This window comes from Serratia sp. (in: enterobacteria) (genome assembly GCF_052400455.1).
Classification (GTDB): Bacteria; Pseudomonadota; Gammaproteobacteria; order Enterobacterales; family Enterobacteriaceae; genus Serratia; species Serratia ureilytica.
In genome coordinates, this window is record NZ_CP185812.1 from 2842036 (window position 1) to 3293965 (window position 451930).

General features: G+C 58.8%; 437 protein-coding genes, 2 tRNA genes, 14 pseudogenes and 2 riboswitches (1 of these 455 cut by a window edge). Of the genes and pseudogenes, 195 read left to right on the plus strand and 258 right to left on the minus strand.

What is annotated here, in order from left to right:
* Positions 1-294: 294 nt before the first annotated feature.
* Both ACORQT_RS13750 and zwf read right to left on the minus strand, forming a co-directional pair.
* Positions 295-936 (minus strand): bifunctional 4-hydroxy-2-oxoglutarate aldolase/2-dehydro-3-deoxy-phosphogluconate aldolase, encoded by a 642-nt coding sequence (locus ACORQT_RS13750; RefSeq protein WP_164057245.1) that lies wholly within the window; start codon positions 934-936, stop codon positions 295-297.
* Positions 937-1090: 154 nt separating this feature from the next.
* Positions 1091-2566 carry a glucose-6-phosphate dehydrogenase gene (zwf, locus tag ACORQT_RS13755; RefSeq protein WP_033643346.1) on the minus strand — a complete coding sequence of 492 codons (1476 nt, stop codon included), beginning with the start codon at positions 2564-2566 and terminating at the stop codon, positions 1091-1093.
* Between the two features lie 447 nt (positions 2567-3013).
* On the opposite strand from zwf, the gene ACORQT_RS13760 reads away from it, so the two are divergent.
* The 3 genes from ACORQT_RS13760 to ACORQT_RS13770 all read left to right on the plus strand — a co-directional run bounded on the left by ACORQT_RS13760 (position 3014) and on the right by ACORQT_RS13770 (position 6485).
* Positions 3014-3886, plus strand: a complete 873-nt coding sequence (locus ACORQT_RS13760; protein ID WP_042784735.1) for a MurR/RpiR family transcriptional regulator — start codon at positions 3014-3016, stop codon at positions 3884-3886.
* Positions 3887-4076: 190 nt separating this feature from the next.
* Positions 4077-5519: a pyruvate kinase gene (pyk, locus tag ACORQT_RS13765; RefSeq protein ID WP_019452801.1), complete on the plus strand. Its 1443-nt coding sequence runs from the start codon at positions 4077-4079 to the stop codon at positions 5517-5519.
* Positions 5520-5603: 84 nt separating this feature from the next.
* The gene (locus ACORQT_RS13770) at positions 5604-6485 is read left to right on the plus strand and encodes a leucine-rich repeat domain-containing protein (RefSeq protein WP_042784736.1); all 882 of its coding nucleotides are present in this window, start codon (positions 5604-5606) and stop codon (positions 6483-6485) included.
* A 49-nt stretch (positions 6486-6534) separates the two neighbouring features.
* Here the strand turns inward: ACORQT_RS13770 and lpxM are convergent, their stop codons facing one another.
* The 3 genes from lpxM to znuA form a co-directional block, all read right to left on the minus strand.
* Positions 6535-7503 (minus strand): lauroyl-Kdo(2)-lipid IV(A) myristoyltransferase, encoded by a 969-nt coding sequence (gene lpxM, locus ACORQT_RS13775; RefSeq protein WP_042785718.1) that lies wholly within the window; start codon positions 7501-7503, stop codon positions 6535-6537.
* A 150-nt stretch (positions 7504-7653) separates the two neighbouring features.
* A complete protein-coding gene (gene mepM / locus ACORQT_RS13780; protein ID WP_033643350.1) occupies positions 7654-8976 on the minus strand; it encodes a murein DD-endopeptidase MepM in 1323 nt (440 codons plus the stop codon).
* A gap of 20 nt (positions 8977-8996) precedes the next feature.
* Positions 8997-9941 carry a zinc ABC transporter substrate-binding protein ZnuA gene (znuA, locus tag ACORQT_RS13785; RefSeq protein WP_033644289.1) on the minus strand — a complete coding sequence of 315 codons (945 nt, stop codon included), beginning with the start codon at positions 9939-9941 and terminating at the stop codon, positions 8997-8999.
* Between the two features lie 78 nt (positions 9942-10019).
* On the opposite strand from znuA, the gene znuC reads away from it, so the two are divergent.
* Both znuC and znuB read left to right on the plus strand, forming a co-directional pair.
* Complete coding sequence (znuC, locus tag ACORQT_RS13790; protein WP_004932357.1) at positions 10020-10778, plus strand: zinc ABC transporter ATP-binding protein ZnuC; 759 nt, start codon at positions 10020-10022, stop codon at positions 10776-10778.
* On the plus strand, positions 10775-11560 hold the full coding sequence (gene znuB / locus ACORQT_RS13795) for a zinc ABC transporter permease subunit ZnuB (protein ID WP_033643351.1): 786 nt from the start codon (positions 10775-10777) through the stop codon (positions 11558-11560). Before znuC ends, znuB begins: the two co-directional genes overlap by 4 nt.
* 61 nt (positions 11561-11621) lie before the next feature.
* On the opposite strand, the gene ruvB is transcribed toward znuB, so the two are convergent.
* The 7 genes from ruvB to ACORQT_RS13830 form a co-directional block, all read right to left on the minus strand.
* Positions 11622-12626, minus strand: coding sequence for a Holliday junction branch migration DNA helicase RuvB (gene ruvB / locus ACORQT_RS13800; RefSeq protein ID WP_444859181.1), 1005 nt, complete (start codon positions 12624-12626; stop codon positions 11622-11624).
* Between the two features lie 19 nt (positions 12627-12645).
* The gene (gene ruvA / locus ACORQT_RS13805) at positions 12646-13257 is read right to left on the minus strand and encodes a Holliday junction branch migration protein RuvA (protein ID WP_033643353.1); all 612 of its coding nucleotides are present in this window, start codon (positions 13255-13257) and stop codon (positions 12646-12648) included.
* A gap of 112 nt (positions 13258-13369) precedes the next feature.
* The gene (ruvC, locus tag ACORQT_RS13810; RefSeq protein ID WP_004932367.1) at positions 13370-13891 is read right to left on the minus strand and encodes a crossover junction endodeoxyribonuclease RuvC; all 522 of its coding nucleotides are present in this window, start codon (positions 13889-13891) and stop codon (positions 13370-13372) included.
* Between the two features lie 57 nt (positions 13892-13948).
* The gene (locus ACORQT_RS13815) at positions 13949-14692 is read right to left on the minus strand and encodes a YebC/PmpR family DNA-binding transcriptional regulator (protein WP_004932370.1); all 744 of its coding nucleotides are present in this window, start codon (positions 14690-14692) and stop codon (positions 13949-13951) included.
* A gap of 19 nt (positions 14693-14711) precedes the next feature.
* Positions 14712-15158 carry a dihydroneopterin triphosphate diphosphatase gene (gene nudB, locus ACORQT_RS13820; protein WP_042784738.1) on the minus strand — a complete coding sequence of 149 codons (447 nt, stop codon included), beginning with the start codon at positions 15156-15158 and terminating at the stop codon, positions 14712-14714.
* On the minus strand, positions 15158-16942 hold the full coding sequence (gene aspS, locus ACORQT_RS13825; protein ID WP_033643354.1) for an aspartate--tRNA ligase: 1785 nt from the start codon (positions 16940-16942) through the stop codon (positions 15158-15160). The genes nudB and aspS overlap by 1 nt, the downstream gene beginning before the upstream one ends.
* 74 nt (positions 16943-17016) lie before the next feature.
* Entirely contained in the window at positions 17017-17247 is a 231-nt protein-coding gene (locus ACORQT_RS13830; RefSeq protein WP_320204121.1) for an FmdB family zinc ribbon protein, read from the minus strand.
* 215 nt (positions 17248-17462) lie between these two features.
* Between ACORQT_RS13830 and ACORQT_RS13835 the strand changes: the two genes are divergently transcribed.
* The 5 genes from ACORQT_RS13835 to cmoB all read left to right on the plus strand — a co-directional run bounded on the left by ACORQT_RS13835 (position 17463) and on the right by cmoB (position 21221).
* A complete protein-coding gene (locus ACORQT_RS13835) occupies positions 17463-18041 on the plus strand; it encodes a hydrolase (protein ID WP_033643355.1) in 579 nt (192 codons plus the stop codon).
* Between the two features lie 52 nt (positions 18042-18093).
* Complete coding sequence (locus tag ACORQT_RS13840; protein ID WP_096242837.1) at positions 18094-18909, plus strand: DUF72 domain-containing protein; 816 nt, start codon at positions 18094-18096, stop codon at positions 18907-18909.
* Between the two features lie 102 nt (positions 18910-19011).
* Entirely contained in the window at positions 19012-19407 is a 396-nt protein-coding gene (locus ACORQT_RS13845; protein WP_004932387.1) for an MAPEG family protein, read from the plus strand.
* Between the two features lie 102 nt (positions 19408-19509).
* Complete coding sequence (gene cmoA, locus ACORQT_RS13850; RefSeq protein WP_042784741.1) at positions 19510-20253, plus strand: carboxy-S-adenosyl-L-methionine synthase CmoA; 744 nt, start codon at positions 19510-19512, stop codon at positions 20251-20253.
* Positions 20250-21221, plus strand: coding sequence for a tRNA 5-methoxyuridine(34)/uridine 5-oxyacetic acid(34) synthase CmoB (gene cmoB / locus ACORQT_RS13855; RefSeq protein ID WP_072627505.1), 972 nt, complete (start codon positions 20250-20252; stop codon positions 21219-21221). The genes cmoA and cmoB overlap by 4 nt, the downstream gene beginning before the upstream one ends.
* Before the next feature lie 36 nt (positions 21222-21257).
* Here the strand turns inward: cmoB and ACORQT_RS13860 are convergent, their stop codons facing one another.
* The 3 genes from ACORQT_RS13860 to cutC all read right to left on the minus strand — a co-directional run bounded on the left by ACORQT_RS13860 (position 21258) and on the right by cutC (position 24692).
* Positions 21258-23102, minus strand: coding sequence for an FKBP-type peptidyl-prolyl cis-trans isomerase N-terminal domain-containing protein (locus ACORQT_RS13860; protein ID WP_444859182.1), 1845 nt, complete (start codon positions 23100-23102; stop codon positions 21258-21260).
* Positions 23099-23503 (minus strand): hypothetical protein, encoded by a 405-nt coding sequence (locus ACORQT_RS13865; RefSeq protein ID WP_164057247.1) that lies wholly within the window; start codon positions 23501-23503, stop codon positions 23099-23101. Before ACORQT_RS13865 ends, ACORQT_RS13860 begins: the two co-directional genes overlap by 4 nt.
* Before the next feature lie 430 nt (positions 23504-23933).
* Positions 23934-24692, minus strand: a complete 759-nt coding sequence (cutC, locus tag ACORQT_RS13870; protein WP_033643362.1) for a copper homeostasis protein CutC — start codon at positions 24690-24692, stop codon at positions 23934-23936.
* A gap of 101 nt (positions 24693-24793) precedes the next feature.
* On the opposite strand from cutC, the gene ACORQT_RS13875 reads away from it, so the two are divergent.
* On the plus strand, positions 24794-25942 hold the full coding sequence (locus ACORQT_RS13875; protein WP_164057241.1) for a MalY/PatB family protein: 1149 nt from the start codon (positions 24794-24796) through the stop codon (positions 25940-25942).
* Here ACORQT_RS13875 and ACORQT_RS13880 read toward each other — a convergent pair.
* Positions 25939-26506, minus strand: a pseudogene (locus ACORQT_RS13880) (VOC family protein). The gene ACORQT_RS13875 and the pseudogene ACORQT_RS13880 sit on opposite strands and share 4 nt — an antisense overlap.
* Positions 26507-26981: 475 nt before the next feature.
* Positions 26982-27140 (minus strand): hypothetical protein, encoded by a 159-nt coding sequence (locus ACORQT_RS13885; protein ID WP_154219869.1) that lies wholly within the window; start codon positions 27138-27140, stop codon positions 26982-26984.
* A gap of 200 nt (positions 27141-27340) precedes the next feature.
* Here ACORQT_RS13885 and argS point away from each other — a divergent pair, with 200 nt between their 5' ends.
* A complete protein-coding gene (gene argS, locus ACORQT_RS13890; protein ID WP_147880048.1) occupies positions 27341-29071 on the plus strand; it encodes an arginine--tRNA ligase in 1731 nt (576 codons plus the stop codon).
* A gap of 65 nt (positions 29072-29136) precedes the next feature.
* Here the strand turns inward: argS and murJ are convergent.
* The 4 genes and pseudogenes from murJ to rimJ all read right to left on the minus strand — a co-directional run bounded on the left by murJ (position 29137) and on the right by rimJ (position 32931).
* Positions 29137-30673 (minus strand): annotated as a pseudogene (murJ, locus tag ACORQT_RS13895) (murein biosynthesis integral membrane protein MurJ).
* A 106-nt stretch (positions 30674-30779) separates the two neighbouring features.
* Complete coding sequence (locus ACORQT_RS13900; protein WP_163965483.1) at positions 30780-31700, minus strand: Gfo/Idh/MocA family protein; 921 nt, start codon at positions 31698-31700, stop codon at positions 30780-30782.
* A complete protein-coding gene (locus ACORQT_RS13905) occupies positions 31693-32337 on the minus strand; it encodes a YceH family protein (RefSeq protein ID WP_042784746.1) in 645 nt (214 codons plus the stop codon). Before ACORQT_RS13905 ends, ACORQT_RS13900 begins: the two co-directional genes overlap by 8 nt.
* Positions 32338-32346: 9 nt before the next feature.
* Complete coding sequence (gene rimJ, locus ACORQT_RS13910; RefSeq protein WP_033644290.1) at positions 32347-32931, minus strand: ribosomal protein S5-alanine N-acetyltransferase; 585 nt, start codon at positions 32929-32931, stop codon at positions 32347-32349.
* 346 nt (positions 32932-33277) lie between these two features.
* On the opposite strand from rimJ, the gene mdtH reads away from it, so the two are divergent.
* The 5 genes from mdtH to ACORQT_RS13935 all read left to right on the plus strand — a co-directional run bounded on the left by mdtH (position 33278) and on the right by ACORQT_RS13935 (position 37971).
* The gene (mdtH, locus tag ACORQT_RS13915; protein WP_033643370.1) at positions 33278-34483 is read left to right on the plus strand and encodes a multidrug efflux MFS transporter MdtH; all 1206 of its coding nucleotides are present in this window, start codon (positions 33278-33280) and stop codon (positions 34481-34483) included.
* Between the two features lie 73 nt (positions 34484-34556).
* The gene (locus ACORQT_RS13920) at positions 34557-34805 is read left to right on the plus strand and encodes a hypothetical protein (RefSeq protein WP_033643371.1); all 249 of its coding nucleotides are present in this window, start codon (positions 34557-34559) and stop codon (positions 34803-34805) included.
* A 127-nt stretch (positions 34806-34932) separates the two neighbouring features.
* Positions 34933-35580: a glutaredoxin 2 gene (gene grxB / locus ACORQT_RS13925; RefSeq protein WP_033650938.1), complete on the plus strand. Its 648-nt coding sequence runs from the start codon at positions 34933-34935 to the stop codon at positions 35578-35580.
* Positions 35581-35614: 34 nt separating this feature from the next.
* Positions 35615-37255 carry an ABC1 kinase family protein gene (locus ACORQT_RS13930; protein WP_108680919.1) on the plus strand — a complete coding sequence of 547 codons (1641 nt, stop codon included), beginning with the start codon at positions 35615-35617 and terminating at the stop codon, positions 37253-37255.
* Positions 37256-37407: 152 nt separating this feature from the next.
* Entirely contained in the window at positions 37408-37971 is a 564-nt protein-coding gene (locus ACORQT_RS13935; RefSeq protein ID WP_016927416.1) for a lipoprotein, read from the plus strand.
* 57 nt (positions 37972-38028) lie between these two features.
* Here the strand turns inward: ACORQT_RS13935 and yebF are convergent, their stop codons facing one another.
* The 5 genes from yebF to cspE (ACORQT_RS13960) all read right to left on the minus strand — a co-directional run bounded on the left by yebF (position 38029) and on the right by cspE (ACORQT_RS13960) (position 40958).
* Positions 38029-38388, minus strand: coding sequence for a protein YebF (gene yebF, locus ACORQT_RS13940; protein ID WP_004927560.1), 360 nt, complete (start codon positions 38386-38388; stop codon positions 38029-38031).
* A gap of 70 nt (positions 38389-38458) precedes the next feature.
* Positions 38459-38767: a N(4)-acetylcytidine aminohydrolase gene (gene yqfB, locus ACORQT_RS13945; protein ID WP_004927562.1), complete on the minus strand. Its 309-nt coding sequence runs from the start codon at positions 38765-38767 to the stop codon at positions 38459-38461.
* 39 nt (positions 38768-38806) lie between these two features.
* Positions 38807-39130, minus strand: coding sequence for a YebG family protein (locus tag ACORQT_RS13950; protein WP_033643375.1), 324 nt, complete (start codon positions 39128-39130; stop codon positions 38807-38809).
* Positions 39131-39218: 88 nt separating this feature from the next.
* Positions 39219-40601 carry an ATP-dependent RNA helicase DbpA gene (gene dbpA, locus ACORQT_RS13955; protein WP_033643376.1) on the minus strand — a complete coding sequence of 461 codons (1383 nt, stop codon included), beginning with the start codon at positions 40599-40601 and terminating at the stop codon, positions 39219-39221.
* A 147-nt stretch (positions 40602-40748) separates the two neighbouring features.
* Positions 40749-40958 (minus strand): transcription antiterminator/RNA stability regulator CspE, encoded by a 210-nt coding sequence (cspE, locus tag ACORQT_RS13960; RefSeq protein ID WP_004927572.1) that lies wholly within the window; start codon positions 40956-40958, stop codon positions 40749-40751.
* Between the two features lie 246 nt (positions 40959-41204).
* Here cspE (ACORQT_RS13960) and purT point away from each other — a divergent pair, with 246 nt between their 5' ends.
* The gene (purT, locus tag ACORQT_RS13965; protein WP_164057337.1) at positions 41205-42383 is read left to right on the plus strand and encodes a formate-dependent phosphoribosylglycinamide formyltransferase; all 1179 of its coding nucleotides are present in this window, start codon (positions 41205-41207) and stop codon (positions 42381-42383) included.
* A 34-nt stretch (positions 42384-42417) separates the two neighbouring features.
* On the opposite strand, the gene ACORQT_RS13970 is transcribed toward purT, so the two are convergent.
* Together ACORQT_RS13970 and ACORQT_RS13975 are read right to left on the minus strand one after the other, a co-directional pair.
* The gene (locus ACORQT_RS13970) at positions 42418-42657 is read right to left on the minus strand and encodes a YoaH family protein (protein WP_033643378.1); all 240 of its coding nucleotides are present in this window, start codon (positions 42655-42657) and stop codon (positions 42418-42420) included.
* Between the two features lie 70 nt (positions 42658-42727).
* Positions 42728-43729, minus strand: coding sequence for a glycosyltransferase (locus ACORQT_RS13975; protein WP_444859183.1), 1002 nt, complete (start codon positions 43727-43729; stop codon positions 42728-42730).
* Positions 43730-44254: 525 nt separating this feature from the next.
* Between ACORQT_RS13975 and pabB the strand changes: the two genes are divergently transcribed.
* The 4 genes from pabB (at position 44255) to ACORQT_RS13995 (ending at position 49868) form a co-directional block, all read left to right on the plus strand.
* Complete coding sequence (gene pabB / locus ACORQT_RS13980) at positions 44255-45628, plus strand: aminodeoxychorismate synthase component 1 (protein WP_042785722.1); 1374 nt, start codon at positions 44255-44257, stop codon at positions 45626-45628.
* The gene (locus tag ACORQT_RS13985; RefSeq protein ID WP_042784755.1) at positions 45625-46203 is read left to right on the plus strand and encodes a CoA pyrophosphatase; all 579 of its coding nucleotides are present in this window, start codon (positions 45625-45627) and stop codon (positions 46201-46203) included. Before pabB ends, ACORQT_RS13985 begins: the two co-directional genes overlap by 4 nt.
* 446 nt (positions 46204-46649) lie before the next feature.
* Positions 46650-48014, plus strand: a complete 1365-nt coding sequence (gene sdaA / locus ACORQT_RS13990) for an L-serine ammonia-lyase (RefSeq protein WP_025159820.1) — start codon at positions 46650-46652, stop codon at positions 48012-48014.
* Between the two features lie 267 nt (positions 48015-48281).
* Positions 48282-49868, plus strand: coding sequence for an EAL domain-containing protein (locus ACORQT_RS13995; protein ID WP_033643382.1), 1587 nt, complete (start codon positions 48282-48284; stop codon positions 49866-49868).
* Between the two features lie 16 nt (positions 49869-49884).
* On the opposite strand, the gene ACORQT_RS14000 is transcribed toward ACORQT_RS13995, so the two are convergent.
* The gene (locus ACORQT_RS14000) at positions 49885-51429 is read right to left on the minus strand and encodes a TerC family protein (RefSeq protein ID WP_033643383.1); all 1545 of its coding nucleotides are present in this window, start codon (positions 51427-51429) and stop codon (positions 49885-49887) included.
* A 562-nt stretch (positions 51430-51991) separates the two neighbouring features.
* Between ACORQT_RS14000 and manX the strand changes: the two genes are divergently transcribed.
* The 5 genes from manX to mntP all read left to right on the plus strand — a co-directional run bounded on the left by manX (position 51992) and on the right by mntP (position 56163).
* Complete coding sequence (gene manX / locus ACORQT_RS14005) at positions 51992-52951, plus strand: PTS mannose transporter subunit IIAB (protein ID WP_042784756.1); 960 nt, start codon at positions 51992-51994, stop codon at positions 52949-52951.
* A 56-nt stretch (positions 52952-53007) separates the two neighbouring features.
* On the plus strand, positions 53008-53808 hold the full coding sequence (locus ACORQT_RS14010) for a PTS mannose/fructose/sorbose transporter subunit IIC (protein WP_033634888.1): 801 nt from the start codon (positions 53008-53010) through the stop codon (positions 53806-53808).
* A 15-nt stretch (positions 53809-53823) separates the two neighbouring features.
* Positions 53824-54666, plus strand: a complete 843-nt coding sequence (locus ACORQT_RS14015) for a PTS mannose transporter subunit IID (protein ID WP_033634889.1) — start codon at positions 53824-53826, stop codon at positions 54664-54666.
* 56 nt (positions 54667-54722) lie between these two features.
* The gene (locus ACORQT_RS14020; protein ID WP_033643385.1) at positions 54723-55181 is read left to right on the plus strand and encodes a DUF986 family protein; all 459 of its coding nucleotides are present in this window, start codon (positions 54723-54725) and stop codon (positions 55179-55181) included.
* A gap of 218 nt (positions 55182-55399) precedes the next feature.
* Positions 55400-55582: riboswitch (yybP-ykoY riboswitch) on the plus strand.
* Between the two features lie 11 nt (positions 55583-55593).
* Positions 55594-56163 (plus strand): manganese efflux pump MntP, encoded by a 570-nt coding sequence (gene mntP / locus ACORQT_RS14025; protein WP_025159822.1) that lies wholly within the window; start codon positions 55594-55596, stop codon positions 56161-56163.
* Positions 56164-56224: 61 nt separating this feature from the next.
* On the opposite strand, the gene rlmA is transcribed toward mntP, so the two are convergent.
* A complete protein-coding gene (rlmA, locus tag ACORQT_RS14030) occupies positions 56225-57043 on the minus strand; it encodes a 23S rRNA (guanine(745)-N(1))-methyltransferase (RefSeq protein WP_033643386.1) in 819 nt (272 codons plus the stop codon).
* A 161-nt stretch (positions 57044-57204) separates the two neighbouring features.
* Between rlmA and pgeF the strand changes: the two genes are divergently transcribed.
* Positions 57205-57921, plus strand: a complete 717-nt coding sequence (gene pgeF / locus ACORQT_RS14035) for a peptidoglycan editing factor PgeF (protein WP_033650929.1) — start codon at positions 57205-57207, stop codon at positions 57919-57921.
* A gap of 52 nt (positions 57922-57973) precedes the next feature.
* Here pgeF and cspE (ACORQT_RS14040) read toward each other — a convergent pair whose 3' ends face one another.
* From cspE (ACORQT_RS14040) to ACORQT_RS14050, 3 genes are all read right to left on the minus strand, one after another.
* Positions 57974-58183 (minus strand): transcription antiterminator/RNA stability regulator CspE, encoded by a 210-nt coding sequence (cspE, locus tag ACORQT_RS14040; protein WP_002221949.1) that lies wholly within the window; start codon positions 58181-58183, stop codon positions 57974-57976.
* A gap of 41 nt (positions 58184-58224) precedes the next feature.
* Positions 58225-58341: a DUF2627 domain-containing protein gene (locus tag ACORQT_RS14045; RefSeq protein ID WP_002211058.1), complete on the minus strand. Its 117-nt coding sequence runs from the start codon at positions 58339-58341 to the stop codon at positions 58225-58227.
* Positions 58342-59023: 682 nt separating this feature from the next.
* Positions 59024-60058 carry an MBL fold metallo-hydrolase gene (locus ACORQT_RS14050; RefSeq protein ID WP_444859184.1) on the minus strand — a complete coding sequence of 345 codons (1035 nt, stop codon included), beginning with the start codon at positions 60056-60058 and terminating at the stop codon, positions 59024-59026.
* Between the two features lie 221 nt (positions 60059-60279).
* On the opposite strand from ACORQT_RS14050, the gene ACORQT_RS14055 reads away from it, so the two are divergent.
* Complete coding sequence (locus ACORQT_RS14055) at positions 60280-60570, plus strand: hypothetical protein (RefSeq protein WP_033643389.1); 291 nt, start codon at positions 60280-60282, stop codon at positions 60568-60570.
* 40 nt (positions 60571-60610) lie between these two features.
* Here ACORQT_RS14055 and ACORQT_RS14060 read toward each other — a convergent pair whose 3' ends face one another.
* From ACORQT_RS14060 to ACORQT_RS14070, 3 genes are all read right to left on the minus strand, one after another.
* A complete protein-coding gene (locus tag ACORQT_RS14060; RefSeq protein WP_164057340.1) occupies positions 60611-61972 on the minus strand; it encodes an amino acid permease in 1362 nt (453 codons plus the stop codon).
* 175 nt (positions 61973-62147) lie between these two features.
* On the minus strand, positions 62148-62384 hold the full coding sequence (locus ACORQT_RS14065; RefSeq protein ID WP_025303167.1) for a DUF4060 family protein: 237 nt from the start codon (positions 62382-62384) through the stop codon (positions 62148-62150).
* Positions 62385-62459: 75 nt separating this feature from the next.
* The gene (locus ACORQT_RS14070; RefSeq protein ID WP_033643391.1) at positions 62460-62762 is read right to left on the minus strand and encodes a phage protein NinX family protein; all 303 of its coding nucleotides are present in this window, start codon (positions 62760-62762) and stop codon (positions 62460-62462) included.
* A gap of 169 nt (positions 62763-62931) precedes the next feature.
* Between ACORQT_RS14070 and fos the strand changes: the two genes are divergently transcribed.
* Positions 62932-63339, plus strand: coding sequence for a fosfomycin resistance glutathione transferase (gene fos, locus ACORQT_RS14075; protein ID WP_042784759.1), 408 nt, complete (start codon positions 62932-62934; stop codon positions 63337-63339).
* Positions 63340-63377: 38 nt separating this feature from the next.
* Here the strand turns inward: fos and ACORQT_RS14080 are convergent, their stop codons facing one another.
* Together ACORQT_RS14080 and ACORQT_RS14085 are read right to left on the minus strand one after the other, a co-directional pair.
* Complete coding sequence (locus ACORQT_RS14080; protein ID WP_033643394.1) at positions 63378-63653, minus strand: YebO family protein; 276 nt, start codon at positions 63651-63653, stop codon at positions 63378-63380.
* 81 nt (positions 63654-63734) lie between these two features.
* Positions 63735-63893 carry a PhoP/PhoQ regulator MgrB gene (locus ACORQT_RS14085; RefSeq protein WP_004927688.1) on the minus strand — a complete coding sequence of 53 codons (159 nt, stop codon included), beginning with the start codon at positions 63891-63893 and terminating at the stop codon, positions 63735-63737.
* A gap of 161 nt (positions 63894-64054) precedes the next feature.
* Here ACORQT_RS14085 and ACORQT_RS14090 point away from each other — a divergent pair, with 161 nt between their 5' ends.
* Complete coding sequence (locus ACORQT_RS14090; protein ID WP_033643398.1) at positions 64055-64288, plus strand: YobH family protein; 234 nt, start codon at positions 64055-64057, stop codon at positions 64286-64288.
* A gap of 40 nt (positions 64289-64328) precedes the next feature.
* Here the strand turns inward: ACORQT_RS14090 and ACORQT_RS14095 are convergent, their stop codons facing one another.
* The gene (locus ACORQT_RS14095) at positions 64329-64568 is read right to left on the minus strand and encodes a DUF2766 family protein (protein WP_033643399.1); all 240 of its coding nucleotides are present in this window, start codon (positions 64566-64568) and stop codon (positions 64329-64331) included.
* Positions 64569-64756: 188 nt separating this feature from the next.
* On the opposite strand from ACORQT_RS14095, the gene ACORQT_RS14100 reads away from it, so the two are divergent.
* Together ACORQT_RS14100 and ACORQT_RS14105 are read left to right on the plus strand one after the other, a co-directional pair.
* Entirely contained in the window at positions 64757-64969 is a 213-nt protein-coding gene (locus ACORQT_RS14100; RefSeq protein ID WP_004927694.1) for a YccJ family protein, read from the plus strand.
* Between the two features lie 444 nt (positions 64970-65413).
* The gene (locus ACORQT_RS14105; protein ID WP_004927697.1) at positions 65414-65800 is read left to right on the plus strand and encodes a helix-turn-helix domain-containing protein; all 387 of its coding nucleotides are present in this window, start codon (positions 65414-65416) and stop codon (positions 65798-65800) included.
* Between the two features lie 25 nt (positions 65801-65825).
* Here ACORQT_RS14105 and ACORQT_RS14110 read toward each other — a convergent pair whose 3' ends face one another.
* From ACORQT_RS14110 to lysM, 5 genes are all read right to left on the minus strand, one after another.
* Entirely contained in the window at positions 65826-66179 is a 354-nt protein-coding gene (locus tag ACORQT_RS14110; protein WP_046687262.1) for a DUF1304 domain-containing protein, read from the minus strand.
* Positions 66180-66606: 427 nt separating this feature from the next.
* Positions 66607-67548 (minus strand): pirin family protein, encoded by a 942-nt coding sequence (locus ACORQT_RS14115; protein WP_164057364.1) that lies wholly within the window; start codon positions 67546-67548, stop codon positions 66607-66609.
* Between the two features lie 106 nt (positions 67549-67654).
* Positions 67655-67819, minus strand: coding sequence for a hypothetical protein (locus ACORQT_RS14120; protein WP_162837199.1), 165 nt, complete (start codon positions 67817-67819; stop codon positions 67655-67657).
* 23 nt (positions 67820-67842) lie between these two features.
* Positions 67843-67998 (minus strand): hypothetical protein, encoded by a 156-nt coding sequence (locus ACORQT_RS14125; protein ID WP_162882310.1) that lies wholly within the window; start codon positions 67996-67998, stop codon positions 67843-67845.
* Between the two features lie 262 nt (positions 67999-68260).
* A complete protein-coding gene (gene lysM, locus ACORQT_RS14130) occupies positions 68261-68707 on the minus strand; it encodes a peptidoglycan-binding protein LysM (RefSeq protein WP_015378169.1) in 447 nt (148 codons plus the stop codon).
* 226 nt (positions 68708-68933) lie between these two features.
* Between lysM and ACORQT_RS14135 the strand changes: the two genes are divergently transcribed.
* Positions 68934-69125, plus strand: a complete 192-nt coding sequence (locus ACORQT_RS14135; protein ID WP_004934567.1) for a YebW family protein — start codon at positions 68934-68936, stop codon at positions 69123-69125.
* A 121-nt stretch (positions 69126-69246) separates the two neighbouring features.
* Positions 69247-69471: a biofilm development regulator YmgB/AriR family protein gene (locus ACORQT_RS14140; protein ID WP_033643403.1), complete on the plus strand. Its 225-nt coding sequence runs from the start codon at positions 69247-69249 to the stop codon at positions 69469-69471.
* 82 nt (positions 69472-69553) lie between these two features.
* Here ACORQT_RS14140 and ompC read toward each other — a convergent pair whose 3' ends face one another.
* The 6 genes from ompC to ACORQT_RS14170 all read right to left on the minus strand — a co-directional run bounded on the left by ompC (position 69554) and on the right by ACORQT_RS14170 (position 77365).
* Positions 69554-70636: a porin OmpC gene (gene ompC / locus ACORQT_RS14145; RefSeq protein WP_033650925.1), complete on the minus strand. Its 1083-nt coding sequence runs from the start codon at positions 70634-70636 to the stop codon at positions 69554-69556.
* A gap of 568 nt (positions 70637-71204) precedes the next feature.
* Positions 71205-72188, minus strand: coding sequence for a succinylglutamate desuccinylase (gene astE, locus ACORQT_RS14150; protein ID WP_042784763.1), 984 nt, complete (start codon positions 72186-72188; stop codon positions 71205-71207).
* Between the two features lie 10 nt (positions 72189-72198).
* Complete coding sequence (gene astB / locus ACORQT_RS14155; protein WP_033643406.1) at positions 72199-73539, minus strand: N-succinylarginine dihydrolase; 1341 nt, start codon at positions 73537-73539, stop codon at positions 72199-72201.
* Between the two features lie 52 nt (positions 73540-73591).
* Positions 73592-75064, minus strand: coding sequence for a succinylglutamate-semialdehyde dehydrogenase (gene astD / locus ACORQT_RS14160; RefSeq protein WP_089192614.1), 1473 nt, complete (start codon positions 75062-75064; stop codon positions 73592-73594).
* Entirely contained in the window at positions 75064-76098 is a 1035-nt protein-coding gene (astA, locus tag ACORQT_RS14165) for an arginine N-succinyltransferase (RefSeq protein ID WP_004934585.1), read from the minus strand. The genes astD and astA overlap by 1 nt, the downstream gene beginning before the upstream one ends.
* A 52-nt stretch (positions 76099-76150) precedes the next feature.
* A complete protein-coding gene (locus ACORQT_RS14170; protein WP_042784764.1) occupies positions 76151-77365 on the minus strand; it encodes an aspartate aminotransferase family protein in 1215 nt (404 codons plus the stop codon).
* Between the two features lie 675 nt (positions 77366-78040).
* Between ACORQT_RS14170 and ACORQT_RS14175 the strand changes: the two genes are divergently transcribed.
* Complete coding sequence (locus ACORQT_RS14175) at positions 78041-79015, plus strand: alpha/beta hydrolase (RefSeq protein ID WP_033643407.1); 975 nt, start codon at positions 78041-78043, stop codon at positions 79013-79015.
* Positions 79016-79017: 2 nt separating this feature from the next.
* Here ACORQT_RS14175 and ACORQT_RS14180 read toward each other — a convergent pair whose 3' ends face one another.
* The 6 genes from ACORQT_RS14180 to ACORQT_RS14205 all read right to left on the minus strand — a co-directional run bounded on the left by ACORQT_RS14180 (position 79018) and on the right by ACORQT_RS14205 (position 86180).
* Positions 79018-79986 (minus strand): ABC transporter ATP-binding protein, encoded by a 969-nt coding sequence (locus ACORQT_RS14180; protein ID WP_164057341.1) that lies wholly within the window; start codon positions 79984-79986, stop codon positions 79018-79020.
* Positions 79976-80962 (minus strand): ABC transporter ATP-binding protein, encoded by a 987-nt coding sequence (locus tag ACORQT_RS14185; RefSeq protein WP_042784765.1) that lies wholly within the window; start codon positions 80960-80962, stop codon positions 79976-79978. Before ACORQT_RS14185 ends, ACORQT_RS14180 begins: the two co-directional genes overlap by 11 nt.
* The gene (opp4C, locus tag ACORQT_RS14190; protein ID WP_042784767.1) at positions 80959-81909 is read right to left on the minus strand and encodes an oligopeptide ABC transporter permease; all 951 of its coding nucleotides are present in this window, start codon (positions 81907-81909) and stop codon (positions 80959-80961) included. Before opp4C ends, ACORQT_RS14185 begins: the two co-directional genes overlap by 4 nt.
* A gap of 4 nt (positions 81910-81913) precedes the next feature.
* Positions 81914-82870, minus strand: coding sequence for an ABC transporter permease (locus ACORQT_RS14195; protein WP_004934604.1), 957 nt, complete (start codon positions 82868-82870; stop codon positions 81914-81916).
* Between the two features lie 48 nt (positions 82871-82918).
* Positions 82919-84607, minus strand: a complete 1689-nt coding sequence (locus ACORQT_RS14200; RefSeq protein ID WP_042784769.1) for an ABC transporter substrate-binding protein — start codon at positions 84605-84607, stop codon at positions 82919-82921.
* A 154-nt stretch (positions 84608-84761) separates the two neighbouring features.
* Positions 84762-86180, minus strand: coding sequence for an aminotransferase-like domain-containing protein (locus ACORQT_RS14205; protein ID WP_042784770.1), 1419 nt, complete (start codon positions 86178-86180; stop codon positions 84762-84764).
* Between the two features lie 144 nt (positions 86181-86324).
* On the opposite strand from ACORQT_RS14205, the gene ACORQT_RS14210 reads away from it, so the two are divergent.
* Genes ACORQT_RS14210 through ACORQT_RS14220 form a run of 3 tightly spaced genes read left to right on the plus strand, consistent with a single transcriptional unit; the run spans position 86325 to position 88902 of the window.
* Positions 86325-87725 carry a cytochrome ubiquinol oxidase subunit I gene (locus tag ACORQT_RS14210; protein WP_042784772.1) on the plus strand — a complete coding sequence of 467 codons (1401 nt, stop codon included), beginning with the start codon at positions 86325-86327 and terminating at the stop codon, positions 87723-87725.
* Positions 87726-87727: 2 nt separating this feature from the next.
* A complete protein-coding gene (gene cydB / locus ACORQT_RS14215) occupies positions 87728-88735 on the plus strand; it encodes a cytochrome d ubiquinol oxidase subunit II (RefSeq protein ID WP_033650915.1) in 1008 nt (335 codons plus the stop codon).
* A gap of 14 nt (positions 88736-88749) precedes the next feature.
* Positions 88750-88902: a DUF2474 domain-containing protein gene (locus tag ACORQT_RS14220; protein ID WP_071845133.1), complete on the plus strand. Its 153-nt coding sequence runs from the start codon at positions 88750-88752 to the stop codon at positions 88900-88902.
* A 9-nt stretch (positions 88903-88911) separates the two neighbouring features.
* Here ACORQT_RS14220 and ACORQT_RS14225 read toward each other — a convergent pair whose 3' ends face one another.
* The 29 genes and pseudogenes from ACORQT_RS14225 to ACORQT_RS14365 all read right to left on the minus strand — a co-directional run bounded on the left by ACORQT_RS14225 (position 88912) and on the right by ACORQT_RS14365 (position 122381).
* Positions 88912-89178, minus strand: coding sequence for a hypothetical protein (locus ACORQT_RS14225; protein WP_164057343.1), 267 nt, complete (start codon positions 89176-89178; stop codon positions 88912-88914).
* On the minus strand, positions 89175-89399 hold the full coding sequence (locus ACORQT_RS14230) for a hypothetical protein (protein ID WP_025303190.1): 225 nt from the start codon (positions 89397-89399) through the stop codon (positions 89175-89177). Before ACORQT_RS14230 ends, ACORQT_RS14225 begins: the two co-directional genes overlap by 4 nt.
* Positions 89400-89505: 106 nt before the next feature.
* A complete protein-coding gene (locus ACORQT_RS14235; RefSeq protein WP_147838047.1) occupies positions 89506-90591 on the minus strand; it encodes an acyl-CoA desaturase in 1086 nt (361 codons plus the stop codon).
* Positions 90588-91670: a fatty acid desaturase family protein gene (locus tag ACORQT_RS14240; RefSeq protein WP_033650911.1), complete on the minus strand. Its 1083-nt coding sequence runs from the start codon at positions 91668-91670 to the stop codon at positions 90588-90590. The genes ACORQT_RS14235 and ACORQT_RS14240 overlap by 4 nt, the downstream gene beginning before the upstream one ends.
* Positions 91663-92796 (minus strand): sterol desaturase family protein, encoded by a 1134-nt coding sequence (locus ACORQT_RS14245; RefSeq protein WP_042784774.1) that lies wholly within the window; start codon positions 92794-92796, stop codon positions 91663-91665. The genes ACORQT_RS14240 and ACORQT_RS14245 overlap by 8 nt, the downstream gene beginning before the upstream one ends.
* Entirely contained in the window at positions 92793-93410 is a 618-nt protein-coding gene (locus ACORQT_RS14250) for a phosphatase PAP2 family protein (protein ID WP_033650909.1), read from the minus strand. Before ACORQT_RS14250 ends, ACORQT_RS14245 begins: the two co-directional genes overlap by 4 nt.
* Complete coding sequence (locus ACORQT_RS14255; RefSeq protein WP_042784776.1) at positions 93407-94693, minus strand: F390 synthetase-related protein; 1287 nt, start codon at positions 94691-94693, stop codon at positions 93407-93409. Before ACORQT_RS14255 ends, ACORQT_RS14250 begins: the two co-directional genes overlap by 4 nt.
* Entirely contained in the window at positions 94690-95496 is an 807-nt protein-coding gene (locus tag ACORQT_RS14260) for an MBL fold metallo-hydrolase (protein WP_033643422.1), read from the minus strand. Before ACORQT_RS14260 ends, ACORQT_RS14255 begins: the two co-directional genes overlap by 4 nt.
* Positions 95489-96505, minus strand: a complete 1017-nt coding sequence (locus tag ACORQT_RS14265) for an NAD-dependent epimerase/dehydratase family protein (RefSeq protein ID WP_164057344.1) — start codon at positions 96503-96505, stop codon at positions 95489-95491. The genes ACORQT_RS14260 and ACORQT_RS14265 overlap by 8 nt, the downstream gene beginning before the upstream one ends.
* The gene (locus ACORQT_RS14270) at positions 96502-97509 is read right to left on the minus strand and encodes a 3-oxoacyl-[acyl-carrier-protein] synthase III C-terminal domain-containing protein (RefSeq protein ID WP_444859185.1); all 1008 of its coding nucleotides are present in this window, start codon (positions 97507-97509) and stop codon (positions 96502-96504) included. Before ACORQT_RS14270 ends, ACORQT_RS14265 begins: the two co-directional genes overlap by 4 nt.
* A gap of 273 nt (positions 97510-97782) precedes the next feature.
* Positions 97783-98460 carry a respiratory nitrate reductase subunit gamma gene (gene narI / locus ACORQT_RS14275; protein WP_033643426.1) on the minus strand — a complete coding sequence of 226 codons (678 nt, stop codon included), beginning with the start codon at positions 98458-98460 and terminating at the stop codon, positions 97783-97785.
* A 2-nt stretch (positions 98461-98462) separates the two neighbouring features.
* Positions 98463-99185 carry a nitrate reductase molybdenum cofactor assembly chaperone gene (gene narJ, locus ACORQT_RS14280; protein WP_033650904.1) on the minus strand — a complete coding sequence of 241 codons (723 nt, stop codon included), beginning with the start codon at positions 99183-99185 and terminating at the stop codon, positions 98463-98465.
* Positions 99182-100726, minus strand: coding sequence for a nitrate reductase subunit beta (gene narH, locus ACORQT_RS14285; RefSeq protein ID WP_164057345.1), 1545 nt, complete (start codon positions 100724-100726; stop codon positions 99182-99184). Before narH ends, narJ begins: the two co-directional genes overlap by 4 nt.
* The gene (locus tag ACORQT_RS14290) at positions 100723-104484 is read right to left on the minus strand and encodes a nitrate reductase subunit alpha (protein ID WP_164057346.1); all 3762 of its coding nucleotides are present in this window, start codon (positions 104482-104484) and stop codon (positions 100723-100725) included. Before ACORQT_RS14290 ends, narH begins: the two co-directional genes overlap by 4 nt.
* A gap of 279 nt (positions 104485-104763) precedes the next feature.
* Positions 104764-105666, minus strand: a complete 903-nt coding sequence (locus ACORQT_RS14295; RefSeq protein ID WP_108680953.1) for a glycosyltransferase family 2 protein — start codon at positions 105664-105666, stop codon at positions 104764-104766.
* A 45-nt stretch (positions 105667-105711) separates the two neighbouring features.
* Complete coding sequence (locus ACORQT_RS14300; protein ID WP_228287360.1) at positions 105712-105924, minus strand: hypothetical protein; 213 nt, start codon at positions 105922-105924, stop codon at positions 105712-105714.
* Positions 105903-106697, minus strand: a complete 795-nt coding sequence (locus ACORQT_RS14305; protein ID WP_444859186.1) for a glycosyltransferase family 2 protein — start codon at positions 106695-106697, stop codon at positions 105903-105905. The genes ACORQT_RS14300 and ACORQT_RS14305 overlap by 22 nt, the downstream gene beginning before the upstream one ends.
* Positions 106698-106709: 12 nt before the next feature.
* A complete protein-coding gene (locus tag ACORQT_RS14310) occupies positions 106710-108593 on the minus strand; it encodes a carbohydrate-binding protein CenC (protein ID WP_060660600.1) in 1884 nt (627 codons plus the stop codon).
* Positions 108590-109333 carry a glycosyltransferase family 2 protein gene (locus ACORQT_RS14315; protein WP_033643433.1) on the minus strand — a complete coding sequence of 248 codons (744 nt, stop codon included), beginning with the start codon at positions 109331-109333 and terminating at the stop codon, positions 108590-108592. The genes ACORQT_RS14310 and ACORQT_RS14315 overlap by 4 nt, the downstream gene beginning before the upstream one ends.
* Positions 109334-109343: 10 nt before the next feature.
* Positions 109344-110399 carry a glycosyltransferase family 4 protein gene (locus ACORQT_RS14320; protein WP_072627462.1) on the minus strand — a complete coding sequence of 352 codons (1056 nt, stop codon included), beginning with the start codon at positions 110397-110399 and terminating at the stop codon, positions 109344-109346.
* Position 110400: 1 nt separating this feature from the next.
* Entirely contained in the window at positions 110401-111306 is a 906-nt protein-coding gene (locus ACORQT_RS14325; RefSeq protein ID WP_033643435.1) for a glycosyltransferase family 2 protein, read from the minus strand.
* 134 nt (positions 111307-111440) lie between these two features.
* Positions 111441-112289, minus strand: a complete 849-nt coding sequence (locus tag ACORQT_RS14330) for an ATP-grasp fold amidoligase family protein (RefSeq protein ID WP_033643436.1) — start codon at positions 112287-112289, stop codon at positions 111441-111443.
* Complete coding sequence (locus tag ACORQT_RS14335; protein WP_033643437.1) at positions 112279-113568, minus strand: flippase; 1290 nt, start codon at positions 113566-113568, stop codon at positions 112279-112281. The genes ACORQT_RS14330 and ACORQT_RS14335 overlap by 11 nt, the downstream gene beginning before the upstream one ends.
* A 4-nt stretch (positions 113569-113572) precedes the next feature.
* Positions 113573-115744 (minus strand): polysaccharide biosynthesis tyrosine autokinase, encoded by a 2172-nt coding sequence (locus ACORQT_RS14340; RefSeq protein WP_108680961.1) that lies wholly within the window; start codon positions 115742-115744, stop codon positions 113573-113575.
* 27 nt (positions 115745-115771) lie between these two features.
* Positions 115772-116905: a polysaccharide export protein gene (locus ACORQT_RS14345; protein WP_033650895.1), complete on the minus strand. Its 1134-nt coding sequence runs from the start codon at positions 116903-116905 to the stop codon at positions 115772-115774.
* Positions 116906-116950: 45 nt separating this feature from the next.
* Positions 116951-118000: a UDP-N-acetylglucosamine--undecaprenyl-phosphate N-acetylglucosaminephosphotransferase gene (gene wecA, locus ACORQT_RS14350; protein WP_444859187.1), complete on the minus strand. Its 1050-nt coding sequence runs from the start codon at positions 117998-118000 to the stop codon at positions 116951-116953.
* A 173-nt stretch (positions 118001-118173) separates the two neighbouring features.
* Positions 118174-119136, minus strand: coding sequence for an NAD-dependent epimerase/dehydratase family protein (locus tag ACORQT_RS14355; RefSeq protein WP_033643442.1), 963 nt, complete (start codon positions 119134-119136; stop codon positions 118174-118176).
* Positions 119137-119314: 178 nt separating this feature from the next.
* The gene (locus ACORQT_RS14360; protein WP_033650894.1) at positions 119315-120214 is read right to left on the minus strand and encodes a transcriptional regulator; all 900 of its coding nucleotides are present in this window, start codon (positions 120212-120214) and stop codon (positions 119315-119317) included.
* 771 nt (positions 120215-120985) lie between these two features.
* A pseudogene (locus ACORQT_RS14365) lies at positions 120986-122381 on the minus strand (NarK family nitrate/nitrite MFS transporter).
* 351 nt (positions 122382-122732) lie between these two features.
* Between ACORQT_RS14365 and narX the strand changes: the two are divergent.
* The gene (narX, locus tag ACORQT_RS14370) at positions 122733-124517 is read left to right on the plus strand and encodes a nitrate/nitrite two-component system sensor histidine kinase NarX (protein WP_033643445.1); all 1785 of its coding nucleotides are present in this window, start codon (positions 122733-122735) and stop codon (positions 124515-124517) included.
* A gap of 10 nt (positions 124518-124527) precedes the next feature.
* Entirely contained in the window at positions 124528-125178 is a 651-nt protein-coding gene (gene narL, locus ACORQT_RS14375) for a two-component system response regulator NarL (RefSeq protein WP_033643446.1), read from the plus strand.
* On the opposite strand, the gene ACORQT_RS14380 is transcribed toward narL, so the two are convergent.
* Positions 125175-126686, minus strand: coding sequence for a YchO/YchP family invasin (locus tag ACORQT_RS14380; protein WP_444859188.1), 1512 nt, complete (start codon positions 126684-126686; stop codon positions 125175-125177). The two genes, narL and ACORQT_RS14380, sit on opposite strands and share 4 nt — an antisense overlap.
* A gap of 433 nt (positions 126687-127119) precedes the next feature.
* Here ACORQT_RS14380 and ACORQT_RS14385 point away from each other — a divergent pair, with 433 nt between their 5' ends.
* A complete protein-coding gene (locus tag ACORQT_RS14385) occupies positions 127120-127788 on the plus strand; it encodes a prepilin peptidase (protein WP_444859189.1) in 669 nt (222 codons plus the stop codon).
* On the opposite strand, the gene ACORQT_RS14390 is transcribed toward ACORQT_RS14385, so the two are convergent.
* From ACORQT_RS14390 to chaB, 10 genes are all read right to left on the minus strand, one after another.
* Positions 127785-129392 carry a hypothetical protein gene (locus ACORQT_RS14390; RefSeq protein ID WP_444859190.1) on the minus strand — a complete coding sequence of 536 codons (1608 nt, stop codon included), beginning with the start codon at positions 129390-129392 and terminating at the stop codon, positions 127785-127787. The two genes, ACORQT_RS14385 and ACORQT_RS14390, sit on opposite strands and share 4 nt — an antisense overlap.
* A 231-nt stretch (positions 129393-129623) precedes the next feature.
* Positions 129624-131198 (minus strand): ABC transporter substrate-binding protein, encoded by a 1575-nt coding sequence (locus ACORQT_RS14395; protein ID WP_444859191.1) that lies wholly within the window; start codon positions 131196-131198, stop codon positions 129624-129626.
* Between the two features lie 132 nt (positions 131199-131330).
* On the minus strand, positions 131331-132002 hold the full coding sequence (locus ACORQT_RS14400; protein WP_042784794.1) for an ABC transporter ATP-binding protein: 672 nt from the start codon (positions 132000-132002) through the stop codon (positions 131331-131333).
* Positions 131999-132841: an ABC transporter ATP-binding protein gene (locus ACORQT_RS14405; protein ID WP_042784795.1), complete on the minus strand. Its 843-nt coding sequence runs from the start codon at positions 132839-132841 to the stop codon at positions 131999-132001. The genes ACORQT_RS14400 and ACORQT_RS14405 overlap by 4 nt, the downstream gene beginning before the upstream one ends.
* Positions 132831-133700: an ABC transporter permease gene (locus ACORQT_RS14410; protein WP_046687287.1), complete on the minus strand. Its 870-nt coding sequence runs from the start codon at positions 133698-133700 to the stop codon at positions 132831-132833. Before ACORQT_RS14410 ends, ACORQT_RS14405 begins: the two co-directional genes overlap by 11 nt.
* On the minus strand, positions 133697-134752 hold the full coding sequence (locus ACORQT_RS14415) for an ABC transporter permease (RefSeq protein ID WP_033643453.1): 1056 nt from the start codon (positions 134750-134752) through the stop codon (positions 133697-133699). Before ACORQT_RS14415 ends, ACORQT_RS14410 begins: the two co-directional genes overlap by 4 nt.
* Positions 134752-136320 (minus strand): ABC transporter substrate-binding protein, encoded by a 1569-nt coding sequence (locus tag ACORQT_RS14420; RefSeq protein WP_033643454.1) that lies wholly within the window; start codon positions 136318-136320, stop codon positions 134752-134754. Before ACORQT_RS14420 ends, ACORQT_RS14415 begins: the two co-directional genes overlap by 1 nt.
* Positions 136321-136495: 175 nt before the next feature.
* On the minus strand, positions 136496-137449 hold the full coding sequence (gene cbl / locus ACORQT_RS14425; RefSeq protein ID WP_033634950.1) for an HTH-type transcriptional regulator Cbl: 954 nt from the start codon (positions 137447-137449) through the stop codon (positions 136496-136498).
* A 302-nt stretch (positions 137450-137751) separates the two neighbouring features.
* Positions 137752-138447 carry a gamma-glutamylcyclotransferase gene (locus tag ACORQT_RS14430; RefSeq protein WP_033643457.1) on the minus strand — a complete coding sequence of 232 codons (696 nt, stop codon included), beginning with the start codon at positions 138445-138447 and terminating at the stop codon, positions 137752-137754.
* A gap of 250 nt (positions 138448-138697) precedes the next feature.
* Positions 138698-138925 carry a putative cation transport regulator ChaB gene (chaB, locus tag ACORQT_RS14435; RefSeq protein ID WP_033643458.1) on the minus strand — a complete coding sequence of 76 codons (228 nt, stop codon included), beginning with the start codon at positions 138923-138925 and terminating at the stop codon, positions 138698-138700.
* A 130-nt stretch (positions 138926-139055) separates the two neighbouring features.
* On the opposite strand from chaB, the pseudogene ACORQT_RS14440 reads away from it, so the two are divergent.
* Positions 139056-139875, plus strand: a pseudogene (locus ACORQT_RS14440) (siderophore-interacting protein).
* Positions 139876-140167: 292 nt separating this feature from the next.
* Positions 140168-141271, plus strand: coding sequence for a sodium-potassium/proton antiporter ChaA (gene chaA / locus ACORQT_RS14445; protein ID WP_164057352.1), 1104 nt, complete (start codon positions 140168-140170; stop codon positions 141269-141271).
* A gap of 35 nt (positions 141272-141306) precedes the next feature.
* Here the strand turns inward: chaA and lpxO are convergent, their stop codons facing one another.
* The 5 genes from lpxO to efeU form a co-directional block, all read right to left on the minus strand.
* Positions 141307-142209, minus strand: coding sequence for a lipid A hydroxylase LpxO (gene lpxO, locus ACORQT_RS14450; protein ID WP_025303230.1), 903 nt, complete (start codon positions 142207-142209; stop codon positions 141307-141309).
* A gap of 235 nt (positions 142210-142444) precedes the next feature.
* The gene (gene phoH, locus ACORQT_RS14455) at positions 142445-143233 is read right to left on the minus strand and encodes a phosphate starvation-inducible protein PhoH (protein ID WP_015378226.1); all 789 of its coding nucleotides are present in this window, start codon (positions 143231-143233) and stop codon (positions 142445-142447) included.
* Between the two features lie 718 nt (positions 143234-143951).
* Positions 143952-145250 carry an iron uptake transporter deferrochelatase/peroxidase subunit gene (efeB, locus tag ACORQT_RS14460; protein ID WP_042784800.1) on the minus strand — a complete coding sequence of 433 codons (1299 nt, stop codon included), beginning with the start codon at positions 145248-145250 and terminating at the stop codon, positions 143952-143954.
* 11 nt (positions 145251-145261) lie between these two features.
* Positions 145262-146398: an iron uptake system protein EfeO gene (gene efeO / locus ACORQT_RS14465; RefSeq protein ID WP_164057353.1), complete on the minus strand. Its 1137-nt coding sequence runs from the start codon at positions 146396-146398 to the stop codon at positions 145262-145264.
* A gap of 20 nt (positions 146399-146418) precedes the next feature.
* On the minus strand, positions 146419-147264 hold the full coding sequence (gene efeU, locus ACORQT_RS14470) for an iron uptake transporter permease EfeU (RefSeq protein ID WP_164057354.1): 846 nt from the start codon (positions 147262-147264) through the stop codon (positions 146419-146421).
* A 401-nt stretch (positions 147265-147665) separates the two neighbouring features.
* On the opposite strand from efeU, the gene ACORQT_RS14475 reads away from it, so the two are divergent.
* Positions 147666-148628, plus strand: a complete 963-nt coding sequence (locus ACORQT_RS14475) for a glycosyltransferase family 2 protein (RefSeq protein ID WP_049866685.1) — start codon at positions 147666-147668, stop codon at positions 148626-148628.
* Between the two features lie 59 nt (positions 148629-148687).
* On the opposite strand, the gene putP is transcribed toward ACORQT_RS14475, so the two are convergent.
* On the minus strand, positions 148688-150172 hold the full coding sequence (gene putP / locus ACORQT_RS14480) for a sodium/proline symporter PutP (RefSeq protein WP_164057355.1): 1485 nt from the start codon (positions 150170-150172) through the stop codon (positions 148688-148690).
* 571 nt (positions 150173-150743) lie between these two features.
* On the opposite strand from putP, the gene putA reads away from it, so the two are divergent.
* Positions 150744-154715: a trifunctional transcriptional regulator/proline dehydrogenase/L-glutamate gamma-semialdehyde dehydrogenase gene (gene putA, locus ACORQT_RS14485; protein ID WP_046896608.1), complete on the plus strand. Its 3972-nt coding sequence runs from the start codon at positions 150744-150746 to the stop codon at positions 154713-154715.
* A 312-nt stretch (positions 154716-155027) separates the two neighbouring features.
* On the opposite strand, the gene tcyN is transcribed toward putA, so the two are convergent.
* From tcyN to ACORQT_RS14520, 7 genes are all read right to left on the minus strand, one after another.
* Entirely contained in the window at positions 155028-155780 is a 753-nt protein-coding gene (gene tcyN / locus ACORQT_RS14490; protein ID WP_033643496.1) for an L-cystine ABC transporter ATP-binding protein TcyN, read from the minus strand.
* A gap of 3 nt (positions 155781-155783) precedes the next feature.
* Positions 155784-156446: a cystine ABC transporter permease gene (tcyL, locus tag ACORQT_RS14495; RefSeq protein ID WP_033643498.1), complete on the minus strand. Its 663-nt coding sequence runs from the start codon at positions 156444-156446 to the stop codon at positions 155784-155786.
* Positions 156446-157246 (minus strand): cystine ABC transporter substrate-binding protein, encoded by an 801-nt coding sequence (gene tcyJ, locus ACORQT_RS14500; protein ID WP_033650878.1) that lies wholly within the window; start codon positions 157244-157246, stop codon positions 156446-156448. The genes tcyL and tcyJ overlap by 1 nt, the downstream gene beginning before the upstream one ends.
* Before the next feature lie 115 nt (positions 157247-157361).
* Complete coding sequence (locus ACORQT_RS14505; protein ID WP_033643500.1) at positions 157362-158354, minus strand: D-cysteine desulfhydrase; 993 nt, start codon at positions 158352-158354, stop codon at positions 157362-157364.
* A 124-nt stretch (positions 158355-158478) separates the two neighbouring features.
* Positions 158479-158988 carry a flagella biosynthesis regulatory protein FliZ gene (gene fliZ, locus ACORQT_RS14510; protein ID WP_033643501.1) on the minus strand — a complete coding sequence of 170 codons (510 nt, stop codon included), beginning with the start codon at positions 158986-158988 and terminating at the stop codon, positions 158479-158481.
* Positions 158989-159044: 56 nt separating this feature from the next.
* Complete coding sequence (locus tag ACORQT_RS14515; protein ID WP_004934752.1) at positions 159045-159767, minus strand: RNA polymerase sigma factor FliA; 723 nt, start codon at positions 159765-159767, stop codon at positions 159045-159047.
* A gap of 182 nt (positions 159768-159949) precedes the next feature.
* Positions 159950-161017 carry a flagellin FliC gene (locus ACORQT_RS14520; protein WP_042784804.1) on the minus strand — a complete coding sequence of 356 codons (1068 nt, stop codon included), beginning with the start codon at positions 161015-161017 and terminating at the stop codon, positions 159950-159952.
* Between the two features lie 281 nt (positions 161018-161298).
* Between ACORQT_RS14520 and fliD the strand changes: the two genes are divergently transcribed.
* The 5 genes from fliD (at position 161299) to ACORQT_RS14545 (ending at position 166650) form a co-directional block, all read left to right on the plus strand.
* Positions 161299-162699: a flagellar filament capping protein FliD gene (gene fliD / locus ACORQT_RS14525; protein ID WP_042784806.1), complete on the plus strand. Its 1401-nt coding sequence runs from the start codon at positions 161299-161301 to the stop codon at positions 162697-162699.
* 26 nt (positions 162700-162725) lie between these two features.
* The gene (gene fliS, locus ACORQT_RS14530) at positions 162726-163136 is read left to right on the plus strand and encodes a flagellar export chaperone FliS (RefSeq protein WP_004934758.1); all 411 of its coding nucleotides are present in this window, start codon (positions 162726-162728) and stop codon (positions 163134-163136) included.
* A complete protein-coding gene (fliT, locus tag ACORQT_RS14535; protein ID WP_033643504.1) occupies positions 163136-163504 on the plus strand; it encodes a flagella biosynthesis regulatory protein FliT in 369 nt (122 codons plus the stop codon). The genes fliS and fliT overlap by 1 nt, the downstream gene beginning before the upstream one ends.
* A 308-nt stretch (positions 163505-163812) precedes the next feature.
* Positions 163813-164643: a helix-turn-helix transcriptional regulator gene (locus ACORQT_RS14540; protein ID WP_033650875.1), complete on the plus strand. Its 831-nt coding sequence runs from the start codon at positions 163813-163815 to the stop codon at positions 164641-164643.
* A 717-nt stretch (positions 164644-165360) separates the two neighbouring features.
* A complete protein-coding gene (locus tag ACORQT_RS14545; protein ID WP_042784808.1) occupies positions 165361-166650 on the plus strand; it encodes a hypothetical protein in 1290 nt (429 codons plus the stop codon).
* 45 nt (positions 166651-166695) lie between these two features.
* On the opposite strand, the gene ACORQT_RS14550 is transcribed toward ACORQT_RS14545, so the two are convergent.
* Positions 166696-167619: a LysR family transcriptional regulator gene (locus ACORQT_RS14550; RefSeq protein WP_042784809.1), complete on the minus strand. Its 924-nt coding sequence runs from the start codon at positions 167617-167619 to the stop codon at positions 166696-166698.
* Between the two features lie 129 nt (positions 167620-167748).
* Between ACORQT_RS14550 and ACORQT_RS14555 the strand changes: the two genes are divergently transcribed.
* Positions 167749-168348, plus strand: a complete 600-nt coding sequence (locus ACORQT_RS14555; RefSeq protein ID WP_042784811.1) for an FMN-dependent NADH-azoreductase — start codon at positions 167749-167751, stop codon at positions 168346-168348.
* A 168-nt stretch (positions 168349-168516) separates the two neighbouring features.
* Here ACORQT_RS14555 and ACORQT_RS14560 read toward each other — a convergent pair whose 3' ends face one another.
* Together ACORQT_RS14560 and ACORQT_RS14565 are read right to left on the minus strand one after the other, a co-directional pair.
* A complete protein-coding gene (locus tag ACORQT_RS14560) occupies positions 168517-168717 on the minus strand; it encodes a hypothetical protein (RefSeq protein ID WP_042784812.1) in 201 nt (66 codons plus the stop codon).
* A gap of 366 nt (positions 168718-169083) precedes the next feature.
* Positions 169084-171438, minus strand: a complete 2355-nt coding sequence (locus ACORQT_RS14565) for a phage head-binding domain-containing protein (RefSeq protein WP_444859192.1) — start codon at positions 171436-171438, stop codon at positions 169084-169086.
* Positions 171439-171855: 417 nt separating this feature from the next.
* Here ACORQT_RS14565 and ACORQT_RS14570 point away from each other — a divergent pair, with 417 nt between their 5' ends.
* Positions 171856-172107 (plus strand): Arc family DNA-binding protein, encoded by a 252-nt coding sequence (locus ACORQT_RS14570; protein ID WP_444859430.1) that lies wholly within the window; start codon positions 171856-171858, stop codon positions 172105-172107.
* A 2-nt stretch (positions 172108-172109) separates the two neighbouring features.
* Entirely contained in the window at positions 172110-172604 is a 495-nt protein-coding gene (locus tag ACORQT_RS14575) for a superinfection exclusion protein A (protein WP_444859193.1), read from the plus strand.
* Between the two features lie 22 nt (positions 172605-172626).
* On the opposite strand, the gene ACORQT_RS14580 is transcribed toward ACORQT_RS14575, so the two are convergent.
* The 35 genes from ACORQT_RS14580 to ACORQT_RS14750 form a co-directional block, all read right to left on the minus strand.
* Positions 172627-175101, minus strand: coding sequence for a lytic transglycosylase domain-containing protein (locus ACORQT_RS14580; protein ID WP_444859194.1), 2475 nt, complete (start codon positions 175099-175101; stop codon positions 172627-172629).
* A complete protein-coding gene (locus tag ACORQT_RS14585) occupies positions 175101-176450 on the minus strand; it encodes a phage DNA ejection protein (protein ID WP_444859195.1) in 1350 nt (449 codons plus the stop codon). Before ACORQT_RS14585 ends, ACORQT_RS14580 begins: the two co-directional genes overlap by 1 nt.
* On the minus strand, positions 176450-177103 hold the full coding sequence (locus ACORQT_RS14590; protein WP_444859431.1) for a DNA transfer protein: 654 nt from the start codon (positions 177101-177103) through the stop codon (positions 176450-176452). Before ACORQT_RS14590 ends, ACORQT_RS14585 begins: the two co-directional genes overlap by 1 nt.
* Positions 177104-177158: 55 nt before the next feature.
* The gene (locus tag ACORQT_RS14595) at positions 177159-177617 is read right to left on the minus strand and encodes a DUF2824 family protein (protein ID WP_444859196.1); all 459 of its coding nucleotides are present in this window, start codon (positions 177615-177617) and stop codon (positions 177159-177161) included.
* Positions 177617-178528, minus strand: coding sequence for a phage tail protein (locus ACORQT_RS14600; RefSeq protein ID WP_444859432.1), 912 nt, complete (start codon positions 178526-178528; stop codon positions 177617-177619). The genes ACORQT_RS14595 and ACORQT_RS14600 overlap by 1 nt, the downstream gene beginning before the upstream one ends.
* Positions 178528-179955: a packaged DNA stabilization protein gene (locus ACORQT_RS14605; protein WP_444859197.1), complete on the minus strand. Its 1428-nt coding sequence runs from the start codon at positions 179953-179955 to the stop codon at positions 178528-178530. Before ACORQT_RS14605 ends, ACORQT_RS14600 begins: the two co-directional genes overlap by 1 nt.
* 7 nt (positions 179956-179962) lie before the next feature.
* Complete coding sequence (locus ACORQT_RS14610) at positions 179963-180445, minus strand: packaged DNA stabilization gp4 family protein (protein WP_004940081.1); 483 nt, start codon at positions 180443-180445, stop codon at positions 179963-179965.
* Entirely contained in the window at positions 180420-180605 is a 186-nt protein-coding gene (locus tag ACORQT_RS14615; protein ID WP_444859198.1) for a hypothetical protein, read from the minus strand. The genes ACORQT_RS14610 and ACORQT_RS14615 overlap by 26 nt, the downstream gene beginning before the upstream one ends.
* Positions 180606-180607: 2 nt before the next feature.
* Complete coding sequence (locus tag ACORQT_RS14620; protein ID WP_444859199.1) at positions 180608-180838, minus strand: hypothetical protein; 231 nt, start codon at positions 180836-180838, stop codon at positions 180608-180610.
* Between the two features lie 38 nt (positions 180839-180876).
* The gene (locus tag ACORQT_RS14625) at positions 180877-182151 is read right to left on the minus strand and encodes a P22 phage major capsid protein family protein (RefSeq protein WP_444859200.1); all 1275 of its coding nucleotides are present in this window, start codon (positions 182149-182151) and stop codon (positions 180877-180879) included.
* 11 nt (positions 182152-182162) lie between these two features.
* Positions 182163-183050, minus strand: coding sequence for a phage capsid protein (locus tag ACORQT_RS14630; protein ID WP_444859201.1), 888 nt, complete (start codon positions 183048-183050; stop codon positions 182163-182165).
* A 13-nt stretch (positions 183051-183063) separates the two neighbouring features.
* Positions 183064-185190, minus strand: coding sequence for a portal protein (locus ACORQT_RS14635; protein ID WP_444859202.1), 2127 nt, complete (start codon positions 185188-185190; stop codon positions 183064-183066).
* A gap of 2 nt (positions 185191-185192) precedes the next feature.
* Positions 185193-186668: a PBSX family phage terminase large subunit gene (locus tag ACORQT_RS14640; RefSeq protein ID WP_444859203.1), complete on the minus strand. Its 1476-nt coding sequence runs from the start codon at positions 186666-186668 to the stop codon at positions 185193-185195.
* Positions 186665-187108, minus strand: a complete 444-nt coding sequence (locus tag ACORQT_RS14645) for a hypothetical protein (protein ID WP_060451870.1) — start codon at positions 187106-187108, stop codon at positions 186665-186667. The genes ACORQT_RS14640 and ACORQT_RS14645 overlap by 4 nt, the downstream gene beginning before the upstream one ends.
* A gap of 2 nt (positions 187109-187110) precedes the next feature.
* On the minus strand, positions 187111-187443 hold the full coding sequence (locus ACORQT_RS14650; protein WP_060441910.1) for a DUF1737 domain-containing protein: 333 nt from the start codon (positions 187441-187443) through the stop codon (positions 187111-187113).
* Complete coding sequence (locus ACORQT_RS14655; RefSeq protein WP_004940098.1) at positions 187443-187592, minus strand: hypothetical protein; 150 nt, start codon at positions 187590-187592, stop codon at positions 187443-187445. Before ACORQT_RS14655 ends, ACORQT_RS14650 begins: the two co-directional genes overlap by 1 nt.
* Before the next feature lie 10 nt (positions 187593-187602).
* Complete coding sequence (locus ACORQT_RS14660; RefSeq protein WP_060441909.1) at positions 187603-187833, minus strand: DUF2560 family protein; 231 nt, start codon at positions 187831-187833, stop codon at positions 187603-187605.
* Between the two features lie 429 nt (positions 187834-188262).
* Positions 188263-188709, minus strand: coding sequence for a lysis protein (locus tag ACORQT_RS14665; RefSeq protein WP_444859204.1), 447 nt, complete (start codon positions 188707-188709; stop codon positions 188263-188265).
* Positions 188706-189140, minus strand: coding sequence for a lysozyme (locus tag ACORQT_RS14670; protein ID WP_342183304.1), 435 nt, complete (start codon positions 189138-189140; stop codon positions 188706-188708). Before ACORQT_RS14670 ends, ACORQT_RS14665 begins: the two co-directional genes overlap by 4 nt.
* Positions 189124-189456: a phage holin, lambda family gene (locus ACORQT_RS14675; protein WP_042784830.1), complete on the minus strand. Its 333-nt coding sequence runs from the start codon at positions 189454-189456 to the stop codon at positions 189124-189126. The genes ACORQT_RS14670 and ACORQT_RS14675 overlap by 17 nt, the downstream gene beginning before the upstream one ends.
* A gap of 742 nt (positions 189457-190198) precedes the next feature.
* Positions 190199-190690, minus strand: coding sequence for an antiterminator Q family protein (locus ACORQT_RS14680; protein WP_444859205.1), 492 nt, complete (start codon positions 190688-190690; stop codon positions 190199-190201).
* Complete coding sequence (locus ACORQT_RS14685; protein WP_444859206.1) at positions 190681-190845, minus strand: hypothetical protein; 165 nt, start codon at positions 190843-190845, stop codon at positions 190681-190683. Before ACORQT_RS14685 ends, ACORQT_RS14680 begins: the two co-directional genes overlap by 10 nt.
* Positions 190845-191072: a hypothetical protein gene (locus ACORQT_RS14690; protein ID WP_444859207.1), complete on the minus strand. Its 228-nt coding sequence runs from the start codon at positions 191070-191072 to the stop codon at positions 190845-190847. The genes ACORQT_RS14685 and ACORQT_RS14690 overlap by 1 nt, the downstream gene beginning before the upstream one ends.
* A complete protein-coding gene (locus ACORQT_RS14695; protein WP_444859208.1) occupies positions 191069-191650 on the minus strand; it encodes a recombination protein NinG in 582 nt (193 codons plus the stop codon). Before ACORQT_RS14695 ends, ACORQT_RS14690 begins: the two co-directional genes overlap by 4 nt.
* The gene (locus ACORQT_RS14700) at positions 191643-191822 is read right to left on the minus strand and encodes a hypothetical protein (protein ID WP_444859209.1); all 180 of its coding nucleotides are present in this window, start codon (positions 191820-191822) and stop codon (positions 191643-191645) included. The genes ACORQT_RS14695 and ACORQT_RS14700 overlap by 8 nt, the downstream gene beginning before the upstream one ends.
* Before the next feature lie 169 nt (positions 191823-191991).
* On the minus strand, positions 191992-192357 hold the full coding sequence (locus tag ACORQT_RS14705; protein ID WP_444859210.1) for a phage protein NinX family protein: 366 nt from the start codon (positions 192355-192357) through the stop codon (positions 191992-191994).
* The gene (locus tag ACORQT_RS14710; protein ID WP_444859211.1) at positions 192354-192524 is read right to left on the minus strand and encodes a NinE family protein; all 171 of its coding nucleotides are present in this window, start codon (positions 192522-192524) and stop codon (positions 192354-192356) included. The genes ACORQT_RS14705 and ACORQT_RS14710 overlap by 4 nt, the downstream gene beginning before the upstream one ends.
* Positions 192521-192958, minus strand: coding sequence for a recombination protein NinB (locus ACORQT_RS14715; RefSeq protein WP_444859212.1), 438 nt, complete (start codon positions 192956-192958; stop codon positions 192521-192523). Before ACORQT_RS14715 ends, ACORQT_RS14710 begins: the two co-directional genes overlap by 4 nt.
* Before the next feature lie 9 nt (positions 192959-192967).
* Positions 192968-193165: a hypothetical protein gene (locus tag ACORQT_RS14720; protein WP_444859213.1), complete on the minus strand. Its 198-nt coding sequence runs from the start codon at positions 193163-193165 to the stop codon at positions 192968-192970.
* A complete protein-coding gene (locus tag ACORQT_RS14725; protein WP_444859214.1) occupies positions 193162-193404 on the minus strand; it encodes a hypothetical protein in 243 nt (80 codons plus the stop codon). Before ACORQT_RS14725 ends, ACORQT_RS14720 begins: the two co-directional genes overlap by 4 nt.
* A 23-nt stretch (positions 193405-193427) precedes the next feature.
* Positions 193428-194834, minus strand: a complete 1407-nt coding sequence (locus tag ACORQT_RS14730; protein WP_444859215.1) for a DnaB-like helicase C-terminal domain-containing protein — start codon at positions 194832-194834, stop codon at positions 193428-193430.
* Positions 194821-195720, minus strand: coding sequence for a DNA replication protein (locus ACORQT_RS14735; protein ID WP_444859216.1), 900 nt, complete (start codon positions 195718-195720; stop codon positions 194821-194823). Before ACORQT_RS14735 ends, ACORQT_RS14730 begins: the two co-directional genes overlap by 14 nt.
* Positions 195707-195871: a hypothetical protein gene (locus ACORQT_RS14740; protein WP_165877134.1), complete on the minus strand. Its 165-nt coding sequence runs from the start codon at positions 195869-195871 to the stop codon at positions 195707-195709. Before ACORQT_RS14740 ends, ACORQT_RS14735 begins: the two co-directional genes overlap by 14 nt.
* Positions 195872-195905: 34 nt before the next feature.
* Positions 195906-196184 carry a CII family transcriptional regulator gene (locus tag ACORQT_RS14745; protein ID WP_444859217.1) on the minus strand — a complete coding sequence of 93 codons (279 nt, stop codon included), beginning with the start codon at positions 196182-196184 and terminating at the stop codon, positions 195906-195908.
* A 136-nt stretch (positions 196185-196320) separates the two neighbouring features.
* Positions 196321-196551: a Cro/Cl family transcriptional regulator gene (locus ACORQT_RS14750; protein ID WP_274756370.1), complete on the minus strand. Its 231-nt coding sequence runs from the start codon at positions 196549-196551 to the stop codon at positions 196321-196323.
* A 79-nt stretch (positions 196552-196630) separates the two neighbouring features.
* Here ACORQT_RS14750 and ACORQT_RS14755 point away from each other — a divergent pair, with 79 nt between their 5' ends.
* The 26 genes from ACORQT_RS14755 to ACORQT_RS14880 all read left to right on the plus strand — a co-directional run bounded on the left by ACORQT_RS14755 (position 196631) and on the right by ACORQT_RS14880 (position 207862).
* Entirely contained in the window at positions 196631-197338 is a 708-nt protein-coding gene (locus tag ACORQT_RS14755) for a LexA family transcriptional regulator (RefSeq protein WP_285198526.1), read from the plus strand.
* A 248-nt stretch (positions 197339-197586) separates the two neighbouring features.
* On the plus strand, positions 197587-198084 hold the full coding sequence (locus ACORQT_RS14760) for an HNH endonuclease (protein WP_444859218.1): 498 nt from the start codon (positions 197587-197589) through the stop codon (positions 198082-198084).
* A gap of 81 nt (positions 198085-198165) precedes the next feature.
* Positions 198166-198567 (plus strand): hypothetical protein, encoded by a 402-nt coding sequence (locus tag ACORQT_RS14765; RefSeq protein WP_444859219.1) that lies wholly within the window; start codon positions 198166-198168, stop codon positions 198565-198567.
* A 102-nt stretch (positions 198568-198669) separates the two neighbouring features.
* Entirely contained in the window at positions 198670-198831 is a 162-nt protein-coding gene (locus ACORQT_RS14770) for a hypothetical protein (RefSeq protein WP_346420503.1), read from the plus strand.
* A 98-nt stretch (positions 198832-198929) separates the two neighbouring features.
* Positions 198930-199898 (plus strand): hypothetical protein, encoded by a 969-nt coding sequence (locus ACORQT_RS14775; protein WP_444859220.1) that lies wholly within the window; start codon positions 198930-198932, stop codon positions 199896-199898.
* Positions 199899-199922: 24 nt separating this feature from the next.
* Entirely contained in the window at positions 199923-200063 is a 141-nt protein-coding gene (locus ACORQT_RS14780; RefSeq protein WP_442995574.1) for a protease FtsH-inhibitory lysogeny factor CIII, read from the plus strand.
* Between the two features lie 109 nt (positions 200064-200172).
* Complete coding sequence (locus ACORQT_RS14785) at positions 200173-200373, plus strand: hypothetical protein (protein ID WP_042784842.1); 201 nt, start codon at positions 200173-200175, stop codon at positions 200371-200373.
* A 173-nt stretch (positions 200374-200546) separates the two neighbouring features.
* Positions 200547-201419, plus strand: a complete 873-nt coding sequence (locus ACORQT_RS14790; protein WP_444859221.1) for an ATP-binding protein — start codon at positions 200547-200549, stop codon at positions 201417-201419.
* Positions 201419-201874, plus strand: a complete 456-nt coding sequence (gene ssb, locus ACORQT_RS14795; RefSeq protein WP_193160286.1) for a single-stranded DNA-binding protein — start codon at positions 201419-201421, stop codon at positions 201872-201874. The genes ACORQT_RS14790 and ssb overlap by 1 nt, the downstream gene beginning before the upstream one ends.
* Positions 201875-201902: 28 nt before the next feature.
* Positions 201903-202235 (plus strand): hypothetical protein, encoded by a 333-nt coding sequence (locus tag ACORQT_RS14800; RefSeq protein ID WP_444859222.1) that lies wholly within the window; start codon positions 201903-201905, stop codon positions 202233-202235.
* A gap of 184 nt (positions 202236-202419) precedes the next feature.
* Positions 202420-202599, plus strand: a complete 180-nt coding sequence (locus ACORQT_RS14805; protein WP_444859223.1) for a hypothetical protein — start codon at positions 202420-202422, stop codon at positions 202597-202599.
* Positions 202600-202661: 62 nt separating this feature from the next.
* Positions 202662-202907 (plus strand): hypothetical protein, encoded by a 246-nt coding sequence (locus ACORQT_RS14810; protein WP_444859224.1) that lies wholly within the window; start codon positions 202662-202664, stop codon positions 202905-202907.
* Positions 202904-203200: a hypothetical protein gene (locus ACORQT_RS14815; protein ID WP_444859225.1), complete on the plus strand. Its 297-nt coding sequence runs from the start codon at positions 202904-202906 to the stop codon at positions 203198-203200. Before ACORQT_RS14810 ends, ACORQT_RS14815 begins: the two co-directional genes overlap by 4 nt.
* Before the next feature lie 43 nt (positions 203201-203243).
* Complete coding sequence (locus ACORQT_RS14820) at positions 203244-203375, plus strand: hypothetical protein (protein WP_444859226.1); 132 nt, start codon at positions 203244-203246, stop codon at positions 203373-203375.
* A complete protein-coding gene (locus ACORQT_RS14825) occupies positions 203372-203854 on the plus strand; it encodes a hypothetical protein (RefSeq protein ID WP_444859227.1) in 483 nt (160 codons plus the stop codon). The genes ACORQT_RS14820 and ACORQT_RS14825 overlap by 4 nt, the downstream gene beginning before the upstream one ends.
* A gap of 2 nt (positions 203855-203856) precedes the next feature.
* Positions 203857-204132 carry a hypothetical protein gene (locus ACORQT_RS14830; protein ID WP_104874754.1) on the plus strand — a complete coding sequence of 92 codons (276 nt, stop codon included), beginning with the start codon at positions 203857-203859 and terminating at the stop codon, positions 204130-204132.
* Positions 204129-204350, plus strand: coding sequence for a DUF7301 family protein (locus ACORQT_RS14835; RefSeq protein WP_444859228.1), 222 nt, complete (start codon positions 204129-204131; stop codon positions 204348-204350). The genes ACORQT_RS14830 and ACORQT_RS14835 overlap by 4 nt, the downstream gene beginning before the upstream one ends.
* Positions 204334-204735, plus strand: coding sequence for a hypothetical protein (locus ACORQT_RS14840; protein WP_444859229.1), 402 nt, complete (start codon positions 204334-204336; stop codon positions 204733-204735). The genes ACORQT_RS14835 and ACORQT_RS14840 overlap by 17 nt, the downstream gene beginning before the upstream one ends.
* Before the next feature lie 57 nt (positions 204736-204792).
* On the plus strand, positions 204793-205053 hold the full coding sequence (locus ACORQT_RS14845; protein ID WP_060429108.1) for a hypothetical protein: 261 nt from the start codon (positions 204793-204795) through the stop codon (positions 205051-205053).
* A gap of 9 nt (positions 205054-205062) precedes the next feature.
* A complete protein-coding gene (locus ACORQT_RS14850; RefSeq protein ID WP_004940165.1) occupies positions 205063-205317 on the plus strand; it encodes a DNA polymerase III subunit theta in 255 nt (84 codons plus the stop codon).
* A gap of 21 nt (positions 205318-205338) precedes the next feature.
* On the plus strand, positions 205339-205602 hold the full coding sequence (locus ACORQT_RS14855; protein ID WP_444859230.1) for a hypothetical protein: 264 nt from the start codon (positions 205339-205341) through the stop codon (positions 205600-205602).
* A 68-nt stretch (positions 205603-205670) separates the two neighbouring features.
* Positions 205671-205892, plus strand: a complete 222-nt coding sequence (locus ACORQT_RS14860) for a hypothetical protein (RefSeq protein WP_004940166.1) — start codon at positions 205671-205673, stop codon at positions 205890-205892.
* Positions 205885-206094 carry a hypothetical protein gene (locus ACORQT_RS14865; protein ID WP_060429112.1) on the plus strand — a complete coding sequence of 70 codons (210 nt, stop codon included), beginning with the start codon at positions 205885-205887 and terminating at the stop codon, positions 206092-206094. Before ACORQT_RS14860 ends, ACORQT_RS14865 begins: the two co-directional genes overlap by 8 nt.
* The gene (locus tag ACORQT_RS14870) at positions 206091-206282 is read left to right on the plus strand and encodes a hypothetical protein (protein WP_193160293.1); all 192 of its coding nucleotides are present in this window, start codon (positions 206091-206093) and stop codon (positions 206280-206282) included. The genes ACORQT_RS14865 and ACORQT_RS14870 overlap by 4 nt, the downstream gene beginning before the upstream one ends.
* Positions 206283-206298: 16 nt before the next feature.
* Positions 206299-206547, plus strand: coding sequence for an excisionase family protein (locus tag ACORQT_RS14875; RefSeq protein WP_071883560.1), 249 nt, complete (start codon positions 206299-206301; stop codon positions 206545-206547).
* Positions 206548-206578: 31 nt separating this feature from the next.
* Positions 206579-207862, plus strand: coding sequence for a tyrosine-type recombinase/integrase (locus ACORQT_RS14880; RefSeq protein WP_444859231.1), 1284 nt, complete (start codon positions 206579-206581; stop codon positions 207860-207862).
* Between the two features lie 32 nt (positions 207863-207894).
* On the opposite strand, the gene fliE is transcribed toward ACORQT_RS14880, so the two are convergent.
* The gene (fliE, locus tag ACORQT_RS14885) at positions 207895-208209 is read right to left on the minus strand and encodes a flagellar hook-basal body complex protein FliE (RefSeq protein ID WP_033643509.1); all 315 of its coding nucleotides are present in this window, start codon (positions 208207-208209) and stop codon (positions 207895-207897) included.
* 315 nt (positions 208210-208524) lie between these two features.
* On the opposite strand from fliE, the gene fliF reads away from it, so the two are divergent.
* The 14 genes from fliF (at position 208525) to sra (ending at position 219757) form a co-directional block, all read left to right on the plus strand.
* A complete protein-coding gene (fliF, locus tag ACORQT_RS14890; RefSeq protein WP_033650870.1) occupies positions 208525-210219 on the plus strand; it encodes a flagellar basal-body MS-ring/collar protein FliF in 1695 nt (564 codons plus the stop codon).
* Entirely contained in the window at positions 210216-211208 is a 993-nt protein-coding gene (gene fliG / locus ACORQT_RS14895; protein ID WP_004934775.1) for a flagellar motor switch protein FliG, read from the plus strand. Before fliF ends, fliG begins: the two co-directional genes overlap by 4 nt.
* Entirely contained in the window at positions 211201-211905 is a 705-nt protein-coding gene (gene fliH / locus ACORQT_RS14900) for a flagellar assembly protein FliH (protein ID WP_033643511.1), read from the plus strand. Before fliG ends, fliH begins: the two co-directional genes overlap by 8 nt.
* Complete coding sequence (gene fliI, locus ACORQT_RS14905) at positions 211905-213266, plus strand: flagellar protein export ATPase FliI (protein ID WP_004934781.1); 1362 nt, start codon at positions 211905-211907, stop codon at positions 213264-213266. Before fliH ends, fliI begins: the two co-directional genes overlap by 1 nt.
* Before the next feature lie 20 nt (positions 213267-213286).
* Positions 213287-213733 (plus strand): flagellar export protein FliJ, encoded by a 447-nt coding sequence (gene fliJ / locus ACORQT_RS14910; RefSeq protein WP_033643513.1) that lies wholly within the window; start codon positions 213287-213289, stop codon positions 213731-213733.
* On the plus strand, positions 213730-214959 hold the full coding sequence (locus ACORQT_RS14915; RefSeq protein ID WP_089191933.1) for a flagellar hook-length control protein FliK: 1230 nt from the start codon (positions 213730-213732) through the stop codon (positions 214957-214959). Before fliJ ends, ACORQT_RS14915 begins: the two co-directional genes overlap by 4 nt.
* A gap of 165 nt (positions 214960-215124) precedes the next feature.
* Complete coding sequence (gene fliL / locus ACORQT_RS14920) at positions 215125-215610, plus strand: flagellar basal body-associated protein FliL (RefSeq protein ID WP_033643515.1); 486 nt, start codon at positions 215125-215127, stop codon at positions 215608-215610.
* 5 nt (positions 215611-215615) lie between these two features.
* On the plus strand, positions 215616-216620 hold the full coding sequence (gene fliM, locus ACORQT_RS14925; protein ID WP_004934798.1) for a flagellar motor switch protein FliM: 1005 nt from the start codon (positions 215616-215618) through the stop codon (positions 216618-216620).
* Positions 216613-217029: a flagellar motor switch protein FliN gene (gene fliN / locus ACORQT_RS14930; RefSeq protein ID WP_004934799.1), complete on the plus strand. Its 417-nt coding sequence runs from the start codon at positions 216613-216615 to the stop codon at positions 217027-217029. The genes fliM and fliN overlap by 8 nt, the downstream gene beginning before the upstream one ends.
* Positions 217029-217433, plus strand: a complete 405-nt coding sequence (gene fliO, locus ACORQT_RS14935; protein WP_033650868.1) for a flagellar biosynthetic protein FliO — start codon at positions 217029-217031, stop codon at positions 217431-217433. The genes fliN and fliO overlap by 1 nt, the downstream gene beginning before the upstream one ends.
* Positions 217430-218191, plus strand: coding sequence for a flagellar type III secretion system pore protein FliP (fliP, locus tag ACORQT_RS14940; protein ID WP_033632755.1), 762 nt, complete (start codon positions 217430-217432; stop codon positions 218189-218191). Before fliO ends, fliP begins: the two co-directional genes overlap by 4 nt.
* Positions 218192-218212: 21 nt before the next feature.
* On the plus strand, positions 218213-218482 hold the full coding sequence (gene fliQ, locus ACORQT_RS14945) for a flagellar biosynthesis protein FliQ (protein ID WP_004934803.1): 270 nt from the start codon (positions 218213-218215) through the stop codon (positions 218480-218482).
* Between the two features lie 2 nt (positions 218483-218484).
* Positions 218485-219267 carry a flagellar biosynthetic protein FliR gene (fliR, locus tag ACORQT_RS14950; protein WP_164057358.1) on the plus strand — a complete coding sequence of 261 codons (783 nt, stop codon included), beginning with the start codon at positions 218485-218487 and terminating at the stop codon, positions 219265-219267.
* Between the two features lie 355 nt (positions 219268-219622).
* On the plus strand, positions 219623-219757 hold the full coding sequence (gene sra, locus ACORQT_RS14955) for a stationary-phase-induced ribosome-associated protein (RefSeq protein ID WP_004934807.1): 135 nt from the start codon (positions 219623-219625) through the stop codon (positions 219755-219757).
* Positions 219758-220028: 271 nt separating this feature from the next.
* Here the strand turns inward: sra and flgL are convergent, their stop codons facing one another.
* From flgL to flgB, 11 genes and pseudogenes are all read right to left on the minus strand, one after another.
* Entirely contained in the window at positions 220029-220988 is a 960-nt protein-coding gene (gene flgL / locus ACORQT_RS14960) for a flagellar hook-associated protein FlgL (protein WP_033643518.1), read from the minus strand.
* Between the two features lie 59 nt (positions 220989-221047).
* Entirely contained in the window at positions 221048-222697 is a 1650-nt protein-coding gene (gene flgK, locus ACORQT_RS14965; protein WP_033643519.1) for a flagellar hook-associated protein FlgK, read from the minus strand.
* Positions 222698-222903: 206 nt separating this feature from the next.
* Positions 222904-223848 carry a flagellar assembly peptidoglycan hydrolase FlgJ gene (gene flgJ / locus ACORQT_RS14970; protein ID WP_033643520.1) on the minus strand — a complete coding sequence of 315 codons (945 nt, stop codon included), beginning with the start codon at positions 223846-223848 and terminating at the stop codon, positions 222904-222906.
* Entirely contained in the window at positions 223848-224948 is a 1101-nt protein-coding gene (locus ACORQT_RS14975) for a flagellar basal body P-ring protein FlgI (protein WP_004934816.1), read from the minus strand. The genes flgJ and ACORQT_RS14975 overlap by 1 nt, the downstream gene beginning before the upstream one ends.
* A 10-nt stretch (positions 224949-224958) precedes the next feature.
* Positions 224959-225661 (minus strand): annotated as a pseudogene (flgH, locus tag ACORQT_RS14980) (flagellar basal body L-ring protein FlgH).
* Positions 225662-225744: 83 nt separating this feature from the next.
* On the minus strand, positions 225745-226527 hold the full coding sequence (gene flgG, locus ACORQT_RS14985; protein WP_004934819.1) for a flagellar basal-body rod protein FlgG: 783 nt from the start codon (positions 226525-226527) through the stop codon (positions 225745-225747).
* Between the two features lie 18 nt (positions 226528-226545).
* A complete protein-coding gene (locus ACORQT_RS14990) occupies positions 226546-227301 on the minus strand; it encodes a flagellar basal body rod protein FlgF (RefSeq protein ID WP_033643521.1) in 756 nt (251 codons plus the stop codon).
* Positions 227302-227313: 12 nt separating this feature from the next.
* Positions 227314-228537: a flagellar hook protein FlgE gene (gene flgE, locus ACORQT_RS14995; RefSeq protein WP_033643522.1), complete on the minus strand. Its 1224-nt coding sequence runs from the start codon at positions 228535-228537 to the stop codon at positions 227314-227316.
* A gap of 54 nt (positions 228538-228591) precedes the next feature.
* Positions 228592-229269, minus strand: a complete 678-nt coding sequence (gene flgD, locus ACORQT_RS15000) for a flagellar hook assembly protein FlgD (protein WP_046896594.1) — start codon at positions 229267-229269, stop codon at positions 228592-228594.
* A 12-nt stretch (positions 229270-229281) separates the two neighbouring features.
* Positions 229282-229686, minus strand: a complete 405-nt coding sequence (gene flgC / locus ACORQT_RS15005; RefSeq protein WP_004934826.1) for a flagellar basal body rod protein FlgC — start codon at positions 229684-229686, stop codon at positions 229282-229284.
* A gap of 5 nt (positions 229687-229691) precedes the next feature.
* Entirely contained in the window at positions 229692-230105 is a 414-nt protein-coding gene (gene flgB / locus ACORQT_RS15010; protein WP_033643526.1) for a flagellar basal body rod protein FlgB, read from the minus strand.
* 160 nt (positions 230106-230265) lie between these two features.
* Between flgB and flgA the strand changes: the two genes are divergently transcribed.
* From flgA to ACORQT_RS15035, 5 genes and pseudogenes are all read left to right on the plus strand, one after another.
* Complete coding sequence (flgA, locus tag ACORQT_RS15015; protein WP_089191935.1) at positions 230266-230919, plus strand: flagellar basal body P-ring formation chaperone FlgA; 654 nt, start codon at positions 230266-230268, stop codon at positions 230917-230919.
* Between the two features lie 129 nt (positions 230920-231048).
* On the plus strand, positions 231049-231360 hold the full coding sequence (gene flgM / locus ACORQT_RS15020) for a flagellar biosynthesis anti-sigma factor FlgM (protein WP_004934832.1): 312 nt from the start codon (positions 231049-231051) through the stop codon (positions 231358-231360).
* A gap of 40 nt (positions 231361-231400) precedes the next feature.
* Positions 231401-231836: pseudogene (locus tag ACORQT_RS15025) on the plus strand (flagella synthesis protein FlgN).
* A 230-nt stretch (positions 231837-232066) separates the two neighbouring features.
* Positions 232067-232441 (plus strand): type II toxin-antitoxin system RelE/ParE family toxin, encoded by a 375-nt coding sequence (locus tag ACORQT_RS15030; protein WP_033650862.1) that lies wholly within the window; start codon positions 232067-232069, stop codon positions 232439-232441.
* The gene (locus ACORQT_RS15035; protein ID WP_015378258.1) at positions 232434-232736 is read left to right on the plus strand and encodes a helix-turn-helix domain-containing protein; all 303 of its coding nucleotides are present in this window, start codon (positions 232434-232436) and stop codon (positions 232734-232736) included. The genes ACORQT_RS15030 and ACORQT_RS15035 overlap by 8 nt, the downstream gene beginning before the upstream one ends.
* Before the next feature lie 2 nt (positions 232737-232738).
* Here ACORQT_RS15035 and ACORQT_RS15040 read toward each other — a convergent pair whose 3' ends face one another.
* The 16 genes and pseudogenes from ACORQT_RS15040 to ACORQT_RS15115 form a co-directional block, all read right to left on the minus strand.
* Entirely contained in the window at positions 232739-233143 is a 405-nt protein-coding gene (locus tag ACORQT_RS15040; RefSeq protein WP_033643530.1) for a flagellar protein FlhE, read from the minus strand.
* Positions 233143-235221 carry a flagellar biosynthesis protein FlhA gene (flhA, locus tag ACORQT_RS15045; RefSeq protein WP_033643531.1) on the minus strand — a complete coding sequence of 693 codons (2079 nt, stop codon included), beginning with the start codon at positions 235219-235221 and terminating at the stop codon, positions 233143-233145. The genes ACORQT_RS15040 and flhA overlap by 1 nt, the downstream gene beginning before the upstream one ends.
* Before the next feature lie 66 nt (positions 235222-235287).
* Positions 235288-236364 (minus strand): annotated as a pseudogene (gene flhB / locus ACORQT_RS15050) (flagellar biosynthesis protein FlhB); the annotation flags it as partial.
* A gap of 165 nt (positions 236365-236529) precedes the next feature.
* Entirely contained in the window at positions 236530-237174 is a 645-nt protein-coding gene (gene cheZ, locus ACORQT_RS15055) for a protein phosphatase CheZ (RefSeq protein WP_004934858.1), read from the minus strand.
* A gap of 10 nt (positions 237175-237184) precedes the next feature.
* Positions 237185-237574: a chemotaxis response regulator CheY gene (gene cheY / locus ACORQT_RS15060; RefSeq protein ID WP_004934862.1), complete on the minus strand. Its 390-nt coding sequence runs from the start codon at positions 237572-237574 to the stop codon at positions 237185-237187.
* A gap of 102 nt (positions 237575-237676) precedes the next feature.
* Positions 237677-238726 carry a protein-glutamate methylesterase/protein-glutamine glutaminase gene (locus ACORQT_RS15065; RefSeq protein ID WP_033643532.1) on the minus strand — a complete coding sequence of 350 codons (1050 nt, stop codon included), beginning with the start codon at positions 238724-238726 and terminating at the stop codon, positions 237677-237679.
* On the minus strand, positions 238726-239598 hold the full coding sequence (gene cheR / locus ACORQT_RS15070; RefSeq protein ID WP_025159837.1) for a protein-glutamate O-methyltransferase CheR: 873 nt from the start codon (positions 239596-239598) through the stop codon (positions 238726-238728). Before cheR ends, ACORQT_RS15065 begins: the two co-directional genes overlap by 1 nt.
* Positions 239599-239635: 37 nt before the next feature.
* The gene (locus tag ACORQT_RS15075; RefSeq protein WP_033643533.1) at positions 239636-241252 is read right to left on the minus strand and encodes a methyl-accepting chemotaxis protein; all 1617 of its coding nucleotides are present in this window, start codon (positions 241250-241252) and stop codon (positions 239636-239638) included.
* A gap of 75 nt (positions 241253-241327) precedes the next feature.
* Positions 241328-242998 carry a methyl-accepting chemotaxis protein gene (tsr, locus tag ACORQT_RS15080; RefSeq protein WP_164057359.1) on the minus strand — a complete coding sequence of 557 codons (1671 nt, stop codon included), beginning with the start codon at positions 242996-242998 and terminating at the stop codon, positions 241328-241330.
* Between the two features lie 195 nt (positions 242999-243193).
* On the minus strand, positions 243194-243694 hold the full coding sequence (gene cheW, locus ACORQT_RS15085) for a chemotaxis protein CheW (protein ID WP_025303271.1): 501 nt from the start codon (positions 243692-243694) through the stop codon (positions 243194-243196).
* A 32-nt stretch (positions 243695-243726) separates the two neighbouring features.
* Positions 243727-245742 (minus strand): chemotaxis protein CheA, encoded by a 2016-nt coding sequence (gene cheA / locus ACORQT_RS15090; protein WP_164057360.1) that lies wholly within the window; start codon positions 245740-245742, stop codon positions 243727-243729.
* Complete coding sequence (gene motB, locus ACORQT_RS15095; protein ID WP_033643536.1) at positions 245739-246803, minus strand: flagellar motor protein MotB; 1065 nt, start codon at positions 246801-246803, stop codon at positions 245739-245741. The genes cheA and motB overlap by 4 nt, the downstream gene beginning before the upstream one ends.
* Complete coding sequence (motA, locus tag ACORQT_RS15100; protein WP_015378266.1) at positions 246800-247690, minus strand: flagellar motor stator protein MotA; 891 nt, start codon at positions 247688-247690, stop codon at positions 246800-246802. Before motA ends, motB begins: the two co-directional genes overlap by 4 nt.
* Positions 247691-247835: 145 nt before the next feature.
* The gene (gene flhC / locus ACORQT_RS15105) at positions 247836-248420 is read right to left on the minus strand and encodes a flagellar transcriptional regulator FlhC (protein WP_016927281.1); all 585 of its coding nucleotides are present in this window, start codon (positions 248418-248420) and stop codon (positions 247836-247838) included.
* Complete coding sequence (flhD, locus tag ACORQT_RS15110; RefSeq protein WP_033643537.1) at positions 248420-248770, minus strand: flagellar transcriptional regulator FlhD; 351 nt, start codon at positions 248768-248770, stop codon at positions 248420-248422. Before flhD ends, flhC begins: the two co-directional genes overlap by 1 nt.
* An 829-nt stretch (positions 248771-249599) precedes the next feature.
* Positions 249600-249848 carry a hypothetical protein gene (locus ACORQT_RS15115; RefSeq protein WP_164057361.1) on the minus strand — a complete coding sequence of 83 codons (249 nt, stop codon included), beginning with the start codon at positions 249846-249848 and terminating at the stop codon, positions 249600-249602.
* Between the two features lie 279 nt (positions 249849-250127).
* On the opposite strand from ACORQT_RS15115, the gene ydgT reads away from it, so the two are divergent.
* The 3 genes from ydgT (at position 250128) to ACORQT_RS15130 (ending at position 252077) form a co-directional block, all read left to right on the plus strand.
* Positions 250128-250343 (plus strand): transcription modulator YdgT, encoded by a 216-nt coding sequence (ydgT, locus tag ACORQT_RS15120; protein WP_004934895.1) that lies wholly within the window; start codon positions 250128-250130, stop codon positions 250341-250343.
* A gap of 197 nt (positions 250344-250540) precedes the next feature.
* Positions 250541-250960, plus strand: a complete 420-nt coding sequence (gene uspC / locus ACORQT_RS15125) for a universal stress protein UspC (RefSeq protein ID WP_033650858.1) — start codon at positions 250541-250543, stop codon at positions 250958-250960.
* Between the two features lie 85 nt (positions 250961-251045).
* Positions 251046-252077: an NADP-dependent oxidoreductase gene (locus tag ACORQT_RS15130; RefSeq protein WP_164057362.1), complete on the plus strand. Its 1032-nt coding sequence runs from the start codon at positions 251046-251048 to the stop codon at positions 252075-252077.
* 35 nt (positions 252078-252112) lie between these two features.
* Here the strand turns inward: ACORQT_RS15130 and pcp are convergent, their stop codons facing one another.
* The gene (gene pcp, locus ACORQT_RS15135) at positions 252113-252760 is read right to left on the minus strand and encodes a pyroglutamyl-peptidase I (protein ID WP_069100035.1); all 648 of its coding nucleotides are present in this window, start codon (positions 252758-252760) and stop codon (positions 252113-252115) included.
* Positions 252761-252857: 97 nt separating this feature from the next.
* On the opposite strand from pcp, the gene ACORQT_RS15140 reads away from it, so the two are divergent.
* From ACORQT_RS15140 to ACORQT_RS15300, 33 genes and pseudogenes are all read left to right on the plus strand, one after another.
* Positions 252858-253790, plus strand: coding sequence for a LysR family transcriptional regulator (locus ACORQT_RS15140; RefSeq protein WP_033643541.1), 933 nt, complete (start codon positions 252858-252860; stop codon positions 253788-253790).
* Between the two features lie 513 nt (positions 253791-254303).
* Positions 254304-256676, plus strand: coding sequence for a type VI secretion system Vgr family protein (locus tag ACORQT_RS15145; protein WP_232091367.1), 2373 nt, complete (start codon positions 254304-254306; stop codon positions 256674-256676).
* A 13-nt stretch (positions 256677-256689) separates the two neighbouring features.
* Complete coding sequence (locus tag ACORQT_RS15150) at positions 256690-257175, plus strand: hypothetical protein (RefSeq protein ID WP_033650855.1); 486 nt, start codon at positions 256690-256692, stop codon at positions 257173-257175.
* A gap of 197 nt (positions 257176-257372) precedes the next feature.
* Positions 257373-259904 carry a DUF2169 family type VI secretion system accessory protein gene (locus ACORQT_RS15155; RefSeq protein ID WP_042784879.1) on the plus strand — a complete coding sequence of 844 codons (2532 nt, stop codon included), beginning with the start codon at positions 257373-257375 and terminating at the stop codon, positions 259902-259904.
* A complete protein-coding gene (locus ACORQT_RS15160; RefSeq protein WP_033650853.1) occupies positions 259901-260968 on the plus strand; it encodes a pentapeptide repeat-containing protein in 1068 nt (355 codons plus the stop codon). Before ACORQT_RS15155 ends, ACORQT_RS15160 begins: the two co-directional genes overlap by 4 nt.
* Positions 260969-260998: 30 nt before the next feature.
* A complete protein-coding gene (locus ACORQT_RS15165) occupies positions 260999-261634 on the plus strand; it encodes a DUF3540 domain-containing protein (RefSeq protein ID WP_033650852.1) in 636 nt (211 codons plus the stop codon).
* A gap of 17 nt (positions 261635-261651) precedes the next feature.
* Positions 261652-262044: a DUF4150 domain-containing protein gene (locus ACORQT_RS15170; protein WP_033643549.1), complete on the plus strand. Its 393-nt coding sequence runs from the start codon at positions 261652-261654 to the stop codon at positions 262042-262044.
* Between the two features lie 48 nt (positions 262045-262092).
* Positions 262093-262593, plus strand: coding sequence for a type VI secretion system accessory protein TagV (tagV, locus tag ACORQT_RS15175; RefSeq protein ID WP_033643550.1), 501 nt, complete (start codon positions 262093-262095; stop codon positions 262591-262593).
* Between the two features lie 29 nt (positions 262594-262622).
* A complete protein-coding gene (gene tssJ / locus ACORQT_RS15180; RefSeq protein WP_033643551.1) occupies positions 262623-263153 on the plus strand; it encodes a type VI secretion system lipoprotein TssJ in 531 nt (176 codons plus the stop codon).
* A gap of 40 nt (positions 263154-263193) precedes the next feature.
* Positions 263194-264540 (plus strand): type VI secretion system baseplate subunit TssK, encoded by a 1347-nt coding sequence (gene tssK / locus ACORQT_RS15185; RefSeq protein ID WP_042785741.1) that lies wholly within the window; start codon positions 263194-263196, stop codon positions 264538-264540.
* Positions 264541-264561: 21 nt separating this feature from the next.
* Entirely contained in the window at positions 264562-265764 is a 1203-nt protein-coding gene (locus ACORQT_RS15190; protein ID WP_049272050.1) for a DotU family type VI secretion system protein, read from the plus strand.
* Positions 265764-269399 (plus strand): type VI secretion system membrane subunit TssM, encoded by a 3636-nt coding sequence (gene tssM / locus ACORQT_RS15195; RefSeq protein ID WP_033643552.1) that lies wholly within the window; start codon positions 265764-265766, stop codon positions 269397-269399. Before ACORQT_RS15190 ends, tssM (ACORQT_RS15195) begins: the two co-directional genes overlap by 1 nt.
* 18 nt (positions 269400-269417) lie before the next feature.
* Complete coding sequence (gene tagF, locus ACORQT_RS15200) at positions 269418-270137, plus strand: type VI secretion system-associated protein TagF (RefSeq protein ID WP_033643553.1); 720 nt, start codon at positions 269418-269420, stop codon at positions 270135-270137.
* A 23-nt stretch (positions 270138-270160) separates the two neighbouring features.
* Positions 270161-271192 (plus strand): type VI secretion system protein TssA, encoded by a 1032-nt coding sequence (gene tssA, locus ACORQT_RS15205; RefSeq protein ID WP_042784881.1) that lies wholly within the window; start codon positions 270161-270163, stop codon positions 271190-271192.
* 122 nt (positions 271193-271314) lie between these two features.
* Entirely contained in the window at positions 271315-271851 is a 537-nt protein-coding gene (tssB, locus tag ACORQT_RS15210; RefSeq protein WP_015378282.1) for a type VI secretion system contractile sheath small subunit, read from the plus strand.
* Between the two features lie 3 nt (positions 271852-271854).
* Positions 271855-273360, plus strand: a complete 1506-nt coding sequence (gene tssC / locus ACORQT_RS15215) for a type VI secretion system contractile sheath large subunit (protein ID WP_004934958.1) — start codon at positions 271855-271857, stop codon at positions 273358-273360.
* 304 nt (positions 273361-273664) lie between these two features.
* Positions 273665-274147 (plus strand): Hcp family type VI secretion system effector, encoded by a 483-nt coding sequence (locus ACORQT_RS15220; protein WP_004934962.1) that lies wholly within the window; start codon positions 273665-273667, stop codon positions 274145-274147.
* 67 nt (positions 274148-274214) lie between these two features.
* Positions 274215-275045, plus strand: coding sequence for a pesticin C-terminus-like muramidase (locus ACORQT_RS15225; RefSeq protein WP_227818391.1), 831 nt, complete (start codon positions 274215-274217; stop codon positions 275043-275045).
* A gap of 13 nt (positions 275046-275058) precedes the next feature.
* A complete protein-coding gene (locus ACORQT_RS15230) occupies positions 275059-275853 on the plus strand; it encodes a lysozyme inhibitor LprI family protein (RefSeq protein WP_042784884.1) in 795 nt (264 codons plus the stop codon).
* A gap of 16 nt (positions 275854-275869) precedes the next feature.
* Positions 275870-276205 carry a T6SS amidase immunity protein Tai4 family protein gene (locus ACORQT_RS15235; protein ID WP_042784886.1) on the plus strand — a complete coding sequence of 112 codons (336 nt, stop codon included), beginning with the start codon at positions 275870-275872 and terminating at the stop codon, positions 276203-276205.
* A gap of 69 nt (positions 276206-276274) precedes the next feature.
* Entirely contained in the window at positions 276275-276610 is a 336-nt protein-coding gene (locus ACORQT_RS15240; RefSeq protein WP_227711491.1) for a T6SS amidase immunity protein Tai4 family protein, read from the plus strand.
* 191 nt (positions 276611-276801) lie between these two features.
* On the plus strand, positions 276802-277164 hold the full coding sequence (locus ACORQT_RS15245) for a hypothetical protein (RefSeq protein WP_042784887.1): 363 nt from the start codon (positions 276802-276804) through the stop codon (positions 277162-277164).
* Positions 277165-277334: 170 nt separating this feature from the next.
* Positions 277335-279061, plus strand: a pseudogene (gene tagH / locus ACORQT_RS15250) (type VI secretion system-associated FHA domain protein TagH).
* The gene (locus tag ACORQT_RS15255; RefSeq protein ID WP_033643559.1) at positions 279061-279834 is read left to right on the plus strand and encodes a PP2C family protein-serine/threonine phosphatase; all 774 of its coding nucleotides are present in this window, start codon (positions 279061-279063) and stop codon (positions 279832-279834) included. The pseudogene tagH and the gene ACORQT_RS15255 overlap by 1 nt, the downstream one beginning before the upstream one ends.
* Positions 279835-279863: 29 nt before the next feature.
* Positions 279864-280850 (plus strand): hypothetical protein, encoded by a 987-nt coding sequence (locus tag ACORQT_RS15260; RefSeq protein ID WP_042784890.1) that lies wholly within the window; start codon positions 279864-279866, stop codon positions 280848-280850.
* 15 nt (positions 280851-280865) lie between these two features.
* A complete protein-coding gene (locus tag ACORQT_RS15265) occupies positions 280866-281687 on the plus strand; it encodes a type VI secretion system accessory protein TagJ (protein ID WP_033643561.1) in 822 nt (273 codons plus the stop codon).
* A gap of 99 nt (positions 281688-281786) precedes the next feature.
* Entirely contained in the window at positions 281787-282263 is a 477-nt protein-coding gene (locus ACORQT_RS15270) for a type VI secretion system baseplate subunit TssE (RefSeq protein ID WP_228287358.1), read from the plus strand.
* A 4-nt stretch (positions 282264-282267) separates the two neighbouring features.
* Positions 282268-284154 carry a type VI secretion system baseplate subunit TssF gene (gene tssF, locus ACORQT_RS15275; protein WP_033643563.1) on the plus strand — a complete coding sequence of 629 codons (1887 nt, stop codon included), beginning with the start codon at positions 282268-282270 and terminating at the stop codon, positions 284152-284154.
* Positions 284151-285221 carry a type VI secretion system baseplate subunit TssG gene (tssG, locus tag ACORQT_RS15280; protein WP_021505743.1) on the plus strand — a complete coding sequence of 357 codons (1071 nt, stop codon included), beginning with the start codon at positions 284151-284153 and terminating at the stop codon, positions 285219-285221. Before tssF (ACORQT_RS15275) ends, tssG (ACORQT_RS15280) begins: the two co-directional genes overlap by 4 nt.
* Before the next feature lie 56 nt (positions 285222-285277).
* Positions 285278-287932 (plus strand): type VI secretion system ATPase TssH, encoded by a 2655-nt coding sequence (gene tssH / locus ACORQT_RS15285; RefSeq protein WP_444859232.1) that lies wholly within the window; start codon positions 285278-285280, stop codon positions 287930-287932.
* Positions 287933-287981: 49 nt separating this feature from the next.
* Positions 287982-289427 (plus strand): serine/threonine protein kinase, encoded by a 1446-nt coding sequence (locus tag ACORQT_RS15290; RefSeq protein WP_042784894.1) that lies wholly within the window; start codon positions 287982-287984, stop codon positions 289425-289427.
* 141 nt (positions 289428-289568) lie between these two features.
* A complete protein-coding gene (locus tag ACORQT_RS15295; RefSeq protein ID WP_033643566.1) occupies positions 289569-292154 on the plus strand; it encodes a type VI secretion system Vgr family protein in 2586 nt (861 codons plus the stop codon).
* Between the two features lie 3 nt (positions 292155-292157).
* The gene (locus tag ACORQT_RS15300) at positions 292158-292910 is read left to right on the plus strand and encodes a hypothetical protein (RefSeq protein ID WP_072627417.1); all 753 of its coding nucleotides are present in this window, start codon (positions 292158-292160) and stop codon (positions 292908-292910) included.
* Positions 292911-293128: 218 nt separating this feature from the next.
* Here the strand turns inward: ACORQT_RS15300 and sbmC are convergent, their stop codons facing one another.
* Positions 293129-293596, minus strand: coding sequence for a DNA gyrase inhibitor SbmC (sbmC, locus tag ACORQT_RS15305; protein WP_047025433.1), 468 nt, complete (start codon positions 293594-293596; stop codon positions 293129-293131).
* Positions 293597-293619: 23 nt separating this feature from the next.
* A complete protein-coding gene (gene kynA, locus ACORQT_RS15310) occupies positions 293620-294462 on the minus strand; it encodes a tryptophan 2,3-dioxygenase (protein WP_072627416.1) in 843 nt (280 codons plus the stop codon).
* Between the two features lie 294 nt (positions 294463-294756).
* On the opposite strand from kynA, the gene ACORQT_RS15315 reads away from it, so the two are divergent.
* From ACORQT_RS15315 to ACORQT_RS15330, 4 genes are all read left to right on the plus strand, one after another.
* On the plus strand, positions 294757-295794 hold the full coding sequence (locus ACORQT_RS15315; RefSeq protein WP_033643570.1) for a LacI family DNA-binding transcriptional regulator: 1038 nt from the start codon (positions 294757-294759) through the stop codon (positions 295792-295794).
* Between the two features lie 269 nt (positions 295795-296063).
* On the plus strand, positions 296064-297299 hold the full coding sequence (locus ACORQT_RS15320; protein WP_232092545.1) for an MFS transporter: 1236 nt from the start codon (positions 296064-296066) through the stop codon (positions 297297-297299).
* Between the two features lie 21 nt (positions 297300-297320).
* Entirely contained in the window at positions 297321-298085 is a 765-nt protein-coding gene (locus tag ACORQT_RS15325; protein WP_042784898.1) for an SDR family NAD(P)-dependent oxidoreductase, read from the plus strand.
* Between the two features lie 45 nt (positions 298086-298130).
* Positions 298131-298547, plus strand: a complete 417-nt coding sequence (locus tag ACORQT_RS15330; RefSeq protein ID WP_033643572.1) for an RbsD/FucU domain-containing protein — start codon at positions 298131-298133, stop codon at positions 298545-298547.
* Between the two features lie 52 nt (positions 298548-298599).
* Here ACORQT_RS15330 and ACORQT_RS15335 read toward each other — a convergent pair whose 3' ends face one another.
* The gene (locus tag ACORQT_RS15335; protein WP_187048161.1) at positions 298600-299955 is read right to left on the minus strand and encodes a colicin-like pore-forming protein; all 1356 of its coding nucleotides are present in this window, start codon (positions 299953-299955) and stop codon (positions 298600-298602) included.
* A 305-nt stretch (positions 299956-300260) separates the two neighbouring features.
* Here ACORQT_RS15335 and ACORQT_RS15340 point away from each other — a divergent pair, with 305 nt between their 5' ends.
* Positions 300261-301340 (plus strand): transketolase-like TK C-terminal-containing protein, encoded by a 1080-nt coding sequence (locus ACORQT_RS15340; RefSeq protein ID WP_089191954.1) that lies wholly within the window; start codon positions 300261-300263, stop codon positions 301338-301340.
* Here the strand turns inward: ACORQT_RS15340 and ACORQT_RS15345 are convergent, their stop codons facing one another.
* On the minus strand, positions 301341-301778 hold the full coding sequence (locus tag ACORQT_RS15345) for a MarR family winged helix-turn-helix transcriptional regulator (protein WP_089192617.1): 438 nt from the start codon (positions 301776-301778) through the stop codon (positions 301341-301343). It abuts the gene before it with no gap.
* Between the two features lie 154 nt (positions 301779-301932).
* On the opposite strand from ACORQT_RS15345, the gene aceE reads away from it, so the two are divergent.
* A complete protein-coding gene (gene aceE / locus ACORQT_RS15350; protein WP_089191955.1) occupies positions 301933-304608 on the plus strand; it encodes a pyruvate dehydrogenase (acetyl-transferring), homodimeric type in 2676 nt (891 codons plus the stop codon).
* 27 nt (positions 304609-304635) lie between these two features.
* Here the strand turns inward: aceE and umuC are convergent, their stop codons facing one another.
* The 7 genes and pseudogenes from umuC to ACORQT_RS15385 form a co-directional block, all read right to left on the minus strand.
* Complete coding sequence (gene umuC / locus ACORQT_RS15355; RefSeq protein WP_042784903.1) at positions 304636-305952, minus strand: translesion error-prone DNA polymerase V subunit UmuC; 1317 nt, start codon at positions 305950-305952, stop codon at positions 304636-304638.
* 2 nt (positions 305953-305954) lie between these two features.
* Positions 305955-306389, minus strand: a complete 435-nt coding sequence (gene umuD, locus ACORQT_RS15360) for a translesion error-prone DNA polymerase V autoproteolytic subunit (RefSeq protein WP_072627412.1) — start codon at positions 306387-306389, stop codon at positions 305955-305957.
* A gap of 188 nt (positions 306390-306577) precedes the next feature.
* Positions 306578-306757: pseudogene (locus tag ACORQT_RS15365) on the minus strand (SOS response-associated peptidase family protein); the annotation flags it as partial.
* A gap of 313 nt (positions 306758-307070) precedes the next feature.
* Entirely contained in the window at positions 307071-307442 is a 372-nt protein-coding gene (locus tag ACORQT_RS15370; protein ID WP_126502249.1) for a hypothetical protein, read from the minus strand.
* A gap of 75 nt (positions 307443-307517) precedes the next feature.
* Positions 307518-307730: pseudogene (locus ACORQT_RS15375) on the minus strand (resolvase); the annotation flags it as partial.
* A gap of 74 nt (positions 307731-307804) precedes the next feature.
* The gene (locus tag ACORQT_RS15380) at positions 307805-308092 is read right to left on the minus strand and encodes a hypothetical protein (RefSeq protein WP_072627410.1); all 288 of its coding nucleotides are present in this window, start codon (positions 308090-308092) and stop codon (positions 307805-307807) included.
* A gap of 14 nt (positions 308093-308106) precedes the next feature.
* Positions 308107-308298: pseudogene (locus ACORQT_RS15385) on the minus strand (DNA polymerase V); the annotation flags it as partial.
* A gap of 295 nt (positions 308299-308593) precedes the next feature.
* Here ACORQT_RS15385 and fdhD point away from each other — a divergent pair.
* From fdhD to ACORQT_RS15400, 3 genes are read left to right on the plus strand one after another with little or no spacing between them, the layout of a single operon-like run.
* Positions 308594-309436 (plus strand): formate dehydrogenase accessory sulfurtransferase FdhD, encoded by an 843-nt coding sequence (gene fdhD, locus ACORQT_RS15390; protein ID WP_042784906.1) that lies wholly within the window; start codon positions 308594-308596, stop codon positions 309434-309436.
* A 58-nt stretch (positions 309437-309494) separates the two neighbouring features.
* Complete coding sequence (locus ACORQT_RS15395) at positions 309495-310412, plus strand: bestrophin family protein (protein WP_033643582.1); 918 nt, start codon at positions 309495-309497, stop codon at positions 310410-310412.
* A 34-nt stretch (positions 310413-310446) separates the two neighbouring features.
* Positions 310447-311409: a Dyp-type peroxidase gene (locus tag ACORQT_RS15400; RefSeq protein WP_033643584.1), complete on the plus strand. Its 963-nt coding sequence runs from the start codon at positions 310447-310449 to the stop codon at positions 311407-311409.
* A gap of 26 nt (positions 311410-311435) precedes the next feature.
* On the opposite strand, the gene arsC is transcribed toward ACORQT_RS15400, so the two are convergent.
* From arsC to ACORQT_RS15415, 3 genes are all read right to left on the minus strand, one after another.
* On the minus strand, positions 311436-311867 hold the full coding sequence (gene arsC, locus ACORQT_RS15405) for a glutaredoxin-dependent arsenate reductase (protein WP_072627407.1): 432 nt from the start codon (positions 311865-311867) through the stop codon (positions 311436-311438).
* Between the two features lie 14 nt (positions 311868-311881).
* Positions 311882-313171, minus strand: coding sequence for an arsenic transporter (locus tag ACORQT_RS15410; protein WP_072627406.1), 1290 nt, complete (start codon positions 313169-313171; stop codon positions 311882-311884).
* Between the two features lie 69 nt (positions 313172-313240).
* Complete coding sequence (locus ACORQT_RS15415; RefSeq protein WP_033650826.1) at positions 313241-313567, minus strand: metalloregulator ArsR/SmtB family transcription factor; 327 nt, start codon at positions 313565-313567, stop codon at positions 313241-313243.
* A gap of 150 nt (positions 313568-313717) precedes the next feature.
* On the opposite strand from ACORQT_RS15415, the gene ACORQT_RS15420 reads away from it, so the two are divergent.
* The 4 genes from ACORQT_RS15420 to ACORQT_RS15435 all read left to right on the plus strand — a co-directional run bounded on the left by ACORQT_RS15420 (position 313718) and on the right by ACORQT_RS15435 (position 316688).
* The gene (locus ACORQT_RS15420; protein ID WP_342173660.1) at positions 313718-314827 is read left to right on the plus strand and encodes a YbdK family carboxylate-amine ligase; all 1110 of its coding nucleotides are present in this window, start codon (positions 313718-313720) and stop codon (positions 314825-314827) included.
* Positions 314828-314922: 95 nt separating this feature from the next.
* Entirely contained in the window at positions 314923-315102 is a 180-nt protein-coding gene (locus tag ACORQT_RS15425) for a hypothetical protein (protein WP_004935085.1), read from the plus strand.
* A gap of 213 nt (positions 315103-315315) precedes the next feature.
* Entirely contained in the window at positions 315316-315912 is a 597-nt protein-coding gene (locus tag ACORQT_RS15430; protein ID WP_046687361.1) for a hypothetical protein, read from the plus strand.
* A gap of 2 nt (positions 315913-315914) precedes the next feature.
* The gene (locus ACORQT_RS15435; protein WP_072627404.1) at positions 315915-316688 is read left to right on the plus strand and encodes a DUF3307 domain-containing protein; all 774 of its coding nucleotides are present in this window, start codon (positions 315915-315917) and stop codon (positions 316686-316688) included.
* Positions 316689-316736: 48 nt separating this feature from the next.
* On the opposite strand, the gene mgtA is transcribed toward ACORQT_RS15435, so the two are convergent.
* Both mgtA and ACORQT_RS15445 read right to left on the minus strand, forming a co-directional pair.
* Positions 316737-319436: a magnesium-translocating P-type ATPase gene (gene mgtA, locus ACORQT_RS15440; protein WP_033643589.1), complete on the minus strand. Its 2700-nt coding sequence runs from the start codon at positions 319434-319436 to the stop codon at positions 316737-316739.
* 243 nt (positions 319437-319679) lie between these two features.
* Positions 319680-320378 (minus strand): MgtC family protein, encoded by a 699-nt coding sequence (locus ACORQT_RS15445; RefSeq protein WP_025303346.1) that lies wholly within the window; start codon positions 320376-320378, stop codon positions 319680-319682.
* 501 nt (positions 320379-320879) lie between these two features.
* On the opposite strand from ACORQT_RS15445, the gene ACORQT_RS15450 reads away from it, so the two are divergent.
* Together ACORQT_RS15450 and ACORQT_RS15455 are read left to right on the plus strand one after the other, a co-directional pair.
* Entirely contained in the window at positions 320880-323060 is a 2181-nt protein-coding gene (locus ACORQT_RS15450; RefSeq protein ID WP_072627403.1) for a glycoside hydrolase, read from the plus strand.
* Positions 323061-323121: 61 nt separating this feature from the next.
* The gene (locus tag ACORQT_RS15455; protein WP_033643591.1) at positions 323122-324507 is read left to right on the plus strand and encodes a CoA transferase; all 1386 of its coding nucleotides are present in this window, start codon (positions 323122-323124) and stop codon (positions 324505-324507) included.
* Here ACORQT_RS15455 and ACORQT_RS15460 read toward each other — a convergent pair.
* Complete coding sequence (locus ACORQT_RS15460) at positions 324504-325379, minus strand: LysR substrate-binding domain-containing protein (protein ID WP_047025420.1); 876 nt, start codon at positions 325377-325379, stop codon at positions 324504-324506. The two genes, ACORQT_RS15455 and ACORQT_RS15460, sit on opposite strands and share 4 nt — an antisense overlap.
* Before the next feature lie 101 nt (positions 325380-325480).
* Between ACORQT_RS15460 and ACORQT_RS15465 the strand changes: the two genes are divergently transcribed.
* Positions 325481-326896: a pyridoxal phosphate-dependent decarboxylase family protein gene (locus ACORQT_RS15465; RefSeq protein ID WP_147838094.1), complete on the plus strand. Its 1416-nt coding sequence runs from the start codon at positions 325481-325483 to the stop codon at positions 326894-326896.
* Positions 326897-326908: 12 nt separating this feature from the next.
* Here ACORQT_RS15465 and ACORQT_RS15470 read toward each other — a convergent pair whose 3' ends face one another.
* Positions 326909-327550 (minus strand): GNAT family N-acetyltransferase, encoded by a 642-nt coding sequence (locus ACORQT_RS15470; RefSeq protein WP_033643593.1) that lies wholly within the window; start codon positions 327548-327550, stop codon positions 326909-326911.
* Between the two features lie 794 nt (positions 327551-328344).
* Between ACORQT_RS15470 and rcsA the strand changes: the two genes are divergently transcribed.
* Entirely contained in the window at positions 328345-328974 is a 630-nt protein-coding gene (gene rcsA, locus ACORQT_RS15475) for a transcriptional regulator RcsA (RefSeq protein ID WP_019453510.1), read from the plus strand.
* Between the two features lie 217 nt (positions 328975-329191).
* Here rcsA and dsrB read toward each other — a convergent pair whose 3' ends face one another.
* Both dsrB and cspE (ACORQT_RS15485) read right to left on the minus strand, forming a co-directional pair.
* Positions 329192-329392: a protein DsrB gene (dsrB, locus tag ACORQT_RS15480; protein WP_033643594.1), complete on the minus strand. Its 201-nt coding sequence runs from the start codon at positions 329390-329392 to the stop codon at positions 329192-329194.
* Positions 329393-329712: 320 nt separating this feature from the next.
* Positions 329713-329925 carry a transcription antiterminator/RNA stability regulator CspE gene (gene cspE, locus ACORQT_RS15485; RefSeq protein ID WP_004935122.1) on the minus strand — a complete coding sequence of 71 codons (213 nt, stop codon included), beginning with the start codon at positions 329923-329925 and terminating at the stop codon, positions 329713-329715.
* 375 nt (positions 329926-330300) lie between these two features.
* On the opposite strand from cspE (ACORQT_RS15485), the gene ACORQT_RS15490 reads away from it, so the two are divergent.
* From ACORQT_RS15490 to ACORQT_RS15500, 3 genes are all read left to right on the plus strand, one after another.
* A complete protein-coding gene (locus ACORQT_RS15490; RefSeq protein ID WP_116286298.1) occupies positions 330301-330678 on the plus strand; it encodes a hypothetical protein in 378 nt (125 codons plus the stop codon).
* 509 nt (positions 330679-331187) lie between these two features.
* Positions 331188-331397, plus strand: coding sequence for a hypothetical protein (locus ACORQT_RS15495; RefSeq protein WP_004935132.1), 210 nt, complete (start codon positions 331188-331190; stop codon positions 331395-331397).
* A gap of 156 nt (positions 331398-331553) precedes the next feature.
* Positions 331554-332561 carry an NAD(P)H-quinone oxidoreductase gene (locus ACORQT_RS15500; protein ID WP_033643596.1) on the plus strand — a complete coding sequence of 336 codons (1008 nt, stop codon included), beginning with the start codon at positions 331554-331556 and terminating at the stop codon, positions 332559-332561.
* 43 nt (positions 332562-332604) lie between these two features.
* On the opposite strand, the gene ACORQT_RS15505 is transcribed toward ACORQT_RS15500, so the two are convergent.
* Positions 332605-333657 carry an SDR family oxidoreductase gene (locus ACORQT_RS15505; protein WP_046687367.1) on the minus strand — a complete coding sequence of 351 codons (1053 nt, stop codon included), beginning with the start codon at positions 333655-333657 and terminating at the stop codon, positions 332605-332607.
* 110 nt (positions 333658-333767) lie between these two features.
* Between ACORQT_RS15505 and ACORQT_RS15510 the strand changes: the two genes are divergently transcribed.
* Positions 333768-334700, plus strand: coding sequence for a LysR family transcriptional regulator (locus ACORQT_RS15510; RefSeq protein ID WP_147838096.1), 933 nt, complete (start codon positions 333768-333770; stop codon positions 334698-334700).
* A 3-nt stretch (positions 334701-334703) separates the two neighbouring features.
* Here the strand turns inward: ACORQT_RS15510 and ACORQT_RS15515 are convergent, their stop codons facing one another.
* From ACORQT_RS15515 to ACORQT_RS15525, 3 genes are all read right to left on the minus strand, one after another.
* Positions 334704-335093: a YidB family protein gene (locus ACORQT_RS15515; protein ID WP_019453502.1), complete on the minus strand. Its 390-nt coding sequence runs from the start codon at positions 335091-335093 to the stop codon at positions 334704-334706.
* Positions 335094-335188: 95 nt separating this feature from the next.
* Positions 335189-335437 carry a GlsB/YeaQ/YmgE family stress response membrane protein gene (locus tag ACORQT_RS15520; protein WP_004935146.1) on the minus strand — a complete coding sequence of 83 codons (249 nt, stop codon included), beginning with the start codon at positions 335435-335437 and terminating at the stop codon, positions 335189-335191.
* Between the two features lie 11 nt (positions 335438-335448).
* Complete coding sequence (locus ACORQT_RS15525; RefSeq protein ID WP_033643599.1) at positions 335449-335649, minus strand: glycine zipper domain-containing protein; 201 nt, start codon at positions 335647-335649, stop codon at positions 335449-335451.
* A gap of 628 nt (positions 335650-336277) precedes the next feature.
* Between ACORQT_RS15525 and ACORQT_RS15530 the strand changes: the two genes are divergently transcribed.
* Both ACORQT_RS15530 and yjdN read left to right on the plus strand, forming a co-directional pair.
* Positions 336278-337198 carry a Kdo(2)-lipid IV(A) acyltransferase gene (locus ACORQT_RS15530; RefSeq protein ID WP_033650814.1) on the plus strand — a complete coding sequence of 307 codons (921 nt, stop codon included), beginning with the start codon at positions 336278-336280 and terminating at the stop codon, positions 337196-337198.
* A gap of 176 nt (positions 337199-337374) precedes the next feature.
* Positions 337375-337794: a VOC family metalloprotein YjdN gene (yjdN, locus tag ACORQT_RS15535; protein ID WP_046687369.1), complete on the plus strand. Its 420-nt coding sequence runs from the start codon at positions 337375-337377 to the stop codon at positions 337792-337794.
* Positions 337795-337809: 15 nt separating this feature from the next.
* On the opposite strand, the gene ACORQT_RS15540 is transcribed toward yjdN, so the two are convergent.
* Positions 337810-338004, minus strand: a complete 195-nt coding sequence (locus ACORQT_RS15540) for a hypothetical protein (protein WP_089191962.1) — start codon at positions 338002-338004, stop codon at positions 337810-337812.
* 160 nt (positions 338005-338164) lie between these two features.
* Here ACORQT_RS15540 and ACORQT_RS15545 point away from each other — a divergent pair, with 160 nt between their 5' ends.
* Together ACORQT_RS15545 and ACORQT_RS15550 are read left to right on the plus strand one after the other, a co-directional pair.
* Positions 338165-339718, plus strand: a complete 1554-nt coding sequence (locus ACORQT_RS15545; protein WP_060660554.1) for a sensor domain-containing diguanylate cyclase — start codon at positions 338165-338167, stop codon at positions 339716-339718.
* Between the two features lie 494 nt (positions 339719-340212).
* The gene (locus ACORQT_RS15550; protein ID WP_047025418.1) at positions 340213-341106 is read left to right on the plus strand and encodes a Kdo hydroxylase family protein; all 894 of its coding nucleotides are present in this window, start codon (positions 340213-340215) and stop codon (positions 341104-341106) included.
* A gap of 43 nt (positions 341107-341149) precedes the next feature.
* Here the strand turns inward: ACORQT_RS15550 and paaZ are convergent, their stop codons facing one another.
* On the minus strand, positions 341150-343216 hold the full coding sequence (gene paaZ, locus ACORQT_RS15555; RefSeq protein ID WP_164057878.1) for a phenylacetic acid degradation bifunctional protein PaaZ: 2067 nt from the start codon (positions 343214-343216) through the stop codon (positions 341150-341152).
* Positions 343217-343533: 317 nt separating this feature from the next.
* Between paaZ and paaA the strand changes: the two genes are divergently transcribed.
* From paaA to paaY, 13 genes are all read left to right on the plus strand, one after another.
* On the plus strand, positions 343534-344472 hold the full coding sequence (gene paaA, locus ACORQT_RS15560; RefSeq protein ID WP_204317267.1) for a 1,2-phenylacetyl-CoA epoxidase subunit PaaA: 939 nt from the start codon (positions 343534-343536) through the stop codon (positions 344470-344472).
* A 21-nt stretch (positions 344473-344493) separates the two neighbouring features.
* Positions 344494-344781 carry a 1,2-phenylacetyl-CoA epoxidase subunit PaaB gene (gene paaB, locus ACORQT_RS15565; RefSeq protein ID WP_004935173.1) on the plus strand — a complete coding sequence of 96 codons (288 nt, stop codon included), beginning with the start codon at positions 344494-344496 and terminating at the stop codon, positions 344779-344781.
* An 8-nt stretch (positions 344782-344789) separates the two neighbouring features.
* Positions 344790-345548, plus strand: coding sequence for a 1,2-phenylacetyl-CoA epoxidase subunit PaaC (gene paaC, locus ACORQT_RS15570; protein ID WP_164057880.1), 759 nt, complete (start codon positions 344790-344792; stop codon positions 345546-345548).
* Positions 345549-345557: 9 nt separating this feature from the next.
* Positions 345558-346055: a 1,2-phenylacetyl-CoA epoxidase subunit PaaD gene (gene paaD / locus ACORQT_RS15575; RefSeq protein WP_096242364.1), complete on the plus strand. Its 498-nt coding sequence runs from the start codon at positions 345558-345560 to the stop codon at positions 346053-346055.
* A 13-nt stretch (positions 346056-346068) separates the two neighbouring features.
* Positions 346069-347127 carry a 1,2-phenylacetyl-CoA epoxidase subunit PaaE gene (gene paaE, locus ACORQT_RS15580; RefSeq protein WP_147838098.1) on the plus strand — a complete coding sequence of 353 codons (1059 nt, stop codon included), beginning with the start codon at positions 346069-346071 and terminating at the stop codon, positions 347125-347127.
* An 8-nt stretch (positions 347128-347135) separates the two neighbouring features.
* Complete coding sequence (paaF, locus tag ACORQT_RS15585) at positions 347136-347909, plus strand: 2,3-dehydroadipyl-CoA hydratase PaaF (protein WP_164057881.1); 774 nt, start codon at positions 347136-347138, stop codon at positions 347907-347909.
* Between the two features lie 3 nt (positions 347910-347912).
* Complete coding sequence (gene paaG / locus ACORQT_RS15590) at positions 347913-348704, plus strand: 2-(1,2-epoxy-1,2-dihydrophenyl)acetyl-CoA isomerase PaaG (protein ID WP_033643612.1); 792 nt, start codon at positions 347913-347915, stop codon at positions 348702-348704.
* A 2-nt stretch (positions 348705-348706) separates the two neighbouring features.
* Positions 348707-350239, plus strand: a complete 1533-nt coding sequence (locus ACORQT_RS15595; RefSeq protein ID WP_164057882.1) for a 3-hydroxyacyl-CoA dehydrogenase — start codon at positions 348707-348709, stop codon at positions 350237-350239.
* Positions 350236-350676, plus strand: a complete 441-nt coding sequence (gene paaI, locus ACORQT_RS15600; protein WP_033643614.1) for a hydroxyphenylacetyl-CoA thioesterase PaaI — start codon at positions 350236-350238, stop codon at positions 350674-350676. The genes ACORQT_RS15595 and paaI overlap by 4 nt, the downstream gene beginning before the upstream one ends.
* A complete protein-coding gene (pcaF, locus tag ACORQT_RS15605; protein WP_147838101.1) occupies positions 350673-351878 on the plus strand; it encodes a 3-oxoadipyl-CoA thiolase in 1206 nt (401 codons plus the stop codon). The genes paaI and pcaF (ACORQT_RS15605) overlap by 4 nt, the downstream gene beginning before the upstream one ends.
* Before the next feature lie 15 nt (positions 351879-351893).
* Complete coding sequence (gene paaK, locus ACORQT_RS15610; protein ID WP_016927188.1) at positions 351894-353201, plus strand: phenylacetate--CoA ligase PaaK; 1308 nt, start codon at positions 351894-351896, stop codon at positions 353199-353201.
* Between the two features lie 78 nt (positions 353202-353279).
* Entirely contained in the window at positions 353280-354218 is a 939-nt protein-coding gene (gene paaX, locus ACORQT_RS15615) for a phenylacetic acid degradation operon negative regulatory protein PaaX (protein WP_042784929.1), read from the plus strand.
* Positions 354219-354230: 12 nt separating this feature from the next.
* The gene (gene paaY / locus ACORQT_RS15620; protein ID WP_033643617.1) at positions 354231-354827 is read left to right on the plus strand and encodes a phenylacetic acid degradation protein PaaY; all 597 of its coding nucleotides are present in this window, start codon (positions 354231-354233) and stop codon (positions 354825-354827) included.
* 36 nt (positions 354828-354863) lie between these two features.
* On the opposite strand, the gene ACORQT_RS15625 is transcribed toward paaY, so the two are convergent.
* From ACORQT_RS15625 to ACORQT_RS15645, 5 genes and pseudogenes are all read right to left on the minus strand, one after another.
* Complete coding sequence (locus ACORQT_RS15625) at positions 354864-356261, minus strand: amino acid permease (protein WP_042784930.1); 1398 nt, start codon at positions 356259-356261, stop codon at positions 354864-354866.
* A gap of 20 nt (positions 356262-356281) precedes the next feature.
* Positions 356282-357470, minus strand: a pseudogene (locus ACORQT_RS15630) (amino acid aminotransferase).
* A 58-nt stretch (positions 357471-357528) separates the two neighbouring features.
* Positions 357529-357900, minus strand: coding sequence for a RidA family protein (locus ACORQT_RS15635; RefSeq protein WP_033643621.1), 372 nt, complete (start codon positions 357898-357900; stop codon positions 357529-357531).
* A 1-nt stretch (position 357901) separates the two neighbouring features.
* Positions 357902-358699, minus strand: a complete 798-nt coding sequence (locus tag ACORQT_RS15640; RefSeq protein WP_042784932.1) for an alpha/beta hydrolase — start codon at positions 358697-358699, stop codon at positions 357902-357904.
* A gap of 147 nt (positions 358700-358846) precedes the next feature.
* A complete protein-coding gene (locus ACORQT_RS15645; RefSeq protein ID WP_164057883.1) occupies positions 358847-359758 on the minus strand; it encodes a LysR family transcriptional regulator in 912 nt (303 codons plus the stop codon).
* A gap of 98 nt (positions 359759-359856) precedes the next feature.
* Between ACORQT_RS15645 and ACORQT_RS15650 the strand changes: the two genes are divergently transcribed.
* On the plus strand, positions 359857-360474 hold the full coding sequence (locus tag ACORQT_RS15650; protein WP_046687379.1) for a glutathione S-transferase family protein: 618 nt from the start codon (positions 359857-359859) through the stop codon (positions 360472-360474).
* A gap of 4 nt (positions 360475-360478) precedes the next feature.
* Positions 360479-361393 carry a pyridoxamine 5'-phosphate oxidase family protein gene (locus ACORQT_RS15655; protein ID WP_164057884.1) on the plus strand — a complete coding sequence of 305 codons (915 nt, stop codon included), beginning with the start codon at positions 360479-360481 and terminating at the stop codon, positions 361391-361393.
* A gap of 42 nt (positions 361394-361435) precedes the next feature.
* Here ACORQT_RS15655 and ACORQT_RS15660 read toward each other — a convergent pair whose 3' ends face one another.
* Complete coding sequence (locus ACORQT_RS15660) at positions 361436-361651, minus strand: glycogen synthase (protein WP_042784935.1); 216 nt, start codon at positions 361649-361651, stop codon at positions 361436-361438.
* Positions 361652-361862: 211 nt separating this feature from the next.
* On the opposite strand from ACORQT_RS15660, the gene gabD reads away from it, so the two are divergent.
* The 3 genes from gabD (at position 361863) to ACORQT_RS15675 (ending at position 364242) form a co-directional block, all read left to right on the plus strand.
* Positions 361863-363338, plus strand: coding sequence for an NADP-dependent succinate-semialdehyde dehydrogenase (gene gabD, locus ACORQT_RS15665; RefSeq protein ID WP_164057885.1), 1476 nt, complete (start codon positions 361863-361865; stop codon positions 363336-363338).
* A 99-nt stretch (positions 363339-363437) separates the two neighbouring features.
* A complete protein-coding gene (locus ACORQT_RS15670) occupies positions 363438-363851 on the plus strand; it encodes a GyrI-like domain-containing protein (protein ID WP_042784937.1) in 414 nt (137 codons plus the stop codon).
* Between the two features lie 22 nt (positions 363852-363873).
* Complete coding sequence (locus ACORQT_RS15675) at positions 363874-364242, plus strand: glyoxalase superfamily protein (RefSeq protein WP_164057887.1); 369 nt, start codon at positions 363874-363876, stop codon at positions 364240-364242.
* Between the two features lie 6 nt (positions 364243-364248).
* Here ACORQT_RS15675 and ACORQT_RS15680 read toward each other — a convergent pair whose 3' ends face one another.
* Positions 364249-364644, minus strand: coding sequence for a (R)-mandelonitrile lyase (locus ACORQT_RS15680; protein WP_025303382.1), 396 nt, complete (start codon positions 364642-364644; stop codon positions 364249-364251).
* A 173-nt stretch (positions 364645-364817) separates the two neighbouring features.
* Here ACORQT_RS15680 and ACORQT_RS15685 point away from each other — a divergent pair, with 173 nt between their 5' ends.
* A complete protein-coding gene (locus ACORQT_RS15685; RefSeq protein ID WP_042785744.1) occupies positions 364818-365711 on the plus strand; it encodes a LysR family transcriptional regulator in 894 nt (297 codons plus the stop codon).
* On the opposite strand, the gene ACORQT_RS15690 is transcribed toward ACORQT_RS15685, so the two are convergent.
* Positions 365708-366697 carry an aldo/keto reductase gene (locus ACORQT_RS15690; RefSeq protein ID WP_042784938.1) on the minus strand — a complete coding sequence of 330 codons (990 nt, stop codon included), beginning with the start codon at positions 366695-366697 and terminating at the stop codon, positions 365708-365710. The genes ACORQT_RS15685 and ACORQT_RS15690 overlap by 4 nt on opposite strands.
* Before the next feature lie 130 nt (positions 366698-366827).
* Entirely contained in the window at positions 366828-376844 is a 10017-nt protein-coding gene (locus ACORQT_RS15695; protein ID WP_444859233.1) for an amino acid adenylation domain-containing protein, read from the minus strand.
* Positions 376845-377370: 526 nt separating this feature from the next.
* Here ACORQT_RS15695 and pqqU point away from each other — a divergent pair.
* The 4 genes from pqqU to ACORQT_RS15715 all read left to right on the plus strand — a co-directional run bounded on the left by pqqU (position 377371) and on the right by ACORQT_RS15715 (position 382608).
* Entirely contained in the window at positions 377371-379500 is a 2130-nt protein-coding gene (pqqU, locus tag ACORQT_RS15700) for a TonB-dependent receptor PqqU (protein WP_424540249.1), read from the plus strand.
* 147 nt (positions 379501-379647) lie between these two features.
* Positions 379648-382020, plus strand: a complete 2373-nt coding sequence (locus ACORQT_RS15705) for a glucose/quinate/shikimate family membrane-bound PQQ-dependent dehydrogenase (protein WP_033650791.1) — start codon at positions 379648-379650, stop codon at positions 382018-382020.
* Between the two features lie 226 nt (positions 382021-382246).
* Positions 382247-382432, plus strand: coding sequence for a hypothetical protein (locus ACORQT_RS15710; RefSeq protein ID WP_033643635.1), 186 nt, complete (start codon positions 382247-382249; stop codon positions 382430-382432).
* Positions 382429-382608, plus strand: a complete 180-nt coding sequence (locus ACORQT_RS15715) for a hypothetical protein (protein ID WP_015378373.1) — start codon at positions 382429-382431, stop codon at positions 382606-382608. The genes ACORQT_RS15710 and ACORQT_RS15715 overlap by 4 nt, the downstream gene beginning before the upstream one ends.
* Here the strand turns inward: ACORQT_RS15715 and ACORQT_RS15720 are convergent.
* The 18 genes and pseudogenes from ACORQT_RS15720 to ACORQT_RS15805 all read right to left on the minus strand — a co-directional run bounded on the left by ACORQT_RS15720 (position 382583) and on the right by ACORQT_RS15805 (position 406134).
* The gene (locus ACORQT_RS15720; RefSeq protein WP_444859234.1) at positions 382583-384070 is read right to left on the minus strand and encodes an EmmdR/YeeO family multidrug/toxin efflux MATE transporter; all 1488 of its coding nucleotides are present in this window, start codon (positions 384068-384070) and stop codon (positions 382583-382585) included. The genes ACORQT_RS15715 and ACORQT_RS15720 overlap by 26 nt on opposite strands.
* A 114-nt stretch (positions 384071-384184) precedes the next feature.
* Positions 384185-384583, minus strand: coding sequence for a type II secretion system pilot lipoprotein GspS (gene gspS / locus ACORQT_RS15725; protein WP_033650789.1), 399 nt, complete (start codon positions 384581-384583; stop codon positions 384185-384187).
* Positions 384584-384669: 86 nt separating this feature from the next.
* Positions 384670-384870, minus strand: coding sequence for a hypothetical protein (locus ACORQT_RS15730; RefSeq protein ID WP_015378375.1), 201 nt, complete (start codon positions 384868-384870; stop codon positions 384670-384672).
* 115 nt (positions 384871-384985) lie between these two features.
* Positions 384986-387121, minus strand: a complete 2136-nt coding sequence (locus ACORQT_RS15735; protein WP_164057820.1) for a peptidase domain-containing ABC transporter — start codon at positions 387119-387121, stop codon at positions 384986-384988.
* A complete protein-coding gene (locus ACORQT_RS15740) occupies positions 387108-388403 on the minus strand; it encodes an HlyD family secretion protein (RefSeq protein ID WP_164057819.1) in 1296 nt (431 codons plus the stop codon). Before ACORQT_RS15740 ends, ACORQT_RS15735 begins: the two co-directional genes overlap by 14 nt.
* Before the next feature lie 73 nt (positions 388404-388476).
* Positions 388477-388836, minus strand: coding sequence for a hypothetical protein (locus ACORQT_RS15745; RefSeq protein WP_004935280.1), 360 nt, complete (start codon positions 388834-388836; stop codon positions 388477-388479).
* 137 nt (positions 388837-388973) lie between these two features.
* Complete coding sequence (locus ACORQT_RS15750) at positions 388974-389915, minus strand: fimbrial protein (protein WP_033643645.1); 942 nt, start codon at positions 389913-389915, stop codon at positions 388974-388976.
* A 42-nt stretch (positions 389916-389957) separates the two neighbouring features.
* Positions 389958-392534 carry a fimbria/pilus outer membrane usher protein gene (locus ACORQT_RS15755; RefSeq protein WP_164057818.1) on the minus strand — a complete coding sequence of 859 codons (2577 nt, stop codon included), beginning with the start codon at positions 392532-392534 and terminating at the stop codon, positions 389958-389960.
* A 54-nt stretch (positions 392535-392588) separates the two neighbouring features.
* Positions 392589-393271 (minus strand): annotated as a pseudogene (locus ACORQT_RS15760) (fimbrial biogenesis chaperone).
* 56 nt (positions 393272-393327) lie between these two features.
* Positions 393328-393846, minus strand: coding sequence for a fimbrial protein (locus tag ACORQT_RS15765; protein ID WP_085058769.1), 519 nt, complete (start codon positions 393844-393846; stop codon positions 393328-393330).
* 660 nt (positions 393847-394506) lie between these two features.
* Positions 394507-396015, minus strand: coding sequence for a PhoPQ-activated protein PqaA family protein (locus ACORQT_RS15770; RefSeq protein ID WP_164057817.1), 1509 nt, complete (start codon positions 396013-396015; stop codon positions 394507-394509).
* A 70-nt stretch (positions 396016-396085) separates the two neighbouring features.
* Positions 396086-396484 (minus strand): hypothetical protein, encoded by a 399-nt coding sequence (locus ACORQT_RS15775; protein ID WP_042784953.1) that lies wholly within the window; start codon positions 396482-396484, stop codon positions 396086-396088.
* Positions 396485-396568: 84 nt separating this feature from the next.
* Positions 396569-396802 (minus strand): hypothetical protein, encoded by a 234-nt coding sequence (locus tag ACORQT_RS15780; RefSeq protein ID WP_004935304.1) that lies wholly within the window; start codon positions 396800-396802, stop codon positions 396569-396571.
* 131 nt (positions 396803-396933) lie between these two features.
* A complete protein-coding gene (locus ACORQT_RS15785; RefSeq protein ID WP_033643650.1) occupies positions 396934-397761 on the minus strand; it encodes a Cof-type HAD-IIB family hydrolase in 828 nt (275 codons plus the stop codon).
* A 1-nt stretch (position 397762) separates the two neighbouring features.
* Complete coding sequence (locus tag ACORQT_RS15790) at positions 397763-403549, minus strand: amino acid adenylation domain-containing protein (RefSeq protein WP_444859235.1); 5787 nt, start codon at positions 403547-403549, stop codon at positions 397763-397765.
* Between the two features lie 34 nt (positions 403550-403583).
* A complete protein-coding gene (locus ACORQT_RS15795) occupies positions 403584-404453 on the minus strand; it encodes a hypothetical protein (RefSeq protein ID WP_033650782.1) in 870 nt (289 codons plus the stop codon).
* A gap of 108 nt (positions 404454-404561) precedes the next feature.
* The gene (locus tag ACORQT_RS15800) at positions 404562-405137 is read right to left on the minus strand and encodes a helix-turn-helix transcriptional regulator (protein ID WP_004935315.1); all 576 of its coding nucleotides are present in this window, start codon (positions 405135-405137) and stop codon (positions 404562-404564) included.
* Between the two features lie 706 nt (positions 405138-405843).
* A complete protein-coding gene (locus tag ACORQT_RS15805) occupies positions 405844-406134 on the minus strand; it encodes a hypothetical protein (protein ID WP_004935318.1) in 291 nt (96 codons plus the stop codon).
* Between the two features lie 245 nt (positions 406135-406379).
* Here ACORQT_RS15805 and ACORQT_RS15810 point away from each other — a divergent pair, with 245 nt between their 5' ends.
* The gene (locus ACORQT_RS15810; RefSeq protein ID WP_004935320.1) at positions 406380-406607 is read left to right on the plus strand and encodes a hypothetical protein; all 228 of its coding nucleotides are present in this window, start codon (positions 406380-406382) and stop codon (positions 406605-406607) included.
* Positions 406608-406872: 265 nt separating this feature from the next.
* Here ACORQT_RS15810 and ACORQT_RS15815 read toward each other — a convergent pair whose 3' ends face one another.
* The 19 genes from ACORQT_RS15815 to ACORQT_RS15905 all read right to left on the minus strand — a co-directional run bounded on the left by ACORQT_RS15815 (position 406873) and on the right by ACORQT_RS15905 (position 430669).
* A complete protein-coding gene (locus ACORQT_RS15815; protein WP_033632662.1) occupies positions 406873-407226 on the minus strand; it encodes a DUF6277 family protein in 354 nt (117 codons plus the stop codon).
* Positions 407227-407251: 25 nt separating this feature from the next.
* Positions 407252-407827 carry a type VI secretion IcmF C-terminal domain-containing protein gene (locus ACORQT_RS15820; protein WP_444859433.1) on the minus strand — a complete coding sequence of 192 codons (576 nt, stop codon included), beginning with the start codon at positions 407825-407827 and terminating at the stop codon, positions 407252-407254.
* Positions 407787-410732, minus strand: a complete 2946-nt coding sequence (gene tssM / locus ACORQT_RS15825; RefSeq protein ID WP_444859236.1) for a type VI secretion system membrane subunit TssM — start codon at positions 410730-410732, stop codon at positions 407787-407789. The genes ACORQT_RS15820 and tssM (ACORQT_RS15825) overlap by 41 nt, the downstream gene beginning before the upstream one ends.
* A gap of 35 nt (positions 410733-410767) precedes the next feature.
* The gene (icmH, locus tag ACORQT_RS15830) at positions 410768-412279 is read right to left on the minus strand and encodes a type IVB secretion system protein IcmH/DotU (RefSeq protein WP_033643654.1); all 1512 of its coding nucleotides are present in this window, start codon (positions 412277-412279) and stop codon (positions 410768-410770) included.
* Complete coding sequence (gene tssK, locus ACORQT_RS15835; protein WP_021505816.1) at positions 412276-413634, minus strand: type VI secretion system baseplate subunit TssK; 1359 nt, start codon at positions 413632-413634, stop codon at positions 412276-412278. Before tssK (ACORQT_RS15835) ends, icmH begins: the two co-directional genes overlap by 4 nt.
* Before the next feature lies 1 nt (position 413635).
* The gene (locus tag ACORQT_RS15840; RefSeq protein WP_033643655.1) at positions 413636-414142 is read right to left on the minus strand and encodes a type VI secretion lipoprotein TssJ; all 507 of its coding nucleotides are present in this window, start codon (positions 414140-414142) and stop codon (positions 413636-413638) included.
* 9 nt (positions 414143-414151) lie between these two features.
* Positions 414152-414517 (minus strand): PAAR-like domain-containing protein, encoded by a 366-nt coding sequence (locus ACORQT_RS15845; protein WP_033643656.1) that lies wholly within the window; start codon positions 414515-414517, stop codon positions 414152-414154.
* A 6-nt stretch (positions 414518-414523) separates the two neighbouring features.
* Entirely contained in the window at positions 414524-415138 is a 615-nt protein-coding gene (locus tag ACORQT_RS15850) for a DUF3540 domain-containing protein (RefSeq protein ID WP_033643657.1), read from the minus strand.
* On the minus strand, positions 415131-416285 hold the full coding sequence (locus tag ACORQT_RS15855; RefSeq protein ID WP_228287357.1) for a pentapeptide repeat-containing protein: 1155 nt from the start codon (positions 416283-416285) through the stop codon (positions 415131-415133). Before ACORQT_RS15855 ends, ACORQT_RS15850 begins: the two co-directional genes overlap by 8 nt.
* On the minus strand, positions 416275-418500 hold the full coding sequence (locus tag ACORQT_RS15860; protein WP_197801413.1) for a DUF2169 family type VI secretion system accessory protein: 2226 nt from the start codon (positions 418498-418500) through the stop codon (positions 416275-416277). The genes ACORQT_RS15855 and ACORQT_RS15860 overlap by 11 nt, the downstream gene beginning before the upstream one ends.
* A gap of 12 nt (positions 418501-418512) precedes the next feature.
* Positions 418513-420774: a type VI secretion system tip protein VgrG gene (vgrG, locus tag ACORQT_RS15865; protein WP_444859237.1), complete on the minus strand. Its 2262-nt coding sequence runs from the start codon at positions 420772-420774 to the stop codon at positions 418513-418515.
* A gap of 64 nt (positions 420775-420838) precedes the next feature.
* Positions 420839-423424 carry a type VI secretion system ATPase TssH gene (gene tssH / locus ACORQT_RS15870; RefSeq protein WP_033643660.1) on the minus strand — a complete coding sequence of 862 codons (2586 nt, stop codon included), beginning with the start codon at positions 423422-423424 and terminating at the stop codon, positions 420839-420841.
* A 16-nt stretch (positions 423425-423440) separates the two neighbouring features.
* A complete protein-coding gene (gene tssG, locus ACORQT_RS15875; RefSeq protein WP_046687388.1) occupies positions 423441-424469 on the minus strand; it encodes a type VI secretion system baseplate subunit TssG in 1029 nt (342 codons plus the stop codon).
* The gene (tssF, locus tag ACORQT_RS15880) at positions 424462-426303 is read right to left on the minus strand and encodes a type VI secretion system baseplate subunit TssF (RefSeq protein WP_164057813.1); all 1842 of its coding nucleotides are present in this window, start codon (positions 426301-426303) and stop codon (positions 424462-424464) included. Before tssF (ACORQT_RS15880) ends, tssG (ACORQT_RS15875) begins: the two co-directional genes overlap by 8 nt.
* Before the next feature lie 11 nt (positions 426304-426314).
* A complete protein-coding gene (locus ACORQT_RS15885) occupies positions 426315-426761 on the minus strand; it encodes a type VI secretion system baseplate subunit TssE (protein ID WP_015378391.1) in 447 nt (148 codons plus the stop codon).
* Between the two features lie 81 nt (positions 426762-426842).
* Positions 426843-427367 (minus strand): Hcp family type VI secretion system effector, encoded by a 525-nt coding sequence (locus ACORQT_RS15890; protein WP_004935369.1) that lies wholly within the window; start codon positions 427365-427367, stop codon positions 426843-426845.
* A gap of 231 nt (positions 427368-427598) precedes the next feature.
* Complete coding sequence (gene tssC / locus ACORQT_RS15895; protein WP_033643662.1) at positions 427599-429125, minus strand: type VI secretion system contractile sheath large subunit; 1527 nt, start codon at positions 429123-429125, stop codon at positions 427599-427601.
* The gene (gene tssB, locus ACORQT_RS15900) at positions 429122-429679 is read right to left on the minus strand and encodes a type VI secretion system contractile sheath small subunit (RefSeq protein ID WP_033643663.1); all 558 of its coding nucleotides are present in this window, start codon (positions 429677-429679) and stop codon (positions 429122-429124) included. The genes tssC (ACORQT_RS15895) and tssB (ACORQT_RS15900) overlap by 4 nt, the downstream gene beginning before the upstream one ends.
* A gap of 24 nt (positions 429680-429703) precedes the next feature.
* Positions 429704-430669 (minus strand): type VI secretion system protein TssA, encoded by a 966-nt coding sequence (locus ACORQT_RS15905; RefSeq protein ID WP_033643664.1) that lies wholly within the window; start codon positions 430667-430669, stop codon positions 429704-429706.
* A 1610-nt stretch (positions 430670-432279) separates the two neighbouring features.
* Here ACORQT_RS15905 and ACORQT_RS15910 point away from each other — a divergent pair.
* On the plus strand, positions 432280-432714 hold the full coding sequence (locus tag ACORQT_RS15910; protein WP_342184600.1) for a DoxX family protein: 435 nt from the start codon (positions 432280-432282) through the stop codon (positions 432712-432714).
* Positions 432715-432772: 58 nt separating this feature from the next.
* Here ACORQT_RS15910 and ACORQT_RS15915 read toward each other — a convergent pair whose 3' ends face one another.
* Together ACORQT_RS15915 and ACORQT_RS15920 are read right to left on the minus strand one after the other, a co-directional pair.
* The gene (locus tag ACORQT_RS15915) at positions 432773-433405 is read right to left on the minus strand and encodes a helix-turn-helix domain-containing protein (RefSeq protein ID WP_164057581.1); all 633 of its coding nucleotides are present in this window, start codon (positions 433403-433405) and stop codon (positions 432773-432775) included.
* A 125-nt stretch (positions 433406-433530) separates the two neighbouring features.
* The gene (locus ACORQT_RS15920; protein ID WP_033643667.1) at positions 433531-434343 is read right to left on the minus strand and encodes an IclR family transcriptional regulator domain-containing protein; all 813 of its coding nucleotides are present in this window, start codon (positions 434341-434343) and stop codon (positions 433531-433533) included.
* 188 nt (positions 434344-434531) lie between these two features.
* Here ACORQT_RS15920 and ACORQT_RS15925 point away from each other — a divergent pair, with 188 nt between their 5' ends.
* The 5 genes from ACORQT_RS15925 to pcaDC are packed head-to-tail and all read left to right on the plus strand — an operon-like array spanning position 434532 to position 439597.
* Positions 434532-435221: a 3-oxoacid CoA-transferase subunit A gene (locus ACORQT_RS15925; RefSeq protein ID WP_164057582.1), complete on the plus strand. Its 690-nt coding sequence runs from the start codon at positions 434532-434534 to the stop codon at positions 435219-435221.
* Positions 435222-435232: 11 nt separating this feature from the next.
* The gene (locus tag ACORQT_RS15930) at positions 435233-435886 is read left to right on the plus strand and encodes a 3-oxoacid CoA-transferase subunit B (RefSeq protein WP_033647889.1); all 654 of its coding nucleotides are present in this window, start codon (positions 435233-435235) and stop codon (positions 435884-435886) included.
* 10 nt (positions 435887-435896) lie between these two features.
* The gene (pcaF, locus tag ACORQT_RS15935) at positions 435897-437099 is read left to right on the plus strand and encodes a 3-oxoadipyl-CoA thiolase (protein ID WP_099782187.1); all 1203 of its coding nucleotides are present in this window, start codon (positions 435897-435899) and stop codon (positions 437097-437099) included.
* 3 nt (positions 437100-437102) lie between these two features.
* Positions 437103-438452 (plus strand): 3-carboxy-cis,cis-muconate cycloisomerase, encoded by a 1350-nt coding sequence (locus ACORQT_RS15940; protein ID WP_197801415.1) that lies wholly within the window; start codon positions 437103-437105, stop codon positions 438450-438452.
* Positions 438443-439597 carry a bifunctional 3-oxoadipate enol-lactonase/4-carboxymuconolactone decarboxylase PcaDC gene (gene pcaDC / locus ACORQT_RS15945; protein ID WP_164057605.1) on the plus strand — a complete coding sequence of 385 codons (1155 nt, stop codon included), beginning with the start codon at positions 438443-438445 and terminating at the stop codon, positions 439595-439597. Before ACORQT_RS15940 ends, pcaDC begins: the two co-directional genes overlap by 10 nt.
* A gap of 9 nt (positions 439598-439606) precedes the next feature.
* Here pcaDC and ACORQT_RS15950 read toward each other — a convergent pair whose 3' ends face one another.
* The 3 genes from ACORQT_RS15950 to pcaH are packed head-to-tail and all read right to left on the minus strand — an operon-like array spanning position 439607 to position 441956.
* Complete coding sequence (locus ACORQT_RS15950) at positions 439607-440539, minus strand: LysR substrate-binding domain-containing protein (RefSeq protein ID WP_046687393.1); 933 nt, start codon at positions 440537-440539, stop codon at positions 439607-439609.
* 59 nt (positions 440540-440598) lie between these two features.
* On the minus strand, positions 440599-441219 hold the full coding sequence (gene pcaG / locus ACORQT_RS15955; RefSeq protein ID WP_016927159.1) for a protocatechuate 3,4-dioxygenase subunit alpha: 621 nt from the start codon (positions 441217-441219) through the stop codon (positions 440599-440601).
* The gene (pcaH, locus tag ACORQT_RS15960; protein WP_016927158.1) at positions 441219-441956 is read right to left on the minus strand and encodes a protocatechuate 3,4-dioxygenase subunit beta; all 738 of its coding nucleotides are present in this window, start codon (positions 441954-441956) and stop codon (positions 441219-441221) included. The genes pcaG and pcaH overlap by 1 nt, the downstream gene beginning before the upstream one ends.
* A gap of 229 nt (positions 441957-442185) precedes the next feature.
* On the opposite strand from pcaH, the gene ACORQT_RS15965 reads away from it, so the two are divergent.
* Both ACORQT_RS15965 and ACORQT_RS15970 read left to right on the plus strand, forming a co-directional pair.
* Entirely contained in the window at positions 442186-444081 is a 1896-nt protein-coding gene (locus ACORQT_RS15965; RefSeq protein WP_108681398.1) for a bifunctional sugar phosphate isomerase/epimerase/4-hydroxyphenylpyruvate dioxygenase family protein, read from the plus strand.
* 256 nt (positions 444082-444337) lie between these two features.
* Positions 444338-445712 (plus strand): annotated as a pseudogene (locus tag ACORQT_RS15970) (MFS transporter).
* Between the two features lie 112 nt (positions 445713-445824).
* Here the strand turns inward: ACORQT_RS15970 and ACORQT_RS15975 are convergent.
* Positions 445825-445914: transfer RNA gene (locus ACORQT_RS15975), tRNA-Ser, on the minus strand.
* Between the two features lie 92 nt (positions 445915-446006).
* Here ACORQT_RS15975 and mtfA point away from each other — a divergent pair.
* Complete coding sequence (mtfA, locus tag ACORQT_RS15980; RefSeq protein ID WP_033643675.1) at positions 446007-446807, plus strand: DgsA anti-repressor MtfA; 801 nt, start codon at positions 446007-446009, stop codon at positions 446805-446807.
* A gap of 99 nt (positions 446808-446906) precedes the next feature.
* Positions 446907-446982 (plus strand) — tRNA-Asn (locus ACORQT_RS15985).
* 54 nt (positions 446983-447036) lie between these two features.
* Here ACORQT_RS15985 and gap read toward each other — a convergent pair.
* From gap to ACORQT_RS16005, 4 genes are all read right to left on the minus strand, one after another.
* Positions 447037-448047, minus strand: coding sequence for a type I glyceraldehyde-3-phosphate dehydrogenase (gene gap / locus ACORQT_RS15990; RefSeq protein WP_046896470.1), 1011 nt, complete (start codon positions 448045-448047; stop codon positions 447037-447039).
* 77 nt (positions 448048-448124) lie between these two features.
* Positions 448125-449099: a GlxA family transcriptional regulator gene (locus ACORQT_RS15995; protein ID WP_033651909.1), complete on the minus strand. Its 975-nt coding sequence runs from the start codon at positions 449097-449099 to the stop codon at positions 448125-448127.
* Positions 449100-449224: 125 nt separating this feature from the next.
* Positions 449225-449959, minus strand: coding sequence for an SDR family NAD(P)-dependent oxidoreductase (locus ACORQT_RS16000; protein ID WP_142075730.1), 735 nt, complete (start codon positions 449957-449959; stop codon positions 449225-449227).
* Between the two features lie 12 nt (positions 449960-449971).
* The gene (locus tag ACORQT_RS16005; RefSeq protein WP_042784962.1) at positions 449972-450994 is read right to left on the minus strand and encodes an LLM class flavin-dependent oxidoreductase; all 1023 of its coding nucleotides are present in this window, start codon (positions 450992-450994) and stop codon (positions 449972-449974) included.
* Positions 450995-451143: 149 nt separating this feature from the next.
* A riboswitch (TPP riboswitch) is annotated at positions 451144-451246 on the plus strand.
* A gap of 62 nt (positions 451247-451308) precedes the next feature.
* Here ACORQT_RS16005 and ACORQT_RS16010 point away from each other — a divergent pair.
* Positions 451309-451930, plus strand: the 5' portion of a protein-coding gene (locus ACORQT_RS16010; protein WP_099782194.1) for a TenA family protein. The gene runs 62 nt beyond the window's last position; 622 of the gene's 684 nt are visible here — the first part of the coding sequence; the start codon lies at positions 451309-451311; the stop codon falls past the right edge of the window.

Here is a 451930-nt window from a genome sequence, read left to right on the forward strand (position 1 = left end):
CACGTAGAGGTTCTGAGGGTAGTTCCGTTAATAGTCATCATAATAATTCTCTATTATCAGCCGCACACCGTGCGATTTGCCCAATATCCTCATAAAAGTAAAATTTTCAACTGAGATATTTTTACCACAGCCCAAATAAGAAAGCAAACTGCCGTTTTCATAAAAAAGCAGAAAAAAACGGGTTAAAAATAAGAAAGTTAATCGCGATAAAAATTAAAAAAGGCCCAACGGAGCGTTGAGCCTTGCGATATCCGCGGGTGAGCAAATAAGCGCCACCCCCAGGCCTGGCGCGGGTTACAACGCGGCGCCGTTGACGGCGCTGCGCGCCAGTTCAGTGATGCGCGCGTAGTCGCCGCTTTCGAGCGCATCGGCCGGCACCAGCCAGGAGCCGCCGATGCACAGCACGCTTTTTAGCGCCAGATAATCGCGGTAATTGTTCGGCGTAATGCCGCCGGTCGGGCAAAAGCGCACCTGCGGGAACGGGCCACCGATCGCCTGCAGCGCCTTCACGCCGCCGTTGGCTTCCGCCGGGAAGAATTTGAATTCGCGCAGGCCGTAATCCATGCCCTGCATCAGTTCAGATACGGTGCTGATGCCCGGGATCAACGGGATTGACCCCGCCGTCGCCGCCTGCAGCAAAGCGTCGGTCAGCCCCGGGCTGATGGCGAACTGCGCCCCGGCCTCGGTCACCTCCCGCAGCTGCTGTGGATTGATCACCGTACCGGCGCCGATGATCGCCTCCGGCACCTCTTTGGCGATAGCGCGGATAGCTTCCAGCGCACAGGCGGTGCGCAGCGTCACCTCCAGTACCCGCACGCCGCCGGCAACCAATGCTTTCGCCAGCGGCACCGCCTGTTCCAGCGTGTTGATCACGATAACAGGCACCACCGGCCCCGCCGTCAGGATCTGTTCAGCGCTGGTTTTCCAGTTTTTCATCATTCTTTCTCCATTACTCGCGGTTAACAATGGCACGCCCCTGCCACAGGGCTCCGCGCAAACGCGCGAACGTCCGGCCGTACCGTAAGTGATGTGGCCCACGCGCAGATCGCAGGCAAAAAAAAGCCGGCAGACGGGCTGCCGGCATTGCGCATTACTCGAACTCGTTCCAGGAACGGCCGTCGCGGGTGATCATCGCCACCGAGGCCACCGGCCCCCAGGTGCCCGCCTGATAAGGCTTAGGCGCTTCGTTGTCGGCTTTCCACGCGTCCATGATGGAGTCGACCCACTTCCAGGCCTCTTCCACTTCGTCACGGCGCACGAACAGCGCCTGAATACCGCGCATGGTCTCCAGCAGCAGGCGCTCGTAGGCGTCCGCCACGTGCTCCTGGTTGAAGGTTTCCGAGAAACTCAGATCCAGCTTGGTAGTCTGCAGGCGGTGCTTGTGATCCAGCCCCGGCACCTTATTCAACACCTGAATTTCGATGCCTTCGTCCGGTTGCAAACGAATGGTCAGCTTGTTTTGCGGCAGCTGCTGATAAGAGTCGCTGAACAGGTTAAGCGGCGGATTCTTGAAGTACACCACCACTTCCGAGCATTTGGTCGGCAGACGTTTACCGGTACGCAGATAGAACGGCACCCCGGCCCACTGCCAGTTGTCGATGTCCACGCGGATGGAAACGAAGGTCTCGGTGCTGCTGCTCTTGTTCGCCCCTTCTTCTTCCAGATACCCCGGCACTTTCTTGCCCTGAACGAAACCGGCGGTGTACTGACCGCGCACGGTGGTTTCCCGTACATTGGTCTGATCGATGCGGCGCAGCGAACGCAGCACCTTCACCTTCTCGTCGCGGATGCGGTCGGTGGTCAGATCCGCCGGCGGCGACATGGCGATCATGGTCAGGATCTGCAGCAGGTGGTTCTGGATCATGTCGCGCATTTGGCCGGCCTGATCGAAGTAGCCCCAGCGCCCTTCGATGCCCACCTCTTCCGCCACGGTGATCTGCACCGAATCGATGGTGCGGTTGTCCCAGTTGGACGCGAACAGCGAGTTGGCGAAACGCAGCGCCAACAGGTTCAACACCGTCTCTTTGCCGAGGTAGTGGTCGATGCGGTAAACCTGGGACTCGTTGAAGAACTCCGCCACCTGATCGTTGATCACGCGGGAGGACGCCAGATCGGTGCCCAACGGTTTCTCCATCACCACGCGCGCCGGCTCATGGTTCAGCTTGGCTTCGCCCAACCCTTTGCAGATGGCGCCGAAGGTGCTTGGCGGCATAGCGAAGTAGTTGATGGTGGTGCGGTGCTTCTGATCCAGCATTTTACCCAGTTTGGTAAAGTTCTTGCTGTCGTTGACGTCCAGGTTGCAGAAGTCCAGGCGCGCGCTCAGCGTGGCCCAGAGTTCGTCATCCAGCTTTTCCTTCATGAAGGTGCCAAGCGCTTCCTTGACCACTTCGGTATAGGCTTTTTTATCCCACTCCGCGCGGCCGACGCCGATGATCCGCGTATCCGGGTGGATGTGTCCGGCTTTCTCTAACTGGTACAGGGAAGGCAGCAGCTTACGGCGCGCCAAATCACCTTTCGCGCCGAAAATAACCAGGTCACACGCCTGGGCTGTAGAGGTTACCGCCATGTTCATCTCCTCGTTGCAGGATATTTGTAATTTTCTTACATTACTAATGTACTCTGTTTGACTACGGCCAGCAAACCCGGCGCAGAAGCAGAAAAAAGACGTAAAGATCTCAGTGGTAGCGCCACTGCGCGCCGACGCCCTCACAGGCGGGCAAAAATGTAATTTTTCGTCTTTTTTGACGCTCTGTTACCATTATGAAAGTTAGACACAGGTCATATTCTGGTGAAAAAAGCCTGCATACGCCCTGTCGAGACTGCCAACGGTTACCAGCACGTAGTATATTTTCACTAAACCGGCATTGATTTCTCCTTTGTTTGCAATCGACATACCCTATCGATTTCAGGTTACAGCCGCTCGTTTGGCGTCTGCTTGCACGGCGAACACGGGCGAAATTCGGCGCTGTTGCTTGAAAGCCACAGGGATAAAACCATGAGTGACTCTCGTTATATGAATACGCTGGACAAAATCCAGAGCCATCTGGAGCTCCTGAGCAAATCTGAAAGGAAAGTCGCCGAGGTGATCCTGGCCTCCCCGCAGACCGCCATTCACTCCAGCATCGCCACGCTGGCGCGCATGGCCGACGTCAGCGAACCCACCGTCAACCGTTTTTGCCGTCGCCTTGATACCAAAGGCTTTCCCGACTTCAAACTGCATCTCGCCCAAAGCCTGGCTAACGGCACGCCCTACGTGAACCGCAACGTCGAGGAAGATGACAGCGTCGATTCCTACACCAGCAAGATCTTCGAATCGGTGATGGCCAGCCTGGATACAGTAAAGGCAAATTTGGATATTGCCGCAATCAATCGTGCGGTTGACCTGCTCACCCAGGCAAAAAAGATCTCTTTCTTCGGTCTGGGCGCCTCCGCCGCCGTGGCCCACGACGCGATGAACAAATTTTTCCGCTTCAATATTCCGGTGGTCTACTTCGATGACATCGTCATGCAGCGCATGAGCTGCATGAACTCCGGCGAGGGCGACGTGGTGGTGTTGATCTCTCACACCGGCCGCACCAAGAACCTGGTGGAAATGGCCCACCTGGCGCGAGAAAACGACGCCACGGTACTGGCTATCACCTCGCGCGACACCCCGCTCGCCCAGTCGGCGACCCTCGCGTTGCTGCTCGACGTGCCTGAAGACACCGACGTTTACATGCCGATGGTGTCGCGGATCGCGCAATTAACGCTCATTGACGTGCTCGCCACCGGATTTACCTTGCGCAGAGGGGCTAAATTCAGAGATAACTTGAAGCGGGTCAAAGAAGCGCTCAAAGAATCGCGCTTTGATAAAGGCGTAGTCATTCCCAACAGTTTTGACTCGTAACCCGACGAAGAAAAAAGTCGCCGTTCAACAGACATTTGAATGGCGACATCAGAGGCTGTACCCTGTTAATACGCTCATGCGGGTAACCCGGGTGAAATATCAGTGTTGTAAAATTACATTTCACGCCTGGTTTCGTTATCCGACGTTATCGCAACGCCAATATTTGCTTCACCAGTCAACGGAGTAATACATGTCCAGACGGCTCAGAAGAACCAAAATCGTTACCACCCTGGGTCCGGCTACAGACCGCGACAATAATCTGGAAAAGATCATTGCCGCCGGCGCCAACGTAGTTCGGCTTAACTTCTCCCACGGCAGCCCGGAAGATCACCAGGCTCGCGCAGACAAAGTTCGCGAAATCGCTGCCAAACTGGGACGTCACGTCGCTATCCTCGGCGATCTGCAAGGGCCGAAAATCCGCGTTTCCACCTTCAAGGAAGGCAAAATCTTCCTCAACGTGGGCGATAAATTCCTGCTGGACGCCAACCTGTCAAAAGGCGAAGGCGATAAAGAAAAAGTCGGTATCGACTATAAAGGCCTGCCTGCCGACGTCGTGCCGGGCGACGTCTTGCTGCTCGACGACGGCCGCGTTCAGCTGAAAGTGCTCGAAGTTCAGGGCATGAAAGTGTTTACCGAAGTGACCGTTGGCGGCCCGTTGTCCAACAACAAGGGCATCAACAAACTCGGCGGCGGCCTGTCGGCCGAAGCGCTGACCGAAAAAGACAAGGCGGACATCGTCACCGCCGCCAAGATCGGCGTCGACTACCTGGCGGTCTCCTTCCCGCGCACCGGTGAAGACCTGAACTATGCTCGCCGCCTGGCGCGCGACGCAGGCTGCAACGCCAAGATCGTGTCCAAGGTTGAGCGCGCCGAAGCGGTCTGCAGCGACGAAGCGATGGACGACATCATTCTGGCCTCCGACGTGGTGATGGTCGCCCGTGGCGATCTGGGCGTCGAAATCGGCGATCCGGAACTGGTCGGGATCCAGAAGAAACTGATCCGCCGCGCCCGTACTCTGAACCGCGCGGTGATCACCGCGACTCAGATGATGGAGTCGATGATCACCAACCCGATGCCGACCCGCGCCGAAGTCATGGACGTGGCCAACGCCGTGCTGGACGGCACCGACGCCGTCATGCTGTCGGCGGAAACCGCTGCCGGCCAATACCCGGCGGAAACCGTGGCGGCGATGGCGCGCGTTTGTCTGGGCGCCGAGAAGATCCCGAGCATCAACGTTTCCAAACACCGTCTGGACGTGCAGTTCGACAATATCGAAGAGGCGATCGCCATGTCTTCGATGTATGCGGCCAACCACCTGAAAGGCGTCACCGCGCTGATCGCCATGACCGAGTCCGGCCGCACCGCGCTGATGATGTCACGCATCAGCTCCGGCCTGCCGATCTTCGCCATGTCGCGGCATGAGCACACGCTTAACCTGACCGCACTGTATCGCGGCGTGACGCCGGTGTATTTCGACAGCCACAAAGACGGCGTCATCGCCGCCAACGAAGCCGTCAATCGCCTGCGCGACAAAGGCTTCCTGGTCTCCGGCGATCTGGTGATCGTCACCCAGGGCGACGTGATGGAAACCGTCGGCACCACCAATACCAGCCGCATCCTGCGCGTCGAGTAATTCACGCCGCAGACGAAATGCCGGCCGGCTCACCTAGGCCGGCATTTTTTTTGCTCTGACACTGCCATGACGACGGAGAACGCCATGCTCCACCAGCACAATCCCGCCTCGACCTGTGATGAGCTCGAGCTCGACGGACGCGGCCTGACGCAGCTCGACGAATCGCTGTTTGCCGGCCACGCGCTGCGCAAGGTCAGCCTGTACGACAATCGGCTGACGGTCTTCCCTACTTCCCTATTCCGGCATCGCAACCTGCAGGTGCTGAATATCTCTTGCAATCAGCTCGAGCATCTGCCGTCGGAGATTGGTCAGTTGCAACAGCTCGAGATGTTCGATTTTGGTCACAACCGCGCGAGCGAACTGCCTGAAACATTGGGGCGACTGCACCGGCTGAAATACCTCTACCTGAGCGATAACGGCTTTAGCGACCTGCCGCGTGCGCTGGCGCAACTGCAGCAGTTGGTTTACCTCAACGCGACCGATAACCAGCTGACCGCCTTGCCGCAGGCAATACCGAGGCTGGCGGCGTTGCAGGAGCTGCGTTTATACAACAATCGTATCCGCAGCCTGCCCGGCGAAATCGGGCAACTGCGCGCGCTGCGCGAGTTGCATATCATGAAAAATGCCCTGACCACGCTGCCGGCGGAAATGGCTCTGCTCGGCGAGCTTGAAATACTCGATGCGGCCAACAATGCCATCACCGAACTGCCGGCAGCCTTCTGCCGCCTGCCGCGATTGAGCGAGCTGAACCTGCGTTTTAATCAGCTGACGCGCCTGCCGGAAAATATCGGTGAGCTCACGGCGCTGAGAAGTCTGGATCTGCGCGCCAACCGCCTGAGCGGTCTGCCGGAAAGCCTCGGTGAACTGAGCCGGCTGCGCAAGCTGGATCTGCGCTGGAATGATTTCACCCACACGCCCAACGTCATTGAGATCCTGCGGGCGCGCGGCTGTATGGTGCACATATGAAGTGACGCCGGCCAGGGTGTGGCCCGACCGGCGTTAGCGGTAGATAGGATTAACGATACAGATCGTCGCGCGAGTAGGGTTCAATCTCCCCTTCCTTGCGCGTCTTCAACAGTTTGAGGATCCAGGTGTACTGCTCAGGGTTCGGGCCCACCAGATTCTCCACCTCTTCGTTCATGCGGCGGGCAATGCGCGGATCGTCCGCTTCGGCCAGATCGTCCATCGGCTCGCGAATATAAATATCCAGCATGCTGGTTTTGCCGTCGTACACCGGGAACAACGGCACGATCGCCGCACGACACACTTTCATCAACCGCCCGACCGCCGGCAACGTCGCCTTATAGGTGGCGAAGAAGTCGACAAACTCACTGTGCTCAGCGCCGTGATCCTGATCGGGCAGATAGTAACCCCAATATCCCTGGCGAACCGAACTGATAAACGGTTTGATGCCGTCATTGCGCGCGTGCATGCGGCCGCCGAATTTACGACGCACGGCATTCCACAGGTAGTCGATCAGCTGATTGCGCTGATTGTGGAACATCGCCGCCATCGGTTGACCGCGCGCGGCCATCAACATCGCCGGCACATCCACCGCCCAGCCATGTGGCACCAGGAAAATCACGTTGCGCCCTTCCGCGCGGATCTTGTCCAACACCTCTTCACCGTGCCAACGCACGCGCTTGAGCACTTTTTCCGGTTTGGTGCAGGCCAGTTCCGCCATCAGCACCATCGACTGCGGCGCACAGGCGAACATCTGGTCGATAATGTGCTCACGCTCGCTTTCCGGCAGTTCCGGCAAGCAATACAGCAGGTTGATGCGGGCACGACGACGCGCCCCTTTCGCCAGCTTGCCGGCCAGTGTGCCGATCGCCCCCAGCACCGGATCGCGCAGGCGCGCAGGCACCAGAGAAACGCCGGCCATCAGGCCGGTTCCCAGCCACACGCCCCAGTAGCGCGGGTATAAAAAGGCTTTTTGAAACTGCGGGATGAACTCTACGTTCGATTTCTTCTCGTTTTGCATGCACATGCTCTTCGCTTAGCAATTCGGCTAATCATAATTGCCATCACCAATTTTGCAATTAACAACCGCGAACCGCCCAGATAAAACAGCATCGGCCCGCAATCAGGCCGATGAAATTAACGGCGCCGGAGCGCCGGAATAAGGGGGACGTTAATCCAGTTGCAGCTGAGGAACCACTTCCTTCACCTGCGCCAGATAATCGCTGCGGTCTTTGCCGCTCAGGCCTTCGGAACGCGGCAGCTTGGCCGTCAGCGGGTTCACCGCCTGTTGACCGGTCCACAGTTCAAAGTGCAGGTGCGGCCCGGTGGAACGGCCGGTGTTGCCGGAGAGCGCTATGCGATCGCCACGCTTCACCTTCTGGCCCGGTTTCACCAGCAGCTTTTTCAGGTGCATGTAGCGCGTGGTGTATTGGCGGCCGTGGCGGATCGCCACATAGTTGCCGGCTGCGCCGCTGCGCTTGGCGATCACCACCTCGCCGTCGCCGACCGCCAGCACCGGCGTGCCGACCGGCATGGCAAAATCGACGCCTTTGTGCGGCGCCACGCGGCCGGTCACCGGGTTCACCCGGCGCGGGTTGAAGTTGGAGGAGATGCGGAACTGTTTCATGGTTGGGAAACGCATGAAGCCGCGCGCCAGGCCAGAGCCCTGGCGATCGTAGAACTTGCCGTCCTCGGCGCGGATCGCATAGTAATCTTTGCCGCCCGTGCGCAGACGCACGCCCAACAGTTGGCTTTGCGATTTCTTGCCGTCGAAATGTTCGCGCGACATCAGCACGGAGAACTGGTCGCCCTTGCGCAGTTTGCGGAAATCGAGCTGCCATTGCAGCGCCTTGATCACCGCATTGATTTCGTTACGGCTCAACCCGGCGTCGCCTGCGCTGCTGACGAAGCTGCCGTTAACGCGGCCGCTGATCACGTTGTTGCGCCATTCGCCCTGCTGCGCCTCTTTCGACTCTTTGAAGCTGTTGCCGACGCGATCATAGGTGCGGGTTTCGCGACGAGAAACCTCCCAGGTCAACTGCTGCAGATCGCCCGCTTCGTTCACGGTCCACGACAGCTGTTGGCCGATCTTCAGGTTGCGCAGATCGCGGTTTTGCGAAGCCAGCAGCGTGACATCCGACATATCGATGCCGTACTGCGTCAGAATGCTGCCGAGGGTATCGCCGGTGGAAACCACATATTCATGCACGCCATCATCGCCGGCATCCTTCTGGTCCAGCTCATCCTGCGGGATTTCGTCATCGGGGGTGGGTTGGTCGGCATCTATCGGTTCACTGGCTTCGGGGAGCAATGACCGCAACTGGCTGGATTCTAACTCGACGCTCTTGGCGATGGGATTGTGTTCTGGGTGGTAAACAAAAGGCCGCCAAACAGCGACGGCCAATGTGACGACTGTCAGCGACCCCAGCATGACGCGGTGGGGCCGTGGCAGGTTGTTATACGCCAGAGCGATAGTTCGGACTATCTGCTGCACTCGATATTATCCTCATAAGCTTACTTCAGGCAGCTCACGTACTGGCTTGACAGCTGTGTCAGGAATTTCCCGTAGCTGTCCTTCCCCAGCGCGATGCCGATGCCCAGCGGGTCCAGCGTTCCGGAACGCACAGTGGTACCCTTGGCGACGGCATTGATTACGGCCGGCCTGAATTGTGGCTCAGCAAAAACGCATACCGCTTTCTGCTCAACCAACTGTGTTCGAATTTGGTGTAGGCGCTGTGCTCCAGGCTGAATTTCGGGATTGACGGTAAAATGGCCCAGCGGACTCAAACCGTAGTGTTTCTCAAAGTAGCCGTAAGCATCATGAAAAACAAAATAACCCTTACCTTGCACAGGCGTAAGCATGTTACCAACATTTTTGTCAGTTTGCGTCAGCAGATTCTCGAACTGGCGCAGGTTTGCGTCTAATTTGTCCTTATTTTGCGGCATAAGTTCCAACAATCTGTCGTGAATCGCGATCGCGGTCACTTTTGCCACCTCCGGCGACAGCCAAACGTGCATATTGTACTCGCCGTGATGATGCCCATGATCGTCATCAGCATGATTATGCGCCTCGCCTGCATGATCATGATCGTCGTCATCTTCGCCTTTCATCAGCAGCGGCTTCACCGCGGGCAGTTCGCTGATGGCGAGTTTGCGGGTTGCCGAGATAGGCACCAGCGCCTTGGTCAGGAACGCTTCCATGTCCGGTCCGACCCACAGCACCAGGTCGGCAGAACGCAAACGCTGAATATCGGAAGGCCGCAGCGCGAAGTCGTGCGGCGAAGCGCCATCCGGCAGCAGCACCTCGGTCGGCGTCACGCCGTCGGCGATAGCCGAAGCGATAAAGCCCAGCGGACGAATCGTCGTCACCACCGCCGCGGAAGCGCTGCTCAGCGGGCCGGCCATCACGAGTGCGCTGGCCAGCAGCGTGCGCTGCAGCCATTTATTTTTCTGTGCCATCATCAGTAATCCCATCGTTTTCATCAACAAGGCGTGATATTATAACATTCGCTTCGTTCTGCAACCTGTAATCTCGAGATGTCTACACTGATAACGCTAAAAAATATCTCCGTCGCCTTCGGCAGCCGCAAGGTGCTGTCGAATATTTCCCTCAGCCTGCAGCCCGGCCGTATTCTCACCCTGCTGGGCCCGAACGGCGCGGGTAAATCCACGCTGGTGCGCGTAGTGCTGGGATTGGTAAAACCGACCGCCGGCACGCTGGAGCGTGAGCCCGATCTGCGCATCGGCTACGTGCCGCAAAAGCTGCACCTCGACGCTACCCTGCCATTGACCGTCAGCCGCTTTATGCGCCTGAAGCCGGGCGTAAAGAAAGCCGACATTCTGCCGGCGCTCAAACGCGTGCACGCCGCCCACCTGCTCGACCAGCCCATGCAAAAGCTCTCCGGCGGCGAAAACCAGCGCGTGCTGCTGGCGCGAGCGCTGCTGAATAAACCGCAGTTGCTGGTGCTGGACGAACCCACGCAAGGGGTGGACGTCAATGGCCAACTGGCGCTGTACGATCTGATCGATCAGCTGCGCAAGGAGCTGGGGTGCGCCGTGCTGATGGTCTCGCACGATCTGCATCTGGTGATGGCGAAAACCGACGAGGTGTTGTGCCTCAATCAGCACATCTGCTGCTCCGGGGCGCCGGAGGTGGTCTCGATGCATCCCGAATTCATCGCCATGTTCGGCAACCGCGGCGCAGAGCAGCTGGCGGTGTATCGCCACCATCACAACCACCGTCACGACCTGCAGGGAAGAATTGTCTTGAAGAAAACCGGGAGCCGCGAAGCATGATCGAATTGTTACTTCCCGGCTGGCTGGCCGGGGTGTTGTTGGCCGGCGCCGCCGGGCCGCTGGGCTCCTTCGTGGTCTGGCGCCGCATGTCCTACTTCGGCGATACCCTGGCGCACGCCTCGCTGCTCGGCGTCGCCTTCGGTCTGCTGCTGGACATCAATCCTTTCTATGCGGTGATCGCCATTACGCTGCTGCTGGCCCTGGCCCTGGTGTGGCTGGAGCGCCGCCCGCAGCTCTCGGTGGATACGCTGCTCGGCATTCTGGCCCACAGCGCGCTGTCGCTGGGGCTGGTGGTGGTGGCGCTGATGTCCAACGTGCGGGTCGATCTGATGGCCTATCTGTTCGGCGATCTGCTGTCGGTCACGCTGAGCGACATCGTGATGATCGCCGGCGGCGTCGCCGTGGTGCTATTGGTGTTGTGGTGGCAATGGCGCGATCTGCTGTCGATGACCATCAGCCCTGAGCTGGCGCACGTCGACGGCGTCAATCTGGCGCGGGCGCGCACCGTGCTGATGCTGGTCACTGCCTTGACCATCGGTCTGGCGATGAAATTCGTCGGCGCGCTGATCATCACCTCGCTGCTGATCATCCCGGCGGCCACCGCTCGCCGCTTCGCGCGCACGCCGGAGCAGATGGCGGGCATCGCGGTGCTGCTCGGGATGGTGGCGGTTACCGGTGGCCTGACCTTCTCGGCGTTTTACGATACGCCTGCCGGCCCTTCGGTGGTGCTCTGCGCCGCCGTGCTGTTCACGCTGAGCCTGTTTAAAAAACAGCAGGCTTGATTAAAACCGGGATATGACAAGGGCCGCATCTGCGGCCCTTTCTTATTGGCGGATTAAAAACTTACGCTTCGCGTTCGAGGCCGAAATGCCGGTAGGCGTGCTGCGTCGCCAGACGGCCGCGCGGCGTGCGCTGGATAAAGCCCTGCTGGATCAGGAACGGTTCGATCACGTCTTCGATGGTCTCGCGCTCTTCGCCGATCGACGCCGCCAGGTTATCCAACCCGACCGGGCCGCCGGTAAACTTGTCGATAATCGCCAACAGCAGTTTGCGATCCATATAGTCGAAGCCTTCGGCATCGACGTTAAGCATATCGAGCGCCTGCGCCGCCACCGCGCCGCTGATCACGCCGTTGGCGCGCACTTCGGCGAAGTCGCGCACCCGGCGCAACAGACGGTTGGCGATACGCGGCGTGCCGCGCGCGCGGCGGGCTACCTCATGGGCGCCCTCGTCGGACAGCTCCAGCCCCAGGCAGCCGGCGCTGCGCGAGACGATGTGCTGCAGATCCGCCACCTGATAAAACTCCAGCCGCTGGACAATGCCGAAGCGATCGCGCAGCGGTGAGGTCAGCGAACCGGCGCGGGTGGTTGCACCCACCAAGGTAAACGGCGGCAGATCGAGCTTAATCGAACGCGCCGCCGGCCCTTCGCCGATCATGATATCCAGCTGATAGTCTTCCATCGCCGGATACAGCACCTCTTCCACCACCGGTGACAGGCGGTGAATCTCATCGATGAACAACACGTCATGCGGTTCAAGGTTGGTCAGCATCGCCGCCAGATCGCCCGCCTTCTCCAGCACCGGGCCGGAGGTGGTACGCAAATTCACGCCCATTTCGTTGGCCACGATGTTGGCCAGGGTGGTTTTCCCCAGCCCCGGCGGACCGAAGATCAGCAGGTGGTCGAGCGCGTCGCCGCGCTGCTTGGCCGCCTGGATGAAAATCTCCATCTGCTCGCGCACGTGCGGCTGGCCCACATATTCGGTCAGCAGCTTGGGACGAATGGCGCGATCGAGGACTTCTTCCTCGTTGAGCGGTTCGGCGGAGATCAGGCGATCGGCTTCAATCATTATCTACCTCTTAGCGGCCTTACAAAGCAGCGCGCAACGCGTCGCGGATCAGGGTCTCGCAGTCGGCACCCGGTTTGGCAATTTTGCTGACCATGCGGCTGGCTTCCTGCGGCTTATAGCCCAGCGCCACCAATGCCGAGACCGCTTCGGCCTCCGCATCCGCCTCAGGCGCTTTCTCAGCGGCGGACGGCAAGCTGATCTCGCTGCTGTTGAACAGATCGCCGTTGAGCCCTTTGAAGCGGTCTTTCATCTCTACCACCAGGCGTTCGGCGGTTTTCTTGCCCACGCCCGGCAGCTTGACCAGCGCGGTGATCTCTTCACGCTCCACCGCGCTGACGAACTGCTGCGCGGACATGCCGGACAGGATCGCGAGCGCCAGTTTCGGCCCGACGCCGTTGACCTTGATCAGCTCGCGGAACAGCGCGCGCTCTTGCTTATCGTTGAAACCATACAGCAGCTGCGCGTCTTCGCGCACCACGAAGTGGGTAAACACGATGGCCTCTTGCCCCAGTTCCGGCAGCTCGTAAAAGCAGGTCATCGGCATGTGCACTTCATAGCCCACGCCGTTCGCCTCCAATAACACTAGCGGCGGCTGCTTTTCCAGAATATTTCCTCTGAGACGACCTATCATTTACCCTCCTGCAGAATGACCGGGCATGGCGCCCTGCCATGCCGTTGCTGGTAAAGCTTATAACATAAAAAAGGCTGGATGAATATCCAGCCTGAGCAATCATCGCTTCGCGTCAGCGCAAACGCCCGCGCGCCAGGTTAAGCCGCCCTTCGCTCATCCGCAGCACGTTCTGGCTGAGGTGGCAGTGGGTGATGGCGATAGCCAGGGCGTCGGCGGCGTCCGCCTGCGGGTTGGCCGAGAGTTTGAGCAGCGAGCGCACCATGTGCTGCACCTGCGCCTTTTCGGCTGCGCCGGTGCCGACCACGGTTTGTTTGACCTGCCGCGCCGCATACTCGAACACTTCCAGATTCTGATTCACCGCCGCGACGATCGCGACGCCGCGCGCCTGGCCGAGCTTGAGCGCCGAATCCGGGTTCTTGGCCATAAACACCTGTTCGATGGCGAAGAAGTCGGGCTGAAACTGGGTGATGATCTCGCTGACGCCGGCGTAAATCAGCTTCAGCCGCGTCGGCATGTCGTCCACCACCGTGCGGATGCAGCCGCTGGCGATATAGCTCAACTGGCGCCCCTGCTGGCGGATAAGGCCATAGCCGGTGACGCGTGAGCCGGGATCGATACCGAGTATGATCGCCATATCTACATCCACCTTGCATGCACGGCGCCGCCTGATGGCGGCGCCCGTTTTACCGGATTACAGCGTCGCCGCCACTTCGTCGGAGATCTCACCGTTATGGTAAACTTCCTGCACGTCGTCGCAGTCTTCCAGCATATCGATCAGGCGCAGCAGCTTAGGCGCCGTTTCCGCGTCCATGTCGGCCTTGGTCGATGGGATCATCGACACTTCCGCCGCTTCGGCTTCGAAGCCTGCCGCGGTCAGCGCGTCTTTCACCGCGCCCAGGCTTTCCCAGGCGGTGAACACGTCGATGGCGCCATCGTCATAGGTCACGATGTCTTCCGCACCGGCTTCCAGCGCCGCTTCCATCACGCTGTCTTCATCCAGGCCCGGTGCGTAAGTGATTACGCCCTTCTTGGTGAACAGGTAGGCAACGGAACCGTCGGTACCCAGGTTGCCGCCGCATTTGGTGAAGGCGTGACGCACTTCCGCCACGGTGCGGTTACGGTTGTCACTCAGGCATTCAATCATGACGGCGGTGCCGCCAGGGCCGTAGCCTTCGTAGATGATGGTTTCCATGTTGGTATCATCATCGCCGCCCACGCCACGCGCGATCGCCCGGTTCATGGTGTCGCGCGTCATGTTGTTCGACAGCGCCTTGTCCATCGCCGCGCGCAGACGCGGGTTGGAATCCGGATCGCCGCCGCCCAGCTTCGCGGCAGTGACCAGCTCACGAATAATCTTGGTGAAAATTTTACCGCGCTTGGCGTCCTGCGCCGCTTTACGGTGCTTTGTGTTGGCCCACTTACTATGACCTGCCATAAAAAATCTCCGAAAAAAACTACTGGACTGAATTGATCACGAACTCTTCAATCGCCTGCTGATTGCTCCACGACTTGGTCAACTTCACGGCCTCGGCCGCCTCAAGCCATTGGTAAGCGTGATGCTCGGTAATCACCGGATCGCGCTCCTCGGGCAACGCCAGACAGAACCAGTGCTCTTTATTGCGCGTGGTTCCCGGCGCATAGCGATGTCGCAAATGGACAAAGAGTTCAAACTCCACGCAGCGTTGGCAATCGAACAACGGCAGGTGCTCTGCTTCGATATCGATGCCGACTTCTTCCATGACTTCACGCCGCGCGGCATGCGGTGGCGACTCATCCTGCTCCAGACTGCCGGTGACCGACTGCCAGAACTCGATATCGTCGCGCCGCTGTAACATCAGCACCCGACCACTGGATTTCGCGTAAATCACTACCAGGATAGATTCAGGGCGCTTATAACTCATCACTCGCTCTCTTGTTCCGCACCGGCTTTCTTTACCACGCTGATCGCCAGCTCCTGCAGCGACGCCGGGTTGGCGAAGCTCGGGGCGTCGGTCATCAGACAGGCCGCCGCGGTGGTTTTCGGGAAGGCAATCACGTCGCGGATATTGTCGGTGCCGGTCAGCAGCATCACCAGACGGTCCAGGCCGAAGGCCAGGCCGGCGTGCGGCGGCGTGCCGTACTTCAGCGCGTCCAGCAGGAAGCCGAACTTCTCGCGCTGTTCGTGTTCGTCGATGCCCAGAATGCTGAATACCGTCTGCTGCATTTCGCTGCGGTGAATACGCACCGAACCGCCGCCCACTTCGTAACCGTTGATGACCATGTCATAAGCGTTGGCGATAGCGTTGACCGGCGCTGCGGCCAGCTCTTCCGGGCTCATGTCGCGCGGCGAGGTGAACGGGTGGTGCATCGCCGCCAGGCCGCCCTCTTCGTCTTCTTCGAACATCGGGAAGTCGACCACCCACAGCGGCGCCCAGCTGTCGAGTTGGGTCAGCCCCAGATCGCGCCCCAGCTTCAGGCGCAGCGCGCCCATCGCATCGGTGACAATCTTGAAGCTGTCTGCGCCGAAGAACAGGATGTCACCGGTCTGCGCGTCGGTACGCGCCAGGACAGCTTCCAGCACTTCCGCGCTGAGGAATTTGGCGATCGGGCTCTGCACGCCTTCCATGCCGGCGGCGCGGTCGTTGACCTTCAGCCAGGCCAGGCCTTTCGCGCCGTAGATGTTGACGAAAGCGCCGTACTCGTCGATCTGCTTGCGGGTCAGCTGTGCGCCGCCCGGTACGCGGATCGCCGCCACGCGGCCTTTGGCGTCGTTGGCCGGGCCGGAGAACACTTTGAACTCGACGTCCTTGACCAGGTCAGCCACGTCCACCAGCTCCAGCGGGTTACGCAGGTCCGGCTTATCGGAACCAAAGCGACGCATCGCTTCGGCGAAGGTCATGACCGGGAAATCGCCCAGATCCACACCCTTCACGTCCAGCCACAGTTCACGCGCCAGTTTCTCCATCACTTCACGCACCTGGTCGGCGGTCATGAAGGAGGTTTCGACGTCGATCTGGGTAAATTCAGGCTGACGGTCCGCACGCAGGTCTTCGTCACGGAAGCATTTGACGATCTGATAGTAACGATCGAAGCCGGACATCATCAGCAGCTGTTTAAACAGCTGCGGAGACTGCGGCAACGCGTAGAATTTGCCCTTGTGCACGCGGCTCGGCACCAGGTAATCGCGGGCGCCTTCCGGCGTCGCTTTGGTCAGCATCGGCGTTTCGATGTCGAGGAAGCCGTGGCTGTCCATGAAGCGGCGCACGAAGCTGGTGATTTTGGCGCGGGTCTTCAGACGCTCGGCCATTTCCGGGCGGCGCAGATCCAGGTAGCGGTATTTCAGGCGCGCTTCTTCGCTGTTGACCTGGTTGGAGTCCAGCGGCAGCGGCTCGGAGCGGTTGATGATCTCGAGCGCGTGGGCAAACACTTCCACTTCGCCGGTGGCCATATCTTTATTGATCTGGCTGTCCGGACGCGCACGCACGGTGCCGACGATCTGGATGCAGAACTCATTGCGCAGGTCGTAGGCCTTGTCGAACGCCACTTTCTCGTCCGGATCGAAGAACACCTGCACGATGCCTTCGCGGTCGCGCATATCAATAAAGATCAGGCCGCCGAGATCGCGACGACGATTGACCCAACCACACAGAGTGACTTCCTGGCCCACGTGGGACAGATTCAACTGCCCGCAATATTCAGTACGCATACGCTATCCTTTTACACAGCCGATGCCGCGCCGGGCTACTGCGCCCCTGTCGCGCGGCTGTTATCTGATAAATTCTACTTGTTACCCGGTTTAAAATCCGTCGCATACCAGCCGGTGCCCTTAAGCTGGAAACCGGAAGATGAAATCAACTTGGTCAACGCGGGCTGCCCACACGCCGGGCAGTCTGCCAGCGGCGCATCGGAAAATTTTTGCAATTTCTCTAACCGATGGTTGCAAGCACCACATGCATATTCATAAATCGGCATAGGTCGTTGGATTAAAGAGTGTTGAAAAAAGGGAGTCATTATAAAGGAAATTCATCCGCCCGATAAGTGCGAACACAGCATTGTTACTGCACTAAATGGCGCGTTTTTGTTCGAATCAACACATCGGTTAACAAATTTCCCATTAACCTGCGACAGTTTTTTCACGTAGCCTGATTCTCCCCCGGTTTTGCGCCGAACGCAGCTCGCCCGACGCGCCGAACAGTTTTTATCCACTTCGCAACGAGATGAAATCCATGCTGAAACTTGACGCTCAAACCACCGCTCTGGTGCTGATCGATTTGCAAAACGGCATTCTGCCCTACGCCGGCGGCCCGCACGGCGCCGACCAGGTGGTGGCGAACGCCGCCCTGCTGGCCGCGCGTTTTCGCATGCTGGGCGCGCCGGTGCTGTTGGTGCGAGTCGGTTGGTCAGACTCCTTCGCCGAGGCGCTGAAACAACCGGTGGATAAACCGGCTCCCGCGCCCGCCGGCGGTTTGCCGGCCACCTGGTGGGAGTTCCCCGCGCCGCTGGCGGTCTGCGACAGCGATATTCTGATCACCAAGCGCCAATGGGGCGCCTTCTACGGCACCGATCTGGACTTGCAGCTGCGCCGTCGCGGCATCAAATCCGTAGTCTTGGGCGGCATATCCACCAATATCGGCGTGGAATCCACCGCCCGCGCCGCCTGGGAACACGGCTATGAGCTGGTGATCGCCGAAGACGTCTGCAGCGCGCAGAACGCGGAAATGCACCGTTTCGCGTTCGAACACATCTTCCCGCGTTTGGCGCGGGTGCGCGACACCGGCGAAATTCTTGCCGCGCTCGACCGGTAACGTTAAGTTGTAGCCTGATAAGCCAAGCACAAGTAAAGGAAGACAAGCCGTGATCTACATCGGACTGCCACAGTGGCAACATGCAGCCTGGAACCGTATCGGGCTGCGCGACTTGGCGGATTACAGCCGCTACTTCAACTGTGTGGAGGGCAACACCACCTTCTATGCGCTGCCGAAGCTGGAAATCGTGCAGCGCTGGCGCGACATGACCGGCGACGATTTTCGCTTTTGCTTCAAATTCCCGTCGGACATCAGCCATAAGGCCGCCCTGCGCAACTGCGCCGCCGAGCTGCAGGCGTTTTACCACTGCCTGAGCCCGGTGCATCAACGCATCGGGCAATTGTGGCTGCAGTTGCCAGCCGCCTTCGGCCCCGATGAGCTGCCGCGCATGTGGCAGTTCTTCGAAAGCCTGCCGCAGGAGTTCACTTACGGCGTCGAAGTGCGTCATCCGGCATTTTTCGCCAAAGGCGAGGAAGAGCGCGCGTTGAATCAGGGGCTGCATCAGCGCGGCATCAATCGGGTGATCCTCGACAGCCGCCCGGTGCATCACGCCGCCCCTAATACCGCCGCCGTGCGCGATGCCCAGCAGAAAAAACCGAAGCTGCCGGTGCACGCGTTAGTCACCGCCGACCAACCGCTGGTGCGCTTTATCGGCGGCGACCAATTGGCCGACAACCTGCGCTGGTTCGAAGCCTGGCAGCAAAAACTGCCGCTGTGGCAGCAACAGCATCAACCGTATCTGTTTATTCATACGCCGGACAACGGCGATTCACCCCAGCAAGCGCAAAAAATTTGGCAGCAGCTTCGCCGGGCGATCCCCGATTTGCCTGCGCCGCCGGACTGGCCAGAGCAAGATGCACTGTTTTGACCTATTAATCTGACCAATAACATCAAATATTTCCCCGCGACAGTGAATACAATGACGGCTATGATGCTGGCTGCCAGTTTTGGTTAGGGAACGGAGTTAAAAATGGTAAGCGCGCTTTATGTGGTGCTCGGCGCATTGTTGTTGATCAAACTCTCTTATGACGTTGTCAGATTAAGGATGCAGTACCGCGTAGCCTACGGCGACGGCGGTTTTTACGAATTGCAGACCGCCATCCGCGTGCATGGCAACGCCGTTGAATACATTCCTATCGCTGCTGTATTGCTGGTGATTATGGAAATGAACGGCGCGGAAATATGGATGATCCACCTTTGCGGCCTGATGCTGATGGCCGGGCGACTGGTGCATTACTACGGTTTGCGCAACCGCGAGGTTCGCTGGCGTCGTTCGGGCATGGCCGCGACCTACATCTCTTTGTTGTTGATGGTTCTGGCAAATATCTTCTATCTGCCCTGGGATCTGATTTTCAGCCTGCATTGATCCCGTTTTATCATCAGGCGGCCGCGCCGCCTGCTTCCGCTCCGCTTTTTTACGCTTTTCTGTTAGACTACGCAGCTTCGAATTCTGAACTGATTTGCCGCTATGCCAAACCGCGATACTCTTTTCTCAGCCCCCATCGCCAAACTGGGCGACTGGACCTTCGACGAACGCGTCGCCGAAGTGTTTCCCGACATGATCCAACGCTCCGTTCCCGGCTATTCCAACATCATCTCGATGATCGGCATGCTGGCCGAACGTTTTGTGCAACCCGACAGCCGGGTGTATGACCTGGGCTGCTCGCTGGGCGCGGCGACGCTGTCGATGCGGCGGAATATCAGGGTGCCCGACTGCACTATCGTTGCCGTCGACAATTCGCCGGCGATGGTGGAACGTTGCCGCCGCCATATCGACGCCTTCCGCGCCGACACGCCGGTAGACGTCATCGAAGCCGATATTCGCGACATCGACATCGAAGACGCCTCGATGGTGGTGCTGAACTTTACGCTGCAGTTCCTCGAACCTGCCGATCGCCTGCGCCTGCTGGAAAAAATTTATCGTGGCCTGCGCCCGGGCGGCGCACTGGTGCTGTCGGAAAAGTTCAGCTTTGAAGACGCCGAAGTCGGCGAGCTGCTGTTCAACATGCACCACGATTTCAAGCGCGCCAACGGGTACAGCGAGCTGGAGATCAGCCAAAAACGCAGCATGCTGGAAAACGTGATGCTGACCGACTCGGTGGAAGCGCACAAGGCGCGTCTGCAACAGGCCGGATTCGAGCATGCCGAAGTGTGGTTCCAGTGCTTCAACTTCGGTTCATTGATCGCTCTGAAAGCGGGGGATGCGCAATGATCGAGTTTGGTGACTTCTATCAGCGCATTGCCAAGAGCCCCCTCAGCCACTGGCTGGATACGCTGCCCGCTCAGCTGAGCGCCTGGCAGCGAGAATCGCTGCACGGCAAATTCAAGCAGTGGTTCAACTCGGTAGAGCATTTGCCGACGCTGACTCCCACCCGTCTCGATCTGCTGCACGGCGTGCGCGCCGAGATGGAGCCGGGGCTGTCGCCGGGCCAGCTTGAAGGCATCGAGAAAATGCTGCGCACCCTGATGCCGTGGCGCAAAGGGCCCTTCTCGCTGTATGGCATCGATATCGATACCGAATGGCATTCCGATTGGAAATGGGATCGCGTACTGCCGCACATTTCTCCGCTGGCCGGCCGCACCATTCTCGACGTCGGCTGTGGCAGCGGCTATCACCTGTGGCGCATGATTGGCGCCGGCGCACACTTCGCCGTGGGTATCGATCCGATGCAGCTGTTCCTGTGCCAGTTTGAAGCCGTGCGCAAACTGTTGGGCGGCGATCAGCGCGCCCATCTGCTGCCACTCGGCATCGAGCAGTTGCCGGATCTGGCGGCGTTCGACACCGTGTTCTCGATGGGGGTGCTGTATCATCGCCGCTCGCCGCTCGATCATCTCCATCAGCTGAAAAATCAGCTGGTGGCTGAAGGTGAGCTGGTGCTGGAAACGCTGGTGGTGGAAGGCGACCGTCACCAGGTGCTGGTGCCGGGCGATCGTTATGCGCAGATGCGCAACGTGTATTTCATCCCTTCCGCCGAAGCGCTGAAATGCTGGCTGGAGAAGTGCGGCTTTGTCGACGTGAAGATCGCCGATATGTGCGTCACCAGCCTCGAAGAGCAGCGACGCACTGACTGGATGACCAGCGAATCGTTGGCCGAATTCCTCGATCCGAACGATCGCAGCAAAACGGTCGAAGGCTATCCGGCGCCGCTGCGCGCCGTGCTGACCGCCAAAAAGCCCTAGCGCACGCTAATCGGGCCGGCCTGCGCCGGCCCGCCTTCACCCGTTACTGACATCGACAATCCGCAGTTCATAAACCATCGTCGCGTTTGGCGGGATCTGCGGCGCATAGCCAGTTTCACCGTACGCCAACGCCGGCGGCACCACCATCGTCAGCGAGCCGTGATTTTTCAGATGGCCGATAGCCTCGCGGAACAACGGCGGATAGGCGGAGAGCGGCTGGGACATCACCTTCCCACTGCGATCCATATCCTGAATCACGCGACCGTCGGTTAAACTTTCTTTCACCACGATATCCACCCGCGCGTTTTCCGTAATGGCCTCATCACCCGCATAATCGATGCGATACCAGAAACCGGAAGGCGACTTCTGCGTGCCCTTCTTCTTTTGGAACTCGGCGACGAAGGCCTCACCTTTGCTGGTCTGCGTCTTCGCCGCCTGGTTTCTGGCGTCGTTCACCGCTTTTTCCGACTCCGCCAGTGCGCTGGTCAACTGCGCATCGCTCAACTGGTAATGGCCGTTGAAGGTATCGATCACGCCCGCCAGCAGCGCGGTTTTGTCGGGCGTGATACCCCAATTTTTACGTTCCGCCAGCATTGTTTGAATATCGCGTCCCAAAGCGACACCGGCGGCATAGCTCTGTTGCTCCGGCTTTTTCTTCAGCGCTTGCCTATCCGGCAGCCATTTGGCCCGCGATCTCAGCCCGTCCAGTTCCTCACGCAAGGCTTGCTGCGCCTGATGCGCGGCCGCCAGCTCCGTCGCCGTTTTATTTGCCTGTTGCGCCGCTTTATCCCGTTGCTGCGCAGCCTGCGCGCTTTCCGCCGTCAGCGCCGCCAGACGCTGTTCCAGCGCCTTAGCCTGCTCGGTTTGCGTCTTGTTTTTTTCCTGCAGCTGCGCCAGCTGCTGCTGAAGTTCACCCGCCGCTTTGGCGGCCTCGGCCTTTTGCTGCTCCAGCGCCATCTTCAGTTTTTTCTCTTGCTGCTCGGCCTGCTGGCGTTGGTCATCACGCTCTTTTTGCAGCGCTGCCAACTGCTGCTGAAGTTCGCCCGCCGTTTTGGCGGCCTCGGCCTTTTGCTGCTCGAGCGCCATCTTCAGGTTTTTCTCTTGCTGCCCACCCTGCTGGCGTTGGCTTTCCTGCTCTTTTTGCAACTGCGTCAGCTGCTGTTGCAGTGCCCCTAGCGCCTTGGCGGCTTCGGCCTTCTGCTGTTCCAGTTCAGCGGCGGCCGCTTTTCGGTCCTGTTCATAACGCTGGCGCGCTTTATCGTTGGCAGCCTGCGCCGCCGCCAGTTTCTCCTGCCAAACCTGTTGCTGCGCGTTATCAGACTGTTTTGGCAACGCCGCCAACCGTTGCTCCAGCGATGCGATGCGTCGATCCCGCTCCTCGGTTTGCTGCTTTTGCCGCGCTAACGCCGCTTGCGCCTCGGTGATTTGCGCCTGAGCCTTACGCTCCTGCGGCGTCAGGTTCAGCGCCTGTCGCACGCCGCTGGCAAAGTCGCTCAACGCGCTCAGATCGGGCGCCGGAGCCGGTTTATCGGCAACCGCCAGGGAAGACGCGACGCGCAACGCGGTCAGCTCCTGCTGCAGTGATTGAATAGCGGCTTGCTGTTGTTCCAGTCGAGTCTCTTTCTCACGCAGCGCCTTTTGCAACTGCGTCAGTTGCTTTCTCTGCGCAGCCGTTTCACGAAGTTGAACCGGCCGGGACGCCGGCTTTTGGATTTCCCGGGGCGGGGTAACCGCGGCGTCAGCCGCCGGTGCATCCTGTTGCTGGTAGCGCTCGGCAAACTGCAATAACGCCGGCACATCGTCATCCGCAGCGGCCACCGCCGGCGCAAACGCCAACGGTATCATCAGGCTCAGTAACGCCTTTCTCGCACGCGGGGTCATTGGGTGCGCTCTCCACGCTCAGCCAGACCGGTCATCATGGCAGAACTGATGTCTGCGCACAGACGGCTGGTGCGATAACGATACAGGGCGTCAACGGTTTCCTGCGTCCCCGTGTTGACCCGCTGACGCACCCCGGCATACTGCGCGGCGCCGCCCATCAAAGCATCGAATTCGCGTTTGAATTTTTGGTATTTTTCGTTATCCATGCCGCGCATGGCATCCAGCTCGCGCTGGCACTGCTGCATGCGTTCGGCCTCACGTTGCCGTTTGTCTTGCTCCGCAATTTCTTCTGCGCTGGGGGGCTTATTTAAGGTAGAAACAGGCCGCTTGGTGGTCTGGCAGCCGGTCAGGGCCAAGGTCAGCAAAAGCGCAGCGGTCAAACAGTGTGCCGTTCGGGTCATTATCGTTATCTCCTTGTAAAGTCCGCCGTCGACGTGCTCTGTGGCTGCGCCGACGGCTCTCCTCATTGGTGCTGTGATGTTCCGGCCATAAAAACCGGCGGTGATCAGGTATAAAATGCAGACGCGGTGATGAACGGCAGAGCGCAAATCATTCACCACGCCAATACATACCAAAAAATCATTTAATATTATGATATTTAAAGGATTTTAACTCACAAACTTATCAGCAGGGCATGACGAGCGCAAGAGAAGAGATGGCGCCTGACCGAGCGAGCAACAGTGCAGGAATGGGCGCAGTGTCTTAACAAGGCATAAAAAAAGCCCCGGCAAAACGCCGGGGTCTGGTACTTGCGTGATCACCGAAGGCCAGTGACACGCAAAGGGGTCTTACGGCCCGGAAACCGGTTATCAAACGCGGTTAGCTGCGTGTTTATGCGCTTTGCGCCAAGGGGTCAACCAAGGCCAGCGCGTTTTTCATCGCCTCCACCATTTCGCCATCCACGCAATAATGGCTAAATTCGTCAAACTCGTTATCGGAACACATGGTGACCCCCGCCTTGCGATAACGCATGGTCGATGGCACCAGATGGCCGGAAGAGCTGTGCAATTCATGCAGGCCGATATCGACAAACTTGTGCAAATTGCTCAGACGCACGCCGGCGCCCGCCATGATCACCGGGCCCTGGCTGGCCTGACGCAAATCACGCAACAGCGGCAGGCCCAGTTCGGCGCTCTGCTGTTGACCGGAAGTCAGAATGCGCGCCACGCCCAGGTCGGTTAGTTGCTCCAGCGCCACCATCGGGTTTTGACACATGTCGAATGCGCGATGGAACGTGACGGCCATCCCCTCGCACAACGTCATTACCTCGCGCATCCGCGGCAGATCGATATGCCCTTCTTCGTCCAGCATGCCGACGACCACGCCGGGGAATCCCAACTCGCGGATCTGGCGGATATCCTGCTTGATCACCTCGAAATCCACCGCGCCATAACAGAAATCGCCACCGCGAGGGCGTACGATCGGATGAACCGGAATCGAAACCCGTTCCCGCGCCAAACGCAGCGTGCCATAACTCGGCGTCAATCCGCCCTCGCTCTGGCTGGCGCATAACTCGATACGATCGGCGCCCGCCCGTTCGGCCGTTAGCGCGCAGTCGACGCTAAAGCAACAAACTTCCAGTTTTATCATTGTCACCCCCAGATAACGGCCAACATACGGCGGCAATTGTTCATTTCTTCATTTCTCACGTAGGCTCATGCTTAGGCATAAACCGGCTCAGGGTTGTAACTATGGCATTCAATTTTGATCAATGGGTAGACCGCAGTCACAGTGACAGCGTTAAGTGGGATAAATATCGCGACAGCGACATCATTCCGCTGTGGGTCGCCGACAGCGACTTCGCCTCCCCGCCGGCGGTCATCGACGCCTTGCAGCGGCGCGTGGCGCACGGCGTGTTCGGCTACACGCACCCATCCCCCGATCTTCTTGAGGTTTTTACCCGCCGCATGGTAGAGCGCTACCGCTGGCACATCAAGCCTGAATGGATCCTTTTCCTGCCCGGCCTGGTGTGCGGCTTGAACCTGTGCGTGCGCGCCTTCACCGAAGACCATCAGAGCACGCTCGCGCCCAGCCCCATTTATCCGCCATTTCGCAAAGCGGCCAAATTCGCCGGGCGCAAGCACCTCTCGGTACCGCTGGCGGCAACAGGCCAACGTTGGGTGCTGGATTTTTCCGCGCTGCATGGGCAGCTCAGCGGCAATGAGAAGCTCCTGCTGCTGTGCAACCCGCAAAATCCCGGAGGCACCGTTTATCGTCGAGAAGAGCTGTCGCAGCACCATCAGTTCGCCCGCGAGCACGATTTAATCGTCTGTTCGGATGAAATCCACTGCGAATTGCTGCTTGAACCCGGCGCACGGCATATTCCTTTCGCCACCCTGAGCGAAGACGCGGCCCAGCGCAGCGTAACGCTGATGTCGCCGTCAAAGGCGTTTAATCTCGCCGGGCTGGGCGCCTCGATGGCGATCGTCCCTAATGAGGCGCTGCGACAAAAGCTGAAACGTGCGCGCAGCGGCATCGTGCCGGAGGTCAATCTGCTGGCGCTGGTCGCCGCCCAAGCGGCCTATCAATACGGGCAACCCTGGCTGGACGAGCAGTTGATTTATCTGCGCGCCAATCGCGATCGGGTGACAGAGCGCATCAACGCCATGCCGGGATTGAGGTTGTTGCCGATTGAAGCCACCTATTTGGCCTGGATCGACTGCGGCGCATTGCCGGTAGACAATCCGCATCAGTTCTTCGAGCGTGCGGGCGTTGGATTAAGCGCCGGTTTGGATTTTGGCGATCGGCGCTTTGTACGACTGAACTTCGGTTGCCGGCGGGCTCTGCTCGATGAAGCGCTCGATCGCATGGCGCGGGCCTGCGCCACGCTGTTCGACTAGTCTTGCTCGCTGGCGACAATGTCCCGAATGGAGTAAGGATGAAACTTGATCGTGACCGTTCCATCGGTGATGGCCAGCGTCGGGTTCGGCAACCGCTCGCCCTCGCCTTTTGGCGAGCTTTGCTTCCAGTTTGATCCCCGGCGCCAGCAACGCTTCATCAGCGAGATGGCTCAACGCGCGGGCGTGCAACGTCTGCGGATCGCCGCTCAGCACTAGCTCGACATGTTCCCACCCTTCATGCGGATACCGTTTCTCCCCGGGATACGGCAGCTCGACGCAATCTATCCGCCACGGCCCCACGGCCAGCGGCTGCTGTAAATCAAACAGACAGATAGGCCGCCCGTTGATCATCGATTCGGACAACAGTGTCCCGCACTGCATCAATCCCTGGCGCCAGCGTTCGGCGGTAGCGTTCTGGTGACAGCGCAAGGAAATGTGATCGGCGGTAAACGAGGACAGGTCAAGCTGCAATCTGGCGGCGAATTGTTGCAACGCCTGCTCGAAACGCGGCAGGTCGAGCCTCAGATCGTCAAGCTCGGCAATGGCCTGCAAGGGATTGGTCATAGAAACCTCAAAACAACGAGCGCAAAGTTAAACGCCGTAATTTACACGGTGGCGACGGCGCTCGCCAGAGTGGCGAGATTTTTCAGCGGCAGTACAGCATAATTTTCGGTTCTGGATGGAGGACGAAAAACCCAGCGCTTATTAAGATGGCAGCTTATTAATTCGGCAATTAAATAAAAAATAGGATTTTTCGCAATCCATTATATCATTTCCTTATGACAGTAAAATTTAAGTTATTTTGCACAAAACCCTCCGCCACCTGCGGGCCAAATCGATTGATTTTTTGCGCTTAATCAAACCTCGCCCACTTATATAAGTCACACAAAACCACAAGCTTAACCAATTGTAAACAAAGAGAATGCCGCACAAAAAATGATGAAAAAGTAAGGATTATCTTAATTTAATGCCGGGCAATTGATTCACCCACTCAACTCGGCTACTTTGGGGGAAATTTAAATTAGAGATGATCATTATGTTATTGCTGACGATATCCTTGGTGTTGATAATTATCGCCGTATACGCCATCTACCGTCATTTTAAATCTCGCAGCACCAATACGCTGGATTCCGGTCGCCGCAATAAAAAACGCTAGCCCCTCATTTTTTCCACCGTATATCTTCTCTCGGTTGTCCATCTTTTATCCCCACGGCAATAACGCGCGCCTCCGCAACTGTTTCATCGCTGCGGTCGCGCCAACTGCTGACGGGCTCCCTCAGATCGGTTACAATTGCAGGCTGTTTTGTGGAGGTCGCCGCCGCCCGCGCGCCGTTGGCCACCACCGTTGAATCCCTCGGGGGCTGGTTTCGGCCCCTCGTTCGTCATTAAGGTAACCCGGTGAATATTCAGGTTCTTCTTTCAGATAAAGTCAGCCAGGCGCTGATCGCAGCTGGCGCGCCAGCCGATTGCGAAGCGCAGGTCCGCCCATCCGCCAAGGCGCAGTTTGGTGATTACCAGGCCAACGGCGTGATGTCAGTCGCCAAAAAGCTGAGCATGCCGCCCCGTCAGCTGGCGGAAAAAGTGGTGCAACTGCTGGATCTCGGCGACGTCGCCAGTAAAGTGGAAATCGCCGGCCCCGGCTTTATCAATATCTTCCTGAACAGCGACTGGGTCGCCCGCCAGGCCGACCAGGTGCTGAACGCACCGAAATTGGGCATTGCGCCGGTTGAACCGCAAACCATCGTTATCGACTATTCCGCGCCGAACGTGGCGAAAGAAATGCACGTCGGCCACCTGCGCTCCACCATCATCGGCGACGCCGCAGCGCGTACTCAGGAGTTTCTGGGCCATAAAGTGATCCGCGCCAACCACGTCGGCGACTGGGGCACCCAGTTCGGCATGCTGATTGCCTACCTGGAAAAAATGCAGAATGAAAACGCCAGCGATATGGGCTTGTCCGATCTCGAGCAGTTCTACCGCGAAGCCAAGAAGCATTACGATGAAGACGCCGAGTTCGCCGAGCGCGCACGCGCTTACGTCGTGAAGCTGCAGGGCGGCGATCAATACTGCCTGAAAATGTGGCGCAAGCTGGTCGACATCACCATGGCGCAAAACCAGCTGACCTATAACCGCCTGAACGTCACGCTGACCGAAGACGACGTGATGGGCGAAAGCCTGTATAACGCGATGCTGCCGGGCATCGTCGCCGATCTGAAAGCCAAAGGGCTGGCGGTGGAAAGCGAAGGCGCCACCGTGGTGTTCCTCGACGAATACCAGAACAAGGACGGCGACCCGATGGGCGTCATCATCCAGAAAAAGGATGGCGGCTACCTCTACACCACCACCGATATCGCCTGCGCCAAGTATCGCTACGAGACCCTGGGCGCCAATCGCGTGCTGTATTACATCGATTCCCGCCAGCATCAGCACCTGATGCAGGCCTGGACCATCGTGCGCAAAGCCGGTTATGTGCCGGAGTCCGTCTCGCTGGAACATCACATGTTCGGCATGATGCTGGGCAAAGACGGCAAGCCGTTCAAAACCCGCTCAGGCGGCACCGTGAAGCTCTCCGATCTGCTGGATGAAGCCATCGAACGCGCCGAACAGTTGATCGCCGGCAAAAACCCGGACATGCCGGAAGACGAAATGAAGACCATCGCTCGCGTGGTCGGTATCGGCGCGGTGAAATACGCCGATCTGTCGAAAAGCCGCACCACCGACTATGTTTTCGACTGGGATAACATGCTGGCCTTCGAAGGCAATACCGCGCCTTATATGCAATACGCCTATACCCGTGTGGCATCGGTATTCAAACGCGCCGGGATCGACGAAAGCAGCCTGACGCTGCCGCTGACCCTGACCGAAGAGCGTGAAATTGCGCTGGCCACTCGCCTGCTGCAGTTCGAAGAGGTGCTCACCGCCGTCGCGCGTGAAGGCACGCCGCACGTCATGTGCAGCTACCTGTACGATCTGGCCGGCTTGTTCTCCGGCTTCTACGAGCACTGCCAGATCCTGAACGCCGACAGCGAAGAAGCCCGTCAGAGCCGCCTGAAGCTGGCGCTGCTGACCGCCAAAACGCTGAAAACCGGCCTGGATACGCTGGGCATCGAAACCGTCGAGCGCATGTAAACCGCGCCGCGCAGAAAAGCAAAAAAGGTCGCCGTGGCGACCTTTTTTTTACGCTTTCACTCGGCTCAGACGACCCGGCGCGCGAAATCACGCGGGCGGAAACCCAACCCGGCCAGCACGCCGAAGTAGGCTACCACACCGGCCACCACCACCGCCGCCAAGCGCAGCAAACGCTCCAGCATGTTGCCCTGATCCCAGGCCGGCATCAGCCACATCAAGCCAATCAGCACGGCCGACATCACCAGCACGGCAATCACCAGCTTGGTGAGGAACAGCGCCCAACCCGGCTGTGGCTGGAAGATTTTCTGCTTGCGCAGCTGCCAATACAGCAGCGCGGCGTTCAGGCAGGCCGCCAAACCGATCGACAGCGCCAGGCCGGCATGCTTCAGCGGACCGATAAACGCCAGGTTCATCACCTGCGTCATGATCAGCGTAATGATGGCGATCTTGACCGGGGTTTTGATGTCCTGACGCGAATAAAAGCCCGGCGCCAGCACCTTAACCACGATCAGCCCCATCAGCCCCACCGAGTAAGCCACCAGCGCGCGTTGCGTCATCGCCGCGTCAAAGGCGCTGAACTTGCCGTACTGGAACAGCGAGACGGTCAACGGTTTGGCCAAAATACCCAGCGCGATGGCGCTCGGCAGCGCCAGCAGAAAGCACAGGCGCAGCCCCCAATCCATCAGGCGCGAATACTCGTCGTGGTTGCCGCTCGAGAAGCTTTTGGCCAGCGACGGCAGCAGGATGGTGCCCAATGCCACGCCCAGCACGCCGGAAGGAAACTCCATCAGGCGGTCGGCATAGTACATCCAGGACACCGAGCCGGACACCAGGAACGATGCGAAGATCGTGTTGATGATCAGCGAGATTTGGCTGACCGACACCCCAAGGATCGCCGGCCCCATCTGGCGCATCACCCGCCAGACCCCGGCGTCGCCCAATTTGATGCGCGGCAGCACCAGCATGCCGATCTTGCGCAGGTGCGGCAGCTGATAGCCCAGTTGCAGCACGCCGCCGACCACCACCGCCCACGCCAGCGCCAGCACCGGCGGGTGGAAATACGGCGCGGCGAACAGCGCGAAGCCGATCATGCTGACGTTAAGCAGCGTTGGCGCAAAGGCCGGGATCGAGAAACGGTTCCAGGTATTGAGGATCGCCCCCCACCAGCGAGGCCAGCGAAATCAATAGAATATAGGGGAAGGTAATGCGCAGCAGCGCCGACGTCAGCGCAAACTTGTCGGGCGTATCGGTAAAGCCCGGCGCAGTGATATAGATCACCCAGGGCGCGGCCAGCATCCCCAGCACCGTCACCACCGCCAGCACCAACGTCAACAGCCCGGAGACATAGGCGATAAAGGTGCGCGTCGCTTCCTCGCCCTGCTGGCTCTTATATTCCGCCAGGATCGGCACGAAAGCCTGCGAAAATGCGCCTTCGGCAAAGATACGACGCAGCAGGTTAGGAAGTTTGAACGCCACGAAGAAGGCGTCCGTTGCCATGCCGGCCCCGAACACGCGCGCGACGATCGCATCGCGGGCAAAGCCCAACACCCGCGAAAACATCGTCATCGAGCTGACGGCAGCCAAGGATTTGAGTAGGTTCATGTGGTTGTCTGATAGGTACCGTAAATATCAACGCCTGCAACAGCAGGCGTCAGTGAAACAATCGGCTCAGTTTACGCATCCGGAAAAGAATAGCTACCGCCATATGTTACATAGAGTTATCGCGTAACAAACGCTCGACCACCCGCTGCGCAACCAGCGCCTGCTCGCCGCCGGTTTCCGGCGCGCTCTGATTGGCGACGGCGCAGAGGAAATGCCGCACCGCCCCGTCGAAACCGCGTTGCACCAGCGTGCTTTGCCAACCCGGCACCGGCTGTTCCAACTCGCCCTGCGCATCTTCGCGCAGCCAGTGGCGCATATCGGTCAACTGATACAGCGCGCCGTCTGTCACCGCCTGCACGCTTTCGCGCTGGCTGCCGCCGCGGCGATGCATACTGGTCGTCACCAGCGTATCGCCACAGGCGAAGTGGTGCTCGGCGTACAGCATTTCGCCTGCAGCGTTGGCGCGCACGCTGCCGCTCAGCAGTTGCTCGCCTCCGCCCGCCAGCCACAGGGCGGTGTCCACCACGTGCAGATAGTCATCCAGCAGGGTAAAGCGCAGATCGTGAGGGCCGACGCTGTCCGCCCGATGTTTATCCATGCGAATGGAGGCGGGCTGATTCATTTGCTGCTTGAGTTGGCGGTAAAGCGGCGCGAAACGGCGGTTGAACCCCACCATCAGCGTTTTGCCCCGCCGCTCGGCCAGCTCAAGCAACTGCTCGCCCTGCTCCAGCGTTTCCGCCAGCGGCTTATCGACGTAAACATGTACGCCACGGTTAAGCAGCTCGCCAATGACCGAAAAATGGCTGGCGGTGCTGCTGTGGACAAAGACCGCATCGCACTGTTCGGCCAAGCTGTCCAGCCGAGGGAAACAGGCCATGCGGTAGCTGTCGCACAGCGGCTGCGCTTTCTGTTGATTAGGCGAGAAGCCGCCCACCAGCGTCCAGTCCGCCGCCTGACTGAGGATCGGCAGGTAGGCCTTCTGCGCGATGCTGCCCAGCCCCACCACGCCCACGCGCAATTTAGTCATGCGTTTCCCTCGCCAACAGTTGCTGCACCTGCCGTTTCAGCTCCGCCACGTCGTTTTCCAACGCGCTGACCCTGGCGCTCAATTCACCGTCGATCTCCGACTCGAGCGCCGGCGGCGCCTCATCGATTGGCCCGCTGAACAGATGCATGAAGCGGCTTTCGCGCTTGCCCGGCTCGCGCGCCAGGCGCACTACGAACGGGCCGTCTTCGCGCGTGGTCAACTGCTGCAGCACCTGTTCGACCTCGCTGACATCGCTGAACTCGTGCATTCGGTTGGTGCGCGTGCGCAGCTCGCCCGGCGTTTGCGCGCCGCGCAGCAGTAAGGTGGCGATCACCGCCAGTTCGGCGGGAGAGAGCTTAAGCTGGCCAAACTCGGAATTGCAAAATCGCTGCTCGTATTTCACGACCCGATTGCCGAACCCGCTGAGGGTGCGCAGGAAATGTTTGCGCAGCAACAGATCGAGGAGTTGCTGCACCTCGCTTTCGCTCAGATCCATCACCGGCTCGCGGTTGGTCTTTTGGTTACACGCCAGGGTAATGGCGTTAAGCGAAAGCGGGTATTGGTCCGGCGTCGTCACCTGTTTTTCCAACAGGCAGCCGATGACCCGGGCCTCTTTGGCGTTCAATTCATATTTCATCGTTTGGCCTCAACGTGGGGGTAGCCACTCTTTATTGGTGTATGCCGTCAAAACGTGGTCTTGCCACTTGCCGTCGATCAGCAGGTAATCTTTGGCGTAACCTTCGCGTTCGAATCCCAGACGCGTCAGCAATGCGCCGCTGCGCTGGTTATGCGGCATATAGTTGGCCATGATGCGGTGCATGCGCTGTTGGCGCAGCATATAGCGGATGGCGGACTGCAAGGCTTCGAACATCAACCCCTGCCCCTGCCATTTCTCCCCCAGCGAATAACCGAGGAAACAGGCGTGAAACGAACCGCGCAACACGTTGCTGAAGTTCGCCACGCCGCGGACTTCCTGCTCTTCCGGATCGAGCAGGATAAAATAGTAGGCGCTGCCCTGCTTTTGCATTTCAGCGATCATCCCCAGGCGCGCCTGCCAGCCGGACGGATAACAATGGCTTTCATCGCGCACCGGCTCCCAGGGTTTGAGAAAGGTCCGGTTCTCGGCATAATAGTCCGCCAGACGATAGGCGTCCCGTTCATGCACTAAACGGACCACCATCCGGTCGGTAGTAAGACGTACTTTTGGCGATGCAGAGCGGTAGCCGAACATCATTTCCCCCGCGGTCAAAACGGTTCGATAAGAAGTATTTATTAGGAAGCGTCGAGGATAATTATCCGACGCCGATCTGAGGCCATGACTTTATGTTGCCAATAGCGCCTCAGAACCGCGCTCCCTTGCATTCAATATAACCGTAGGCCGCCCCCGAGGTAAAATACCGGCCGCTCAGTAAATCGCCGAATACGCGTTTTACGGCGTTTTTCCGCCAATTTTGCAGTTCAGGTAACACCTTGACGATAAAAAAATATTATCTACTCCGCCCCTGTCGCCGTCCGCCAATTGGGTAGAGAATGGTGGGGTTGCCTTCCCCCTCTCTCTTAATTGCTCATGGTGATGCATGTCTCTGGTGTCGCAAGCGCGCAGCTTGGGTAAATATTTTCTGTTGCTCGACAACCTGCTGGTGGTTTTAGGCTTCTTTGTCGTGTTCCCGCTTATTTCGATCCGCTTCGTCGATCAGCTGGGATGGGCCGCGCTGATCGTCGGCATCGCGCTGGGTTTGCGTCAGTTGCTGCAACAAGGGCTCGGCATCTTTGGCGGCGCGGTCGCCGATCGCTTTGGCGCCAAGCCGATGATCGTCACCGGCATGCTGCTGCGCGCCGCCGGTTTCGCCACCATGGCGATGGCCGATGCGCCGTGGATCCTGTGGTTCTCCTGCGCGCTGTCGGCCCTCGGCGGCACGCTGTTCGATCCGCCGCGCACCGCTTTGGTGATCAAACTGACCCGTCCGCACGAACGCGGCCGCTTTTTCTCGCTGTTGATGATGCAGGACAGCGCCGGCGCGGTAGTCGGCGCGCTGATCGGCAGTTGGCTGCTGCAATACGATTTCCACTTTGTCTGCTGGGTCGGGGCGGCGATCTTCGTGCTGGCCGCAGGCTGGAACGCCTGGTTACTGCCGGCTTATCGCATCTCCACCGTGCGCGTACCGATGAAAGAAGGCATGTTGCGGGTCGTGCGCGATCGCCGCTTCCTCACCTATGTCCTGACGCTGACCGGCTACTATATGCTGGCGGTACAGGTGATGCTGATGCTGCCGATCGTGGTCAATGAAATTGCCGGCTCACCGGCGGCGGTGAAATGGATGTACGCGATCGAAGCGGCGCTGTCGCTGTCGCTGCTCTATCCGCTGGCGCGTTGGGGTGAAAAACATTTTCGGCTTGAACAACGCCTGATGGCGGGCCTGCTGCTGATGACGCTCAGCCTGCTGCCGATCGGCCTTGCCAGCAGCCTGCAAGGCGTGTTCACGCTGATCTGCTGTTTCTATCTGGGTTCGATCATCGCCGAGCCGGCGCGCGAAACGCTCAGCGCGTCGCTGGCCGATCCGCGGGCGCGCGGCAGCTACATGGGTTTCAGCCGCCTCGGGTTGGCGTTGGGCGGTGCGTTGGGATATACCGGCGGCGGTTGGATGTACGATACCGGGCGGATGATGAACATGCCGGAGCTGCCCTGGCTGCTGCTCGGCGCCGTCGGCTTCGCCACGCTGCTGGCGCTGTACTGGCAATTCAGCCCGCGGCGCAACGCGTCGGTGATACTGCGCGGCGGCTAACGCCATAGAAATCCGGCCGAATCGGCAACAGCTGCTATCCTGTTAGTAAAAACACCCACAGGAGCCCGTCGGCATGAGCGAAGAAGCCAAATTACCGCAACTACTCGAACATATGATACTGAACTTGCGCATGATTTATGCGCGCTCCACCCTGGTGGAAAAGGCGCTGGCGCATATCCTCGCCAGCGACGCCGGCCTGAAAAACGATATTATCAAACAGCTGCAGGTCGTCACCGCCGCAAACGAACGCGATCAGATCGATTTGGAACAAGCCCGCATTCACCTGATCGATGTGCTCAACTCGGTACCGGTCAAGAAATAGCACTCCTCGCCCGCGCCTGTTGCGCGGGCAATATCGCAATAACGCACCATCCAACACACGCGTTTCAAGACAGCCTCGATAAGCTGTGGTAACTATTGCTGTTAAAACCTGACAACCCGGAGCAAGCATGAAACTGTTCATTTACGATCATTGCCCATTCTGCGTTAAAGCCCGCATGATTTTCGGCCTGAAACATCTGCCGATTCGCCTGGTCACGTTGCTCAACGACGATGAGACGACCCCGTTCAATCTGATTGGCAAAAAAATGGTGCCGATCCTGATCAAAGACGACGGCGAAGCAATGCCGGAAAGCCTGGATATCGTGCGCTATGTCGATGGCTTGGACGGCAAACCGGTGCTGACCGGCCGCACCAACCCGGCCATCGCCGAGTGGTTGCGCCGGGTCGACAGTTATGCGGCCAAATTGCTGTTGCCGCGTATTGCGCATGCCGATTTCGAAGAATTTGCCACCGACAGCGCCCGCCGTTACTTTATCGATAAAAAGCAGGCGTCAATCGGTGATTTCGCCGAGCATCTCGCCAACAGCGCCGATCTGATCGCCGAACTGGAGGCCGACCTGCAAACGCTGTCACCGCTGATCGTCTCCGCCGACGCCGTGAACGGCGAGCTTTCTGAGGACGATATTCATCTGTTCCCGCTGCTGCGCTCATTGTCGATCGTCGCCGGGGTTGCCCTGCCGGACAACGTGGAAGCCTACCGCAACCGCATGGCGCAGCGCAGCGAAGTGCCGTTGCTGCTGGATATGGAACAATAACGTTCGACAGTCACAAAAAGGATATGGCGTACTGATGCTGAAAATGGTGCTCGCCACCGCTCGCGATCGGGCGCGGCTGAAGGAAATTACTTCCGTTCTGATTCGTTATGGTTTGCAAGACGTTCTGCGCCTGCTGGGCCTGGGGGCGTTGCTGCATGGCGCCCGCGGTGAGCCCGCACGGCAGAGCGCGCAGCCCCTCCCTCAGCGGCTGCGCGAAGCGCTCGAGGCGCTCGGCCCAACCTTCGTCAAATTCGGCCAGATCCTGGCCACGCGTTCTGACCTGCTGGATCCGGCCTGGACCGACGAACTGGATCGTCTGCACAGCCAGGCGGCGGTGTTGCCATGGGAAATGCTGGCGCCGCAGATCGTTGCCGATCTCGGCGATGATCCCGAGCAGCTGTTTGCCGAATTCGATCGCACACCGCTGGCCGCGGCGTCGATGGCGCAAATTTACCGCGCGCGCCTGCACAGCGGCGAACAGGTAGTGGTGAAAGTGCTGCGCCCCGGCCTGGCAAAAACCATTCACGCCGATCTGCGGCTGCTGGCCTCGCTGGCGGAAACCGTGGAGCAGCAGAGTCAGGCGCTGGCGCGCTATCGACCACGGCAGATGGTCAGAGCGCTGGCGACGGCGCTCAATCATGAACTGGATTTGACCCATGAAGGGCATAACTGCGATCGCGTCGCCGGCATGTTTGCGCGTGAACCCGACGTGGTCGTGCCGAAAATCTATTGGCAATGGTCTTCCCCGCGTCTGTTAGTGCAGGAATACTTGCCCGGCACCGCGCCGGAGAACCCCCGGCAGTTGGCGGAAGCGGGATTTGACGGCCCGCTGCTGGCGCGGCGCGGCGCCCGCGCCTTTATGAGCATGGTGCTGGAGCACCGGCTGTATCACGCCGATCCGCACCCCGGCAACGTGATGGCGCTGAGCGGCGATCGCGTCGGCTTCATCGACTTCGGCATGGTGGGTCAGTTGTCCGAACGGCGGCGCAACCAGTTGCTCCTGCTGCTGCAGGCCATCGCCGATCGTCAGTCCGAAGGCATCGTCAACACGCTGATCGCCTGGTCGGACAGCGAACCGCTGGATCTGATGGACCTGGAGCTGGCGGCGCAAAACTTTCTCGACAAGCAGGCCGCCGCCACCCTGACGCTCGGCAAAGCCCTCACTGACCTGTTGGTGATGGCGCGTGAGCACCAGCTGGCGCTGCCGCCGGATCTGGTGCTGCTGTTCAAGGCCTTAATCACCGCCGACGGCGTGCTGCACCGGCTGGATCCGGCCTTTGACATCGTCGCCACGCTCAAACCGATGCTGCAACAAACGGTGCTGCAACGTTATGCCCCAGACGCCGTGCGCCAACGGCTCTTGACCCTGGGCGGGGAAGCGCTCGACGCCGGAGAGGAGCTGCCGCAAACCCTGCGGCTGTTGGTGCGCCGCCTGAAACGCGGGCAGCTCAATGCCGATATTAACGTCAAGAACCTCGGTCAGTTGAGCAAAGCGCTGGAGCGCAGCGCCGTTACCCTGGCCATCGCCATCGTCACCGCCGCTTTTGCCCTGGGGCTGGCGCCTTATCTGATGCATTCGTCGCTGCGGCTGTGGGGCATTCCGCTGTTCCCGCTGTTGGGAGGCGCAGCCTGCCTGGCCGGCGTGATCCTCTTGGCGCTGCGATTAAGGCGCTGACGCTTTCGGCGTTATCCGATAGGTCTCGCCCTGTTTTACGCGCACTATTCCCGCCATACCGCCGCCTGCCGTTTTCACGCGCAGGCGGAGCGTTTATAATGATTAATCAATTATCTGCAGCACTTTTCGCCAGCAGTCGCAATGAGGCATTAATGAAGAAGATCCTGATGGGCGCAGCCGCCCTGCTGTTCGCCGGCGTATTGGCCGGTTGCAATCAACTGACCCAGTACACCCTGAGTGAGCAGGAAGTGAATGACTACCTGCAGAAACATAACGACTATCAGAAGCAAATCGGCGTGCCCGGCCTGCTGGACGCCAACATCGTGCTGACTCAGTTGCAAAGCCAGATCGGCCGCAGCGAACCGGGTAAAGTCACCCTTTCCGGCGACGCCAAGGTCAACATCACGTCGATTCTCGGCCCGCAGACCGCTGATCTGAAGCTGACGCTGAAGGCGCAGCCGGTTTATGACCGGGCGCAGGGCGCCATTTTCCTGAAGGACATGGAGCTGACCGATTACAGCGTGCAGCCGGAAAAAATGCAGACGGTGATGAAAGCGCTGACGCCGTATCTGAACCAGTCGCTGAAATCCTACTTCGACCAAAAGCCGGCTTATGTGCTGAATCCTGACAACAGCAAAACCGAAGCGCTGGCGAAAAAACTGGCGAAAGGGTTGGAAGTGAAACCGGGTGAATTGGTGATTCCGTTCAGCGACTGACGCCGCCTGAGAACATCAAGCCCGCCGCTCGGCGGGCTTTTTACTGCCGGGAAAGCGTTACTGTGGGGCGCTGTAGGCGATTTCGCCGGTGTTGCAGTTGAGCGTCACGTTGTAGGTTTTATCTGCCTTGGTGCCACGCACCGTCAACGGCACCTGCCATACCTGATCCTTGCCGCTGATGGCATCCGGGCTAACCCAGGCAATCGGCGTTGCGGTACCCAGCAGCTTTTTGTCCGACTCCCAGCGCGTAATGCGGTTCTGCAAGAAGTCGCGCTTGACCTGGGCGGCGATATCCGCCGGCTGCAGGCCCGCACACTGCCCCACCTTGGCGGCGCGCTGTTCGTGATCCTGCGCCCACACCGCCGTCGATGCTCCCATCATGGCCAACAAGGCGATAGCCAAACCCGTTTTTTTCATATGTCCTCCCGTTGTGATTAGCGCTATCCGGGCGCCCATCCCTGGCTCACAACAGGGCTTCGGCAAAGGGTTACCGTTTGACGAACTCAATGACAAACAGCGCATCCAGGCCCGGATAGATTTCCTTGATCACCTGCTTCAGTTCGCCGAGCGACATGTTCTCCTGCTGTGCGTGGCGTTCGGTCAGCGCATCCAGGCGCACCGGCGTTACCGACAGCACTTCGATAAAGCAGAAAAATACGCCGTCCTCATTGCGGCTGACGCGCAATACCTCGCCCGGTTCAAAATGCGATTCACTGGCATCCCGAATGGTGATGGTTTTACGCCCGGCCAGAATGTCTTGCTCAAAGCGGCTGAAGAAAGTTATTTCACGGCTCATTTTAGATCCTTTTTCATCACAACACCGCAACATAAGTCATTATGCCGCCTGCTTTTCTGACGCAGATCCCTCTTTTGGGGTAGAGGCCGCTTTTTTCGCTTTGCTTTCCGCCGGTTTCTTGAGGGTTTCCGCCGGCGATGCGCCGCGCAGAATCAGGCCCAGCGCATCCTTGTTTTCCGCCAGGAAGAAGCTCAGCCCTTCGCGCTGTTCGTCATCCAGGTTCAGCGGCGCCTGCTGCAGCCACTCCCCAAGGTTGTCCGCCAGATCCAGCATTTTGTCGTAGGCGTCGGCTTCTTTCTTGCTCGCGAAAGTCATTTTTTCCTCACCGTTTCTCACCACCACATATTTAACTTCAACCGCCATGCGTGCGTCCTCAAATACTCAAATTACTGTTATTATATACAGTATAAATAGATCGTGGCGGGAAGGCAAACCGCCGCCCGCCCTTGGCTTATTTCAGCAGCCGCACCTTGCAGCTTTTGCCTTTGATTTTGCCCTGCTGCAACTGTTGCAGCGCCTTGCGCGCGCTGGCTTTGCGGATCGCGACATAGGCATGCACCGGGAACATATCGATCTTGCCCACTTCCGCCGCCGTCAGCCCGGCATCACCGGTCAGCGCCCCGAGAATATCGCCGGGACGGATCTTCGCCTTGCGGCCGCCGTCGATGCACAGCGTCACCATTTCCGCCTCCAGCGAGCCGTTGGCCGCCCCGCTCAGCTCGGACACCGGCGACCAGTCAACGCTCATCTGCAGATAGTCTTCAATCGCGTGCGCACGCGCCATTTCCTGTGGCGTGCACAGGCTGATCGCCAACCCGCTCATGCCGGCGCGGCCGGTACGGCCAATACGGTGCACATGCACTTCGGGATCGAACGCCAGCTCGTAGTTGACCACCAGCTCCAGCTCTTTAATATCCAGCCCGCGTGCGGCGACGTCGGTCGCCACCAGTACCCGGCAACTGCGGTTGGCGAAACGCACCAACACCTGGTCGCGGTCGCGCTGTTCCAGATCGCCATGCAGCGCCAGCGCGCTGATGCCGCGGGCCTCCAGGGCCTCAAGCACCGTCTGACAGTCGCGTTTGGTATTGCAGAACACCACGCAGGACGCGGGTTGATGATAGCGAATGGCCGACACCAGCAGCGCTGGGCGCTGATCGCGCGTGGTCTCATAAAAGCGTTGTTCGATGGAGGTCTGCGCTTCGCCATCGTCCACCTCGACGCTCAGCGGCTGGCGTTGAACGCGCGCGCTGATGCGCTCGATGCCTGCCGGGTACGTGGCGGAAAACAGCAGCGTCTGACGTTGCGGCGGCGTATAGCTGATCACATCGTCGATGTCGTCGGCGAACCCCATGTCCAGCATGCGATCGGCCTCATCCAGCACCAGCACCTTCAGCTCGTCCAGCTGCAGCGTTTTCTTGCGCAGGTGTTCCTGGATACGGCCCGGCGTCCCCACCACGATGTGCGGCGCATGCACCAGCGAATCGAGCTGCGGCCCCATCGGCTGGCCGCCGCACAGCGTCAGGATCTTGATGTTTTGCGTAAAACGCGCCAGGCGACGCAGCTCTTTGCTCACCTGATCGGCCAGCTCGCGGGTGGGACAAAGCACCAGCGCCTGCGTGGCGACCTGACCGACGACGATACTGTTCAGCAGACCAATGCCGAAGGCCGCCGTTTTACCGCTGCCGGTTTTCGCCTTGGCGCGCACGTCCCGCCCTTGCAGGATGGCGGGCAATGCGGCGGCCTGTACCGGCGTCATTTCGGCGTACCCCAGTTCGTTGAGGTTGGCCAACTGTTCGGCTGGCAGCGGCAGGGAAGAAAAAGAAACTGTGCTCACGGCGATAACTCTTATATGACGAATGGAATGGCGGCGCGCCCGCAGGTAAGCGCCGAATCAGCGGTAAATGATAACAGAGATGGGCGGCGTTACGGGGTGCGGGCATAAAAAAACCCGCCGGCGGCGGGTTTCTTGGCAACGCAGTCGTTAAATCGCAACGACGTTGGCTGCGGCTGGGCCACGTTGGCTGTCCTGGATGGAGAACTCAACCTGCTGGCCTTCAGCCAGGGTCTTGAAACCATCGCTGACGATAGCGGAGAAATGAACGAAAACGTCTTTAGAGCCGTCGGCAGGGGTGATAAAGCCGAAACCTTTGCTTTCGTTGAACCATTTAACGTGACCAGTGATCTTGCTCATTTGTGTTTCCTTTACTTGATAAACCTGCCTTGACGGCACGAGACGCGAAAACCTCTCGATAAGTAGGCCTTCTTTCGCCGTCGGTTATTAACGCACAATCGCTCATACAGGGCAAATATTTCTGTTTGTTATAAAAACAGCCAGTTAGCAACAAAACCGGCGCGGCGGCTGCGCGCGCAATCGTTTTCGTATATACTGCCCGCCGATCATCAATCCGCTTACTTTCACCGATCCAGGTACGAAACTATGTTAACGATTGGAACCGCCCTGCGCCTTTCCGCCACCCGCGTCATGTTGCTCGGCTCAGGCGAGCTGGGTAAAGAAGTCGCCATTGAATGCCAGCGCCTCGGTCTGGAGGTGATCGCCGTCGATCGCTACGCCGATGCGCCGGCCATGCATGTGGCGCACCGCAGCCACGTCATCAATATGCTGGACGGTGACGCGTTGAAAGCCGTCATCGAACACGAGCGGCCGGACTATATCGTTCCCGAAATCGAAGCGATCGCCACCGCCATGCTGGTCGAGCTTGAACGCCAGGGCCACCGCGTAGTGCCCTGCGCCGAAGCCACACGCCTGACCATGAACCGTGAAGGCATCCGTCGTCTGGCGGCGGAAGAGCTCGGTCTTCCCACCTCCAGCTACCGCTTTGCCGACAGTGAAATCGCCTTCCGCCAGGCGGTTGAGCATATCGGCTACCCGTGCATCGTCAAACCGGTGATGAGCTCTTCCGGCAAAGGCCAGAGCCTGATCCGCACGCCCGAACAGCTGCAAAGCGCCTGGGATTACGCCCAACAGGGCGGCCGTGCCGGCGGTGGCCGGGTGATCGTCGAAGGGCTGGTAAGATTTGATTTTGAAATTACGCTGCTGACCATCAACGCCGTGGATGGCGTGCATTTCTGTGAGCCGATCGGGCACCGTCAGGAGGATGGGGATTACCGCGAATCCTGGCAGCCGCAACGCATGTCGGCTACGGCGCTGAGCCGGGCCCAGGCTATCGCCGAGAAAGTGGTGAAGGCCCTGGGGGGCTTCGGGCTGTTCGGCGTGGAGCTGTTCGTTTGTGGCGACGACGTGATCTTCAGCGAAGTGTCGCCACGCCCGCACGATACCGGCATGGTCACGTTGATTTCACAGGATCTGTCTGAGTTCGCCCTGCACGTGCGCGCGTTTCTCGGTTTGCCGATCGGCGCTATCCGCCAGTTCGGCCCTTCCGCTTCAGCGGTGATCCTGCCACAGCTCACCAGCACCGATGTGCGCTTCAGCGGATTGGAAAACGCGCTGCGCGGGCACAACCAGCTGCGTCTGTTCGGCAAGCCGGAAATCGCCGGCCAGCGCCGCCTGGGTGTAGCGCTGGCAACGGCGGACACCACGGAACTCGCGGTGGAGCTGGCGAAACAGGCCGCCGCCGCCGTGGCGGTCAACCGCTAAAACTGACGGGGCCGCTTGCGCGGCCCCGATAACATCAATAGTCTTCGTCTTCTTCAGCATCGTCATCCCGCGACGCCTCCGGCGCGGCATCCTGCTGTTCGTCTTCGTCATCGAACAGCACCGCGACATGAGCGCCCTGATGCTTCTCACGAATTTCCTGCGCAACGCGAGCAATGGCCTCACCGCTGCTCATGCCCTGTTCCATCAGCTGATGGATGCGATCCGCCGCTTCCTGCTGCTCCGCGTGGCTCAGTAATGGCATACCTGCATGCATGTGTCGTTCTCTCCGGCAAAAGGGAGAAGGAGTATACGCGCTAACGCGGCGGATCCCAACGTCTTGTGCCTCAGGCCGGCTGTGAACAGCCGTTATCGTTGCGCCACTGCTTTAAACGGTGCCGCCACAGCATGACATGCCACCCCTGCTTCACGCCGCGCGCATTGGCGAGCATCGCTCTGTCGATGCCACGTTGGTAAAACTCTTCGGTAATCTGATTCTGAGCGGCCGGATCCGGCTCACGGCGAATGCTGTGGCAAATCCCCAGCGCTTCGCGGGTGATCTGCCAATGGAACGCCGGCCGAATGGCGATGGTGCTCGCATAACGCAGGTTGAGCCGCTCCAGCATTTCGACGATTTTCATATAGTGGCGCTGATAATCCACGTTAGCCTTGCCGGTGCGACGGCGATTGCTGATCGACTTGTCGTGCACCCGTTGGCGGTACAGCGGCGTGCTTAAATATTTGACCCGCTTGGCATTAAACATGACCTCCGTCGTCCAGGGAATATCCTGGTGATGTAAGCCCGGTTCAAAATAGAGCCGATGCTGGCGGATAAAATCGAGACGATATATCGCCAACCACACAACGTGAATAAACTTTCGCGATTTCAACGCGCGTTCGAACCATTGAACGCCAGTGATAACATCAGTGGTGCGTAAACGCTCCTGAGGAAAAATCGGCTGCAATTCGTCCTCGCTGGCAAAATAGCGTTCGCCATTGCATTGCATCACGCCTAATTGGTGCCGTTCGGCCTGCTCCAGCAGCGTGGAATACATTTCCGGTGCCAGCAGATCGTCAGCGTCGGGAAACGCCACGTATTTTCCTCGGGCAACGGCGAGCCCGGCATTACGCGCATTGGAAACGCCGGCGTTCGCCTGATCGATAACCCGAATATGCGGATGCGCCGCCGCATAGCGGTGGGCGACCTCCCCCGAACCGTCGGTGGAACCATCGTTAACGATGATCACCTCCAACCGCTGTTCTCGTTGAGCAAGCAACGAAGCCAGGAAAGGTTCTAACAGTTCTCCCGCATTGTGCATCGGGACGATGACGCTCAGCATTAACGACATAGGCAGCTCTTCAATAATAATGTAACAAAATGATAATTTTATTTTTTTGAAAAATAGAAATCGCTTCAGCGCCCGAGCGAAATATGACGCAAACATTCACATTTCCGCCGCGAGCTAAATAAGATTCATCTTGTTTGTCTTTTCATGCTTTCTACAAGAAAAGCGTTCCACAACAAGGAATAACTTTCACAAGACGGCCACCTTAAAAAACACAGGCAAAACCGTTTCGCATCGCCCACTTAATAACAGCGAGCAACAATAAAAGTGTGAAATTAACGAGTTGTCTTTATATTTCTCGGGTCTTGCGCCCTCGGTGAAAAATGCTTCCAGTTATTTTGACGTTAAATTTTTAACATATCGAAGTATAAACAATGGCGCAAAAAATGCCTTATTTCAGGTTTATTGAACTGCCGTTTATGTGAGGTGTGCTGCATGTCTCGTATGGCAAAACATGCATGCCATGGCCGTCTATGGCACACTAGCCGCCAGATATTGCCGTCTTCACAGCCAGGTTTATTGACGTTCATGAGCGTAACCGCCCCAAACATAAAGTCTTTGCCCTACCATCGCAGCGCCCTGATGACGCTTTTTGCCCCGCTTTCATCGCAGCCTTGGGCGATGCTGCTGCACTCGGGCTTTGCCGACCATTCGCACAACCGCTTCGATATTCTGGTCGCGCAGCCGCGCATTACTCTCACGACTCATGGCGCCACCACAGAAATCACAAGTGACGACGTAACAATACGGTCGCAACAAGATCCGTTTGAGTTGTTGCAACAGCAGATGGTGGCGCAAGGTTGGCAACCGGCCTTTAATCCGGATCTGCCGTTTCAGGGCGGCGCCCTGGGGCTGTTCGGCTACGATCTTGGGCGGCGGGTGGAAAGCTTGCCGCAGTTGGCCGAAGCCGACCTCACCTTGCCGGACATGGCGGTGGGCATTTATGACTGGGCGCTGATCGCCGACCACCGGCTGCAAACGCTGACGCTGCTCAGCTATGGCGACGTGGAACAGCGCTGGCGCTGGCTCAATAGCCAAACCGCGCCTGCGGCACGCCCTTTCACGCTGCTGAGCGACTGGCGCGCCAATATGAGCCGGCAGCAGTACGGCGAGAAGTTCCAACGCATTCAGCACTACCTGCGCAGCGGCGACTGTTACCAAATCAATCTGGCGCAGCGATTCTCCGCAGACTATCAGGGAGATGAATGGCAGGCGTTTTGCCGATTGAGCGCAAGCAACCGCGCGCCGTTCTCCGCGTTCTTGCGTCTGCCGCACAACAGCGTGTTGAGCGTTTCTCCCGAGCGCTTCCTGTGGCTGGAGCAGCAGCGCATCCAAACCCGCCCGATCAAGGGCACGCTGCCGCGGCTGGCGGACGCGGAACAAGACACCGCACAGGCTCGACGTTTGGCCGGTTCGCCCAAAGATCGCGCTGAAAATCTGATGATTGTCGATCTGCTGCGCAACGATATCGGCCGCGTCGCCCAGCCCGGCAGCGTGCGCGTGCCGGAGCTGTTCGTCGTGGAGCCGTTCCCGGCGGTGCACCACCTGGTGAGCACCATCACCGCAACCCTGCCGGACACCGCCTCGGCGACCGAACTGCTGCGCGCCTGCTTCCCCGGCGGCTCGATCACCGGCGCGCCCAAGGTGCGGGCGATGGAAATCATCGAAGAACTGGAGCCGCAGCGTCGCAACGCCTATTGCGGCAGCATCGGTTACCTGAGCGCCTGCGGCACCATGGACACCAACATCACTATTCGCACGCTCGTCACCGAAAACGGCCGCATCCATTGCTCCGCCGGTGGCGGCATCGTGGCGGACAGCCAGGAACAGGCGGAATATCAGGAGACCTTCGACAAGGTTGGCCGCATTCTGCCGCAGCTCGGGGAGTGCGCCCAGTCGTGATCCCACCAAATGCACCGGCTTCACTGCACGCCTTTATCAGCCGTTTCCAACTGCAGCTGCCGCAGGCGGCGCAGATCTCGCACAATGTGCGCCCGGCCGCAGTGCTGATCCCGATCGTCTGTCGCGCCGAGCCGACGCTGCTGTTGACCCGCCGCGCCGACTCGCTGCGCAAACATGCCGGCCAGGTGGCCTTCCCCGGCGGTAAAACCGACGATGAAGACGGGTCGGCGATCGTGACGGCGCTGCGAGAAGCGCAGGAAGAAGTGGCGATACCGCCGCAGGCGGTTACTATACTCGGCCAAATGGCGCCGCTCGACAGCAGCACCGGATTTCAGGTCACGCCTATCGTCGGCCTGGTCTCGCCGGACGTGCAGTTCCGCGCCAACGAAGGCGAAGTGGCTGACGTGTTTGAAATGCCTTTGCGGGAGGCGCTGACCCTGTCGCGTTACTACCCGCTGGACATTCATCGCGCCGGCCATACGCACCGGATTTACCTTTCCTGGTACCACAGCCAGTTTATCTGGGGGCTGACCGCCGCCATCATTCGCCGCCTGGCGCAGCAAGTCAGTATTTAGCCGGCATTGCGTGATCTGACTCGCAATCTGGCACGGTTGCCGGCCTCCGCTGCGGGTAAAGCGATCGAAATCACTTCATTTGATCGCTTTTTCAACTACCGTTCCGGTTGAATGGTTTTAAAAAAACTGTAAACCCTCTCTTAAACCTTACGAAATACCTGTAAAATACCACCGTCCGAGATAAACCACTGTAGAAACAGGGATTAAGCCGGCGGCGTTCAGCAAGGAAAGCTGGCGCGATTACCGTTAATGGAGCTTGGGCGAAAGCGGATGCCCCGCACAAGGGTTCGCCCCGGGTAATCAGTAAAAAAAGCGACACCACGGATTATTTAATTTCATGCGAAAAAGGCAGCCGAACCCGCACGGCCCTTTTACAATATCGCTGTTCCCTGCGCGGTTCTTAACCGCCGCAGCCATAACAATACGTCTCTTTAAGGAGTTTTAGCGTGATTAGCGTTTTCGACATGTTTAAGATCGGCATCGGCCCGTCCAGCTCTCATACGGTTGGACCGATGAAAGCCGGCAAACAGTTTGTCGACGATCTGGTAAATAAAGGCCTGATGCCTTCTATCACGCGTGTTGCCGTAGACGTTTACGGCTCACTCTCATTGACCGGCAAAGGTCACCATACCGATATCGCTATCATTCTCGGCCTGGCCGGCAACATGCCGGACACCGTCGATATCGATAGCATCCCGGGTTTTATTCGCGATGTAGAACAACGTCAACGCCTGATGCTGGCCAACGGCCTGCATGAAGTCGATTTCCCGCGCGACGGCGGCATGGTCTTCCGCAGCGACAACCTGCCGCTGCACGAAAACGGCATGCAGGTCCACGCCTTCGCCGGCGATAAAGAAGTGTATAGCAAGACCTATTACTCTATCGGCGGCGGCTTCATCGTCGATGAAGAGAACTTCGGCAAGGCCGCCGAGCAAGAACTGCAAATGCCTTATCCGTTCAATTCCGCGCGCGAAATGCTCGACCACTGTCGCGAGACCGGGCTGTCGCTGTCCGGCATGGTGATGCAGAACGAACTGGCGCTGCACAGCAAGCAAGAGATCGACACCTACTTCGGTAACGTCTGGCAAACCATGCGCGCCTGCATCGATCGCGGTCTGAACACCGAAGGCGTGCTGCCGGGCCCGCTGCGCGTGCCGCGCCGTGCCTCCGCGCTGCGCCGCATGCTGGTGGCGTCGGACAAGCTGTCCAACGATCCGATGAACGTGATCGACTGGGTCAACATGTTCGCGCTGGCGGTTAACGAAGAAAACGCCGCCGGCGGCCGCGTCGTCACCGCGCCGACCAACGGCGCCTGCGGCATCGTGCCTGCCGTGCTGGCTTACTACGATCACTTCATCGAGTCCGTCAGCCCGGACATCTATATCCGCTACTTTATGGCGGCGGGCGCCATCGGCGCGCTGTACAAGATGAACGCCTCCATTTCCGGCGCCGAAGTCGGCTGTCAGGGTGAAGTCGGCGTTGCCTGCTCCATGGCGGCGGCCGGCCTGGCCGAACTGCTGGGCGGCAGCCCTGAGCAGGTATGCGTGGCGGCGGAAATCGGCATGGAACACAACCTGGGTCTGACCTGCGATCCGGTCGCCGGCCAGGTGCAGGTGCCGTGCATTGAGCGCAACGCCATCGCCTCGGTCAAGGCGATCAATGCCGCCCGCATGGCCCTGCGCCGCACCAGCGAACCGCGCGTTTCGCTGGATAAGGTGATCGAGACCATGTATGAAACCGGCAAAGACATGAACGCCAAGTATCGAGAAACATCACGCGGCGGCCTGGCTATCAAGGTGCAATGCGACTGACCGACAACCCCGCCACCCGGCGGGGTTTTTTATGGGTAATCAATTCATTGAGCGTTTTTGTGACAATGTCACCAGAAAAAATCCTGCATTTTTCTCATCGATCCGGCGGTTAGCCTGCAAATTGACCTTCTGTTTTGCCAAATCGAAATAATTTACTGAGTTACCATCAATCTTGTATAACCTCAGGCTAGAATTAGCCGAGCGCAACTTAAGGATCTATGGCCTGACCGTGACTCGGAGCTGGATTACCGAACAAGGATTTACCGGATGTTGATGACCCACCTCGCCGCGTCCCAATATCGTTACTACCGTTGGCTGCTGGCCGGAGCGGTGGGCGCGGCTATTCTGTTGGTATCGCTGTATACCCGTTACTATCAAGAGGTCAAAAGCATCGAGCAGAGCCAGCAAACGTTGGCCACCCGCACCGTCGGCAAGATTGACCAGCTGCTGTCCCCCGCACAGCTGCAGGCGGAACGCAGTATGGACATGCTGGAACAACCCTGCGAGAACGTCTCATCGACCCTACGCTTTCGCGCCGCGCAAAATCAGGCGCTGCGCGCCATGCTGCTGGTAAAAAATGGCGTCATCTACTGCTCCAGCCTGTTTGGCGCCCGTCATTATCAGTTGGCCGCCGTGCTGCCGATTTTCGTCAACAGCAACGTCAAGCTGGCGCTGCGCCCTTCGTTGGCGGTGAGCAAAGGACTGCCCACGTTGGTGATGTGGACACCCTCCCCCGGCGATAGAACCAGCGGCGTTCTGCACGTCTTCAATATCGAGCTGTTATCGAACTTTTTACTCGAACCGCAGGAGCCTTATGTTCAGCGAATGGTGCTGAACGTAGCCGACAGCAGCCTGGAATACGGACGCCGTGAAATCCTGCGCCGCGACACCCTGACCAACGATCTGCGTTACACCGCCGGTTCCGAGCGGTACCCGTTCTCGATTTCGCTGTTCGGCCCGCAGGTCGGCATGCTGGCGTTTTCCGCACTGCCGCGCCATATTCCTCTGGCGCTGTTGATCAGCCTGCTGGCGGCCTATGTGGTCTACCTGCTCACCGCTAACCGTATGAGCCTGTCTTATCACATCGGCCATGCCATTACCCACCGGGAGTTCCGCGTTTACTGCCAACCGATCATTCACAGCGATACCGGCCGCTGCGCCGGCGTCGAGATGCTGCTGCGTTGGAAAAAGAAACGGCAGGGGTGGATCTCGCCCGACGTGTTTATCCCGCTGGCCGAGCAGCATGAGCTGATCATTCCGCTGACCCGCTATCTGATGAACACCGTGACGGAAAATCTGCAGCTATTCCCGCCGCGGCCGTCGTTCTACATCAGCATCAACGTCGCGGCCGAGCATTTTAAAACGCTCAACATCATCGACGATATCCGCCAGATTTGGCTGCCGGCGCACCCAATGCCGTCACTGATGCTGGAGCTGACCGAGCGCACCGCGCTGTCGGCCATCCAGCATGACCAGATCCGGACGCTGAAAGACATGGGTATCATGCTGGCCATCGACGATTTCGGCACCGGCCACAGTTCGCTGAGCTACCTGAAAAACCTCAGCCCGGACGTGTTGAAGATTGACCGCGGGTTTACCGCGGCCATCGGCACCGACGCGGTAAACGCAACGGTGACCGACACCATCATTACGCTGGCGCAGCGGCTGAAGCTGAAGTTGGTGGCTGAAGGGGTAGAAACGGCGGAACAGGCTGACTACCTGCGCTCACGCGAGGTCAATGCCCTGCAGGGGTATTATTTCGCCAAACCGATGCCGATCCACGTTTTCCCGCTATGGTTGCAACAGTACGAATCGCGCGTCAGGCATGCGCAAGAGGATCCGCCGGAGGCCTGAGCCTCCGGCGAACGGGTTACGACTGCGTCGGCTCGTCAAAGACGACGCGGGTGACACGCACCAGTTCGATGCGGTATTCGGAGACGTCGACGATATCGAAACGCAGGTGGTTCAGCTCGATAGTATCCCCCACCACTGGCATCTGGCCGTAGTGGGCCAACAGCAGCCCCGCCAGGGTGGCGTAGTCCGCGGTTGGGCTCACCAGGTCATCGCAGGCCAGCGCCTGTTCCAGCGAGTGCAGGTCGGTCCCGCCCTTCACCAGCCAGCCGTCGCCTTCCGCCACAATGTCCGGGGTTTCATCTTCGTCCGGGAATTCACCGGCAATCGCTTCCAGCACGTCCAGCGGCGTCACCAGCCCTTGCACGACGCCGAACTCGTTGGTGACCACCACCAGACGCCCTTTGGCGCGACGCAGCACCGCCAACAGCTTGATGACGTCCATGGTTTCCGGCACCACGATCGGCGGCGTGCGGGCGGCGAACTCGGCGATATCTTCACCCTGCTCCAGCGCCACCAGCAGATCCTTGGCGCGCACCACGCCAACAATCTCATCCACCGAATCGCGGCACACCGGGAACAGGCTGTGCGGCGTGTCCAGCAGCTGTTCGCGTACCTCTTCGCGGGAGCGCTCGCAATCGACCCAGGAAATCTCGGTGCGCGGCGTCATCACGCTGCGCAATGAGCGCGAGGCCAGCGTCAGCACGCCGCTGATCATATAACGCTCTTCCTCCGCAAAGGTTTCATCCCGCGGCAAGGCGACCGCATCGTCCGTCTGCTGCGCGCGCTGCTGCCCCATCAGGCGCATGATCGCTTCCGCGGTGCGCTCGCGCATCGGGCGACGCGCCTGATGCTTGATGAAGTTGCGACGCGCGATCTGGTTGAACAATTCAATCAGGATCGAGAAGCCGATCGCGGCGTACAGATAACCTTTAGGAATATGCAAGCCGAAGCCTTCGGCGATCAGGCTCAGGCCGATCATCAACAGGAAGCTCAGGCACAGCACCACAATGGTCGGATGCGCGTTAACGAAGTTAGTCAACGGTTTGGACGCCAACAGCATCACCGCCATCGCGATCACCACCGCCGCCATCATCACCGGCAGATCGTTCACCATGCCCACGGCGGTAATCACCGCATCGAGCGAGAACACCGCGTCGAGGATGACGATCTGCACCACCACCGCCCAGAACTTGGCGTAACCGCGGTTGGCGCCGTCCTGGTGCGTCTGCCCTTCCAGCCGTTCATGCAGCTCCATGGTGGCTTTGAACAACAGGAACACCCCGCCGAACAGCAGGATAAGATCGCGGCCCGAGAAGCTGAAATCGCCGACGCTGAACAGCGGCGTGGTCAGCGTCACCATCCAGGAGATCACCGACAACAGGCCCAAACGCATCAGCAATGCCAGCGACAGGCCGATGATGCGCGCTTTATCACGCTGCTTCGGCGGCAGCTTGTCGGCCAAAATGGCAATGAACACCAGGTTGTCGATGCCCAGCACGATTTCCAGCACCACCAGCGTAAGCAACCCCGCCCAAATAGAGGGGTCCATTAAAAATTCCATATCAGACTCCAGAGAAAAGTGGGAACGAGCGCAGGAGGCTCAGACGTGACGATGCCGCCGCTGCATGGGCGCAGTCGACAATAGCAAGGTGACGGGATGGGATTACCGGGTGGTGGCCGAGCGGCCGAACAGCATATGTAACGCCAGCAGGTGGCGGGTGAAACCTGGAAAAACAGTAACTTCGGTGACAGTCCATAGGGAGGGCTGAGGCCCTTCACTCCTTAGTGATGAAAGAGGAAATTACTGTATCAGGATTTTTCTGGCGGACAAAGCGGCTTTTTCAACGGCGGTTTAAGGTTGCGCCCTGTCATCTCGCCCACGACCGCTAAGATTTATCCGAGCATTCAATAGCGGAGCAGCGTCACAAAAAATATTTTTTCACTCACTAAAATAAATGACGCGTTCGTGAAGTATCGCGCACAGGCATTTGAAACTGCGTGAGAAATGTTAGGCGTGCGTTTCTTTTTTTCTACCATAATGTATCTGAACCGCGGAAGTGACTGCCAAGACGGCACGGAAGAACGATACACACCGTGCCTGGAGTTCAACGAGGAGGTAGCGAGTGGCAATAGCTATTATCATCGGCACACACGGGGCTGCAGCGGAACAACTGCTGAAAACGGCGGAGATGCTATTGGGCGAGCAGGACAACGTCGCCTTTATAGACTTCGTTCCCGGTGAGAATGCCGAAACGTTAATCGTCAAGTACAACGAAAAAATCAGTGGATTGGATACCAGCGGCGGCGTGCTGTTCCTGGTGGATACCTGGGGCGGCAGCCCGTTCAACGCCGCCAGCCGCATTGCGGTCGATAAAGACAACTATGAGGTCGTCACCGGGGTCAACATTCCGATGCTGGTGGAAACCTTCATGGCGCGGGACGATAACCCCGCTTTCGATGAACTGGTGGCGCTGGCGTTGGAAACCGGCCGTGAAGGCGTGAAAGCGCTGAAAAAACCGCAGGAAGAACCCGCAAAACCCGCAGCACCCGCCCCGAAAGCCGCTGCTCCTCAGGCGCCGTTGGGGCCGAACGATCACATGAAAATCGGCCTGGCGCGTATCGACGATCGCTTAATCCACGGCCAGGTCGCCACCCGCTGGACCAAAGAGACCAACGTCAGCCGCATCATCGTCGTCAGCGATGAGGTTGCCGCCGACCATGTGCGCAAAACCTTGTTGACCCAGGTTGCCCCGCCGGGCGTCACCGCTCACGTGGTGGACGTGGCGAAGGCCATCCGCGTCTGGAACAACCCGAAATACGCCAACGATCGCGTGATGCTGTTATTCACCAACCCGACCGACGTTTGGCGTCTGGTGGAAGGCGGCGTGGAGATTACATCCGTCAATATCGGCGGCATGGCGTTCCGTCAGGGGAAAACCCAGGTGAATAACGCCGTTTCCGTCGATGAAAAAGATATCGAAGCGTTTAAGAAGCTGAACGACCGCGGTATCGAGCTGGAGGTGCGTAAGGTCTCGTCCGACAGCCGGCTAAAAATGATGGACCTGATTAACAAACTCAATTAGTGGCGCCAGCCGCTGATTATTTTACTCAGAGCTTTTTTGGTCATAGGAGAAGTGCAATGGAGATCACCACTCTTCAGATTGTGCTGATATTTATCGTTGCCTGTATCGCCGGGATGGGTTCCGTCCTCGACGAATTCCAGTTCCACCGCCCGCTGGTCGCCTGTACCCTGATCGGCTTCATCCTCGGCGACATGAAAACCGGCATCATCATCGGCGGTACGCTGGAAATGATCGCCCTCGGCTGGATGAACATCGGTGCGGCGGTCGCGCCGGATGCCGCCCTGGCGTCCATCATCTCGACCATACTGGTCATCGCCGGTGGGCAGAGCGTCGGCGCCGGTATCGCGCTGGCCATTCCGCTGGCGGCGGCCGGCCAGGTGCTGACCATCATCGTGCGCACCCTCACCGTGGCCTTCCAGCACGCGGCGGACAGCGCGGCGGAGCGCGGCAGCCTGCGCGCCATCACCTGGATCCATATCGGCGCCCTGCTGCTGCAGGCGATGCGTATCGCCATCCCTGCGGTCATCGTCGCCATCTCGGTCGGCACCGCCGGGGTACACGCCCTGCTCAACTCGATCCCGGAAGTGGTCACCAGCGGCCTGAACATCGCCGGCGGCATGATCGTCGTGGTCGGTTACGCAATGGTGATTAACATGATGCGCGCCGGCTACCTGATGCCGTTCTTCTATCTCGGTTTCGTTACCGCCGCCTTCACCAACTTTAACCTGGTGGCGCTCGGCGTCATCGGCGTGGTGATGGCCGTGCTGTATATCCAGCTCAGCCCGAAATACAACAAATCTCAGGTTGTCCAGGCCGGCCCGGCTAACGCGAACGATCTCGATAACGAACTCGACTAGGAATAGGTGAGAGAAATGGTTGATACAACTGCTCAAAAGAAACTCACGCCGGCCGACATTCGCGGCGTATTCCTGCGCTCTAACCTGTTCCAGGGGTCATGGAACTTCGAACGCATGCAGGCGCTGGGTTTTTGCTTCTCGATGGTGCCGGTGATCCGTCGCCTGTATCCGGAAAACAATGACGATCGCAAACAGGCGATCAAACGCCACCTCGAGTTCTTCAACACGCACCCTTACGTGGCGGCGCCGGTGCTCGGCGTGACCATGGCGATGGAAGAGCAACGCGCCAACGGCGCGCCGATCGACGACGGCGCGATCAACGGCATCAAGGTCGGTTTGATGGGGCCGTTGGCAGGCGTCGGTGACCCGATCTTCTGGGGCACCGTGCGGCCGGTGTTCGCCGCGCTCGGCGCCGGCATCGCCATGAGCGGCAGCCTGCTCGGGCCGATCCTGTTCTTCGTGCTGTTCAACCTGGTGCGCCTGCTGACCCGTTACTACGGCGTGGCCTACGGTTACCGTAAAGGGGTGGATATCGTCAACGACATGGGCGGCGGTTTCCTGCAAAAACTGACGGAAGGAGCGTCCATTCTCGGCCTGTTTGTGATGGGGGCGCTGGTCAACAAGTGGACGCACGTGAATATCCCGCTGGTGGTGTCCAAGATAACCGACCAGACCGGGCATACCAACGTCACCACGGTGCAGACTATCCTCGACCAGCTGATGCCGGGCCTGGTGCCGCTGCTGCTGACCTTCGCCTGCATGTGGCTGCTGCGCAAGAAAGTCAACGCGCTGTGGATCATTATCGGCTTCTTCGTCATCGGTATCTTTGGCTATTGGATTGGCCTGCTGGGCCTGTAATCGTTCGGAACGGCCGGGGGGCAACCCCCGGCTTTTTTATGTGTGGAGCGCAAGAGATGTCACTGACCGACGCCGTACTGATGCTGTTCATCGCCCTGCTGTTGCTGTATTCGCTGTATGACGAATTCGGCATGGATCTGCTGAAAGGCAAAACGCGGCTCAAAGTGCCGCTCAAACGCCGCAACCGGCTCGACAGCCTGATTTTCGTCGGCCTGATCGCCATTCTGATTTACCGCAACGTCACCACCAACGGCGCGGCATTAACCACTTACCTGCTTATTTCTTTGGCGCTGCTCGCCATCTATATCGCTTATATTCGCTCACCCAAGATGGTGTTTAAAGCGCACGGTTTTTTCTTCGCCAATGTGTTTGTCGAATATAACCGCATTAAAGCCATGAATTTATCGGAAGATGGCATTCTGGCCATCGACCTGGAACAGCGCCGGCTGTTGGTTCAGGTAACTCACCTGGACGACCTGGAGAAGATTTATCACTTTTTCGTTGATAATCAATAAATAAAAATAAATCCATTCCGTTATCGCTCAAACCCCGCGCTGCTTGTGGACAATTAATCGGCAGCGCCATTTCTTTTCTGACTATTATTTCCGCAACATTGTTACCCCCAGCTACATTATATTCCCCCATGAACTCAGATTAATGAAAACGAGTCTCAATTAAGAGCCAATATTGCCAAAGAATAAGGTTGTCGATGGCTGAAATAATATGGTATGGTTGCGCCGTCATTGGGGAGTAGCCGGTTTCTGGAGAATAAAAACCAGAAACGCCCGTATCAACATACTCGTTTCGCCGTATGAAACGTGGTGCGGGCAGCCAGGTAAGGTTGGCGAGACCATAGACACGTAACTCCGTCGTTTGGTTGGGGGTGGGTTACGTGTATATGGAGCCACCCGGCCGAGGCTATTTCACATGAACCTTTCAGCAACGCTTATTCTCGCTTTCGGCATGTCCATGGATGCTTTCGCCGCTTCAATCGGCAAAGGCGCCAGCCTGCATCAACCCCGTTTTCGCGAAGCGATCCGCACCGGCCTGATCTTCGGCGTGGTGGAAGCGATCACCCCGCTCATCGGTTGGGCCATCGGCCTGTTCGCCAGCCAATACATCATGGAATGGGACCACTGGGTCGCCTTCTCGCTGCTATTCATTCTCGGCATGCGCATGATCGTCGAAGGGGTGCGCAACAGGCCCGACGAAGAAGAGAAGGTCAAACGCCATGGTTTCTGGTTATTGGTCGCCACCGCCATCGCCACCAGCCTCGACGCCATGGCGATCGGCGTCGGCCTGGCCTTCCTGCAGGTGAATATCGTGCACACCGCGATGGCCATCGGCTGCGCCACCATGATCATGGCGACGCTGGGCATGATGATCGGCCGCTTTATCGGCCCGCTGCTCGGCAAACGCGCCGAGATCCTCGGCGGCGTGGTGCTGATAGGTATTGGCGTCAACATCCTGCTGGAACACCTCGGCTACCTGGCCTGAGGCGACCGAACTGCAAAAAAACCTGCCGCGGCAGGTTTTTTTGTTTCTGGACGCGCGCCTTTTAAGCGCGACGTCGGTACAGCGCCAGGACGAAATCCGTCTCGCACACAAACTCCCCGCCTTCGGCCAACCGCTGTTGCACCTCCGGCGTGGCGCGCCAGGCGAACGGCGTCATCTGCAGCAGGTTGGCGGCCTGCGCGCCCGGCAAGGTCATCGTATAGGCCAGCGCCTCTTTGCGCTCGCAGTCGAACCCATCGAACTGTTCGTCCTGTTCGGCATGCAGCTGCACCTGCTGGTACACCCGCTCTTTCAGCTGGTACAGATGACGCGGGCCCGGCGAAACCGTCACTACCACGCCGCCCGGCTTCACCACCCGCGCCAGCTCCTGCGCCTTGCAAGGGGCGTAGATGCGCAAGACCGCATCCAAGGCCCCGTCGGCGAACGGCAAACGGTGGCTGGAGGCGACGCAGAACGAGACCGCCGGATAACGTTTGGCGGCATAACGGATCGCCACCTTCGCGACGTCCAGCCCATAGACCGCCATATTGCGCCCCTGGGCCAGCCGTGAGGCCACGGCGGCGGTGTAATACCCTTCCCCACAGCCTATGTCCAATAACGCGCCAGCATCGGCCGCCAGCGCCACATCCAGCCACTCGGCCACCTGCGCTTGCAGCGGCTGATAATACCCACCGTCGAGAAACGCGCGCCGCGCCTGCATCATTTCCGCGCTGTCTCCCGGCTGTTTCGATCGCTTGTGCTGTACCGGCAGCAGATTGACGTAGCCCTCTTTGGCCTGATCGAACTGATGATTGCTGTCGCAACGCCATTGTTGAGACGAAAAATGCAGCGGCTGATGACACAGGGGACATTGATAAGACATGAATGGGCTTCCAGAGAGACAGGGCGCGGCTAGTCTAAAGAAGGCGCCGGTTTGATGCAAGGCGCATCCCCGCTCGCTTTCATCGCCAACAACACCTGGCCAAGCGGGGAAAAAGCTGGCTACACTGAGAGTCTGTTTTCTCACGCAGGTGAAAATAATTTATGAGCGATCGTTCCGCGCTGCTCGATGCGGTGCCCCACATTCAGCACGGCTTCGGCAGCAAACTCGCGCTGCTGCCGGGGCATCTGCTGCCCTACAGCGCCACATTGCCGGAAAAGAAGCAGGTGCATGGCACCCGCATCGTCGATGTGCTGCAACCGGCGCAGGCGTGCGGTGAGGCCGATGGCTTCTACACGCGCCAGCCCGGCATTCTGCTCAGCGTGCTGACGGCGGATTGCCTGCCGGTGCTGTTCAGCCGTCGTGACGGCGGCGCCATCGCGGCGGTGCACGCCGGCTGGCGCGGGTTGCTGGACGGTATTCTGGAACAGATGGCGGCCCGCATTCGCCAGGACGGCGACACCGCCGATTGGGTGGCCTCCATCGGCCCCGCCGCCGGCCCGTGCTGTTACGAAGTTGACGAAGCACTGGTGGAAAACTTTAAACAGCGTCTGCCGCTGCCCGCTACGCTGATCAGCCCGCACTATCGGCATCTGGATCTGGCCGCGATCGCCGAATACAAGCTGACGACGCTCGGCTTCGCCGCCGTTGACCGCTCAGGCAGTTGCACTATCTGCACACCGGACGTCGATCCGCAGCGGCCGCAGCGCTTCAAATACACCAGCTATCGCCGCAACAGCCATCGGCGCGCGCAGGATCCGACGCATCCGGGCATTAAAGGCCGCAACCAGTACGCCGGCATCGTCATCGTCGCCGAATGACGGAAACGAAAAAGCCCGCGCGAAGGCGGGCTTTTTGTACAGCTGACGCTGATTAGATAGCAGTAACGTTTACTGCAGATGGGCCTTTCTGGCCATCTTGGATTTCGAACTCAACGTTCTGGCCTTCAGCCAGGGTTTTGAAGCCGTTACCCTGGATTGCAGAGAAGTGTACGAACACGTCTTTGCTGCCGTCAGCCGGGGTGATGAAACCGAAACCTTTAGACTCGTTGAACCACTTAACTTGACCTTTGATCTTTGCCATCTTGAGTATTTCCTTTGGATTGTTTAAACCGCCCGTAGGCGTTACATAGACAAACTAGAGTCGTTACTGCTTGAGGCACTAAGATAAGGATCGGCAGAGAAGCGGTATTCAACGCTAACGTCTTTACTCAGAACTTCTTTACTGAAAATGCCACACATATACAGAACTGTACCTCGTTTTACCCAGATGCGTTATCACATACTCTGTATGCGATGGCAAGCCATTTTTAATCACTGAACGACATGTCGCACATATTTGAAACGGTCGAGAGCCACATTTGCTTAAATAGGCCAAAAGATGTTGAAGCATCGGCTATTTTCTGCTTGCCAAAATCACTGCGCCAGACCCCGCATTCTGCTGGCGTTTTAACAAAACTTTCATCGTATTGACGCCTATCTGTCTCGTCATTTCCGCTTTTTTGCCGCTTATAGCGTTAAAAAATTTGAATCTTTATGGAATTTGATATGCAACATTTGAATATCGATGAACGGGGGCCAATTTATTCATCGCTCCTCCGACCATTTACCGCCGGAAAGCCCATTCATCATCGGCTTTCAGCCCTGCCGCCAAACGGCGCGGGCGAGCACGGCGAACGGGCCAGCGGTGACGCATCCGCCCTGCACAACGGATGCATAAACATGCAAAGCGCCGACACCTCTCCCGCTTGCCGGTGGGTTCATCATAAATAATCCGAATATCATTAACCTCAATAGCCGGAATAGTCTTATCAATAACGAAAGTTCAACGTTGAATTAAATCCTGAAAACAAGGGGGTTATTTGAATCACCACCCGCGCTTATCAATTCGGCTAATTACAGCCGCGCTTTCAAACCGTTGGTTTTATTCATCCCGCAGCGCCGCCGGGTGATGAGGTAACGCAGACGGTGAGTCCTGCAACGCGATGCGCTCACCAATCTTCAGCGGATGGAATTGATGCTGCTCCAGCCCCGCTTCGCTCAACGCCAGGTTCAACTGCTGCGGCGGCTCGTCCAGCGATTCATCCGCCAATTCGAACACCCCCCAATGAATGGGAATGGCGCGCGGCTGATTCAGTTGACGGTACAGCGTCACCGACTGCTGCGGATCCATATGCTGTTCCTGCATAAACCAGCGCGGCGCATAGGCGCCGATGGGCAGCGCCGCCACATCGAACGGCCCCAACCGCTGACCGATCTCCGCCAACCGTTCCGAATAGCCGCTGTCGCCGGAAAAATAAAACCGCAGCGCCGGATGGTGGATCATCCAGCCGCACCACAGCGAGCGATTGCGATCCCACAGCGTGCGCATGCTCCAGTGCCGCGCCGGCGTGGCGTAGACCGTCAGCTCGCCCAACGGCAGACTCTGCCACCAGTCCAGCTCATGCACCTTCAGCCGATAACGGCGGAACCAGCGCTTCAAGCCGAGCGGCACGATGAACTCGGTCTGAGGGAAACGCCGCGCCAATTGCCGCACCGTGCGCCTGTCAAGGTGATCATAATGGTTATGGGAGATCAGCACCGCATCCACCGCCGGCAGTTGCTCCACCGTCAGCGGCGGCGGCGTTCTGCGCTTCGGGCCGTAAAAGCTCAGCGGCGATGCGCGTTGGGACAACACCGGATCGATCAGGATATAGCGCCCGCTCAACCGCAGCAGCATCGAGGCATGCCCCAACCACCAGACGCTGTCGCCACTGCCGCTGAGATCGGCCGGCTGCCACCAGCGTTCGGTAAATTGCGCGTAGCCCTGCTGCGGCGGCTTGGGCAACCCCTGGCGCTTGCGCTCATCTTGCCAACGTTGAAGATCCCCCTCCTGACGCCGCGAAGGTTCCGGGTTGCGAAATCCCTCCGGCGTGTGATGCGCCTTGGCCGCGTCGTAATAACGGTTGATTCTTTTCATCCAGCGTCTTCTCCCGACCCTCAGCGCCCTGCACGGGCATGACTTTCAGTGTAACAAACCCGATGAAGCTCGCACTTCGTCAGCCGTGCGCTGCATTGAGGGAGCTTTTGCCGTATGCTGTTGTCTCACTTCGGTGAGACAGCCAGGGCCGCCAAGAGCCCGTTAAGACTCTCTTAAGAACTTTGTGATTGACTTGTAGGGCATACAGAAAAGGAGAAGTTATGAGTCGTTCGACATCCCGCAAATCAGGCGCAGGCCTGGGGCGCCGTATTCGCAGCGCGCTGCTGGCGCAGAAGCAATACTGGAAAATGTATTTCGCCATGAAGCTGCGCCGCGTGCGCGTGCCTGCACCGCTGGTGCTGCTTGGCGGTTCGCTGCTCGGGTTCTTCATGCTGACCCTGCTGATGCTCAGCGTGGTGACCATCGACGTCATCAGCACCCTGCTGCTGCTGTGCCGGAAACTGCTGGGACGGGGTGACGGTGAGGGGCGCGCCTTTATGCCGCGCAGCTGACGAGAAGAGCGCGGAGGCGCAATACGCCTCCGCGCGCAGATTAACGCTTGGCGCCTTTGCGGCGCGTCAGCATGAACCCGCCCCACAGCACTGCAACCCACACCGGCATCAACAGCACCGAAATGCGGATCCCTTCGCTGAAATACATAATCACTAAAATCAGGCCGAGGAACGCCAGGCACAGATAGTTGCCGAACGGATACCACAGCGCCTTAAAGCTCGGAATAACGCCCTGACGGTTCTTCGCCGCACGGAATCTCAGGTGCGCCAGGCAGATCATCACCCAGTTGATCACCAGGGTGGACACCACCAGCGCCATCAGCAGCTCAAACGCCTTGCCGGGCATCAGATAGTTGATCAACACGCCGATCGAGGTAATCAGCGCCGACAGTGCGATGGACAGCACCGGCACGCCGCGCTTGTTGACGCGCGTCAGCGCTTTCGGCGCATTGCCCTGGCTGGCCAGCCCGAACAACATGCGGCTGTTGGCGTAAACGCCGCTGTTGTAGACCGACAATGCGGCGGTCAGCACCACCACGTTGAGCACCGTCGCCACCAGATTGCTGTTCAGCGCATGGAAGATCAGCACGAACGGGCTGCCGCCCTCCACCACTTGCCCCCACGGATAAAGCGAGAGCAGTACGGTCAGCGAACCGATATAGAAAATCAGAATGCGGTACACCACCTGATTGGTCGCTTTAGGAATGCTGCGACGCGGATCGGCGGCTTCCGCCGCGGTGATGCCCACCATCTCCAGCCCGCCGAACGAGAACATGATCACCGCCATCGCCATCACCAGCCCCGAGAAGCCGTGCGGCATAAAGCCGCCCTGCTGCCACAGGTTGGTGATGCTGGCCTGCGGCCCGCCGTTGCCGCTGGCCAACAGCCAGGCGCCAAACACGATCATGCCGACAATCGCCACCACCTTGATGATGGCGAACCAAAACTCGGTTTCGCCGTACAGGCGCACGTTCACCAGGTTGATCAGATTGATCAACACAAAGAACAGCGCGGCGGACGCCCAGGTGGGGATCTCTGGCCACCAGTACTGAATGTAGATGCCGACGGCGGTCAATTCCGCCATGCCGACCAGAATGAACATCGCCCAGTAGTTCCAGCCGGAAAGGAAACCGGCGAAATCACCCCAATATTTATAGGCAAAGTGACTGAAAGATCCGGCGACCGGCTCCTCCACCACCATTTCGCCCAGCTGGCGCATGATCAAAAACGCGATAAAACCGCCGATGGCGTAGCCCAACAGCACGGCGGGGCCGGCCATTTTAATGGTTTGCGCAATGCCGAGAAATAAACCGGTGCCGATGGCGCCCCCGAGGGCAATAAGCTGTATGTGTCTGTTTTTTAATCCGCGTTTTAGCGGGGTATCCTGATGCTGACCGCCCATCTTATCCTCATATGGCGTACCTCCTTGCCGTTATCGGCCAAGATTTCACCAATCAATAAATGTATCTGCGGGCGGCTTTTTAACACTTAACCACGTGAGCATCAAGGAGTAGCGCCCCGAGACGGCAGACCGGAGCGCGATTTTTTAACCGAGGGAGAGCGGGTAACGACGGCGTTCAGCCAGGCATACCGCACAGTTTGGTCAGGTTGCGCGCGCCGATCATCAGCGTGGCGACATAAGATTGGCGACGCGTAACCACTTCCACCGCCACGCGATCGTTTTGATATTTTATCAGATAGGTCGAGGGCCAGCCCTGACGGCGCTGGCCGAAGCTTTCGGCATGACGATCGATCGCCGCATGGGCAATCACCAGATGAGACAAGTTTTTATCACCTTTGATAATGCGCTTCATAAACAGCCTCCGCCAACGACAGCTCTGTTATTAGAAAAAGGAGAAACTCTTACCAATCACCGGTATTTTTGCGAATCAGTTAGCCTGTCGGCTCATCAGAAAACAGATCATCGCCGCGCGCAGCGGGCTGGCGCTGTCGGCCTGCCATTCACCGCCCTGGGTGCTCATGCGCGCCTGCCACTGTGGGCTGTCGCTGTGGTTGTCGGGGTTCAGACTGATTTTGTTGGCGCAAATGATCGGCCAGGCGTCGGAGGGATTCTTGCAGTAATCTTTACCTTTCACGCCGCCGTAGGGATACCACTTGTCCGGGTTCTCCCCGGTCAGCAGCGCAATGCTGCGGTTCACTTCGGCATCGCTTTCTTCGTACCATTTAATCATCGGCTTTATCCATCTTTTGTAAGGTTCGCGCTACATTACGATGTCTGTAAGACAGTTTTATGACAGCGTCGCCGGTTTTCACATTATCTGCACTAATGTTTCGCCCCCTTTAACTTTTCTCCCCTTCTGCGTACACTTTTCGTCTGTTTAGCGCCCAGGAAACGCACGCATGTTGACCGGTCTCAACCATCTGACGCTCGCCGTCAGCGATCTCGATCGCAGCTTCGATTTTTACCGCCATCTGTTGGGGTTCACCCCTCACGCCCGCTGGCAAGGCGGCGCCTATCTGTCGTTGGGGGCGTTGTGGCTGTGCCTGTCATTGGATGAGGCGCGCACGCAACCACGGGCGCGTGATTACACCCATTACGCCTTCAGCGTCGCGCCGGAACACATTGAACGGGTCAGCGAGCGGCTGCGCCACAGCGGCGCAGAAGAGTGGAAAAGCAATCGCAGCGAGGGCGAGTCGCTCTATTTTCTCGATCCTGATGGGCATCAGTTGGAGATCCATGCCGGCGATCTGGCCAGCCGCCTGGCGGCATGCCGGGAAAAACCGTATCAGGGCATGGTATTTTACTGAAGCGCCCCGGCGGCGCAGCGCCGGCCGGAGCAGGGTGTTCAACGTTCGGGGATAAAACCTTTAAAATCCAGCGCGGGGCTGAGATCGTCGTCATCAGCATCGCCGCCGTCGGCGCGAGCGCTGTGCGCCAAACGCTTCAACAGCGCCGTTTGTTGACGTTGCTGCTCGGCAATTTCCTGCAGCAGGCGAATCTGCTCATTGGCGCGCACGCTGGCGCGGTTCACCAGGAACCAAACCCAGAGCCCCACCAGCAACGCCACGGCGGCGAGAGCCAACGACAACAGGCCGTTCTGGCCAAAACCTAAATCGTACATGGACAACCCTATCTACTGCGAAATTCAGGCCGCCATCTTAACACTCGCGGCGGCCGGGCGAACATCCCTGCCAAAAATTGCTTACCAGGGTACGAAGCGCGTCACCGAACAGATGCCCAGCGCAAAATTTCCACCATCGTCGCAATAGCTGTCCAGCGCCAACAGGTAGAAAAACAGGCAGGCAGCGACGGCCGTCATTATCACGAGGATTTTTTTTCGCAACAAATTTAGCAGCCTCATTGTTATCAGGATGGTCTATCGCGCATGTTATCACAGCAAAGTTAAACGAAGTTTAACTTGTCGTTTAGATTTCTGGCTATCGCCCGGTTTTCAGACTGTTACCCTTGCCCTCGCGCTGGCGCCGTGGCTAGATGAACCCTCAGGGATAACGAGGAAACGCAATGAGCAGACTGATTAAGTGGGTACTGGTATTGGCGGTCATTTACGGCGGCTTTTTGATTTCGGGCTACGGCGTGCTGATCGGCAGCAACAAGAACGTCGGCGGATTGGGATTGCAGTGCAAATACCTGACGGCGCGCAACGTGGCGATCGCCCAGTACGTCAATGGCGACAACGGTTTCATCGGCGTGACCGACTGCCCGCTGTTCAAGAAAATCGAAACGGTGGTGGATTAACCGCCACCGCCCGACGCCGTCGCTCTGCGGCGGCTCCGCCTCAATCGCGGGTAAACTTCAACTCGATCAGCGCAATCGCCTTGTCAATCGCTCTGCGGGTCACCGGATCGGCGCCGGCGGGATGCGTGGAGAAATCGATGCTTTTGAGCTGGCCCGCCATCTTGTCGCGCACTTCGGTCGGCGCAATCACGTCGATAACGTCCAGAATCTGTTTAATGACCAGTTGGCAAGCGACCAGATCGGAAGCCAATTCCTGCTCGTTGCTCAGCATGTCAGACATAATAACTTTCCCTCTTGATTCAAACGCCGCACAGAATAGCATGCCGCCAGCGCCATTGCCCGCCCTCCCCGCCTTTTTCCCCATTCTGCGCACCGCCGGGCAAAAGCCCGCGGCAGATTAGCCTATACTTGCAGCATGACGGTGATAAAAACATCCGTAACCTAAGCCACAACCAACAGGAGATAGTTATGGCGAATCACAATGTGAAATCCTGGGCAACAGTGCGTGAAACTTCGGTGGAAATTGCCGAAGCTATTTTTGAACTGGCAGGGAACGATGAAGTGTTGGCGCAGAAGATCTGGGAAGAAGGCAGCGATGAAGCGCTGGAAAAGGCTTTTGCCAAAACCACCGCAGACCAGCTTTATTGGGGAGAGGAAACCGTCGAGCGTAAAAACGTTTAAGCCGCCAGGCAACAAAAAGCCCGGGTTTCTGGCCCAGGCTTTCCCGATTAGCGCTCACCCCGCTCAGCGGCGTGCATCTCTGCTTGCTCTCACGGTTCTTCACCTCCCACACCTTCCGCATTTTTCATGCTCATCACCGGCGTCGCCATAAAAGCGCCGACGCCCACGATTACAACCAGAGTAATAATCACTGTCATTAACATGCGATCACCCCATCAACGTTGAGTTGTTACGGCTGACTCTGTTTTGGCGGTTCTTGCTGCGGTCTGCTCCGCGTCACCCACCGCGGCGGCGACAGTCTCAGATTAGCCGTTTTTCCTTTCGGCTGACAAGCGGCGGTTCAACGGTTTTTCCGAATCATGCCCCGTCATCGGCGGCGTTTTTTGTCCGCGGCGGCAAGTTGTGTATACTTCACCGCTATGTAGATCTCACACTGACGCACTGATGATACAAGAACACCATCTCTCATTGGTCTGCGCCCTCAGCAAATGGGTCGAAACTCACCTCGGACGAGTGATCCATCTCGAAGAGCTGGCCGAGTACTCCGGCTACTCGCTGTGGCACATGCAGAAGCTGTTCAAAGAAGCGACAGGGATTTCGCTGGGCAAATACATTCGTGAACGCCGTCTGGCCGGCGCGGTCTATCAACTGCGCAGCAGTGAAGCGTCGATTTTCGATATCGCCCTGGACTTTGGCTTCGGCTCACAGTCCCACTTCACCTACATGTTCAGAAAGCGTTTTAATATCACGCCTTACGATTTCCGCCAGGATCTGAGCGTCGATCTGCACATCGATCCGCCGCTGCACGTCATTCACCAAAAATCCGCCTGATTTTCGCCCGCCGTCAACCGGCGGGTTAACGCGCGCCCCAGACCGCCAGCAGCGCGATCGCGGCCGGCAACGCCTGCACCCACAGGATCTTGCGGCTGGCGGTCAGCCCGCCGAACACGCCGGCCGCCAGCACGCAGCCGAGAAAGAACAGCTGCAGCGCCACATCTTCACGCCAATAGCCCCATACCAAGCCCAGCGCCAGAAAACCGTTATACAGCCCCTGGTTGGCGGCCAAGACCCGCGTGGCTGCGGCGAACTCCGCCGTCGTCCCGAATGCTCGCCTGCCGATCGGCGCGCGCCACAGGAACATTTCCAATACCAGGATATAAAGGTGGAGCGCCGCGATAAGCAGCAGAACAATGTCGGCAATGAGCTTCATGATTATCCAAATAGCGAAATGGGGATGCCGTCAAGTATAAGTGATGAGTGAATATCGCTCACCATCCAAGATAAAAAAACCCGCCGAAGCGGGTTTATGCAGGAGTCATTTTTTGAGGTTAGTGTAATACGGCAACCAACAATGCCGCGACAGAGACCCAAAACAGCGCCGTGGCAACCACGACATGGGACAGTCTTGCACGATAAAGAACTTGGCTCATAATGACCTCACTGACATCAGACTAACGGGAGACAACCTGACTTCCTGAGGATTATCCTAATCTTCTTCCGTTTATCATTATATGCGTCAGATCACTATTTCGTTGAGAAACTTTATATTGTCGTGAAGCTGGAGCCGCGATCACATTTATTGCGCGTTATTAGAGCGAAATAAGTCGAATAATCTCGGCGATTATATCCTAACGCTATCAAACACCGCTCCACGGCAGGCGTGGCGCGGCCATGCGCTCACCGGAATAACCGCTGACCGCCGGAAAACGATCCGTTTCCTGCTCCCACTCGCGCTGAGCCTGAATAATTTCCGCTTTGGTATGGCCAACGAAGTTCCACCAGATAAGGATCTCTTCATTTAACGGCGCTCCACCGATTAATAATCCCCGGCTGCCCTTCTCTGCATTTAACTCAATAGAGTTATTACCCATGCCTAAATAGGCGAATGCGTCAGGTGAAAATGTTTCACCATTAAGTTCAAATGCACCAATCAGGGGCAAAAAGCCGATTTCATAATCATCGCGCAGCGGCAATTGCGCCGTCGCCGCCTCTAGCCATTCCATATCAATGGCGATTAATGGCGAAAGAGTAAACACCGGTGAACGATAAGCGCCAAATTCCCCGACCAGCAAACGGTGATTCACGCCGTTATTCCGCCACTGCGGCAAATCGGGATAATGATCGAATCGCGGCGCCATGTCGGCATATTCGGCCGGCAACGCAATCCACAATTGTGCGGCGTGCAGTCGTCGGTCCTCGCCCACCGACTGTTCCGTATGCGCGATGCCGTGCCCTGCGGTCATCAGATTGACCTGCCCCGGACGGATCAACTGTTCGCTGCCGAGGCTATCGCGGTGCAGCACCTCACCCTCGATCATCCAGGTAAAGGTTTGCAGACCGGTGTGCGGATGCGGCCCTACGTCCATGCCGGGCGCGGTGCCGTTGAATACCGTCGGACCGGCGTGATCGAGAAAACACCAGGCGCCGACGGTGCGCCGCTCCCGGGTTGGCAACGCGCGGTTGATAGGAATGCCGCCCACTTCAGCATTGCGCACTGCAATGCGCTGGATCTGGCGCGCGCCGTCAACGACAGGGCACTCGCGTGAGGGTGAAAAACGCGCAGGACGTGACTGACTCATCGCAAAGACCTCCTGAATGGCGCCGATTCGCCAAGGATAATCGCCCCAGCTTAGCACAGGACAACGCCCCCTGGAGAGCGACGACGCTCAGCCGCGCTCACGCGGATTAAGGTGTTTTGATGTAGCAGCTTTTAATATCGATATCGTCGTGGGCATGCCTGAGATCGGAGAAATAAGTCACTCCGAAGAGAATCGACACGACCAGCAGTACAGAAACCAACAGGCCGATAATCGCCAACAGTTTGGTTTCATCGTGGAGATTGGGCTCCATTTTCTCTCCCCTAGTTAATGACGTCAGGTCAGCCACAACGTGACCGCCAACGTAAAAATGATCAGTGAGCAGGACGCAATCGCCAAAACGACGATCGCAAATTGCGCATCACCCAAGGTTTCTCTGTAGTTTTTATCCGTCAAGGCGTTACGCTGCTGTTTCACTAAATCGGCTTTCACTCGTTCAACTGCTGCATTGCTGTTTGATGGGGCAAGACACCCCCTCAGAATGGGGGAGCGAAATCCCCCTTCGGCTGCTCAGTCCGCAACCGGGCCATGACGCTACCAACTTTCCCCCCCAGGGTCAACACCGCCGCCGCGGGCCGGCGAGCGCAGGCACACGGTATGTGTAACTTTTATTTAGAGGGAAGGGAAATAAGAGATGCTTATAGCGGAAGCAAAAAAAGCCCGGCACATCGCCGGGCCAGGGGAGACAGAGGCGTTATTGCGGGATACGCAGCACCTGTCCCGGATAGATCTTGTCCGGGCTCGACAGCATCGGCTTGTTGGCTTCGAAAATTTTATTGTAGAGATTGGCGTTACCGTACATCTCTTTGGAGATTGCGCTCAGCGTATCGCCCTTCTTCACGGTATAGAAGCGGCTCTCGGCGTCGGATTGCGCTACCGCCACCTTGTCTTCCACACCGCTGATGCCCGCTACGTTGCCGATAGCCACCAGAATCTTCTCTTTCAGCTCCTGGCTGACGGCATCGCCGGTCACCACCGCTTTCCCATCGACCACCTGCACATTGACTTTGTCGGTGCCCGGCAGGCCGCTCTTATCGAGATGCTCCTTGAGTTTGGCGCTTTGATCTTCGGCGGAGGCATTGCCGGTGACTGTGTCCCACAGTTTTTCGCCCGCTTCTTTGACAAAGTTAAACAAGCCCATATTCACTCCTTTTGATGGTTGCACTAATGCGTTGATGTAAGGCTTGTTAAGCTTAGCATCGTCAAAAGGATCTGCCATCCGCTCTCGCCCCCAGAAACGGCTGGAGAATTCCGAAAGTGCCGTCTGCGGCGCCTCGTTGGCGTTTTATCGCGCAATGATGCTGAAAAATCGCGCTTTTTTACCTACACTGTTGCAGACAAGGCGGCTCGACGAAGGAGGCTGCAAGATGTACGCATTGGTGATGTTTGTCTGTTATCTGGATGGCGGCTGCAGTGAAATGGTGGTAGACATATTGCGCGACGAACCGCAATGCCTGGTGGCGATGAAGGAACAGAACCTGCGTCACGCCGGCTGTTATCCCATGGAAGAATTTATTGACGGCTTCTGGTTGCCGGCCAGCGAATACTCGGATTTTTGATCCCCTCCCCGCCTGATGCTGAGGAATTTCTGATTTCATCGGAAACTGCATCTTCCTCCGAGGCACAAGGCCGCTGTTTTGTTAAATTGCGGCTCCCGAAGAAGAAAGACAGAGAAAGGTCATGTCAGCATCGGCTCATTCCAACGAGCAATATGAAATTCTGCTGCGCAACGTCAGCCTGGCGTTAGGCGACGCAGTGTTGCAGTTAATCAAAAACCATAAAAAGGTATCCGGCGGCAATATTCTTTCGCAGCTGGTGACAGAGATAGAGCGAGAGCAGGATCAGCAGCGGTTTGCCGCGCTGCGTTCGGCCATCGAGCTGGTGGGGTTGGCGCCAAAAGGCTGAGCGCGCGATACAAACGAAGGCAGGGCTTGCGCCCTGCCTGATTACCGATCCCGACACAGGATGAGGGTAATGGAATTGCAGCTTAGAAGCGGTAGGTCAGGTTGACGGCAACGATGTCGTCAGTGCTCAGCTTCAGTTTGTTGTCGTCGTTCAACTGGTTGATCTTGTAGTCGACGTAGGTGTACATGTTTTTGTTGAAGTAGTAAGTCGCGCCCACTTCCACGTATTTCACCAGATCGACGTCGCCAATCCCTTCAATATCCTTGCCTTTTGACTGCACGTAGGCCAGAGACGGACGCAGACCGTTTTCGAACTGGTACTGGGCCACCACTTCGAAGTTCTGCGTTTTGTTGGCGAAGCCGGAGACGCCATTGCCGCTGATCGGCGTCATGTTGCGGGTATCGGCATACATGGCTGCCAGATAGACCTGGTTGGCGTCATATTTGATTGCGGTGGTCCAGGCAGTGGCCTTGTCGCCTTTACCGTACTGCAACGCTTTCTGAGCGCTGGTACGGTTGGAATCGGAGAACGCCGCCGCAACGCCGATGCCGGTGCCGCCGATGTCCTGATAGTCCAGAGACATGCCGTAACCGTCGCCGTTTTGCTTGGTCACGCTGCGGCCGTCACCGTCGTTTTTACCCTGGTACTGCAACGCCAGATTCAGGCCTTCCACCAAACCGAAGAAGTCACGGTTGCGGTAGGTCGCCAGGCCGTTGGAGCGCGCGGTCATGTAGTTGTCGGTGTAGCTGTAGGAGTCGCCGCCGAATTCCGGCAGCATGTCGGTATAAGCTTCGGCGTCGTACACCACGCCGTAGTTACGGCCGTAGTCGAACGAGCCATAGTTGGCGAACTTCAGGCCGGCGAAGCCCAGACGGGTTTTGGTGCCGGTGGTGCCCTGCGCTTCATCGTGGTTGGCCTGAACGTTGTATTCCCACTGGCCGTAACCGGTCAGCTGATCGTTGATCTGGGTTTCGCCTTTAAAGCCCAGACGAACATACGTTTTATCTCCGTCTTCACTTTTATCTTTACTGAAAACGTGTTTGGCCGAAACGCGGCCGTACAGGTCGAGTTTATTGCCATCTTTATTGTAGATTTCAGCCGCGTTGGCGAAGGAGGTGACCGCCCCGAGGGCGACAGCTAAGGCTAATACACTGCGTTTCATCATTTATTTTCCTAGATATTATAATTAAAACCCTGCCCGTCACGCCCAATTTATAATTTGGGCTGTGATTTTATCTTTTGGTATTTTATGAGCTCCCCTAATGCTGGGGTGATGTGACATTAGCATCATGAATCAAAACTTAAAATCAAAAAGTTCATGAAACAACGAGGAGAAAGCATGTTTATTTGTAACCATATATTTCAAAAAAGAGAATGCATAACCCATTGAATATAAGAAATTTTTACCACATAACTTATAACCAAAACGGTGCAACGCACCAATTTAGTGCATTTTGGTTTCGTTTTGCGTGCTTTCTGCGCGATTCAAAAGTAACAACAAGATTAGCATGGTTATTAAAAACGTTACTTATTTCACATTTTTATCTTAACAAAGTCACCAGGCAATTAAGGCTTTCCGATAACGGCTGAACACGGCCTTTATTCATTCACGTAAAGAAATCCCTATGGGACGAATAAAATTCGATTTATGGCCATTTAAATAGCGGGAAATAGCAGATTAAAATAATGAAAGGAATAAACGGCAGCGCGCTGACGGCGCCGCCGAGGATAAATCAATACAACGTAGAACGGGAAACTTCGCTCAACAGCATGCCGGCGCGCAGGCCCAGCGCCACAGTGGGGTTAGGAAACAGTATCCACGCGCCCTCTTCGCCAACGCGATACTCCTCCTGCGGCTGCTCGCACAGCAACATCCCCGGTTTCAACTCAGTGAAGTTGGCGGTGTCATCATCCAGATGCAGCTTGAAATCCTCGCTGTGTTTGATCAACGAGTGCATCACACGGAATACCCGGATCGCCTCGCCCGCGCGCTCCGGCAACGGCCCCTCGCTGACCGCCGCCCGCAGAGCGCGATCGATGGCGGCGAACTGCTGCAGATCGTTGCTGCCGAACGGCCGCGCCTTGCCCAGCTCGAGCGTACAGCTCGCCGCATTGAGATGCTCGCTGGAATAGTGGCTGAAAGTCCCGCCCGGCGCACTGTGTACCACCAGCGCATCCAGATCGGCGGCATCCAGCAGCTTTAGCATCGGTTCGCTGTACGGGCGCTTCTGGAAGGGCAAAATGCCAAAGCGCGGCAAATGCGACTCGCGAATGGCGGTGTGCAGATCGTAATGGAAACGCGCCGCCTGTTCGCCATCAAAAAAAGCGGCGAGCGTGCGCTCCAACTGCTGGGCGCGCGCGGTTTCCCCGCTGGCGGCGAAGTTGCGGTAGCGGCCGCCGAACATGCGGTTCATGTCGCTGTGCAGATAGCGCTTGCCCGCCCGCATCGCCGCCGGGTTGCCCAGCACCACCAACAGCCGCACCGCCAGCGGCAAGCGGCCGCTCAACAGATCGCCGATTAACTGATTGAGCAGTTCAATCGGCGCGGTTTCGTTGCCGTGTACGCCCGCCGACACCACCAACGCCTGGCGATAACGCTGCCGCGGCGTGAGCTCCAACACCCCTTCCCCCAGCCAACGCCAGCGCAGCTGCGGCGTTTCGCCCTGCCATTCGGCGGGTTCTTTCCCCTCCAGCGTCAGGGGCAGTAGATCGATCATGCAGCCTCCCTTATCGTTGGAACGGATAGATGGACCCGAGACCGAGGATCGACGTCAGCGAATCCAACGCCTCGCGCCCTTCGCGCAGCAGCAGCGGATCGGCCAGGTCATCCTGCGTCAGGCGATCGCGGTAATGACGATCCACCCATTCGTTCAGCGTCGCGAACAGCCGATCGTTCATCATGACGCGTGGATTCACCGCCCGCAGCTCTTGATCGTTGAGCGCCACCCGCAGCCTCAGGCAGGCCGGGCCGCCGCCGTTGCGCATGCTTTCGCGCAGATCGAACACGCGGATTTCATCAATCGGGCCGCCGCTGCCGACCATCTCGTTCAGATAACGCCACACGCCGGCATGCTGGCGCGACTCTTCCGGCACCACGATCATCATCTTGCCGTTCGGCTTGGTGAGAATTTGGCTGTTGAACAGATAAGTCGCCACCGCGTCCGCCACCGAGACGCGCTCCGTCGGCACTTCGATCGCCACCAGTTCGCTGTCCAGCGTCGCCATCTTGCGGCGCACTTCATCCAGCGCCTGTTGCTGGCGGTAAAACGCCTGCTGGTGGTGGAACAGCACGTTCTGGTTGCTGACCGCAATCACGTCGTTATGGAACACGCCCTGGTCGATCACCGCCGGATTTTGCTGCACGAAGACCGTATGCTGCTCGTCCAATTGGTGCAGCCGAGCGATCGCCTCACCGGCTTCGCGCGTCTGGCGCGCAGGATAACGCGCCGGCGCCGTTTCGCCGCCAAACTCCTGGCGACCGTAAACGAACACCTGCACGCTGCGCCTGGCATAATCGCCGCCCAGCCGGTTATGGTTGGCCGCCCCTTCGTCCCCGAACAACGCCACCTGCGGCAGCGCTTCATGGTGGGCGAAATGCCGGTCGTCGTTAAACATCGCCCGCAAAACGTCGGTGGTCGTTTCCGCTTCAATGGCGCGGTGGAATTTATTGTTCAGGTTGGCGGCGGTGAAATGCACCTTGCCGTCTGCACTGTCCGCCGAGGGGGACACCGTGGCCGCATTGGCGGTCCACATGCAGGACGCCGAACTGAGCGCCGACAGCAAACGCGGCGATTGACGCATCGCCTGCGCCAGCACCGCCTCATCGCTGCCGCTGAAACCCAGGCGACGCAACATCGGCAAATGCGGCCGCTCCTGCGGCGGCAATACCCCTTGCTGGAAACCGAGATCGGCCAGCGCCTTCATTTTCAGCAGCCCCTGCTTCGCCGCCAGCTGCGGGTTCGATACGCTGTTTTGATGCTGCGTAGAGGCCTCGTTACCGAACGACAGCCCGGCATAGTGGTGCGTTGGCCCCACCAAACCGTCGAAATTGACTTCATATCCTGACATGGCTATCCCCTGGGGATGGCCTGCGGCGACGCCATGACGCCGCCGCAGACGATTAACGGAACGACAAGCCCGGCGAGAGCGTCGCCGGCAGCGACAGGCTTTCGCTTTCCAGCGACGCCATCGGCCAGGCGCAATAGTCCGCCGCATAGAAGGCGCTTGGGCGATGGTTGCCGGAAGCCCCCACGCCGCCGAACGGCGCCGCGCTGGACGCCCCGGTCAACGGCTTGTTCCAGTTGACGATGCCGGCGCGCGCTTCCAGCAGCAGCCTCTCGAACAGCTCACGCTGCGGCGAGACCAATCCCACCGACAGGCCGTAGCGCGTTTGGTTGGCGAGCCGCAGGGCCTCGTCGAAATCGCGGTAACGCACGATCGTGGTCAACGGCCCGAAGTACTCTTCGTCCGGCACACCGGCCACGCCGGTCAGCTCGATGATGCCCGGGCTGAGCAGCGAACTGCCCGGCTCCAGCAGACGCATGGCCAGCAGCGATTTACCGCCCAGCGCCAGCAAGCGCTGCTGCGCTTTCAGCATGTTTTCCGCCGCGGCCGCCGACACTACGCCGCCCATGAACGGCTGCGGTTCGGCATCCCAACGGCCGACGCGCAGCTCGCCCGCCACCTGAACCAAACGCGCGATAAAGGCGTCGCCTTCCGCCCCCTGCTTAACCAAAATGCGGCGTGAACAGGTGCAGCGTTGGCCGGCGGAGATAAACGCCGACTGGATAGCCAGGTTGACCGCCGCGTCGCGATCCTCGAAACCATCGACGATCAGCGCGTTGTTGCCGCCCATCTCCAGCGCCAGGATCTTCTCCGGCTGCCCCGCCAATTGGCGATGCAGGTGGTAACCGGTGCCGGCGCTGCCGGTGAACAACAGGCCGTCGATATCCGCACTGGCGGCCAGCGCCTCGCCGGTTTCCCGGCCACCCTGCACCAGATTGATCACCCCGTCCGGCAGACCGGCCTTCAGCCACAGCTTCAGGGTCTCCTCGGCGGTCAGCGGCGTCAGCTCGCTCGGCTTGAACACCACGCAGTTTCCGGCCAGCAGCGCCGGCACGATATGGCCGTTCGGCAGATGGCCGGGGAAGTTGTAAGGCCCGAACACCGCCAGCACGCCGTGCGGGCGATGGCGCAGCACCGAAGCGCCGTCGGCCATCGCCGTCTGGCTAAAGCCGGTGCGCGCCTGATAGGCCTGCAGTGAAATGCCCACCTTGCCGATCATCGCCTGAATTTCGGTCAGGGTTTCCCAGCGCGGTTTGCCGGTCTCGCGGCTGATGGTTTCCGCCAGCGACTGTTTATGTTCTTCCAGCAAAGCGGCGAAGCGTTTCACCAGCTGTTCACGCTGCTCGAACGGCGTACGCGCCCAGCCGGGGAATGCGGCGCGCGCGGCTTCGCAGGCGGCGGCGACGTCATCGGCGTCGGCGGCGTTGGCGCGCCACAGCGGCTGATTGCCGACCGGATCGGCCTTGCCGAACCCCGCGCCGCGGCCCTGCCGCCAGACGCCGTTAATCAACAGTGCAGGATGGGACATCATGCTTTCTCCTGTGCAATAAGGGGGAGTACCCGCACCGGGCTGCCCTGCTCGACGCCGAGCGCCGCAGCGGTGGCGGCGTTGATATGCAGGCGGTCGTCATACAGATCGGCATTGACCAACAGTGCGCGGTAATTCTGATAGTTGTCGTTGGCGACCAGATGGACCGGCGCATCGGCGCGCATCGGCGTGTCATCCAGCACCACTTTGACCAGGCGGCTCTGCTTCACCGCACGGATGTGGTCGATTTCGGCTTCCAGCGTCGGGCCACCGTCGAAGATATCGACGTAGCCCTGATAACTCAGGCCTTCCGCCTCCAGCAGGCGGCGCGCCGGCAGGGTTTGCGGGTGCACTTCACCGATCACCTTCTGCGCGTCTTCGGCCAGGAAATCGACATACAGCGGATGTTTCGGCATCAGTTCGGCGATAAACGCTTTTTGTCCGGTGCCGCTCAGGTAGTCCGCCTTGGCGAACTCGATGGAGAAGAAACGGTGGCCGACGCTCTCCCAGAACGGCGAACGGCCGTTTTCATCGGAGAAACCGCGCATCTCGGCGATCAGACGGCGGGAGAAGCGTTCACGGAACGCGGCGATAAACAGGAAACGCACCTTCGACAGCAGCTTGCCGTTCTCGCCGTGACGATAGTCCGGATCGAGGAACAGCGTGCACAGTTCCGAATGCCCGGTATGGTCGTTGCTGAGGAACAGCGTCGGCACCGATTTATAGACGTTCAGCTGTTTGGAAGCGTGCACCTGCGTGCCGACGCGGAAGCTGTACCAGGGTTCCGCCAGGCCGACGGCCACTTCGATCGCGCAGACCCCCACCGCCTGCCGGCGCTCGCTGTCTTCCAACACGAACAAATAACACTGGTCACTTTGCGGAAGTTCGCCTTGCCAGGTTTTTAACGCCCGCTCAATGCGTGCCGACAGGGTATCTTCATTTTGCGGCAGCGACGTGAGACCGATACCGGATTTGCCGGCAAGCGTCAGCAAATCCGCCAAATCGCGGCGCTCTATAGGGCGAATAATCATCATAATGCGAACCTCTTCTGAATCAGGCTGCGCCGATGAAGGCGCAGCCCGCTGATTAGCTGCAAATGCGCGCCACGGCGCGCGCGAATCGCGCCAGCCCCTCTTTCACATCCTGCTCAGGGATGATCAGCGACGGCGTGAAACGCACCACGTCCGGGCCGGCGATCAGCGCGATAACGCCTTCTTCGTTGGCCAGTTGGGTGATCTGCTTCGCTTTGCCGGCATAGTCTTTCTTCAGTTGGCAGCCGATCAGCAAACCGCCGCCGCGAATCTCGGCGAAGATCGGATACTGACGGTTGATGTCGTTCAACCCGTCGATGAACCACTGGTGGCGCTGCGTGACGCCTTCCAGCACTTCCGGGGTATTGATGATGGAGAACACTTCCCCCGCCACCGCCGTCGCCAGCGGGTTGCCGCCGTAAGTGGTGCCGTGAGTGCCGACGCCCAGCGTTTTCGCCAGCGCATCGGTGGTCAGCATGGCGCCGATCGGGAAGCCACCGCCCAGCGCTTTCGCGGTGGTCAGCACGTCCGGCACCACGCCGTACTGCATATAGGCATACAGGTGGCCGGTGCGGCCGACGCCGGTCTGCACTTCGTCGAAGATCAGCAGCGCGTTATGGCGATCGCACAGTTCACGCAGCCCCTGCAGGAAACTGGCTTCCGCCGGCAGCACGCCGCCTTCGCCCTGGATAGGCTCGACGATCACCGCGCAGGTGCGATCGTTGATAAGCTCGGCCGCTGCGGCCAGATCGTTATACGGCGTATGGGTGATACCGCCCGGCAGCGGCGCAAAGTCCTGCGAATATTTTGGCTGGCCGCCGGCGGACACGGTAAACAGCGTACGGCCGTGGAACGCGTTGTTGAACGCCACAATCTGATCTTTACCGGCGCCGTGCTGGTCGTGCGCATGTTTGCGCGCCAGTTTCAGCGCCGCTTCGTTGGCTTCTGCGCCCGAGTTACAGAAAAACACCTTGTCGGCGAACGTGGCGTCGATCAGTTTTTTGGCCAGGCGCAGCACCGGTTCGTTGGTATAGCCATTGCCCAGATGCCACAGTTTGCCCGCCTGCTCCACCAGCGCCGCCTTGACCGCCGGGTGCGCATGGCCCAACGCGTTAACCGCGATGCCGCCGGCGAAATCGATGTAAGACTTACCCTGTTGATCCCACACCTGCGATCCTTCACCCCGCACCAGAATAAAATCGGCAGGGGCATAAACCGGGACCATCCAGTCATCGAAAGACTGGCGGGTAACTGCGATTGGCTGTTCCATAGTGACCTCATAATCTCAGCAAAGGCTGAATTTTGACTGTAAGGACCGCGCAAGCCCGGCTAGGCCGCCACAATGCAAAAAAACCGCTGTTCAAAACCGACTTTCCCGGCGGAGAAAATGCTGTCTCTCACCGCTGATTTAGAAACAAATCTGTTACATAAAATCGGTTTTTCACTATTTATGGCGCTTATCCGGTCCCTGAGCGGGGAGTAAATGTTAACGAGCAGTTAAAATACATGTCGTTTGATAAAGAGTGTAGAGCAGCTATCGTGCCAAAACGGGATTTTTGCCGGATTTTGCTATTTTTTACGTTAAAACAACGGCTTATAATGCATATTTATTCATTTTATATGCATTTGCAATGCATAATTTAAAAAATAAGGCCTAAAATCATCATTGCTCGCGAAATCCTATTCAATTGCGAAAAACTTCAGGATTTCTGATCGCGCTCGCAAAAATAATTTCATCCGATTTGCTCGCCATCACACTTTTTGCCCCAACCCGGTGCAGCGCTGCGCCAGGATCGGGCAATGCGGCGACGAAACGCCTATTCCATCGGCAGCACCCCGGAAAACGAACCGCGCCGATCGCCGCCGGCCGTGGCTCCCGCTTTATGCGCCAACGACTACACTGTGATTCTGACCGCACTTTTTCTTCTGCGCACAAGGAGTCACCATGCCCAAACGAACCGTCGATCTCAGCCGGCCTCTCCTCCAGCACGACATCCGCGCGTTTCTCGAGACGCTGAATGCCGCCGGCGGTAAACCTATGGAACAAATGAAGCCCAAAGAGGCGCGCAGAGTTTTGGAAGCGGCGCAGCGCAGCGTAGACGTGCCGCTGCGCGAGGTGGAGATCAGCGAGAAAACCATTCACGTAGAGGGCCAGGATATTCTGCTGCAGCTGGTGCGGCCGGCCAGGGTCAAGGAGACATTGCCGGTATTCATGTTCTTTCACGGCGGCGGCTGGGTGCTGGGCGATTTTCCCACCCATGAACGGCTGGTGCGCGATCTGGTTTACAGCTCCGGCGCGGCGGCGGTGTTCGTCAACTACCCCCGCTCACCGGAAGCGCACTATCCGCAGGCGATCAATCTGGCTTACGCCGCCACGGAATGGGTGGCCGAATATGGCGAAAAAATCAACGTCGACGGTTCACGGCTGGCGGTGGTCGGCAACAGCGTCGGCGGCAATATGGCGGCGGTGGTCAGCCTGATGGCCAAAGAGAAAGGCCTACCGGCATTGCGTTGCCAGATCCTGCTGTGGCCCGTTACGCACGCCCATTTTGATACCGATTCCTATCATCAGTTCGCCGAAGGCCATTTCCTGACCCGCAATATGATGAAGTGGTTTTGGGACAGCTATGCGCCCGATAAGGCGCAGCGCAAAGACATCTACGCCTCGCCGCTCAACGCTACGCCGGAACAGCTGCGGGGCTTGCCGCCGGCGCTGGTGCAGACCGCCGAACTGGACGTGCTGCGCGATGAGGGCGAAGCCTACGCGCGTCTGCTCGACGCCGCCGGCGTCGAGGTCACCTCCACCCGCTACAACGGGCTAATCCACGACTACGGCCTGTTGAACCCGCTCGCCCACGTCCCGGCGGTGCATTCGGCGATCCACCAGGCCGGGCGCGCGTTGAAACACTACCTGTCCTGACGCTAACAGACCAGGTGGCAAGCCACCTGATGACCGGGCGCCACGCTGCGCAGCTGCGGCGCCTGTTCGCGGCACTGCGCCGTGGCCAGCGGGCAGCGGGGATGGAAACGGCAGCCGCGCGGCGGGTTGGCGGGGTTCGGCGGCTCGCCGCCGGCCACCCACGCCGGCGCGCGTTGCGCATCCAGCGTCGGCACCGCCGCCAACAAGGCCTGCGTGTAGGGATGCAGCGGTTGGCGGAACAGCGAATCGCGATCGGCGCTCTCAACGATCTGCCCCAGATACATCACCGCCACATCCTGGCACAGATGCTCCACCACGCCGAGATCGTGCGAGATAAACAGCAGCGTCACCCCCTGCCGCTCCTGTAAATCGGAAAACAGATTGATGATCTGCGCCTGAATCGACACGTCGAGCGCCGATATTGGCTCATCGGCGACGATAAATTCCGGTTGCAGGATCAACGCGCGCGCAATGCCGATACGCTGCCGCTGGCCGCCGGAAAACTCATGCGGAAACCGCCCATAATGCTGTGAGGACAACCCGCAGATCGCCAGGGTATCGAGCACCCGTTCGCGCAGTTCCGCCTTGCTCGCCAGGCCGTGTTGCAACAGCGCTTCCCCAATGGCGTCGCCCACGCGCAGACGCGGATTCAGCGAGCTGTAAGGATCCTGAAACACCAGCTGCATTTTCGGCCGCAGGGCGCGCAACGCGTCCTTGCTCAGGCCGTCCAACGCCTGCCCTTTGAACAGCACCTCGCCGGCGGTTTTGTCGTGCAGGCCGAGCAGCGTGCGGCCAACGGTGGTTTTGCCGCTGCCGGACTCACCCACCAGCCCGAAAACGCGGCCCTTGCGAATGCTGAAGCTGACGTCGTCCACCGCCTTCAGTTGGCCGGTGGTGCGCCCGAACAGCCCGTCGCGCAGCGGAAAATATTTCTTTAACCCCTTTACCTCCACCAAAGGTTCAGTCGACATACGGATGCCCTCCGGCATTGAGAAAACAGGCGGACTGACGCTGACGGGAGCCGTACAGCGGCGGAATGCCGTCGCGGCAGCGAGCGGAGGCCTGCGCGCAGCGCTCGGCGAAAGCGCAATGCTCCGGCAGCCGCGCCAGATCCGGCACCTGACCGGGAATGGAGTACAAGCGGCGTCGCCGCTGCCCCGGCACCGGCCGCGAAGCGATCAGCCCCTGCGTATAGGGATGCCTCGGCTCGTCCAGCACTTCCCGGGTCGTTCCCTGCTCGACGACGCGCCCGGCGTACATCACCGCCAGCCGATCGGCCATCTGGGCGATCACCCCGAGATCGTGGGTGATCAAGATCATCGCCATGTTGTGTCGCCGGCTCTGCTCGCGCAGCAACGCCAGGATCTGCGCCTGCACCGTAACGTCGAGCGCCGTAGTCGGTTCGTCGGCGATCAGCAGCGCCGGCCGGCACCCGATCGCCATGGCGATCATCACGCGCTGCAGCATGCCGCCGGAAAGCTGATGCGGATAGCAGCGCATCAGCGCCTCCGCGCGCGCCAACCCCACTTCCGTCAAGAGTTGAATCGCCTGGCGCCAGGCCGCTTTCGGCGACAGGGTCAGGTGGCGAATCAGCGGCTCCACCAGCTGTTCGCCAAGGGTCAACACCGGATTCAGCGCGCTCATCGGCTCTTGAAAGATCATCGCCAGCCGGTTGCCGCGCAAATCGGCCATCTTGGGTGCCCGCAGCGACAGCAGGTTTTGCCCTTCAAAGCGAATCTCACCGCCGTCTATCTGCGCCAGCGGCTGCGGCAACAGCCCCATCAGCGCCATGGCGGTCACGCTTTTGCCGCAGCCCGATTCGCCGACGATCCCCAGCGTTTGCCCTGCCTGCAGTTCAAGACTGACCTGCTGCACCGCCCGCACCGGCCCCTGCTCGCCATGAAACGACACCGACAGCCGGTCGAACGCCACCAGCGGTTGACTCATCGTTTTACCCCGCTCATTTTCGGATCGAGCGCGTCCCGCAGGCCGTCGCCCAAGATGTTGATCGCCACCACGGTGACGAAGATCGCCAGCCCCGGCGGCATCCACAGCCAGGGGCGGCGCTGAAAGTCGATCAGGCTATTGGCGGCGTCCATCATGTTGCCCCACGACGGCGTCGGCGGCACCACGCCCAGCCCAAGGTAGCTCAACGCCGACTCGCTGAGGATGGCATTGGCCACCGCCATGGTGGCGACCACCACCAAAATCGGCACGGTATTGGGCAATAGATGGCCGAAGAGGCGCCGCCGAGTGGAGAGCCCCAGCACTTCGGTGGCCAACATGAAATCCCGCTCGCGCAGCGACAGGATCTGGCCGCGCACCAGCCGCGCCAGCGACGGCCAGCCCAGCAGGCTCAGCATGATCATCACCATGTAGATACGGTAGTCCGGCGACACGTCGAGTTCGGTCAGCATCGCCCCCATGATGATCAGCAGCGGCAGGCCGGGAATGGTCATCAACAGATCGGCGAAGCGCATGATCAACCGATCCGCCACGCCCCCCAGATAACCGGCGAACGCCCCCAGCACATAACCCAGCGTCACCGACAGCAGCATCGACACCAGGCCGATGGTCAGCGATATTCGCCCTGCCAGCAGCAGCCGGGTGCAAATATCGCGGCCGAGAAAGTCGGTGCCCAACCAATGCGCGCCGCTCGGCGCCTGATTGATGTTCAGCACATCGCCGGCGTCGTCAGGCCACGGCGACAGCGACGGCCCAATCAGGCACAGCAGCGCCAACAGCACCAGCAGCGCCAGCGAGATCATCGCCGGTCGGTGGCGGCGCAGACGGCGCCAGGCCTGCGCGGCGGGCGGCGGAGACAGCTGCGCCAGCGCCGGCAACTGCGCCTCGCGCCAGCGGCGACGGCGCCCGAAAAACAGCGTTACCCACATCGTGTTACCTCAAGCGAATGCGTGGATCGGCGTAGGCGTACAGAATGTCCGCCAGCAGATTGCCGAGAATGGTCAGCGCCGCCAGAAACAGCGTGAACCCCATCAATACCGGATAATCGCGCGCCGCCAGCGAATCGATATGGATATGCCCGGCGCCCGGCCAGTTGAAGATTTTTTCGGTGATCAGCGCGCCGGAGAACAATCCCGGCAGCTCGAACCCCAGCAGGGTAATGATCGGCAACAGCGCATTGCGCAGCGCGTGTTTGAGGATCACCGTTTTCTCCCTGAGCCCTTTGGCGCGCGCGGTGCGGATATAGTCCATGCGGATCACCTCCAGCATGCTGGCGCGAAAATAGCGCGTCAGGCTGCCGGCCTGCAGCATCACCAGCGCCAGCACCGGCAACAGCAGGTGCGCCGCCACCTCCAGCGCCCAGGCCAGCCCGCTCGCTTCGCTGCCGGTGCGCAACATGCCGCCCGCCGGCAACCAGTGCAGATCGACGGCGAACCATTTGATCAGCAACAGGCAAAGGAAAAACGTCGGAAACGACATGGCGGCGAACACCGCCACGGTGATCAGATGATCGAACAGCGAATAGGGTTTCATCGCCGAGATCACTCCCACCGCCAGCGCGATGCCCCAATACAGCACCATCGCCACCGCCGCCAGCAGGAACGAGTTCCAGATGTATTGATTCAGCAGCGTGCTGACCGGGATCTGATACTGCAGCGAGAAGCCGAGATCGCCCTGCAACAGCCGGCCAAGCCAATGAAGGTAACGGCTGAACAAGGGCTGATCCAACCCATACAGCGCCCGCAGCTCGGCGGCGCGTTGCGCGGTCAGGTTGATATTGCCGTCGATAAAGTCGCCGGGCGCCAGGGCGAAGATGCAAAAAATCAGCAATGAAGCCAGCAACAGCATCGGGATAGTCTGCAACAAACGGCGCAGGATAAAATTTCTCATCGCGAATTCCATCGCCGCCGCCCGGAATGGCGCGGCGGCATCGGGGCGTTACGGCGCCGGTTTGACGTTCGGCAGGCTGCCGACCAGTCCGTTGTAGATATCCGGTTTAAAGCCGGTGACGCGCGCGCTGCTGGCGCTCAAGATTTCGCGGTTGCCGAGCAGGATCACCGGCGGATCGTCCGCCAGCACCTGATACAGCTGATGGTACAGCGGCTTACGCTGCGCGATATCCAGCGTGGCATTGGCTTTGGCGATCAGCGCGTCCACCTGCGGGTTGTGGTAGCCGGTCTCGCTCTCGCGGCTGATGAAGTCGCGTACGCCGTCGTGCGGATCGTTCAGCGTGCTGGTGCTGAGAGACGCCAGGTCGTAATTGCCCGCCTTGCGCTGCGCCAGCAGCGCGTTGAAATCCAATACCTGCGGTTTCAGCACCACGCCGAGCCGGCGGTAGTTATCCTTGGCGATCGGCACCAGCGCGTCGTTGATCAGCTTTTTGGTCACCAGTAGCGTCAGCTCCAGCTTTTTACCGTCTTTCTGCCGGATGCCGTCAGCGCCCACCTGCCAGCCTGCCTCGTCCAACAGCTTTTTGGCCTTATCGAGATCGTAAGCGTAAGGATTGATGCCGTTGGCGTCGTAAGCCCAGGAGATCGGCGAAATCGGCTGGTTGGCGACCTTGCCGTACCCTTGGTACACCACGGCGATCAGTTTTTGCCGATCGAGGCCGTAGATCAGCGCCTGACGCACCCGCTTGTCCTGCAGCGCCGGGCGTCTGAGGTTGAAATCAACCCGGCTGTAATCGCTCGAGCTGTAAAGGTTGATATTGGCGAAACCGAGCAGCTTGAGCTGTTCGATATCGTCCGGCTTGGCGGTAAAGGCGTCGTAGTCGGTCTCACCGGTCTGGAACAGCTGGAAGTTGGTGGCCGGGTTGGTGACGCGATAGATAAAGCGCGCCATCGGCGGCGGGCCGAGGTAGAAGTTCGGGTTGGCGTGGAAGCGGATTTCCTGCCCCGGCACGTACTTGTCGTAAATGTAGGGGCCGTTGCCGAGCGGCTTGCCGTTCAAGGCGCGCACGCCGTCGAGCTTGCCGCGCTGATAGTCTTTGCCGTAGTAAGCCCGCGACAATACCGGCCCGCCAATCAGTTGCAACGTGGTCGCGCCCGGTTGGGTGGTGACGATCTGAATGGTGCGATCGTCGATCACCTTCAGCCCGCTGATGCCGGCCGCGGTGCCGTTTTTATACTCGGCGCCGCCCTGAATGTGCGCCGGCGTGATATCGGTATCGCCGTCATAGGCCGGGTCATGCAGCAGCGTCAGGGTAAAGGCGATATCGTCGGCCTTCAGCGGCGAGCCGTCGCTGTAGACCAGATTCGGCCGCAGCTTGATGGTGTAGGTCAGATTATCGGGGCTGACCTGCCAGGACTCCGCCAGGCGCCCTTCCGGTTTGCCCTGGCTGTCCAGGCCGATCAGCCGGCTGAAGATCACGTCGGTCACGTTCTCGTCCCAGCCGTTGGTGAACAGATACGGATTGAAAATCCCCTGCGGCTCCGAGATGCCCGCCACGACGGTATCTTTGCGCAGTTTGGCGGCGGCCGGCACCCGAGCGGCGTCGCTGGCCGGCGTAATGCCTTCGGCCAGCGTTTCCGCCTGCGCGCCGGCGCTCAGCCCCAGCGCGCAGACCAACGCCAGCGGCGTCAGCCGATAGCGCAACAGTTTGTTTAGCTTATTTTTTATTCCACTCACCCACTGCCCCTCGTCTACCCGTTGATAAAAATGTGACAAAATTTATCGCAGAGTAATGGGCGGCCGGAGGGCTGTCTAACAACGAAACCGGCATTCCATTACCGAAAAAAGCATTATGAATTTTTCTGGGGCGAAGCGGCGGGAAAAACGCGATTCAGCCGGCCGCCGCCAGCCCCCGGATAAGTTTAGCTAAGGTTTTTATCGCCTCTTCAAAGCGGTCATTCCATTCAAATGAGGCGTTGAGACGGAAGCAGTGGTTGAAATGGTCGCCGGTGGTGAACATGCGCCCCGGCGCGATGCTGATGCCCCGTGCGAGTGCGCGCCGGTACAGCTCCATCGACGACAGCGCCGGGTCGAGTTCCAGCCACAGGAAATACCCGCCGTCGGGCTGACTGACTTTCACCGTCGGCGGAAAATGGTGGGCGATCGCCTGACGCATTGCGCTTTGGCGCTGGGCCAGCAGGCGGCGCAGCCGCCGCAGATGGGTGTCGTAGCCGCCGTGCAGCAGATAATCCGCCAGCGCCATCTGGGTCGGCACGCTGGTGGAAACGGTGCTCATCAGCTGCAAACGCTGGATCTGTTGCGCATAACGCCCCGCCGCCACCCAGCCGACGCGAAAGCCCGGCGCCAGACATTTGGAAAATGACGAGCAGTGCAGGATCTGGCCGCCGCTGTCGAGCGCCTTCGCCGGCAACGGCCGTTCGGCGCTGAAGTACAGCTCGCCGTAGACATCGTCTTCGATCAGCGAGATCTGCCGTTCGCGCAGCAGCGCCACCAGACGCTGCTTGTTGGCCTCCGGCAGGGTGGCGCCCTGCGGGTTCTGGAAGTGGGTCATCAGCCAGCAGGCTTTGATCGGATACTGCTCCACCGCCTGCTGCAACGCGTCCAGATCGATACCGTCCTGCGGATGCGTGGCGATCGCCACCGCCTTCAGCCGCAGCCGTTCCAGCGCCTGCAGCGCGCCGTAAAACGCCGGCGACTCGATCGCCACATAGTCGCCCGGTTGGGTCACCGCCTGCAGGCTGAGGCTGAGCGACTCCATCGCCCCGGCGGTGATAACGATCTCGTCCGGCGCGACCTGCATGCCGCTCAGCGCATAGCGTTGGGCAATGTGCCGTCGCAGCGCGTCGTTGCCCGGCGGCAGGTTGACCAGCGAACTGTGCGGCGTGAACTTGCGCGCTACGCTGCTCAGCGCCCGCGCCAGCTTCGGCTGGGCGAACAGCGTGGCGTCGGGAAACGCCGAACCGAAAGGGACGATGTCCGGATCCTTGCAGGCCTGCAGCACATCGAAAATAAAGGCGTTGATGTCCACCTGTTCGCTCAGCAGCAGTTTCTCGCCGCGCGAAGGCTGCGGCAGCGGCTGCGGGCGCGCCGCCACATAGTAGCCCGACTGCGGCCGGGCGACGATCCACCCCTGGCTCTCCAGCAGTTGATAAGACTGCACCACCGTCATCAGGCTCAATCCGGCGCGTTTGCCGCTCTCGCGCAGCGAAGGCAGCTTGTCGCCCGCCCGCCACACCCGGTTCTGGATCTGTTCTCTAATCTGCTGCGCAAGCTGCTCGTATCGGGTCATAACCATTAACTGTTATATGAAAAAGTAAAATAACTGTCACTATTATAGGCACTGTACTCCGTGCTTAACTTAACGCCAAGCATTTCACATAAAAATGACAGCTATACTCAAGAGGTTAATTTATGTTCAACCCTAGGAGGCGCCATGCTGGGTCTTGATGCACTGGAACTTGCCAGAATACAGTTCGCCTTCACCGTGTCTTTCCATATCATTTTCCCCGCCATCACCATCGGTTTAGCCAGCTATCTGGCGGTGCTGGAAGGATTATGGTTGAAAACGCACAATGAAGCCTATCGTGAGCTTTATCACTTCTGGTCAAAGATTTTCGCCGTTAACTTCGGCATGGGCGTGGTATCCGGGCTGGTGATGGCTTACCAGTTCGGCACCAACTGGAGCTTCTTCTCCGAGTTCGCCGGCAGCATTACCGGGCCGCTGCTGACTTATGAAGTGCTGACCGCCTTCTTCCTCGAAGCCGGTTTCCTCGGCGTGATGCTGTTCGGCTGGAACCGCGTCGGCCCCGGCCTGCACTTCTTCGCCACCTGCATGGTGGCGCTCGGCACGCTGATCTCCACCTTCTGGATCCTGGCCTCCAACAGCTGGATGCAGACCCCGCAGGGGCATGAGATCATCAATGGCCAGGTGGTGCCGGTCGACTGGCTGAAGGTCATCTTCAACCCGTCCTTCCCGTACCGCCTGCTGCACATGTCCACCGCCGCCTTCCTCTCCTCGGCGTTCTTCGTCGGCGCGTCCGCCGCCTGGCATCTGCTGCGCGGCCGCGACACGCCGGCGATGCGCAAGATGCTGTCGATGGCGATGTGGATGGCGCTGATCGTCGCGCCGGTGCAGGCGCTGATCGGCGATGCGCACGGCCTGAATACGCTGAAACATCAGCCGGCGAAGATCGCCGCCATCGAAGGCCACTGGGAAAACCCGCTGGGCGAAGCCACGCCGCTGATCCTGGTCGGTTGGCCGGACATGCAGCGTGAAGAGACCCGCTTCAAGCTGGAAGTGCCCTACCTCGGCAGCCTGATCCTGACGCACAGCCTGACCGAGCAGGTGCCGGCGCTCAAATCGTTCCCGCCGGAAGATCGCCCCAACTCCACCGTGGTGTTCTGGTCGTTCCGCATCATGGTCGGGCTGGGCATGCTGATGATCCTGGCCGGGGTGTGGAGCCTGTGGCTGCGCTGGCGCGGCGGGCTCTATCAGTCGCGTCCGTTCCTGTATTTCATCCTGTGGATGGGCCCTTCCGGGCTGCTGGCGCTGCTGGCGGGCTGGTTCACCACCGAGATAGGCCGCCAGCCGTGGGTGGTGTACGGCCTGCTGCGCACCAAGGATGCGGTGTCCGCGCACGGCGATCTGCACATGAGCATCAGCCTGCTGGCGTTCATCATCGTCTACTGCTCGGTGTTCGGCGTGGGCTACTCCTACATGATGCGCCTGATCCGCAAAGGGCCGCAGCCGCATGAACACCAAGAAGACAATACCGAGGGCCGCCCGGCGCGTCCGCTGTCCGCGGTCAACGACACTCTGGACGACAGGAGCTGAACATGGGTATCGATCTTCCGCTGATTTGGTTTGTCATCATCGTGTTCAGCACCATGATGTACGTGGTGATGGACGGTTTCGATTTGGGCATCGGCATTCTGTTTCCGTGGGTGAAGGCGAGCGGCGACCGCGATCTGATGATGAACACCGTCGCCCCGGTGTGGGACGGCAATGAGACCTGGCTGGTGCTGGGCGGCGCGGCGCTGTTCGGCGCCTTCCCGCTGGCCTACTCGGTGATCCTCGACGCGCTGGCGATCCCGCTGACGCTGATGCTGATCGGGCTGATTTTCCGCGGCGTGGCCTTCGAGTTTCGCTTCAAGGCGACGCCGGAGAAGCGCCATATCTGGGATAAAGCGTTCATCTGGGGCTCTCTCTTCGCCACCTTCAGCCAGGGTGTGGTGGTGGGCGCCGTGATCAACGGCTTCCCGGTAGAAGGCCGCACCTACGCCGGCGGCGCACTGGACTGGCTGACGCCGTTCGCGCTGTTCTGCGGGCTGGGGCTGGTGGTGACCTACGCCCTGCTCGGCTGTACCTGGCTGGTGATGAAAACCGCCGGTGACCTGCAGGCGCGCATGTATCACCTGGCGACGCCGCTGCTGGCGATCCTGCTGCTGGTGCTGGCTGCGGTCAGCATCTGGACGCCGATCGCGCATCCCGAAATCGCCGCGCGCTGGTTTACGCTGCCGAACCTGTTCTGGCTGCTGCCGGTGCCGGTACTGGTGCTGCTCAGCGCCTGGGGGATCCGGCATGGGGTGAAACGCGGCGCGCACTACTCGCCGTTCATGCTGACGCTGCTGCTGGTGTTCCTCGGCCTGAGCGGGCTTGGCATCAGCATCTGGCCGCACCTGATCCCGCCGGCCATCAGCCTGTGGGACGCCGCCGCGCCGCCGCAGAGCCTCGGCTTTATGCTGGTCGGCGCGCTGTTCATCATCCCAATCATTCTGGTCTACACCTTCTGGAGCTACTACGTGTTCCGCGGCAAGATCAGCCATGAACACGGCTATCACTGAGGAAGGAGGACGCTATGCAAGATAAAACGGCAGCCGCCGCTCCGGCGCCCTGGTGGAAACGCATCGGTTGGCTGGTGATCATCTGGAGCGCCAGCGTGCTGGGGCTGTTCGCGGTTGCCTCGCTGTTCCGCCTGCTGATGACCGCGGCGGGCATGAAGTCGCATTGACGTGACGCCTTATCTGGATGCGCTGTTGGGAAAGTAAAAAGAGACCACCAGCGTGACCAGCGGCAAGGCGCCGATCTTCACCAGCTCAAACACCTGATTCAGCGCTTCGTTTTTCTCCCAATACGCGTGGGCGGCGAATACGCCCACGCTGACCGCGAATATCCCGCACAGCACCTGGCACGCCAGGCGCAGCCGCTCCATTTCGTCGAAGACCAAGACCTGCTCCAGATAAACCTGGCTGGCCTCATCGCGCAGATTACGGCTTTCGATGTTCATGGGAAGATCTCCACGACCCGCCCCACCGCTTCAAGCTGTTCACCCTTCTCCCGTACAATGCCAAGAGAAGTACCATCCTGTTTCATCCAGTACTTATCGGCAAGGGTAATCAGTGCAAACGCCATTTTGATTACCTCGGTTTTTTCCATCCCGTGACGCCGGGCGATATCGTTCAGATCATCATCAATTTTGTTCGATAACCGAATCGGCAAGCTGCGCATAGTCCACCTCCTGTGGCCGTTGATTCACAGAGGGAAAGTCTACTGGAAGGGCAAATATCGTTCAATTAGTGAACTGCGTAACGCCTCGCACAATTCGCATGCAACGCTAGTGCGGCTTGCGGCCCATCGCGCTGAGGAAGCGTTGCTGCAGACGCAACAGCTCCTCCAGCTCCAGCAGGCGGTAGTCGATGCCGAAGCGCGGCGCCACCTCGCCGATGATGCGGCTGAGCGCCGGGTAATGGCGGTGGCTCCAGTGCGGAAACAGATGATGCGTCAAATGCAGGTTCGCCCCGCCCAGCCAATAACCCAGCCAGCGCGGCCGAGTCTGCCAGTCGAACGTGGTGGCGAACACATGGTGATACCAACCGTGCGGCATCGCGCCCTGCGCCGGCGCCTGATAAAAGTTGGCCTTGGCCCAGTGGGTGCCGATGATCAACATCACGAACAGCAATGAAGAAAGCATCTGGCTCAGCAAATAGACCAGCAGAATTTGCCCGATGCCGATAGCCGGCGGCAACAGCCAACATGGGATCGCCAGCGCCAGCAGCAGGTGCGCCGCCTTCCCGGCCAGAAACCCGCTCCAGCCGCGTACGCCCTGCTGCGCCATGCGCGCCGCCACGCGGGTGCGGCCCGCCCTGTCCAACCAATCGAACAGCCAGATGTAGTACGGAAAAGTCAGCGCCGCCACCAACGGCCAATAGTAACGCTGCGCGCGCATAAAGGGTCGCCAGCGCTGGAACGGCGTTTGCCGCAGCACGCCATTGGCGTCGATATCGGGGTCGTAATGTTCGATATTGTTATGGGCATGGTGAAACAGCACGTGGCGCACGCGCCAGCAGTCGGGATCCAGCCCCAGCGGCACGCTCACCAGTGCGTTCAGCCAGCGGTTGGCCCAGGGGTGGCGGAAAAACGCGTTGTGCGAGGCGTCGTGCACCACGTTCACCGTCAGGAACATGCCGATAAAGATAAAGCCGAAATAACAAGCGAAAAACGCCCAACCGTTTTGCTGCTGCAGGCTCAACCCGTAACACAGGCCGCACAGCGCCAGCAGCAGCGCAACCTTCGCCAGCATGCCGCCGTCGGCGAAGCGGTGATCGCCGTTGGCCGCCAGATAATGCTGTGCAGCCTGCATCAGCGCGCGGTGCAACCCATTGTCGTCGCGCCGATAGGCTAACGGACGCAGCGGTTTCATGGCTGTCCCATCCGGCGTAAGAAGCGCTGTTGTTGCGCCAGCAGTTCACGATAGCCAATGCAGCGGTACGCCATGCCGTGCCGCTGCGCGACCTCCGCCACCGCGGCGGCCAGGGCCGGATAGTGGCGATGATTCCAGCCGGGAAACAGGTGATGGGTCAGGTGATAGTTTAGCCCGCCGGTCAGATGCTCCAGCCAGCGCGGTTCGGGCTGCCAGTCGCAGGCGGTGGCGAAATTGTGCCGATACCAGCCTTGCGGCATGCTGTCGCCCGTCGGCGCCGGGTAAAACTCGGCCTGCGCCCAATGGGTGCCCAGCAGCAAGAACACCACCAGCAGCGAGGCGCACATCTGGCTGAGCGCGTAAGCCAGCAACACCCAGCCCCAGCCGATGCCGTGCAAGTGGCCCACGACCAGCGGCGCCACCAGCACCAGCGCCAGATGCGCGAGCTTGCACAGCACGAACAGCGCCCAACCGCCGCGCCCCGCCAGCACGCGTTTTTCCCGCAGCGGCGTTTTATCGAGCCGATCGGACCAATCGAAAATCCAGGCGATATAGGGCAGCGAGAGCGCGGCGATCAGCGGCCAGTACAGATGCTGATAGCGCATATGGGGCCGCCAGCGCTGGAACGGTGTCTGGCGGAAAAAGCCGTTCTCTTCGGTATCCAGATCGTAATGTTCGACGTTGGCGTAAACGTGGTGGTAATCCACATGCCGCGTGCGCCAGTAGTCCGGATCGACGCCCAGCGGCAGCGTCACCAACCGCCCCACCAGCCGATTGGCCCAGGGCGCACGCAGGAAAGCGTTATGCGAAGCATCGTGGTTTACGTTGACATTGAGCAGCATGCCCATGGTCACGAACAGGAAATAGCAGAGGAAAAACGCCCAGGGCTGATGCTGCAGCAGGCTCAGCGCGTAAAACCCGACGCACAACGCCAGCAACAGCGCGGCCTTGGCCAATCGCGCGGCATCGGCATAGCGATGATCGCCCGCCAGACAGGCGTGTGCCGCGCGCTTAAGATCGCGGTGGAAGGCCTGTTCGCCATCGGCGGGAAAACGCAGCGGCGGCAATGATTCAGCCATGCGGTTCCTCCACGGCGGCCGGTGCGGCTACTCTTCCCCAGCCCAACGCGACGCACAGGGCATGCAACGCCACGGCGGCCATGGCGATATGCCAATAGCGCTGCGGCCAACCGAGATAGCCGATAAACAGCAGCGGCATGCCCAGCGCGATCAGCAGCCAGACGGCGCTCGCCCACCGCCGCCCTTCCGTCATGCCGCCCAGCGCCACCGATCCCAACGCCAGCAGCGCCAACAGCGCCATTTGCGGCCAGCTGATGTCGCTATAGCCGTAACCGTATTGGTAGACGTAACCGACCACCAGCGAGAACAACAGCATGGCGCCGCTGAAAACGCTGAGCGCCGAACGGCGGTCGCGTGGCCGGCCCGGCGCCGGGCGCCATGCCAGGCGCAAATAGCGCAGGAACGGCAGATTGCTCGCCCAGAATGGGTTGGCGGACGGCCTGTCGCCGCCGACGCCATAGCTGAACGGCGTGCTCGGCAATGCCGGGCAAAAGGTGCCGAACAGCTTGTCCCAGAAGATAAAGCTGCCGCCGAAGTTCTTATTGGAATACGCCATGTCCTTGACGTGATGCACCCGGTGATGCGCCGGCGTGACCAGGATTTTTTCCAGCACGCCGAGCTTCGGCGTCAGCGCATTGTGGTTAAACAGCTGAATGCTGTAATGAAAAATAGAGACCGCAACGAACACCGACAGCGGCACCCCCGCCAGCGCCAGCAGCAAAAAGAACGGGATCGACGTCAGCGACGAATACCAGGAGTTGCGCACCCCCAGCGACAGATTAAAGTGCTCGCCCTGATGGTGCACCACGTGCACCGCCCACAGCAGGCGGAAACGATGGTGCAGACGGTGCAGCCAGTAGAAACCGAAGTCCCACGCCAGCAGGGCGAACAGCCACATCAGCAGCGGCGGCCAGGCATCCAGCAGCCCCAGGCTGAAATGCGCGGCCACGTAGCCGTAGCAGGTGATCTCCAACCCGCGGAACAGCCACAGCATGATATGGCCGGAATTCAGGTTGAACACCAGATCGTGCCAGTTGACCGGCTCGCGACGCCCCCACTGCAGCGCCACCGCCTCGGCCACCACGATGAACAGCATGAACACTATCGGCAATGCCAGATCGCTCATCCCATTTCTCCTTTAACGACGCGCCTGCGCAGGGTTTTCATGCGCAGGGCCAGCCAGCCGGCGAACAGCGCCAGCAGCGCGCCGCCGGCCAAATCGACAAACAAATGCCGACGCAGTTGCAGAATCGAGAACGCGATCGCCACGCCCCACAGCATCCACAGCGCCGTGCGCACTTTGCGCTCGCCGTCGCTCAGCGCCCACACCGCCAGCACCGTCAGCGCCATATGCAACGAAGGCAGGCAGTTTTGCGGCGAGTCCACCCGGGTTAACGCCGCCAGCAGTTGCGCGCTGATCCCGACGCCATCGTTCTGCGGATAGGCCATGGTGGTCGGCCACAGCAGATAAACCGCCCCGGCGCCCAGCGCGGTCAGCTGCATCGCCAGCGTCAGCCATTTGATCCGCGGCAGCGGCGCCAGCAGATAGCCCGCCGGGACGATGAGGAAGAACGACAGATAGAGCCAGATGGCCGTGGGGCTGAACGGGATCGCCCGATCAAGCGCCGACGGCGGCAACAGGGTTCCCGCACCCTGCAGGCGATCAGTCAGGCTATACACCACGCCGACCGTGCCCCATCCCAGCAGCATGTGCCATAGCCTGAACAGTGCGCTTTTCATGCCTCCTCCGCCCGGCGCACGATGCGCCGCCGCTTGCGATCGAACTGCGGCAGCACCGCTTGCGCCGTCAACCGCCATTCGAGGCGATCGGTGGCGATGCCCTGACGAGCGAACAGCGCCATCAGCTGCGCCTTACAGTGCGCCAACGCCGCCGGGCTACAATCGGCAATCAGCTCCAACCGCCGTTCGCCATGCTGGATCAGGCGGTAATCGCTGGTCAGCGGCAACGCATTGGCGATCGTTCGGCTACAGGCATCGGCGAACACCGCCTGCGGTTGCCGCTGCGCATCGGGCAGCATCAGCTGATCGTCGCGCCGCCCCTCGATACGGGCTATCGCCCGCGTCGGTTGCCCGCATGGGCAGGGTTCCTTGCGCAGCACCAATACATCGTCCAGCCGATAGCGCACGATCGGCTGCGTACTGCGGGTAAAGTCGGTGATCAGCGGCGTGAAGCGCAGTTCGTCGATCCACTGCGGCTCGATATGCAAAAACTCCTCGTTCAGGTGCAAGGTGCCGTGCGCGCAGGTGGCGGCGAGGAACCCCTCGGTAGCCTGATACACTTCGCCGACCGCCGGAAACACCTGCAGCAGCAGGCGGCGATCCTGTTCTTCAAGCACCTCGGCGACCGAGATCACTTTTTTGACCGACAGCGTCACCTGCCCGGCCAGCACCGCCAACGCCAATGCGCGCAGCACCTGCGCCGGGGCCACGATGATGCTGGGCGCCTGCCGTTCCAATGCCGGCAAATGGCCGCTGAACGGCGCGAGCAAATCGTAAAACGCCAGGCTCAGCCAACGGTTGTTCACGCTGTGATAGAGATTATTGTCCGCGCGCAGAAACAGCGCGACGCGCTCGCCCGCCGACAGCCCGTCCGGCAGCATTTTCGCCAACATGCCGCCGGCCCACACCTGCTGTTCCCGCGGGCTGACGACAAACACGCCGCGCTGCCCGGAAGTGCCGGACGACAATCCGACGCTGTAGCGCCCGATCTTCGGCGTGAAATCGCGATCCGCCTCGCTGCGCTGCGCGCAGGCCAGCACCGCATCGCGCCGCAGCCCGGCGGTGTTCATGCGGTCGAACTGCGCCATCATCAGCGCCTTGTCCATCTGCGGCCATTCGGCGAACGGCCGGCGGCTGAAGCCTTGAAAATAGGGACTCTTGCTCAGCACCCGGTGGGCAAACCCCTCAAGCTGTCGGGCCTGATGCGCCTCCAGCGCCGCACGATCGCCAAAGCGCAGGCGCCTGGCGCGGAAATAGTGCCAAAGGGTCATGAAGGGGATCACAGGTCCCCCTCGTGGCACAGCAAAATGTTGACCTGACCGCCCGCCCACAGCTGGTTGAGCCGCTCCAGGGTGCGGGTGTAAGCCGCCGCGTCGTCCATCACCAGATTGGCCAGGCGCGAAGGCCCGCGCAGCGTCTGGTAGCTCTGCGGCGACCAGGCGGCGTCGCTGGCCAGCAGCGTCCAGCCGGCGTCGGTGAGAATAAAGGCGCCGATATGGCCGGCCGCATGCCCCGGCAACGGCACCAGCACGATCTGCCCTTCACTGCCCGGCAGCGCGTAACCGCGATCGAACGGCGCCAACAGCGCGGGCAACGCCACCGCAGGAAAAGACTCCATAAACTGCAGACGGCTCTCGAAATCCGCCGGGATCAGGCCGGGAATAAAGGCGCGCTTCAGCGCCGCGAAACCGCGCAGCCCACGGGTTTGCTGCCAACCCTCGCCGGAGCAAATAAAGTCGAGTTGGCTGAAATCCTGCAGCCCGGCGATGTGATCGGCGTGAAAATGCGAGACGATCAGCGCCTGAATATCCCCCTCGGCGTAACCGGCTTCGCGCAGCTGATGCGCCAACGACTCGGCCGGATCGAAATAGACCGGCGTCATGCGGCGGTAAAGGCTGAACAGCCCCGACTGTGTGTGCTGCTGAAAATAACGCGCGTAGCCGGTATCCCACAGCCAGCGGCGCTCCCCCACCTCCAGCAGATAGGCGCGCGCCGGGAATTTGCACACCCGGAATCCGGCGCCGCGCAGCGCCATGCAGCCGATATGCGTGCAATAGCCCACTTCAAACACGGTGACCTTAGCCATGCTGTCCGCCTCCTTGCCGCCGCAGCCACTCGCCGGTCAGACGAATGCCCTCTTCCATCGAATAACGCGGCCGGTAACCCAGCTCTTCGATCGCACGGGTCTGGCTCAGCGTCATGTCAAAATGCACCGCCGCCACGCTGTAGCGCGTCAACAGCGGTTCCTTGCCGCTCAGCGCCGCCCACAGCTCCATGCCGCCGGCCAGCGTATGCAGCAGCGGATAGGACACAGCCTGCAGCCGGTAACTCAGCCCCAGTTCCTGACACAGCAACGCATCCAGCATCTCCGCCAGCCGCTGCGGTTGGTGGTTGGTGATGTTGTACACGGCGCCGGACGGCAATCCGCGCTGCCGGCTGGCCAGATCCATCGCGTGCACCACGTTGGGGGCGAAGGTCAGATCCAGCAGCGCTTGTCCGCCGCCGGGCAATCGCAATACCCCGCGGTCGCGTTCGAGCTGGTGCAACAGCCGCGGCACGATCACCCGATCGTGCGGGCCAAACAGGCCGCGCGGCCGCAGCATAATGTAGGTGGTTTGCGGATAGATCTTCGCCTGCGCCAACAGGCGCTGCTCGGCCGCATACTTGCTGGCGGCATAGTGATTGGCGAAGCGCCGCGCCCGGTAACCTTCGTCAAGGTCGTAATGCGGCTGAAAATCGAAGTAGATTGCCGGCGTGGAGATATGCACGAAGCGCCGCACGCCGCAGCGCCCGGCCGCCTCCGCCAGCTTCTCCGTCGCCGCGGCGTTGATGCGGTGAAACTCCGCTTTGCCGCCCCAGGGCGAAGACTTGGCCGCGCAGTGCCAGACCCACTCGCAGTCGGTCACCAGCTCCCGACACTGCTGCGGCGTGGCCTGCGCCAGATCGAGCGCGCAAAACTCGGCGCCCAGCTGACGCAGCGTTGCGCCGGCCCGTTCATCGCGGCCGGTGGCGCGCACCTGATGTCCGGCCTCCAGCAACCACTGCGCCGCGTTGCGTCCCAGCCCGCTGGTCGCCCCGGTGACCAGCACCCTCATGGCAGCAACACCATGCCGGCCAGCGCCAGCCCGGCGGCGGTGCCGATCAGCATCACCGGCTGACCGGGATTGAAGCGCCCGGTGGTCACGGCGGCATGCAGCGCCGTCGGGATAGACGCCGCCACCTGATTACCATGATGGCGGTAGATATCGACCAGCGCCTCGCTGGAGACGTGCAGCCGTTTGCGCATATGTTCGAGCGACAGATGGCTGGCCTGATGCGGCACCACGGTGGCGATCTGCGCCAGGGTCAGGCCGCTGGCGCTCAACAGCCGATCGAGATAACCCTCAATCAGCGCCGAGGCCTGGCGGAACAGCGGCTTGCCCTGCATAAGAAACAGGAAGTCTTGCTCACACATGCCGGCGCGCGGGTTGCGACGCGTGCCGCCGGCGCGGATCTCGCACAGTTCGCTGCCGGCGGGGTAGGTTTCCACCAGGCTGGCGAGGATGCCGCTGGCGCCGTCGCCGCGCTCCACAATGGCGCAGGCCGCGCCGTCGCCGAAGATCAGCGACGACTCTTCGTGCTGCCAGTCGATGCCGCGTGAAGCGAGATCCGCCGAGACGATGGCGATGCGTCGATACGTCCCGGCGTTCAGCAGCCCTGCCGCCACCTGCAGCGCAGAGATAAAGCTGACGCAGCTGCTGTTGATGTCGAAGCCCGGCGTGCCCGGCGCCAGCCCCGCCACCTTGAGAATGTGCGCGGCGGTGCACGGCAGCGCCTGCACCGAAATCGCCGAGGCAGAGATCAGCAGATCGATCGAGTCTGCCGGCATGGCGCGGCGAGCCAGCGCATCTTGCAGCGCGGCAGCGGCAAGTTCGGCCTGGCTGGCATCGTCGGCGGCGTGATAGCGGTAAACGATGCCCGAGCGTTTTTCAACGTAGCCGGCCGGTTTCCCCAGCCGAGCGTCGAGCGCAGAGGACGCCACGCGGTTAGGCGGCAACGCGGCCCCGGTGGCGATGATTTTCAGAGGCAGCAGCTCGGGTGAGCGTAATTGTGTGGTCATTATTGTTATTGATTAACCTGACTATCCATAAAGCGATTCTCCCGTACGGCGCGCAGGCCACACGGATCATCCCCGGTTTTTATGTCCCAAAATGCCTTTCATCAAGGCGGTATCTCTTGTTATCGGCTACCACAGGCCGACGTCCGTCGGCGGAAGCATAAACGTAACATAACTGAGATAGTGAGTTTACGACAAGGCGACGAGAATGGGCAGACGGCGGGGGAATTATCGGAATAGCGCCGCCGCTGGCGATCGGCGGCGGCGGGGTCAGGCTCAGCGGCGGTTGCGCACCAGCTGGTAACGGCGGGTCAGGTACTCTACCGGCGCACTCCAGATATGCACCAGGCGGCAGAACGGGAACAGCACGAACAGCGTCATGCCCAGCACCATATGCAGCTTGAAGATCAGCGCCACGCCTTCCAGGTGCGCAGAAGCGCCGGCGTGGAAGGTCACGACCGCCTGCGCCCAGGCCACCAGCTTCATCATTTCGCTGCCGTCCATATGCTGGGCGGAGAACGGAATGGTCAGCAACCCCAGGCACACCTGCACCACCAGCAATGTCAGGATCAGGATGTCGGCGACGCTGCTGGTGGCGCGCACCCGCGGGTTGGTCAACCGGCGCTTCAGCAGCAGCGCGCCGCCGATCAGCGTCATCAGGCCGCAGGCGCCGCCGGCGATCATCGCCAGCTTCTGCTTCACGTCGATCGGCAGGAAGGCCTCATACATCCAGTGCGGCGTCAGCATGCCGAGGAAGTGGCCCGCGAAGATGCCGATAATGCCGATGTGGAACAGGTTGGACGCCAGCCGCATGCCCTTTTTATCCAGCATCTGGCTGGAGCCGGCGCGCCAGCTGTACTGCCCGTAGTCGTAGCGCAGCCAGCTGCCGATCAGGAACACCGCGCCGGCCAGATAAGGGTAGATGTCGAAGAAGAACTGATTCAAAAATTGCATAATTAGCGTCCTTTGGTTCCGGTTAACGCATCCGTCAGGTCCAGATACTGTGGCGCCACCGCGCCGGCGAAGCGCCGCTGGTGCGCCGTCTGCTGGGCGGAGGCGCAGCCCTGCTCGCCGAGAAATTTGACCTGCTCCTCTTCCCATACCGCATCCAGCGCCTGCGGCGTATCGTCGCGCGCCTCTTGCGCCACCTGCGTCTTCAGCGCCTGCGCCTGCGCATCGCTGCCGGACAGCGCCAACAGCAGATCGAACAGCACCGCGTACGGGCTTTCGCGCTGCTGCAAGCGCGCGCCCAGCAGCGCCAGGATCGGCGCAATGTCCTGCAGCCCTTCCCGCGCCTGTGCCGCGCTGCGGCTGGCCAAATACTCCAGGTACAGCGGCAGGAAATCAGGCAGCTCGCGGCTGTCGATCTCCAGCCCGGCGGCGCGGTACTGCGCCATCAGGTCAACCATCGCCTGGCCGCGATCGCGCGACTCGCCGTGCACGTGCTCAAACAGCAGCAGCGAGGTGGCGCGGCCGCGATCGAACAGCTCGCAATAGTCGGCCTGCGCGTCCAGCAACGGGCGCGCGCACAGCCGGCGGATAAACAGAATCAGCAGCGCGCTGTGGTGCAGATCCAGCTCGCTGGCCGGTTCCAGCGCTTCAATCAGCGCCTGCTGATGGTCAAACAGCGCCTGCTCCGGGTAATCCAGCAGGCGGGCGATCACTTTCAGGCTGATCATGAGGCATCCTCCGACCGCGCGGTTTTCGCGGTCACGTCGATGGCGTCGATACGACGGCTGTTGAACAGATTGAACTTGCCGTCGCTGCCGTGGCAGCCGTCGCCGAAGCTGAAACCGCAGCCTTTGCTTTCGGGGAAGGCTTCACGCGCCAGCTCGCGGTGGCTCGACGGCACCACGAAGCGATCTTCATAGTTGGCGATCGCCAGGTAGCGATACATCTCCTGCGCCTGCGCTTCGCTCAGACCGACCTGCTCCAGCGCGCTGATGTCCACCACGCCGTCGACGGTTTCCGCCCGTTTGTAGTGGCGCATCGCCAGCATGCGTTTCAGCGCCAGCAGCACCGGCTCGGTATCGCCGGCGGTCAGCAGGTTCGCCAGATACTGCACCGGAATGCGCAGGCTCTCGACGTCCGGCAATACGCCGCTGTGCGCCAGCTCGCCGGCGTCGGCGGCCGACTGAATCGGCGACAACGGCGGCACGTACCACACCATCGGCAGCGTGCGGTATTCCGGATGCAGCGGCAGCGCCAGTTTCCAGTCCATCGCCATTTTGTACACCGGCGACTGCTGAGCGGCTTCAATGACGCCCTGCGGCACGCCGTCCGCCAGCGCCTGAGCAATCACCTTCGGGTCATGCGGATCGAGGAAGATATCGAGCTGGCTCTGGTACAGATCCTTGTCGTTTTCCACCGCCGCCGCCTGTTCGATGCGATCGGCGTCGTACAGCAGCACGCCGAGGTAGCGGATGCGGCCGACGCAGGTTTCCGAACAGACCGTCGGCTGCCCGGCTTCGATGCGCGGGTAGCAGAAGATGCACTTCTCGGACTTGCCGCTCTTCCAGTTGAAGTAGATTTTCTTGTACGGGCAACCGGTCAGACACATGCGCCAACCGCGACACTTGTCCTGATCGATCAGCACGATGCCGTCTTCGCCGCGCTTGTAGATCGCCCCGCTCGGGCAGGTGGCGACGCAGGCCGGGTTGAGGCAGTGCTCGCACAGGCGCGGCAAATACATCATGAAGGTGTTTTCGAACTGGCCGTACATCGCCTTCTGCAGGTTGTCGAAGTTCTTGTCCTGCGAACGTTTTTCGAACTCTCCGCCGAGGATCTCTTCCCAGTTCGGGCCGTTTTCGATCTTGTTCATGCGCCGGCCGGTGATCACCGAGCGCGGGCGCGCCACCGGCTGGTGTTTGCCCTGTTTGGCGGTGTGCAGGTGCTGGTAGTCGTAATCGAACGGCTCGTAGTAGTCATCCAGCGCCGGCACGTCCGGGTTGGCGAAGATTTTCGCCAGCACGCCGACGCGGTTGCCCATGCGCGGCTCCAGCTTGCCGTTGATTTTACGGATCCAGCCGCCCTTCCACTTCTCCTGATCTTCCCAGGCGTGCGGATACCCGACGCCGGGCTTGCTTTCCACGTTGTTGAACCAGGCGTATTCCATCCCCTCGCGGCTGGTCCAGACGTTCTTGCAGGTGACCGAACAGGTGTGGCAACCGATGCACTTGTCCAGATTCAGCACCATGCCGACTTGCGAACGAATTTTCATTTGTTGTTCTCCTGCTGACTGCCCTGCGCGTAGTCGTTGCCTTCATCGTCCAACCAATCAATACGGTTCATTTTGCGCACCACCACGAACTCGTCGCGGTTGGAGCCGACGGTGCCGTAGTAGTTGAAGCCGTAGGCCAGCTGCGCATAGCCGCCGATCATGTGGGTCGGTTTCGGGCAAGCGCGGGTCACCGAGTTATGGATGCCGCCGCGTTGGCGAGTGATCTCCGAGCCGGGCAGATTCACGATGCGCTCCTGCGCGTGGTACATCATGGTCATCCCCGCCGGGATACGCTGGCTGACCACCGCGCGCGCCGTCAGCGCGCCGTTGGCGTTGAAGGCCTCGATCCAGTCGTTGTCCGCGATGCCCAGATCTTTGGCGTCGTCTTCGCTCAGCCAGACGATCGGGCCGCCGCGCGACAGCGTCAGCATCAGCAGGTTGTCGCTGTAGGTGGAGTGGATGCCCCACTTCTGGTGCGGCGTCAGGAAGTTCAGCGCCTTCTCCTTGTTGCCGTTCGGTTTGCTGTTGAGCAGCGGCTGCGCGGCGCGGGTGTCGATCGGCGGCCTATACGCCAGCAGGCTTTCGCCGAAGGCGCGCATCCACTCGTGATCCTGATACAGCTGCTGACGGCCGCTGAGGGTGCGCCACGGGATCAGCTCATGCACGTTGGTGTAGCAGGCGTTATAGGAGACGTGCTCGTCTTCCAGGCCGGACCAGGTTGGGCTGGAGATGATTTTGCGCGGCTGCGCCTGAATGTCGCGGAAGCGAATTTTCTCGTCTTCCTTGTTCAGCGCCAGATGCCGGTGATCGCGTCCGGTGACGTTGCTCAGCGCTTCCCAGGCTTTCACCGCCACCTGGCCGTTGGTTTCCGGCGCCAGCGACAGGATCACTTCCGCCGCGTCTATCGCGCTCTCGATCTTCGGCCGCCCCGCCGCCGGGCCGTCGGCCTTGACGTAGTTAAGCTGCTTGAGGAAATCGACCTCGGTCTGGGTGTTCCAGTTGATGCCCTTGCCGCCGTTGCCCAGTTTGTCCATCAACGGCCCCAAGGCGGTAAAACGCTCGTAGGTGGCCGGATAATCGCGCTCCACCGCGATGATGTGCGGCGCGGTTTTGCCGGGGATCAGTTCGCACTCGCCTTTCTTCCAGTCCTGCACGCCGTAAGGCTGCGCCAGCTCGGCGGCGGAGTCGTGCTGAATAGGCAAGGTCACCACGTCGGTTTCCTGGCCCAGATGGCCGACGCACACCTCGGAGAAGGCTTTGGCGATGCCCTTGTAGATTTCCCAGTCGCTCTTCGAATCCCAGGCCGGATCGACCGCCGCCGACAGCGGATGAATGAACGGGTGCATGTCGGAGGTGTTCATGTCGTCTTTTTCGTACCAGGTGGCGGTCGGCAGCACCACGTCGGAATACAGGCAGGTGCTCGACATGCGGAAATCGAGCGTCACCACCAGATCCAGTTTGCCTTCGCCGCCCTGCTCGCGCCATTCCACTTCCTGCGGCTTCACGCCGCCCTGCTGGCCGAGATCTTTCCCCTGGATGCCGTTCTCGGTGCCCAACAGGTATTTGAGCATGTATTCATGGCCCTTGCCGGAAGAACCCAGCAGGTTGGAGCGCCAGACGAACAGGTTGCGCGGGAAGTTCTGCGGATTGTCCGGCTGCTCGGCGGCAAAGCCCAGCGCGCCGCTCTTCAGGCTGTCGACGGTGAACTCAACCGGCGACTGGCCGGCGGCACGGGCCTGCTCCGCCAGGCGCAGCGGGTTAGCGCCCAGCTGCGGCGCCGACGGCAGCCAGCCCATGCGCTCCGCGCGCACGTTGAAGTCGATCAGGCTGCCGCCGAAGCGCGATTTGTCCGCCAGCGGCGACAGCAGCTCATCGGCGCCGACGGTTTCATAGCGCCATTGGCTGGAATGGTTGTAGAAGAACGAGGTGCTGTTCATATGGCGCGGCGGGCGCTGCCAGTCAAGGCCGAACGCCAGCGGCAGCCAGCCGGTTTGCGGCCGCAGTTTTTCCTGGCCGACGTAGTGCGCCCAGCCGCCGCCGCTCTGGCCGACGCAACCGCAGAAGATCAGCATATTGATCAGGCCGCGGTAGGTCATGTCCATGTGATACCAGTGGTTGACGCCGGCGCCGACAATGATCATCGAACGGCCGTGGGTCTTCTCGGCGTTTTCCGCGAACTCGCGGGCAATGCGGATGATGTTGTGACGCGACACGCCGGTGATCTGCTCGGCCCAGGCCGGGCTGTAAGCCTTGACCTCGTCATAGTCGGCGGCGCAGTTGGCGTCGCCCAGCCCGCGCTCCAGGCCGTAGTTGGCAAGCAGCAGGTCATACACGCTGGTCACCAGCGCTTCGCTGCCGTCCGCCAGCCGCAGGCGTTTCACCGGCAGCTTGTGCAGCAGGATTTCGTCCAGCGCCACGCTGTTGAAATGCTCGCTGTCGGCGCCGCCGAAGTACGGGAAGCCCACCTCGGCAACGTCGTCATGCATGCCCAGCAGACTGAGCTGCAGCTCGACTTCCTGTTGCGACTTGCCTTCGCGCTGCTCCAGGTTCCACTTGCCCTTCTCGCCCCAGCGGAAACCGATGGAGCCCTGCGGCGCCACCAGCTCGCCGCTGCGGCTGTCGATAGCGACGGTTTTCCACTCGGGATTGTTTTCCTGGCCCAGTCCGTCCACCAGATCGGCGGCGCGCAGCAGGCGGCCGGCGGCGTAGTGGCCGCCTTCACGCGGCTCCAGCAGCACCAGCATCGACATGTCGGTATAGCGGCGCACGTAGTCGCGGAAGTAGCCGACTTCGCGATCGAGATGGAACTCTTTCAGCATCACATGGCCCATCGCCAGCGCCATCGCGCTGTCGGTGCCCTGCTTCGGATTCAGCCAGTGGTCGCACAGCTTGGCGACTTCGGCGTAGTCCGGCGTCACCGCCACGGTTTTGGTACCCTTGTAGCGCACTTCGGTAAAGAAGTGGGCGTCCGGGGTGCGCGTCTGCGGCACGTTGGAGCCCCAGGCGATGATGTAGGAGGAGTTGTACCAGTCGGCGGACTCCGGCACGTCGGTCTGCTCGCCCCAGGTCATCGGCGAAGCCGGCGGCAAATCGCAATACCAGTCGTAGAAGCTCAGGCAGGCGCCGCCGATCAGCGACAGGTAACGGGCGCCGGCGGCGTAGGACACCATCGACATCGCCGGGATCGGCGAGAAGCCGATAATGCGGTCAGGGCCGAAGGTTTTGGCGGTATAGACGTTGGCGGCGGCGATCAGTTCATTGACCTCTTGCCAGCTGGAGCGGACGAAACCGCCGCGGCCGCGCGCCACCTTGTAGCTTTTGGCTTTTTCCGCATCGCCGACGATCGATCCCCAGGCCTCGACCGGATCGCTGTGCTGCGCTTTCGCCTCGCGCCACAGTTTGAGCAGCCGCTTGCGCATCAGCGGGTATTTCAGCCGGTTGGCGCTGTACAGGTACCAGGAGTAGCTGGCGCCGCGCGGGCAGCCGCGCGGTTCATGGTTGGGCAGATCGGGGCGGGTGCGCGGATAGTCGGTTTGCTGGGTTTCCCAGGTCACCAGACCATTCTTCACGTAGATCTTCCAACTGCAGGAACCGGTGCAGTTCACGCCGTGGGTGGAACGCACCACTTTGTCATGCTGCCAACGGCTGCGGTAGCCGTCTTCCCAGTCGCGATTGGTGTTCAAGGTCTGGCCGTGATCGCCAGAAAAAGGCTCCGCCAACTGCTTGAAATAGCGGAAACGGTCTAAAAATTTGCTCATCCGGAATGCTCCTGAAGGCTCTTGTCGTTATAAGAAGACATGCTCAATCTGCCGCCAGCCTACTGACGGCCAACCGGCGGCAAATTGATTGCGATCAAGAGAAAGCGGCGGGCGACGCGTGCGCCGGGCGGGAAATACCACCAAAGTATAGGGGTGAGAAATAGGATTAATTGATTGAATTAAAACGAATAAATCAGAATCTCAAGATGAAGGTGAACGGGCGGGAGGCAAGACGGGGTATTTGGGGGTAGGACGCGGGGGAAAACCCCGCGTCGGGTTTCAAAAAGGGACGCCGCGGAAGAAGACGTTGCGCAGAATGTTCTTCATGTAAACGCCGGCCATCACTCCGCTGTTGACGTAGATGATGCCCTTCATACCGTGCAGCACGCCGCCGAGACGGCTTCGGCTGTCGGTGATGATGCGCGACATGATGCAGGTGTGGCGCAGCCGCATCACCTTGCGCGCCCGCGGCGAAATCTGCGGCATCAACCGGCGCTCGAACTGCATTTTGTTGTGATAGCCGATGATGCCTTTCGGGCTGGAGGTAATACGCTCACCGTCGTGATCGTTATGCACCGCCAGGCGCTCGTGCAACGTGCCGATGCGCATGCCCGCCGCCAGCAGGCGATAAATGAAGATATGATCCTGATAACGCGGGGTATTGAAGAACCCGCGCACCGCGATCGCCGCCTCGCGGCGCAGCATGATCATCGGCGTGTAAGCGACGCCGGCCAGCATGAAGTCCTCCAGGCCGTCGCAGCGGGCGCGGTAATAGCGCTCGGCGCTGATTTGGCCGTCCTGCAGAATATCCATATCGCACAGGCTGACGGGGTAATCGCCGCGCTGCATAAAGGCCAGCTGACGGGCGATCTTCTCCGGATGGTAATAATCGTCGTCGTCCAGAAAAGTGAGGTATTCCCCGGTGGCGCGCAGGATGCCGCTGTTGCGCGCCCGCGCCCCGCCGCCGTTGCGCGCGCGCGGGCAATAGACGACCTGCCCGGCGGCAATATAGCCGGCCAGCCGTTCGCGGGTGGCCTGGCGCTGCGGATGGTCCGGCGGATTATCGTCTACCACCACGATCTCCACCGGCTGATGGGTTTGCGCCAGGACGCTGTCGATGGCGCGCGCCAGCAGTTCGCTGCGGCCATAGGTCGGAATAATGACGCTGACTTTGATACTCATAATGGGCTTCCACACGGGTTTATCGTCGTTCGGGCACGGTCAGATTCACCCGAAACGGTTGTAGAGACTGGCCATCAGGTAGTAGACCAGCGGACTGCGGTAGAACAGGCGGTTCTTGCGGCTCAGCATTTGCCGCTCCTCCGCCCGCAGCCGGGCATAGCGCCGTTTCAGCTCGGCGGTTTCCCGCAGCGCGTCACGCAGGCCGAAGAAGTCCAGCCCGACCAGCAGACGCGCCTTCAGCGTGGTGACGAACAGCACCGAGTGGAATCCCTTCCCCCCTCGCGGCGGCGCCCGCTGTCAGCGCGCTCGATGGCATAATCGAGATCGTCCAAATCCCGCCGCTTCGGCGCGCGCGTGATGCCGTTGGGGTTAGCGCGGTATCCTACCAACGGCGTGTCGCACACCACGATGCGGTTCGCTTTCAGATACAGCTGCGGGATCAGCTGGATATCCTCGAAGTTGCGCCCCGCCGGAAACGCGGCGTCGTTGAACAGCGAACGGTGATAAATCCGCGCCCAGGCGTACCACAGGCTGCGGTTAAAACTGTCCGCCAACAGCGCCATATGCGGCTCGCGCTCCTGTGGCGCGGCGTTGCCGGGCACGATCGCCATCAGGCCATCCGGTTCTATCTGGCCGTTTTTCAGCCGCGAGAAGCGCTGGGCGTTGAACGCCACGATCTCCACCTGCGGGTTATCCGCCAGCAGGCGCCCCAAAATGCTGAAATAGCCCGGCAGCAGCACGTCGTCGGAGTCCAGAAAACCGAGATATTCGCCTTCGGCATGGGCGATCCCGGCGTTGCGCGCGGCGCTCAACCCCTGGTTATCCTGGCGCAGGATGCTGACCTGCGTTTTCAACGCCGGATAACGGCACAGCACCTCTTGCGCGACGGCGATGGAGCCGTCCGGGCTGCCGTCATCGACGAGGATCACTTCCGCCCAGTCGGGCAATTGACTCAGCACCGAGTCTAGGCACGCTTCGATGTAGGCTTCCACCTTATACACCGGGACGATCAGGCTTAGCGTGATAGTCATGAACGGGTATCCTTATTGATTGCTAGTGTCTCGTTGCACCCACAGCGCGCTGCTGCCCACCGCGGGCAATTTGGCGTCGATCTGCGGCTGCCCCTGCCAGCGCCAGCCGGGCGGCAGGTCAAAACGGGCGGCCATCGGCCGATAGTACGGGTTGGCGATCAGCACCAGGCCGCGCTCGCCGTCGATAAACAGCCGCGCCGGTACGGCGGTGTTGTTGCCGGACAGCGTCGCGCTTTCGCCCGAGAGCAGGTACGGCGTGAAGCTGTCGATCTGTTGCGCCACGCGGGCAACCCCTTGCCAGATACCGTCGAATTCCTGTTGGTTGAAATCGCCGCTGCGGCGCTTGTAGAACAGGTCGGTATAGGAGTAGAACAGCAGCCCTTTGACGCCGCCGATCAGCCCCAGCCAGGCCTGGTTGCGGATCTCCGCTTCGCTCGGCTGGCGCGGCTTGCGGTGCGGCTCATAGGCGGCGTGATCCATGATCTGCATCACCAGCCAGGCGCCCTTCGCCTGGCGCGCCACCTGTACCGTCAGGCGCGAGTATTCCAGCGTGCGCGTCATATCGGCATCGCGTCCGACCGGATAAGGATCGCTGGCCAACACGTCGGAACTGTTGAAATAGGCGTTGAGCGCGCCGGTCTGATTTAGCGCCTGAAAGGTCAGATGGTCAGGGTCTTGTTGCTTCACCTGCAGATGCATCTGCTCTATCTGCGGCGCGTACTTCGGCGCCAGCTCATCGTTGATGTACCAGGCGAGCAGGTTCGGCTGAGTTTTAAACTTCTCCACATAAGACGCCGTCAACTGCGGGTAGCTCAGGCGCGTTTTCGGCGCAGAGTCGAGGCCGGGGTAGAAATCCTTCAGCGAGAAAATCACCTGCAGCCCGTACTGCTGCGTTTTGCGAAAATAGGCGTACGGGTCGCGCCCTGCGCCGTAGTTGTAATTCAGCACGGTGTTGAAACCGGCGTCGCGGATGCGCGCCAGATGCTCATCGGTCGCCATGTTGCCGTACATGTAGATGCCCAGCGGAAAGAAGCGCTTGCCCTGCCGCAGCGTATAGCCCTGCTCGTCCAACGCCACTTTCGGCGGCGCCTCGCCGATGCTGACCGGCATTTCGCTGCTCCGGCTGTGCTTCGACGCCACGTCCGTCACCTGCTGCTGCAGGCGGTACTCGCCGGCGGCCAGGTTGGCCGGCAGCGAGAACTCTACGCGCTGACGCTCGGCGACATGGTAGCGGCGGCTCTCCTGCCGCACGGCGGTGCGTTGGCTATCGAGCAGCGTACTTTCCACCTGCACTTCCTGAGGCTGCTGCACTTCGATCAGGCTGGAGGCCGATTGCCCGCCGGCGCGCATCTGATACAACGCCGGCGCCGTCGGCTGGCTGCAAACGTAGGCATCGTCGAACCAGGCGTTGCCGGTCGTGCCCTTGCGCATATACAGCCCCAGTACGGTGGTGGTGGCCTCTGCCGGTACGGTGAAGCTGCCCTCCACCGGCTGCCAACCGCTGCTGCCCAGCAGGCCTTGCGGGTAGCTGCCGGCCAGGTGGCGCCCCTTGGCGTCATAGCTTTCGACGTACACCCCGGCGCCCGGCTGATCGCCTTTGCCGCGCAGGTTATCGCCGCGCACCCACACACCGAACGCGATCGTCTGGCCTGCTTTCACCTGCAGCGTTTGCAGCATCTGGTGATACTCCGCCGGGTCAGGATTGCTGTAGTACAGGCTGGCGCGGCCGCTGCGGCCGCCGGAGATCACCTTGGCCGGCGGCAGCGACCAGCCCGTCTGTCCCTGCTCAAAGCCGGGGTTGGTCAGCAGATTGGTCTCGCAGCCCGCCGCCCCGGCCTGAGCCGCCAGCCCGCATCCGATCAGCACGCAGGCTGCGTTCAAGATTTTGCTGGTCATTGTCTTTTCATCACCGCGCTGTACAGGTAGGAGAAGAACAGATAGCAGGATTTTTGATAAGAGAGCCCCAGATGACGACGGTAGATCTGCCACTGCCAGTCCGCCGCGCGGATCTTGTTGCCGGACAGCGAATTGGCGGACAGCCGGTAAAACGCCAGCGGCTCCGGAATGCAGTACGCCAGGCGATTGCGCGCGCGCTCCAGAATAGACAGCCACATCACGTAGTCTTCGTGCCCGACCTTGCGCTGGTAGACCTTGCCGACCCGGCGCTGGTTGTACATGCCGGTCAGGTTGCCGATCCAGTTGCTTTTCAACATGTCGCGGTAGGCGATGATCTCCCCGGCGCCGCGGTAATTTTTCACCTGCGCCAGGTCATTCTCGAAGGTGTAATAGTGCGAGCAGACCACGTCGTAACGCTGGGTTTTAAGGATGCCGACCTGGCGGGCCAGCTTATTCGGGTGCCAAACATCGTCGCTGTCGCAAAACGCGATGTAGTCGCCGCGCGCCGCCTCGATGGCGATGTTGCGCGTTTCGGCCACCCCCTGATTGGCGTTGTTGCGGATGTAGGTCAGCCGATCGTGAATGAACGGCTTGACCACCTCAGCGGTGTTGTCGGTGGAGGCGTCGTCAATCACATACAGGTGATAGTCCTGATAAGTTTGATTCAATACGCCAAGGATCGACTCGCGGATAAAACCGGCGGCGTTATAAGCCGGCATAATGACGGACACTTTTTCCATGATGATTACCTCAGACGATAAGCTCTTGCCACTGGGGGTAAATACGTTCAGGCACAAACCGCTGCGCCTTTTCCAACGCACGGTGGGAGAAGCGGCGACGCAGTTCGCCGTCGCCGATCAGCGCCAGGACGCGCTGACTGAAGGTGTCGACGTCGCCGTCCGCCACCAGATAACCGTTCTCGCGATCGTCGATCAGCTCCGCCGGGCCGGTCAGACAGTCGAAAGCCACCAGCGGCAGGCCAAAGCTCATGGCTTCGATCAGCACCATCGGCAGGCCTTCGTAGCGAGAGGTCATCAGCAACAGGCTCGCCTGCCGGTAATGCCCGGCGATATCGGCGGTGGCCGGCAGCAGCTGCACCCGATCGTCGAGCCCGTAATCGGCGATCTGCCGTTGCAACGCCGCCCGATCCGGGCCATCGCCGACGATGTGCAGCCGCCACTCCGGCGCCTGCTGCGCCACCTGCCGCCAGGCGGCGATCAGCCGGTCGAAGCCTTTCTGGTGGCACAGTCGGCCGACCGCCAGCGCCACCGGCTGTTGCTGTTCCGGGTGCGGCGCCCGCAGCGGAAACGGCGACACGTTCTCAATCACCCGACATTTGCGGGCGGGCACCCAGCGGCCGATATTCGCCAGATCTTTTTGCGTCAGCAGCACGGTGCGATCGCCCAGCCGGTAGATCAGCACCTTCAGCCACTTCATCGGCCACGGATACTGGTGGAAACTGACATGTTCACTCAGCACCAACCGGCTGCCGGGACACAACAGCCGCAGGTAAGGCACCATGATCACCGAGAGTTTCCCCATCGAGACGGTGATGATGGCGTCATAGCGGCCGCGGCGTAAGAACAGCGCCAGGCGCCACGGCCAGAGCAGCGTCTTGCCGCGCATGAAGCGCAGCGTCACCGCCGGCTCCAGCGGATAGAACGCCCGATCCCCGCAGATGGATATCAGTTCGACCTGGTGGCCGAAGCGGGTGGTCAGCGCATTGGCCAGGCTGCTGGCCACCCGTTCGGTGCCGCCTTTGCCGCCGATGTCTTCGATTACAATTGCGATTTTCCGCGGTTGCATGTCACCTCCGTAATCCCTCGCGGGCCGTGCGCAGCAGCCTCCCCCCCAATGGAAACAGTCCCAGCCTGGCCAGACAGTCGCCATACAGCTTGATCGCCTTGAATTTGCCGCTCAGGGTGTGGCGCTCCATGCGCGATGAGTAGTAGTTGAAAGCCTGCAGATCTTCGCTGTACAGCGAAGCCAGCAGGTGTTTACAGGCAAAGCCGCTGATGTAACGGCCGCTGGCCTGCAGATAGGTATCGATAAAGCGTTCGCTGGCGTCGATGTTCAATCGGCAGCGGTTCAGATCCTCGTCGCCGCAGCGGATGAACACCCCACCGCCCTGATCGTGAACCACCCGGGCGCCCAGGTTGGTGGCGTTGACCAAAAACCCCCAGTCCTGGTAACGGGCCAAAAACTCCGGAAATAAAAACCGCCGGTCTTGTTTCTTGCGCACGCTGATGGTCGAGGTGCGAATATCCCCCATCTCGATAAATAAGAAATCTTCCCCGGCCACGCCCTCTTGATAATTAAACACGTAGCTGCGCACATTCTTGTCGTTGACCGTGGTGTAATTGCCGAACACGATATCGATCCGCGTGTCCTCATGCCGTCTCAAGCGCCGGATGATATAATTGGTGCCAAACATATCTTCCGGTTCCAGAAAAAAAACCACCTCAGAACGCGCCAGGCGAAAACCGATATTGCAGGCGACGGCGATATTGCCGCGCACCCGGCTTTCATGCAGTCTGGCGCGATGATTCGCCGCCAACAGTCCGTGTATCTTTTCCGACTCACCGGCTTCCGATGAATAATCGACCACGATAATTTCATAATCAAAACCGGCGCAATAATGGGTCATGCGCGCCAGCGTGGCGGCGAGATGGTTTGAATTATTAAAAGCGGGAATAACAATTGATAAGTCCATTTAATACCTCAAAAGCTATTATCAACTGGCGAGTGCAGCCTGATGCCAGAGAAAAAGTTTGTTATCGCAGCATATCCCTGCCCGGTTATCCCCCCGCCTCGGGTCGAGTACGCGCAGCCAACGGCCTGTTTCAGCTACGTATGAAAATACCCTCCCCATTCTTGTTCAATCGTTTCTGGCATCAGCCGTTGTAATCCGGCCCCCGGGGTGAAAGTCAGCTCGCCAAAATAAATGCGATCCTGCACCTGATAAAAATCGACGCGTACGTACGAGAATTGTTCCGCCACCTGGCGCGCCAGCCGCAGCATCTCCTTTAGCCCGCTGGGGCGCGACATCGGCACGTCGCTGTTCGGCACGCCCATGCGGATCTCGGTGCGGTTCCAGTCCGCATCAAAGAAATCGCGGCGATGATCGATAAAGCGCTGATAATCGATCTGAATAAAGAAGCGCACCTCACCGTCAAGATTAAAACAGTGGATCTTGATGTCGTTCGGTATTTGCCCTTCGTCGATCAGCATTCTTTCCACCATGATGCAAGGTGGAATATCTTTATAATGCCGCTCGCGATAAACCTGATAAAAACTTTGCCGCAGCCAACTGTTGGTCAACACCCGCAGTTCGTTATAACCGGTTTGGCTTTTATCAAATACCAGCTTGTTATATCCGCTGCCATGGTTGGCTTTAATCACAAACGACTCGGGCAGCTGCTGATACATCTCTTCCGTAAATTCGTTGCCGTGCGCGTAAAGATCGATCAAATACTCTTTACCCCATAGCTGTTCGATATACTCTCTCACCCGATATTTATCGGATAGCTGCGTATATATCGCCAGTGGATAAACTTTCCTACGCATCAGTTTTTCGCTGTACCCCACCGGATGGGCCAGATGCGGCACCTTGCGGAAAAACATTGCGTATTTTAACTGATGATATATTGCATCGGGCATACGTCGGTATAACCCTTTCACCAGATTATTTAACATATATTTCTCGTACCTTCCCTATTAATTGCGGAAAACACCGATAGCAAGTCACCTGCAAACGCGTAATTTTTCCTCCTCTGAAAAAGCTGTTGAGCACAAAGAATGAAATAAACTCCGTGATCAACGTCGATATCGCCGCGCCCATGATCCCGTAGCGCGGGATCAGGATGAAATTCATCACCACGTTGGCCAACGCCGCCAGCGGCATTTTGATGGCGATGAATCGATAGCCGCTGAACAGCACGATGGCGCGGTAAGACACCGTTCCCATCACCGAGAACAGCGACGTCACCGAGCACAGCGCCAAAATGGTCGCCGTTTGCCGGTAACTTTCGCCGAACATCAGCGCGACTATCTGCTGCGGAAACAGCGACAGCACCGCTATCACTGGCATCGAAAGCACCAGCACCATCAGATACAGCTGGCGAATGCGCGCCTCTTGTTCCTGCTCCGAACCGGCGTTCGCCACGCCTGGCATCATCGACATGATCAGCGCGATGGGCACGAATACCCACCCCTGGCTCAGCGTGATGGCGGCGCTGTAAAGCCCGACGCTGTGTTCTCCCAAATAGTTGCCCAGCATGATCTGATCGATGCGCGTATAAATGACGATCGACAGGCTGGAGATCGCCAGCGGCAAGCCGACGCTGAACAGGTAGCGGCCGTAGCGCCGTTTGTGTCTGCCGCTGATCGCCGGCATCTGCGCCTGCTCGCGACGGAACAGCACCCAGCGCACCGCATAAGGCAGCAGGCTGCTCAGCACATAGGGCAGCGCAAACCACACCAGCGGCAATTGCGCGTACACCAGGCCGAGCCGCATCACGATCGACAGCAACAGCGCGACGTTGTTGATCAACGTGTTCAACTTCGACTTCAGCAGCGCGTCGTAATAGATTTTGTAGACGTCCTGCACGGAGAAATACGCGCTGATCAACATCAGCAGCATCATGATTTGGTTGGTGCGATCCTGCGTCAACAGCGTCCAGGCCATCAGCGGCAGCGCGATCAGCGCAAACAGCTGGCGGCGGATGCGCATCGAAGCCAGCATCAGCCGCATGCCGCTCCGGCGCCGTTTGGCGACGCGGTTGAACAGCACCGCGTCCGCCCCCAGCTGCACCAGCGGCACGGCGATGGCGATCACCGACAGCAAGTAGTTAATCAAACCGTATTGCGCCGGCCCGAGATAGCGCGCGACGTACACCGAAACGAAAATCCCCGACAGACTCAGCGATACCCGCTCCAGCATTAACCACAAAGAGTTCATCAGCATCGCTTTCATGCGCTTACGGCACCTTTTCTTCCTGATGGCTCGGATAGGCGAAGGCGTAGTAACCCGCATCGGCGGCGGATTTTTTCACCATGCCGTTGAGGATCACGCCTTTGATCGCCACGCCATTCTGTTCGAAACGGCGCATGCTGGTTTCGATCTGCTTGACGGTGTTCACTTCAAAACGCACCACCAGCAGCGAGGTGCCGGCGTGATGACCGACGATCGCCGCATCCGTCACCGCCAGAATCGGTGGCGTATCGATCAGCACCAGATCGTAGTGTTGCCCGGCCCAGCGCAGGAAGTCGGCGAAGCGGCGATGCATCAGCAGTTCGGATGGATTCGGCGGCACCTGGCCGCGCGGCACGAAGTCCAGGTTGGCGATGGCGGTTTTCCGCACCGCCTGTTCCGCCATCACGTCGCCCACCAGCATGTCGGACAAACCGCGATGTCCATCCTCGGCCAGCCAGCGATGCAGGAAGCCTTTGCGCATATCCGCGTCGATCAGCAACACCCGCTGCCCGGCCTGCGCCACTACCACCGCCAGGTTGGTGCTGGTGAAGCTCTTGCCGCTTTCCGGGCTGGCGCCGGAGACCATCAGAATATTGTTTTTGGCTTCCAGCATGGCGAAATGCAGGCTGGTACGCAGGCTGCGGATTGCCTCCACCGACAGATCCGTCGGCTCGGCCACCGCCAGGATCGGCAGGCGCCGGCCGCCGGATTTGGGCAACAGATGACGCTGCTCGCGGTTGCGCTTCACCTGCCACGGCGACAGCGGCACGGTGGCGTAGACGTTGATGCCCCGCTTCTCCAGCGTATCGATATCATTGATGCCGCGGTGGAAGGCCGCGCGCAACAGCACCACCGCGGCGGCGCCCCCGGCGCCCAGCAGCAGCGCCAACAACACGATCAGCATCTTTTGCGGCTGGATCGGCCGAATGGCAGTTTCCGCTTCATCGATGATGCGCACGTTGCCTACCGTGCCGGCCTTGCTGATGCTCAGCTCCTGCTGCTTGTTCATCAGCTGCATGTAAACCTGCTGATCCACCTGCACGTCTCGGGTGAGACGCAGGATCTCCTGCTGCATTTTCGGCAGCGTCTGCACCTGTTTGCCCAGCCGCGCCTTTTCCGCTTCCAGCGTGGCGCGCTTTTCCAGCAGCGCCCGGTAAGCCGGGTGCGCGCGGGTATAGAGCTTGGAGATCTCCGCTTCCTTGAAGGTCAGTTCATTGAGCTGCGCTTCGAGCTGCACCTGCGTGTCCAACACCGATTTGGCTTCCAGCGACAGATCCACCGAGTCGTTTTGCTGACGGAACTGATTGAGCTGGGTTTCGGCGTTGTTGAGCGAGGTTTGCGTTTGCGGCAGTTGCTCTTGCAGGAACGCCAGCATTCGCTGCGCCTCTTCCGTTTTGCGATCCACGTTCTGCTGCAGGTAGTTGTCGGTGATGTTCTTCAGCACCGCCTCGGCGCGCTGCGGATCTTCACTCGGCAGCGTAAAGGTCATGATGCCGCTGTCTTTACCGCCCGGCACTACGTCAAGATTTTTGCGCAGATCGTCCACCGCTTTCTGGCGCGCGACTTTGACCACCGTGAAGCTGGCGCCCGGCGCCGCGTCCAGCGCCGAGACGGCCATGTTCCATCCGCCCTGCGCCACCGGCTGCCCGACCGCGCCGCTGAACAGTTTGGCGCCGTCATGGCTCAGCTCGTAATGCTGCCCATCGCGCACCGTCAGCGTCAGCGCTTCGCCCTCCATTTCCGGCGGCGTCGTCAACGTGGTGATGTCCAGCACCGGCGCCTTTTCGCCGCTCAGTCGGGCAAAACCTTTACCGAATACCGGGAAATAGTCCGGCTCGACGCGCACCGTCAGGCCAAGGGCATCCACCGTTTTGCCGAGCACGTAGCGCGACTTGGCCAGCGTCACTTCATCCTGCGTCGCCGAATTCTGCCCCATCGAGCTGTCCAGCGTTTCGCGCAGCAGCGAGTCGCCGGACAACTGTTTCTCCACCTGCACCACCGCCGTGGCCTGATACACCGGGGTCGCCAACAGGGCATAGGCGACGCCCAGCGCGCCGGCCACGCCGGTTACGACGGCGATCCGCCAGCGGTTATCCCAAAGCGGCCCTACCAGACGCTCCCACTCCAGCTTTTCATCTTGTTCGGCCACCATCACGGACAGCGCATTGTTCTTCATTTTCTGTTCCTTATTCATCCTGCGGATTTACCAGTTGCGCACGCGCAAGGTAGCCTCGCTGAGATCGTTAAAGCTGCTGATGGTCGGCACCAGCTGGCTGATCAAACGATTCCAGCGCGCGACCGGCGCCGCAGTGACGTACACGACGTCGTAAGGTTGCAGCTGAAATTCAGCGCCCATCGCCAGCGCGCTGGCGTCGGAAAGGTCGAACTGATACAGCGTCGCCAGCCGCTGCGGCGTTTTGCCGCCGCTCGGCCGGATCACGAATACCCCGGTCGCATCCGCGACCGTCTGGCTGATCCCTTCGGAAGAGCCGAGGGCCTCGGTCAACGTCATGCCGCTGCGATCCATCTTCAGCGTCGCTTGCTTGCCCACTTCGCCCATCACGAACACTTTCAGTTCGTCATTGCGCGGGACGTAAAGGATGTCACCCGGCTGCAGCAACGCGTTCTGACTGATGTCGCCGCGCTGCATCAGCGCCTGCAGCGAGATGGCCCGATCCTTGCCCTGATGGGTCAGCACCACGTTGCGCCAGTCGGCGTTCTCCGTCAGGCCGCCGGCGGCGTTGATCGCATCCAGGATGGTCAGCGGCACGTTGGTGATCGCCTGCTGGCCGGAGGTTTTCACCTCACCGGTCACATAAGCCTTCTGCGAACGGAAAGCGGCGATGCTGACATCCACCTGCGGGCTTTCCACATACTGCGCCAGACGGCCGGCGATCAGGCTGCGCACTTCGGTGACGGTTTTGCCCACCACCGCCACTCGCCCGATATAGGGATAAAAAATCGTGCCATCGGCATGGACCCAGTTACCGGTGTCGCTGGCGCTGCGGTACTGCCCGGCCGGCGTAGTCAGCTCAGGGTGATCCCAGACGGTGACGTTCAACACGTCGCCGACGCCGATACGGTATTGATAGTTCTGCAGCCGCTGATCCAGCGCCGGGTTCGGCCGGGCGACCGGTTCTACGCGCCGCATTTTCTGCAGCAACATCGGCGACATGCGGTAGACCTGCACCTGGTTATTCAAATCAAAACCGTCGTCTTGCTGCACGACGACGGCTTTTCCGCTGGTAGGTAAATGTGAGCCGGGAATCACCGTACACCCGCTCAACAGCGCGGAGGTAAAGGCCAACGGCATCAAAAGAGGCAAATGAAAATTCATGGAAGTACCGTGATAAACGGGCTGCCGCCGCAGCCCGTGAGGGGATTAACGGCCGACGGTCGGATTATCGCTGAACACCGTCGCCTGACGCGGCTCGCGCAACAGGGCGAAATAGCCGCAAAAACAGAGCAGAAACGCCACCAGCATCAGACTCTCTTGCAGTTTCAGCACTTCGCTGCAGATGCCGATGCTGGCCAGCGTCACCGCCAGCATGGTGCTCATCGCCAGCGCCTGGCGCGCATTCAGTCCGCAACGCATCAGAATATGGTGCAAATGATCGCGCCCCGCTTTGAATGGGCTTTGGCGGCGCAGCAGGCGGCGCACCATCACCGTCACCATGTCCATCAGAGGAATGGCGATCAGCCACAGCGCGGTCACCGGGCGCATCACCGCCTGCGGTCCCTGGGTCGCCAGCAACACCAGCCACAGCACGCTGAAGCCGATCACCATGCTGCCGGCGTCCCCCATAAAGATCTTGCTGCGCGCACCGAACAGACTCAGGTTGAACAGCAGATAAGCCGCCAGAGCGGCGATCAGGCCCAGACACCACAGCGCCAGGTCTTCCCGGCCGCCCAGCCCGAACACGATGGCCAGCGCGACGAAGGTGACGCAGGACAAAGCGCCCAACTGCCCATCGATGCCATCCACCATGTTGTAGGCATTGATCGCTCCCCATACCGCCAGCGGCGTGAGCAGCAACGCGCCATAGCCGAGCATCACTTCCTGATGCCCCCAGACATAACCCAGCGAGGAGAGTTGCATCCCTGCCGCCAGCATCATCGCCAGCGCGATCCCTCCCTGCACCATGACGCGCGGCGCCACGGGCAGATCAAAGCGGTCATCCAGCACGCCCAACACCACCAGCGCCGTTATGCACAGCAGGTAGATCGTGCTTTCGGGCAGCCAGGCGGGTTGCCACAGCGTCATCAGCATCAGCGTCAGGTACACGGCGATGCCGCCGACCAGCGGAATGTGCCCCAGATGTTGCTTGCGCGCATTGGGCTTATCCACTAACCCCACCACCAAGGCGGCGCGGCGGGCAATAAGCACCCACGCCACCGCCAGCACAAATATCACGCTCAGTTGATATAACATCGTTCCTCCAGCGAATAAGCACGCTACCGCCCTTGAGTTACAGCTCCCAATGCGCTATTAACAAAAACAAAATTGATCCGGCCAGGATATAAGTCAGCATGCGCTAATCCTGAAAATGCAGATTTATCCGCTTGTCAGCGAAAATATCGAAATAACGTCAGCGTGCGATTAAGTTATCTATCAGAAAACTCATGTTTAATGGTTCTTTCGATTGCCGAATCAAGTTCGACCGGCGCAACGAAATTATTCTGCACATTGCTTTTAAATTGCGTTCTGGCACAGAATTTCTGCACTCTGACGCGACTGATTGGAAATTTCTTGCGACTTATTTTACTCACGACATCCAATGCGGTTGCGCCGCATATTCCCAAGGCGTAAGGAATGCGAATCGTCTTATTTTCCCTGCCCAATGAAGAGGAAATAACGTCGACCAGCTGATTCATCGTAAAGTCCGGTTTATCGACATAGTTACTGACCTGATAACTGGACTGCTGATCCAACGCATGCTCCAGCCGTGCAGCAATATTCTCGACGTAAGCCATCGATTTCATATTATTGCCGCTGCCAATCATCACGAAACGGCCGCTGGCGATCTGGCGGAACAGGTTATACACGTTGCCGCGGTTGCCTTCGCCGAACACCACCGTCGGACGGATGATGGTCAATTTATTTGCGGCGTCTGCCTTGCGCCAGGCCTCATAAACATATTCCGCCTCGAGCTTGGACTTGCCGTAATGGTTGAAAGGTTCGAAACGCCCTTCTTCGCCGGTTTCCTGCTTGACGAACCCGTAAACGGCGACCGAGGAGGTGAAAATGATTTGGCGGATATTCAATGCAGAGGCGGTCATGCAGACATGACGTGCGCCTTCGACATTGACCTGATAATAGAGCGAAATGGGATCGACATTGTCCTGATGCTCCGCCGCCAGATTAATGATGGCGTCACAGCCCGCCAGCGGTTCTTGCAAAGTCTGAGGTTGAGTCACATCGCCATACTGATAAAGGGATGGAAAATGTGCACTGGGTTGCTTATCGACGATGACCAATGTCAGATCATCGCGCTTACTGAGACGTTTCGCCAGGCGTGTTCCGATAAAACCGGAACCCCCGATAATAGCTACTTTACGCTTATCCATAATTTGTCACTCAGCAGGTTCTCATTATTCCCGTCACCCGATTGGGACAGGCGCTAATACGCGTTAGGTAATGAGTTCCAGACTGGACAAATCGAACCTGGCTTTCAAATAACAAATTATGAAATAAAAGATTTCATCAAATGTAAAATTATCGCTATAGATAAAACCTCATTCAGCGCTAATTTTTAACATCGTAAGCAACTTGATATTGCAAGGTTTTATTCGGCAATATGAGATTAATCCGACCTTTACCGGTGGAGGAAGAGGTCTCATATTTTACCGGCAATTTCAGCTGGCCTTGTTTAGGATCGACACATTCGATGGTGGCCTGATCCATGTTCTCTCCCTGGTACAGACAGAACAGCGTTTGCGGGCTGTTGGTATGGGGATTATTCAGCGTCAGCGTCAACACCACGCGCGTGTTGTTCTGAATATCATTGATCACCGGCGGACGGGTTTGGTTGCCCAGGACATATGAAAAATGTGAAATAACCAGTAACGAGGCAAACACCGTCAGGTATTTCACCACGCGACTGGCAGGCACGCTGAAAAAGCGGCGCACGGATAGCGACTTCTTTTCATGCGCCGGATCTTGAGAGGAATCCATCGCCGCAACAGGCGCAGAAACGAGGGTCGATTTACGCGGCTTAACTATTTTCTCGTCGTTGGCTACAGGCGATTCATTTTCACTTTCAGAAAGTTCCGCTTGAATATCAACGTCAATATCATCGTTACCGTTTAATATATCATCATCGGCGTAGTCTTCATCTTCAGATATAAAGTGAAAAGCCGCTTGATTTTCCACCTTGTAACCCAAGCGTGGAATGGTTCTGATAAGCGTGTGTTCCGAATCGCTAATTTTCTGACGAATGGATTTAATTGTTTGATTTATCGTTGAATCTGAACAATAGGTTCCTTTCCAGATATTTTCTATAATTTCCGTTCGGGTAACCAGCTCGGGGGATCTGGCGACAAGCAGCGAAAGAATTTGATACTCCTTCCAACGCAGACGGAATTTCTCCCCGGCAGGAGTCAGAACATCGAGATTCCTAATCTTTATTCTTTTATCAAGATTCACTTTTAATTTCCTTAGCGTGCCTGTCCTGCACACTTTGTATAGAAATATCAAAAAATGTTCAAGAAATTAAATGTAAACTCAACAGGTTGCATTCATCGGATATTGGCTTTTATAAAAATTTTCTGATTTCATTTTTTACATTAAGCCTGATTCAGGATGTTCCGTTTATCCAAACGACTCTATTTCCCTGTTGGCAACATGGATTTCTTTCCTGGCTACCGTAAAATTCAAACTAGCACCTCTTTGATTTAGAAAGAAAAAACTAACGGCGTTGCTTGATTGTTAATCGAATGAAATTGTGAAATTTCATTCTTCGCCCTGAATTCATTCTGTTTTTCCACCTAATCTGAACGTCAGATAGACTACAAAAAGACGGAAAAAACAGAATGAGAGTTATCTGATTTAACTCCGGCGTTCATTCCATCCAACGGGCGCAGCATCTAAGACAAAACCCTATTGCTGATTTTATAATACGCACATCAATTAGGTATTCTCCTAAGCAATTTCATTTAAACGCAGGAAAAAGCATTAATTGTTTAATAGTAAGAACACGCTCAACAAAACGAAAAAACCGCGTGAATAATATAAACCTTTTGTGAGAAAGGATTCATACATTGAGAGATATAACTATAAAAAAAGAAAAAAACGGCAAGCGGGGGTGAGAATTTTACCTAAAGGCAGAAAATTTCACTGAGGAGGAGAAGAGAGAAGTTTCGGTATGAACGAAATATCCCTCCCCTGTCGGGAGGGATAGAGAAAGTCGTTTGACACTCAGGCTTTTTTCTTGCGGCCATACACCGCCCAGGTGATCACGACGCACAAAATGTAAAATACCAGGAACACTTTCATCGCGCCCGCAGGTGAACCGGTCAGCGCCAGTGAGGTGCCAAAGGCCTGCGGAATGAAGAAGCCGCCGGCGGCGCCAATCGCCGAGATAAAGCCCAATGCGGCGGCGGAATCGGTTACTGCCTCACGCTGCGCGCTTTCATCGCTGCCGCCGGCCGCTTTAACGCGATCGACGGTGATTTTGCGGAAAATAACGGCGATCATTTGGAAAGTCGATCCGCTGCCCAACCCCGCAGTGAGGAACAGCACCATAAAGATGCCGTAGAAGGCGATGAACGACCCGCCCTCGCCCGCACTCGGCAAGGTCAGGAACAACAGCGCGGCAAAAACGGCCATGACCACAAAGTTGATCAACGTCACCCGCACACCGCCGAAACGGTCAGACAACGCGCCGCCGACCGGCCGCGCCAGCGCCCCCAGGAACGGCCCGAAAAACGCGTAATGCAAGATCACCACGTCGGGGAACTGCGTCTTCGACAGCATGGCGAAGCCGGCGGAGAAACCGATGAAAGAGCCAAAGGTCGCGAGATACAGCAGACTCAGCATCCACAGATGCCCACGCTTGAGCACCGGCAGTTGCTGACGCAGCGATGCCTTGGCCGCCGCCAGATCGTTCATGCCGAACCAGGCCGCCAACGTGCCGACCAGCAGGAACGGCACCCAGATCCAGGCGGCGTTTTCCAGCCACAGCTGGCCCCCCCTCCACCTGGTTTTGCGCCGTGCCGCCAAACAGGCCGAACAGGCTGAAGGAAATCGCCAGCGGCGCGACCAGCTGCATGACGCTGACGCCCAGATTGCCCAACCCGCCGTTGAGCCCCAACGCCCCGCCCTGACGCGCTTTCGGGAAGAAGAAGCTGATGTTGGCCATGCTGGAAGCAAAGTTGGCGCCGGCGAAACCGCACAGCAGGGAAATAATGACGAACACGCTGTACGGCGTACTGCTGTCCTGCACCGCAAACCCGAGCCACAGGCAGGGCACCAGCAGGAAGCAGGTGCTGATGGCGGTCCAGCGACGGCCGCCAAACAGCGGGATCACGAAGGAATACGGTACGCGCAAAATGGCGCCCGAGACCGACGGCAGCGCCGTCAGGAGAAACAGCTGGTCGGTGGTAAAATTGAAGCCGACCTTGTTCAGGTTGACCGCGACGGCGCTGAACAGCATCCAGACGCAGAAGGCCAGCAGCAGACAGGGAATGGAAATCCACAGGTTGCGGGTGGCGATGCGCTGGCCACGCTGCTGCCAAAAAGCGCTGTCTTCAGGGCGCCAGTCCTGAATCAGCGCACCGGTTTTCTTTGATGAAGGCGTTGCAAGTTGCGACATAAAAACCTCAGACACGGGGGATCATTCCGCACACCCTAGGGGGCGGCCCCGGCGGCAAAGTTGATGTATATCAACCCGCATGCAAGTAGTTGGCGGCGGAAATGGCGCCTTCATCCCCTTAGGGGTACGCCCTAACCAAAAATTAAATTCATTTAAATCAATAAACTAATCACTATCACTTTCGTTTTCTTGCCGTCTCGACGCGCCCCTGGAAACTAATGGGTACTTCATTCGAGGTATGGGGTTATGCGCAGGGATAATCAAAAATACGGCTGAATCGTGACTTGTTTAGCCCCATCGCCGCCTTCGCCCCTGAGCTTCAGCGGCGCCAAACGCCAGGAATCCGCACTTATGAAACGCCTGTTGGCCCCGCTTTCGATCGTGAATCAGGTCGCCCTGCTGATGTTGCTGTCGGGCATGCTGGGCGTGGCCGGCATGGGGATTTCCGCCTGGATGTCGCAAAGCATTCAGGGCAACGCGCACGCCATCAACAAGGCCGGCTCGCTGCGCATGCAAAGCTACCGGCTGCTGGCGCAGGTGCCGCTGGATGAACGGCACGAAGCGCTGATCCGGGAACTGGAGCGCGACGAAAACAGCCCCGACCTGCAGCGTTCGGTGGAGCAGGAAGGGTTGACGCAGCCTTTCAACGCCCTGCGCGACTATTGGCAACAGACGCTGCAACCTCGCCTGCGCAGCGCGCAGCAGCCGGCCGACGCCGCGCCCCAGGTCGCGCACTTCGTGCGGTTGTTGGATAAGCTGGTGTCGGATATCGACAGGCAAACCGAACGCCGCCTGCTGATGGTGACGCTGGTGCAGGCCGGCTTTATTGCGCTGACGCTACTGCTGTTGATCGGCACCACCTGCTACCTGCGGCGCCGGTTGCTGCATCCCTGGCGGCAACTGGTGGAGATGGCCCTGGCGGTAGGCCGCGGTGATTTTAGCCGCCGCTTTGCGCAGCGCGGCCATCAGGATGAAATGGCGTCGCTCGGCGGCGCGTTGAACACCATGTCCGACGAGCTGTCGGCCACCTACAGCGGGCTGGAGCAGCGCGTGGCCGAGAAGACCGCCGACCTGCAGCAGAAAAATCAGGTGCTGAGCTTCCTCTATCGCGCCAGCCGCCAGCTGCACGCCAGCGAGCCGCTGTGCAGTCGCCTGACGCCGCTGCTCAACCAATTGCAAACCCTGACGCCGCTGCGCGCCATTCAGGTGCGGCTGTATGAAAACGACAGCCGGGAACCGCTGCTGCAGCTGAGCGGCAACCAACCGCTAAGGCCGGAGCATTGCCATAACCCGGTGTGCAGCGCCTGCCTGAACGACAGCGACCGCCAGTATCCCAACAATCCGTCGCTGAGCTGGAGCCTGAGCGACAAGCTCGGCGACTACGGCGTGATCGTGGCGCAACATGCGCCGCAGCAACCGCTGAACGATGAACATCGCCAACTGATCAATACCCTGGTGGAACAGCTGACCAGCGTGCTGGCCATCGAACGTCAGGTCGACCACCAGCAGCAGTTGATGCTGATGGAGGAGCGGGCGGCGATCGCCCGCGAGCTGCACGACTCCATCGCCCAATCGCTCTCCTGCCTGAAAATGCAGATCGCCTGTCTGCAGATGCAGGGGGAAACGCTCTCTGCCGCCAGCCAGGCGCTGGTGCAACAGATGCGTGAAGAGCTGAACGGCGCCTATCGCCAACTGCGCGAACTGCTGACCACCTTCCGTCTGCAGTTGACCGAACCGGGTCTGCTGGCGGCGCTGCAATCGACGGTCGCGGAGTTCAACCCCAAACTGGGCCTGACCATCAGCCTCGATTATCAGCTGGGGCCGCGCACGGTGCCGGCCTATCAGGCCATACACCTGCTGCAGATCGCCCGCGAGGCGCTCAGCAACATCCTTAAGCATGCCGCCGCCAGCGAGGTAAGCATTCAGGTCATCAATAAACGCGGCGAAGTGACCCTGAGCGTATGCGACAACGGACGCGGCCTGCCGGCCGAGACCTCTCGCCCCGACCATTACGGCTTGATCATCATGCGCGATCGCGCCAAGAGCCTGCACGGCCGCTGCGACATTTTACCGCGCAGCGGCGGCGGCACCGAGGTGCGGGTCAGCTTCACGCCGGATAACCACGCCATCGACTAACGGAGACACCATGACGACAGAAACCGCCGCCACCATCTTACTGATCGACGACCACCCCATGCTGCGCAACGGCGTAAAACAGCTGATCGGCATGGACGCTCGCCTGCAGGTCATCGCCGAGGCCAGCAACGGTGAACAAGGGGTCGCGCTGGCGGAGCAGCACGATCCGGATCTGATCCTGCTCGACCTGAACATGCCCGGCATCAACGGGCTGGAAACGCTGGATCGCCTGCGCCAGACCGACCTGTCGGGGCGCATCGTGGTGTTCAGCGTATCCAACCATGAAGACGACGTCGTCAGCGCGCTCAAGCGCGGCGCCGACGGCTATCTGCTGAAAGACATGGAGCCGGAGGATCTGCTGAAGGCGCTGCATCAGGCGGCGGCCGGGCAGATGGTGCTCAGCGAAACGCTGACGCCGATCCTCGCCGCCAGCCTGCGGGAAAACCGCCCAAGCGCCGAGCGCGATATTCAGCAACTGACGCCGCGCGAACGGGATATCCTGAAGCTGATCGCCCAGGGGCTGCCGAACAAGCTGATCGCCCGCCGCCTCACCATCACGGAAAGCACCGTCAAGGTACACGTCAAACACCTGCTGAAAAAGATGAAGCTGAAATCCCGCGTCGAGGCCGCCGTGTGGGTGTTGCAGGGTAAAAACGGTTAATCGTCGCCGTACAGCGGCCCGGTTTGCGCCGGGATCGGCGGCGGCGTCAGGGTTTGGATCGGCGGCTGATCCGCTTCATCACCGGCGGTCGCCGTCAGCGGCGGCGCCACTTTCAGTTCTATCCAGTTGGACGTCACGCGCTGCTGTTTGTCGTCCTCCAGCGTGACCGACAGCCGATAGCTGTTGGCGGCGCCCGGGGCGTCATCCCACGGCGGCACGATCGTCGTCCAGCCCTGCGGGTCGTTGGCATTGTGCGGCGGTGTCAGGCTCAGCGCCTGCGTATCCCCCTGCCAGCTGACGCGAGAAATCCCGTGCAACGCCTTGATTTCCAGCACCAGCGGCACGGTTTCCCCCGCCTGCAGGCTCCACGGCGGCGTGGCCAGGAACACCTGCAGCGTCTTGCGCTGGCGGAACTCCAGCACCGGCACGTTTTTACGTTCGACAGGATCGTAGCGGCTGCCGCGCAGCGACTCGGCCTGCGCCACATACTCCGGCGAAATCTGCTTGACCAGCGGCACCCCGAGCCGGTAGCTCAGCGCCAATTCCACCTGATCCTGGCTCTGCCCGCCCGCACCAATCTTATGCAACGCCTTCATCGTCACCAGCGGTACCGGGGTATAGTTGAGCCCCAGCTGCATCGCGCGCGGATCGTTCTGTTTCTTGCCGCTGCCGAACAGATCGACATTCTCGCCCAGGTACTGTTCATAGCTGAGCGAACCGCCGATTTGGCGATAGAACGGCAAATAGCCCTGCGTCGTGATGTCGTAACCGCGCGCCGGACGGCTGAAAAATACCCCATCGCCGGGCTGTTGCGACAGCGCCGACAGCGGATAGTAATAGTTGGTGGAGAAACGCAGGTAGTCCCCCCAGGCTTCCGCCCCCACGCTGCCGCGATTGCGCTGCCGGGCGAAATCGCTGTCGAGCGCCGTGTTGTAACCCAGCAGCCAGTCACCGGCGATCCAGCGTTGCCCCAGCGCGACATTGCCGAGCGCCCCGGTGCTTTGCTGCAGCCAGCCGATTTGGCTGTAGGTCAACAACCCATCGACGTCGTACAACGGGCTGAAGAGCTGGCCGTTGCTGCCGGTAAAATCGCCCTCGCCGCTCATCTTCAGCGACAGCCGGGCGGTTCCCAACGGAGACAGCAGTTCTTGCGCCTGTTGCTGCAGCGCGCCAGTCGCCTGCCCCAGCAAATAATCTTCAGCGCGGCTGCGCATCTGCTGACGTGAAACGTTGTTCAGATCTTTTTCGCCGAGCTGTTTGGCCATTTCGGCCCACTGCTTCTCGCGCGCGGCGTCGTCGGGCGCACCGCCCAGTTCGGGCAAGTTCGCCGCCGGATCTGCGCCGGCCTGTTCGGAAGAGATAACGCTGTCCGGCGCCGGTGGGGATTCGGCGCACGCGGGCGCCGCGCCGGCCAGCCACACCAGCGGCCCGGCCAGCCACGCCGTCTGGCGTCGGTGCCAGAATCGTTTTTTAGTCTTGATGAGTACTGCCTGAATGACGTCTTTCATGACACCGTTGGCTTCCCTCCTTCCTGGAGCACGCCAACCCACTGCTTTGCCGCCGCCATTCCCGCGACAGCGCTGAAAAACCTCACGCCCCCCAGCCCGGCGGGGGCGCCTATGTCCTCATAGCCTAACGGCTTGACGAGCAGAAACAATAGGATAAACCCCAATCGCTCCCCAGTGACATCGTCACTTGTACCCTTTACCGATCCATTCCGGCCGCCAGGTGAATTCACCGCATTTTAGCGCCGATTTTGCCGATAAAAAGCACAGTACCCCGTGGCTGCGCGCCACCGCGCAGGGCATTGTACACCCCTGCAATACGCAGCGTGGCGATGCGAACGCCTGCGCATTCCTCACAACCGACCGCGTTTTCCCCTGATGAAATACGCATTTTGCCGTTATTTTAGCCGTCTGTTCTACGACTGGCGGAGTCCGGATGTTGCTTTCTTTACTGTGGCACGCGCTGTTTTTCACCGCGCTGCTGTCGGCGGGCCTGATCGCCTTCGCGCTCATCACGTGGCTGGAACGCGTGGAGGGCGTCAACGGTCGCCCACAGAGGTTGCGCCTTCAGGGGCCGCTGCTGACGGCACTGGGGCTGGCGTTGGCGACGCTGCCCCTGAGCCTGGCTGCAGCGCCTCGATGGGGGTTAGTGCCGGCCGCGGCGCTCCTGATCGCCCTGGCCTGGCTGGACTGGCGCCATCGGTGGCTGCCGGATCGACTGACTCAGCCGCTGCTGTGGGGCGGGCTACTGTGCAACCTTGACGCTCGCTGGGCGCCGCTGGAAGACGCCGTGCTGGGTGCCGTCGCCGGTTACGGCGCGTTATGGCTGCTCAATGCGCTCTACCGGCTGACGCGGCGGCGCAACGGCATCGGCCAGGGCGATTTCAAACTGCTGGCGGCGCTGGGCGCCTGGCTTGGCTGGACGATGTTGCCGCTGCTGGTCTTTCTGGCGGCGGCGTTCGGATTGGGCGTCGCGTTGGCGCGTGGCCTGCACAACCGCCGAGCCTGGCGAACGCCGCAACCTTTCGGTATCGGGTTAGCGGCGGCCGGCTGGCTGTTGCTCTTGATGGACGCCGGCCAGAACGCGCCGGCGTTATTCGGTTAGTTCTTCAGTGTCTCGATCAGCCGATTGAGCAATCCGGCCACTTCCGCCGTGCTGGCTGTTGTCGGATTGGCCAGTGGCTGGATCACCGCGAGCCTGGTCGTGGATAACACCTCATCGCTGCGGATTTCCAACGCATCGGAGGGCGTGCTCAATGAAACGCCGTCCGGCCGCCAGTAACTGCCGCGCGTAGTCTGCACCTGATAACTGCCAAAGCCGAAATCTTTCTCGACGCGGTAATATATTTCGCAGCTCAACGGCCCGGTGCGCCGCAACATAAAGGCGCCTTTCGCGCTATAGCTGCCTTTATTGACGACAAAGGCGGTCGCCTGCGAAGACAGATCGAACGTGATATATAAATCGCACGCCAGCACCTTGGTGCTTACGCCCTGTTGAAGAGTAATGCGCGTTGTAGGTTGCCGATCCGGCGCGGTCAGGGTGCCTAAAAAAGTCCACGATTGCTGTTTCGAGATATTGCGCGGCAAATGGTTGCTGGTGGCGGAAGGGGCAATTCCCCGCTCGCCCAGACTGTACATCGCTTCGACCCCGCTTAAAAACGATGTCACATCGACGGTGCTTTTGCCGGCCACCGGGACGCCGCCGTTGTATACGTTACTGAAGGTTACCTCGGTATTGTTGCTGCAGGCGGCGATCGCCGCCGGGAAAGGCGTCTGAGAACCGCTGTAAAGAGTCAACTGACCGATATCCCAACGAGATTCGTTGATGAATCGGCACAACACGCCCCCGCTCTCCACATTCTGCGCGTCCTGGATATTGATATTGCCTATCGTGCCCTGGGCAAAGTTGGTGGACAACACGCTGACATTGGCGGCGCGCTGCGTATTGCGGTTCTCGCAACCCAACGAATTGATCGTGCCGTTAAAATCTTTGAAAGAGTAGATATCGCCGATGCAGTCATCCGCAGCCAACGAGCCGATAGTAGAGTAAAACCCTGAAATTCTGAACGCAGTCCCCTTGGCGCGAGCGGCGTAGAGGCCGTCTATAAAATTGGTGGTGCCGGACTTGTCCATCCACAGCACCCCATCGCCCGGGCGATTGGCGTTTGCCTCCATCTGCACGTTCACCAGCCAGTTAATGAACATGTCGCCCGAGACAAACAGCGAATAACCGCCGACCTTGGTGTAGATGTCGCGAATATCAAACTTCGTCATGTTGCGATCGCTGAACCACACGCCGTGGGTGTCATCTACGCCGGTATCATCCCGCAGCGTCAAGCCGTGCAGCGTCAGATTGGCGAAGCCTTTCACCACGATCACCGCTTTCTTCGTTTCGCCCTGTTCGTTGGTGTAACTGCTGTCCGCAGTCTTGACAATTTTGGTCGCCCGCCCCAATCCGACCACCCGCAAACCGATGCCGCCGTAGATGTCCGTTGTCGTCTGAATGAGTACGTGTCCAGCGACCGTATACACCCGCTTCCCCAGGGACAGCGTACCGCCAGCTTGCAGCGCCGCCGCCGCCGCTTTGTTGATCGCCGGCCCCCAGTTGCTTCCGTCGCTGTCCTGATAAAACTGTTCCGGCGTAACAACCTCACCGGCGGCGAGCAAGCTTGCTGCGCGCGCTCCTGAAGCGTTTTCGTTATTGTCCATAATATCTCCTGACGTGATGTGTCCGCATCATTGCGGACGACCGCGGTGAAAGGCGTAAACAACGCCGCCTTTCAGTGCCAATCTATCACCGTCATATGAGCGCGTTATGAAATTTCATTTTATTTCACCCTGACACAACATCTCGCGATTCGAGGTGGCAACAGCAAGCGATTTCACTCGCTGTTGGCCTTTGGTGCGACAGAAAGCTCGGCCAGGCGCGCGGCGTTGCCGCTACTTGCTGACCCGATCCAAATACAGCATGCTGTTGGCGATATCCACCCGGGCATCTTCAACATTGTCCCGTAATGCCACCAGCGTTTGCCCCTGCAGCGCCAGCACATAAGGCGAACTGGCCTGCAGTTCCCGTTGCAGCGCGGCGTAACGTGCGCTGCGCGCTGCGCTGTCGCCTTCCGCAGCCGCCGCACGCGTTTCCGCGCTGATGGCGGGAATGCTCCACTGGGTGCGCCAGGCCAGGGTCTTCGGCCCGCCCGGCACATTGTAGGCAAAGGCGCTGGCGTTGGTGTTCGGATCCAGATAGTCGGCGCCCCAATAGGTGAAGATCGCCTGGAAATCGCGGCCGCGCATCTTGCCCCACAGATCGCTCTCCACCACCGGATGAATGTCCAGCCGCAGCCCAGCCTGCGCAAAGCTGGCCTGCAGCGCCTGCGCGATGTCGGTATACGGCGGTTGGTTGATGACGATCAGGCTGATGCTTGTGCCCTCGGCGATGCCGGCATCGCGCAGGATCTGTTTGGCCTTGTCCACATCGAGCTTAAACGGCCGCTCGTCGAGCGCACCGTCCAAGCCCTGCGGCAAGAAGGCCTGATGCACGCGATATTGCCCTTTCAGCAACCGTTCGGCGATGCTCTGATAGTCCACCAGCCAGCGCGCCGCCTGCCACAGCGCCGGATTGCCCAGCGCCGGGTTGTCTTTGCTGCCGGTATTGAAACCGAGGTAATACACCTTGGGCGCATCGGCCTGCTCAATGCGCACGCCCGGCGCTTTGCGCAGCGAGTCGAACTGGTCAGCTCCCAGATCGTAGGCCACGTCGGCATCCCCCTTCAGCAACAGTAAACGGCGGGTGCCGGCATCGCTGACGTTCTTGAATAACACCGTTTTCAGCCGGGCCGGTGACGGCGCGTAATCGTTGCGGCCAAACAGCAGCGCCTCATGCGGCACATAGTTATTCACCCGATACGGGCCGCCGCCGGCCGAATGGTTGCGCAGCCAGGCGTTCCCGAAGTCCCCCTGCTGCGCGTGTTCGCTCAACAGCTTCTCATCCACGATCGAAGCCACGTTCGCCGTCAGCAGCCGCAGCGCCAGCTCGCTGCCGATGTTGGCCGACCAACTGAGCTGCACCTGGTTATCCCCGATCTTCTTCAGCTGCTGCTCGACGTTATCCGGCGTCCAGCCAAACTCAGCGAGAATAAAGGACGGCGCCTTGTTCAGCTTCACCGCACGCACCAGAGAGTAAATCACGTCCTCGGGACGCAGCGGATTGCCGGAAGCGAAACGTTGTTGCGGCTTCAGGGTAAAGATCAGGCTGCGCCCATCGGCGCCCGCTTGCCAACGGGCGGCGGCGTCCGGCGCCAACTTTTGCGGCGCACCGCGATCCGGCGCCACCAGGCGCTGATAGAGATTGACCAGATTGGCCGAGCTGACGGTTTCAAAGCTCTCCGCCGGATCGAGGCTGATGATGCCCTCCAGCGAACTGACCACCACCAAGGTATCCGGCGGGGTGGCGGCCTGCGCGCCGAAAGCGGTCGCCAGCGCGCCATACAATAAGGTTGGGATTAACCGTTTCATCGATACACTCTCCACAATCACGCGGTTGCGTTGTTTTTCGAGTGTAGGGGGTAAGAATTAACAGAAGAACGACGATAAATTGCTTTATTTATTACCAAGATGGATATGCCCGCCGCATTGACGGGCATTGGCTCAGGCAAGGAGACGGCCGTGCGCCATCGCCACCGAGCGATCGCACATATGGTCGATCACATCCGCATCGTGACTGACCAGCACCAGGGTCAGATCGCCAGCCTGTTTCAGCTCGTTGAGCAGGTTGAGGATCTCCGCCTGCACCGACATGTCCAATGCCGAGGTCGGCTCATCCAGCAGCAGCAGCTTCGGCCGCAACAGCAAGGCGCGCACGATCGCCACGCGCTGCCGTTGGCCGCCCGACAGCTGATGCGGATAGCGATCCAGCAGGCGCGGATCCAATCCTACCTGGCGAAAGCCCGCGCTGATTTTGCGTTCGATGTCGCTTTCTTGCAGCAGTTTGAGCGGTTCCGACAACGTGCGCAACAGCCGGTGCTTGGGGTGAAGCGAAGCATAAGGATCCTGAAACACCATCTGCACTTCACGCCGCAGTTCGCCGGTGAACGCCTGCCCCGGCTGCAGCCGCCGCCCGAGCAGTTCAAAACCGCCGCGCCAGCTGTCGTTCAGCCCGGCCAACACCCACAGCAGCGAGGACTTGCCGCAGCCGGAAGGCCCCACCAGGCCGAAGCACTCGCCCGGTTCGATACGCAGGTTAACGTCGTGCACCACGGTGCGCTGTTCATAGCCCTGACGATGGCTGACGCTGAGGTTCTCCAGTGCAATCACGCTCATTTCAATGCCTCCAGCAGCGCGCGATCCAGCACCGGCAGCGGCTTGCCGCGCGTCTCGCGGCTCGGCCGACACGCCCACAGCGTGCGAGTATAAGGGTGCGTGGCCTGCGCCAGCTCTGCTGCCGGCAGCTGATCCAACAGCTCGCCTTTGTACATCACCAGTACCCGCTCGCAGTGGTGTGCCACCTGCTGCAGATCGTGGCTGATCAGGATCAGCCCCATATTGCGTTGCGCCACCAGATTTTCTATCAGCTGCAGCACCTGATCGCGCATCTGGTGATCCAGCGCCGAGGTGGGTTCGTCGGCAATCAGCAGCTGCGGATCGTTGATCAGGGCGATGGCCAGCATCACCCGCTGCCCCATCCCGCCTGAGAGCTGATGCGGATAGCGGCGACACAGCGCCGCCGGATCGGGCAAGCCCACCGCCGCCAGCATCTCCAGCACTTTTTCACGCCGCTCGGCGCGGCTCAGCTTGGCATGCAACACCAGCGGCTCCTCCACCTGACGGCCGATCGGCTGATTGGGATTCAACGCATGCTTGGGATCTTGCATCACCATCGCCACCCGGTCGCCGCGCAGTCGGCTCCACTGGCGCTCGCTCAGGCGCGTCAAGTCTTCGTCGCCCAGCGTCAGGCGCTGCGCCCGCAGCTGCAACGGCGGCGGCAATAGCCCCATCAGCGCACGCGCGGTCAACGATTTGCCGGAGCCGGACTCACCGACCAGCGCCAGCCGCTCCCGCCCCATGCTGAACGAAATATTCTTCACCAGCGCCGCCGGCTGCGGCCCCGGCACGCCGATCGCCAAACGTTCAACGGTCAATAAGGTGTTATCAGTGCCCATGACGAGGATCCATTTTATCGCGCAGGCCATCGCCCAGCAGGTTAAAGGCCAGGCTGGCGAACAGGATCGCCCCGCCCGGTGCGGCGGCGACCCACCATTGATCGAAAATCACTTTACTGCCTTCGGCCACCATCGAGCCCCATTCGGCGGTCGGCGGCGCGACGCCCATGCCGAGGAACCCCAGACCGGCGGCGGACAGGATGATGCCGCCCAGGCTCAGCGCCGCGCGCACCACCGCGCTGGGCAGGCATAAAGGTAAAATGTGGCCGACCATCAGCCGCAGCCCGTTGATGCCCTGCATGCGCGCCGCTGCCAGATAATCGCTGCGGCGCAGCGCCAGCGTTTCGGCCCGCGCCTGGCGGGCAAAGGCCGGCCAGCTGGTCAGTGCCAGCGCCAGCGCGCCGTTCATCAGCCCCGGCCCCATCACCGCCACGAACGCCAGCGCGATCACCAGGCTCGGCAACGACAGGAAAATATCGGTCAGACGCATCAAGATGCGTTCTGCCCAGCCGCCGAGATAACCGGCGCAGATGCCCACCAGCAGACCGATAGGGATGGTCAGCACCAGAATCAGCGACACCAGAATCAGCGTCGGCCGCGCGCCGTAAATCACGCGGGAGAGCAAGTCGCGGCCGAAACCGTCGGTGCCCAACCAATGCGTGGCGGAAGGCGGCAGCAGCCGCAGCTCGATATGCTGCAAATTGGGATCGAAAGGCGCCAGCCACGGAGCCAGCAGCGCGGTGACGATCAGGATCGCCACCAGCGCCGCGCCGAGCGTCAGCGTGGTCAGCCGCTGACCGGTGCGATAGCCGACGGCCGGCTCGCTTTGCGGTTCGTGTTCAGAGAGATATTGGCTCATCGGGTTCGCGGATCCACTAGATAGGTCAAGGCATCGGCCAGAGTATTCAACAGCACGAAACAGGTGCCGATCAGCAGCGTGGCGCCGAGGATCGCCGGGGTGTCGGCGGCAAACAGCGCCGAGGTCAGATAGCGCCCGACGCCGGGCCAGGCGAACACCGTTTCGGTCAATACCGCGCCCTCCAGCAGGCTGGCATAGGAGAGAGACAGTACGGTGATCAACGTCCCCAGCACGTTGGGAAACACGTGGCGCAGCAGAATGCGCAGGCGGCCGGCGCCTTTGGAGCGCGCCAGCGTCACGTATTCCTTGTTGCACTCTTCCAGCATCGCCGCGCGCAGCAGCCGGGTGATGCCCGCCATCGACAGCAGCGCCAGCGCCACGACCGGCAGCCACAGGTGGCTGATGGCGTTGTAGAACATCTCGCGATCGCCGGACAGCCAGCTGTCAATCAACACGAAACCAGTACGCGGCTCCATGCTGTACAAGTAAATGTCATCCAGGCGCCCCGGCCCCGCCGACCAGTGCAGCGTGGCGTAGAACAGCAGCAGCCCCAGCAGGCTCAACCAGAAAATCGGCACCGAATAACCCACCAGCGACAGCAACCGCGCCGCATTATCCAGCCAGCTCCCCGGTTTGAGCACCGCCAGAAACGCCAGCGTAATGCCGCCTAACGCGCCGAGAATAATGGCGCAGGTGGCCAGTTCCACCGTTGCCGGGAAGGTACGCAACAGATCGCTCAGCACCGGCTGGGCGGTAATGCGCGAAATGCCCAGATCGCCGTGCGCCAGGTGCACCAGATAGCGCCAAAATTGCACCGGCAGCGGCTGATCCAGCCCCAGGTCATGACGCACCTGCGCATAGGTGGCTTCGCTGGCGTGATCGCCCGCCACCTGCAGCGCCGGATCGATCGGCGCCAGGTGCGACAGCATAAAGGTGAACAGCAGCAGGCCGAGCAGCGTTAACGCCAGCGACAGCGCGCCGCCGAGCAGCCGCCCGCCCCAGCGCCAATACCGCCGGGCTAGCCCGGCGGAGGCGGAGAGTTCAGCGGCCATTACTTGCTGACCTTGCTGTAGAACACCATGTCAGGGTTGATGCCCTGCACATAGCCCTTGAGGTTGTCACGCACCGCGATCAGGCTGCGCGCCTGCAGGCCGATAACAAACGGCGAGCTTTGCTGCACCTGTTTTTGCAGTTGCTGATAGTCGGCCACCCGTTTGGCGGTGTCGTTTTCCGCAGTGGCGGCCAGCGTCAACTTGCTCAGCGCCGGGATCTGCCAGTTGGCTCGCCAGGCCAGCGTCTTGCTGCCGTCCTCCGGGTTGTAGGCAAAGGCAGCCGCGTTGGTGTTGGGATCGAAGTAATCCGGCCCCCAGGAGGTCAGCGTCGCATCGTAGTTAAGCGCTTTCACCTTGGTGGAGACCTGCGAGCTGATGCCCGGCACCAGTTCGACCTTCACGCCGCCCTGAGCAAAACTGGCCTGCAGCGCCTGAGCGATATCCAGGTACGGCGGCTGGTTGTTGACGTCCAGACGGAAACTGACGTTGCTCAGCCCCGCTTTGGCCAGTATTTCTTTGGCTTTCTGCGGATTGAAGCTGTATGGCTGCTCCTTGAGCGCGCCCAGATAACCGTCCGGCAGGAATGCCTGATGGCTCTGGAACTGCCCTTTCAGCAGATCGTCGGCGATGCCTTGGTAATCGAACAGCCAGCGCGCCGCCTCCCAAAACGCCGGGTTGCCGAGCGCCGGCGACGCCTTGGCGTTGAACTGCAGGAAATAAAGCGAGGCGTAAGGAATGGCCAACGGTTTGACGCCCGGCTTGCCCTTCAGGGCCGCCATCTGGTCCGCCCCCAGGTTGCGCGCGATGTCGGCATCGCCCTGCTCAATCAGCAAACGGCGCGCGGCCGGATCGGGCACGTTTTTGATCAGGATGGTTTTCAACGTCGGCGCCCCTTCCGGCGAGCCGGGGTTCGCGTCCAACACCACCACTTCGTGCGGCACATAGGTGCGGATTTTGTAAGGGCCGCTGCCGGCGGAGTGGCTGTTCAACCATTGGTGCCCCAGATCGTCGCCCTGCTGGTGCGCCAGCGCCTCTTTGGCGTCGACGATCGAGGATACCGGCGCCGACAGCAGGCTGAGCACGAAGGCCGGGCTGACGTTTTCATCCCAGCTGATTTTTACCGTATGGTCATCCACCTTGGTCAGGTGTTGATCCACGTTCTTCGCGTTCCAGCCCAGCTGCGTCAGGATAAACGACGGTTCGAGATTGAGTTTCACCACCCGTGAAAGCGAAAAGATCACGTCCTCCGGCCGCAGCGGGTTGCCGCTGGCGAATTTGGCGTCCGGGCGCAGGCTGAAGGTCAGGCTGCGGTTATCGGCGCCGGCCTGCCAACGGCTGGCCAGGGTCGGTTTGAGATCGACGGGATTGTGCGGATCGGACTGGATCAGACGTTGATACAGGCTGTTGAACGACTGCACCGTGGTTAACTCAAATCCCTGAGCCGGGTCAAAGCTGACCACGTCATCGATAGACTGCGCGATCACCAACGTGTTGGCCGGCGTCGCCGCCTGTACGTCAACGCTGGCCGCCACGGCCAAAAACAGCAAAGAAGGAACGAGCGCTTTCATCTGAAACTCTCCAAGCGGATGGAATTTATAATAATTTCGCGAGTGTATGCGAGCGCGATCGGCAGCTGAAGGTACTTAAATCACTATAGATATTCTTTTTATGTATATAGATGGGGTTTTGATTATTAGGCGGGCAATGCAGAATGCGCGGCAGGAATTGCCTGCCGCTTATCGGTTAAATCTGGTAATCAATCACCGCGTCCAGCTGCGACGAGAAGACCTTGTCTTTTATTTCGGTCAGCGACAGCGTCGGGTTGCACAGTTGGATAAAGCGCCAGGCATAGTTGCGCTGCAGCTGGCTGCGTTTCAGGCCCAGCCATACCGTATTAGGCTCAAACAAATGCTCGGCGTTGAGACTGACCAACCCGCGATCGCGCTCTTTTTCATACGACATGTCCGCCAGCACGCCCACGCCTAACCCCAGCTCGACGTAGGTTTTAATCACGTCGGAGTCCTGCGCGCTGAGCGCGATGTCCGGGGTCAGGCCCGCCGCTTTGAACGCCGCATCCAGCTTCGCGCGCCCGGTAATGCCCTGGCGGTAAGTGATCAGCGGCAAGGTGCTGAGCATCTCCAGCGTCACCTGCGGCTGACGCGTCAACTCGTGCCCTTCCGGCACCAGGATGGTGTGATGCCAGCGGTAGTAAGGGAACGCCGCCAACGATTCGTCACTCATCAGCCGTTCGCTGGCGATGCCGATATCGGCTTCTCCGGCGGCCAACATCGAGACGATCTCCTCAGGGCTGCCCTGATTGAGCACCACCCGCACCCGCGGATAAAGCGCGCGAAACTCTTTGATCACCCCCGGCAGACTGTAACGCGCCTGAGTGTGCGTCGTTGCGATATGCAGCTGCCCCGAGTCGTTGCTGCTGAAAACGTCCGCCAGGCGACGGATGTTGTTGGCGTCGTTGAGAATGCGCTCCGCCACCACCAGCAGCTCTTTGCCGGGTTCGGTCATGCCCAGCAGCCGTTTGCCGCGGCGAATGAATATTTCAATGCCCAGCTCTTCTTCCAGCTCGCGAATATGCCGACTGACGCCGGACTGCGAGGTAAATAACGTATTGGCGACCTCAGTCAGGTTGTAGTTGCAGCGTGCCGATTCACGAATAATTTTTAATTGTTGAAAGTTCATCCCCGTCTCCCTGTTTCTTCCAGTAGCGTTAGCCATATTGATACGGAGTCCGACGAGTCTGAACAAATAAGAAATAACCTTTACTTATGCAATTTAATACTAAGTCGATCATTCTGCTTCGCAGGTGGGGTGGGAAACTGACAAAAAACAGCTAATGACTTTAAAAATAACGGGATAGATAACCACAATAAAAACATGCCTTCAATCGCTGCGCAAATTAAAGTTATTAAATATAGGCATTAGATATAAAAAAAGGGCTCAGCATGCTGAAGCCCCTCACCGTTCGCATTCCCGCAGCAGCCTCAGGCGGTGGCCTCGCTGCCGATGCCGCCGGTGCGGTTCTGCTGCAGCCACTGCTGTACACAGCGCACCAGATCGCCGATGCAATCATCCTGCATGCCGTGGTGCTTCAACTCGTTATCCAGTGCAAACAGATATTGCGCGTTGGTGCCCAGCGGGCCGCTGGCGCTGGCGATCAATGGCGCAATCACCTGGTAGCTGGTGTCTTCTTCAAACAGCGGATGCTGCGGGTTCATCACGAACACCAACGCAGTAACCTTCTCGCCGCCATCCAACTGCAGCTCGCACCAGGTGGGCACGTAGCAATCGGTCACCATTTCGCGCTTCCAAAGCAGCTCCAACTCTTCACGCAACTTGCTTTCCGGCAAACGAAACGCCAGGCCCGTGGTGTGGCCGCCGGCTTTTAACGCCAGCATGCGCCCCGGCTGATGCAGCGTGCCGCGCCCGGCGGTCAAGCGCATGCAGAACGCCCGGTGCCAGCCCTGCAGCGTGGCCGGCCGCACTTCTTCCGATTCGAAAACCGGGTTCCACATCAGCGAACCGTAACCGAATATCCATACGGGGCTGTGATCCGGCCGGCGCGATAAGGTGCAATCCAACGAGGCTGCACGCTGTTCAGGCGTCAGCAACAACGACTCCTCAATAGCGCCGAATGCAGTTTTGCAATCCGCTTTTTGCAGAAAATCTCGCGTTAACACTGATATTACCTCCCGGGAATACGATTTCTCGCCTTCCCTCGCCACTGCTGAACCTTTGATGTTTTATTTTCGGCTGCGGATTTTTATTAATTCAATCACCGCGCCTTATAAGAATGACCTTATTCTTTTCCTGACGTGCAATCAAGTTACAAAGCGGCGTTAAAGTGAAAAAGTATTTGTACTGAGCAGCAATAATATTAATTGCCGGGTTCCACACAATGTCTGCGCGATTTTACTGCGTGATAATTCGTTACTTTTTATGCCAGCGTTCGTCGTCGCCCTTGCGATAGCTTTGCTTGACCGCCGCCCAGGCCACCTTATGCGCCGTCTCTTCCCGGCTGTCGTCACCGCGCCGCTCATCGGGATCCCGGTATTGTTGCCAGGCGCTGTTGAACGCTTCTTTATAGATCGCCTGCGCATGTTCCGGCAGCACATGCTTAACGTTGTCCGGCAAGTCGTTCGTGCTGTGGTAGGGCATATGGCCTCCCCTTTCAGGATGAGTGAACCTTAAGCCTAGCCCACATGCGGTTTCGTCTCAATTAGCAAACAATTCTCATTATCAAACGACATGTTATACTCACCGCCAAACGAACTATAAGGAGAATCCCGTGACTACCGAAGCCCCTCGCTCACGCGCCCCCTACCTGATCGCCGTCAGCCGCGTACAGGACATTACGCCGCACCTGCGCCGCATTACCTTTACCGCTCCCGATCTGCGTTACTACCCGGCCAATGCCGCCGCTGCACACATCAAAGTCTTTTTTGCCGCTCGCCGGCCAGACGCAGCCGGACCTGCCGACGCTAACCGAAAACGGCCCGCGTTGGGCTGCGGACGCCGTGCGCCCGATTGTGCGCACCTATTCCATCCGCGCCGTGCGCCCGGAACTGGCGGAAGTGGACATCGAGTTCGCCATTCATGATCATCAGGGCCCGGCGGTGGACTTTGCACGCCAGGCGAAAGCCGGTGATAAAATCGGCATCAGCAACCCGGGCGGCCCCAAGCCGATGCTGCCGGCCGCCGACTTCTACTGCCTGGCGGGCGATCCTTCCTCACTGCCTGCGCTGGCAGCACTGCTGGAAAACCTGCCGCCACACAGTGCCGGACGCGCTTTCGTCCGCGTCGACAGCAACGCTGACGTCATTGACCTGAAGAAACCCGCCGACGTTGAGGTCAATTGGGTCGTCGGCGGCACGGAGAAGACCGACGAGTTGGTCGCTCGGTTCCGCGCGCAGTCCCTGCCGCAGGGCGAAAGCCACTTCTGGCTCGCCGGTGAAGATCGCCTGGTGGTAGAGCTGCGCCGCTACCTGCGTCGCGAACGTCAATGCGATCGTAATCGTCTTTATGCCGTACCTTACTGGCGTGAGGGGCTAAATGAAGAGGGTTACCACAATAAACGGCATGAAATCATGGACAACATTGACGACTGACGGTCTCATTTTCCTTGATTAACCACGAGCTAAACAAGTAAACACGACTTTTCTCAAATCTAACGCTAAAAATTGGCGTTATTGCGTAAAAGTAAGTAAATAAAACCGCACCCCGTGCGGTTTTTTTGCTACCCTGATCACATAAGCAAGCAATTGCTTTCTCAGATAAAACAACATCACACCGGCGCCGCGGGTGTATCCTAATATAAAATACCTACTGGAAACGCAACGTTGCCGTATCACGGCGACCGGCGCTGACGGGCTACGCTGTTTGAGAAGGAGTGCCACCCTCATGAAGTCGCAACACGATCCTGGCCGATCCACCAAATCTCGCCACACCGAATACTCGCTGATCTTCCCTATCGCCGCGCTGATGGTGTTAAATCTATGGGGCAGCACCGATAACTTTCCGCTGATCGTCGGCATCAATATTCTCGCGCTGGTGGGGATCCTCAGCAGCGCCTTCAGCGTGGTGCGCCACGCCGACGTGCTGGCTCACCGATTGGGCGAACCCTACGGCTCGCTGATCCTCAGTTTGTCCGTCGTGATCCTCGAAGTCAGCCTGATTTCCGCGCTGATGGCCACCGGCGACGCCGCGCCGGCGCTGATGCGCGACACGCTGTACTCCATCATCATGATCGTTTCCGCCGGCCTGGTCGGCTTTGCGCTGCTGCTCGGCGGGCGCAAGTTCGCCACCCAGTACGTCAACCTGGGCGGCATCAAACAGTATCTGATGGCGATTTTCCCGCTGGCGGTGATCGTGCTGGTGTTCCCGAGCGCGCTGCCAGGCGGCAACTTCAGCACCGGGCAAGCGCTGCTGGTGGCGTTGATCTCCGCCGCCATGTATGGCGTGTTCCTGGTGATCCAGACCAAAACCCACCAGAGCCTGTTCGTGTACGAGCATGAAGACGACGATGGCGACCCGCACCACGGCAAACCCTCTTCGCACAGCAGCGCCTGGCACGCCGCCTGGCTCATCGTGCACCTGATCGCGGTTATCGCCGTCACCAAGTTCAACGCCAATCCGCTGGAAGGCCTGCTGACCAAGATGAATGCACCGGCGCAGTTCACCGGTTTCCTGGTGGCGCTGTTGATCCTGTCGCCGGAAGGCCTGGGCGCGCTGCGCGCCGTGTTGAACAATCAGGTGCAACGCGCCATGAACCTGTTCTTCGGTTCGGTGCTGGCGACCATCTCCCTGACGGTGCCGGCGGTGACCATCATCGCTACCCTGACCGGGCAGACGCTGATCTTCGGCCTGCAAACGCCGCATATCGTGGTGATGTTGACGGTGTTGCTGCTGTGCCAGCTGTCGTTCTCGACCGGCCGCACCAACGTGCTGAACGGCACCGCCCACCTGGCGTTGTTCGCCGCCTACATGATGACTATCTTCGCCTGATCAAAAAGGGGCGCACTCTGTGCGCCCTGCCTTCGTTATACCGAGAAGAATATCGCCGCGGCGATCCCCCCGAACAAAATCCACTTGATGATGTAATAACCGGTGCGGTTCCAGGCCTTCAGGCGTTTCCCCACCCGGCGTATCGCATAGATATATTTGAACATCTTGTTGACGCCGCCGGTGCGATCGCCCTCTTCATTCGGCGCCGTGGCGGCGCTCATCAGGTTGCGCCCCAGCCAGTGATTCACCGCCTGCGCCCAGCGGTAGCGCATCGGCCGTTCGATGTCGCAGAACAGGATCAGACGATTCTGCCCGCTCTGGTTTTCCGCGTAGTGCAGATAGGTTTCATCGAACATCACCCCTTCACCGTCGCGCCAGCTGTAGCGCTCACCGTCCACCTCAATGAAGCAGCGGTCATCGTTGGGGGTAATCAACCCCAGGTGATAACGCAGCGAACCGGCGTAAGGATCGCGGTGGCGCGGCAAACGGCTGCCGTCCGGCAGTTCGGCGAACATCGCCGCTTTGACCGAAGGCAGGCTGCGCAGCAGTTCCGTGGTCTGCGGGCACAGGGTCATGGCGGAAGGATGGCTGTCTTCATACCATTTCAGATAAAAGCGTTTCCAACCGGTCTTGAAGAACGAGTTGAAACCGGCATCGTTGAATTGATCGGATGCCTTGATCTGCTGGATCTCCATCAGCTTCTGTCCTTCGTCGCGGATGGTTTCCCAGTTCTCCCGCAGTACCGCCAGCTCAGGGAACTGCTCCGGCTTCAGGTACGGCGTAGTCGGCACACGAGAAAACAGATACATGAAGACGTTCAGCGGTGCGGTAAAAGTGGAATGGTCAGACAGCTGCCGCCAAACGTTATAGCGCACCCGTCCGCGGTAATGCACATAGACGACGCATAAAATAAGCAAAATCAGAATGATATATTTCATGTTTGAATCGCAGCAAGGAACCCACACTCAATGCGCCGCGCGGCGCACACCCCAGAAAATGTCCTTTTGGCGGCGCAGGCAAACTGCGCGCCAATCTGGAACCCATTAATCATTAACGCTAACTCAACGAAAATCTATACAGAAAACCACAATAATTTACACAAAGGTTAAACGAAAGGGGAAATGGGGGGCGATAAAAAAGGCCGCCGAGGCGGCCTTTCCATTAGCGGATAGGTTAACTGTAAGCGTTGAGCGTGCGCTGGCACAAAGCGGAACGCACGCAGTCCTGTTTTTCAAAGCGGATAACGCCGATCATCTCGTCCTCTTCGAAGCGCTCCAGGGCATCGCTGAGACCGGATTTCACGCCGCGCGGCAGGTCGCACTGGGTCACGTCGCCGTTAACGATAACCGTCACGTTTTCCCCCAGGCGGGTCAGGAACATTTTCATCTGGCTGGCGGTCACGTTCTGGGCTTCATCCAGGATAACGACCGCATTTTCGAAGGTGCGTCCGCGCATATAAGCGAACGGCGCAATCTCTACCTTGCCGATTTCCGGGCGCAGGCAGTACTGCATAAAGGAAGATCCTAAACGACGTACCAGAATGTCATACACCGGGCGGAAATAAGGGGCGAACTTCTCGGAGATATCCCCCGGCAAGAAACCGAGGTCTTCATCCGCCTGCAAAACAGGACGGGTAACGATAATCCGATCCACCTCTTTATGGATCAGCGCCTCCGCCGCCTTGGCGGCGCTGATAAATGTTTTGCCACAGCCGGCTTCGCCGGTGGCGAAGATCAGCTGCTTATTCTCTATGGCTGATAAGTAATGACCCTGAGCTTCGGTTCTAGCCTCGATGGGTGAGCTATCGCGCTTGTCTCGCGCCATGCCGATAGACTCGACTCCCCCCATTTGCACCAGCGAGGTCACAGACTCTTCTTCCAGCTGGCGATGACTACGAGCGTCACGACGAATAACGCGTTTCGCTTCACGACGTGCTTTGATCACTGCTTTCTGTCTACCCATAGTGGCACCTTACAGTTTGTTTCACCTACCGCAACGGCCAGGCCGTGCGATTATGTTTCACACACGTATTAGGTTTTGGCCTCCTCCGAGCCAATAAGAGCCAAGGGACAATGTGAATTGACGGCAACGTTTAAGCGCCGTTGCTTCACGGGACAACGCGGACTGCATCAATAAACGTGGAGTAAAAAGTGGTGAGATTCGGTAGCGATAAGAGTGCGGAGTTGCCGGTAAAAGAGAGTCGGAGAGAGAACCCTCGTTACAACGAGAAATCAGGGGAGATGTGTTATTTTTTCTTTCCAGCCCAACCAAGGACTTTACCATTAGCGATCCCCGCAGTGATATTTACAGCTTCAAGCTGTGCACCGTGTGAAAACTACCGCCAGATGATTACAGTATAATGACATTCAATCCTGTCGCGTTACTAAAATGTAAAAAAATTTTATATGTTTGGTTTTTAGTTATCGCTAAAACACTATATCACGCGCGACACGTCATTCCATAAAAATTTTTAACATATAAATTTCAACGAATTACAATTAAAAACCGCGAATGACACTTTGGTTTCTTGATTAAATTTTGCACAACCAAAAGTCGGCGTGCCCTTCAGATTTTTTAATCCGCAGGCGACGGATTGAATTGAACTCCGTCGCTTAATGTCCCGCACAATAGGCAAGTCAACGTAAAACGAGGCAGGCGAGCCCGCCTCGTCATTGCGGGTTCAGGCCTTGAGCAAACCGCTGGCCAAATAATCGCCGCGTTCTTTCACGCCCGGCAGCACGAAGAAATACCCGCCGCCAATCGGCTTGATGTATTCCTCCAGCGCTTCGCCGTTCAGCCTTTTTTGCACCGTCAGGAAACCTTTCTCAAGGTCGGCCTGATAGCAGACGAACAGCAGCCCCATTTCCAGCTGGCCGGCATTGGATACCCCCAGCGAATAGCTGTAGCCGCGTCGCAGCATCAGATTGCTTTGGCTTTCCGGCGTGCGTGGGTTAGCCAAGCGAATGTGCGCGTCCATCGGGATCACCTTGCCGTCGGGATCGTTCGCGTAGTTCGGCTCGTCATGTTCATGCTTCATGCCCAGCGGCGCGCCGCTGTGCTTCTCGCGGCCGAAAATGGTTTCCTGCTCCTGCAGCGGCGTGCGATCCCAAAACTCGACGCGGAAACGAATAATACGCGCCGCCTGATAGCTGCCGCCCGCCGTCCACGCCGGTTCACCGACGCTGTCGCCGACCCACACCACCTTATCCATCAGCGGCTTGTCGTCGGTTTTCGGGTTAGCGGTGCCGTCTTTGAACCCCAACAGGTTGATCGGCGTCTCTTTGCCTTTGCTGCGCGCCGCGTGCGCGGAGATGAACCCTTCCCGCTTCCAGCGCACGCTGAGCAGATCCGGCGAATGCTTAATGATGTCGCGCAGCGCGTGGAGAGCGGTTTCGTTGGTGTTGGCGCAGATCTGCAGCAGCAGGTCGCCGTGGCAAAGCGCGGCGTCCAGTGCATCGTTGGGGAAGCGCGTCATCTTCTGCAACCGCAGCGGTTTGTGCGCCTGCAGACCAAAACGTTCATCAAACAGCGATGCGCCGACCGAGACGGTGATGGTCAGGTTGTCCGGGTAAATCTCCGGCCCCATGATGCCGGAATCGAGCGGCGGCAGCTTGGCGTCCACCTCCGGCGCCTTGCCGCCGTGGGTCAGGAAGGCGATGCGATCGGTCAGCAGCCGGAACAGGCGCTCCAGATCCGCTTTGCTGGTCGCCAGCACATCGAACGCCACCAGCATCATCGCCGCCTGTTGCGGCGTCAGCACGCCGGCCTGATGGCGGCCATAAAACGGCTGTTTCTGCCAGCGCTCATCCTGCGGCGTCGCCAACGGCTCCGCCGCGTTACCCGCTGCCTGCGCCAGGCGGCTGCCGCCCAACGCCAGCGCGCCCAGCCCCAGCCCTTGCAGCAAACGGCGCCGCGAAGGCGACGCCGCTCCCTGAGAGTGCGGATGCGGCCCGTTATTCGGGCCTGCCTTGTTGCTCATAACCGTATGCCTCAGTCCAGACCCAATACGCCGCGCAGTTGGGAAAGATCTTCCGCCAACGTGGTGATCGGCCCTTTCAACGCATTGCGATCGGCATCGGTCAGCTTCTCATAGGACTCATAGCCGTCTTTGGTTTGGTACTTCGCCAAGATGGTGTCCACGGTTTTGAAGTTGGCGTCGATCTTGTCCAGCAGCGGCTTATTGGCCTTGACCAGCAAAGGACGCAGCAGGTTGACTATCTTCTGCGCGCCGTCGACGTTGGCCTGGAAATCCCACAAATCGGTGCGGCTGTAGCGGTCTTCTTCACCGCTGATTTTGCTGGCCGCCACCTCTTCGATCAGCCCGGCTGCGCCGCCCACCACTTTGCTCGGCGGGAAGGTCAGTTCACTCACGCGCTTTTGCAGTTCTACGGTATCGTGGTACAGGCGATCGGCGTAGGCGCCCATGTCTTTGGTTGAGTTGTCGGCAAACAGCGCCTTCTCCAGACGGTGGAAGCCGGTGAAGTTCGGATCCGCCGATTTCTTCTCGTAGTCGTCTTCGCGGGCGTCGATGCTGCCGTCCAGATCGGAGAACAGCTCGGCGATCGGCTCGATGCGCTCATAGTGCTGGCGGGTCGGCGCATACAGCTTGCGCGCTTGTTCCACGTTGCCGGCCTTCACCGCGTCGGTAAACAGCTTGGTTTGTTTCACCAACCCATCGACTTCTTTGGTGACGTAAACCTTGTATTCGGCAATCGGGCCGACCAGGTCCAGCGCGTTCGGCTTGCCGTCGGTGGCGCCGTTGGCCGCTGCGGTGACAGTCAGTTTGCCTTTCGGATTGCTGAGCAGCCCGCAGGTCATGTCATATTCGCCCGCCTCCAGCGTGGCGGTCATTTTCTGGGTAAAGCCCGGCGCGATGTTCTCGCGCTCTTCCACCACCATCACCCCTTTCAGGATTTCCCATTCGACGTTTTTCTGGCTGGTATTGTGCACCACAAACTGCGTTTTGCCGGCCGGCACCGTCAGCTGCATCGGTTCGCACTGCTTGTCGTTGACCGTGACCTTGACCTGCGGCACCTCCGCCGCCAAGGCGTCGATGCTCAGCGCAAACGCCGGGATAGACAGTAATGCTGCGTGCAACGCCTTGCGGCGAAATAACGGAGTAGACATACGAGATTCCCTATTAAACATTAATGATTGATTTTACGTTGCGCCGGGGCCGCTGCCGGCGCCGCGCGCTGCGGCAGAAAGAAGAAAATCAGCGCCGGGATCAAATACAGGAAGTAGACCGCCACTTCGCTGACCGTCGGCGCTTCCTGATAACCGAGGATGCCTTCCAGCAGGGTACCGAACAGCGAATGGGTCGACAGTGCACTGCTGAAATCGAAGGCGATGTCCTGAAAGTGGTTCCACAGACCGGCTTCGTGGAAGGCGCGGATCGCCCCGGCGGCCAGCCCGGCGGCGACGAACAGAATGAACAGGCTGGTCCATTTGAAGAATTTGGCCAGATGCAGCTTCACCCCGCCCCAGTAAATCATCATGCCCAGCACAATGGCGGCGACCAGGCCGAGCACCGCACCGATCGGCGCTGCGGCGCCCACGTCTTGCTGAAACGCCGCCAGCAGGAAGAACACCGACTCCAACCCTTCGCGCGCCACGGCGAAGAACACCATCGCCACCAGCGCCCACCCCTGCCCTTTACCGGCGCTGAGCGCCTGATCGATCGCCCCTTCCAGATGTACCTTGACCGACCTGGACACTTTGCGCATCCAGAACACCATATAGGTGAGGATCAGCACCGCCACCACCGCCACGATGCCTTCGAACAGCTCCTGCTGTTTCTGCGGGAACTCGCCGGTGGTCTCATTGATGAAGATGCCGAGCGCCAGACACAGCGCCGCCGCGACAATCACGCCGATCCACACCGCGCCCAGCCATTGGCTGCGCTGCGTGCGTTTCAGGTAGCTGGCGATCAGGCTGACGATCAGCGCGGCCTCCAGACCCTCACGGAACATGATAAGAAAGGGAACGAACATAACTAATCACCCCTGAAAAGACCGCGGCGGCAGAGAAAACCGGCTCGCAATGAGCCGCGGCGAGTATGTAAAGAAACGTAAAATACAACGAGAGTGATTATCATTCTGCCAAAAAGAAATACAAGAGGCGCAAGCGTGATTTTTTCTAATCAAATGTCGCCAGGTGTTACAAGGCGGAGAGCGCAGAACGTTCATGAAGAGCCATGATATACTGCAGTGAGTGAAATACCCCGCCCTGACACGGTAAACCTGAGGGATATGCCGGCTCTGTTCCTTATGAGCAACACAGAAACGGTGTGGCAGCAAACTTATCATGATCGACATGGAAACGATTTAATCCTGCCGTCAGAACCTGGTTAACCGGCATGAGGCGAGCCTGCAGCGAGTAAAATGGAGTGAAAATGAAGATATCCGCCATCGTTCCGGCATTTAACACGGAAAAATACATTGGTGAATGCGTTAGATCCTTACTGCAAAACGATCATGAGAAAATTGAAATCATCTTGATCAACGATGGTTCAACCGACAAAACCGGCACGATACTGGATAGCTTCGATGTACCATGCATTAAAGTGATCCATACCGAAAACCAAGGCCAATCGGCGGCCCGAAACACGGGGCTTGCCGCTGCATCAGGTGATTATGTGATCTTTGTGGATAGCGATGACAAGCTCGCCGACAATGCCTTGGATCGTTTGACTGACATATTAAAGGATACCCAAAGTGACGTCGTCTTCTTTGAGTCTTCCGTCTTCTTCGACGATGAAAAACTGGCTGAGAGATTCAACCCAAAGTATGAAAGAAACGGTTTATTGAGTAATTTCACCTGCTCCGGTACGCATTTTTTTCAGCAAGCTGTTAATCTCGGCAATTACATCGTCAGTCCTTGCCTTTACATATCCAGCAGAAAAGCTTTAAAAAACATCCAGTTCAAAAATGGCATCGTACATGAAGACAACATATTCACTACGCGCCTTCTGCTTGAAAATGATATTACCGTTCATTGTGTCAATGAAAAATTCTATTTACGCCGCGTGCGGCATGGCTCAGTAATGACGCAAAAGAAAGGCGATGAACATATCAACGGCTACTATAACTGTATCATCGAACTGATTAATCATCCTCCAGCCAATGCCAATCAGGTGCAGGACGAATACAATAAGTTCATTTGTCATATGGTCGATTGTTTCAAGTACACCAATAGCGACATTATCGCCGACCTGAAGGGTGAACTCATCAAACACAATGACATTGTGTCTGGTGAGGTAGCGGGATTGAAACGAGAAATCGATGAGCTGCGCAACTCGACATCCTGGAAGATGACCTCACCATTAAGACGCATGGTGACTTTCTTTAAAGGGTAATGCCTGCGGCTTGGTCAAAAAAAGGGGCGCCGTGGGCGCCCCTCGTTATTTATCGTCAGTTATACCGTTTTGTACTCGGCTTCCGCCTGATCGAAACGTTCGGTCATGGTGGAAGACGGCTGGCGGCCCATCAGGCTCACCACCACGATGGCCAGACAGCCCAGGATGAAGCCCGGGATGATTTCGTACAGGCCCAGCCATTCGTACTGTTTCCAGACGATCACCGTCACCGCGCCGACCAACATGCCGGCCAGCGCGCCGTTGCGGGTCATGCGCGACCACATCACCGAGATCAGCACTACCGGGCCGAAGGCGGCGCCGAAACCGGCCCAGGCGTAGCTCACCAGGCCCAGCACACGGTTCTCCGGGTTGGCCGCCAGCGCGATGGCGACCAACGCCACCACCAGCACCATGACGCGGCCGACCCACACCAGTTCACGCTGGCTGGCGCCTTTGCGCAGGAACGCTTTGTACAGGTCTTCGGTGATTGCGCTGGAACAGACCAGCAGCTGGCAGCTCAGGGTACTCATAACCGCCGCCAAAATCGCCGACAGCAGCACGCCCGCCACCCATGGGTTGAACAGCAGCATCGCCAGTTCGATGAACACGCGCTCGCCGTTTTGCGACACGTTGCCGGCCTGATCCGGGTTATTGGCAAAGTAAGCGATACCGAAGAAACCGACGGCGATGGTGCCGGCCAGGCACAGGATCATCCAGGTCATGCTGATGCGGCGCGCGCTGCGGATGGTGCGGTGAGAATCCGCCGCCATGAAACGCGCCAGGATGTGCGGCTGGCCGAAGTAGCCCAGGCCCCAACCCAGCAGCGACAGGATGGCGACGAAGTTCAGCCCCTTCAGCATGTCGAGGTTGGCCGGGTTCCGCGCCTGGATCACCAGCATCGAGGTATCGATGCCGCCGACGGCGAAGATCACGATCACCGGGGTCAGGATCAGCGCGAAAATCATCAGGCTGGCCTGCACGGTGTCGGTCCAGCTCACCGCCAGGAAACCGCCGATGAAGGTATACAGGATGGTCGCCGCGGCGCCGGCCCACAGGGCGGTTTCGTAGCTCATGCCGAAGGTGCTTTCGAACAGACGCGCGCCGGCCACGATGCCGGAGGCGCAGTAAATGGTGAAGAACACCAGGATGACGATGGCCGAGATCACCCGCAGCAGCTTGCTGTTGTCTTCAAAACGGCTGGTGAAATAATCCGGCAGCGTCAGGGCATTGTTGTTGGCTTCGGTATGCACGCGCAGCCTTCCTGCCACCAGCTTCCAGTTCAGGTAAGCGCCGATGGTCAGGCCGATGGCGATCCAGCTTTCGGAGATGCCGGAGAGGAAGATGGCGCCCGGCAGGCCCATCAGCAGCCAGCCGCTCATGTCGGAAGCGCCGGCGGACAGCGCGGTCACCACGCTGCCCAGACTGCGGCCGCCGAGAATATAGTCATCAAAGTTATTGGTTGCCCGGTAGGCAAGCAGGCCGATCAGCACCATCCCGAAAATGTATACCAGGAAGGTCACCAGCATAGGTGTGCTCATTGTCATTTAATTCTCCACTTTCATTATTATTCGCGTTTCGCTCCGGCCAAGCCGGCGCCGGTAAACCCACGCGCAATGCATTTCACTGGCCGCCGCGCCGGAACGTGGCGCAGCCTGCGAGCAAGTGCAGGTAAAATAGTTTCTGCCCGTAATTGTTGACCGTCGGTTATCCTAGATGAGCCTTTCATCAACCAACAAGATATTTAACAACAAAGTTACACAAAGTTTACCCTGCGTCACATTTACCGGGCTCAAAGGTTGCACTCACGACAAGCAAAATGAGTTGCACCCTGCCATTACCCTTATATACCGCAAGGTAAAGCGCCTGCGGCATCATTAACCCCGCCGCGTTCGCTCAATAACGCAACATTCGTGCCAACTGCCCGTGTTAAAAAATCGATGAAACTCACACTTCGCTCATCCGCCTGATTTAACAAGGTTGCACAAAGTTGCAACATGCAGGATATTGTCTGCATTCTTGACACCACACATCTCACGAACCTATCCCAACAGGCTTTCCGGCCTGCTGTTTGTCTAGCCTGATGGGATAGGTTCTAAACACAGGAGTTGGACAGGCATGGGCACTACCACAATGGGCGTGAAACTCGACGAGGCAACACGCGACCGGATCAAGAGCGCCGCGCAGCGCATCGATCGCACGCCGCACTGGCTCATCAAGCAGGCCATCTTTAATTACCTCGAGCGTCTCGAGAGCGGTACCGATATTCCTGAAATTCCAGCGCTGGCCGCAGCGGGCCAGCCTGAAGCGGACGACATTATGCCGCAAGCGCAGGAAGAGTCACACCAGCCATTCCTCGATTTCGCCGAACAAATTCTGCCGCAGTCGGTGACCCGCGCCGCCATCACCGCCGCGTATCGCCGCCCGGAGACCGAAGCGGTGCCGATGTTGCTCGAACAGGCGCGATTACCCGCCGATCTTGCACAGGCCACTCACAAAATGGCCTACGGCATCGCCGAGAAGTTGCGTAACCAAAAAAGTGCAAACGGCCGCGCCGGCATGGTGCAAGGCCTGCTGCAAGAGTTCTCCCTCTCCTCGCAGGAAGGCGTGGCGCTGATGTGCCTGGCGGAAGCGCTGCTGCGCATTCCGGACAAACCGACCCGCGATGCCCTGATCCGCGACAAGATCAGCAACGGCAACTGGCACTCGCACCTGGGGCGCAGCCCGTCGCTGTTCGTCAACGCCGCCACCTGGGGCCTGCTGTTCACCGGCAAGCTGGTGTCGACCCATAACGAAGCCAATCTGTCCCGCTCGCTGAACCGCATTATCAGCAAGAGTGGCGAGCCGCTGATCCGCAAAGGCGTGGACATGGCGATGCGCCTGATGGGCGAACAGTTCGTGACCGGCGAAACCATCGCCGAAGCGCTGGCCAACGCGCGCAAGCTGGAAGAAAAAGGCTTCCGCTACTCCTACGACATGCTGGGGGAAGCCGCCCTGACCGAAGCCGACGCCCAGGCCTACCTGGTTTCCTATCAGCAGGCTATCCACGCCATCGGCAAAGCCTCCAACGGCCGCGGCATCTATGAAGGCCCCGGCATCTCCATCAAGCTGTCCGCCCTGCACCCGCGCTACAGCCGCGCGCAGTACGAACGCGTGATGGAAGAGCTTTACCCGCGCCTGCTGTCGCTGACCCTGCAGGCACGCCAGTACGATATCGGCATCAATATCGACGCCGAAGAGGCCGACCGTCTGGAGATCTCGCTCGATCTGCTCGAGAAGCTGTGCTTCGAACCGCAGTTGGCCGGCTGGAACGGCATCGGCTTCGTGATTCAGGCCTACCAGAAACGCTGCCCATTCGCCATCGACGCAGTGATCGACATGGCGCAACGCAGCCGCCGTCGCCTGATGATCCGTCTGGTGAAAGGCGCCTACTGGGACAGCGAAATCAAACGCGCCCAGATGGACGGCCTGGAAGGCTACCCGGTTTACACCCGCAAGGTGTACACCGACGTTTCCTATCTGGCCTGCGCCCGCAAGCTGCTGTCGGTGCCGAACCTGATCTATCCGCAGTTCGCGACCCACAACGCCCATACGCTGAGCGCCATTTATCACCTGGCGGGCAACAACTACTACCCTGGCCAGTATGAGTTCCAGTGCCTGCACGGCATGGGTGAACCGCTGTACGAACAGGTGGTGGGCAAAGTGGCCGACGGCAAACTGAACCGCCCTTGCCGCATCTACGCGCCGGTCGGCACCCATGAAACGCTGCTGGCTTATCTGGTGCGCCGCCTGCTGGAAAACGGCGCCAATACCTCGTTCGTCAACCGCATCGCCGACGCCACCCTGCCGCTCGACGAGCTGGTGGCCGATCCGGTCAGCGCCGTGGAAGCGCTGGCGGCCAGCGAAGGTCAAATTGGCCTGCCGCATCCGCGCATCCCGCTGCCGCGCGAGCTGTACGGCGAGAAGCGCACCAACTCCAGCGGTCTGGATCTGTCCAACGAACAGCGTCTGGCTTCGCTGTCCAGCGCCCTGCTCACCAGCGCCAGCCATCCATGGCGCGCGGAACCGATCATCGACGCCGAGTTGGATCAGGGCGTCGAACAGCCGGTGATCAACCCGGCCGAGCCGGGCGATGTGGTCGGCTACGTGCGTGAAGCCACCGAAGGCGAAGTCAGCCGCGCGCTCGACGCCGCCGCGGCCGCCGGCCCAATCTGGTTCGCCACACCGCCGACGGAGCGCGCCGCGATCCTCGAACGTGCCGCCGAGCTGATGGAAAGCCAACTGCAAAGCCTGCTGGGCATTCTGGTGCGCGAAGCGGGTAAAACCTTCAACAACGCCATCGCCGAAGTGCGTGAAGCGGTCGATTTCCTGCACTACTACGCCGGCCAGGTGCGCGACGATTTCGCCAACGACAGCCACCGCCCGCTGGGCCCGGTGGTCTGTATCAGCCCGTGGAACTTCCCGCTGGCGATCTTCACCGGCCAAATCGCCGCCGCGCTGGCGGCGGGCAACAGCGTGCTGGCCAAACCGGCTGAGCAAACGCCGCTGGTGGCCGCGCAGGCGGTGCGTATCCTGCTGGAAGCCGGCATTCCGCAAGGCGTGCTGCAGCTGCTGCCGGGCCAGGGTGAAACCGTCGGCTCAACGCTGGTTAACGACGCCCGCGTCCGCGGCGTGATGTTTACCGGCTCCACCGACGTCGCCGGCATTCTGCAGCGCAGCATCGCCGGCCGTCTGGATCCGCAAGGCCGTCCGACGCCGCTGATCGCCGAAACCGGCGGCCTGAACGCCATGATCGTCGACTCCTCCGCCCTGACCGAACAGGTGGTGACCGACGTGGTGGCCTCCGCCTTCGACAGCGCCGGGCAGCGTTGCTCCGCGCTGCGTATCCTGTGCATTCAGGAAGACGTGGCCGAGCACACGCTGCAAATGCTGCGCGGCGCGATGGCCGAATGCCGCATGGGCAACCCGGAACGCCTGTCCACCGACGTGGGCCCGGTGATCGACGCCGAAGCCAAAACCGGCATCGAACGCCACATCCAGGCAATGCGCGCCAAAGGCCGCAAGGTGTACCAGGCCGCCAAAGGCAGCGCGCAGGATGAGAAAGAGTGGGCGCGCGGCACCTTCATCAAGCCGACGCTGATCGAGCTCGACAGCTTCGACGAGCTGCAGAAAGAGATCTTCGGCCCGGTGCTGCACGTGGTGCGCTTCCAGCGCAACAATCTGGACGCGCTGGTCGATCAGATCAACGCCGCCGGTTATGGCCTGACGTTGGGCATTCACACCCGTATCGATGAAACCATCGCCCGGGTGACCGAACGCGCCAAGGTCGGCAACCTGTACGTCAACCGCAACATGGTCGGCGCAGTGGTCGGCGTGCAGCCGTTCGGCGGCGAAGGCCTGTCGGGCACCGGCCCGAAAGCCGGCGGCCCGCTGTACCTGTACCGTCTGCTGGCCAACCGTCCGGACGACGCGCTGCAACGTACGCTGCACCGCCAGGACGAAGAGCGCCCGATGGAAGCCACCGCGCGGCCGCAGCTGCTGGGCGCGCTGCAATCGCTGGAGAAGTGGGCGGTCACCAGCCAACAAGGCGAACTGGCGGCATTGGCGCAACGTTATGCGGAACTGGGCCAAGGCGGCACCGTACGTCCGCTGCCGGGCCCGACCGGCGAGCGCAACACCTATGCCCTGCTGCCGCGTGAACGCGTGCTGTGCCTGGCGGATAACGAAACCGACGCGCTGATCCAGCTGGCCGCCGTGCTGGCGGTTGGCAGCTGCGCGCTGTGGCCGGAAGCGGAACTGCAACGCAATCTGTTCCGCCGCTTGCCGAACGATGTGCAGGCGCGCATCGCCTTCAGCAAAGACTGGCAGCAGGACAAGGTCGAGTTCGACGCCGCCATCTACCACGGCGATGCCGACCAGCTGCGCACCCTGTGCGAGCAGATCGCCCAGCGCGGCGGCGCCATCGTCTCGGTGCAGGGCTTCGCCCACGGTGAAACCAACATCCTGTTGGAACGCCTGCTGATCGAACGTTCCCTGAGCGTCAACACCGCCGCTGCCGGCGGTAACGCCAGCCTGATGACCATCGGTTAACGCATCCTCAAGGCTGCACGCGTTGCAGCCTGATAGGCTTACCGCTAGGCAAACCCTGCACTCGTGCAGGGTTTTTTATTGTCCGCAGGCCGATCGGCCGTTAGCGTCTTGTTATCCTTACAGGGTGGGGCGTCGCTCATGGACGATGGATTACTCTGCTTGAAAGCCGCGTCAGAGCGCTACGAAACGCATTGGCTTTCGGGTTCGGTAATATCCGGGATACGGCAGCCGCAGCGGATTTCTCGCCGCCGCCGCGCGAAACGAATGGTTGAAAGCGGAGTGAATGCGGTCGGGGGAAACGCCCCCGCCGCCTTATTGATTCCGGAACTTGTCGAGGAATTGCTGGGTGCGCTGATGCTGCGGATTGGCGAACAGCGCTTTCGCCGGGCCCTGTTCGACGATGCGGCCGTGATCCATAAAGATAACCCGATCGGCCACGTCGCGAGCGAAGCTCATCTCATGGGTGACGATCACCATGGTGCGTTTCTCTTCCGCCAGTGAGCGCATGGTATTGAGCACTTCCCCCACCAGCTCGGGATCGAGCGCCGACGTCGGCTCGTCGAACAAAATCACCTCCGGCTGCATCGCCAGCGCGCGCGCGATAGCCACCCGCTGCTGCTGCCCGCCGGACAGCCGACGCGGATAAGCCGCCTCTTTGCCGCTCAGGCCCACTTTGGCCAGCAACGCGCGAGCGCGCTGTTCGGCGCTGGCTTTCGCCTCGCCTTTAACGATAACCGGCCCTTCAATGATGTTTTCCAGCACCGAACGGTGCGGAAACAGGTTGAAGTTCTGGAACACGAAACCGACCTGCTGACGCAGCGCGCGCACCTGATTTTTCTGTTTGCTCAGCGGCTTGCTGCCGTCGATCCGGATATCGCCGACGCGGATGGTGCCGGAATCCGGTTCCTCCAGCAGGTTGATGCAGCGCAACAAGGTGGTTTTCCCGGAACCGCTCGGCCCGATGATCGCCACCACTTCGCCGGCGTCAACCGCCAGATCGATCCCATGCAGCACCGTCTGACCCTTGAACTGCTTGGTCAATTGCTTAACTTCAATGGCACTCATGCGCTACTCCTGATCCTGGCGATTAACGTGGGCTTCCAGACGGTTTTGCAGTGCGGAAAGCAGGGTCGCCATCACCCAGTAAATCAGCGATGCCGCCAGGTACATGGTGAACACTTCCAGCGTGCGCGAGGTGATGAGCTGCGCCTGGCGGAACAGTTCCGGCACCTGAATGGTGGCGGCCAGCGAGGTGTCTTTCACCAGGCCGATAAAACTGTTGCCCAGCGGCGGCAAGGCGGTGCGCGCCGCCTGCGGCAAGATCACCCGGCGCAGAGTTTGCCAACGGGTCATGCCGATGCTGGCGGCGGCTTCCCACTGCCCTTTATCGATCGACGAAATCGCCGCGCGCAGCGTTTCTGAGGTGTAAGCGGCGGTATTGAGCGACAGGCCAATCAGCGCCGCCGGGAAAGGATCGAATTCAACGCCGAACTGCGGCAGACCATAGTAGATCATAAACAGCTGGGCGATCAGCGGCGTGCCGCGGAACAGCGATACGTAAATGCGCGACAGCCACGACAGCGGCCAAAGCGGCGAAAGGCGCATCAGCGCCAGCAGAAAACCAAGCAACAGGCCGAACGCCATGCCGCCCAGGCTAAGCTGGAGCGTCAGTATGGCGCCTTTCAATAAAAATGGCGCTGAATCCAGCGCCAGTTGAATACTTTCGTGCATTATTTAGTTACGTCCGCGCCAAACCATTTCTCGGAGATCTTCGCCAGCGTGCCGTCTTTTTGCATCTCGGCGATCGCCTGGTCAATCGCGGCCAGCAGCTCTGGGTTATTCTTGCGCAGCGCCACGCCGGACTCCTGGCGGGAGAATGCCGGGCCGGCCACCGCCAGCGTATCGCCGGTTTTCTTCACCAGATCCAGCGCCGCCAGACGGTCCACCAGAATGGCGTTGATACGGCCGACGCGCAGATCCTGATACTTGGTCGGATCATCGTCGTAAGTGCGCACGTCTACACCTTGCACGTTCGCACGCAGCCATTGCTCATAGTTGGTGCCCAGGCCAACGCCGACCTTCTTGCCCTTCAGGTCTTCCGGCTTGGTGATCGTGCCTTCGTTGCCCTTTTTCACCAGCGCCTGAATGCCGGAAACGGTGTAAGGGGTGGAGAAGTCATATTTCTTCTTGCGCTCATCGGAGATTGTCACCTGGTTGATCACCACGTCGATGCGTTTTGACTCCAGCGACGCCAGCATGCCGTCCCACTTGGTCGGGTTCAGCTTGGCTTTCACGCCCAGATGTTGCGCCAGCGCGTTGGCGAAATCCACTTCGAAACCGGTCAATTTGCCGTCTTCACCCTGGAAGCTGAACGGCGGATAGGTGCCTTCCAGCCCAACGATCAGCGTGCCGCGCTGTTTCACCTGCTGCAGCAGGTTATCGGCGGCGTAGGTTTGCGTCGTCACACCGGCGGCCAACGCAATACCCACCACGCCCAACAACCATTGACGACGAACTTTCGCAAACATCATAAACACCCCTGTGTGTTATTTATCTTTTTTGATATCAGCACTTTAACAGTGCGACCGCCCGCATAAAGGAATATAACTTTATAAATATAGTTCAAAATGGAATAACAAGCGGCATTTACACCTGCGGATGGTAGGCGAACAGCGCCGGCGCACCGCCGGTGTGAACGAACAGGATGGGCCCTTCGTCGCGGAAACGCCGCTGGGCGATGCCGTCGATCAAACCGGCCATCGCTTTGCCGGTATATACCGGATCCAGCAATACCCCTTCTTGCTGCGCCAGCAGCTGCACCGCCGCCATGCCTTCTTCATTCGGCATGCCGTACTGCGGCGCGAAGTAATCGTCCCACAGCGCGATCGGCGCCAGTTCGTCGATATTCAGTGAACAGGCCAGGGCTTTCTGGATTTGTTCCACCTTCGGCAACTGATCGATCACGGTGCGCGAGACCGTCACGCCGATCAACTCGGTTTCGGGCAGCAGCTGTTGCAGCCCCACCGCCAGCCCGGCGTGGGTGCCTGCGCTGCCGGACGCCACCACCACCGAACTGAACGCCACGTTGCTGCGTTGGCTCTGTTCGGCGATTTCCAATGCGCACTGCACGTATCCCAGCGCGCCCAGCGCATTGGAGCCGCCCACCGGCACCACGTAAGGCCGGAAGCCCTGCGCCTCGAGGCGCGTCGCCAGCTCCGCCAGCTGCTGCTGCGGATCGTGCAGCGCTTCGCACATCACCACTTCGGCGTTGAACAAGCCGAGCAACAGGCGGTTGCCGTTGGTCAGGTAGTTTTCCGCGCGGGTATCGATAGGGTTTTCCAGCAGCGCGACACAGTGCAGGCCCAGTTTCGCCGCCACCGCCGCCGTCTGGCGCACGTGATTGGATTGAATGGCGCCGGCGGTAACCAGCGTATCGGCGCCTTGCCTCAGCGCATCGGCAGCCAGAAACTCAAGCTTTCTCAGCTTGTTGCCGCCCAGGGCCATAGGGGTGACATCGTCACGTTTAAGGTAGATTTCACGGCCGAGATAATCGGAGAGACGGGACAGCTTTTCCAGCGGCGTGGCGACGCCAACCAGATCCAGACGCGGAAATTGCGCCAGTTGTTGTTGCAGGTTCACTACTTCCCCCCAGGGAATCGAGTATCAACATCTGATAACCGATAGATTTAGCAGATGTGAACTGAATAATCATCCTTTATCACGGGGGGATCCGCAGACCCCGGCCCAGCGGCCGGGGAAAATCTCAGTAGCTGCGCTGCCAGGCGAGATACTGATCGTATTTGCGCAGCGCAATGCGGTAGTTGTTGTGCGCTGCGGTAGGCAGATCGTCGATAATGCGCTGATGGCTGGCGCAGTTGGCGAACTTGTCCGCCGGGTAATTACGCGCCACCAGCATTTCGTCCAGCCGGCGCAGCCGCACCACGTACTCGCGAATGGTGCTGTGGCTCATCTCGGTCTGTTCGAACAGATACTGCTTGAACGCCATGATGTCGAAATAGCTCGGGTGGCTGTTGCAGGAAATCTCGCTGCAAAAGCGGCACAGTGCGGTCAGCTCATGCTGCACGTTTTGCCAGACCGCATCGTCGATCGGCTGATCCATGCGCGCGATGGCTTCTTTATTGATTATCTTGCCGCGAAACACCAGCGCCATGCGGTCCAACAATTTACCGCACTGGGAGCAATGGGTCTGGCTGTGCTTGTAATCTTTCAGGTAACGGCTAAGCGGCCGTTTCTTCAACAGTATTCCTGGCATAAGGGGCAGTCCGATTGTCGCATGAGTCATCGAGTTGAGGGGGCGGCAGCCCGCCGTCAGGTATCGTTCGCCAGCCGCGCACGCAGCCGTTTGATCGCCTGACTGTGCAGTTGACTGACGCGGGATTCCCCGACGTCCAGCACGGCGCCGATCTCTTTGAGATTCAACTCTTCCTGGTAATACAGCGTCAGCACCATTTTTTCGCGCTCCGGCAACGCCTCGATGGCGTCGATCACTCGCTGGCGCAGGCTACCTTCCAACAGGTGATGCAGCGGGTTGGCCTCTTCATGCCCTTCCAGCATCGGTTCCGCGTTTTCGCCATGCTCCTCGCGCCATTCGTCGTAAGAGAAAAGCTGGCTGTTATTGGTGTCCAACAGAATTTGACGGTACTCATCCAGCGAGATATTCAGCGTCTGCGCCACTTCCGTCTCGCTCGCCGGCCGGCCATAACGCTGTTCCAGTTGCCGCATCACCTGCGCGACCTCGCGCGCGTGGCGCCGCACGCTGCGCGGCACCCAGTCGCGGCTGCGCAGCTCGTCGAGCATCGCGCCGCGAATGCGCTGCACCGCATAGGTGGTAAAGGCGGTTCCCTGTAGGGCGTCATAACGCTCAACGGCGTTCAATAACCCGATTCCCCCGGCCTGCAGCAAGTCGTCAAGCTCCACGCTGGCGGGCAACCTGACCTGCAGGCGCAGCGCCTCGTGGCGCACTAATGGGACGTAGCGCAGCCAGAGAGAATTTTTGTCCATCACGCCTTCGGCGGTATACAGATCGCTCACTATGTCTTAAACCTGCGGATAAGAGAGTCAGCGCTATTATGCGTAGGGGGCGAAATGCCAATCGGCTGAACAGTCGCACAAAACGGGCTTTATTTGCGCCATGTAATAACCGCGCGGTGCGCGAGCATAAAAAAACCCCGCCGAAGCGGGGTTTCTTTGCGACAGTTAATCGGGAGAGACGATTAACGCAGCAGGGACAGAACGTTCTGAGTTGACTGGTTAGCCTGTGCCAGAACAGAGGTGCCAGCCTGTTGCAGGATATTGGCACGGCTCATGTTGGACACTTCGGTCGCGTAGTCAGCATCCTGAATACGGGACTGAGAAGCGGACAGGTTGTTCACGGTGCTGTTCAGGTTGTTGATAACAGAATCGAAACGGTTCTGTACCGCACCCAGGGAAGAACGCAGGCCGTCAACCTGTGCCAGCGCTTTGTCCAGGGTAGCCAGTGGATCTTTAACGTCAGTAACGTCAGTACCCTTGGTTACAACGCCTTTGTCGTCGATTTTCGCAGTGGCGTAGGTTTTTGCGCCAGTCGCTGCATCAGTAGTCTGAATGTAGTAACCTTCTTTACCGTCTTTGTCTTTACCGGAAACCAGAGTCGCTTTCTCTAAAGCGCCACCAGCTTTGGAAGATTCAGCCAGGTCGAAAGCAACATCTTTACCGGTGTCATCTTTAACCATGGCTTTATCGGCAACTGCAGAGCCAATTTTGGTGCCTTTTTCAGTTACATCGAAACCAGTCAGACCCAGTTTGCCAGAATCGATCTTCTGCAGGTCGATATCGATGGTTTCACCGTCGTTAGCGCCAACCTGAATGGTCAGTTTCTGATCGCTGCTCAGCACTTTCACGCCGTTGAAGTCAGTCTGCTCGGAGATACGGTTGATTTCCGACATGCGCTGAGTGATTTCGTCCTGGATGGATTTCAGGTCGCTGGTGGAGTTAGAACCGTTCTGCGCCTGTACGGTCAGACGACGGATGTTCTGCAGGTTGTCGTTAACTTCGTTCAGTGCGCCTTCAGTGGTCTGCGCCAGAGAGATACCGTCGTTGGCGTTACGGGAAGCCTGAGTCAGGCCTTTGATGTTAGCGGTGAAACGGTTGGAGATCGCCTGACCCGCAGCATCGTCTTTCGCGCTGTTGATACGCAGACCGGAAGACAGACGCTCAATCGCAGTGCCCAGAGAAGACTGAGATTTGTTCAGGTTGTTCTGCGCCATCAGAGACAGGCTGTTAGTGTTGATTACTTGTGCCATTGTTTGCTTTCCTTACGAGTCAGTTGCGTTCTTCGCAACACAGTTAAAAGGTTCGGGCTTGTTTGCCCACGGCGTCAACCACCGTCCCCTCAGGTATCGGCCCTCCCCTAACAACCTTTAGAATTTTTTTAATTTTTTTTGCGTCCGCCGCAATGGCGGAAATAACGCGGTTTTTCCCTCTTCTATTGCGCCATCGGTTTTTTGTTTTTTTCGGTAAACTTTTTCATCACTGGGCCGATAACGCGTAAAGCGAATAAAGTCATAATCAAGGAGAATTACCCATGGCAACGATCAGTTCATTAGGTCTCGGCTCAGGACTCGACCTCAATGGCCTGCTGGACAAGCTGACCAAAGCGGAACAACAGCGCCTGACCCCTTACACCACCAAACAATCCAGCTATAAAGCCCAGTTGACCGGTTACGGCACGCTGAAGGGCGCGTTGGAAAAATTCGACAACCTCAGCAAAGAGATGGCGAAAGAGGACTTCTTCAAGGCCACCACCGCCACCGAACACGACGCCTTCAAGATCACCACCAACGCCAAGGCGGTGCCGGGCAACTATGTGGTGGAAGTGAAGAACCTGGCGCAGGCGCAAACCCTGACCACTCAGGCGAAAGTCAGCGACCAGGGCGCCAAGTTAGGCACCGAAGGCGCCACCGACCGTTCCCTGACCATCACCGCCGGCAACCCGCCGAAAGCCACCAAAATCCCGCTGAGCGACGATCAAACCTCGCTGGTTGAGATGCGCGACGCCATCAACGGCGCCAAGGCCGGCGTCACCGCCAGCATCATGCGCGTCGGCGACAACGACTACCAGCTGGCGATCAGCTCTTCCACCACCGGCGAAAACAACAAGATCTCCCTCCAGGTCGACAATGACGACAAACTGGGCGATATCCTGAACTACAACGCCACCCGCGGCACCACCACCGCCATGAAGCAGACGGTCGCGCCGCAGGACGCGGAGCTGATGGTGAACGGCACGGCCATCAAACGCAGCACCAACTCGATCAGCGATGCCCTGCAGGGCGTCACCATCGATCTGAAAACCAAAACCAAAACCGATGAACCGCAACACCTGGTGATCAGCACCAACACCGCCGGCACCACCGACAAGATCAAAGAGTGGGTCGACAGCTATAACTCGCTGCTGGACACCTTCAACTCGCTGTCCAAGTTCACCCCGGTGAAAACCGGCGAAGCGCCAAACCCAACCAACGGCCCGCTGCTGGGCGACAACACCCTGCGCGGCATTCAGTCGTCGATCAAAAGCGCGCTGAGCGCCGCCCAGGACAACCCGGAGTTGAAAGGCCTGGGCAACCTCGGCATTTCCACCAACACCAAAACCGGCAAGTTGGAAATCGACAGCGCCAAGCTGAAGAAAGCGATGGATGAGAAGCCGGATCAGGTCAGCAACTTCTTCGTCGGTAACGGCAAAGACACCGGCATGGCCACCGAGATCCACAACGAGATCCAGAACTACATCAAATCCGGCGGCATCATCGAGAACTCGACCAAAAGCATCAACACTAACCTCGATCGCCTGAACAGCCAGATCACCACGGTCACGGCCAGCATTCAAAACACCATCGATCGTTATAAACAACAGTTCGTTCAGCTGGATACCATGATGTCGAAAATGAACGGCACCAGTAACTATTTGGCTCAACAGTTCAAGTAACCCTTTAACAAGGCAAAGAAAACAGCATGTATAACCGTAGCGGCACTCAGGCCTATGCACAGGTCAGTCTGGAAAGCGGCGCCATGAGCGCCAGCCCGCACCAGTTAATCGTGATGTTGTTCGACGGGGCGCTCAGCGCCCTGCTTCGCGCACGCATCCTGATGAACCAGGGCGATATCGCCGGCAAAGGCATGGCGCTCTCCAAAGCCATCAACATCATCGACAACGGCCTGAAAAGCGGCCTCGATCCTCAGCAGGGCGGCGAGATCGCCGAAAACCTGGCGGCGTTATACGACTATATGAAGCGTCGCCTGATGCAGGCCAATCTGCACAACGACGAAGCGGCGATTGCCGAGGTGGTCAAACTGCTGGAAAACATCGCCGACGCCTGGCGCCAGATCGGCCCCAACTACCAACCTTCGCAGGACGCCGTGTAATGGAACGTCAACAGCAGCTGTTAGCCGCTTATCAACAAATTTACACCCTGAGCAGCCAGATGATCGCGCTGGCGCAAACCGGGCGCTGGGAAGAGCTCGTCGAGCTTGAATTCGCCTACGTGACGGCGGTGGAAAAAACCGCCGCCTTTACCGGGCAAGCCGGCCCGTCCATGGCGTTGCAGGAGATGTTGCGCAATAAGCTGCAACAGATCCTCGACAACGAAACCGAGCTCAAACGTCTGTTGCAGCAACGGATGGATGAGCTGAAAACGCTTATTGAACAGTCAACGCGCCAAAACGTGGTCAACAACACCTACGGCCAGTTTCATGACCGCGCGCTGCTGCTGGGAGAGCCACAGGTCCGATAAGATCGACAATACTGACGAAAATGGATTAAATAGCACTATGCGCTATTACCCTCGGGTTACGTTAGGATATTAATCTATGGCATTTGAATTATTCAGTTTATGGGTAATTGGTAAAATGCGCACTTCGAGCCTGGCTCTCACTTTAATGGATAAACATCATCCCGACACGGACGTTTTCTGTTCATCAGGAAATTGATTTTTGATAGATAAAACTCGCCGCTGTGTTTCACGGCCCATGGAAAAATGTTGCTCCAGCGCGGATCAAAGCGTAAAGATATTCCCAGATAATGGCTGCGAAATGAATATCGATGGAACGTACAATTAATCTCTGTCCTGGAATTGGCGCCTCAGCGCACATCATTCAGTATACTGAATTATTATTCCCTTCAGTCTATTTTGAGCAACCACATCTGTATCTGATACAACAAGGCCATAAGCGCGTACGCTGGCAACAACACGAAGTGGTCGCTCATCCCGGCGAGCTGTTGATTATCGACGGCGGGCAAACGGTGGACATTATTAACGGCCCGTCCGAAGACGGCGTATTCAGTTGCCAACTGCTGACCTGCGATCCCCTGTTGCTCACCGTCCAACCTCCGGCCGAGGAAACGCCGGCGGCGATGCCGTTCGATGCCGTCCTGGCGCTGCGCAATCTGCCCTGCGCCCTAAAGCACAGTTTTGAAACCACCGGCCTGGCGCTGACGCTGCGGCAACGCTTTCCCACCATCATCGTGCGGCACAAAATGCTGGAAATTCTGCTGTGGCTGGCCCAATTCGGCATTCGCTTTATTCACAACGAAGCCAAGGATCTGACGCAGCGGGTGCGTCGCTGCCTGGCGACCGATCCGCACAGCATTTGGACGGCGGCCAAAGTCGCGGAGAGCCTGTCGATGAGTGAAGTGATGTTGCGCCGCAAACTGTCGATGGAAAACACCGCGTTGCGCAACCTGATGATCGACGTCCGGATGAGCAGCGCGCTGGCCCTGCTGCAATCGACCGACTGGCCGATTTCCGCCATCGCGCAGCATGTGGGTTATGAAAGCGCGTCGCGTTTCGCCGAACGTTTTCGCAAACGCTTCGGTTTCGCGCCTACCGCCATTCGCGGCCACCAAAGGATTATGGAACCGGCCATCGAATAGACTTATGGGGCCGGTTAATCAATTATTGTCTCACCCAGATCAACCAGGAGAGGCAGGGGGGAACGGGAGAGTCTGTATAATTCCTTCTCACCGATAAATTCCCCCTCAGCGTCCCGACAGCGACGCGGGCACCTTTCCAGGATGTTCGGTTCCGCCGGAGCCTACTTATTGATGCCCCCAAACCACTGCTCAATTTACCATCACATTATTAAGGAATTTCTTATTTTAACGAGCCCCTAAAATGCGCCTGCTATACTGCCACTTCATACAAATGGGCAACATAAAAGCGAACCTAAAATGCGACGAAAAAGCACCTTCATCGAAAAATTAAAGTCTGTGGCAGAAACATTGATTCTCACAACATGCCTTATGTGGCTTCTTTATGAATCATTACAATGGTCACTTGCTCTTGGCGAACTTTAATTAGAAAATCTAATCAATCACTCATCAGTACTCTTTCTGCGCTCACATCATCAGAACACGCCTCCCTATTTCATGGTCTTTCTGGCGAGCCCCATCGGCCAAAATCATTAGCGAACCTATCCAATCATTCGCAGACTACTTAACATACTCTATAACCCTATGAATATGTTGTTATTAATGATGGATTTTTCCAGCCTGGTGAAGTAAGATATCGCGCGCCTCCCTGCTTTTTATAACTAATTAAATCTTAAGCCAGGTGATGGTACACAGGATAAGTAATTTAGGGAATATAATGTGAACATATTAAGTTTTGTTTGGCTGGCTCTTGCTTTCGCCACTTTTTTCCTACACCACAGAACTATTTTTGCCCTGCTGATACTGGCTTCAATATTTCAATCAAGCGCTATTATCAATACAGGGAATAATAGCCTGCCTGTATTTTATTTCATTGAACTAGTGTTGATTATAAGGTTTATTTTCACCTCCAAGGACAGTGAGTCCGTGTTGAACATCAAGCACAGGGTCTTTATTCAATCCTTGGCGTTGATTATACTATTTTGGTTCACTACTTATGCCTTCACCCATCTATTTGAGGGAATGAGAGTCTACTCCTCTGCTTATAGCTTTGAAGCTAACTATGCAAATAAAGGCTTCTCGCTTATATGGGGGAACAACAATGTTAAACAACTGGCGCTGATTACTCTAAACCTATTGACGTTGTATGTTATTTATGTAAAACGCCATGAAATAACGGCAGAGTATGCACTAAGAGTCATCATTTTCACTACGCTGGTCTTCTCCGCTTACTGCTTAGTCTGGCTTCTGGCCAGACCGGTCGCGCATGCTATACAGGTTATAATGTATAATAGTATGCATAATGCCAATGCTATTTTCGACTCCAGACTGAGCGGCACCTTTGGTGAGCCTTCATTCGCCGGTATTTTCATCGGCGCAACGATAGTCCCTCTCTTGATGGCCAAGGGATTCCGATTGAAACTGCTCTCTATCTTAATGATGCTTTTCCTGATTAAAAATGGCTCTACATCAGGTTATTTCACCCTACTTACATCACTGTGTGGCACATTCATTTTCAGCCCGCGTTTCAATCTGGTAAAGAAAGTTCTATTTTCAATTTCACTCATCATTGTTTCAAAGCTCACTTTTATTTTATTCCTGGATAAAATAACAGCGTATGCAGATAAAAAAGCGCAAACGGTCTCTAACCTCGTCCGTTCTGCCTCCAACTACAATGCTCTTGAAATTATGTACAATACATTTGGGCTGGGAGCTGGCATCGGCAGCGTGCGAATCTCATCTCTCGCGCTTTCTCTCATTGCTAACTTTGGGGTAATAGGGTCGTTCCTATTAGTCGGTTTTATCATATCCAAGATTATTCGCTCCCAAAGAAACATTATCGGCAGCGAGGCCCATTCAGTGCTTAAATTCATGCTTTTCTCGGCATTTTTAGGCTCTTGTGCTGCCAACCCCGACTACTCTTGCGGGTTCATCTGGGTGCTCATATTCTGTTGTTTATTAACGGGGAAAACACAGCCTGCGGCGCTGAGTTCGCCGCACAGCAAGTAAATCCAACGTCCGCCTGTCGTTAATGTTTGCCGATACATGCAAATTTCAGGTTATCGCGGTTCGCGTCAGCCTGATCGGCAGCTCAGCCACCAGTTTGTCCACCGCCAGCCGCACCTTGAGCGGCTGGTAAGGCATATAGGGCCACACCACGTTGACCGGGAAACTAAGGTTGGACTCACCGCGCATGATCTCCACCAACGTCCCCGCCATCAGCCGCTCGCGCACCAGCCACTCCGGCAGCCAGGCAATGCCGGCGCCGGCGCCGGCGGATATCGCATCGACGATCCCCTGCATATCATCCATCATCATCTTGGCCGGGGGGCTGAACGATTGCAGCTCACCGTTTTCGCCACGCAGCTGCCACGGCAGCACGGCGCCGGCGTGCAGATACCCCACCGCCTGATGCCGGCTTAACGCTTCCACCGTGCTCGGCTCGCCGCAGCGCCGCACGTAGTCGGGCGACGCGCACAGGAGCATGCCGTGTTCGCCCAAACGTCGGGCAACCAAACTGCCGCTGTCCGCCAGTTCGCCGATGCGCACCGCCAGATCGAATCCCTCATCGACGAGATCGATCCTGCGGTCGCTGAATGAGATTTCCAGCGTCAGTAACGGATGCTCATTCGCCAGCGCCGTCAACAAGGGCGCAATGCACAGGTGGCCGAACAGCACCGGCACCGAGACTCTGAGCCGGCCGCTGACCTGCATCTTGCCGCTGTCGAGCTGGTTTTCCGCCGCCTGAACGTTCGCCAATGCCTGTCGACAGTGTTCATAGTACAGCGCGCCTTCGTCCGTCAGGCTCAGGCTGCGCGTCGTGCGCATAAACAGCATTACGCCCAGCCGCGCCTCCAGACGCGACACGATTTTGCTGACCGCAGAACGCGTCAGATGCAGTTTCTCTGCGGCGGCGGCGAAACTGCCGCCTTCCGCTACGGCAACAAAGGCCGGCAGCGCACTCAGATCGCTTTTCATCTTAATGTTGCCAATATGGAATCAATTAGGTGAAAACCTATCACCACTGGTGAACATTAAGCAATGATAATCTGCAGTCATTCCGGAGTCCCCGGTGAAAACCACAGATTACCGTCAGAGGACAGCAGCATGAAAAAAATACTGGCTCTCAAATCCAGCATTATGGGAAATGACTCGCAGACCAATAACCTGATTGACCGCTATCTGGCGGCGCGCAAAGCGAAAGGATACAACGATCGGATCGTCGAACACGATCTGACGGCGCTGGATCTGCCGGTGTTGGACGGCGAGCTGTTCAGCGCGCTGCGTGGTGCGGAAAATGTCAGCCCGCGCGCCAAAGCCACGGTGGCGCTCTCCGATCAACTGATTGCCGAACTGAAAGAGAGCGACCTGTTGCTGATCGGGGCGCCGATGTACAACCTCAACGTGCCGACTCAGCTGAAAAACTGGTTCGATCTGGTGGCCCGCGCCCGGATGACCTTCAACTATACCGCCACCTACCCGGTGGGGCTGGTGGAAGGCGTCAATGCGGTGGTCTTCAGTTCACGCGGCGGCATGCACGCCGGGCATCCGACCGACGCCGTAACGCCCTACCTGCGCTCAGTGCTGGGGCTGATGGGGATCGGCGACGTGCAATTCATCTATGCCGAAGGGCTGGACATGAAACCGCACGGCCGCGACCAGGGGCTGGCAAGCGCCCACCAGCGCATCGTGGCGTTAGCGGGCTGAGGCAAACGCACGGCAGCATTGATTTGTTATAACATAACAAATATGATGTTCGCGTTGACGCACCTCGAACGTGCGTCGGCGCTCCTACATCACATAAATGTTTTATCGCACCTTCAGCCAGCTATTTCGATAGCTGGCTTTTTTTGTCCATCGACTGGCGTCACGGCTTCAGTATTGCCGGGCGGCGCGTTTCAATTCACGCTCGCCGGGCGACTGTGTCTTCACCGACAGCGGCGCGACAAACGCCTTCCACTCTTTGCCGGCATCCTGATGAGGCGCCATTTTTTGCGCCGATGAATAATCATCATTCTGGCCGGCGCATCCAGACAACGCCATCATGGCCAGAGCAAGGCACAGCAATTTACACATTATCCTATCCCTCCTATAACCATCGCCATAGGCTAACAGCGCCGAGCCAAATTTCACTGAAAAATGGACGGTACGTTCATCACACCGGCATATTCATGATATGAGGAGATGATAACAGGAAGCTAGTTGATGTAAGTAATTTCTAGGTATTTAGCAATGCATTGCCGCAAACCGATTCACAGCATTAGGGTGCTCTGAGTTGCTTTGCGGTAATTTTTTGCCCCATGCATGCCCCATGCTGAATGATTTATAAAAGCCATGTCAGCAGAAGTGATGTGAAAACATCCTTGTCCCAGATCTGTCCAACCTTAGAGCCACAACCTCACGGTCATTTAGATAACCGTTCGGTTGTGGTTACCACATCAATCACACCCCTGAAATCGTCACCATTGCAGTGCTATTCGCAGAGCACATGATTGTTGGGCGCTTACCTGCTCCAGATGGCCATGCAACAGTCACAGTCTCAGAACCGGCCTGCTGGCTGATTATGTTTAGAGTGCCATCAAAAGCCACCATGCGCTTTGTTAGGGCGACGATCAGCGCAGAGTTAGCAGTCCGAACATGAACGATGATCGCCCCAACATCTGAAGCCCATAGATATCTTGGCACTTCAGTTGCAACGCCAGGGGTGACAGTCATAGTTCCTGAGTTCTGATTAATCTGCTGAGCTTGCAGCTGAACTTCTGGCGCGCCATGCCAGTAGGTTAATGGGTTATCAGCCGTCATGTTGAAGTCTGACAGAACAAGCAGGCCGCCGGTCGCTGATGGTGCTGCTGCCACGACATCCCAGATAACCCGGTTGGTGCTGGCAGGGATAGAAATCCTCGCCAGATACTCATTGCCAAAACGCTCCCACTTGGCTGGACCTGTTGAAGGGAACACAATTGGGCTGCCGAAATCAGCCAGGTATGCGGTCGCTGATACGCCTACAGAATCCCCTACAGACGACGCATACACCCAAATTGAGCAAGCGCCTGTAAACGATGTGAATACGCGCTGAGATATGCCAACGCCATTTGAAGATGCCGGATTGGTAGAAGTAACAACGTTCCTGTTGATAGTGATGTTACTACCTGCAGCAGCATATCCATACGGAATCAGCGTGGCCGGGTCTACAGATGCCAGCCATACGTTACTTAGGCGGTTTTTTGGCTTGTTATCAAAGATGATTGTTCTTGTGCCGACTGTCGCAGAGCCTTCAATCAGGTTGCTTTGCGCATCGTTATTGAACTCCATGTTAGGCATCGCCAGGACAATGAAGTTATTCAGCCAAACCCTGCAGCCTGATGCCGTGCCAAAGTTAAACCACCGAGCAGGAAGTGGGCCCACTGCAGTTACTGGACTGGTATCTGCATCTATCTGGAATTTCCAACCGTCGAACTGATACCCAGAAACCTGAGTTGCAAGTGGGTTTGTCAGCATGACGCCACCACCTTCAGAGCAGTAACGTGAGATAAACGTACCGTTGTTTACGCCCCAGGTAAGACCGCTATTGATGTCGCTTTTCAGTAATGTTCCGCATTTGTCAACCAACCAGTTGCTGCCATTAACCGTACAAAGCCGCGCCGTGCCGTTCTGGTTATTGATGACCACCTTGTTCTTGCCGAATACGTGAGTGTCATTAATAAACATCCCATCATGTTCGGTGAAATGGAATGCACAACTTGTGGGGATCATCGCTGCGGCATTAATAAACGACCAAGCAGGACGCGTTACGTTAGGGTTAATGTGAACATTGCTAAACCGGCCTACGTCAGCAGAACGATGAACGCGGTAATCGATGTTAATCGCATAGCCATAAACGTTTTCAACGAATGGGCATTCCCCTTGCAAGTACGCCCAGTTGTAAGCTCCGGCATAGCGCATATTAACCAACGCCATAGAGCGATAATTGCTTCGGATAAAATATCCATACTGGATAAAATCAGCAGCAGTAGCCACGGACTGAGGCTGGTTGTAAATAACGCTGAAGCCTGCAAACACGTTATTAGCTGTGGCTGTAAAACAGTCAACGCCCGGGGGCAAGTCAATAATCAGCGTTGAGTCGTAAGCGTAATCTTGCGGCCATACTTGTTCGGTTTGCGGCCCCTGCGTCATGCCTTCATGATTACCAACAATGCTTACACCTGATGGCAGTGTGAAGCCAGTTGAGCCTGAAATCTTGTATTTACCATGAAGTTTCAGAACTTTGAATTTTGCATCTGAAGTGGCAAGAAAAGCCAATGCCCTGGTCATAGCATCATAGCTATTGTTAACGCCTGTTGGGTCGCCTCCAAACATGTCCAGCGAATACCCAAGCTCTGCCTGCACTGTTGAGTAGTTGAAGGTGGTTCCTTCAGGATAACCAATGCCGATTTTACCAGCGCCACCAGGGCCAGCAAATTCACCAGGATTGTATTTTAGAACGTTAGGGAAGTAGAACTGCTTAACGCCATAAGCATCATAGATAGCCATGCTGTGCGTCGTTGTCGTTGTAAACTTGGCTATCTGACCGTTGTACACCGGTAGACCAGCCTGCCCTATCATCATTGGCTGGGCTACAGGTACAGATGTCCCATCCTCATTTTCCAGATATGCCTGAATCTGATTCTCGGGAATGGTCGGATCGGTATCAATCTTACCAATATAAATCCGTCCATTTGCCGCAGCTTTAAATGCTCTAGCCAGCGTGAACAGCTGAGTAGGCATGCTTACTACTACGCTAGGGGTGGTTTCAGCCATTCTTTTCTCCAGGCGTGAGGAATCCCCACAGGTCACGCCTGCGGTGGTTTTTAGGTATAAAAAAAGCCCGACTAAGTTAGCCGGGCCCTGGTGTTGGATGCTGTTACATGTAGTGAATTATTAGAATGATCATTACCCAGAATGCTAAGCAAAATGCTACGACTGCAAGCCAGGCGTTACGGCGATTCCATCTCATTTTTTCCACCTTTTGTACTGCTATGCACGACACTACTAATCGGTGGGTAAATCATCAAATTGGAACTACAGATCAATAACTTGATATTGATCGGCGACAACGATCGATGCGTTTAACTAGGTGAAATTACATAACTTTTCCGATAATGAGTCCACGGTGGACTTATTGTGAGCGAGTCAACTGCAATCTATGATGCCAACTTTTGGTTGAGGATTGCATTTATGGCTAGAAATGACCCACACTTCAATTTCAGAATGCCCTTAGAAGTAAGGGAAAAATTAAAGTCTAGAGCTTCATTTAATGGCAGGTCTATGAATGCTGAACTTTTGCGCATCGTAGAGGATGCACTTGCTACCACAAGGGCTCCATCTGGATATCAGGATGATGCCGAGATATTAGCTTCTAAGCAGGCTGAAAAAGTAAAAAACATGGTATTTGAAACACTAAAGGTTATCTACAGCAAGGAAAAATGACTATGCATGACTCTGTGATTTACTCAATTCATGTAATATTAACATTAATCATTGGGATAGCTATTCAGATTGCATGGATGAAATTTTCATCACACTTAGAAGAAAAAAGGATGAATGATAGAATAGAAGAAGTTTCAATGGCTATAGGTAAAAGCGCTAGAAACACAGAGAACAATGAAGAGTCACTATCCTACCTAAGAAACAAGTTCTCGCAAGCAAAGTTCGAAAACAGAATTACTGATGCAATTGGAGCTTTGATTAAAGCAATTCATTTACCAATAAGCATAATGATTACCATTTGGTATTTTTTAATGATTGCGGGTAAGGTTTTTGGATTTATGCCTATGGAGGCCCTGGCTCTGTGGATTCCAATGATACTTCAGTTAGCGCTTAGCATAGCGGTTCTTGTTGTATCTGTATTTACAAAAATCTTATTTGGCAGATACCCAGGAGAGGCTAGAGGATTTAACAAAGAGCTTGCTAAAATCTTAATCTGACGCCCTCCATGGCATTAGCTCATTACTCTCCATTCATTCCGCTCAGAGATGCCACGATTCCTGAGCGGGCTAGCCTCTCAAATTCCTCGCTTCCTACTGCATCTCTAATCGCCTTCACGGCCACCTTATTAGCCATGAATCTGCGTTCTGCTTCAGCGACTGCTTGAGGTGTTGCTCCAGATTTAACGGCCTTGGTTGCTTCCTGAATAGCCTTTTCAATCGCGTATCGTCCACTCCTTGTTTTAGATATCTTGGCCACTGTGCTCTTGATTACTGCACCTGCAGTAGCGCCTACCGTAGCGCCTATAACTCCTCCCCCAGTGGCACCTACAACAGCGCCAGCAGTTGAGTTGCCAGTCGCATCAAGAACAGTTTGAGCTATCTTTGGCAGGCCTGAATCTAGAGCCTTAAATACCTCTGTAGTAATACCGGTTTTTTCAACGTACTGCTGAGGCTTGATCGCTGCTCTTGCCAGGGTTCCATATGCATCAGCAATTCGACCTAAATCTTTAGAATATCGATTGATGGCATTAACGTTCTGAGGGGTTAGCAGCGTCGCGATATGGTTAATCCCTGCCGCATCAGCCTTCCCTCCCCTCACTCCATGTGAGATTGCGTCTTGCAGGATTGAAGATATCGCAGGGACTCGCTCGGCCTCTGGAAGTGCTGAAATGATCGAGTGAAACCCTGATGGACCATTTAGGCCTTTAGTCGATGATGACTGCAGAGCCTTAACTCCATTAGTTACCAGAACGTCATTCGCCAGCCCGCGCCCAAAGATTGATTCTGCATTTTCTTGCGCCGTCAATCTCGCCTTAGAAAGGTCATTGGCGCGCGTCCAATCATCAATAAACCCTCCCTGCTCTGCCATGTTACGCATATCATCAGTGATCGCCCTGCGCACCTCTCCAGCTCGACGAGCTGCGTTAGCCTCTCCGCTGCGGATGTATTTCTGCTCTGCGTCAGCAAACTTCGCCCGCCAAGCTTTCATCCCATCAAACGTTACCCCGCCGCGATTTGCCCCCAAGAGTTGCTTCATTTCAGGGCTAAGCGGAACGCCAGCAGACCGCTCTCCTTGGATAACGGCATTGGCGTTGCTTAGTGGCATCTTCTGATTGGGCATTGTCGCCCTTACATCATCCCACGCGGCACGCTCAGCATTTTTCATCTCATCAAGGTTCCCCATGATTCGCTGCTTTATGGATGAGCTTTTTTCTGATGCGGTACCTGCCGCAGCGCCGAGATCATCAAGGTTTTGGTTAAACTTAGAGGCAATCTCGTTAAATGCAGCCTGATGCGCATCCTGAGCAACACCTGGGGTCGATGCTAGAGCACCCTCTGCCTGAGCAACTCCACGGCTTCCTGAGCGCATTCCTGGCGTCAAGGTGTTGATATCCACTCCAGCGGTTTCTGCTGCTCTTGCGATGTCGTCTGTGACATTAGCCGCCTGACTGGCAAGCACGTCACGCCCTGCAGCTGTCCTTGCGAGATTGGAGACGTCATTCGCTGTCTCAATTGCCGATGGGGTTGCAGCGGCTGATTGCGTGGCGCCGGTTCTAGCACCAGACATAGCTCTGATACCGCGCAATGCTGCAGGCGCTCCAAGTAATGCAGCATTCAGTAGCATTTCCTTTGATGCATTAGCCGCAAAATCACCCTGTTCATTACCCGCGTTAGCAATAGATCCAATCATTGCGCCAGCTACTGGGCCTACACCTGGCGTTAGGTAGTTACCGATGGCTTCGCCAGCCTGTGCGTAAGGGTCTGTTGGGCGACTTACCGGCCTGTAAACCGGATCAAGAACATCGCCGGCGCCAACTGCTCTGCTACCAGCGTTTACGAGGTTTGCCCCACCCTGTAGGATGTCGAACGGGATGTTCGCCAAACCCCTAGCTGCCTGCTCAATATTCTGCGATGCAGTTGGCGCAGGAGCTTGCTGCGCCCATGGTTGCGCTGATTGCTGAGCCAACTGAGCGAGCTCATCATCAGAGCCTGGAGCTACTTGCTGAGTCCACTGGGCAAAGCGAGGATCATTGACGTAATTGACCGTCTCGGTTGGAACCTGAGTCTTCTCACCACGCAGATATTTTTGGACATTTCCTGGCCCCCAATTATACGCAGCCAGAGCTGCAGATACGTTGCCATCGTGAGCGTCGATCATCTGCTTTAAATAGCGCGCCCCAGCCTCCACCTGCATAGCAGGATTGCGCTTCAACTCTTCTGGGTCATAACCCATCCCGCGAGCGGTGTTAGGCATTACCTGCGTAAGGCCGATAGCACCCTTGCCGCTCATCGCATTAGCATTGCCACTGCTTTCCTTGCTGATTACCGCTCCGAGCAATCCCGCTGGGATTCCGAAGCGCTGTTCAGCATCAGAAACAACATCGCCACCTTGTTGCGGTGGCGATTGCTGCGGCTGCTGGTATTTAGTCCATGGCCCATCGGAAGGAGATTCGGCCGGTGCTGCGTTCTGATACTTTTCCCATGGGCCTGCCATTAGTCTTTTCTCCAGCTATTAGGATTGCTTGGGTCGCCGCCAAGGAAGGTATATCCACCTTCGCTCATGCCAGCGCGCGGAGCTGATCCACTCCCGCTCTGCGAATTATTGAAGGCGTCGATTTTCTGCTGATAGGTATCAACTACCGGCTGTTGCTTCTGCAGGTATGAAGTCTGACGCTGCAGAACACGCTGCCAGTTATCAATTGCCGAACGCGCCGCCTTTGGTGACATGTTTTGGTTTATGGCGAGGAACGCTCGAGCTGCAGCTTGCCCCTCTGAATCTGAAACTGGACCAGTCCCTTTCATGCCAATTACGCCCATCAATCGGGCTTGTCCTTGCATCTGTTCGATCTTCGCCCATGCGTCGGCTGACTGCGTCCCAGGAATTCGCGAATTAACCGTTCCACCGAACCCGAACACGCCATCAAATACATCGGGCGGAATGGCCTTGACTTGATTCACGGTGTCATACATCCCAGCCACGTTATTGACGTTGCTTTGGTGAGCCCCGACATAGTCCTGCATCTTCTGCACCGACGCTTGTTGCGTGGCAAGGGATTTATCGCTGTTCTCACCCGCTTTCAGGCTGAGCTCTAGGCGCTTGTTGGCGTTATCCGCCTGGTTCTTTTGAGCCGTAAGATTTAGCTGCTGCTGCCCCTGCTCAAGCTGGCCTTGCTGATAAGCTGCTTGCTGCTGCAGTCGCTGCTGGCCAAGGTTGAGATTTGCCTGTGCGATCTGTCCGGTTTGCTGAAGCTTGGCGTTGTTTCCGACGATATCGAAATACTTATCGCCCTGTGCAGCAAGGCCAAGCGTGTCAAAGAGCTGTGCAGCTCCCTGCGGGTTCTGCATTCCCATCTGCGCCAACACATTCGGATTAGCACCAATGCGCGACAAATCACCAGCATTCTTCTGGAGGTACTGGCCATAGGTTTCTGGTCCTTGAGATAATGCCAGTCGCAATCCTGCTGCCTGATTTGTCATGTCGCTTTTCTGCTGTTCATTAAGCCCGGCAACAGCTTGTTGCGCTTGGGTGACGAATGCAGGGTTGGCTGCGGCGAAATCGCGAAGTGATGACACGTCTCCAGTTTTCCATGCGTCGGCGTGCGCTTGATTGAAAGCATTCTGAGCTTCTTGCTGTTGCTGCTGGTTGTAAATATCAGCGACGCCAGCCAGCCCGCGCAGACCGGTAAGAGCAACGTTGTTCGCGCCGGAGCGAGCGATATCATTGTTATCGCGGATCAGGCCTAACGTGGCATTGATATCGCTAGCCTGTGGGGCATTGGCATTCATGCCGCCAATCCCCGCAAGCAGGCCACCAGAGTTACCAGCCTGTTGCCATGTAGCCATTAGAACAACCCTCCAAGCAGGCCCAGGCCACCGCCGATAGCTGCGCCTAATCCAGTACCCAACCCAGGAACGATGCTGCCAAGAGCCGCGCCAGACATAGCGCCACCTGTCAGGCCACCGATCCCCTGCTGGAATCCTGATGGGCGGTTAGCGTTAGCAGCGGCCAGCGATGCGCCTTGCATCGAGAGCTGTCCGGCGTTGTTTGCGAAGTTAGCTCCGGCATTTGCCTGACCCTGCAGCGCGCCAAGGCCAATGTTTGCCAGGTTCTGATAGTTGTTCATCTGGCCTGAAAGCCAGTTTTGCCCCAGCGTAGGAGCGATTGTCGCTAATCCGTTGCTGGTAGCGGTACTGCCAAGGCCGCCGGTTGCCTCAGCTGATGCCAGTTGCTGGTATCGCGCCTGATTAGCTAGGTCTTTGTATTGGCCGGAGTTGTAATAATCGTTCAGCGCTGATTGCTGTCCGCCGAGTGTGGAGAGGTTTTGCAGTTGGCCGATGTATTGTTGAGCCAGTGGAGTGAATGGAGCCAGGTTGCCCATGATGCGCTCGAACTGCTGGTTTTGCAGGTCAGCAGCGTATTTCGTTGCATCCGCTGCAGCGCCAGCGCCGTTATTGCCGCCACCTTTGCCACCTTTGCGCATGCGGCTTTCTTTCATCCGCTTGGAGTTTCCGCAGCGGCTGTTTTCAAAAACATCAAACATAGCGTGATTCCTATTTGGAGTGCTGTTCCAGGAACTCCGTCAGCTCTTCGCGAGTAGCGGAATAGAAAGTGACGTCATCAACGCCTTTGAAGTATTTCTTGATGGTGCCGACACGCTTGAGGCCAAGCATCGTGCAGTAAATCTGACCATGCCTGAATTTGTGCGCGGCGAATGATGTAACGCATTGCACGTTAAAATTCGCCAGGATGAATCGCCAGAAGGCCAAACCGATTTTCTGGCTGAATCCTCGCACCTCTTTCAGATACATCGCGTGACAGTCGAAAGTCAGTGGCTGGATTTCGTGGAAGTAGATGATTCCACCGAACTGGCCATGTACATGCACCTCGAAATAACGATGTCCGGGTTGATAATCGAATCCGTCGCCATTGTTACTGCCCGCGATGATGTCTGGATGATTTCCTACGGCTTCAATCAGGTCGATGTTTCGTGTTGGTTTGAACTCAATCATCAGTTAATCAACCCATGTGCTCTGGCCATATCCTCTAGCGCCTTGACTCGCTGACATGCCGCTTTAAGCGCATCTGCTAAAGCTTGCACCTCTGACTGCGAATATGAAGCACCAATGGTGTATGACTGATCTGCGTTGAACGACCCTTTGTTTGCCGTTCCGGTTGCAGCCGTCCATCCTGTTTGCTGATTCCCGACAACCTGAATTCCTGCCACTTTGTACGAAACTGCATTCACGCTGCCGCCAACTTGAAGCTTGTCAGTGGTCGGTGTCGCTACATTACCTACAAGGAACGAACCGCCAGAGGCCTGCACCGATTGGCTCGTTGAGACAGCCTTGGATACATAGTTGGTTTCGATGGTGGAAACCTTTCCCTGCAGCGTTGTGATATTGCCTTCTGCAGTGGTAACTCGCGTTGTCAATGAGGCGACATTGGTTTGCAGTGACGTGATATTGCTCTCGGCCGTAACCATGCGAACGGTCAGGCCTGCAATATCCGTTGTGTTCTGGGTTATGCGAGTTTCGTGGTTAGCAAGTTCGGCCTCATTGGCTGAAATCCTTGCCTCATGATTGGCAAGTTCTGCCTCTGCAGCCGTTAACCTGGCCTCATGATCCGCAAGGGTAGTTTCAGCCGCAGATATCCTTTGCTCATGGTTGATGAGCGTTTGCTCTGCTGCCTCTATCCTTGTTTCGTGGTCTGCCAGCACCAAATCCTGCTCATCGTTCCTCTTCTGGGCATCCCATGCCCCTTGCCCAGCCTCGTTTGCCTTCCCCGCCACGTTGCCCAGGTCAGTTCCCTGCTGAATAACGTAAAGCAGGTAAGGCTGGGAGAAGATATTGCGAGGAAGGAGCGTAGCATCGATGCGTGTAGCCTGGATGATTACCGGTTCTTTCAATCCATCATCAGCCATCATTCTATCCTCAACGAACAGTCAGACAGTGTTACCGGCGAGCGGGTAATCACGCGCACCTTGAAGCCGATATTTTTTCTGACGCGACCAATACGACGCCAGATGGCCCGTTTGTCGTAGATAAATGGTGCGTTGTAATCTACCATCTGCTCACGGCCATAGTTTGAGCCATCAACCGTTGCCGAGATGAATAGGCGCTCAGCCCACTGAGACACGCCAGTTGCAGACTCGAGCTCAAAGTCGAACACCCTGGCGTTATCGGCCTTAAACATCGGCGTGAACAACAGATGTTCAGCCTGCTTGTCGTATTGAGCAGATGAGTCGAATTTAAGCGCGCCCGTGACGGCCTCTAACTTGTCGCCTACCGTTACCTGATTACCTTCGAACACATAATCGATAGAGCGGTGAACGTCATCGAATAGACCGGTTTTCAGGATGCACCATTGCGGGCCGCCCTGGCTGGCGGTAGCGTCATAGCACAGGACGTGGCGAGGAAGATGGGCAATCAGCAGCTCATGGCTATCAAACCGAATTGACTCAAGCACGCTCGTGGACAGCTCTTCAGCCGTATAGCTACGCAGTACTTTCTCCACTGTTGCGGTGGCAATCTGCGAAGCTTGCCCATTGCTGATCATGTAGATGGATGGCGCGCCAGTAGATTGATGGCTAATGAAGGCGAACGAATCCATGAACTCAGTTTTGCAGTAAGTGCCTGCAATGCCCTTCTGCACCATCAAGGATGGCTGCGCGACGTATATCGCGGAAGATGTATCAGTTGCTCCGGTAAGCGAGAAGTACTCGATAGTGCTACTGCCGAACATCACTACGAAATCACGCCAGATACCGCAGCCGATAATCCCATCCGGCTGACTCTCTGCAGTGTAAAACGGACGGAATCTATCTGGGTGTGACTCATCCTCAAGGTCGGTTACGCCGAATGTCTGAGTTCCATCTTTAACCCACACATATCTACCGCGAGACCTGCAGATATCCCTAACCTCGCCGATGTCATATTGAGGGAACGCAGTACCCCCAACATCAGGCGGCCAGTTTTGGAGTGTTTTAATTGACCCATCGTATCTATAAAGGGTCATCGTTCCGTTTGATGCCACCGCTTGGCTTGTTGCGCTATGCGCCATGCTTACCCGATCGCCACCAGAAACATCATTACGCTCTTCATTGCCGCGATATATTTTCGTTCCCGCCACACGATAGACGACATTCTCTACAGTGTTGTATTCAGCACCGCGAGACACTCCAGAAACGTCTGAGCGCTTCGCTACGCCTGGAAAGGAGCGCAGATACCCTGATGCATTCAGAACTTCCTTTGGCGTCGCTAGCATGTTCACAGGCAGTAAATCGACGTAATCAGCATTGCGGTAGTCTTTGCCAAGGCCTTTGGCTAATGGCAGCTTTTGGATTGGCATGTGTCACCTACTGATTTGGAATATCGCCGTCAATCGGGGGAAGATCGCCTGGGTAATATCTGTCGATGGTAAACACGTCGTATTTGTTGCCTTGCCCAAGCGGGAAATCTCCGCGTCGGCGCATTGACGGGACAACGAGCGTATCAGTCAGCAGCGCGTCATATGAACGCTGAGCATTAGTTAGAACTTGAGGCGATGGCTCAACGCCATAATCAGATAGCATACGGAGGATTAGCTGATAGCCAACTGCATGCTTATATTTGCGCGGCAGTCCAGAGTCATCGTCTGGTAACGGCTCCTCGCCATCCGCCGCGAACAAATAACCAACATTACCGGGATTGATCATCCACTCTGCCATCATGTCTTCTAGGTCATGAATGGCATCCTCGACAGATTGAGGCTCTACATCAGTTAGAGTTGCGTTTGAAGCTACTGCGGGTTTTCTGAGAGCGAATAAGACGATCTCACCCTTTGTCAGAGTCGTTGCCATTGTCAGCCGCCTTGCGCCCACGTTTAACAACCGGCTTGATGTCGTCAACGGAAGCCACAAAGCCGAGCTTTTCGTAAATTGGGAAATCTTTCTCTGCGATTACAGCCTGAACATGGCCAGCTTCGTTATCAGCAGCTATAAAGATGCTCATGCGATCCATATTTAGCTCCACATGTAGTCTCGGTTGATTACCTCAAGTACGCTGCCTTCATCGTTCACCAGCCACGCATTCTGATATTTGTAAATCGTGACGGCATCGTTGTTGAATCTTACCTTTGCCACAATTTCGCTAGTGTCAAACTCGCCATCCTGAATCGTGGTAATTGATACCACCGACTTGATCGGGTAATACTCGGCAGTTACGCATTGTTTTTGGCTAATTTTCAAAAACATGTACACCTCAAAAATAAAGGGGCCGAAGCCCCTCTTGATTACGGATTGCCGAAGAACTGGCCGCCCATGTGTGGGTTGAAGCACACGTAAGCTGGCAGCAGGTCGAAACGCATTTTCTGCACGTTGGCGTCGCCGTCCGAGTATTTGTGCACGCGGATAGAGAAGCCTTCGTAAGTTGCGACTGCAGAGTCGATGCTGTTCAGTTTTGGCAGAGGAATGGTGCCCAGGCCGCAGAAGAACTTGTTGTAGAACAGGTTCGGCTTCATGGTCTGGCTTGCAGTGCCGATTACTGTCGCCGCGTCGCCTGCGGCAACCTGACGGCTTACTGCGTTGTACTGTGAGTTTGTGGCGTCATAAATCGGCACGCCTGACAGCGTAACCGTAACCGCGCCGCCAGCGGTGGAGTTTGCATCTGCCAGAACGGTCGCAGTGAAACTGATAGGTGCAGAGCCGTTATACAGGACCTGCTTGCTATGCTGCTGAAGCCAGTAGGTGTTGGTAAACTTAATCTGGTCGCCAGCTTTCAGGAAGCCAGTTACAGATGCGGTTGCGCCGGTCAGTGTTACCTGGAACTGATAGGTATCTTTCACCGCGTTATAGGTCACGGTCGGAGCGGTTTGCACTGTCAGCGTGCCACCGAATGCACCTTGCGTGCGGGATGCAAGGCCGTTAGACATCAGTGCGCGAATTCCGCCGAAGTTAGTGGAGATCTGCGCGTTTTCCCAGGCCGTACGAACCAATTGGTCGGCAGCGTGCAGACCAGATTGCGCGTCGGCCAGGCGCTGGGCAGACCACGGATCCATTACCGCATAGTTCTCACCCTCAACCACGCCCAAATCCTTCAGGAATGATGCGGTTTGAGCCACGTCAGACCATTTGTTGATCGGCGTGTTGGGGCTACCCAGAGCCAGTGCGCCGTTGTTCATCATGAACTTGGCCAGCTCAGTCTCCAGGTCTGTTACGATGCGCTGACGAACCGGAGCCAGGATTTCTTCCAGCTGGTTCAGCTTGATAGCTTCTTCCAGTTGCTGATACTCAACGGCAACGGTGATGTAGTTGCCGACGCGGCCAGTTGCTTTGCCGGAGATCAGGTTGTTCTTCGATTGACCGGAGATGTCACCGGTAGGAGTGCGCAGCGATGAGAACTGATGAGGACGTTTGAAGCTTACGCTATCGCCGGTATTGGAGTTGATTTCTCCAGCCAGCAATTGACGGTCTACGGTTTTTGCCAATACCAGGTCGGACATGAAACCAGGCAGGAATTTTTTCAGGACGATTTGACTGACGTTACTGTTTAAATCATTGGTAGCCATTTAGCTGTTCCTTATTCGATTTTAGCGCCGGGGCAGAGTTTGTTGAAATCATCTTGTTTCGCATCAGCGCCGCCACCACGAACCTCCGGCTCTGGCTTGATGGCTTTCTTAGGCTTCGGTGCCAACTTCACTTGCTGGCTAATCTGGCCTAAGAGGAATGCTGCGCGAATTGGGTCTGTCTCAGCGGCTACACGCTGGCGTAGTTGTTGGTTCTTGCCCAGTGCATAAGCAACGAGCTCTGAACCTTCGTCGGCGGCATGAATCAGGATTTCCTGTTGGATAACCGGAATCTCCTGACGAACGATATCTTCCATCTCGCGATAGTCTTTCACCGGAAGCTTTGATGCTCGCTCCTGATGCTTCGTAAGGCGTTCTGTTAGTCGTTGCTGTAATTCCTGCTGCTGACGTTGCTGCTGTTGTTTAACCTGCTCAGCACGGCCCTTCTTCTCATGCCAATCAGTCATCGCCTGCTCAAACGCTGCTTCGTCGTACTCGCACGACTCCAGAGTCGGCTTTGGAGGAATTACGTCTGATTGTGGTTGCTGCGCTTCTGCTGGCTTGGATTGAATCTGCTCAAGCTGGCGGCGTAGCTCCCGGTTTTCTTTCTGTGTTTCTTTGAAGCCCTTGCGAAGCTCTTTCACCCATTGAGGAGCTGGCTGCCCATCAATGTGATCGTCTTCTTCAGGGTTGAGGCTAATTTCTTCATCACCGATTTGCAGTGAGTAATCCTCTGGCTGCTCTTCGGGCTGTTCACTTTCGGCCTTTTTCTCTTTCTGCTCGGGTTCTTCCTGTGATTTATCCTCAGGATTTTCCTTTGCTTCAGTGATTACTTCTTCGGCTTCTTCCTGTTTTTCAGACAGGTTAATAACCTGACCGTCGATGATCAGTTCGCTTTCCATTGATTACTCCTGGTTAACTCGGCATTGAGTCTGCCGGTGACTGTGGTGATGTGGGGATTTGTTCTTGCTGGGATTTAAGAAGGTCGTTCAGGAGCTGAATTGCATCCATAACCCCTTTCTTGTTGATGTTCTGTGCTTGGGAAAGTTTGTAGACAACGTTAGCCTGACTTTCCTGAGCATCCTGCTGGGCTGTGAACGCTTTAATGACGGTTTCACGCGTCGCGTTATCAGCCTTCTTGTTCTCTGCCTCGGCCGCAACCATCTGAGCCTGTGCCAGAACCATTTCAGGGTTAGGCTGGCTCTGCGCTGCCATCTGCGCCTGCTGGACGATCTGCTGCTCTTCCTGGTTTCGCGGCTTAGCGATACCAGAGGTCAGAAGCTGCTTGCGGTTGAACTCTTTGAAGTCTTCCAGCCCTTCTCCGTCCAGGTTATCCATGATGATTCCTTGGATAGCTGGTCGAAGCGGATCGGTTGGCAACATAGAGTTAAGGACGTTGGTCAGAACAGATACCGTAGCGTCGCGCCTTGCCGTATAGCTTGGGCCGACATCAACGGTGACGTCATAGCGTCCCGTAGATAGATCGTTCAGCGCAACCACTCGGCCAGTCTGGCGGTCAACGACCTGCGCATTCATCAGAGCAATGTCATCGGTGCCGTCTTCGTTAACCACGCGAACTTCACGCTCTGAGCCGTAAACCTCTCGCGCCATAGACAGCCAGACTTCACCGGCACGCTTCAGGCTCTTCGCCATGTTGTCCAGGTAGATGAACGATGCCATGTCGGCGCGGTTCATCAGGTTGTTAACAGTTTCCTGGGCTACGTTGCTCGGCATCTGCTGCATTGCCTGGCTTCCGCCGGTCACTTCCTGAATGTCAGCGCTGGTCTGCTGCAGTAGCGTTGCCAATGCCTGGTTCATCACTGCTGGTTGCGTATAACCTGCTGGAGTGGCTGGAGCGATAACATTTCCAGCCTTATCTTCTAGCTCTCGAAGAACCAGGAATGCCGGACGCTTCTTATTCCTTGCTTCCCAGTGCTTCTCAAGCCCCCTAATCTGCTTCATGCCAACGATCGGAATAGAGCCGGGGTCTTGCGCTGCCGTATCAGCCAGCATTGAAACCTGGAGGTTATACAGGCGCTGCGGATCCATAGCCTTGGCAATGTGTCCCTCGACGCGCTCAATGTCGTCGATAAACCAACGCTTGCCATATACCGGGATAAGCGGGATGTGCTCACCAGGTATGCGGCGCGGCTTCTCAAGGAAGTTCTGGCCGTCAACCACTGACACATAGACGCGACGACGCTTCACGGATCGGCGCGCAACCTCTACGAATCCAGCCTCAGCAAGCTCATCCTCGATATCTTCGATTTGGTCGCTATCGTAGGTGGCGATTTCTCCAGTCAGCGGCTGCTGGTAGCTAATGACATCAACCGATTCCTTGCGCACCTCGTAATACTTGGCGATGTAAACCACTTCTGGCTGAAACCAGTCATAGTTCCATAGCGACGCCGTAGAAATATCGAGTGATGCAGGCGGAGTCTTGCCGTATTCAGCCTCGTACTTCTCAGGCGAGAGCGAGTACATGCAGAACGCCCAAAGAGCATCTGACTTGTCGTATTTCTTCGCGTCAGGGTCAAACCATACTGAGCGAGATGGGTCATATATCGGCTCAATGGCAATGCGCTGGCGATCGTCCATAGGGTCGTATTCATTGACCAGCATCGATGTCAGGCGGAAGCAGCCAAAGCCGCCGGTAGCTGCATCATCAAATGCGTTATCGCACGCCTCACCGCCATCAGTCTCTTCGTAGTCAGCGCGGAACAGGCCATTCAATTTATTTGCCAGCTCTTCGCTTGCTTCGCGATCGCCAGGACGAAACTTCACAGTGATGCGGTTGTTCCGATACTCGGCAATGATGCGGTTAAGCTCAGTGGCCACCTTGTTGATTTCGAACTTCGGGTATTTCTCGAACTGGTCGTCAAGCTTGGTTCCCGCTGCTGTTGCTCCTTCCCATTGACCGCCAGGGACACGAGCGAATCGCGTAGCTTCGATGCACTTCTCGCGCACGTCTTGCTGCGGCGTATAGGCGCGGTCAAACCTGAGCATGACGCGCTCATGTTTTTTCTCTAATGTCTCTGCCATGTTTACCAACCGGAGGATGAGGGAACGTAGATTTCCGTTTCTTCTGGCGCCATCGCCGGACAATGCATGCACATCATCAGGGCATCGGCCAGGTTAGGTGACGGGATGCCGAGCTTTTGCTTCATGTCTACCTTCGTCATAAGCTCAAGCTTTCCGTTGCCATTGAATTTGCGCTGTATCTGCGTGAGTTCAGCGAATGCCTTTTCAAGCATCTTCTCGCCGATAGCTTCCTTGTCGAAGCTGAGCATGCTGTCAGGGTCTGCGTAATCACCGTGAACAACGGCGCGGTACGTCAGATAGAGCCTGTCAGCCAGGGTGTAGTAAAACTGTGCGCGCTTATTTCGGAATACATCGCCGATGGTGCGAATGTTGTCGCCCTGAACCACTTCATCAGCCCACGCCCCTGATTGATACGGAGCATCTTCATCGAATGGGGACTCGCTACCTTTGAACATGGTTGCGGTGATCTTCTTGCCAGCGAATGAGTCAGTAACTTGACGACGCAGGCCAGCGCCGAGGCCATCACCATCCCAGAGGAAGTGATCTGCATTGTCATTAATAGCCAAATCTGCAGCCCAGTCCGCGCCTTCGTTGATATCCATATGGATACCTTCCTGAATGCGCTTAACGACTGAACCATGCCGCATCGCATATCCCTTAGCGTCTGGACCTGTATCTGATGGGTCATGCGCAACAATCACCGCGCCTTTTGCTTTCCATCCGAGTTTGATATGCGCGTCAGTTGCAGCCTCTAACCATTCAAACTTGATAATTGCCATGTCTGACGCACCCACGGGCTCACCAAGGTACACATGCCGGTAAAGCTCATGGTTAGCCTTCTTCATAATCTCCATATCCCTGCGTAGAGTTTCCGGGAACCATGGATTGGCGGTGTAGTTGATCTGCTTAACGATGCAGTAGCGATTACCGTTTTCGTCATAGTCTGGGTAGATGCGATTGGTAACAAATCGCTGATGGGTATCACTGAGCCTGTTTTTCGGGTTGTATGCCACCCATATCTCTGACTCAACTATCCGCCCATACTCAGCGCTGTAATACTCTTTACGTACCGTTGGGATAAGTGTTTCCCATGAGTCCTTGGACACGTTCTCGGCTTCCTCAACAAGCGCGGCATCGAAGTTTGCGTAACCCTTGATGTTTTCCACGTTTAGCCGAAGGAAGTCGAAGCTGATACGCCCACCGCTATTGGCGAATATTTCAGTCTTATTAACCGTCACCAGTGAGTGCAAGTTGCGGCGATTAATCTCTTCAACGATTTCCGCATAGCATGATTCCTTAATGGACTTCATGTACTCGCGAAAACAGATAAGCTTCCATCCGTGATAGATGACGTTATTGAGGAGGATTGTTATAAACGTTCGCGTCTTGGCGGAACCTCGGCCGCCATGAGCAACTTTAAATCTGGCTGGCTGCAGGTATTCCTCAAACGCTTCAGGAATGCTGCATTGATCTGTCATTGCGTCTCGCTTTTCACCACGTTATACACCGGTGCTTTTGGCGTCATGGAGCCGTCATCGGATGTATGGTTAACATCCTGCTTCTCTCTCCACTTATCTTTCTGGCGGTTCTTAAGCCAGAAGATCATCGCCGTGACATCGCCAGGTACATGCTTCTCTGCATCTACCTCCTTAAACCCGTCAGCGGTTTTCTCTTCTCGCTTTTCTTTTGCTGTATATCCAATTGCTCTATTGAACAGGGTGCTTGCCACTTCCCCATCAGCTACAGCCTTTCCCTTTTTTATGGACTCTAAAAACTCAGGATGTTCGAGCTTCCAGTTGTTGATCGTTGCCTCGCTAACCTCGAAGAAGCTAGCAAGTTCTGCGTCGGTATAGCCCAGCAAGCACAATTTGCGAGCCTGCTCGGCATACGCCTCTTGATACTTTGTTGGGCGAGCCATAATTACGCCTTAGTGAATGCCTGAGCGTACTCAACCATACGGCCAGGGGTTAACTGGATAACGCTCATGTCACCCAGAGGCAGGAAGCCAGCGGCGATCTTCGCGTTGCACTTAATGGTGAAGTCTGCGCGGTCAGAGCTAACCACGATGTCGTAGTCAGTTGCTGTAGTACCGCCTGCAGCGACAACCTGGAAATATTCGGTCTTGGTGGGGGTGGCATGAACTCCAACCAGACCGCCCTGCGGGAAGCGCGATGCAGCGATATGCGACTTAACCACTGGAATCAGGTTTGCCACCGAGCCGGCGGTTGCTGTCTGCATGGATGTGATTGCCATTACTTAGCCCCTTTCTTTGGTTTCTTCTTACCTTTACCAGCTTTGCTCATAGCAATGGCGATAGCCTGGTCTTGTGGCTTGCCTGCTTTAACCTCAGTAGCGATGTTCTCGCTGATGACCTTTTTCGACTTACCTTTCTTCAGTGGCATAGCTTTCTCCTTAACCGAACAAGCCTAGCGCTTCTTCTGCCATCTTGATGGCCTTGTCCACTCGACCGACAACACCAGGTTCTGTTTGCACGCGCGTATAGGCATCTTTGAACAGCTCGTACTTGAGCTTGTTGCCGCCGATGAAGGTAATTGCCTTCTCACCTGCAGCGGTATCGCTCTGAACCAGTTTGAACACTTCGAGGTTCATTGCCTGCTCTTCGGTCATTTCTGTAATTGCCATGATTGGCTCCAGTTGTTTGGTAAAAGCCATTACGAAGAAGCTTGCTTAGCTTCTCGGTGATGACATCTTGGTTTAATAAACCCTGACTATAGGCGAACAGAAGTGACAGCTTTCTAATTACCAACACAATAGAACATAAGCAATGAACTTGATTATCTACACTAAGTAGCAACTAAACGTACTAACGGGCTAAGGAGGCCTCATGAACCATTCACCAGAGTTTTATCAAGCAGCAGCGGCATTTTTCGTGCTACTAACACCTTTAACGCGAGCCATCTTCCATTTCATCCAACACCATTTCCCCATTCAGAAATAACCGCAGCATCAGCCACACCTCGCGGAGTTGCCTCGCCACTTCCGTCTTTCCGGCTGCCAAGACGTGATCACCTCCTGCTAGGTAACACAGTCTTATTCCTAGTCGGGTGGAATTCATTTCGCCAAGCAAACCTGATTGATGTAATCCTGCAATCCGGCGATCTGCTTATTGGCTATTTCGATTCGCTCTCTGAGGGTGAAATAATCCCGTTGAGCGGAGTAAGTAAGTCTGGGGCTGGCTGCATCATCCACGCCGGAGGGTTTGGCGGGTAGGCATGAGGCTGAGACGCGCAGCTTGCGAGCACCAGTGGCAACATCACGCTGCAAATCAATAATCTTGCTTTTCGCATCTTCAAGCTCCCGCGTTCTCTGCAGATCGATATCAGCTACTGCTTTCTGTGTTTTGTTCTGCCACTCGAGCTGGCCAGATAGCTGCTGCTTTTCTTTCTGCAGTGCTTCTTTGTCATGGCGTAGTGCCTGGTTGCTAATGGCGAAGTATGCCAGGAGCACAAGCACTAATGCGATAATGACAGTTTGCCAATGTTTAAGCGGCCAAGTCATGAAAGAAACAGCGCGCGTTCCCGCTGCCTGCGAGGAAGAAGAATGTCCGGATCGTTGCCTGCTCGTTTCCATGCCAGGAACTGATCTGCAGCACCGGCATAATCTCCAGCCTTAAGCTTACGTAGCAGTGTCGAACCGTTGAATGCTGATGCGCCGATGTTGAACACCAGACTGCAAAGAGCGTCGTATTGATTCTGGTTCAGCGTGACATTCGCCGAGTTGATAGCTCTCTCAGTCCATTGCAGGTCAAAGCGTAGCAAGTCGGATGATTTCTCTTTCGAGATAGTCATACCCATTGCAACAGGTTTGCCATCAACTAGACCAGTATGACCGACGCCGATCGTGGGGATCCCGCGTGTATCTTTGTAAGCTGAGAGCTTTTCACCCTCTTGGCGCTTCAGGAAGTCGATACCGTTATTGCTGATTTTCATCACTAGCACCTACTCGCTTGCTGATAGCGCTGATGGCGATATTGCGGAGCTTTTCGACACCGATGAAGCCAACCATGCCACCAATGAAAGGAGACATACTTACCGGCAATCCGAACACGTCCAGAGCACTGGAGATGCAAAGAGAAAGGGCGCCACATAGGACGCCCTCAATCCAGCGATTCTTTCGCTCCACACCATCGTAAATTAATCGGCCATAGCAAATTAACCCGGCCATCATTGAGCCAAGAATTTGCGGCCATGCGTTTTTAAGGCCGTTCAGAACGTCGACCCAGAATCCTGCATCGCGTTCATTCATTTGACGATCCTGCATACTCTAGCCCCTACACTCTCCCCGCCGAGCGAGTCAACGAATGCACGGTCGTTATCACAGAGAACGCGGAGAGCGCCGATTTGAGCACCCCATGCATCCTTCTTCCACAGTTCAACAGTGGAGATAACTTCATCATCGGTCTTTGCGCTTGCGAGGCCATATGAAACGACAGATCGCGGGTACGCGTAGGCCGCCGAGTTAATCCTCGAATTAACCTCTGCAGCGAGATAAGAAAGGAGAATTAAGCCCAGCAACCAAGGAGACGAACTCACGAAACCAGCCCGGACGAGCTCAGGTAATTTGAGCATTGTGGGTTCCTTACATTGCTATGCTGTAGTCAAAGGTTCAGCCCGCAGCCGTAGACGATCAGCTACTAAGAGGATGCCATGGAGTGTGTCGCTGTTGGCTGGGGCTGAAATGCAAAAAGCCCCGCACTAAGGCGAGGCTAAAATGTTGTGTGGTGCCGGAAGTCGCCGTTCTGCTGTCCCCATACACGCCAGCTTAAGGGTTACGATGTTGCCGATTCTACCGGACTGTCATCTTGTTCTTCACCACAACGGAAAGAGCACTCGGATGCGTGACCATCACTCCAAATATTCTGGGACTATTTGGCGCTGAATGCTCTTACCTGTTGCGATCAAAAAAGCCGCCGCAGCAACTTAAGAGTCACTAACGGCAGCTTATGTCACTATTATGGGTAAATAGGTAAAACAAAGTCAAGCATTATCTATGCGACATGCTTAATTTTCTCTACACGTTTGCGACTGTTGAACGCATTTAACATCGGAGCATAGAGCATAAACAAGCTTGCTTTGAGGATTTCAGCCACTTCTTTCCGGCATGTTTCCTCTGACGGCTTGCGCCACCCTTCCCCTAATCGACCACGGTTAATCTTGCGGGGCTTTGCAGTCGCGTGGTAGTAAGATGCAATGGCTCGCTTGGATGAACCATGAGCGTAGTAGCTGAGCAGGATGCCAAAGGCTTTCTTGTCGATAAACATAACGGAATCTACGACCTGAGAAATCAACATTCCGTCATCGTCATTGCACATCGGCCTGCTTGGATTCTTGCTTGGATCTACGCTTTCCATGAACTTGGCGATCATGTTGCTCATGCGCCTCTCGAGTCGGCCGGAGTAAACCCATGCCCCCCACAGCTCAAGCCAGCCATTAACCCACTGGTGCTGCTCATCTGATAGCGATAGCTGCTTTACCGGCATATCTTCCCCCAGGTTTTTGCTGATTTGATGCTTTGAATATTTTGCTTTGAGGTGTGAAACTGCTCTGCGATGGTTTTGGTGCTGATGCCGATACCGATGAGCGTTCTGATCAATATGACATCATCCAGGCTCAGGGATGATCGTTGCCTTGCCATCAGGCTGCCTCCCTGACAAGCTGGCAGTCATTTAGGTATTGGCCGCCAAAGCTATAGAGAATCCCCTCGCGAATTCCTTCAAGCGTCACATATGGGAAATGCCGCAAGAAAAATTCAGCCGCCCTATCAGCTTCACTCAAAAGTTCCGATGCGTGATTTGGTCGAATCACGTAAATCACATCCTGAAAGATTGCTGCTGTTTCACATGGGTATTGAATGCTGGTCATGCCGCCTCCTGGAGTTTTTTCAGTTCCCGCAATTTCGCTCTGTAACGCGCTCTAATCACGTCTAGCTCTTCGCGGGTGTATCGGTGTGGGTTGTTGTCGTTTTCAAGCGCCATGACTCGCTCAGTGCCGATTTTCGTGATGAGATTGATTCGGTATTGAGTGATTGCACCGGAATGATGGACGTTGCAGGATGCGCACTGCAGATGGCAGTTATCTTCGTTGAACCGGAGCTGACCGGCCGCCGCTGTCGTTCTGAAGTGACCCGCGTGATATTCCGTTGCCGTTGTACTGCCGCAGCTAATGCAGCCGCTTCCTTCATCCCTGGCTCGTATGTAGTCGTTGAAGGCTCGCTGGGTCATGGCTATCCAATGACTCAACGGCTTCGCGTCAGCCTTGCGCTTGTTCCACTCACGGCGTGCAGATGCCTCAGATTGCTTTTGCTTGCGCTCTGATTGCTGCTTTGCGTGTTGGATTGCACATGGAGTGCTACAGACGATTTGAAGGGAGTTTCGAGGAGTGAACTTTGTGGAGCATATTCTGCATTTCTTCGGCTTCGGCGGCTTGATGCCTTTAGCCATCATCATCCTCCGCGTTTCCGATAACCTCATCAGCCTGACGGTCAATCTCGTCGTTGCATTGCTGGCAGATGTAGCATTCATCCTCGGCCAACTCTGACAGGCAGCTGCAGCAGATATCTGTGCCGTACTTCTTCGGCACGTTCATAATTTCCGTGATGGTAATGGCGTTCATCGCACGCACCTCATCAGCAGAAACAGAACAGCATTACCCGGCCATGCGAGGCTGAGTAGCAGCATCTTTGTGGTAGATAGTGTTGGCTCGTATTTGCAGAAGAACTCGAAGCTGCGGCCAGCGATGAAGCAGTAAGCGCAGGCGGCGATGATTGCGATTGTGATTAGGATTAGCATTTTTCTGCATCCTTCATCATGAGGAAAACAATCATGGCGGCGCGTAGTGGGTTATCATCTACATGCTTAATGCCTTTTAGCATTCCACCGCTCAAATCCCACGCGTAAGTGTTTGATGATTTGCTCGGTACAACGCCTATTTCATTGGCAACAATAATCGGCCATGCGTCTGCCGGGTTGTTGCAGTAATCAGCGCATAGGATAGAAACTATTTCCCCATCACCTATGTCGCAAAATACTGTAACCGCCGGCCGACTTGGCACGTCGCGCTGCACAATCAATGAAGGCTTGTCTTTGTACAGTTGCTCAGCAACTGCTTTGTTAATCTCAAAATCATTTATCTTGCTGTAATCAGTCATGGCTTTCTCCGGGCGCGACGACGCAGCCACATGCTATCGGCTAATGTCGCGGTGTAATTGAATGTCGAGGCTAATTCTGGATTGGTACGTGGCTTTCTGGTCTTGCGGTGGTCAGTCTTGAATATCAGGTTATCAATTATGATTTGCGTTGGACTTCGCTGGGTCATGCGGCTCTGTCTCCATATCGATTAGCCCACTCGATAGCTAGCCGGGATTCATCGCTGAACTTGACGCCCTGTTCAGCACCAAACGCGTTTATCAGCTCGATTAGGTCGCGCATCTCGCCAACAGTCATCTTGCTTGTTGATTGCCCCAGAACGACGAATCCGCCGTCTATGCCAGGAACCGTCTCTTGCTTCTTCAGCGCAGCAGTGAAAACACACTTCCAGCTCTCAGAACTCATCTTTCGCCCATACCAAACGACCTGCTCGCTGATGTCGCGCAGGGTTGCCCAGAGCTTTGCGTTCTGGTCTAGGCTTCTAGTTGGCTCTTGGATGGTTACTGCGAGGGGTTTGTCTGGATTTAGTGGGAGACTGTCGATGAAGTTTTTCAGGTTCTGGCGTATGTTTTGGCTTCGTAGGTAGAAGACCTGCTTGCTCATTTAATCCCCTTAGTGCAATTGCTCATCCAGTGATAGTGAAATACGCATCAACGCATCTTCCCACTCATGGAGGTGCTCGCCTTTTCCGTTAGCGCACATAAAGCCGCGCACATAGCTCAGGCAATAATTCACCGGGCACTCCCCAATGCCATTAAGTTCAGATAGGGCTTCTGTGAATTTCTCGTCTATTTGCTGCTTTTTGCTCATCTCTCCTCCCCTTTGATTGATAGGCCGGTAGAGAGGAGGGATTCCCTTACCTTGTATCCATCAAGCAGCTCAAAGTCTTCCATTTCCGGTAGCTCAACCACGATGCTTGCTCGACTGGCCTGCCATGCTAGCCATGACGCATGGTATATGGTCTCTTTTTGGCTTTTTGGTTGTGAGTAAAAACACATAGCCATTTTGTTATTCCACCACTGTTCAAACTCTTCGCGTAGCTTATCCATGGTTATCTCCTTTGCTTGGCAGGTCAGAAACCGCCCTTCTGTTTTGATGGTCGGGATTCAGTTTCAGATGCACGCATTTTTGCTTGAACCTGATCGCAGTCGTAAATCGCGCCGTGACGTTGCTCGACGAAGACAACGCCGCTTTGCCCGTGCCGGTTGAGGCGCAATAGCAATTCCGTATCTTGCTGATTGGCGTTTTCGTCGTAAGCACCCTCTCGATAAATCCCCAGCCAATAATCGCAATCCTGCTCGATTTGCCCGGTGTCGCGGGAGTCACTTGGGAGCGGCCGTTTGTTGGTTCGCTTCTCAAGGTCGCGGTTAAGCTGGGTAAGCAGAACGACAACGCAGTTCAGCTCTTTGGCGAGGTTCTTTAGCCCTTTGGTGATCATGCCGTAGGCTAAGTCATTACGCTCCGCCTTCTCGGCTTTCATCAGCGTCAGGTAGTCAACGAGAACCATCCCTACGCTACCGCGCTCACGCTTAATCCTGCGGCTCTCTGCGACGATATGAGCCAGAGATAGCCCTGGGGTGTCATCGATGTAGAGATTGCCGCTCTGAGCGATTTGCAGCCCCTTTGCTGACGCCATTGCGAATCGGGTGTCGTCGTATCCGTCGAGATAGAAGTTTGACGAACTCACTCCCGATGCCTGGGAAAGCGAACGCTCGACGAGCTGCTCCTGTGGCATTTCAAGGCTAAAGGCGATCGCCGGTTTGTTCTCTTCCAGTGCGCAATGCAAGGCCATTTTCATGTAGAGCGTGGTCTTGCCCATCTTTGGCCGTGCGCCGACAACGAACAGCGAACCATTCACCAAGCCTTTCGGAGCCAGCAATTCATCCAGCGATGGAATGCCAGTTGAGATTCCAACGGCTGACGGATCACTGCTCAGGCGCTTTTCGACAATGCTAACCCATGATTCGAAAGCCTCTGCAAATGGCACCGCGCCACGCACAGATCCAGAGCGAGATTTGTCTGCGGTGTGCATCGCTAGCGCTTGCATGTGCTCCAGCTTCTCGGCAGTGGTCATCGCTGATGGCTGATAGAACACCTCAAGCATCTTGTTGGCCTGCTCGATAGCGAAACGCTCCATAGCGCAGTCCTTCACGCGATTGGCGTATGCCAGAATGTTCGCGGCGCTTGGCGTGTTCTTGGACAGCTCAGCCAGATAGGCGAACCCGCCAACTCGGTCAATCTCTCCAGTGGACTCCATGCGCTCAGCAACGGTGATAAGGTCGATAACGCTGCTCTTGGAGTTCATCTCACGCGCGGTGCGGTAAATCACCGAGTGAGCCGGGCTGTAAAACATTTCAGGTGCCAGGAAAGAAAAAACGCGCTGAACTCGGTCGCTCTGCGCGTCTAGTAGGATTGAGCCAAGCACTGATTGCTCTGACTCGATGCTGCTCGGTGGCAGCCGGTAATCAGCGGTCGTCATGATCGCCCTCACGAACTTTGAGATAAACATTGTCGTTCAGCAGGAAGTCAAATCCCTTCTTGTGCCAAACAGTCCCGCTCTGTTGGTTCTGACGCTCTTCGAACATCCAGCGGCAGTTGTCGCGAACGTAGCCCAGGTATTTCCGCCAGTCTTCCATCGTGAACCCATGGCCATCCAACTGACGAGTAACCACCCCGGCTTTCCGCCAGAAGGTTTTAATCGAGCTGCGACGTTTCTCGGTTAGTGCTCTGACAGATTTCGCTTCTGGCAGGATTTCGTGGTAGGCGTCGATGACGTCTTGACATGAGATTGCAGGTTTTTGCTTTTCTGATTTTTCGCTGGCTGATGCACTCTCATTAGGTTTACCTAATGAGTTATTATTTATATTGTTGTTTATGGACAATCGTTGGACATCCGTTGGACAATCATCGCTGAGAGCCGCATTTTCACTGGTGTTTGCGTTGGACAATCGTTGGACATCCGTTGGACAATTTTGAGCCTGAAAATCGTCGTATTTTAGGATGGTAATCAGACTAAATTTCCTTCCCATAGCCTCGATTTTTAACATCCCTTTTGACTCGAAACTGCGGAGCAAGCTCTTAACTTTGTTGTCTGGAATGAACGTCTCGGCCACCAGGGTTGGACGCCCAGTAATCAGCTGTCCTCTTCCGACCATCATTTCCCCAACATCGGTTTTCACAACCGCTGGCGAGTAGTTGGCTTTCAGTATCAGGTGAAGCCATAGGTGTACTGCCTGAGAGTCCTTGTACAGCTTGCTATCCATGAATTGACGATGAATCAAGGCAAACCCCTTACCGGCTGCCTCCGGTGTCTCTACGTGGCGCTCCTGCTGCCTGTAGTCGGATAATTTTCTAACGACGCCCATTCTTCTTCACCCCTGCCAGTGCAATCCGATATTCACCAATGAACCGAGCAGCAAAGCTCCGGTTATTGGCGGCTGCAACAACGATTCCTTCAGGTGAATCAGGATGCCGTCGTTCCTCTTCTGTCTTGTAAATTCGGCGATTTTTTGCCATAATTTCCTCCAGTGGTTTTCTCCAAACATCACTATCACGCCTCGAAAGCTGCAACTTCCGGGGCGTTTTCTTTTGGTGACAGATATCCAGCCAGGCGCTTAGCCAACTCCGCCATTTCTTCGTCTTCCATACCCCAATCCAGAACGGCCAGTAACATCGCCATGCGAGGGATAAGAGACTCTTTCCAGCGTGTGATTTGAGATGGGTTAACACCTACTGCAGCTGCAATACTTGTGACGCCTTTCAGCGCTATCTTGTTGAGCAATGAGCTTTCAATGCGACGGGCGTCATTGCGTGTTTTTGCAGTGTCCATACGTAATACTTCCTTTGTGGTTTAAATAGTTAATGCATAAATAATTGTTTTATCGTGCACCATTGACAGTCATCCATTGACCACGCCGGGCACCCGACCATATACCGGGCCGTTCGGTACTAAAAGTACATTTTATTTACATGACTAATTGCTGCTTACCGATACGGCGAATCTGTGCTGCTGAATACTTGCCGCCTGATGCTTTGGCGATCTTATCCGCGTACTCGGTTTCTCCTGTAAACTCGGTACGCGGCAGAGAACCACGCTCTATCCATTTGTAAATGGCCTTGGGCGTAAGTCCGCAAACCTCAGCCACAACAGATACACGAACGGATTTAATGACGTGTCCAAACGTGATTTCGTTCATTTGCATCTCCAGTGGTGAACTTATAGTTCATATTATGACGGAACTGATAGTACAGTCAAGCACAGATATAGTTGAACTTATGGTTCAACTAAATGAGCGCGAAAAATTCTCGCAAAGGCTTGCGCTAGCCTGTGACAAAGCGGGATTACCACAACATGGCAGGCAGGCTGATCTCGCTGCCAGAATGAAGCTTACGCCCAAGGCTGTGAGCAAGTGGTTTAATGGGGAGTCGCTTCCACGAAAGGATAAGATGGAGTTGCTCGCTTCAGTACTTGGAACTACTGCTGCTTACCTGCATGGGTATGCATCAGAGGATGGAATTACACCAAACCATGCCAATAAGGTATCAGACTCTTACAGAGTCGATGTATTAGACGTTCAAGCTAGTGCCGGTCCAGGGATTATGATTTACAACGAGTTCGTTGAGAGGGTAAGGGCCATAGAGTATACGACTGAGCATGCCAGAACTCTGTTCAATGGTAGGCCACAGAATAATATAAAGGTCATTACCGTTAGTGGTGACAGCATGGAAGGAACGATCAATCCCGGTGATGAGATCTTCGTTGATGTGTCTGTTAACCATTTTGATGCTGATGGAATTTATGTTTTCGTTTACGGCAAAACCCTTCATGTAAAGCGGCTTCAAATGCAGAAAGATAGATTAGTTGTCATATCTGACAACCCAGTCTACGAGAGGTGGCATATCGAAGAAGCTGATGAAGACCAGCTTCATGTCGTAGCTAAAGTACTGCTCCGTCAATCGATAGATTATCGTCGGTTTGGATAAAAATAAATTACCTTAAAGTTCATTATGTTATGACATGATGGGCTTTTTTTACCTGAAATATGTACTTTTGGTACTTTACATCAATGAACTTTCAGTACATTATGAATCCATCGAAGCGAAACACGCAGAGATCAGTCGAACGGCGCGACAGTAAACCATGCGTCGGGAGCGCGGCGGGTTCAGGATGAACGGCAATGCTGCTCACAAGCCAAAGCATTCTAAATATCCCTTATTGAGAGGTATTCAGAATGCAATACAGCAACAAGTATGCAGAAATGGCGAAATCTGGATTGGTCATCTACGAACCAACGACAGGAAAATTCTTTACTAAGGATGCAAAGGAAAGGCGGACAAAGGTAGATCACAAAGGATATCTGCGGTTCGGTGTAAACGGATATGGAATGGTTATTGCGCACAGGGCTGCATGGGCTATTCATTACGGAGAAATCCCTAAGCAGCACATTGACCATATTGATGGAGATAAGACAAACAATCGGATAGATAACCTTCGATTGTGTACGCATAACCAGAACCAGCATAACCAAGGAATTAGGAAAAACAATAAAAGCGGATTCAAAGGCGTCAGCTGGATGAAGTCGTTAAGAAAATGGCAGGCTCAGATTTGCTGCAATAGCAAAGTAAAACACCTTGGGTTTTATGATGAAAAAGAAGATGCAGCCAGAGCATATGACAAGGCAGCAATCGAAATCCATGGAGAGTTTGCATGGACGAACTTCAGAGAATAGCAATTCAAATAAACAACCAAAAATATATATCCCACTCAATTACGCCGAGGTAAGCATGAGCTTCAGAGGAAAGGTTTGGTTTTGGATGTTGGCTTCATGCGCCCTCTTCTGGTGTGGCGTGGTTATTGGATTGATGGAGAGAACGTGATGAGTGGATTTAAAGGAACGCCAGGGCCGTGGGAATTGATGAAAGATGATGATGAGCTGAAAGTAATTCAGGCTGGATCGCTAGAGAAAGGGTTTGGGTGGAAATCATATTGCAATGTCTGTGAGAACGTTTCAGGAGATGCTAACGCAAAGCTTATCGCCGCCGCGCCTGAGCTTCTTGAGGCGCTTCAGGAAACGGTTAAAGATTTGGTCGCATACCAAGTAAAAGCACGGAATGCAGCAAGGATAAATAACCGCTGGGAAGGTGTTTCAGAAGCAGTTCAGGCATCTATATATAAAGCAAGAGAAGCAATCAACAAAGCATTAGGTAGCTGACCATCCCAAAGCTCATTTCACAGTGGGCTTGATGATGTTTAGAGAAGCCTCGACACCCTTTAGGCCGCCATTGTGCGGTCATTTTTTTTAACTGGAGAAAGTATGGAAAAACAAAATCAGACCTTCGAAGAAGTTGCTCGCCCACTGATTAAGTGGCTTGCAGAAAACGTCCACCCTCACCATTCGGTTATTGTTACCAGCACTCATGCTGAGTTGTTACAGGGTGAGCAAGCGGTATCTACTAACGAATACCTGAAAGATTAACTAACAGCCGCCTAAGTGCGGCTTTTTTACTCCCATCGCTAAGCCAATTTACGAGTTGGTTCAGCAATGAATACCTATCAATCAACAGGAGTGATGCCGTGAGTGAGTCAACCGATTTAACCGTTATCGAAATTAAGCCGGAACAAGCTCCGGCTCTGTACATCCCAAATGGCCTCGATGCTTATCTTGAGCATATCAAGGCAAGCGTAAATGAAGCGCCAGACCTAAGCACTAAGAAGGGCCGTGATCGCGTTGCTTCTCTGGCTGCCCAGGTAAGCCGCAGCAAGACTGCTGTAGAAAAACCTGGCCGTGAGTATCTTAAGCGCCTAAAAGAGGCTGTAAAGCCTGCTGAGCAAGAAATTAAGCGGTTCGTTGATGCATGCGACGCACTTCGCGATGAGACCCGACGCCCATTAACTGAATGGGAAAATGAGCAAGAGCGGATCAAGCAGGAAGAGGAAGCCAAGAGCGCAGCTGAAGAGCTAGCAAAGCAAGTTGAATCAGATCACGAAATCGCCCTACTGCTTAATGAGAAATACGATCGTGAAGCAGCCGAGGCGAAAGCAGAAGCTGAGCGCCAGCGCGTCGCCCGTGAGGAAGAGTTAAAGCGCCAAGCAGCAGAACAAGCCCGTATCGAAGCGGAGCAAAAAGCAAAAGCCGAACTTGAAGCTGCAGCGCGGCGTGAAGCTGAAGCACAAGCAGCAAAGGAACGCGCAGAGCGCGAAGCCAAAGAGGCAGCGGAGCTAGCTGAGCGCCAGCGAATTGAGGCGCAACAGAAAGCTGAGCGTGACAAGCAGGAAGCCATTGCAGCGGAGCAGCGCAAAGCACAGGAAGCCGCTGATAAGCTGAAGCGAGAAACTGAAGCGAAAGAAGCAGCTCGGCTGGCAGAAGAGAAGCGTATTGCTGATGAAGCCGCGAAACGAGCCGCAGATATCGAGCATCGAAAAACAGTAAATAACAAAGCTTTGGCAGATTTAATCGCTGCTGGCATACCTGAAGACTGCGCCAAGAAATGTATTACCGCTATCGCTAAAGGCGAAGTGTCAGCCATCCGTATCACCTACTAATCAAAACACTTTCAGGAGTCACCCATGATTTTCGCAATCGCGGGAGGCGCTCGCATGGGTGCCTTCCAGTTACATGAATCCCTGCTCGAAATCATCACCCGCCGGATGCGCTGCATTGGCCGGTGGTTGAAAGACACTCTTAATCAACGAGGAGACCCGCTATGAACAACGCATTCACCACCGCGCAATTCACTGCTAGAGCGGCTATCCGACTGCATAGCCCTGCTTTATGGTCAATGGCTATGGTTCAGCTTAAACAAGCCTGGAGGTCGAAATGAAGATGACATTCGTATGCACCGAGTATCACGCCAAGGCCGGACAACGACAGGGTGAGGTTCGCATTGAGGCGGACGGCGTCGCTTTGTTCGGCCATGTCGATGAGAAGCAGATCATGCCTCAGCTCGATATCAAAGCTGTGTTCGAGTGGCTTGCAGAGAATGGATATACGGTCACAGAAAATAAGGCAGTGGCATGAGCAGCGTAGTGCTTGATAGCGATGAGAAATTTATCTCTCACATGACGTCAGAACTGGAGAGACAGCTTACCGAATCACAGGCGCAGACTGACACTCGCTGGAACGGTTCGGAGCGTCAAAGCCCATCCGTTACTTGGGATGAATTCGCAGGAAACTTTAGCTAAGAGGCAATTATGAAATTTGAAAAAGCCATGAGAAAGAAAGCCAAGCTACGGCTGGCACTTACCGGGCCAAGTGGTTCAGGGAAGACATATAGCGCGCTTCTTGTTGCCAAAGGGATTGGCGGAAAGATTGCCGTGCTCGATACCGAGAAAGGAAGCGCTTCACTCTACTCTGACGTTGCTGATTTTGACGTGCTTGAGCTGGAGCCGCCTTTTGCGCCAGAGCGCTTCATAGAGGCGATTAACGCAGCCGAGCAAGCTGGATATGACACGCTGGTTCTCGACAGTATCACGCATGAATGGAGTGGTGTGGGTGGATGCCTGGAACTGGTAGACACAATCGCCAAAGCGAAGTTTCGCGGAAACTCCTGGTCAGCATGGAGTGAGATAAACCCACGCCATCGCCTCTTCCTTGATGCAATTCTGCGCTCGCCAATGCACATCATCGCCACCATGCGCAGCAAGACTGAAACGGCTCAGGTAGAAGAGAATGGCCGGAAGAAGGTCGCGAAGCTTGGCATGAAGTCAGAACAGCGAGATGGGGTCGAATACGAATTCACAACCGTCCTAGATATAGGTCATGAAACGCATCATGCGATCGCCAGTAAGGACAGGACGAAGCTATTCAGCAATTCAGACCCAGTGGTTCTAGGCGAGCAGACAGGAAAGCAGCTTCTTAGCTGGCTTGAGTCAGGCGCGAACCCGGCGGAAGAGTCACTGAAGGCATTCACTCAAGCCGCAGCGAAAGCTGGAAATATTGATGAGCTGAAGGCTTTATTTGAAGAGGCATGGCGCACGCTGCGCGGGACAGAATATCAGGCGAAAGCCAAAGAAATATATGACATCCGCAAGGCGGAAATTGATCAGAATAGTGAGGCAGCATAATGGCAAGTCGTGGCGTTAACAAAATGATTTTACTTGGCAACCTCGGTAAAGATCCAGAGGTTCGCTACACGCAAAATGGCGGCGCTATCGCCAACCTGACAATTGCCACCTCTGAATCGTGGCGTGATAAACAATCTGGCGAGCAAAAGGAAAAGACTGAATGGCACCGCGTGGTGCTGTTCGGAAAGCTGGCTGAAGTTGCCGGTGAGTATCTTCGAAAAGGCTCGCAGGTTTATATCGAAGGCAAACTGACAACTCGCAAGTGGGAAGATCAGGCTGGCGTTGAGCGATATACGACAGAGATTCATGTCAATGTCGGCGGCGTGATGCAAATGATTGGCAGCAAGCAAGAAGCATCGCAATCCGGAAATCAGCAGTCACCACCTAAGCAGCAAAATAAACCTCAACAGTCGAATGAGCCACCTATGGAATTCGACGACGATATTCCCTTCTAGGCAACCACAAAGCCGCAGGTAACCAATCATGAAAGAACAATACGCGGAAATAGTCGCGGGATGCCTTGCGGCTTTTGACAGCCTAAAGCGTGGAGAAACTCACGAACGCGCCAATAAGATGATGTCCAAGACAGCCGCGAAAAACGCGGCTTTTTTATTGCCTGAGCGTCGGTCTGCCAGTGAGAAAACGAAGATGGATAAAAACACCAAACCCATATCGGTAGTTCGCATCGTCGGAAGCTGCTGGGAGTTTCCAGATGGACAGAGAATTCCTGATTTTCTTAAGGCTGACAAAAAGGCCAAGCAACTCGGAATGGTGCTTGAGCGCCGGCAGAAATGGCGCTTTAGCGAAACTGAATAGGATGCATCATGTTCGGACTATTTCTTCTCATCTGCACAAGTGGCGCGGATATCTGCAGCTATCAATCTGCTGGATATATCTACCCGGATTACCAGAACTGTACTGCTGACATCGCCGCGCAAAACCTCCCCTCTTCTTACGAATGCCTGTCAGTTGATGCTGTGGTGCGGGCTAAGGATGACCTATGAATACATACGAAATGGAAGGATTCTTGCGCGGACAGTGCGTTCCTCGCGACTTGCTTGTTAACGAAAGTAATGCCGCATATCTGGTTAGAAAACTGAGTGAGATTGCATCCGTCAAGGCTGAGCGCGATGCGCTGGCAGATCGAGTTAATGCGCTGGCGTGGAGAATGCGGCGCTGAAGAGCGCCATAACCGGGAAAGCCTATATCGACTTCGTGATATCCAATGGATGGAACCCAGGAATGAAAACCATCAACGGCAAGTTTGCCGGCTTTATGGATGCAGAGATCGATTTCGGGTGCATGGCATATGACCATGCCAAGAAGTTGATCGATGCGGTCGAGGCCCCAGTCACTGACGCAGCACTTGCAGCTATCCAGGCGCAGGGAGTGGAGAAGTTTGCTGATCACATGCAAGGGGGAGAGAAATATTCTCGCATTGCTGAGTATGCAAGGGAATTCGCCAACGAGCTGCGGGAGGCCAAATGAAAGAGCGCCCAGTGATGCCAGCGAATGAACTGAAGCTTCAGAGCGGTAGAACCTATCGTGGAAAGCGCCCACGCAACGCGATGGGTTTGGTTAACGACAGAACGATCCTGCATATCGGCGCCACCACCGTGCAATACGACAGCCCATCAGTTTCGTTCGGCCGACATTACCCGTCAGTAAGCCGTGAGAAGTTTCTGGCGTGGGCTGAGCGGGATGTGACTGAAGAGTTGCCGCCGGGCGAGTTCGCTACATGGCCTATTGGCAGCGCTAGGGAGGTGGAACGTGAGGCATGACAACGTCAAACCATGTCCGTTTTGCGGTGCCAGAGCAGTAACCGTGAAAGAGATATCAGGGCACTACCGAGCAAAATGCGGCGGATGTGAGGCAGCAACCGCATTCATGGATAGCGAACAGGCCGCCATTGAACGATGGAATCAGCGGGCCGAAGCCCAGGAGAAAGCATTATGAGCACTGAGAAGCTGAGCGAACTGAGCAAGCCGGTGATGTACTCCATCACATGCAATGGCGTCGTTGAGGAAATTGGTGGCGATTCGCAGGGGTTTGTGCGCGAAGAGGTTCAGGCAGAGTTGGATAGCTGGGAAAATGGGAGCGTTGGAATCCCTGACGGTTACTCAGTATCCGCCCTCTACTCGCAAGAGTACGTCTCCGCCCTGCTGGCAGAGCTGAAATTAGAAAAGCAGAACAATGCTGGCGTTGCGGGGATGGTAGAGGATTACGAAGCCAAGCTGGAAGCGAAGGATAAGCGCATCGCCGAGCTGGAAGCCAAGCTGGCTACGCCGGTGCAGCTACAAAATTGTGACTTCGAGTCAGTAGCCATCATGGCCCATTGGTGCACTGATGAGCAGCTGAAAGCATGGGTGAAGGGCGTTGAGCATGCCAAAAAGCAAATCCGCGCTGCTGGGTTCAAAGTCGAGGGGGATGAGTAGCCATGCCAACACATTCCGAACTGGTCAGCTTCACGCGGGACAGGAAAGAGCGAACCACGACCAGCATCTACCACACTGAACAGCATTCACTAAATGCTCAGACGGTAGTAGAGCAGAATCTGGTTATCAAGGGCGGAGGCATGTTCCGGCGATACACCGCCGACATGCGTTTTGATGACTTCCCTGCATGCGGTTCTGAGCGTGAAGCGGCCCTGAAACTTGCCGATTGGATGCAGCGTCTTGGCGCTGCCATTGAAGACCACTGGAGCCAGCCATGACTACAGCAAGCGAACTTACCAGCCGCGACATTTTGGAGTGGGACAATCTGCAAAAGCGTTACTGGAATGCTTCCTCTCTGCCGCGCGCTGAGCGTTTCAAGCATAACCCAAAGCGCAAACAGTACCGGCGAGACAGGGTTTTAATCAGGATTTTGAAACTTAACATCGATGCGACACGTAACCGAATTGCACGGGGGATGCATGACACTAACGACTGAGCAGTTGAGAGCGCGCGCTAAGTTCTGGCGCGAAAAGGCAGTAGAGGCGAAGTGGGAATCCGTGAGCATCGCTCAGGACATGCTGCAGAACGCCGACGCATTTGACGAACTGGCGGCTAACCGGGAGGCGCAGCCGGTGATTGTAGTTGGCGATGATGGTGGCGACGCACTGGCATATCGCCGACTCATTCAATCTTTTGCGCCTGGCACGAAGCTCTATACCGCCCCGCCAGCGCCGGCAGTGCCGGAGGGCTTCAAGCTGATGCCCATCGAAATCACCGACGAAATAGCAGAGGCAATCGCTATGGAAGCTCGTTGCTGTGGCGGGATTGCTCTGTGCATCTATGAAGCTGCGCTGGCAGCAGCGCCGGAGGGTGGGAATTGACTCACAGGCAACCATAATTATACTGTATGTATGAACAGTATTTTTATGGTGTGAGTTATGACTACGAAAAATGACAGCGGCTATCAGGTCGTTTACCGCGGCGAGACGCTGGAGCATCCCAAAGAAGGCGGCTGGGTGTTCTTCCAGCGCCTAAAGGAGTACGGCGGCGGGTACTGGCTGGGACGCACCTATCACGACCGCTTCGTTCTGGAGTATGATCGGCCAACTTCACTACATGACGGCATCAAATTTATCCTCGAGATGCGCGCTGCAGAGCTAAACTTTGCAACGTTCGATGATGACTTTGAGCTGATATAGGATTGGGCGATGTCATACAACATAGCGGATAAATCACCGGAAGAGCGCGAAAAGGTTAACGTGGATTTGGCTGCTTCAGGCGTAGCGTACAAAGAGCGAATGAATATGCCGATTGTGCCTGCGCAAGTTGAAGAAGAGCAGCCTGAGCATCTGCGCGAATACTTCCGTGAACGATTGCAGCATTATCGTGGCCAGAGCCACAAATTCCCAGGGCCGAATGACCCGCGCTATCAGCAGATGGCAGAGGCTAACGGCAAGAAGTGAACACTACAAGGAGATAGTAAAATGGCTCAAATACTACTTTTGGGATATGGATTTGATGGGTGTGTCATTGAGCATCAGTACCCAGTTGAGAAGGTATTTGTAAATTCTGATACTAAATTTGTTAAATACGGTGCTGTTAAACCAGAATTTCCTAGTGGAGTTAATAGGTTCTATGTGTGTGAGCAAAAAATAGGTGAAGACACCTTTGTTTATGCTGTAAATAGAACAGTTAATCCAGGAGAGGTAAACGAGTTTATCCATAGGTTCAGGCCTGAACCAATCTAAAGAAAATATTATAAACCTCGCATATGCGGGGTTTTTTATTATCTGAACCTTCAGTAAGAGACACATCCATGGATACTATCAGCGTCAGGATTCCCCGCGCCTATTTCACTGACGGGCGCGTTAGCACGGATGCATTGCAGCAGAAACTTCATCAAGCACTATGGGAGCGCACCGGCGTTATGCCCGCTCCTGTTCGAGTATTCCTGCATGAAGGGCAAGCAATCATGGCATCCGGCTGTGGCGCTGATGATGTCGAGAGCATTTTAGGATTAGGAGTTAAACATGGCTGACATCATCGACAACGCACAAGAGCAAGAAGAGCTGATTATCCTCGCCGCATTATCCAACCGCCCTAAACCGTCAATGGTATTTACTGGTCGCTGTTATTGGTGCGGTGAAACCATCAGCAAAGGTAATTTCTGCCTAGGCGATAGCTGTGCAGAAGACTACGAACGCCGGATAAAAGCAGACAGGCAACGAGGTGTCGCATGAGAACAAAACAAAGCGCCCTACTCATCTTTGATGGCCGCATGATCACCATCTATCTCGGCGCGGCTGATGATGAAGAGTATGCAGGCAAGATGGCGATTCTCGAGCAGATCGTTAAGCCTGGTGTAAAGCTCGTCGCCGAGCAGTCATCTCACGAATATAACACCCCTGCCAATATCACCATTCAATAATATTTCAGGAATAACCATGAGCGAAGTAATCAATCTGATGCCAAACAAATGGGTGTCTGAATCAGTTCTTATGGCTGTTACCGGACTGAAACATAACACTATAAAAACAGCAAGAGAAACCTCATGGATGGAGGGCAAGGAGTATCGGCACGTCGCACCAGACAGCCAGCCACGCGACAACAGCCCATGCTTCTATAACAGAGAAGAAGTAGATCGCTGGATAGAGAGGCAGCCTCCGGCGACCAAGAGACGTAAATCTGCTTAAATAGCCATCCGACAACAGAAAGGAGAATTCTATGGCTGCATATCCAACTGGCGTAGAGAACCACGGAGGGTTCTTGCGCATTTGGTTCATGTATAAAGGCGAGCGAGTTAGGGAGGCGCTTGGGGTTCCTGACACGGCAAAAAATAGGAGGATAGCGGGTGATCTAAGAGCGGCGATTTGTTACGACATAAAGACGGGGCGATTTGACTATGCAGATAGGTTCCCTAACTCGCGTAACCTGGCGAAGTTTGGGATAGAAAGGAATGAAATAACCTTAAATCAGCTTGCTGAAAAGTGGCTATCTATTAAGGAGATGGAATTAGCTACAAGCACAAAGGGTAAGTATGAGTCGAAGATAGCCAATACTCTGCCATTCATCGGTGTCAACAGGCTGGCATCATCAGTCAGGCAAGAAGATATCTTGGTCGCCAGGAAAGAGATGCTTACCGGATTTCAAGCTATTGGGCATGGGCATAAGAGTGCCAAGAGAGGCCGGTCGGTGTCGACAGTTAATGGCTATATCGGTTGCCTTGTATCAATGTTCCGCTTTGCACTTGCCAATGGATATGTTTCTTCTGATCCAACCGCTAACATTTCACCGTTAACAAAGTCGAAGCCGCTACCTGACCCGCTTTCACGCGAAGAATTTCTGCGCATAATGGATGCGATAAAGATTCGCCAGACTCGCAACCTTTGGTCAGTAGCTGTATACACTGGGCTTCGCCATGGCGAACTATGCGCGCTCAGCTGGGAGGATATAGATCTTCATGTAGGAAGTATCACCGTTCGCAGAAACCTCATAAAGAATGGTCAGTTCAAGCTTCCTAAGACGGCAGCAGGAACAGATCGCGTTGTTCAACTTGTTCAGCCAGCAATCGACGCTCTACGCGATCAGGCTGAACTAACTCGGCTTGGAAGAGCACATGACATCACCGTTTCCCTTCGCGAATACGGTAAAACGGTCAGCCACAAATGCACGTTTGTTTTTAACCCAAGCATGACAGCAACAAATGGCAGGAGCGGGCATCATTATTCAGAAGGAACAATCGGAAAAAGCTGGGACTCTGCATTACGTCGAGCTGGTATCAGGCATAGAAAGGCCTACCAATCACGGCACTCTTACGCTTGTTGGTCGCTATCTGCTGGCGCAAACCCAAACTTCATTGCCCAGCAAATGGGGCATGCATCCGCACAGATGGTTTACCAGGTTTATGGTTCATGGATGGCTGAAAACAACCATGACCAAATCAACCTATTGAACCAGAAATTAACGGAGTTTGCCCCATCAGTGCCCCACGCTGCCATTAACGAGTGACATTCTTCTTTTAAATCAACGAACTTAATCAATCACACCGGCATATTCATGATGTCCTGGTAGGCCGCCACCAGCTTGTTGCGCACCTGGACGCCCAGTTGCAAAGACACCGACGATTTCTGCAGATCGACCATCACATCATTCAGGCTGATGCCCGGCACGCCCAGCTCAAAGTCCTGCGCCTGTTTGCGCGCCGTCTGCTGGGTGTCGCTGATCTTGCCGAGCGCCGCGGTCAGTTCGCTGGCGAAGCTGACGCCCTGCGGCGCCGCATTTTGCCCCATCTTGCCGGCCTGAACCGCCATGGTCTGCATCTGCTGCAGTACCCCTTCAATGCCCTGAATCGCCATCTGGTCCTCAATCCTCTCGTCTCGCCGGGTGACGTTTTCACCCTGTACTTCTCCAATGATGCACACCCTAGCACAGCGTTTTCGGACCTAAAGCGGTTAATTAACTGCAAAAAACCCGGCTTATCGGGCAATCGGAATTGTCTGATAAGGCGAATAATGGCCTGCCCAGAAATGGGAGCGCCGCTATTTAGAAGATATGTGTATCAGGGAGTCTGTTTTGTCACACAACGCTAACCATACCGTTCATCAGCCTGGCAGGGAGCTGCTCAGCGGCCCGTACGGGATCGTGAGCGCCATTGAAGGACGAGACCTAAAATGAGTGCTTCGATAACCGCCGGCGAAAGCCGCGACAACGGCCTGCAGGCCATCTGGAACCGTCTGCGCGCCAACCCGAAAATTCCGTTGCTGGTCGCCGCTTCCGCCGCGATCGCGATCGTCGTCGCACTGCTGTTGTGGGTGAAAAGCCCCGACTACCGCGTGCTGTACAGCAATCTGAACGACCGCGACGGTGGCGCCATCGTCACCCAGCTGACGCAGATGAATATCCCTTATCGCTTCGCCGAGAATGGCGCAGCGCTGCTGATCCCGGCGGAAAAGGTGCATGAAACCCGTTTGCGCCTCGCGCAGCAGGGGCTGCCGAAAGGCGGCGCCGTCGGCTTCGAACTGTTGGATCAGGAAAAATTCGGCATCAGCCAGTTCAGCGAGCAGATTAACTATCAGCGCGCCCTCGAGGGCGAGCTGTCGCGCACTATCGAGTCGCTGGGGCCGGTGCAAAACGCCCGCGTTCACCTGGCGCTGCCTAAACCTTCGCTGTTCGTGCGCGAACAAAAATCCCCTTCCGCCTCGGTAACGCTGACCCTGCAACCCGGCCGTGCGCTGGACGACGGCCAGATCAACGCCATCGTTTATATGGTGTCGAGCAGCGTCGCCGGTCTGCCGCCGGGCAACGTGACCGTGGTCGATCAGGCCGGCCGCCTGCTGACCCAGTCCGACGGCACCGGGCGCGATCTCAATGCTTCGCAGCTGAAATACGCCAACGAAGTCGAAAACGGCTTCCAGCGCCGCATCGAAGCGATCCTCGCCCCGGTGGTCGGCAGCGCCAACGTGCGTGCGCAGGTCACGGCGCAGATCGACTTCGCCACGCGCGAACAAACCGATGAACAGTACCAACCTAACCAACAGCCGGATAAAGCCGCCATCCGCTCACAGCAAACCAGCCTGAGCGAGCAGATCGGCGGGCCGCAGGTCGGCGGTGTGCCGGGCGCACTGTCCAACCAACCGAGCGCTCCGCCTACGGCGCCGATTGAAACCGCCAAGCCGGCGGCGGGCAATAACGCCAACGCCACCGCGCAAAACGCCGCGACCACCCGCAGCGCGGCGGCCAGCGGCGTGCCGCAAAATACCCGTCGCGACGCGACCACCAACTACGAGCTCGATCGCACTATCCGCCATACCCAGCAAAAAGCCGGCACCGTGCAGCGTCTGTCGGTCGCCGTGGTGGTCAACTACCTCGGCGCGGATAAAGACGGCAAACCGCAGCCGATGAGCAAAGAACAGCTGGCGCAGATCGAAGCGCTGGTGCGTGAAGCGATGGGCTACTCCAGTAGCCGTGGCGATACCCTGAACGTGGTCAACACGCCGTTTACCGACGCTCAGGTGACCGGTGGCGAACTGCCGTTCTGGCAAAGCCAGTCGTTTATCGATCGCCTGATCGACGCGGGCCGCTATCTGCTGGTGCTGCTGGTTGCCTGGCTGCTGTGGCGCAAACTGGTGCGGCCGCAGCTGCAACAGCGCCAGGCGGCGCAACAGGCCGCCATCGCCGCCGCCAACGCGCCTGCCGCCAAAGCGGTCGATAGCAGCAAACCGAGCAACGAGGAGCTGGCGCAGCGTCGTAAATCGCAGCAGCGCGTCAGCGCAGAAGTCCAGAGCCAGCGGATCCGCGATCTGGCTGACAAAGACCCGCGCGTGGTCGCTCTGGTAATCCGCCAATGGATGAGTAACGAGATATGAGCCTGACCGGAACCGACAAAAGCGCCATCTTGCTGATGACGCTGGGTGAAGATCGCGCGGCGGAGGTGTTCAAGCACCTCTCCTCGCGCGAAGTACAGCTGCTGAGCGGCACCATGGCCGGCATGAGCCAGGTGTCGCACAAACAGCTCGGCGAAATACTGACCGAGTTTGAAGACGACGCCGAGCAATACGCGGCGCTGAGCGTCAACGCCAGCGACTATCTGCGTTCGGTGCTGGTCAAGGCGCTGGGCGAAGAGCGCGCCGCCAGCCTGTTGGAAGACATTCTCGAATCGCGCGAGACCACCACCGGCATGGAAACGCTCAACTTTATGGAGCCGCAGAGCGCCGCCGACCTGATCCGCGACGAACACCCGCAGATCATCGCCACCATTCTGGTGCACCTCAAACGCGGCCAGGCGGCGGATATTCTGGCCCTGTTCGACGAACGCCTGCGCAACGACGTGATGCTGCGTATCGCCACCTTCGGCGGCGTGCAGCCGGCGGCGTTGGCGGAGCTGACCGAGGTGCTGAACAACCTGCTCGACGGTCAGAACCTCAAACGCAGCAAAATGGGCGGGGTGCGCACCGCCGCCGAGATCATCAACCTGATGAAAACCCAGCAGGAAGAAGCGGTCATCGACGCGATGCGCGAATACGACGGCGAGCTGGCGCAGAAGATCATCGACGAGATGTTCCTGTTCGAAAACCTGGTGGAAGTCGACGATCGCAGCATCCAGCGCCTGCTGCAAGAAGTGGAAGGCGAGTCGCTGCTGATCGCGCTGAAAGGCGCCGAACAGCCGCTGCGCGAGAAGTTCCTCAAGAACATGTCGCAACGCGCCGCCGACATCCTGCGCGACGATCTGGCCAACCGTGGCCCGGTGCGCATGTCGCAGGTGGAGAACGAGCAGAAAGCCATCCTGTTGGTGGTGAGACGCCTGGCGGAAACCGGCGAAATGATCATCGGCGGCGGCGAGGACACCTATGTCTGATCGCATTAACACCCTGCCCTGGCAGCCCTGGTCGCTCAACGATTTGGGCGAACAGAAACCGGCGTTCGAACTGCCGCCGCTGCCGGATCTCGAACACAGCGATCCGTCGCCGGACGCGCAGGCCGAATTGCAACAGCAGTTGGCGACGCTGCGGCTGCAGGCCGAGCAACAGGGCCAGCAATTGGGCTATGCCGACGGCCAGCAAAAAGGCTATGAGGCCGGCTTTCAGTCCGGTCTGGAAGAAGGCCGTCAGCAAGGGCTGCTGGAAGCGCAGCAGCAGCAACAGCCGCTGACCGCCCACTGGCAGCAGTTGGTCACCGAATTCCAGCACACGTTGGACGCGCTCGACAGCGTGATCGCTTCCCGGTTGATGCAGCTGGCGTTGACCGCCGCCAAACAGGTGCTGGGCCAGCCGCCGGTGTGCGACGGCACCGCCCTGCTCGCGCAAATCCAACAGCTGATCCAGCAGGAGCCGATGTTCAACGGCAAACCGCAGCTGCGGGTCCACCCGGACGACTACCCCCGCGTCGAGCAGCAACTGGGGGTTACCCTCAGCCTGCACGGCTGGCGCCTGCTGGCGGACGGCGAACTGCACCCGGGCGGCTGCAAGGTCAGCGCCGAAGAAGGCGATCTCGACGCCAGCCTGGCGACGCGCTGGCATGAACTGTGTCGCCTGGCGGCACCGGGAGAAGTCTGATGACCGCGCGTCTCGGCCGCTGGCTGAGCTCTCTGGATACGTTGGAAAAACGTATCGCCCGCGCGCCGACGGTGCGCCGCTACGGCCGCCTGACCCGCGCCACCGGGCTGGTGCTGGAGGCCACCGGGCTGCAGCTGCCGCTCGGGGCGACCTGCCTCATCGAACGGCACGACGCCGGTGAAGTGCAGGAAGTGGAAAGCGAAGTGGTCGGCTTCAACGGCCAGCGGCTGTTCCTGATGCCGCTGGAAGAAGTGGAAGGCATCGTGCCGGGCGCGCGGGTTTACGCCCGCATCGCGCCGGAAGGCCAAAGCGCCGGCAAGCAGTTGCCGCTCGGCCCGGCGCTGCTGGGGCGCGTGCTGGACGGCAGCGCCAAACCGCTCGACGGTCTGCCGTCGCCGGAAACCGGTTACCGCGCGCCGCTGATCACCGCGCCGTTCAACCCGTTGCAGCGCACGCCGATCGAGCAGGTGCTGGACGTGGGAGTGCGCACCATCAACGGTCTGCTGACCGTCGGTCGCGGCCAGCGCATGGGCCTGTTCGCCGGTTCCGGCGTCGGCAAGAGCGTGCTGCTCGGCATGATGGCCCGTTATACCCAGGCGGATGTGATCGTCGTTGGCCTGATCGGCGAGCGTGGCCGCGAGGTCAAAGACTTTATCGAGAACATTCTCGGCGCCGAAGGCCGGGCGCGCTCGGTGGTGATCGCCGCGCCGGCGGACGTGTCGCCGCTGCTGCGCATGCAGGGGGCGGCCTACGCCACCCGCATCGCCGAGGATTTCCGCGATCGCGGGCAGCACGTGTTGCTGATCATGGATTCCCTCACCCGCTACGCCATGGCGCAGCGTGAGATAGCCCTGGCTATCGGCGAACCGCCGGCGACCAAAGGTTATCCGCCTTCGGTCTTCGCCAAGCTGCCTGCGCTGGTGGAACGCGCAGGCAACGGCATCAGCGGCGGCGGTTCCATCACCGCCTTCTACACCGTGTTGACCGAGGGGGACGATCAGCAAGACCCGATCGCCGACTCGGCGCGCGCCATCCTCGATGGCCACGTGGTGCTGTCCCGACGCCTGGCGGAGGCCGGCCACTACCCGGCTATCGACATCGAAGCGTCAATCAGCCGCGCCATGACGTCGCTGATCGACGAGGAGCATTATCGCCGGGTTCGCACCTTCAAACAGATGCTGGCCAGCTATCAGCGCAACCGCGATCTGATCAGCGTCGGCGCCTACGCGGCCGGCAGCGATCCGTTGCTGGACAAAGCGATGACGCTGTACCCGCAGATGGAGGCGTACCTGCAACAGGGCATCTTTGAACGCAGCGGCTATGATGAAGCCTGTCAACAGCTGCAGCAGTTGATTGTTTAACGTCACAGAGGCGCAGAGCGATGAAATCACAGTCACCCCTGATTACCCTGCGCGATCTGGCGCAGGACGCGGTGGAACAAGCCGCGCAACAGCTGGGCCAGGTTCGGCAGGCGCAGCAGGCGGCGGAGCAACAGCTGTCAATGCTGCTCAACTATCAGGACGAATACCGCCAGAAGCTGAATCATACGCTCTGCGACGGCATGGACAGCTCACGCTGGCAAAACTACCAGCAGTTTATCGGCACGCTGGAACAGGCCATCGACCAGCACCGCCAGCAGCTGCTGCAGTGGGGGCAGAAAGTGGATCATGCGGTGAAGCAATGGCAAGACAAACAACAGCGGTTGAACGCTTTCGAGACCCTGCATACCCGCGCCTTAAATGCGGAGCAGCAGCAGGAGAATAAACGGGATCAAAAACTGATGGATGAGTTCGCTCAACGCAGTGCACAAAGGAATATCAACCCATGAATCTGAACGCCCTGCCCGGCCTGGCCTTACCCGGCGATGCCGGCGGCCTGGCCGAACTGACGTCGGCGCTGGATGAGAGTCAACTGTCGACGGCATTCGCCCAGCTGCTCGGCGCGCGTTTCGCGCCCGCCGCCGATGGCAAACAGCCGCCGGTCGCGCTGAGCGCGGACGATGAACGCGCCCCGGCCCTGAGCCGCAACCAGCTCAATCAACTGCTGGCCGCCTTCGGCGAGCGCGGCGGCCTGCTGCAGAACCCGGCAATCTCAGCCGATGCGCTTTCATCTGAACGCCCCGAGGCCGATGCGCCCGTCGCCGGCGATAAACCGGCGCAGCCGCCGATCGCCGCGGCCAAAGAGCTGGATGCCGCGACGCTGCAGGCGCTGTACGCCATGCTGCCGGCCGCGATCGTCGCCCAGACTCAACCGGCCGACGGCCAGCGGCCGCTGCCGGTGGAAAACGCTGACGATGCGACTGCGCTGCAGCCCGGCAACGGCCTGCTGAACATCGCGGCGGCCGGTGATAACACCGCCGCGCGCTCGTCGGCGTCAGCCGCCACGACGGTGACAAACGCTAAAAACCCTGCCCCGGACGGCGATAGCGCCACGGCGGCGCTCCCGCAGCCGACCAGCGGCGAGCGCGCCAGTGCCGCTCAACCGCTGCCGGCGAGCGATACGCAGCAGCCGACGACGCTCAATCACGCCGTCGCCCTGGCCGCCGCCAGCCCCACGCAAACGGCCGCCCCGGCCGGCGCGCTGGTGACGGCGCCGCCCGCGCCGCAGTTAAACGCGCAGCTGGGCAGCCCGGAATGGCAGCAGGCGTTGAACCAACAGGTGCTGATGTTCCACCGCAACGGCCAGCAAAGCGCCGAGCTGCGCCTGCACCCGCAGGAGCTGGGCGCCTTGCAGATCACGTTGAAACTGGACGATCAGCAGGCGCAATTACACATTGCCTCCGCCCACGGTCAGGTGCGCGCGGCGGTGGAAGCGGCGATGCCGCAGCTGCGTCACGCGCTGGCCGAGAGCGGCATCAACCTGGGACAGAGCAGCGTGGGCGGCGAGTCCACCCCGCAATGGCAACAGGCGCAGCAGCAGGCTTCCAATGGCCAGGGGCGTTCCAGCTATGCTGAACACGCTGGCGGCGAGGCTGCGGCCGCCGACGGCGTCAGCGCGCCGGTGGCGTTGCAGCGCATGGCCAGCGCGGTCAACGGCGTCGATATTTTCGCCTGAGCCGCCGCAAACGCCCAAGCTGGCACCCATTTGCGCGTCTATTCAGGCTATTGCACGCCGCGATAGACGCGATAATACCTTTACATGTCATGCGTGCGGCTTTGCCGCGCGCTATGCCCGCCGCCACGCAGGCCGCGGGTGGAACAACAGGAATTAGATTTGGCTATGTCTCAGAACTCCCTTCCGGCAGCACCGAAACGCCCCCTTCTGGTCATCCTGCTGGTATTGATCAGCGTCGTCGCCTGTGGCGCCGCGGGCTACAGCTGGTGGCTGCTGCAACAGCATAAAAACGGCGCCGAACCGGCCGCCGTCAAACAGCAACCGCCGGCCGCGCCGGTGTTCATGCCGCTCGACACCTTTACCGTCAACCTGGTGACGCCGGACAACAACCCGGATCGCGTGCTGTATATTGGCCTCACGCTGCGCCTGCCGGACGAAAGTACCCGCCGTCAGCTGAACGATTTTCTGCCGGAGGTGCGCAGCCGCTTGCTGATGCTGCTTTCCCGTCAGGAAGCGAGTCAGTTGGCCAATGAACAAGGGAAGCAACAGCTGGTGGCGCAGATAAAGGACGTGCTCAGCCCGCCGCTGGTTAAGGGACAACCGAAGCAGGTGGTCAGCGACGTGCTGTTCACCGCCTTCATACTGCGGTAATCACTATGGGCGATAGCATTCTTTCACAGGCAGAGATCGACGCCTTGCTCAACGGCGACAGCGCGGGTGATGAACCCGAAGCGGTGGTCGGCAAAGAGAGCGAGGTCAAGCCTTACGATCCGAACACCCAGCGCCGCGTGGTGCGCGAGCGACTGCACGCGCTGGAAATCATCAACGAACGTTTTGCCCGGCAGTTCCGCATGGGGTTGTTCAACCTGCTGCGCCGCAGCCCGGACATTACCGTCGGCCCGATCAAAATCCAGCCGTATCACGAGTTCGCCCGCAACCTGCCGGTGCCGACCAACCTGAACCTGGTGCATCTGAATCCGCTGCGCGGCACTGCCCTGTTCGTGTTCGCGCCGAGCCTGGTGTTCATCGCCGTCGATAACCTGTTCGGCGGCGACGGCCGCTTCCCGACCAAGGTCGAAGGCCGCGAGTTCACCCCGACCGAACAGCGGGTGATCAAGCGCATGCTGCGCCTGGCGCTGGACGCCTACGGCGACGCCTGGAGCGCCATCTACAAGATCGACGTGGAGTACGTGCGCGCCGAAATGCAGGTGAAGTTCACCAACATCACCACCTCGCCGAACGACATCGTGGTCACCACGCCGTTCCAGGTGGAGATCGGCGCGCTGACCGGCGAGTTCAACATCTGCATTCCATTCGCGATGATCGAACCGCTGCGCGAACTGTTGACCAACCCGCCGCTGGAAAATTCGCGGCAGGAAGACAGCCACTGGCGCGAAACGCTGGTGAAGCAGGTGCAGCACTCCGAACTGGAGCTGATCGCCAACTTCGTCGATATCCCGATGCGGCTGTCGAAAGTCCTGAAGCTGCAACCGGGCGATGTATTACCGATAGACAAGCCGGAACGCCTGATCGCCCATGTGGACGGCGTACCGGTTCTGACCAGCCAATACGGCACGTTAAACGGGCAATACGCCCTGCGTGTTGAACATTTGATTAACCCTATTTTGAATGCTCTGAGTGAGGAACAGCCCAATGAGTGATCCTAAGCAACCGTCTGGCGAAGGAAAGGAATCCGTAGACGATCTGTGGGCTGATGCGTTTAACGAGCAGCAGTCTTCAGAGAAATCCGGCGCGAGCACCGAAGGGGTGTTCAAGTCGCTGGAAGCTCAGGATGCGCTCGGCAGCCTGCAGGATATCGACCTGATCCTGGATATTCCGGTCAAGCTGACCGTGGAACTGGGGCGCACCAAGATGACCATTAAAGAGCTGCTGCGCCTGTCGCAAGGCTCGGTGGTGGCGCTGGACGGCCTGGCCGGCGAACCGCTGGATATCCTGATCAACGGTTACCTGATCGCGCAAGGTGAAGTGGTGGTGGTGGCCGACAAGTTCGGCGTGCGCATCACCGACATCATCACCCCATCCGAACGCATGCGTCGACTGAGCCGCTGATGACCGCCGCGGCGCCCGTTACCGTCCAAAGCACCCAACCGCCCGCCGCGCCGGCCCTGCCGGCCGGTTCGGTGTTGATGCAGGTCAGCAGCGCACTCGGCGGCATTCTGCTGCTGATCCTGCTGGCCGGTTGGCTGTTCCGTCGGCTGGGTTTCGCCCCGCAGGCGCGCAACAACAAACTGCTTAACCTGCGCGCCAGTTGCCAGGTCGGGCAGCGCGAGCGCGTGGTGGTGGTGGAAGTCGATGACACCTTGTTGGTATTGGGCGTCACCGCCCAGCAGATCACCCCGCTGCACACCCTGCCCGCTCCGCCGAAAGACGCAGGCGAGGCCGACGCGGCGACACCGGCGGACTTCCGCCAACTGATGCAAAAAGTTCTGAAACGCCCGGAAAAATCGGCATGACCTCGACTCTTCATACCCTCGTCCGCCGCCCGGCGGTTTGGCTCCCTGCCGCCCTGCTGTTCATCAGCCCGGCGGCTTTCGCGCAACTGCCGGGGCTGATCAGCCAGCCGCTGGCCAACGGCGGCCAGAGCTGGTCGCTGCCGGTGCAGACGCTGGTGCTGTTGACCTCGCTGACCTTCCTGCCGGCCATGCTGCTGATGATGACCAGCTTCACCCGCATCATCATCGTGCTCGGCCTGCTGCGCAACGCGCTGGGCACGCCGTCGGCGCCGCCGAACCAGGTGATGCTGGGGCTGGCGCTGTTCCTGACCTTCTTCATCATGTCGCCGGTGTTCGACAAGGTTTATCAGGATGCCTATCTGCCGTTCAGCCAGGACAAAATCGGGCTGGAAGTCGCGCTGGATAAAGGCGCGCAGCCGCTGCGCGAATTCATGCTGCGGCAAACGCGCGAAACCGATCTCGCGCTGTACGCCAGACTGGCCAATCAGCCGCCGCTGGCCGGCCCGGAAGCGGTGCCGATGCGCATCCTGCTGCCCGCCTACGTCACCAGCGAACTGAAAACCGCCTTCCAGATCGGCTTTACGGTGTTCATTCCGTTCCTGATTATCGATCTGGTGGTCGCCAGCGTGCTGATGGCGCTGGGGATGATGATGGTGCCGCCCGCCACCATCTCGCTGCCGTTCAAGCTGATGCTGTTCGTGCTGGTCGATGGCTGGCAGCTGCTGCTCGGCTCGCTGGCGCAGAGCTTCTATTCGTAACCCCTGACCGGAGAAAGCGAGATGACACCTGAATCGGTTATGGCGCTCGGCACCGAGGCGATGAAAGTCGCGCTGGCGCTGGCCGCCCCGCTGCTGCTGGCGGCGCTGATCAGCGGCCTGGTCGTCAGCCTGCTGCAGGCCGCCACCCAGATCAACGAAATGACGCTGTCGTTCATCCCTAAAATTCTGGCGGTGGTGGCCACCATCATCATCGCCGGTCCCTGGATGTTGAATCTGTTGCTGGACTACATGCGCACCCTGTTCAGCAACCTGCCTACCCTGATCGGCTGACCGTGCTCACCTTCGACAGCGCCCAGCTCACCGTCTGGCTCAGCCACTACTTTTGGCCGCTGCTGCGCATTCTGGCGCTGATAAGCACCGCGCCGATATTCAGCGAAAAGCAAATCAGCAAAAAGGTCAAAATCGGCCTTGGCGGGCTGATCGTCATCCTGATTGCGCCGACGCTGCCCGCCAGCAATATTCCCATCTTCTCCGCCGCCGGCCTGTGGCTGGCGATTCAGCAGATTCTGATCGGCGTGGCGCTCGGATTGACCATGCAGTTCGCCTTCGCGGCGGTGCGCCTGGCGGGGGAAGTGATCGGCATGCAGATGGGACTGTCGTTCGCCACTTTCTTCGATCCCAGCGGCGGCCCGAACATGCCGGTGCTGGCGCGCCTGCTCAACCTGCTGGCGATGTTGCTGTTCCTCAGCTTTGACGGCCATCTATGGCTGATTTCGCTGCTGACGGACAGCTTCCATACCCTGCCGATCCAAACGCAGCCGCTGAACGGCAACGGCTTCCTGGTGTTGACTCAGGTCGGCTCACTGATCTTCATCAACGGCATGATGCTGGCATTGCCGCTGATCTGCCTGCTGTTGACGCTCAACATGGCGCTCGGCCTACTCAACCGCATGACGCCACAGCTGTCGGTCTTCGTGATCGGTTTCCCGGTCACCATGACCTTCGGCATCATGACGCTGGGCATGATGATGCCGATGTTGGCGCCGTTCTGTGAGCACCTGTTCGGTGAAATCTTCGATCGACTGGCGGCGGTGATCGGCGGCATGACCTTCTGAGCCCCTGCGGCCTCTTCCTTTCCCCCTCTTCCGCCTGAGACAAAATGGCAATAAAAACGCTTTCTTGGGACAAAAGCCTGAGAAACGTCTTTTATCCGGATTAAGGTCCAAATGTCTCCGGCAGCTTGAATAAATAAAACCCCGACCTAAAATAGACCCGGTAGAAAAAATATCGCCCGCACCCCGTCAGTCGCCCGCGGCGATAATATAAACTTATTGGTTAGAGAAAAATAAAATAACGCAGCCGCGCAGAGTTAAATGCGCGGCAGATAACTTACACCCTGAATAAATGCGTCCGGCAGCCTGCCGGCTGCAGGGCGCAGCATCGACCTTTGCTAACTACAGGAGCGAGATCATGATTAAAGCGAAAAGCAACCGCAAAGCACGCCGATTATTCGGCATGGCCCACTGGAAAAGCAACAAATTTAAAGTTGCCATCAGCGAAACGGCCGCCGGTGAAAAATGGAAAGTGGTGAAGAAAAAGAAATAGCACCGATATTTATCGTCAGGGAAATAATATCCATCGTGATTTTTCCACCGCTGATTTCAATAATGTCATCGCGCATTAAACAGGGGTGACAATCGTATTATTTCTTCCCTGATGAAAAAAGGCGCGTCACTCAGTCAGTAGTGGGAGAACGAGCGACGCGCCAAACGAGTGCGCCCGGTTTCAAGAAGCCTCCCTCCCCGCGGGGCGGAGAAGGCGTTTTCTAAGCGCACTAAAGGGAAACCCGTCGCGGTCAGGCAACGGGGTATTGCTCTTAACGATTCATCTGGAACAACGACATGCCCTGCATATCGCTGAAGGTTTTGTACGACGCCTGCAGCGCCGCCTGCTGCATGAAGTAGGACGAGATAGACTCGGCCAGGTCGGCATCCGTCAGCGCGCTCATCTGGATCTGATTGGTCATGTCACGCTCTTTACCGATGCTGTCCAACTGATCCATCTCCTGCAGCTGGCTGCCCAGCTCGGCGCGCACGCTCAGCACGTTGTTGTAGGAGTTGTCCAGACCGCGGTTGGCTTTCGCCAGCGCATCGTTCACCTGCTGCTTGGTGGCCTCGTCGGCGCCCTGCAGCGGGGTTTTCAGCGCGTTCAGCGCAATATCGATGCTCTCGAATACGTTGCTGACCGGCGCGCTGCCGTCCGGCTCGGGCTTCGGGTTGCTGGTCAACGACATGAACACCGCGTTGCCGGTATGGCCGATGGTCATGGTGCGGTTGGCGTCCACTTTCTGCTCAACCGTCTTGTCGCCGCCCTGGTAACTGACGGTGCCGCCGTTGTCGACGAACGGCGCCTTGTCGTTCACATACCCGCCGAACATATAGCGGCCATTGCCGTCGGTGCTGTTGGCCTGGTTCAGCAGCTGATCTTTCAACCCCTGCAGCTGGGTGGCCAGCGACTGGCGATCGTTATCGCTTTCGGTGCCGCCGGCGTTGACGATCAACGCCTTCATGTCCGCGATGGTGGAGGTCGCGCCGGCCAATACCGTTTCTTCCATCGACACGTTCTGACGGGCGAAGGTGCGCGCCAGCGTGTATTGACTGTTTTCCGCCTGCGACTGCGACAGCATCACCGCGCGCGACGCCGCCAACGGATCGTCGGACGGGTTGATCACTCGCTTGCCGGAGGAAAGCTGCTCGGCGGCCTTCATGAACAGCGACTGGTTGCCCGTGATGCCGTTCATGTTTTGTTGGTACATCATGCCGGTACTCATGCGCATGCTGTGGGTTCCTTACTCTGAGCGACCGGCGCCGTTATCGGCGCCGATTAACAATGAAATCAACGAATGTTCAGCAGCGCGTCGAACAGCGAGCTGGCGGTCTGAATCACCTGCGCGTTGGCCATGTAGTACTGCTGGAAACGCAGCAGTTCACCGTACTCTTCGTCAAGGTTGACGCCGGACATCGACTGCTGTTGCGCGCCCAACTGGGTGACGATTTTGGCCTGCGACGTGGCGATGGCCTTGGCGGCGGCGGTCTGGTTGCCGACGCCGCTGACGATGCCGGCGTAAGCGCCGCTCAGGGTCGCTTTGCCGTCCACCAGGTTTTTGGTTTGCAGATCCAGCAGTTTCTTGGCGTTCTCGTTATCGCCGCGGCCGCTGTCGTCTTTACCGGCGGCGGCGATCTTGGACGAATCGGTGATGGCCACTTTCAGGTTGCCCGCCACGTCGCTGACCGGTTTCACGGTGAAGCTGTCTTTGGCCTGCGCATTGCCGTCGATGCTCACTTCCAACCCGTCGAAGTTCAGCGTCGGTTTACCGTCGGCGCTGGTGCCCGGCGTCGCGTTGACTTTCACGTTGTCCGGCAGGCGGCTGACCTGCCAGTTGCTGCCGTCGAACTCGACGCGATAATCGTTGGCCTTCACCTTGCCGGTATCGGTGTAAGAGACCGACAGCGACGCGTCGCCGGTGTTGCGGGTGTTATCCACCACCCGGCCGCCGCTGAAGCTGAAGAAGTCGCCGCCCGCGTCACCGTTCAGATCGAAGCCGGCGCGATGCTGTTGGTTAAAGCTGTCCGCCATCGCCAGCGCCAACTGGCCCAGCTGATTGCGCACGCCGTCCAGCGTTTCGCTGCGGAATTTCAGCACGCCGCTCAGCGTGCCGCTGGTGATCTGGCCTTCCGGCACTTCGCTGGCGCCGTTGCCGCGGTTATAGCCGATGGTCAGACGGGAAGGATCGCTGCTGGAAGGCACGGCTTCCACCTGATACGTATTGCTGCCCTGCACCAGGGTCAAACCGTTGGCGAAGGAAACGGTATAGGCGTCTCCGTCCTGTTGCGTGACCTGTACGCCCACCAGCTGGTTCAATTCGGTGACCAGCTGATCGCGCTGATCCAGCAACGCATTCGGTTCACCGCCGGCGCTGCCGCGCAAACGGGTGATCTCGTCGTTCAGCTTGGCGATCTGTTGGCCGTAGCTGTTGATCTGCTGCGCCGTATCGCTGATCTGCTGATTGACGCCGTTGTCCATGTCGCGCAGGAATTTGTCGGTGTTGTTGAACTGGTTCACCAGGCCGTTGGCCTTGCCCAGCACCGTCTGGCGCGCGGCGTCGTCACCGGCGTTGCTCACCAGGTTCTGCAGGTTGGTAAAGAAATCCTGCATGTTGGTCGACAGCGGGTTGGTCTTGCTCGCCAACAGGTTGTCGATCTGCGAAATCTTCTCGTAATAGGCGTTTTGCGCCCCGAACGCGCTTTGCGCGCCGCGCAGCTGGTTGGTGATGAACTGGTTGTACTCGCGGTTAACGCTGGTGACGGTCACGCCGTTGCCGATAAAGCCGCTCATGGTGGCCATGCCGCCGTTCTGCGCCAGGATCGCGGTCTGACGGTTGTAGCCCGCCACGTTGTAGTTGGAGATGTTGTTGCTGACGGTACTGAGCGCCACCTGAGCCGCATTCAGCCCGCTCATCGCGGTATTGATTAAGCTATTGGACATCGGAATTCCTTATGCTGCGGCGCCGGTGGCCCACAGGGTTCTTAATTGAGCTGCTGAGTCTGTTCGCTCAGCCTGTTTCGGTTATCGGCAAAAATGAGAAGAACTTGAGGAAAAAAAGCGGCAATGTGGCCAGCATCCAGCGAGCCTCCATTGCCGCCTACCCCCTAAATAATTGGCGCCGCTGCGGCGTCAAGAATGACGGGGATTTAGAACAAATCTTTCAGATCGTGGGTGTAAGCTTTCACCGCCTGCTCCCCCGCGCTCTTCATCTGCTGAATCACGCTGACCAACTTGCTGGCGTACTGGGGATCGGTGGCGTACCCGGCGCGCTGCAGCGCATGCGCCGCCTGCTCCGGGCTGCGCGCGGCGGCCACGTCGGCGTAGCGCGGGTTGTTGGTCAGCAGTTTGACGTAATCGGCGATCGCTTCGACGTACGACCCGTAAACGCGGAACTTCGCCTTCACCTTCTTCGCCGCGCCCTGTTCGAACTCGGTGGTGGTGATCTCCGTCACCGGCCCGCTCCAGCTGCCGCCGGCCTTGATGCCGAACAGGTTGTAGCTCGGCGTGCCGTCTGAGGTTGGGATCTCGCGCTGCCCCCAGCCGGATTCCAGCGCCGCCTGCGCGACGATCAGCTGATGCGGAATGCCGCTCTGCTGGCTGGCGACCTTCGCCGGTATCGACAGACGAGCGACGAAGTTGCCGTTGTTGAGCGACAGCGGCGCGGCGGCCGGCGGGGCTTTCGGCATCGCCCGGCGCACCATCTGCTCCAGCGCCTGGTTCGGCAGCGTTTGCAGCACCTCGTTGTCCAGCGCCATCGGCGACATGCCCGCGGTTTCGCTCGGCACCGCGTTGGCGTTGCTCATCTGCTTGACCATCATGTCGGCCAGCCCCAGCCCTTTTTGCGACATCTGCTGGGCGATTTGCTGATCGTACATCGAGGTATAGAGCCGCGTTTGATCGCTGCTCAACACCCCGTCCTGCGGCAAGGCGGAACGCATGCTTTTCAGCATCATCTGCACGAACATGCCTTCCACCTGCTGGGCCACCTGCTTGAGGTTGCCCTGCGGGTCGGCCGCCGCGTCGCGCTTCAGGCCATTCAGCGCCTGGGCGTCATAGGCCGCGCCCGACATCGCCATCAGATCGCCCGCCATCAGATGATTTCCAGCTTGGCGCGCAGGCAGCCGGCGCTCTGCATCGCCTGCAGGATCGACATCAGATCGATCGGCGTGGCGCCCAGCGCGTTCAGCGCGCGAATGACGTTGTTCAGGTTGGCGCTGGCGTTCACCTTCTGCAGCGACCCGCCCTGCTGTTGCACCGAGATCTGGGTGTTTGGCGTCACCACCGTCTGGCCGCCGCCGAACGGCGTCGTCGGTTGGCTGACGGTATTTTGCCGATCGACCACCACCGACAGGTTGCCCTGGGCGACGGCGCAGGAATCGAGGATCACATCGCGGTTCATCACCACCGACCCGGTGCGCGAGTTGATGATCACTTTGGCGTCCATTGCGCCGACGTTGACGGTGATGTTTTGAATCTCCGCCAGGAAGCGAACCTGAGAGCTGTTGCCCTGCGGCACCAGCACCTGGATCGTACGGGCGTCGAGCGGCGTCGCGGTGCCGCCGCCGCGTTGGCGGTTGATGGCGTCGCTGATCTGCTGCGCCAGCGTGAAGTCTTCGTCGTTCAGCTGCAGGTTGAGTACGCCGCCGCTGCCGAAGGTGGTCGGCAGCTCGCGCTCGATGGTGGCGCCGTTGCTGATGCGCCCGCCCGCCAGTTGATTGACCTGCACGCTGCTGCCGCCGGCCGCCGCGCCCGCGCCGCCGACCAGCACGTTGCCCTGCGCCAGCGCATAGACCTGGTTATCCACGCCTTTCAGCGGCGTCATCAGCAAGGTGCCGCCGCGCAGGCTCTTGGCGTTGCCCATTGATGAGACCACCACGTCGATGTTCTGCCCGGCGCGCGAGAACGGCGGCAGTTTGGCGGTCACCATCACCGCCGCCACGTTTTTCAGCTGCATGTTGGTGCCCGGCGGCACGGTGATGCCCAGCTGCGACAGCATGTTGCTCAGGCTTTGGGTGGTGAACGGCGTCTGCATGGTCTGGTCGCCGGAGCCGTCCAGCCCCACCACCAGGCCATAGCCGATCAGGGCGTTGTCTCGCACGCCCTGCACCGTCACCAGATCGCGGATGCGCTCCGCCGCCGCCGGCAAGCACACCAGCCCGACGCACAGCGCGATAAACCATTTTTTCAGCATCAGTCAATCCTTAGAACGGTGAAACATTTAAGAAGAAGCGCTGCAGCCAGCCCATGGTCTGCGCTTCGTTGATATAGCCATTGCCGACGTATTCGATCCGCGCGTCCGCCACCTGCGTCGAGGTGACCGAGTTGTTGCCGCTGATGGTGCGCGGGTTGACGACGCCGGAGAAACGAATGAATTCGGTGCCCTGGTTGATGGCGATCTGCTTTTCCCCCCACCACGTGCAGGTTGCCGTTGGCCAGCACCTGGTTGACCGTCACCGTTATGGTGCCGTTGAAGGTGTTGTTGGCGTTGGCCCCGCCCTTGCCGCCGAAGGTGCTGTCGCCGGAAATGTCCATATCGGCGCGCGCATTGCCCAACAGGCCGTCAAGGTAACGCGGCGAGGTGGCGACGCCGAACTTGCTGGCGCCGTTGCGGCTGGCATTGGCGGAGGAGCTCTTGCTGGCGCTGACGTTTTCCTGCAGCACGATGGTCAGGGTGTCGCCGACGTTGCGCGGACGGCGGTCTTCGAACAGCGGCTGATAGCCGTAGTTCATCGGCTGCACCGTCTGGAAGATCGAGCCGTTCGGCATCGGCGCGCTGGCCGGCGCGGGCTGCGCCGTGGTCGCACCGTCCACCAGCGGTTTATGCGGAATATAAGCGCAGCCGCTCAGCGTCAGCATCACCATTCCCGCCAGCCAGCGTTGTCCCTGCCGCGGCAGGATTGCCATCGAATATGTGGTTACCACGGGTATCGCCTTTGTTTCACGAAAGAGAATGACGGGCGCGGCAAGCCGGGCCCGTCAATGACAGATTACAGTTGCGTCAGCTTTTGCAGCATCTGATCGGAAGTCGATACCGCTTTGCTGTTGATCTCGTAAGCGCGCTGAGTCTGGATCATGTTGACCAGCTCTTCCGCCACGTTAACGTTGGAGGTCTCCACGTAGCCCTGATACAGCAGACCGGCGCCGTTCAGCCCCGGCGTGCTCTCGTTCGGCGCGCCCGAGCTTTCGGTTTCCTGATACAGGTTCTCGCCCACGCTCTCCAGACCGCTGTCGTTGACAAAGGTCGTCAGCGTCAGTTGCCCCACCTGCTGGGCGGCGGTTTGCCCCTGCTGGGTGACGCTGACGATGCCGTCGCGGCCGACGGTGATGGACAGCGCGTTAGCCGGAATGGTGATCGCCGGCTGCACCTGGAAACCGCTGGAGGTGACCAACTGGCCGTTCTGATCGATCTGGAACGAGCCGTCGCGCGTGTAGGCCTGGGTGCCGTCCGGCAACATCACCTGGAAGAACCCCTGCCCCTTGATGGCGACGTCTTTGCTGTTGTTGGTCTGTGACAGGTTGCCCTGGCTGTGCAGCCGCTCGGTCGCCACCGGACGCACGCCGGTGCCGATCTGCAGACCGGAAGGCAGCGTGGTCTGCTCAGAGGACTGCGCCCCCGGCTGACGCATGGTCTGGTACAGCAGATCTTCAAATACCGCACGCTGGCGTTTGAAGCCGTTGGTGCTGACGTTCGCCAGGTTGTTGGCGATCACGTCCATGTTGGTCTGCTGCGCGTCCAGACCGGTTTTGGCAATCCATAAGGATGGAATCATCGGTTATTTCCTTGCTGCTTAGCTCACTGAGAGCAGTGAGTTGGCACGCTGTTCGTTTTCATCCACGCTGTGGATGACCTTCATTTGCATTTCAAAACGGCGGGCGTTGGCGATCATGTCTACCATGGTCTCCATCGGCTTGACGTTGCTGCCTTCCAGCACCCCGGGCATCACCCGCACCTGCGGATCGTTTTGCAACTGATTGCCGCGCAGCTGTTGGGTTTCCGGCGTCAGGCGGAACAGCCCGTCGTCACCGCGCATCACTTCACGCGCGTCGGCTTTCACCAGCTTCAGGCGGCCGATCTGCGCGATGGTGTTCGGCGGATCGCCGGCGTTCAGCGCTGAAATGGTGCCGTCGGCGGCGATGGTGATCTCCGCCGACGGCGGCACCTCGATCGGCCCCCCGTCGCCCATCACCGGCAGCCCCTGCACCGTCAACTGCCCGGTGGAGGAGATCTGGATGTTGCCGTTGCGGGTGTAGGCTTCACCGCCGCCCGGCAGGCTCACCGCCAGGAAACCGTCCTGCTGCAGCGCCACGTCCAGCGGGCGCGCCGTATAGTTCAGCGCCCCCTGGCTCATGTCGGCGCCCGGCGTCGACGCGGCCACCAATGTGCGCGTCGCCAGGCTCGGCCCGTCAACCGGCACAGCGCGCAGCGCGGCGAGCTGGGCGCGAAAGCCCGGCGTCGACGCGTTGGCCAGGTTGTTGGCGGTAATGGACTGCTGCTCCAGCGTTTGGCGAGCCGCGCCCATCGCGGTATAAATCGCGTGATCCATAACTCGACCCTATTAGCGCAGGCTAACCAACGTCTGCAGAATGGAGTCCTGCGTCTTGATGGTCTGGGCGTTGGACTGATAGTTACGCTGTGCGACGATCATGTTCACCAGCTCCTGGCTCAGATCGACGTTGGAAGACTCCAGCGCGCCGCTGGTCAGCTTGCCTAAGCCGCCGCCGCCCGCAAGACCGACGCGCGGCTGGCCGGACGCGCCGGTTTCCTGCCAAACGTTATCGCCCTGCGACGCCAGTCCTTCCGGGTTGGAGAAGTTAGCCATGACGATCTGGCCCAACAGCTGGGTTTGCTGGTTGGAGTAGACGCCCACGATGGTGCCGTCGTTGTTGATCTGATAGCCCGTGTATTCACCGGCGGCATAACCGTCCTGCGATACCTTGCTCACCGAGTCGCTGCTCACGTTCTGCTGCATGCTGCCGGCGAAGCTCAGGGTGAAGTTTTGCGCCGGCGCGCCGTCTTTGGCGGTCATCGGGATCACCATGCTGAACTCGCCCGGCGCGCCGTTGGTGCTGGTTGTTTTCACCAGGGTACCGCTGGTGCTGAACTCCATGGTGCCGGCGTTCACTGGCGCTGCGCTGCCGTCCTGGGTGTAGACCTGCCATTTATTGTCTTCGGTCTTCACGAAGTAAGCGTTGATGTTGTGCGCGTTACCCAGCGAGTCGTAGGCGGTGATGGTATTGGTATAGTTGTAGCTGTCCTGTTTGGTCGGATCGAAGGTCTTGTTTTCCGGCACCTTATGGGTCGACATCAGGTTGGCGACCATCTGGCCGGAAGTGGACGCTTTCGCGTTCATCATGCCTTCAGGAATGCTCAGCGGCACCGGGTTGGCGCCCTGCTGAATGGTCGGCGGGGAGCCGGCCGCCGGATAGCCGGTCAGCTGCAGACCCTGCATGTTGGTCAGATTGCGGTTCTCGTCCAGCTTGAACTGGCCGTTGCGGGTATAGAAGATGCCGCCGTCTTTATCCTGCATGCGGAAAAAGCCGTTGCCGTTGATGGCCACATCCAATGAACGGCTGGTGCCGGTGGTGGTGCCGCCCTTGAAGTTCTGGGTGATGCCGGACACTTTGACGCCCAGACCGACCTGTGAACCGGCGAACATGTCGGCAAAGGAGACGCTGCCGGATTTGAAGCCCGCCGTCGCGGAGTTGGCGATGTTGTTACCGATCACGTCCAGGTTGGTTGCTGCCGCGTTCAAGCCGCTGACTGCCTGAGAAAAAGCCATGTTATTCTCCGAATAGTGGTCAGGCTATCGTCCGATTGAGCCTGATGCTTAGGGTTATAAGATCTGTCGCACGTCTTCCAGGGTGGCGTTGCCCGCCAGACCGAGATCCAGCTTGGCGCCGTTGCCGTCGCGGATCACGCCGTTCACCAAGCCGAAGTGCAGGCTGCGCGCCACCAACTGCTCGCCGTTGCCTTTGGCGTTAATCGCCACTTTGTAGGCGCCGTCGGGCGCGGTGGAGCCGTCATCCAGCGAACCGTCCCAGGTGAAGGCATGTACGCCGGCGGTCAGACCGCCGATTTCGATGGTGCGCACCACCTGCCCGCTGGCGTTGGTGATGGTGGCGGTTACCTGGTCGGCGGCGCGCTCCAGTTCCACGCCGAACGGCGTGGTGCTGACTTTGCCGTCCTTGCTGCCGACCAGAATGTTGCTGCCCGGCACCATCACGCCGTGGCCGATCAGCGCGGTGGCCTGCAGCGACTGATTGCTGTTGATCTGGCCGGAGATCGACCCCAGCGTGGTGTTGAGTTTTTCGATGCCCTGAACGGTGTTGATCTGCGCCAGCTGCGAGGTCAGTTCGTTGTTCTGCATCGGATTGGTCGGATCCTGGTTTTTCAACTGCGCCACCAGCAGCGTCAGGAAGCTGTTGTGCAGATCCTGGCTGTTGGTATTTTTGCTGTTGTTACCGATGACGGTGTTGTCCAACGACTCGTTCGTGGTTGCGGCGATAGCCATGGGAACCTCCGGTTACTGACCCAGCGTCAGGGTTTTCATCATCATCGACTTGGTGGTGTTAAGCACCTCAACGTTGGCCTGATAGCTGCGGGAAGCGGAGATGGTGTTGACCATTTCCCCCACTACGTCGACGTTCGGCATGCGCACATACCCCTTGGCGTCCGCCAGCGGGTTGCCCGGCTGATACACCAGACGCTCGGGCGCCGGATCGTCCACCACCTGGGCAACGCGCACGCCGCCGGTCGGCTGTCCCGGCGCCGCTGCGACCTGGAACACCACCTGCTTGGCGCGGTAAGGTTCGCCGTCCGGGCCGGTCACGCTGTCGGCGTTGGCCATGTTGCTGGCGCTGACGTTCATGCGCTGGGATTGCGCCGATAACGCCGAGCCGGAGATATCAAAAATATTCAGTAAAGACATGCGCCTTATCCTTGTTGCAGTACGGACATCATCCCTTTGATCTGACCGTTGAGCAGCGTCAGGTCGGTCTGATATTTCAGGCTGTTATCGGCAAAGTTGGTGCGTTCGCGATCCATGTCCACCGTGTTGCCGTCCATCGACGGCTGATCCGGCACCCGGAACAGCAGATCGAGCTGCGGCGGCTGCAGGGTCTGCGCCGGGATATGGCGCGCCGCCGTCAGGTTGAGCGCCATGCCGTTGCCGCTGACGCGCCCCTGCTCCATCACTTTGTTCAATTGGCTGGCGAAATCGATATCCCGCGCCTGATAACCCGGTGTGTCTGCGTTGGCGATGTTGGCGGCCAGAATTTCCTGCCGCTGGGCGCGCAAGTTCAGCGCCTCTTGGCCAAAGCGCAGAGCCGCGTCCAGTTTGTCGAGCATGCTCCCTCCGCGAGGTTAGAATTTGGAGTCGACAGCATAAACGCCCCCCGCGCTACCCTATCGCGGGAATAAACGCAAAATGGGGCGCTATTTATCTGCTTAGCCTGCGCGCGCTGCGGGTACACTTACGCGTATCCCGATGAAGCTTGAGAAGATGACGATGAAAGGTAAAATGCTGCTGCTTATCGGCCTGCTGTGCAGTCTGAACGCGCGTGCCGACGATCTGGCGACGCAAATCGAAAGCTTCATCCAAGGCAAGTTCAGCGGCGAACCGGTGCAGGTAAAAGTGCGGGTGCGCACGCCGCCGAACCAATGGCCCGCTTGCGAACTGCCGCAGCTGTCGCTGCCGCCCAACGCGCGGATCGGCGGCAACGTCAGCATTTCGGCGCGCTGTGGCCAAGAGCGGCGTTTTATCCAGACGCAGGTGCAGGTGTTCGGCCGCTATCTCGTTTCGGCGCGCGGCATCACCGCCGGCAGCCGGTTGACGGCGGCGGACCTGACGTTGAAAGAAGGTCGGCTCGATACCCTGCCGCCGCGCGCGCTGACCGAAGCGGGCAAAGCATTAGGCGCCGTCAGCCTGCGCAACATCAGCCCCGGCCAGCCGCTGACCCTCGCCATGCTGCGCCAGGCCTGGATTATCAAGGCCGGGCAACCGGTGCAGGTCAATGCACAGGGCGAAGGATTCAGCATTAGCGGCGCGGGCAAGGCGATGAACAACGCCGCCGCCGAAGACAGCGTGCGCGTGCGCATGGCGTCCGGGCAAATCGTCAGCGGCGTGGTCGGGGACGACGGCGCGATTCGCATTACGTTATAAAAAAGTAAAGGTTCCGCAAACCTTGCCGATAAGACAAATCAAGCAGCATTTTATTGGCCATCAGGGCCGCAACACTTTCATTGCAGCGTCGTCGCCCGAGAGCGGTCACGGCGTAAACGGAGATGGACCATGAGTATCGATCGCACCCAGCGGTTACAGCCGGTTTCCACTGTGCAACCGCGTGAAACCCCGGCCGACAACCCGCTCCAGCCGCGTAAGGCCGCCGTGGCCGAAACCGCCGTCAGCGGCACGCAGGTCAAACTGAGCGAGGCGCAGGCGCGCCTGATGCAGCCGGGCACCCAGGATATCGATATGGGCCGGGTCGAGGCCATCAAGCAGGCGATCCGCAACGGTGAACTGAAGATGGACGCCGGCAAAATCGCCGACGCACTGCTGCAAGACGCGCAGAGCGATGTTCAATGGATCGCCGGACGCGACTGACAACGCGGCGGCGGGTAGCGGTAAAGGATAAGTCATCACTATGGAAAAGCTGGCACAACTGCTGGACAAACTGTTGGAAACGCTGCAGGCGCTCAATGGCGTGCTGGAAGAAGAGCACGATCTGTTATGCTCCGGCCAGCTGCCGGGCGTGGCCTTGCAGCGCGTAACCGATGCCAAAAGCCAACTGCTGGCGACGGTCGCCTACCTCGAGCAACAGCGCCTGGGGCAGGAAAAAACCTGCGGGCAACGCGCGCCCTATGCCAGCCACGCCCCCCTGGCCGACCGTTGGCAGCGCGTTCAATTGCTGGAGCCAAACGCTGCGCGAAAAGAACCAGCACAACGGCCTGCTGCTCAATCAGCAGATCGACCATAACGCTCAGGCGCTGGCCATCCTCAGCAAAAACAACAAATCGCTGTATGGCCCGGACGGCCAGTCGCACGCCGGCAGCCTGCTCGGCAGAAAAATCGGCGTCTGACCTGACTCATTTCGCCCGGTGAGCCTATCACCGGGCATGCGTTAACCGGCTTCTGCGCATCCCGTCGCATTTTCACCCTATTACTCTTTGAATTCACTTAAGGCTTTGCGCCAAGCTGCGCATGGCGTGAATTTGGCTGTTTCTTTCCCTTTGGCCGCTTGTCACCCTGTGGTTATTTTTAAACCACTTGAAGTATACCCTTGACGGGTATAGATTCGCAGGGAGAGCGAATGGCCGACATTTATCTCACCAAAACCTTTCAGGGTTTTGCCGCACGCGAGCGCATTAGCGACGCCACGATAGTGAAAGCGGCGCGAGAGATGCAACATCAGCTGTACGACGCCAATCTTGGCGGTTGCGTATACAAAAAGCGCATCGCTCGGGCTGGTGCGGGCAAACGTGGTGGCTATCGGGTACTGATCGTTTTTCGCGATGAAGACCGCCTGTTTTTTATGCGCGGCTTTGCCAAAAGCGAGAGAGAAAACATCAGTGCGGATGAGTTACAGGGATTGAAACATCTGGCTGCGCTGTATCTGGATTATTCGCCATTCAGACTCTACCAGCTGGTCAACAACAGGGAGTTACGGAGGCTAAGCGATGAGTAAAATTCTTGCCGAGATCCACCAGGAAGTTCAGGGCCTGCACCGCGCTGGTTTCGTCGACGACGTGACCATGCGTACCTTCGACATGCTGTGCCTGCGGCCGGTGAAGCAGTTCGGGCCGGCCGAGATCCGCGCGCTGCGCGAACGGGAAAACGTCAGTCAGCCGGTGTTTGCGCTGTATCTCAACGTCAGCAAAAAGGCGGTACAGAAATGGGAGCGCGGCGAAGCACAACCGAACTCCGCCGCGATGAAACTGCTGACGCTGGTGGAACGCAACGGCCTGCAAATACTGGCCTGATCTTACTGATAATTGACGATCACCTGATTGCCAATCACCCGCAGCGGCGGATTCAGCCCGCCTTGCGACTGCACGTAATAGACAAAACGCAATTCCGCATTGGCCGGCTCGCCCTGCAGACCGATGCTGCTGCCGCTGCCGCCGCCGAGCGGAATGCAGCGGTTTACCGTGCAAAGCTGGGCCTGCAGCCCCACGGGCTCTGGCCCCAGCAAACGGTAGCGCCAGCTGACGCTGGTGATGCGCGCATTGGCATCCGGCAGCGCGTTCGGCGGCCGCAAACCGGCGGATTCATCGCGCATCCCGCCCTGTTCCAGCGTGACCCCCGCCCCTTCAGCCACCCAGGAGCCGGACACCGCGCCGGCGGCTAGCGGCGCCAGCAAACACAACAAGGACAGACAGCGTTTCATCAGGCGGCTCCAATGGTCGAGGTCATGCGAATCTGGCGATCGTCGTTGATCTCCAGGTTGGACAGCACCACGAGCTGCGGCAGGCTGCGACGCAGGAAGCGCGCCAGTAAAGGACGCAGCGCATGGTTAACCAACAGCACCGGCGGCGCGCTGAGCATCTCTTGCCGTTGCAGCGCCTGACGCGCCTGCTCCAGCAGACGGTCAGCCAGCCCCGGCTCCAGACCGCCTCCGCCCTGCAACGCCTGCAGCAACAGGCGCTCCAGCTGGGTATCCAAGCCGATAACCTGAATCTCGCCGTTGCCCGGGAACCACTGCTGCGTGATCGCCCGGCCCAGCGCCACCCGCACCACGGTGGTCAATTCGTAAGGATCGCTCTGCGCCGGGGCATGTTCCGCCAGCGTTTCGACGATGGTGCGCATATCGCGGATGGACACGCGCTCGGCGAGCAGATTTTGCAGCACCTTGTGCAGCGTCGTCAGTGACACTACGCCCGGCACGAAGTCTTCGGTCAGCTTCGGCATCTCCTGCGACACGCGATCCAACAGCTGTTGGGTCTCCTGGCGGCCGAACAGCTCGCTGGCGAACTGGCCAATCAGGTGATTGAGGTGCGTCGCCACCACGGTGCTGGCTTCCACCACGGTAAAGCCCTGGATTTGCGCCTGTTCGCGCAAGGCGCTGTCTATCCACACCGCTTCCAGTCCGAAGGCGGGATCGACGGTTTTGTCTCCCGCCAGCTCGCCCACGGCATTGCCGGGGTTGATCGCCAGCCAGCGGCCCGGCTGCGCTTCACCGCTGCCGATCTCGACGCCTTTCATCAGGATGCGATAGCTGGCTGGCGGCAGTTCCAGGTTGTCGCGAATGTGCACCACCGGCGGCAGATAACCCATGTCCTGCGCGAATTTCTTGCGGATCCCGCGGATACGCCCAAGCAGCTCGCCGTTCTGTTGAAAGTCGACCATCGGAATCAACCGGTAGCCCACTTCCATCCCCAGCGGATCTTCCAACTGCACGTCGGCCCAGCTGGCCTCGGCGGCCTGCGGATTCTCCGGCATCACCGGATCTTCCACCGTTTTCGGCGCCTGTTGTTCACGGCCGCGCAGCCACCAGGCGAGGCCCAGCAGAGCCGCGGTAAACAGCAGGAACACCAGGTTCGGCATGCCCGGCACCAGGCCCAGCAGGCCCAGCACCCCGGCACTCAGCAGCATCACGCGCGGATTGTTGAACAGCTGGCCCACCATCTGCTCGCCGACATCCTGATCGGTCGCGACGCGGGTGACGATGACACCGGCGGCGGTGGAGATCACCAATGCCGGGATCTGCGCCACCAGGCCGTCACCGATGGTCAGCAGCGTATAGCTTTCCGCCGCCGCACCCAGTTCCATGCCGTGTTGCACCACGCCGACCAACAGGCCGCCGACCACGTTCAGCACCATGATCATCAGGCCGGCGATGGCGTCGCCGCGCACGAATTTACTGGCGCCGTCCATCGAGCCGTAAAAATCGGCCTCCTGGGTCACTTCGGCGCGGCGTTTCTTCGCTTCGTCTTCACCAATCAATCCGGCGTTCAAATCGGCGTCGATCGCCATCTGTTTACCCGGCATGCCGTCCAGCACGAAGCGCGCGCCCACTTCGGCGATACGCCCTGCACCTTTGGTAATTACCATAAAGTTGATCAGCACCAGGATGATGAACACCACGATGCCGATGGCGAAGTTGCCGCCCACCAGGAAGTGGCCGAAGGCTTCCACCACGCGCCCGGCGGCGGCGGAACCGGTGTGGCCTTCCAGCAAGATGATGCGCGTCGAGGCGACGTTGAGCGACAAACGCAGCAACGTGGAGAACAGCAGGATGGTCGGGAAAGCGGCGAACTCGAGCGTACGCTGGGTGAACATCGCCACCAGCAGCACCATGATCGACAGCGCGATGTTGAAGGTAAACAGCAGGTCGAGGATAAACGCCGGCAGCGGCAACACCATCATCGACAAAATCAGCAGGATCAGCACCGGGCCGGCCAGCACCTGCCACTGCGTATCTTTAAAATTGCCCGGCAAACGAAGCAGGGAGGCCAAATTAGCCATCAGAGTCATCTCTCTCGCAAAATCCAGTGCTTCCGGCACCGGTAAACGTTCAGGTTTTTTCGGGATCAGGCCGCCCTCGCGCCGCCAACGGCGCAGTTGGTACACCCAGGCCAGCACTTCGGCGACCGCGGCATACAGGGTGGCCGGAATGTGTTGTCCAATCTCGCTGTGCCGATACAGCGCGCGCGCCAGCGGCGGCGCCTCCAGCATCGGAATGCGGTGCTCCGCGCCGAGCTCGCGAATGCGCAAGGCGATTTCGCCGGCCCCCTTGGCCAGCACCTTCGGCGCACTCATTTTCTTGTCGTTGTACTGCAACGCGACGGCGTAGTGCGTCGGGTTGGTGACGATCACGTCCGCCTTAGGCACATCGGCCATCATGCGGCGCCGGGCGATCGCCCGCTGCTGCTGGCGAATGCGCCCCTTGACGTGCGGGTCCCCTTCCTGATCCTTGAATTCGTCGCGAATATCCTGCTTGGTCATCTTCAGCTTTTTGAAGTGGCTCCACAGCTGATAGAACACGTCAAACGCCACCATCGGCGTCAACCCCAGCACCACCAGAAAACCGCAGAACAGGATCATCTGCAGCGCATTGCCCAGCGCATCGAGCGGCTGCTGAGTCATCAGATGCAGCATCGCCGCCCAGTTGTGCCACAGATAAAGACCGGTGACCCAGCCGACCAGCGTCGCTTTCAGGATCCCTTTCAGCAGCTCGGCCAACACCTGGCTGGAAAAGATGCGTTTCAACCCGGACAGGGGGTTTAGCCGCTTCATATCGAACTTGATCGACTTGCCGCTGAACAAGATGCCCCCCAACAGCATTGGCGCGGCGAGCGCTACCAGCACCAGCCCCGCCATGATCGGCAGCAGCGCCAGCACCGCCTGACGCAGCAACATGCCCAACTGGCGAAGCATCTGCTTGTCGTTACTGACCATGCCGTGGTCAAAGTTCAGCCCTTGCGTGAGCATCGCCGCCAGCTGTTGCGCCATGTTGCTGCCGGACATCAGGATAATCGCCAGGCCCGAGAGCAACATCAGCACCGAGGTCAGCTCGCGGGAGCGCGGGATCTGGCCGTCTTCACGCGCCTTCTCCAGCCTGTGGGGCGTGGGGGCCTCGCTTTTTTCCAGATCGCTGTCTTCAGCCACGAAACGCCGTTCCTGTGTCGGGAGGGTAAAGAATGGCGGTCAGCATGCCAAAAAATTGGCGATGTCATTGGCGGAACAACGGGGAAAAAGGCGGGTTATTTAGGGGATGAGACGAAAACTGCGTGGCTTGTTGTCGGGGCGCGCCGTCGCGCGCCCCGAAAGGCCTCAGAAACCGAGGCTGTCGAGCAGATCGTCGACCTGCGCCTGGTTGGCGATCACGCCGACGCCGTTCTGGTCGAGCTGCGGGCCGTTCAGCAGGCTGTCGTTCGGCCGTTTTTCCTTCACCGGCTGCTCCGGCATGTTTTCCATCAGCACCATCAGCAGCTGCTTTTCGATCTCCTGCACCACGTCCATCATGCGCTTGATCACCTGACCGGTCAGATCCTGGAAGTCCTGCGCCATCATGATTTCCAGCAGCTGAGCGTTGGTGAAGGCCGTATGGCCCGGCACCTGATCCAGATACTGACGCGTGTCGTTGACCAGAGAACGCGCGTCGTCCAGTTCGATGGGATTGGCGAACCACTCGTCCCAGCGCCCTTTCAACGCGTTGGCGCCGGACTCCAGCTCCGCCTGGCGCGGTTGCGCCGCCTCCACGCAGTTCAACGCCCGTTCCGCCGCCTGCGCCGTCATGGTTACGACATAGTCAAGACGGTCGCGCGCATCCGGGATCGCCTCTGCCGCCTGGGCAATCGCCTGATCGAGCCCCAGTTCGCGCATGCTGTCGCGCAGCATTCGGGTCAGTTGGCCGATGCGGGAGATGATCTCTCCCGCGGTCGCTGCATCGCTGGCAGGCATTGGAATGTCTCTCATCGCCCTCTCCTTACATGCCCAATTTTTCAAAAATCTTGTTGAGCTTTTCTTCCAGCGTCGCCGCCGTAAAAGGTTTCACTACATAACCGCTGGCGCCGGCCTGCGCCGCCGCGATGATATTTTCTTTCTTGGCTTCCGCCGTCACCATCAGTACCGGCATCGCGGCCAGCGCGCTATCGGCGCGGATGGTCTGCAACAGTTCCAGCCCGTCCATGTTCGGCATGTTCCAGTCGGACACCACGAAGTCGAAACCGCCGGCGCGCAGCTTGTTCAGCGCATCCGCGCCATCTTCAGCTTCTTCGACGTTGTTGAAGCCCAGCTCTTTCAGCAAATTTCTGACGATGCGGCGCATGGTGGAGAAGTCGTCCACAACCAGAAATCTGAGGTTCTTGTCTGCCATTGTTACTCCTGAAATAGTTAACCGTTTAATGATGCAAAACCGCAGGCCGCCGCGCGGCGACCGTAGGTCATATCGCCGCCGGGCAAACCCTGCGGACTGAAATCAAATGCGCAATGCCTGGCCGCCGGAAATCTGCGCCAGCATGCGCTGGCTCATCCTGTCCAACTCGACCACTTCGCTGACGCCGCCGCCGGCGATCGCCTCGCGCGGCATGCCGAACACCACACAGCTCGCCTCGTTCTGCGCCAGGGTATAGGCCCCGGCGCGGTGCATCTCCAGCATTCCCGCCGCCCCGTCGTTCCCCATGCCGGTGAGGATCACCCCCACCGCATTGCGGCCGGCATATTGCGCTACCGAGCGGAACAGCACGTCGACCGACGGACGATGGCGGTTGACCGCCGGGCCGTCATGCAGCTTCACCTGATAGTTGGCGCCGCTGCGCGCCAGCTCCAGGTGGCGATCCCCCGGGGCGATGTAAGCGTGGCCCGGCAGCACGCGCTCGCCGTCCTCCGCTTCTTTCACCGTGATCTGGCACAGCTTGTTCAGCCGTTCGGCGAACGAACGGGTGAAACCCGGCGGCATGTGCTGGGTGATCAGCAGCGCCGGACTGGTGGCCGGCAGCGGCTGCAGCACCTGGCGGATCGCTTCGGTGCCGCCGGTGGAAGCGCCGATGGCGATCAGTTTTTCACTGCTCAGCAGCGGCGCATGGCTGAGGATCGCCGGCGCCGGGCTGCTGGATCGCTGCGGCAGGCGCGCTCTGGCGGCGGTGCGGATCTTCTCGGCAATCAGTTCGCTGTAGGCCAACATGCCCTCGCGAATGCCGAGCTGCGGTTTGGTGACGAAATCCACCGCGCCCAGCTCCAGCGCACGCAGCGTGATCTCCGAGCCTTTACCGGTCAGCGAAGAAACCATCACTACCGGCATCGGCCGCAGGCGCATCAGCTTCTCGAGGAAATCCAGCCCGTCCATGCGTGGCATCTCGACGTCCAGCGTCAGCACCTGAGGATTAAATTTTTTGATCAGATCGCGCGCCACCAGCGGATCCGGCGCGGTCGCCACCATTTCCATGTCGGGATGGCCGTTCACGATTTCCGTCATCAGCTGACGCATCAGTGCCGAATCGTCTACGCATAACACTCTGATTTTACTCATTACCTCTCCTTGGTCAGCCCATACACGGTCTGCCCACGCAAGTAGAAATCCCGGCTGATCTGGCTGAAGTTCTCGGAGTGGCCGGCGAACATCAGCCCCCCCGGCTTAAGCAAGGGAACGAAGCGGCGCAGGATGCGCTCCTGCGTCGCCTTATCGAAATAGATCATGACGTTGCGGCAAAAAATGGCGTCAAATTGCCCCGGCAGCGCCCATTCCGGCGCCAGCAGGTTCAACGGCTGGAAGTTCACCCGCGCCGCCAGTTCCGGCCGCACGCGCACCAGCCCCTGATGCGGCCCGGTGCCGCGCAGAAAATAGCGCTGCATTTGGGTCGGCGTCAGGGTGCGCAGATCTTCCTGGCGGTAAACGCCCGCTTCCGCTTTTTCCAACACCTGCGTGTCGATGTCGCTGGCCCAGACCTGGCAACTGCCGGCCCGCTGCCCCAGGGCATCGCTCAGCGTGATGGCGATCGAATACGGCTCTTCGCCGGTCGAGGCCGCAGTGCTCCAGACGCTGTAGCCGTTCGGCCGCGAGCGCGCATGCTCCGCCAGGATCGGGAAGTGATGCGCCTCGCGGAAAAATGCCGTCAGGTTGGTGGTCAATGCGTTGATGAACGCCTGCCACTCCGCGCTGTTCGGATCGCTTTCCAGCAGCGCCAGATAGTCGCCGAAATCGTGCAATCCCAGCAGCCGCAACCGGCGCACCAGGCGGTTGTAAACCATCTCGCGCTTATGCTCCGCCAGCACGATGCCGGCGCGTTGATAAATCAACTGGCTGATACGGCGAAAATGCACGTCCGACAGCGGCAGGCGCTGCACCATTTGCGTCAACATCGACGCAGTATCCCGGTTAGAAGTAGACGGCGCCTGTTTCATGCCGCCTCACCGGAGAAAAACGTGCTGTTTATGCGGTTTAACAATCTTGGGCTTCCTTTACCACGGGTGAAACTGCGTTGTTGCTGTTACCTGGCGCGACGACGTTATCGTCCGCCAGACGGAATACCGCGACCGCGTCGGCCAGGGTAATGGCCTGCTCTTCCAGCGCGGTGGCGGCAGAAGCGGATTCTTCCACCAGCGCGGCGTTCTGCTGGGTAACCTGGTCCATCTGGGTCACCGCCTGCGTCACCTGTTCGATGCCGCGGCTTTGTTCATCCGAAGCCGACGCGATCTCGCCCATGATGTCGGTCACGCGAGTTACCGAACGCACAATGTCCTGCATGGTGGCGCCGGAGTTTTCCACCAGCACCGAGCCGTGTTTGACGCGGCTGACCGATTCGTCGATCAGCACCTTGATCTCTTTCGCCGCCTGCGCGCTGCGGCTCGCCAGATTGCGCACTTCACCGGCCACCACGGCGAAACCCCGCCCCTGTTCGCCGGCGCGCGCCGCTTCCACCGCCGCATTGAGCGCCAGAATGTTGGTCTGGAAGGCGATGCCGTCGATCACGCTGGTGATGGCGCCGATTTTCTGCGAACTGTTGGCGATATCGTGCATGGTGGTGACCACGTCACCGGCCAGTTCGCCGCCCTTGGCCGCGGTGGCCGAGGCATCACGCGCCAGCTGAGACGCCTGCCGCGCATTGTCGGCGTTCTGTTTCACCGTCGCGGTCAGCTGTTCCATGCTGGCGGCGGTTTCTTCCAGCGACGCGGCCTGCTGCTCGGTGCGGGAAGAGAGATCGTTGTTGCCTTCGGCGATCTCCTGCAGGCCGATCAGAATCGACTCCGCCCCGTCGCGCACCGCGCCGACGGTGCCGATCAGCGACTGCTGCGTGCGTTGCAGGCTGGCGAACAGCATGCTGATTTCATTACGGCCGTACACCTGAATCGGCGTCGCCAGATCGCCGGCGGCGATGCGTTCAAAGTGGCTGCGGATTTGGTTCAGCGGCTGTATCAGCATGGTGCGCAACCACCACATGGCGCTGCCGGTCACCACGATCAGCATCAATACCGCCCCCGCCAGCATCAGGCCCGCCAGCGTGAAGGAGAACTGATTAGCGTCTCTGGCCTCGCTGATGTCACCGTTCACCAACTGCAGGTACTGCACGAAGTCGGCCTCGAACAGGTCCTGGGTTTTCTGCGTCGGCTGATCCATAAACGCCTGCAGCTCGCCCTTTTCCAGGAAGCCGATCAGCTCGCGCAGCGCGCCGCGCAGCCGCTCGTAGCTGGCCTTGGTGGTGGCCGTCTGCTGGTTCTGCTGTTCACTGCTGCGTTCAACCGCCATAAACTGATTGAAATAGAGATCGGCCTTCTGCAGCGAACTGCGGGCGTTGCTCATCAGCTCGTTCACCTGCTCCTGCGGCAGTTTCAGCGCCGCGCGGGTGCCGGCGCGGTTCAGCGTATTGCGCGCCTGCAACAGCGACACCCAGCTCAGGCTGAGCGAATCGCGCTGCTGGCTGCCGAGGGTGATGATGTCGAGGTTATGGTTATCGGAGCGAAACGCGGAATACGACAGGCCGCTGCTGGCCAACTGCAGAACGCAGAAGGTCATCAACAACAGGAATAAGCTGGTAGAGATACGGATTCGGTTAAACACTTGAACCTCCTTGCAGCCGGCCGGCGACCGGCCTACGTAGGGAAAAGGGCCTCAGCGAGAGAGGCCCGATACCGGTCAGAACGTTTCCCAGTTATCCTGCAGATCGCTGGCGTTCATTTTCTTATGATTGATTACCGGTGTTACCGTCGCCTTGCTGGTGACAGGCGCTTTAAATTCTTCCTGGCCTTCCTGCCTCAGACGGAATACCGCTACCGACTGGTTCAGCATGCTGGCCTGTTCTTCCAGCGCCGCCGCCGCCGAGGCGGATTCTTCCACCAACGAGGCGTTCTGCTGGGTGACGCGGTCCATTTCCGCCACCGCCTGGCCAACCTGATCGATGCCGCGGCTCTGCTCGTCCGACGCCGAGGCGATTTCGCCCATGATGTCGGTCACGCGGGTGACGGCGTTGACGATGTCGCCCATGGTTTCCCCGGCGCTCTCGACCAGCACGGAACCCATATCGACGCGGCTGACCGAATCTTCGATCAGGCCTTTGATCTCTTTCGCCGCCTGTGCGCTGCGCTGCGCCAGGTTACGCACTTCACCGGCCACCACCGCGAAGCCACGGCCCTGTTCGCCGGCGCGCGCCGCTTCCACCGCGGCGTTCAGCGCCAGGATGTTGGTCTGGAAGGCGATGCCGTCGATCACGCCGGTGATATCGGCGATCTTCTGCGAGCTGCCGGCGATGTCATGCATGGTCTGCACTACGTTAGCCACGACCTTGCCGCCTTTCTGCGCGGTTTCAGAGGCGCTCAGCGCCAGTTGCGAAGCCTGACGCGCGTTTTCGGCGTTCTGTTTCACCGTCGCGGTCAGCTGTTCCATGCTGGCGGCGGTCTCTTCCAGCGACGCGGCCTGCTGCTCGGTGCGGGAAGAGAGATCGTTGTTGCCCGCGGCGATTTCGGACGCGCCGCTGTAGATGGCGTCTGCGCCCTGGCGCACGCCGCTGACGGTTTCAATCAGTTCGCCTTGCATGTGTTTCAGGCTGGCCGCCAGCACGCCCATTTCGTTGCGGCTGTTGACGACGATCTGCTGAGTCAGGTCGCCGGCGGCGATCTGTTTGATGTGCTCGATCATGCGGTTCAGCGGACGCACCAGGATGTGATGGATACCGGTCCAGACCAGTACGATCACCGCCAGCACCACCACCAGGATCACGATCAGCGTCCAGATGGCCGAGTTGTAGGAGCTGTTGCTGCCGTCGACCGCGATTTGGTACAGCTTGCCGTTTTGCTCCAGGTAAACGTTGTAGCTCTGCTCAAAGTTGTCCTGGTAACTCTGCGTAGGTTGATCGAAGAACGCGTTGATTTTGCCTTCGCCCAGCAGTTGGATCAGCTCGGAGAGCGCGCCGTACAGCACATCGTACTGATGCTTGAGGCGTTCCGCCGCCTGAGGATCCTGACGCGGGTCCTGAGGGATTTTCTCGTACGCGGCGTAGTGTCTTTCCGCTTCACCCAGCTCTTCCTTCGCCTTGGCCAGCAGTTCATCAATGGTGGCGCCGCTGCCGATCTTGTTGGTATCCATCATGTAGCGAATACCGGCACGGTTCAGGGAGTTGCGCGCCTGCAGCAGGTCAACGCGGCTTTCGCTCAGCTGCAGCTGCTGCTGACGAATAGTTTGCAGGACGGTAAAGTTTTCCTTATCGCTTTTCAGCGAGGAGAAAAAGAGTCCGCCCGAAATCAACTGCAAGGCGCCAAACAGCACCAACACCAGCAACAGGCTGGTGACCACCTTCATACGATTTAACATGATTTCCCTTGTTGAAGCCCGCGCAGACAGGCTCTGATGACGTTGAATGTGAGAGTTATCGGCGCAGCGCGGCAAAACTTTATGCGGGAAAGTAACTATTTTTAGTGGGGGTTCCGGGCGCGGCGGGCGGCATCGCGACAGGTCAGGGAACGTGAAGGTTGAAGGGGGCAGCGCCCTGCCCCCTTGAGTCTTGGATCAGACGCTTTTCGCCACGCTGTCGACCAGCGACATCTCTTCGCTGCTCAGCAGCTTTTCGATATCCACCAGGATCAACATGCGCTCGCCCAGCGAACCGAGGCCGGTGAGGTATTCGGTCGCCAGGGTCACCGCGAACTCCGGCGCCGGACGGATCTGCTCGGCGGTCAATGACAGCACGTCGGAGACGCCGTCAACCACGATGCCCACCACGCGCTGGCCAAAGTTCAACACGATCACCACGGTGTTCTCATCATAGGAAACACTCTGCTGGGAGAATTTCACCCGCAGATCGATGATGGGAACAATCACGCCGCGCAGGTTGGTGACGCCCTTGATGAACGCCGGGGTGTTGGCGATGCGGGTCACCTGATCGTAGCCGCGAATTTCCTGCACCTTGAGGATGTCGATGCCGTACTCCTCGTTGCCCAGGGTAAAAATCAGAAACTCTTGCCCTACCGTTTCGCCAGCCAATTTGCTGACGGCTGCCAATCCTGCCATATCATTCACCTTTTAAATCAATAAACTCATTATTATGCGGCGGCGTCCGTCAGACGCTTTTCACGGTTCAAGGTTTGCAACGCCGAGACATCGACGATCAAGGCCACGCTGCCGTCGCCCAAAATGGTCGCGGCGGAAATGCCCGGCACTTTGCGGTAGTTGCTTTCCAGATTCTTCACCACCACCTGATGCTGGCCAATCAGCTGATCCACCAGCAACGCATAGCGGCGGCCGGCGCTTTGCAGGATCACCACGATGCCCTGGGTGGCGTCGGTTTTGGCGCCTTCCACTTCGAATACCCGATACAGTTCCACCAGCGGCAGGTATTCGCCGCGCACCTGCAGCACGCGTTCGCCGCCGGCCAGCGGGTGCAAGTCTTCCGCCTGCGGCTGCAGCGATTCCATCACCGCGTTCAGCGGCAGAATAAAGACTTCGTCGTTCACTTTGACAGACATGCCGTCGAGGATCGCCAGCGTCAACGGCAGCAGAATGCGGATGGTGGTGCCTTTACCGGCCTGCGAACGGATCTCGACGTGGCCGCCCATCTCCTGAATATTTCTTTTCACCACGTCCATGCCGACGCCGCGGCCGGAAACGTCGGTCACCTGCTCGGCGGTGGAGAAGCCCGGCGCGAAGATCAGCATGCCGACCTCTTCGTCGCTCATGCTGTCGCTCACCGCCAGCCCTTGCGAAGCGGCCTTGGCGAGAATTTTTTCGCGGTTCAGACCGGCGCCGTCGTCGATGACCTCAATACAGATGTTGCCGCCCTGGTGTTCGGCCGACAGCACCAGATTGCCCACCGCCGATTTACCGGCGGCGATGCGGGTAGCCGGCTCTTCGATACCGTGATCGAGGCTGTTGCGCACCAGGTGCGTCAACGGGTCGATAATCCGTTCGATCAGGCTCTTATCCAGTTCGGTCGAGCTGCCCTGCAGCGTCAGCTCCACCTGTTTGTTCAGCTTGCCGGCCAGATCGCGCACCAGACGCGGGTAGCGGCTGAAGACGTATTCCATCGGCATCATGCGGATCGACATCACCGATTCCTGCAGATCGCGTGCGTTACGTTCCAGCTGGCTCATGCTGTTCAGCAGATCGCCGTGGTTCACCGGATCCAGCGTGCCGGAACGTTGCGCCAGCATCGACTGGGTGATCACCAGCTCGCCCACCAGGTTGATCAGCTGATCCACCTTTTCCACCGCTACGCGAATGCTGGTGGATTCGCTCGCCTTGGCGCGCGCTTTCGGCGCTTCCGCCGCTGCGGCCGCCGGTTTGGCGGCAGGCAGCGCAGCGCTGGCGACCGGCGCCGGTTCCGGCGCAGCGACCGTCTCCGGCAAGTTCGCCTCCGCGACGACCGGCGCGCTTTGCGTCGGCGTCGAGAAGCTGATTTGTTCCGGTTCCAGCACGAAGCACAGCACGGCGCTGATGTCGTCTTCGCTGGCGGAGGTGAGCAACGTCACGTCCAGGCTGTGTTCCGTCTGATGCGGGTCTTTAACTTCGCCGAGGTTGCCCAGCTCTTCCAACATCAAGGGGATTTCACTGGCTTTCAGCCCGTTCAGGCTGATGCGCATGCCGCCTTCGATCGCCGCCGGCGCGGCCGATGGCTGAGCGACCGGCTGCTGAACGGCGGGTTGAGCCGCAGGCGCCTCCTGCTGCTGTTGCGCTTCCAACGCCAGCTGACGCAGCGCCTGGCAAATGTATTCAAAGCTTTCAGCGTCAGGCTGTTGCGAGGTTTTATAGGCGTCCAGTTGCTCCTGCATAATGTCTTTGGTTTCCAGAAACAGGTTGATAATCTCGGTGCTCAGGCTCATTTCCTGGCGTCTTGCACCGTCCAGCAGGTTCTCCAGCAGATGGGTGGTTTCCTGCAGCACCGAAAAACCAAAGGTCGCCGCGCCGCCCTTGATCGAATGCGCCGCGCGGAAGATGGCGTTCAACGGCTCGATATCGGGGGCCAACGGATCCAGCTCCAGCAGGTGTTGCTCCATGTCGGCCAGCAACTCGTCCGCCTCATCAAAGAAGGTCTGATAAAAATCGCTAATGTCCATGCTCACGGGGTCACCTCTGGCTGTGAGTCGCGGTTAGTCGGTGCGGGTGCGGCCGCCGGTGGTTCCGGCGCCTGGTCGGCCGGGGCTATCGCCGGGGACGCCTGCGGGGGAGCGTTCGGCGTTGGCGCCGCGGGTTCCGGGGCTGTCGTCGAGGATTCCGGCGTTTGGCTGGCCGGCGCGGTCGCCGACGGCGCCAGCTGCTTCAGGCTGTCCGGCTGGGCAATATCCAGCGCGTTGCTTTCGGCATTTTCGTGCTCGATGCCCTCTTGCGTTTGCTTGTTCAACACCAGTACGGTGATGCGGCGGTTAATCGCATCATCGGCGCCATGCTGTTTCAGGCTCATGGTGGCCGCCATGCCTACCACCCGCAGCACTTTGCCTTCCGCCAGGCCGCCGGCGATCAGCTCGCGACGCGACGCGTTGGCGCGATCGGCCGACAGTTCCCAGTTGCTGTAGCCGCGTTCGCCGGTGGCGTAAGGGATGTCATCGGTGTGGCCGGACAGGCTGATTTTGTTCGGCAAGTCGTTAAGGATCGGCGCTATCGCGCGCAGAATATCGCGCATGTAGCTCTCGACCTGCGCGCTGCCGGTTTTGAACATCGGCCGGTTCTGGCTATCGATAATCTGGATGCGCAGCCCTTCGTCCATCATGTTGATCAACAGATGTGGACGCAGCGCCTTCAGGCGCGGATCGGACTCAATCAACTCATCCAGCTTTTCACGCAGCTTGTTCAGGCGCAGCTCTTCGGCGCGCGAGTCCGGCGAATCGACCTGTTTTTTCACCAGGCCATGCTGTTGCGTTGGATCGTCGCCGCCGCCAGGAATGGGGCTGCTTTCGGAACTGCTCTTGTCGCCGCTGGTCAGGGCAACCTTGAGCGGCGTGCGGAAGTATTCGGCGATTTGCGTCAGCTCCTGCGGGCTGGCGATCGCCAGCAGCCACATCACCAGGAAGAACGCCATCATCGCCGTCATAAAGTCGGCATAAGCGATCTTCCAGGAGCCGCCGTGATGGGCGGCATGATGCGACTTGCGCTTTCTGACCAAAACGACCGGATGATTCTGTTTCATGCTTCTTCTTCTTCCGTCGCCTGCTGCGCCGGCGCTTTCACGCGGCGCACGTGTTCTTCCAGCTCAACGAAAGAAGGACGTTCGGTGGTATACAGCGTTTTACGGCCGAACTCGACCGCGATCTGCGGCGCGTAACCGTTCAGGCTCGACAACAGCGTGACTTTGATGCACTGCATCATCTTGACGTTTTCGGCGCTCTTCTGACGCAGCAACGTCGCCAGCGGCGAGATGAAGCCGTAGGCCAGCAAAATGCCGAGGAAAGTACCGACCATGGCGTTAGCGATCAGCGCGCCCAGTTCAGCGGCCGGACGGTCAGCCGAAGCCAGGGCGTGCACCACCCCCATCACCGCCGCGACGATGCCGAACGCCGGCAAGGAGTCGCCCACCATCGCCAGACTGCCGGCGGGCACTTCGCTTTCCTGCTCGTAGGTTTCGATCTCTTCGTCCATCAGCGCTTCGATCTCGAACGCATTCATATTGCCGCTCACCATCAGCCGTAAATAGTCGGTAATGAACTCCACCAGGGTGTTATCGGCAAGGATGCGCGGATAATTAGAGAAAATTTCACTTTCTTGCGGATTATCGATATCGAACTCGAGCGACAGCATGCCCTGCTGACGCGATTTGGCCAGCAGACGGAACAGCAACGCCATCAGATCCATATACAGATCTTTGTTGTATTTGGAACGGCGCATCAGGCGCGGCAGGGCGCGCAGCGTCGCTTTGATCGCCTTGCCGTTGTTGCCGACGATGAAAGCGCCGACCCCCGCCCCGCCGATAATCAGAAACTCCGCCGGCTGATAGAGCGCACCGAGATGACCGCCCACGATCAGGTAGCCGCCAAACACCGCACCCAATACCACGAGATAACCCAAAATAACTAGCACACGCATTCCTTAAATTAACAATGTGGATGGAAGGTGGGGCAAACGCGCCCTGGCGCGACAGACCAGGCTGCATGTCTGGGGGCGGCATGCCGCCCCTGCGTATCACACGTCGGTATTCATTGCCGAGAGCCGGCAACGTGGCGGCTCAAATGGCGCGTTTGACCTGCTCGTCCAGCAGTTGAGGAATAATATCGGCCAGTTGCGGCGAAAGTTTACGTCTTTTTACGGCGCGGGATGGGGGTTGGCATAAACTGCAGATGAAACCGTTCAGCGGCTGGTGCGCGTGGGTGATAAATGCGCCGCCGCAGCAGCTGCAGGCGGAGAGCTGCAACATGCCGCTGTCGACGAAGCGCACCAGCGTCCAGGCGCGGGTCAACGCCAGCAACGGCGCCTCGCCGGCCTGCTGCGGGCACTGCTCCAGGTAGAGGCGATAGGCTTTGATCACCGCTTCCACCCCGCTGCACTGTCCGCTTTTCATCAGAAACAGGTAGGCGTTATAAAACATCGAGGAATGAATATTCTGTTCCCAGGTCATAAACCAGTCGGTTGAGAACGGCAACATTCCTTTTGGCGGCGGGCTGCCGCGCAACTCCTTGTAAAGTTTAATCAAGCGCCCGCGGCTGAGCTGGGTTTCACTCTCCAGCATCTGCAAACGGGCCCCCAGCGAAATCAGCTCCATGGCGAGCTGAATGTCCTTGGCTTCTTGAACAATGCTTTTCTCAACCATCATCAGGCTCTTTTCTTCGTCGGGCTAGCGTCTTTACTCGATAGCTCTTGCAGTAAATGGCTTGATAGCAAAATGCCGGTATGGATTTGTTGCAGATCGTCGACGCGCGACTCTTTGGTCAGGCGTTCGATGGTCTGGTGATCGTTAAAGCGGAAGTGGCAAACCAGCTGGTTGGTCTCGGCCAGTTTGACCATTTGCGGCAAAGTCAGCTGCGCCAACGCATCGGCCATGGTCTCATCAATACCAAGGCGGAACATCGCGGACGCTTTTTCATCGTTGATCAAACGCTGTGCTAAAAGTAAATATGACAAATTGATGTCATAAATATGCTTAAGTAATTCAGACGTACCCATATTCCCCATCCCGACAGACTATGTTTAAAAACATACGCTGGGTGATAAATTTTATCGCCCGTGACCTGGGTTGTTTCCCAAAGTTGGCAAATTAATCTCTCAAAAACGACTGCTATAATTTTCGCCAATCGCTAAATTCGACCACTGTTCAGTATTTGCTACGAGCGTAAACCAACGTGTATGGATGTACAGCATTCTGCTTCGATAGTGTTTAGTCACCATGAAACTATTTTTACAAATTTAATAAGATTATTCCTAAAGCAGCGCAACTCTACCCCCGAACCATTAGCACACACAATGTAAGTGAGAGGCAATTTTAAATACAATGTGACATAGATCACAAAAATAAAAAATAATTAAGCCAAATACCCCTAAATTCGCACATTTTATGACCCGCATTTTGCTCACAAAATCGCCTTAGGTAAAAAAACGTCTTAAAAACAATGTTTATCAGCCAAAAAATTATCTTTTTTAGATCAATTCGAACAAAACCATCACCAAACCAAAATAACAGAACAAAAATCTGCATATAGGCAACAATCTTAGTATAAATAACCATTTGAGCCGCTAAAAAATATCCGAGGTGAAAAATAACCAATGTAAACTATAAGGTTATTAGCTATCGGATTTGACTTAAACCCTCCGCAGAGGGTTGTTCTAATTTTCAACATCAGGTGATTATGGCTTATCAATGATTCGCTGGCGTAGTGAACAAGCCAATAGACGTAACGATATGTTTCCGTATTAGCGCGGCGCAAGAATGGTTTTTTAACGTTAAATTGCCCCAAAACGACATATCGGCAGCACATCCTAAAGCTTTAGCGTTTTTTTATTTCTTTTTTGCCGGCGCATTAATTACCACGCCGTTCCAGACGTTATTAAAATTCCCGCGCCCCATCGTTTCATTGCAATAAAATAAAACGCAGTTTTGTTTTACTTGCCATAATCGCGCAGACCAAACAGGCGCAGTTTCAATGCCGACAGCGGCAACATACATCGCCTCGTGCTGCGACCGCCCTCCGGACAGGTGAAAAAAACGCCGCCAAAGGAGAGCGAGCGCGGCTTCGCGCGCTTGCACGCAGCGGAAACGTCGACGCTTAAGCTTCTCGTTCGTGAAGCATCGCCCTGAGACTTTCCCTATTTCTTCATTTATCAGCAGGATGAGATTGCTGATGCCGCACTTGCATATTATGATTTATCCCAGCGCCGCCACGGGCAGCGTCACATTATTACCCAGTGCAATTTATTCACTTGAAATGATTTTTGTCAGGTCGTACATCGCTGCCTCGACGGCGTCGCCGTGAGCCGCTATGTGTTATTCACCCGGCTTTAACTATTAACAGGCTATATTTTAATCATGACCGATACGCTCGAATATCTGCTGACATTCCGTAAATGCTCCTCTTTGGACAGCCTGGAGAAGGTGTACGACAAACTGAACTATTCCATTGAAAACGATACAGAAATGAGCAATATGTACCGCGCTGCCGACCACCGTCGCGCCGAGCTGGTTGCCGGTAAATTGTTCGATCTGGGCAAGGTGCCGAAAACGCTGTGGGCGCAGGTGCTTTAATTCAGTGAAATTACGTGCGGCAACGGTTTTATCTTTTATTGCTATATAACCGGAGCAAACTCAGCTTTTATTGCCGCGCGTGATGCGAAACACATTTATTCCCCCCGCCAGGTTCTACCCTTTATCCGAGCGCAGCATTTCATCCAAGGCCCCGACGCGGCAGCCTGAAACACGACGGATGCAACAAGGAGTGGAATATGGGGTATCAAAACGTTCTGGTTACTGTCGCCGTCGCGCCTGACAGCCATCGCCTGGTGGAAAAGGCCGTCTCTATCGTCCGCCCCTACGGCGGCAACATCACCCTGTTAAGCACCCTCGCCAATCCGGAAATGTACAATAATTTCGCCGGGCCGATGCTGGCCGATTTGCGCACGCTGATGGAAGAGGAAACCCGGCTGTTTATGGAGGAACTGCGCCAACGCGCCGGCTACCCGATCGCCGATACCCTTATCGTGCATGGCGAGCTTGGCGACAGCCTGGAATTCGCCAGCCGCCGTCAGCCGTTCGACCTGCTGCTCTGCGGCAATCACCGCGACAGCATGATGAACAAAGTCTCCTGTTCCGCCGCCCGCTTCATCAACATCAGCCATATCGACGTGCTGATCGTTCCGCTCTGAGGCTAAGCACATTCGGTAACGTTGCCTTGGCGCCCCTGGACTAGGCTTAACGAACCTTGTTTGTCGCAACACAAAGGAGCTTTCGATGTCCCCTTCTCAACAGAACCGCCGCTTTCTGCTGGCCTCGCGTCCGCACGGCGAACCGACGGCGGCGAATTTCCGCCTCGACACGGTCGCCGTGCCACAACCCGAGGCCGGCCAACTGCTGCTGCGCACCGTATATCTGTCGTTGGATCCTTATATGCGCGGACGCATGAGCGATGCTCCCTCCTACGCGCCACCGGTGGAGATCGGCCAGGTCATGGTGGGCGGAACGGTCTCTCGCGTGGCGGCCTCACAGCATCCCGATTTCAACGTCGGCGATTGGGTATTGGGCTATGACGGTTGGCAGGATTACGCGCTGTCCGACGGCAGCGGCCTGCGCAATCTCGGCCCACACTTGCCGCACCCTTCCCGCTTGCTCGGCGTGCTGGGCATGCCCGGTTTTACCGCTTACATGGGGTTGCTCGATATCGGCCAACCGCAGGCGGGTGAAACGCTGGTGGTCGCCGCCGCCAGCGGCGCGGTCGGTTCAGTGGTCGGCCAAGTCGGCAAACTGAAAGGCTGCCGCGTCGTCGGCGTTGCCGGCGGTGCGGACAAATGCCGCTATGTGGTGGAAGAGTTGGGTTTCGACGCCTGTATCGATCACCGCGCCCCCGACTTTGCCGAACAGCTGGCCGCCGCCTGTCCGCAGGGCATCGACATCTATTATGAGAACGTCGGCGGTGCCGTATTCGACGCCGTGTTGCCGCTGTTGAACGCCAAAGCGCGCATTCCGGTCTGCGGCATCATCGCCCATTACAATGCCACCGGGTTACCCGCCGGGCCGGACCGCTTACCGCTGCTGGAAGGGCTGATCTTGCGTAAACGTATCCGTATGCAGGGCTTTATCATCTTCGACGATTACGGTTCACGCTTTGATGAATTCCTGCAACAGATGAGCAGTTGGGTCGAGCAAGGAAAGATCAAGTTCCGCGAGGACATCGTCGATGGGCTGGAGCAGGCGCCGCAGGCCTTTATCGGCCTGCTGCAGGGCAAAAACTTCGGCAAACTGGTGATCCGCGTCGCTGACGAATAACGCGCATCAGGGCGTGGCGCGCCACGCCCTGCTTGTCAATGCACGGCACCGTCGCCGAATTGCACATCCTCCTCTACCGTGAGCGTCACCTGCACGAGAGTGCGCACCGCTTCCACCATCGTCGCCAGCGCCATACTCGGCTTGCCCGGATGCACCGCCGCCAGTTCATGGCTGTACGGAATGTGCACGAATCCGCCCCTGGCCCGCGAATGCTGAGTCTCCAGATAGTGACGCAGACCATAAAAAATATGGTTGCAGTTATAGGTGCCCGCCGTGTAAGAAACGCCCGCCGGGATCCCCTGCCGGCGCAGTTGCTGCACCGCGGCCTTGACGGGCAGCGTACTGAAATAGCCCACCGGCCCGCCGGCAACCACCGGCACGTCAATCGGCTGTTTACCTGCATTGTCGGGAATGCGGGCATCGATCAAATTGATGGCTACCCGTTCCAGGGATATTTCGGCCCGGCCGCCGGCCAGCCCCAGACAGATCACCGCCAGCGGCTGCAATGCCTCAATCGCCGCGATCAGCTGCTGGTTGGCCACGCCCAATACGCACGGCAACTCGAGCACCGCGATCTCCGCGCCGGCGATACGCTCTCCGGCCAATGCCTGCGCGACCTGCCAGGAAGGGTTCACCGCGTCACCGTCGAACGGCTCAATGCCGGTGATTAACACTTTGTTCATCATTTCCCCTGATTGAAGGCTAAATACGTGTGCTACCAGCCTAGGGAACGCTGTAAGATTCTGGAAATGGATTATCTTTATATAGAGTATTCATAAAATGAATTTAGCCAACGTCGATCTCAATTTACTGGTGGTGTTTGAAGCGCTGTATCAGACTCGTAACGTCACCGCCGCAGGCCGGCGTCTTAACCGCGCGCAACCTTCCGTCAGCAATGCATTGGCGCGACTGCGCATTCTGCTCAACGATCCGCTGTTTGTCCGCAGCGGCGGCGGCATGGCGCCCACGCCGCGCGCCCACCAGCTTATGCCGCAGATACAGCGGGTGCTTGAGCAAATCCATCTCGCGCTGGCGCCCCCTGCTCGTTTCGATCCGGCCACCGCCGGGCAACGGCGTTTTACGCTGGCCGCCGGCGACTATGCCGATATCTTGCTGCTGCCCGCCATCATCAGCCGTTTGCGTCAGGCGGCCCCCGGCATCGATATTCGCGTTTCGCGTCTGGATCGCCGCAATATTTACCGTCAGTTGGATAGCGGGGAGGTGGATGTCGCGCTGGGAGGGCATCTTTCCGGGGCGGAAAGTCACTATGTGCGCACGTTGTTTGAAGAGCATCTGGTCTGTATCGCCAGCCGTTCACACCCGCAATTGGCGGATGGCCGCTGGGATCTGGCCCGCTACCTCAGCCTGCCGCACGGGCTGTACGCGCCGGCTGACGACGGCTCCGCCAGAGGCTTGGTCGACCGCCGCCTGGCGGAAATCGGCGGCCAGCGGCGCGTCGCCGTGACCTTTTCACACATTGTCGCCCTGCCGGCGGTGGTCGCCGACAGCGATCTGATCGCCACCCTGGCCGCCAGCGTGGCCCGGCGTTTTTCCGATCCGCAACGCGTACGCATTCTCCCGCTGCCTGAGGAGTTGGCCATCGCGCCTTTCCCCATTGAGCTGATCGCCGGCCGACAGGCGCAACGCGACCCGGCCTTAATCTGGCTCTGTGACCTGATAAGCCGACTTTCCCTCGATCCCCTTCCGCGCTAACCGCATCAATTGCTGCTTTATCAACCATTCAGACTCACCGTCGGAGGCCCGCACCGCGGGCTTTTCACGCCGACCAAATAGGAATCATCCGAATTAACATTCGGTAAATTTATATATTTGATCATCTTTAACTAACGAATGGTAAGGATAAAAAATACTCAGTGACTTTTTTCACGGAAAAAAAGAGTTGTTTTATAAACACGTTGACTTAAGTGTTACAGATTTATTATTTGGTATTACCATTTTCCCAATAATTTGGGATAAAAAAAGATCTGCTTGTATCTATATGTTTTAGATAATAAAAAAGCAGATCGTGAGCGAGTTAACGAATTGAGCATTGATCCACAAGGCTATTTTGCAAATGCAGAGCTCTATTGTAGACTGCACAAATCGTGCCTTTGTGTAAACTTTGTTAAATCTTTCGTCAGCCCCTGTCTCAATTCGTGACAGATACGCCATCGGGATCGCGCGTCAAATCTCGTGCGGTAGCTATGCCTAAACCGGGGATATAGTATGGATCGCCTTATCATTGCGCACACGCCTTTGCCCGCCCATCAGCTGTTGTTCAGAAGCCTTTCCGGTGTGGAAAGACTGGCCGGGCTGTTCGAGTTCGACGTCGAGCTGCTCAGCCCTGACAATCGCCTCGATCTGAAATCGCTGCTGGGACAAAAAATCACGCTGGAGCTGCGGGGCAACCCGATGGCCCCGCGTTATCTCAACGGCAATATCACGCGTATGACCCTCTCCGGACGAGAAGCCGGCGGCAACCGCTACTATATCTACCGCGCCGTGCTGCGCCCCACGCTGTGGTACCTGACGCAAAACCGCGATTTTCGCATCTATCAGGAAAAGACCGTTCCCGACATCCTGACCCAGGTGCTGGGGCAGTATCAGGTGAAGATCGATAACCGTCTGAGTTACGACTACCGCATCTGGGGGTACTGCGTGCAGTACCAGGAGAGCGATTTCGATTTCATCAGTCGTCTGATGGAACATGAAGGCATCTATTACTATTTCACGCACCAGCAGGACGGCCATACGCTGGTGCTGGCCGACGCGCCGGCGGCGCATCAGGAACTCGCCGGCTATGCCAGCATCCCCTATCAGCTCGCGGAAGGCGGTCTGGTGGAAAACAAGGACAGCATCAACAGCTGGAGCGTCTCGGACGCCATCACGCCCAGCCTGTATAGCCTGGATGACTACGATTTTCGTAAACCGCGCGCACGGTTGCTGGAGGCCCGGCAGAATCCCGCCTCGTTCGCACAGGACAAAGCCGAGGTGTTCGACTGGCCCGGGCGTTATACCGATCACGCCCACGGCCAGTTTTATGTCAAGGTGCGCCAACAGGAGTTCGAAGCGCAGCATGAGCAGATGAGCGGGGAAGGCAGTTCGCAGGGCATTGCGCCCGGCTACCGTTTTCAGCTGATCCAGGCGCCGCGCATGGAAGACAACCGCGCCTATCTGGTGGTCAGCGCGCGTTACTTCATGCAGGAAAACAGCTACGCCAGCAACGATAACGACGTTGGCGAGCAACATACCGAATTTCAGGTGGTGCCGGCGGACATCAACTGGCGCCCGGCGCGCACCACTCCCTGGCCGAAAACCCATGGCCCGCAGACCGCCGAAGTGGTTGGCCCGGAAGGCGAAAGCATCTGGACCGATAAATATGGCCGGGTGAAACTCAAGTTCCGTTGGGATCGCCACGGCAGCGGCAATGAAACCAGCTCCTGCTGGGTGCGCGTCTCCAGCGCCTGGGCCGGCTGGAAATACGGCGGGATCCAAATCCCGCGCGTGGGTGAGGAAGTGGTGGTCGACTTTATCAACGGCGATCCGGATCGCCCCATCATCACCGGCCGCGTTTACAACGAAGACAGCATGCCGCCCTGGGATCTGCCCGGCGACGCCACCAAAATGGGCTTTATGAGCCGCAGCAAAGGCGGCGGCGTCGACAACGCCAGCTTCCTGTTCCTGGAAGACTCGCCCGGCAACGAATCTTTCGACATGCACGCCGAACGCAACATGAACATGACGGTGGAAAACGACAAGAACGTCAATATTGACGGCAGTCGTTTCACCCGCATCGGCAAGACCCAAGACCATCAGGTTATCGGCAATGCAACTTTCCTCTTCGGATCAATGCGTAATACCACCGTGACAGGACCTGAAACCGCCACTTTTAACAGTGGGCAACAGGTGGGGATCAAAGCCGGGCGTAAATTCACCATTCACGACGGCGGCGATAACGTCAACATCACCGGCGATCAAACCATTCTGCTGAAGGGCAGTCGCCACCATACGATTGAAAACAAGCAGACCCAACTGATTAAGCAAGGCCAAGACACCACCATCGAGCAATATGGCCAGTCCACGAAAATCGAAACCGGCGATAAGAAGCTGGAGATTATCAGCGGAAACCAGAGCACCAAATTGGCGGGCGGCAACAAGAGCCTCGATATCACCGGCAACCTGACCTCCACCGTCAGCGGCGAAGAAACGCGCTCTCAGAATAAATTAACCGTCACCACCGCCACAGACTACGTGCAGAAAGCATCGAAGATTAAGATCGCCACTGTCGATGGCGAAGGCCCCAGTGGATCGGATATTTACATCCACGGCAACAAGGTGACGGTAAAAAGCGACAGCGAGCACATTATCATCCGCCCCAAGAACATGACCTGGACCAAGTGGTTGGATGTCGGCATCAAGACTGGCGCGGCATTCTCCATTACCGGCGGGCTGACCGTCGATGTTAAAACCGCAGCAGTAGTGAAGTTCGAACCTCAGTTCATCTTGTATAAGAAAGGTCCGGAAGCCGATTTCAACGATCTGAAAATGACTTATTGTTCCATTAGGCTCGCGATTGCGATCCTGACATCTATTTCATAAGGAAAGCGTCACGATGGGTTCGTTTATTGACTTTGCGACACAGGACAGTCTCTGGGGTAAAATCGTCTTTACCCTGTTCGGCATTTTGGTGGGTGGCGTGCTGATCGCCGCGATTTGCAAAAATATTTTGCCGGCAAATAAACCTCTGTCTTTCCCTGCACGTCTGCTCATCTTTGTCGTGCTGATGCTAGCGCTCCTTAAATACAACCAGTACGTGATGTCGGCGGTGAATTACCCTGCAGAGTTGATCGGTTTCCTAATCCTTCCCGGTTTCCTGATGGTGTACTTGGGCGTCACCACTCCCGGCGGCGCGCTGTCCCTGATGGGAGAGCTTGGATGCTTCGCTTTGCTCGCCGCGTTGCTGGTGTTGGCATCCGCCGCAGTAGGTTTCTTCGCCCCCTATCACCTGGAGAGCGCGGTGCAATTTGCAGCCAAGGCAATCGCTGCCGCGCTGTCCGTAGCGACAGTCCTGCTGGTTCGCAAAGGGCTATCTATATAACTATTTATAATCACTTGCATTTTTATCTTACTCGTCGTTTTTATTTGGGGAGCGTTACCTTCCCCTGAATCCAACCGCGGGTGAATATTTTCATCTGATGTGACTTTGCCTGATATCCAATAAAGCGAAAAACGGGATTGTTTTTGTGCGGCGCAACATGTTGCCCGCAGGTATCTACCGGAAGCCTTGCACACACAATGAAAGTCGTAAAACCTTTGCGTCTGAGCACGCTTCATCGCCCCTACCGTTGGCAGGGGGAAAATTATCTGGGCGTTTCCGTTTTGGCGTTAGCCGACATGGGGGCGTCCCCACGTCTGCGCCCCGAGCCTGAACTATGGCAACTCGCCAGCGAAGAGCTGACCTTGAGCGGCGGCGTGCTCGATCTCGCCTTTCCTAAAGCCTGTGCAGAATTTCTTGCCACCGGCTACGCCTATACCCATCATCAAGCTGATAAAACCGCTTGTGCGGTTAAAATCCAGTTGGATACGCTGGAGAAAACGCTGGTGGTCTTCGGCGATCGTCACTGGATCAATGATCGCCCCTCATCCCCACTCCCCTTTGATGAAATGCGTCTGGATTGGAGCCGCGCTTTCGGCGGCCCGCAATGGGTTGAAAACCCGCACGGCCTTGGCGCTAACCCAGAAACACTTCCACGGGGTTCTCGCTGTCCCCTCCCCAATATCGAACCGCTGCACAATCGACTGAGCTCGCCGCGCCAGACTGCGCTCCCCGTCAGCTTTGACGCGTTGGACATCAATTGGCCACGCCGTTTCAGCCGCATCGGCAAAAAATACGACGCCAACTGGCTGCAAAATGAGTTCCCAGGGCTGGCCAGCGATACTGATTGGCGCCTGTTTAATATGGCGGATCACGATCAGCAATGGCCGCAGCGTGATGCACTTCCGAGCGGCGCCACCTATCGTATTTGGAACATGCATCCGCAGATCCCCTGCCAACAAGGACAGCTACCAACGTGGATAGCCCGCTGCTTTATCAACCGGCTGCGACACGGCGAACCCGAGATCGAAGAAATCGCCATGCGGCACACGACAGTCTGGTTCTTTCCGCATCGCCAACAGATGTTGTTGATTTATCACGGCAGCGTACGTATTGACGAAGACGACGCCGCTGACGTTTTGCACCTTATGCCGGCGTTAGAACTGTCCGGTGCCGCTCGCTCAGCCAATCATTATCGCAAGGTATTGCGCCAACGCAGCGATACCGAGAAAGGCGGTTTATTCGCCTTTCGCGAAAAAGAGCTGGTGCCTGAATCGGCCATCGGCCCCTGGTTGGATACGAAGCAAACGACAGAAGAAAGCCCGGCGGTGCGCAACCTCACTCGTTATCAGCAGCACCTGCAACAACACTATCGCGATCGCCGACTCTCGGAAGGTCAGGACATCGATGAAGCACTTCCCCCGACGGAACGCCCCGCATTGGATGAGTTGCCCGACTATGTCGAGCGTCTTGAACAGGAGGCTGAGCAAAGACAACAGGCTCTGTATGACGAACTGCGGGCCCAGGGGGTTGATCCGCAAAGCGTCGTCGAGGCGCCGCCGTCAAGCAGCGGGCATGAAAATTTCCAGCAGATGCGGGATCTGCTCTACCAACATAGCGATCCCGCCGATCGTCGCCGCCTGGAAGAACAGGAACAAGCGCTGTATCAGGCCTACCTGATGACCGCACAATCACAAGGCCCTGCGCTGCGGCTGAGTGGCGACTTAGCGACGATCATACGTAACCGCGCGATGGCCACCCAACGCGGCGATAAAAACTTTAGCGGTATCGATCTGACCGGCGCCGATCTTTCCGGTTTGGATCTCACCGGTGCAGACTTCAGCCGTTGTCTGCTGGAAAACGCCAATTTCAGCGGTTGCCGTCTCGACCATGCTAATTTTGAACAAGCGATGTTGGCGCGTGCAGACTTCACCGGCGCCCGCCTGCAAGGGGCTAACCTGAATCACGCCTCCCTGGCGTTGGCTCACTGTGAGAACGCTGACTTTTCTCATGCAACCCTGGTGGAAACCAATATTCAGGAAACGCTGTTCAAAAACTGCAATTTCACGGGAAGCAGACTGGAGCAGTTGGCGGGATACCGCACTTTTATGACGCAATGCAATTTCTCCCAGGCCACGCTCTGCGTCATCACGATGATGGCTTTGACATTGAGCCAGCTGAAATTTCATCAAGCCAAGCTGGAGAAAGTGACGTTCATTCGCTGCCAACTCGAAGGGTTCGACTTCAGTCATGCTCGGCTTGATACCTGTTCGTTGGTCGAAACCCGTGCGGAAGGCTGCTCATTTCAGGGGGCCAGACTGCAAACATGCTCTTTTGTCGCACAGAGCGCGATGCCCAGAGCGAACTTCAGCGAAGCGACGCTCAAGCAATGCAATTTGCGTCAGTTACCGCTGCATCAGGCCTGTTTTCGTCTTGCACGGATTGATAACAGCGACTTCTCCGGGGCCCAGCTCACTGCCGCCAACCTGCAGAAAGCGAACGGCAATGGCAGCTTGTTCATCCGCTGCGACTTCAGCAACGCCGATCTGACTAACGCCAGTTTTGTCAGTGCAGTGATGCAAAAAAGCCTGTTCAGCGGCGCCGATTTACGCGGCGCTAATTTGTTCCGCGCCGACCTGTCGCAATCGCGGATTGACGGCTCAACAAAAATTGATGGTGCTTATACCCGACAAACAAAAACGCTGCCTCGCACCGTTCAGGAGAAATTATGACGCTTGAAGCAGAAAGCGTTCGGCAGCAAATAGAGCGCGGTGAACCTCTGCAGGAATGTGACATCAGCCATTTGGATCTGCGCGGTTGGGACCTGTCCGGCGTAATTTTTTCACGAGTCAATCTGCAAGGTATAGATTTCAGCGGATGCAATCTGCAGGAGACCACCTTCAGTGAATGCTGTCTGGATCGGTGCTGTTTCGCCCGGCAAACCTTGCATCAGACCACCTTCAATCAGTGCGCCCTGGCGGGGGCCGACTTCACAGAGTGCCGGCTGGAACAAAGCATTTTCAATGAATGTCGGCTTAACGATGCCAGTTTCAAGCAGGCCGTGCTCGACCAAACGCAATTTATGCGCTGCCCACTCGAATGCGGTGATTTTGGCGCGTCAATCCAGGATCGCGTGACCTTTTACGAAACGGCATTACAGCAGGTTAACCTGGCTCAAAGTCAGTTGTCACTTGTCACCTTCTTTCGTCTTGACCTTCGTAGTACTGATTTAAAAGGCTGTTCGTTCGACCGCGTCACGTTTTTCGAATGCGACCATCGCGGCAAAAGTTACGCCGGGCAGCGCCTGATCGCCTGCCAGTTTACCGATAACCAATTGGACGACGTCGACTTCAGCCAGGCGACGCTGCGCCAAAGCAACTTCAAGGGCGCTTCGCTGCGGCGTGCCAACCTGACGGGCGTGCAGGCGCAGCAGTCGCTGTGGCTGGAGGCCAACCTGACTCAGGCGCAGTGCCGCAGCGGGCAATTCGATCAGGCGATTTTCAGCGAAGCGACGCTGGACGCCGCCAACTTCAACCAGGCGCGTCTGTATCAGGGCGTGTTCCAGCACAGTCGCGCGGCGCGCTGTGATTTCAGCGACAGCGACCTGACCTACGCCGATTTTTGTTATGCCGACATCGGCGCCGCCGATTTCCGGCGTGCGCGCTTCATGCGTACCCGCATGCACCGCGCCCACCAGCAGCAAACGCGCTGGGGCGACCGCAGCGGCATTCTCGAGCGCGACGAAGAGCTGTACGCCGCCGAAATCTGGAGCGCACAGCGCCAGAGCCGCATTTGAACGTATTGACCACTTCACGAGGGGATCACCATGAGCGTTGTCAACACTACTCGCGCCGTCAACATCGCGCCGCCCCAGCAGGCCGCCGGCCAGGTCGTCAACCTGTTGCCGGACGGCAGCCTGGTGGTGGAATGTGAAGGCCGCGGCTGGCATTGCCGCCGTGCGGCCAGCTGCCTGCTGACGCCGGCCCTCGGCGATAGCGTGCTGGTCGCCGGTTGCGGCCACCAGCTGTGGGCGATCGCCGTCCTCGAGCGCGCGGAACCGCAAAACGCGGCGCGGCTGAGCGTCGAAGGCGATCTGCACATTGAAACGCTGCACGGCTCGCTGTCGCTGCACGGCGCGCAGGCGCTGAACCTGAGCGGCGACGCCATGACCCTGCAAGCGAACAGCGGCGACTGCCACGTCGACAAGATGAAATACAGCGGCGAAGAGCTCTCGGCTTTCGTCAGCATCAGCCGCCTGGTCGGCAAACGCTGCGAGTCACTGTGGCATTCGGTCAGCCAGATCAGCCACTCGCTGTTTCGCAAAGTGCGCCAGACCGAGCACGTGCGCGCCGGGCAGCTGGATTATCAGGCGGAAGATTACGCCCGTATTCATGCTCGCAACACGCTGATTACCTCGAAAGACATCACCAAGCTGGATTCGGAACAGATCCACGTCGGATAACCTTGCGGAGGCCTTTTATGTTTGCCAACAGCCAAATGATCGGCGTGGACCTGGCGTTTCCCGACGTCTGTCTGACGCCAAGCCCGGCGCCGGTGCCCATTCCCTACCCGGATATCGCCCTGGCGCCGACCGCCATCCCGAACGCGTTCAACATTCTGTTCGTCGGCACCCCGGCGCACAACATGGCGACGGTGACGCCACTGACCAACGGCGACAACCCCGGCGTGGCCACCGGCGTCGCTTCCGGCACGGTGATGGGGCCGTCCCGCCACCTGACCGGCGCCTTTACCGTGCTGCTCAAAGGCACCCCGGCCACCCGGCTGACCAGCCTCAGCCTGCAGAACTCCACCAACGCGCTCGGCATGCGCATCGTGCCGAGCCAATTAAAAGTGTTGCTGCTTGCGCCCTGATGACGGCGCTTTATTACACAGCCATTCAATCAAGAAAAAGAGGACATTGTGAAAACACGGATTACCCTGACGTTGTTGACCGCCCTGACGCTTGCCGGTTGCTCCACCCCACCGCCACCGCCGCCGGCGCTCAATAACGACGCCATCGTCAGCAGTGAAGTCAACGGCGTCACGCTAAAGCACCGCGCCGCGGTGAGCGCGCCGAAACAGTTCAAACCGATCGGTGAGGAGTACCGCAGCCTGTACGCCGCCAGCATCATGAGCAGCCCGAATTATACCGGCACCGCCGTCGGCAGCCTGGACAACGCCGCCGCGTTCTACGCGCTGGGCGAAGTGGAAAACAACTGGCTGGCGATCTCCGCCATCCGCGGCGGCGATCTGGTGGGGTATATCCAGGCCAACGCCGGCGTGCCGGAAGCGCGCTACAAAGCGACGCTGCGCAAAGATCTGCCGCGCCGCGCGCGCGCCGCCAAGCAGGACTGCGTTAAAGTCGGCGGCGACAGCAAGGCGTGCAAAAACGCCGGCTCAGCCACCTGGATCCTCCAGTAGTCAGCACGCCTGCGGGCGACGAGATTCCCATGACGACGACCCCTATCGCTTCCCGCTGGTGCGGGATGCTGTTTCTGCTGCTGGGCGCGCTGGCGCTCGGCGGCTGCATGTCTTCCGCGAAAAGCGTGCCGGCGCGTTACAGCCTGGTCTTCGACGCTGACCGCCAGGTCAACGCCGCCGCCGGCGCGCAACCGGCACCGATCAAAATTCGCGTGCTGCTGCTGCGCTCGGATGCGGAATTCATGGAAGCCGACTTTTTCAGTCTGCAAAACGACGCCAAAAGCGTGCTCGGCAACAGTCTGCTGGACAGCGATCAGTTCTTCCTGACGCCGGGCCAGACCGGCAAAAAGCTCGGTGGGCAAAGCACATTGGACGCACGTTACATCGGCGTGATCGCCGAATATCAAAATCTGGACGGCAAGACCTGGCGCATTTCACTGCCGCTGCCGGAACCCACCGAAACCAATTTCTACAAGGTATGGCAATTCTCGCCGGATGAGCTGGAAGCGCATATCGTCGCGGGCGTGAGTGGCCTGCGCCCCGTAAAAAAGGTCGACTGACCTACCGCTGCGCTGAAGCGAAGTAACTATAGGTGTGATGATGAAAGATGCTCATAAGGTTGTCTGGACTGAGGGGATGTTTTTGCGCCCTCACCATTTCCAGCAGGCGGAAAACTATCTCGAAGGCTATATGCGCAACTGGGGCCAGGCCCACAGCGGCTGTTTCTGGGGCTTTCTCACCCTGGATCTGGACCAAACGCTGCTGCGCCAGGGCAAGATCGCGCTCAACGCCGCCAGCGGCATCATGCCCGACGGCACGCCGTTTCGCTTCTCCGGCGCCCAGCAGGCGCCCGCGCCGCTGGCCATCGCCGACAACAAGACCGGTGAAAACGTGGTGCTGGCTCTGCCGACCTATCGCGCGGGGCGTGAAGACGTGATCTTTCAGGAAAGCCCGGAAGCGCTGGCGCGCTATCTGGCTTACGAGACCGAAGTCGACGATCTCAACGCCGTCTCGGTGGGCAGCGCGGCCTTGCAATTCGGTCGCCTGCGCCTGCGGCTGATGCTGGAGAGCGAGCTGAACGCCGAATGGACGGCGCTCAGCGTCACCCGCGTGCTGGAAAAGCGCAGCGACAACAGCCTGCGTCTCGATACGGCGCAAATCCCGCCGATGCTGAACTGTCAGGGCAACCCGGTACTGAAGACCTTCATCAACGATCTGCAGGGTCTGCTGCAACAGCGCAGCCAGCAGATGAGTCAACGCCTGCTGCAACCGGGCCGCGGCGGCAGTTCCGAAATGGTCGATTTCATGCTGCTGCAGCTGATCAACCGCCATCTCGGTCAGGTGAGCCATGCCTACCACCTCGACCATCTGCACCCGGAGCGCCTGTTCGCCGATTGGCTGCAGTTCGCCACCGAACTCGCCAGCTTCTCGGCGCAGCGCACCCCGGAAGGCCGCCTGCCGGTGTATGACCACGACAACCTGGCGCTGTGCTTCGGCAAGCTGATGCTGTTGCTGCGTCAGGGCCTGTCGGTGGTGCTGGAGGACAACGCCATTCAGCTGACGCTGGTCGAGCGCTCCCACGGCCTGAACGTCGCCACCGTGCAAGACGCCAAAATGATGCGCGACTTCGGCTTCGTGCTGGCGGTGCGCGCCGACGTGGCCGCCGAGGTGTTGCTGACCCACTTCCCGGCGCAGATGAAGATCGCCCCGGTCACGCGCATCCGCGATCTGGTGCAGCTGCAGCTGCCGGGCATCGGTCTGCGCACCATGCCCGTCGCGCCGCGTCAGATCCCTTATCACGCCGGCTACACCTATTTCGAGCTGGAAAAAGGCGGCGACCTGTGGAAACAGATGGAAAAATCCAGCGCCTTCGCCCTGCACCTGGCCGGCGAATTTCCGGGGCTGGACATGGAATTTTGGGCGATTCGCAGCCATACGGACCGGTAACCTATGACTCAGGAAAATAGCATGGCGCCGGCGGCCAACCCGCTGGTGGACGCCGCCAACCCGCTGCTGAACGCCATTTCGCAGATCCGCCAATCGGCCACGCACGCCAACCCGGCGCAGCTGCGCCAACAGCTGATCGACGAAATGCGCCGCTTCGAGATCCGCGGCCAACGCGCCAACCTGCCGTACGAAGTGATCATCGGCGCGCGTTATTGTCTGTGCACCGCGCTGGATGAAGCGGCGGCGCTGACCCCGTGGGGCAGCAACAGCGTGTGGTCCGGCAGCGGGCTGCTGGTGACCTTCCATAACGAAACCTGGGGCGGCGAGAAGTTCTTCCAGCTGCTGGCCAAGCTGTCGCAGAGCCCGCGCGAGCACATCAATCTGCTGGAGCTGATCAATTATTGCCTGCTGCTGGGCTTTGAAGGCCGCTACCGGGTGATGGAAAACGGCCGCTCGCAGTTGGAAACCATGAAGCAGCGCCTGCTGCAGCTGATTCGGTCGGTGCGCGGCGGCTACGCCCCGCCCCTGTCGCCTCATGCGCTGGATCTGCCGGTACAACAGAAACTGTGGCGTCCGCTGGTGCCGCTGTGGGCCTGCGTGGCGCTGACCGGCTTCCTGGCTTCGCTGCTGTTTATCGCCCTCAACTGGCGGCTGGGCGACAACACCAGCCCGGTGCTGGCGGCGATTTACCAAACCAACCTGCCGCAGGTCGCGATCGGTAATCCGGCGCCGGCCGCGCCGCCGACGCTGAGCCTGAAAAGTTTCCTGCGCAAAGAGATCGCCGAAGGATTGGTGGTGGTGCGCGACGAAGCGCAGCAAAGCGTGGTGATCCTCAAAGGCGACGGGCTGTTCGACTCCGCCGCCACCACGGTGCGTGCCAACTATATTCCGGTCATCGACCGCATCGCCGCCGCCATGAACGGCGTCAGCGGCAAAATCCTGGTCACCGGCTACAGCGACAACGTGCCGATCCGCAGCGCCCGCTTCGCCTCCAACTGGGAGCTGTCGCTGGCGCGCGCCGAAGCGGTCAGCGCCCGCTTGCAAAAACACCTCGCCAACCCGCAGCGGGTCAAGGCCGAGGGGCGCGGCGAGAGCAACCCCGTCGCGCCGAACGATAACAAAGTGAACCGCGCGTTGAACCGCCGGGTAGAAATTACGCTGTTGGTCGCCCCGGAAAACACCCAGGCGGAAATCAACGGCTTGCCGCAAGGAACCGGAAAGTAATGCTCAGTACGTTATTCTCCATCATCACCAGCCGCCTGCTGTGGGGCTTTGTCGGCATCACCGCGCTGGCGTTCATCATCTGGACGATCGGCCCGCTGGTCGCCATCGGTGACTATCGCCCGCTGGAGCCGGAACTCAACCGCCAGATCGCCATCGGCGCTATCTACCTGATTTGGTTCCTGTGCCGCCTGATCCCGCGCCTCTACAGCGCCTGGTTCAACAGCCGCCTGCTGAGCAATCTGCGCGCCGCCGAAGCGGTGCCGGCGGAAGACGGCAAGCCCGAGATCAAACCAGACGATCCGCTGGCCCAGCGTTTCGACGAAGCGGCGCAGCTGTTGAAAAAGGCGCGCTTCGCCCCGGGCCAGGGCGACGGCAAACATCGCTGGATGACCCGCTTCAGCCGCCAATATCTGTATCAGCTGCCGTGGTATGTGATCATCGGCGCGCCCGGCGCCGGTAAAACTACCGCGCTGGTCAACTCCGGCCTGCATTTTCCGCTGGCGGATCGCTTCGGCAAGTCCGCGCTGCGCGGCGTGGGCGGCACCCGCAACTGCGACTGGTGGTTTACCAACGACGCGGTGCTGCTCGACACCGCCGGCCGCTACACCACCCAGGAAAGCCAGCGCGAAGAAGACGCCGGCGAATGGCAAAGCTTCGTCGCGCTGCTGAAAAAATATCGCACCCGCCAGCCGATCAACGGCGTGATGGTCACCATCAGCGTCGCCGATCTGCTGAGCGACAGCGCGGAAGCGCGCGCCGCGCAGGCTAGCGCGCTGCGCAAACGCCTGATAGAACTGCACGAACAGCTGGGCATTCACTTCCCGGTCTATGTGCTGGTGACCAAAACCGACCTGCTCAACGGCTTTATGGCCTATTTCGGCAGCTTCGACAAAGCGCAGCGCGACCAGATCTGGGGATTCACCTTCCCTTACGAGCGCTCGCGGCAGCCGGACTTCAACCTGAACGCCGCCTTCGAACAACAATACGCCCTGCTGCAACAACGGCTGGATGCGGCGCTGCCGGATACGCTGCTGATGGAGCACGACGCGCGCCAACGCGCCGAAAGCTACCTGTTCCCGCAGGAGTTCGCCGCGCTGCGCCCGCTGCTCGGCCAATATCTGGAACAGGTGTTCGCCACCTCCAGTTTTGAAACCCGCTTTACCCCGCGCGGCATCTACTTCACCAGCGGCACTCAGGAAGGCCTGCCGTTTGACCGGGTGATGGGCGAACTGAACCGCTACCTGCAGCTGCCGCCGGCCAATTCAGGGGCGCAGGCCAACGCGGCCTGGGACAGCGTGGGCCAGGAAACGCCGATCCCGGCAGCCAAAGGCCAGAGCTTCTTCCTGAAAGAGACGCTGGAATCGGTGGTCTTCCAGGAGTCCGGGCTGGCGGGCAGCAACCGCTGGTGGGAATACCGCAACCGCGCCCTGCACTGGGCGGGGTACATCGCGCTGGCGGTGATCCTGGCGGTGCTGGCGATGTTGTGGTTCACCAGCTACGGCAACAACAAGGCCTATCTGGCGGAAGTGGCCGCCAAGGTGCCCGGCGTCGAGCGCCAGGGGCAAAGCCTGACCCAGTTGGGCAACGGCGATATGTTCTCGCTGCTGCCGTTCCTCAACAGCCTGCTGCATCTGCCGGACAGCCAGAACTTTTCGCTGGACGATCCGCCGTTCACCTATCGCATGGGATTGTTCCGCGGCGATCAGGTCGGCGACGCCGGCAATGCCCTGTACCAAAAAGCGCTGAAAGAACTGCTGCTGCCGCAGGTGGCGCAACAGATCGCCGCCACGCTGCGCAACGATAACCACGGCGACGCGGACTTCAGCTATGAAGCGCTGAAGGCCTACCAGATGCTGTATCTGCCGAAGCAGTACGACGGCAAATTCCTGCGCGCCTGGGTGATGCTCAACCTGCAGCGCAACCTGCCGCAGGGCAGCACCCAAAAACAGCTGCAGCAGATCGAATGGCACCTGAGCCAACTGCTGGATACGCAGATCCAGGCCTCGCCTTACGCCAAAGACGAGCCGTTGGTGGCGCAGGCGCAGGCCGCGCTCAATCGGGCGCCGCTGTCGCAACGCGTCTACGGCCGCCTTAAGCGTCTGCTGCTGAAACAGACCGACATCAAGCCGGTCAGCCTGGTCGATTTGGCCGGTCCGCAGACCGAACTGGCGTTCAGCCGCAAAAGCGGCAAACCGGTGACCGACGGCGTGCCGGGCCTGTTCACCTCACAGGGGTATTGGAAAGCGTTCAACGACAACATCGATCCGGTGACCGATACCCTGCGCAAGGAAGACGTCTGGGTGTTGAACAGCCAGACGCCGGAGCAGAAAAGCGCCGATCTGACCAAGACCATCCGCCAGCTGTACATGCAGGACTTTATCAGCGCCTGGGATGAGCTGCTGGGCGATATCCAACTGGCCAACATCGGCAACCTGACCCAACGCATCAGCAGCGCGCGCCTGCTGTCCGGCAATCCGTCGCCGATGCGCAATCTGCTGGTTAACGTCAGCAAAAACGTCACCCTGCGCGACGAGAAAAGCGACGCCGATTCCCGCTCGCTGCTGGCCAAAACCGAAGACAAGCTGAATCAAAACGCCAACCGCACGCTGGAGGCGCTGTTCACCAACCGGCCGGCCAACGCCGACGGCGACGTGTCGGCCCAGCCGGAACAGCTGGTGATGGCGCACTTCGCGCCGCTGCTTGAGCTGGCGCAAAGCCAGGGCGAAGGCAATAAGGCGATCCCTTTCGACAGCGTGCTGAAACAGGTCGATGAGCTGTACAGCTACCTGACGGCGGTGCAAGGCGCGGCCAACAGCGGCATGTCGGCGCCGCCGAGCGACATCATCCCGCGCCTGCAGGCCGAATCCGGCCGCTTGCCGGTGCCGTTCAAACAAATGCTGCTGTCGCTGGCGATCGGCGCCAGCAGCGACACCCAGCGCAAAGAGATGGAGAACGTGAAAAAGCGCATCAGCTTCGAGGTCGGCAGCTTCTGCCGCCAGGCGATCGCCGGGCGTTATCCGTTGGTGGCCCGGGCGCGCCAGGAAGTGACGCCGGACGATTTGGCGCGCATGTTCGCGCCGAACAGCGGGCTGATGGACAGCTTCTTCCGCGACAACCTGCAGGGCAAGGTCGATACCACCCGCGCCAACTGGCGTTTCACGCCCGGCGTGGACGGCAAGACGCTGCCCGGCGGCGAAGGCATCCTGCGGTCGTTCCAGCAGGCGCAGCGCATCCGCGACGCCTTTTTCGCCAACGGTACGGCGACGCCCTCTTACCGCGTGACCGTGCGGCCGGTGCGGATGGATAACGACATCCTCAACCTGACGCTGGATATCGACGGGCAGCTGTTCAAATACAGCCACGGCCCGCAGGTGCCGCTGGTGGTCAGCTGGCCGGGCACCCGCAATACCAACCAGGTGCATCTGCAGCTGGCGCTGGCCAACGGCACCACCGCCAGTCTGGTGACCAGCGGGCCGTGGGCGCTGAACCGCCTGGTGGATATGGCGCAGTCTTCGGGCACCGGCGGCCTCGGCCGTCAGGCGACGTTCAATCTCGACGGCCACCGCGTCACGTTGGAGTTCACGCCCAACAGCATTCGCAATCCGTTCCAACTGCCGGCCTTCTCGTGCCCGTAGCCCCGAAAGGACATGACCATGAGCACTGATTCAAGCGCCCCGACGAGCATCGGCTGGTACGGCAAACTTCCTTCCGCCGGTGACTTCCTGCAACGCCGTTTGCCTGACCCGGTGGTCAACAACTGGGCCCACTGGTTCCATAACGGGCTGGTGAATTTGCAGCGCGATGCGCAGGGGCCAAACGATCACCCGTTCAGCAACGCGCCGGTGTGGAACTTCGTGATCCCCGCCACGCTCGGCAGCCAGTACGTGCAGATGGGCTGCCTGTTGCCGGCGCGCGACCGCGTCGGGCGGCGTTACCCCATCTGCGCGCTGCGCCTGTTCAGCCAACAGGATTGGCGCCCGCAACAGCTGAACATGGCGGCGAGCTGGTACCAACAGCTCGGCCATACCCTGCTGAACGGCGTGCGCAACGGCTTCTCCGCCGAACAGATCGACCGCACGCTGCAGGCGATCCCGGCGTTGCCCAGCCCGCCGGCGGAAGCGGACTCCGAGATCTTGTCGATTATCGGTTTCCAGCATCCGGACGTACCGGGCCTCGGCTGGCAGCAGGCCGCCGACTGTTTCGATCCGGCGCAGTACACCAGCTTTTGGTGGACCAATCAGGCCGACGGGCACCCGCTCTACACCCACGTGCACAGCGGCAACCTCACCGTGCAGCTGTTTTCATTGCTGTTCGAACCCAACGGCTGGGCGCGCCCCGGCCGCGGCGGCCAGTACCCGCAAATGTTTGATTAACATCGCTCGTTGAAGGAAATCTTATGGCTATCGACACCGATACCCTGCTGGCCCCGGTTGACGCGGACACGCCCTGCGGCGACAACCTGGAATACGACGCCGACTTTCTGGCCATGGCGCGCGCCGCCACCGGCAAAGCCGAACAGCAATTCGGCAGCACCATCATTCCGGAAGAGGCGCCGGATTGGGTGCAGGTCGAGCGTCTCGCAAGCTCGCTGCTGGCGCGCACCAAAGACCTGCGCGTCATGCTGTATCTCACCCGCGCCTGGACCCAACTGCGCGGATTGCCGGGCTATGCCGACGGGCTGACGCTGATCCACCAGGCGATACTCCGCTACTGGGATGCCCTGCAGCCGCCGCTGGAGTTCGACGGTGAGGCCGACCCGCTGTTTCGCATCAACGCGCTGGCCGACCTTGGCGACAAGGCCGCGCTGGCCGCCAGCGTGCGCGCCGCGCCGCTGCTGAAAAGCGCCGCCGGTGAAATCTCGCTGCGCGATGCCGGCGCCCTGCTCGACGGCAGCAAGCAAGAGTGCCCCAACTTTCCCGGCGGCCGCGCACGGCTGCAGGATGAGCTGGCGCAACAGGATCGCCCCGAAGGCGCGCTGGTGATGCATATCGCCAACACCCTGGCCGCCATTCGCAGCGAAGTCACCCGCCATCTGGGTGAAAGCGCGCTGCCGGAAATGAGTGCGCTGACCAAGGTCTTTTCGCTGGTGGCGCTTGCCGGCCAGAGCGAGGCCCCGGCCGCCACCGAAGCGGACGCCACACAGGAAAGCGCCGCTGAGCAGCCACCGGCCGCCGTGCAGAGCGCCTCTGCCCCACTCAACTGGCGCAGCGCGCAGATCCAGTCGCGCGACGACGCCCAGCTGATGCTGGACAAGGTGAAAAACTATTTTCGTCTTCATGAGCCAAGCCACCCGGCGCCGCTGATGATCGATCGGGTACAGCGACTGATTACGCTGGACTTTATGCAAATCGTCCGCGATTTGGCGCCCGATGGGCTTAACCAACTGGAGACCATTCTCGGTCGCCCCGACAACGAGGAGAACAGCTAGCCGCCGACTTTTGTTCTCTTGACGACACCCGATACCGTCTGCCCCTGCGCAGACCCGAATCAGAACCTGACTCTCCCAGCCGGACGAGGCGCGTTCCCAATCGCCATTAGATGGAGTAAATCATGTCAAACTCGAAATCCCGCAGCGGGCAGAAATTCATCGCCCGCAACCGCGCGCCGCGCGTACAGATTGAATACGATGTCGAAATTTATGGCGCAGAGCGCAAAATCCAGCTGCCGTTCGTGATGGGCGTGATGGCGGATCTGGTGGGGAAAGCGGTCGATCCGCAAGCCAGCGTGGAGGAGCGCAAGTTCATGGAAATCGACGTCGACAACTTCGACGAGCGCATGAAATCGCTGAAGCCGCGCGTCGCTTATCAGGTTGACAATACCCTGACCGGCGAAGGCAAGCTGAACATCGATCTGACCTTCGAAAGCATGGAAGACTTCTCCCCCGCCGCTATCGCCCGCAAGGTCGACGCGCTGGACAATCTGCTGGACGCCCGCACCCAGCTTTCCAACCTGCTGTCCTACATGGACGGTAAAAACGGCGCCGAGGAGCTGATCTCCAAGATCCTGCAAAACCCGGCGCTGCTGAAATCCCTGACCGACGCGCCGAAGCCGGCGGTTAACGATGACAACAACGAGCGTGAGGATTAATCGATGAGCAACTCGCCTCAGCAACAAAATGCGTTGCAAACCACCGAGACTTTTTCCAGCGATGAGTTCAGCGCGCTGTTGAACAAAGAGTTCCGGCCGAAGACCGATCAGGCCAAAGAAGCGGTCGAGAACGCGGTGAAAACTCTGGCGCAGCAGGCGCTGGAAAATACCGTCACCGTTTCTTCCGACGCCTACCGCACCATCCAGGCGCTGATCGCGGAAATCGACGAAAAGCTGTCGCAGCAGATCAACCAGATCATTCACCACGACGATTTCCAGAAGCTGGAAGGCGCGTGGCACGGCCTGCACTACCTGGTCAACAACTCTGAAACCGACGAGATGCTGAAGATCCGTTTCATGAGCATTTCCAAGCAGGAGCTGGGCCGCACGCTGAAGCGTTATAAAGGCGTGGGCTGGGATCAGAGCCCGATCTTCAAGAAAATCTACGAAGAAGAGTATGGCCAGTTCGGCGGCGAGCCCTTCGGCTGCCTGGTGGGCGACTACTACTTCGATCACAGCCCGCAGGACGTGGAGCTGCTGGGTGAAATGGCCAAGATCGGCGCCGCCTCACACTGCCCGTTCATCGCCGGCACCGCGCCAAGCGTGATGCAAATGGAGTCCTGGCAGGAGCTCTCCAACCCGCGCGATCTGACCAAGATTTTCCAGAACACCGAATACGCCGCCTGGCGCAGCCTGCGCGAATCGGAAGACGCGCGCTACCTGGGCCTGGTGATGCCGCGCTTCCTGGCGCGCCTGCCGTATGGCATCCGCACCAATCCGGTGGACGAGTTTGACTTCGAAGAAGATACCGACGGCGCGACCCACGGCAACTACACCTGGACCAACGCCGCCTACGCCATGGCCGCCAACATCAACCGTTCGTTCAAAGAGTTCGGTTGGTGCACCGCCATTCGCGGGGTGGAATCCGGCGGCGCGGTGGAGAACCTGCCGTGCCATACCTTCCCGAGCGACGACGGCGGCGTGGACATGAAGTGCCCGACCGAGATCGCCATCAGCGATCGTCGCGAAGCCGAGCTGGCCAAAAACGGCTTTATGCCGCTGGTGCACCGCAAAAACTCCGACTTCGCCGCCTTTATCGGCGCGCAGTCGCTGCAGAAGCCGGCGGAATACTACGACGCCGACGCCTCCGCCAACGCCCAGCTTTCCGCGCGCCTGCCATACCTGTTCGCCTGCTGCCGCTTCGCGCACTATCTGAAGTGCATCGTGCGCGACAAAATTGGCTCCTTCCGCGAGCGCGACGATATGGAGCGCTGGCTGAATGACTGGATCATGAACTACGTGGACGGCGATCCGGCCAACTCATCGCAGGAAACCAAGTCGCGCAAACCGCTGGCCGCGGCGGAAGTGCAGGTGGAAGAGATCGAAGACAACCCGGGCTACTACAGCGCCAAGTTCTTCCTGCGCCCGCACTACCAGCTGGAAGGCCTGACCGTCTCCCTGCGCCTGGTGTCGAAGCTGCCTTCGCTGAAGCAAAACGACGCGTCCTGATGGGCTGGAGTCAGGCCGCGATCGCGCGGCCTGGCTGATGTATCAACCTCATCGTCAGCCTATCGCAGAAAACCCGGATCGCATGTGGAACCAAGATAACGCGAAATAATTAAGCATTGAGCCATTAGCACTTAATAGTGGCTCGGTAACCCGTACCGATAGTTTTCGGTATTTAAGAAGGTGCATGGCACAAGGATATAAATTGGTAATGCATTACCACACTTGCAATTCCTGCTGCTATTACCTGAGTTTTTCAACGTAACGTTAATACTACTGTTAACCCTTAATAAAGAGTGAAGAAACTATGGCTATTGATATGTTCCTGAAAGTTGAAGGTGCCAGCGGCGAATCCAAAGATTCGAATCACAAAGGCTGGACCGACATTACTTCTTTCTCCTGGGGCGCTTCTCAACCGGGCAATATGGGCGTTGGCGGCGGCGGTGGCGCCGGCAAAGTGTGCTTCAACGATCTGCACGTCAACGCGCTGATCGACAAGTCAACCCCGGCCTTGCTGAAACACTGCTCAAGCGGCAAACACCTGACCAAGATTGAGCTGTCGGTTTGCAAGGCGGGCGGCACCCAGGTTGAATACGCAAAAATCACCCTGGAAGACGTGCTGGTCACCGCCGTGCAGTACACCGGTGCAGGCGGCGAAGACACCGTGGGCGTCACCTACTCCTTCCAGGCGGCGAAAGTGAAACAGCAGTACTGGGAGCAGAGCGACAAAGGCGGCAAAGGCGCCGAAAGCAGCGCAGGTTGGAACATCAAGGAAAACCGCGAAGCTTAATTGTTATACAACCTCCCCGTTATGGGGAGGTTGGTTTGGCAAGCGATGTATTTTAGATAAGGAAATCATGATGAAAGCGATTAGAAAAGGTGACAGAGGAAATCACGTAAAATCATTGCAAGAATTGCTTAATAAACAGGGGGCTATTCTTAACTCTGATGGCATATTCGGCCTAAAGACTGAATTAGCAGTAAAAAAAGTGCAACGTAAAAAAGGTCTGCATGTTGACGGCATCGCTGGTCGAAAAACATTCTTAGCCCTGGGTTCACACGTCGAAACTCGAGCACCACAACCTCCTATCGGTGGTAGTGCAGGTCGTCAAGGTCCCGGAGCTATGGGCATTTCACAAAGCGGTTTAAGGTTTATCTTTAATATTGAAGCATGGCGCGGAGTAAGTAACCACCTACATTGGCCTGGCGGTGCAAGCGGGGTCACTCTGGGGCCGGGTTATGATATGAAAGCTCGCTCTATAGAATCAATAAAAAATACCATGATCGCGATTGGATTAGACAGCGCAACTGCAGATAAAATCAGTGCAGCCGCCGGGCTACATCATCAGCAAGCTAAAGACTTCGCGAAAGAAAATCACAATTTAGTGGTTTTAACCGACACACAGGAAACGGAACTACTTAAATTTATAGTACCTGCCTATGAAAGAGCTGTTAGGAATAAAATTCTTGTTCCACTCACACAACAAGAGTTTGATGCGTTAGTCTCCTTTGCTTATAATCCAGGTGGTCGACTCAACAACGTCGCAGCATTCATTAATCAGAGCAAAATATCTGATGCAATGACAGAAATAAAACGTGCCATTACCTCAGGTGGAAAAGTGATGAAAGGGCTGATAAACAGAAGAAATTACGAAGTCGAGCTCTATTTAAATGGAAACTATCGCTAAGGAATTCGCCACAATGAAATTATCTGCATTTTTAATTAGTAGCGTATTTTTCTCACTTACTGCATGTGCAGCAGAAAAAAACGTTAATGCCCCAACATCATCAACTATTGATGGCTTATGGCAAGTGACTCAGGTCAACATAGACAATGAGACTACCCGCACGCTTAGCTATCAACTTAACGACCCTCGATTACTAGGAAGAGTAATCAATATTTCCACTAAATCAATAGAAAACAATCTGCCGGAAAAAGACGTCTGCACAGCGCCAACCTTAAGTATTGAGAGAAGCACGCTAAATCAATTCATCGGTAAGTCGATGGGCGGAGATAAAAGCATCTCGGCTAAAAACTATGCATTGAAAGAAAACGGCCAAGCAGAAGTCTCTCTTTTCAAGATCGCTTGTCACTCCGGATCATTCGGCCCATCCGATAATGGTGCAGGCTCCAGCTTTGCCGCTCTCAATCCAAAAAAAATGCTGGTTAATTGGTACGATGGTTCGCTACTGCAATTAGAACGGTTACCGAAAGATCCTAAACCTGCAGCGTCTTTCGACTGTGCCAAATCTACAAGCGTTGTTGAAAAAACTATCTGCTCAGACTTCAATTTATCCGCCTATGACAAAAGCGTTTCCCAAGCTTGGCTGTTGGCAAAAAAGCAGGCGACCGATGTAGGGGATAAAAAACTGGCGGCTTCTTTAAACAGCACGCAAAGATCTTGGTTACTGCAAAGGGATAAATGCCGAGATGACAAAGATTGCCTGGCCGATACGATGCAAAAACGAATCGATGCACTTACGTCACACGATTAAAACTGCGTTCCTACTCATGTTGGCGGTATTGAATACTGAAGCTTCCGCCAACGAAAAGTACTCCTCTGCCGAGTACCTCAAAAACTACGCGCTTAGCGTTTGTATCGCCAAGGGGTACTCAGCAAAAGAAGTCAAAAACGATGCCGCCGCCGCTGCTCGGGGTTATATGGAGTTCGGCGATTATTCTCTGGAGGCGCATACCGCCGTCAGGGCGCTGGCAAAAGAATTTCTGGCAAAGCCCTATGACAGTATGTCAGGGGAGCCGATGACGATGGCAAAGTGCATCGATCTTGTACATAGCCAAGCGTTGCAAGCCATCATCAAGAAGAACCAAGGGAAAGACGACAACTGATATCGGAGTTGCTCAAACGACGGCTCATATCAAAGGTTATCTCGGATGAGAAGATACACGTACTTTTTAATGTCTCTGCTGCTCGGAAGCCATGTAGCCCTTGCTGAAAACTCACTCAATATTTTATCGCAAGAGGCACTATATAAAAATTGGTTAGTCAGCCGCTGCATTGGGAAGTCCACTGACTCAGAAAAAACCAAGCAAGACGCCTTCCGTTCCGCTTCCGCCTATTTAGAATTGAGTAAACTGCCGATGGATGCATTCGAACAAGGCGAAAAGCTGGCTGAACAGTACGCCAATAAAAATAGCCAAGGCTCAGTTAAAGGAAGTTATCATATTTTAGATTGCCTTTCACTGCAGAACGCCAGTGAAGCTGAAGCCATTTTTAAACGTTACTCAAAGTAATAGCCGCAGTGATAGAATTCATTTTTTGCAGCCATCAGCCTCAAATTAATTACATTTTTATCACTTATAATTTATTACTTGAAAATATACCAGCACCATTAATCATCAGTCATTGGAAAAATATCCCTTGACTTTCTATTACTCAGTACAAACCATATGGAATTTTAGAGCATTGGGATAAGGAAAAAACAGTGATCGATGACGTCACGCTTTCCACCTACTCTTACTCATTTGTGTTTTTATACTTTTTCCTGTCAGTCTTAGTATTTGTCGGGCTTTATCACCTAAAACAAAAAACCAACAATAGAAAATCCTATTCCCTTTTTGTGATAGCTACCACAGTAAATTTATTTGCAAGCATCATCCAAGGTTTAGTATTTAACTATGGTTCTGAGATACTGGATCCAATTCTCAATATAAAATTTCAAGACTATGATGAGGTGTGGTACGCCAGTATTATATTCGCCCTTACTTACCTGTCTCAATTACCAACTAACCTCTATTACAAAAGAAAGACTAAGAATAATGCGAATAATAGCAAAGACATCACCTGACATATACAGCCTCACGTCACTAAATTGAAGCTTGCGAACATATAATGCGTTAGCCAAAGAATTTAGTCACTCACATTCAAAGCTCTCTCTTAGGAAAGAAATCAAGTCAAACTCATCCAGTTATCGAGTTTCACTGTCTGGCCATAAGATCTAATCAGCAGGAATGCCTTATGCGATTTTCCATTGTAAAAAATAAAAGCGGCCAGGTTCCGCCGCAAAGCAGTTGCGATTTTCTGCCGCCGGGCGGCACCATCGGCCGCAGCGTGGACAACAACCTGGTGCTGCCGGACGAAGAGCGCGCCATTTCCCGTCTGCAGGCGATCGTGCACATTTCCTCTGACGGCGAATGCCGCATCACCAATCGCGGCAACGTCACCCGCGTGCTGCTGAACGATATTCCGCTGGAACGAGGCCGCCAGGTTGAACTGCAGGATGGCGACGTACTCGGCATCGACGATTACCAGATTGAAGTCAGCGCACTGCAACAGCACGCCGCGCCGCAGGCTCAACCGGTGGCCAAGGCCGTTGCCGCTGCTGCGGCCTCTGCAGCCGCCGCCAAAGAAAAATCCGCCGCGCCGATCCCCAACGAAATCTGGGACAGCCTGGTGGAAGAATTTACGCCGAACGCGCCGGCCGCCGTCACACCGCCGCCGATCGCCAATCCGGACAATCATCCGCTGCTGGATACCCCCGCTCGCGAGCTGAACCCGGCCGATCCGCTGGCGCAGCTGGCGGGCGATGTCGATCTGCGCCAATTGCAGCAACAGCAAACCGATCCGGCCGCCCTATTCAACACCGACTCCACTTTTGAGCGTGAGCATATCCTGGCCGACACCACCCCCAGCGCGCTGCTGGCGGAGCAGGCTGCGCCACCGCGCCCGGCTCCCCCGTCCAGAATGCGCAGCAACCGGAACAAGAGCTGGATCCGCTGGCGCTGTTCGGCGGTTCATCCGCGCCCGCTTCGCCAGAGACGTTAAACAGCAACGACCCGCTGGGGCTGTTGATGGGCGGCGCCGTGCCGCTGGCTCAGCCGGAGGAACCGGCACAACCGCCGTCCCCACCACCGGCGCCGATCGCCGCACAACCGCAAGCGCCGCGCCCTCAACCGACGCCGCCGCCGGTGCAGAGACCCGAGCCGCAGCCCCAACCCGCACCGCAGTTCAGCCAGCAGGAACCGCCTGCGCAACCTCCGCGCCCGCGCCAGGGCAACCGCTTGGGCATCGATCCGGTCGCCTACCAGTCCGCCCAGCGGCAGCACGCCGCCGCGCCGAATGGCGACACCTTGGAGGGGCCGCTGCTGACGGCGCTGTTGCAAGGCATCGGTCTCGACGATCTGCAGCCGCAGCCGCATTTCGACGAACAACAGATCCGCCAGGCCGGCCGCCTGCTGAGCCTGTTCTCGCAAGGCACCGTCGCCCTGCTCTCATCCCGCTCGATCCTCAAGCGCGGCGTGAAGGCCGAGATGACCATGATCCTCGACGAGGCCAACAACCCGTTCAAACTGCTGCCTTCGGGGAAAACAGTGCTGATGCAGATGTTCGGCAGCCAGATGCCGGGCTTTATGCCGCCGGAACAGGCGGTGCGCGACGCGCTGATCGATCTGCAGGCGCACCAGCTGGGGATGATCGCCGGCATTCGCGCCATCATCGCCGCCATGCTGCAGTCCTTCAACCCGGAGCGCCTCGAAGAGGAAGCACGCAAGGAAGGCGTGGCGCCGCGTCTGTCGCTGCCCGCCAACCGCAAGGCCGCGCTGTGGGACTACTTTGTGAAGAACTATCAGCAAACCTCCGGCGAAATCGAGGACGATTTCCACACCCTGTTCGGCGAAGCCTTCCTGCACGCCTATGACGTTGAAGTGAATCAATACAAAGACTCACAGACCAAACCGGACGCGTAATGAATATCACCATAGCCTCTACCTCCAACCAGGGCGGCCGCGCCTCCAACCAGGATCAGACCGGCGAGGTGCTCGGCAACCGCGCCGCCTGCTTCGTGGTGTGCGACGGCATCGCCGGCTTTCCGGGCGGCGATATCGCCGCCAAACTGGCGCGCGACACCATTTTGCAAAACTTCGACGGCGAAAAGCACCTGAACGCCCAGAGCATTCGTCAGCACATTACGCGCGCCAATGCCGCCATCCACCAGCAGCAGCGGCAGTCGGACGAATACAGCAAGATGGGCACCACGCTGGTCAGTCTGTTTATCGATCGCGATTACCAGCTGGCCTACTGGGCGCACGCCGGCGACAGCCGCCTGTACCTGTTCCGCCGCGGCTACCTGCATGCCGTCACCACCGACCACAGCCTGATCCAACAGATGCAGGACGCCGGTTATCAGACCAACGGCATCAACAGCAACCTGCTGTATTTCGCGCTGGGGCTCAACGAAGAGCGCGACGCCACCTACAGCGACGTGCTGCAGCTGGAAGACGGCGACGTTTTCCTGCTGTGCACCGACGGCTTCTGGCACAGCTTCAGCCAGGCCGAACTGGAACAGTCGCTGCACATGGTCAACTCCCCCAGCGAGTGGATCGCCCTGATGCAGCAGGCATGGAAGAAAAACAATAACAGCGATAACTACAGCGCTATCGCCGTCTGGATTGGCTCACCGCAGGAAACCACCCTGCTGCATTCGCTGGCGGATGCGGAACGGTTTCTCATCCGCGACTGAGTCGGCGCACATTCACAGCAAGGTTCACTATGAAATACTGGATGCCGGGGCTCGTCGCCCTGATGGCGGTACCGACCGCGCAGGCGATGAACTATCGCCTGGTTTACTCCCCCAGCCAGAAGCTGGAAGTGTTTATCGATGACGTCAAGAACAGCAATCCGGAAAGCTGGTGCGGCAAAAGCATCCCGCTGCGCATCGTCTCGGCGCAAGGCAAAGATCCGGCCGTGTTGAACGACTTTCTGCCCCGCGTCGGCAGTCTGCTGGAAAAGCAGTGCCCAAAAGCCGGTCATCTGCCCTGGACGCTGACCGACAAGCGCGGTGAGAAGCTGGCGACCGGCGAAGCCGCCAAAGCGCGCGGCTGGAAACCGGTGGTCAAACAAGAGACCGCCGAGCAGCCGCAAACCCCGCCGCCGCCGACCATTCCTGCGGCAGTGGCCGTCACCTCTGCGCAGGCGGACACCGCGCCGCCACAGCGTTTCAGCCTGCCGCAGGGCTGCCACTTCCGCACCTTCTGGGGTGACGAAGCCACCGGCGGCGCGCTGTTCATTCCCGCCGGCGACGCGCTGCGCTGCGGCGAGGACGGCTGGCTGCAAGGCAGCGGCGCGGTCACGCTGCAACACGGCGGGCAAACCCTCTCGCCGACGCTGTGGTTCCTGCAAGGTTACCCGCTGGCGAAGATCAACGGCGGCGATCGCGCGCTGACCGTCGTCAGCGCCAACGCCCAACGGCTCATTTTAGGCGGCAACCCGCAGGCGCCGGGCAGCTTCCTGCTGCTGACCTTCGAACCGCAGTTGCACGCCTGGGCGTTCAACGGTGAAGCGATCGTTGAAATGCCGCGTGTCGACGCCGCCGACGAGACCAAGATCACACAGCGCGTGCAGCAGGCGCAAACCGCCTGGCAGCCGCTGCTGAGCGCCTCCGCCACGCTGACCTTCAAGCTGGTGGAACAGTTGGCCGCAGACCGGGTCGATCCCGCCAGCGGCAGCTACCTGTCGGTTAACGGCGCCACTCACTGATTATAAGGAAAGCCTGTGAAATCATTAGCAAGCATGCTGCAAGGCCAGTCGATCGCCGCGGCCATCACCGCCGTCGAGAACGATATCAAGGCAAAACCGGCGGATGCCGACCTGCGCGCCGCGCTGGTGCAACTGCTGTGTCTGAGCGGCAACTGGACGCGCGCCAACGCGCAGTTGAAATCCTGGCAGGCGCTGAAACCGATCGCCCAACCAACCACCTTGCTGCTGATGCAGTCGGTCAACGCCGAGCTGCAACGCCAGGCAGTATTCGCCGGCACGGCCGCGCCGACGCTGCTGCGGCAGGCGCATCCCTGGCTGAAACTGATGGTGCAGGCGCTGCATCAGGATGCGCAAGGGGCGGCCGAGCAGGCCCAGACGCTGCGCGATGAGGCGCTGGAGGCCGCCCCGGCCGGCGCCGGGCGGTTAATGTTGGCCGAAGGCGACCAAGAGCGGCAGCTGAGTTTCGACTGGCTGACCGACGGTGACGGCCGCCTCGGGCCGGTGTGCGAGCTGGCGCTCAACGGCGTTTACTACTGGGTGCCGTTTGCCGACATCGCCGCGATCCAGTTCCAGGCGCCACAGAGCGCCATCGATCTGGTGTGGAGCCATGCGCTGGTGCGCCTGACCGATGGCCGCGAACAGGTATGCCAACTGCCCGCCCGTTACCCGCTGCCCGAAGGCAGCGACGACGCGCTGCTGCTCGGCAAACGCACCGAATGGCAACCGCTGGGCGACGGCGCCCACTATGCGGGGCTGGGCCTGAAGACCTGGCTCAGCGAAAGCGACGAATTCCCGCTGCACAGCCTGCGGCAGTTGAGCTTCGACGCGAGCGCCTGACCATGAACGACAAGCGCCCCCCACTATGACGGCGGCGATCTGCGCCGCCAGGGCTATCGCTCTCGTCAGGACAGCGAACGCCTGACTTCACGCGACAAAATGCAGCCGGTGCTGCTCGATATGCTGACCGACGACGAACCGCAGAAAAAGCAGGAGGCGCAGGTGCGCAACCTGGTGTCGCACAGCGAGCTGCGCCGCCGGGTATTGCGCGATTTGCAGTGGCTGTTCAACTGCGTCAACAGCGAATCCAATCTGGATCTCGGCGATTTTCCGCAGGTGCGGCGTTCCACCCTGAATTACGGCATCGCCTCGCTGGCGGGCAAGCGCATGTCGGACATCGAATGGCTGGACATTCAGCGCGCGCTGACCGATTCCATCCTCCATTTCGAGCCGCGCATTTTGCCCGACGGGTTGCAGGTGCGCTGCATTTCGGACACCGGCTCGCTGGATCTGCACAACGTGCTGTCGATCGAAATCAAGGGCCGCCTGTGGTGCGTGCCCTATCCGCTGGAGTTTCTGTTCCGTACCGACGTGGATCTGGAAAACGGCCACTTCGATCTGAAAGACATAGGGTAAGGCGATGGACAGTAAACTGTTAGATTATTACAACCGCGAGCTGGCCTATCTGCGTGAGATGGGCGCCGAGTTCGCCGAACAGTATCCGAAGGTCGCGGGCCGTCTCGGCATGCGCGGCATCGACGTGGCGGACCCTTATATCGAGCGTCTGATGGAGGGCTTCGCCTTCCTCACCTCGCGCGTGCAGCTGAAAATGGACGCCGAGTTCCCGCGCTTTTCTCAGCGCTTGCTGGAGATCATCTACCCCAACTACCTGTCGCCGACGCCGTCGATGGCGATCGCCGAGCTGCAGCCGGACAGCAGTAAAGGCGATATCAGCAACGGCTTCGTGGTGCCGCGCGGCACCATGATGGACAGCCAGACGCTGAAGAAAAGCGGCATTACCTGCAGTTACACCACGGCGCATGACGTCACGCTGCAGCCGGTGCGCATCGCCGGCGTCGAGCTGGGCGGCATTCCGGCCGATATTCCGCTGGCCTCGCTGGGGCTGCAGCACAGCGGCTGCGTCAGCGCGCTGCGCATTCGGCTCGAGTGCTACGAAAGCGTGACGCTCAACAACCTGCAGCTGGACCAATTGATGTTTTACCTGGCCGGGCCGGACATGCAGGCGCAACAGCTGCTGGAGTTGCTGATGCAGCACAGCGTCGGGCTTGTCTGCCAAACGGTGGAGGCTCAGCCGCAGCGGCGGGCGCTGGCGTTGGATGGGCTGCGACAGGAAGGCTTCGCCGCCGATCAGGCGCTGCTGCCCAACGATCTGCGCAACTTCGAAGGCTACCGGCTGCTGCAAGAATATTTCGCCTTCCCGGCGCGCTTCCAGTTCTTCAGCGTCAACGGCCTGCGCCCGCTGTTGCAAAGCGTGCGCGAAGGGAAAAAGGCGCTGCGCCAGTTCGAAATCGTGGTGCTGCTCGATAGGCACGACGCCGCGCTGGAACGGGTGGTCGACGTTGCCCATTTGGCGCTGCACTGCACGCCGGTGATCAACCTGTTTCCGAAAGTGGCCGAACGCATCGCGATCAACGAAAAGAACCACGAATACCATCTGGTGGTCGACAATATCCGGCCACTGGATTACGAAGTGTTTTCGGTGCAGCGGCTCGGCGGCAGCGCCAGCGAAAAACGCTACGAGCAAGAGTTTCGGCCGTTTTACAGCACCCTGAGCGCGGACGATGGCAACTATGGCGCCTACTTTTCGCTGCGGCGCGAACAGCGCACGCTGTCGGAGCACGCCCGCCGCTACGGCACCCGCACCGGCTATGCCGGTTCGGAAGTGTTCGTATCGCTGGTGGACGAACGGCAGTCGCCGTGGCACAGCGATCTGAAATACCTCACCGCCGACGTGCTGTGCACCAGCCGCGACCTGCCGTTGATGCTGTTGCAGCAGGATCAGGGCAATTTCGTGATGCCCGATTCAATCCCGATCAAGCAGGTCTCGCTGCGCAAAGGCCCTACACCGCCTCGTCCGGCGCTGGCCGAAGGGATGATCACCTGGCGGTTGATCAGTCAGCTGCAGCTGAATTACCTCAGCATGATGGACGGCGATCCGGAACAGGGCGCCGCCAGCCTGCGCCAGCTGCTGGGGCTGTACGGCAACCTGAGCGAGCCGGCGATCGCCAAACAGATCCAGGGCGTGCGCCACTGCAACCTGCGGCCGGTCTATCGGCGAGTGCCTGAACCCGGCCCCATCGTGTTCGCGCGCGGTATCGCCATCGATCTGACGGTCGATGAGCAGGCGTTCTCCGGCAACAGTCCTTACCTGCTCGGCAGCGTGCTGGAGCGCCTGTTCTCGCGCCTGGTGGCGATGAACACCTTCACCGAGATGACGCTCTCCAGCCAGCAGCGCGGCGAGATCGCCCACTGGCAGGCGCGCATGGGCAAAAGGACGCTGATATGAGCGCGGAGATGATCGCCACCGAACTGGCGCCGCCGCAGATCAACGCGCTGTATCGCCTGCCGGACGACTTCTGGCCGCGGCTGCGCAGCGCACCTTACAAGCACGATCTGTTTCAACTGCTGCGGCGCATCGACGCCCAGGGCGGCCAGCCCTACCTGCTGGGGCGCGCGCCGCTGCCGCGCCACGAGATGCTGCGCCTGGGCCAGGAACCTTCGCTGTCGTTCGCGCCCTCCACGCTGGCGCAGGTGACGCCGCGCGCCAACAGCCCGCTGCACGACGTTTCGATCTTCAGCTTCGGCCTGTTCGGCCCCAACGGACCGCTGCCGCTGCACCTGACCGAATACGTGCGCGAACGGGTGTACCACCATCAGGACACCACCCTGCTGGCGTTCACCAATCTGTTCCATCACCGGCTGACGCTGCTGTTTTACCGCGCCTGGGCCGACGCGCAGCCGACGGTGTCGCTGGATCGCCCGGACAACCGGCGCTTCGACGAGTACCTGTCGAGCCTGATCGGCATCGGCCAGCCGGCGCAGCAAGAGCGCGACAGCATCAACGCCCACGCTAAACATTTTATGGCCGGTCATCTGATTCGCCACAGCCGCGATCCGGAAGGCCTGAGCAAAATTTTGCAGCAGTATTTCAAGGTGCCGGTGCGCATCGTCGAAAACGTGCCGCACTGGCTGCGGGTGGAGCCGCGCGAGCAGGCGCGGCTCAAGGCCGGACGCGGCGCGCCGCGGCTCGGCGAGTCGGCCTTTCTCGGCATCGCGGTGCGGGATATCCAGCACAAATTCCGCATCGAGCTGGGGCCGATGCCGCAGCAGGACTATGACCGCTTTCTGCCCGGCGCCGATCTGTGCCGGCAACTGCGCGACTGGGTGCGCCAATACCTGGGCATCGAGTTCGTCTGGGAAGTGCGCCTGATCCTGGCGAAGGAACAGGCGCACGGCATCCAGCTCGGCGGCGCGCAGCGATTGGGCCTGAGCAGTTGGCTGGCCGACCATCGGCGACAGCGCGATCTCGACGATCTGATCTTCAGCCCTGAACCGCTGGAAAACCCGTTCTGACCCTATTTCGGCCGGCGCCCTGCGGCGCTAGGCTACTCTGAGACCTGAGGAAAACCATGTCTGAAATCAGCCGCTCGGTATTATTCGGCAAACTGGATAGCCTGTTATTCACCTCTCTGGAAAGTGCGACGGCGTTTTGCAAGCTGCGCGGTAACCCCTACGTCGAATTGGCGCACTGGCTGCATCAGCTGGTGCAATCGCCGGACGGCGATCTGCAGCAGATCGTTCGCCACTTCGCGCTGGACGAGGCGCAGCTGGCGCGCGACATCGTCGAGGCGCTCGATCGCCTGCCACGCGGCGCCAGCGCCATCTCCGATCTGTCCGAGCACATCGACAGCGCGGTAGAACGCGCCTGGGTCTATGGCTCATTGAAGTTCGGCGCGGCGCGCATCCGCGGCGGCCACCTGCTGCTCGGCATCCTGAAAACCTACAGCCTGCGCCATCTGCTGAAGGCCATTTCCCCGCAGTTCGAGCGCATCAACGCCGATCTGCTGATGGAACAGTTCGCCGCCATCACCGCTCACTCGGCGGAAAACGCCCAGGATGCGCCAGTGGAAAGCAGCGTCGAGAACGCATCCGGCGCGCCGCGCAGCGGTGAAAGCGTGCTGGCGCAGTATGCCCAGGATCTGACTGCCAGAGCGCGCAACGGCGAGATCGACCCGGTGGCCGGCCGCGATGAAGAGATCCGACAAATCGTCGATATTCTGATGCGCCGCCGCCAGAATAACCCGCTGCTGACCGGCGAGGCCGGCGTCGGCAAAACCGCCGTGGTGGAAGGCCTGGCGCTGCGCATCGTGGCCGGCGACGTGCCGCCGCAGCTGCGCGACGTGAAGCTGTGCCTGCTGGACATCGGCATGCTGCAGGCCGGCGCCGGCGTTAAGGGCGAGTTTGAAAAACGGCTGCAGGCGGTGATCGACGAAGTGCAATCCAGCCCGACGCCGATCATCCTGTTTATCGACGAAATTCACACCCTGATCGGCGCCGGCGGCGCCCAGGGCACCGGCGACGCCGCCAACCTGCTGAAACCGGCATTGGCGCGCGGCCAACTGCGCACCATCGGCGCCACCACCTGGTCGGAATACAAGAAATACATCGAGAAGGATCCCGCGCTCACCCGCCGTTTCCAGGTGGTGCAGGTGCACGAACCGAGCGAAGACAAAGCGCTGCTGATGCTGCGCAGCACCGTCAGCCCGCTGGAGCAACACCACCGCGTGCTGCTGCTGGATGAAGCGGTGGACGCCGCGGTGCGGCTGTCCCATCGCTATATTCCGGCCCGCCAGTTGCCGGACAAGGCGGTGGCGCTGCTGGATACTGCCTGCGCGCGCGTGGCGGTCAGCCAACATGCCGAGCCCGCCCAGGTCGAAGACTGCCGCCACCGCATCGATGCGCTGCAGATAGAGTTGGATATCGCCCGCCGCGAGGCCAAGGTCGGCATCGGCGATCCCCTGCGCCCGCAGGAGATTGAAGCCCAATTGACCGCACTGCGCCAGGAACTCGAACAGTTGACCGAGCGTTGGCAGCAGGAGCTGGCGCTGATCCAGCAGATCATCACGCTGCGCGCCCAACTGCACGCCCAAGAAGAGGCGAGCACCGACGAAGAGACGCAAACGCGCCCTGATGCCGACGCGCTGCGCGCCCAATTGGGCGAACTGCAGCAGCAGCTGAGCGCGCTGCAGGGCGAAGCGCCGCTGATCTTCGCCGCCGTCGACGCCAACATCGTGGCGGCGGTGGTGGCCGACTGGACCGGCATCCCACTGGGCCGCATGGTGAAAAACGAGATTGAAGCGGTGCTGCAGCTCTCCGACACCCTGAATCAGCGCGTCATCGGCCAACGCCATGCGCTGGATCTGATCGCCCGCCGGGTGCGCACCTCACGGGCGCGCCTGGACGATCCGAACAAACCGGTCGGGGTATTCCTGCTGGCCGGGCCCTCCGGCGTCGGCAAAACCGAAACCGCGCTGGCGCTGGCGGAAACCCTGTACGGCGGCGAGCAGAACGTCATCACCATCAACATGAGCGAATTCCAGGAGTCGCACACCGTTTCGACGCTGAAAGGCGCGCCGCCCGGCTATGTCGGCTACGGCGAGGGCGGCGTGTTGACCGAGGCGGTTCGCCGCCGTCCTTACAGCGTGGTGCTGTTGGACGAGATCGAAAAGGCGCACCCGGACGTACATGAAATCTTCTTCCAGGTGTTCGACAAGGGCTGGATGGAGGACGGCGAAGGCCGCCATATCGATTTCCGCAACACCATCATCATCCTGACCTCCAACGTCGGCACCGATCTGATCGCCGGGTTGTGCAGCGATCCGGAGCTGCTGCCGGAGCCGGAGGCGCTGAGCGGCGCGCTGCGCCAACCGCTGCTGTCGGTGTTCCCGGCCGCCTTGCTCGGCCGCCTGCTGGTGGTGCCGTATTACCCGCTGACCGACGCCACGCTGGGCAACATCGTGCGCCTGCAATTGGGCCGCATTCAGCGTCGCCTGGCGGAGAATCACGACATCGTCTGCACCTTCGACGACGCGGTCATCGAGCAGATCGTCAGCCGCTGCACCGAGGTGGAGTCCGGCGGCCGCATGGTCGACGCTATCCTGACCAACACCCTGCTGCCGCAGATCAGCCACACCCTGCTGACCGGCAGCGCCAACGACCAGCGCTATCGCCAGCTGCATATCGCGCTGCAGAATAACGAATTCATTTGTCAATTTCAGGCATAACGCCGCGGCCGCCGAGACGGCGGCCCTTTGAACACAGAGAGTCATCACTATGTCGGGAACCGGGATAACTAAACCGAATTCGAACAGCCTGCCGAGCGGCTATCGATTCAATGAATTCGAGATCCAGGAAGCGATCGGCGAAGGCGGCTTCGGCATCGTCTACCGCGCCTACGATCACCAACTGGAACGCACCATCGCCATCAAGGAGTACATGCCAACCTCGCTGGCGAAACGCAACGACGATCTCAGCATCGGGCTGCGCGGCGAACGCTTCGGCAAAACTTTCCAGGCCGGGCTGAACAGCTTTATTCAGGAGGCGCGTCTGCTGGCGCGCTTCTCGCATCCCGGTCTGCTGCACGTGTTGCGCTTCTGGGAAGAGAACGGCACCGCCTATATGGGCACCCAGTTTTACAGCGGCACCACGCTGAAAAACCTGCAGGCGCAGCAGCCGGAGAAAATCGACGAGGCGTGGATCCGTCGGCTGCTGCCGCCGCTGTTCAGCGCCATCAACACCATCCATCAGGAAGGCTATCTGCACCGCGACATTTCGCTGGATAACATCCAGATCCAGGAGAGCCAACTACCGGTGCTGCTGGACTTCGGGTCGGCGCGCAAAGAGATCGGCAACCTGTCGGACGAAACGGAGATCATGCTCAAACCGGGCTTCGCGCCGATCGAGCAGTACACCGAGAACAGCGACGGCGAACAAGGGCCGTGGACCGATATCTACGCGCTCGGCGCCGTGCTGCACACGCTGATCGTCGGTTCGCCGCCGCCGGTCAGCGTGGTGCGCAGCATCGAAGACAGCTACCAGCCGCTGACCGAGCGGCGCCCCGCCGGCTACTCGCCGGAGCTGCTGCGCACCGTCGATCGCGCGCTGGCGCTGAAGCCGGAAGACCGCCCGCAGACCATCGACGAAATGGCCGAGCTGTTGCACCTGCCGATCGCCGATGAAAACGAAATCATCAGCACCCCGGCCGCCGCGCCGGAGAACTTGCTGGTCGCCGCCAACCCGGCCGCCGCTGCGGCCGCAGCCGGCACCGTTACCGCGCGCGGCACCCAATTCTCGCGCCCGATGATGGCCGGCGCCGGCGTCGCCGCGCTGCTGGTGATCGGCGCGATCGCCTGGCTGAGCGGCGGCAAGGACGATGCCCAGGCCGTCGCTCAAAACAGCGAGACGTCACCGGCGCAGAAAACCCTGACGCAGCAGCCGAGCGCGCCGCAAACCGCGCAGCCTGCGGCGGCGGAACCTGAAAAAGCGGCGCCGCCGGCGCAACCGGTGGCGTTGGTGTACTTCAAACTGCAACCGGGTGAGCAGGTCAGCCTCGACGGCAAGCCGCAGCAGGTGACGCCGGGCGAAAACGGCTTCGCCAGCCTGAACCTGGCGCCGGGCCGCTATCAGCTGGAGATCCGTCACAACGATCGGCTCCGCCGCCAGCAGCTCAGCATCGACACCGCCGGCACCTGGCTGGTCAACCCGGCCACTGCCGGCTAATCCCGTTCTGAAACTCCGCCTCGGCGGGGTTTCCCCTATTTCATGAGACTGACGAGCAACTGCCCCCTCATTGGCCGCGCGGCAAGGCCGCTGCAACGCCGGAGTATGCAGGGCATGACGTCAATCACAGAGGACGTTCTCATGTTGGATCGCATTATTGCGCACACGCCGCTGGGCCAGGAGCAACTGCTGTTTCGCTCGCTGGACGGTATCGAAGCGCTTTCCACTCCTTTCGACTTCTCTATTGAATTGCTGAGCACCGACGCGCGCCTCGATCGCAAAGCGCTGCTCGGCCAACCGCTGACGCTGGAAATTCCGACCCAGGGCTTTCTCAGCGCCCCGCGTTACCTGAACGGTAAGATCACCGCCATCGCCGTCAGCAGCGAAGAGATCGGCGGCACGCGCTACGCGGTGTACAACCTGCACGTGCAGCCGGATCTGTGGCCGATGACCAAAGACCGCAATTTCCGCATCTTCCAGGAACAGACGGTGCCGCAGATCGTCAAGACCCTGCTGGCGGAGCACAACGTGCAGCTGGAAGATCAGCTGACCGGCGACTATCGTCTGTGGGGCTACTGCGTGCAGTACAACGAAAGCAGCTTCAACTTCATCAGCCGCCTGATGGAGCAGGAGGGCATCTATTACTATTTCAAACACGAAATGGGCAAACACACGCTGGTGCTCGGGGACGCCCCCCACCATCACCAGCCCTATCCCGGCTATGAGATGATCCCCTACCACCTGACGCCGTCGGGCGGCAGCACCAGCGAGGAAGGCATCAGCCAGTGGACGTTGTCCGATCGCGTCACGCCGGGCATCTACAGCCTGGACGACTACGATTTCCGCAAACCGAACGCCTGGCTGTTCCAGGCGCGGCAAAACCCGGTCTCGCCGACGCCGGGGCAAATCGACGTTTACGACTGGCCGGGCCGCTATACCGAGCATCAGCAGGGGGAGTTCTACGCCCGCGTGCGCCAGGAAGCCTGGCAGGCCGAACATCAGCAGATCCGAGGCACCGCCACCGCCATGGGCATTGCCCCCGGCAGTACCTTCACGCTGTATAACGCCCCGCATGCCGACGACAATCGCGAATATCTGACGCTGCAGGCCAGCTACCATCTGAAAGAGAATCGCTACGCCAGCGGCGACGATCAGAGCAGCGAACACCGCATCGACTTCATCGTCCTGCCGGCGGACGTGCCCTGGCACCCGCCGCAGCAGGCCACCTGGCCGAAAACCCACGGACCGCAGACCGCCCGTGTGGTCGGCCCGGCCGGCGAATCGATTTGGACCGACAAATACGGCCGCATCAAGGTGAAGTTCCACTGGGATCGCTTCGGGCCGAAAGACGACGGCAGCTCCTGCTGGGTGCGCGTCTCCAGCGCCTGGGCCGGCCAAGGCTACGGCGGCGTGCAGATCCCGCGCGTGAACGACGAAGTGGTGGTGGACTTTATCAACGGCGATCCGGATCGGCCGATCGTCACCGGGCGCGTCTATAACGAAGCCAGCATGCCGCCGTGGGCGCTGCCGGCCGCCGCCACCCAGATGGGCTTTATGAGCCGCACCAAAGACGGCACCGCCGACAACGCCAACGCCCTGCGTTTCGAAGACAAGGCCGGCGCCGAACAGGTGTGGATCCAGGCGGAGCGCAACATGGACACCCAGGTGAAAAACGATGAAAGCCACACCATCGCTAACGACCACACGCATCTGGTGGGCGGTAACCAGATCAAACGGGTGGTGCTTAATCAGGCGACCGGCGTCAAAGGTGAATCCTCCGCTCTGACCGGCAAAACGCGCAGCGACGCCGTGGTCAATGCCTTTACCCTAGGCTCCGGGGAATCGCTGCGGCTCGAATGCGGCGAAAGCGTGATCGAACTGCTGGCGGACGGCCAAATCAACATCACCGGCACCAGTTTCAATATCACGGTGAAAGAGGATGGTGCGATCAACACCGGCGGCCAGCTGGATCTCAACCAGCCTGGCGGCGCCGCGCGCACCGCCGCACCGGGCGGTGGCCATCAGGCGGCAATCCAGAGCGCCGTCGATCAGCTGTTCCCGAACGAGGAGGCGAGTGGTACGCCGGGAAAGCCGGTTAACGCCGCCCCTCGGGCGGCGGCAGCGGCGCCGGCATCTATCACGCAAAATGCTCAATCGACAACAAAACCCGGCAGAATTGATAATCGGGTTGTTGAATCGGTCATGGCCTCTGAAGGGAGTGCTGGAGAACAAGGTGGGCGCCGTGAGTTATACGGATTCAGAAAAGGAAATGGCAATGCTTATGACAAAATCCTTGCTGCTCGTAACCAATACGGCCAAGGCAGCGCTGAAGAGTTTGAGGAAGTATCCAAAGCAATGAGCGCATCAGCGAAGTCTGCAGGTGCACTGAACTTTTCTGATCCAGGAAAACAAGGGGCAATAACTTCATTGGCACATATGCGTGGCTCATCTGGCGCACAAGCGATCCTGAACTCCATGGAGTCCGGACGAATAGTTAAGGCTGATACCTTAACGTCGGAGGCAATAGCCAAAATTGAAAGTATGTCGGCGGAAAGCTTTCAGGATAATTTACTTAAAGCTCGGGTAGAATACGATAGAGCAATATATGGAGATACCATCACGACGCAGGGTGGTAAACAGTACAACTGGTGGGCACGTTATGGTAATGGCCTTCAAAAGCGGTATGCCCGGGAAGCAGAAGAATTTTTAAAATTATCAAACGAGTGATTTATGTTCAAAAAAATCTTATTATCTACATTGTTTGCTGCTTCTTTGCTTTGCTCCATTGAATCCACATCAGCGATAGACCTGTTACAATATAACAAAACCAACACAGTAAGCGGGCTGGTCAACGATAAAGCGGTCACTGACAATCTTAAAAGCATACTGGGTCAAGACTATGAAAAGTACATCAACAACTTTGATGTGTTCGGTGAACCTCATTCAACCCCAGGTGGTGGGTTATTTATTGAAGGGTGGCTAAAAGATCTTTATCTGGAAAATGCCTCTGCTCTGGTCATCAATCCCGATGGGAAAATTTATGCCGCCTGGGTTGTACCTGATTCTGATATCATAAATTACAAATCATCTGATAAAGATTCCCCTATTAATAATGATATTCTGCATTGGGCTGCACGCTTCAAAGACATGCATTTTTCCTCAGACAGCAAAAGAAATAAGGTGAGGACTGAGGAAGAATACTTTGACACACAGTCATTCTCTATCAAGCTCATGACTGTTTGCATCAGTAAAGGAAACTGTAATGATGCTACTTATTATGGAGAGCGTAAAAAAGATGGTGCTGCTGTAACTTTGCAGGGAAAAGTGACACGTGCTGATTGCAATACAGCCCCATGCCCAATAATCAGTTATGAGTTTAAAAATGCATCGACGACCTACATGCTCAGTAAAATTGATAACACACTGACAGTTATAAAGAATGGTAAGATATTAATGAATCAAAAAGGAACTTGGGGGAAATAGCCACCACAACCGCCACCGAGTGATTCCAAGGCACTTGATTCCAAGGCGCTAAAGTGAGACTTGGCCTATCTACCTACACCGTATAGATATCAAACGGCCTATACCTCAGTGCGAGTGACACTCCCTCCTCTTGTCACCGCTCCTAAACCGAACAGGAATGACAATCACAGGCTGAATCTGTACCGCCCATCGATTCAGCCTTCTTTATCATTTCCCCTTCACCACTTCTTCACCGTCTGGTAAATATCGAGGTCAAAATAGCCGTCGGCTTCGCAGTCGTTGAGATAGTGTTCGTAGCTCACCCCCTCAACCGGCTGGTAGCCGCTGGCCGGCAGCAGCTTCTGGTAAAACTCGCCCCATACCCGTTCGAAATCGCCATCGCTGATGCGTACGCGGTAAACCGCGTACTGCCCGGCGGGCAGCGTCTGCACGGTCATACCCGCGCTGCCCGTCGGCAGCGCGAAATCGTCCGCCACGCTCATCACCACGTCGGCGCGCAGCTTTTCCGACGCCACTTCCGCCGGATCGTCCCAGTACAACACCAGCCATTTGCCGAACGGCACGTCGTGACGCTGCCGCCATGCCAGCAGTTGCTGCGAACCCTGCGGGATGGTCTGCGGATACGGCCCCACCACTCTTACCCCCACCACCTTCTCCGCCGCTTTATCGATAATCCTCACGCTCATCGCCCTTATCCTCTCTCTTTATCTCAGGCGCCGATTTCGGTACGCACGTCCAGCAGTTCGGGGAAAAAGGTCAGGTCCAACGCCTTTTTCAGGAAGCTGACGCCGCTGGAACCGCCGGTGCCCGACTTAAAGCCGATGATCCGCTCCACCGTTTTCATATGGCGGAAGCGCCACAGATGGAAACTCTCTTCGATATCCACCAGCTTCTCCGCCATTTCATACGCTTCCCAATAGGTCTGCGGGTTGTCGTAGATCACTTTGAACGCCGGCAGCAGATCCGTGTTGCGCTGATAGGGCTGCGTCCAGTCGCGCTTGAGGCACTCCTGCGGGATCGGCAAACCGTGGCGCGCCAGGTACAGCAAGTATTCGTCGTACAGGCTCGGCGCTTCGAGGATCGCCTTCAGCGCCGCGTGTTTTTCCGCATCGCTGCTGAACACCGCCAGCATGGCGGCGTTCTTGTTGCCGAGCAGAAACTCGATCGACCGGTATTGATGCGACTGGAAGCCCGAGGAACTGCCCAACACATCGCGAAACTCAACGTATTCCGACGGCGTCAGCGTTTCCAGCACCGCCCACTGTTCGAACAGCAGCCGCTGGATCTGTTTAACGCGCGCGAGAATTTTAAAACAGTGGCTGAGTTTGTCCTGCTGCACCAGCCGCAGCGCCGCCTGCAGCTCGTGCAGCATCAGCTTCATCCACAGTTCGGAGGTTTGGTGCTGTATCACGAACAGCATTTCGTCATGATGCGGCGGGTTGGAGAGCGGGTGCTGGCAGTCCAGCAGTTGGTCCAGGCACAGGTAGTCGCCATAGCTCATGCGTTTGGAAAAATCGGTGACAATCGCGCTTTCTAATTCCCGTTTGTTCATCTGTGATCTCCGTTGCGCCCAGCGCCCCATCGGCCTGGAACGTGCCGCAAAGAGAAAACAATAGTACAGAACCCGCCGCCCCGAAGGGCGATAAACGAGAGATGCTTCGCAGATCTCACTCATCCGCGTCACCCCATGGCCGCCGCTCTTTGCTGTTTAGTAAACAACCAGCCCTGCGCCTGACGACTCTCACAAATGCGCGATCCCGTGCGGGTTTCGCCCCGGTTGCGGCTTGCCTGCGCCCGCCTTCCCTTATAGATTTCAGGCTAACGGCAGGCAGCAAGGGATCGGCAAATGGCAAATATTCGTGATGTCGCGCGGTTGGCCGGCGTGTCCATCAGCAGCGTGTCGAACCTGCTGAATAATCGCAGCCACCAGATGAGTGCACAGACCCGTCAGCGCATCGAACAGGCGATGGACACCCTGGGCTATCGCCCGGCGCGCACCGCAGTGAACCTCGCGCCACAGGCGAAGATCATCGGCCTGCTGCTGCCGTCGATCGTTAACCCGAGTTTTTCGGCGCTGGCGCACGCCGTCGACAGCGCGGCGCGCGCTCACCGCTACCGCGTCTTGCTCGGCAACGCCTACAGGCAGGAACAGGAGGAAGCCGCGTTTATCGACGATATGTTTCTGCATGGCGTGCGCGGCATCATCGTGGCGGCGAGCGACATCCGCCAGACCCATTTTGTCCGGGCGGCCGAGCGAGGCATGAAGATCGTCAGCTATGACAGCCCGTTCGCCGAGCCGATGGCCGCCGACAGCCGGTTGTTCGACAGCGTGTCGATGGACAATCTCGCCGCCGGGCGTCTGGCCGCGCAGCACCTGCTCGAACGCGGCTGCCGACATATCGTGTTCGCCACCGAAGCGGCGCTGACCGTGGGGCGCAGCCACAAGATCGACGGTTTTCTGAGCGCCCTGGGGCACAACTTGAGCGAACGCCAACGGGTGATCGAAGGCAAAGCCACCAGCGCCTACGGCGACACGGAGATGTTCGAATTGGGGCTGACGCTGGCATCCCGCATCCTCGCGCTGACGCCGCGCCCGGACGGCATCGTGGCGATTAACGATGCGCTGGGCATCGGGCTGATGGTGGGGCTGCGCGCCGCCGGCGTCCAGGTGCCAGCAGAGATTTCGGTGGTCGGCATCGACAATATCGCGCTTGCCGGCCTGGCCGAACCGGGGTTGACGTCGATCGGCCCGCCGCTGGCCGAGATGGCGCAGCTGATGGTCGAACGCCTGATCGGCCGCATCAACAATGATTCACAACCGCCCGGCGAGTTTCTCTTCCCGCCGACGGTCATCAGCCGGCGTTCCGTCAAAACCGCCGGTTAATACGGTAAAAACGGCTTACCCAGGCGATGCGCAGATAGCATCGTCCGGCTCGCCGCAGCCAAAATCAGAAAAAACAGCGTCGTCGCAATAAATAAACGGCGCGACGCTTTATGCACGCAACGTCGTTATTCAGCACGCCGCTCATGACTTTGGGCTGGGCCGCTATTATTCCGATTAACCACATGGGAAAAACCATGATGAAAAAAACAATGCCAAAGGATATTGAACGCAGCGCCATCAGGAAATTGACGCTGCATATTGTCCCCCTCATGATCTTGTTGTATTTCCTGGCCTTTCTCGACCGCAACAATATGGCCTACGCCGCCAAAGCGTTGGAAGATAATCTGGGATTGACCGCCTCGGCTTTCGGCTTCGCTTCCGGAATTTTCTTTATCGGCTATTTCCTGTTTGAAATACCCAGCAACGCCGGCACCATTAAATTCGGCCCGCGCATCTGGTTCGCCAGAATATTAATTTCCTGGGGCATCTTCGCGACCCTGCTCGGTTTTGTGCGCACGCCGCTGGAGCTGTATATTTGCCGTTTTATGCTGGGCGTGTGCGAGGCCGGTTTCTTTCCCTCGGTGGTGTATTACTTCACGGTCTTCTTCCCGGAAAAATACCGCACCAAAATTCTCGGCATGTTCATCATCGTCCAGCCGCTGTCCAACGCGGTCGGCTCGCCGATTTCCGGCTTTATTCTCAATATTCAGCATGACTGGTTCGGCTTCGCCCCCTGGCAGCTGCTGTTCATCCTCGAAGGGCTGCCGCCGATCGTCATCGGCCTGCTGATCCCCTTCCTGATCAAGAATTCGCCCAAGGACGTCGGTTATCTGAACGTGGAGGAAAAAGCCTGGCTGATGAGCAACGCCGGCCGCTCCAAATCCGGCTCAAAAATCACGCTGGGCGACTTCCTCAAGGGCATTAAAAACAGAAAGTACCTGCTCTACGCGCTGCTCAACTTCGGCATGGTATGCGGCATTTACGGCTTCGGCACCTGGCTGCCGTCGATCATCAGCGCCATTTCCGGCAGCGATATCTTTCGCGTCAGCCTGCTGGCGCTCATTCCCTACGGCCTGGCCGCGCTGCTGGTGTATCCGTGGAGCCTGTGGGCCAGCAAAACCAAAAAGCTCGGCGTGTTCGCCGGCCTCAGCATGGTGCTTGCCGCCATCGGCCTGATGGGCGCGGTGACGTTTTTTAAATACGACCCGTTCGTCGCGCTGTCGTTCCTGTGCATTGCCGCCATCGGCATCTACACCGCCGTGCCGCCGTTCTTATCCATGCCCGCCAATATCTCCACCGGCGCGGCCGCGGCCGCCGGGCTGGCGGTGGTGAGCTGCATCGGCAATATCGGCGGTTTTGTCGCCCCCTATGCGGTGGGCGTGCTGAACGATCTGACCGGCAGCAGCGCGCCGGGGCTGTTTTTCCTGGCCTCGTGCCTGCTGGCGACCGGTTTGATCTGCATTTTCTACTGCGCCAAACAGCGTGAAGGCGTCATCAATTCTTAACGAACCAATAAGGAGTCAATCATGGGCGATCTTGCGGGCAAAAAGGTCTTTATCACCGGGGCGGAACAGGGCATCGGCCGCGCCACCGCAGAGCGGCTGATCAAGGCCGGGTGCGACATCTATTTTCACTACCACAGCGACGAAAGCGGCCCCAAGGCGCTGGTGGCGCTGGCCCATTCACTCGGACAAAAGGCCGCCTACGGATACGCCGATCTCATCGACACCGACGAAACGCTGCGCTGCGTCTCGGCCGGCGCCGAGTTTCTCGGCGGCATCGATATTCTGATCAATAACGTCGGCGGCATCGTCGGGCGCAAATGGCTGGGCGAGATCGATCGCGCCTTCTGGCAAACCGTGATCGACGTAAACATGACCACCATGCTGAACGTGACCCAGAGCGCGCTGCCGCACCTGAAGGCGGCGCCGAACGGCGCCAGCATCATCAACCTGGCCTCGCTGGCCGGCCGCGCCGGCGGGCACGCCGGCTCGCTGGTCTATTCCGCCACCAAGGGCGCGGTGCTCACCTGGACGCGCTCGCTGGCGGCGGAGCTGGGCGAGCACGGCATCCGGGTGAACGCGGTGGCGCCCGGCCTGATCCTCGGCACCCGCTTTCATAATCGCCATACCACCCAGGCATCGGCGGAGGAAACCGTTCGCGCCATCCCGCTGGGCCGCGCAGGCACGCCGGACGACGTGGCCCGCGCCATCGCTTTCCTGGCGGCGGAATACGACGGCTTCATCTCCGGCGCCACTCTCGACATCAACGGCGGCATCTTCCGCATGTAGTTCAGCTGCGGGCGGCACGGCCGCCCCCTATTCAGGAATCGCTTTATGATCAAATCCGCCATCACTCACCCGCCGCTGCTCGCCGCGCTGGCGCAATGCGGGCATAAAACCCAGGTGCTGATCGCCGACGGCAATTACGCCTGCGTGACGCACGCGCCGAAAGACGCCACCGTGGTCTATCTGAACCTGGCGCCCGGCACGCTCGCCGCCCCGCCAATCCTGGAAAAACTGCTGGCCTGCATCAACGTGGAAAGCGCGGCGCTGATGGCCTGCCCGCCGGACTTCACCAACACTATCGAAGCCGAATACCGGCAACTGCTGCCAGAACATTGCCCGATCGAGCACCTGCCGCGCGAGGCGTTTTACGCCGCGGTCAAATCGGATCGGACGCTGCTGGTGATCGCCTCCGGCGAACGGCGCCGCTTCGCCAATCTGCTGCTGACGGTGGCGCCGGTGGTGTGAAAGAGGTAGAGGGTGTGAGGGATAAAATGAGGGGGCCAGCCCCCTCATGCCGTTACAGGTCAGCGACCCACTTCTCCAGTTCCCCCGCACGTTCCGCATCGATATAGCTGGTGGCCCAGCCAAACAGGTAAGCGAAGGCGAAAATGCCCACCGTCGACGACACCAGCGTCGGCGCGAAAAACGCGGCGATAGCGGAGAGCGTATACCCTGCGCCGATCGACAACCCGAGCGCTTCGAGCTGGTTGCGGAACGCTTTCCAGTTGCCGGTTGAGAAACCTTCAATCGCGGCGTTTACCAGATCCGCGCCCTTGATCGCCCAGTCCACCCCGGTGAAGACCTTGCCCAATACCCGCGCATTGCGGGCATACTGTTCCGCATCGATCATTTTCAGCCAGGCGACAATCGCCGCTTTGTCCTGCGCCTTGAGCTTTTTGTTCAAGCCCTTCGTCAATTGCTCGTAGGTTTTCTCCGCATCTTGCACGTTGCGGATATATTTTCCTTGAATTCCCGCCTCCAAATCCTTGGCGAGTTTGGCGTATTTCGCGCCGATCTTTTCCGCGATATCTTTATTGATACCTGCGGCCAGGCTGACGCCATCCTTGATGGCTTTTAATTCCGCATTTTGATATTCGACGAATTCCTTAACGATCGTTTTTACCGAGCCGGGTGATTTTACCGGCTTGCCGTTGGCATATTTCACCTCCATGGCATTCAGGTTATCCCCTCTCACCACGGCGATAAACGCGGGCCGGTTCTTATTGGCCTTATAGTAGAGGCTGTAGGTCGCCACTCCGTCTTGCTTTTCCACCTTCAAATGATGAAAACCGTAGTAACTCCCGGTGGTGCGGGTCGTCGAGAATTCGCCGGTTTTGCCGTTGCCATACCAGCCGCTGACGGGCCGATCGCGATGCGAGTCTGTCACGAAACTGCCTAACGAAGAGGCGCCGATCTGCCCGGCATTCAGGCCATTGTTGCCGCCTTTGCCAGGGGATGAGGGTTTGCGCGCATGGCCGGTTTCGATATCCCCGATCGCCACTGTCCCCCCCTTGGCGTTGACCCCCATCACCAGCCCCCCCAGGCCAATGTGCTTCGCCTGCTCGGCCGTCAAACCGGTGGCGGAAAGGCTCAGCGTGCCGGATGAGCTGACGCTTTCAATATGCAATTTCGCATCCGGGTTAATTCTGCGCGCCGCCTTAATCACCGCCTCCAGCTTCATGCGCAGCGCCGGATCGTTTTGGATCGCCGCTATCTGTTGCTGTTCCGGGCTGTTGCCAACGCCGGCGCCGCCGCGATCGCGATCGCGATCGCCGGAATGGCCTTTATCGCCGCCCCCCGGCTCAGGGCCCGTACCGCGTTCAGAACTCCAGTTAGTTCCATCTCCTTTACCACCATAATTAAATCCAGGCATATGCTTTCATCCTTATTTCGTTTTATTTTTAAGATGCCGATATTCTCGTTTAACGCGGATTGACACGCGCATTATCCCTATCGGCAAACCGTTTTTAGCTGCCCGTCATTTATAAAAAACCGCAGAAATAAGGACAACGGATGGCGGCTGTCTGGTCGGTGAAACAAATAGGATCGCGTCTGCATAACCTGAATATATCGCCGCGGGTCACGCCTGGATGGCTGCGACCTGTTCAGAAGTCGTTGGCACACGCCATGAATTGCAATTACAATCATCGCACTTGCAACTTAAAGGGAATGCTCCGCATGTCGCCTCAACGTATAACAATGCCTGCCGCCTCCGCCAGGACCAGAACCCTGGCCGAAGCCTGTATCCGCAAGATGGCCTCCGTCAGCCAGAACGCCGGCGCGGCGCTTCCCTCTTCCACCGCCTGGACGGCGGAAGCCTTGAGCGAACTAAACGCCAGTGGCAACATCTGGCTCATCGACGGCAGAAGGCGCGCCGAACCGCCGAGCTCCCGCTACGCCACCGCCTGGCCGCTCTGGTTTGGCCATCAATCAGAACGTTATGAGAAACCGTTGTTTTACGTCGTCAACACCCCTTCGGTAGACATGCTCCGCGGGCTTGAGCCGGAAACCAATCGCAAGGGGATTTTCATCAGCGATGCGGATACCGGCAGTACCGACTTGCCGAAAGGCGTGCAGGCCTGGTTCCCGCTCCAGCTCACCGCCATGCCGGACTGGCTGCCTTTCGATCCGGCCAATGCCCGGGAAACCGGCGCGATACTCCATCACGCCCTGCACGCGCTCTATCTGGAGGGAACGAGAAAGATGGTGTATCTCGCGACCAACGCAGACAATGATGCCCCCGCTTCCGGTGAGCCGTTTGTCGCAGAGCAGGCGTTCAAGGGGATGTATCGTGTCGCGACGGCGGCGGACTCGCCGTTGCAGGTTCGCCTGTGCGGCGCAGGCAGAGCGCTCGCCCGCGTTCAGCAGGCGGCTGAGGTGTTGAAAAATTGGGGCATCGCGGCCGAAATCTGGAGCTGCCCCAGCTACACGCGGTTGGCGCAGGATGCCGAACTCGCCGACATGCAGCGCCAGGACAGCGGCGGCGAATGCCATCTGAAAACGTGTCTGGGCGCCGGGAATGCCCCCGTCGTCGCCGTCACCGACTATTCGCATCTGCTCGCCAACCAGCTCAAGCGGTTCATTCCCGCACGCTTTGCCGCGGTGGGTTCGGATTCTCGCACCCGGGGCGAAATTCACTATCCGCAGGCGGAATGGATTGCGCTATGCGCCCTCAAACTGCTGGCCGACGAGCAGAAAATTCCCTCGACGCTGATCGCCGATGCGCTGCGCGTTCTGCACATCACGCCCGATGCCTGATCACGCTCTGGCCATCTGCATCGCGTTGTCCAACGCGTCGGAGAAGCGTGCGATCTCTTCTTCGCTGAACTGATTGAGAAAGTGGGTTTTGACCACCGCGCGGTAGATCTCCCACATTTTTTTCCGCAGGGCCTTGCCTTCCTCGGTGATGGTGGCGAAGGAGGCTCGACGGTCGTCATCCGAACGAAAACGCGTGACCAGCCGCTCTTTTTCCAGGCGATCCATCAGGCGGGTCAGGTTATAACGCTCAATCACCAACACGTCCGCCAGTTCATGCATGCGGCGCGTGCCATTTTCCCCGCTTTCCAATCCCCATAACACGTCATACCAGGCGTACGCCGGCAGCCCCGCCTCCGACAATTGCGTTTCTATCTTTTTGATGATTGCCCGGTGCGCGCGCACGAAGGAGAACCACAGGTCGGGTTGTTTATCTGTCATGTCAGTTTTCTCGTCAAAAGCGGTGAGTTGCAATTGCAATTGTAAAGGGATAGAGTGGCTTTCGCCATTATTGCATTTGCAACTCTTGCATGTGCAATTCAATAAATTCCTGTATCGCTCAGCGCCTTATCAGGTAAGTACATTTGGAGCTTTTATGAACCAACCCGCGGTAAAAGCAGATCTTGACCCACAAGAGACGGCTGAATGGCTTGAGGCATTTGAAGGCGTCGCCGACATCGACGGCCGTGAACGCGCGCATTTTTTGTTGGAAAGAATGGCCGAAGCCGATCAGCGAAAACACGGCGATTTCTTCAGCATGGTCACCACGCCGTACGTGAATACGATCCCGGTCTATAAGCAGCCGACGTATCCCGGCGATCTGGCCGCGGAAGCGCGCATCAATGCGTTTATTCGCTGGAACGCCATGGCGATGGTGCTGCGCGCCGGCAAACATTCCAACGTCGGCGGACACATCGCCACCTACCAGTCGGCCGCGGTGCTTTACGACGTGGGATTCACGCACTTTTTCCGCGGACGCACCGATGAGTTTGCCGGTGACATGGTGTATATCCAGGGTCACTCCGCCCCCGGCATTTACGGCCGCGCCTATCTCGAAGGCCGCATCGACGAGGAGCAGCTCGACAACTTTCGCCGCGAATCCGCGCGCCGCGGCCTTTCTTCCTATCCGCACCCCAGGCTGATGCCGGATTTCTGGCAATATCCCACCGTTTCGATGGGGCTGGGGCCGCTGACCGCCGCCTATCAGGCACGCTATATGCGCTATCTGGAATACCGCGGGTTGAAACCGCATCAGGGGAGAAAGGTGTGGGCGTTTCTCGGCGACGGCGAGATGGATCAACCGGAATCGCTGGCGGCAATTGCGCTGGGCGGGCGAGAAAAGCTCGATAACCTGATCTTCGTCGTGAACTGCAATCTGCAGCGGCTGGATGGTCCCGTGCGCGGCAACGGCAAGATCATTCAGGAACTGGAAGGCACCTTCAAAGCCGCCGGCTGGCAGGTGATCAAGGTGATCTGGGGCAGCGGCTGGGACAAACTCCTGCAAAAAGATCGCTCCGGGCTGCTGATGCAGCGCATGATGGAGTGCGTCGACGGCGATTACCAGACCTTCAAGTCGCAAAGCGGCGCCTATGTGCGGGAGCATTTCTTCGGCAAGTACCCGGAGTTGCTCGCGCTGGTCGCCGATCTGAGCGACGATGAGATCTGGGCGCTGCACCGCGGCGGCCACGATCCGCAAAAGGTGTACGCCGCCTACCATCAGGCGATGCATACCCCGGGCAGGCCGACGGTGGTATTGGCCAAAACGGTCAAAGGGTTCGGCATGGGAGAAGCCGGTGAAGGGCAGAACATCAACCATCAGCTGAAAAAAATGAGCCAGGATGCGGTGAAAGCCTTCCGCGATCGTTTGGGGCTGACGCTCCCCGATGCGCAGCTGGAAGCGATCCCTTATCTGAAGCCCGAGCCCGACAGCGCGGCGGCGAAGTACATCACCGCGACGCGCACCTCGCTGGGCGGCTACATCCCCGCCCGCTTCGGCCAATCCGCCCCGCTGGCGATACCGGCGTTATCGCGCTTCGACAGTCTCCTTAAGGGCAGCGGCGAGCGCAACATGTCAACCACCATGGCCTTCGTCAATATCCTCGGCGCGCTGCTCAAAGACCCCAACATCGGCAAACTGATCGTGCCCATCGTGCCGGACGAGTCGCGCACGTTCGGCATGGAAGGCCTGTTCCGCCAGATTGGCATCCATTCCTGGCTCGGCCAGCTGTATACCCCGCAGGATGCCGGGCAGCTCAGCTACTATAAAGAGGCCAAAGACGGCCAGATTTTGCAGGAAGGCATCAACGAATCCGGCGCGATATCGACCTGGATCGCCGCCGGCACCGCCTACAGCAACCACGATGTCGCGACGATCCCGTTCTATATCTTCTACTCCATGTTCGGGCTGCAACGGGTGGGCGATCTCGCCTGGGCGGCGGCCGACGCGCGCACCAAGGGTTTCCTGCTCGGCGCCACCTCCGGCAGAACCACCCTGATGGGCGAAGGCTTGCAGCATGACGACGGCCACAGCCACGTGCTGTCTTCCGTGATCCCCAGCTGCGTCTCCTACGATCCGACCTATGCCTATGAACTCGCAGTGATCGTTCAGAGCGGCATGCGCAGGATGTTCGTTGAGCAAGAGGATATTTACTACTACATCACCTTGCTCAATGAGGGATACCCGCAGCCGCCGATGCCGGCGGGCGTAGAGGACGGGATTATCCAGGGGGCGTATTTGCTCAAACAGAGCGCAGCGACAACCCAAGAGAGCCCGCGCGCTCAGCTGGTCGCCAGCGGCGCCATCATGCGCGAGGCGCTGGCGGCGGCGGAGCTGTTGGCCGTGGACTTTGGCGTCGCCAGCGATATCTGGAGCGCCACCAGCCTGAGCGAGCTGCGCCGCAACGGCATGGCGGCCGAACGCTGGAACCTGCTGCATCCGGAAGATCCGCCGAAAGTCCCTTATATACAAAGCCTGCTGGCGGCGCATCCCGGCCCGGTGGTGGTAGCGACGGACTATATGAAGATCGTCGGCGATCAGATCAAACCGTTCTTGCCCGACCGCACCTTTATCGCCTTGGGCACCGACGGCTTTGGCCGCTCGGACACCCGCGAGGCGCTGCGTGAGTTCTTCGAGGTCAACCGCCATTTCATCGCGCTCGCCGCGTTGAAACTGCTGGCAGACGAAGGCCGTATCGCCCGCAGCGAGGTCAACCGCGCCATGGCGCTGTACGGCATCGCCCCCAATAAGCCGGATCCGGCTGCGGTGAAGTAACACTCAGCCTACCCACGCCGCCGGTTGTCACCCGCGGCGTTTTTCTTCCTTCGATTCGGCAGCGCGCGGCGCCCGCTCCCCCAGCCGCACCACGGGAATGTCCGCCAGCCGGGTGGTGTAGGCCGGCGACAGCATGTCGCGCTTCATTTGCCACGGTTTGACGATCCCCTGCCCGGCGAACCATACGCGCCCGCGCCCTTCCTGATTCAGGCGATCGAGGGTCGCCATCAGGCGCTCGCTGTTGCGGCGCGGCGGGCAGTCGTCGAACAGATCGATCTGCGCCATAGCGGCGGCGCTGAAATCTCCCAGCACCACGCCGCCCTTCAGGTAACGTCGCCCCTCCTGCCAGATGCTTTCCAGCGCACGCACCGCCATGGCGATGATGTCGCGGCTGTCGTTACTCGGGGTTTGCAGCCGGGCGGTGCCCATATTGCTGTAATACCCTTCGCCCGCCGAATGCGGGCTGGTTTTGATAAACACCGACACGTTGCGGCAATAGCGCTTTTCCTGTCGCAGCTTTTCGGCGGCGCGTTCGGCATAGCTGCAGATCGCCTCGCGCATATGCGGGTAGTGCGTCAACCGCTGGCCGAACGAGCGGGAACAGATGATCTGCTCTTTCGCCGCCGCCTCATCCTCCCATTGCAGGCATGACTCGCCGCGCAGCTCACGTATCGTGCGCTCCAGCACCACGCTGAAGGTTTTACGCGCCAGCCGGGTATCGCAGTCCGCCAGCTGCAGCGCGGTGTGAATGCCCATCGCCTGCAGCTGGCGCGTCAGGCGGCGGCCCACGCCCCACACTTCTTCCACCGGGAGCAACGCCAGCAGTTTGCGCTGGCGCGCCGGATCGGATAAATCCACCACGCCGCCGGTGCCGCGCCATTTCTTGGCCGCGAAGTTGGCCAGCTTGGCCAGCGTTTTGCTCGGCGCAATGCCAACCCCGACCGTCAAATGCAGCTCGCGCCGGATGCGATCGCGCACCCGCTGGCCGAACGGTTCCAGCGCCTCGCAGCGCGCCACGCCGTCCAGCCGCAGAAAGGCTTCGTCCAGTGAATAGATCTCCACCGCCGGCGCCATCTCCTCCAGCGTGTCCATCACCCGGCGGGACATATCGGCGTACAGCGCGTAGTTGGAGGAGAACACCGCGACGTTGCGACGGCGCATCTCCTCTTTGATCTTGAAATAAGGCGCGCCCATCGGCACGCCCAGCGCCTTCGCCTCGGCGCTGCGGGCGATCACGCAGCCGTCGTTGTTGGACAACACAATCACCGGCCGCCCCCGCAGGTCGGGCCGAAAGATGGTCTCGCAGGAAGCGTAGAAGCTGTTGACGTCTACCAGGGCAAACATGGTTACAGCGCCGCGTAGACGATAAAGGTCACCACGCCGAAGATCTCCAGCTGCGCTTCGTCGTCGAACACGATGGGCGCGTAGGCGGGATTCATCGGCAACAGCCGCACGTCGGGGTGGCGCTGCAGCTTTTTGACGGTGAATTCACCGTCCACCGCAGCGATCACGATATTGCCGTGCTCCGGCGTCAGGGCGCTGTCGACAATCAGCAGATCGCCATCCTGAATATTGCCGTCGATCATCGACTCGCCGCTGGCGCGCACGAAGTAGGTGGCGTTGGGGTGCCGCACCAGCAGCTTGCCGATATCCAGCCGGCTCTCGACATAGTCCTGCGCCGGGGAAGGAAAGCCGCAGGCCACGCGATCGGCAAACAGCGGTAACGCTAGGGGTTCACCTGATGAAAAAGCATACAACCTTGAATTGCTCAGCATAATCATAACCAAACTGTATATTTATACAGTTAAGCATAAACAAAACGCGAACGCGTGCAACCCCCAATCCCCCTGCGGATCGCGCTTTCCCGCGTAATATAATAATTTTCTGAGCGATTTTTCCTGCAGCTTTTGGCGTTCTTCACGTGTGTTTGCACACATGATATCCACCAAAACTGTGGATAATGCGGCACTCAGACCGTTGGCGTATCGATGGGCAGGATGAGTGAGGGATTGTCATTGCGAACGGCGCCGACGGCGGGCGATACCGGTTGCCAGACGAAATCCTCTGCCTGCAGACTGTACACGTCAGCCTGCATTTGACCAGAGGGCGGGACTAAGCGGGTGTCGAGACAGTCGCGCGCGGCCGTCGGTCTCTGCTGCGTACAGCGCCGCAAAGAACAGCGGCAGGCCTTGCCTCAGCAAGAGCCCACGGGAGGAACGGCGGACGGCCTTACAAAATGACGCCAATAAAATTGCGACTGGCAATGGCATCAATGGGACGGCCAGAGACGAAAGTCAGTACGTTATGCCAGGAGCTTGGGATAACCCGACAAACGCTGTACCGCCACATTTCCCCTGATGGTCCACTGCGAGCTGACGGTATAAAGCTGCTCAACCGGGGATAATTTTAGCGGACGGAAAAATCTGGGGTTCCGGCGTAGAATCCCGAATAAGGAATAATCCTTAATTCATTTCAGGATTATTAATTCCATCTAAAACCTCTCGGCAATATTCTTTTTTATAGGCTTCATCATTACTTAATGACTTAACCAAAAAATCAGCATTTTTCCAACCATTATCCCAATGCGTATCGAATCCTGACTGTTCATACTTTAATGTTCTAGTTAATGAGTCTTTTATTTGTTTTTTATATTTATCAATTTTCTCATTGGTTGCCCCACAAACATCATGTGCAACACGAGCATTTGAGCCAGAAAAACCTATTGCTGAAATTGCCATCGCTTCATTTGATTTGTCGAAATCATTCGCATATGCCACAGCATTAGATAAAGCGAATATGACAAGAGCAGGTATGATTTTTTTGTATGAAATCATCTTTCACCTCTAACTCATTGATTGTTCATGGGGTCAGTTTGGATATCGAAAATTATTGTACATTAAGGCTGCTTTTTAATCAGTCTCAACTTCTTTATAGAAGGCCTGAATGCGACAAACTTGGGAAGTACTGTAGCCTGTCGCGTCTGCTGTTTCTCGGATACTCAGTTTCTTAATCTGTCGGTAGTACAGGACTTTCTGATGTCGTTCCTGATCTGCCTGCTTTCCCCGGTATCTACCCAACGTATGCGCCCGTTCAATTCCCGGTTTTTGCCGTTGGCGGCGACTTGATCGTTCCGTCCGCGCGCCACAGCAGCAGGCAGGGGGCGCGCAGGTTCGGCCAGCACAATCAGCATCCGTCGCTACAGCGGCGACGGCCGGCGGACGTTAACCGTTGCCACGATGTCACTCCTCTCTCTTATGATGAGGACATACAGGCGCAGCCGGTCGGCATCAACACGTTCATCCATTATTGTGCCCGGATAGCCCTGCAGCGCCAGACCGTACCAGAAACTCAGAATGACAGAAGCCTTACCCAACTCTAGGGTGTAACCCATCCCGCCCTGGTTCAGATTGCATTTTTTAATCGCATCTTCTGCTTCCCGGATCAACTGCGCATAGCTGAGTGAAAAATTCAGTGCCTGATCCATCCTGCTCGCTCCATCTCACCGCTGGCGCGCACGAAGTAGGTGGCGTTGGGGTGCCGTAGCAGCAGTTTGCCGATATCCAGCCGGCTCTCGACATAGTCCTGCGCCGGGGAGGGAAAACCGCAGGCCACGCGATCGGCAAACAGCGGTAACGTTAGGGGCTCACCTGGTGAAAAAGCATACAACCTTAAAGTACTCAGCATAATCATAACCAAACTGTATATTTATACAGTAAGGCATAAACAAAACGCGAACGCGTACAACCCCCTATCCCCCTGCGGATCGCGCTTTGCCGCGTAATATAATAATTTTCTGAGCGATTTTTTTTTACGCCTGCTAACGGTTTCACGCTGCCTTGCACACACGTTATCCACTAAAACTGTGGATAACCTGCAGGGCGTGATTCCCTACGCGAGCGGGATCAGAATCCTGTATAATGTCCACACCTGCTCAATAAGCATTCATCCCCGTCGGCGCCTCGTCACCGGCGGTCACGAGAACGTTATGAACAAGCACCTACTCCTCGCAGAAACCGACGACATCGAACAGGCCTGCCTGTCTCGCCATGCGGTCTGGCAGCGCACCGATCTGGCTCAGGCGCAGCAGGATTGGCTGGCGGAAGAAGTGCCGGTCGCCCTGGTGTACAACGGCATTTCCCACGTGGTGATGATGGCGACGCCAAAAGATCTGGCGGCCTTCGCCATCGGTTTTTCGCTGTCCGAAGGCATCATCGCCTCCCCCGACGATATCTACGACATCCGTCAACAACCGGCCTGCAACGGCATTGAAGTGCATGTAGAGCTCTCGAGCCGCCGCTTTATGCAGCTGAAAGAGAAGCGCCGCAGCCTGGCCGGCCGCACCGGCTGCGGCGTCTGCGGGGTCGAGCAGCTGCAGGAGGTTGCTCAGCCCATCGCACCGCTGCCCTTCACCCAACGTTTCGATTTGGCCCAGCTCGACCGGGCGTTGGCTCAACTGCAGGAAGTGCAAACGGTGGGAAAACTGACCGGCTGCACCCATGCGGCGGCCTGGATCCAGCCGGACGGCGCGCTCAGCGGCGGATGTGAAGACGTCGGCCGCCATGTGGCGCTCGACAAACTGCTGGGTTACCGCAGCCAACAGGCCTGGTCGCAAGGGGCGGCGCTGGTCTCGAGCCGCGCCAGCTATGAAATGGTGCAAAAGTCCGCCATGTGCGGCGTCGAGATCCTGTTCGCCGTCTCCGCCGCCACCCGTCTGGCGGTGGAAGTGGCCGAGCGCAGCAACCTGACGCTGGTGGGCTTCAGCAAACCGGGGCGCGCCACCGTCTATACGCACCCGCAACGGCTCTGGCAATCGACAACGGCGGCATAGCGCCGCCGGATAAGAATCGACTATTCTCAATAGCAGGACACCAGGAAGCACCCACGTTATGATAATTCGCCCGCACCAGAACTGGTTTTTTCGCCTGTTCGCCTGGCACGGTTCCGTGCTGTCAAAAATTACCTTTCGCCTGTCGCTGAACGTGCTGATGTCGATAGTGGCGGTGATCAGCTACCAATGGTACGAACAGCTCGGCGTGCATTTGACCATCGCGCCGTTCAGCCTGTTGGGCATCGCCATCGCCATTTTTCTTGGCTTTCGCAATAACGCCGGCTACAGCCGCTTTGTCGAAGCGCGCAACCTGTGGGGCTCGCTGCTGATTACCGAACGCACCCTGCTGCGCCAGATCAAAAGCCTGCTGCCGGACGAACCGGCGGTGCAGCAAAAGGTCGCCAAGCTGCTGATCGCCTTTAGCTGGAGCCTGAAGCATCAGCTGCGCGGCACCGACCCCACCGCCGATCTGTACCACAATCTCACCGGCAACGAGCTGGCCGAGGTGATCGCCAGCCCGATGCCGACCAACCGCATCCTGCTGATGCTGGGCCAGGAAATCGGCAAATTGCGCCGTCAGGGCCTGCTGAGCGACATCACCTTCGGGCTGATCGACGATAAGCTGAGCGAACTGTCTCACACCCTCGGCGGCTGCGAACGGCTCGCCAGCACCCCGGTGCCGTTCGCCTATACCCTGATCCTGCAGCGCACCGTTTACCTGTTCTGCAGCCTGTTGCCTTTTGCCCTGGTGACCGATCTGCATTACATGACACCGTTTGTTTCGGTGTTCATTTCCTATACCTTCTTATCCTGGGACTCACTGGCCGAAGAGCTGGAGGATCCGTTCGGCGTGTCGGCCAACCATCTGCCGTTAAACGCCATTTGCAACACCATCGAGCGCAACCTGCTGGAAATGAACGACCAAAGCCCGCTGCCACCGCCGATGAAACCCGATGAGCACTTTAATTTGATCTGATCTATTTCACCCGAACACACTGGAGCCGAATGCAATGAATGCAAATAACACCCCGCCGCAAGCCGTATTCACGCCGGTCACGCGCCATGCCATTTTCATCGTCGCCACCCTGTCGCCCGTTCCCGCCCATCTGGCGGCGGTGCGCGCCTGGTGCGGCGATATCGCCGCCGTGGTACGTTCGGTCGGCAAACGCGCGCCGGCGGGCAATCTCACCTGCGTCTGCGGCTTCGGCTCCGAGGCCTGGGATACGCTGTTCGGCGCGCCGCGCCCTCGCCAACTGCATCCGTTCAGCCCGATCGGCAGCGGGGAGCGCGTTGCGGTCGCCACGCCTGGCGACATCCTGCTGCACATCCGCGCCGATGAAATGGATCTGTGTTTTGAACTGGCCTCTCAGTTGACCGCCAAGCTCGGCGACGCCGTGACGGTGATCGAGGAGGTGCACGGCTTCCGTTATTTCGATCAGCGCGCCATGATCGGCTTCGTCGACGGTACGGAGAACCCGGAGGGGCACGAAGCCTTCGACTACACGGTGATCGGCGACGAAGACGCGGCGTTCAGCGGCGGCAGCTATGTGCTGGTGCAGAAATACCTGCACGATATGCAGGGTTGGAATTCGCTCAGCGTGGAAACGCAGGAGAAGATCATCGGCCGCCATAAACAGTCCAATATCGAGCTGGATGAAGCGGTCAAACCGTCGTCGTCGCACAGTTCGTTGACCACCATCACCGACGAGCAAGGCAACGAGGTGAAAATTCTGCGCGACAACATGCCGTTCGGCCGCCCCGGCCTGCGCGAGTTCGGCACCTACTTTATCGGCTATGCGCGCTCCCCGCAGCCGATCGAGCAGATGCTGGAAAACATGTTTATCGGCCGCCCGGCCGGCAACTACGATCGGCTGCTCGATTTTAGCCACGCGGTGACCGGCACCCTGTTCTTCGTGCCTTCCGCCCCGCTGCTGGAAGCGCTGGCCGATCGCAGCGGCGCCGAACTGCACTGATTGGATGAAATGCGGGGCCGCAGCGATTAGCCGTTGGTTATCCTGTGGCCCTGCGCATCAATCACCGGCTCCCCGTCCTCTTTGCTGAAGGCGCCGCGCTGCGGATCCGGCAGAATCTCCAACATCACCTCCGACGGACGGCACAAACGCGTGCCGAGCGGGGTCACCACAATGGGGCGGTTGATCAGGATCGGCTGTTGCAGCATGAAATCGATCAGTTGATCATCGCGCCAGTCGGCTTCGTCCAGCTTCAGCTCGGCGTAAGGCTCGACGTTTTTGCGCAGCAACGCGCGCGGCGTCATGCCCATTTCGGCCAGCAACGCAATCAATCGTTCGCGGCTTGGCGGCGTTTCCAGATACAAAATCACCTCTGGCTCAACGCCGCTGTTGCGGATCAACGCCAACGTATTGCGCGACGTGCCGCAGGCCGGGTTATGGTAAATCTTGATGTCGCTCATGACGGTTTCTCCGGTCAGGGCAAAACGGACAGCCGCAATGCCAGCGCGGCCAGGGTGACAAACAAAATCGGTAACGTCATCACCAGCCCCACGCGGAAATAATAGCCCCAGGTAATGACGATGTTCTTTTGTGCCAACACATGCAGCCACAGTAACGTCGCCAGGCTGCCAATCGGGGTAATTTTGGGGCCGAGATCGCTGCCGATAACGTTAGCGTAAATCATCGCCTGTTTGATGACGCCTTCCGCACTGCTGCCGTCGATAGACAACGCCCCCACCAATACCGTCGGCATGTTATTCATGATGGAAGAGAGAAATGCGCTCAGGAAACCGGTGCCAAACGTCGCCGCCCACAGCCCCTGCCGTGCCAACGCGTCCAGCACACCGGACAGCCAATCGGTCAAACCGGCGTTGCGCAACCCGTAGATCACCAGATACATGCCCAGTGAGAAAATGACGATCTGCCAGGGCGCCCCGCGCAACACTTTACCGGTATCGATCGCTCGCCCGCGTTTCGCCACCGCCAGCAAAACCAGGGCGCCGCAAGCGGCGACCAAACTGACGGGCACGCCGAGCGGCTCCAGGGCGAAAAAACCCATCAACAACAGCGCCAATACGGCCCAGCCGGTCCGAAACGTCGCGCGATCGCGAATCGCTTCCCGTGGCACCGGTAAACGCGTCAATGCGTAGCGCTGCGGAATATCCTTGCGGAAGAACAGATGCAACATCACCAGCGTCGCCGCGACGGCGGCAAGGTTGACCGGCACCATCACCGCCGCATACTCCGTAAAGCCCAGCCGGAAGAAATCCGCTGAAACGATATTTACCAGGTTGGACACCACCAGCGGCAGGCTGGCAGTATCGGCGATAAAGCCCGCCGCCATGACGAAAGCCAGCACGGCAGCAGGACGAAAACCGAGCGCCAACAGCATGGCGATCACGATCGGCGTCAGAATCAACGCGGCGCCGTCGTTCGCGAACAACGCCGCCACTACAGCCCCTAGCAGCAACATGTAGGTAAACAGCCATCGACCTTTGCCGTTGCCCCAACGTGCGACATGCAAGGCGGTCCAGGTGAAGAAGCCGCTTTCATCCAGCAGCAGGCTAATGATGATGACGGCGATGAAGGTCGCGGTCGCATTCCAGACTATCTGCCACACCACGGGAATATCACCGACGTGCACCACGCCGCTCACTAATGCCAATCCCGCCCCGATCGACGCACTCCAACCGATGCCCAGCCCTTTCGGTTGCCAAATCACCAAAATCAACGTCAGAATAAAGATTGTCCCCGCCACTATCATCGCCGCCTCGCTGCTTCTTCAAGTTTACATATATGTTTTTTCGAATATGTTAGGGCAAATTTTTTATCGTTACGGGCAACCTTTCGCCGCGCGTTGCGCCAATTCCATCATCTGTTCTGATCGGCACTGATAAGCCTGCTCAATAATAGCCGCCGCCCAGGCCGGCATATGCGGCGACAGGCGATAATGTATCCACTTGCCATCGCGCCGATCGAGCAACAGCCCGCTTTCACGCAGCATCGCCAGATGTCTTGATATTTTGGGCTGCGGCAGCGCCAGTGCGCCCGACAGCTCGCACACGCACAGCTCGCCGGCGTGGCGCAGCACCAGCACCAGCGTCAGACGCGTCTCATCCGACAAGTTTTTAAACAGCTTCAGCGGCGTCAATGACGTCATGTCGCACTCCCGTTAACCTTTATCTGCTCCACAAATCGCTCGTGAAAATATCACCTTCATATTCGAAAAAGCAAATATAAAACGCAAGGCGTTATCCCCAGCCCAACAACTTATACTTATCTTACGCTGTTTTTATGGGAAGGAGGCGCCATGCCGCTCACATTCAAACCGTCGGAAAGACTCTCCATCGGCACCGAAATAGAGCTGCAACTGGTCGATGACGAGCACTACGATCTTACGGATCGGGCTGACCGGGTGGTCAGCGCGGTCGGCGACCGCCGACGCGTCAAACATGAGCTCACCAAGTCGATGGTGGAACTGAACAGCTCGGTGCACCGCGATCTCGATGCGCTGCACGCCGAGCTGCGCGCCCTGACCGATACCGTCCGGCGCAGCGCACGGCGCCAGGGCTGTGACGTCTGCGGCGGCGGCCGCCACCTGAGCAACGACTGGCGCAAGCAGGTCATCAGCGACAACGCGCGCTACAGGCAGCTGGCCAGCCGCTTTGGCTATCTCTCCAAGCTGGCCTGCGTATTCGGCCAACACATCCACCTCGGCGTCAACGACGGAGACGAGGCGATGTACCTGTGCCATGCGCTGACGCCCTATTTTCCGCAGCTGATCGCGCTCAGCGCTTCGTCACCGCTGTACCAGGGCGTCGATACGCGCTTTGCCAGCTCCCGTTTCAGCGCACAGAATTCTTTCCCCAATTACGGCTGCCTGGAACACATCTACAGCTGGCGCGAATTCAACGCCTACTATGACCGGCTGCATGCCGCCGGCGTCATCGACAGCGTCAAGGATATTTACTGGGATGCGCGGCCGAAACCGGAGCTGGGCACGGTAGAGATCCGCATCTGCGATACGCCGCTGCGCCTCGCGCACGCCACGCTGCTGGTCGGCTACTGCCGTCTGCTGGCCGATTTTCTGTTGCAACACCGCACGCCGATCGCGCCGGAGTACGATGCCTTCACCAACTACAACAAGATCAACGCCTATCGCAGCGGTTTCGCCGCCGAATACGTCGATCCCGCCACGCTGCGCCGCTGCAGCCTGACCGCACATATCCTGCACACCCTCGACACGCTGAGCGGCTTCGCCGAGCGGCAGGAGGATCGGGCCGTGCTGCAGGCGGTCGAGCGCCATGTGCGCCGGGGCATCAGCGATGCGGAGCATATCCGCCAGATGTTGCACAACGGCCTGCCGCAAACCCAGGTCATCAAACGCCTGTGCGATGAGCTGTTGCAACCGGCAAGTTAAGTTTCGGCTATCGATTCCATACGCCAAAGCGGCTGTTCATTATGTGCTCTTTCGCTACAATCGTGAGCACTGACATTCACCGTATCGAGGACACTATGTACAATTTCTCCCGCTATCAGGCAAAAGAACTGGCGCTGGCTTACATGAGCGGCAAAAAGCACGATCTGTCGCCGCAGGAGTTTTTGCAGCAGCTGAAAAGCAGCGAAAGATCGTTTGAGCACCTGCTGAAACACGGCAGTGAAATGCCGCGTGACGTGCTGGTCAAAAGCTTCTGAACGGCCGGTCGCCGGCCTCTTTCCGTCTACGCCGCCGGTGGCGGGCCTGACAGGTCCGCGCATTCCCGGCCGTCTCTCTCCCTTTCTCTTCGCCCCCGACGTTTCGCCTCCACCGACCAACACTTGTAAAATTCGCCTTTAGAGACGAATTATTGACATATTCGTATTCAGGTGCGAATTTATAGTCATCCCCCATCCACAACGGATCACGCCATGCCGACGCCAATCAGCGTAATCAGCGGCGATCTGGTCGATTCACGCCGGTCAGACACCGTCAACTACCTCAACGGGCTGCACAGCCTGCTCGATCGGCTGCAGCGCGACGGGCGGCTGCGCCAGGTGGAAATCTTTCGCGGCGATGCCTTCCAGGCGCAGGCCGCGCCGGAGGACGGGCTGTTGCTGGCGGTGTATATTCGCACTGCGCTTCGGGCGATGGGCGCCGCGCACTGGGATGCGCGCATCGCCGTCGGGCTGGGTAGCCAACGGCCCGACGCCGCCGGTTACGGCAGCGCCTTTATCAACTCCGGCAGCGCGCTGGACGCCATGACGAAAAATTGCCGCCTGGCTCTGAAAACCGACAACGATCGGACAAACGCCATTGTCAGCGATCTGCTGCCGATGTTAGATCATGTCATTGGCCGCTTGTCGCAGACCGAAGCGCGCATCGTCCAGGCGAGAATGTTCGCCGACAGCGGCGCGGCCGTAGCCGAGCAGCTGCAAAAAGCCGCTTCCACGGTCTCCGCCACGCTCAAACGCGCGGCCTATGAGGAGATCATGCGGTTTATTCACGCCATTAACAGGATCGTCTGACTATGGATCTGACCTATGCGCCTTTACTGGCCTGGCTGTTGATCGTCCATCTGCTGGCAGATTTTCCGCTGCAGCCGCTGAGTTGGGTGGAAGATAAAATCCAACATCGCGCGCGTTCGCGTTTTCTGCTGTTGCACGCGTTGCTGCATGGGGTGCTGGCCGCCTGGGTGGTGGCCGGTTTCGGCCTGCTGCACGGCGGACTGTCTTCACTGCAGGTGCTGGTCAGCCTGCTGGTTATCGCCGTCAGCCACTACCTGATCGATTTGCTGAAAGTCACCGCCATGAACCGCCTGAGCCCGGCCCGCAGCTTTTTGCTCGATCAGGGATTGCATCTGGCGGTGATCGCCTTGCTGTGGCTGGGGCTGACGCCGAATGCCGGTGAACTGCTCGCGGCGTTGGGACGGCAACTGGGGAGTTGGCAAACCGGCCTGGTGCTGGTGGCCTACAGCCTGATTTATCTGCCGATGAGCCTGCTGATTGGGCAACTGCTGGCGCGCTGGACGCCGCAAATGCCGCCTTCGGCCAAGGCCGACAACGATTCGCTGCTGCGCGCGGGCAAACAGATTGGCTATCTGGAAAGAACGCTGATCCTGACCTTTGTGCTGCTGGGGCAAATTCCGGCGATCGGTTTTTTGCTGGCGGCCAAATCTATCTTCCGTTTCGGCGATCTGCGCCAAAGTGACGATAAGATGCGTACCGAGTATGTGCTGCTCGGCACGCTGTTTTCCTTCACGCTGACCATCATGCTCGGCCTGCTGGTCAACAAACTGCTGTAGCGGTGCGGGGGCGAAGAATTTCGCCCCCGAAGTGAACGCCGAGGCGGCTTAGAGCCACTCGCCGAAGCGGCGGATATAGAAACGCTTCATCAACTGTGCGACCACGCAGTAGCTGACCAGCGTAGCGGCCAACCACGGGAAGTATTCCCACGGCAGCGGCTGCAAGCCAACCAGGGCGCCGAGCGGCGAGAACGGAATGTAGATGCCGAGCGCCATCACCAACCCGGTGGTCAGCAAGACCGGCAGCGCCGCCGTGCTCTGAATGAACGGGATCTTCTGGGTGCGCAACATATGCACCACCAGCGTTTGCGACAGCAGCCCCTCAATGAACCAGCCGGACTGGAACAGCGCCTGGTGTTCCACGCTGTTGGCGGCGAATACGTACCACATCAGCGCATACGTCGTGATATCGAAGATTGACGAGGTCGGCCCAATCCACAGCATAAAGCGCCCGATGTTTTTGGAGTCCCACTTGCGCGGTTTGCGCAGAAACTCTTTGTCCATCTTGTCCCACGGCAGCGACAGCTGAGAAATGTCGTACATCAGGTTCTGAATCAACAGGTGGATCGCCAGCATCGGCAGGAACGGGATGAAGGCGCTGGCCACCAACACCGAGAACACGTTGCCGAAGTTGGAGCTGGCGGTCATGTTCAAGTACTTGATGATATTGCCGAAGGTCTCGCGCCCTTTGATTACCCCCTCTTCCAGCACCATCAGGTTCTTTTCCAACAGGATGATGTCCGCCGACTCCTTGGCGATATCGGTACCGGTGTCGACCGAGATGCCGACGTCGGCGTCGCGCAGCGCCGGCGCATCGTTGATGCCGTCGCCGAGGAAGCCGACGGTATGGCCGTTGGCCTGCAGCATTTTCAGCACCCGCGATTTTTGCAGCGGCGTCAGCTTGGTGAAGACCGTGCGCTGTTCCACTTCGCGCGCCAGTTCTTCGTCATCCATCTGTTCAATCCGCAGCCCGGAGAGCGGCTCGCCCGGCTCCAGCCCGACGTCGCGGCAAATCTTGCAGGTGATCACCGGGTTGTCGCCGGTCAGCACCTTCACCGTCACGCCATTTTCCTGCAGCGCGGCGATCGCCTGCTGAGCGCTCTCCTTCGGCGGATCGAGGAAGGTCAGCAGCCCTTGCACCACCATATCGCGCTCGTCGGCCACGCTCAGCGGTTCGGCCGGGCGTTGCGCATCCAGCTCGCGCGTCGCCAGCACCAGCACGCGGAAACCGTCTTCGTTATATTCGCGGGCCAGCGCCTGCAACGCCGCACGGCGCGCGTCGTCCAGCACCAGCGTCTGATCGCCTTCGCGCACGTGGGTGGCGATCTCCAGCATCTCCTCCACCGCGCCCTTACAGATCAGCTGCTGGCGGCCATTCTCATCCGCCACCACGATCGACAAACGGCGGCGCACGAAATCGAACGGCAGCTCATCCACCTTGCTGAAACGCCCCAGGGCTTCAATCCCCGGTTTGCCGCGGCCAAAGCGGATCACCGCCTGATCCATCAGGTTCTTCATGCCGCTCTGATGGAAGCTGTTCAACCAGGCCAGGTGCAGCACCTCGTTATCTCTGGCGCCGTTGACGTCGATGTGGTGCTCGAGAATGATGCGGTCCTGGGTCAGCGTGCCGGTCTTGTCGGTGCAAAGCACGTCCATGGCGCCAAAGTTCTGAATGGCGTTCAAACGCTTCACCACCACCTTGCGACGCGACATGGCGATCGCCCCTTTCGCCAGGTTGGAGCTGACGATCATCGGCAGCATTTCCGGCGTCAGGCCGACCGCCACCGCCAGCGCGAACAGCGCCGCTTCGCTCCAGTCGCCTTTGGTGAAGCCGTTGATCAGCAACACCACCGGCACCATCACCAGCATGAAGCGAATCAACAGCCAGCTGACGCTGTTCACCCCGCGATCGAACGCAGTCTGCGCCCGTGTCCCGACGATCGACTTGGCCAACGAGCCGAAGTAGGTGCGCCCGCCGGTCGCCACCACCACCGCCGTAGCGGTACCGCTGGCGACGTTGGTGCCCATCAGACAGATGTTGGAGAGCTCAAGCAGCGCGTTCTCGCTGGACACTTCCCCTTCGCTCGACTTCTGCGCCACGTTGCCCATCGCATCGTATTTCTCGATAGGGATCGCCTCGCCGGTCAAAATCGCCTGGCTGATGAACAGATCGCGCGAGGCGATAAGACGCACGTCGGCCGGCACCATGTCACCGGCGGAGAGCTGGATGATATCCCCCGGCACCAGTTCGCGGATCGGCACTTCCAGCGTCAGCGGATGCGCGCTGTAGCTGCTGCGGCGCAGCACCGTGGCGGTAGTGCGCACCATCGATTTCAGCGCTTCCGCCGCTTTGTTGGTGCGGTATTCCTGCCAGAAACGCAGCAGCCCGCTCAGCGTGACCATGGTCAGGATGATAATGACGCCGGTGAGTTCAGTTTCTTCACCGCTCTGGAGCGGCAGCCAATAATCGGTAAAGAAACTGATCGCAGCCAGCACCATCAGCACGAAGATAAACGGGTTGTTGAAGGCCTTGATCAGCTGGATCAGGGCATGCGGCGCCTTGTCATGGGCGACCTGGTTGGCGCCGAACTGCTCCAGCCGCTCATCGGCGTCGTCCTGGGTCAAGCCGTTGCGGTTGCACTTCAGGTTCGCCAGCGTTTGAGCGATGCTGTTGGTGGCCTCTTGCGCAATGGCGTAGGTCACCGCGTCTTTATCACGGCGACGCGTTCTTTCATTAATCTGAGTCATAACGCTATTCTCTTATTTTAGTTCTGCGCACAGCGAAGCCCCGCCCGATAAACAGGTGACTATGCGCAGCTTGGAATTTTTTATTAGCGTGACTAAATGGCGGAATTACCCTGTCAGCCACGCTGGGATCATTTTCCTTCCGGGGTCATCGTCCATAACGCCTCCTTAATGTTCAGCGTTATTCAAGGCGTGCATGAATAAACCTGAACATATAATCAAGTTAATCAATATTTATATCATTAATCAGACCGGTAATTCGGACGCGACGCGCCAGCGAACGGCGCTCACGCTTTTTTCCAGACTGACGCGGCAGACAATACCTTCGATTTCTTTTTGCGCGGCCGGCGTAGCGGTAATTTCCGCGCACACTTCCAACTGCCCCGGGCTCGAAATATCGGCGCTGCGCAAGGATTGCAGCCGCAAGGCGACGCCGTTCAGCGCCTGCAGGATCAGGGTGCGCACCAGAATTTCGTCCTGCTCGCCGCAGGTCACCTGAATGCGATAGCACAGTTCCAGATCGGTCGCCTGCTGATGCGGCTGCAGATTGATGCGCTGCGCGGCTTCGCGCAGCAGGATATTGGCGCACAGGATCACCAGCGTAGCGACCACCGCATCCCAATGCTGGCCCAGGCCGCACAGTACGCCGATCCCCGCCGAACACCACAGCGTGGCGGCGGTATTGAGGCCGCGAATATTAAGCCCTTCACGCATGATCACGCCGGCGCCGAGGAAGCCGATACCGGATACGATCTGCGCCGCCACACGGCCGGCGCTGGCCGGATCGGTGGACATGGAGCTGAGAATAAAGACCGCCGCGCCGGTCGCCACCAGCGCATTGGTGCGCAGGCCGGCCATGCGTTGGCGCCACTGGCGTTCGGCGCCAATGACCGCGCCCAGGCACATCGCCAGCAATAAATTCAAAACGAAAGGAGTCATAGCCATGACTGTCCCCTTAATTAACCGCAGGAGATAAAATCATGTGCTGTTTAGCACACGCGAAATCGCGCTGAAAATAAATCAGCGAATCAGCGTGCTGTGCCTGGAGGGAAAAGGCTGTGGCTGCAGAATACCATAATAACGTCCAACTCAATTCACCTGAAACCGTCAGGCATCAGGAAACGTTTCTTATTCGGGTATGCACAGCTCAGAAATAACTGGAGAGGGGTGCTGCCCGCCGATAACGGCAAGCAACAAATCAGAAGAGAATTGGTCAGCTTGCCTTATTTGTTTTATTACAACTACAACTGTCCAATTGGGTTTCTCCACTGAAATTTTGGCTGAGTATAGTGACGTCGGGTAATGAAGTAAAGGCTAATTTATTAAACGAAAAATAAACTGGAATACGGCGTTTATATTTCGATGTCACAAATAGAAGATGGCGACATTGGGTGACAGTGCGCTTATCGGTAAACTGCCCTCTTTCATCTTCCAAGGACGCCCCTGATGAAACAACGGTTTTCCCCGCTCGCGCTGGCGCTGCTCATCAGTTTTCCCGCCGATGCCTTACTGCTGCAGCAAGGCGACGTGCAATTTGAACTCGACCCTGCCACGCTGCATATCGCCGCAGGCCCGGTGCCGATCAATCTGGCGCAGCCTGCGCAGCAGGTAACGGATCTTACCGCAACGCCACGACGCGCCAGCTGGCGATGGCCGCAACGCGCAATCAACGTCAGCGCCCGTCTGGAAGGCGGCGATCTGCGCCTGAGCTTCAGCAGCGATCGGCCGCAAACCCTGAACTGGTATCGTATGCCGCAGGGGGAAACGCTGCTGTTGCCGATCGGCGAAGGCAGCCGCATCCCGCTGGACAACGCGGTCTGGCGTCATTACCTGACGACGGAAATGACGCCGCTGGATACCAACTGGGATCTGAAACTGCCGCTGTGGAGCCTGCAACACCAGGGTAAGGTCTACAGCTGGCTGATGTTGACGCCGTTCAGTAACCAGATAGCCTTCGCCACCGCGCAGGAAAAGCTGGCGATGCGCGCCAGCCACCAATTCAATCGCTTCAATCAACAACAGGCATTCGAGGTGCTGCTGCACGTCGGCAACACCCCGCTGTCCGGCGCCCGCCGTTACCGCGACTATCTGCAACAAAACGGCCGGTTCAGCAGCCTGCGCGAGAAGATCAAGCAGGCGCCCGAAGGCGACAAGCTGATCGGCGCTACCCATATCTATCTGTGGGGCGACCAATTGCTGGCGGCGGAAGATGTCAAGGATTGGCCGGGATTACTGCACTACTTCGCTTCTCCCGCCGCCGAAGCGCTGCGGCAGAAGATGGACGCCGAGAGCAGAAGCTTGCTGCTGCGGCTGGCGGGAAAAACGCCGGAGGGCTGGCAACAACAGCCCCTGATCGACGGCATCAACCGGGCGTTGACGGCGCAGTTCGCGCTTGGCGCGACGCCGGATGACGCCGACTTTCTGCAGGCGCAGCAGCGCCAGGCCGCCGCAGTGCGGGCGCTGGCGCAACGGGAGCTGGGACGCTGGTTAACCCCAGCGGACGGTTGGGGGCAAGGGTTGGCCAAACCGGTGATCGACGCGCTGCGCCAGGCCGGTTTGCCGCGCCTGTGGTTGGGCACCGATAACTGGACCGCCGCCTTCCTGCACCCGCAAGCGGTAGCCGCCGCCAAAGCGGCCGGTTATCTGATCGCCAGCTACGATTCCTACGATACCGCCATCGCGCGCGGCGTCAACGACAGCTGGCTCACCGCGCAGTTGCCGACGACGCTGCGGGAATCCTGCGCCATCGTGCGCGCAGACGGCAGCAGGAAACCCGGCTTCGGTAAACAGGGTTATTACCTCAATCCAGGCTGTGTCCTGCCCTATTCTCAACAGCGCATGCGCGAACTGGTGCAATTGGCCGGGTTGAACAGCCTGTTTCTCGATGTGGACGGCACCGGCATGGTGTCCGACGACTATCAGCCCGACCACCCAACCGGCGCGGCGCAGATGGCCGAAGCCCGCAACGCCCGGCTCGCCTGGTTCAGCGCCACCCTTAAGTTACCGCTGGGCTCAGAGGATGGCAACGCAGTGACCGCGCGCAGCCTGATGTTCGCCCACGGCATGGAAACCTGGGGATTCGGCTGGGGAGATAAACAGATGAATCAGGATAAATCCTCGCCCTATTATCTCGGCGCTTGGTGGCCCAACGCCCAACCGGCGTTTTTCTTCCGCCCCGCCAAAGTGAACCAGCCCTACCGTACCGTCGAATTCGATCCGCGTTACCGCCTGCCGCTGTACCAGGCCGTTTTCCACGATGCTATCGTCAGCAGCCACCACTGGAATTACGACAATCTGAAATTCAGCGACGTTCAGACCACCCGCAGCCTGCTCAGCCAGCTGTACAACACCGCGCCGATGTTCCACCTGAGCCGCACCACTCTGGCGGCGCGCTTACCGGCGATAAAACGCGCCGATGCTGCCTTCCGGCCGCTGCATCAGGCCTTGTGGGATAAAGCGTTAACCGACTTCCGTTGGCTCGATCGGGACGGCTGGGTGCAACAGACGACGTTCAGTGACGGATCGACCCTGACCGCCAATTTCAGCGCGCAGCCTTTCGGCGGCGTGGCGCCCCACAGCGTACGCGCCAAACTGGCCGACGGCCGCACTCTCGACGTCGCACCTTAGCAAGGCCGCCGACAGTGGGCTACGCTAGGCTATATTTCCGTTTACCCACAAGGAGCGGCCGATGACTCCCCTGATCCACACTCTGCTCGACGAGATTTGGCAAAGCCTCGGGCAATGCCCCGCCCCCGCCGATCGCCTCACCGTAAGCGGCACCGGTGCATTGCCTTCGGCTTTTCCCGTGACCGAATTGGCCACCGCCGCCTGGAGCGCCGCAGGTTTAGCCTGCGCCGAGCTGCTGCGGCGCGAGGGCGCCGCCGCGCAGCAGGTTTGGGTCGATCAACGCCTGGCCTCGCTTTGGTTCGGCTGGACGCTGCGCCCGCTGGGTTGGACGCTGCCCGCCGCCTGGGACGCGCTGGCCGGCGACTACGCCACGGCGGACGGCTGGATACGCCTGCATACCAATGCGCCGCACCATCGGCGAGCGGTGGAGCAGGTGCTGGGCCCGGCATCGAAGAAAGGCGCGCTGGCGGAACGTGTGCTGGCCTGGAAAAAAAGCGAGCTGGAGGAAGCGGTGATCGCGGCCGGCGGCTGCGCAGCGCAAATGCGTTCGGCGGCCGCGTGGCGACAACATATTCAGGGTAAAAGCGTGGCGCTCGAACCGCTGATCCACACCGCATTGCAGCCGGAAGCGCCATCGCCCGGCTGGACGCTGCCCGTCGCCCGGCCGCTGCACGGCGTGCGGGTACTGGACCTGACGCGCATTCTCGCCGGGCCGATCGCCACGCGTTTTCTCGCCGGCTTGGGCGCCGACGTGCTGCGTATCGACCCTTACGGGTGGGATGAGCCCGGGGTCGAACACGAAGTGATGTTGGGCAAGCGCAGCGCGCGCCTCAATCTGACCAATGCGCGCGATCGCCATACGTTTGAGCACCTGCTGAGAAACGCCGACGTGATCGTGCACGGCTACCGCGCCGGCGCGCTGGAGAAACTGGGCTATGGCGCGGAGGAAAGGCACGCGCTGGCGCCGGGCCTGATCGACGTCTGCCTGAATGCCTACGGCTGGAGCGGGCCGTGGCGCACCCGGCGCGGTTTCGACAGTCTGGTGCAGATGAGCTGCGGGCTGGCGGAGGCGGGCATGGTTTGGCGCAGCGCCAGTTTGCCGGTGCCGCTGCCGGTACAGGCGCTGGATCACGCTACCGGCTATTTGATGGCGGCGGCGGTGCTGACCGGTATGACGCAGCGCCTGTACCGCGGCACCGGCTATCGCGCGCGCTTGTCGCTGGCGCGGACGGCGCAGCTGCTGCTGGCGCATCCCTACCCGACGCATTATCGGCCGGAACCGCTGACACCGGCCGGAAGCGCCGACGAGAACCCTGAAACGGAACTGACTCACTGGGGGGCCGCGCAACGCCTGCGCGCGCCGTTGAGTCTGCAGGGCACGGCGCTGCAATGGGCGCTGCCGGCGACCACGCTCGGCACCTCGCAACCGGAATGGCTACGCCGCTAAATCGCCGCCAACTGCTGCTGAAGCCACTGCAGCAAGCGGGTGACCGCCGGCGTCAACCCGGCGGTCTGCGGCCATGCCAGATAAACGTCGTCATCGCTCAGGCGACAGGGCGCGGCCAAGGCCACCAGCCTCCCCGCGTCGAGGGCATCCTGCACCAGCAGCTTTTTCGCCAACGCGATGCCAAACCCTTGCTCCGCCGCGCGAATCAATAATCCGGCATCGTTGAACAACGCCTGTTGCCGCCCGCATAACGGGCGCCCCTGCGCGTTGAACCAGTCGCGCCAGGGACTGACGTCGTGCTCGAGCAACGGAATATCGCCACCGTTCTCGAAAGCCGCCCCCCATTCTCGCGCCATATCCGGCGAAGCGACAGGCAACACGTCACCCGCTGCGATGCGCTGCGCCTGCAGCCCCGCCCATTGACCGCTGCCGATGCGGATCGCCGCATCGAACCCCCGCTGCGACAGATCCTGCAGCGCCAGCGACGCATCGATATCCAGCGCAATATCGGCACAGGCCTCATGAAAAGCCGACAGACGCGGCAGCAGCCAGTAATGGGCAAAAGACGGCAACACGCTGATGCGCAGCGTCTGGCTTGCCGCCGCTCGCCGGGCGCGGGCGACGCCCTGCTGCAGCGCCTGCAGCGCCGGCTCTACCGCCGCCAGCAACTCTCGCCCGGCGGCATTCAGGCGCACGCCGCGCCCGCGCCGTTCAAACAGCGGAGAGCCGACCGCCTGCTCCAGCAGCTGAATTTGCTGGCTGACCGCGCCGTGCGTCAAATGCACCTGTTGCGCCGCAGCGCGCAAATTTTCCAACCTGGCGGCGATCGCAAAGGTCGGCAAGACATGCAAGGGAATGCGTTCACTCATCATTGGTTAACCAGGCTATCCAAAAAGGTTATTTTTCATCGATTTTGACCGGCAGGCAAATGTTCTATGTTTACCCCATCATCCCTGACGCTTTCGGAGCCGCCATGCACCCACGTTTACAACAGGACCTCGCACAGTTTCCGCAGATCCTCGATCGCACCCGCCAACTGGCGGAAGATTTCCTGGCTGGGCTGCAGCAACGCTCGGTCTGCCCACCGCTCGAGCATCAGCAGCTGCAACCGGGCGACGATCGGCTCGACGAAAACGGCGAAGGCGCCCTGGCGGCGCTGGAGCGCTTTTGGCAACGTTATCAGGCCGGCATTTCCGCCAGCGCCGGCCCGCGTTATTTCGGCTTCGTCACCGGCGGCGGCACCCCGGCGGCGGTCGCAGCGGACTGGCTGGTTAGCGTGACAGACCAAAATAGCCTGCTCAGCCATGATACCATCGCAGCCACGATCGAGCTGGCGGCCGTGACGCAATTGAAATCCCTGCTGGGCCTGCCGGAAACGTTCAGCGGCAGCCTGGTCAGCGGCGCGACCATGGCCAATTTCACCGGGCTGGCCATTGGTCGGCAGTGGCTGGGGCAACAGCGCGGCGTGGATATCGCCCAACAAGGCCTGGCGGCGTTGGGCCCGATCCGGGTTCTGGGAGCCAATCCGCATTCCAGCAGCGTGAAGGCGCTCAGCATGCTCGGTATCGGCCGCGAGGCATTGACGATCGTCGCCAGCCTGCCGGAGTCTGAAGCCATGGATATGGCGGCGCTGGAGCGGCAGCTGGCCGCTAGCGCAGGCCAGCCAACGTTGGTACTGGCCAGTGCCGGCACGGTCAATACCGTCGCTTTCGACGATCTGCCGCAACTGCTGGCGCTGCGAGAGCGTTATCCATTTTGGCTGCATGTCGATGCGGCATTCGGCGGCGTGGCGGCCTGCTCGCCGCTCTACGCCCCAAGGCTCGAGGGCTGGCAGCATGCCGATTCCATCACCGTCGATGCGCACAAATGGCTGAACGTGCCTTATGACAGCGCGATCCAATTTACCCGCCATCTGGATCTGCAGATGCAGGTATTTCAGAACCATTCGGCCTACCTGGAAGCACCGACGCTGCGGCCAGACAACTATCTGCATCTGACGCCGGAAAATTCGCGCCGCTTCCGCGCCCTGCCGCTTTGGCTGACGCTGAAAGCCTATGGCCGCAGCGGCATACGAGATATCGTCGAGCGCAATGTCGAACTGGCGCAGGCGCTGGGAGCGGCGTTAGCGGCCGAGGACGGTTTCCATCTGTTGGCGCCCGTGAATATGAACGTGGTGTGCTTTGCCCTCAGTCATCCACAGGGCGACAGCGAAGCGGCGCGCGATCGCTTTCTCGAACGCCTTAGCCGGCATGGGGTGGCGCGTTGCACCCCTACGCGTTATAACGGCCAGCCGGGGATCCGCGCCGCGCTGGTCAACTGGATGACGGAGGAACAGGACATTCGCCTGACGCTGGACTCGCTGCGCCATTGCCTGGCGGAGACGGCCTAAACGCCTGGCGCGTCACCCGGGCTGGAAGGCCTGCAAACGCCGTTCTTGCCGCCCGTCGTCGCCGATGTTATCCGGCGACAGCCAGGCGGCAAACGCCGAGCGCAGCGCCGGCCATTCTCCATCGATGATCGACAGCCAGTCGGTGTCGCGCGTGCGTCCTTTGACGACGACCGCCTGACGGAACGTGCCCTCATAGCGAAAGCCAAAACGCTCGGCGGCCTGACGCGAAGGCAGATTGAGGCTATCGCATTTCCATTCGCAGCGCCGGTAACCCAGATCGTCAAACAAATGGCGCAGCATCAGGAAAATGGCCTCGCTGCCGAGCGCACTGCGCTTCATCAGCGGGGACCAGTTGATGGTGCCCAGTTCAGCCGCACCGTTGGCGGGATCGATGCGCAAAAAAGCGCAGGTTCCTACCGCGCGCCCGTTCGCCTGATCGATCACCACCATCGTGCGCCTGTCGGCGCTGGACGCCAGGGCCTGCAGGTAATGCTGAAAATCCTCGCGTGTCTGCGGCCGCGCCCAAAACAGATAGGTCCAGTCGCGGTCGTCCTCGGCGGTTTGATAAGCCTGATAAAGCTCGTCGCCCCAGCGTTCGAGGTTCAGTGGTTCCAGGCGGCAAAACCGCCCTGACAGTAACGCTTGCCCGGGCATGCCTGCCGGCTGCCAATGAGGGAGGGCATCGCCTATCGGCTGCCCATATTGATTTTGTCTCACCGCGACATCCTGTTTTTGAAAGGTGCAAAAGCAAGTTAAAACCGGCGCGGGTCAGAAACAACTCCGACCTGCCGCCGCCCCTGCCGACCAGCTGGCAAGACGATAGTTTAGAAAAATCACTCAATCACCGATAAACATTCACACAAATAATTTCATATGAAATAAATATCCACATAACCTATTGTAAAATGGTGATTTATGGCAACAATTAAGCTACACATTCCAGCAATAATGTTAACTTTTGTTTGTTGTTATGATAAAAACAGAAGCGCTTATCATTAGCGAAAGGTGCCAAGACAATCATAAGACAATGATTTTTATGATTAAAAATAGAAGAACCCAGGAGCGAGTGCTTTTTGAGCACTTAAAAAGCACGCTAAAAGACTTCAAAAAAAAGACACATGAATTTTTTTTAAGACTTTTCCTAGCAAACTAAAATTTTGTTTCGTGACATGATGAACAGATTATCAGCAGACAATGCCAGCAGGCGCGGGCGCCAAGCGCGAATCAGGCCCATCATGCCGACGCCGGGCGAGTAGCGGATCGCTCTGACTTAAGCCAAACTTATAGATTCATGCGATTAATAAGTTTAGTATGAAAATATCATTGAGTGCCGTCGTGTTTATTGATAGAACACTCGCTACACTGAATTATTGTTCCATTTTGCCTTTCGGCTTTTTAGGCTTTTTCTCATATTACCGCAGTAAAACGGATTTAAGTGGGGGTGCGATATGCCAACGATTATCATGGATTCATGTAGCTATACCAGATTGGGGTTAACCGACTATCTGACTTCGCATGGCGTGAAGAAGCGCCATATTAATGCCATCGAGGACATTGACAGCCTGCATGAAAAATGCAGTAAGTTGAATCCTAGCCTGGTGTTTATTAACGAGGACTGCTTCATCCATGAAGCAAACGCCACGGAGCGAATAAAACGGGTGATTTCACTGCACCCGGATACGTTATTCTTCATCTTCATGGCTATTACCAATGTACATTTCGACGATTATTTATATGTTCGCAAGAACGTCATCATATCGTCAAAATCCATCAAACCAGAGACTATGAATCAGCTACTTAGTCATTATCTCGAGAAAAAATCCCTACGGGTGGAGAAATCCTCTCTGGATCAAACGCCGGTGACGCTGAGCCAAACTGAATCGAACATGTTACGCATGTGGATGTCCGGGCAAGGCACCATCCAGATATCAGACCAGATGCAAATAAAGGCCAAAACGGTCTCTTCCCACAAGGGAAACATCAAGCGGAAAATAAAAACGCACAACAAGCAGATCATTTACCACGTTGTCCGTTTGACCGACACATTGACTAGTGGAATATTCGTCAATAGCCGCTGAACCGTAGAGAACGCCCCAACTTTGTTTACCCATCGTTAAATATCCGGTGATAACGTAATCCGGTTCTCAAACGCTGGGATAACCAAAAGAATACCTGCTGCGTTATCCCCCGCTAGCGCAACGGGTATTTTTATGTCGTCGATAAAAAAATTCTTACCGCATTGAAATAATCTCAAAATAGACAGTTTCGTTAGCAAATTAATGAGATTGTTCGAAGTTACTGCCCGGGCGCGCCGCAAGGCTCCACAAAAGTGCCGTCACGGCTGTCGATTTCATTAAAAAACCACACGCCCGCCGGGTAGTCCTCAAGAGACACCAGATACATGGTACCTTCGTTGAAGACCTCTACGGCCAGAATGACGCCTTCGCGCCGTGGGCCGCCATCTGTTTTTACCGTCACTCGATCGTTAACCTGCATACCCTTCCCCATTCTTTGCGATTGGCATCAGTGTATTACAAAACCCCGGGTGAAGGACACCGCCCCAGCCCTGCCGGTCTCTGCTATCAGCGTAGCAGCCGCCTGGATTTTCACTTTCTTAACGGTTTGACCGCAGAATCTTAAGCCGTCCTCGCGTAACCTGTCTTCAGGCGTTTCCCCCCCCAGAGAAGCGCTTGCAAATGAAGAAGTAACAAGGAACTTTTGCCCGCAGACTTGCGGGCTTTTTTTATGCGCCGTCAAATTGCAGGCATAAAAAAACCCGCCTCGGCGGGTTTTATTCAATCAGCGGTAGACGCCAATTAGATAGCGGTAACGTTAGCCGCAGATGGACCTTTCGCACCGTTCTCGATAGAGAACTGTACGTTCTGGCCTTCAGCCAGGGTCTTGAAGCCTTGATCCTGGATAGCAGAGAAGTGTACGAATACGTCTTTGCTGCCGTCTGCTGGGGTGATGAAACCAAAACCTTTAGCTTCGTTGAACCACTTCACTTGACCTTTGATCATGTTGGACATGTCTAATTTCCTTCAATAATAATGTTAGCCGCCATGGGCGAGATAGCCGGTCATCAGTTACTTATGGAGGCACTGGAAAGGAAATTCGTCAGAGAAGGGCTATCCGGGATAACGCTTTAAATTTGAACTACTTTACTCAAAATGTCGTGCATAAATAGGTCTGTACCACAGGCCGACATCATTAACTCACGAGCGAGCGGCAATAGCAACCTTTTTCGCCGTGCAGGGGCGTTAATCTCGGCTAAACGCACAGGATTTGACCCCGTCTGCCTACGGGATCGCCAGCTGAATCCCCATTACGCCGCAGGCAAATGATAGTAATTCTCGTTTTACTGTTTTATAGTTGCCCGGCGTAATCATCCAGGGAGATCCACCATGCCGAGATGGCTCACATTACCGGCCGCCAGCGCCGCCGCCCTGCTGGCCTTTGCCGCTTACAGCGCCCCGCTTGGCGCGCTGGAGCTGAATTATCAAGCCCCCGATCCCAGCGTCGCCCCCGCGCCCAAGCCGCCGGCGTCGCCTGGACCCGCGCCCAAGGCCGAGAAACCGCCGATCACCTGGGCAGAGGCGCGAGATAAAAACGGTTTTCGCGTCGACATCGAGTGCGATCATCCGGGCTGCAGCAAGCCGCGCACCAAACCTTATCCCGCGTATGACGGCCCGGTGAAGAAAACCGATCGCCGCCGCCAATCCGATCCTTATTCCACCAACCAGGATCCCGATTACAACATTCAGTTAGGCTATGAGTGGTAATGACGCTTTCGGAGAATACCTATACCTCACGCAATCACGGCCGCTTAGAATGGCGTCAGTTCACCACTCCTCCTGGTGTTGAACATGACAAGCTGTGTTGCAAATCTTTATGCGCCTCCCTATAGGCGCTTTTTTTTTGCCCTTCTCGCATCACGCCTTCCCGATTACAGATTGGTCTCATTGCCCTGCAAAGTGATGAATGTCACAAATACGCCTCCTTGCCATTCTTATTCGGAGGTGATGTTCATGGCCACAGGATCTCTTGCCCTCCTGGCCGTCTTGGCCGGCATTGCGGGCTATGCGCTCTATAAACACTTCAAATCTCAGAAGAAAAGCGCATTCGTTCGCCCGCACGATCGGTAATCGACAACGCATTTTCACCGCAAAGGCGCGGCACGCCGCACGCCGCGCCTGCGGTTATCGTCATCCTTTCATCACAAAACTGTCACAATATGGCCATATGATGATTAGCGATTATCCGTTCTGGCTTAACACCAAGGATTTCGCCCATGACCATAATTAAAGCTGCAAACCACCAGGAAGCAGAAAAGCTCATCCGCGCCGGCACAGCCAAGAAAATCGAACTGGCTTACGACATCGGCAGCGACGATTTCTTCCAGCTTGCCAGCCTGTGGTGCGATAAAGGCGCCAAGATCTCCAAAGGAAAAGAACACTTTATCGTTTCATTGAAAGGGTTCCGCATCCCCCCTAACGATTGATGCCCAGCCGCCCATCGCGGCGGCGTCTCCTCCTCTTCCTCGCAAAACCGCTCTATTCGACCACGCGCACCTCATTCGATTTCGCTAAGCTAACAGCAGACTTTATTGTGGACGCGCCACCTGATAACCGCGTCCGCCACGATGAGGAGAGTAACCATGTCAACGAATGCACCGCTGCCCGACACGATGAAAGCGATTGAGATCAGCCAACCCGGCGCCCCCGAGGTTCTGGTCGTCGCCGAACGTCCGGTGCCGGTTCCGCAAGCGGGCCAACTTCTGGTGAAAATCGCCGCCGCCGGCGTTAACCGCCCCGACGTGCTGCAACGTCAGGGGAACTATGCGCCACCGCCCGGCGCCTCGGATATTCCCGGCCTCGAAATTGCCGGCGAAGTGGTGGCCATCGGTGAAGGCGTGACCCGCTTCGCGATCGGCGATCGGGTTTGCGCCCTCATCGCCGGCGGTGGCTACGCGCAATACTGCGCTGTGCATGAAAGTAATGCGCTGCCGGTTCCGGCGGGCCTGAGCCTGACCGAGGCCGCCGCGCTGCCGGAAACCTTCTTTACCGTCTGGGTCAACGTGTTCCAGCGCGGTCACCTCAAAGCCGGCGAGACCGTGTTGATCCACGGCGGCACCTCGGGTATCGGCACGGTCGCCACCATGCTGGCGAAAGCCTTCTGCGCCCAGGTGATCACCACCGTCGGTTCAGAAGAGAAGCGTCAGGCGAGCCTGGCGCTGGGCGCCGACGTGGCGATTAATTACCGCAACGAAGACTTTGTCGCCCGCACCAAAGACGCCACTAACGGCAAAGGCGCCGACGTGATCGTCGATCTGATCGCCGGCGACTATGTGGCCAAGAACTATCAGGCCGCAGCGATGGAAGGCCGTATCGTGCAAATCGGCACGCAAAACGGCGTGGTAAAAGAGCTCAACCTGATGCCGCTGCTCTTGAAACGCTTGACCCATACCGGTTCGACGCTGCGTTCGCGCAGCGTCGCGGACAAAGCGCAGATTGCCGCCGAGCTGCACGAGAAAGTTTGGCCGCTGCTGGAGCGCGGCGTGCTGAAACCGCAAATCTTTAAAACCTTCCCGCTTGAAGAGGCGGCCGCTGCGCATGCGCTGATGGAATCCAGCGAGCACATCGGCAAAATCATGCTGACGTTCTGAGACCTTTCCCCGCAGCGGGGCTGCGGGGACATTTATGCCGCATTCAGGGAATGATGCGGCGACGACGGAATGCATCGAACAGCGAGAAAAACATGGCTTCGGTTTCGACAAACTGATGGAAACCGAAACGCCGCGCCTTGCTGCCGTCCGCGAACATGTCGTAGTCCCAGGAAAAGACGAAATCGGCGAAACGCCAGCCGGCCACCGCCCGGTAATCGGGCTCGGTCAAGGAGTGCCGTTGCGCCAGCTCACGCCACAGCGGCGCTTTGTCCGCCATCATGTTTTCCAGCGTCATCGGCAACGGCGGCGCACATTCCAGCCCGAAGTACGCGGCGATTTTCGGCCACATTTCGCTCCAGCGAAACAGATCGCCGTTGTTGATGTTAAACGCCTGATTGGCTGCCGCAGGTTCGGTCGCCGCCCAGAGCGTGGCGCGCGCCAGCAGTCCGGCGTCGGTCATTTCCAACAGGCTGTGGTAAGCGCCCGGCTTCCCGGGAAAGCGCAGCGGCAGCCCGAGCGCTTTACTGATCGAGGCGTAAACCGCGATGCTTAACGCCAGATTCATCGGGTTGCCGAGCGAGAAGCCCCCCACGACGCTCGGGCGAATGGCGCTCCAACGCCAGCGCTTGCCTGTTTGGCGCTGCTCCAGATACTGCTGCTGCGCCGCGTTAAACTCCGGCGGCATATGCCCGGCATCGCTTTCACGCGCCGGCGTTTTAAACGGCCCCAAATGCGCGCCATAAACTTTATAGCCCTGCATCAGGCTGATATGCTCCAACGCCGGCGCAATCGGCTCCAGCCCTTCGACAACGTGTTGCAACATTTGCAGGTTCGGCGCCACCAGCCCCGCCCAATCCGGAGCATCCTGATAGGCGGCATAGAAAACGTGGCTAATCGCGCTCAGCGGCCGCAGCGCGTCCCGCGTCGCCGCCGCATCCAGCAGGTCAACCTGCAGGTGGCGCACCCCAGGCGCCGGTTCGCCGCCCCGGCGCGAAACGCCCACCACTTGCCAACCTTGGTCGATCAGCTCCTCAATCAATCGGCGCCCAATCACACCATTGGCGCCGATCACCAGCGCCTGTCGCTTTGCGTTCATTTTGTCACCCCTCGGATTATCGATACCCTGAGTGTTATTGATTAGCGATACTTGCGGTAGATGAGGGTTTCCACTAACACTAATAAGAAATATCTATAGGCAAAATCGACATGGATAAGCTGAACGCAATGAAAACCTTTATGCGGGTGGCGGAGCTGGGCAGCCTGTCGGCCGCCGCGCGCGATCTGCGTTTGACGCAGCCGGCGGTCAGTCAGCAAATCGCCGGTCTGGAACAGCAGTTGGGGGCGCAGCTGCTGTTTCGCAGCACGCGTGCGGTCACCCTGACGGAGGCCGGCAATGATTACTATCAGCGCCTCAAACCGATTATGGCGGCGGTCGACGAAGCGGAAGAGGCGTTGCACGGCCAGCACCACCAGCTGCAGGGCAATTTGCGCCTGCATGCGCCGACCGGATTCGGGCAACGGCATATCACCCCTTTGGCCATCGCGTTCCAAAAGCGTCATCCGGATCTCACCATCGAGCTGCTGCTGGACGATCGCCGCGCCGACGTCATCGGCGAAGGCATCGACGTGGCGCTGCGCTTCGGCGAATTGCACGCGCCCGGCATGGTGGCGAAACGGTTGGGTGAGCTGCAACGCCTGCTGGTCGCGTCGCCGGCCTATCTGGCCAGGCATGGCGCCCCTCGTTCGCCGGCGGATCTGGTGAAACATGCGCACATTCGCTACAGCGGCCTAAACGATGGCGATACGCTCACCCTGCTCGGCCCCCACGGCGCCGAGATGGTCGCGCTGCGGCCCACGTTTCGCGCCAACAATACCTTATCGCTGCTGGCGGCCATCGAGGCCGGGGCCGGCATCGGTGGCGCTCAGCGGCCGCTGATCGGCGAACAGCTGGCGACGGGGGCGCTGGTTCCCGTCTTGCCGGAATACCGCTACCCGCCCATGGAGCTGCATGCGGTCTATCCCGCTTTACGTTTTATTCCGCAGAAAGTGCGCGCCTGGGTGGCGCATTTGCAACAGGCGTTGACGGCGATCGAGGGAATTAGCGGAGTGAATGCCCCCGGCCAGACGCCGGGAGCATAATCATTATTTGAACAGTTTGCCGACCATGTCGCCCAGTTCATTGCTGTCTTGCTGCACTTCACCGTTTGGCGAAGCGGCATCCGCTACCGTCGGCAAGAACTGTGCAATGGTGCTGGACGCCTGGGCCGGATCGACGCCCAGCTTTTCAGCCAGTTGATTGATCGCATCGCTGCCCAACGCCTGCTGCACATGATCGCCGGTAATCGGCTGGTTTTCGCCGTTACCGAGCCAGGAACCGACGATATCGCCGAACTGCCCCTGGCGGAACTTGTCTAAAATGGCCTGCAGGCCGCCTTGTTGCTCGACCCACTGCATAATGGCGATGTAGTCGATGCCTTTGCCGTTGGCGCCGCCGCCCAGAATGTTACCCAATACGCTATCGAACAGACCCATGATATTCCCCTTTCAGCCGCTGCGGCCCGTGCCGCACAGCCGGATTGATTTCACGAAAAAGGGCCGCCGCGGCGACCCTGTTGAGCAACGGCTGCTTAGCCTTTGATCTTCCTGTAGACAAAAAGCACCACCAGGGCACCGATGACCGCCACCACGAAGCTGCCCAGGTTAAAACCGTCAACGCGTCCCATACCGAAGAAGGTGCTGATATAGCCGCCGACGACGGCGCCCACGATCCCCAGTATAACGGTAACAATAAAGCCGCCGCCGTCTTTGCCCGGCATAATCCATTTAGCCAGGATACCGGCGATTAAACCAAAAATGATCCAGGAAATGATGCCCATTTTTACTCTCCCTATTGCCTTTTGCCTAACAGAAATCCTATTACCAGGCCCACGACGGCGCCGGCGCCTACCCCTGCCCAAGGGTTATCCTTGATGCAGGCACATGATTGCTCGAGCGCTGCCTTTACGCCGCTGCGCACTTCGCAGGCGGTGGTTTTAACGTAGTCGCTCGGTTGCTCAACACCGCTTAGATCGTCATTTTCATATGACATGTCAAATCCTTACAGACCCGCCCTCTGAGAACTTCGTCACCTGTTTCACGTCCGGCGCCGCCCGTTCCGCGATCTTGCTCTGGACACTCTGCCCACAGCCGTTCAAGACGGGGCGTACGGCGACAAACGCACAACATCACACTATGACTATAGTAAAAAATCAGCGGTTTACCCATTTCCGTCCGTCTGAATTTCACCGCGTCAAAAGCGATCGCATTTCATCCCATTGTCATCTGGGCAGGCTAAACTTTAAACACAGCCTCCTGGAGGAAACGCCGATGTTCAATGCCCCTTTTGTCCTGATCCTCGCGCTGCTGTATGCGCTGGCTGCCGTTTGGGACGGTTCCGCCGCGTTACTGTTTCTCTAAGGTTACATAGCGGTTGTCACTTTTGCGATGCGCTGAATTGTGTCCTTATTTTTCAATGTCGCCAGCCGGTTGAAATAGCGGTGAATATCCGCCCTTCCCTCGGTAAAAATCTCATTTCGTTCCGTTTTCCGTCTGCGCTTAAATAAAGCGTAAAAAAAAGCATGAATGGAAAACCCGGTCTCACAAAAAATGCTCTATCATTTCGCACATAACAATTTGGGTTAAGGTCCCATTGCGAAATTAAAGGAAGAACAGAAAAAATGATTTCAAACCAACGCTTTGAGCGCGAATTCTTGCGCCCTCGTTATTGGTTGCTATGGATAGGGCTGGGAATACTCTATCTATTGGTGTTATTGCCCTACCCGCTCATTTATCGGCTTGGACACGGCCTTGGCAGAATCGCCATGCCCCTGATGAAACGCCGGGTAAAAATAGCGCGCCGTAATTTAGAACTCTGTTTCCCTGAGATGCCCGCCGCCGAACGAGAGGCGCTGATTGTCAAAAATTTTGAGTCCGTCGGCATGGGCCTGTTCGAAGTCGGCATGGCCTGGTTCTGGCCTGACTGGCGCATCGCCCGTTGGTTTAAGGTGAGCGGCATGGAAAACATGCAGTTGGCGCGTCAGGACGGGAAAGGCGTGCTGCTGATCGGCCTGCATTTCCTCACTCTGGAGCTGGGCGCGCGCATCTTCGGCATGCAAAACCCCGGCATCGGCGTACACCGCCCGCACAATAACAAGCTGATGGAATGGGTGCAGACCTGGGGCCGGCTGCGCTCGAATAAATTCATGATCGATCGTAAAGATATCAAAGGCATGATCCGCAACCTGAAGCAGGGTGAAATCCTGTGGTACGCGCCGGACCACGATTACGGCCCGCAAAGCAGCGTGTTCGCACCGTTCTTCGCCGTGGAAAACGCCGCCACGACGACCGGCACCTATATCCTGGCGCGTATGGGGCGGCCGTCGATCGTGCCATTCGTGCCGCGCCGCCTGCCGAATGCCCGCGGCTACGAGCTGATCGTGCAGCCGCCGCTGACGGACTTCCCGCTGGACGATGAAACGCGCGCGGCGGCCATGATGAACCGCGTGGTGGAAGAACAGGTGCTGCTGGCGCCCGATCAATACATGTGGTTGCACCGCCGCTTTAAAACCCGCCCACCCGGCGAACCTTCGCTGTATTAACCGCCTTCGTGCCTTCGCCCGCCCTGCCGGCGGCGAAGGCGCTCACCTCGCACGAGCATTCTACGTCAGGGGGACTACACTAATAAGTCACCGACGGCAATTATTGCCGCCAGCAATCATTTCTTCCCGCCCGAGGGCCGGTCGTTGCCTGTCGGGCCACAACCGAGGTCAATGTCATGCTGGTACAACCCTATTTGTTCTTCAGCGGTAACTGTGAGCAAGCGATTAACTTCTATGTACAGCAGTTGAATGCCAAAATTGAAATGGTCATGCGCTTTAAAGACATGCCCGAAGAAGCCCGCCAAGGCGGGCCGCAGGACGTCAATCCTGAAGCGATCATGCATGCGCGTCTGCTGATTGGCGACGGCGTGCTGATGGCCTCCGACGGCTGTCCGCAGGATGACAGCGGCGGCGCTTCCCACAAAGGCTTCTCGCTGTCGCTGAACCCCAGCGACGCGGAACAAGGACGCAAACTGTTCGATAATCTGGCGCAGGGCGGCCAGGTGACGATGCCTTATCAAGCCACCTTCTGGGCCAAAGGCTTCGGCATGCTGACCGACAAATTCGGCGTCAACTGGATGATCAACGTCGAATAACCCCGCATGGCGCCGCTAGCTGTAGCGGTGCCAGTCATACGCCGCTTTGGCGAACAGCACGAACAACACCGTCAACAGCGCCAGCCCCAACCGCCAATAAGGCGACCGTCGCCGCCGCCAGGCGAAGAACATCATCACCGCCAGCGCCCCCAGTGTGAGGGGGTAATACACCGCCAGCGTCAGTAAAGCGATAATGATGTAATCCGACATGGCTCTTTTACTCCTTCGCGTTCACACCGCCGCAAATGCGGGGTGCGAGGCGCCTTTCTCCCTATCGCCACGTTAAGGGCTAGAGGTCTGGCGCATTTATGCATAAAATATAAGATTGCTCTTAACTCAAATTGAATAGTAATCAAACAACAAGGGTGACATGACTCAGCAGCAACCCATACAGGATGCCGCGGCGCCGCGCAGCGTTAAAAGCTCCCCATTATTATTTCAGGCCGGCGTGTTTGTCATCATCGTTGCCGCCACGCTGATCCTCTTTAACAGCTGGCAAATCTGGAACGCGCACCAGCGGGATCTGCGCAGCGCCGAGCATGAATCCGCCAACCTCGCCCGTTCGCTGGCGCAGCATGCCGACGATACCTTCATGCAGGTAGACGGCAATCTGCTCGATCTGACCGAACGTCTCCAGAACGACGGGCTGGGGCCCTCGCAATTGACCCGGCTGCAACGGGTGATGCAAACCCAGGTCGGCAACCTGCCGCAGCTGCACGGGATGTTTATCTACGATGCGAGCGGCCGCTGGCTGGCGACCTCCTCGGGCAAATTCATCAAGAACGCCAACAACGCCGATCGCGATTACTTCAAATATCACCAAAACCGCGATGGCGGCGGTTTGTATATCGGCGAGGTGATCCGCAGCCGCACCACCGGCGATCTAATCATCCCCGTTTCGCGGCGCTTCAACAACCCGGACGGCAGCTTTGGCGGCGTGGTGCTGGCGACGCTGTACGTCGATTATTTTCGCCAGTTTTACGACAGTTTCGCCCTCAACACCGACGCCTCGCTAAATCTGCTGCTGGCGGACGGCACCATCCTCTACCGCCGCCCTTACTCGGCGGCCTCGATCGGTAAAAATATCGCCAAGGGCGTGTTGTTCAGCGAAATATTGCCGCATTCGGAATTCGGCAACGCCACCATCACCTCGCTGTACGACAAAGTGGAGCGCATCTACGGCTATTCGCGGGTCAACCGCTTTCCGCTGGTGATCGCCGCCGGGCTGTCGAAACGCGACGCGCTGGCGGACTGGCGCACCGACGCCGGCCTGTTCGCCGCCGGCGGCCTCTCTCTGCTGATGATCCTGCTGGCGATGGGCGCGGTGCTGCTGCGGCAAATCAAGCACAGCATGCAAACCGAAGCCGAGCTGATGCGCACCCGCGATCAGCTGACCAGCATCAACCAGATGCTGGAAGAACTGGCGCTGCTGGACAGCCTGACCGGCCTGGCCAACCGCCGCCAGTTTGATATCGCGCTGAAGAACGAGCTGGCGCGCGCCTCGCGCAACTACCGCAGCGTGGCGCTGCTGATGCTGGATATCGACTACTTCAAGCAGTACAACGACAGCTACGGCCACGTCGCCGGCGACCAGTGCCTGCAGCAGATCGGCCAGACGCTGAAAGGGTTGGCGTGCCGCAGCAACGATATTCTGGCGCGCTACGGCGGTGAAGAGATGGGGATTATCCTGCCGGATACCGACGTGCAGGGCGCGCTGATTTTCGCCGAACGCGTCATCCAGGCGGTGCGCGATCTGAAGATCCCGCATCAGGGTAACCCGCACGGCATCGTCACCATCAGCATCGGCATCTGCGCCAAAGTGCCGCATATGTATAACGATACGCCGATCAGCTTTATCAATGAGGCGGACAGCGCGCTGTATCAGGCCAAGAAAAAAGGCAAAAACTGCATTTACGGCGCTTAATCACTCATCGGGCCACCAAAATTGGGCGGCCCGATTTATTCCCACGACAAAAATGAAATAATTTCCCGCCGAAACATTATTTCCCCAATTTGCCCCGCTCTCGGAATGAAATAACGCCAATAAATAAGCAGCATATTTATTTCCATTACAATTCAATAAGATAAAAAATGCGCTATTCAGCGAACAATTCGTGCCATTTTTGATTATTCGTGCCCACGCCGAACCTCGTTTAGCCTCCGTTTACTTTTCATTGGCATTGCCGGTGATACCCTTAGCAGGACTATTCTATATATCAGGAAGCCATCGCACGCTTCGGCGCACTGCGCCCTGCTGATACATCCATAATAGAACCCATAAATTTCACGTTGCATTTGGGCGACCGACGCAAAGACTTTTGGCGTCGCTCCAGCCAGCCACGGCGCAAGCCAGTGCAGCCAACCACGCGGCAACCTGAAAGGCGGGAATAAAGCGATATAGATTTGCGAGGAGATCTCATGCCTACTGGCGATATTATGCGTGAACAGGCCGTCCTGACGCTGCCGTTGCGACAATGGGCGGCAGCGGAAGCATCTAGCGCGGTCAGCGAACTGGAACAGGGCAAGGTGCTGTTTCTGCCCGAACTGGCCTTCACCCTGTCTGAGCAGGAAATGCCGCTGCTGGATCCGGCGCTGGTCGATCCGAAGCGCAAAAACATCAGCTATCAACCGCTGTCCGGCAAGCTGACCGGCGTCGCCGTCGCAGAGCGCCGGCAGCAGGTTCAGCAACTGCTGGAACGTTATTACCAATCTTGCCGCCAGCTGATCGCCGGGCTGTTGCCCGAGTATCAGGAGGCGCTGCACCATCCGACCGGCAGCCTGCGTTTGCATCCGGTTTCGGCCTGGCGCGCAAGCAGCTCCTGGCGCAAAGACGACAGCCGGCTGCACGTCGATGCTTTCCCGTCGCGCCCGAACTACGGTGAACGTATTCTGCGTATTTTCACCAACATCAATCCGCACGGTGAACATCGCCAATGGCGCGTCGGCGAACCGTTCCCTGAGCTGGCGCAACGCTTCATGCCGCGTCTGGCGCGCTACTCCGCCTTTAGCAGCTGGTTGCAGCACCGGGTACACATCACCAAAACCCGCCGCAGCCATTATGACCACCTGATGCTGCAGTTGCATGACGCCATGAAGGCCGACGGCGATTATCAACAACAGGGGCCGCAGCTGGCGCTGGCGTTTCCGCCGGGCAGCAGCTGGATTTGCTTCTCGGATCAAACGCCGCACGCCGCGATGGGCGGCCAGTTTATGCTGGAACAGACCTTCTTGCTGCCGGTGAACAAGATGCAGGATCCGCAGCGCTCGCCGCTGAAAGTGCTGGAACAGCTGCGCGGTCAGCCGCTGATCTGAATAGATTGCCGCCGCCGGCAGCTCCGGCGGCGGCAAGCGCGCATCACGCCTCGAAGTCCCCCTGTTGGCGCGCCACCAACGTCAGGATGCTGTACAGCGCCACCGGCTGCTGTTCCTGATTCAATACTTGCACATCCCACACCACCACGCCGTGCGGCCGATCTTCGGCGGTTTTCTGCGGCTTGCGGATCTTCTTCTTGCAGGTCAACCGCACCTGAATGGTGTCGCCGATCTTCACCGGTTCGATAAAGCGCAGATTCTCCATGCCGTAGTTGGCGATCACCGGCCCGACGGCGGCATCGACAAACAGCCCGGCCGCGGCGGACACCACAAAGTAACCGTGCGCCACCCGCTCGCCGAACAGCGAATCGGCGGCGCCGATCTTGTCCATATGCGCGTAGAAATGATCGCCGCTCAGGCAGGCGAAGTTGACGATATCCGCTTCGGTCACGGTACGGCGCGCGGTCAACAGGCTGTCGCCCAGCTGCAGCTGCTCGAAGTATTTCCGGAACGGATGTACCGGGTGCTCGGCGACCGGCGCGCCGCGCACCCATTCACCGCCGATGGCCGCCAGCATCGCCGGACTGCCCTGGATCGCCGTGCGCTGCATATAGTGCTTCACCGCGCGCAGTCCACCCAGCTCTTCCCCGCCGCCGGCGCGCCCCGGGCCGCCGTGCACCAACATCGGCAGCGGCGACCCGTGGCCGGTGGACTCCGCCGCCGCCTGTTCATCCAAAATTAACATGCGGCCATGGGCGCACGCCGCCGCGCGAATGAAGCGCTTGGCCAATGCCGGATCGGCGGTCACCAGCGAGCCCGCCAGGCTGCCCTGCCCCAGCAACGCCAGCGCGATCGCCTGCTCGGTATCCGCATACGGCATCAGCGTCGCCACCGGGCCGAAGGCCTCAGTGCCGTGCACCGCCTGATGGGTGAACGGATCGGCGCAATACAGCAGGGTCGGCGGATAAAACGCCCCGCCGCGCGCGCCGTCGCCCAGGATTTCCAGCTTATCCAGCGCCGCGCCGCACAGCGGCTCGCAGCCGTTGCGCAGCAGAAACTCCACCTTGCTTTGCACATCATCACGCTGCTCGTGGCTGACCAACGCCCCCATGCGCACCTGCTCCAGCTGCGGGTCGCCCACCGTCACCCCAGCCAGGCGCTGCAACAAGGCCTGACGCACCGCAGCCACCTGCGCCGCCGGCACGATGATGCGGCGGATCGCGGTGCACTTCTGCCCCGCCTTGGCGGTCATTTCACGGCACACCTCTTTGATAAACAGCGCAAACTCCGGCATCTCCGGCGTTACGTCTTCCGCCAGCACGCAGCAGTTGAGCGAATCCGCCTCCATGGTGAAGGCGATCGATTTCTCCAACAGCCGCGGGTGCGCGCGCAGCCGCTGCCCGGTCTGCGCCGAACCGGTGAACGTCACCGCATCCTGATAATCCAGGTGCGCAAACATGTCGCCGACGCCGCCACATACCAACTGCAGCGCCCCTTCCGGCACCAGCCCGCTGTCGACGATCAGCCTGACCATCGCCTGCGTCAGCTGCGCGGTGGCGGTGGCCGGCTTGATGATGGCCGGCATGCCCGCCAGCCAGGTCGGCGCCAGTTTTTCCAGCATGCCCCAGCAAGGGAAGTTGAAGGCGTTGATATGCAGCGCCACGCCCGGGCGCGAGGTCAATACGTGGCGAGCGGCGAACTGCGCCTGTTTCGACAACGGGATCAGCTCATCCTCCGGCCACAGGGTATCATCCGGCAGATCGCGGCCGGCCATGCCGGCATAGGCGAACAGCGTGGCGATGCCGCCTTCGATATCGACCCAGCCGTCGCTGCGCGTCGCCCCGGTTTGATAGGAAATCTGATACAGCGCCTCTTTGTGCGCCAGCAGGTGTTTCGCCACCGCTTTGAGCATCTGGGCGCGCTGCTGGAACGTCATTTGCGCCAGCGCCGGCCCCCCGTGGCGGCGGGCATAGCTCAGGCTCGCCGCTAACGGCAGGCCGTCGGAGCAGACCTGGTACAGCGCCTCGCCGGTCACGGCGTGGCGGATCTCGCGGCTCTCTCCCTGCCCATACACCCAGGCGCCAGAAAGATAACTGTGTAACTGCTGCATGTGCCCTCCAAAATTCATAAATTTTCACCATACAGCTTAATTACGTATCACATAAATGCCAGTTTACGCCAAACTCAATTTTAACAAAAAGAGAACAAGAAGCGCGTTCAAGCCGCTTTCCCTGTCGTTAACACAGCGTTATTGATTTTATTTATTAAATTAAATCAATAATATAAACAATTCACTTGTGAGTGCGCTCGCAAAACCACATGAATCTCGTTTGATCTTTTTGTTATCAGTTTGTAGCCTTATGGTTATTTAAAGTGATTCACATTTTTATATTCAATGTGAAAAATACGAATCACCAAGAGGCGAGCATGACAACTGAAGCACAGTATCAGCAGCATTTCGACGCCAAGATCGCGGCGGATATCGCTATCGAAGCCAAAGACTGGATGCCGGACGCTTACCGTCAGAACCTGATTCGGCAGATCGGCCAACACGCCCATTCGGAAGTCATCGGCATGCTGCCGGAAGCCAACTGGTTGACGCGCGCCCCCACGCTGCGCCGCAAAGCGGTGCTGCTGGCCAAAGTGCAGGATGAGGCCGGCCACGGCCTGTACCTCTACAGCGCCGCCGAAACCCTCGGCTGTTCGCGCCAGGACATCTACCAAAAGATGCTCGACGGCAAAATGAAGTACTCCTCGATCTTCAATTACCCCACGCTCAACTGGGCGGATATCGGCGTGATCGGCTGGCTGGTCGACGGCGCCGCCATCGTCAACCAGGTGGCGCTGTGCCGCGCGTCCTACGGCCCCTACGCGCGGGCGATGGTGAAGATCTGCAAAGAGGAAAGCTTCCACCAGCGCCAGGGCTACGAGGCGGTGATGGCGATGGCCCACGGCAGCGACACGCAGCGCGCAATGTTGCAGGACGCCATCGATCGCTTCTGGTGGCCGGTGCTGATGATGTTCGGCCCGAGCGACGCCGACTCCCCTCACAGCGCCCAGAGCATGGCGTGGAAAATCAAACGCCACAGCAACGATGAGCTGCGGCAAAAGTTCGTCGACAACACCGTGCCGCAGCTTGAGGCGCTGGGCATGACGGCGCCGGACCCGAGTCTTACCTGGGACGAGGCCGCCGGCCACTATCGCTTCGGCGAGATCGACTGGAGCGAACTGCATGAAGTGATCAAAGGACGCGGCCAATGCAACCACGAACGCCTGCAGGCCAAACGCCGCGCCTGGGAAGACGGCGCCTGGGTACGCGACGGCGCCATGGCCCACGCCGCGAAAAACGCCGCTTCCGCCGCATAGCCAACATAAGGAACCGAGATCATGAGCCACGTTGAATGGCCGCTGTATGAAGTGTTTATCCGCAGCAAACAAGGGTTGGCGCATCGCCACGTCGGCAGCCTGCACGCCGCAGACGACCAAATGGCGCTGGAAAACGCCCGCGACGCCTACACGCGCCGCAACGAAGGCTGCTCGATCTGGGTGGTGCAATCGCGCCATCTGATCGCCTCGCAGCCGGAAGATCGCGGCGCGTTCTTCGATCCGTCCGAAGACAAGATCTACCGTCATCCGACGTTTTACACCATTCCCGACGGCATCAAGAACATGTAGAGGCGACCATGACGGTTAACGATCCGCGCATCAGCTATTTGCTCCGCCAGGGCGACACGCCTTTGATCCTCGCCCAGCGCCTGTGCGCCTGGTGCGGCCACGCGCCCGAGCTGGAAATCGATCTGGCGTTGGCCAACATCGGTCTCGATCTGCTCGGCCAGGCGCGCCACTTCCTGGGCTACGCCGCCGAACTGGCCGGCCCGCCCTGCAGCGAAGACAGCCTGGCCTTCGGCCGTGACGAGCGCCAGTTCCATAACCTGCTGCTGGCGGAACAGCCGAACGGCGGTTTCAACGACACGTTGGTGCGCCAGTTCCTGCTCGACGCCTACCACGTGCAGCTGCACCAGGCGCTAAGCCGCAGCCGCGATGCGCAGATCGCCGCCATCGCCGCCAAATCGTTGAAGGAAGCCGATTACCACCTGCGTTTCAGCCGCGGCTGGATGATCCGCCTCGGTGACGGCAACGATATCAGCCACCGCAAGATCCAACAGTCGCTGGATAACCTGTGGCGTTTCACCGCCGAACTGTTCCATGCCGACGCGCTGGAGCTTGAGCTGGCGGAACAAGGCATCGCCGTCGATCCGCGCGAGCTGCAGGCCCCCTGGCAGGCGCTGGTGGCGGAGACGCTGCGCCAGGCGATCTTGACGCTGCCTGCCGAGCAGGCGTTCCGTCACGGCGGCAAGCAAGGTCAGCACAGCGAACACCTCGGCCCGCTGCTGGCGGAGATGCAGTTCCTGCAGCGCGCCTATCCAAACAGTCAGTGGTAGGAGGCCGCGATGAACGTCACTCGTTTGCAACCCGCCGAAATCCCGCAGATTTGGCACTGCCTGCAGCAGATCAGCGATCCCGAGCTGCCGGTGCTGTCGATCACCGATTTGGGCATGGTGCGCAACGTGGCCCGCGACGGCAGCGGCTGGCGCGTGACCTTCACCCCAACCTACTCCGGCTGCCCGGCCACCGAATTTTTGCTCAACGCCATCGAGCAGCGGCTGACGGCCGCCGGATTCAGCCCGGTGCGGGTGGACATTCGCCTCAGCCCGGCCTGGACCACCGACTGGATGAACGCCGACGCCCGCGAGCGGCTGCGGCAATACGGCGTAGCGCCCCCGCAGGGCCACACCTGCGATCGGCCGCACGCCCACGGCCCGGTCGCCTGCCCGCGCTGCGGCAGCACCCACAGCGAGAAGATCAGCGAGTTCGGCTCCACCGCCTGTAAAGCGCTGTACCGCTGCTGCGACTGCCGGGAACCGTTCGACTACTTCAAATGCATATAGGAGCGCTGACACCATGACGGTCTTTCATCGCCTGAACGTCGCCGCCATCGAGCGCGAAACGCCGGACGCCGTAGCCATCACCCTGCGGGTGCCCGAAGAGCTGCAAAACCAATACCGCTACACTCCCGGCCAGCACCTGACGCTCAAGGCGCGGGTCAACGGCGAAGAGCTGCGGCGTTGCTATTCCATCTGCAGTTCACCGCAGGAAGGCCTGCTGCAGATCGGCGTAAAAGCGATTGATCAGGGCCGTTTCTCCGGCTTCGTCAACCGCATGCTGAAAGTCGGCGATGCGCTGGAAGTGATGGTGCCGCAGGGGCGCTTCGGCTATCAGCCGCAGGCGGAGCGCCGCGGCAACTATCTGGCGATCGCCGCCGGCTCCGGCATCACGCCGATGCTGTCGATCATCAAGGCGACGCTGCAGCTTGAGCCGGGCAGCAGCTTCACCCTGATCTACGGCAACCGCAACAGCCGTTCAATGATGTTCAAAGAGGCGCTGTCGGATCTGAAAAACCGCTATCCGCAGCGTTTTCAGCCGCTGTACCTGTTCAGCCAGGAGAGCCTCGACAGCCCGCTGCTCAGCGGCCGCATCGACCGTGAGCGCCTGGCGGCGATCGGCGGCGCGCTGCTGGATTTCCGCGACTATGACCACGCCTTCATCTGCGGGCCGGAATCGATGATGGACGACGCGCAGACCGTGCTGGAACAGGCCGGCGTACCGGCCAACCACATCCACAGCGAACGTTTCAACACCAGCGGCCTGGTCACCCGCCCGCGCCACAGCGGCGATCGCAACGCCGCCAGGGTGACAATCCTGCTCGACGGCCGCCGGTTGGATATCGAGCTCGGCGAACAGGACGACAGCATTCTCGACGCTGCGCTGCGCCAGGGCGCCGACCTGCCCTACGCCTGCAAAGGCGGCGTATGCGCCACCTGCAAATGCCGTCTGAAGGCCGGCCAGGTGGAGATGGGCGTCAACTACAGCCTGGAGCCGGATCAGTTGGCGGCGGGCTATGTATTGAGCTGCCAGTCGTGGCCGAAAGGCGACGGCGTGGTGTTGGACTTCGACGTCTAGGAGCCGCGATGGATACCCCCTTTATTTTGCGCCAGCAGCAGCACCGCGTGGTCACGCTGACGCTGCACCGCCCGGAGGCGCGCAACGCCCTGAGCACCCCTTGCCTGGAGCAGCTGGTGTTTCTGCTGGAGCAGGCCGATGCCGACAGCGGCGTGGGCGCCGTGGTGATCGCCGGCGCGGCGCGTTTCTTTGCCGCCGGGGCCGATCTGCACGAGCTGCAACGGCAGGATCTGCCGGCCGCGCTGGCGGATCGCCGTCCGCAGCTGTGGCAGCGACTGGCGCAGTTCAGCAAGCCGCTGCTGGCGGCGGTGAACGGCTATGCCCTGGGCGCCGGCTGCGAGTTGGCGCTGGCCTGCGACATCGTTATCGGCGGCGAAAGCGCCCGCTTCGGCCTACCGGAGATCACCCTCGGCCTGATGCCGGGGGCCGGAGGCACCCAGCGCCTGATCCGCTGCGTCGGCAAGTCGCGCGCCAGCCAGATGGTGCTGACCGGCGAAGCCATCGACGCCCGCACCGCGCTGCAGGCTGGCCTTATCAGCGAAGTGTGCGTCGATGCCCTGACGCTGGAGCGCACGCAGCAGATTGCCGATCGCATCAGCCGTCAGGCGCCACTGGCGCTGCGCGCCGCCAAGCAGGCGCTGAAACAGGCCGAGGAAACCGGCCTTAGCCAGGGGCTGGCGATGGAGCGTCAGCAGTTCGTCACCCTGGCCGCCACCGACGATCGCCGCGAAGGCATCGCCGCCTTTTTCGAAAAACGTACGCCAAACTATCAGGGGCGCTGATTTATGGATAACGCATTGATTCTCAGTCATCTCGACGCCGGCGTGTTGACGCTGACCCTCAACCGGCCGGATCGGCTCAACAGCTTTAACGACGAGATGCATCGCCAACTGAGCGAAGCGCTGACGCAAGCCGAACGCGACGACAACGTGCGCTGCCTGCTGATCGCCGGCGCCGGCCGCGGTTTCTGCGCCGGGCAGGATCTCAACGATCGCAACGTCAGCGCCGATCAACAGGCGCCGGACCTCGGCCTGTCGGTCGAACGTTTCTACAACCCCCTGATCCGTCGCCTGACCGCCCTGCCCAAACCGGTGGTGTGCGCGGTCAACGGCGTGGCGGCCGGCGCCGGCGCCGCGCTGGCTCTGGCGTGCGATATCGTCATCGCCGCCGACAACGCCGGTTTTATTCAGTCGTTCTGCCGCCTGGGGCTGGTGCCGGATTCCGGCGGCAGCTGGTTCCTGCCGCGGCTGGCCGGCCACGCCCGCGCGATGGGCATGGCCATGCTGGGCGACAAAATCAGCGCCCAACAGGCGCTGGAGTGGGGCATGATCTGGCAGGTGGTGCCGGCGGATGAATTGGCCGACCGCACGCAAACGCTGGCGCGCCATCTGGCCACCCAGCCGACTTACGGTCTGGGGCTAATCAAGAAAGCCATCTACAGTTCGGCCACCAACAGCCTCGATCAACAACTCGATCTGGAACGCGATCTGCAGCGATTGGGCGGCCGCAGCGACGACTACCGCGAAGGCGTCAGCGCGTTCTTCGCCAAACGCACGCCAAACTTCAGCGGGAAATAGCCATGAACGCGCCCCTTCTTAACGGCCAGGTGGCGGTGATCGGTGCCGGCACCATGGGCATCGGCATTGCGCAGGTGGCCGCCGCCGCCGGTCACCCGGTGCGGCTGTTCGATATCGCCCCCGCCGCCGCCCAGCGCGCGATCGACGAACTCGCTCGCCGCCTGCGGCAGCGGGTCGACGGCGGCAAGGCCGACGCAAACACCACCGAGGCGCTGCTGGCGCGTCTCGAACGCGCCGATTCGCTCGAGCAACTGGCCGACAGCGCGCTGGTGATTGAAGCGGTGGCGGAAAATCTGGCGATCAAGCAGAGCCTGTTCCGCGATCTGGAAGCGATCTGCTCGCCCACGGCGCTGTTCGCCAGCAATACTTCCTCGCTGTCGATCACCGCCATCGCCGGCGCCTTGCAACACCCGCAGCGCATGGCCGGGCTGCACTTCTTCAACCCGGCGCCGCTGATGAAGCTGGTGGAGATCGTCAGCGGTCTGGAGACCGGGGCCGAGACCCTCGCCGCGCTGCAAGCCCTGGCGCAGCGCTGGGGTAAGCAGAGCGTCGTGTGTCGTTCGACGCCGGGATTCATCGTCAACCGCGTGGCGCGGCCGTTCTACGCCGAAACCCTGCGCGCGCTGGAGGAACGGGTGGCCGACGCCGCCACCCTGGATGCGGTAATGCGCGACGCCGGCGGTTTCGCCATGGGCCCGCTGCAGTTGACCGATCTGATCGGCCAGGACGTCAATTACGCCGTGACCGACTCGGTGTATCAGGCCTTCTACCAGGATCCGCGCTTCACCCCCTCGCTGGTGCAGCAGGAGCTGGTGGCCGCCGGGCGCCTCGGCCGCAAATCCGGCCGCGGCTTCTACCGCTATGACGCGCAACGCCCCACCGCAGAGATGATCGCCTTTGCGCCACCGGCACAGGCCGCGCTGCCGCAGCGCGTTACGCTGCACGGCGACTGGTCTTCGCTGGCCGATTTGGCGCAGCTGTTATGCGAAAATGCGGGGGCGATCAAACAACCTGGCCAGACCAGCCCGCACGTCACGATCGACGACGTTACACTGATGTTAACCAATGGTAAAACCGCCGGCCAACTGGCCGACGAACGTGGAACGCCCGTGGTGCTGTTCGATCTCTGTGCCGACTATGCGCATGCCTCCGCCATCGCCATCAGCTGTGCGGCGCAAAACGGCGCGCAACACAATGCCAAAGCGATCCGTCTGCTGCAGTCCCTCGGCAAACGCGTCATCCTGTTGCCGGATTACCCCGGCCTGCTGACGATGCGCACCCTGGCCATGCTGGCCAACGAAGCGCTCGACGTGGTGAACAAAGGCGTCGCCGGCGCCGAGGATACCGATCTGGCGATGCTGCGCGGGGTCAATTATCCGCGCGGCCCGCTCGCCTGGGGCGCCGCACTCGGCTGGTGCCACATTCTGACAACGCTGGAAAACCTGCAACGCTATTACGGCGAAGCGCGCTATCGCCCGATGCCGCTGCTGCGCCGCTACGCTTCCCCCGCCGCTTTCCCAGGAGCCGAACAATGAACGCCAATACGCCGCGCGCGCTGGCTCAGCGCTGCGCCGAACAGATGTTCCAGCAAGATACCTGCGCTCAGGCGATGGGGATGCACATCGATGCCGTCGACGTAGGGTACGCGCAGGTCAGCATGACCGTCGGCCCGCAGATGCTCAATGGCCACCAGACTTGCCATGGCGGCCAGCTGTTCAGCCTGGCGGATACCGCCTTCGCCTACGCCTGTAACAGCCAGGGGCTGGCGGCGGTGGCTTCCGGCTGCAGCATCGACTTCGTCCGCCCGGCGCTGGCCGGCGATCGCCTCACCGCCAGCGCGCAGATGCGCCATCAGGGCAAAGCCACCGGGCTGTATGACGTCGAAATCGTCAATCAACAGGGCAAAACCGTCGCCTGGTTTCGCGGCCGCGCGCACCGCCTCGGTCACAGCATTTTAGGAGATCAGGCATGAATCAGGCATTTATCTGCGACGGCGTGCGCACCCCGATCGGCCGCTATGGCGGCGCGCTGGCCCAGGTGCGCGCCGACGACCTCGCCGCCCTGCCGCTGCGCGTGCTGCTGGAGCGCTATCCACAGGTGGATTGGGCGCAGCTGGACGATGTGATCCTCGGCTGCGCCAACCAGGCCGGGGAAGACAACCGCAATCTGGCGCGCATGGCGCTGCTGCTGGCCGGATTGCCGGTCGGCGTTTCCGGCACCACGGTGAACCGCCTGTGCGGTTCGGGCCTGGACGCGCTGGCGATGGCGGCGCGCAGCATCAAAGCCGGCGACGCCGGGCTGATGCTGGCCGGCGGCGCGGAATCGATGACCCGAGCGCCGCTGGTGATGGGCAAGGCCGACAGCGCCTTCAGCCGACAGGCGCAGCTGTACGACACCACCCTCGGCTGGCGCTTCGTCAACCCGCGCATGCAGGCCGAGTTCGGCACCGATTCGATGCCGGAGACCGCCGAAAACGTCGCGGCGCAGTTCAACATCAGCCGCGCCGATCAGGACGCCTTTGCGCTGCGCAGCCAGCAGCGCGCCGCCCGGGCGCAGGCGCTGGGATACCTGGCGCAGGAGATAGCGCCGGTCAACATCACCGGTAAAAAAGGCGCAGTCACCCTGTTCAGCCAGGATGAACACCCGCGCGCCGACACCACCTTCGATCAGCTGCAGGCGCTGAAAACCCCGTTCCGTCAACCCGGCAGCGTCACCGCCGGCAACGCCTCGGGGCTGAACGACGGCGCGGCCGCGCTGATCGTCGCCTCCGAAGCGATGGCGGCGCGCCAGGGCCTGACGCCGCGCGCGCGCATCCTTGCCACCGCCACCTGCGGCGTGGAACCGCGGCTGATGGGCATCGGCCCGCTGCCGGCCACCCGCAAGGTGCTGGAGATCGCCGGGCTGAGCCTGGCGCAGATGGACGTCATCGAACTGAACGAAGCGTTCGCCGCCCAGGCGTTGGCGGTGATGCGCCAGCTTGGCCTGCCGGACGATGCCCCGCAGGTCAACCCCAACGGCGGCGCGATCGCTCTGGGGCACCCGCTGGGCATGAGCGGCGCGCGCCTGGCGCTGGCCGCCCTGTTTGAACTGGAACGGCGAGCCGGCCGCTACGCTCTGTGCACCATGTGCATCGGCGTGGGCCAAGGCATCGCCATGATCATTGAGCGTGTCTGACCCCTGAGGCTAACCATGACAATAAATCCACAGCCCCTCGAAACGATCGAATTCGCCTCGCGCGATGAGATTGAAGCGTTGCAGTTGGCGCGTTTGAAGTGGACGCTGCACCACGCCTACGACAATGTACCGATGTACAAGCGCAAGTTCGATCAGGCGGGCGTACACCCCGACGATCTTAAGCAGCTGAGCGATCTGGCGCGCTTCCCCTACACCACCAAGCAGGATCTGCGCGACAACTACCCGTTCGACACCTTCGCGGTGCCGATGGAACAGGTGGTGCGCATCCACGCTTCCTCGGGCACCACCGGCCGCCCGACGGTGGTGGGCTACACCCAGCGCGACATCGATAACTGGGCCGATATCGTCGCCCGCTGCCTGCGCGCCGGCGGCGCCACCGCCAAAGACAAGGTGCACGTCGCCTACGGTTACGGCCTGTTTACCGGCGGCCTGGGGGCACACTACGGCGCGGAGCGGCTCGGCGCCACGGTGATCCCGATGTCCGGCGGGCAGACGGAACGCCAGGCGCAGCTGATCCTCGATTTCAAACCCGACATCATCATGGTGACGCCGTCCTACTGCCTGACGCTGATCGATGAACTGGAGCGCAAAATGGGCGGCGACGCGCGCGGCTGCTCGCTGCGGCTCGGCGTGTTCGGTGCCGAACCCTGGACCGAAGCCCTGCGCCACGAAATCGAAACCCGCATGGGCATCAAGGCGCTGGATATTTACGGCCTGTCGGAGGTGATGGGGCCGGGCGTGGCGATGGAATGTCTGGAAAGCGGCGGCGGCCCCACCATTTGGGAAGACCACTTCCTGCCGGAGATCATCTGCCCGGAGACCGGCATCGCCCTGCCGGACGGCGAGCACGGCGAACTGGTGTTCACCACCCTGACCAAAGAGGCGCTGCCGGTGATCCGCTACCGCACCCGCGATCTCACCCGGCTGCTGCCGGGCGACGCACGCCAGATGCGCCGCATGGGCAAGATCACCGGCCGCTCCGACGACATGCTGATCATCCGCGGCGTCAACGTCTTCCCGTCGCAGGTGGAAGAACAGATCATGCAGTTCGAGCAGCTGTCGCCGCACTATCAACTGCAGGTCAGCCGCAGCGGGCATCTGGACACGCTGGCGGTGCGCGTCGAGCTGAAAGAATCGGCGCTCAGCCTCAGCCATCAGCAGCGTTGCGATATCTGCCACCAGCTGCGCCACCACATCAAATCGATCGTGGGCGTCAGCACCGACGTCAGCATCGCCAACTGCGGCGATATTCCGCGCTCGGAAGGCAAGGCGCAGCGCGTGGTCGATCTGCGGCCGCGCTGAGGCGCACGGCGTCACGGATGACGCCGCCCCAAATTATGGTAATGTTGTGGCTCATCGAAGGCTAACCCATGGAAAAATATGGAACATAAACTGGATGAGTTCATTCGCCATGCCGTCGACGCCCAGCCGATCAGCGGCACGTCGCTGATCATTTCGCTGTACGGCGACGCGCTCAGCCACCGCGGCGGCGAAGTGTGGCTCGGCAGCCTGAGCGCGCTGCTGGAGGCCTTCGGTTTCGGCGATCGCTTCGTGCGCACCTCGGTGTTCCGCCTGCAGAAAGAGGGGTGGCTGGCGGTGGAGAAAATCGGCCGCCGCAGCTTCTACCGCGTGACCGAGCAGGGAATGCGCCAGTTCCGCCACGCCGAATCGAAGATCTATCTGCGCGAGCAGCCCGCCTGGGACGGCAAATGGGAGCTGTTGCTGCTGGAATGCGCCGAAAAAAACGCGCGCGCGCGGCTGAAAAAAGAGCTGGGCTGGCTCGGGTTCGGGCAGATCGCCAACAACCTGATGGCCGCCCCCACTCATGCGCAAACCGACGTGACGGCGCTGCTCGGCGAATTGAACGCCAGCGAGCAGGTGATCTACTTCCGCGCCGATTACCCCTACAACCGCTCCGAGCAAACGCTGCAGAAACTGGTGGCCGACTGCTGGTCATTGAGCGAGGTAGCGGCCGGTTATCATGAGTTTATCGTCTCTTTCCGGCCGCTGATGGCGCTGCTGCGCGAAGTCGACCCGGCGGCGCTGACGCCGCTGCGCTGTTTCCAGATTAAGCTATTATTGATTCACTTCTTCCGTCGCGTGGTGTTGAAAGATCCGCTGCTGCCGGACGCGCTGCTGCCCGCCCAGTGGGAGGGCCAGATCGCCCGCAATCTGTGCATCAATCTCTATCAGCAGGTCGATCGCGCCGCGACGGACTACGTCAGCGCGCTGGCGGAGACCACCATCGGCGCCCTGCCCGCGCCGGCCGCCGGCTACTATCGGCGCTTCGGCGGCCTACCGCGCGACCCTACATATTAAGGAACTCACGCTATGCCTGTGTATCAGATTGACGGCCTGACGCCGGTCGTTGACCCCAGCAGTTACGTGCACCCGACGGCGGTGCTGATTGGCGACGTGATCGTCGGCAAACACGTGTATATCGGCCCGAACGCCAGCCTGCGCGGCGATTTTGGCCGCCTGGTGATCTGCGACGGCGCCAACATTCAGGACAACTGCGTGATGCACGGCTTCCCGCAGCAGGACACGGTGGTGGAAGAAGACGGCCATATCGGCCACGGCGCCATCCTGCACGGCTGCCGCATTCGCCGCAACGCGATGGTGGGCATGAACGCGGTGGTGATGGACGGTGCGGAGATCGGCGAGAACACCATCGTCGGCGCGATGGCGTTCGTCAAAGCCGCGGCAGTGATCGAAGCCAACAAGCTGGTGGTCGGCAGCCCGGCGCGCGTGCTGCGCGATCTGACCGAACAGGAGCTGGCCTGGAAGATCGCCGGCACCCGCGAGTATCAGGATTTGGTGCAGCGCTGCAAATCCTCGCTGCACGAAGTGGCGCCGCTGACCGAAATCGAACCGGGCCGCCGGCGCCTGAGCTTCGGCGACCACCTGATCCCGAAAAGCCAGCTTTAGTCTCAGGGGCTGAAGGCGCGCCTCAGTCCCCTCTCATTACTCCACTTCCGGCGCCTTGAACGGCGACGGCGTAGCCGCGCGGCGGCTCTGGAAGTGATAAGCCGCCACCAGCAGCAAAGTGAACGGAATACCGAACCACAGCGTCATGCGGAAGAATTCGGTAAACGCCGTCGAGATCATCAACGCCGCCATCAGCCCGGCGCCGAGCAAGGTGGTATAGGGAAAGCCCCACATGCGAAATTTCAGGTGGGTCTGCCGATGCCGGCGGCGGAAGAACAGGTGGGTGACGAAAATCATCAGCCAGGTAAAGCAGGCGCCATACACCGAGATAGACATCATGGCGGCGAACGAGGTTTCCGGCGCCACCAGGCTCAGCACGATAGACACCACGATACCGATGCACGACATCGCCAGCGCATTGACCGGAATACCGCGCCGGCTGACGCGCCCCAACGCCGCCGGCGCCTGCCCGGCGCGCGACAGCGAGAACATCATGCGAGTGGTGATATACAGCTGGCTGTTCATTGCCGACAGCGCCGCTACCAGCACGATAAAGTTGAAAATACCGGCGGCGGCGGGCAGATGGATCACGTTCATCGCCATCAGGAACGGGCTTTCGCCGGTGCCGGACTGGCGCCAGGGCACGATGGCCAGCATCAGGGCGATCGACAGCATGTAGAAGATGAACAGCCGCACGATGGTGCCCTTGAACGCCGCCTTCACCGCAATCACCGGATTCTTCGCCTCGCCGGCGGCCACCGCGATCATTTCAATGCTCAGGTAGCTGAAGATGGACACGATCACCGCGAACCACATGCCCTTGACGCCAAACGGCATAAAGCCGCCGGCGGTCAGGTTGCGCAGGCCGTAGGCCGGGTTGCCCGAGAACGCCAGAATGCCGATGCCGATCAGAATAAACGCCACGATCGCCGTCACTTTGACGGTGGACAGCGCGTATTCCACCTGGCCGAACGATTTCACGCCGATCACGTTAACAACGATCACCGCCGCCGAGAACAGCAGCACCCACGGCCAGGTCGGCGTCGCCGGGAACCAGAACTGCATGTACATGCCGATGGCGGTGACTTCGGTGCCCACCGCCAGCACCACGCAAGACCAGTAAGAGTAACGCACCAGAAAACCGAACAGCGGGCCGAGATAGAATTCGGCGTAGTCGCCGAACGAGCCGGGCGTCGGGTGTTCGGAGGTCATTTCCGCCAGGCTGCCCATCAGCAGCAGCGCAATGACGCCACCGATCAGGTAGCTCAGCAATACCGACGGCCCCGCCATCTGAATGGCGTAGGCGCTGCCGAGAAACAGCCCGGTGCCGATGGCGCCGCCGATCGCCAGCATCGACATCTGCCCGGCGGTAAGATGCTTGTTCAACCCGCCCTGGCGGCGGGCGATATGCTCAAAATCATTCATCTGTGGCATGGCTGTGCTCCCGGGCGGAGTTAGGCGGTACGGGTGACGTCGAGGATCGCGGCGGTCACATAGTCGATGTTGCCGGGGTTAAGCCCCGGCAGACACATGCGGCCGGGCGAGACCAGATAGATGGCGTAGCGCTGCCGCAGGGTCTGCAGCTGAGCTTCGTTCAGGCCGGTATAGCTGAACATGCCGCGCTGCTCGCGAATGCGCCGGTGCTCCAGCGAAGAGCCGCCCTGCGCCAGCCCGGCGGCCAGCTGTTCACGCATTTGCTTGATGCGTGAGCGCATTTCCGCCAGCTCATCGCGCCAAAGCTCGCCGAGTTCGGCGTCGCCAAGCAGGGTTTCCACGATCTGGCTGCCGTGCGTCGGCGGGCAGGAGTAGCTGCGACGGATCAGCGTTTTTAACGCCCCTTTGACGTTGGCGGCATTTTCCGCGTCGGCGCAGCGCACCGACAGCGCGCCCAGACGCTGGCCGTACAGCGCGACGTTTTTGGAAAACGAATTGCAGACCAAAAACGGCAGATCGGTTTTCAGCGCTTCGCGCAATGCAAAGCAGTCTTCCTCCAGCCCGTCGCCGAAGCCCTGATAGGCGATGTCGAACAGCGGCAGCAGGCTGCGTCGTTGCAGCACGGCGAGCGTGGCGCGCCACTGCTCCGCCGTCAGATCGGTGCCGGTTGGGTTGTGGCAACAAGGGTGCAGCAAGACCACGCTGCCCGGCGGCAGGCTGTCCAGCGCGTCGAGCATGGCGGCGAAACGCAGGCCGCCCGCCGCTTCATCAAAGTAGGGATAGGTATTCACCCGCAGCCCGGCGCCTTCGAAAATCGCCCAATGATTGGCCCAGGTAGGATCGGACACCCAGATTTCACCGCGCGCCAGAAAGTGGCGCAAAAAAATCCGCCGCCAGCTTCAACGCGCCGGAGCCGCCGACGGTCTGCACCGTGGCGATCTCGGCCGCCTGTTGCTCACCGAACAGCAGCGCCTGCACCTGGCGGGCGAACTGCGGCGAACCTTCGATCGGCGGATAACCGTGCGGGCGGCGCAGCGCCAGCAACCGCTGCTCGGCCGCCTCAACCGCGCGCATCAGCGGAATATTCCCCTGCCGATCGTAATACAGCCCAATGCCTAAATTCACTTTTTGTGGATTGGGATCCTGCAAATAGGCTTCCATCAGCGACATAATAGGATCGGCGGCGGAAGGTGCAATCTGTTTAAACATGACGCATCCTTAACTCGTTATTGAATTAATATGAAGACAGGCTTAAGGAGAAATTAAATCAGGCGATGGCGCTGACGGTAATTTCTATTTTCATTCCGGGCACCACCAATTTCTCGACGATAACCGTGGAGCGATTGGGATAAGGATAATTAAAGTATTTCCGGTAAATATCATCGAGCCATTTAACGTCGTTAACGTCGGTAAGATACACGATCACCTGCAGCACCTTATCGCTGTGGCTGCCCGCCGCCTTCAGCGTCTGCGCCAGGTTATCGAAGGTCAGCGCAATCTGTCGCTCCGGCGCGCCGGTGTCGATGCTGCCGTCCGCCCGCACCGGGCCGTGGGCGGTAAACAGCATGCCGCCGCCCCGGGTGGCCCAGGAAAAAGGCTGGCCGATATCCGGCAGCCCGGTCTCTACAATCTCGCGCATGTCAGTGGTTCCCGTGGTGGTCAAGTTGGCGAAGCAGCGCGCCGTCGGCGGCGAACAACGCATCCAGGATGGTGAAATGGTTGGCGCCTGGCACCGCGACCAGTTCAGCCGGCAGCCCGCGTTGGCGCAGCGCCGCATGATAGTGTTGCGACTGACCTCTCAGTTCCGGCAGCTCCAATGCGCCGTAATACAGCGTAAGCGGCTTGCCGCGCGTCGGCAGGCGGCGCGCCGGGCTGAGCGTTTCAATTTGCCGCGTGGTCAACTGCAGCGCCCGATTGACATAGCTTTGTTGCAGCGGCGCCAGCTCGAACAGGCCGCTGATGGGAAAGACGGCATCCACCAACGCATGCTGCTGCCAGAGCGCCGCCAACTGCCCGCCGGCGGAATGGCCGCACAGATAAACCGGATGGGCGTAGTGCGGCGGCAGGCGGCGCTGAATGGCATCCAGTGCCATTCCGATCTGTCGGCATATTTCGTCGAGATCCACCGCCGGTGCGAGCGCATATTCCACCAACACCACGTCAAAACCCAACGCCAGCGGCCCGGCGGCGATAAAGGCGAAATCCGCCTTATCGCAAAATTGCCAATAGCCGCCGTGAATAAAAATTAACGTCCCCTGATGCTGCTTTGCAGAATAGAGCCAATCAAATTTTTCACGTTCCCCGTTGCCATAAGCAATATTATTTTCATGGCGCGTCTGTTTATAAACAGCCGCGCTGCGGGTTTGAAATGAAGTCAAAATAGCCGCTTCATTATCCACCGTGGCGCCGTTGTCATAACTCCCCGCAAGTGGTTTCATATATTAAACTTCGTTTATTATTTAAGATGTGAATTAACTATTAGCACCGACAAAATTATTGTCAAGACGGGCGCATCAGCAATGCGCGCCCGGTAAAATAAAACCTGATGAATAATGAAAAAGTTTAACCCATGAAACTTTTTGCGTTTATTTCCCCCGCCCGTCCAGCTGAATTTTCGGCAAGGCGCTGAGCCGTTCAAATGCATAATCCCAAAAGGCGCGCACCTTCAGCGGCATGTGCTGCGCCTGCTGCGCCACCAGCTGTACCGGCATCGGCAACGGCTCATGATCCGTCAACAGCCGCACCAGCGTGCCGGCGGCCAAATCGTCCGCCACCTGATACGAGAGCAACCGGGCGACGCCCTTGCCGGCGCGCACCGCCAGCAGTTGCGCTTCCACGTCGTTGAGCAACAGCCGGGGCGTCAATCGCACGCGCTCGCCGTTTTCCTGCGGGCCGAAGCGCCATTCGCGCAGCGACGGCCGCTGGGTGCCGACGATGGTGGCGTGCTCCGCCAGCTGCGCCGGCGATCGCGGTTCACCGCAGCGCGCCAGGTAATCCGGGCTGGCGACCGTCACCCGGCTGACCTGCCCCAGCCGCCGCGCCACGCGTGAAGAGTCCTGCAGATGACCGATGCGCACCGCGATATCCAACCCTTCGTCAATTAGATCGAGATTGCGATCGTTCAATACCATTTCGATCTGCATCTGCGGGTAATCATCGAGAAATGCCATCACCACCGGCGCCACGTACCGGCGGCCGAACTGCACCGGCGAGGTAACGCGCAGCAAGCCGCTCAGCTGCGCTTCGGCGGTATCCTGCACCACCGCCTGATAATCCTGCAGCAGCCGTTGCGCGCGCTCCAACAGCCGCGCACCCGCCTCGGTGGGCGCCAGCCGCCGGGTCGTGCGCTCCACCAATCGGGTGCCGAAACGCTGTTCCAGCGCGGCGATGGCCCGGGTGATCGCCGGCGCCGAACGCCGCAGTTTGCGCCCGGCCGCCGCCAGGCTGCCTTGCTGCACCACCGCCACGAAAATCGCCAACTCGTCTAACCGATCCATAGATTCTTCCGAAAAGTGAAATTATCAATTTCCACATTGCCGGATTTCGCTCGTTCAACGCAAGAGTATGCTGACAAAAAGCACTGAGGAGAAACGCCATGTCCACCATCACACTCTACGGCACCCCGCTTTCCGGCCACGTTCATCGCGTGGCGTTGCTGCTGCGCATGCTGGCGCTGCCCTATGCATGGGTCGAAGCCTCGGCGGACGTACGGCAGAGCGCAGCCTTCCGCCGGCTCAACCCGTTCGGCCAGATCCCGGTCTTGCAGGATGGCGATCTGACGCTGGCCGACAGCAACGCCATTCTGGTCTATCTGGTGAAGCGCTATGCGCCGGACAGCCACTGGCTGCCGGAACAGCCGGCCGCGGCGGCGCGAGTGCAGGCCTGGCTTTCCAAAGCCGCCGGTGAAGTCCGCTACGGCCCGGCGGCCTGCCGACTGATCGCCCAATTCGCCGTGCCGGAGGACTATCAGGCGGCGCGGGCGGTCAGCGATCGTTTCCTGCCGCAGATGGAACAGCACCTGAGCGAGCGGGACTACCTGGCCACCGAACACCCCACCATCGCCGATCTGGCCTGCCACAGCTACGTGGCGGTCGCGGCCGAAGGCGGCATTTCGCTGTCGCCTTACCCTGCGATACGTCGCTGGGCGGCGCGCATCGCTGCACTGCCCGGCTTCTTTGCCATGCCGGCCCTGCCGGAACCGGCGGGGAGCTGACGCCATGATCCCGCAACTGTTCCATCCCGATGAGCTGCGCGCGCAGACGCTGGCCGGGTTTGGCGGCGTAGGCGGCGGCATCTACCCCGCGATGCCGGATCAGCACCGCGCGTTTTTCGCCGCGCTGCCCTACCTGTTTGTCGCCACGCTGGATGAACAAGGCTGGCCCATCGCCACCCTGTTCACCGGCCCGCCCGGATTTTTACGCACGCCAGACGACACGCATTTACGCATCAGCGCGTCGCGCCGCAGCGACGATCCCGCCCAGGCGCTGTTGCTGCCCGGCAAGCCGGTCGGCGCGCTGGGGCTGGATTTCAGCAACCGGCGGCGCAACCGCGCCAACGGCGCCGTCGGCCGCACCGACAAAAACCGGGTGGAAATCCTCGTTCAGCAAAGCTTCGGCAACTGCCCGCAGTACATTCAGCGCCGCGAACTCTACCCGGTGGACAGCCGGCCGCAGCCGGTTGAGCATTTGGCCGTGCTGGATGCGGCGGCGCAGGCGCTGATCCGCGCCGCGGACACCTGCTTCGTCGCCAGCTGCGCGCACCTGGCACTGGCGCAGGGCGGCGTGGATATTTCCCATCGCGGCGGCCGCCCCGGCTTTATCCACCTGGAAGGTGACACGCTGTGGATGCCGGACTTTCGCGGCAACCGCTACATGAACACGCTGGGCAATCTGCTGGCCGAACCGCGGGCGGCGCTGCTGTTCATCGATTTCGATCGCGGCGACGTGCTGCATCTGCAGGGGGAAACGCAAATCCTCTGGCAGGCGGAAGGGGATCCCGGCGTCGAAGGGGCGGAACGCTATTGGCGATTTGACGTGCGCCGCGCCTGGCGTTTTGCGGCGGCGCTGCCGTGGCGAGGGCGCAATCTGGAGTATTCGCCGGCGACGCTGGCGACCGGGGTGTGGCGCCGCTGAGCTGAAATGAAAAGCCCCGCGGCAGCGGGGCTGGATCGGAAATTACAGGCTGTGTTCGGCCGCCGATGCGGCCTGATAAAGCTGACGAAAATAATTCAACCGCGCAAAGAACAGGCGGCTTTGCTGCTCCGACATATTGCCGGCCACCTGCCCGGCGTCAATCTGCCGCCCTTGCCATTCCATCAGGGCGATGCTCGACGCCAAAAAATCCATTTCGCTGCCGTAGGCCGCGAAATGTCTGTCTACTGATTTCATCATTCGCACACTCCTTTTAATCACATCGAAAAGGGTCATATGCCTGCTCTTTCAGTATCGACCCGACGGCGGATATTTTTTGTACAGAAGATGCGCAGTGAGAAAACGGCCATCTTGTCGTCGCGTTGGCAAACGGCGGCGGCAAAGTTTGCTAGGGTAAAGGGTAGCCGTATGGAATAGACCACTCCGTTGAACTCAGCAAAGGAAGAGACTCATGAGCATCAGTATCCGCGCCACCCTCAAGGATCCCACGCTGTTCCGCGAGGCCAATTACATCGACGGGCAATGGTTGCCGGCCCAGGAAGGCCGCACGATCGCCATTCATAACCCCGCCAACGGCGAGCGGATCGGCCACGTGCCGGCCTTCGGCGCCGAAGAAACCGCTCGCGCCATCGCCGCCGCCAAAAAAGCGCTGCCCGCCTGGCGCGCGCTGACCGCCAAAGAGCGCGCCGGCAAGCTGCGGCGGCTGTTTGAGCTGATGATGGAAAATCAGGAAGATCTGGCGCGCATCATGACGGCGGAACAGGGCAAACCGTTGGCCGAAAGCCGCGGTGAAATCGCCTATGCCGCCTCCTTTATCGAATGGTTCGCCGAGGAAGGCAAGCGGGTGTATGGCGACACCATTCCACAGCCGCAGGCCGGTCGCCGCATCATCGTGCAAAAAGAGCCGATCGGCGTGTTCGCCGCCATCACCCCGTGGAACTTCCCGGCGGCGATGATCACCCGTAAAGCCGGCCCCGGCTGGGCCGCCGGCTGCACCGGGGTGATCCGCCCCGCCAGCCAAACGCCGTTCTCGGCGCTGGCGATCGCCGTGCTGGCGGAGCGCGCCGGGTTGCCCGCCGGGGTGTGCAACGTGATAACAGGCCCCAGCAAAGGCATCGGCGGCGAACTCACCGCCAACCCGGACGTGCGCAAACTCTCCTTCACCGGCAGCACCGAAGTGGGGGCGCAGCTGCTGTCCCAGTGTGCGCCCACCATCAAGAAAACCAGCATGGAGCTGGGCGGCAACGCGCCGTTTATCGTGTTTGACGACGCCGATCTGGATGCCGCCGTGGCCGGCGCGGTCGCCTCGAAATACCGCAACGCCGGCCAGACCTGCGTCTGCACCAACCGTTTTCTGGTGCAAGACGGCGTATACGATGCCTTCGCCGCCAAACTGAAAGCCGCCGTCGCCAAGCTGAAAGTCGGCAACGGCCTGGATGACGGCGTCACCATCGGCCCGTTGATTAACCCGGATGCGGTGGAGAAAGTGCGCGAGCATATCGCCGACGCCGTCGAGCACGGCGCTTCGGTGCTGCTGGGCGGCAAGCCTGACGCGCTGGGCGGCAATTTCTTCAGCCCGACCATCCTGACCGACGTGCCGCGCACGGCGAAAATCTTCCGCGAGGAGACGTTCGGCCCGGTGGCGCCTCTGATCCGCTTCAGCCAGGAAGCCGACGCCGTCGAACTGGCCAACGACACGCCGTTCGGCCTGGCCGCTTACTTCTACAGCCGCGACATCGGCCGGGTGATGCGCGTGGCCGAAGCGCTGGAGTACGGTATTGTCGGCATCAACGAAGGGCTGATCTCCACCGAAGTGGCGCCGTTCGGCGGCATGAAACACTCCGGTTTGGGCCGTGAAGGCTCAAAATACGGCATCGAAGACTATCTCGAAATCAAATACCTGTGCCTCGGCGGTTTGGATGCCTGATGTGAGGGGCACCCGCGCCTGCGGGGGCCCTGTCTGGCGGTTTTGGGCAGCCTTTGCTACCTTTAGGCCTCTTTTCAGCGGTTAAAAGGAATTGCCTCTATGCAGCCCTTCACGGTACACCTGCCCGGTTTTTACGTCGCCGGCCAGACAATCAGAACCACCAATCAGGACGAAACCCAGCCCGAGACGGCTAAAATCCCGGCGCTGTGGTCAGACTTTTTCGCCACCTCGCCCGCCATGCCGGTTTACGGGGTCTACTCCAACTACGCCTCCGATGCCAGCGGGCCGTTTGATGTCACCGCCGGCAGTGAGGCACAGAGCGGTTTGCACATCCAACCTGGCCGCTATCTGGTGTTCCAGGCCCGAGGCACCATGCCGGCGGCGGTCATCGAAGGCTGGCAAACCATCTGGGGCTACTTCGAGCAACACCCGGAAATCGAACGTCGCTTCCTGACCGACTTCGAAGCCTATACCGGCCCCGACGCGGTCGATATCCATATCGGCTGCCGCTAACGCGACAGTGAGGTCAACAATGATGACGCTCTCCCCCGCCATTCCGATTTTGCGTATCTTTTCAGTCGACAAGGCCAAAGAGTTTTATCTGGATTTTCTCGGTTTCACGCTGGCGTGGGAGCACCGTTTCAGCGAAGACCTGCCGCTGTACATGCAGGTGACCCGCGCCGGGCTGACGCTGCACCTGAGCGAACACTACGGCGACAGCACGCCCGGTGCCGCCATTTTCATCCCGGTGCACGATATCGACGCGCTGCACCGGGAGCTCACGGCCAAAAACTACCGCTATGCCCGGCCGGGGCTGGAGGTTGTCGACTGGGGCAAAGAGCTCAACCTCACCGATCCGTTCGGCAACCGGCTGCGGTTTTGCGAACAGAGCCCCTCGGCCTGATCGGCGTTATGGCCGATATTCCGCCTCGCTGACCGGCTCCAGCCAGGTCACCGGGCTGCCGTCCACCGCTTCGGCGATGGCGATATGGGTCATGGCGGTGTCCGGTGTCGCACCGTGCCAGTGTTTGACGTCGGCCGGTATCCAAACGATATCGCCGGGGTGCATCTCCTGCGTCTTCTCGCCCCACATCTGGATCCACCCGCGCCCCTGAGTGACGATCAGCGTCTGGCCGAGCGGATGCGTATGCCATGCCGTGCGGGCGCCGGGTTCGAAGGTGACGGTCGCGCCGCCCACCCTAGCCGGCGCATCACCGGCGAACGGCGCGTCGATGCGTACCTGCCCGGTAAAGTAATCCGCCGAACCGCGCTGTGATGGGATAGAACCGCTGCGTTGTATTTTCATCTGTCGTGTCCTCCGCGCCGGATCTCACAGCCGGCGCTGATAATCATGAGTGAGTGATGTCAAGATAGCGCCATGCTTTTCCGGCGACTAGCGGGTAGAATGCGCAAGGAGCTATGAGCTCAATTCATAAATCTACGCGCGACAGTGCGCTCACCCTCCTCTTCGGTGCCGATATGTTGAAAGAAAACTTTAACGATCTGATCGCTTTCCTGATGGTGGCCAGGGAGCGCAGCTTCACCAAAGCGGCGGCACAGCTTGGGGTTTCCCAATCGGCGCTCAGCCACGCTATTCGCGGCCTGGAAGAACGCCTGGCGCTGCGTTTGCTCACGCGCACCACTCGCAGCGTCGCCCCCACCGAGGCCGGTGAGCGGTTGCTCAACAGCATTGGTCCACGCTTTGCGGAGATAGAAAACGAGCTGAACGCGCTGGGTGAAATGCGCGATCGGCCCGCCGGCAACATCCGCATCACCGCCGGCGAACACGCGGTGGATGCGGTGCTATGGCCGGTGCTGCGCACTTTTCTCGTCGATTACCCGGATATCAACGTGGAAATCACCGTCGACAACAGCCTGACCGACATCGTCGCCGGGCGATTCGACGCCGGCATTCGGCTGGGGGAACAGGTAGCGAAGGACATGGTCGCGGTGCGCATCGGGCCGGATATGCGCATGGTGCCCGTCGCCTCCCCTGACTATTTCGCCCGTTACGGCCTCCCCGCTACGCCGCAAGCGCTGCAAAACCATCGCTGCATCAACATGCGCCTGCCCACCCTCGGCGGGCTGTACGCCTGGGAATTTGCCCGCGATGGCCGGGAGATCAAAGTGCGGGTGGAGGGGCAACTGACCTTCAACAGCCTGCGCCAGCGAATCGACGCCGCGCAGCTCGGCCTCGGAATCGCCTTTGTGCCGGAAGATACCGTCGCCGAGCCGCTGGCCGACGGGCGGTTGCAGATGGCGCTGGACGACTGGTGTCCGCCGTTTCCCGGTTATTACCTCTATTATCCAAGCCGCAGGCAACACACCACCGCCTTTGCGCTGCTGATTGAGGCGCTGCGGCGCGGGGCTTAACGCCCGACGTTTTTCTGCAGATGCGCCGGGTAGCGATCGCCAATCACGTCGATAGCGGAGAGCGCACGCTCAATCTCACCCAGTTCGTCCGCCGCCAACGTGACCGCCGCCGCCGCGAGGTTTTCTTCCAGCCGGTGACGCTTGGTGGTTCCCGGGATCGGCACGATCCACGGCTGCTGCGCCAGCAGCCAGGCCAGAGCGATCTGCGCCGGCGTCACGGCCTTGCGCTGCGCTATCTGCCCCAGCACATCCACCAGCGCCTGGTTGGCCCGGCGCGCTTCGGCGCTGAAGCGCGGCACCACGTTGCGAAAATCGCCGCTGTCAAAGGTGGTGTCCTCGGTAATGGCGCCGGTGAGAAAGCCCTTGCCGAGCGGGCTGAACGGCACCAGACCGATGCCCAGCTCTGCCAGCGTCGGCAAGATTTCACGCTCCGGCTCGCGCCACCACAGCGAATATTCGCTTTGCAGCGTCGTGACCGGCTGCACCGCGTGAGCTCGCCGAATGGTTTGCGCGCCGGCTTCCGACAGGCCGAAATACTTTACTTTCCCTTCGCGAATCAGTTGCTGCACCGTACCGGCCACCTCCTCGATAGGCACCTCGGGATCGACGCGGTGCTGATACAGCAAATCGATCGTCTCTATCCGCAGGCGCTTCAACGAGCCTTCCACCGCCTGGCGAATATGCTCCGGACGGCTGTTCAACACCTGTTGCCCCGCCGGCTGCGGCAGATCGAAACCGAACTTGGTGGCGATGACGACCCGATCGCGCACCGGCGCCAGCGCTTCGCCCAACAATTCCTCGTTCGTGAACGGACCATAAATCTCGGCGGTATCGAAGAGCGTCACGCCCTCGTCAACCGCGGCGCGGATCAGTTCGATCGCCTGCCGTTTGTCGGTGGCCGGGCCGTAGCCAAAACTCAGCCCCATGCAGCCCAACCCCAACGCAGATACTTCCAGCCCTTCGCACCCCAACTTGCGTGTTTGCATCTTCACTCTCCCACTGATTGATACCGGCCCCGCCTGACGCGGAGCCGTTCCGGTGTGATGACTGTAAAACGCGACTACCGCCATGACTATGGGGCGAAATACGCTTGGGCTTATGAGCCTGGCTCATGAATCAGATCCCTTCATTGAGTACGTTGCCGATCGCCTCCTCACACTGCAAGATATTATGGTGGTGACAAGCCAGCGGGATAATCTTGAGCTGCGCGCAAACCGCGCCCAGCCCATTATCTTCCAGCGTCAGCAGCGGCGCCGTTATCGCCTCCGGCAACTGCGGGTTACCCTCCATCGCCTTAAACAGCGTCACTTTCGTGGTCTGCAATCGGCGGCTCAGCCTTCCCTCTGACAGCCGCCGCTCCGCCTGCCCGGCGGCCATGGCGCGTGTCGCCGCCTCGCCCTCGATGCCCAGCGCAGGCAGCAGTTGCTCCAGCGGCAGCTCCGCCGTGGTCTGCCGATAGAAGCTGTCCAGCAGATACAGCTGCACGTTACGGCAGCCGCGCGCCTCCAGGCGAGCGGCGATCTCCAGCGCGATGATGCCCCCCAGCGACCACCCGAGAATGCGCACCGGCCCGGCGTCTTGCAGCAGGCCGGCGGCAATCATGTCGTTTAAATACCGTTCGGCCAGCTCGCCGAGCGAGTCGATGGTCGGTTGATGGTAAAGATTATGGTTATCGACGCCATAGCAATTGAGTCGCCCTTGCAACGGCTGAGCGAAAGCATGAAACGCCTCCGCGCCCACCAGCGCCGGGTGGATCATCCACACCGCGGGCACGCCGTCTGTCCGGCGGTTAAGCGGCATGACCAAACGGCGCTCGTTGGCGGCCAGCAGATTTTTCAGGGTGCGGCTTTGCAACAGCTGCACCACCGGCACCGGCGCGGCCATCAGTTCGCCCATGCCGACGCACAGGGAGATCGCCTTGATCGAAGTGCCGCCCAGCAGGAAGAAATCGTCCGTCATGCCGACCTGCTCGCACTGCAGCGCCTCCTGCCACAATGCGCACAACTGCTGCTCCAGCGCGTTCGCGGGAGCGACATAGGCCTGTGGCTCATTCGCCGTCGGCGCCGGCAACGCCTTGCGATCCAGCTTGCCGCTGGAGTTGTACGGCAACGCTTCCAGCCGCACCAGCGCCGCAGGCAGCATGTATAGCGGCAATTGCCCGCTCATAAAGGCCAGCAGCGCCGACTCCTCCAGCGGCGCCTCACTGACGTAATACAGCGCCAGACGCTGCCGATGCGCCTCTGACAGCACCACGGCGCAGCAGGATTTGATCGCGCCGAACGCCAGCGCACATTGCTCGACCTCCCCCAGCTCGACGCGGTAGCCGTTGATTTTCACCTGAAAATCCATACGGCCGAGGAACTCCAGATTGCCGTCCGGCAAATAGCGCCCGGCATCGCCGGTGCGATAAAGCCGCTCCCCCAATTCCGGATGGTAGATGAATTTTTCCTCGGTCAGCGACGGATTGCGGTAATAGCCGCGCGCCACGCCGGCCCCACCGATGTACTGTTCCCCCGGTAAGCAGGGCGGCAACACGCGCAGATGGCGATCCAGCACATAGAAACGCTGATGGGCCATCGCCCGGCCATAAGGTACGCTGGGCGCCAGGATCGGCGTTTCCGGAATGTCGTACAAAATCGACCAAATGGAGCTTTCGGTCGCGCCCCCGGCGCTGACTACCCGGCACCCTGGCCGCCATTGGCGAATGCGCGCCGGCAGTGAACGCGAGATCACCTCACCCACCAGCACCACGTTGCGCAGATGCGGCCACTGCGCCTGCGACGCGGCGGACTCCAGCTGCTCCACCAGCAGCGTCATCACCGAAGGCGCGGAATTCCAGAAGGTCACCCCCTGAGTCATCAACAACCGATGCCACGCCTCCGGCTGATAGCGTTCGGTTTCGGACGGCATCACGATGGCGCCGCCCACCGACAGCAGGCCGAAAATATCGAACACCGAAATGTCGAAGCTCAGCGCGCTGAGCGCCAACCCGCGATCGTCCGCGCCGAGTTCCAGCTGGTGCAAGGTATCGATGATGCTGTTCACCGCGCCGCGATGTTCTATCGCCACCCCTTTCGGCGTGCCGGTAGAACCGGAGGTGAAGATCACATAGGCCAGCGCGGAAGGCGCCGGCAAGACCGGCTCACCCGGCGCCGCCGGCGGTAACGCGTTGACCGCACCTTGCGGATCGATCGTCAACAGTCTGGCGTTACCGTGGGCCGCCCACGCCCGGCTGCTGAGGATAATCCGGGTCTGCGACTGCGCAACGATATCCAGGCGGCGGCGTTCCGGCCAGGCGCCGTCCAGCGGCAAATAGGCCTTGCCGGCCATCAGGATCGCCAGCACCGCAATGATTTGCGCCCGCCCTTTGTCCACCATCACCGCGATGGTGTCGGCGCGCATATCCGCATGCTCGCGCAGCTGCAACGACAGCGCCAACGCACGCCGATACAGCTCACCGTAGTTCAGCTCACCCCATTCATCGACGATCGCCACCCGCTGCGGATCGCGCTCGGCCTGACGGATAAAATCATGATGGATGGCGCGTTCGAAATCGTAGGCCGGCGGACAGGATTGACGGAAGGCGCGCTGCCGCGCCGTTTCACTCGCCGATACCAGCGCCAACTGACTGACGCGCTGCTCCCCGTGATTGACGATCTGCGTGAGGATCGTCAGATAATACTCACCCAACAGCGCCAGCGTGGCCGGTGCAAACAGGGCGGTGGCATAGTTGAAGATCGCCCTGCCGCCTTGCGGCGCCGACTGTATGCTCAGCGTCAAATCGAATTTGGCCGCCTGATAGTGTGTCAACAGATCCTGCGGCGCCAGCCAGGCCGGCGCTTCACCCGCCTCTTCCAGCGCGAACAGCGTCTGAAACAGCGGATGGCGCGACAGATCGCGCGGCACCTGCAGCAGCTCAATCAACTGATCCAACGGTAAATTCTGATGCCGCTGCGCCTGCAGCACGCCGTCAAAGACCCGATGCACATAATCGTTCAGCGACGCCACATCGTCTATTTGCGAGCGCAACGGCAGCGTATTGACGAAGAATCCGATCGCCGAGCGGATCTCCGCCACCGGCCGGTTAGCGACCGGCGTGCCGACCAGAATGTCTTGCTGGCCGCTGAAGTAACCGAGCAGCAGATTAAAGGCCGCAAGATACAGCGCAAACGGCGTGACGCCTTGCCGCCGGGCGAACTGCGCCGCCTGCATCGTCAGGGCCTCCGGCAGCGCGATGACGTGATTGGCGCCGCGATGATCGAAGCGCGCCGGCCGCACGAAATCGAGCGGCATCTCCAGCGCCTGCCACCCATCCAGCGCTTGTCGCCAATACGCTTTCGCCTCATCCGCCAACGCGGAGTCCAGCCAGCGCCGCTGCCAGACGGCATAGTCGCCATATTGCAACGGCAACGCCGCCAGCTCAGCTTCCCGCCCTTGCCGCTGCGCCTGATACAGCGCATCCAACTCCTGCAGCAGCACCGGCTGCGACCAGCCGTCAAACGCCAGGTGGTGCACCAGGATCAGGCTGTAAGTCACCCGCCCGCCATCAGGCTGCACCACCTGGTAAACGCTCGCTCTGATCGGCAACTCCGCCTCCAGGGCAAACGGCCGATCGATATCCTGCCGCAGTCTGTCCGGCCAGCGCGCCGCCTCCAGCGCCACGCGCTCCAGCGAAAGCGTTTGTTCACAGGCCCGGGCGACGGCAATTTGGGACGGCTTCTGGGCAATCAGGCTGTGCAACACCTGATGCCGGGCGACGACCGCCTGCAGACTGTGCTCGTAAGCCGTCAGACAGACCTCCTCGCCGAGACGGAACAGCATCGGCACATGATAAAGATTGCCGCCGCCGTTCAGGTTCTCGATAAACCACAGCTGCAGCTGTGAGGCGGAGAGCGGATACTCGCGTTGCCGCAGCGGCGGGATCGACATCGGCGCGGCGCTCTCCCCCTGCCGCAGCAACGCACGGCACAATGAACGGATCGTCGGGAACCGGCCCAGCTCGCTCAACGTCACCTCGTTCCCCAACCGCTGACCGATCTGGTAACAGGCCTGGATCGCCAGAAGGGAATTGCCGCCCAGCGAGAAGAAATTGTCCTCCACGCCGATATCCTGCCGCTGCAACAGATCGCGCCACACCGCCAGGCAAGCGTTCTCCCGCTCGTTCTGCGCCGCGACAAACTCGCGCGCCGTCCTTTTCGGCGGCGGCAACGCCTGTCGGGCTATCTTGCCGTTTTCGGTCAGCGGCAGCTGTGCCAGCTGCATCAGTGCCTGCGGCACCATGTAAGGAGGCAGTTGGCTGCTCAAATGCTGCGCCAAATCCTGCGGGGCGATCGCCTCATCGGCAACGAAGTAAGCGGCCAGACAGGGCTGAGGGTCGGTGACGAGCACGCAACAACAGGCGGTCACCCCCGGATAGGCAAGCGCGGCATGCTCTATTTCACCCAGCTCGATGCGGTAGCCGTTCAGCTTGACCTGCTGATCGAGACGCCCCAGGAACTCCACATTGCCGTCCTCGAGCCACCGGCCCGCGTCGCCGGTGCGATACACCCGCTCCTGCAGCTCCTCATGCCAGAAGAAACTCTCGGCGGTGCGTTGCGGATCGCCGTAATACCCGCGCGCCAACCCTTCACCGGCCAGATAGATCTCCCCGCGCACGCCCGGCGCCGCGGGCCGTCGTCCGGCATCCAGAATGTAGCAACGCTGGTGCGGCAACGGTTTACCGTAAGGGATGCTGACCGAGCGAATTTTCTCGCCTCGCGACACCTCATACAGCATGGTGAAGATCGCCGCCTCCGTAGCGCCGCCGGCGCTGCAGAAGCGGACGTGCGGCGCCCAGGCCAGGCAGCGTTCCGGCAGCGAGGTGGCGATCCAGTCGCCCCCCACCATCACAGCCCGCAGCGCCGGCGCAGGCCCGGCCGCCAGCCCCTCGCCGTTTACATAGTCCAGCAACAGCTCCATCAGGGCCGGTGCGCTCAACCATTGCGTCACTCGATGTGTCATCATCAGCTGATACCAGGCTTGCGGATTGACCCGATCTCGCTCGGCCGGCATCACAACCGCACCGCCCGCGCTCAACGGGCTGAAAATATCGAAGATCGCCAGATCGAAGCTCAACGCGCTAAGCGCCAGGCTGCGATCCCGCTCGTTGAACCCGAAATACCGCCGAACGCCTTCCAGCATGTTCACCGCGCTGCGATGTTCGATCGCCACGCCCTTGGGCGTGCCGGTCGAGCCCGAAGTGAAAATGATATAGGCCAGGCTGTCAGGACCGGCCTCCACCGCCGGCAGGCGCCTCTCCGGCAGCGGCAACTGCGCCGCCAGCCCGTCGGCATTCAGTTCGACCAGGTTGATCTCGTCGCAGGCCCAGGGCGCATCGCTGAGCAACGTATTGATGCCGGCCTGCGCCATCACCTTCAGCCGCCGCTGCGGCGGCCATGTCGCCTCCATCGGCAAAAACGCCTTGCCGCACATCAGCGCCGCCAACAGGGCGATCGGCTGCCGGCGCCCCTTGTCGGCGACGACGGCGATGGCGTCGCCGGTCATCTTGCCCTGCACACGCAGTTGAGTGGCCAGCGTTAACGCCGCCTCGTGCAGTTCGCCGTACGTCATTTCCCCCTGCGCGTCGATCACCGCGACGGCCTGCGGATTGCGCTGCGCATGCCGCACGAAATCCTGTTGCAGGCAACGTTCAAACGCATAGCTAAAGGCCGGCGCCGCAGGCAGCGCCGGGCCCTGCGGCTGCAGACGAATATTTTCCAGCGGCCAGTCATCGTGGCGCGCCATCTGTTGCAATAGGGCGAGATAGTAGCCGGCCAACCGCTCCATCGACGCTTTGCTGAACAGCGCCGACGCGAAGTTGAAGCGCGCGCGCATCTGCTCCCCCTGCGGCGTCAGCGTGAGCGTCAGATCGAACTTGGCGGTGCGCTCATCCGCGCTCAGATCGACCACCGACAGCCAGTCCGGACGCGTCGGTGCGCCGCTCTCGCCCTCCAGCGCGAACATGACCTGGAACAGCGGATGCCGCGAAAAGTCGCGCGGCAGCGCCAGAGCGTCCACCAGCGCCTCCAGCGACAGCGTCTGATGCTGCTGCGCCCGCAGCGTCGTGGCCGCAACCTCTCGCACAAACTCGGCGACGCCCTGACGCGTGTCGATCTGCCGGCGTAAAGGCAGCGTATTGACAAAGAATCCGATCAGATTCCCCAGCTCAGGGCGATTGCGGTTCGCCAGCGGCGTGCCCACCATCACATCGTTCTGACCGCTGTAGCGGGCAAGCAACAGCATGAACCCCGCCAGCATCACGGCATGCAGCGTCACGCCCTCTCGGCGCGCCAACGCCTCCAGCGCCTTCACCAGCGCCGCCGGCAGCGGCACTTCGCTGTTGTCGCCGCGTACGTCGAAGACCGCCGGCCGCAAAAAATCCACCGGCAGCGAGAGCGGCTGCCAGCCCGCCAGCTCTCGTTGCCAAAAGGCCAATTCGTCGGCCCGGCGCTGCACATTTTCCGGCACGTGTTGCCAGCAGGCATAGTCGAGGTATTGCAGCGCCGGCTCTGTCGCTTTACGCCACGTTCCCCGATAGCGCGCGTCCAGCTCCTGCAGCAGCACCTCAAGCGACCAACCGTCAAAGACGATGTGATGGAACACCAACAGACAAACGGCCGTTTCCCCGCCCGCCGCATCGCGGTAACGATAGCGCGTGGCGCGCAGCGGCAGCTCGCGCGTCAAATCCATCGGCCGGCTGCAGGCCTGCGCCAGCGCCATGTCAAACTCAGCGCTGCTCACCGTCAGCAAAGGCACCGGCAGCACGGCGTCGCTGACCCACTGGCTGGCTTCGCCCCGCTCATTCTGGCGAATCAGGCTACGCAAGATCTGGTGGCGCTCGACGATCGCCTGCAGACAGTCCGCAAAACGTTGGTCATCGATGTCCGGCGCCAGCCGCAGCAGCACCGGCGACAGATAGTGCGTGGCGTCCGCCGACAGTTGCTGAACAAACCACAATCGCGACTGCTGAAGCGACAACGGCCCCTCCCGCAGCCCGCCGGCGAGGATGGGCGGCTCATCCGACGGCGCCTGCCGTTGAGCGGCGATATGCTCGCTCAGCGCGGCCACCGTCGGATGCTGATTCAACGTCAGCACCGAGATCTTCGCCCCCGGCAATTTATTCACTTCGTGACACAGCCTGATGGCCATAATGGAGTTGCCGCCGAGGCGGAAGAAGTTGTCGTCCATGCCGACATGGCCGCCCAGCAGCCGATTGAACAGTGTAGAAAGCTGAGTCTCCAGCGGCGTGCCCGGTTGGCGAAACGCCGTTTGCCGCTCGACCGGCAGCGGTTCCGGCAATGCCCGGTAATCGACCTTGCGGCTCACCGTCAGCGGCAGCGCCGACAGCGCCGACAGCGCCGACGGCAACATATAATGCGGCAGCTGCGCCGCCAGGCGTTGCAAGAGGTCGCCGGCCTGCGGCGTCGCGCCGGGCTTCGGCACATACCAGGCCGCCAGTTGGTCCGTCGTGCCGGGGCGCAGGGTCACCACCGCCTCGGCCACCTCGGGCAGCGCGCGCAGCTGCATTTCGATCTCGCCCAACTCGATGCGATAGCCGTTGATCTTGATCTGCTGGTCGTGTCGTCCGAGATAGTCCAGGCTGCCGTCGGCCAAGCGCCGTACCCGGTCGCCGGTGCGATACAGGCGCCGGTAAGGCTCGCGCAGTTCAAAAGGATTGGCGACGAATGCGGCTTCCGTCAGCGCCGGCAGGTTCAGGTATCCGCGCGCCAGGCCGGCGCCGGCCAGACACAGCTCGCCCTCCGCCCCCAGCGGCATTAGATTGTCATGCTCGTCAACCACATAACAACGCATATTGGCGATGGCGTGGCCGATATTGCGCGCGCCGTTGCGGCGATAAATATTCAGACTGGCGCTGACCGAAGCCTCGGTCGGGCCGTACAGATTGGCAACCTGCATGCCGCAGGCCAGGTAATGGTCGAGCGCCTCCTGCGCGGTCGCCTCGCCGCCGGTCGCGAGATAGCGCACCGAAGCCGGCAGGTCTGGCAAGGTGCCAAGCAGCGCCGGCGGCAGGAAACAGGCTTCGATGCCCCAGGCCGCCATTTGGCCGCACAACAGCGCCGGATCGCGCCGCTGCGCCTCGCCCGCGATGAACAGCCGGTGGCCGTTGCTCAGGGCCATGAACACTTCAAACACGTGCGCGTCAAAGGCCAGCGACGCGAACTGCAGGCAGTTGAGTGCGCCCGATTCATTGCGCAGCAAACGCTGCGTATGACCCCGCACCATGTTGGCCGCGCCCCGGTGTTCACACAGCGTGCCTTTCGGCCGCCCGCTGGTGCCGGAGGTGTAAATCACGTAGGCCAATTGCCGGGCTTCGACATTCGGCAGGCTCGCGGCATCCGCATCGGCAAGCGATTCATCCGCCGCCAGGCAAACGCCGTCCGGCGCCAGTCGCTGCGCCGCCCCTTGCAATGCGCTTTCCGTCAGGACGATGGGGCTGTTCACCTCTTGCAGAATATATTCCAGGCGCTGCGCCGGCGCCGCGGGATCCAGCGGCACATAGGCGCCGCCCGCCTTCATGATGGCCAGCATCGCCACCACCGCTTCCGCGCTGCGCTGCAGATACAGCGGGATCAGCGTCTCTGGCGGCATGGCGGCGCCGCGCAACCGGCGATATTCTTCCCTCAGCCGTAACGCCAGGCGATCGCTGCGCTGCGCCAGTTGGCGGTAGCTGAGCGAACCGTTGGCATCGGTTACGGCGATGCGTTCCGGATGACGGCGCGCCTGGCGAGCCACGCCGTCGAGCAGTGTCGCCCCTGGGTCGGCCGTGTCCGGCTCGCTCTCCCAGGCGTCGCGGCAGCGTAAAACCTGCTGCGCCGTGAGCTGCGGCCACGCGGCTATCGGCGCGTCCGGTTCGGTTAGCGCACGCCGCAATAGCCCGAGATACTGATCCGCCATCTCCGCCATTTGCGTGGCGTCGAACAGATCGGGCCGATAACGCAGGCGAAACTCAAAGGCCTGCTCGGTCGGCTGATACTCCAGCAGCAGTTCCGAACCGGCCAGATCGACGTTGTAACGGTGATTGACGCCGATGCGGCAACCGTCAAGCGCCAGCGGCGCATCTTTCAGGTAAGCCTGAGTGAAATTGACGTTCAGCTCGCGCACCGGGCTGAGGTTCAGCATGTCATAAACCGGCAATTGGCTGTGCCGCAGCTTGCCCGTCGCCTTGAGCGCTTTGCTGTAGGCCAGCGTCGCGCGGTACAGCTGGTTGAACGTGGCTTGCGGGGCGAGCGTTAAGGGAAACACCGCGGTGTTGACCTGGGCGCCGAAAAACAGCGGCTCGCCGCCGTCCGGCGCGACGGGATAACCGATATGCACCGTGTCCTGCGCGGATTGCCGGGCGATCAGCAACGCCCACAGCGTTTTGAATATCAGGAATGGGTTGGCATATCTGACGCCAGACTTCAGCGCCTGCCACTCGGCGAACGGCAACGTAAAGCGCACTTCGCCGGCGCCGGGTGCTTCGGGGGCTTCACCGGGGAGATAAGGCAACGCTACGCGCGGGGCGCATTCGGCCAACCGGTCGCCCCAGAATGACGCGGAAGCGAAGTCCTGCTTCAACGCCGCGATATCCGCCTCATAGCGCCGGTACAATCGACAAATGTCCGTTTCATTCGCCTGCGGCGGCGCCACGGCCGCCCCGCGATTGTAATAGGCGGAAACGGCGTTGTAGAACTCCTGGCCGGACAGGCCGTCGATCAGGATATGATGAACGACAATGATCAAATTATAGCGCTGCGGCGCCAACTCAATCAGGTAGAAGCGGCACAGCGGCCCCTCCCGGAGATCGAACGGCGTATTGATTAATTTACCGGCATCGCAATCGGCATCAAGCGTTTCCAACGCAATTTTCTTCTCCGTCTTTACCCAGCGTAATTGCGGCGAGCTGTCGTCGAGGACATGGTGAAACAGAATATAGTCCCGGCACACGCCCTCGACCGCCGCGCGCAGTCGATCGACGTCCAGCGCCCCCTCAATGGTCTGATCCAGCACCAGGTTGTACTCGCAGGAGTGTGGATTGAGGACGTATTCATTCCAAAACGTGTGGGTATAGGGTGAAGCGATGATCGCGCCCATGAATCAATTCCCTTTTAATATATTCCAATAATATATGAATAGATATTTATGCATGACATAAATACCGTGATGGTTATGCGATTGAGCTGTTAGGCGAAAACTTAAAAAACATAAGAGCGAATATTATTTTATTTTTATAAAAAATAAAGCCACAAAAACACAAATAAACTAAAACCAATAAAAACAATGATATAAAAAATAATTTATCATTTAAAAATGAATCCTGGCTTTTCATTCATAAATAAAATAACTATTGTAAATAAATTAAAATCAAGGATGGGAATATATTTAATATAAATAAATCTAATTTAAAGGTATCGCGGAAAAATCGATAAAAAAGAGAATCTTCTTAAATTAAAACACGCATCTTTCAGTTGCGCTATTCCAAAGCGTACGGTGTCGGAATATCCTATACTCGTTGCAGGATGCAGTTTCCCTCCCATTGAATGCCAGTACAGGGAGTCACAAATGGCTATTTTCGCCCACTTGCGGGCAATTTTTTCAGCATTATTGGCAGAATTATCTGATGAATAAAAAACGTCCCGTCTTGACCCCGGCAACCCTGTTATTGCTGCAGCCGGTCTGCATCGGTTCGGCCCTGGCGGCGGATCAGAAAGACAGCGATACGCTGGTGGTAATGGCGCAACCCATCGGATTGACCGAGCTGGGATCGCCGGTGTCCGTCAGCGTGATCGACGGCCAGGACCTGCGCAACGCCGCACCGCAGATTAACCTGTCGGAAAACCTTGGCAGCGTGCCGGGTCTGCAGCTTCAAAACCGGCAAAACTATGCGCAGGATCTGCAGCTGTCGATACGCGGATTCGGCAGCCGATCGATGTTCGGCGTGCGCGGGGTGCGCATGTACGTCGACGGCATCCCCGCCACCATGCCCGACGGCCAGGGACAAACCTCCAACATCGACATCAACTCCGTCAAGCGCATCGAGGTGCTGCGCGGCCCCTATTCCGCGCTGTACGGCAACGCTTCGGGCGGGGTGATCAACGTTGACACCCAGACCGGCGCCCAGCCGCCAACGCTGGAGGCCGGCAGCTATTTCGGCAGCGACAACACCTGGCGCTACGGGGTGAAAGCGACCGGCGCCACCGGCGACGGCACCCAGGCCGGCGACGTCAACTACACTATCTCCGGCACCCGCTTCACCACTCAGGGCTATCGCGATCACAGCGCCGCGCGGAAAAACCTCGGCAACGGCAAGCTCGGCGTGCGGTTGGACGACGTCAGTACCCTGACGCTGATGTTCAACAGCGTCTCCATTGACGCCGGCGATCCGGGCGGCCTGACCGAAGCGGAATGGAAGGAAAACCCGCGCCAGGCGCCGCGCGCGGATCAATACAACACCCGCAAGTCGCTCGATCAGACCCAGGCCGGTCTGCGCTATCAGCGCCAGATGAGCGAGCGCGACGAACTGACGCTGACCGCCTACCACGGCGAGCGCCACACCACGCAGTACCAATCCATTCCACGCGGGCCGCAGCTCAACCCTACCCACGCCGGCGGGGTGATCGTGCTGGAAAGAAAATATCAGGGCATTGACACTCGCTGGAAGCATGAGGATACTCTCGCCTCGTTACCGGTAACACTGATCGGTGGTCTGGATTATGAAACCATGACCGAACGCCGGCAGGGGTTTGAAAACTTTATTCTGCGAGACGGCACAGTGGACTACGGCGAGAAAGGCGACCAGCGGCGCAACGAGAAAAACCGCATCTGGAACCTGGATCCTTACCTGCAAACCTCCTGGCAACTGACGCCGCACTGGACGCTGGACGCCGGCCTGCGCTACAGCACGGTCAGCTTCGACTCGACCGACTACTACATCACGCCGCGCAACGGCGACGACAGCGGCAGCAAACGCTACCACCAGTGGCTGCCGATGGGCTCGCTCAACTATAAAATCAATCCGGCGTGGAACGTTTATCTCTCCGCAGGCCGCGGCTTTGAAACCCCGACCATCAACGAACTCTCCTATCGCCCCGACGGCCAGGCCGGCCTGAACCTCGGCCTGCAGCCGTCCACCAGCGACACCGTCGAACTGGGCAGCAAACTGCGCCTCGGCAACGGCCTGGTGAGCGCCGCCCTGTTCCAGACCGATACCGACAACGAGCTGGTGGTGGCGGAAAGCAGCGGTGGGCGCACCAGCTACGCCAACGCCGGCAAAACCCGGCGGCGCGGCCTTGAACTGGCGCTGGATCAAGAGTTCGCGCTGGACTGGCGCCTGCATATGGCCTGGACGCTGCTGGACGCCACCTACCGCAGCGAAATGTGCGGTAAATCCGGCTGTACCCCCGCCGGCAATCGCCTGCCGGGCATCGCCCGCAACATGGGCTACGCCTCGCTGGCCTATGCCCCGCCGGAAGGCTGGCACGCCGGCGCGGAACTGCGCTACATGAGCGACATTCAGGCCAATGACGCCAACAGCGCGCAGGCTCCCTCTTACACCGTGGCCGGCGTAAACGCCGGTTATCGCTTTACCTGGAACCGCTGGGCGCTGGACGTGTTCAGCCGGGTGGACAATGTTTTCGATCGCCGATACGTCGGTTCGGTGATCGTCAACGAAGGCAACGGCCGCTACTTCGAGCCGGCGCCGGGGCGCAACTGGGGTGGCGGCGCCACCTTGTCTTATCGCTTTGAATAAGGCAAAGCACCTTAAGGTTAAAAAACGGGATGGGTTTTACGTCACCCTAGCGGCTTCTCGCTGAAATAATAGGGAGAAACCGCGTGTTTTTTCCGATTTGGCTTAATCTCTAAATCGGGGACTTTCATTTTTGGTAAGGGTATTGCTATGCAAAATAAAGCGTCACTATCGCCGCTTATCGTCATAACGGCGCTGTTTGCCGCGCTGAGCGGGCTTTATCTGCTCGGCGGCGGCATCTGGCTGGCCAAGTTGGGCGGTTCGCTGTATTACATCATCGCCGGGCTGGTGCTGCTGGCGACTTCCTGGCTGCTGTTCCGCCGCCGCGCCACCGCGCTGCTGCTGTACGCGGTATTCCTGCTGGGCACCACGATTTGGGCCCTGTGGGAAGTGGGCCCGGACTTCTGGGCGCTGACGCCGCGCCTGGACGTCACCTTCTTCTTCGGCCTGTGGCTGGTGTTGCCGTTTATCTACCGCAAGCTGGTGGCCAACGGCAAATTCGCCTACGGCGCGCTGAGCGCGGCGCTGGCGATCACCGTCATCGCGCTGGCCTATGCCGTGTTCAACGATCCGCAAGAGATTAACGGCACCCTCGACGCCGCCCAGGTACAACCGAAAGACGCCACCGGCGCCGACTGGCCGGCCTATGGCCGCACCCAGGAAGGCACCCGTTACTCGCCGCTGAGCCAGATCAACGACAAAAACGTTGGCCAGCTGCAAGAGGTTTGGCGTTTCCAGACCGGCGATCTGAAGACCGCCAACGATCCGGGTGAGATCACCAACGAAGTCACGCCGATCAAGATCCGCGATACCCTTTACATGTGTACGCCGCACCAGAAGCTGTTCGCGCTGGATGCCGCCACCGGTAAAGAAAAATGGAAGTTTGATCCGCAGCTGAAATACAACCCAACCTTCCAGCACATCACCTGTCGCGGCGTGTCTTACCACGAAACCGCCGCAGCCGCAGGCGCCGCCGGCGACGCCGCTCCGGCGATGTGCGCACGCCGCATCATTCTGCCGGTCAACGACGGCCGTCTGTTCGCACTGGACGCCGAAACCGGCAAACCCTGCCCGGACTTCGCCAACAACGGTGAGCTGAACCTGCAGAGCAATATGCCGTATGCGACGCCGGGCCACTACGAGCCGACCTCGCCGCCGGTGATCACCGATAAAGTGATCGTCGTCGCCGGTGCCGTGACCGACAACTACTCCAACCGCGAGCCTTCCGGCGTGATCCGCGGCTTCGACGTCAACAGCGGCAAGCTGCTGTGGGCCTTCGATCCGGGCGCGAAAGATCCGAACGCCATCCCGGCGGACGAGCACCACTTCGTGCCGAACTCGCCGAACTCCTGGGCGCCTGCCGCCTATGACGCCAAGCTGGATATCGTTTACCTGCCGATGGGCGTTTCCACTCCGGACATCTGGGGCGGCGATCGCACCCCGGAAATGGAACGCTACGCCAGCGGCCTGTTGGCGCTGAACGCCTCCACCGGCAAACTGGCCTGGTTCTATCAGACGGTCCACCATGACCTGTGGGATATGGACGTGCCGGCGCAGCCGACCCTGGCGGACATTACCGACAAGAGCGGTAAAAAAGTGCCGGTCATCTATGTGCCGACCAAAACCGGCAACATCTTCGTGCTGAACCGCACCAACGGCGAACTGGTGGTGCCGGCGCCGGAGAAACCGGTACCGCAAGGCCCGGCCAAGGGCGATCGCCTGTCACCGACCCAGCCGTTCTCCGAGTTGACCTTCCGTCCTGAGAAGAAACTGACCGGCGCCGACATGTGGGGCGCGACCATCTATGATCAGCTGGTCTGCCGCGTGATGTTCCACAGCCTGCGTTATGAAGGCACCTTCACCCCGCCTTCCGAGCAAGGCACGCTGGTGTTCCCGGGTAACCTGGGCATGTTCGAATGGGGCGGCCTGGCCGTCGATACCGATCGCGAAATCGCCATCGCCAACCCGATCGCGCTGCCGTTCGTCTCCAAACTGATCCCGCGCGGCCCAGGCAACCCGATTGAGCCGCCGGAAGGCGACAAAGGCGGCAGCGGCACCGAGTCCGGCGTACAGCCGCAGTATGGCGTGCCGTTCGGCGTCACCCTGAACCCGTTCCTGTCGCCGTTCGGCCTGCCGTGCAAACAGCCGGCCTGGGGTTACATTTCCGCCGTGGATCTGAAAACCAACGACATCGTGTGGAAAAAACGCATCGGCACCGTGCGCGACAGCTCACCGTTGCCGCTGCCGTTCAAAATGGGCATGCCGATGCTGGGCGGCCCGGTGACCACCGCCGGTAACGTGTTCTTCATCGGCGCCACCGCGGACAACTACCTGCGCGCCTTCAGCGTGACCAACGGTGAAAAACTGTGGGAAGCGCGCTTGCCGGCCGGCGGCCAGGCGACGCCGATGACCTATGAGGTCAACGGCAAGCAGTACGTGCTGATCTACGCCGGCGGCCACGGTTCCTTCGGCACCAAGCTGGGCGACTACGTGGTCGCTTACGCCCTGCCCGATCAGAAGTAACCACCGCCGTTAGTACCCCGCAAAGCACGCCGCAAGGCGTGCTTTTTCTTTTCCCGCCCCGCCGGCTGCCCCCTCGCAATACCCTTAATTTTTTCATCTCCATTATTGATAATGGTTATCATTCGCAATATTATACCTCTGCGGCCCCGGCAGCGGCTGCGATCCTCTCCAGCTTAATGGGCAATACAACGATCGGCCGCCTTTGGGCGGCCCTATTCGGAGGCGCATGGTCGACCATACTCGGAAGCATCGAAAGAAGATTTTGCAAGCGGCGGTGAAAACGCGACGCGCCGGCCTGACGTTCGCGCCGGCATCGCCAGCCACTTCGCCCTTTATCGGCCAGCACCGCCAGACGCAAGCCGTACTGATACACCTGATCGGCCATGATGACGCCCAGGAGGAACATGAATGAACCTGCAGCCCTTTACCGCCATGCTGATGTTCGCCTATGTGCTGCTGATGGTGCCGCTGCTCTACGTCATCGACAGCCGCCTGAGCGCCAGCAAACTGGTGCGCAAAGCCACGCAAAATCTCATCATCATCGCCTTGACGCTGTTGTTCTTCAGCGCGATGACGCTGCTGTATTGACGCTTCCGCGGCTGTAGGCGGCGGATGTTACCCGGCCTCCCGAGCGCCTGGCCCGCGGATATTTCCACAGCCAGCGCCCGCTGACCATGCGCCAGTAGAATAAGGCGCCGCGCACCGCCCAATCGAGGAACATCCCCAACCAGACGCCCACCACGCCCATGCCCAGTTCGATGCCCAACGCGTAGCCGGCCACCACGCGGCACCCCCACATGCCGAGCATCGTCACCCACATGGCGAAGCGGGCGTCGCGCGCGCCTTTCAACCCGGCGGGCAAGACCCAGGAAGCGGCCCAGATCGGCATAAAGGCGGCGTTGAGCCAGATCAGGGTTTTCACCACCGTTTTCACATCATCCTGCGAGGTATAAAACGCGGCGAACACCCCGGCCAGCGGCGCGGTGCCCCAGGCGATGGCGGTCAGCCCAAGGGTCGACAGCCAGAAAATATGGCGCAGCTGCCGCTCCGCCTGGCCGATCTCGCCTTTGCCGAGCCGCCGGCCGACGATAATGGTCGAGGCCGATCCCAACGCGTTGCCCGGCAGGTTGATCAACGAAGCGATGGAGAAAGCGATAAAGTTGCCGGCGATCACGTTGGTGCCCATGCCGGCGACAAACATCTGCGTCAACAGCTTGCCGCCGTTAAACAGTACCGACTCGACGCTGGCGGGAATGCCGATCCCCAGCACTTCCCACAGGATGCTCATTTTGAGCGGCGTGAAATAGCTTTTCAACGTGATGTGCAGCGCCGGATTAAAGCCGATCGCCAGCACGTAGAGGATGGCGATGGCGCCGATATAGCGGGAAATCGTCAGCCCCAGCCCGGCGCCGACGAACCCCAGGCCATGCCAGCCCAGCATGCCGTAAATCAGGATGCTGCTGATGATGATATTGAGGATATTCATGCCGCCATTGATAAGCAGCGGGATCTTGGTGTTGCCCGCGCCGCGCAGGGCGCCGCTACCGATCAACGCAATCGCCGCCGCCGGGTAGCTCCACACCGTGGTTTGCAGGTAAGAGAGCGCCAGCGCTTTCACCTCCGGCGAGGCCGCGCCGGCGATCACATCAATGATAGGCTCGCCCGCCAGGTGAATGCCCGCCGCCAACAGCAGCGCCACGCCGGTCATCAGCACCAGCGACTGACGCGCCGCCGCTCGCGCCCGCCGGCGATCGCGCTTGCCGAGGCTGAAAGCCACCACCACGGTGGTGCCGAGATCCACCGCGGCGAAAAAGGCGATGATCACCATGTTGAAACTGTCCGCCAGCCCCACCCCGGCCATCGCCTCTTTGCCGAGCCAGCTCACCAGAAAGGTGCTCAGCACCCCCATCAGCAGGACACAGGCGTTCTCCAGAAAGATGGGCACCGCCAGTGGCGTGATCTCGCGCCAGAACAGCACGCGGTAGCTTTTCCGTTTGGCGTACCAGCGCGTATTTTCCACGCGCTGACGCAGTGCGGCATACAGGTTCAAGATGGGCTCGATGGGTAAAAGTGAAACATCATTTCAAATGATGATCGATAAATCGTTATCCTGCAAAGAATTTTGGGGCGCCCATAACGCGCGCCCGAAAGGCATGCCGACGCGCTACTCCATGTAATCTTCCTGATCGGCCTGCGCCGCCGCGATAAAGCGGGCGGTGCTGCGGCTGAGCGCAGCGCATTTTTCCGTCAGCAGCTGATTGTCCTGTTGCAGGGTCAGGTAACGCGCCTGGGTAAGCGCCGGCAACTGCCGATACCCTGCCGCCTGCGTGTCCCAGCCGCGGCGCTGCGCCGCGCGCATTGCGGTGCGCTGCAGCTTCACGTCGTCCGGTATCTCGCTGCGCCCGCAGTCCACGCGCAGGAAGTGTCCGCCGGCCAGCATCGAAGCGATGTGATCCAGCTGCGCCTGCAGCGGCGGCGCCGGTTTATGCGCCGTCTGCTGACAACCGGCGAGCAGCAGCAATGCCACCGCGCCGCAAAGAGACGTGCGAAACAGAGTCAACATGGGGGCTCCGGGAAAACCTGTGGGTGATGAGATGATCTTAGGTGAGCGGACGTCGGGCGGCAAGGCGAGCAGCACGCGCGGCCCGCTTAACGTCGGCCGCTGCTGACCTTGGTAGCGCGGGCGGGGTTGCCGGCGACGAATTCCAGCGTGGGGGAATAGTAAAACGGCAGCCAGGCGTTATAGCCGCTCTCCCACTCCCATTTGACCGGGCAAGGCCACAGCATGTCTTCATGCAGGATGTAATAGATCCACCGCCCGGGCGGGCGGCGCGGTTTGCGCGTTTTCATAGCGGGTTCGACGGCCTGATGGAATGCGATAGGGTCAACTGCTGCATTTTACCGCGATTTTCGCCGTGGGGACAGCCTGCATTGCCGGCTTCGCCCCAGCGCCGGCAAGCGCCCTTTATTCACCGCCGCCTGCCGGCGCGCCGCTCTCGCCCCCCAGCACCACTACCCTGTCGGCCGAGTCGATGGTCGACTTTCTGTGGGCGACGATCACGCGCGTAATATTCAGCGAAGATATCGCCCGGTTGATCGCCGACTCATTCTCAACGTCCAGATGGCTGGTCGCTTCATCCATAAACAGCACACTCGGGCGGCGATAGAGGGCGCGCGCGATAAACAGGCGTTGCTTTTGCCCGCCGGAGATGCCGTTGCCCAACTCGCCGATCAGGGTTTCGTAGCCCATCGGCATCTGCATGATTTCATCGTGGATATTGCTGTGTATCGCGCAGGCCATGATCAGCTCTTTATTGGCATTGACCTCAAACCCGCTGATGTTTTCCGCAATGGACCCGGAGAACAGCCGGTCGTCCTGCAGCACGCAGGCGATCGCGTTACGGTAGTTATTCACCCCGACTTTATGGATATCCATCGCGTCGGCCAAAACCTGGCCGGAAGTGGGGCTGAGCAAACCGCACATCACCTTCAGCAAAGTGGTCTTGCCCGCGCCGGAGGCGCCCACGACGGCCACGCTTTCGCCGGCCGCAATGCGCATGTTCAGGTCTTTGAAGATCGGCCGCGACAGCGCGTCATATTGATACGTAAGATTTTTTACCTCAATGGCAATCCCCGTGCCCGAGGGGAAAACCTGTCGCGGCGCGGACTCCGTCTCCGCATCGGTAAAGACGATGTCGGATATCCTCTCATTGTGCAGCGACAGCATGCGCAAGCCGATCGCCAGGTCGATCAGGCTCGAGGCCCGCTGAGAGAACTGGCCGCGATAGGCATTGAACGCCATGAACATGCCGAGCGTCATGGAATTGTCGATGACCATCATGGCGCCAAGCCACAGGATCGCCACCTGATCGAGCGTCGTGATAAAGGTATTGATCCCGCCGAACATCATATTGAATCGGGTGATTTTGATATTGGTATTGGCGGCGTCGACGTTCAGATTGAGCCAATAGCTGGAGCGCGTTTCCTTGATGCCCAGCGCCTTGACGGTCGAGATGCCGTACAGCGTCTCCATGAAATGCGAGTTGGCCTTGGCCGCTTTGACGATCTGCTCCTCCGAGAATTGACGGTAGGTTCTGTAAGTCATCATCCTGATGAGGATGTAGATCAGAGTGAAGCCCGCCACGACCCAGACCAGCCAGCCGCCGTAGACCATCATCATCGCGAACAGCCCGACCGTCATGATGCCGTCGATGATCCCGCTGACGATATTATTGGTAAAGGTGGTTCTGATCGCATCCAGCGAGGAAAAGCGCGATTGAATGTCCCCCAGGTGCCGTTTTTCGAAAAAATCCAGCGGCAGCTTCATCAGGTGTTCAAACAGCGTCGTCTTCCACTGAATATCGGTCAGCGTCCCGAGCACGATGGAGATCCAGGCCCTGGCGATACTGACCACCGCGCGGAACAAGGTGAAGAAGATCAGCCCCAAACAGATGACCGTCAGCAGGCTGTAGTCATGCGCCTGAATGACATGGTCGGTCACCAGTTGCGTTCCCACCGGCAGCAGCAGGTTGACCGATTCGATGACTATCGATAACGCAAAGATCTTGAGCAGCGTCCCCGGCAGGCCCTCGATGTTTTTCATCAAATCCAGCAGGCGCAAACGGGTCTTGAGGGTCTCTTTTTGAAAGGCCCTGTCGGGCCACAGCTCCAACGCGATGCCGGTAAAGTGATTCGACATCTCCTGCAGCCCGATCACTCTGCGCCCGAAGGCCGGATCGTGAATGACAAAACCGGCGCGCTGCACCTTAACCAACACCACGAAGTGATTCATATTCCAGTGCAGTATGCAGGGCGTTTTCAGCTGATTGATTTCGTCGATGTCCAAGGACAAGGCGCGCGTCTTCAGTTGGATTTGCGACGCGATTTGAGAGATCGTCCCCAGGGTCGCGCCCTGGGTGGAAATGCCGAATCGCTGCCGCAGGCTCAGCATATCCACATTAAACCCGTAATAGGAAGCGATCATGGCGAGGCACGCCAGGCCGCATTCCGATGACTCCGACTGCAAGATGCTCGGCACCCGCTTGCGCAGTGAGAATGTTAACTTCTCGTTGATCCGTTCAAAGAGATTATTGTCCTTCATCGACTCGCCCCACGACGCTGTTTTTTATGTCATACAAAGGCGCGATCGCCCACTGATAAAGCGGTTTCTTATCCAGGAAGACGATGACCCTGGCCTGCAGCCCGCTGCTGATTTCGAGATATTTGCCTTTATCGCTGAATTGCGTGTCGCTGATGGACGCCAGCACTTTGTAGTAGGCGTTCCTTTCCCGTTTATTTCCGCTGCTGTATTCCGACATTTCCTGCGGGGAGGCGGGGACCGACGAGATGGATTCTATTTTTCCCGGAAACTGACCGAATTTATCCGACGGGAAGGCTTCATAGCGAATGTTGATGCCATCGCCGATTTTCACGTAGGGCAAACTGTTATTCGGCAGCCATAGAACCAGATAATATTTGATGTTATCAATCGGTTTGATTTGCGCCAGACTGCTGCCGCTCTCGACCACCTGCCCGGCGGTCACGCTCAGCGACTCGATTTTCCCCTTGAGCGGCGCTTTGATAATGACCTGGCCGCCGGCATTGGACTCCGCCAGCTGGCGTTGTAAATCACTGCGTTGCGATTCGCTTTGCGATATCTGATTGTCGTAATCGGCGGCGCGAATCAGCAAATCGCTGCGCAACTGCGACAGTTGAATATTTTGCTGGATCTTTTGGCTGTAGAGCGCCTGATACGAGCTTTGCTGTTGTTGAAAGAGCGAGCGCTGATAATTTAACTGATCTTTGGTGATCAGGCCTTTCGTCAAATAGTGTTCGTAATTTTTCAGGCTATCGCGCATTTTATCCATCCCCTCTTTGGCGCTGAGGTTCAGTTTCTCGGTTTCTTTATAGGCGTTTTCATAGCTATTGATCTGTTTGCGCAAATTATCCAGCATGGCGGTTTTATTTTTATTCAGCTTGCTGATTATCGAATCCAGATTGCTAATCTGTTTGCTTATTTCGCTGGCCGCGATATGGCTGACATTGCCGGACGTGGTGCTTCTCGAGACATCAATAATATACAGCGGCTCGTCCTTTTCCACGACGTCACCGGCTTTATGGAATGCCTGGCTCACGTAGCCGTATTGGGAGGAAAACACATTGGTGGAATGCGGGATGCTGATCACCTCGCCTTCAACATCGACCCGGCGCGTGTACTCGCAAAAATAGAGTGCGCCCGCCAGGATCAGAATAAAAATGAAACAGGTGGCGGCAATCACATGGCTCGACGCGCCAGAAATTAACAGCGCCCTGCCGGTCCATCTTTGACGTTGATAATTGACCGCCTCCTGGCGGAAAATATTCCTGCTCTTATTATCACTCATAGGAAGAACCTGCGCTTGCCTGACCGGGAGACAGCCGCAGCGAGAACGCTGCGGCTTTGGACCGCGTATGGATTTAGCTGATGGTGCCGTTAATCAGCCCATCGAGGCCTTTTTTGGAGTATTCCAGCGTGGTGTCCCAGCCAATAACGGCTGCGGCCACGCCGCTGGCTACGCCGCCCAGGATGCCGCCGGCGACCATGCCGACGCCCTGGCCAATCGAGCCGACGCCCAGCAGGCCGCCGCCGTCGCCGCCGTGCTTACCGCCGATGACGGCGCCCGCCATGCTGCCCACGGAGGCGCCCAGAGCGATGGATGAAACGGCTTCCGCGGCATTGGAGACGGCGCTGCCAATCAGCCCCGACAGTCCATTGCTCATATCCCAGGAATAAGCGCCTGACACTTCATTCATTTCGATAACAGACAGTTCTTTCATTGGTTAATCTCCATATTTAAACGGACAAACACTGCCATACATGCGTGTTGTCATTGCATTGGCATCGGCCTGCAGCGCCTGATGCCACCAATAATGTCGCGCGAACAGACGACATTATATTTTTAATAGGGGTCTCTTTAATTCTGCGTAATGGTGAATGTCATCACCGCGTCGGCCTGTCCGGGGCTAATGGCTCCCGTTTGCTTATAGCGCGCCATCAAGGGGATCCTGATCTCTTTTTCAGCCGCGGTGTGGTAATTGATCGGTCTGGAAAACGTTAATGGATTACGGTTCTCATCCAACACTTCCACGGCGACGCCCTTCGCCGCATCGGCGCCGTCGGCGATATCAATCATTCCCACGCCTGGCGAATTTCCGGCCGCCTCGAACGTGACCTGAACCGGAATATTGTCCTCCTGACATTGCAGAACCACGGAAAAATTGCGTTCGGAAGACGCCGCCGTGCTGCCGACGCCGTTAAACTCGCTGCGTTTAGGGCTGCCCAGATTTACCGTTTGATTTTTATAGTTCAAATCAACCAGGCAACTTTTCTGAATGACCTTCATGCCGGAAATACTGATATCCAAAATGGAGGTCGAATCCAGATAATATCTGGCGATAATTTTCCCGCCCATATCGCCGCCGGTTTTGATCGGGCCGGTTTTAATAAACGTCAGCCGAACATCGTTTCGATTGATCCACGGCGTCAGCAAGTTGGGCGAAATCGCCGTGTTGACGGGCACGTTCTTATTGCTCTGCCATAAGTCTGAAATCGTCACCCCCACGCCCTCGATGCCCGTTTCAAATACGCCGGGCAGCGCGCTCGGCGTCAGCGGCGACATGGAGCGATAGGCGACCGAACCGGAACAAAGAAAAGAAAACGTCGTGCCGTTAATGCTGTTCTCCGTTCGAACAGCCAACTGCTCGCCGACTTCAATGCGCGGATCCACGGCCAGCGTCAGCAATCCCATACGGGCGGTTTTCGCGTTGGTGGTACAGGTGCCGGCATAAACCGCCGTCGTGAGCGTCGCCAGCCACACCAGGGCGCCGTAACCGAATATCCTGAGAAAAACGTTCATTTTCACTCTCACTTAAAAGTCATGATGGAAATAGAGCGAGATCTATTGGCAAACGCCGTTTAGGGTTTGGAGACCCGCTGACGGCGGCTCCGCCGGCAACTGGTAACGGATGCGGCATTGGTTCTCGCCATTCCTGCCCCACTGCGCGATGAGCAGGCCCTTTTCCGCCATGCCGGTCAGATAGACCACGCCGTCGCCGCCGACCAGGAACGGCTGAGCCGCCCCCTCGGCAAGACGCAGGCTGGCGCCCAGCGGCAGGGGTGCCCCCTGCGAGTCCGTCACCTTCATCAAAATCCGTCTGCCGACGTTGGCTTTGAAATTCGCCCGGCTCACCGCGCCGCGAGTCGGCGTGACCGACTGGTTCGTCAACTCGAGATCGACATCATCCGGCAAGCTGTCGACATCGAGGCGAATCGAATTGTTGCGATAAGGCGTGGCGTAAGGAACGATCGCGTAGCCGCGCCAGTCGGTTTTCACCCCGACCTGATTGCCGACCGCCACATCGCTCGCGCCGGCCGCCTGTACCAGGGCGACGGTTTCGCCGAACGGTTGACCGAAGGTCACACCGTCTTCATGGGCGATCACCCCGCCCTTCACCCCGTAGTTGACGCGCTGTTGACTGCGATCGTAGGCGTAGCCCGCCGTGAGTTCGCCGTACGTCGCGCGCCAGTCGGCGTTGGCGTTGCCGCTGTTGCCCTGGCCCTGGCTGCCATACCCTTCCTGTACGCTCCAGCTGAGGTTGCCGCCGGCCAGCGCCGTGCCGTTGAGGCCCGCCGTATGGCTGGTATTGCCTTTTTTGCTGGTGTTGAGGTTGTAGGTGGCGTAGGTGTTGCTCAGCCATTTCTCTAATGGCACGCTGATGTTGAAAGCGAAGATCTGATCGCGATCGTAAATGCGCCCGCGGTTCGAATCGCCGTAAGTAGCCTGTGAATTCCGGCTGTAGCTGTAGTTAAAACCGTAGCTGATGCCATTCCAACTATTGTTGTAACCCGCGCTCAGCGACTGCATATTGCGCTCGGAGCCCCAATAGTCTTCGGAGACCGCGCTGAGTGAAAGCGACCCCGCCCCTTCCCATAAATTCTGGTTCAGCGTGATTTCGCCGCGATTTTTGCGGCGGTCTATCGGGGCGTAACGGTTGCCGCTGCGATAGGTGTCCAGCACTTCCTGCAGCCCATAGTAGCCGCTGGTCGAATAGCGGTAGCCGGCGATGGCGAAGTTCGTCCCCGTCTCGACGATATTTTTGCTGTACCGCACGCGCCACGACTGACCATCGCTTTTCGGTTGATGCTCCTGCTTTGCCCACGCCTGGGTGACGTCGGCCGACAGGGCGCCGAACTCGCCCAGGTTCTTGCCCAGACCCAATGCCAGCGATTGATACGGCCCGGCGAATTGGCCGCCGCCATACAGGGTGAAACCGGCGGGCAAGCCATAAATCAGGCTGGCCTGCGAGAAGATCTTTTTATCCACGCTGTGATCGTAAGTGCGGTATTGCCCCGAGGTCAGCGCATATTTCAGCCGCCCTTCGCGTTGCAGCACCGGCAGGCTGGCGAAGGGAACGGTCAGGTGCTGTTCGCTGCCGTCCGCCTCCTTGATAGTCACCTCCAAATCGCCGCTGCCGCCGGTCGGGTACATGTCCGAAATTTCAAACGCGCCCGGCGCAACGTAACTCTGGTAGATGACATAGCCGTTTTGGCGAATGACCACTTGCGCATTGCTGCGCGCGATGCCGCGCACCACCGGCGCATAACCACGCAGGCTTTCCGGCAACATGTCGTCATCGGAAGCCAGCTGCGCGCCGCGAAACGACACGCTGTCAAACACATCGGACGGGCTGCTGCTTTCGCCGAGCGTCAGCAAGCTTTTCAGGCGGATGATATTGCGCTGGGCGTAGGTATAGACGGAGTCCCAACGATCCTCCGACGCTCGCCCGCCGCCGGCGCTGTTGTAGCTCCAGGTGGTGTAGTTCCGCACTCGCCAGGCGCCCAGGTTGAAGCCCGGCCGCAGGTTGAGGTAATAACTGCTTGCGCTCTGGGTGAATCGATCGCGCCCCTTGCTGTTGCTGCCGGTGAAGCCATAGTTCAGCAGCATCGCCGGCAGGCCTTCATCCCATTGTTCCGGCGGAACGTATCCGCGCACCTTATTTTCCAACGCCGCCTGGGGGATACTCAGCATCAGGCGTTGGCGGTTAAATTGAAATTGCGCCGAGGCCTGCGGGATCGCGGCCAAATTCGCGCAGCGATCGGCACCGGCCAAACCGGGAAACAGCTCAACTTTCACCCCAAGCCGTTTCAGATCTTCCCGCGTCAGACAAGGCTGCAGATCGGCCTTCTCGTCGCTGCCGGCCCGCCGAGCGAACGACACCTCGCGCGTTTCCAGCAGCATGTCGTTCACCCAAATATCGACCCGATACGTGCCGGGAACCTGCTGGCCATTTTCAAAAATCGACAGATCGACGTGCTGCTGACCTGAGCGCCCGGTTTCCAGCAACGCCGGATTAAAATAGTCACGAGAGAAGGCGGGATTAGCCATGTTGCCGCATACCGCCGTTGTTGCCGTGAATAAGGCTATGCGTTTCAGCCAAGCATCCCGCTTCGCTAATATACGCTTTTGAGTTATCATTCATTAGCTCCATTATTGAAATGTTTTATCCCTCTGTCTGCCTTCCCTTACAGATTAAATACCTGACTGATGTTCTTTCCCTGTGCCGCCATAATCATTAATTAATTTCCAGCTTACCGACGTTGCGCCCGCCACGGGCAATGCAAACATTTCGCTGCTCATCGGCGCGATATACGCCACCTCTTTCATTTCCCGCCCCCCGATGCGGACATAATGAAAGTTCATATAATAAGGCGTTGGGTTGGTGAGTTTTAATTCTGAACCGACACGCTGCCATTTCAGCTGCTGCGTCACTTCTTCGGGCACCTGGCGGAGCAGCGGCGCCGGCCGATAAATCAATTTAATGCGGGTCTTGACCGCTATTTGCAGCGTATTCGATTTACCCGCCTGGGTTGTTGAAGGAATGGATTTAATATTCATCCAATACAAGCTTTCTTTATCTTTCGGTAAGTCATCGCCCACTTTCACGATGCGCAGCATATTTTCCTGGTTGCCGTCCAGCCGAAATAAAGGCGGCGTAACGATAAACGCGATTTTATCCACCCCGCTTTGTTGATTCTCCAGCCAGGACTGAATCAAATACGGTTCTTTATCCGGATTCTCCACGCTGATTGACGCTTCTTTTTTTCGCCGTTGAATATCACCCGCGTCCCGCCAATCACCACGCCGGCGTGAACCGTAGACGCAAACAATAAAATAATGAAAGCCGCTAAGGCGCCGTAGCGATTAAAACGCATAATATTATCTCCGAGGCAATACAGCCCGCTGTGAACCAGCGGGCAAGAAAATATTATCAGTTATAATTCAGCGTAAAGGTGGCGACGCTATTAGCTTTACCGGCGGTAACATCTGCCTGCGTGGAAATATAGCGGGCGGTAAAATCGAGGTTATTTTTCACGCCGCTACCGGAAGCCAACGGATAAGCCGTCGACGCCGTGTAAAGCGGCAGAACACTGTTAGAAATATCAGACAGTTGGATACCGACGCCGGTAGCGACATCCGTTTCCTGGGTCAGCTGCAATACGTTGCTGTCGCCGTTATCGGCCGCGCCGTCGAACTTAACGGTGGCGCTTTTTACCGTATCCGGACAATCGGTGACTTCCAGCGTGAATTTTGTCGCGCTGGACGTTGATCCCTTGCCACCCGCAAATGCCGTTCGGGCCACATCACCCAAAACAACATTTAATGGATTACTCAAGTCATTCGTGACCTTGCACGCAGCATCGACAATATTCCCGGTAAAATTAACCTGACCATCTGCTGCCAGAGCAGGTAAAGCGCTTGAACACGCTGCCGCGACAAATGCCAACATAATCACTTTTTTTCCATCATGGGTACTTCTCCTTTTGATTAGACAGACTTCAAAATATCCCCGCCACGGAGAACCCGGACAGGGAGAATAGGAGCTCCGCTCCTTTCACAGTTAATTATGCTTAGCTTTCCCCCTTTAGCAATACATAAAATCAATGTAAAGATGAGAAAAGATAATTACCCCAAATAGAATTAGCATCATTCTTAATTTTATTTTGAAAAAACCGCCAAATCGGCGTTTCTTGATTCAATCCTCTGGCCGCCAGGGAATTTATTCTCGCGCTATTCGAAGGCGCTTTCGCCAGATCCCCCTCATTTCCCCCTCAGCCGGAAAATCGGGCGACATCGCCGTAAAATGAAAGCCGGGCGATAAAACTCGCCCTGAAATAAATGACATTTATATTACGAAAGGCATCACGACGCGGCGGCAGCGAGAGGGGCGGAAAGAATAGGAAAAGCATGGCGATAGCGGTTTATCGAACAGGAGGGAGAATAAGGCATTCGCCGTTCGTGAAACCGGCGCGGTCATGTGACAACGAGAAAATGGCGTTACGCAGAAATATTCTGTCTGGCGCCGTTCACTATTTCGAAAACAAGGCGACAATGCGCTCTGTCGCGCAGAATAACGCATTGCCGCCTTATTGTTTTTCGGCGCCGCTAATTAATCGTCATGGCGATAATCTTCACCCAACCCTCTGCCAGGTAAAGTTTCACACGCCAGACCATCGCCCGCGGGAACGGCGGACGGATAGTTATCGTCAGGCGTGATAAAGACCGGTGTGGTCGCGATAAACCCATCGTTGAACACCGCCTCGATAAAGGTGGCCTCCCAGCCTTGCGCCGGGGCGGCCAGACGAAACTCGCCGCGATCGGCCTCCGCTGTAGCCAACGGCTCCGGGGTAAAGCGTACGCCGCACGAATAACGAAAATCTCGGGCCGTGCGGTTGTGCGCGCTCCAACGCCGCACGGTGGCCGGCGGTTCGGAAAAACGCAGCGTGCGCACCGCAGCATCCGCGGCGCTGCCTTGCACCTCGATCGTCGGCAACGCGATATCGCGCTGGCGGCGCTTGATCATCGCCAGTATGGCGCGTTCGGCGGCCGGCCGGCTTGCCGCGCGATCCCCGTCGGCAATCGCGCGCAGCGAAGCCTCACCCGGTGAGGCGCTGAAATAGAATCGCGTGCTGTCCGGCGGATAACGTTCGTCGCCGCTGGCGATGATGACATATTTCGCCGCCGCTGGCCGCTCACCCGCCGTCGGCGGCGGATAAGCGGTGGGATCCGCTATTTGCATCAGTTTGTCGAACGCCGGCGTCTCTATGCGCCGATCGATGCCGAGTTGGTAATAAGGATGAAACGCCAACGGCCAACGGCCGCCATACGTACGATAGGTATGCTTCAAGACCTGCCGCGCCGCGACCCCATCCGGGAACATGGCGACGACGGCATCGATGCGCTCATCCGACAATGACGCCAGCCACGCCGCGGTTGCGCCGCTCGCCGCGCCCGCCACGATGAATTGATCTATCCCCCATCGGCTCAATTCGCGCTGCGCCAGCGTCATGGTTTGCGACAAGGCCGCCGTCATGGGGATCGCCAGCGGCATCATCAAGTATTCATCCGCATCGTCCAGGAACAATCGCCAGCCTCGGGCCTGGCTGTCCTCCCCCGCACGACGCCGCCCCTCATTTTGATATTCCAGGTACGGATAAGGCAGCCGGTTGACGACAATCACGATGGTGTGACTTTCCGCCGCCAAGGCCGCCGGCGTAGCGACGGAAAACGCCGCATTTTGCTTGCCTGGCCCGCTCGCCCCTGCGGCGGCGCAAGCGCAGTCATCGCTCATCAGCACCAACGCTTTACGGGCAAGCGCCCCGTTGGGGATATAAATATCCACATCGTGCCACCATTGCGTCGGCCGGATGGCGTCTTGCGGCGACCAGGATTGCGACATCAACCGATAATGGCGTATCGACACGTCATGGCCGTTATCCACGCCCTTTAACGAATATGACAGAGGCAATATGGCCAACTGATTGTTATAACAAGGAATAACGGTGTGCAAGGCGGGATGTTCGTCCGCAAAGCAGCGGTCTTCCTCTGCCGCCATGGCCTGCCGGCCGCCGATTAAGGCCAAGCAAATCAGCGCGATGTATCCGATGCGTTTCAGCATTTTTTCCTCCCCCCTTTGTCCGTGGCAAATCCCTTTTACGCCGCCTGGCGGCAGGAAACCTTCCGCGCGCCTAGAGCACCTGATGAAAGCGTATCGGATAGCCAAAGCTGTCCTTTTCGAACGCCACGTCTCTGTCGTTCTCGCCCAGCAATAGGCTGTAAACGCCGTTTTCCTCATAACGGCTCATGGCGATATACAGCACGACCTCCCGATGGTCAGCGATCGTAAACTGTTTGCGCCTGGCGTTGATTTCCAAGGTAAACGCCACCACAGGATTGTTGTTCAGAAATACCGAGGTCTGCTGCATGGAGACGATCCTGCCCTGCGCTTTCTCGGTCACCTGAAAGGGCGTGGCGTCATTGGGGGCGCGTATATCCACCTTCTTTTGGATATAAATAAAGTTAAACACCGCCAACGCCACCGCCACGAACAGATTGATGACCATGATCAAGATGATTTTATTCGCCATGAACTCTCCCTTTGCCGTTCTTCCGGCTCCCGACATGAGCGAGGTAAAAGTGCCCTTGCGGGCACTTTTCATTAAGGGCCGGGCTTATGACGATTTACGGCCAAACAGCTGCGAGAAGGCGCTAATCCCGGCATCGATGACGGCGCCAATGCCCTCACCGAGTTTGGCGCCGGCGCCCGCCGCATCCGCGTGGATCCCGAATAGACCGGTACCGGCATCTACGATGGCGCCAATGCCATTGCCCAGGATTTTGCCGGCATCGGAAGCGATGCCTGCGCCGGAAACCGCCATGACTTCTGCTTCAGTCAGTTCTTTCATACTGTCTCCTTTGTATTTATCGACATGTTTAGTAATGAAAAAATGAAACCCTCACTGTTTGTTCACCTCCTTGTTATCTGCCCACGAAAGACCCTGTTGCCAATGCGTTCACCCGCGCGGCGGTGACAATGTCAGAACAGGCCGAACTCACGGCAGAGATAATCGGCGACGCCATTGCGGCTGTTGGGCAGCGCAATCGGGTTAAACGGCAGCGCGCGCTTCAATTCGCCCATGGCATTGCCCATCACCACCCCCGTTCCGGCCCAGCGCAGCATGTCCAAATCGTTCATCGCATCGCCGAAAGAGAGGCAATCGCGCATCGCTATCTGTTTGGCGCTCAGATAGTCGGCCACGCTTCTGGCCTTGGAAATATGCTTATCCATGATGTCTATCGTTTCCGCAGAGGACTTACAGATGGACAGCGTTTTTCCGAAAGCCTGACTGACCTCGTCGTAAAACCGCTCGATCAGCGCCGCTTCACCCTGCAGCAGCACTTTCAGGATCGGTTGCCGTTTCATCGCCTCCGGCTCGACATAGCGGCAAGCGACGCCCGAGGTCTTGATATAGTCGGCAAAATGCGGATTCTCTTCGGCCATCATCCATCCTTCCTGGGTGAACAACGTCACGTGGAGCGGACAGGCGAAGAGGTAATCCATCAACATCATTTGGCTGTCGCGAGGCAGGAAATAGCGTTTATCCGCCACCGGCCGCCCCTCGATATTGACCATCGCGCCATTGCAGGAGACGATCGCCGGCGAGAACCCCAAGCCATCCACAATCCCGCGCGCATCCGCATCGCAACGGCCTGTCGCGATGACGATTTCCAGCCCGCGGGCATGCAGGATATTGAGCGTTTCCACCGTCAGATCAGACAGATTCCCGGCAGGATCCAGCAAGGTTCCGTCAAGATCGCTCACGATCGCCCGGTATTTTATTTTGCCGTCGATAGCAAGCCACATATCATGCCTCCTCCGCCTGGATAATCCCGTCTTCGGCGCGGATTTCGCTGTCGGGCGGAAGGTGGGCGATCGCGAGCGCAATGGCCTGAAAACGGCGTCCTACCGCAACGATGGTCTCCTGAGCTATCTCGTGAGAATCATAAAACAGTGAAATGGCGAGCCGTTCCGCTTCGGGGAACAAGCACAGCACCGTTTGGTGGTTGCTGCCGCTGACGATATCCGTCACCCGGAACGTAAACGGCAAGCGCGGATCCTTCTGCGGTTGCGGCATGTTTTCAAACACAAACAGGCTGCCGAACGGCGAAGTGGGCACCCATTGTTCGTCGTAGCGGTTCAGTTCGGAAAAGGCGTACTTCTGCCTCAGCGTCTGGGAGTCCGCGATATCGGCCAGCAACGCATAAATGGGCCGGCGGCGAATCGCCTGCAGGCGCAGCACCGGGCTGGCGACACACAGGCCAAACAGCGTCTGCACCTGCTCAATATCCGCCGGGCGCTCGCTCATGGTCGTGCCGATCGCGATATCGTCACAGGCCAGCGCTTCGGCCAGCGCCAGCATCCAGGCCAGCTGCGTCAGTTGATTGACCGTGATCCCCTGGCGCCGGCAAAACGCGGTGAGGCTTGCCACCTGTTCCGCGGTGAATTCCGCGCCATATTGCCGCATGCGTCGCCCCTGCGGCGCGGCATCCGGCGCAGCGCTCAACGGCAAACGTTGGTTGACCGGCGCTCCGCGCAAATAGTCCGCCCAGAACGCCTGCGCTTCGGGATCGTCGCCGTGCGCGCGCACATAAGCGGCGAACGGCTCAAATCGGTTAATTTCCAGCGTCGGCGCGCCCCCTTCCAGCAAGGTGAGGTAGTCGTTGAACCAGTGTTCGAACAGAACGCCGAGGGACCAACCGTCGAACAAGATATGGTTAAAGGTCTGCACCAAATAGTGCTCATCGGCGTTCAACTTGATCAGGCGCCAGCGGATCAACGGCGGCGCATCCAGCTCAAACGAGGTTTCTCGTTCCCGGGCCAACAGCGCTTCCATCCTTTCTTCCAGCGAGGACGGCGGCGCATCGGTCCAATCCTCGATCGCGATCGGCGCCTGCAGCGTCTCGCAGATGAAGACGTTGGGCCGCCCACGGCGGGTTTGATCGCCAAACCCGGCGCGCAGCATTTCAAAGCGCTGCAGCGCCAGCGACCAGGCCTGGTTCAACACCTCCGGCTGCAGCGGGCCGGCCACCTCATAAACGGCCTGATCGATCTGATACTCGCGGTTAAGCCGGTTGAAATACATCAGTTCCCGCTGCGTAACCGTAGCCTCGAAAACGGCGGCGATGCGATGACGTTGCTGCCAGTGGTCCAACTCGGCGAGGCTGACGTCGGCATGGGGGAAGTCCCCCGGGCTGGCGAGGCAAACGCCCTGGCTCGCCTCGTGGCAACAGTGTTCGACCAGCGCCGACACGCTCGCCCTATAGTGCGAACCGATCCGGGCCAGCGTCGCCTGCGGCAATAAGCCCGACATCACGATGCTCAGCCGGTCGCCGTGCACGTAGAGCACCAGATCCAGCACATTGTCGCTCGCCGGCAGCGCGCCGTTTTCCAGATCCGCCGTTTGGTCGATCAAGGCCCACAGGGCGTCGTCAGTCTGTTCGTTAAAGACGCCGAGATAGTTGAATGAAATGGCCGGCAAGCGGTGGCGCCGCAGACAGGCTATCGCTTCGTCGTCCGACGCTGAACCGTATTTCAGCGCCGAATAGCCGATGCCGTGATCCGGCATCTTTCTTAATGTGTCCTTGATGGCGCGCAGCGTGTGTTTTGGGCTCTGATGCGCGGTGATGCGCAAAGGCAGTAAGGCGGTGAACCAGCCGACGGTGTCGTCGAGCTGGATCTTATCGTCATTGATATCGCGGCCATGGTGTTCGAGCGTCAGGTAACTGTCCGCACGGCCATGCCAGGCCTGCAGCACCGGCGCCAGCGCCGCCAGCAACACATCGCGGGTCGAGGTACGGTAGGCCTGATGACAAGTGTCCATCAACAGCGTCGTCAACGCCGCGTCGCACTCTAAGCGGCAAAACGCCGGACTCTGCGCCCCCTCTCTGAGCGTTGCGTAATCGGGTTGCCCGGCGATCATCGCCAACCAGTAAGCGCATTGGTCATGCCGGCTCGCCGCGTAGTGCCTTAACGTCTCGCCCCACTGCCGGTAGCTGGTGCCTTTCGCCGACAGCGATTCGCCCTGATGCAACCGTCGCATGTCTCTGACGATGATGCGCCAGGACACCACGTCGATGATCAGATGATGGAATGCGCAGAACATCAACGCGTAGCCGGGCGCGCTGCTGTCGAAAATGTAGACGAAGCGGCACAGCGGCCCTTCTACCGGATCAAACCCCGATTGCCATTGATGCAGAAGTTCGGCGCGGCTTTGGCGACAAAGCGCCAGGTCATAGTATCCCCATGAAGGGCCGCCGTCGGCCACCGACAGATAGCGCTGCGCGACCAGCGCGCCGGCATCGTCGGCGCTAAACCGCGCGCGCAGCATGTCATGGCGCGACGCCAGCCCGTTCACCAGATCGGCCACGCGCTCGGCGGACATCGGCGGCACCCGCACCAAAAAACTCTGGTTGAAGAAGGCGCGATGTTGCGGCGGCTGCTCGTTGTACCAGCGCTGAATCGGCAGCAATTCGAATTCGCCCTGCAGCTCGCCCTGTTCATTGAGCGGCGCAATCGCGTCCCGTTGCTGCAAGATGCGCTTGGCCAGCGCCCGCGCATTCCGGGTTTCGAACACCGCACGCGAGTTGCTGTGATAGCCCGACTTGCTCAATTCGCTGGTGAACACGATGCTTTGGATCGAATCGCCGCCCAGACGAAAGAAGTCGTCATCCACCCCAACCCGTTCAACGCCGAGGATCTCCGCCCACAGGGCGCAAATCAACGCCTCCAGCGCATTCTGCGGCGCGGCATATCGCTCGCTTTGCGCGAATTGCGGAGCGGGCAGCGCCGTGCGATCCAGCTTGCCGTTCACCGTCAGCGGTATCTCGTCGAGCGCGACATAGCTGGACGGCACCATGTAATCCGGCAGGATCCGCTCCAGCCGGGCGCGCAAATCGGCAGGATCCAGCGGCTCGCCCCGCGTCATCAGCACATACGCGGCAAGGCGCTTGCTATCGCGATGGACGACATCCACCACGACGCATTTCTCGACGCCCTCCAGCGCATTGATCGTATTTTCTATTTCGCTGAGTTCAATTCTGAAACCGCGGATTTTCACCTGGCAATCGTTTCTGCCGAGATACTCCAGATTGCCGTCGCGCAACTCTCGCACCCGATCGCCGCTTTTATACAAGCGTCGCCCGTTCAACGTAATGAAACGCTCTTGCGTCTGCTGCGGCTGGTTGAGATAGCCGCGCGCCAGCGCGTCTCCGCCGATATACAGCTCGCCGGCCAGCCCTGGCGGCAACGGCTGCAGCCAGCGATCCAGCACATGAAGTTCGCGCCCCGGTATGGCTCGCCCAATCGGGATGCTGCTGCGGGTTTCGTCCGCCGCGATGGCGTACATCGTGGTGAACGTGGTGCATTCCGTCGGGCCATAGCCATTGATGACCTGCTGCGGGCGGTTGGCTTGCCGCACCAGGCGCTGCATCAGCGTGGCGGTCAGCGCCTCCCCGCCCACCAGCAGACAGCGCAGCCCGGCGAACAGGTCGGGGTGACTGAGGTAAAGATGATCGAACAGGCTGCGCGTCGCCCACAGAATCGATACCTGCTGCCGACGCAGCAAGGCCTCCAGCTGCGGCACATCGCCGGCGATATCCTCCGTGTCGCGCACGACGACCAATTTGGCGCCGTTGAGCAATGCGCCCCACACCTCGAACGTCGCCGCATCGAACGCCGGACTCGAGAGGAAGAGCAACACGTCATCGGGCGTGACAGCGATGCCGGACGCGGTCGCCAACCCGCACATCGCGTGTTGCTCGAGCATCACGCCTTTCGGGATCCCCGTCGATCCCGAGGTATAGATCACCGCGCCGAGCCGGTCGGCGCCGGTGACGGCCGGCAGATTCTGCCGCTCGTGCGGCAGGCGGTTCAGATCGCCCAGCGTGAGGACGGACACGGCGTGCGGCATCATCGCCGCCAGCGCCTCGGCGGCCGACTGCAGGCTTTCCCCGGCGATGAGCACCGGCGCGCGCGTTTCTTCGAGAATATGCCGAATGCGCGCCTGAGGATAATTGCAGGAGAGCGGCACATAGGCCCCACCGGTTTTCAGCACCGCCAGCAGCGCCACCACCATTTCCAGGCTTTTCTCGCTGTACAGCGCAATCAGCGTGTCCGCCTGAGGGGCGACCCCGGTCAGCGCTTGGTAGCGGAGCGTAATTTCGCGCGCCAGGCTATTCGCCATGCCGTTCAGCTCACGGTAGCTGACATGCAGCCCCTCAAACTCCAGCGCAATCTTATCCGGATAACGCAGCGCGATCGCCTCAAACCGGGCGCTGAGGGTTTCTCTCGGCAACGCAGGGACCGCGTCGTCATCTGGCGGCATGTCGGCGGCGGGATAAAAGGCGAGGTGGCGTAAAGGCGCGTCAGGCGCGCGCATCGCCGCTTGCATCAAACGCATGAAATGTTCCGCGCAGTCGCGCATGTCATCTTCGTCAAACATGTCCTGACGAAAACGCAGCCGGAACTGCAAGGCATCGCTGTCGGCCCGATCCTCATATTCCAGGGAAAGCGACGCGCTGGCCATATCGTGGTTGGCTTCAAACAACGGCGAAGTGGCGCAATCGGCCAGCGCCAATGCCGCATCGCGCAGGTTGGTTTGGGCAAAGGAAATCGGCATCGCGCGGATCCCCAGCGCCTGCACCACCTGTTGCGTGGGCAGTTGGTTAAACCGTTGGCGCGAGTGCGGCGCCGCGGCGGTAATAAACGCCAGCGCGCGTTGATAAACGGCGGCGAAGCCTTCGCCGTCACGCAGCGCGAGGGGCATCACGCTGGTGTTGACATGCCCGCCAAGCGCAAATCTTTGCCCCTTTTTTATCGACACCGGATAGCTGATATAGACCGTTTCCTGATTGCCGCTGCGCGCCATCAAGATGCCCCACAGCACCAGCAACGCCAGAAAGTCATTCATTCGCCGTATTCCCGCGCTCTGCTTCAGCGCTTTCCATTGCGCTTTGGGCACCTGGAAACGCAGCTCGGCCGCCTCATCGTTTCGCACGGCGCCGCTTTTCTCAAAGGGCACGTCTATCGCGCCCAAATTTGCCGCTTCGGCCCGCCAGTGCGCCAGCGCTCCATCGGCGGCCAATTGTTCCACCTCGTGCTGCAGCTGCCGGTTGATGGCGGCAATCTCGGCCGCCTCAAGACGTGTCGATAGCCGCTGTTGACCATAGTACTGGCTCACCAATGAGAAAAACTCGTCGGAAGACGCGCCGTCGATCACCAGATGATGGCCCACCAATGCCAGGGTATAGCGCCCCGGCCCCTCGGCGAAAAGCGCCCAACGATAAAGCGGCCCGCGGTAAATGTCGAAGGGCTGGCGAATCACTTGGGTCAGCAGCGTGCGGTCCGTGTAATGCTGCAAAGGATGGATTGCGTCATTGCGACGCCAATACAGCTCGCCATTCCGTTCATGAATATGGCTGTTCAGCAGGACATGATCTTGCACCAGCGCATTCAGCGCAGCTTGTAATCTGATGGGATCCAGCGCGCCCTCAATACGCTGCAGCACCAATACGTTGTAATTACAGCCCTCTGGATGGCGGTCATATTCATCGATAAAAACTTTTGAATAGGGTGATACAGGAATCTCTTCCATGACAAACACTCCATTTAGAATACACGTGCCCTGCTTAACGGCGATCCATGCGGCATACCCAAACCTCTTTCGGCATCAGCTCGCTTATCTTTTCTGAGTAATAACCGATCAGCATGTTGATGCGCTTTTCTGCAATGACCTCCGCCGCCTGAGCGCAAATCGACTTGTAAAAACCAATAGGGATCATCACTTTGCAACGGCTATGCAGGTGCCGACAAACGCCGATGGCCCAGGAAAAACACTCCCTGGAAGGATTGGAAATATCCAAAAGTTCGGCACACTCACTGGAACAGCCAATCACAGCGTAGAGATTGCCTTTATTGATATAATGAATTTTATGATACAGAGGATGTTTTTCAATATATTCAAATGCGCGATGATCTTTTTCTCGCCCCAGATTATTGATAAAGCTGGCCTGCCGCGCTTGGTCGCCCTCGGTAAAACGAAAGGCCATAAACTTATCAGGCTTTAAGGTTAATTCGACGAAGGGATAGATTTGCGTATTGGTCGTTAAATACTTTCTAAAAATCTTTTCATAAACCCTGATCTTCCTGTCATCGGAAAAGCAGATATCCGCCGCCACATCCGAACGCCTGGCCTGCAGGAAAAAATCTTTCAAGACGGTGGAAGATTTGACCTGACGGTGGATCCCAAGATCGCCAAGCATATTGACATTAAAGGATAATTCATTGATTTTAAAAGGATAAAAACTGGATACAAACATCCCGAGATAACGCTCTTGATCCTTGTAAAATATGCCTGTTTTTTCCATCGGCGCCCCACAATGCGGATCGAGCAAATGCTTCCAGTGCAGGAAACGCTCCCCGCCCAAATCTCTGCCATAAAGCTCTTGCAATAATTTGAAATGATTATGAGAAACCGCTTCTCTCACAAAGACAGCCATGTTTTATCTCCCTATAAAACCGATTCCATGCCGGGCGGAAATCAATAAAAGATGACCGCTCAGCGCCGCTGATAATACGGCGCCGGACCGTTCGCTTCCTTTCCCTGATTAACAAGAGTCGCTGTGCATTTTTAACCAGCGCAAGAATTCAATATTATTATCAATGTTCAGTTTTCTCATGGCCGAACGTTTATGAATACTCACCGTCTTCGGGCTGATGCCGAGCAACATCGCCGTTTGGTTTTGTGAATAGCCCAGATGGATTAAACGGCACACTTTCCCCTCGCTAAAGGTCAACTGGGTACGACAACGCGGGCAATAGCTTGAAACCAAACTATTTTTCTTGCGATAGCAGAACATGACCTTGTCCACGATCGCCGCCACGCTGTCTTTGCGCGTAATACTTCCGGCTTCCAAATTGCAATGAATTTTAGGGAATGTCTTTTTATGCTCCAATATTGAAAAATAGAGCGGAATAGAAGAAAAGTTGCCCTGCAAAAGCTGGGTATGACAAAAATTTATGGACACCCGCTTGTCCGGCGCCCTGAATATGATGTTGGCACGTTCTTCTCCCGTGATCTTGGCCTTAATGCCATTCGTGAGAAAACCTTCTTGCAAGGCAAGACTCAACCCCAGCTTGAAGAATTGATTTTTATCCACAATAGCGATATTGACGCGCTCCATTAACAAACCTCCCTTTTGACTACGCTTGCTCACTCTCCTTACTGCAATATCATTGCTGTGATTATTTTTTGTTTTAACGTGCTTTTTAATAAAAAAGCGTTATAGGCGAAGCAAAAAAGACCTTGCCTCGCAAAAGTGCATTTTATATATAGGGTTATATAAATCATCTGCCCTGGAGAGCATACAAAAGCAAGACGCGGTAAGCTGCCGCGCTTCGCAAGGGAAATTGTTATCGTAAGATATATTTATAAGGCATCATTGCCATCAGCATCACGGTGCTAAGATTTTTCTCTGATACGTTAATTTTACTCCAAGAGCGCAATATATCCAGATAAATATCGAAAAAACACATAATATAGAACATAACATTGCGCGACATTGATTGTTAAGAGAATCCGTTTATGCATTAGGAATTTACTTATGATAAAGGCAGGATAATGCTTTTTTCGCGCGAGGCGGTGGGGTCATCGCAGACCCTATTAAACAGAGTATAACCATATTCATTTTATTGTAAAAAAATTGCATAAAAAAAAGCTACACTTTATGGCAGTAAGTGATTCCCGCCCTTTCATGTAGACGGCAACAAAAAAGAAGAAGGCGAACCCATCGGCCGCCCGCGCAAGAAATGCCTGGTAGGAGTAAAGATTTTTCAGGAGTGATGCGCAGCGCAGAAAGATAACGCGGCATCGTTGACGAGCGGGATGATTTATATTTTTTTTATCCTCATCAATTTTTTAGCCTCCAGGCAGGAAACCAACCCGAGGTGATCTTTTTTTAGCTGCTTGTCGCTCCCAAGAGGAAGAATGACTTTGAACGTTTGCAACTTACCGTGATTATTATAGATATCAAAGACTATCACCGGCGGGCCATAACCCAGGATCATGCAGTCTAAAAACCGCAGAACGGCGCAGCCCAAGCGGCTCCTGGCCTCCCGGATGATTTTATCCGCAAGCTCATCATACCGGAAAGGTCTTTCCGGCGTCGTCAATACCTTCATAAGGTCTCCCTTCTGGTATATATCATTCCGATTTAAAATAATAACCTCATAAAACCGCCGCCGTTCAAGGCGAGTAAGATATAAAAACCCAGGCTTCGGCAATATATAATCTAACGATGCAAAATCAATCTAACAAAAAACACAATAGTATAAAAAAACAGCACGAGTTTTATTGAAAAAACGACCTGATTTGCAATAATGAAATTGCCTGAAGTAAAGGGCTAACTGAAAAAGGAGTTTCAATCATGAAAGAACTATCCGCAGTAGAAATTGAACAAGTTAACGGTGCTGGTTTTTTTGGTGACGTAGGCACACTGATTGGCAGTGCGGTAGGTACAGGTATTGATACCATTTCCGCGATTGCCGGTGTTAACCCGGATGCCAAAACCGTTGTCGGCACCATCGGTAAAGGTATTGGTCTGGCCGTCGATGCGCTGATTTCCAGCGGATTGCAGATCATCTCTAAACTGTAATAACAACTCATAATCATCCCTTCCTATTTTTTAATTCGCTTCATTTTAAGCACCTTCGCGGGTGCTTTTTTTTACACCAAAGAATCAAAAAATAGATAAGGTCAGAAAAACCAATATCCAAAAAAACAGGCTGGGTATCACCATGATAAAAAAACCCATGCGTTTATTGGCGTTTTTGAGCATCCAGTCATAGATCATCGCAACACTCCTTGTGAATACCAGGAGGCATTTCCGCCTCCCGGTATTTTATCCATCGAGTTTTTGATTACAGTTTCGGCACTTTGGAAAAGAAGTCCGCCATTTCGTGCGGGAACCCTTTCGCAATCGCCGGACGAAGATCGTCCATGGAAACATTAAAATCTTTCGGCTGCTCACTCGTTTGCATTTTTTGGTGTGCGTTCACATTCGATTGCAGACCATTAAAAATGCCCTTCATATTGCCGAACATATCATCGCAAGATTTTGTCACATTACTCATGACCGACTTGGCCGCATCCGGCCCCGACATTTGAATATTGCTGACGCCTTGCATAAACGGTTGACTCAGCGACGATTGGGAATTGGTGCCCAAATTGCCGCCGGCCTTCATGGTTTCTAAAATTTTGGCTGGATCTAACATGTTTATCACCTCTTTACGGTTGTGTTTACATCGCTTTCGGGCACGAGAATCCTCGCAAAGCCCGTGACCAAAGTGGGAAATCTTTCATCGTCGAGCGCAATTCCAGTTTGAGCACGCCCACCACCGACGACATCGACATCGTCAGCTCTCGCCTGTCGCTGGCGAGCGGCACGGGATTGCTGGCGTCGAACATCCGGAACAAGGCCCAGGGCCCGTCGAAACTGGCGACCTGGATCTGGCCGGTGCCGGTGCGGAAGGTGAGTCGAACATAGCTGCCGCCTTTCGGGCCCGGCCAATCGATACGGGTAGGCTGGCTGAAGCCATGGCTGTAGTTAATCACCTGCCCATCGATATCCAGGGTCGCTTCCGTAATGGTCGGCGTCAGGGACAACGGCCTGATGAACATGGAGAAGGACAGCTTGTCGCCGGCGGTGAAGAAGGTGTCGCGGATCAGGCGTGCATTTTCAAACGCGCCCAGCGTGCTGGCATTGACGATCCCCTCTGAACCCGGTTTGGCATTCCATTTCTGCGCGTTGACGTCCACATAAGGGGCCAGGTTCTCATCGAAGAACTGCTGCATCGCGCCGCTTTGGCCAAACATGCGCGAGAAGTCCTCGATGCCGACCTCCGCTCTGGCGTTGCGCGAGAACGGATAACGCCCGCTGATACTGCTCTTGCACAAGCCGGAGGCCAGCGACGAAGCGCCTTTGCTCAGGTTCTTTTGGCTCTGCTGAATAGTCTGGCTGTCCCCGACCTGCAACAGATCCATCATCACGCTGCGCACCGGTTCCGGCTGGCGCGCCGCATCCAACTGCAGACGCTTCAGCGTGCCTCCGGCGGGCACCACCTGGCCGCCGCGCAGCGAGGTGGACAAGGTGGTCAACTGGCTGTACAGCGCTTCGAAACTGCGGCTCAACGGATCGTTGCTGGCGTTGGTGGTCTGCAACAGCTGATAGCCCAGGCGGCGCAGCAGCTCGAAGCGATCTTCCACCGCGCGTTCCGGCGTGAGACGAAAACGCGCGCGCTCGCCGGAAATCTCGCCGAGGATGTCGCGCCGCTGCTGCTCGATGCGGTTGCGCTGGCGATCGAACCAGCTTGCCGCATCGCCCTGGTTGGTGCCGGTCATGCTGGTTTCGCGCGCGGCGAAGCGCACCAGATTGGCCAGCGGGGGAAGAAGGGTCGGACAGTTGACGCGCCAGGATCGCCGCATCCTCAAGCCCGTTGACCGGCCGGGCGCGCACGTCGCGCATGAAAGCATCCCATTTGTCGGCATACTCGATGAGGTATAGCTTCCTCGCCTCGTCGGCCAGCTTCTGCGCCGAAGCCAGCGAGTTCACCGCGTTTTTCCCTTCCGCGCTGTCGCGCAGCACCCAGGACTCTTCTTCGATCATGTCCTTGGCGGCGTCATCGAGCTGCGCCAGGAAAACGTCGCGATAGCTGGCGCGGGTATAGAACCCCGGCACGGCGGTATCGGTGACCGTCGCCTGGCTCTTGCGGCGCAGCATCAAGGAGACGTTCGGCCCGGCGGCGTCGGCTAACGAAATATCGTTGATCGCCGCCGGCAACGGTTTCTCTTCGATGCGGCGCACCACCCGCACTTGCATCGGAATGTTCATCGCTTTCACCCGCGCCAGGCGCAGCAGATCGCCGTTCATCTTCATGACCGGCGCGTCCGGCAAAGAGAACATCTCCCGCAGATGGTAAGCGAAGATGCCTTTGTTCATGTCGGTGTAACCCTGCGGCATAAAGGTTTCCCAGCGCGCCATGAACCAGTCGACCAAGGCTTCGGCGGAGCGGTGCGAGGGTTCGCCCATCATCAGGTACACTTTCAGGGTGCCGTAGACGTCCTTGTTGGACGCCGAGACGTCATTCTTGAGTTCGTCCGCGATATAGTTTTCCACCGCCGGCCAGAAGATCTGCAGCAAATGGCGTTGGTAGGTTTTTTGCGCCGCGCTGTTGATCAGCTTGTGCTCGAAATAGGGATTCGGCACCGGCGACACTTCGCCGCCCAATTGCGCGTTCATGTACCCCAGCTGCTCATAGGCGGAAATGACATCGTCGCTGACGCGGTTAGTCACCGGAATTTCGCGCACGATGCGCTTTGTCTCATCGAAGCGCGCCGCAATGTAGGAGATGTAATCGCTCTCCCACAGGTAACGCATCGCCAGCAGGTTAAACGAGACCGCCAACAGAATGAGCACCAGCACATAGCGGCCCAGGGAGCTCATGCGGCTGCCGAGCGGCCTGGCGTGCGAAGACTGCTGCATCACCCCGCGTTCTTGCCGGGCATAATCCAGCTCCGGGTGATAAATGCGCCCGGTCGGGCGAGCTTCATAGATATCCGCCGCTTCCGCGTTGTAGATCGCCCCCTGCGGCGGCAAGGCGATGGTGCTGCCCAGCCACACCTGCTGCAGATGGCAGGCGTAGCCCACCGGCGTTTGCGGGAAGATCTGCTCTAACAGGGAATACAGCGGGTTGCCCAGCGACCCCAGCGATTCAGTGAAGAACAGCAGCTGTTGGCGGTTTTGGCCGTCCGGCGCATCGTGCAACAGTTCGAGCACGTGATGGCTGACGCGCGCCACCATCTCCCGGTAGAGGGTTTCATACTGCTCGAAGGGGGTTTCTCCCTGTTCGGCGCGGTTCAGGCTGAAGCCCATGCCTTTTTGCAACAGATCGTCGCCCAGCATGGACAGGAAGGTCTCGCCGCCGACCAGTTGATCGAGGTGGCTGATGGTGAGATAGACCGGCAGCTCGCTGCGGAACCACGAGGCCATCTCCAGCAGGCGCACGCGCAGCGCGTCGGCGACCGACTTTCTCTCCGTCAGCGAGGCGTGCAGCAACCAACGCGCATCCAGACACAGCATGATGCCGTCGATGCCCGGATGGCGGCGATGGCGGCGGATCAGTTTGAACAGGGTGTCGCGCGCCCTGGCGCCCTCTTCCCCCAGGCCGTTCAACTGCAGCCATTCGCCGGAGGTGTCGACATACACCGAATTCTCCGCCAGCCACCAGTTGCAATCCTGGGTCGGCCCGACGTCCACCGTCTGCTGCAGGCCATAGTGCTCGGCCAGCAAGAAGCGTTCGCCGCTTTCGCCGATCAGCGAGGTTTTGCCGCTGCCCGGCGGCCCGATGACCAGAAACCACGGCTTTTCGCTGACGTAACGGCGCGTCAGGCGGTATTTGAAGCGCTGCCAAGGGGTGCGCTGCTTCGCCGTGCCGACGTACTGCAAGGTGCGCAAGGCGTCGTAAAAGCGCGAGGTCACGCGATCTCGCTGGGCGGTCTTGCGTTTGGCCGGGGCCGGCGCTCGCGCGTGGCGGAACACCCAGGATAAGAACGTCGCCACGAACGGCCACAGCGCCCAGCACAGGATCAGCGTGATGATGATGCCCCTGACCCAGACCGACAGCAGCGGCCGATAGGTGCCGATGGCGATCAACGGCCCAATCCACCACACCACCGCACACAGCAGCAAGGCAATCACCAATATGAATGATCTACGTATCATATAATTTCCTTATTATCTCTACGCCGGCGGATGTCTTAGTTATCCTCGGGGACCTCGGCGGCTACCCCTGCCTGATTTAACGTTGCAGACGGTGAAGCCATCTCCCTCTCGCCGATTTTCCAAAGGATGTCCACGCGGCGGTTGCGGCGGCGCCCTTCTTCCGTCGCGTTGTCGTCCAGCGGCTCCTGATCGCCCTTGCCGACCGATGTCACGGTGCGGTTGTATTTACTGTTGGCCAAGGATTCGCGCAGCTTGTCGGCGACCGTCTGCGCGCGAGCCTCGGACAGTTTCAGGTTGGAGTTGTTGGAGGTGTTGCGATACGGTTTGTTGTCGGTATGCCCGATGACCTCCAGATCGCCCGGCCACGGCGCCAGCGCTTCCCCCAAACGCTCAATGTTGCGTTTCTTTTTAAACTCTTCCGACAGCTTCGACTGCCCGGTGGCGAATGCGCCGTCGGAGGTGAAGATCAACAGCCAGCCGCGCGGATCGGCGCGCACCTCCAGCCACCCTTCGCTGAGGATTTGCGGCAGCGGCTGCGGCAGCGTCTCCATGATGTTGATTTTGCGCGGCTGCGGCGGCGTCCAGGCCAAAATGGCGTTGCGCAGCGCGCGGGACTGATCGTGCAGATACCAGGCGGCCGAGGCATACGCCAGCAGCGCGATGGCCAGGCCGTAGCACAGCAGCTTCAGCGGCGTGATGCGGGTCGCCTTGCGCACCACGTTGCTCGGCTCGGCATCGGCCAGCGTCTGCGTCGGGTTCTGGCTGTACAGATAGCCGTCAAGACGGTTGCGCACGTCGGCCAACAGCACCGCGCCGCGTTCCATTACGTGGTATTGCCCTTCGAAGCCCAGCGACAGGATCAGATCGTAAAACGCCAGGATCTCCTTGTTGCGCGGCGAGGCGGCCAGATAGGCCTGCAGGTGCTCGAAGCATTTTTCCCCGCCCCAGGCGTCGCGATAAAACTCCACCAGCAGGCTGAGATTCAGTTCGCCGGATTCGAGCGTGCTCATGCAGCACTCATCCACGTAGGAGCACAGCAGATAGGCCAGCTTGTCCACATCGCTCGGCGCGATGTGATCCGCCAGCAGCGTCTGCTGAAACTGTTGGATCTCACGCACGATCTGCGCGCGCACCGCGCCCGGATTCAGCTGTTTCTGATCGCGCACCCGCTCCACCTGCAGCAGGACCGGGATAGCGGCGGCGATCAGCGGGTTGTCCCAATGGCCCATCATCACGCCGGGCTTGCTCAGCGCGGCGCGGCCGAACAGCCCGCTCGAGGTCGGCGCCGCCTCGGCCGGGCGCTCGCCCGGCGCGGGCTCGCTGCTTTCCGGCGCAACGCTTTCCGCTTCATAAGGCTTGGGTTCGGGGGGCGTCGCCACCCCGGCGCTTCCCGGCCGCAGCTTGGCGGCCAGCGCCCGCGCGCCGAAGGACAGCGCGGCGATCTCCGCCGTCGTTTTGCCCACCGAGCCGGACGCGGGAAGGCGCGGCGTCGCGTTGTTGCGCGTTACCGCCATCGCCTCGCGTATTTTTCTCTCGAATTCGTTCATCCCACCCTCCCTTGCCTTAATCCCCAGACGTCAAAACGCAGGTCGGGGAAATCACCCACGATGCTGAGCGCCATCGCCGAGCCGGCCATCATTTCCTTATAAATCGGGTCGGCATGATCAACCTCGAAATAGATGCTGTTCGGGTAATACGGTATGTGCCGCGGCGGCGAGGCCATCGGCAGCAAGCGAGCGCCCGGTAATTGCAGATCGATCAGCTGAATGATTTTCTCGACCGGCCCCAGTTTGACCTGCGCGGGGAAATACGAGCGCAGATGCTCGATGGACAAACCGCAGCTGACGGCGAACACCAGTTTTTCCAGGCGCAGCTGCGAGTCGTTCGGGCACAGATAAATGCTGTCGCCGCGATCGATAAACGGCAACGCCACCGCCGGCGCTTCGATCACCAGCGACAGCGCGCGGCGAATCGAGGCGAACAGCTGGAAGTAGCAGTTGTGCGGTTCATCGTGCAGATACACCAAATCGGCCCGATCCCAGAGGCGTTCGCCGCCGGGAATGATGCTGAGCCGCCCCAGCAGGCTCAGCAACGTGTCGAACAGGGTTTCAGGATGCACCTGCGGGCTGGCCAGCAGTTGGCTGATGCGCAAATTGAACTCGCTCAAGGTTTGCAGCAGCAGCAGTTCCAGCAGCTCGGAAAGCCCGCCGATCGTCATATGCACGTCCGGGCGGAAAACCGACTCCAGACGCTGGCTGATCAGCCCAAGCAATTCGGTGGTGAAAGCGGGCAGCCAGCCGATGGCGCGGAAATCCAGCATCGGCGGCAAGGCGCGCTCATCCAGCAGCACCCGACGATCGCTGGTCAGCTCGCGCACGAAACCGACCGGCAGCACGCTTTCCGCGCTGCTGACCGCGTCCTCCAGGCTTAGCCGCGTCACCAGGCTGCCCAGTTGCATCGTGCACACGCGCGGGGTCCCCTCCAGGCTGACGCCGTGGTTGCGATCCGGCACCTCGGCGTCCATGGTGCGAAAACGGCTGCTTTTTCGCGCATCCTGGATAAGATCGATCTGGGCGTTGCCGGCGATGTCCATCAGCACGGACAGGCACACCACTTTCCCCTGGCAGCCTTCTCCCAGCACCAGCGGCGGCGGCAGCGGAATATCCTCAGGCATGCTGAACGCCGTGCCGTCGGGGAAAACGCCCTTGGCTTTCTTCAGCGCAAACTTGCCCTGTTCCAATAGCCCGTTGTCGATCTCCAGCGTCAGGAACCCCCAGGTGAAGGTTTCGACGCTGCGCAAGCGCGCTTCAATCAAGTGCTCGAAAAAACGTTCCTGCTGCTGGAAATGCTGCGGTTCCATCAACATGCCTTCTACCCAGGCGACGCGTTGTTTAGGTAACATGTCATTCATCCATTTTGTCGTTAGTCACTATGCTGAGTGACGTCATCCCCACCATCACCTTCATTTGCGAATCAGCCTGCGCAGGGGACTTTTGCTCGGCGAGCGGCAGTACGCCGCTGATTTGCTGAAACTCCGCCCCGACGACGACCCATCGCTCTTGCCCCGCCGGCACCTCGAAGCGATAACGCAACGTCTCCCTCGGTTGCAAAATGCTCTGGTGCCGGCTCAGCGCCCCTTCCGACGGCGCCGTCTCGCGGCAAGGGGCGCCGTCGCCAATTCCCTCAGGCATCCACCCCGAGCGATTGGTTTCTATCACGCACACCTTGACCGGCTGCGCCTCCCCGGCGGCATTCGGGTTCACGTTGTCGTTGGCGGTCACCTCGACGTCGATAAACCGCAACCGACGCCCCGCATCCGCAGCCTCATCGTGAGAAAACCAGCTGCATCCGCCGAGCATCCCCACCGCCAACAGTCCCCCTGTCGCAATCCCCCGGAGCGTTTTCACCATGCTGAACTCCTATGCATTAACGAAACATTTGGTCTGGCTCGGCGCGACCTGAGTGCAGACCATGTTGTTGTTGTTCGTCGTGCTGGAATCACCTAGCCGCGTGACCGGCATGCCGCCGGAGAAATACTTACCCGATCCCTGCACCGGCTGCGCCTGGGCCGAATGCGTCCCCGAGGCAGCGCCGATCACTCCGCCCGAATCGGCGGTGGCCACACGAGTGGTGCCGAGGTTTTGTTCATTGCCGCCGGAAATGAAAATGTTAGGCACGTTCGGTATGCCGGTGTTGTTGGGCGAGGTGTTCGGGCCCGGCGCCGGTATCATCGGGTCGCAGCCGGCAAAGCCGATCCCGCCCATGTTGGTATTGGCTGCAGTCATGGTGGTTTACCCCATATGTATCTGGCCACCGTCGATCTTCAGCACCGCCGAAGACTTCAGGGAACCAATTTCACTGTTGATGACGAGGGATTGCCGCGCATCCTGAATGATGTGCTTGGCCAGCACCTCGTCGGTTTCCTCCACCCGCCGGCTCGCGTGCTTGCTGCGCACAAACAGGCGTTGAGAGATTTGGTGCAGCGTTTCGGCAACCCAACGGCTGCTGCGCGTCAGCAGCGTGAAGTGCGGGCTGCGCAGCGTCAGCCGCTTGCCGCCCTGCAGCTCTATCTCCGGCGCCACGATGCGCAAGTTGGCGCAGCGGCTGTCCAGCGTCATAACGGCGTTCGCCTGTTGCCGCGACAGGATCTCGGTGATGACCAACTTGTCGCCGTCGGCGATGACGCAAACGCGATCGCCCGCCAGCGGCTGAACCAGGCAGCTGGTGGCGACCGCCAGACAATGCGCGCGCATGCCGTCGACATACAGACCGCCGTTGGCGTCGGCCGCCAGCGTCACCACCTTGCGCCCCCCTTGTTCGGGAAGCGGAGCGCTGCGCACCAACTGCAAAGGCGTCACCCTGGCGTTGGCATAGACCTTCTGATGCTCTCTTCTGGATTTATACATATCTGCTTACTCCTGTTGGCCGTTGATACGACGGTTGCCGCGGCCCCGGTTGTTGATGCGCATACCAGGCGTCGATCGCGCTCAAGAACGGATCGGCGGTAAGCGGCACGTTTTCGGCGCGATGACGCTGCGCGCCATGCAGGCGAGCGCTCTGTTGCTGAGCGGCGGTCAACGGCTGTTCGATCAGGTTCGCTTCCCGCAGCTCGGCCTGCTCAAGATTGGCTAACGCCAGATCGCACGCCCTGAATTCCGCTTGCGGCAAGATGGCGCGCCCCCAGTTGGCGCCGCCCATCGCACATTCGCTGAACCGGGCCTTCTGCCCCTGCGCCAGGATCAGCGTCGCGCGCTCGAAATCGCAGCGCAGCGCCTGCGCTTCAGCGAAGATCGCCGAGGTCAGATCGCTGTCGGCGAACGAACACCCCTCCAGCTCGCTACGGTGAAAACTGGCGCCCTGCAGCTGTAGCTGAGCCAAAGTGCAGCCCGACAGGCGGCAGGTGAACCAGATGCGCGCCTGCCCCGCGATCGTCTGCCAGCTGCACGTCTCCAGCCGGCAGCTCCCCATGATGTGGCGCTCGAGGGTCGACGCCTGCCACAGGCACTGCGTGAGTTGGCAGGCGTACCAGTTGGCGTCCTGTATCACGTCCTGGTGAAACATCAGGTTGGTCAGGGTGCTGGACTGCACGGCCAGATGCCCCAGGCTGCTGCGTTCAATTTCCGCGCCGTTGACCTCGCACCGGATCAAACCGCAGTCATCCAGCAGACAATCGCCGACGTAACACCCCTGCAGCGTGGTGTCGTTGCACGCCAAATTGCACAGCAGCCCCTGTTGCAGCGTCAGGTTCTCAAACCGGCATTCGTTGAACGACAGGCGCATCAGGCTGCCGCCGACCACGTTGACCTGCTGCAGGGTGCAGCCCTCAAAGCGCACCGCCCGCAAATCACAGCCTTCAAACGTGACGCGTTCGAAATGACAGTCGATGAAAAAGCAGTCGCTCAGCGTCAACCCTTTCAGCTCGCGATCGTGAAACCGGCGTTTCTTGAAGATCCGCGGCATGGGCGGCGTCTGCGCCACCGCCTGGGCGACCTCCAGTTCGATCGCCTCTCGGTCAGGCAGCGCCTGTTGAATCACGCGGCTTTCAGTTTTCATGCACATAGTCCCCATGAATGATTCTGCGCGGCACCCAACACGCGCGCTCCAGCAGACAACCGCTGAACCGCGTGCCGGCGTCCTGCCAGGTCATCGCCAGATGCGCCGCCGCCAGATTGCACTGGTCAAATTCCGCATCGCGCAGATCGGCGTTATAAAACAGGCCTTGCTGAGCGCTGCTGTTTTGCCAACGTGAGTGCGTCAACAGGCTGTCTTTAAACCGCACGCCGGCCAGATCGCAGCTGGCGATCGCGCAGGCCGTCAGATCGGCCTCGTCAAAGTTGCATTCAGTGAAAACGCTGTACAGCAGTTGGCACCTCTCCATGCGCGCCGCTTTCAATCCCACTTTGGTGAAACAGCTATCGCTGAACACGGCGTGGGAAAAGTTCGCCTGCATGCCCGCCGTCAGGCTCTCGACGCGGCAGCGTTCGAAGCGCACGCCGCGCCAGTTGCCGCCAAGGAACGAGTTTTTGGTGAGCGTCATCTCCAGCGCAACCGCCTCTTCGGCGAGGCAGCGGTTAAACACGCACGCGTCCAGCTCGCCTTGCAGAAACTGCGCGCGGATCAGCGTCGCGCCATTAAACATGCCGTTGCCGATCGCCGCGTGTTCAAAGCGGCTCGCGGTGAAATCGCCCCGTTCGAAAACGCAGTTATCCAGCTTCACGTGGTCGGCGCGCAGCCCTTGCCCCTGAGGCTCCGCCAGCGTCACCCGTTCGAAGACCGCCTCTTGCCACACGCTTTCCGCCAGCAACGGCTTTTGCAGCGTGCACGAGATCATGCGGATCTGGCGCAGCGCCGCCTGCGTCAAATTGACCGCATCAAAAACGCAGTTTTCGAAGGTGCAGCCGTCGAGGGAAGCCTGCGAGAAATCGCAGCGCTCAAAGCGGCACTGCAGAAAATGCCGGCCCGACAGCGCCTCGCAGCGCAAACCGGTGAAAGTCTTCCCTTCCACGGTCGCGCTATCGGGGAAAAACGCGTCATTGCCGTCTTCAGCGGGAAGATCCGGCAGATCGGGCAACGTCACGGAAGCGGGCTCCGCCGCCGCTTGTTGCTGGTGCAAGGCGATCGCCTCGCGGATGCGTTGATAGAACACGGCGGAATCGCCCAGAGAGGTGGGCGACGGATCGTAACGCAAATCGCTGGGGTGATCCGACACCGCCTGGATGACGTTCAATCCCATCTCCGCCGGCATCAGATCCGGATCGAACAGAAACTCAAAGGGCGAGGCGTCATCGTCGCTGCGCTTGCGGAATACCTGTTGGAAATAGTCGAACGAGCGCGGCGCATCGCAGCGATCCAACGCCAGCATGACGGACTCGATGGACTCGTCCAGCAGATGCGTCAACGGCGCATTGCCGGTGAAGATAAGCAAAGCGATGTCGCTGTCGGGCAGGAACCACAGCGTTTTGCGCTGCAGCTCGATTTCCTCGAGGCTGTCGCTATCGTGACGGCGGATGAACGCCCGTCCGCGCACCGCCGGCAGCTCGCCGCGAATCGCCTCGCTTTGCGCGCCGACGCCCTGCAGCTCGAAGGGCACCCGATCCGGCCACGCCGCTTCCGGCAACCACTGCGCCGGCGGCGCCATCTGGAAATAACGCCGATCGATATTGGCCGGCAGCCCGGGGAATGCCGTCTCGAGATAGGCTTTGCCGGCGATCTGGCCCGCCACCTTATCGATGTGCGCCTTGCGCAGCGCAAACTCGTGCGGCACCGGCGCCGGCGCCGCCAGCGGAGAGCGCTCCTGCGCGGTCCCCTCGGGGGACAGCGTCATCAGCAGCGGCCGCAGCCCGTCATTGCAGCCGCGGCCAAACGGGTTCTCCTTGTTGTCTTTGCCGCCCCAGGCGGAGGTGTGATCCAGCGGCACGCTGAGGAAGGGTTCCACCTCCATCGCGCCGCGCCGTCCCTCGCCCTCGACCCGCCAACGGCGCTTCAGCCCGCCGATGTCGGCGCTGACATTCAGCGTTTTCACCGGCTGACCGATGCCGGCATGGCCGACGATCAGGTATTCGGCGAACGGCTTCGGCTCGGCAACATCCAATATCGGCAGGCTGAGCGGCACGCGCTTCCATGCCTCCCAGATTTCGGCTTCGTTCACGAAGTGCTCAGGCCGGGACAGGTAGCATCCGGCCACGACGCTGATGCCGAGCCGGCTGTCTGTCCCGATCTGGTAACTTCCTTTAATCGCCACCAATTGCTGTGGCCGTATGATTCTCATTGCCGCGCCTCGTTAGTTTTTGCTTTGCATCCCGACTTTTTTCAAATCGACGCCGGTCTCGGACAGTGACGCGCCGGTATAGCTGATCGACACCCCTGTCGTGCTGGTGCTGCTGCCGGTATTGCTGACGCTGCTGCCGGTATTGCTGACGCTGCTGCCGGTGCTGCTGACGCTGCTGCCGGTGGTGCCGACGCTGCTGCCGGTGGTGCTCACGCTGCTGCCGGTGGTGCTGATGCTGCAGCCGGTGGTGCTGGTCGACGATCCGGTGGTGCTGATGCTGCAGCCGGTGGTGCTGGTCGACGAGCCGGTGGTGCTGACGCTGACGCCGGTAAAGCTGGTGCTGCTGCCGGTCTGGCTGGTGCTGACCGTGGTGTAGCTGTTGCTTTCGCCGGTCATGCTGTTGCTGATGCTGGTGAAGGAGTTGCTTTCGCCGGTCATCGAGTTTGATACGCCGGTGCAGCTGGTGCTCTGCCCGGTGAACGAGGTGCTCAGCCCGGTGAACGAAGTGCTCACGCCGGTAAATGACGTGCTCACGCCGGTGAACGAGGTGCTGACGCCGGTAAACGAGGTGCTCACGCCGGTGGCGGCGAGGCTGACGCCGGTCATCGACGCGCTGACGCCTTTAATCGAGGCGTCAAACCCGGTAATGCTGAAGACGTAATCCTTGTAAGAGACGTGGTTGGTGAACCAGTCGGTAAAGGTGCGGCGGATGATGTCGAACTTGTCCATCCCCACCTCGGTGGCCTGGTTGCGCTCCACCGTGGTTTGCAGATCGCGTTCGGCATGCAGCATGACGCGTTCGTTGTTGCGGTTGTCATCGAAGGTCAACTGGCTGGCATGCTGCGGCTTGCCGAAGCGCAGCGAACGCGACACCATGCCCGAGTAGTTGATGTATTCAGGTAACTGATAAGGCGGCGGGTTGTCGCCGTTATACACAATCCCGGTCACCATCGGACGATCGAGATCGCCGTCGACATAGGTCACCAGCACTTCCTGACCGACGCGCGGCATGGCGATCACGCCCCAGCCTTTCCCGGCCCAGGCCTGCACCACGCGGATCCAGCAAGAGCTGTCTTCCTCGGTGGTTTTGTAGCGATCCCAGTGGAAATGCACGCGGATGCGCGCAAATTTGTCGGTATGCACTTCGGAGTTGGGCGCGCCGACCACGGTGGCGCTCTGGATGCCCGGCATCTGCGGCTTTGGCGTTTCGCGCAGCGGGCGGAACGGCACGTCGTCGTTCAACGCATTGAAACGGCAGGTGACGTTGCGGCCGTCGCTGCTGCTGTCCGGGCCGTCTTGCACGAACACATAGTCGCAGCGAGTCAGCTTGAAGCGGCGGTTGCGGTTGGCGTCCGGGTGCAAAATCAAGGAGAAATCCTTGCCGGCCATCAGCCCGACGGCGTTGCTCTCGCCAAACAGCAGATGGCCGTCGCTTTGCATTTCTTCAAGGCGCAGCCGCGCCAGGTTTTCACCGCGTTCGGTATCCACATAACCCGCCGCGTAGTCGTACCACTCCAACGGGGTGTTCTGCAGGCCAAGGCGGCTCTCTTCCACCTTGGTTTGCAGGTTCTTGCGCGGGTTCTGGAAGTCGAAGTCGCGCAGCACGATTTCATTCGGGCGCACTTTGCGTGAACGCTGGATGCGCTGGATCCCTTCGCGGATGGCGCGGTTTTCTTCGCTGTCCGGCATGAACGGCAACACGGCGTAACCGAAATCCAGATCGTCGAAATTCTGCCGGTCGGTGATCACCAGCGTGTGTTTATCCTCGGCGTGATCGAAGTAATACCAGATGCCTTCGTCTTCAAGCAGGCGGCTGATAAACGCGAAATCCGTTTCGGAAAACTGCACGCAATATTCACGCGTCGGATAAGTGCCTTGAATATCCAGACGGTAGTCGGCAAAACCGTAGCGCGAGAAGATTTGCTCGATGATGTCGAGCACGTTCAAATCCTGGAAAATGCGGCTGTTGCGGTTCTGCATCAAAAACCACAGCCAGGTGCTCAGCTCCAGCTTATAAACGAACTTATCCTGATGCTGCCCCGAATCGGAGGCGCCGATCACGTAAGCGTAAAACGGCCGCGCGCCGAAATCCGGCCTTTCTATTTGAATGCTGATCCCTTGACCCAGCAGAGATTCATAATCAACGTCCGCCTGTTCACATTCGAATTCGAGCGTATATTGCGAGTTGCTCGACAACCCTTCTTTGGTGGTGAAGCTGAGTGGAAACGCATTTAATTCGGCTAACACCGGGTTATCAATTTCGATTAAAGGCATAACAACCTCTCTGATCCGATATCGAACCCCGCCCCGCGTTTGCGGGCCGGCGGCAAATTAAAAATCAGTCGAAATAAACACTTAAACTATCGTTCTCGACCATGAGTTGGATATTCTGCAGTTCCTGTCCCGTCCGTTTGCGCTGCAGCACTTCATTGCTGATGGGCGGCAAAATCGCCTGCTGCAGCAGCGACTCGACCGCTCTGCCGCGCGAAGGATGGGCGCTGATGCGTTTGGCTATCCAGCCTGGAATGTCGCCTTCCAGCACCAGCGACACGCCCACTTCTTTGTGCAAACGCTGTTGTAAACGCGAAATCTGTTTGGTGGCGATATGGGTTATCGCTTCGGTAGAAAGCGGCACGTAGGGAATGACGTTCATGCGCGCCAACAGCGCCGCCGGGAAGAAGCGCGCCAGCACGTCGTGCAGCATCGGCCGCAGCGCTTCGGTTTTCAGATCCGGCGTTTCCGCCAGCGTCGCTTCTATTTCGCCGGCGCCGATATTGCTCGTCATTAAAATGAAACACTGGCGGAAGCTGATCATGCGGCCCTCACCGTCTTCCATCACGCCCTTGTCGAAGACTTGATAAAACGCCTCGTGGATATCGGGATGCGCCTTGTCGAATTCGTCGAGCAAGACGATGGAATAAGGTTTGCGGCGCACCGCCTCCGTCAACTTGCCGCCCTTGCCGTAGCCGACATAGCCCGGCGGTGCCCCTTTCAGGGTGGAAACGGTATGCGATTCCTGAAACTCGCTCATATTGAAGACGATCAGGTTATGCGCGCCGCCGTACATCGCCTCCGCCAGCGCAAACGCGGTCTCCGTTTTGCCGACGCCGCTCGGGCCGGACAGCATGAAAACGCCCAATGGCCGATCGTGCGCCTGAATGCCGGCGCGGGAGATGCGCACCGCCTGCGCGATTTCATCGATCGCCGTCTGCTGGCCGAATATCTGGCGGCTCAGCAGTTGGTTGAGATTGAGCGCATTGTCCAGATCGCTTTGCAGCATGCGGCCGGTGGGGATGCCGGTCCAATCCGACAACACCTCCGCCACAACGCGGTCGTCCACCCACGGATACACCAACGGCAGGCCGCCGTCTTGCAAGGCTCCCAGCTCGGAGGCCAACTGCGGCAAGCGCTCCGGCGACTGCCGCTCCGCGTCGAGCAAGGTGGTGACCGCCTGTTGCTCCTGCGCCTGCCGCTGACGCAGCGCATCCAGTTCACCTTCCATGTCGCTGAGGGTCTGCTGCAATTCAGTGATGCGGGTAAGCGCCAGATCGTCGAATTTGCTTTCCTCCTGCAGGCCGTTCATTTCGGTGCGCTTCACCGCCAACCCGGCCTCGAGTGACTCGATTTTTTCAGGCAGCGCATGCTGGCTCAGCGCCACCCGCGCGCAGGCGGTGTCCAGCAAGCTGATGGCTTTGTCCGGCAGTTGCCGCGACGGCAGATGGCGCAGCGACAAATGCACCGCCGCCTGCAGCGCCGACTCGCGGATCTTGACGCTGTGGTGCTGCGCAAAATGCGGGGCGATGGCGCGCATCATGTTCACCGCATTCTCTTCGTCAGGTTCAGAAACCAACACGTACTGGAAACGGCGCGTCAGCGCGGCATCCGGCTCGATGAACTGTTTGTATTCCGACCAGGTCGTCGCCGCCACCATGCGCAGCGCCCCCCTGGCCAACATCGGTTTCAACAGGTTGACGGCGTCGCCGGTGCCGGCCTGCCCGCCGGCGCCCACCAGCGTATGTGCCTCGTCGCAAAACAGGATCACCGGCACCGCCGAATGCGCGATGGCGTCGATCAGCGCTTTCAGGCGCGATTCGAATTCGCCCCTCATGCTCGCCCCGGCCTGCATGCGCCCCAGATCCAAAGACAGCAACCGGGCGCCCTGTAGCAGCGGCGGCACCTGCCCCTGGGCTATCTTGCAGGCCAGCGCTTCCGCCACCGCCGTTTTGCCGACCCCGGCTTCACCCACCAAAATCGGGTTGTTCTGCCGGCGACGCAGCAAGATGTCGATCACCTGGCGCAGCTCCGCTTCGCGACCAATCACCGGGTCGATTTCACCGTCGCGCGCCTGCCGGGTCAGATCGGCGCACCATTTATCGAGAATATCGACCGTCTCGGACGCCTCCGGCGCATCGCCGTGGGCGCTGTAGACCTCTTCTTCTTCTTCCTCATGCTCGACGGACTCCGCCAGAATCGCCGGATAATCGTCGAACAGCTGCGGGATCGGCAGTTTTTTGAACTCGTCGCTCAGCCGGTACAGGCTGCGCTGCAACGTGGGATCCTGCAGAATGCCGACCAGGATATGAATGGTGCGCACCCCGCCGGACGGCGTTTCGGCGAGCTGGCTCATCAGCAGCCCTCTTTCCACCACCGTTTCCAGTTGCGTCGACAGGTCCACCACCGCATTCGTCCGGTTAGGCAAGGTATGAAGAATGCGATCCAACGCATCGCTGATGCGCTGACTGTTGATGGCGTAGTGCGCCAGGATCATCGGCAAGTCGCCGCGCTCCTTGTCCACCAGGACTTTCAGCCAGTGTTCCAGCTCCACGTATTCGTGCCTGAAGGTTCGGCACAGCTTGGTCGCTTCGACGAACGACTGATAGGCAAAGTGGCCCAATCGCGAAAAAAGACGTTCTCGTTGATACACCTTAAATTTCCTTATATTAAGTTGTTGATTGATAAACCAGCTGCCTAAACGTCCCTGTCTTAGGTTTCAGCCAACTGTCTTTACTCAGCGACTTGCCGCCCAGCTGCGCCGCCATGCCCGGCTCCGTGGCAATCAGCAGGCTGACATCCAGCATCAGCTGATGGCTCGTAAAGTCATGACAGATGCTCACCAGCGCCTGCAGCCGCCGGCTGCCGCGCTGATACTGCTGATACTGCGGGGCCCCCAGCGGGCCGATCTGAATATGCGCGCCGTACTGGGCATCGAAAAAGCGGCTGCCGATGCGCGTGCTGCCCAACTTGCCCAGCTTTTGGCTGCCGCTTTGCTTGCCGTCATCGATCCACTTGGCGTAGCGCGGCGTAATCGTGATGGGAACGGCGAAATAGGCCGCCAACATCTTGTTGAGCTGCCGCAGCGAGCGGCGACCGGGCAGATAAGTGCCGGGGTACGCCTCGCGCAGGCGCTGGATATGCGGGTTCACCGTCAGCGCCGTATCGACGCCCACCGTCTGGCGCAAATGGCGCAAGAACGGGTTTTTATCATCGTCATGCTCATGGCCGATCATCGCCTTCAGCTGCGCCCAGGCCCGGTAGTGCAATACGGCGAAGCGCTGGCTGACGATGCCGACGAACTGCTGGAACGCCTGGTTGCGTCTGGCGATGACTTCGGTGCGCGCGTGCTCGGTCACATGGATCGGCAGCGGGCCGTAGGGGGCGAACATGCCGAAATGCCGCGCCTGAATCAGCACTTGCTTAGGGCGCTGCACGATAGAGGCGATTTCACGCGAAGCGAACGCCATATCCGCCGGCTGGGTAATGCAGAGCCTTTCGCGGCTGCGATCGTTGGAGACGCCGAGCCGCGGCGCATCCGGCTGCGCGCGTTCGATACGCCGCAGCAGCTCGAAAAAATCCTGTCGATTGGACAGCCCGCGGATTTCGGCCTGGCCCGCGCTTTCGCTTTGCGCCCCCGGCGTCGGCGCCGGCTCCAACGAGAGCGCCGTTTCACGCATCAACGACATATCAGCCATAGTAGAGCGCCCCCCAGTCGGCGTGGGTTTCCCCATCCAGCAACAGCTTCATGCTTAACGTTTGGTTCAGGTCGCCGTATTGGCTCAACGCGTGGTGCAATATTTTGCCGAACAGATAGGCGCCGTGGTCGGCATGATGGTTGGCGCTTAAGTTGACGGCGATCTCGGCTCCGCGGATCCAGGCCAGCGGCCCCGGCCCCTGATTGCGTTCGAAGTGGTGCTCCACCCAGGCGTTTTTGATGCTGGCGATGCGCTTGCGCTGGCTGGAGTCATCCTGATGGCAGAACAACGACAGCCAGTCGCGCAACAGCGCCGAACAATCCTGAACGTCGGGGCGCGCATGGCGCAAAGGATTGGAGGCCAGCATCTGAATCGCCTGCCACGCCTGGCTGATGTTCGGCACCGCGACCGGGTTGCTCGGGTAGCGGACGATCTCCACCTGGTGGATCGGCATCGCCGTTTCCAGCTGGAAATGCGGCTGCTGAAGGTGCGCCGGCACCAGATGCCGTTCGCATACCATCGCCTCGACGCTGAGCGACGTGATGTCGTCGATGTCGATGCCGCTTTTGCCCGGCGAGATGGCGATGAAGGTATCTTCGTTGGGCAGGTGCGGATTGTTGTACTTGGAGGGCGACGGCTCCCGGCGACGGTGCAGCGTATAACCGGCCGGCTCCCGCTCGCAGTCGTACTGCACGTCGGCCTGCAGCGAAGAGAAAATCACCGGGTTGCCGTCGGGCAGCATGCCTTTCACTTGTTTTACGCTGTGTATCTCATACAGCGAGGTGTTCAAACGATCGACCACCAGCTGGTGCTCCGTGCGCTCATCCGTCAGCAGCACCGGCGAGCAATGGCGGCGATACAGGTTGATGACCGGGGTCGCGAAAAGATGAAAATCCCTGGCGTTGACGCGACCGATCAGAGTGAGTGGGCGTTGCTCCAGCGCGAACAAGATCTCGAACTCGTGAACGCGTTCACATTGGCGCAGAAAATCCTGCACGCCATGCAGCTCCAGGCTGAAGAAGCGGCTTGGCGCGGCGAAGTATTCGCGCATCAGCCGGTTGCCGGGCAGTTCCCCCACCACGGTGGGCAACAAGGCTTCTTCATCGCTGACGCCGCCCAGGCGCAAGCTGTCCGGCTGCAAGACTTTGACGATTGGCCGGTCGTCGCTTTTCGCCCATAGCACGATGCGCAAGGTGCGATTAAGCAACGCGGCCAGCAGTTGATTGGCCCGCACCGTATCTTCCGCCAGCGTCAGGTGCAGCGGCTCGAGATCCAGCTCCGAGACGGGAAGCACGCCGTGCGTCGTCAGGCATATCCTGACGTAGGCCGAGCAATCCTGCATGTGTCTGGCGGCGCCGTCAGGCAAATGGTGCGGCGGCAAAATCTCACATTCCGCCAGTGAAATCTCAACGGGCTGCACTTTAATATGCCGCGCCGTGGTGAACGTGGCGGGTTTGTTGTTCAGCGAGATATCGTTGAGGGTCATGCGGCTCCCGCGCGGCAGGTCAACCTGGCTGTGCCACTGGGGAAAAGAGAGATCGGGCTTAATCGCGACGGTAGCGATCGCGGGAACCGGCGTATACCACAGCGGCGCCAGGCGTGAGAGCATTTGCAGGGCAAATTCCGGCTGCTCATTGTTCAGCTTTTCCTGGATGCGGGTGCAAAGGAACGCGGAGCCCTCCAACAGACGCTCAACGAAAGGATCCAGCACGCCGTCGATATGCATGCCTAAATGCTGGGCGACCTGGGGATGAGAAGAGGCGAACTGACGACCGGCCTCGCGAAAATAACGCAGCTCATCATTATATAATTGGAGAAAGCGCTCACTGAACATAGTCACCCCTATTAATCAAATACGTGTACGGCGCCACAGGAATAATCAAGAGCGATGCGCAAATTAACCAGCATTTCGTCACCCGGTAATGAGCAGGTGCCATAAATATCGAATAAAATCGCCAGCACATACGATTGGCGTTCATTCACTACAGGCACCACACGAATCGTTTTCGGATCCAGACGCGGCTCAAACGAAGTAATGATTCTTTGTATATGTCTCGCCAGCGTTAACGGATCGGTATTAATCGGTATGCGTTGGCTCAGCGACGGCAGGCCATAATTCAATACCGAACTTTCGCTGTGCGCATAATCATGAAGTTTCAAATCAGCGCTGCGCGATGCGTCATTCAGTAAAAATTCGATATCACGCACCAAAACACGCCGCCAATTATCGGCGCTGGCGCTTTGATGTCTCACGCTGAGCTTATCGAATAGCATGGGCAATGACGCTTTCATTTAACACCTCGCGATAAGGCTTATGTCTGCCCGCAATCGCTGCGGGCAGACAGCCTGCAATTAGTGTTGTGACATCAATGATCAGATACGGGCATTAAGCTTGAGGTCATACCCCGTCTTAATTACCGCACCCATGGAGCCATCATTGTTTTGCTCTTTGTACTCAACTTCGATACGTGCGAAATTCAGCTTGATAACGTCGGTTGGCAGCACGGTATCGATTTCAGTACCGATGGTGGAATTCAGCGGCATATTACCCACGGTCTTGAATGAGGAAACCAGGCAGTTGCTGAAGGTCACGGCAATGAAGTCTTGCTGACCCTGGCCTGATTTACGGCAAACAAGTTTTGCCTGAGGAATATGCTCGCCGGTGGCGCACATCAGGAACAGTTTCGGCGAAGCCTTATTGCTCACCATGCGAAACTCAAAGTCTTTCATCTCGACTTTGCCTGAACCGCCGCCGCTCCCGAACCCCCAACGGCCGGCGTTTTCTTCCGCCCATTGCCAGGCTTGCAGCTGAATCCAGCCAGGGTAGGTTTGGTCGGGTGATTCACCATCAACACCCTCAATTTTCAAAAAATAGTCTACTAAAGCTTTCGTGCTCATTTTTTGTCTCCTTGACTGATAGGTCTACTTCGTTAATTGAAAAGTCTATTCAGATAAGTCGTTATATTGCCTACGCGATCATTGAAATAGCGACAATGAGAACCCATTAGCCATTAATAAATAGCAATAGCGTAAAAAACAGCGCCACTAAATTTCAATGAAATATCAATTCCCACCAACGCCATTTAATAATTAACGTCGGCAATATCCAAACCAATGACCAGCCGTAACTTATCTGCTCCCATCTTTTTTGGCTGACGGAAGTTTTGATACAAGTCGCAAGGACACGGTCATGCCTTCCAACTGGTAATGCGGGCGCAAATAGAAATGCGCGCGGTAATAACCCGGATCGTCTTCTACATCCTCAACGCGCACCTCGGCGGCGGCTAATGGACGACGCGCCTTGGTCGCCTCGGTCGATACGGAAGGATCGCCATCGACGTAGTTCATCAGCCAGTCATTCAGCCACAGCTGCATATCGTCCCTGGACCGAAAAGAACCGATTTTGTCGCGCACGATGCATTTCAAATAGTGCGCGAATCGGCACGTGGCGAAAATATAAGGCAAGCGCGAAGACAGCTTGGCGTTGGCCGTCGCGTCGGGATCCTCGTATTTCGCCGGCGCGTGCATGGTGCAAGAACCGATAAAAGCGGCGAAATCGGAATGCTTGCGATAGACCAGGGGCAAGAACCCGGCGTCGGAAAGCTCTTGCTCGCGCCGATCGGAAATGGCCACTTCCGTCGGGCACGTCAGTTCATATCCGCCCTCATCGGATGGAAACGCGTAGGCGGGCAGTTCTTCCACCGAGCCGCCGGATTCGATGCCGCGAATCTTCGAACACCAGCCGTACTCATGGAACGCGCGGTTGATGTTGACGCCCATTGCATACGCCGAGTTGGCCCAGGAAAAATCATCATCCACATCCGGCCTGACGGACTCCTCGAAAGCGAACTCTTCGATCGGGTTGGTTTTCGCCCCATAAGGCAAACGCGACAGGAAACGCGGCATCGTCAACACCAGGTAACGCGAGTCGTTGCTTTCGCGCAGGCGGCGCCAGGACGCATATTCCGGCGTGGTGAAAATCTTGCCGATATCCCGCGGGTTGCCCAGTTCGTTCCACTTGCTCATCTGCAGCAGCGACGGCGACGCGGCGGAAATGAACGGACAGTGCGACGCCGCGGAAATTTTCGCCAACTCGGTCAGCAGCGTAACGCTCATCGGGCTGTGATCGAATTCAAAATCGCCGATGATGCAACCGAAAGGCTCGCCGCCGAACTGACCATATTCCTGTTCGTAAATCTGTTTGAACACCGGGCTTTGATCCCAGGCGGAGCCCCGATAGCGGCGCAAATTGCGCGTCAGCTCATCCTGACTGATGTTCAACACCCGGATCTTGAGCGTTTCGCTGACGTTGGTGTTATCGACCAGATAACTCAAACCTTGCCAGGCGGACTCCAGCTTCTGGAACTCCTTGTGGTGCAAGATATTGTTCATCTGTTGCGAAAGCTGTTCGTCGATCTGGGCAATCAACGATTCAATGGTCAATACGACATCCTGGCTGACCTTGACCTTGCCTTTATTGGCATATTCGGACAGCGTGCCGATAGCCCGACGAACCGCTTCCGAAGCCTCGTTCGTTCTGGGCCGGAATGAACGCTTGAGCAAACCGTCAAGCTCATTTTCCGTTTCCTGCGTTTCAACTTCAGCGACTGCCGTAGCCTGCTGCTTAGCCGAATAGCGTCGTTGCCTCGCTCTCATTCCTCATCTCCTTTATTGCCGGAATCCTGCACATCCTGTTCCGCATCCGCGACCGTTTTACGCGCATCCGTCACCAAACGATGCAGAAAATCGGGTTTCTCCAGCAGATTCTTCACCACTTCTTCCGCGCTGGATTTACCATCCATATAGGTGATCAGCTCCGTGAGATGCTCCCGGGCTTCAAGCAGGCGTTGCATCTGCGGAACCCGTTTGGCGATGGCGCCAGGCGTGAAGTCATCCATCGATTCAAACTCCAATTCCACGTCCAGCAACGCATCGTCTTCGCTCAGGGTGTTCTCTACGTAAAATTGCAGACGAGGCTTGATGGCGCGCATGCGATCGTTGAAGTTGTCCTGATCAAAGGTCAGGAATTTCCGCTCTTCGATCGGCAGCAAAGGCTTTTTCCGATGCCCAGAGAGATCGGACATGACCCCCGTAACAAAGGGCAACTCCACTTTCTTTTGTGAACCGTAAAGCTCTACGTCATATTCAATTTGCACGCGCGGCGCGTTATTTTTACCGATAAATTTCTGAGAGCTTGAGTCCTTAGCCATTGGAAAACTCCTTTGTGATAAAAATTACTTCCCGGACAATTGATTTAACGAGGCCAGAGATTCCGGCAAAAGCTCCTCAACAATCGTCGCGAAGTCCATACCGATCATTTTTTGTGAACGTCGAATAAGAATGGGGGCCGGATGGCTGGGCTCATAGTTTTGGAAATAGTCCAAAACCTGATCCAACAGCAAGATGACATCCTGCCGGGAACGGATATATTTGCCGGGCATGGCGACAGGCGCGTCAGCATCCGGCGAGTCAATCTCCGCGTCATCCCGTTCAGCCGGCAATTCCTGCTGTTCCAGTGAAGCCAGCTGGCGGTTGAACTGTTTCAAATAGTCGCGCACCTGCCGGCAGTCTAAACGATAATCTTCGGCCTGCAGATTGGCGTAATTCTCGACGCGCTCCAGCGCATCGATTTCCAGCGCCAATTGCTCTTTCAGCGAAGGCAGATTTCTGCCAGCAAAATAACTGTCGGCTTGCCCCAGCACCTTTACCACCTCCGAAAAATGCAGGCTTTTGCCTTCCTGCTCGTCAAGCCGCATATTCAGCAGCTCGTCGGTGGTTAACGGCGTGTCGGGAAAAATCTTGCTGTTCTTGATTTCGTGCAGACAGGACGATGTGGCGAGCCACCCTAATGCGGCCGCATGAAAGCTGTCCGATGAGGGTTCCATATCCGCCTGAGGGAAAATGGTGGCGCCCTCCTCGGCATATTTGGCGTCAATATCCTTAATGCCCTGGTAGAAGGCCGAAAAACCGTCGATATGAAGATTGGCACGCATAAACCACAGCACGACATGTAAATCGAAGCACTGTTCCAGCAACGCGGCAGACTGCTCGCGAATGGCGTGCCAATTGATATCACGCGCATTGTCTACGGCATTAAGCGGATCGGTTTGGCTGTCATATTCCGAAAGCGTGAATTCAATTTCACTGTATCGTGGATCAAATTCGACGCCATTCACTTCCGTTGAGATGACTTCATTCATGGCCTGATATCCTTTTCAATCAGCACTAGAAACATAAAGCCTAATAAAGCGGGCTTTTACGTTCGCCAGTCTTTCCCAGAGTCCTTTTAGCGTAAGTTAGTCGTCACCAAGCTCGCAAATTGTTTAGATGTATTAATATTAACAACAATAATAGATTGAACCTATCAATAGAATCACAGTGATCGGTTTAAACTATTTTACATTTACATATTTATTTTTTCCTTTTAAAATCAATAAATTGCAAACGATAATTATGCAAGCTAAGAATAGGAAAAAAATCAAAAACTGCCCTAAAAACAACGTTTCATCCTTGGTAGGATAATTCCAGTAATACCACTGGATACAAATAATTTAATTAGCAAATGATAACCACGGTAAATAGTGAAATTTTTTCATAAAACCATGACAGCCAGTCGTTTCTTGCAAGCGGGTAGCACGCAATGATCAATAGAAGACGATGGCAGTGTGACTTTCATTTCCAGCACTCAGTACTTACACATGCGAAACCTGGTGTGAAAATAAACAATTTGGCGAGAGTTTTGATTATTAATTTTAAAGCTAAAGCACAGATTAACATTCCGCCGTGGTGCACCGAATACCTATTGGTACACAAACAGCCTGGTGGATAAAGTATCGTTCTTTTATAGTTAACTCAGGGTAATGATCAGAATAATTTAAGATTCAATTCCCCTTCATGTGTGTTCTCATACGGCTTACCGCGGCAAAAGCACCACTGCGGTAAAGAGTCTCGCAGACTAAAGTGGCATTAGAGATATCATTTACTATAACCGCAAAATAACCACGTAAGCGCTGCAACGACAGTAACCGTGTTAAGACCAGCGATCTGTTCCATATACAAGAAATGTTTCCCTAACTGATAAGACCACTAATTTGATACTAGCAAAGGCAAACCCAATATCAAGAAAAAATATTATTTTTTTAATAAAAAAATAACAAATCAATATACATAAAACAAACAATTCAACAACTTAAAACAGCGCTGAATCGATTACTTTTACGCCAGGAAAAATAGTTCATGGAAATTTACACCCACTCATAACCCCCTCAGTCAATCTCACTCATTCTCTTCGGCATTGAATTGTCATCAAAAAATAAGAAAATCTATAAAAATAAAACCCGCCACTGGCCGTGCGTCCCACAGGATCAACTTTCGCAAGGCAAAATAAGCAAGATAATTCCCAATAAAAAGGCCGAAAAAAAGCGTTAATGATTTAGCGGTTCAAAATAAAAATAAAGGTAACTCTATTGGGTTATTAAAGCGAAAACACGCACCTTTTCATTGCTGCAAAAAAACCTTATGAATCTTTACGTTGCCTGTCCTTTGACAATCATTGATGAAAACGCAAATCAGGTGGCCAACACATACAGAAAAGAGATGGGCTACGCGGCGAGCCAAACCCTGCCGATGACTTTTCTCATCCCCGGTTCGGCCCGTGCGCACAGGTTATTCCGCCTAAAAATCAGGCCGCATCGCTGGCATCGTCCGGCGATTTAGCGCCAAGCCCGCCGTTTTCCTGATCCAGAACAGCTTTCGCATTCATCCGACTGATATATTGATTGAAAATCATTCCTATTCAGGAGAAAAAGCCATGGTTAAGTCACTCAATGCGGCATTCACTCGCTTTTTTGACCACCCGGACGCAGGCAAATTGGCGCTCAGGCTAACCTTCGGCGGGCTGATGCTGTTTCACGGCGTCGCGAAAGTTCAGCATGGCGTCGGCTGGATCGCCGATGCGTTACAACAACAAGGGCTGCCCGCCTTCATCGCCTATGGCGTATATATTGGGGAGATCCTGGCGCCGATGCTGATCGTTTTGGGGCTGTTCACCCGCCCCGCCGCAGGGGTTTACGCCCTCACGCTGGTGGTGGCGTTTTTGATGGTGGGCACCGGCAAGGTCTTCACCGTCACCGACGTCGGCGCCTGGGGCATTGAAAACGAACTGGTGTTCTTTATGGGTGGGGTCGCCATACTGCTGCTGGGCAGCGGGAAGTATGCCATCGCGCGCAATGAAGCCTATCGATAAACCGCGCTATCAATAAGGAGGCTCCTGGTCTGAGCCTCCTCTTTATCTATAACGGCCATTAACGGTCGGCCAGCCGGTAAACCGGTACCTTGCGCGTCGTGCCGGTCAGGGTGTCGAAAATCTCCGTTTCCGCCGTCACGATCGTCATGCCGGTTTTTCTTAGCCTGCGCACTTCGGCGGCGATACGCTGTATGCCGAACCAGAACAGTCCGTCCAGCGCCGTGACGCGCAGCCCCTGCTCCAGCGCCAGCTTAAGCCGCTCACGCGGCGCCTTGAGCGCCTTGGCGATTTCCCGGTAAGGCAGCGCGTCCACGCCCGACGCCGAGGTTCGGTGAATGCGGGTCGACAGACCGTATTGGAAGGCCTCGGGCACGTCGCTTAAATCGCTCTTCAGGCTGTAAACGCAGCCAAAGCGCTTGCCGTTGAACACCACATTTTTTTGACTGATCGACAGCTCATCGCGCAGGCCGGCAATCAGCTGCGGCGCCCGCACCAGCAATAAGCGAAACGGCAATTCGAAACTGGTCACATAGTCCACGTTGAGCAACGCAATGCGCAGGCGCTCTTCCGCGCCCGCCTGCGTCTGGCGACACTCGTTCAACACCTCGCTCCACTGGCGCGCAAGCCGCGGGGCTTCATCCAGCGGCGCGAAATGGTATTTCTCGATGTGGTAGTCGATTCTTTCTTTCATGTCCGTTGGCCCCCGCGTCAGTCATCATGCCCTCAGCAAATTACCTTACCCGCGGCCCACAATACAACACCGCATCGCGCCGCAAGACGCGGAAAAAATCGGGCGCATACGCCCCCTGTGCGCGCTCAAGGTGAGTCGTGCAGCAGCAGCGATATCTCTTCGGCGGCCGAGCGCAACAAAGGCAGGTGGTGCTGGTGCAAACGCTCTGCGGAAACCTGGCCGGCATGCACGCCGACGTTCAACGCCGCGGCGATGCGGCCGTCCGGCGTGGTGAGCGGCACCGCCAGTGAACGCAGGCCAATCTCCAGCTCCTGATCGTTGATGGCATATCCCTGCTGACGCACGCGCGCCAGCTCTTCCCGCAATGCGCTGACGCTCACCAGGGTATGGCTGGTGTAACGCAGCTGAGTCAATCGCGCCAAATAGTCATTCAACGTCTCACTGGCGAGCCCGCTGAGCAGCACCCGCCCCATCGACGTCGTGCTGGCGGGTAAGCGACTGCCGACGTGCAGATCGATGGTCATGATCCGCGAAGTTGATGCGCGGGCGATATAAAGAATGTCATCGCCGTCCAATATGGCCATGGAACAGGACTCATTGAGCGTCTGGCTGAGTTGCCTCAACACCGGCTGCGCGGCGTTGGCCAACGGCGAAGCCCCCAGCCAGTTGTGACCCAGCGACAAGACGCGCGGGCGCAGCTCATAATTCTTGCCGTCTTCCGCGTACACAAAGCCCAGCTTACTCAGGGTGTAAAGGCAGCGGCGCACCGCCGCGCGCGGAATGCCGGTACGCTGGCTAATCTGCGACACCGACATCAGCCGCCGCTGCGGCGTAAAAGCCTGCAGGACCTCCAATCCTCGCGCCAAAGAGGCCATAAAGTCGGGATCCCCCTTCCAGGGATCGGTGCTGCTGCGCGTAATTTCCTGTTCTTTTTCCATTCTCGTTACCCCGCTGTCTGCCTGAAATATCGGTGTGCCGACGATCACAACCTGCGAATGCCTCTCAAAGAATAGCCGATAATCGCACACTTTTTCGATAATCGGTATTGTTTGCCTGAAAGGGACGATCTACTTTCCCATTGACGATAAACACTCCCCCGGCGGGCGCCGAATGAAAGGAACAACAGATGATCGATAAAAGTGTGGCCACCCTGGAAGACGCCGTGTCCATCATTCCGGACGGCGCGAGCATCATGATTGGCGGCTTTGGCCCCGCGGGACAGCCGCTGGAACTGATCGATGCGCTGATTGAACACGGTGCCCGCGAGCTGACGGTAATCAGCAATAACGCCGGCAACGGCGACAGCGGCCTCGCGGCGCTGCTCAAGACCGGCTGTGTGCGAAAGATGATTTGTTCCTTCCCGCGCCAGGCCGATTCGTGGGTCTTTGACGACCTTTATCGCCGCGGCGCGATCGAACTGGAACTGGTGCCTCAGGGCAACCTTGCCGCCCGCATGCAGGCCGCCGGCAGCGGGTTGGGCGGCATTTTCACCCCAACCGCCTTTGGCACGCCGCTGGCGCAAGGCAAAGAAACGCGTGAAATCGACGGACGGCATTACGTATTTGAAACGCCCTTAAAGGCGGATTTCGCCTTGATAAAGGCCCATCGGGGTGACCGCTGGGGCAATCTGGTTTACCGCAAAGCGGCGCGTAATTTTGGCCCGGTGATGGCGATGGCCGCCGCCACGACGATAGCGCAGGTCGCTGAATTGGTGCCGCTTGGCGCACTGGATCCGGAAAACGTGATAACGCCGGGCATCTTCGTCCAGCGCCTGGTGGCGGTGGCGCACCCCACGACCTTTTCCCTCTCTGCCTGAGGAGTCATAACATGCAAAAATTAACCCGCGACCAATTAGCCCAACGGGTAGCGCGCGATATTCCGGAAGGCGCCTACGTCAACCTCGGGATTGGGCTGCCGACCCGCATCGCTAACTACCTGCCCGCCGACAAAGAGGTGATTCTGCACAGCGAAAACGGCCTGCTCGGCATGGGGCCGTCACCCGCGCCGGGCGAAGAAGATCCGGAGCTCATCAACGCCGGTAAAGAACTGGTGACCTTGCTGCCCGGCGGCAGTTATTTCCATCACGCCGACTCTTTTACCATGATGCGCGGCGGCCACCTCGATATCTGCGTGATGGGGGCATATCAGGTCTCGGCTGCCGGCGATCTGGCCAACTGGAGCACCGGCGCCGAAGACGCGATCCCGGCGGTGGGCGGCGCTATGGATCTGGCCATCGGCGCGCGCAAAGTCTATGTGATGATGGACTACCTGACCAAGACCGGCGAATGCAAGCTGGTGGAACAGTGCAGCTACCCGTTGACCGGATTGGCCTGCGTCAGCCGCATTTATTCGGATATGGCAATCATTGATATCACCCCGGACGGCCCGCAGGTGCTGGAGCTGTGTCCGGGGCTCACCTTTGACGCGCTGCAAGCGTTAACCCCGATACGTTTACTGCAATCTGACTTGATCCCCGCTTGAGGAAATCGCCATGCAACAGGCTTTTATCTGCGATGCCGTTCGTACGCCATTCGGCCGTTACGGCGGCGCATTATCCGCGCTGCGCGCCGACGATTTGGCCGCTCTGCCCCTGAAGGCGCTGCTTGCCCGACTGCCGCAGTTGGATCCCCACGCCATTGATGACGTTATTCTGGGGTGCGCCAACCAGGCCGGTGAAGACAACCGCAACGTGGCGCGAATGGCGCTGCTGTTGGCCGGATTGCCCCACACCGTGCCGGGCACCACCCTCAATCGCCTGTGCGGTTCGGGATTGGACGCGGTAGGCATGGCGGCGCGCGCCATTAAATGCGGCGAAGCGGAGGTCATCATCGCGGGCGGCGTGGAAAGCATGTCGCGCGCGCCCTTTGTCACCGGCAAAGCGGACAGCGCCTTCAGCCGATCGCTGAAAATGGAAGATACGACGATGGGATGGCGCTTTATCAACCCGCAAATGCGCGCGCGGTTCGGTGTCGAAACCATGCCTGAAACCGCCGAAAATGTGGCTCGCGATTTCGCCGTCAGCCGCGCCGATCAAGACGCCTTTGCATTGCGCAGCCAACAGCGCACCGCCCGCGCTCAGGAGCTGGGCCTGTTTGATGAGGAACTGATCGCCGTCAGCATTCCGCAACGCAAAGGCGAGCCGCTCAGCCTGGTTCGCGACGAACATCCCCGCAGCACTTCTTTGGCCGCGCTGTCCGCCCTGAAAGGCGTCGTGCGCCCTGAGGGGAGCGTCACCGCCGGCAACGCCTCGGGCATCAACGACGGGGCCAGCGCCCTGCTCATTGCCAGCGAACGCGCGGCGGTGCAGTATGGACTCGCCCCGCTGGCGCGTGTGGTCGGCATGTCCGCCTGCGGCGTAGAGCCGCGCATCATGGGTTACGGGCCGGTTCCCGCGGTCCGCAAAGTGCTGGCGCAAACCGGTTTGAGCCTGGCGCAAATGGACGTCATCGAGTTGAATGAAGCCTTTGCCGCCCAGGCGCTGGCCGTGACGCGCGCCCTGGGACTGCCGGATGACGCGGAACGGGTCAACCCTAACGGCGGCGCTATCGCGCTGGGGCATCCCCTGGGGGCATCCGGCGGCAGGTTGGCCATGACCGCCGCTTATCAACTGCGGCGCACCGGCGGGCGTTTTGCCCTGTGCACCATGTGCGTCGGTGTCGGGCAAGGCGTCGCCTTGATTCTGGAACGGATATAACGAATGTCTCTCTATAGCGCAATGTTTATGGCTTCGCCATTAACGCCCTGCTTCAGCGACACGGCGCTGCTGCAGGGCATGCTTGATTTCGAAGCCGGTCTGGCGCAGGCCCTGGCGTCTGCAGGGATTACCGATGACGCGTCCGCGCGGATCATACGCAGCCACTGCCAGGCGGAAAAGCTCGACGCCGCCGCGCTGACGCAGTCCGCCGGATTGGCGGGCAATTTAGCCATTCCCCTCGTCAAACAATTGACGGCGTTGGTGGCGCAAACCTCACCGGAAGCGGCGCGTTTCGTTCACTGGGGGGCGACCAGTCAGGATGCGATTGACAGCGGGCTGATGCTGCAACTGCGCAGCGCGCTCGATAAAACCGACGCGCTGCTCAATCAGCTGATTGCGGCGCTGACGGCGCAATGCCGGCGCCATAGCGCAACGTTAATGGTGGGCCGCACCTGGCTGCAACACGCTATGCCAACGACGCTGGGGCTGAAGCTGGCCGGCACGCTGGACGCCTTGCTGCGCTATCGGGCTCGTCTGGCTGAAATGCGGCCACGCGTGCTCGCGTTGCAATTCGGCGGCGCGGCCGGCACGCTCGCCTCGCTCGGCGAACAGGGTGAGCGCGTTGAGCGGGCGCTGGCGCAAGCGCTGGCCCTGCCGCGCAGCGCCACGCCGTGGCATACCCAACGCGATCGGTTGTTGGAGCTGGCGAGTTGGTATGCCGGTCTGACGGGCTCGCTCGGCAAGCTGGCGCGCGACATGTCTTTGTTGATGCAGACCGAAGTCGCTGAAATCAACGAGCCGTCGGCCCCCGGACGCGGCGGCTCTTCCACGATGCCGCATAAGCGCAATCCTGTACTCTGCGCCGCCATCCTCAGCGCGGCCAACCGTCTGCCTGCGTTGATGTCGGGATTGTATGCCGGCCTGGTGCAGGAGCACGAACGCGCGCTGGGCGGCTGGCAGGCCGAGTGGCAAAGCCTGCCGCAGCTCCTGGTGCTGAGCGGGGCGGCATTGGCGCAAAGCCTGGATCTCATTAACGGTCTGGAGGTGCATGAAGCGGCGATGAGGCGCAATCTGGCGCTGACGCAGGGGCTGATCATGGCTGAATCGGTTACCCTGGCCTTGGCCCCCACCCTCGGCCGTCAACAGGCGCACCATCATATAGAACGGTGCTGCCGGCAAGCCCTGGCCACCCAGCAACCCCTGTTAACCCTTCTGTGCGCCGATGCGGAAGTCTCTTCCCGACTCAGCCGGGAAACCCTGGAAACCTTGCTCGATCCGGCCAATGCCACCGGCAGCACGCAGCGTTTCATTCAACAAGTCCTGGCGATGGCCGAAAGGGAGCAATCATGTTGAATTATGTCCTTGAGGGGCCTGAAAACGCCCCGGTTATTCTGTTTGGCAACTCGCTGGGCACCTCATTATCAATGTGGCAGCCGCAGCGCGACGCGTTCATCGCCCACTATCGCATTCTGCGCTACGACGTTGCCGGCCACGGCGACTCTGCGCCCGATGAACAGCCCGGCTCGCTGGCGCGACTGGGCGAACAGGTGCTGTCCCTGCTGGACACTCTGGCGATTGATCGGGTGCATTTCTGCGGCATCTCCATGGGGGGGCTGACGGGGTTATGGCTGGCGCGCTTTCATGCCGATCGCTTGCTGACGCTGACGATCGCCAATAGCGCCGCGAAAATCGGGGTGACGGAGCATTGGCGAGAACGCGCCGCGCGGGTGCGCCAGTGCGGCATGTCCGCCGTCAGCGATGGCGCGGCAGCGCGCTGGTTCACCCCGGCATTTTGCCAATCCGCCCCCGTCAAGGTGCAAACCGTCGTGCAACAGCTCACCGCCTGCGATCCCGAGGGCTATGCCGCTTGCTGCGACGCGCTGGCGACCGCCGATTTACGCGCCGAGCTGGCAGGCATCCGCGTTCCGACGCTGGTTATCGCCGGACATGAGGATGCGGTAACGACCGTCGACGATGCAAAAGCCTTGGCTGCAGGCATTCCCGACGCGCAATGCGTCATCCTGCCCGCCGCCCACCTGTCCAGCATCGAAGCCTGGCGGGCATTTAACCGCGCGTTCCGGGCCTTTTTGGATGAGCAGCTCACGCAGCGGCAACGTTATCAGCAAGGCCTGACGGTGCGCAGAGCGGTGCTGGGCGATGAGCATGTCGATAATACCCTCGCGGCGCTGTCGCCGCTCAACGAGGAGTTTCAGCATTTCATCACTCGCTACGCCTGGGGGGAAATATGGACGCGTCCGGGCTTGTCGCGCCATACCCGCAGCCTGATCACCATCGCGATGCTGATCGCCTTGAATCGCGAAGCTGAGCTGAAAATGCATATCCGGGCCGCCTTCAATAACGGCGTCACGCGTGAAGAGATCAAAGAAGTTCTGATGCATGCGGCGCTTTACTGCGGCTTACCCGCCTCGAACGCCGCTTTTCATCTGGCGCAGTCCGTCTTTGCAGAACACGACGCCGGGCGGCGCTCGGACGACTAGAAGACGCGGTTATACCGGCACATCCAGCACCCTTTGGCGCAGCGCAGCAATCAGGCGCTGCTGCTCAGGGGACGAGAGCGCCTCTTGCCGGGTAATGATGCCCAGCGGCTCGGCCATGCCCTGGGTAGGCAACGGCAGCGCACGCAGGTGATTGCTGAACAAGTCGTCACGCACCGCGCCGTAAGGCACCAGCCACACATAGCCATACTGTAGCGTCAGGCAGCGCGCCAGCGTGACCGACAACGTCTCGACGCACCCTTCAGGCACCGCCAGCCCATGGCTGACAATGAGCGCCTCCGCATTCTGACGCGGCACGGTACCTCGCGGGGAGAGCACCAATGGCCAGCTCAACGCCTCCGCCAGCGAGACATCCGAATGCAACAGCGGATGATGAGGAGCAACCACCAGCCGCAGCGTTTCATGGTACAGCAGCTCGAAGTTGAGCCCCTCCATGCGGGAGGGGTCTGACATGCGCCCGATGCCTAACGTTAATTGCCCCGATCTCACCGCCATCATCAGCGCATCGTTGGCCAGCGTCGTAACCTGCATGCGCCAGCCGGGGGATTGCTGCTGCAACCCCACCACGACCGGCGCGACCAGACTCACCAGCGTGGTGGGCAGCGCGCCGATATGCAGCGGCGCCGGCAGCGCCTCGCTGTCCGAGGCAAGCGTGCGCCCCAACACATTCAGCGCATCCAAAACGCGGCTGGCATCCTGCAGGAAACGCGCCCCGGCGGCGGTCAGTTCCGCCCCTTGCCGATTGCGCGAAAAAAGGCGCTCGCCGGCCAGGCTTTCCAGTTCGTTGAGCGTTTTAGAGAGCGCGGGCTGCGTGATGCCCAATTGCTGTGCGGCGCGCACCAACGTCCCCTGTTGCGCGGTAGCGACAAAGGCGTGCAGATGACGAAGGCGGATGCGTTGGCTAAAGCGAGAAGTCATGTTCATGATTTATAGTATTAACTTGCCGCCGGCGCGGCAAGCTCATTGTCAGGGCGAACGGAGGATCAAATATCAAAAAAAACGGTTTCGTTCTCGCCCTGTAACCAGATGTCGAAATGGTACACCGTCTGATCCCCGCGCTGCCGCCTTTGCGCCAATAACGTGCTGCGCCGTTTTTCCCACTCGATGAGATTCAACACCGGATCTTCGGCATTGGCCGCCTGTTCGTCGGCAAAGTAGAGACGCGTGTTCAATCCGATGTTGATGCCGCGGGCCACTATCCACAGATTGAGATGGGGCGCCATCAACCGGCCGTCGCGCCCCGTCACGCGCCCCGGTTTAATCGTCTCGAATTGCCACAGGCCGCTGGTGAAATCCGAACAGGTTCGCCCCCAGCCGCGAAACGCCGGATCGTCGGGCTTATCCAACTGGCCGTCGGCGGGGTGCTGATATCGCCCGGCGGCATTGGCCTGCCAGACTTCGACCAGCGCGTCTCGAACCGGCGTGCCGGAACCGTCATAGACATGCCCTTCCACCACGATGCGCTCCCCGCGCGTCTCCGGTTGCGTCAACACATGGGTGAAATTACGCTCGAAAATATCAAAGCCGGCGGCATGCGGCGCCAAACCGATGTGCACATAAGGCCCGGCGGTTTGCGAGGCCGTTTCAGACAAATACTTTTTCATCACGCGGCTCCCTGTGTACGGTTCTCAAACCACGTGGCTCGATGGCCCCGCAGCACCAGATCGAAGCGGTAAGCCAGGCTGTCCAGCGGCACGGCGGCGTGCATATCCAGCTCGGCAATCAGCGTGCGCATCGCATCGTCACTGCCTACCGACTGCAAGATGGGGCAGCGAACGAGCAACGGATCGCCTTCAAAATACATCTGCGTGATCAACCGCTGCGCGAACGCCTCGCCGGAGAGCGAGAAGTGAATATGCGCCGGACGCCAGTCGCTGACCTGATTGCGCCAGGGATACGGACCCGGCTTGATCGTACGAAAACAGTAATACCCGTTGTCGTCGGTCAGCATCCTGCCGCAGCCGCCAAAGTTGGGATCGATAGGCGCCAGATACTGATCTTTCTTGTGGCGATAGCGCCCTCCCGCATTGGCCTGCCATACCTCGACCAGGGCGTTGCGCACCGGCGCCCCGAAGGCATCCCGCACAAATCCATGCACGATGATCCGCTCGCCGATCGGTAAGCCGTCTTTGGCGTAATTCAGAATCAGATCGTGATCCAGCGGGCCGATATCCGTTGGCGTGAAGACGGGGGCGGTCAGTTCAGACAGCGAGTTTTGCAATGAAATTAATGCATTGCGCGGCGACCGCAGCACGCTGGTTTTATACAGCGGCGCCAGCGCCGGCGGGTGATGACTGTAATCGCGATGCACCAGTTCTCGCGCCATCCAATCACTTTTCATCCCGGTATCCTTATTATTTGAGGGTACATGTCGACAGAGTGTAGGAAGCGCAATATGTAAAAGTAAAGTGAGAAAACCGATCGCTTTATATAACCAAAAGTAATGGAATGTTCTGAATTGACGAAACATTTCATTTGGTCCATAACATGATTCAATTCCCGTCGGTGGTCCGCCTCGCTGCTGAATGGTCGCTTTCAGGTCATCCATGACCGCTTAACTGGAGGCAATGATGAAACGTTCTATCGCGACGGTCTCGGTATCGGGTTCGCTGCCGGAAAAACTGCGGGCTATCGCCGCCGCAGGCTTTGATGGCGTCGAAATTTTCGATAACGATCTGGTCTACTACCCCGGCTCACCGGCGGAAATCCGTGAGTTGTGCGCCGAACTGGGCCTGGAAATTTTACTGTTCCAACCGTTTCGGGACTTCGAAGGAGGCCCGCGCGAAACGCTGGCGCAGAACCTTTCCCGCGCGACGCGCAAGTTCGAAGTCATGCAGCAACTGGGCTGTTCTCGCATGCTGCTCTGCAGCAATGTCTCGCCCGACAGCAGCGAAGACATGGCCACGCAAGTGAGCGATTTGCGCGCGTTGGCGGAGTTGGCCGCCGAGTATGATATTACTGTCGGTTATGAAGCGCTGGCCTGGGGACGTCACGTGAATATGTGGCGCGACGCCTGGGCGCGCGTGAAGGCCGTAGATCATCCGGCGTTGGGGATCATTCTCGATAGTTTTCATATCCTGTCGCGCGGCGATAACCTCGATGGCCTCGAGGACGTGCCGCCCGAAAAAATCGTGTTTGTCCAACTGGCGGACGCCCCGCTGTTGAAGATGGATGTGCTCGCCTGGAGTCGCCATTTCCGCTGCTTCCCCGGCCAAGGGGAGCTGAATCTGACCCAGTTCATGACCCAACTTTCCGCGCATGGCTATCGCGGCGCCTGGTCTCTGGAGATATTTAACGATGGTTTCCGCGCCTCGCCGGTGCTCCCCACGGCCCAGGACGGTTTCCGATCGTTGTTGTGGCTGGAGGAGCAAACCTATGACTGGTTGGCCAAACAGCCTCTGCTGCCCAACGCCATGGCCTCGCTCATGGAACGTTCCTTATTCCATTCGCAGCCGCATCCGCCCTTGCTGGCGCTGGAGTTTATCGAATTTGCCGTCTCACACAACGACGGGCTGGCGATGGGCCAATGGCTGACGCAGCTGGGATTGGTTCACGCCGGCGAGCACCGCTCCAAAAGCGTCTCCCTCTATCGCAACGGCAAAGTGAATGTCATTCTGAATGCCCAGCCGGAAAGCCAAGCGAGCGGCTATTATCACCTGCACGGCATTTCCCTGTGCGCCGTGGCGTGGCGGGTGCGCGGCGTAGCGCGTTTACTGCAACGGGCGCAAGACTACGGGTACGCCATCTGGCAAGGAGAAACCGGCCCCAACGAGCGGCAAATCCCCGCGCTGTGCGCACCGGACGGCAGCCTGATTTATCTGGTGGAAGCGGACGAAGATCCCAAGAACGATATTTATCACGCCGATTTTCATCTGACGCATCGCAGCGCGCCGCAGCCCGCTCTGCAAAGCATCGATCACCTGGCGATTGCGCTGGCTGATGAATCGAGCGGCAACTGGATCATGTTCCTGCGCAGCGTGCCGGGTTTTGTGCAGGACAACGAGTGGGAATTGCCCGATCCGCTGGGTTTGGTTCGCAGCCGCGTCCTGCGCAGCCCCAACGACGCCATCCGGCTGCCGCTGAATATGTCGGTGAGCCGGGAAACGCAAATCGCCCAGGCGCTAACCGCCTATCAGGGCGCAGGCTTGCAGCACGTCGCCTTTGGCTGCGAGGATCTGTTCAGCATGGTGAAAGCGGCGCAGGCGCGCGGATTAAAAACGCTGCGTATTCCCGATAACTACTATCACGATCTCAGAGCGCGTTTCGATCTGGACCCCGCTTTCCTCTCACAGCTGCAAGCGGGCAATGTGCTCTACGATCGAGACGATCAGGGCGGAGAATTGCTGCATGTCTACACCGTGCCCTATGAAAAAGGCCGCTTCTTCTTCGAACTTCTGGAGCGCCGAGGCGGCTACCGCGGCTTTGGGGCCGCCAACGCCCCGGTTCGGCTCACCGCCATGCGTTAATCGCGCGGGCCATCAAGGCCCGCCTGTTCTTCCATCTTACTGAAAAGGTTAATGATCGCGCTCACACTCTCAGTGGCCTCCGGCGCCGCCATTCTCACGGCAATCCCTTTTCATAACATAAAGTTAACACTGCCTCGTCATTCACCGCCGGCTCAATTGTCCGATAAACGCACATTTTTTCGATTATCGCCGTTTAACGTCCGCCCAGGGGCTGCTTATAGTGATGACACTCAACTACTGCACCGGGGGCACCTCCATGTCGGGAAACAACGCAATCAATGTTCGGGCGCTGATCGACGACCGCCCGTTAGGCAAATGGCAAAAGATGATCGTGCTGCTCGGCTTTTGCATCATTGCTCTGGATGGATTCGATATCGTTATCATGGGATTTATTGCGCCAGAGCTTAAGGCGGATTGGCAAATCACTAACCGCGAACTGGGGCTGGTGATCAGCGCGGCGCTGATTGGCCTGTCGCTGGGCGCGATGCTATCCGGGCCATTGTCAGACAGATTCGGCCGCAAAGTCGTCATCATCAACAGCGTATTCTTTTTTGGCGTTTGGACGCTGGTGACGGCGTTTTCTCAAAATATGGAGCAGATGATGTTATTTCGCCTGCTCACCGGATTGGGGCTCGGCGCCGCCATGCCGAATGTCGGCACCCTGGTGGCGGAGTTCGCGCCCGCCCGACGCCGCGCTTTCTTGATTACCGTGGTTTTCTGCGGCTTCACCTTTGGCGCCGCCTTGGGCGGATTCGCCGCGTCCTGGCTGATGCCGCGCTTCGGCTGGCATGCCGTGCTGCTGCTCGGCGGGATCTTGCCCCTGCTGTTCGCGCCCGTGCTGATGGCGGCGTTACCCGAGTCGGTGTGTTTCCTGGTGGCGAAACGGGCAGATCAGGGCGGCATTCAGCGCATTCTGGCGAAACTGGCGCCCGATCGCGATTTTCGACATTCTACCGTCGTTCTGCCCCCGCCGGGCCAGGCCTGCACTCATCCGGTTAAACTGGTGGTGAGCGCACGGTACCGCTTCGGCAGTTTAATGCTGTGGGGCGCGTATTTTAGCGCGCTGTTTCTGTACTACACCTTCGGCAGTTGGCTGCCGCTGCTGATTAAAGACAGCGGTTTCAACATCGCGCAAGCGGCGGTCATCACCGCGCTGTTTCAGGCGGGCGGGACATTAGGATCGCTATTTTCCGGGTGGTTGATGGACAGATCCGAACCGCATCGCGCGTTGGCGTCGATTTATGGGTTGGGGACGCTGTTCACTCTGCTGATGGGGATGGCGATGGGTTACCCCCTCCTGATGGGCGGCTGCGCGATGGCCATCGGGTTCTGCATCGGGGGGCGCCAACACCGGCATGAACGCGTTGTCGGCCAGCTTTTACCCCACCGAAGCGCGAGCCACCGGCTCCAGCTGGATGCACGGCATCGGCCGTTTGGGCGCTATCTTAAGCGCGCTGGCCGGGGCTGAAATGCTGGCGCTCGGTTGGAGCTTCAGCACCATTTTCGCCGTCCTGGCGCTGCCCGCCCTGCTGACGGTGGCGATGATCGTCGCCAAGCGGCGTCATCAGGCGCGTCAAGCGACAGAGCATCAATATGCCGCCTATCTGGATGCGCGTTCGAATGATGTTTGATTGCGTCGGGAAATAATCGAGAACAAAGGGGAAGGCGTGTCGGCCTGCAGGGCCGGGGCGCTTTAACTGTGATGGGGATCGTTGAAAGATTTTTTCGTAAGTGATTGAATAATGGCGGAGAGAGGGGGATTTGAACCCCCGGTAGAGTTGCCCCTACTCCAGTTTTCGAGACTGGTCCGTTCAGCCGCTCCGGCATCTCTCCTGACAACGCTTGCTATCATGCCCGCTTTTACGGCATTTTTACAGCATTAGCATACCGCTGAACGTTCAAGTGACGACTTTACGAGCAACCTGATGATTAAATGGCCGTGGAAAGCGACTCAACCTTCTCACCCCGAGGCGGATACCCAGGCACAGTGGCGGGACGCGCTGGCGATCCCGCTGCTCTCGCCGCTGAATGAGCAAGAGCGGCAGCGGCTGGTGGCCGTCGCCGGGCAGATTTTGCAGCAAAAGCGCATCGTGCCGCTGCAGGGGCTGCAGCTCACCTCGCAGATGCAGGCGCGCATCGCCCTGCTGTTCGCCTTGCCGGTGCTGGAGCTGGGCGCGGAGTGCCTCGACGGCTTCAACGAAATTCTGCTCTACCCCACCCCATTCGTGGTGGAAGACGAATGGCAGGACGAGATCGGCCTGGTGCACTCGGGGCCGGTGGTGCAGTCCGGCCAAAGCTGGGAACAGGGGCCGATCGTGCTCAACTGGCAAGACGTGCAGGACTCTTTCGACCTTTCCGGTTTTAATCTGGTGATCCACGAAGCGGTACACAAGCTGGATATGCGCAACGGCGGCGTCGCCACCGGCGTGCCGCCGATCCCGCTGCGCGAGGTGGCCGCCTGGGAACATGATCTGCACGCCGCGATGGAAAGCCTGCAGGACGAGATCGACATGGTCGGCGAAGAGGCCGCCAGCATGGATGCCTACGCCGCCACCGATGCGGCCGAGTGCTTCGCCGTGCTGTCGGAGTACTTCTTCAGCGCCCCCGAGCTGCTGGCCGAACGCTTCCCGGCGCTGTATCAGCACTTTTGCCGCTTCTACCGCCAGGATCCGCTGGCGCGCCTGCTGCGCGCCCAGGCAGAAAACGACGCGCAATGGGCTGATTGACGGGCTTATTGCTCAGATACCGAGCAGTCGCACCGCCTGGGGCAATTTAGCGTTGACACACCTGGGGCAGCTGGATATGATGCGCCCCGTTCACACGATTCCTCTGTAGTTCAGTCGGTAGAACGGCGGACTGTTAATCCGTATGTCACTGGTTCGAGTCCAGTCAGAGGAGCCATATTTAGAAAAGCCCGCTTAAGGCAACTTAAGCGGGCTTTTTGCTGTTGGGCGTTTACAGCCCGCGCTTTTCCATCAGCAGCGCCAGATCGACCAACCGATTGGAGAAGCCCCACTCGTTGTCATACCAAGCGAGCACCTTCACCAGATTGCCGCCGATCACCAGCGTAGACAAACCGTCGATAATCGACGAGCGCGCATCGCCCCGGTAGTCGCTCGACACCAGCGGCTCATCGCTGTACCCCAGGATCCCTTTCAGCGGGCCGGACGCCGCCGCCGCGCGGAACGCCGCGTTGATCTCCTCCGCCGTCGCCGGGCGTTTCAGCGTCACCGTCAGATCGACGATGGAAACCACCGGCACCGGCACCCGCAGTGAATAACCGGTCAGGCGGCCGTCCAGCTCGGGGATCACCTTGCCGAGCGCCTTGGCCGCACCGCTGGAGTAAGGCACGATAGACTCCGCCGCCGCCCGCGCGCCACGCAGATCTTTTTCCGGCTGATCGTGCAGCGCCTGGCTGTTGGTATAGGCGTGAGTGGTGTTCATCAGCCCGTATTCGATGCCGAACGCCTGATGCAGCACCTGTGCGGCGGGCGCCAGCCCGTTGGTGGTGCAGCTGCCGTTGCTGACCACCTTATGCAGCGCCGGATCGTAGAGGTGATCGTTAACCCCCATCACCAGCGTGATGTCATCGTTCTTGGCCGGCGCCGAGATAATCACCCGCTTGGCGCCGCCGTGCGTGATGTGCACTTCCGCCTTGGCCTTGTCGGTAAAGAAGCCCGTCGCTTCGATCACCACGTCCACGCCCACGCTGTGCCAGGGGATCTCGGCGGGATCGCGCTGCGAAAACACCTGAATCGGCCGGCCGTCCAGCAGCAGCTGGTTGTCGCCGGCTTCGACCCTGGCGGCCAGGGTGCCGGAAAGCGTGTCGTATTTCAGCAGGTGCGCCAGCGTCTTGCTGTCGGTCAGATCGTTGATCGCCACCACTTCAAAATCGCTGCGCCCCAGCGCCGCGCGCAGCACGTTGCGTCCGATCCTGCCGAATCCATTAATGCCTACTCTCACCATGATGCACTCCTCGTTTTGGGCTTTGCCTCAACTCTAGCCCTGCCTCGAAGCGGCGTAAATGACGTTTACCGATCAATTTACGCCAAATTGCGCGCATGAAAGCGTTCGCGGTATTCGCTCGGGGTCAGCTGCAGTTTTCGCTCAAACACCCGCCGCAGGTTAAGGCCGTTGCCAAAGCCGGTGGCCAGGGCGATCTGTTCGATGCCTTGCGCACTCTGCTCCAGGCGCTGTCTGGCGGTATGCAACCGCCCTTCTTCGACGAATTTGGCGGGAGAAATGCCCGTCTCGCGGGTGAACACGCGGGTAAAGTTGCGCGGGCTCATCGCCACGCGTTCGGCCAACCGTTCAACGCTGAGATCGTCGGCGAGATTCTCCAGGATCCAGGACTGCAGGTCGCGGATCGGGCCCGGCGATTTGGCCTGGTTGAGCGGGTAGCGGCTGAACTGCGCCTGCCCGCCGGGGCGGCGCAGAAACATCACCAGATCCTGCGCCACTTCACGCGCCTGCACGAAGCCGTAGTCGTCCTCCACCAGCGCCAGCGTCAGGTCGAAGCCGGAGCTGACGCCGCCGGAGGTCCAAATCGGCCCGTCCTGCACGTAGATCGGGCCGTTTTCGACCTGCACCTGCGGGAAACGCGCCTGCAGCGTTTCCGCCAGTCGCCAGTGGGTGGTCGCCCGCCGTCCGTCCAGCAACCCGGCTTCGGCCAGCAACAGTGCGCCGCCGCAAACGGAGGCGATACGGCGCGTCTGCGGCGCCGCGCGGCGCAGCCAATCCGCCACCAGGGCGCCCTCTTCTTCGCTCGCCCCTTTGCCGGCGACGATCACGGTATCGCGCGGCAGGAACGGATCGAGATCCGCCAGGCGATGGTCGGCCAGCAGGCTCAGGCCTGACAGGCCGTGCACCACTCGGTGAGATTGCGTAGTGGCGACCGCGATCTGATACAGCGGCGTCTCGGCGGCACTCAGGCGATTAGCCTGCATCAGGATATCGGCGATGCCCGCCGCTTCGAACAGCATGCCCCCTTCAGGGACGATAATCAGGAATGTGTGCATGGCGATAATAGAGAGAACGGTCAAAACAGGTCAGGAAGCCACTGTATAAGAAAAGCGCCGTCGGTTCACCCTGCAGGCATAAAAAAGCCCGCCGGCAACCCGACGGGCCTGGAAGGAATAGCCATTTAAACCTGCGGCAAGCTCACCCCGACGGCGCGCGCCAATTGCGCCAGCAGCGCCGTTTGAAACGCCTCGTCGTGTACCGCCGCGTGAGGCTCGAAGCGCTGCTGATGATGCCAATAGCCGCCGGACGCCAGGGCCTGCGGTTCATCGCTGCTCACCAGCCATGCCTGCGTCACATGCCCCAGCGCCAGATCGTCGGGCGCGTCCGCGCCGCCCATTTTGGTCGGCACCCAGCCGGGATCGACCGCGTTGCTGATGACGTCGGGCCACAGGCGCGCCACGGCGGCGGCCAGCGTGGTGACGAACAGCTTGCTGTCCGAATAAGAACCGGCGGCACCGCCAAGCCAGTCTACGCCGTTCAGCTCCGCCACGCCGTCAAAGTGCATACTGCTGCTCAGGTAGACGATACGCTTGGGACGTTCGATCAGGGCCGTCAGCAGGTAGGGCGCTATGACGTTCACCGGCATCACCTGCGGCCCGGTAAACATGCCGGCATTGTGGATCACCGCGTCCGGACGGCCGAGGCGATTGACCTGCTCGGCAAGCTGCCGAGTCTGCTGCACATCGGACAAATCGCCGATCGCCGCCTGTGCACCGCGATCCAGCAGATCGCGCACCGCGTCCAGACGGCCGGGTGCGCGCGCATGCAGAATCACCTGATGCCCTTCGTCCAACAGCGTTTGCGCGGCGGCGCGGCCCAGCCCGTCCACCGAACCGGTAATGAAAATGCGTGACATGCCACCCTCCGTTTAGCGCCAGCCGAGCGCCGGCGCGACATGAGTTAAAATCGATTCGATGACGTGCGCGTTGTAATCCACGCCCAGCTGATTAGGCACGGTCAGCAGCAACGTATCCGCTTCGGCGATGGCCTCGTCCTGCGCCAGCTGTTCGATCAGCGCGTCAGGTTCTGCGGCGTAACTGCGGCCAAAGATCGCCCGGGTTTGCGCATCGATATACCCCAGTTGGTCGCCTTCCTTACCGCTGCCGCCGAAGTAGTTGCGATCCCGCTGATCCACCAGCGCGAAGATGCTGCGGCTGACGGAAACCCGCGGCTCGCGCGCATGGCCCGCCTCTTGCCAGGCCGCGCGATAGGCGCGGATCTGCTTGGCCTGCTGGATATGAAAGGGTTCGCCGGTTTCGTCGTTCTTGAGCGTCGAGCTTTGCAGGTTCATGCCCAGCTTCGCCGCCCAGACGGCGGTGGCGTTCGAACCGGCGCCCCACCAGATGCGGTCGCGCAGCCCGGCGGAAAACGGCTCCGGCCGCAGCAGCCCGGGCGGATTCGGGAACATCGGCTGCGGATTGGGTTCAGCGAACCCTTCGCCGCGCAGCGCTTCCAGGAACACTTCGGTATGGCGGCGGGCCATGTCCGCGTCGGTTTCGCCGTCGGCCGGGGCATAGCCGAAATAGCGCCAGCCGTCGATGACCTGCTCCGGCGAGCCGCGGCTGATGCCGAGCTGCAGCCGCCCGCCGGCGATCAGATCCGCCGCGCCGGCGTCTTCCACCATGTACAGCGGGTTTTCATAGCGCATGTCGATCACGCCGGTGCCGATCTCGATGCGTTGGGTTTTGGCGCCGATGGCGGCCAGCAACGGGAACGGCGATCCCAGCTGACGCGCGAAATGGTGCACGCGAAAATAGGCGCCGTCCGCACCCAGATCTTCGGCGGCGACCGCCAGATCGATGGACTGCAGCAGCGCATCCGCCGCTGAACGGGTGCCGGACTGGGCGGAAGGCGTCCAGTGGCCAAACGAGAGAAAACCAATCTTTTTCATCGGGCATCGTCCTCAAAGGCAAAACATGGGCCTACAGTGACAAAAATCGCGCGCTTTGCGCCAGCAAAATCGCCCCCGATCGCACTAAACGAACCGATTGCCGCCGCGCCGCCCGGCGATTGTAATCAAAAAACAAATGTCGTATAACAGGCAGCTCCGAGGGGTGTCCTGTTACGGGCTGAGATGGCGCAAGCCGAACCCTTTGAACCTGATCTGGGTCATGCCAGCGAAGGGACGGTTAGGCAACCGCGCGATCACCCGTTGCCTGTTCATACCTCAGCGTGCCCGGATCTCCACTGACTCAAGGAGGTCCCATGTCCATCACCACCCTGTTCGAAAGCGGCCTTTACGGCCGGCTGCGCCAACAGGCCGGCAGCCACTGGCAAAATTACGTCGATCACCCGTTTCTGCAGCAGTTGGCCGCCGGCACCTTGCCTGAACGCGCTTTTCGCCGTTACCTGACCCAAGACTACCTGTTCCTGTTGCACTTCGCCCGCGCCTACGCGCTGCTGGTCAGCAAGCTGCGCACCCTGCCGGAAATGCGCGCCGCCACCGCCTCGCTCAACGGCATCGTCGCCGAGCTGCCGCTGCACGTGGCCTACTGCGCCGAATGGGGGCTGAGCGAAGCGCAGATCGCCGCCCAGCCGGAGGCGGCGGAAACCATGAACTACACCCGCTACGTGCTGGACATCGGCCATGCCGGCGACGCCCTCGATCTGCTGGCCGGCCTGCTGCCCTGCGTGGCCGGCTATGCCGAAATCGGCCTGCGGCTGCTGCACGATCCCGCCACCCAAATGGAGGGCAATCCTTACGCCTCCTGGATCCGCAACTACGGCGACGAGGGCTATCTGGCCGGCGTGCGCGCCGCCATCGAACTGCTGGAAACCGTCGGCCACCAGCGCGGCGCACAAAGCCGCTTTACCGAGCTGGCGCAGA

Excerpts from the sequence above, each read along its gene's own strand:
- ACORQT_RS14090 (WP_033643398.1), top strand. The coding sequence starts at position 64,055 with ATGAGCAGACTGATTAAGTGGGTACTGGTATTGGCGGTCATTTACGGC.
- ACORQT_RS15255 (WP_033643559.1), top strand. The coding sequence starts at position 279,061 with ATGAATATCACCATAGCCTCTACCTCCAACCAGGGCGGCCGCGCCTCC.
- ACORQT_RS15430 (WP_046687361.1), top strand. The coding sequence starts at position 315,316 with ATGCCGACGCCAATCAGCGTAATCAGCGGCGATCTGGTCGATTCACGC.
- ACORQT_RS15795 (WP_033650782.1), bottom strand. The coding sequence starts at position 404,453 with ATGGCTGTCTTTGTGAGAGAAGCGGTTTCTCATAATCATTTCAAATTA.
- ACORQT_RS13905 (WP_042784746.1), bottom strand. The coding sequence starts at position 32,337 with ATGAAATATGAATTGAACGCCAAAGAGGCCCGGGTCATCGGCTGCCTG.
- cbl (WP_033634950.1), bottom strand. The coding sequence starts at position 137,449 with ATGAACTTTCAACAATTAAAAATTATTCGTGAATCGGCACGCTGCAAC.
- umuC (WP_042784903.1), bottom strand. The coding sequence starts at position 305,952 with ATGTTTGCCCTGGTAGACGTCAACAGCTTCTACGCTTCCTGCGAGACC.
- ACORQT_RS14170 (WP_042784764.1), bottom strand. The coding sequence starts at position 77,365 with ATGGAACAGCCAATCGCAGTTACCCGCCAGTCTTTCGATGACTGGATG.
- pcaF (WP_099782187.1), top strand. The coding sequence starts at position 435,897 with ATGCAACAGGCTTTTATCTGCGATGCCGTTCGTACGCCATTCGGCCGT.
- putP (WP_164057355.1), bottom strand. The coding sequence starts at position 150,172 with ATGACAATGAGCACACCTATGCTGGTGACCTTCCTGGTATACATTTTC.
- ACORQT_RS14135 (WP_004934567.1), top strand. The coding sequence starts at position 68,934 with ATGTACGCATTGGTGATGTTTGTCTGTTATCTGGATGGCGGCTGCAGT.
- ACORQT_RS15855 (WP_228287357.1), bottom strand. The coding sequence starts at position 416,285 with ATGAAAACTGAAAGCCGCGTGATTCAACAGGCGCTGCCTGACCGAGAG.
- ACORQT_RS14380 (WP_444859188.1), bottom strand. The coding sequence starts at position 126,686 with ATGAAAGACGTCATTCAGGCAGTACTCATCAAGACTAAAAAACGATTC.
- ACORQT_RS15905 (WP_033643664.1), bottom strand. The coding sequence starts at position 430,669 with ATGAATGAAGTCATCTCAACGGAAGTGAATGGCGTCGAATTTGATCCA.
- fliE (WP_033643509.1), bottom strand. The coding sequence starts at position 208,209 with ATGGCGATTCAGGGCATTGAAGGGGTACTGCAGCAGATGCAGACCATG.
- narH (WP_164057345.1), bottom strand. The coding sequence starts at position 100,726 with ATGAAAATTCGTTCGCAAGTCGGCATGGTGCTGAATCTGGACAAGTGC.
- ACORQT_RS15465 (WP_147838094.1), top strand. The coding sequence starts at position 325,481 with ATGCACCCACGTTTACAACAGGACCTCGCACAGTTTCCGCAGATCCTC.
- ACORQT_RS14685 (WP_444859206.1), bottom strand. The coding sequence starts at position 190,845 with ATGGCAAGGCAACGATCATCCCTGAGCCTGGATGATGTCATATTGATC.
- ACORQT_RS15995 (WP_033651909.1), bottom strand. The coding sequence starts at position 449,099 with ATGCACACATTCCTGATTATCGTCCCTGAAGGGGGCATGCTGTTCGAA.
- ACORQT_RS13920 (WP_033643371.1), top strand. The coding sequence starts at position 34,557 with ATGAGCGAAGAAGCCAAATTACCGCAACTACTCGAACATATGATACTG.
- ACORQT_RS15710 (WP_033643635.1), top strand. The coding sequence starts at position 382,247 with ATGGTCGACCATACTCGGAAGCATCGAAAGAAGATTTTGCAAGCGGCG.
- ACORQT_RS14840 (WP_444859229.1), top strand. The coding sequence starts at position 204,334 with ATGACACTAACGACTGAGCAGTTGAGAGCGCGCGCTAAGTTCTGGCGC.
- ACORQT_RS15160 (WP_033650853.1), top strand. The coding sequence starts at position 259,901 with ATGACGCTTGAAGCAGAAAGCGTTCGGCAGCAAATAGAGCGCGGTGAA.
- ACORQT_RS15290 (WP_042784894.1), top strand. The coding sequence starts at position 287,982 with ATGTCGGGAACCGGGATAACTAAACCGAATTCGAACAGCCTGCCGAGC.
- gap (WP_046896470.1), bottom strand. The coding sequence starts at position 448,047 with ATGGTGAGAGTAGGCATTAATGGATTCGGCAGGATCGGACGCAACGTG.
- ACORQT_RS14590 (WP_444859431.1), bottom strand. The coding sequence starts at position 177,103 with ATGAAAGAAAGCCGCATGCGCAAAGGTGGCAAAGGTGGCGGCAATAAC.
- ACORQT_RS14720 (WP_444859213.1), bottom strand. The coding sequence starts at position 193,165 with ATGAGCAAAAAGCAGCAAATAGACGAGAAATTCACAGAAGCCCTATCT.
- ACORQT_RS15515 (WP_019453502.1), bottom strand. The coding sequence starts at position 335,093 with ATGGGTCTGTTCGATAGCGTATTGGGTAACATTCTGGGCGGCGGCGCC.
- ACORQT_RS15130 (WP_164057362.1), top strand. The coding sequence starts at position 251,046 with ATGTCCCCTTCTCAACAGAACCGCCGCTTTCTGCTGGCCTCGCGTCCG.
- ACORQT_RS14755 (WP_285198526.1), top strand. The coding sequence starts at position 196,631 with ATGGTTCAACTAAATGAGCGCGAAAAATTCTCGCAAAGGCTTGCGCTA.
- pgeF (WP_033650929.1), top strand. The coding sequence starts at position 57,205 with ATGAGCGATCGTTCCGCGCTGCTCGATGCGGTGCCCCACATTCAGCAC.
- ACORQT_RS14740 (WP_165877134.1), bottom strand. The coding sequence starts at position 195,871 with ATGGCAAAAAATCGCCGAATTTACAAGACAGAAGAGGAACGACGGCAT.
- ACORQT_RS15470 (WP_033643593.1), bottom strand. The coding sequence starts at position 327,550 with ATGCCCGGGCAAGCGTTACTGTCAGGGCGGTTTTGCCGCCTGGAACCA.
- ACORQT_RS15770 (WP_164057817.1), bottom strand. The coding sequence starts at position 396,015 with ATGCTGAAACGCATCGGATACATCGCGCTGATTTGCTTGGCCTTAATC.
- cmoB (WP_072627505.1), top strand. The coding sequence starts at position 20,250 with ATGATCGAGTTTGGTGACTTCTATCAGCGCATTGCCAAGAGCCCCCTC.
- rcsA (WP_019453510.1), top strand. The coding sequence starts at position 328,345 with ATGCCAACGATTATCATGGATTCATGTAGCTATACCAGATTGGGGTTA.
- ACORQT_RS13860 (WP_444859182.1), bottom strand. The coding sequence starts at position 23,102 with ATGACCCCGCGTGCGAGAAAGGCGTTACTGAGCCTGATGATACCGTTG.
- ACORQT_RS15910 (WP_342184600.1), top strand. The coding sequence starts at position 432,280 with ATGGTTAAGTCACTCAATGCGGCATTCACTCGCTTTTTTGACCACCCG.
- arsC (WP_072627407.1), bottom strand. The coding sequence starts at position 311,867 with ATGAGCGACATCAAGATTTACCATAACCCGGCCTGCGGCACGTCGCGC.
- dsrB (WP_033643594.1), bottom strand. The coding sequence starts at position 329,392 with ATGCAGGTTAACGATCGAGTGACGGTAAAAACAGATGGCGGCCCACGG.
- ACORQT_RS14305 (WP_444859186.1), bottom strand. The coding sequence starts at position 106,697 with ATGACTATCACGCTAAGCCTGATCGTCCCGGTGTATAAGGTGGAAGCC.
- ACORQT_RS14725 (WP_444859214.1), bottom strand. The coding sequence starts at position 193,404 with ATGGATAAGCTACGCGAAGAGTTTGAACAGTGGTGGAATAACAAAATG.
- ACORQT_RS14790 (WP_444859221.1), top strand. The coding sequence starts at position 200,547 with ATGAAATTTGAAAAAGCCATGAGAAAGAAAGCCAAGCTACGGCTGGCA.
- cspE (WP_002221949.1), bottom strand. The coding sequence starts at position 58,183 with ATGGCAAAGATCAAAGGTCAAGTTAAGTGGTTCAACGAGTCTAAAGGT.
- ACORQT_RS14705 (WP_444859210.1), bottom strand. The coding sequence starts at position 192,357 with ATGACTGATTACAGCAAGATAAATGATTTTGAGATTAACAAAGCAGTT.
- ACORQT_RS15495 (WP_004935132.1), top strand. The coding sequence starts at position 331,188 with ATGACCATAATTAAAGCTGCAAACCACCAGGAAGCAGAAAAGCTCATC.
- tsr (WP_164057359.1), bottom strand. The coding sequence starts at position 242,998 with ATGTTAAATCGTATGAAGGTGGTCACCAGCCTGTTGCTGGTGTTGGTG.
- umuD (WP_072627412.1), bottom strand. The coding sequence starts at position 306,389 with ATGATTATGCTGAGCAATTCAAGGTTGTATGCTTTTTCATCAGGTGAA.
- ACORQT_RS14760 (WP_444859218.1), top strand. The coding sequence starts at position 197,587 with ATGCAATACAGCAACAAGTATGCAGAAATGGCGAAATCTGGATTGGTC.
- ACORQT_RS14785 (WP_042784842.1), top strand. The coding sequence starts at position 200,173 with ATGAAGATGACATTCGTATGCACCGAGTATCACGCCAAGGCCGGACAA.
- ACORQT_RS15820 (WP_444859433.1), bottom strand. The coding sequence starts at position 407,827 with ATGTTTGGCCAAAGCGGCGCGATGCAGCAGTTCTTCGATGAGAACCTG.
- aceE (WP_089191955.1), top strand. The coding sequence starts at position 301,933 with ATGAACCAACCCGCGGTAAAAGCAGATCTTGACCCACAAGAGACGGCT.
- ACORQT_RS14065 (WP_025303167.1), bottom strand. The coding sequence starts at position 62,384 with ATGAAGCGCATTATCAAAGGTGATAAAAACTTGTCTCATCTGGTGATT.
- ACORQT_RS14855 (WP_444859230.1), top strand. The coding sequence starts at position 205,339 with ATGGCTCAAATACTACTTTTGGGATATGGATTTGATGGGTGTGTCATT.
- znuB (WP_033643351.1), top strand. The coding sequence starts at position 10,775 with ATGATCGAATTGTTACTTCCCGGCTGGCTGGCCGGGGTGTTGTTGGCC.
- tssJ (WP_033643551.1), top strand. The coding sequence starts at position 262,623 with ATGACGACGACCCCTATCGCTTCCCGCTGGTGCGGGATGCTGTTTCTG.
- cydB (WP_033650915.1), top strand. The coding sequence starts at position 87,728 with ATGGGTATCGATCTTCCGCTGATTTGGTTTGTCATCATCGTGTTCAGC.
- ACORQT_RS13770 (WP_042784736.1), top strand. The coding sequence starts at position 5,604 with ATGCTCCACCAGCACAATCCCGCCTCGACCTGTGATGAGCTCGAGCTC.
- ACORQT_RS14675 (WP_042784830.1), bottom strand. The coding sequence starts at position 189,456 with ATGAATGAACGCGATGCAGGATTCTGGGTCGACGTTCTGAACGGCCTT.
- ACORQT_RS13900 (WP_163965483.1), bottom strand. The coding sequence starts at position 31,700 with ATGACTAAATTGCGCGTGGGCGTGGTGGGGCTGGGCAGCATCGCGCAG.
- efeO (WP_164057353.1), bottom strand. The coding sequence starts at position 146,398 with ATGTCTACTCCGTTATTTCGCCGCAAGGCGTTGCACGCAGCATTACTG.
- ACORQT_RS15530 (WP_033650814.1), top strand. The coding sequence starts at position 336,278 with ATGATTTCAAACCAACGCTTTGAGCGCGAATTCTTGCGCCCTCGTTAT.
- yqfB (WP_004927562.1), bottom strand. The coding sequence starts at position 38,767 with ATGAGCCGTGAAATAACTTTCTTCAGCCGCTTTGAGCAAGACATTCTG.
- flgC (WP_004934826.1), bottom strand. The coding sequence starts at position 229,686 with ATGTCTTTACTGAATATTTTTGATATCTCCGGCTCGGCGTTATCGGCG.
- flgJ (WP_033643520.1), bottom strand. The coding sequence starts at position 223,848 with ATGGCGGGCGATCTGATGGCGATGTCGGGCGCGGCCTATGACGCCCAG.
- ACORQT_RS15230 (WP_042784884.1), top strand. The coding sequence starts at position 275,059 with ATGAAATTATCTGCATTTTTAATTAGTAGCGTATTTTTCTCACTTACT.
- ACORQT_RS14635 (WP_444859202.1), bottom strand. The coding sequence starts at position 185,190 with ATGGCAGAGACATTAGAGAAAAAACATGAGCGCGTCATGCTCAGGTTT.
- ACORQT_RS15850 (WP_033643657.1), bottom strand. The coding sequence starts at position 415,138 with ATGTATAAATCCAGAAGAGAGCATCAGAAGGTCTATGCCAACGCCAGG.
- ACORQT_RS14080 (WP_033643394.1), bottom strand. The coding sequence starts at position 63,653 with ATGTACGATTTAGGTTTTGGCCAGAACGGCCTGTTGTCGTTGGCTCTC.
- ACORQT_RS14915 (WP_089191933.1), top strand. The coding sequence starts at position 213,730 with ATGAATCTGAACGCCCTGCCCGGCCTGGCCTTACCCGGCGATGCCGGC.
- mntP (WP_025159822.1), top strand. The coding sequence starts at position 55,594 with ATGAACCTTTCAGCAACGCTTATTCTCGCTTTCGGCATGTCCATGGAT.
- ACORQT_RS14665 (WP_444859204.1), bottom strand. The coding sequence starts at position 188,709 with ATGACTTGGCCGCTTAAACATTGGCAAACTGTCATTATCGCATTAGTG.
- ACORQT_RS14625 (WP_444859200.1), bottom strand. The coding sequence starts at position 182,151 with ATGGCTACCAATGATTTAAACAGTAACGTCAGTCAAATCGTCCTGAAA.
- ACORQT_RS15790 (WP_444859235.1), bottom strand. The coding sequence starts at position 403,549 with ATGGAAGAGATTCCTGTATCACCCTATTCAAAAGTTTTTATCGATGAA.
- ACORQT_RS15400 (WP_033643584.1), top strand. The coding sequence starts at position 310,447 with ATGAATGCAAATAACACCCCGCCGCAAGCCGTATTCACGCCGGTCACG.
- tssA (WP_042784881.1), top strand. The coding sequence starts at position 270,161 with ATGGCTATCGACACCGATACCCTGCTGGCCCCGGTTGACGCGGACACG.
- ACORQT_RS15690 (WP_042784938.1), bottom strand. The coding sequence starts at position 366,697 with ATGCAAACACGCAAGTTGGGGTGCGAAGGGCTGGAAGTATCTGCGTTG.
- ACORQT_RS15190 (WP_049272050.1), top strand. The coding sequence starts at position 264,562 with ATGGCGCCGGCGGCCAACCCGCTGGTGGACGCCGCCAACCCGCTGCTG.
- gabD (WP_164057885.1), top strand. The coding sequence starts at position 361,863 with ATGAGCATCAGTATCCGCGCCACCCTCAAGGATCCCACGCTGTTCCGC.
- ACORQT_RS14230 (WP_025303190.1), bottom strand. The coding sequence starts at position 89,399 with ATGCGCAGCTTGCCGATTCGGTTATCGAACAAAATTGATGATGATCTG.
- fliJ (WP_033643513.1), top strand. The coding sequence starts at position 213,287 with ATGAAATCACAGTCACCCCTGATTACCCTGCGCGATCTGGCGCAGGAC.
- ACORQT_RS13760 (WP_042784735.1), top strand. The coding sequence starts at position 3,014 with ATGAATACGCTGGACAAAATCCAGAGCCATCTGGAGCTCCTGAGCAAA.
- ACORQT_RS15420 (WP_342173660.1), top strand. The coding sequence starts at position 313,718 with ATGCCGCTCACATTCAAACCGTCGGAAAGACTCTCCATCGGCACCGAA.
- ACORQT_RS14680 (WP_444859205.1), bottom strand. The coding sequence starts at position 190,690 with ATGCCGGTAAAGCAGCTATCGCTATCAGATGAGCAGCACCAGTGGGTT.
- ACORQT_RS15520 (WP_004935146.1), bottom strand. The coding sequence starts at position 335,437 with ATGGGCATCATTTCCTGGATCATTTTTGGTTTAATCGCCGGTATCCTG.
- ACORQT_RS14605 (WP_444859197.1), bottom strand. The coding sequence starts at position 179,955 with ATGCCAATCCAAAAGCTGCCATTAGCCAAAGGCCTTGGCAAAGACTAC.
- ACORQT_RS15035 (WP_015378258.1), top strand. The coding sequence starts at position 232,434 with ATGAGTAAAATTCTTGCCGAGATCCACCAGGAAGTTCAGGGCCTGCAC.
- ACORQT_RS15755 (WP_164057818.1), bottom strand. The coding sequence starts at position 392,534 with ATGATAACTCAAAAGCGTATATTAGCGAAGCGGGATGCTTGGCTGAAA.
- opp4C (WP_042784767.1), bottom strand. The coding sequence starts at position 81,909 with ATGTGGGTAACGCTGTTTTTCGGGCGCCGTCGCCGCTGGCGCGAGGCG.
- paaA (WP_204317267.1), top strand. The coding sequence starts at position 343,534 with ATGACAACTGAAGCACAGTATCAGCAGCATTTCGACGCCAAGATCGCG.
- fliM (WP_004934798.1), top strand. The coding sequence starts at position 215,616 with ATGGGCGATAGCATTCTTTCACAGGCAGAGATCGACGCCTTGCTCAAC.
- ACORQT_RS15735 (WP_164057820.1), bottom strand. The coding sequence starts at position 387,121 with ATGAAGGACAATAATCTCTTTGAACGGATCAACGAGAAGTTAACATTC.
- flgD (WP_046896594.1), bottom strand. The coding sequence starts at position 229,269 with ATGGCTATCGCCGCAACCACGAACGAGTCGTTGGACAACACCGTCATC.
- yebF (WP_004927560.1), bottom strand. The coding sequence starts at position 38,388 with ATGAAAAAAACGGGTTTGGCTATCGCCTTGTTGGCCATGATGGGAGCA.
- ACORQT_RS14730 (WP_444859215.1), bottom strand. The coding sequence starts at position 194,834 with ATGACGACCGCTGATTACCGGCTGCCACCGAGCAGCATCGAGTCAGAG.
- cutC (WP_033643362.1), bottom strand. The coding sequence starts at position 24,692 with ATGATAAAACTGGAAGTTTGTTGCTTTAGCGTCGACTGCGCGCTAACG.
- wecA (WP_444859187.1), bottom strand. The coding sequence starts at position 118,000 with ATGTTATATCAACTGAGCGTGATATTTGTGCTGGCGGTGGCGTGGGTG.
- ACORQT_RS15650 (WP_046687379.1), top strand. The coding sequence starts at position 359,857 with ATGTCCACCATCACACTCTACGGCACCCCGCTTTCCGGCCACGTTCAT.
- ACORQT_RS14390 (WP_444859190.1), bottom strand. The coding sequence starts at position 129,392 with ATGGACAATAACGAAAACGCTTCAGGAGCGCGCGCAGCAAGCTTGCTC.
- ACORQT_RS14660 (WP_060441909.1), bottom strand. The coding sequence starts at position 187,833 with ATGGCAATTACAGAAATGACCGAAGAGCAGGCAATGAACCTCGAAGTG.
- astB (WP_033643406.1), bottom strand. The coding sequence starts at position 73,539 with ATGTCAGGATATGAAGTCAATTTCGACGGTTTGGTGGGGCCAACGCAC.
- tssH (WP_444859232.1), top strand. The coding sequence starts at position 285,278 with ATGTCTGAAATCAGCCGCTCGGTATTATTCGGCAAACTGGATAGCCTG.
- ACORQT_RS15950 (WP_046687393.1), bottom strand. The coding sequence starts at position 440,539 with ATGAACATGACTTCTCGCTTTAGCCAACGCATCCGCCTTCGTCATCTG.
- ACORQT_RS15675 (WP_164057887.1), top strand. The coding sequence starts at position 363,874 with ATGACGCTCTCCCCCGCCATTCCGATTTTGCGTATCTTTTCAGTCGAC.
- ACORQT_RS14565 (WP_444859192.1), bottom strand. The coding sequence starts at position 171,438 with ATGGCTGAAACCACCCCTAGCGTAGTAGTAAGCATGCCTACTCAGCTG.
- fdhD (WP_042784906.1), top strand. The coding sequence starts at position 308,594 with ATGAACAAGCACCTACTCCTCGCAGAAACCGACGACATCGAACAGGCC.
- ACORQT_RS14815 (WP_444859225.1), top strand. The coding sequence starts at position 202,904 with ATGAAAGAGCGCCCAGTGATGCCAGCGAATGAACTGAAGCTTCAGAGC.
- pcaG (WP_016927159.1), bottom strand. The coding sequence starts at position 441,219 with ATGAAAAAGTATTTGTCTGAAACGGCCTCGCAAACCGCCGGGCCTTAT.
- ACORQT_RS15815 (WP_033632662.1), bottom strand. The coding sequence starts at position 407,226 with ATGTTAGATCCAGCCAAAATTTTAGAAACCATGAAGGCCGGCGGCAAT.
- ACORQT_RS15140 (WP_033643541.1), top strand. The coding sequence starts at position 252,858 with ATGAATTTAGCCAACGTCGATCTCAATTTACTGGTGGTGTTTGAAGCG.
- ACORQT_RS15940 (WP_197801415.1), top strand. The coding sequence starts at position 437,103 with ATGTCTCTCTATAGCGCAATGTTTATGGCTTCGCCATTAACGCCCTGC.
- ACORQT_RS14850 (WP_004940165.1), top strand. The coding sequence starts at position 205,063 with ATGTCATACAACATAGCGGATAAATCACCGGAAGAGCGCGAAAAGGTT.
- ACORQT_RS15930 (WP_033647889.1), top strand. The coding sequence starts at position 435,233 with ATGCAAAAATTAACCCGCGACCAATTAGCCCAACGGGTAGCGCGCGAT.
- phoH (WP_015378226.1), bottom strand. The coding sequence starts at position 143,233 with ATGGGTAGACAGAAAGCAGTGATCAAAGCACGTCGTGAAGCGAAACGC.
- ACORQT_RS14585 (WP_444859195.1), bottom strand. The coding sequence starts at position 176,450 with ATGGCTACATGGCAACAGGCTGGTAACTCTGGTGGCCTGCTTGCGGGG.
- ACORQT_RS14410 (WP_046687287.1), bottom strand. The coding sequence starts at position 133,700 with ATGAGCCAATATCTCTCTGAACACGAACCGCAAAGCGAGCCGGCCGTC.
- ACORQT_RS13750 (WP_164057245.1), bottom strand. The coding sequence starts at position 936 with ATGAAAAACTGGAAAACCAGCGCTGAACAGATCCTGACGGCGGGGCCG.
- ACORQT_RS14355 (WP_033643442.1), bottom strand. The coding sequence starts at position 119,136 with ATGGATAAGCGTAAAGTAGCTATTATCGGGGGTTCCGGTTTTATCGGA.
- ACORQT_RS14395 (WP_444859191.1), bottom strand. The coding sequence starts at position 131,198 with ATGAAACGGTTAATCCCAACCTTATTGTATGGCGCGCTGGCGACCGCT.
- tssF (WP_033643563.1), top strand. The coding sequence starts at position 282,268 with ATGGACAGTAAACTGTTAGATTATTACAACCGCGAGCTGGCCTATCTG.
- ACORQT_RS15800 (WP_004935315.1), bottom strand. The coding sequence starts at position 405,137 with ATGGAGCGCGTCAATATCGCTATTGTGGATAAAAATCAATTCTTCAAG.
- ACORQT_RS15410 (WP_072627406.1), bottom strand. The coding sequence starts at position 313,171 with ATGATAGTGGCGGGGACAATCTTTATTCTGACGTTGATTTTGGTGATT.
- fliP (WP_033632755.1), top strand. The coding sequence starts at position 217,430 with ATGACCTCGACTCTTCATACCCTCGTCCGCCGCCCGGCGGTTTGGCTC.
- ACORQT_RS14050 (WP_444859184.1), bottom strand. The coding sequence starts at position 60,058 with ATGAAAAGAATCAACCGTTATTACGACGCGGCCAAGGCGCATCACACG.
- cheR (WP_025159837.1), bottom strand. The coding sequence starts at position 239,598 with ATGAAACAGGCGCCGTCTACTTCTAACCGGGATACTGCGTCGATGTTG.
- ACORQT_RS15885 (WP_015378391.1), bottom strand. The coding sequence starts at position 426,761 with ATGAAAGCGTCATTGCCCATGCTATTCGATAAGCTCAGCGTGAGACAT.
- ACORQT_RS14580 (WP_444859194.1), bottom strand. The coding sequence starts at position 175,101 with ATGGCAGGCCCATGGGAAAAGTATCAGAACGCAGCACCGGCCGAATCT.
- ACORQT_RS14835 (WP_444859228.1), top strand. The coding sequence starts at position 204,129 with ATGACTACAGCAAGCGAACTTACCAGCCGCGACATTTTGGAGTGGGAC.
- ACORQT_RS13885 (WP_154219869.1), bottom strand. The coding sequence starts at position 27,140 with ATGGACAACCGAGAGAAGATATACGGTGGAAAAAATGAGGGGCTAGCG.
- ACORQT_RS14990 (WP_033643521.1), bottom strand. The coding sequence starts at position 227,301 with ATGGATCACGCGATTTATACCGCGATGGGCGCGGCTCGCCAAACGCTG.
- ACORQT_RS14655 (WP_004940098.1), bottom strand. The coding sequence starts at position 187,592 with ATGCCACTGAAGAAAGGTAAGTCGAAAAAGGTCATCAGCGAGAACATC.
- fliL (WP_033643515.1), top strand. The coding sequence starts at position 215,125 with ATGTCTCAGAACTCCCTTCCGGCAGCACCGAAACGCCCCCTTCTGGTC.
- ACORQT_RS13830 (WP_320204121.1), bottom strand. The coding sequence starts at position 17,247 with ATGACTCCCTTTTTTCAACACTCTTTAATCCAACGACCTATGCCGATT.
- ACORQT_RS15395 (WP_033643582.1), top strand. The coding sequence starts at position 309,495 with ATGATAATTCGCCCGCACCAGAACTGGTTTTTTCGCCTGTTCGCCTGG.
- ACORQT_RS14715 (WP_444859212.1), bottom strand. The coding sequence starts at position 192,958 with ATGAGCAAGCAGGTCTTCTACCTACGAAGCCAAAACATACGCCAGAAC.
- tcyN (WP_033643496.1), bottom strand. The coding sequence starts at position 155,780 with ATGAGTGCCATTGAAGTTAAGCAATTGACCAAGCAGTTCAAGGGTCAG.
- ACORQT_RS14250 (WP_033650909.1), bottom strand. The coding sequence starts at position 93,410 with ATGAAAAGCGCACTGTTCAGGCTATGGCACATGCTGCTGGGATGGGGC.
- ACORQT_RS14055 (WP_033643389.1), top strand. The coding sequence starts at position 60,280 with ATGAGTCGTTCGACATCCCGCAAATCAGGCGCAGGCCTGGGGCGCCGT.
- ACORQT_RS15455 (WP_033643591.1), top strand. The coding sequence starts at position 323,122 with ATGACTCCCCTGATCCACACTCTGCTCGACGAGATTTGGCAAAGCCTC.
- ACORQT_RS15240 (WP_227711491.1), top strand. The coding sequence starts at position 276,275 with ATGTCTCTGCTGCTCGGAAGCCATGTAGCCCTTGCTGAAAACTCACTC.
- paaK (WP_016927188.1), top strand. The coding sequence starts at position 351,894 with ATGACAATAAATCCACAGCCCCTCGAAACGATCGAATTCGCCTCGCGC.
- ACORQT_RS15040 (WP_033643530.1), bottom strand. The coding sequence starts at position 233,143 with ATGAAACGCTGTCTGTCCTTGTTGTGTTTGCTGGCGCCGCTAGCCGCC.
- ACORQT_RS15965 (WP_108681398.1), top strand. The coding sequence starts at position 442,186 with ATGAAACGTTCTATCGCGACGGTCTCGGTATCGGGTTCGCTGCCGGAA.
- ACORQT_RS14650 (WP_060441910.1), bottom strand. The coding sequence starts at position 187,443 with ATGGCAATCACATCCATGCAGACAGCAACCGCCGGCTCGGTGGCAAAC.
- ACORQT_RS15845 (WP_033643656.1), bottom strand. The coding sequence starts at position 414,517 with ATGACTGCAGCCAATACCAACATGGGCGGGATCGGCTTTGCCGGCTGC.
- ACORQT_RS15670 (WP_042784937.1), top strand. The coding sequence starts at position 363,438 with ATGCAGCCCTTCACGGTACACCTGCCCGGTTTTTACGTCGCCGGCCAG.
- ACORQT_RS15150 (WP_033650855.1), top strand. The coding sequence starts at position 256,690 with ATGGGTTCGTTTATTGACTTTGCGACACAGGACAGTCTCTGGGGTAAA.
- ACORQT_RS14095 (WP_033643399.1), bottom strand. The coding sequence starts at position 64,568 with ATGTCTGACATGCTGAGCAACGAGCAGGAATTGGCTTCCGATCTGGTC.
- paaF (WP_164057881.1), top strand. The coding sequence starts at position 347,136 with ATGGATACCCCCTTTATTTTGCGCCAGCAGCAGCACCGCGTGGTCACG.
- tssM (WP_033643552.1), top strand. The coding sequence starts at position 265,764 with ATGCTCAGTACGTTATTCTCCATCATCACCAGCCGCCTGCTGTGGGGC.
- chaB (WP_033643458.1), bottom strand. The coding sequence starts at position 138,925 with ATGCCCTACCACAGCACGAACGACTTGCCGGACAACGTTAAGCATGTG.
- ACORQT_RS15785 (WP_033643650.1), bottom strand. The coding sequence starts at position 397,761 with ATGTGGCTTGCTATCGACGGCAAAATAAAATACCGGGCGATCGTGAGC.
- gspS (WP_033650789.1), bottom strand. The coding sequence starts at position 384,583 with ATGTTGACTCTGTTTCGCACGTCTCTTTGCGGCGCGGTGGCATTGCTG.
- ACORQT_RS15340 (WP_089191954.1), top strand. The coding sequence starts at position 300,261 with ATGTCGCCTCAACGTATAACAATGCCTGCCGCCTCCGCCAGGACCAGA.
- flgL (WP_033643518.1), bottom strand. The coding sequence starts at position 220,988 with ATGCGCATGAGTACCGGCATGATGTACCAACAAAACATGAACGGCATC.
- fliH (WP_033643511.1), top strand. The coding sequence starts at position 211,201 with ATGTCTGATCGCATTAACACCCTGCCCTGGCAGCCCTGGTCGCTCAAC.
- ACORQT_RS14575 (WP_444859193.1), top strand. The coding sequence starts at position 172,110 with ATGCATGACTCTGTGATTTACTCAATTCATGTAATATTAACATTAATC.
- ompC (WP_033650925.1), bottom strand. The coding sequence starts at position 70,636 with ATGATGAAACGCAGTGTATTAGCCTTAGCTGTCGCCCTCGGGGCGGTC.
- ACORQT_RS14810 (WP_444859224.1), top strand. The coding sequence starts at position 202,662 with ATGAAAACCATCAACGGCAAGTTTGCCGGCTTTATGGATGCAGAGATC.
- ACORQT_RS15325 (WP_042784898.1), top strand. The coding sequence starts at position 297,321 with ATGGGCGATCTTGCGGGCAAAAAGGTCTTTATCACCGGGGCGGAACAG.
- fliT (WP_033643504.1), top strand. The coding sequence starts at position 163,136 with ATGGAACGTCAACAGCAGCTGTTAGCCGCTTATCAACAAATTTACACC.
- ACORQT_RS15645 (WP_164057883.1), bottom strand. The coding sequence starts at position 359,758 with ATGGATCGGTTAGACGAGTTGGCGATTTTCGTGGCGGTGGTGCAGCAA.
- ACORQT_RS14615 (WP_444859198.1), bottom strand. The coding sequence starts at position 180,605 with ATGGATCGCATGAGCATCTTTATAGCTGCTGATAACGAAGCTGGCCAT.
- astD (WP_089192614.1), bottom strand. The coding sequence starts at position 75,064 with ATGTCCCATCCTGCACTGTTGATTAACGGCGTCTGGCGGCAGGGCCGC.
- ACORQT_RS15445 (WP_025303346.1), bottom strand. The coding sequence starts at position 320,378 with ATGGCTATGACTCCTTTCGTTTTGAATTTATTGCTGGCGATGTGCCTG.
- ACORQT_RS15345 (WP_089192617.1), bottom strand. The coding sequence starts at position 301,778 with ATGACAGATAAACAACCCGACCTGTGGTTCTCCTTCGTGCGCGCGCAC.
- ACORQT_RS15750 (WP_033643645.1), bottom strand. The coding sequence starts at position 389,915 with ATGAACGTTTTTCTCAGGATATTCGGTTACGGCGCCCTGGTGTGGCTG.
- tssB (WP_033643663.1), bottom strand. The coding sequence starts at position 429,679 with ATGGCTAAGGACTCAAGCTCTCAGAAATTTATCGGTAAAAATAACGCG.
- cspE (WP_004935122.1), bottom strand. The coding sequence starts at position 329,925 with ATGTCCAACATGATCAAAGGTCAAGTGAAGTGGTTCAACGAAGCTAAA.
- cmoA (WP_042784741.1), top strand. The coding sequence starts at position 19,510 with ATGCCAAACCGCGATACTCTTTTCTCAGCCCCCATCGCCAAACTGGGC.
- flhC (WP_016927281.1), bottom strand. The coding sequence starts at position 248,420 with ATGATGGTTGAGAAAAGCATTGTTCAAGAAGCCAAGGACATTCAGCTC.
- ACORQT_RS14825 (WP_444859227.1), top strand. The coding sequence starts at position 203,372 with ATGAGCACTGAGAAGCTGAGCGAACTGAGCAAGCCGGTGATGTACTCC.
- ACORQT_RS14780 (WP_442995574.1), top strand. The coding sequence starts at position 199,923 with ATGATTTTCGCAATCGCGGGAGGCGCTCGCATGGGTGCCTTCCAGTTA.
- ACORQT_RS15920 (WP_033643667.1), bottom strand. The coding sequence starts at position 434,343 with ATGGAAAAAGAACAGGAAATTACGCGCAGCAGCACCGATCCCTGGAAG.
- paaG (WP_033643612.1), top strand. The coding sequence starts at position 347,913 with ATGGATAACGCATTGATTCTCAGTCATCTCGACGCCGGCGTGTTGACG.
- ssb (WP_193160286.1), top strand. The coding sequence starts at position 201,419 with ATGGCAAGTCGTGGCGTTAACAAAATGATTTTACTTGGCAACCTCGGT.
- ACORQT_RS14385 (WP_444859189.1), top strand. The coding sequence starts at position 127,120 with ATGTTGCTTTCTTTACTGTGGCACGCGCTGTTTTTCACCGCGCTGCTG.
- putA (WP_046896608.1), top strand. The coding sequence starts at position 150,744 with ATGGGCACTACCACAATGGGCGTGAAACTCGACGAGGCAACACGCGAC.
- ACORQT_RS15320 (WP_232092545.1), top strand. The coding sequence starts at position 296,064 with ATGATCTTGTTGTATTTCCTGGCCTTTCTCGACCGCAACAATATGGCC.
- ACORQT_RS15660 (WP_042784935.1), bottom strand. The coding sequence starts at position 361,651 with ATGATGAAATCAGTAGACAGACATTTCGCGGCCTACGGCAGCGAAATG.
- tssB (WP_015378282.1), top strand. The coding sequence starts at position 271,315 with ATGTCAAACTCGAAATCCCGCAGCGGGCAGAAATTCATCGCCCGCAAC.
- ACORQT_RS14020 (WP_033643385.1), top strand. The coding sequence starts at position 54,723 with ATGTCACTGACCGACGCCGTACTGATGCTGTTCATCGCCCTGCTGTTG.
- ACORQT_RS13845 (WP_004932387.1), top strand. The coding sequence starts at position 19,012 with ATGGTAAGCGCGCTTTATGTGGTGCTCGGCGCATTGTTGTTGATCAAA.
- ACORQT_RS14205 (WP_042784770.1), bottom strand. The coding sequence starts at position 86,180 with ATGACCCGATACGAGCAGCTTGCGCAGCAGATTAGAGAACAGATCCAG.
- pcaH (WP_016927158.1), bottom strand. The coding sequence starts at position 441,956 with ATGAAAAGTGATTGGATGGCGCGAGAACTGGTGCATCGCGATTACAGT.
- uspC (WP_033650858.1), top strand. The coding sequence starts at position 250,541 with ATGGGGTATCAAAACGTTCTGGTTACTGTCGCCGTCGCGCCTGACAGC.
- ACORQT_RS15065 (WP_033643532.1), bottom strand. The coding sequence starts at position 238,726 with ATGAGTAAAATCAGAGTGTTATGCGTAGACGATTCGGCACTGATGCGT.
- ACORQT_RS13950 (WP_033643375.1), bottom strand. The coding sequence starts at position 39,130 with ATGGCGGTTGAAGTTAAATATGTGGTGGTGAGAAACGGTGAGGAAAAA.
- flgM (WP_004934832.1), top strand. The coding sequence starts at position 231,049 with ATGAGTATCGATCGCACCCAGCGGTTACAGCCGGTTTCCACTGTGCAA.
- ACORQT_RS14310 (WP_060660600.1), bottom strand. The coding sequence starts at position 108,593 with ATGACCAGCAAAATCTTGAACGCAGCCTGCGTGCTGATCGGATGCGGG.
- sra (WP_004934807.1), top strand. The coding sequence starts at position 219,623 with ATGATTAAAGCGAAAAGCAACCGCAAAGCACGCCGATTATTCGGCATG.
- ACORQT_RS14620 (WP_444859199.1), bottom strand. The coding sequence starts at position 180,838 with ATGTTTTTGAAAATTAGCCAAAAACAATGCGTAACTGCCGAGTATTAC.
- ACORQT_RS14830 (WP_104874754.1), top strand. The coding sequence starts at position 203,857 with ATGCCAACACATTCCGAACTGGTCAGCTTCACGCGGGACAGGAAAGAG.
- aspS (WP_033643354.1), bottom strand. The coding sequence starts at position 16,942 with ATGCGTACTGAATATTGCGGGCAGTTGAATCTGTCCCACGTGGGCCAG.
- ACORQT_RS14880 (WP_444859231.1), top strand. The coding sequence starts at position 206,579 with ATGGCTGCATATCCAACTGGCGTAGAGAACCACGGAGGGTTCTTGCGC.
- ACORQT_RS15270 (WP_228287358.1), top strand. The coding sequence starts at position 281,787 with ATGCAGCCGGTGCTGCTCGATATGCTGACCGACGACGAACCGCAGAAA.
- astE (WP_042784763.1), bottom strand. The coding sequence starts at position 72,188 with ATGATCGATCTACTGCCCCTGACGCTGGAGGGGAAAGAACCCGCCGAA.
- ACORQT_RS15380 (WP_072627410.1), bottom strand. The coding sequence starts at position 308,092 with ATGGATCAGGCACTGAATTTTTCACTCAGCTATGCGCAGTTGATCCGG.
- ACORQT_RS14735 (WP_444859216.1), bottom strand. The coding sequence starts at position 195,720 with ATGGGCGTCGTTAGAAAATTATCCGACTACAGGCAGCAGGAGCGCCAC.
- ACORQT_RS15295 (WP_033643566.1), top strand. The coding sequence starts at position 289,569 with ATGTTGGATCGCATTATTGCGCACACGCCGCTGGGCCAGGAGCAACTG.
- rimJ (WP_033644290.1), bottom strand. The coding sequence starts at position 32,931 with ATGTTCGGCTACCGCTCTGCATCGCCAAAAGTACGTCTTACTACCGAC.
- ACORQT_RS14345 (WP_033650895.1), bottom strand. The coding sequence starts at position 116,905 with ATGAATTTTCATTTGCCTCTTTTGATGCCGTTGGCCTTTACCTCCGCG.
- ruvA (WP_033643353.1), bottom strand. The coding sequence starts at position 13,257 with ATGATAGGTCGTCTCAGAGGAAATATTCTGGAAAAGCAGCCGCCGCTA.
- ACORQT_RS14560 (WP_042784812.1), bottom strand. The coding sequence starts at position 168,717 with ATGTGTAAATTGCTGTGCCTTGCTCTGGCCATGATGGCGTTGTCTGGA.
- ACORQT_RS15435 (WP_072627404.1), top strand. The coding sequence starts at position 315,915 with ATGGATCTGACCTATGCGCCTTTACTGGCCTGGCTGTTGATCGTCCAT.
- ACORQT_RS15505 (WP_046687367.1), bottom strand. The coding sequence starts at position 333,657 with ATGAACGCAAAGCGACAGGCGCTGGTGATCGGCGCCAATGGTGTGATT.
- narX (WP_033643445.1), top strand. The coding sequence starts at position 122,733 with ATGAAACGCCTGTTGGCCCCGCTTTCGATCGTGAATCAGGTCGCCCTG.
- ACORQT_RS14140 (WP_033643403.1), top strand. The coding sequence starts at position 69,247 with ATGTCAGCATCGGCTCATTCCAACGAGCAATATGAAATTCTGCTGCGC.
- kynA (WP_072627416.1), bottom strand. The coding sequence starts at position 294,462 with ATGAACAAACGGGAATTAGAAAGCGCGATTGTCACCGATTTTTCCAAA.
- ACORQT_RS14100 (WP_004927694.1), top strand. The coding sequence starts at position 64,757 with ATGGCGAATCACAATGTGAAATCCTGGGCAACAGTGCGTGAAACTTCG.
- ACORQT_RS13875 (WP_164057241.1), top strand. The coding sequence starts at position 24,794 with ATGGCATTCAATTTTGATCAATGGGTAGACCGCAGTCACAGTGACAGC.
- paaD (WP_096242364.1), top strand. The coding sequence starts at position 345,558 with ATGAACGTCACTCGTTTGCAACCCGCCGAAATCCCGCAGATTTGGCAC.
- ACORQT_RS14085 (WP_004927688.1), bottom strand. The coding sequence starts at position 63,893 with ATGAGGCTGCTAAATTTGTTGCGAAAAAAAATCCTCGTGATAATGACG.
- fliG (WP_004934775.1), top strand. The coding sequence starts at position 210,216 with ATGAGCCTGACCGGAACCGACAAAAGCGCCATCTTGCTGATGACGCTG.
- yjdN (WP_046687369.1), top strand. The coding sequence starts at position 337,375 with ATGCTGGTACAACCCTATTTGTTCTTCAGCGGTAACTGTGAGCAAGCG.
- tssG (WP_046687388.1), bottom strand. The coding sequence starts at position 424,469 with ATGGCTGATATGTCGTTGATGCGTGAAACGGCGCTCTCGTTGGAGCCG.
- ACORQT_RS15315 (WP_033643570.1), top strand. The coding sequence starts at position 294,757 with ATGGCAAATATTCGTGATGTCGCGCGGTTGGCCGGCGTGTCCATCAGC.
- fliN (WP_004934799.1), top strand. The coding sequence starts at position 216,613 with ATGAGTGATCCTAAGCAACCGTCTGGCGAAGGAAAGGAATCCGTAGAC.
- ACORQT_RS15740 (WP_164057819.1), bottom strand. The coding sequence starts at position 388,403 with ATGAGTGATAATAAGAGCAGGAATATTTTCCGCCAGGAGGCGGTCAAT.
- ACORQT_RS15890 (WP_004935369.1), bottom strand. The coding sequence starts at position 427,367 with ATGAGCACGAAAGCTTTAGTAGACTATTTTTTGAAAATTGAGGGTGTT.
- sbmC (WP_047025433.1), bottom strand. The coding sequence starts at position 293,596 with ATGAGCGTGAGGATTATCGATAAAGCGGCGGAGAAGGTGGTGGGGGTA.
- ACORQT_RS15775 (WP_042784953.1), bottom strand. The coding sequence starts at position 396,484 with ATGGCGAATAAAATCATCTTGATCATGGTCATCAATCTGTTCGTGGCG.
- ACORQT_RS15730 (WP_015378375.1), bottom strand. The coding sequence starts at position 384,870 with ATGAAAACGCGCAAACCGCGCCGCCCGCCCGGGCGGTGGATCTATTAC.
- ACORQT_RS14295 (WP_108680953.1), bottom strand. The coding sequence starts at position 105,666 with ATGAGTATCAAAGTCAGCGTCATTATTCCGACCTATGGCCGCAGCGAA.
- fliZ (WP_033643501.1), bottom strand. The coding sequence starts at position 158,988 with ATGCCAGGAATACTGTTGAAGAAACGGCCGCTTAGCCGTTACCTGAAA.
- fliO (WP_033650868.1), top strand. The coding sequence starts at position 217,029 with ATGACCGCCGCGGCGCCCGTTACCGTCCAAAGCACCCAACCGCCCGCC.
- ACORQT_RS14210 (WP_042784772.1), top strand. The coding sequence starts at position 86,325 with ATGCTGGGTCTTGATGCACTGGAACTTGCCAGAATACAGTTCGCCTTC.
- narJ (WP_033650904.1), bottom strand. The coding sequence starts at position 99,185 with ATGATCAGCCTGAAAGTGATCGCCCGCCTGCTGGATTACCCGGAGCAG.
- narL (WP_033643446.1), top strand. The coding sequence starts at position 124,528 with ATGACGACAGAAACCGCCGCCACCATCTTACTGATCGACGACCACCCC.
- ACORQT_RS15635 (WP_033643621.1), bottom strand. The coding sequence starts at position 357,900 with ATGCGCGAGATTGTAGAGACCGGGCTGCCGGATATCGGCCAGCCTTTT.
- fliD (WP_042784806.1), top strand. The coding sequence starts at position 161,299 with ATGGCAACGATCAGTTCATTAGGTCTCGGCTCAGGACTCGACCTCAAT.
- lpxO (WP_025303230.1), bottom strand. The coding sequence starts at position 142,209 with ATGAAATATATCATTCTGATTTTGCTTATTTTATGCGTCGTCTATGTG.
- ACORQT_RS14555 (WP_042784811.1), top strand. The coding sequence starts at position 167,749 with ATGAAAAAAATACTGGCTCTCAAATCCAGCATTATGGGAAATGACTCG.
- ACORQT_RS13930 (WP_108680919.1), top strand. The coding sequence starts at position 35,615 with ATGCTGAAAATGGTGCTCGCCACCGCTCGCGATCGGGCGCGGCTGAAG.
- ACORQT_RS14330 (WP_033643436.1), bottom strand. The coding sequence starts at position 112,289 with ATGTTAAATAATCTGGTGAAAGGGTTATACCGACGTATGCCCGATGCA.
- flgE (WP_033643522.1), bottom strand. The coding sequence starts at position 228,537 with ATGGCTTTTTCTCAGGCAGTCAGCGGCTTGAACGCGGCAGCAACCAAC.
- ACORQT_RS14000 (WP_033643383.1), bottom strand. The coding sequence starts at position 51,429 with ATGGAATTTTTAATGGACCCCTCTATTTGGGCGGGGTTGCTTACGCTG.
- ACORQT_RS14770 (WP_346420503.1), top strand. The coding sequence starts at position 198,670 with ATGGAAAAACAAAATCAGACCTTCGAAGAAGTTGCTCGCCCACTGATT.
- ACORQT_RS14805 (WP_444859223.1), top strand. The coding sequence starts at position 202,420 with ATGAATACATACGAAATGGAAGGATTCTTGCGCGGACAGTGCGTTCCT.
- tcyJ (WP_033650878.1), bottom strand. The coding sequence starts at position 157,246 with ATGATGTTTGCGAAAGTTCGTCGTCAATGGTTGTTGGGCGTGGTGGGT.
- ACORQT_RS15655 (WP_164057884.1), top strand. The coding sequence starts at position 360,479 with ATGATCCCGCAACTGTTCCATCCCGATGAGCTGCGCGCGCAGACGCTG.
- ACORQT_RS14870 (WP_193160293.1), top strand. The coding sequence starts at position 206,091 with ATGAGAACAAAACAAAGCGCCCTACTCATCTTTGATGGCCGCATGATC.
- ACORQT_RS15595 (WP_164057882.1), top strand. The coding sequence starts at position 348,707 with ATGAACGCGCCCCTTCTTAACGGCCAGGTGGCGGTGATCGGTGCCGGC.
- flgK (WP_033643519.1), bottom strand. The coding sequence starts at position 222,697 with ATGTCCAATAGCTTAATCAATACCGCGATGAGCGGGCTGAATGCGGCT.
- ACORQT_RS14630 (WP_444859201.1), bottom strand. The coding sequence starts at position 183,050 with ATGGAAAGCGAACTGATCATCGACGGTCAGGTTATTAACCTGTCTGAA.
- ACORQT_RS14860 (WP_004940166.1), top strand. The coding sequence starts at position 205,671 with ATGGATACTATCAGCGTCAGGATTCCCCGCGCCTATTTCACTGACGGG.
- ACORQT_RS14670 (WP_342183304.1), bottom strand. The coding sequence starts at position 189,140 with ATGAAAATCAGCAATAACGGTATCGACTTCCTGAAGCGCCAAGAGGGT.
- ACORQT_RS14750 (WP_274756370.1), bottom strand. The coding sequence starts at position 196,551 with ATGAACGAAATCACGTTTGGACACGTCATTAAATCCGTTCGTGTATCT.
- vgrG (WP_444859237.1), bottom strand. The coding sequence starts at position 420,774 with ATGCCTTTAATCGAAATTGATAACCCGGTGTTAGCCGAATTAAATGCG.
- tssC (WP_004934958.1), top strand. The coding sequence starts at position 271,855 with ATGAGCAACTCGCCTCAGCAACAAAATGCGTTGCAAACCACCGAGACT.
- grxB (WP_033650938.1), top strand. The coding sequence starts at position 34,933 with ATGAAACTGTTCATTTACGATCATTGCCCATTCTGCGTTAAAGCCCGC.
- ACORQT_RS15370 (WP_126502249.1), bottom strand. The coding sequence starts at position 307,442 with ATGATTTCATACAAAAAAATCATACCTGCTCTTGTCATATTCGCTTTA.
- mdtH (WP_033643370.1), top strand. The coding sequence starts at position 33,278 with ATGTCTCTGGTGTCGCAAGCGCGCAGCTTGGGTAAATATTTTCTGTTG.
- nudB (WP_042784738.1), bottom strand. The coding sequence starts at position 15,158 with ATGAGTTATAAGCGCCCTGAATCTATCCTGGTAGTGATTTACGCGAAA.
- pqqU (WP_424540249.1), top strand. The coding sequence starts at position 377,371 with ATGAATAAAAAACGTCCCGTCTTGACCCCGGCAACCCTGTTATTGCTG.
- ACORQT_RS14865 (WP_060429112.1), top strand. The coding sequence starts at position 205,885 with ATGGCTGACATCATCGACAACGCACAAGAGCAAGAAGAGCTGATTATC.
- ACORQT_RS14265 (WP_164057344.1), bottom strand. The coding sequence starts at position 96,505 with ATGAGGGTGCTGGTCACCGGGGCGACCAGCGGGCTGGGACGCAACGCG.
- ACORQT_RS14695 (WP_444859208.1), bottom strand. The coding sequence starts at position 191,650 with ATGGCTAAAGGCATCAAGCCGCCGAAGCCGAAGAAATGCAGAATATGC.
- ACORQT_RS14415 (WP_033643453.1), bottom strand. The coding sequence starts at position 134,752 with ATGGCCGCTGAACTCTCCGCCTCCGCCGGGCTAGCCCGGCGGTATTGG.
- paaY (WP_033643617.1), top strand. The coding sequence starts at position 354,231 with ATGCCTGTGTATCAGATTGACGGCCTGACGCCGGTCGTTGACCCCAGC.
- ACORQT_RS15860 (WP_197801413.1), bottom strand. The coding sequence starts at position 418,500 with ATGAGAATCATACGGCCACAGCAATTGGTGGCGATTAAAGGAAGTTAC.
- ACORQT_RS14110 (WP_046687262.1), bottom strand. The coding sequence starts at position 66,179 with ATGAAGCTCATTGCCGACATTGTTCTGCTGCTTATCGCGGCGCTCCAC.
- ACORQT_RS14320 (WP_072627462.1), bottom strand. The coding sequence starts at position 110,399 with ATGCAACCGCGGAAAATCGCAATTGTAATCGAAGACATCGGCGGCAAA.
- efeB (WP_042784800.1), bottom strand. The coding sequence starts at position 145,250 with ATGAGCAACAAGGCAGGCCCGAATAACGGGCCGCATCCGCACTCTCAG.
- ACORQT_RS14420 (WP_033643454.1), bottom strand. The coding sequence starts at position 136,320 with ATGAAAGCGCTCGTTCCTTCTTTGCTGTTTTTGGCCGTGGCGGCCAGC.
- ACORQT_RS15680 (WP_025303382.1), bottom strand. The coding sequence starts at position 364,644 with ATGAAAATACAACGCAGCGGTTCTATCCCATCACAGCGCGGTTCGGCG.
- ACORQT_RS15715 (WP_015378373.1), top strand. The coding sequence starts at position 382,429 with ATGAACCTGCAGCCCTTTACCGCCATGCTGATGTTCGCCTATGTGCTG.
- ACORQT_RS14270 (WP_444859185.1), bottom strand. The coding sequence starts at position 97,509 with ATGACCACACAATTACGCTCACCCGAGCTGCTGCCTCTGAAAATCATC.
- ACORQT_RS14335 (WP_033643437.1), bottom strand. The coding sequence starts at position 113,568 with ATGAAAGCGATGCTGATGAACTCTTTGTGGTTAATGCTGGAGCGGGTA.
- ruvC (WP_004932367.1), bottom strand. The coding sequence starts at position 13,891 with ATGGCGATCATACTCGGTATCGATCCCGGCTCACGCGTCACCGGCTAT.
- ACORQT_RS14600 (WP_444859432.1), bottom strand. The coding sequence starts at position 178,528 with ATGGCTGATGATGGATTGAAAGAACCGGTAATCATCCAGGCTACACGC.
- ACORQT_RS14540 (WP_033650875.1), top strand. The coding sequence starts at position 163,813 with ATGGAACGTACAATTAATCTCTGTCCTGGAATTGGCGCCTCAGCGCAC.
- fos (WP_042784759.1), top strand. The coding sequence starts at position 62,932 with ATGTTGACCGGTCTCAACCATCTGACGCTCGCCGTCAGCGATCTCGAT.
- ACORQT_RS14070 (WP_033643391.1), bottom strand. The coding sequence starts at position 62,762 with ATGATTAAATGGTACGAAGAAAGCGATGCCGAAGTGAACCGCAGCATT.
- pcaF (WP_147838101.1), top strand. The coding sequence starts at position 350,673 with ATGAATCAGGCATTTATCTGCGACGGCGTGCGCACCCCGATCGGCCGC.
- ACORQT_RS14225 (WP_164057343.1), bottom strand. The coding sequence starts at position 89,178 with ATGAACATCGAAAGCCGTAATCTGCGCGATGAGGCCAGCCAGGTTTAT.
- ACORQT_RS14245 (WP_042784774.1), bottom strand. The coding sequence starts at position 92,796 with ATGAGCGATCTGGCATTGCCGATAGTGTTCATGCTGTTCATCGTGGTG.
- ACORQT_RS15840 (WP_033643655.1), bottom strand. The coding sequence starts at position 414,142 with ATGGTGAAAACGCTCCGGGGGATTGCGACAGGGGGACTGTTGGCGGTG.
- ACORQT_RS15625 (WP_042784930.1), bottom strand. The coding sequence starts at position 356,261 with ATGCCACAGATGAATGATTTTGAGCATATCGCCCGCCGCCAGGGCGGG.
- ACORQT_RS14800 (WP_444859222.1), top strand. The coding sequence starts at position 201,903 with ATGAAAGAACAATACGCGGAAATAGTCGCGGGATGCCTTGCGGCTTTT.
- ACORQT_RS14015 (WP_033634889.1), top strand. The coding sequence starts at position 53,824 with ATGGTTGATACAACTGCTCAAAAGAAACTCACGCCGGCCGACATTCGC.
- pabB (WP_042785722.1), top strand. The coding sequence starts at position 44,255 with ATGAGCGTAACCGCCCCAAACATAAAGTCTTTGCCCTACCATCGCAGC.
- ACORQT_RS15545 (WP_060660554.1), top strand. The coding sequence starts at position 338,165 with ATGACTCAGCAGCAACCCATACAGGATGCCGCGGCGCCGCGCAGCGTT.
- ruvB (WP_444859181.1), bottom strand. The coding sequence starts at position 12,626 with ATGATTGAAGCCGATCGCCTGATCTCCGCCGAACCGCTCAACGAGGAA.
- ACORQT_RS14120 (WP_162837199.1), bottom strand. The coding sequence starts at position 67,819 with ATGGAGCCCAATCTCCACGATGAAACCAAACTGTTGGCGATTATCGGC.
- ACORQT_RS13975 (WP_444859183.1), bottom strand. The coding sequence starts at position 43,729 with ATGTCGTTAATGCTGAGCGTCATCGTCCCGATGCACAATGCGGGAGAA.
- tssK (WP_021505816.1), bottom strand. The coding sequence starts at position 413,634 with ATGTTACCTAAACAACGCGTCGCCTGGGTAGAAGGCATGTTGATGGAA.
- ACORQT_RS14550 (WP_042784809.1), bottom strand. The coding sequence starts at position 167,619 with ATGAAAAGCGATCTGAGTGCGCTGCCGGCCTTTGTTGCCGTAGCGGAA.
- ACORQT_RS15425 (WP_004935085.1), top strand. The coding sequence starts at position 314,923 with ATGTACAATTTCTCCCGCTATCAGGCAAAAGAACTGGCGCTGGCTTAC.
- motB (WP_033643536.1), bottom strand. The coding sequence starts at position 246,803 with ATGAAACAGAATCATCCGGTCGTTTTGGTCAGAAAGCGCAAGTCGCAT.
- ACORQT_RS15550 (WP_047025418.1), top strand. The coding sequence starts at position 340,213 with ATGCCTACTGGCGATATTATGCGTGAACAGGCCGTCCTGACGCTGCCG.
- lpxM (WP_042785718.1), bottom strand. The coding sequence starts at position 7,503 with ATGCAAAACGAGAAGAAATCGAACGTAGAGTTCATCCCGCAGTTTCAA.
- fliS (WP_004934758.1), top strand. The coding sequence starts at position 162,726 with ATGTATAACCGTAGCGGCACTCAGGCCTATGCACAGGTCAGTCTGGAA.
- ACORQT_RS14180 (WP_164057341.1), bottom strand. The coding sequence starts at position 79,986 with ATGTCGACTGAACCTTTGGTGGAGGTAAAGGGGTTAAAGAAATATTTT.
- ACORQT_RS15640 (WP_042784932.1), bottom strand. The coding sequence starts at position 358,699 with ATGAAACCACTTGCGGGGAGTTATGACAACGGCGCCACGGTGGATAAT.
- ACORQT_RS13935 (WP_016927416.1), top strand. The coding sequence starts at position 37,408 with ATGAAGAAGATCCTGATGGGCGCAGCCGCCCTGCTGTTCGCCGGCGTA.
- ACORQT_RS15540 (WP_089191962.1), bottom strand. The coding sequence starts at position 338,004 with ATGTCGGATTACATCATTATCGCTTTACTGACGCTGGCGGTGTATTAC.
- narI (WP_033643426.1), bottom strand. The coding sequence starts at position 98,460 with ATGCAATTTTTGAATCAGTTCTTCTTCGACATCTACCCTTATCTGGCC.
- ACORQT_RS14405 (WP_042784795.1), bottom strand. The coding sequence starts at position 132,841 with ATGGGCACTGATAACACCTTATTGACCGTTGAACGTTTGGCGATCGGC.
- ACORQT_RS14875 (WP_071883560.1), top strand. The coding sequence starts at position 206,299 with ATGAGCGAAGTAATCAATCTGATGCCAAACAAATGGGTGTCTGAATCA.
- zwf (WP_033643346.1), bottom strand. The coding sequence starts at position 2,566 with ATGGCGGTAACCTCTACAGCCCAGGCGTGTGACCTGGTTATTTTCGGC.
- ACORQT_RS15805 (WP_004935318.1), bottom strand. The coding sequence starts at position 406,134 with ATGAAGGTATTGACGACGCCGGAAAGACCTTTCCGGTATGATGAGCTT.
- flgA (WP_089191935.1), top strand. The coding sequence starts at position 230,266 with ATGAAAGGTAAAATGCTGCTGCTTATCGGCCTGCTGTGCAGTCTGAAC.
- paaI (WP_033643614.1), top strand. The coding sequence starts at position 350,236 with ATGAACGCCAATACGCCGCGCGCGCTGGCTCAGCGCTGCGCCGAACAG.
- ACORQT_RS14235 (WP_147838047.1), bottom strand. The coding sequence starts at position 90,591 with ATGAAACCGCTGCGTCCGTTAGCCTATCGGCGCGACGACAATGGGTTG.
- mgtA (WP_033643589.1), bottom strand. The coding sequence starts at position 319,436 with ATGACTCAGATTAATGAAAGAACGCGTCGCCGTGATAAAGACGCGGTG.
- ACORQT_RS14710 (WP_444859211.1), bottom strand. The coding sequence starts at position 192,524 with ATGACCCAGCGAAGTCCAACGCAAATCATAATTGATAACCTGATATTC.
- ACORQT_RS15915 (WP_164057581.1), bottom strand. The coding sequence starts at position 433,405 with ATGAAAGAAAGAATCGACTACCACATCGAGAAATACCATTTCGCGCCG.
- ACORQT_RS14845 (WP_060429108.1), top strand. The coding sequence starts at position 204,793 with ATGACTACGAAAAATGACAGCGGCTATCAGGTCGTTTACCGCGGCGAG.
- cheZ (WP_004934858.1), bottom strand. The coding sequence starts at position 237,174 with ATGAGAGACATTCCAATGCCTGCCAGCGATGCAGCGACCGCGGGAGAG.
- fliQ (WP_004934803.1), top strand. The coding sequence starts at position 218,213 with ATGACACCTGAATCGGTTATGGCGCTCGGCACCGAGGCGATGAAAGTC.
- cheW (WP_025303271.1), bottom strand. The coding sequence starts at position 243,694 with ATGGCAGGATTGGCAGCCGTCAGCAAATTGGCTGGCGAAACGGTAGGG.
- ACORQT_RS15165 (WP_033650852.1), top strand. The coding sequence starts at position 260,999 with ATGAGCGTTGTCAACACTACTCGCGCCGTCAACATCGCGCCGCCCCAG.
- ACORQT_RS15260 (WP_042784890.1), top strand. The coding sequence starts at position 279,864 with ATGAAATACTGGATGCCGGGGCTCGTCGCCCTGATGGCGGTACCGACC.
- rlmA (WP_033643386.1), bottom strand. The coding sequence starts at position 57,043 with ATGTCTTATCAATGTCCCCTGTGTCATCAGCCGCTGCATTTTTCGTCT.
- ACORQT_RS14745 (WP_444859217.1), bottom strand. The coding sequence starts at position 196,184 with ATGGACACTGCAAAAACACGCAATGACGCCCGTCGCATTGAAAGCTCA.
- ACORQT_RS14045 (WP_002211058.1), bottom strand. The coding sequence starts at position 58,341 with ATGTGTGGCATTTTCAGTAAAGAAGTTCTGAGTAAAGACGTTAGCGTT.
- ACORQT_RS15510 (WP_147838096.1), top strand. The coding sequence starts at position 333,768 with ATGGATAAGCTGAACGCAATGAAAACCTTTATGCGGGTGGCGGAGCTG.
- ACORQT_RS15335 (WP_187048161.1), bottom strand. The coding sequence starts at position 299,955 with ATGCCTGGATTTAATTATGGTGGTAAAGGAGATGGAACTAACTGGAGT.
- ACORQT_RS15300 (WP_072627417.1), top strand. The coding sequence starts at position 292,158 with ATGTTCAAAAAAATCTTATTATCTACATTGTTTGCTGCTTCTTTGCTT.
- cspE (WP_004927572.1), bottom strand. The coding sequence starts at position 40,958 with ATGAGCAAGATCACTGGTCACGTTAAATGGTTCAACGAAAGCAAAGGT.
- tcyL (WP_033643498.1), bottom strand. The coding sequence starts at position 156,446 with ATGCACGAAAGTATTCAACTGGCGCTGGATTCAGCGCCATTTTTATTG.
- ACORQT_RS14115 (WP_164057364.1), bottom strand. The coding sequence starts at position 67,548 with ATGAGTCAGTCACGTCCTGCGCGTTTTTCACCCTCACGCGAGTGCCCT.
- ACORQT_RS14105 (WP_004927697.1), top strand. The coding sequence starts at position 65,414 with ATGATACAAGAACACCATCTCTCATTGGTCTGCGCCCTCAGCAAATGG.
- tssK (WP_042785741.1), top strand. The coding sequence starts at position 263,194 with ATGAAAGATGCTCATAAGGTTGTCTGGACTGAGGGGATGTTTTTGCGC.
- ACORQT_RS13995 (WP_033643382.1), top strand. The coding sequence starts at position 48,282 with ATGTTGATGACCCACCTCGCCGCGTCCCAATATCGTTACTACCGTTGG.
- flhD (WP_033643537.1), bottom strand. The coding sequence starts at position 248,770 with ATGGGTACGTCTGAATTACTTAAGCATATTTATGACATCAATTTGTCA.
- ACORQT_RS15780 (WP_004935304.1), bottom strand. The coding sequence starts at position 396,802 with ATGAAAGAACTGACTGAAGCAGAAGTCATGGCGGTTTCCGGCGCAGGC.
- ACORQT_RS15460 (WP_047025420.1), bottom strand. The coding sequence starts at position 325,379 with ATGATGAGTGAACGCATTCCCTTGCATGTCTTGCCGACCTTTGCGATC.
- ACORQT_RS14220 (WP_071845133.1), top strand. The coding sequence starts at position 88,750 with ATGCAAGATAAAACGGCAGCCGCCGCTCCGGCGCCCTGGTGGAAACGC.
- paaC (WP_164057880.1), top strand. The coding sequence starts at position 344,790 with ATGACGGTTAACGATCCGCGCATCAGCTATTTGCTCCGCCAGGGCGAC.
- ACORQT_RS15415 (WP_033650826.1), bottom strand. The coding sequence starts at position 313,567 with ATGACGTCATTGACGCCGCTGAAGCTGTTTAAAAACTTGTCGGATGAG.
- ACORQT_RS15235 (WP_042784886.1), top strand. The coding sequence starts at position 275,870 with ATGTTGGCGGTATTGAATACTGAAGCTTCCGCCAACGAAAAGTACTCC.
- ACORQT_RS14400 (WP_042784794.1), bottom strand. The coding sequence starts at position 132,002 with ATGAGCGTGATTGCACTGGAGAACCTCAGCGTCAGCCATCGTCAGGGC.
- ACORQT_RS14315 (WP_033643433.1), bottom strand. The coding sequence starts at position 109,333 with ATGGAAAAAGTGTCCGTCATTATGCCGGCTTATAACGCCGCCGGTTTT.
- ACORQT_RS15500 (WP_033643596.1), top strand. The coding sequence starts at position 331,554 with ATGTCAACGAATGCACCGCTGCCCGACACGATGAAAGCGATTGAGATC.
- mtfA (WP_033643675.1), top strand. The coding sequence starts at position 446,007 with ATGATTAAATGGCCGTGGAAAGCGACTCAACCTTCTCACCCCGAGGCG.
- ACORQT_RS14240 (WP_033650911.1), bottom strand. The coding sequence starts at position 91,670 with ATGGCTGAATCATTGCCGCCGCTGCGTTTTCCCGCCGATGGCGAACAG.
- ACORQT_RS14325 (WP_033643435.1), bottom strand. The coding sequence starts at position 111,306 with ATGGACTTATCAATTGTTATTCCCGCTTTTAATAATTCAAACCATCTC.
- ACORQT_RS15225 (WP_227818391.1), top strand. The coding sequence starts at position 274,215 with ATGATGAAAGCGATTAGAAAAGGTGACAGAGGAAATCACGTAAAATCA.
- ACORQT_RS14700 (WP_444859209.1), bottom strand. The coding sequence starts at position 191,822 with ATGAACGCCATTACCATCACGGAAATTATGAACGTGCCGAAGAAGTAC.
- fliI (WP_004934781.1), top strand. The coding sequence starts at position 211,905 with ATGACCGCGCGTCTCGGCCGCTGGCTGAGCTCTCTGGATACGTTGGAA.
- ACORQT_RS14595 (WP_444859196.1), bottom strand. The coding sequence starts at position 177,617 with ATGATTGAGTTCAAACCAACACGAAACATCGACCTGATTGAAGCCGTA.
- paaB (WP_004935173.1), top strand. The coding sequence starts at position 344,494 with ATGAGCCACGTTGAATGGCCGCTGTATGAAGTGTTTATCCGCAGCAAA.
- flgG (WP_004934819.1), bottom strand. The coding sequence starts at position 226,527 with ATGATTCCATCCTTATGGATTGCCAAAACCGGTCTGGACGCGCAGCAG.
- znuA (WP_033644289.1), bottom strand. The coding sequence starts at position 9,941 with ATGGCACAGAAAAATAAATGGCTGCAGCGCACGCTGCTGGCCAGCGCA.
- ACORQT_RS13970 (WP_033643378.1), bottom strand. The coding sequence starts at position 42,657 with ATGCATGCAGGTATGCCATTACTGAGCCACGCGGAGCAGCAGGAAGCG.
- znuC (WP_004932357.1), top strand. The coding sequence starts at position 10,020 with ATGTCTACACTGATAACGCTAAAAAATATCTCCGTCGCCTTCGGCAGC.
- ACORQT_RS13815 (WP_004932370.1), bottom strand. The coding sequence starts at position 14,692 with ATGGCAGGTCATAGTAAGTGGGCCAACACAAAGCACCGTAAAGCGGCG.
- paaZ (WP_164057878.1), bottom strand. The coding sequence starts at position 343,216 with ATGCAGCAGTTACACAGTTATCTTTCTGGCGCCTGGGTGTATGGGCAG.
- ACORQT_RS15490 (WP_116286298.1), top strand. The coding sequence starts at position 330,301 with ATGCCGAGATGGCTCACATTACCGGCCGCCAGCGCCGCCGCCCTGCTG.
- ACORQT_RS13835 (WP_033643355.1), top strand. The coding sequence starts at position 17,463 with ATGCTGAAACTTGACGCTCAAACCACCGCTCTGGTGCTGATCGATTTG.
- ACORQT_RS14645 (WP_060451870.1), bottom strand. The coding sequence starts at position 187,108 with ATGGCTCGCCCAACAAAGTATCAAGAGGCGTATGCCGAGCAGGCTCGC.
- pyk (WP_019452801.1), top strand. The coding sequence starts at position 4,077 with ATGTCCAGACGGCTCAGAAGAACCAAAATCGTTACCACCCTGGGTCCG.
- ACORQT_RS14975 (WP_004934816.1), bottom strand. The coding sequence starts at position 224,948 with ATGCTGAAAAAATGGTTTATCGCGCTGTGCGTCGGGCTGGTGTGCTTG.
- tssF (WP_164057813.1), bottom strand. The coding sequence starts at position 426,303 with ATGTTCAGTGAGCGCTTTCTCCAATTATATAATGATGAGCTGCGTTAT.
- ACORQT_RS15145 (WP_232091367.1), top strand. The coding sequence starts at position 254,304 with ATGGATCGCCTTATCATTGCGCACACGCCTTTGCCCGCCCATCAGCTG.
- ACORQT_RS15030 (WP_033650862.1), top strand. The coding sequence starts at position 232,067 with ATGGCCGACATTTATCTCACCAAAACCTTTCAGGGTTTTGCCGCACGC.
- ACORQT_RS14520 (WP_042784804.1), bottom strand. The coding sequence starts at position 161,017 with ATGGCACAAGTAATCAACACTAACAGCCTGTCTCTGATGGCGCAGAAC.
- cheY (WP_004934862.1), bottom strand. The coding sequence starts at position 237,574 with ATGGCAGACAAGAACCTCAGATTTCTGGTTGTGGACGACTTCTCCACC.
- astA (WP_004934585.1), bottom strand. The coding sequence starts at position 76,098 with ATGATGATTATTCGCCCTATAGAGCGCCGCGATTTGGCGGATTTGCTG.
- lysM (WP_015378169.1), bottom strand. The coding sequence starts at position 68,707 with ATGGGCTTGTTTAACTTTGTCAAAGAAGCGGGCGAAAAACTGTGGGAC.
- ACORQT_RS15810 (WP_004935320.1), top strand. The coding sequence starts at position 406,380 with ATGAAAGAACTATCCGCAGTAGAAATTGAACAAGTTAACGGTGCTGGT.
- tssG (WP_021505743.1), top strand. The coding sequence starts at position 284,151 with ATGAGCGCGGAGATGATCGCCACCGAACTGGCGCCGCCGCAGATCAAC.
- ACORQT_RS14175 (WP_033643407.1), top strand. The coding sequence starts at position 78,041 with ATGCCCAAACGAACCGTCGATCTCAGCCGGCCTCTCCTCCAGCACGAC.
- ACORQT_RS15685 (WP_042785744.1), top strand. The coding sequence starts at position 364,818 with ATGTTGAAAGAAAACTTTAACGATCTGATCGCTTTCCTGATGGTGGCC.
- ACORQT_RS16000 (WP_142075730.1), bottom strand. The coding sequence starts at position 449,959 with ATGTCACGCATTTTCATTACCGGTTCGGTGGACGGGCTGGGCCGCGCC.
- ACORQT_RS14570 (WP_444859430.1), top strand. The coding sequence starts at position 171,856 with ATGGCTAGAAATGACCCACACTTCAATTTCAGAATGCCCTTAGAAGTA.
- icmH (WP_033643654.1), bottom strand. The coding sequence starts at position 412,279 with ATGAACGAATTCGAGAGAAAAATACGCGAGGCGATGGCGGTAACGCGC.
- efeU (WP_164057354.1), bottom strand. The coding sequence starts at position 147,264 with ATGTTCGTTCCCTTTCTTATCATGTTCCGTGAGGGTCTGGAGGCCGCG.
- ACORQT_RS14010 (WP_033634888.1), top strand. The coding sequence starts at position 53,008 with ATGGAGATCACCACTCTTCAGATTGTGCTGATATTTATCGTTGCCTGT.
- paaE (WP_147838098.1), top strand. The coding sequence starts at position 346,069 with ATGACGGTCTTTCATCGCCTGAACGTCGCCGCCATCGAGCGCGAAACG.
- ACORQT_RS14195 (WP_004934604.1), bottom strand. The coding sequence starts at position 82,870 with ATGAGAAATTTTATCCTGCGCCGTTTGTTGCAGACTATCCCGATGCTG.
- ACORQT_RS14475 (WP_049866685.1), top strand. The coding sequence starts at position 147,666 with ATGAAGATATCCGCCATCGTTCCGGCATTTAACACGGAAAAATACATT.
- ACORQT_RS15170 (WP_033643549.1), top strand. The coding sequence starts at position 261,652 with ATGTTTGCCAACAGCCAAATGATCGGCGTGGACCTGGCGTTTCCCGAC.
- ACORQT_RS14640 (WP_444859203.1), bottom strand. The coding sequence starts at position 186,668 with ATGACAGATCAATGCAGCATTCCTGAAGCGTTTGAGGAATACCTGCAG.
- ACORQT_RS14260 (WP_033643422.1), bottom strand. The coding sequence starts at position 95,496 with ATGGCTAAGGTCACCGTGTTTGAAGTGGGCTATTGCACGCATATCGGC.
- ACORQT_RS15765 (WP_085058769.1), bottom strand. The coding sequence starts at position 393,846 with ATGTTGGCATTTGTCGCGGCAGCGTGTTCAAGCGCTTTACCTGCTCTG.
- ACORQT_RS14610 (WP_004940081.1), bottom strand. The coding sequence starts at position 180,445 with ATGGCAACGACTCTGACAAAGGGTGAGATCGTCTTATTCGCTCTCAGA.
- ACORQT_RS15155 (WP_042784879.1), top strand. The coding sequence starts at position 257,373 with ATGAAAGTCGTAAAACCTTTGCGTCTGAGCACGCTTCATCGCCCCTAC.
- ACORQT_RS14690 (WP_444859207.1), bottom strand. The coding sequence starts at position 191,072 with ATGACCAGCATTCAATACCCATGTGAAACAGCAGCAATCTTTCAGGAT.
- ACORQT_RS14185 (WP_042784765.1), bottom strand. The coding sequence starts at position 80,962 with ATGAGTCAACCGCTGGTGGCGTTCGACCGGCTGTCGGTGTCGTTTCAT.
- ydgT (WP_004934895.1), top strand. The coding sequence starts at position 250,128 with ATGACCGATACGCTCGAATATCTGCTGACATTCCGTAAATGCTCCTCT.
- ACORQT_RS15450 (WP_072627403.1), top strand. The coding sequence starts at position 320,880 with ATGAAACAACGGTTTTCCCCGCTCGCGCTGGCGCTGCTCATCAGTTTT.
- ACORQT_RS15705 (WP_033650791.1), top strand. The coding sequence starts at position 379,648 with ATGCAAAATAAAGCGTCACTATCGCCGCTTATCGTCATAACGGCGCTG.
- purT (WP_164057337.1), top strand. The coding sequence starts at position 41,205 with ATGTTAACGATTGGAACCGCCCTGCGCCTTTCCGCCACCCGCGTCATG.
- tssM (WP_444859236.1), bottom strand. The coding sequence starts at position 410,732 with ATGATACGTAGATCATTCATATTGGTGATTGCCTTGCTGCTGTGTGCG.
- ACORQT_RS15695 (WP_444859233.1), bottom strand. The coding sequence starts at position 376,844 with ATGGGCGCGATCATCGCTTCACCCTATACCCACACGTTTTGGAATGAA.
- fliF (WP_033650870.1), top strand. The coding sequence starts at position 208,525 with ATGAGTGCTTCGATAACCGCCGGCGAAAGCCGCGACAACGGCCTGCAG.
- tssC (WP_033643662.1), bottom strand. The coding sequence starts at position 429,125 with ATGAGAGCGAGGCAACGACGCTATTCGGCTAAGCAGCAGGCTACGGCA.
- ACORQT_RS15525 (WP_033643599.1), bottom strand. The coding sequence starts at position 335,649 with ATGTCATATGAAAATGACGATCTAAGCGGTGTTGAGCAACCGAGCGAC.
- flhA (WP_033643531.1), bottom strand. The coding sequence starts at position 235,221 with ATGGCTAATTTGGCCTCCCTGCTTCGTTTGCCGGGCAATTTTAAAGAT.
- ACORQT_RS15330 (WP_033643572.1), top strand. The coding sequence starts at position 298,131 with ATGATCAAATCCGCCATCACTCACCCGCCGCTGCTCGCCGCGCTGGCG.
- ACORQT_RS13865 (WP_164057247.1), bottom strand. The coding sequence starts at position 23,503 with ATGACCCGAACGGCACACTGTTTGACCGCTGCGCTTTTGCTGACCTTG.
- ACORQT_RS14340 (WP_108680961.1), bottom strand. The coding sequence starts at position 115,744 with ATGAAGAACAATGCGCTGTCCGTGATGGTGGCCGAACAAGATGAAAAG.
- ACORQT_RS14290 (WP_164057346.1), bottom strand. The coding sequence starts at position 104,484 with ATGAGCAAATTTTTAGACCGTTTCCGCTATTTCAAGCAGTTGGCGGAG.
- flgB (WP_033643526.1), bottom strand. The coding sequence starts at position 230,105 with ATGCTCGACAAACTGGACGCGGCTCTGCGCTTTGGCCAAGAGGCGCTG.
- chaA (WP_164057352.1), top strand. The coding sequence starts at position 140,168 with ATGAAGTCGCAACACGATCCTGGCCGATCCACCAAATCTCGCCACACC.
- pcp (WP_069100035.1), bottom strand. The coding sequence starts at position 252,760 with ATGAACAAAGTGTTAATCACCGGCATTGAGCCGTTCGACGGTGACGCG.
- tagF (WP_033643553.1), top strand. The coding sequence starts at position 269,418 with ATGAGCACTGATTCAAGCGCCCCGACGAGCATCGGCTGGTACGGCAAA.
- ACORQT_RS15925 (WP_164057582.1), top strand. The coding sequence starts at position 434,532 with ATGATCGATAAAAGTGTGGCCACCCTGGAAGACGCCGTGTCCATCATT.
- ACORQT_RS15220 (WP_004934962.1), top strand. The coding sequence starts at position 273,665 with ATGGCTATTGATATGTTCCTGAAAGTTGAAGGTGCCAGCGGCGAATCC.
- ACORQT_RS14060 (WP_164057340.1), bottom strand. The coding sequence starts at position 61,972 with ATGGGCGGTCAGCATCAGGATACCCCGCTAAAACGCGGATTAAAAAAC.
- ACORQT_RS16005 (WP_042784962.1), bottom strand. The coding sequence starts at position 450,994 with ATGAAAAAGATTGGTTTTCTCTCGTTTGGCCACTGGACGCCTTCCGCC.
- ACORQT_RS15745 (WP_004935280.1), bottom strand. The coding sequence starts at position 388,836 with ATGAAAGAACTGTCTGTTATCGAAATGAATGAAGTGTCAGGCGCTTAT.
- paaX (WP_042784929.1), top strand. The coding sequence starts at position 353,280 with ATGGAACATAAACTGGATGAGTTCATTCGCCATGCCGTCGACGCCCAG.